Raw genomic sequence first — 461,373 nt, forward strand, 5'->3', positions numbered from 1 at the left:
TATATTGTACACTCAATAATTTACAAAATAAGATATTTATTTATAGATTTATACGTTTATGGTATTATTATAATATCACGTTTTAGAAGGAGGCTTTTATGAGGATACTATTTACAGAGTGGGCTATGAATATAGCTGAGCAAACTAAAGTTAGAAGTACTTGTGTATCTAGGCAAGTAGGGGCAGTTATATGCATGGATAAACAAATAATAAGTACAGGTTATAATGGAGCTCCTTCTGGGGCTATTCACTGTACAGATATAGGATATTGTGAGAGAAGAAAAAGAGGTATACCTTCAGGCCAAGGTCTTGAATTATGTAGAGCTGGTCATGCAGAGGCTAATGCCATTACACAATGTGCTAAAAATGGAACTAGTTGTAATGGTGCAGTTTTATATGTAACAACTCAACCTTGCGTGTTTTGTTGTATAGCATTAATACAAGCTGGTATTAAAAAGGTTGTATTTAAAGGAGAGTACCCTACTGGACTAGGCCTTCAACTTTTAGAAGAGTCTGGTGTTGAGTATATAAAATATGAAGATGAACTAGAAAGTGAAAGAAAATCTGTTGAATTAAAACAACTAAGCGAATCCAAAAGAATAGAAGAATTTTTGTCAAAGCCAAAAAAATATTAAAAATAGGTGTACAATGATTTCGAAATCATTGTACACCTATTTTTATAATAAATTTATATTGTTTAAAACATCAATTTTTTTATAGTTAGTCATATCTATATTTATTGGAGTTATAGAAATATATCCTTCGTCTATAGCTTGTATATCACTATCTTTTTCTTGATCAAGCTTTCTTACTTGCCCACCAATCCAAACATATCTTTTTCCATAAGGGCTTTTTCTTTCCTCTATTACATTGTCGTACTCCCTTACACCCAATTTAGTTATTTTATACCCTTGAATTTCACTATCTGGTATATTTATATTTAAGATACAATCAGTAAATATATCCATGTTACTTGTTAAGTTTTGGACTATGCTTTTTACATAAATAGATGCATTTTTGTAATTATCTTTTGATACATCAAACCCATCATATGATATAGATATTGATGGTTTTTTCTGTATAAGTCCTTCAATGGCTGCTGAAACAGTCCCTGAGTAAATTACATCCGTACCTAAATTAGCTCCATTGTTTATCCCACTTAAAACTAAATCAATTTCAATATCTTTTAAAATGGTTTCAATGCCTACCTTAACACAGTCAGCAGGTGTTCCGCTTATAGAGTATGATTTTATGTTGTCTGATATATGTTCTTCTTTAATAATTATAGGATCATGAATTGTTATGGCATGACCCGTAGCACTTCTTTGAGTATGAGGAGCTACTATATAAACATTAGCTATATCACTTATAGTTTTAGCAAGTTCTAGAATTCCATCAGCATAAATACCATCATCGTTAGTGATTAATATATTCATATATACCTCCTAATTTTATTCATAGACAGAAAACTTCTCCCAAATTTTTTCTAAATCATCAAAGTATTCTTTTATATCATCTTTTTCTTTCATTCCTATAGATACCACAAGAGCATTAGATAAGCTCAGTGCTGGAACAAGAGAATCAACAAATGATGCCATATTGCTTTTTACTAAAAGTGTTGTATCTGCAACTGTAGCAATCGGAGCGAATAAACTATCTGTCATAGATATAATATGTGCGCCCTTACTTCTTGCATAATCTACTACTTGATAGCTTTTCTTTGAATATCTAGGGAAACTTATGGCAACAACAACATCTTCTTCTGTTATTCTTACAACCTGCTCAAACGCATCTCCCATATCCATCCTTATAATGTGAACATTATCTAATATGATATCTAAATAAAAACCTAAGTATTGAGCTATACTAAACGAACTTCTCATACCTAAAATATATATTTTTCTAGCGTTTAAAAGCTTGTCAGAAGCTTGTTGGAACATTCTTTCATCTAAGTTTTCTAAAGTGTCCTTTATATTGTCTATATCACTTTTTAAAACTTTGCTTAAAATTTTACAGTCATCTGAATACTCTTGATTCATTTCTACTCTTTGCACAGTTGTTAACTTATTTTTTATAAGTTCTTGAAGAGCATCTTGTAGTTTAGGGTACCCTGAAAATCCTAAAGCATTTGCAAATCTTACTACCGTAGACTCACTTACTCCAACTTCTTCTCCAAGTTTAGACGCAGTCATAAATGCAACTTTATCGTAACTTGATATTAAATATTGAGCTATAAGTTTTTGCCCTTTACTAAGTCTTGGATATTGCTTTTGAATGTCATCAATTAGTTGTTTGCTATCTTTAAAATCTTTAGTTTCGTTCATTTTTTTCTCCTCATAATTACTAATGATTTATTTATATTAAGCTATAAGCCTTTTTTACATTTAACACAACTATATTATACCATCTTTTGCTACATTTTTTAAACAATATATAAGTTTTTTACATTATTTATTTATAGTAAATTTATAAACGTAGTGATAACTGCAGAATTGAAGAATTCTATAAATAAAGCTCCAACCAATGGTAATATGAAAAATGCACTTTGACAAGGCCCAAACTTACTTGCAACTGATTCCATATTAGCTATTCCATTTGGAGTAGCTCCCATTCCAAATCCACAATGTCCTGCAGCTAATACTGCTGCTGTATAGTCTTTCCCCATTATTCTGAATGTTACAAAATATGCAAACAAAATCATTAAAATAGTTTGTATACTTAATAAGATAATTATAGGCACTGCTAAATCTACAAGCTCCCAAAGTTTTAAACTACACATCGCCATTGATAAAAATAAAGATAAACATATCCCGCCAATACTAGAAAGTTCATTTTCAGGAGTCTTCCACGCTCCTTTTATATCCGATATATTTCTCATTACAGCTGCAATTAACATAGCACCTATATAACTAGGCATAGTAATTCCTACACTAGAAAACCCTGCAGAAATTAAAGTACCTAATCCCATAGCTATTATAATTTGTATAGCTCCACTTACTAAACTTTGCTCAGATAATTTTGGTAAATTTACTTCGCATGCACTTGTGTTAGAGTCTAGTCCCGCAGATTCTAACTCTATTAAGTTATCATACTCATCATCTTTATTTCCCAAATTATATTTTTCTACTAATCTGTTTGCAATAGGTCCCCCTATAATACTTCCAGCCACTAATCCAAATGTTGCACAAGCCATCGCTATACTGAGAGCTCCATTTAATCCTTGAGCTTCCATAAGAGGTCCAAACGCTCCAGATGATCCATGTCCTCCTGTCATTGAAACTGACCCTGATATAAGTCCAAGTAAAGGGTTAACCCCAATAGCTTTTGCCGATAAAACACCAATTATATCTTGAGTTAATACTAATAAAACGGCAACAATTAAAAATTTTATTACTCCTAATCCACCTTTTCTTAAAGCTTTAAAGCTTGCCGTAAATCCTACAGTTGTAAAAAACGCAGTCATTAAAATTGCTTGTAGAGTTGTATCAAACACTATAGCAATTACTCCTGTCTGTCTTAAAACAAATGAGATAATCGCAAAAGAAAAACCTCCTACAACTGGTGCCGGTATACAATATTTTTGCAATATATTAACCTTAGATTTAATAAAAGAACCTATAAGAAGTACTATTGTTGTAAATGTAAGACTTTGAACCATATCTAAGTTCATAGTCATCATTCCTAATTCTTTTGAAAATTCAAACATACGCATCCCTCCTAATTATATAAAAAAATAAATACCTTTAAAAAATAATAAAAAAATAAAATTCAAATGATTTGCTATATCTTTTTACTTCTTTTGATTTTATTTTCTGAAAATTAACGTTATTTTTTTTCGTATTTCAAATTATAACACAAACTGTTTTGAAATACGAAATTTTTTTACAATTTTTTATTTTTTAATGAAAAGAGAAAGGAATTTTCCTTTCTCTTTTTAATATGCATAACTAACCAGTGATCTCCCAAGCTCGAAAGCATTTTCATTAAGTTCTTCTGTGCCTTTTGGAACTCTAGCTAATATAGCTTTTTTTAACATTTCATTATCTACACCTTCTATTGTTTCACTTATAACTCCTAGTGCTACAATATTTGCTACCATAACTTTTCCTAATTTTTCTTTACTACTATTTATGATAGGAACTTTAATTACTTTTGCATTTTTTGTATCTATATTTTTTTCATCCACAGTGGAATCTATAATAATAATCCCATCTTTTTTTATAGTATGTGAATATTCAACAAAAGATTTTTGAGTTAAACTCAATAATATATCAGCTTCTCTAACTTTAGGGAAATTAATTTCACCATCACTTATTATAACTTCAGCTTTACTTGCTCCACCTCTAGCTTCGGGACCATATGATTGAGTTTGAACAGAGTTTAAGTTTGATAATATAGCTCCTTCTGCAAGTATTATACCAGCTAAAATCAGTCCTTGTCCTCCTGATCCACTAAGTCTTACCTCTTTTCTCATATTCATTTCTCCTTATAATCACTTTACCCTATTTATTATTTTTTTATATTCTTCTGTATACTCTGGCATTTTTTCGCTTTTAAATATACCGAAGAATTGCTTATTTTCAAGCTTTTCTTCAGGCAGTTTATCTTTTAATGCAACATCAACATAATTGTCTTTTAAAATATTCATAAGTGCTACAGCTGATCCTTTTTTATTTTTTCTACCATAGTAAGTAGGGCATAAACTCATACCTTCAATGATAGAAAATCCTTTGTGAACAATACCTTTTTTTATGTATTCTATCATTTGTTTTGCATGATATGCAGTTCCTCTAGCTACAAATGTAGCCCCTGCCCCTTTTGATAGCTCACATATATCAAACGGTTTATCAATGTTACCATAAGGCGCTGTTGTAGCAAAGTCATTAGTATTAGTAGTTGGCGAGTACTGACCTCCAGTCATACCATATATATTATTATTAAAAACAATTGTAGTTATATCTATGTTTCTTCTGCACGCATGTATAAGGTGATTACCACCTATTGCTGTACAGTCTCCATCTCCAGTTACAACAATTACATGCATATCTGGATTTGCAAATTTTACACCTGTAGCAAATGGTATAGCTCTACCGTGTGTTGTATGCAAAGTATTAAAGTCTAAATATCCAGATGCCCTAGATGAACAGCCTATGCCCGATACTACACATACGTTATCCTTATCTAAACCTAATTCGTCTATAGCAACCGCAATAGATCTCATAAGGATACCATGTCCACATCCAGGACACCATATATGTGGTAACCTATTTGCTCTAAAATTATTTTCTACAACGCTACTTGGCATTTTACCACCTCCATAACCTTATCAACTATATCTTCCGGTGTTATAATTTCTCCATTGTACTTGTTAATTCCAACTATATTGCAATCACTATTGCAAACTCTTTGAACCTCTTGTATCATTTGTCCATAATTTAATTCAGGAACATATATATTTTGGACATGTTTACTTAATTCTTTAACTTTTTCTTCAGGGAATGGCCAAACTGTTTTTATAGTAAATAATCCAGCTTTAACTCCCTTACTTCTTAATGTATCAACTGCGTCTTTTGTACATCTACTCATACATCCAAAAGTTATAAATAACTCTTCGCAATCATCCATTTTATATTCTTCGTAAAGCAATATATCATCTAGATTTTTATTAATTTTATCCATTAATCTATCCATAAGTTTTTTAGTTTGTGCTGTGCTATTTGTTGGGAATCCTGTTTCATCGTGCATAAGACCTGTTACGTGATATCTGTATCCATCTGAGAAGTTTGCCATTGGCGGCACTAGAGTTGTTTGATCGTATATTTTGTATTCATCTTTATTTGCTTTAACTTTTTTTCTATCGTATATTTCAAGTTCATTTTCAGTAGGCAATTCAACTTTTTCTCTCATATGTCCTATAACTTCATCTAATAACAATATTACAGGTGTTCTATATTTTTCTGAGAAATTAAAAGCCTTAACTGTTAAATCAAATGTATCTCTAACACTTATTGGAGATAATGCTATTATTGGGTGATCTCCATGAGTTCCCCACTTAGCTTGCATTAAATCAGCTTGTGCCGGAGATGTAGGAAGCCCCGTACTAGGACCACATCTTTGTACATTTACTATCACACATGGAATTTCTGCAAGTGATGCATATCCTATATTTTCTTGTTTAAGTGAAAACCCTGGTCCACTAGTTGCTGTCATTGATTTGAGTCCTGTTAAAGAAGCTCCAATCGTTGCTGCCATGGATGCAATTTCGTCTTCCATTTGTATAAATTTGCCACCAACTTTTGGTAACATATATGATGAAATTTCAGCTACTTCGGTAGATGGTGTTATCGGATAACCTGCAAAGAATTTCATCCCAGCATATAATGCACCATGTACACAAGCTTCATTTCCTTGTAACAATTTTACTTTTTTATGCATAACTCTCTACCCCCCTTATTATTTTTCATCCTTAGATATATAAATAGCATAATCTGGACATCTAAGTTCACATAATCCACAAAGTATACATTTTTCTATATCTTCTACAGAGATTATATTGTTCTCTAATTTTAAAACTTTTTTAGGACAGTATTCTACACAAATACCGCAACCTTTACACCAATTAGTATCTATTGTAAGTTTTCCTTTTTCCAAACTTATCCCCCCCTACAACTTTTACTTTCTCTTTAATAGTAGCTATTTTTTCTGCCAATTGCAATTATTATTTCATTTTCACGATTTTTTCTATATTTTTGCAATTTTACTATGCAAACTTTCATACTTATAGCTCTATATTATTATATTTTTTAAAATTGAATTATAATCAAAGTATAAGTTCATTGATATTATCCAATTGTTATATACTTAACTTTCTGCACTTAAATGTCCTTCTAAAACGTAAAAAAGAATTTTTTTTATATATACTTTCAATATAAATCTAAAATAATAGGTTTTTTCTAAGATTTTGTAATTTTTTTTCAAAAATATATTGTATACATACAAAAAAATTTAAAAAAGTAATGAGTTAGAAACTTCTAACTCATTACTTTTTTAAATTTTTTATATATAGTTATTCTTTTTTTCTATCATTATTAATCTTGGAGGATGATTTATTTGATTTACAAAGTTGCAGTTTAGTACACTATATTCACTTTGATCTAGTTTACTTACATATCCAAATACTTCATCGTACTCTTCCATACCACCTTCATGTCCTGTATAAATAGCTATACTTACAACCCCATTAGGTTTTAACAATTCTAAGCTTTTTTTAATAGCTTCTAATGTTGTTTCTGGTTTTGTTATAACTTGATGTTTAGCTCTTGGCAAATATCCTAAGTTAAACATAATACAACTTACCTCTTTGTTTACATACATGTCCATATTTTGATGACCATCTAAAATTAAATTTACTCTATCTATAAGTCCTGCTTTTTCCAATCTTTTTTTCGTACTTTTTATAGCTTCTTCTTGAACATCAAAACTATATACAAACCCATTTTCTCCCACTTTTTCTGCAAGATATTTTGTATCATATCCGTTTCCCATAGTAGCATCAATTACTATATCGCCTTCGTTTATAACATCTTCTAATAGCACCTTATTTAAGTCAGTTACTTTAGTTAAATATTTTACTTTCATCATTTCACTTCAATCCTTTTACTTTAATTTCTTTAAATAATTTACCTCGTCATTAGTTAAATATCTGTATTGACCTATCTCCACATCCTTTAATACAATTTTACCCATAGCTTTTCTTCTTAAGTTCATAACAGGATGATTTATAGCTCTGCACATTTTTCTTACCTGTCTATTTCTACCTTCATGTATTTTTATTTCACAAACAGCGTAATTTTTTTCAATATTTTTTTTAACTATTTTTATCTTAGCAGGAGCTGTTTTGTAATCTTCTATATATAATCCTTTTTCAAAATTGTTAATTTCAGATTCATTTGGAATCCCTTTTACTGTTGCAACATAAGTTTTATCAACTTCATGCTTAGGGTGAGTCAACTTATATGTCAAATCCCCATCATTAGTTAACAGTAGTAATCCACTTGTTTCATAGTCTAACCTTCCAATTGGATACACTCTAGCTCCAACACCTTTTACTAAGTCTATAACACTTTTTCTGTCAAACTGATCTTTTACAGTTGTAACATATCCTTCCGGTTTATTTAGCATAATATATACTAATTCTTCTTCTAATCCAATTGCCTTTCCATCTACTTCTACCTTATCTTCAGCTTCATTTATTTGAAATGATAATTCATTTACTATTTTTCCATTTACTTTAACACGATTTTCAACTATCAACTCTTCTGCTTTTCTTCTTGATGCAATTCCGCAAGATGCTATATATTTATTAATTCTCATAATTATCTCCTTATTTCTTTATTTCTTCACATTAGATTATTATACTATATTTTTTTTAATAAAATAAAATAAATTTACCTTTTTATATTATTTTATTTTATTAATTGGAAAAATTAATAATAATATACAAGTACTAATAAAAGAGGTGTGTGATTTGATTTCAAGAGATAATATTAAATATTGTATATTTGTAGCCTTCATATCTATATTGATTTATAAGGCTATAGATAACCCTGCAGTTTTTATATCTAGTATAAATGACTTGTTTAAGTTTTTAAGTCCTTTTTTATTAGCTGTATTAATGTGTTTACTTTTAAATCCTGTTATTATGTTTTTAGAAAAAAAATTCAAGATGCCGAGGCTTTTAAATATATTTATTTCATATTTTTTTATATTTTTATTTTTTTGCTTTTGTATAAATTTAATAATGCCTTCATTGATAGATACATTAAACACTTTAATAACAGAAATACCAAACTATACGTTAAAGATAGATGCACTTTTAAATAAATATATTTCTAATAATCATTCATTTGATAGCATTTTGCCTCATATACAAGCTCATTTAGATTCAGCTTTAAAACACGCTGTCAAAATGTTAAATACAATTTCTTCAGATTTTTTAATATATATTTTTAGTATAACATCTATAATTTTCAATATTATAATGGGTATTATTTTATCTATTTATATACTTTGTGATAAAGAAAATATTTTAAAAAACGTAAAAAACTTATTATATTCAACTTTTTCAAAAAAAAGAGCCAATGCAATAATTGAATTCTATGATATAATAAATAGAATTTTCTATCATTATATCATAGGTAGTTTAATTGTTTCTTTGGTTGTAGGAATAATAACATTCATAGGATTTAGATTCTTTATAAATATAAAAGGTAGTTTATTCTTATCTTTTATAGTATTTATAACTAATATGATTCCTTATTTCGGACCATTTATAGGAGCTTTACTCCCAATACTTATGACTTTATCATACAGCCCTATAAAAGCTCTTTGGGTTGCTATATTTTTACTTGTACTCCAACAAGTAGATGGTAATATAATTGCTCCAAAAATCATGGGCGAATTTGTAGGACTTCATCCCCTTTGGATAATATGTGCTGTGTTAATAGGTGGTGCTTTATTCGGATTGATAGGAGTTTTCTTATCCGTTCCAGTAGCAGCTGTAATAAAAACATATTTAGATAAATACATTGAAAAAAGTTTAAACATACCAAAATCTGAATAGTAAAAAAATAAAAACGTCTAAAGTTAAGTTTAGACGTTTTTCAATTATAAATATTTTATTAAATTTTCTAGTTTTATATCAACTATTTTTACATTTTCATTAATAGACATCAATCTTTTTTCATCAAATTTCTTATCTTGTGATATTAACAAAACTTCAGGTACTTCATAAAAAGGTATTGTTGAATTCAAAACTTTTACATGCAAGTTTTTATATTTGCTCATTTTAAATACCTCTGTTAATTTGATATCTATAAGTTTTTGTTTTAATTTATTATCTTTATCTATATATTCAATGTATATATCATATTTATCTTTATCTACTGTTACATTTCTATAAAATCTTTTTATTTCATATCCTGAAGATTCCATCTTTAAAACTATCTCTGAGCCTAGTATAACTTTTAAAAGTTCTTTTCCTTTATATGTTTTGCCTCCATTTAAATAATAAATTCCTGAACTATCTTTATACTCCCCATAAACTACATTGCATGGATATTTTTTAAGAGTAAACTCTCTACACATTCTTCTTAGAGTTTTTTTGTGAGGAGATTTCATTATTTTCCTTTTTTTAGAAAAAAACTTATTAAATTGTTGCTCTGTTGCACATCTAACTTGGCTCATTAAAACCAGTATCTCCTTTTCCATACTTACCATTATGCTATTCTCCTTGATGTATATTGTGACAAGTCTTAATTTATTATATTAAACACATGCAATAAAATTTACACTTTAATAAAAAAAAGCATAGACATGTGTCTATGCTTTTACTTTATATTGTTATTTCTTGTTCTTTTACTTCAACTTTTTTATAACTTTTTAATTCTCTATATAATATAATTGCAGTTATAGCTGTTGCTAAAAAGTCTGCAACTGGCTGTGCATACCAAACTCCATCTAAACCAAAGAATTTTGGTAATATTATTATCATAGGTATTAATATGATAACCTGTCTAAGCAAACTAAGAACCATAGCCATTTTAGCTTTTCCTACAGATTGTATATAATTAGATCCTGTTATAGATATTCCTATTATAGGCATCATTAATAAGTATATTCTAGCACCTTTTACTGATATTTCCATAAGTTTAGGATCTTTATTAAACATACCTACCATAACTTCTGGTATAGTTTGAATTATTAGCCATCCTGTTGTAAGTATTACTATAGCAGCTAAAGCTGATAGTTTAAATGTTTTATTAGCTCTATCATACTGCTTAGCACCAAAGTTAAATCCGATTATAGGCTGAGCTCCTTGGTTTAATCCAAATATAGGCATTAAAAATATCATAGAAATAGATGATATAGTAGCCATTGCACCTATAGCTAAATCCCCTCCATAAGTTTTTAATGCATTATTTGATATAACTTGAACTAAACTTGCAGCTATTTGCATTGCAAAGGGTGCAGATCCTATAGCAAATATCTTTTTAACTAAAGAACTATCTAGTTTCAAACTTGATTTATGGAATTTTAAATTAGATTTTCCGCTTACATAATATAAGAATCCCCATGTAGCCGTTACTATTTGTGATACAACTGTTGCAATAGCAGCTCCTTGTATACCTAAGTTGAATCCAAATATTAAAATAGCATCTAATACAACATTAGTTAAACATCCAACTATCATTATAGTTGCTGCTAATCTAGGACTTCCATCACCCCTTATAGTATTATTTAATGTATATCCTAACATATTAAACATACTTCCAGCTAAGATTATGTATATATAATCTTTAGCATATTGAAGTGTGGCTTCACTTGCTCCAAACACTTTAAGTATTGTATCTCCAAACATAATTCCTACTATACTAATTATAAGTCCAATAATAATAGATAATTTTATAGCATTTCCTATAATTTTTTCAGCATCTTCTTTTTTACCTTGCCCTAACTTTATAGATATATTAGTTGTAGCACCTATACCTACCAGCATAGCAAATGCTAGCATTATTGTCATTATCGGTAAGCACACTCCAACTCCAGTTATTGCAAGTGGACCTACTCCAGGTATGTTCCCAATAAATATTCTGTCTACTACGTTATATAATGCATTTACTAGCATTCCTACAATAGCAGGTACAGAATATGTTAATAAAAGTCTTGGTATTGAGTGATTTCTCAATTCTTGTTCATTTTTCATAAATTGTCCTCCTTTTATATTGTCATACATATTTTTTGCAAAAGTTTCCTAACTAACTTACTTTCTTCTTCCGTTAAATTAGCCGTCATATAAACTTCCCACTTTGATAAAACTTCATATATACTTCCTTTTACACTTTTTCCTTTATCAGTTAAATGTAATTTATAAGCTCTTTTATCAATTTCATCTTTCTCTCGTGTTAAAAAACCTTCTTCTTCTAACTTCTTTATAGCTCTTGCGGTTGTTCCTTTATCTATATTAAGAGTTTCTGCCAGATCTTCTTGACTTCTTCCATCGCCTCTATATAGTTCTAATAAAAACATAAATTGACCAGCCCCAACTCCCAATCCACTTAACTCTTTAGATATAAAAGATCCACCTCTTCTATGAATCTGAGAGATATATCTTCCAACATAATTACAATCCTTTTTCACATTAAATTCCCCCTATCATAAAGATAGCATCAATTTAGTTGCAATAACAACTAAATTAGTATACAATAAAATAGTTGTTATTGCAACTATTTTCACAAAAATAAAAAACTACATAAACATGTAGTTTTTTATTTGTTATCTTTACTTTTCGGGTTTACTTTCTTCAGCTTTCGCTTGATTTATACTAATATTATCAAATTCAATTAATTCTATCAACCCTTTTTGCTCTTTATCATAACCAATTTTTATAGTATCGCCTTCTTTTGTTAAAGGAACTTCATGCGAAACTTTAGACGTTACAACAAATATAGAGTCATTCATTCCTTCTATTGTAAAGTAATATGCAGTATTCCCATCTATTACATCTGAATTTATTCTTTGCACTACCCCTGTAGTTACTTGTTTTGTATCATCATTTGCAAGTTCTACAGTATTTCCTTTTGATTTTAACTGTTCTCTATAGCTTCTAAATGCATCTTCTTTATTGTCACCTATTCCAACTATATTAAAATCTTCTACTGAAACAAAGGCAACCATCTTAACTAATCCTGCCTTATCTTTTAAAGACATTACATATGTAGGTTTCCCTAATATATTATAAACAACAGGGAATGTCGCCTCATAATTTTTTTCTTGTACCTTACCTGTTGCAGATACCATAGCTGCGGTTTCTGTTGCTCCTGGTTGTTTATAAAGTTTAGCTTCTTTGGTTCTAGTATCAACCAACATAAATCCTATAGTTGAGTCATCCCCTCCTGCAGAAGTTATGCCTGTATACCAATATGATTTTCCATCTTCACCATATACTAATGATGTTCCTTCAGTAGCTACTAACACACCTTTTTCTGATATGACAGCATTTAAAAATCCACTTACAAATTTACCCCAATCATTTATTTGCTTAACTATAAATTCTTCTGGTTGTATTCTATCTATCCATTTTGGAGCATCTTTTATATCATAACTTTTAACTTCCCCAGTTTGAGTATCTACAGTTGCTATTCCTATAGCGTTTTGCCCTCCATATCCAACTGCATTTTCATATAGCGAAACTACCCAATAAGGTTTTCCTTTATCATCTACTTCTAATGTGAAATCCGTCATACCTACGTTAGTATATCCTTTTAAATACATGTGTCTTCTTAAATCTTGATGTAAGTAAGCTTCAGGTTGATATACTATTTTTATAGGTTTTCCATCAACTTCTTGAACAAGCCTAACATCTTGTGGATTTGTAGCTGATACCCTTACATATCCGCTTGTCCCTTTTATATTTGTGACCCACTTTATTGCATCTCTATGTACTAATGGTGCTACCCAACATAATTCTCCATCTACATTTTGAATATGAAACTTCCCAAGTTTCGATACACTACCTATAGCAGGGACTTCTCCTAACTTTTTATCCCCTAATTTCATAGCCATATCTTCGTCTACTAGCCTAATTTCATTTGCATTCACAGGGCTTACATCTTTTGCAAAGTTACTTTCTTTAACATCTCCTAGTAAATTTCTATATGCTTTTGAGTGTAATACCGGTGAAGATGTTAAAAATGGTACTACTATAATGTAAGCTATTAACACTGCAGCTATTGAGAAATTTCGTTTAGCTAACTTTGATGTTTGCTCTCCTTTGTCAAACATCATATCAAGTACTCCAGCTATTACGAAAAATATAACTAGTGTTGAAAATAGCGAGGTAAAATCTAATCTAAGTACAGGTAATTTTATTATTGCATATATAGCTACCATTACCAACGCTATTCCATACGTTTTTAAAATTTTTTTCATTTATTACTCCTTCCTAATTTTTAAAATATTTGTAATATTTGTTAATATTAATTATAACCATTTTTTGTAAAAAAATAAATACTCCTTAAAATTATAAGGAGTATTTTTCTTTACACACTACTTAAACTATATTCAAATATTTTTTCTTTTGCTCTATATTCACTTAATAATCCTTCATACTCAAGTGTCAAATCCTTATGATTAAAGAAGTCATTTGGCTTAATTGCACATGATGGCTTCTCAAATAAGTTTATCCCACTATCTTCTAACATATCTGCTACAAAGTGAGAGCACACATATTTATTCTCAGCTTCTCTAGGTTTGTTTCTAGATAAATATAAAAGTGCTAACACATCATAATCATATTTATCTCTGTTTGCACTTATATTTAATATATTTTTATATAAATTGTTATATTGTTCATTAGTTACATATAATGAGTATACTCTACATCTAGTATTCGTTTTTATAGCGTATAAACCTTCATTTATATTTTCCTCTACGAATCCAGCAAATAAAGGTGTTTTTGGATTTAATCTTCCAAATGAATACATAGGTCTTAAATACTCATTAAGAGCTATAGATACGTGTGCATAAGGAGTTTTTGATATACTTTTGATTAAGTAAGAAAGAGCAGTTCCTGTATATGTTGTTACTATATATACCTTCTGCATTATTTAACCCCCCAATGTCTTGGCTTATAATAATATTTATGATAACTACTCTATTTTATCACCATTTTAATCAAACTTCAAATATTGTTTTTGTAACTTTTTAAATTTTAATTTATTTATTCTAAAAAGATTATACTTCAAAATAGTTTTTATAAATTAAATTTAAAGTTAATTTATAATGTAAAATATAAAATTCAATTTTATTTCTTTCCTTATTTTATAAATAAGCTTTTCTTTTTAAAGACTTTGTCTAAACATGTCTCATTTTTAATTAACTTTAATATAATATAGTATAACAATTTTATTAATAATACTTTTATTATTTTTTAAATTATATTTTGATAATACTTTATTTTTTTAATTTTATTAGGAGGCATTATAATGAAGCTTACACAAGAACAATTAATACTTAAAAGAGATAATAGATGTATAGAGTGCGGATGCAAATTAAATGGTTTATCATACTCTACTTACTTTGAACAAAATACAAATGTAAAAAATTTCAAATCTAATTTATGTCCAAATTGTTTATCAAATAAAAAATAGACTATACTTTTGTATAGTCTTATTTTGCGCTATTAATTCTTTTATTAACTTTATTTCCTAAAATCCAGAACACCAAAACTAATATTACTAATGATGTAACTTTTAGAGGATCTGTTATAAAAGTTTTTATATCATTTCCTATGTAACTTATGACTAAAAACATAATAAATTTACCCAATATCATCCCCGGTACAAAGTTACTTAATTTCATTTTTGATATTCCAGCAGTTATAGTTATTAAGAAATCAGGTATAAAAGGACATAAATAAACTATAAACATCATACTAAATCCTTGCCTTTTTACCCACTTTTTAAATTTATCTACTTTTTCGTTATTTATTCTTTTTATGAGTTTAGAATCTGAAAATTTTCTACAGATTAAAAATAAAACTATTGAACCTACAACTGATCCAACCCAAGATACTGAAAATCCAAGTCCTATTCCTAAAACAAACGCATTAGCTCCTACTATAGCAACCAGTGGTAATGCCGGTATAAAAGTTTCTACTATTATTATTATAAATCCTACTGCAGCCACTAATAATTTATATTCTTGCAAGCTATATATTATTTGTTCCATATATTAGCACCTACCTAACCTAGACTTTATCTATATGTTTTAATTTTTTTATAAATTTAACTTTATATTTTTTATACTTATTATTATATTCAAAGTTATTATATATATTTAATAAAATCATATTTAAAAATATTTTTTAATATTAATTTATTATTTCAAATTATTTTAAAATTTCCACTAATGGAAAACATATTCCCTTTATAAGTAAGTTTTTGTTATACTATACTCTATGGAATTATGCCAAATATTTTTGCGAGGTGTTTTATGGAGAAAAACGTTTTTAGGGATTTTTTATTACAGTCTTTAGGACTGGTGGTTGGATGTATTTTTATGAGTATAGGAATAAACATGTTTTTTAAACCTTATACAATTGCACCTGGAGGACTTAGCGGTCTTTCATTAGTTTTAGGAAAACTTACAGGTCTTCCTATTCCTGTTGTAATGCTTGCTATAGGTATTCCTTTAGTAATATTTTCAATTAAGATCTTGGGAGTTAAAGATTCTATAAAAACTCTTATTGGAATGACTGTGTTTTCTATAGTATTAGGTGTTACATCATCGCTATCTAATTTTGATGTAACAAAAGATGTATTATTATGTTCTATATCTGGTGCATTATGTCTTGGCATTGGACTTGGTATAGTACTAAAAATGGATGCTTCTACAGGAGGAACAGATCTTATTGCACTTATGCTAAATAGAGCTTTCCCAAGTATCCCTCTTTCAAAGTTTATGGTTATATTAGATGGTATGGTTGTTATATCTGCTGGTATCGCTAGTAAAAACTTAGAAACAGCGCTTTACTCAGGAGTAGCACTTTACATTATAGTTAAAATAGTTGATGCGATAGTTTCTGGTCTTAATTACTCAAAAGCATTTATGATTATATCTAATGAGTCTGATATTTTAAGAGATGGCATAACTAAGGAACTTGATAGAGGTGTAACTTTCCTTCAAGGTAAAGGAGGATATACTAATGAAGATAAAAATGTTTTATTAGTAGTTGTTTCTAAAAAACAAGAAGTTCATCTAAAAAAAGTAATAAAAAATATAGATCCATCAGCATTCATAATTGTTAGTGATGTTCATGAAGTTTTAGGTCAAGGATTTAAATCAATAGCATAGTAACATTCTCCTCTTGAAATCATAATTTACTTATATATGATTTTAGGAGGATTTTTTATGTCTAATGCTAATTATGGAGACTTAATATGTTCAGATCATGGATTGTATAAGCATTTTGGCATATATATAAATGAAGATTGCGTTATACATTATGATGGAAAGATAGATGATAAATTTTTACGTAAGATGTGTATTAGAAAAACTAATATGGATAGATTTTTAGCTGGTAATGAAAACTTTAAAGTTTGTAAGTTTAAAAATAATTTTACAGAACCTTGTGAAGTTGTGCAAAGAGCTAATTCTCGTATTGGAGAGCAAAACTTCAATATAATTTTTAATAACTGCGAACATTTTGGACATTGGTGTAAAACGGGAGTTAGTAAGTCCAATCAAGTTGATTTTATAATTTTAATTATAATTTTCACTATATTATTAAATTACTCTTTATAGATATAAAGAGTTTTTTTATTAATAAATTTATTTATTTTTACTTTATTTATATAAATTGCAATTTATATTGCAGATAAAAATAAACAGATATACAATATAATTGAAATACATTTTTATATTTAATTTTTCAATATCATTTCAAATTTAATCTTTAAACTAAATCCTTAAATTTTCAATACTTAATTATAAGATTTTATTAAAAAACACATATTACTTTAAATTATTGTGTTATCACAGAATTTTTCTATTTTTTGATTCATAACTACATATTGAAAAATTCTTTGATATATATTGTGCGTACTTTTTATTTAAAATAGTATGCAAAATAAAATAGCAAAGGGGTTGTGTTATATTGGAGTTACTAACAAAAATCGTAGAATCTGTAAATGGTGTTTTGTGGGATAAGAATATTTTGCTATTCTTGCTTGTCGGAACAGGTGTATGGTACACATTCCAATTAAAGTTCATCCAAATTAGAGGTTTTGGAGAAGGTTTTAGAAGAACTTTTGGTGGCTTATTTAAAAGGGGTGAAAAAGCTGATAAAGATGGAATGTCTCAATTTCAATCTTTATCAACTGCAATAGCTGCTCAAGTAGGTACAGGTAACTTAGCAGGTGCCGCTACTGCAATAGCTGTTGGAGGCCCTGGTGCAATATTTTGGATGTGGGTCAGTGCCTTTTTCGGTATGGCAACAATTTATGCCGAAGCAACAATGGCTCAAAAATACAAAAGAATAGGTGCAGATGGTACAGTAACAGGTGGTCCTGTTTACTATATAGAAGCTGCATTTAAGGGTAAGTTTGGTAAAGTTTTAGCTAGCTTTTTTGCTGTGTTTATCATATTAGCATTAGGATTTATGGGAAATGCAGTTCAATCTAACTCTATAGCAGACGCTTTTGATACAGCATTTGGTATAAGTCCAGCTGTTATAGGTATAATTTTAGCAATACTGTCAGTTTTAATATTCTCTGGTGGAATAACTAGAATAGCAAAAGTTACAGAAACAATAGTTCCAATTATGGCATTATTTTATATAATAGGTGCGTTAATTGTAATATTAGTTAATTTCAAAAACATTCCTTTAGCTTTTGAAGAAATATTTGTAGGAGCTTTTGCACCTCAAGCAATAGCCGGTGGTGTTGTAGGAGCTACTATTCAAAAAGCTATGAGTAAAGGTGTAGCTCGTGGATTATTCTCTAATGAAGCTGGTATGGGTTCTACTCCTCACGCTCATGCAGTTGCAAAAGTTGACTACCCTTCAGAACAAGGATTCGTTGCTATGATGGGAGTATTTATAGATACTTTTGTTATATTAAACTTAACTGCTTTAGTTATAATTACAACACGTTCAGTTACTCCAGATGGATCTCTTATAGGAACTGCTCTTACTCAAGCTGGATTCTCAGCAGTATTCGGTAAGTTCGGAGATATATTTATAGCTATTTGTATGTTCTTCTTTGCCTTCTCTACTATAATTGGATGGTACTTCTTCGGAGAAGCTAATATAAAATATTTATTCGGTACAAAAGCCGTTAAAATATATGTAGTACTTGTAGCTATTTGTGTTTTCCTTGGTACATTGGGTGAAGTATCAATAGTATGGACAATGTCAGATATGTTTAATGGATTAATGGTTATACCTAACTTAATTGGTCTGTTAGCTCTTACTGGAGTTGTTAAGTCCGTTCATAACGATTATATCCGTATAAACGGTGGAATTAGTAGCAAAAAGAAAAAGAAAAATCCTACCGCTTAGGTTTATATAATAAAAAGCACTCTATTTAAAGAGTGCTTTTTTTAATTCATTAACAAATATATACAAACTACCATAATATATAAGGACAACATCTACGGGAGGTATATCATGAAATATTTTATTAAAGTCGAAAAAAATGTAAGGTTATTTGTTGAGGATATAAATAAGGATTCAGAGAAAGCAATATTATTTGTTCACGGTTGGCCTTTGAACCACCGTATGTATGAATATATAATTGAAAACTTTGCACAAAAAGGGTATAGATGTATAGCTATAGACCTTAGAGGATATGGAAAATCTGATAAACCTTCAGCAGGTTATGATTACGATAGAATGGCTAAAGATATAAGACATATAATTGAAGCTCTCAAACTAGAAAACATCACTTTAATGGGTCATTCTATGGGTGGTGCAATCTGTTCACGATATATGGCTAAATTTAATGGTTACGGAGTTTCTAAGCTCTGCTTACTTAGTGCTGCCGTTCCTAAATGGGTAAAATCTATTAGTTGGCCTTATGGATATACTATAGATCAAGTAAACAGTATTATAGATAATTTTAAAAATGATAGACCTAATGCAATAATAACTACATCTGAATCATTTTTCTATAAATTCACTAGTCAAGGAATATTGGATTGGTTCTTTGACATGTGTTTAGAAGCTGCTGGGTGGTCTAGTGTAAATTCACTGTATGCACTTAGAGATGAAGAAGTATTTAATGATTTATCTAAGATAAAAGTACCTACTCTAATATTACATGGTGTACATGACACGGTATATCCATATTCTTTTGCTGAATATATGAGGGATACCATAGAAAATTCTACTCTAGTTTCTTTGACCGATGGAGGTCATGGAGCTTTTTATGAATGTAGGAATGATATAAATAAATCTCTTGAAGCTTTTATAAATATAGATCATATTAAATAAATTCTTCATATATCCGATCAATTAAATTACTAATAACTAAGTAGGAATAATTTATACTCACATGGAAATCATAGTCGTATACTAAATTTTAAAAGGAGAATAAGATTATGGTTTTTCCAACTTCATTTCCAAAGCAACATCAAGATTGTCAACCAGGACTTGAGTATAAGATGTCACCAAGTCCTATATATGACAGTCCATTATATAATAAACAAAATGATAAATTAAAAGATAAAGTGGCTATCATTAGCGGTGGAGATAGCGGAATAGGAAGAGCAGTTTCTATTGCTTTTGCAAAATCAGGATGCGATATAAGCATAATATACTATAACGAAGATGATGATGCTATGGTCACAAAGAAAAAGGTTGAAGACGAAGGTCGAAAATGCCTTTTAATTAAGGGAGATATAAAGGACAGTAAGTTTTGTAAAGAAGCTGTAGATACTACTTTAAAAGAATATAAGAAAATAAATATATTAATAAATAATTCAGCAGTACAATACACACAACAAAACTTAACCGATATAGATGATGAACAATTTGATAAAACTTTTAAAACTAATGTCTATGGAGCATTTTATCTAGCAAAAGCTGTACTACCTCATTTACAATGTGGTGATAGTATAATAAATACAACATCTGTTGTTGCATATCATGGACATGAAACACTATTAGACTACTCTATGACTAAAGGCGCATTAACAACATTCACTAGATCTTTATCTATGCAATTAGCAACAAAAGGAATAAGAGTTAATGCCGTAGCTCCAGGACCTATATGGACTCCATTAATACCTTCAAGTTTTTCTGAACAAGAAGTTGCAAAATTCGGTAGTAATAATCCAATGAAAAGAGCTGGTCAACCAATAGAGTGTTCAGGTGCTTATGTATTTTTAGCAAGTGAAGAGGCTTCTTTTATAACAGGTCAAACTATACATATAAACGGCGGAGAAATAATAAATGGATAGTTATAATAATTTTTAAACATAAAAACACTCAATCTATATAATATAAATTGAGTGTTTTTATTTTAAATGTTTATCGCTCCTAATTACATACTAAGAAGCTTTTCTTCTATATATTCATTAAATGGTTTTCCTGCTATTGTTACTGGGCCTTCCCCAAATAAATCTACTGTAATATTAAAGAAATTGATTATTAATTTATTTTCATCTATATAATATTCATCTATATGCCCTGGAATAAATATTACCTCATATTCTTCCTTACTTAATTTATCTTGCATATAGTCTAAATTAAGCTGCTTTACTGGTGCTATCATCATATTTGTAAATTCCAAATCTTCAAGCATCCACATATGTTTATTCCAGTATCTACTTTCTTTTTTTGTTGGTTTATTCAGAAGCTCTCTGTTTGAAATTGCAGAAAGTACCTTTCTTACAGATTCCTTTGTAAAGTCTTCATCATATAGATATTTCATATCAGTTTCATCCGCTAGTCCTATAAAAAATGAATCTGCTATCTTTTCCTTTTGATGTACTGAATCCCAAATATAAAGCATCATTTCTAAAATTTCACGTTTAATTACAATTTTAGCCAAGTTAAATCCCCCTTTTTTCTTTAAATATTTTTTTATCTGCGAACTACTCTACACTTAAATTAATCTTCAGTTTCTGTTCCCAGTAGCCCCCCTAATTGGCTTGTGAATAGAAACAACTCTGATTGAATATTTTACAGTTTTGAAAGTTCTACCATACTACCAGTATATCACAAAATCAGGAATATTACCTCTTTCTATAATTTTTTAACCAATATTATACCATAATTTTACAACAATTCTAAAAAAATACCTCCTACATTTGAAAAAGTAGAACATTGACGTTCTTCATTTTATCAAATATAAAAGGTATTCCAAAACCTATATTATTAAGTTTTAATACTATCTAATACACATTAAGTGCCTTTAAATAATCATTAGCAATTATTTCTTTGCATCTCCGTACATTTCTTTTAATTGCTTTTGTATTTCTTTATTATCTAAATACTCATCAAGAGTAGTTTTTCTATCCATTATTCCGTTAGGAGTTATCTCTATTATTCTATTTGCAAGAGTTTGTATCATCTCTTGGTCATGAGAGTTAAATACTAATACTCCTGAGAATTTTTCTAAACCTTTATTTACAGAAGTTATAGATTCTAAGTCTAAGTGGTTAGTTGGATCATCTAATACTAAAACGTTAGCGTTTGATAACATTAACTTAGATAACATACATCTAACTTTCTCTCCTCCAGATAAAACTTGAGCTTCTTTTAAAGCCTCTTCTCCAGAGAATAACATTCTACCTAAGAATCCTCTTATGAAACTTTCACTCTTTTCTTCAGAGTATTGTCTTAACCAGTCAACTAATGAGTATTCTACACCATCAAAGTATTTATTGTGGTTTTTAGGAAGGTAACTTTGAGAAGTTGTTACTCCCCATTTGAAATCTCCACTATCAGCTGTATCTTCTCCCATTATTATGTTAAATAATGTAGTTATAGCTATCTCATCTCCTAAGAATGCTACTTTATCTTCTCTATCTAATCTGAAAGATACATTGTCTAATACTTTAACACCATCTACAGTCTTAGTTAAGTTGTTTACTTCTAAAACTTCGTTTCCTATTTCTCTTTCAGGAGTGAATCCTACATAAGGATATCTTCTTCTTGATGGTTGTATATCTTCTACTTCTAACTTATCTAATTGTTTCTTTCTAGAAGTTGCTTGCTTAGCTTTAGAAGCATTTGAACTGAATCTAGCTATGAACTCTTTTAATTGAGCTATTTTTTCTTCAGCTTTTTTGTTTTGATCTTTAGCTAATTGTAATGCTAATTGGCTTGACTCATACCAGAAGTCATAGTTACCAACATACATTTGTATTTTACCAAAGTCAACGTCAACTATGTTTGTACATATTTGGTTTAAGAAATGTCTATCATGTGATACAACTATAACTATAGAATCTTCTAAATCCATTATGAAGTTATTTAACCAGTTTATTGATTGGAAGTCTAAGTGGTTTGTAGGCTCATCCATTATTAGTATTTCTGGCTTACCAAATAAAGCTTGAGCTAATAATACCTTAACTTTATCTCCACCTGTTAATTCCTTCATTTGCTTATAATGTACGTCTTTAGCTATACCAAGACCCATTAATAATTTTTCTGCAGTTGTTTCTGCATCCCATCCATCAAGTTCAGCAAACTCACCTTCAAGTTCAGCAGCTTTTATACCATCTTCTTCAGAGAAATCTGGCTTCATGTATAATTCATCTTTTTCCTTCATTATTTCGTATAGTCTAGCATGTCCCATTATAACAACATCTAAAACTGTGTTTTCTTCGTATTTGAAGTGGTCCTGTCTAAGAACTGACATTCTTTCTTTTTCAGTTATAGATACATTTCCAGTATTTGCTTCTATATCACCAGCTAATATTTTAAGGAAAGTTGATTTTCCTGCACCATTAGCTCCTATTATCCCGTAACAATTTCCTTTAGTGAATTTTAAGTTAACATCTTTGAATAACTCTTTATCACCAAATCTAAGTCCTACATTTGTAACTTGTAACATTCGCATATTTCCTTTCTACTACTAAAATTTATAAAATTTTACAACTCTTCTAATGATATAACAAAATTGTAACTTAGTCAACTCTATAGAACCAATAAGTTTATTCTGTATAAGTTGGAATTACACAAAAAATATAGAAAGGTATCTATTTAAAAGACCTTCCTATATTTTATATCTATTTAGCAAAGTTACAAGCAGGATATGTACAAATATCGCAGCTCATGCAAAGACCTCCATGACCATATCTTGCTATATCTTCTTTTGTTAATTTCTCATCTATTAAAATTCTCGGTAATACAACATCTAAAACAGTAGTTTTCGCGTACATAGCGCACCCTGGTATCCCAAGAATCGCTGTATCTTTTTTATAACTTAGTAAAAACATAGCCCCAGGAAGTATCGGTGAACCATATGTTACAACTTCAGCTCCAGACATTTTTATAGCTGCCGGAGTTAAGTCATCTGGGTCTACACTCATTCCCCCTGTGCAAAGTATAATATCTGCACCTTGATTTAAAAAGTTATCTATTGCATCTTTAATCATTTCCGTGTTATCTGGACAAACTATCTGCCCTAATACTTCGCATCCATAAGAATCCATTTTATCTTTCATTATAGGCCCAAATTTGTCTACAATTCTCTTGTAATAAACTTCATTACCTGTAGTTACTATTCCTACTTTCTTTTTCTTAAATGGAACAACTTTTATTAATTTTTCGTCTCCTACAACAAGTTTAGCTTTATCTAGCTTCTCTTGTTCTACCATTAAAGGTATAACTCTTGTTCCTGCAACTTTAAGGCCCTTATGTACTTTATAATTATTATGTAAAGTTGACATCATTATATCATCAATACAGTTTAGCTTGAATAGTCTTTCAATATCTATTTTCAAAAGACCATCAACTGTAGATATAAAGTCTATTTTCCCTTCTTTGATTTCACTGAATTCTAAATTTTCCCCTGCCGTTAAATCTTTTAAGAATATAGCTCCATCATTTTCATGCACCATACCTTCAGTAGTTTCAAATACATATAGATGATCTTTTCCTAATGATAAAAGTTTTTCTATATCTTCTTCTTTTACTACATGACCTTTTTTAAATGCTCTTCCCTTAAATTCACCAGGTATTATTTGTGTTATATCATGACATAACACATGTCCTATGGCATCAATTGTTTTTATTTGTTTCATATACCCTCCCCTAGTTGCCTTTTAATTTTTTTAAGTTTTCATAATCTAATTTTGTATCCACATCTAAAAGTGTGTATTTACTTACATTTACATACTTTATTTTATCATATTCATTAATAACTTTTTTACCTTTTTCATCATTTTTTAAACTTAATAAATTATTCTTTAAACATGTGGGAAATATAACTGGGTTCCCAGTTTTATTATCACATCTTGGTATAACTATATATTCTTTGTTTTCCCCAAATTCATTAATAAGTTCTTTTACATCATCATTGTTTATTAGTGGCTGATCTCCCACAAAAAACATATATCCATCGCATTTACCACTATTTCTTATCCCTAACTTTATAGATTCACTTTGACCTATCTTCGCATTATCATTTAATACAAATTTAAATTGATATTTGTTTGCAATTTTTAAAACTTCTTCATACTGACTGACCACTATAACTTCTTTAAAGTCACATTTTTTTAAAGCTTCAAATGTATTTTCTATTATTGTTCTTCCATTGAAATCCATCAATAGTTTATTTTCTCCCATTCGTCTCGAGAATCCAGAGGCCATTACTATAGCACTAATCATATTAACCTTCCTTATAAAAGTTTTTGATTAAACTTCCATATATTATTTTTATACTTTCATCTTCTTTCTTTATCATACTAATAAGATTATCAACTAATTCTTCCCTTTTTTCATTATCTACTTTATTTATAAATAATATTTTTTCTCCAATTGAATTTTTAAATAATCCATTTCTATTTAGAACTATGTTTTTAAGATTTTCTAAAGTAATTCTGCCTTCTACTTTCCCACAAATTTTTAAAAATTCATCTAATCTATGTATATATCTATTACTTATATACATATCGTATGTAGTTATATCTAAAACGCCAATATTTTTAGTTGTTTTAGGATGAACTAAAGGCTCATCATATCTCCATCCTTTTAACTTTTTTCTTTTTGATCCATCTCCTTCAATCAAACTTATATCAAACTTATTTATAAATTCATCTAGTTCCTCATAGTTTAATCCAACTACTTTATTTTCTTCATTTATATATTTACCACAAATAGTAATACCTTTATCCAAGATAAAGGTATTACTCTTATCAGTTAGTATAATATTGTTATAGTCACTTGATTTTGGAATATATATTTTTGTTGTAGTAGTTAGTAAAACACTATATTCACTAGAGAGTTGTTTGCTTAAATAAGTTATCAAAGAGGTTTTACCTCCAGCTCCAACAACAGTTATAACGTCATTTTCCTTTATCTCTAGTAATTGTTCTAGCATACTTACCTCCAAATTTACATATTATCTACTGCATTTTTTAATCTTTCTAAAGCTTCTTTAACAGTAGATATCGGGCACCCTATATTCATTCTCATAAATCCACTACCACCTTTTCCAAAAGCTGTTCCAGTACTTAATGCTAATTTAGCCTTTTCAAGGAAAAATATTTCTAATTCTTCATCCGATAATCCCAATTCTCTACAGTCTAACCAAGTTAAAAACGTTCCTTCTTGTTTTATCACTTTAATTTTAGGTACATTTTCATTTACAAATTTTAATACATAATTGTAGTTACTTTCTATATATTCAAGCAACTCTTCAAGCCATGTTTCTCCTTTATTATATGCTGCAATTAAAGCCTCCGCACCTAAAACATTAGGAGTTGTACTGAATAGTTCTTTATATCTGTTTCTTAATTTTTCATCAGTTATAATAGCATTTGAAACATACAATCCAGCTAGGTTAAACGTTTTACTAGGAGCTGTTAAAGTTACTATGTTATCTTTATAATAAGGTGCTACTGTTGTCAATGAAGTATGTTTATATCCCTTAAATACTAGATCTGAATGTATTTCATCACTTATTATAAAAACTTTATAACTTTCACATATTTCTAATATTCTTTCTAGTTCTTCTTTAGTCCATACCCTTCCTATTGGATTATGAGGATTGCATAATATAAGAACTTTAACACCTGTAGATATTTTATTTTCAAACTCATCAAAATCTATTTCATATCTATTATCTTTTATAAATAATTCACTTTGAACTACATCGCATTTATTTTCATTTAATACTCTAAAAAATGAATGGTAAACAGGAGATTGAACTAATACCTTATCATTTTCTTTTGTTAAAATTTTCAGTAAGAAATTTATAGCTGTTACTACTCCTGGAGTGTATACTACATCTTCAACATTTATATCTACATTATGTCTATTTTTCATCCATTTTACAACAGATTCATAATAACCATTAACTGTATCATATCCTAAATTTCCTGTAGATAGTTTATTTTGTAATGCTTTAGTTATTTCATCACAAGTTTTAAAATCCATATCTGCAATCCACATCGGAATTATGTCATCTTCATTTGTATTGAAATTTTCTTTGTATTTATCATATTTAACAGCATTTGTTCCAAGTCTATTTACTCCCTCATTAAAACTATCCTTATACATACTCATCCCTCCCTGAATTTTATTTTACATATTTTAAATTTTATATTAATTCTATAAGTTTTTCAAGTTTCATAAGAGTTTATATCTTATTTTATACTTAATTTAAAGCATTTTTTCTCTTTGAAAATTTATAGATCAAATAAATGTATAGTATATCAAAGAATTGAATTAAAGCTATTATAAATAATTCAGTAGTTATTGATGGTATCATATTAGTAAATTTTAAGATAGCAACAGTCAATGTTCCCATCCATTTGAATATAGCTATATAGATAGACTGACCTGAAGTATTTCCTCTATTCAAAAGCATACTTACAAACAATATAGACATTATTAAGTTTTGTATATTCGCAATAAACCCAGATGTTTGAGTTATATCATCCTTAAATAATATAGAAAAATCATTTACAGATAAAATCATAAATAATATCGAACAAACTAAAATAAATACAGTAAAAATGTATAGTGATTTTTTGCTTATAATACCTATATATTTCCTAGATTTATATCCATATTTGAAAAAAGTGTATAATATTATTAAATCAAGTAATAACCAAGTTAAAAATATTATTTTTGCAAAAAGTAAATTCCCTGGAGGATATATAAAACTAAAAGTAAACTCCCAGGCCAGATTAAGACTTAGCGCAAATAAAGGCATTCCATAAGTTTTATCTTTAAAGCTTTTATGTATTATCAATATATAAGCTATACTCCAAAATACTCCACACAAAACTTGTAAACATAATTCAAATTTCAATTTTCCACCCCTATATTAAATCTATTATACAAATTTGTATATATAACTATTACAATTATATATAGTTAATAAATTATAAATCATTATTAAAATTAAAAAGACCTATACACTTAGTATAGGTCTTTTTTTTGCATTTATTTATTATCTATCTAATTTTAAGTAAGCTTCTAATCCTTCTTTTAATATCTTAGCTGCTTTTGATAAGTCTTCTTTATTTAATATATAAGCAAGTCTTATCTCGTCAACTCCAAGACCTTTAGTTTTATAGAATCCTTCAGCAGGACAAGGCATTACTGTCTCTCCATCGATTTCAAAATCGCTTAGCATCCATTTAACAAAATCATCAGCACTCTTAACTGGTAACTTAGCTACTATATAGAATGCTCCTGTTGGCTTTTTACATATAACACCAGGAACTTTTACAAGTTCATTGTATAAAACATCTCTTCTTTCTCTATACTCTTCATTTACTTCTGTTAAGTAAGAATTTGGAGTTTTGTAAAGTTCTACTGCTCCAATTTGCTCTAATGTAGGAACTGATAATCTAGCTTGACAAAGTTTTAATATTTCACCCATAAATTCTTTGTTTTTAGAAGCTAAAGAACCTATTCTAGATCCACATGCACTATATCTTTTAGATACACTGTCTACTATTATAACTCTATCTTCTACTTCTTTAACATTTCCTAAACTAGTGTAGTCTCCCTCATATACAAACTCTCTATAAACTTCATCTGCTATTATCCATAGCTCATGTTCTTTAGCTATATCAGATATCATGTCTATTTCTTCTTTAGTATAAACTACTCCACTTGGGTTTCCTGGATTTGAGAATAATATAGCACGAGTGTTTTCATCTATCTTAGATACGATTTCCTCTTTAGAAGGTAAGTGGAATCCGTTTTCAGCAAAAGTAGTTATTGGCTTTATTTCAACTCCAACTGCGTTTGCAAAACTATTATAGTTTGAATAGAATGGTTCAGGTACTAATATATTGTCCCCTTCATTACATATAGTTAACATTGTAAAGAATAAAGCTTCACTACCACCGTTTAATATTAATATATCTTCTAAATCAAAGTTTATATCATATTCTCTGTAGTATTTTTGTATTGCTTCTCTAAGTTCATGTAAACCTTCTGATAAAGCGTACTCTAAAACTTCTTCTTTATTGTTAGCTATTGCCTCGAAAAAGTTTTCCGGAGTTTTAATATCTGGTTGTCCTATATTTAAATGATATACTTTTTTCCCTTGTTTTTTAGCTTGTGCTGCATAAGTTAATAGCTCCATTATAGTTGAAGCTTCTACTGATTTTATTCTTGAAGAAAATTTCATATTTTTGCCTCCTAATTGTCCCTTTAATTATATTGATGTATGTGGTATACAATATTTCTTCTTTACCCATATTCTAACATATTAAAACAAATTAGTTAAACGTTTTTTTCAGATATTAAAAAGTTATTATTTTCTGTATTTTAAGTAAATTTCATAAACTATTGAAAATTACTCAATCTAAGTATATATTATTTACATAAGTTGTGAAAACAATTACATAAATTTTAATATTTTGGAGGGTGTTTATGACAAACTTAGTTAATGCTAAATGGTTAAAAGAAAATTTAAATAATGAAAATCTAGTTATTGTCGATTGTAGATTTGACTTAATGGATAAAGAATATGGTAAAAAAAGTTATGAAAAAAATCATATAAAAAGTGCAGTTAGAATAGATATAGAAACTGAATTATCTAGTAAAGTTCAAGAACACGGAGGTAGGCATCCACTTCCTACTGTAGACGAGTTAAAAAGTACTTTTGAAAACTTAGGTATAAATAATGATTCAATAGTTGTTTGCTATGATGAAGGAGATTTAGCTGGTCCATCTAGACTATGGTGGACTTTAAAGTATCTAGGTCATGATAAGGTATATGTTTTAGACGGTGGAATAAATGCATTCATTGAAATTGGTGGAGATACTAATAATGAAGTTACTACAGTTTCTAAAAATGGAGAGTTTGTAGTTAATGTAAATGATTCAATGAGAGTTGATATGAACTATGTAAAAGAAAGATTGTATAAAGACGGGGTTGCTATAATAGACTCTAGAGAACATAAAAGATACTTAGGTGAATTTGAACCTGTAGATAGAAAAGCTGGTCATATCCCTAGTGCAATGAACTATTTTTGGATGGACATATTAGAAAAAGATGGAGATAAAATAAATATAAAATCTGTAGAAGATTTAAAAAAACACTTTGAAAAGTTAAATGAATTTGACGAGGTTATAGTTTATTGCGGATCTGGTATAACTGCTTGTCCTAACAGTTTAGCACTTAGCGAAAGCGGAATAAAGCATAAAGTTTACTCTGGAAGTTTTAGTGATTGGGTAAGCTATGATGATAATGATGTAAATACTACAGTTCAATAATAAAAATAAAAAGGATGTTTCAAGTTTTATTGAAATCATCCTTTTTTGTTTTTATTTATACATTTTTAATAAGTTCTCTTTCAGCTTCTTTTTTATCCATGTATTCATTTAATCTTTTTTCTGCTATAACTTTTATTTCATCAAAACTCATTTTATTTTCTTTATTTTTAACTATCTCCATCCCAATTTCAAGCAACTCTTGATCCGTAAATTTACTTTGTATGTACTCCTCTATTCTTGGTATATCTTTAGGCTCTATATCTTTATATACTTGTGTCATAGCTATTAAGCTATTAACTAAATTAAAATCTGTTACTAAACTTAGTTTGCTTAAGTCTAAATTTTTCATACATATCCCCCATTTTCTTATTGATAATACTATTATAGCACATCATTAACGCAATTTTCTTAATATTGCATATTTTAATTATTTAGATTTAGATAAAAATTTCGTAGCAAAATCTACACATTCTCTCTGAGACATCAATTTACAATTTGCATTTCCTATTTTATAGTTTATAACCTTGTGATTATTTTCAAAAACTTCTCCAATATATCCAAAACAATCAGAATCGACTTCTAAATCTTCGAATTCTTTCCATACTCTCATTCCATTTTCTAGTATAGGTGCTCCTGATATAAATGTTTCTCTGCAGTTGCTTCTATACTCACTTAAATGAAATGATGTATTGTTTTCATAAGGCACACCTAGCAGAAGAACATATCCGTCTAAATCGTAAATTCTAGCTAATGGTGATTTTTCTGATAACCCATATTCTAAGCTATGGTTATTTGTTATAAATTCTTTATCTTTTCCATAAGCACTAAATGAAACTTGCGGATGATTACTTCTTGTTACCCCTTCATAACTTATAAAAGTTTGTGCTATTATTCCCATTCCTCTACATGGAGTTGTTAATTTATTAAAAGCTGGCATTTCATCTTTTATAATTTCATGCCAACTTTCAGGAACAGGTGGATTACACCAATATATTGGGTCAGAATAGTCTCCAGTGTGACTAGGCATAACTATATTACCATTTTCTCCTACAGCCTCTAAAAGAGCGTCTATAACAGATATAGGTCCTCCACAAACCCATCCAATCGAACTTAGAGATGAGTGTACTATAATAGTCATCCCTTTTTTAACTCCCATAGCTTTTAGATCTTTAAGTAAACTTGTTTTTGTATTAATTTTTAAACTTGATTTAATTATATTCTCTTCATTACTCATAATATCCCTCATTTAATTTTTCAATTTATTATAAATTCGATAAAAATAATTTCAAACCTTTTAATATATAGTTAATTTTATATAATCAATAAAAAATTCGCTTCGCTCATGTCGCTCAAATTTCATGTCGTCAACGTCCACTCGGTAAACTCGTGTCCGTTACTCAAACGACTCCGTACGTTGCTCAAAATATCATTTTTTACTTTCACCAAAACATATATATAGCTATGTTACATAAGTTATCCACAAACCTTAGTTAAGTATAATTTACTTAAACGTAAAAAAGTTAGGATAATTATCCTAACTTTTATTTATTCATTTCCATAAATACTTTCTCAGGTGTTATAGGAAGCGTATTAACTCTAACTCCACAAGCATTATATACAGATTCTTGTATAGCTGGTAGAGGTGTGTTTATAACAACTTCTCCTACTGATTTCGCTCCAAATGGACCTGTTGGTTCATTAGTTTCTACAAAATCTACTATAACATTTCCGACATCACATCTAGCCGGTATTTTATATTGCATAAATGTATTTGTATCCATATGCCCGTCATCTGTATGTCTAACTTCTTCAAACATAGCCATTCCTATACCTTGAACTATACCACCTTCAACTTGTATCTTTGCTAAGTTTTTATTTATAACTGTACCACAATCTACAACAGCAACATAATCAATAACTTCATATTTACCTGTTTCTAAATCCATCTCTGTTTCAACAAACCCAGCTATAAATGGAGGAGGTGATACTTCACTACCATGAGATGCATATCCTACTAACTGTTCTTTTTCTGGTCCAACTGTAAAATCAACCGCTATATCAAATACTGATATTCTATTGTGCTCACTATATACATACTCACCGTCAAATTCAGTATATTCTTTGTCTATTCCAAGTCTCTTAGCCCCTATATCTATTATCTTGTCACGAAGTATGTTAGAAGCTTTAACAACAGCCATTCCTGTGACATAAGTTGTAGATGATGCATAAGATCCCGGATCATATGGTACTACATCAGTATCAGCTGATATAACAGTAATTTTATCCATTGTAGTTTCTAATATTTCACATGCCATTTGTGCTAAAATAGTGTCACTTCCAGTTCCCATATCTGTAGACCCTACCATTAATGTGTAATTGCCATCATCATTTAATTTTATTTCCACACTAGCTGTATCAATACCTGCTATACCTGATCCTTGCATAGTAAGTCCCATTCCAACACTTCTAACTTTTCCATTTTCTAATTTTTTAGAAGGATATTTTTCATCCCATTTTATAAGTTCTTTTCCTTTATTTATACATTTTACTAAATCTACACTATTTAAAGTTTTATCATAAGCAAAGCTAGTTTCGCCTTCTTTTACTATATTTTTAAGTCTTATTTCTGTAGGATCTATATTTAATTTATGTGCTAACATGTTTATAGTTGATTCTACTGCAAAACATCCTTGTGTAGCCCCATACCCTCTAAGCGCTCCAGCTGGCATTTTGTTTGTATATACTACATTCCCTTTGAATCTAGATGCTGTAAGCTTATTGTACATAGGCATAGTTTTTTCTCCTACTAACCCAAAAGTCGTTGAAGCATGTTCTCCATATGCTCCCGTATCAGATAAAGCATCTATATCTATAACTTTTATTATTCCGTCTTTTGTTGCTCCAATCTTTACATCTAACTTCATTGCATGTCTACTTGTAGAACAGTTAAATGTTTCTTTTCTATCATAAATTATTTTTGCAGGTTTTCCTGTTTTTAAAGTTACAATTGCAGAGAATATTTCAACGCATGCAGTTTGTTTTCCTCCAAATCCTCCACCTATTCTAGGTTTTATAACTCTTATTTTACTTGAAGGTATATTTAGTGCTCTTGATAAGTGTCTTCTTACATGAAATGGAATTTGTGTAGAACTTACTACAACTAATCTACCTGTATGGTCTAAGTAGTTGTATGCTCTATACGTTTCCATCATTGCATGAGCTTGAGCTTGTGTATAATATGTTTCTTCGATTACAACATCACATTTTTCAAGTTCTTCTTCTATATTTCCCTTTTCATACAAATGTTTTGATACTATATTTCTTTCTCTTTCCATACCTATATCAAAATTGCAGTGTCTCTCTTCATCATGAACTAACATTTCATTGTCAATTGCATCTTCCATATCTATTATAGGCTTTAAAACTTCATATTCAACTTTTATCATTTTCATAGCTTTTACTGCAGTTTTTTCATCTATAGCTGCAATTATAGCTACTTCATCGCCAACATATCTAACTGTATCTTCAAGTATCAATCTATCATATGGTGATGGTTCTGGGTATGATTGTCCAGCTAGTGTAAATCTATTGTTAGGTACATCCTTATAAGTTAATACACACTCTACACCATCAACCATTAAAGCCCTAGACGTATCAATATTTTTTACCTTTGCATAAGCATGAGGACTTCTTAAAATTTTAACAACTAGTGCATCTTTTGCTGCTAAATCATCAGTATATACAGGCTTACCTGTAGCTATAGACATTCCATCTATTTTATGTATTCCTTTTCCAACTATTTTCATCATTTATTTTACCCCCAGATAACTTTTGATTGCTCTTAATTGTCCCATGTATCCTGTACATCTGCATAAATTACCAGTTAGATAGTGTATTATCTCCTCTTCTGTAGGATTACTTAATTCTTCTTTCATAGCTATAACTGTCATTATAAATCCAGGAGAACAGAATCCACACTGTTCCGCACCTTCGCTAACTAATATTTTTGCAAATTCACTAGCTTCTTTTTCTAATCCTTCTATAGTTGTAATTTCTTTATTTAATGCTCTAACTGTTAAAGTTGCACATGATAATGTAGGTCTTTTATTTATCCATACAGAGCAAAGCCCACAACATCCTGTGTCACACCCTCTTTTAACACTTAAATTTCCTAATTTTCTTAAACTATCTACTAAATATTCTTCTGGCTCTATATCAACTTTTCTCTTTTTCCCATTTACATTAAGTTCTACTAACATTTTGTAACCTCCATGATTGCTCTTTTGACTAATACTTTGCTTATTTCTTCTCTATATTCTTTAGATGCTCTCATATTTGTTCCAAATTCAATATCATTTTTTATTAAATCTATAGCTTTTTCTATATTTTCATCATTTAATTGATTATTAGATAAAAATTGACTAGCTTCTATAGCTACTTTTGCTCTTTGAGGTCTTGCTCCTATACATATCTTAAATTCATTTTCTAATTTAGCTACAGATACATTTAGTATTGGATAATCACTTTTAGCATTTCTCATAGACTTATAAACTGCATTTTTATTATTTTTATTTATATATATTTTAGTTAATATGTCTTTTTCATAATTCTTATTTAAAAACTCATCTAAACTTATTCTTCCACCTTTAAAAGTTTCTACTTCTGTATCTAAACAAAGAAGTGCTACTATTAAATCAGAAAATCCATATTTTGAAAATACGCTACCTCCAACTGTAACTACATTTCTAAATTGAACCCCTATTATATCTCTAACTGAATCAGTTAATATTTTAAAATTATTTTTTATAATATCGCTAGTTTCTAAACTTCTTAAAGTCGTCATAGCTCCAATTTCTATAAAATTGTCATCTTCTTTTATATAATCTAAATTAAGGTTGGAAAGTTCAATTCCTGTACCTATTCTTTTTTTCCCCATTCTTAGAAATGCTGTACCTCCAAGAATTTGATTATTTTTCCTCTTAGTCAATATTGAGTATGCTTCTTCTAATGTGTTTGGCTGTACTATATCAGTAAGTGTAAACATACTGTTCCTCCCTCTTTAATTATGCAAGTTATTTTATTAATCTATATAATTTTTTTAATTATATCACACTTTATTGTTTTACTTTTATTAAAATAATTTAATTATTCCTTAAATTTAGGTATAAAAATCCATTTAAATTTTTATACCTAAATTAACCTAACAGTAAATTATATGTTAATCTTCTTCTAATAATCCTAATTTTCCAGCTATATATTTAGTTGTACTACCTTGAATTATCAAAGTTATAAGTATTGTCATAAATACAATTGAAGAAATAATTTCATAACCAGGTATTTTCATAGTTGTAATTATACCGCAAAGAGCAGCTGGAATTACTCCCGTTTCTCTTACCCACATCATAAAAATAATTTCATTTCTAGACCATTTAGCTTTTTTATCAAATATTGTGCATATAAGTACACTTATTGGTCTTGCTACAAAAATAAGTCCTCCAACAACAAGCAATGACGGTAATAAATATTTCATTAAAACATGTAAATTAACTTGGCTTCCTAAAATTATAAATATCATCATTCTACATACTGTTCCTAAAGTTTCTACAACATTTAAATCAGTATCGTATGACCTTTGAGTTAACCAAATTTTAAAATTTTTCTTATTTCCATTTATAATTCCTACTATGAAACATGCCATATATCCACTTCCACCTAATTTAGTAGCTACTTCATAGGAGATTATAACTGATAAAACAGATACTATAGGTGCAAATTCCCTTAATACTCCATAAGGCTTATCACTTATTAATTTCAATAGTAAAATTCCAGTAATTACACCTACTACAACTCCGAGAATAATCATTATGCTTAAATTATAAATATTTTCTTGAAACGAAAATTTACCTGATAAAATTATAGTAATTACTGCTGAAGTTAAAATAGCTCCCGTTGCATCATTAAATGCTGACTCACTTATTACAGTTTGTTTTACCTTATCTTTAATTTTTACACTATTAAAAATAGGTACTAATGTTGCAGGATCTGTAGATGCTATTATAGCACCTGCAAGTAATGCTGAAATTGAGCTTATTTCAAATGATAATCCAATTATTTGTTTCATTATAAATGCTGATACTAAAACACCTAATGTTGATAATAGTAACACCGTAACTTTAACATTTTTTAAAACTTTCAAACTTATCTCTTTTCCACCTAAGTAAAGTATAAATGCTGATCCAAAAGTTAAAATTAATTGATTTTCAATTTGATATGAACTTATATCAATAAACTTAAAAAATGATGGTCCAATAATTATCCCAGCAATCAAAAATAATACAACATCAGGAATATTTATTCTCTCACTTAGCTTACTACATAATATCCCTGTTATAGCAACTATAGCAAATAGTATTAGTAAATTATTACTAGCTATTGTGTGAATTGATGTTTCCATAAAAAACCTCCTAAAAATTTATTTCTAATTAAATAATATGAAATAATTTTTAGGAGGTTCACTTGTTTTAATTTTACTAATCTATATTTATGAAGCTTGTGTACTCGAATTACCAACTTCTATTTTATTGTTTACCTCGGATTTTTCTTGTGGCAACACCATATTTAGGAATATAGCTATTATAGCAACTACTATAAGTCCTGAATCCCCAAATATTAATTGTATAGGCTCTGGCATTTGAGATAAAACACCTGGAACTAATGTTAATCCTACGCCAAGTCCTAATGCAACTGCAACTATTGTACTATTTCTATTATTTAAAGGTTCTGATGTTATAAGTTTTATTCCACTTACTGCAATCATCGCAAACATCATTACACTAGCTCCTCCTAATACACTAGCTGGCATTAAAGATATTAATGCTCCAAATTTAGGGAAGATAGCTGCCAATATTAAAAATCCAGCCCCTATTCCAACTACATTTCTATTTATAACTTTAGTCATCGCTATAAGTCCTACATTTTGCCCAAATGAAGTAGTTGGCATTGAGTTAAATAAAGCCGCAAGAACACTTCCAAATCCATCTGCCATAACTCCACCTGATATTTCCTCATCTGTAGCATCACGCCCTACACCTGAATGTGTAATAGCTGTTATATCCCCAACAGTTTCAACTCCTGAAACTATAAACATACATACAAATGCAAATATTGCATCTATATGAAACTCAAATCCAAATTGTAAAGGCATAGGAATAGAAATTAGTGCCATGCTTGAAATTTGAGAAAAATCTATTTTACCCATCGGTATAGCTACTATATATCCCACTATAAGTCCTATTAAAATCGAAGCTATACTAGTTATTCCTTTAGTGTATTGTTTACAAAATAAAACAGTTACCAATACTATACTTCCTAATAATAAATTTGATAATGATCCAAAATCACTTGCACCTATTCCACCGGCGAAATAGTTAATCCCTGTTGGAAGTAACGAAATCCCTATTGCTAAAACTACAGTCCCTGTAACTACCGGAGGGAAGAACTTTCTTATTTTACTTATATATGTACCAAATACAATTTCAATTAAACTACCAGCTAAACACGCTCCTAAAACACCTTCATATCCATATTTAGCTCCTACTGCTGTTGCAACAGACACAAATCCAAAACTAGTTCCCATAACTATAGGTAATTTAGCTCCAAATGGTCCTAGTTTATAACACTGAACTAATGTTACTAATCCAGACACTAACATCGCACATTGAACCAACATAGTTTTATCATCAAGGCTTAGTCCTAATGCTCCTGAAATAATAATTAATGGAGTAACATTTCCTACAAACATTGCAAGTACATGTTGAAGTCCTAATGGTATAGCTTCTTTAAGTCTAGGCCTTCCATTTAACTGATAAATCACTGAATTTTTTTCATTCATAAAAAATTTTCTCCCCCTTGAATTCGGTATATTATAATCTAAATTCGATTTAATATTCGTGTTTATATTTTGATTATATCAGATTTAAAAGTTTTATCAACCTAAAATCCGAATTTTTATTATTTTTTTTAAAAAATAGTACGTATTTCTAACTATAAAATAATTAATATAATTTATAGCATTAAAATGTAGTAATATAATAATAAAAAAGCTTATGTATTTTAATACATAAGCTTTTTTATTATTTATTATTATCTTTATGATCCTTATCTTTTTCATGTTTTTCATCACTTGTATTGTTCTTACTTATTATGTCACTCATAGATAAACTTGTATTTAATATCTCTTTTGTATATTGTAAAGCATTTTCATATTGTCCATTTTTAAATCTATTTTCAGTCATATGCTTCACTCCTTAAGATTATTTTAGCATGGAGGGAAAAAATTTTTATTTGCTAATCTATTCCCTAATATATCTGCTATTTTTTTATTTTGAGAAATTTCTTCAGCAATTTCCTCTTTATTATCATTTTCTTTTAATAAGTCTTTTATTTCTTTATTGTTATCTAAATTATTTTTATCTTTATTAGTATTTTTTTTATTAGACATAATTTTACCTTCCTTTAATATCGTTTAATACTAGAATGTCCATATAGCATTTATTTTAAACTTATAATTTTTTCTATAAAAAATCCGCTCATCTTACGTCGTCACAACTTCGTCAATTACTCAAAAAACTTTTTTACGCTATAAATATACAATGTTGATATAACTAAGTTCCATAAATTATCCATAGATTTTTAGTAACCATAATTTCCTTAAGCGAAAAAAAAAAGAAAAGTATAAATACTTTTCTTTTTCAGTAAATTTAATACAAATCTTCTTTATCATCATTTTTTGACTTTTTATCGTCATATAAATAGTAAATACCTAAAGTAATAATACAAATTACTAAACTCCACAATATAACTGATATAAACATTCATGTCACCTCTAATGTTGTGGTTTACTATTTATATATAATATTATTTTTTATGAATTAATGTTACTACTACTTTCATTTTTTCTTATTTTTTTCATTTTATAATGGTATCTAATTGTAAAAATTCCACAAAATAATAATATAAAGTAATATATAAATATTCCATATAAGAATACAGAATACCCCAATAATTCTTTAGGAATTACATCTTTAAATATAGTAAAAAATGCAATTTCATTAGCTCCTACATTTCCAGGTGTTGGAACGGGAGATACCGCCATATATAAAAAAGCCTGTAATGTTAACATCTGTCCATATGACTGAGAATTCAAACTTAATGATCTATATATACAGTAAGCTATGCTAAAATACAAAGTCAATTGAACTATCGTAAAAAGTAAAGATTTTATTAATGACTTTTTATCATTTAAAAATAGCTTAATTGAATAATTATACTCATCAATAAATTTATTTATACTTTCTTGCTTATCTTCTAATTTTTTAAATACTTTTATCTTTTTCAATATATTTAATGCTATATTTACTATTTTCTTAGTTTTTTTAGGACTATATATTATTAAAATTCCAAAGCTCAATGCAAATATATTCATAATCATACCAGTTGCAACTAATATAACTATAGAGTTTAGCTCTCTTTCTAAATATATATAATGATTAAACAACAATATCCCACAATATAGCGTAACTACAGTTTGAAATATAACAGTCTTATTTGCTATAACTGCAGTAGCTTTACTTACAGGAACCTTTGATTTTGTCAAAGCATAAATTTGCATCGGTTGGCTTCCTGAAGCTAACGGTGTTACTAAGTTATAATACAAACCCATTGTTCCTATATTAAATCCCAACGACTTAATTTTCGTTTTATGAATTGAATTTAATATTATCTTTAGTATATAAGCTTCTAATATTATATACATTATTATGCATAAAAATCCTAATGCTATATATTTTAAATTTATAATTTTAATAATTTTAGATAAAACATTTATATTTAGAGTCGTACACACCAAATATGTAGTCAATACAATTAAAAATAATAAAAAGGTATACTGTAATATATCTTTTTGTCTTTTAGTTAATATGTCCATAACATTTCTCCTAATCGATTTTGCCCATCCTTTTATAAGTATACTATTTTTTGCTTTTATTTCAATAGTTTTAATTTTTAACACAAAAAATTCGCTTTGCTCATGCCGCCAACGACTCCGTCCGTTGCTCAAAATGTCATTTTTTACTTTCACCAAAACGTTTGTACCACTATGTTACATAAGTTATCCACAAAATTTAATTAAGTATAATTTCCTTAAGCGTAAAAAATAAGAGCAGATACCTGCTCTTATTTTAACATCTATTTAATTTTTTCAGCAGGTTTATATTCTACACCTTTAGTATCAACTCTTATGCTCTCTATAACAACATTTTTCTTAGGCTTATCGTTAGAACCTACCTCTACATTATTTATTTTGTCTACAACATCCATTCCTTTTATTACTTTTCCAAAAGCGGCATATTGCTTGTCTAAGTTTTTTGCATCTTTTGTAACTATGAAAAACTGACTTCCAGCTGAATCTGGTTGTTGGCTTCTAGCCATGGATAATATACCTTTTTCATGTTTTATATCATTTTTAAATCCATTGTCATCAAATTCTCCTTTTATAGAGTATCCAGGTCCTCCTGTACCACTACCTTCTGGATCTCCACCTTGTATAACAAAGTCTTTTACTACTCTATGGAAAATAAGTCCATCATAAAACTTATTATTAGCAAGTTCTATAAAGTTGTTAACTGTGTTTGGAGCTAAGTGTGGGTATAGTTCCGCTTCTATAGTTCCATAATCTTTAACTTTTATAGTCGCTATTGGTAGCTCTTTTGGTGGATCAATTGGTTTGTTAGTGTATTCTTTTTCTTCTCCACTCTTTTTAGAACAACCAATCATTAATCCTAAACACAGTACTGATACTAGTAATATTATTTTTCTAGTTATTTTTTTCATCTAAATCCCCCTTTATATTTTCATTAAGTTAGCTATATAATCAAACAATTTGTTTATAGGATTAAAAATAAAATTATATATATAATTTACAAAATCTCCTGACAATAAAATCATTATTAATATAGGACTTAATATTATTCCAAGATTAGAAAATAAACTAATATTCCAACTTGGTATAAAATGTATTACTATAACAATTAAATATATATGAAATACATATATATTCATAGTATTTTTACCATATTTACTATACCAAAACTTTTTATTTGGAACTACATTTATAATACCTATACTAAGTATTATAGATCCTAAATAAAGTAAGCTTCTTCCTATTAAACCTTGTATCATATTTAATTGATTAGTCTTATATGCATATGAATTATATAAGAACTTATAACCTACTACATCATACTTCGATATGTATATTGCAATTAAAATAAAAGCTATTACTATAAAATAACCAATTCCTTTGCTCATATTGTTTATTTTATTAAGTTTTGTTGAATCTGTATAGTACCCCATAAGAAAAAACGGTAAAAACGCTATAGTTCTAGATATTGATAAAAAATTTTGTCCCATGCTATCAAGCCCAATTAACAGCCCTAGCGCAAAACTTATAGGAACTATCCATTTTACTTTTGTTAAATATTTAATTGATATCCTCCAAAAAAATAAGCTCAATAAATACCATAATGTCCATCCAGGATAAAATATAGAAAACATATTTTTACCTGTAACTATATAAGCTCCAACGTACCAAATTATATCAAAGAAAATATATGGTATTAAAAGCTTTTTAACCAAAACCAAATTTGACTTAACTCCTTTTTTAGATAGATATCCAGATATAAATATAAATAAAGGCATATGAAATATATATATATACATATACATACTTTTTAACATATCATCTTGGTTTATATAATATTCTATTGTATGCCCAAATACAACTGCAAACATTAAAATAACTTTAAGATTATCAATTAGATAATCTCTTTTTTCAATATTGCTATCTTTTCCCAATTCATGATCCTCTTTTCATTAGTTTAAGAAGTCTAAAATAACCTTTGAATCTTTTTTGCCATTTCCCCTTGCTATATTCAGTATATTACTATGATACATATTATCTAAAATAATTAATTTTGCTAGTTTTGATTTATTAACCTTATTTAATTTATCAACGAAGCTTACCGAACATTCAGGATTTATCAATGAGTCCAACTTGCCATGTATACAAAGTACCGGTATATCTTCATTTCCTTTTATCAAGTTAATAGGGTTTACTTTATCTATATTCTGTCCTTTTGCATAATTTTTAATAATTGATTTTGCATATTTTCTAGTACACGCTCTAAAATTTAGCACTCCAGATATAGATATGAATTTTTTAAATACATGTTTGTCTATACCATACTTTTTATGAAAATAATTATTAAAAACTAGGTTAGCTGCTAATTCTCCTCCTGCTGAATAACCCATAACATAAACTTTATTCCTATCACCCATAACTCTTTCATTGCTTAGGAAATGTTTAAATCCGTTAAATATGTCATCTATCTGTGTTGGATATGTAAATTTAGGAACAAGTCTATATGAAATTAAAACTACATTAAATCCCTTTTTATTAAAATATTTACCTATATAAGAATATCTCTTTGGACTTCCATGCCACCAACTTCCTCCATGAACAAAAAATATTATAGGGCTTTTTTCATCAAAATTAAAAAACTTATAATATTGTTTTTTATGATTTCCATAACTAGCGTCATAACTTTGTATATTAGAATCTTTAATATTTGCAGTTACAATGTTATATACCAAAGGAACTTTAAGCATACTTTCTTTTAGTCTATTTTTGTTCATGTAATTTATCTCCTTATCTCTTTTAGTTAGAAGTACCTCAATAAAGGTTATTGAGGTACTTCCTGATTATTTGTTCATATAAGTTATTATATCTAAAGATTGTATAATTTCAATATCTGGTACATCCCCAATTAAATAAATTGTGTAAATTTTATTGTCTTTCAATTCAATTTTTTTACTTATTCTTATTCCCTCATTACTTCCTTCCGATTCTACATTACTTTCTTCTATTGTAAAATCATATACGCCTATAGGAACTTCTGCATAATTAGTTCTTTTTCCAAAAGGAATTTCATCTATCATTTTTACCCCATTTACTGTTAAATCTATCGGATCTGTTGTAGGTGATAAATGTGCTATTCTAAATTTTGCATTAGACTCACAAGTTTTTTCATTTGGATCTTCAAAAACTGCAAGTAGCATAAGCTTTGGCATTATCCCTGTTATAACCAAAGTGCCTACATTTCCACCTGCTATAGTTAACTCTTGTTCTAGTATTAACTTTTCACTATTTCCACATTCATATACTTTGACCGTATAATCCCCAGGAAATGTTGGTGTATATGGAACAAATTCTCTGTATCTAACATCAGAAAATACAAGTACGTCGTTAATATATACATCAATTTTATCGCTATTTGCCGTAGCATTAAAAACTCTTATATATGATGCATCATTATTAACTCTTATTTTCATACATACCTCCCCCTTTAAGATATAACATAATTTATTATATGTCTTTTATACGACATATGACACTTCCACAATTAGCGTTTATTTTTTATTACCTGGGTAATAAAACCATTGTAATTACTAGGGTTAAGGCGTTTTTTATCTTTTTTTATCATATCAATGTAAGCTTTTATATTTCATTTTGTCATCTGGTGTTGTATTTGCATTTAAAATAAAAAATCAACATCACTCCTGTCGTCATTAAACTTTCCCTTTGTTCAAAAAAACTTCCATTTCCCAAGACAAATTTACTTTATTGGCATATATTTCTTTGATTATTCTAGTTTTTTGATATAACATTACTTAAACGCAAAAAAACTTCTACAAATTTATACTTTGTAGAAGTTTAAAATATATAATATATTAATATTTCCTATTTAGCATCTTTATTTATTGATATTACTCTACTTTTTTTCTCACTGATTTTAGGTTTTTTCTCACATTCTTTACAACCTCTCAGTTTTTTCATAAAATTATCTACCATTTCAACTATATTGTATTTATTTGCTAGTTCAAAATTTTTGCAGTATTTAGCTTTAAAGAATATTTCGTCTGGTATACCAGTTTTATATATGCCACATATTGGTTTTCCATTTTTGAATTGTACAAAATTCTTACTTTTTAGAGTATGCTTGCACTTATGACATTTTCTAGTTTTTAATCTACCCATATTCTCCCCCCTAAGCAAAGCTTTTCTTTTGCTTTATTTATATTTTACCATAAATATCAAAATTTATATACTTCTTAAGATATTTATTTAACATAATTTTCTAATTACTATCTTTTATAAGTTTGAACTAACAAAAATACTTTTTAAAATGTTTATTGATTAGTCAATTTATTGTTCTGTTTTATCCAATTTATAGTATCATTTATTACTTCATCTTTATTAATTTCATTTAACATCTCATGCCTTCCACCACTATACAATTTGAACTCAACATTTTCTATTCCTACTTTTTTATAATTCTCATATAACTTAGTTACCCCTTTACCAAATTTACCAACAGGATCTTTATCTCCTGCAAATATATATATAGGCAATTTAGAATTTATTTTTTTCAAATTATTTATGTTTCTAATTTCTTTGAATAACTTAAATAAATCATAAAAATACCCATTACTAAAAACTACTCCACAACATTCATTTTCTATATATTTTTCAACTTCTTTAAAATCTCTACTAAGCCAGTCAAACTCTGATTTATTTGGTTTAAACTTTTTATTAAATCCTCCAAAAGCTAGTTTATCTATTAAATAAGCCTTTTTCTCTCTTCCTTGAATTTTGCTCATAACTTTAGCAACTAAAAAGCCTAAATCAACTTCTATTCCATGTAAACCATTTGTACCAGATAGTATTACTCCATCTATGTCTTCGCTATAATCAATTATATACTTTTGAGCTGCAAATGATCCCATACTATGACTAAATAAGAATATAGGTAATCCATTATTTTCAGTCTTTATAATTTTAGTTAATTTGTTTAAATCTTTTACTATACAATGTATGCCATCCTTTTGTGCAAGTATTCCTATTCTCTTTATATTAGCTGCACTTTTTCCATGCCCTCTATGATCATTTATATAAACTATATACCCATTATCAGTCAAATAATTTGCAAATCTTTTATATCTACTAGCTTCTTCTGACATTCCATGTGAAATCTGAACAATTCCGTTTATGTTTTCTTTTTCTATTGGCTCGTATTTATATACATATATGTCAGTATCTTCTTCCCCTTTAAATGTAAAATTACTTATTTTCATAAATCCCTCCACTATTACAATAATTTAAATTTTATGTATATTAAAATTATTTTATTATATTATATCATTATGTAATCAATTATTTAAACATACTTAGAATAATAATCTATAATTATAAAAATAAAAGGAATATATATGTATATATTCCTTTTAAGCAATACTTAATATTATAAATCCATTCTTCCTTTGTAATCGCCATTACCATTTTTTATGTGGCTTTTTCTATTCATTGTTTTCTTGCTATATTTAGCTTCACCTTCAGATGCAAGTTTTGCATTAACCTCTGTTGATTCATATCCATTTATGCCCAACTCTTGTGCTATTTCTTCTTTATTTTGTTTGTAAAGTTCAACTTTTGTTAAATTCTGTTTTTTATTATTAGTCATTTTAATACTCCTTTCTAAAATATAATCATACTTATTGTGCTTATTTTCATAAATTAAATTCTAGTAAATCATTTACAAAAAAAATAAAGAGCATATGCTCTTTATTTTTAAAACCCAAATTGAAGTCCTATAACTAAGAATCCAATTCCAAGTATCGTAATTGTAATTAGTAAAGGTGCTATAAATTTAAGCCATTTATCCCAAGGAACTCTAGCTACCGCTAATGCCCCCATTAAAACTCCAGACGTAGGTGTAATCATATTCATAAATCCTGATCCAAATTGAAACGCTGTTACTATTTGTTGTGATGAAACTCCTACCAAATCACCAAGTGGAGCAAGTACTGGTATTGTAAGTGATGCAAGCCCTGATGATGATGGTATTAAAATAGTTAAAGCACTTTCAAGCAGGAATGTTAAAACTATAAATATTGACTTTGGAAGTCCATTTAATAAGTTTGCTGCTGAATTTAATATACTATCTATTATAAATCCATTTTGTGCAATTATTACTATTCCACGAGCTAAAGCTATTGCAAGACCTGCTGTAATTAAATCTTTTGCTCCTTCTTCAAAGGCTTCTACAATTTCAGATTGTTTTAATCCTCCAAATATACCTGATAATATTCCCATTGCACAGAATATCATGCAGATTTCTGGTATGTACCATCCTTTGGCAACTACTCCATAAACCATACCTGCCATACCAACAGTAAATGTAACTAAAACAGCTAACTCTTTTTTTGTAAATGGTTTTATGTTTGAATCACCCATTACAAAATGCTCTCTATTTTTTTTATCTAGTTCATATACAATTGATTTTTGTGGATTTTTTTTAACTTTATTGGCATGTAACATAACAAATGCGATAGATATTGCCATTATAATTACAAAAATTATACTTCTATATCCAATCCCTGATCCTGGTGCTATATTAGCCAAAGCTTGTGCTATTCCAGTTGAAAAAGGATTTATTGTTGATGCAGCTGTTCCTGCAGCTGCTCCAATAAATACCACTGCCATTCCAGTTAGGGAATCATAACCCAAACTTACCATCATAGGAATAAATATGATGTAAAAAGGAAGTGCCTCTTCGTGCATACCAAAGGTTGTCCCTCCTAATCCAAACAAAATCATACATATTGGAATAATTAAAAACTCCAACCCTTTCATTTTGGAAATCGTATGCCCAATACCTGCTTCTATAGCTCCAGTTTTGTTTACAATTCCAAATGCTCCTCCAACTAATATTACAAACCCTACAACTTCTGCAGCATCTATAAATCCATCTATTGGAGCTTTAAATATTTCTGGTATTCCTTGTGGATTAGATTCCACTACTTTATATGTTCCTGGTACAACTACACTTCTTCCATCAACTTCAGTTCTATCAAACTGTCCACTTGGTATTATCCAAGTTAATCCAGCCATAACGATAATCAATGCAAATATTATCGTAAAAGTGTGAGGAATGCTAATCTTTTTCTTTTTTTTGTTTTTGTTGTTTTCTAAAATCTCTGATTTACTCATAATTCATCTCCCTATAATAACCCCTTTTTTTTATTTTAGATTGATAAATTTGTGACAGTCATTTACGTCAAATTCTGTATTTATATAACCCTTTTCACTAAAATTATAGCATATTTTGGTAATTCATATTTGAATTTTTTAATTTTTTCTAAAATTTATACCTTTTAAACTCAATATATAAAAAAGCATAAGCTCATGCCTATGCTTTTTATTTATTTTAATAGTTTACTTATTGCTTGTGCCACACCATCTTCAGTATTTTTACAAGTTATAAAGTTTGCATTTTCTTTTACTATATCTTCAGCATTTCCCATTGCAACTCCCATGCCAGCATATTGTATCATACTTAAATCATTATGATTGTCTCCAAAAGTTATTATTTCACTCTTTTCTATATTTAAGTACTTAGCTAAACTTTCTACAGCACTCCCTTTGTTAACTCCTTTTTTCATTACCTCTATATTGTCAAAGAAAGATTTTGTCAATTCTATATCTTGAATAGTTTTTAACTCCGCTTCTACTTTAGAAAGTAATTCTAAATTACTTTCGATAATTAAAAACTTCAAAATATTTTTCCCTATTATTTGCTCTTTTATATTTTCACTTTCAATTATATTTATATTTAAATCTTCTTGCATTTGGTATTTTCTAAGCCATTCGTTTATATATGTAGTAAATATAGTATCATCTGTAAAGCACTGATAATATATATTATTTTTTTCTAAAACATCAATTATATTGTTACATATATAATTTTCTATTTGACTTTCATATATTATATTTCCAGTTGACGCTTTAATCAAAGCTCCATTACAACATATTATAGGTGTTTTTATTCCTAACTCTCTAGCGTACTTAATAGTTGATTCATAAATTCTCCCTGTTGCAATAGCTACGTTAACCCCATTATCAGCAGCAAATTTCAAAGCTTCTTTATTTTTCTGGCTGATTTCATGCTCTCCATTTAACAATGTTCCATCCATATCTGTTACTATCAATTTATAATTCATATTTGCCTCCTTTAAATGCCTATTTAATTTCAATTATATTATATTCTAGTATATTAATACCATTTCCTTCTTATTTTTACACTTTTGAATCAGTTTTTGATAGTAACAATTTATTTAAACTACTTTTTTTATTCTATCAAGAGATTTTTTCTCTAGCATATTTCTCATTTTTTTCCTATCTTCTAAAAATCTATTATATATTTCATCTGAAATTTCAGTATTTCCATATACTCTCCAATACTTTGTCTTCTGAAGTTCATAATTTCCATATCCCATAAATCCTACTACATCTTTTAGTGGATATCCCAAAAATATTCCTATTTCATGTGGAAATTCATTTTCTTTTAACTTATCTAATAAGCATTTTATATAATTATCTAGTGTATAGTAATTTGGATATCCTATAAACTTAAGAAAATTTACGCATTTTTTATTTTTTAAAGTTTCCGATAGAGCATCTTTATTTATAAATAGTATTTTTATTTCCCCATTATCCTTATAAACTATCTCATATTTTAATCTAGAGCAGTTTTTGAAAAAAGATTCTATTTCTTTTATTTTATATTCTTTATTGTTATCATTAAGTGAAATATTTAATATTTCACTAGGCTTTGATCCTAAAATTACAGGACCTAAAAGTTCTAATATCCATTTTATGTATGACGAATCTATTCTATTTTTACATGAGTAATCACATTTTATATTCATATTAACCTCCGCTTAATTGAAAATCATTATCATAATTAAATTTTAACATTATTGATAATGATTTTCAATATCTTTTTAGTTATATATTAAATTTTATTATTATAATCCATTTAAATTTCATTTAATTAAATTATTTTACATTTTATATAAATTTATGTTAAAATTTACTTGTAAGATATTTATACAATTAAAAGGGAGATGGATATATGAAAACTCAAAGATTAAACGCTGTTCTTGATCAAATGAAGAAAAATAGCATAGATCAAATGTTAATTAGTGATCCATATGCAATATTCTACTTAACAGGAAAAATGATACATCCAGGAGAAAGATTATTAGCATTATATATAAATGTTAATGGAAATAATAAGATGTTTATAAACGAATTATTCCCTGTGACTGAAGACTTAGGTGTTGAAATGGTTTGGTTTAACGATACTCAAAACTCAGTTGAAATCGTTTCCAACGGGATAGATAAAAATGGTACTATAGGTGTTGATAAAAACTGGCCTGCAAAATTCTTACTAGCTTTAATGGATTTATGTCCAGGATGCAAATTTGTGAATTCTTCTTACATAGTAGATACTTTAAGATCTTCTAAAGATGAAGAGGAAAAGGATTTAATGAGAAAAGCTTCTGCTTTAAACGATGAAGCTATGAAGAGATTAAAAGATACTATAAATGCAGATTTAACAGAAAAGCAACTTGCTAACAAATTATCTGGAATATATGAAGATTTAGGTGCTGATGGTTTCTCATTCTCTCCTATAATAGGATTTGGACCAACTGGAGCAGATCCACACGGTACTCCTGGAGATAGAAAAGTTAAAGCTGGAGACGCTATAATACTTGATATAGGTTGTGTAAAAGATAACTACTGTTCAGATATGACTAGAACAGTATTCTATAAAGAAGCTCCTGAAAAAGCTAAAGAAGTATTCGAGATAGTTTTAGAAGCTAATAAAAGAGCTATAGCTTTAGTTAAGCCAGGTGTTAGATTCTGTGATATAGATGCAGCTGCTAGAGATTATATAACAGAAAAAGGATACGGAAAATACTTCACTCATAGAACTGGTCACTCTATAGGTCTTGAGTGTCATGATATGGGAGATGTTTCTTCTGTTAATACTGATTGTGTTCAAGAAGGTATGATATTCTCTGTTGAGCCAGGTATATACTTACCAGGTGAATTCGGAGTTAGAATAGAAGATTTAGTTTTAGTTACAAAAGATGGTCATGAAAACTTAAATAAACATGATAAAGAATTAGTTATAGTTAGATAAATTTTAAAGCATAGACAAACATTTTGTCTATGCTTTTTTTATGCCTACATATTTATAATTTATACAAAAAAAGATTATCTTAAATTAAGTTAAGATAATCTTTTTTGATATATAATAATTTATTTAATTTTTAAGCAAGTTCAGTCGCATTACCCATCGCTCTTGTAAGTATATCTTTTACATCTTGATGAGTTGCTTTTATTGGATTAGTTAATCCACAAGCATCCTTAAGTGCATTATCTGCTAAAATATCAAAGTCTTCTACTTTAACTCCTAGCTCTTTAAGGCCTGCTGGTATATCTATATCACTTGATAATTTTCTTATAACTTCTATACAAGCTTTTGCTCCTTCTTCATCACTCATGTTCTTAGTTTCAACACCCATAAACTTAGCTACATCCTTTAATTTAGCACTGCAAACTGTAGAGTTAAATACTTGCACTTCTGGAAGTAATATGGCATTACATACTCCATGTGGTAAATCATAAAAACCACCAAGTTGATGTGCAATTGCATGTACATATCCAAGTGAAGCTGAGTTAAATGCCATTCCTGCCAAGTATTCAGCATAAGCCATCATATCTCTTGCTTCCATGTTATTTCCATCTTCTACTGCATCTCTTAAATAATCATTTATAAGCTCTATAGCTTTTTGAGCACAAGCATCAGTAACTGGTGTAGCTGCAGTTGATACATATGCCTCAACTGCATGAGTTAAAGCATCCATTCCTGTTGCTGCTGTTAGTGATTTAGGCATACTAACCATTAATTCTGGATCATTTACTGCAAGTATTGGCGTAACATTTTTATCAACTATAGCCATTTTTACATGTCTTTCTTCATCTGTTATTATAGAGAATACTGTCATTTCAGAAGCTGTTCCTGCTGTTGTATTTATTGAAATTAAAGGTAATTGAGGTTTAGAAGATTTATTTATTCCTTCATAATCCTTTATATTTCCTCCATTTGTTGCAACTAATGCAATTCCTTTTGCACAGTCATGAGGAGATCCTCCTCCATAAGAAATTACAAAATCACAGTCATTTTCTTTTAATATTTCAACCCCATCCATAACACTTTTTACAGTTGGATTTGGTATAGATCCTGGATAAACTACATAATCTATATTATTTTCTTCTAAAAGATCGGTTACCCCTTTGAACTCTTCACTTTTAGAAGATCTTTTTCCACATACTATAAGAGCTTTTTTAAGTCCTCTTGAAGTTATCTCTTCTGCTATTTTCTTAACGCACCCTGGTCCCATTAAACTTATATTCGGCATAAAAAATGCATAACTCATGTCTTTTCCCCCTTGTTAAACGTTTTTTTAAGCGTTATTATTTGTTTTTTATTTAACACACTATAATTATATACCACATTTTTCCTTATGTATATAGTTTTTTTGTTTTTTATATGTAAATATCATGTTATTATAAAACCAATACTATATTATGAAATATTTTTACATTCAACGACATCATTAGTTAATATTAAGGAGAAAGTGTAATGATTTTAATTTTAAAAAAGTATAAAATGAAAATTATAGAATACCTTAAGTTCAATGCTATAGGTATAACAAATTTTATAATTTCTCAAATGATTTATATTAGTTTGTATTTATTTTTAGAAATTCACTATTTAGTAGCCTATTCTATAACTAGTTTAATAAGTGTATCTGCTTCATATTTTCTAAATTCAAAGTTTACATTTAAAGAATCTAATTATACAGCTAAAAAGTTTTTATTGTCTTCTTTAGTTTACGTATTTGAATTTTTCTTAAATATGATAATAATAATCTTATTTGTAAACATACTTCATATTAATGAGATTATAGCACCTTTATTTGCTCCAGTTTTTTCTACTCCTCCTGTCTTTTTTATGATGAGAGCTGTAATAAAAAAAGATATATATTAAATAGTAACCTATTTAATATATATCTTTAATTTTTTAACCACCTATTTGATTCATATTTCTTTTTGTATCACTCTTTTTATTCTCTATTAATTTATGTTTTTCTGGTTTTTCATATATATACTTTTCTATCAAATTAGTAAACTCATTCTCATCGTTTAAATACTTATTAATATCTAACTCTTCACTTGAATGTAAACACAATTTTACTTTCCCATTAGAAGTCATTCTTATTCTGTTACATTCACTACAAAACGAGCAACTCATAGGTGTAATTATTCCTACCTTACCTTTTGAATTTCCGAGTTTATAATAAGATGCAACACTTTTTTCTTCATTTTTTATGGGTTTTAAGTTTTCTATTTTATTTAAAGCTTCTTTTAAATTGATATATCCATTCTTAAATATTTTTAAACCTTCTCCTATAGGCATCAATTCTATAAATCTAACATCTATTTCCTTGTTTTTTGTTAAATTTATAAATTGATTTAGTTCATCATCATTTAATCCTTTTATTAAAACACAGTTTATTTTTACTTTTATGCCTAATTCCACACATCTATCAATTGATTTTAATACTTCTTTTAAGTCTCCACCTCTAGTTATTTTTTTATATTTATCTTCATCTAAGGAATCCAAACTTATATTAACTTTTTTTAATCCATTTTCTTTTAACTTATCTATTTTTTCATAAAGACCTATAGCATTTGTTGTTATACATATATCATCGATATTACAATTTTCTTTTGTGTACTTTATAAGGTCTTGTAATTTATCATAAATAAGAGGTTCTCCACCTGTAAATCTTACCTTTTTTATTCCTAATTTTGAAAATCCTTTAATTATAAATTTATAATTTTCAAAACTTAATATATCATTTATGTTCTTATCAAATTCAAATTTTTTAGGCATACAATAAATACAACTTAAATTACATTTGTCGGTTAAAGAAATTCTTAAGTAGTCTATTTCTCTGTTATACTTGTCTATCATTTGCACACTCCACAGCTTCACCTTTTAGTATATCTATCCCATGTCCTATGGTATCTATTACAAATTCGATGCTTTCTATTGCTCCTTTAGGACTCCCTGGTAAATTTATTATAACCGTATTTTGTCTTATCCCACTTACACCTCTACTAAGCATTGCTCTCTTAGTTATTTTACAAGATTCCATTCTTATGTATTCACTAATTCCCGGAATCTCCCTTTCAATAACTTCCTTTGTAGCTTCTGGAGTTATATCTCTTTTAGAAAATCCAGTACCTCCATTAGTTAATATCAAATCTACATCTAAATTACATAATTTTATAATTTCGTTTTTTAGCTTTTCTTTATCGTCAGGAATCATAGTGTAATATTTAACTTCATATTCTTCTTTGACATTTATAAAGTCAGCCAGTTTCTTTCCTGTTATATCTTCTCTTTTACCTATAGAACCTTTGTCACTTAAAGTTATTATCGCTACATTGAACATATATCCACCTCTTTAAATCTCTTATGTATATACATAATTCTACCATATATTTTTTATGTTAGATAGTAACCTCTTTTAATATCTTTAAGTTAAAAACAGCAGTTACATAAAATTTTATGTAACTGCTGTTTTCTATCTACTAAAATATATATTTTTATTTGTAGCATCTAATTTGCAATTTACGCCTAAAGGTATACTTATCATTGGATTACAATGTCCTGATTGCAAGTTGTATATACAAGGTTTATTGTACTTTTTAACTCTATCTGATAGTAAATCATATAACTCATAATCATCAGCTTTTTCTTTTTTGCAATCTTCAAAATCTCCAAATATAATACCTTTACAATCCTCAAATTTATCTCCTAATTCTAATTGTGTAAGCATTCTATCTATTCTATAGATTTGTTCTCCAACTTCTTCTATAAACAAAATTTTATCTTTAGTATTAATCTCATATTTAGTTCCCATAGTACTTGCTATCAATGATAAATTACCACCTATTATTTTTCCTTCTGTAACTCCCTCTACTATAGTATATAATTCTTCTCCCATAGGATTTTCTATAGCTAAGTTATCTTTCATATTAATCATATTTTTAAAAGAATTGTAAGTAAAGTCATGCCAGTTTGGTGATGTTGATGCCATTATTCCATGGTAAGTTACCAAATTACAATATTGATTAAAAGCTATATGAAGTGCAGTTATATCTGAGTACCCAATAAATACTTTTGGATTTGCTTTTATAATATCATAGTTTATTTTATCAAGTATTCTAGGTGTTCCATATCCACCCCTAAGACATAAAATCCCATCAACTTCTTTGTCTTTAAACATTATTTCTATATCTTTAACTCTTGTATTGTCATCACCTGCTAAATATCCTTTATAGCTTAGATAGCAAGTATCTCCCATTTTTACTTTATATCCAAAACTTTCAATGGTTCTTTTTATTTTGTCAATTTCAAAGTTTAAAGAATCCTTGCTCTCAGGTTTATATGGACTTGATGGTGCTATTATTCCTATTGTATCACCCTTTTTTAACTGTTTTGGAAATATCATAGTTAATCATCCCCCATTATATAGTTTAAACTTTTTATTATTTTATTATTTTTCAAATAAATTTTATCAACTCTTCTTGAAGTTAATACAAGTATTTCATTTCTATTTGTATCACATAAGTTTGCAATCTCTAAAATATTAGGTCCATTTTTCCCATAAAAGACAACATCTTTTTCATAATCACTTTCATTTATACCACTTATATCTATAATCATTTGATCCATACAAATTTTACCTATTATATTGCATTTTTTATTATTTACATATACATAACCTTTATTTGATAGGCATCTCGGTATTCCATCTGCATATCCACACGGTATAATACCTATTTCCATATCTTTATTTGCTATGTATGAATAATCATAACTTACACCTTCACCTTTAATAAGCCTTTTTACTTGTATTATTTTTGATTTAAATGTAATAGCTTCAAGCAAATTTAAATTTGATTTACGGCTATTATATCCATATATACTAGATCCAACCCTAACCATATCTAAATGAAAATCCTCATAAGCTACCATACCTATACTGTCACATATATGATTTATAGGTATATCTTTATATTTTAAAATTTCATCTAATATGTTTTTAAACTTATTGAATTGTTCATAATCAGATATCTTATCTTTAAGTGCTAAATGGGAGAAAATTCCTTCCACAAATATATGATCTAAATTTATAATATCTTTTATATCTTCAATAGTAGATTCATTAATTTTAAACCCTAATCGATTAAATCCTGTATCTATTTTTATATGAATCTTGCCTTTAATATTTTTCATCTTGCAAATACCATTAATTATATTAGCTTGCTTAATTGAAAACACTGTAATTGTTATGTTTTTTTTAATAGCCAGCTCCAAGTAATTATCTGGAATATATCCCATTACTAAAATGGGTAAATCTATATTATTTTCTCTTAATTCAAAAGCTTCACTTATAGCTGCAACACATATATAATCTACATTTTCTTTGTCTATATTTTTGCATAGTTCAACTGCTCCATGCCCATATGCATCTGCTTTAACTACTATAGCTAATTTTGTATTTTTTGAAATATATTTTTTTATCTCACATATATTTTTATTTATTATATCTAAATCAATCTCTAAATAAGTTTCTCTTGTCAAATTCATAAGTTTCCTCCATTAATATGCTTTTTATATGTATATTTTAAAATTTAAATAACTATATCTATTATATGAAAATTAAAATTATTAATAGACAGTCCTCTTAATAATTTTAATTTTAATAAAGATTAGGGGGAAGATTTTATGAGAGTATATATAAGTGCCGATATAGAAGGTACGTGCGGAATTGTAAGTTGGGAGGAAACTAACCTTAATTGTGCTCATTCAGAATATCATAAAACTCAGATGACTAAAGAGGTTAAATCAGCTTGTGATGGAGCCAACGCAAATAATTGTGATTTTATTTTAGTAAAAGATGCTCATGATAGCGCTCGAAATATTAATCCATCTTTACTTCCTACAAATGTAAGTTTAGTTAGAGGATGGACTAATGGTCCTCTTATTATGATGGCAGGTATTGACCCTACTTTTGATGCAACTCTTTTTATAGGATATCATAGTGGAGCTAGTCAAGATGGAAACCCACTTTCTCATACAATGAATAGTTCTAAATATGATTATGTAAAGATAAATGGCGAAATCGCAACAGAATTTATGGTAAATGCATATACAAGTGCTTACTTTAATGTTCCTGTAGCATTTTTAAGTGGAGATGAACTGCTTTGTAAAAATGCTAAAAAACTAAATCCAAATATAGTAACAGTTCCTGTATCAAAAGGAATTGGAAATGCATCTATCTCTATACATCCAGATATAGCTTTTAAAAATATAAAAGATGGTGTTGAGCAAGCTCTATCAGGTGATCTTTCTAGACATATAATAAAACTCCCTGATTTATTTGACATAGAAATCAAATTTAAAAATCACTATGATGCTTATAAAGCTTCTTTCTATCCGAAATGTAAGTTAATAAATACTCAAACAATATCTTTTTCAACAGATGATTATTATGAGTTTTTAAGAATGTTTTTATTTATTTAAAGAAAGTGCTAATGATAATTAAATTTAATTATCATTAGCACTTTTATATGCATTGATTTTATCTATCAATTCTTTTATAGATTTTTTATCAGTTAAGTCTATTTTTTCTTCAAATCCCCTTAAAACAACTTTATCATCTTCTGTTAAATCTGATTTAGTCTTTTTGTCTATCATGCTTTTTAGTGCTTTCATCATAATTTTGTCTATGAAGCTTAGTGAACTATAATCTAATCCTCCTTTAAAATTGTAAAATCCAACATTTTTTTCTTCTATATTTTTAAAGTTATTTTTTATTAATGATTCTTTTCTATTTTCACTTATACTTTCCATTCCAACTGAAAAAATATAAATATTCTTATCTTTTATTTTATTATAGTTTTGGTCAATAAAGTTTAATCCATTTATTTTTCCCCTATATATGCCACCTCCAAATATTATAGTTTCATATTCGTCTAAATGTTTTGACCTTATATCGGAAATTTCATATAAATCTGCATCTAACTTCAAAGCAATCCATCCTGCATATTTTTTTGTACTACCATATTTAGTTTTATATATTACTGCAATTTTTTTACTCATATAAACACCTCATCTTACAGTTATTTCTTCTTATATATACTTATATGACTCATTTGTTCATTTTCCTTTAATTATTTTTCATACTCTTTTTTATCATCATCATCGTAATCATTCCAAAGGTAGCAACTGTTGCAACAATCATCCATCCTACAAATATATTGTATTTTTCTATCATATCACCCATAATCATAGGTCCTATTGCAAATCCGATCCCTGATATTAAAGGTAGTATCGAACTTATTCTTCCTCTATGTGATGCTGGAGTGTTATTCGCAATAAACGTTCCTTGATTTATAACTATTAAAATTTCTCCTATTGTCATTAAGAATACACCTATAAAAAATAAAACTACAGTATTTACTATTCCAAACATAAAAAATGCAATTGCATAAAATAACCCTCCAATAGACATCGCTTTTAATACATTCATTTTTGTTGTTAAAGATGTAATTATAGGTGTAAATACTATAACTACTACTCCATTTATTCCACCTAGCAGTCCATAAAGTTTTGCTCCATTTGATCCAAATAAATCCTCTAACTGTATGGGTAATGCAAATCCCCACTGTGAATATGAAAAATAGTACATCAATACTCCTAAAGAAAAGATTATTAGTGTAGGTCTTTGAATCAAAACCTTAAATGCAGAACCTTCTACCTTTTGTTCTAAATCACTTAAAATTTCTTCACTTTCATAATTTTCATCATTTATTTTTCGTTCTTTTACAAATAAAATTATTAAGGCCAATGCTATTAAAGTTGTAATTCCATCTCCTATAAATATAAGTGGTAAGTAATTTTCATATAAAAGTCCCCCTAATATAGGTCCTATGCAAAACCCTATATTACTTCCCATATATAAAAGAGAATACGAAGTTTTTCTATTTTTATATGTTGTTATATCTGCATTTAAAGCTTCAAATGCAGGTGATGAAATTGAATATAGACAGGATGACAAAATCATTATTTTTGCCATTGTTATCGAAGGTTTCATAAACCCACAAGCTATAAGTGTTAAGGCTCCAAGAAACTGACAAATAATTATAACTTTTCTTCTTCCTATCGTATCTGCTAATTTCCCTCCAAATATCATTGCAGGTGCTTGAAATGCAGATAGTATTGTTATAAATACACCTGCTTCAGATACTGATAAGCCAATTTTTTGAGTTAAAATTAAAGCCATTAGAGGATGTACAAAAGCTCCAAGGCTATTTACAATCCTTCCAATAAACAAAACATATACTTCTTTGGACAAACCTTTATATGTTTTTAACAAATTGGTAATTCCCATAGCATTCCTCCTAATAAATTGATTCATACTCTATAATTATATTACTTTTAACTCATCCAAAATCACTTTAATCAAAAATCACTTTAATAAATTCGCAATTTTCCAAATATTATAAAATCAAAATAAGTCATATTAAAATATTCAAGCTATATTAACATGACTTATTCAATGATTTATTCAACTTCATTAAGTTCTAATGAATCTTCTGTTTTTAATAAAAATGATAATTTTGTTTCTGCGCAAATAATAGCTGTAAATATAAATAAACTTCCCAAAATCATTCTAAGCGTTATTATTTCCTTTGCTATTATTACAGAAAAAAGCATTCCAAATATTGCTTCAGTGGATAATAATATTGCTGTTTTAGTTCCATCAACTTTAGTTTGGCATATAGTTTGTCCAAGAAAACATATAGTTGTATTGAATACACCTAAAAATAGCACAGATCCTATTGTTGAACTGTTTATAGTAGTACTTAATTCTCCTGCAAAAACCTGTAATATCAACGATAGTAAAAATGCTGTTGCCATTTGTATACATGTAAGTACGACAGGATCGTGTTTTTTTGTAAATTCACTAGTTAAAAATATATGCATAGCAAACCCTACTGCACATATTAATGTCAGTCCATCTCCAAAACTTATACTAAAATCTGACTCTAATGAGATTATTCCTATTCCTATAAGTGCAATTAAACTACTTATAATTCCTATTTTTTCTATCTTTCGTTTATATAAAATACATCCTACAAATGGTACTATTACAACATTTGCAGCTGTTAAAAATGCACTTTTTGCTGAAGTTGTATATTTCAATCCAAACGTCTGAAAAGAAAATGCTATAAATAAAAATATACCAAGTAATACCCCTGAAATAATATCTTTTTTATTTATATTTCTAAGTTTTTTAAAGAATATTACACTTATTAAAAGTGCACCTATAAAAAACCTACCTGTCATTAATTGAAATGGAGTAAGTCCATTTTCCAACCCAAGCTGAGTTGCTACAAATCCACTTCCCCAAATCAGAGATACTAATAATAACCCAATTTCTCCACTATACTTTTTTATAAAAAACCCCTCCTTTTTTACCCACTCATATTATTATATTATTTATTTAGCACTTTTTCTATAATCTACAAAAACTTTATGTATAAATTTTCATAATTGTAAAAAATTTCGCCCATTTATATAATTATATAAAAATTATTCATATTTTTGATGTATATAATATTTTAGAAAATATAAAACTTTCGACGTTTTTTGCTATCCATTTACATATTTTGTCACGAGTGCTAAGATTTAATTATTAAATCAATTATTCTTAAGGAGATGTTAAAAATGACTGTTAAAAACGAAGTAAAACACATAGAAGACGAATTTAAAAAAGATGTAGAATGTTTAAAATCTAGACATGAAGATAAAAAAGAACTTAGACATGAAAATCATGAAGAACATAAATTTGCTAAAGAATTAAAGCATCAAATGAAAAAAGAAGAAAAAGAGTTAGAAAAAGAATGTAAAAAAGAATCTAAGGAAATAAACAGTGAAATAAAAAAAGAAGAACATGATGATCACAAGTTTGCTAAAGAATTAAAACATGAAATGAAAAAAGAAGAAAGAGAACTAGAAAGAGAAGAAAGTAAAATAATAAAAAATGAAAATAAAGAAATAAAAAAAATAGATAAAGAAATAAAAAAAGAATTAAAACAATTAGAGAAATAGTTTAAAAAGCGTGCCTTACAAATAGTAAAGTACGCTTTTTTTAAAAACTTGGACTATTTGCATATCTATCTATATATATATTAATATTGAACTATTTTATTTTAATATATATAGGGAGGATTTTCATGAGCATAACTTTCATATTAATGACTTCTGTTGCACTATCTATGGATGCATTCACTGTATCATTGTCTAAAGGTATGTGTATAAAAAAATTAGATTTTAAACTTGCTCTTAAAATTGCATTTTCTTTTGGATTATTTCAAGCTTTAATGCCTCTTATCGGTTGGAAAATAGGGATTGGATTTTCTGAATATATAAAGTCTATTGACCACATAATAGCATTAATTTTGCTATGTTTTCTAGGCCTAAATATGATTTTTTCAAAAGATGATGGTTCTAAGTCATCTAAATTAAGTAATTTTGATATATTTATTTTATCTATAGCTACTAGCATAGATGCTCTTGCAGTAGGCATTAGTTTTTCATTTTTAAATATTTCAATACTGCCTATAATACTTTGCATAGGCATAATAACATTCATACTTTGTTTTTTAGGTGTATTAATAGGAAATAAGGTGGGAAATTTTCTAGGAAGTTTTGCTAAATTTTCAGGAGGAATAATACTTATTTTAATAGGTTTTAATATTTTTAACGAACATACTGGTTTTTTAAATTATTTCTTTTAATTACATATTTTAAGTTTTAAGGTGACATCTATCAAATCTAAATGTCACCTTAATTCATGTTGTCTCCATTTAGTGAGCATATACTATCGTAGTAAATGCCTTTTTTATTCATTAATTGCTCATGCGTTCCACTTTCAGCTATTACCCCTTTATCTACTACCATTATGTTATCGCAATATCTTATAGTGCTTAATCTATGTGCTATTATTATACTGGTTTTGTCTTTCATCGCATATTTTATAGCTTCTTGTATTTTTCTTTCTGTATTAGTGTCTATACTGCTTGTAGCCTCATCTAAAATCAATATTGGTGATTCTTTCAGTATAGCTCTTGATATACTTATTAATTGTTTTTGTCCTATACTTAAACTATCTCCGCCTTCTTCTATCCATGTATCATAATTGTTTTTTAATTTCATTATGAAACTATGCGAATTAGAGATTTTACATGCATCAATTACATCTTCCTTTGTAGCATCTAATTTTGAATACTTTATATTGTCTAAAATCGTCCCATTAAATAAGTATATATCTTGTAATACAATTGATAAAGAGTTGTTAAAGTATTCTTTATCATAATCGTTAATATCATATCCTCCTATTAAAATCTTTCCTTTATCATGCTCATATAATCTATTTATAAGATTTATAATAGTTGTTTTGCCACTTCCAGTCGTACCTATTATGGCATTGCTTGTTCCATCTTTAATTTTAAAGTTTAAATCCTTTAATATATAATCACCTTTTCCATATTTAAACCATACATTTTTAAATTCTATATCCCCTTTTAACATATCTTTACTTTTAACACCTTTAATTACATGTTTTTCTTTTACCTCTTCATCTAATATTTCAAAAACTCTTTCGCATCCAGCTATTGATATCTGAAATGTATTAAATAAATTTGCAAGTTCATTTAAAGGCCTAGTAAATTGCTTTGTATAACTTAAAAATGTAGCTATAGTTCCTACAGTTATTATATTCTTTATTGAGAGGTATGCCCCTGCTACTGAAATAAGCGTAAATGATATGTTTGTAATAACATTCATCATAGGCATAAGTAGCGAACTATATATCTGTGCTTTTAAAGATTCTCTTAAAAGCCTATCATTTATTTCATTAAAGCTTTCTACTGAGTCTTCTTCATAGTTAAAAGATTTTATTACATTCATATTTTTTATATTTTCTTCTATATGTGAATTTAATAACCCTAATTCTATTTGTTGGTTTTTAAAAAATGACTTACTTCTTCTCGCAATAAATTTGCTTAGTATAATAACCAGAGGCATTGTAATTATACTTAATATTGTAAGCTGAGGGCTTAATATAAACATCATAATTACGGTTCCAAAAATAGTTATAATAGATGTAATTATCTGAGCTATTGAACTTGATATTCCACTACTTATATTATCAATATCATTAGTTATCCTACTCATTAAATCTCCATTTTTATGTTCATCAAAATATGCAATAGGCAATGTTTGGAGCTTTGAAAAAACAGATGATCGTATTTTTTTTATGACCCTTTGAGACATATTTATTATTATAAATTCCTTAAATAAACTTACAACTGAGTCAATTAGATAAAAACTAATTAAAGCTCCCAATGTTATTTTAAATATAGATTTTCCAAGTACATTCATATCTATTATATCTATGCACTTTCCTATTAAAAGGGGGATTAATATAACAATTAAACAATCTAAAAAAACTAAAATACTTATTAATATTAATGTCTTTTTCTCATTATTAAAATATTTTAAAAGTCTTAAAATTGTCTTTCTCGTATTTTTAGGTTTCTTCCTTGGCGTAAATCTACTTTCAATCTTACTTTTCATTGATTACCCACCACCTTTATACATCTGGCGATATTTGAGAGTTATATATTTCTTTATACATATCACATTGTTTTAATAGACTGCTATGATTATCAAAACCGACTATTTTCCCATTTTCTAAAACTATTATTTTATCCATATCTAATATAGAACTAATCTTTTGAGAAACCACTATGTATGTAGTATTATCTAGGTAGTTTTTTATGTTGTTTTTAATTCTATTTTCAGTTTTTATGTCCATAGCACTAAATGAATCATCTAAAATTAAAATTTTAGGATTTTTTATTAATGCTCTAGCTATACAGACTCTTTGCTTTTGCCCTCCTGATAAATTAGCTCCATTTTCTCCAACCATTTGTTCATATCCACCTTCAAAATTCTTTATAAATTCATCACATTCACATATTTTGCATATGTCTATAACCTTATCTAATGAAGCTTTTCTATTTCCCATTTTTATATTATTAATTATAGTTTTATTAAACAAAGTACTTTTTTGTGGAACTAATCCAATATACTCTCTTAAGTTTTTGCTATCCAAGTCATTTATATCATTTCCATCTATATTTAAAATTCCTTTGTCTATTTTATAAAATTTCATTATTAAACTTATTAAGGTTGTTTTTCCGCTTCCTGTTGGTCCAATTATACCTATATGTTCTCCTTGATTTATTTTGAAACTTATATCGTTTAATACTTTCTCATTATCAGTATATGAAAAATTCACATTTTTAAATTCTAAACTACCACTGATATCTATTTTTATATTTCCTCTCTTATCTATATCATTTTGAGTATCTAAAACTTCTATAACTCTTTCACTAGACGCTTTTGCTCTTATAAAGACATTAAAAATATGAGCTATCATAAGCAATGAAGTTAATATTCGCCCTATATAATTTATATAAGCTACAATAACACCTACTTCAATTTCATTTTTTAAAATTAATTTTGATCCTAAATATAATATAGCTGCTATTATTATATTTGAAATTAAAGTTATTGTTGGTTTAAATACAGTACTAATTTTCATAGCTTTTTCAGTTACTTCTAATAAATCCATGTTCACATTTTCAAATTTTTCTTCTTCATACTTTACCCTATTAAATAACTTAACGATTCTTATGTTACATAGATATTGCCTTAAATTTGAATTTAAATTGTCTAAAGATATTTGAACTTTCTTAAAATAAGGTGTTCCTATATTTAAATTTATGATAATTATGCCAAATATAATAATTATACCAACTAATAATACTATTGAAAGTTTTAAATTTAGCTTCATAGCCAATATAAAACTACCTATGCAAAGTATAGGAGCTTTTATTATAATTCGCATTAATCCATTTACAAATTGTTGTATTTGGTTAATATCATTGGTACTCCTAGTTATTAAAGATCCTTTTGTTATTTTATCTATATTCTCAAATGAGTATGAATTTATATGTTCAAATATATCGCTCCTTAAATCTCTAGCAAATTTTTGAGATACATTTGTTGAAATTATACTTCTTAAAATAGCAAAAACGGCTCCTGCTATTGTTATCACTACCATTAAAAATCCTTTGTTTATCAGATAATTCATATCTTTATTTGCTATACCTATATCTATAACGTTAGCCAGTATCGTAGGTTGCATCAAATCACAAATAGCTTCAAAGCTAACCAACACTATGCCTAAAATAAATAAAACAAAATATTTTTTCATATAAACCATAAAGTGTCTCACAAGCACACCTCCCCAATATATTTATATGTACTTTATACTATTTATTATATCCATTTTACATTTTATAATAAATCATACATTTTAAAATAATAAAAAAGCTATCTCATAATCATGAGATAGCTTCTATTTTTTATTTGATAAAAAATATCCAATCCATATTCCAAGTGCCAAAGTAATAAGTGTTGTAAAATTTATTCTTGTAAATAACACTCCAGCTAAAACCCCAATCGCTATTCCTACAATCATACAATTATTTTTCATATACTCCTCCATAATAAAACCTATATTATAGAATATGAATATATGATTATAAATTAACCATAAACTTTTTTCTATATGAAATAAATTAATAATCCTACTATAATTGATGGAATTGTGGTTATTATAGTTGCCCATAAAGCAGACTTTTTATCCATAGCTAATAAAGGAAATAATGCATCTCCATCTTGAGATATACTATTTGCAACTAATGCTGCAAAAGGTAAGCTTCCTTTTAAATAAAATGACATAACTACAATTTGAACGCCACATCCTGGTACAATTCCAAGTGCAGCTCCAGCAAATACACTTATAACCCCTGCTCCTAATATTAAGTTTACTAGTGCTTCTTCTCCTCCAGCCATAAGTATAATTAAATCATATAACACATATGCTACAAAGATCCAAACAATTACAAATGATATTTCACTTACAGAGTGTATTAAAGTTTCTTTTAACGACATAAGTTTATGTTCATTCTCTTCAAAATTTTCATTTTCAATAACTTTTTTAGTCATTATCATATATACAAAAGATGCTACTATACCTACTATAGCTATTATCTCTTCAAATGAATGCATAGCTTCTATAAACCCAAACTCTAAACCTGAATGTGCTAGTATCATAAATATACATCCAGTTATAAGCAGTAATAAATATATTTTATATCCTATTCCATGAACTATTTCATGTGCTATGTGGTAAAATCTTCTACTTTTTTGAATATCACATGAATTAGAGTTTGATGTTCTTGAACAATTATTAGATTTACTTTTATCCAAATTAGACTTGCATTTATGTAGTTCTAACTTTTCTTCGGTTTTAAAATAATCAACTATGTATCCAGTTAAAATACCAACTAAAAAACTTATAATCGTTACTAAAACATATGCTTTAAAATCAGTTGTCATCATTAAAAATGCACTATCTCCCATGCTAGCAATTAAACTTGCTATTATTGTTCCAAAAGTTACCTTATTGCTTATAAATAATGGCATTAAAACTATACTTCCCCCACATCCAGGAAGAGCTCCTAACAAAGCTCCAAATAGCGGTTGTAATTTTTTATTTCTACTTATTATTTCTACAAAACTTCCGCTTGTTTTGTAGTTTATAAATCCAAATAATAATATAGACATGCTGACTAGTGATCCTACATGTAAGAAAGTCTCTTCAGCACTGTTTATCAGTATACTCATAAATCATCCTCCGAAAATTTTATATTTTAAATTATACTACTTTATTTTTCATTTGTAAATGATTATCTATATCATTTGTATTTTTACCTATATTTAATTTATGTCCAATGCATTTCATGTTAATCATTTTTTATTGAATATTAGTATTGAATAAAGTATTTATAATAATTTTCTCACAAAAAAATAAAAAAGTAAAATAGACAAGCTATTTTACTTTTTTATTTTTTTGATCTATGATTGTTTTAGTTGTGTCTATATCCTTTGCTATACATCTTTGTGTATTTAATCTTTCTCCTACTAACATAGTAGACATTAATGTTTTTAACTCTTCTACTAATTTGTGGAACTCTTCTGTATTTTCTAAATTTTTCTCTTTATCTATTATTGTTTCTGTAGTATCATTTCCTTTTACTACATCTACTTCTTCATTTAATTTTTCTTCATTTAGCATAGTGTTAACTAAACCTTTAGCTTCATCTGCTAATTTTTCAATTTCTTCCATGCTTATATGTTCATCTTCTTTTTGGTCTATTATAGTTTTAGTTGTATCTATATCTTTTGCTATACATCTTTGTGTATTTAATCTCTCACTTACTAATAACTCTCCACCTACACCCTTTAAATTTTCAACTAAATTAGTTAAAGACTTATATAGTTTTCTCATTTCTTGTTCATCAAGTTCTCTTTTTTCTTCCTTTGGTTCTATTATTGTCTTAGTTGTATCTATATCTTTTGCTATACATCTTTGAGAGTTTAATCTTTCACTTACTAACATAGTATCCATTATGCCTTTTAACTCATCCTTAAACTCTTTTAATAATTCATTTATTTTTTTCATATTTACCACCCCGCAAAATATTTTTATATTATATATATTACCCTATTTTGCCATAATAAAACAAGATTTTATTTAAAATTTTACCATTTAAATTAATTGTCGATTATTGTAGCCCGTTTTTCGCTATTTTTATATGTTTTACTATATTTTTTTAAATATACTTTCATTAATTCCAAGTTACAGTCATATAATTTTCTCTAGGAGGTGCTTTGATTTGAATGTAAATCTAAATTTGATATCTACCTTATCTATAGCTATAGTCTTTTTCATAATTGGTACTTTCTTAAAAGATAAAATTAAATTTTTTTCAAAATTTTGTATACCATCACCAGTTATAGGAGGATTGCTTTTTACACTTTTGTCATTATTATTAAGAATTTTCAATATTGTAAATATTAGTGTCTCTCAAAATTTTATATCTATATTTATGACTGTTTTTTTCACAATTTTAGGGCTCAATGCTAGCTTTAAACTTGTAAAAAAAGGTGGTAGCTTGCTATTTAAGTACTGGATTCTCTGTGGCTTTTTAGCACTTTCTCAAAATATAATAGCAGTTTCGATAGCTAAAATCACTAATATTCATCCATTAATAGCTCTTATGTGTGGAACTATTTCAATGGAGGGTGGACATGGAAATGCAGCTGCATTTGGAAGTACTATCGAGAAAATGGGAATAAACGGCGCCGTAACCATAGGTCTAGCTTCTGCAACTTTAGGTATAATAATAGGCGGACTTTTAGGTGCTCCAGTTGCCCGATATCTAATTGAGAAACATAATTTAAAACCTAAGTTTAATCCATACCCTAAGTTATATAATAAAAAATCTAATTTCTTAACTAAAAACTTTTTAACAAGAAATTCTAAGTCTAACATTTTTACAACAATAAACTTTTTTGAACACACGTTAGTTATTCTTCTGTGTTTAAACTTCGGAAACTTAATTGCAAAAACAATATATTTAAAAACATCTATTGTTATACCAAGTGTTGTAGGTTGTATGATTGTTGCTTGTATATTTAGAAATTTCAATGATAAAGTTAAATTAGTTAATTTAAATTTTTATATATTAGATTTTGCAAGTGATATTGCACTTTCAATGTTTTTAATAATAGCCCTTATGAGTATAAATCTATTAGATTTAGCAACTATTGCAGGTCCTATGCTTTTAATAATTTTTGCTCAGGTTATATTCATATTAATTTACTCAATTTTTGTATGTTTTAAAGTATTAGGAAAAAATTTTGATGCAGCAGTAATGATATCAGGTATTATAGGTCATGGAATAGGAAATACACCTAATGCATTAGCTAACATAAATTCGGTTACCCATAAATATGGTCCATCTGAAAAAGCATCATTGATAGTCCCTTTAGTAGGAGCATTCTTGTTGGATATTTTTTCACTTCCATGCATAATAATTTTTATAAATCTTTTTAAATAAATTACATACTAATTCGTAACATTTGTTACAGATTTTTTTATTTGTTTCATATATAATAATCTACATAATTTATAACTTAGGAGGATTTTTTTATGTCTTGCGGATGTGCAAATACAAATAAGAATGATGGAAAGCAAGTTGTTGATTTAGTTAGAAGTAAAGATAAGGGTGATTTTCCATTAAGAACACCACATGAAATTGTTTGTTCTAATTGTGAAAATACATTTATCATGAACACACATGTTGATAAATGTGATCATTGCAACATGACTTATGGTGTTACACCTTGTAGTTCTATGAATAAGGAAAATATTAAAGCAGCTGGTATAAATTATTAAAACTCCCATTTAGGGAGTTTTATTTAAATTGGTTTTCGTTTAAATTTTCATCTTCATTATCAATTTTATTTATAAATTTACTCATTTCTTCATTTGATACATGTTCTTCATTGTCATAACTTAGTCTATTACTATTAAATTCTTCTATTTTAGATTTTAATTCATAGTCTTCATTTTCTTCTTCTATATTATCTAATCCATATCCATAATCATCATAGTCATACTCTTCTTGCTTTGCTTTAGCTTTTTTATAGACCATTGTAGCTCCTATAGTTGCTGCTCCTATTCCTAAGGCTGTAAGTGTTGTTATTTTTGCAGCTTTATGTCTTTTAGTCTTTCTCTCCAGTTCTTTTTTCTCTTCTTTTATATTTTTATATATTTTTTTAGCTAGCATATAAAAAACTCCCTTCATGTATTTTTGTTATAACTTTAATCCATATTAGTATTTGGAATTATTTTAAAAAAACACAATTAATTATTGTTATATTAGGAAATTTTATGCTATACATATTTTTTTAATTGTTTTAATATATTATTAGTAATACATTAAAACATAAAGGAGGTTTCATTTTGTTATTTTATAAAAAAGAAGTTCCTAGATACTTAATTTTAACTACAAACATACTTATATTATTATATACAGTTTCCTTAATATACTTTATTTTCTTTGGAGAATCATTTCAAATCGCACCTTGTTTTTGCTCTCTAATGATAACTGTATTTATAAAGTTTACAACGAAAAAATTTATAAATGTAATTTCTCCTATTTTAATTTTTTCAATACTTATATTTATTTTATTTTCATCTTACTTGGGTTCCAGTTTCGATTTTTATGGAATAATTAACCACTATGATGATATAATGCATTCTCTATCAGGTGTTTTAGCCGTTTTATTTGCATATGATGCCTTTGTGCTACTAAATTCTAATTCAAATACTATAATCGACAGAAAAGTTATAATTGTATTTACTTTTTGTTTTAGCATGGCTATAGCTGGTTTATGGGAGATATCTGAATTTTTAATAGATAGTTTCTTTGGAACAAATATGCAAGTTGGTGGACTTGCAGATACAATGCATGATATGATAGATGCTTTTATTGCTTCAGTCATAACTATACCTTTATACGAATTGTTTTATAAAAAATATAAATAAACAAAAATAAACCTCACAAATGTGAGGTTTATTTTTGCTTATTTGTATTCCCCGTCTGAGTATTTCTTTAAAATATCTACAAATCCCATTATCTCTAAATTTGCATCAGTTCCATTCATTATTTGATTATAATACCAATTTGCAAATTCTGGATCTGCTAAAGTTTCATTTAATTTTACAAAATCTAACTTTCCATAGTTTTGATTATTCTCTTTCATTATTACCCTCTCCTTAAAATAATATTATTTAACCTATACATATATTGTTTATTACTTTATTATATTCATCCCTTTTATTATTTACTTGTAAAATTTTTTTATAAATCTTTTTATAAACTAATCACAATTTTATTTACTAATTAACATAATTTAATCTTTTTCAATTGCGTTTTTTTGCAATAATTTTTTACATCTGTTTTTTGGGTACAACAAGTAATCCTGTTTCAATATTTTTATATTTTTTAATCAAATCTATTTTCTCAGGAATTAAGTTTTTTGACTTTTTAATTTTAACTATTTTTATAATATTATATTTGCATATTTTAATATACTTTTTTTATCTTCCATGGTAGAATATAGTTGTATAAATGTACCCAATTTTACATTTTATTGCAATATTATCCTTGTTTTAATTAATATGTTTTAGTTATTACTGTAATTAATTGTAGCTAAGTAACAAAAAAAGACCCTCGTACCCTTAAAAAAGGGACGAAAGTCTTGTTATCCGCGTTGCCACCCTAGTTGTTTATATTTATAAAAATATAAACCTCCTCAGTCCTGTAACGTAGGTTTACGACTAATCTTACTATTATTTCGGACTAGTAGCTCCGGAATGGATTCAAAAACCATTGTAATGAGTTCTCACCAACCACTCACTCTCTGAATACAAACTTGCTTTTTACTATTTTCCTTCTTAGCTATATTCTTTATTCTATTTAATAAATATTATAGTACATATCCAATCAATTTTCAATACAAATTATTAATTTTTTTATTTTAATAATATTACTTCATTTAATTTTAAATTTACTTCGACAGTTGTATTGTCTTTTACATCATCGTAAATATATCCTATTACCTCTAGTTTCTTTGCATCATTAGAGTGTACAGAACTTAAACTTACATCTTGAGATTTTTTTATTACTTCATATGAATCCAAATAGGTTACGTTAGTATACTCATTTTCATCGTTTAATTCTGCAACTTCTAAAACTACACTACCTATATCCTTATCTGAGATATTCTTTATTGTAATTTTAGAGCTATACCCACCATTAACTTCACTTACAAGCTCTGGTTTAGATATTCCTAATATATCATATTTTGCATCTTTTACAATTCGCTCTCTAGTAGTTGATATATCCATTTTATTAGTTTCTAAATCTACACTTACAAGTTTATTTCCTAAGTTATATGAGTATCCTGTAACTTTAATATCTTTAGTATACTTTTTATGTGCAGCTTGTATATATGCACTTTCATTTGGTTTTAATGTGATTTTGCATAAAGCTTCTGTTTTTGCCAATGCAGTGTTTTCTTTATCATATTCTCTAAATGTTAGTTCTATGTTTCGAATATTAAAGTCACTTGTATTTGTAACTTTAGTTTTTGTATCTATAAGATTAAGTTCTTCACTATTTCCACTTTTACTTTCATTTATTATTTCTGTTTTACCTATTTTCAATACTTTAGCATTTTTTTCATTTATATCAATGTTCACACTCTCAGATTCTATTTTTTTATTTATATTATTATCAGTAATACTTTCATTTGATGAGCACCCTGAAAGCATGCTAACTGTAACCATTAACATTGTACATATTATTGATGTCTTATTTATAATGTTGTTCATATATTAGCACCTCAGTTCTTCGTCTTTGTTATTATATTATACTATATATGAACTTAGTTCCATATTTTTTTAAAATTTTTTCATATTTATTGTAACATTTTTCCCAAATTCATACATATTTTATTCACCAACTCCAAAATCAGTATTATTATAAAGCACTTCTATTTTTTCATTTTCATCTAAAAATTTGTACTTTTCTTTAAACCAAGTAACTAATTCTTCATCTCTTTTTATGCTAGAAGTGTTATTTATAAATACATTTATAGTAGCATGTTCAAAGTTATTTAAAACTATATCCATATCCCTGTCTATCATTTCTTTTGTCTGCCCCTTTATTCCTACCATCATACAAGGTGAATCAAAGTAAGTTTTTAACTCATCTATAGTTTTAAACTTAGCATTTTTCTTTAAAAAATCATTTCTAAAGTTATAATCAAAACTTTCTACTCCAGTTTTAAATATTATAGGTATATTGAAAAACCTTCTCATTTCATCTAACCTATTTTTATAGCACCAGTGACTTTCTAAAAATAACTTTTCTATGTTTTTTTCTATTATAATGCTTTTGATTCTATCTAAAGTATCTTTGGGAAGTTCAAAACAACTGCCTGAGTTTATAACTTCTAATACTTTATATTTACCTGTAACATTTTCTAATACTTCAAAATTCAATCTATTCATATCTTCTTCATCATTGTCATTATCTAGAGTATAATCACAAAATGAACATTTACCCCATTTACAAGGAAATCCTTTTAGAAGCACTATTTCACGTTTATTTTTATTATTGATTTCACTATATCTATCCATTATTTATCTCCATATAACTATTTTTAAATTTTAATTTATTTACTACATTTTGTGGAACTAATGAAACTGCATATTTTACAATCATAACTGCTATAATTTTATCTGTATAGTCAGTTAAAACTTGTGTTAAAAATACTCCAGCAACTTTATTAACCCCAAATGCGGATAAAATTTGTACTATATATGATGATCCTGATGAAGTTACTCCTCCAAATGCAAATGCTGCTATTATAGCACTTAATATAGAAGTTGGGACTGAAAAAGCCATTACTCCTATGAATATTTTACCACCTTTTAAAAAGCCTTTTTTGAACATAATTCCACATATTAATCCCGTTGATATTTGAACTGGCATAAAAAATAATGAGTATATGTCAAACGTCATTCCACTTACAAAACTACCTAAAACTCCTGTTAAAACGGCATATCTAGGGCCTAGTATACAAGCTATAAATATAGTTCCAATTGAATCTAAGTATATAGGTAATCTTAATGTCAGTGCTATAAATGCACCAACTACATTTAATACAATACCTAGAGCGATTATTGTTACTTGATATGTAGATAGAGATTTTTTCATTTAAAGTAATCCCCCTATCAATTCAATTTTATCTATATATTTAGGAAACAGCCTTTTTAAAAACATACGCATGAATTTTTTTTCATCAACTTCCGTAAGCACTATACTATTATTATCTCTTTTGTAAAAATCAAAAGAATCTACTATACTCTGCCCCATAGCTATTCCACTTTCAACTATTTCTGTGTATGATTCAAATCCATCACACAAGCTTCTATCTATAAAATACGCTACAGCTAATGGATCATTTATAACACATCCAATTATGCCTTCTTGGTTCCAATGAAAATCAATATAAAACCTTGTTATTTGTGTTATATATTCAGCTAAGTTTTTATCTAACCTATTTATAAATTCGATAATGTTTGGTGTTAATACTATTTTCCTAGTTACATCTAGCCCTATCATGTGGATTTTTTTAGGTAAATTTTTGTAAATATATTCAGCTGCATGTGGATCAACCCAATAATTAAATTCTGCAACAGGTGAACAATTACCATGTATTTTAAATGCACCGCCCATAGATACAAATTCATCTAAGTTTTTAAAAGCATTTTTGTCTTTTATAAGTGCTTTAGCAATATTGGTCAATGGTCCAAGAGCTATTATAGATACATCTGCATTATTCTTTAGTGTTTCTATAATAAAATCTACTCCTCCATATTTTATAAACTTATTAGGTACTTTCTCATAGAAATTTTCTCCAACACCATCTTCTCCATGTGTGTCTTGAGCTGTTACAAGTTCTCTTTTTAGGGGATTTTCTTCTCCAATATATACATCTATGTTTTTATCAGAAAATCTATGAAGTGTATATAGAGCATTTTCAGCTCCCATCTTAGCAGGTACATTCCCGCTGCAAGTCGTTATGCCCAATATTTCTAATTCCGGTGAATTTATAGCTAATAATAAAGCTAATGAATCATCAATACCTGGGTCACAGTCAATTATTACTTTTCTTTTTTGCATAACAAATGCCTCCTTAAAAAAATTATTAATAAGGAGAACCTTACAACTTTTAATTTAAAGTCATAGCTAAGGATATGTCTTATATACTGCCACTATATAATTACCTTAGTTTTTTATACTTGGAGGTTCTCGAACAAGTCCCAACGATTTTTAATAATTGTTGGAATTTCATTATTTTAATAGAGTTGTTTTATACCAAATAAGATAGCTGTAAATAAAACCTGTTTATTTATAGTTTTACCAACAACTTACTTTTTTGCATGTTGTTTATTATACTACTAATTTCCAAAGTATTCAACTATACTTTTTATTCATTCCTTTTTTATAAAGTTTGTCATATGCTATAGCATGCGAATCGAACATATAACAAATGTAACACAGTTAACTTAGGGAAATATGAGTGTAGTGTTTGTGTTAGCTCATAGCATCATGCCCATAATATGTTCTATTTTAAATATACGTAAAAATATAAATGAGAGTACCTTCTCTCCTATTTTATGCTGTAATTTCTTTCTCGTTATCACCTATATATTTAAATGTATTGTACATACTTTTAGTTACTACTATTTGAGTTTTACATATATCAATATGAACTTTTTTTCAGTAGATGAACTTATTTCTTTATACATATAGTTTCTTCTTTCTCAAGCATTCCCAATATACTTAAGTTAGCTTCTAATAAATGATTATTTCTTTTATCTAAAAATAAACTAAGAACATCATCATATTTATATTTAAGTTGATATTCAGTTCACTAATTTAAATTCATAGGTATATCATCTAATTATTTTATGCCAACGTTTCTCCATGTTTCAGCTAGTTTAGTTTTAGCCCTTATATAATGAACCTTTGGTATTATAAATTAGAATTGTGTATATAACATAAACTTTTTTATTTTTTTATATGATCCAATACTTTTTTAACTATAGTATTTATATCTTTTTTAGTAATTCCGTAATAACAAACTATAGACATTTTTATATTGCCTTCTACAGTGGTGTTTAACTGTAGTTCTATATAATAACTTAACCCAGTTTTCATAATAATTAGTTTACTATTATTTAAAGGCTTTCCTATTTTGAGTCGAAAATTTTAGTCTTTATTTTCCTTTCTCTTCTATCGTAAAATTAACTTTCATATCAATCGCCTAAAAATCATTATATTTTTATTTTAAATTTTCCAAACCTATAATTTACTTATTTCTACATATACTACTTAAAAAAAGGAGGTTAATTTATGTTGTTTAAAAAAATAAGTATTGTTTTGGCCATAACTTTGACTTTATTTGCAGTTAATATAAGTTTATCCCATGCTTTTAATACTTCTGTCCCTGCTCCTATTAGCAATCAATATATTAAGGACTTAGAATTAATTGATAATAATATGTACATTCTAGTTAAATATATAGTTGCTGGAAATTACAAAGAAGATAAAGTTGAAAAAGACATTAAATTTATAGAAACAGCAATTGATACTTTAACAGTTAACACCGCAAAGCTTACTCAAAGTGATAATGATGCCATTCTCTCTATGCAATCCATATTAAATTATTATAAAATTTCGCTAATCAGGTTAAAGTCCTATTTTGAAACTAAAGATCCTGATAATTTAATTGATGCGATTACTTCATTTTCTACAGCTTATGACTCTTCAAACAAACTAAGGGAAATTATAGGTGGAGCGGGAAAATAAAATCCCGCTTTTTTAATTTATTTATTTTCTAATATTTTCAATAATATGATTTAGCTATATACACATACTATTTAAGAAAGGATGTGTGATTATATTGTTAAAAAAGTTTAGTATCATTATACTTTTGACGTTAATTATTTTTACAAGTACTGCTAGTTTCACTCATGCACTTAGTCTTGTTCCTCCAAGTACATCTGATAATCAATATATTAAAGATTTAGAAATAATTGATAACAATATGTACCTTTTAATTAAAACGATAATAATGGGAAATTATAAAGATACTGAAATTAATAAAAGCATTAAATTTATAGAAACTTTAATCGAGGATTTGAACATAAAAGCTTCAAAACTTCCTCAAAAAGACAACGCCGCAGTATTAGCTGTAGAGTCTATATTAAACTTTTATAAAGTATCTTTAATTAGATTACAATCATATTTAGAAACTAAAGATCCTGATAATTTAATGGATGCTATCAATATATTTTCACTAGCTTCAACATCTTCAAATAACTTAAGCGAAATTATAGGCGAAGCGGGAAATTAATTTCTCGCTTTTATTTTGTATAGTTATTGATTTCATAATATAAACATTAATAATATATCTTTTATTACGATCATTCTAAAAATCATTATATCTTTAATTCTTATAACTTAATTTTTTCTACATATACTACTTAAAAAGGATGTGTAATTATGCTATTAAAGAAATTTAGTTCTATTCTATTCATAGCTTTAATTGTTGTTCTATCTTTTAAATCTATATTAAATTGTTACAAAATCACTTTAATAAAATTAAGTCCATATTTAGACACTAAAGATACTGATAATTTATCTGATGCATTTACTTTATTTTCTTCAAATTATAGTTCTTCAAACAAACTGAGTAAATTATAGGTTAAGGGAGAAAATAAAATCTCGCTTTTTCAATTTATATAGCCATTTATATAGCCCCTAATATAACTGGTCCTAATAAATATGTAGCTGTTACTATCATCGTAACTTTCGTTCCATAAAAATCTAATGATGCTAATTTTTCATTTTCAGAACAGATATTCAGTAATTCAATTTCTATAAATCCGACTAATATTTCTTTCAAATTAAGATCCTAAGTGCTTTAATTTTTAAGTTATAAATATAAATTTTATTTTATATTTAGTTAATTTTTGCTATTTTAATTATCGAATATTTATATCTTTACTAGTTAAACTATACTAGAAAGGTGGTTCAAGTATGAAAAAGAAAATAATTGTTCTTTTATTAGTTTCATGCTTTTTATTAAATATATCTAGTAATACAGCTCATGCTCTTAATGTATTTAAGGAAGGTGTATATAAAGTTGCAGATTTAAATTTTTCAGAAGACAATAAATACATGGTTCAAAATGTTTCTCAAACTGAAGATGCTTATCTTCAAGTATTTGATGAAAATCAAGTTTTAGTTCAGTCTATTAGATTTCAACCAAACTCTGAAAAATTTAATTTAGTTAAAATTACACCTGACTTTAGAATAGTAATCGTAGGCGGAGGTTCTATTTACATTTATCCAGTTAAATAATATTTCTGATTAGTTATACTAGATTAAAGTATTCTTAATGATTCTTTAAGGAAGAAAAAATAAAGCAGAATAAATTAAAAGTTCAAATTTTATTACAGAATGATCACGATTTGATCTGTTTAAATAGTTTGAATAAGCATTACTTTTTGTAAAATTTACTTTTTATATAAAAGCATTCAAATTTTAAAAATTATTTTGCATAATATGTTCCTTCTATCAAAATCTAAAATGTAAGTTATATAAAATAAAAAAGGAATCGTAATAATATTACAATTCCTTTTTTATTTTAAGTTTAAAACATTTATTAATTATTATTATTTTTTTTACTTGATAGTTTACAGTCTTATAAGTTATATGAGTTCCTGTTTGTTCATCGTTATCATACTGGACAACTTCTAACTTGTGTTTACCTTCTTTTAATAAATCATCTTATAGTGTTATTGTAGTCTGAGTCATTTCTCCAAGTTGTTCTTTAGTATTAAGCATCCCAGCTATATAAACATAAGATAATTTGCTACCATCTAAATTTTCAGCTGATAACCCTATTTGCTCTAATAGAATGTCTTGTCCTACAAATACAATCGGAGTATTTTCATTTTTATAAATCAGTAATAGTATACATCATTCGTATTATTGCAATTTATATTTATTTGTCATTTTAAAAATTTTATATTTTTATAATTATTATATGTAGAAAATAATTTGACTATTTTCTACATATAATAATTATAAAAAAGGTGATTAAATATGTATTTAAATAAATTATCTATTCTTACTACTATAATCTTGTTTGTTTTTATAAGTAATATAAATGCATCCTACTCTATTGAAAGATATCCATCGGATTCATCATTAGCTTCTATTTCTAAAGACTTAGATTTTTTAGATAGCAATATGTACGTATTAGTAAAATCTATTTCTACAGAAAACTTTGATACAAGTGGCGCTAGAAATCAAATTAGTTTTATAAATTCATTAATATATGATTTAACTGAACAATCTTATAATTTATCAAAAGATCAAGCTGATGTTGTCGCGGCTTTGCAAGCTATCTTAGGTTTTTATAAATTATCTATAATAGAAGCTAATAAATATATAGATTCCAAAGATTCAGATGATTTAATAAGTTCCATAAATGCTTTTTCAATGGGCTATACATCTTCTATTAACTTAAGAAACATAGTATTTAGGCAAGCAAATTAATTTTCTATAATAAAAAAAGCTCCTTATTTAAGGAGCACTTTTTATTGTAATCTAAAATGTCTATTTTTATTTTTATATTATTTCTGTTATTGTATAAGTTTCTAAATACATCTTATTAATAAACTAATTATAAATATGATAAATGCAATTATTAATACTTTAGATTCTTTCTTCATATTTTAAAATTAAATGCCAATTTAAAAAGAAACATTTTATAAAAATTTTTCTATTATTACTTTTAGAAGATCTAAAATACTTGCTAATAGAATTAGTTGAGCTGTCGCCAACTGAATATTTATTTTATTTTTTTGTTTCTTCTTATTATTAGGCATCCTTTCACACCCTTTTTAATATATATATTCAACTACAGTTTTATTTATTCATTCAAATTAATTTGTAAAACATTTTTATACTTTAAAAACTATTAAATTTTTATTTAATTACACATCTATAATTTAGTTATCTTCTACATATACTATTTTAAAAAGGAGGTATTTTTATGTCCTTAAGAAAACTAAGCATTATACTGTCGATAGTTCTCCTTATTTTTATAAGTAGTATAAATACTGCTTCTGCTTTTGAAGTTCCAAATTCTAATTCATATTCAAGTGAGTTTTCTAAAAAACTAGATTATCTTGATAATAGTATGTATATTTTGATAAAATCTATCTCTGCAGATAAATTTGATACAAATGATGTAAATAAACAAATTAGTTTTTTAAACTCATTAATTACTGATATAACCAATAAATCCTATGATTTACCTAAAGAACAACGTGATATTGCCGCCGCGTTGCAAGCTATTTCAAGCTTTTATAAATTAGCAGTAATTAAAGCAGAAAATTATGTTAACTCAAAAAACTCAGATGATTTAATTAGTGCTATAAGTACATTTTCAATAGGTTATACTTCTTCAATCAACCTTAGAAATCTAGTATTTGGAGCGGGAAAATAACATCCCGCTTTTATTTTTATAATCTTATAATATTACAATATCTACATATACTACATAATAAAAAGGAGCTTTAGTATGAATTTCAAAAAGTTAAGTATTATATTTGTAATAGCGATATTGATTTTTACAAATAGTGTTAGCATTGTTTCTGCAATTGAAATATATTCTCCAACTAAACAAGGAAATGAATATATCAATGACTTAAATATGATAGATAATAATATGTATATGGTAATTAAACTTATATCTAAAGATAATTTAGATAAAGATGATGCAATTAAACAAATAAATTATGCTGATTCCTTAATTAAAGGTTTACATTCAAAAATTTCAAAACTTTCTTCAAAAGAAGATGATGTTGTTTTATCTATAAGAGCAGTTTTAAGTTTTTATAAACTTTCACTTCTAAAAGCAGAAGATTATATACAAACAAGAAATACCGAAGATTTAATAGATTCTATAAGTACATTTTCTATAGGGTATAATGCATCTACTTCTTTGAGAAAAATTATAAATGAAGCAGGAAAATAAGTAAAATAAAAAGCACTTAATAAATTAAGTGCTTTTTATTTTACTTATTTTCCTGCTATAGATAATGACTTAATTATAACAGATGGTGATCCAATATTACTTAATGGAAATTTCAAATCATTTCCTATATTTTCAATATCTTTAATTAATTCAAAAAAGTTTCCTGCCACAGTTATTTGTTCTATAGGATAAGATTTTTCTCCATTTGTTATATAATACCCTTTTGCGGCTAAAGAAAAATCTCCTGTAATTGAATTTGCCCCTGAGTGAAGACCTGCAAAGTCAGTTACTATTATACCCTCATTTACTTCCTTTACAAGTTCTTCGAAAGTTAAACTTCCTTTTTCTATATAGAAATTTGTTGGATCAACACTTACAACTGATGAGTACGATGACTTAAACCCATTTCCTGTAGTTTTTGTATTTGCTTTGTGTGCAGTTTTTAAGTTATGAAGTAAAGTTATTAGTTTTCCATCTTTAACTATATCTTTTTTATAGGTTGCAACTCCTTCATCATCAAATGGTGTTGATGATAATCCATTGTCTAATAATGGATTGTCTACTATTGTAACAATATCAGAAGCTATATAGCTGCCTTCTTTGTCTTTAAGTAATGACATTCCCCTTTGAACACTTTCTGCACTAAATACATCACTAAACGTTTCAAGCAAAGATGACATAGCTTCATTATTTATTATAGTTTTGTAGTTACCTGATTCTATCGATTTAGCTCCAACTTTAGAAAATGCTTCATTTACTGCATCTGATGCAATTTTCTTAGTATCTATCTCCTTTATATCTTCAACTAATTGATATCCCATTCCATCTTGTTTTTGATTTCTATCTTCTATAACCGGAATCACATATGCCATAAGTAAGTTACTCTTATTACTTAAATTTAGATTTTTAGTATTACTGATTAAACTTCTTGATGAACTGTATGATACTTTGCATCCGCTTAAATTAATAACCTTATCACTGTAGTTTTTTGTTTGTCTTTCTAAATCTATAGCTATTTCTATTAGTTCAGCAGGATCTATATTTTCTAGTTTTTCTGAGTAAGTTTTAACATTACTATAACTTTCATCGCCTTTATATATAAACTGTACATCTGTATTTTCTATAGATACAGCTCCTTCTTTTGCTTTTTTAACTAGCATATCTATAGCTTCTTCATCTAATATTTCAGTATACGAATATCCCATTTTCCCATTTATTAATCCTCTAAATGAAAGCCCTATATACTTATCAATATTATATTTTTCTAATTCAAATTCATAAACAGATATACTTATGTTTTCACCATCAGAATAATAAATTTCACAATCAGTAAATCCTTCTTGCTTAGCTCTTTCAAATAATCGATCTTTAAATATATTAAATTCCATAATTACTCCTCCGATCTTCCACCTACAGTAATTTCTTTAACTCTTATCATAGGCTGACCTACATTTGTTGGTATACTACCTGAAGATGAACCACACATACCTTGAGCTTGCTTTAGGTTATCAGACACCATATCTATATTCATAAGTACCTCACTACCTTTTCCAATTAAACTTGCTCCTCTTACGGGTTCTTTAATCTCTCCATTTTTGACAAGATATCCTTCAGCTACTGCAAAGTTAAACTCACCTGTTACTGGGTTTACAGATCCTCCACCCATTTTCTTTGCATAAAGTCCATTATCAATTGATTTTATTATATCTGCTTCTTTATCTTCTCCAGCTGATATGTATGTATTTGTCATTCTTGAAGTTGGTGCATACTTATAACTTTGTCTTCTAGAACTTCCCGTAGCTTGCATATTCATTCTTCTTCCATTTAATTTATCTATCATGTATGAATTTAAGATACCATCTTTAATCAATGTATTTTTTTGAGTTAAATTTCCTTCATCATCTATATTGCTAGATCCCCAATGGTTAGCTAATGTTCCATCGTCAATTGCTGTAACTTTTGAAGATGCAATCTGTTCACCTAATTTCCCAGAAAATACAGAGTTTCCTTTTGCTACTGATGTAGCTTCTAATGAGTGTCCACATGCTTCGTGGAATATTACTCCTCCAAATCCATTATCTATTGCAACAGGCATTTTACCTGCAGGGCAGTTTTTAGCGTGCAACATAGTATATGCTGTTCTAGCAGCTTCTTTACCATAATACTCAGGGTCTACTTCTTCAAACATTTCAAATCCCATAGCTCTTCCAGGCCCTTCAAATCCAGTTTGATTCTCATTTCCTTTTGATGCAATAGCGCTAATACCAAGTCTAGTTCTTATACGTCTATCTTCTACATATATTCCTTCTGTGTTAGCTACTAGTATTTTCTGGTCTTTATCTAAATAAGTTACATTTACTTGAGAAATGTCTGTACTATAATCTTTTGCACTTTTATATGCTTCCTTCATTACTTTTATTTTGTCTTTATAATCTATTGAATTAGGATATGATTTTATAGGATGCATATCTTTATACTTTATACTTTTATTTAATACTATAGTTTTTCCTTCATTTAGGTTTCCTAGTGCTAGTGCCGCTTTATAAGCTGTATCTAGTAATGAGGAAATTGAATTATCATTAGTGTATGCATAAACGCTTTTCAATCCTTTAAAAATTCTAATTCCTATTCCATAACTTCTTCCACCCAGTGCATTTTCCACTTTGTTATCTATTATACCTATTGAGTTACTTATTGTATCTTCTTCAAATATTTCTGCAAAATCTCCACCTGTTATCAAACACTTTGATAATACTTTAGAGGCTACTTCTTTTGAAATCATATTATTCCTCCCATTTTTTTACTATTAATTTAATAATATCATAATTTACACCCAATCTAAATCACGTGAAAAAAATTATATGAAAAATTCGATTCTCTCATGTCGCCAACGACTTCGTCCGTTGCTTAAAAAATGACCTGTAACCAGGCCATCGATTTATACTTGTATACTATTTTAAACTAATTTTAAACTTATATTACTAATTTCTTTTACTACGTCAACTTCTAAAATCTTTTTTATACTTTTATCTATATATATGTTATTATCTCCTTCACATCCTATGACAAATGGAATACCTATTTTTCTATATAAACAAATTTTTCCGTTGCTATTAAACATTTCAGAAAATTTATCATCAATCACCTCCGTTATGTTTTTTAATTCGTCCATAGTTATAACCGATGTTACGATATTATTCTCTATAATTGACAAAATCAAAAGTTCCTTTTTTTCTATAATGTTTTTATTCATATATATAGATTCAAAAACTTCTTTTGCATAATTCGAAATAACATTTCTTTCTATTAAATAATCTATATTAAATTGTTTATTATCTTTCTTTTCTGTAAACATATTAGCAATATCATCTAACGATATGCCTTCTTTCATAGAAAGAATCAAATTTATTCTTTCTATTATTTTATCTTTTGGAAAGAATGTTTCTTGTCCTGTGAATGTTGACTTTTTTATAAACCATTCTTCAGGTATAATATTCTTTCGTTTCCATCTATACAACTGCCCATAAGATATACCAGTTTCTATTAATAAGTCTTTTTTTGAAATTAATTTTTCTTCCATAATCACTATCCTAACCTATCTTTGTATGTTTTAAAACTTTGCAATCACAACCAATTTCTAATTTGTCAATATACTCTATTGTATTAATGTCACAATTGCTAATTAAGTCAATAGAATTTCCATTTAGTTGATTTACTTTTGTATTTTTAATTTTAATTGAATCTCCTTCGATTATATCACACTGTAATTTACCCATAGATCCATACCCAAGAGAAAATTTAGCTTTCCAAAATCCAATATTTTTAGGTTTATTCACCTCTATGTGTGTAGCACCTATTTCCTTGCATTTACTTATTCCCTTTGGAAATATAAATACACTTTCTCCTGTTAACAAACCTTCACAATTAATTCGTCCATATATATTTATATCTTCACCTTCTATATTTTCTTTTGCTCTTAAATCTCCATATACTTTCATATTTATTGAATTTATATTTTTGTTAACTTTTAAATCTCCCCTTATTGTAACATTGTTACACTCCAATATGCCAAAAACGCATAAATCTCCATTTACAACTAAGTTTTCAATCTTACAATCTCCCTCTATAACTGTATCTCCATTTACCTTTAAATTTTTAGTTTCCAAATCTCCAACAATTTTACACTCTCCGTTTACCTTAATTTCTTTTGAATATAGATTTCCATTGAACCTAGCCTCTCCATTTATTTTTAGTGTATCAGTGTTTATATTGCCATTCGAAGTAGCATTTCCCATTACTTTTATTTTATCATAGTTACCTTCACTTATATATCCATCGCCTGCTATTGTTATATTATTGTTCATTCTATTCCTCCTAATATATTTACATTTCGCATTTTGTTATTTTTTCTACTTTAGAACTTGGGTCTATTTCAATACTTTCTGAGTATTCAACTTCATTTATATAAGAATTTGAACCTATTTTTACATTTTTACCTTTAACACTATCAATACAACAACTCTCTAAAAATATCTCATCAGCCTCTATTACCTTAGCTTCTAGCTTATTTTCTTTAAATTTTTTAGGTAAAAATAATTTCAATAAAGATTTTGAACTGTTGTGATTGTACACACTTATCTTATATGCTCCAATTTCATCGCAAACTGACATTCCTTGTAAATTAATTTCTATATTTTCACAGTTAATAAAACTTTTATTAGTTAATGACCCATTTAAAACTATAGACTCACATTCTATATCATTTTTTACAGTTAAGCTTCCATCACAATTTAAATCATTTCCTTTAAGCCCACCGCCTATATTAATCAATCCACTCACATTCGAATTCAAAGCATTTACATTCCCTTTTACTTTTAAAATACCCGATATACTAATATTTTCAGAATTTACATTCCCATAAATATTTGCACTTCCTGATATTTTTAATTTAATACATTTAATATCATTATTTATTTTCCCTTTTCCTGATATTTTAACTTCTTGAAATTCACCACCACCACATGAACCATATCCATTTATATTTAATAGTCTATTATTAGAATCCATTTCAGTACTCCTTCGTAACATTGTTTTATTATTATAGGTTGAGTATAGGGAAACAATGTTACATTGTCAATAATGTAATTTGTAAAAGTTTCAAAATAAAAAGTTACTAGTATTTACTAGTAACTTTTTTTATAAAATCCAGCTTCTTTTGCACTCATAACTTTATTACTCAAACATAAGGGACATGCTATTTTATCTTCATATCCATTTACTTTGTATATAGTCCCGCAAACAGAACATCTAAATGTCAAATATAATTCATCTTCTTGAATTTCTTCTTCTATAACTATTTTTATACAATTGTTATAATAAATTTCCTTTGCAATTTTATATCTTGCATTATTTAATATATTTTCAAATTCATCTATCTTCAAATTCATTCTTTTAGCACATAACTTCGGCTTCAAATCTTCTATATCTCTAAGTTTTATTGCTTCAATTTCCTTTTTGCTAAGTTTGAGGTCTACAGTACAAATGTCTTTTTCAATTTCCATAATGATTTTCATCCCCTATAAAAATTTTAATTTAGCAAATATACTTTATAATATGTATATTTTTATAATAGGGTGATTAATGTATGTTTACTCATTTGTAACTTTATTCTCATGGTTTATCAGCCATTCTTTTTTCTCAAGTCCCCCTGCATATCCGACTAGTTTCTTATTAGATCCCACAACTCTATGACAAGGTATCACTATACTTATCTTATTTTTATTATTAGCATTTCCTACAGCTCTACAAGCTTTATCATTTCCTATTCTAGTTGCTAGCTCTTTATAAGATATAGTTTCTCCATATGGTATTTTAGTAAGCTCATTCCATACCTTGTTTTGAAAATCTGTTCCATTCATTTTTATGTTTAAATCAAATAATTCTCTTGTTCCTTTAAAGTATTCATCTAACTGCTTCTTTACTTCATTTATATACCTATGTTCATCACTTTGTTTCTTTTCATCTTCATTGAAATCTAATGCTACTAAAGAACTTTCGTCAACTACGATTCTTAAGTTTCCAATAGGTGATTTATAATATCCATAGTATAATTTTTCCATATCAAATACCTCGCTTTATAGTTTTTATTAAAAACTTGGTGGTGTTACTGCAAATATAATTTTAGAAGTTTTTTCATAACTGTTTACCCATTTATGTCTCATGTGAGGAAGTATTTTTACACTATCCCCTTTATATAGAGTTATAATTTCCTTTTCTAAATGTAGATCTACTGTTCCATCTAAAACTACAGCAACCTCTTCTCCTACATGATCCATTAATTCCTCTGAAGTTTGTGTACTTGGAGTTAGATCCATAGACATAAGCTGTATATCTCCATTAGAGCTAGGAGATAGCATCTCATACATTAAGTTATTATTTTCTGGAAATGTAAGTTTTACCCTTTTATCTTTCCTTACTACTAACTGTTCGCTATTTTTATTTTCTTTAAAAAAATTAAATAGAGGAACATCTAGAGCCTTTGCTATCATTTTTAGAGTGTTTATAGATGGATTTGACAGCCCTCTTTCTATTTGACTAAGCATAGAAGGTGTTACTCCTGCAATTTGTGCAACCTCTTTTATAGTCATTTGCTTTTGGTTTCTATATTCTATTATTTTTTCTCCTATATTAACATCGCTCATATGTATTCTCCGTTTATTTATTATTTTAACTTTAGATTATATTAATTGAGTTTAAATTTCAAGTTATATATTTCTTTTTGTTTTTTTGAAATTTTGTTTGACTTTATTATTATCCTTTGATATAAATTAAATATAAGTTAATTTTATTGAAATAAATTAAACTATATTTAATTTTTTATTAATTAAGGAGATTTTAACATGAAAATAAATGAATTATCTACACCAAATTTTATATTAGATTTAGATGCATTAGAAAATAATTTAAAAGTAGTTCAAGACCTTTGTAATAAAAATAATAAAGAGCTTTGGCCTATGACAAAAACTCATAAATCAACTAAGTTAGCTCAAATGCAAATAGCTTTCGGTGCTAAAGGGCTTTTAGTTGGCACAATTGATGAAGCAGAAGCTTTTGTAGAGTCAGGAATTAAAGCAATAACATTTCCTTATCCAATAGCAAACGTTTCTAACATTAAAAGAGCTATAGAGCTATCTAAAAAAGCAAGAATAATACTTAGCTTTGATAATGTTGAGTCTGCTAAGTTATGGAATGATGAATTAGTCAAAGAAGATATGAATATGGAATATTTCATATTAATAAATTCAGGACTTAATAGATTAGGTGTTACTCCTGAGAATTCACCTAATTTAGCTAAAGAATTATCTCAATTTAAAAACTTAAAATTAATAGGAATAAGTACACATCCTGGTCATGTTTATGCAGTAGCTTCACCTGAAGAAGTGTCACCTATATCTAAGCAAGAAGTTGAGCGTATGAGTACAGCTAAACAACTTTTACAATCTAGTGGATTTGAAATTGATGTAGTTGCATCTGGAAGCACACCTACATTCTTTGATGTAGTAAGCGATCCTAGTCTTGATGTTTTAAGACCTGGTAATTATCCATTCTACGATAATATACAATTATCATTAGATATATGTAAAGAAGATGATTGTTCTTTAACAGCTCTTGGAACTATAATATCTAGACCAAGTGAAGATTTATTCATCGTTGATGTAGGAAGTAAGTGTTTAGGCCTTGATAAGGGAGCTCATGGAAGTGCGTTAATAACAGGATTTGGAAAAGTTAAAGGACATGATGAACTTAATATAATAGGTCTTTCAGAAGAAGTTGGAAAAATCCAAATAATAGGAGACACTACATTAAAGGTTGGAGATAAAATTCAAATAATACCTAACCATTCTTGTTCTTGTGCTAATATGACTAGCTACCTTGTTGGTTATAGAGGTGAAGACGTAGTAGAGATAATAGATATTGATGTAAGAGGAAATTCTAAAAAGCCTATATTGTAATATAAATTATAGCTGAAATCAAAATATGACAGATAGTATATACTATCTGCCATATTTTTTCTTTTTATATCTAGTTGTCAAATCTGCTTATTTCAAATAATCTCATATCTTCATCAACTTCATTTTTATAAAGTTTGCTAAGCATGATACCACCAAGAATAGCAAATAATATTCCATTTGCTCCATACCCTAAGCAGTACCATAAGTTTTTATGTTTAGGATCTGGTCCTATAAACCCTAAGTTATCTTTAGTTGTAGCAAAACAGCCACAATACTTATACTCAATTTCAATATTTTTTACATCTTTAAACATAGACTTAAGTCTTTGCTCTAGTATTTCATATTTTTCTTGTGCTAATTTATTGTCATCAATATATTTAAATTCTACATCTTCTCCACCTATAATCATTCTGTTATCTACCGTAGTTCTTAAATAATTATATGGATCACAATTATCCCTTATCAAAATATTATCTTTCCATCCATGTATACTTTCAATTGGTTTGGTAGCTATATTAAATGTAGTGTATTTAGTTGCAAAATTTCTTTTAGTAAATAAAGTAGTGTTGTATCCTGTAGCAACAATTACTTTATTCGCCTTAATTTTATATCCATAACAAGTTTCTATTTCTACTCCATCATTTATATAATTTATAGTTTTTGCCTCTGTATTTTCATATACATTTAGACCCTTTCTTTGACTTACTTCAATTAATTGATTTGTAAATTTATATGGATCAATTTCAGCCCCTCCATTTTTTGATATTATTCCAGCTTTAAGATCAAAGCTATATGGATTGTTGCTTTTATCTATATACTCTACATTAAGTCCATGGTCTTTTCTTTGTTTAAATTCATTTTCTATAGCTTTTACTTCACTTTGCTTAGATGTATATAATAGAGTATCTCTTTTTATATAATCACAAAGATTCCCATGTTCTTTTATAAAAATTTCTATTTCATCTAATGCTTTTAATCCTAATTTATACGCTTTTATTGCATCCTTTAAACATAGAGCTTCTTTAAGTTCAGATAAATTATCATCAAGTTCATATTGTAGTAAAGATGTTGTAACACTTGTACTTAAGTGTCCAATTCTTCCTTTTTCAATTAGCGTAGTATTTATATTATTTTTATTTAAATAATACGCACATATAGCTCCAGTTACTCCACCACCAACTATTAGTACATCTGTTTCTATATTTTTTGTTAAATATTTATATTGTCTATCTGTATTATTTATATTTGTAAAAATCGGGCTTCCTTTTACATATTCTTGCATAATTTCACTCCTACTTTTTAGTTATTATTTTAGTTTATCCTTAATCATTTTTTAAATTCCTAAAATAAACCTAAAGTAGAATAATCATTTCTTTTGCTTAATCGAAATTAAATACCTCTTATATTTAAGATGCATCTTTTACCAGGAGTATTGTAACATTGATTACAAGATACGCATTTAGTTCTTTTTCTTTCTCCACTTTCCCATTTACTTATTAAATCAGGTTCTGCAGTTAATGGTCTAGATAGTGAAAAATATTGTGCATAATCTTTATTTAATATGTCTTCCATTATATCTAAATTTCTATTTCCACCTATAAGTATCACTGGTATGTTTACTAACTCAGATAGTTTTTTAGCATAATCTTTAAAATAAGATTCTCTATCCTTTGAAACAACGATTTTTGTTCTTGCTGCACCTAAATTATTTTCTGTTACTTCCTTTATAGACTCATTCCCACCTGTTACTTCTATAGCATCAATGCCTAAATCAGCTAATTTTTTTGCTACATATAAGCTATCCTCTTGTGTTAATCCACCTTCACTTACATAATCAGCTGAATTTAACTTTATTAAAATAGGGAAATTTTCACCTACTGCAGCTCTCATAGCCTTATAAATTTCAAAGACTATTCTTCCTCTATTTTCTATATTACCTCCATACTCATCTTCTCTCTTATTATAGTATGGAGATAAAAATTGGCTTAGTAAATACCCGTGACCGCAATGAATTTCAACTCCATCGAACCCTGATTCTTTTACCCTTTTAGCTGCATTTGCATATGAATTTATTAAATACTTTATTTCTTCTTTAGATATTTCTTTTGCCCATGTTTCAGTATTTTCATTTTTAATAGTTGAAGGTCCCCAAATAGTTCTTTCTCCAACATTAAAATTAGTCATAAATCCACCGTACACTATTTGCATTATTATATTTGATCCTAGATTATGAATTTTTTGCGTAAAATCTTTATACTCTGGTATAAATGAATCATCATATATACCCATCATTCCTGGATTTGGTTGTTCATCTTTAGTAACAAATGCATATCCAGTTATTATAGTTCCTATACCGCCTTTTGCCAATTCTTCATATATAGATATTAATTCAGGAGTTAAGTGACCCTTCTCATCTGCTAGGTCTTCCCATAAAGCTCCCCTTAAAAATCTATTTTTCATTTCCATATTTAATATTTTAGTTTTATCAAAAAGTGTCTTCATTTCTTCCTCCTAAAATTTTATTTGTATTAATTTAATATGTAAATCATTATAGGCCGTTTACTTTTTTAATAAAAGTACGCACTTTTTCGTAAGCGTTAAAGTATGTATATTCTAAAATAAAAAAGTACATCTATAATTATAGATGTACTTTTTTATTTTATTAAGCTAAAGCCTTTGAAATTTCAGGATTTTTAATCATAAACTTAACTATAATTGGTATAAAGATTATTTGTATTAACATACCTGGTATAGCCTGAGCTATATTTCCAAACACAAACAACATAGGATTTACTTGTGGAGCTATAGTTAATGAAACTAAATACGCTCCTAGTACCGCAAATAATCTACCACCTATCATAGCTCCTATCAACGATATATATATTTTTTTAGTTTTATTAAATAAAAAACCAGTTATAATTCCATATGCAAAAAGTTCGAATGCCATTATAGGCATAACTGGTATTATAGGTGGCATACCAGTCATGATACCACTTAATATAGGTGTAACTATTCCAACTATTCCTCCACAAACTGGGCCTAGTAAAAAACCTGCAATTAGTACCGGTATATGCATAGGTAAAAATACTTGACCACCTAAGCTAATCGTATGAAATACCATAGGTAAAATTATTCCAAACGCAATAAAAAGTCCTGATAAAACTACATTTTTACTTTTCATTTTAAATCCCCCTAACATCTTTTTATAACTAAGTAATAAATCTCATTATCTTCAAAAGCATCTACTACTTTAAGTCCTGCTTTTTCAAATAAATACCTCTGATCAGTAACTGATATTAATCTATCTTCACTAACACACTCATTTTTTTCCTTATGCATATTATTTAAAAACGCTCTACTGTTTGAATGTGCTATTATAAGTTGTCCACTTTTTCCCAAATTTTTTTCAACTAGTTTTTTAATAGTATTTGTTTTATCTTTTAAATGTGGAAACATAGAGTATAAAACAATACTATCATAGGTTTCATTTATTACATCTTTCTCTACATCTACTAATTCAAAATATACCTTTTCAATATTTCTAAATTTTTCTCTAGCTACATTAAGCATTTCACTTGAAATATCTACACCCTTTATATATCCATTTGGGTTTAATGATTTTAAAAAAGGTATTAATACCCCTGTTCCTGTTCCTATATCCAATACTTTACTATTATCAGTTATGTTTAATTTTGATAATAGTGTATTGATTTTTTCCTCATTCACTTCAATTATACTATCCCATTCTTTAGCTATTTGGTTAAAAAACTCTACTTGATTCATTTTATCCCCCTTTTAAAATACAAAAAAGCCATGAAGGCTAAAAAGCCTTCATGACTTCATTTTCAAATGTTTATTTACTATAAGTATAGTGATTTTAATTTATGCTTGTCAATTTAAAAATGCAAAAAAAAGTTTTATTTATCCAATATCATTAATTCCTTAGGAAATTTAGTTAGTATTTGAGGTCCTTCTTTTGTTACTAAAACAGTATCCTCAATTCTAATTCCTCCCCATCCTGGGAAATACACCCCAGGTTCCATAGTTACAACACATCCTTCTTTAAGAGTTTTTGTACCATAATTACCTAAGAAAGGTTCTTCATGTAAGCCTCTACCTATTCCATGTCCTAACCCTCTATAATAATATTGTTCATACTCTTTAACAACTTCTCTAATTTTAGCATCTGGAACGGTTGCATGAACACCATCTTTCATATTTTCTATTCCTACAAGTTGAGCTTCTTTTATTAACTCATATAGTTCTATCTGCTTTTGATTTGCTTCACCCACTATAAAAGTTCTTGTAGTATCAGATCTATATCCATTGTACATTGCCCCATAATCTACAAGCAATAAATCTCCTCTTTCAATCTTTTTATCACTTGGCTTTCCATGAAGCAGAGATGTTTTTGCTCCTGATATTAATATCGTATCAAATCCTAAATTATGTGCTCCATTCATTTTCATAAAATATTCCAATTTAGCTGCTAATTCTCTTTCTGTAACTCCAACCTTTATATGTGGAATTAATTCTTCTAATGCTTTATCTGCTATTTCACAAGCTTTTTTTATATTATCTATTTCTTCTTGATTTTTAACATATCTTAATTCTTCTATAAGCCCATCTGAACACACTAAATTTATTTCACTTTTATCTAACTGAGATTTAAAAGCTTCATATTTTTCAAATGTTAAACTAGATCCTTCAAACCCTAATGTTTTTATATTATTTTTTAAGCATACATCTTCAACTGCTTTACCTATGTTTCTGTCAAATAAATGCCAATTAACTAATTCAAATCCTTTACAAAGACTTTCTGCCAACTCCATATATCTAGTATCAGTTATCAAAAAGTTTCCTTTTTTAGATATAATTGCAAATGCATCTTCATCATTATAATTTGATATGTAATTAACATTTTGATCATTAGTTAAATAAATTGCATCTAAATTTTTTTCCTCTAGTAATTTAACTAATTTTTCTATCTTATTCATATCGCAGTCCCCCTTTTTTAGCTATACTTAAATTGTATATTTTTTATGTGCTAATTGTCAATCTCATTATGTAACGTTTTCACAAGAATGAAATATATTTGATTTTAGACTTTATAAAATATTGTATTATCTCTTATCACATAAAAAATAATCTAATAAACATCCAATGCCTATCCCTATACTATAACTGATTAAGTCTTCAAATAAAAAACCATGTCCTAATACCAACCCTCCAAGAGTTGTAGCTCTTATATTGTTTATCCAGTCAGCTTGGTATAATTGACTTATTTCTATAGAAAAAGAAAAAATTATAGCTAGTGTTAAAGTTTTTGCTAATTTTAATTTTGGAATTAAAAATCTCAATCCAAAATATACCATCATAGCCCATAGCATATCTCCTACAAAGGGGGCAATAGATTTAGGAAAGATACTCATGTATTTTCTTGATAATAGCCCTATAATCATTATAAACATCGTTACTACTAAATACTTTATTCTTATTTTCATTTTGCTTTTCCTTAGGTCTAATTTTATTAATATTTACAAATCTATAATATTCTTAAATCGTATGTTTACTTTATCTTTTAATTTATACTCCCTCTTCTCTACACCACTTAAATCAACTAATATCCTTTCATTATTTTGTTCTATAATGTATCTTGTATAAGATCCTATAAAAATTTCATTTTTAATTTCCCACTCACCATTAACATCTTTATTTAATTCTATATCTTCTGGTCTAATTAACTTTTTAGAGCCATTAATTTCAATAATATTTGACTTTCCTATAAATGAACCTACATATTCATTTATAGGATTTCTATATATTTCTCTAGGTGTACCTACCTGAATAATTTTCCCACTATCCATAACAACAATTCTATCTGATATACTTAAAGCTTCTTCTTGGTCATGAGTTACAAATATCATAGTTATATTAAACATGCTTTGAATTTGTTTAAGTTCTTCTCTCATTTTTATCCTCAATTTAGCATCTAAATTACTAAATGGTTCATCTAATAATAAAAGTTTTGGCTTAGTTATCAAAGCTCTAGCTAATGCCACTCGCTGCTGTTGCCCTCCACTAAGATTACCTACATGTTCATATTCATATCCTTTTAGACCTACAATCTTTATATATTCTTTTGCAGCATTAAGTCTTTCTTTTCTTCTAAAATTTGTTGTATATTTTAACCCATAACTTACATTTTCAATAACATTCATATGTGGAAATAATGCATAACTTTGAAATACCGTTGCTATTGGCCTTTTTTCTGGAGGTAGTAAAGTTATATCAGTATCTTCTAATATAATAGTTCCGTTATCCGGCTTTAAAAATCCTCCTATAATGTTAAGTATAGTAGTTTTCCCACAACCACTCGGGCCTAATAGTGTTACTAATTCGCCTTGGTTTATTTGTAAATGTATATTAGTTACTCCATTTTGTTTTGAAAATTCTTTTTTTATATTATTTAATTTTAAAAACACCTACTATTACCCCCTACTAATTATCTAGAATTTTTATAGCTAAAATATTTACTGTAAAAGTTATAATTATTATAAAACATGCTATAACAGATCCTAATCCATAGTTCCCATTTTTTATAACGTTAAACATTTCTACTGTAGCTACATTGGCACCTGGCGATATCAAAAAAATTATAGCGCCTACAGTTGTCATTGTAGATGTAAATGTATTTATAAAACTTGATAAGAATGCCGGTTTTAATAAAGGTATTATTATATCTTTTACTATCATTAACTTAGGTGCTCCAAGATCTGTAGCTGCTTTTTCTATTTGCTTATCTATATTTGGAAAAAGTGCACTAGCTGCTTTACTTCCAACTGATATTTGTCTAAATGTACAATTTAAAACAACTATTGCTACAGTACCAGTTAATAATAAAGGTGTTTTATTAAAAGCAAGTACATATCCTATTCCAAAAAATGTCCCTGGTATTATATACGGCAAAGATGATATAAATTCAATAAATCTCATTCCATATATAGTTCTTCTTTCAACATAATAAGATAGTAAAATTCCTATTAAACTTGCTAAAAAGCCTGCCACTAAAGAATATTTTATACTTCTTATAAATGAATCCAAATTTGTTAATTTAAATGCTTTCATATAATCTAAAGTAAATGTTAAATTTCCTGAAGCTCTATTAGATATAGCTGATATAAATATAGTTATATATTGAATCAATATTATAACTATAAACGACCAAGTAATTATTCCTAAAATTAACTTTACGTATTTAGATATATTAAAATCAATATGTTTGCTTGTACTAGATTTTGTTCCACCTGATAAACTACCTATTTTTTTCATACTTTTTCTATAAAAATAAAATGCTATTATTGCAGGTATTATTAAAATAACACTCATAGCTGCAGCTTTTGGTAAGTTTGCTCTTCCAATTGCAGTTAAATAGGCTTCTGTAGCTAATACATTAAAATTTCCCCCAATAATTATAGGAGTTCCAAAATCAGAAAGATTTTTAGTAAATATTATAAAAAGAGTTGCTAATATACCAGGTGTAGCTAATGGTAAGATAACTCTTTTTATAGTTTCAAGTGAGGATGCTCCTAAATCCCTAGATGCTGAAATCAATCTATTATCTATATTTTTTAAAATTCCAACTATCATTATTGATGCAAATGATATTTCTCCTATTGACTGCATTAATACTATTCCTTGCCACCCATATGGATTTGTGCTAAGACCTAGTAAGTCATGTGTGATTATCCCTCTTCTTCCAAATAACAATATAAATGCTAACGATCCAACAAAAGGAGGCGATATCATAGTTAATATTAATACGTGATTTATAAACTTGCTGAGTTTGTTACTAACAAATACAACGTAAGTAGCTATTATCGTAGAAACTATTATTGCTATTATTGATGACAAAGTAGCTATGTAAATACTATTTTTAATAAGGTCTATATTGTTAGAGCTAAATAAAGTTGTATACTCTTCCAATGTAAACTTTCCTTCTTTTATAAAACTTGTAGATATCACTGAAATAACTGGATAAAAAATAAAAACCAATATACCTAATACTATGGTTAAAATTAATACCTTTTCTATATAATCGCTAAAACGGATAGCTAAATTTTTAACTATCCGTTCATTTAATCTGTTATTGTGTTGATTTATTTCCAAAATCTTCACTCCATTTATTTAAAATATGTTCTCTTTCAGTTCCTAGTTTTTGGATATCTAAATCTACAAGCTTATCTAATGGCATACTTTCAACAGATTTAACAGGCTTAATTTCTGGTCTAGCCATGTATCTCGGATCTTTTTCTTGTATAAATGTTTGTCCTTTTTCAGATAACGACCAATCTACAAATGCTTTTGCTGCTTCGGTATTTTCTGCATTTTTAAATATAGCAACTGGAGCAGGTATCCACGGAATAACATCTTCTGGGTATATTGTACTTACGGGATACTGATCTTCCATAACAAAATATTCACCTGTCATAGGTATTACTCCAACTGCAAATTCCCCTGAGCATACTTTATTTGCAGGCTCAGAACCTCTTTTAGCTAAAAACGGTATATTCGAGTTAAGTTTATTAAAATAATTCCATGCTTTTTCTTCTCCCATATTTTGAATTAATCCATTTACCATAGCATAGTTAGTTCCTGAAATCGATGGGTCTGCCATCATAACCTCCCCTTTATATTTAGGGTCTGCTAAGTCTGTCCATGTCTTTGGAGGTTCTAATCCTTTTTCTTTTAATAAGTCATTATTTACCATGAATCCTACTGTAACTAGCGAAGTTCCTGTCCAATATCCTTCTTTATCTTTATATTTGTCTGGTATAGTTTTTGATTCTTCTGATATATATGGTTCTAATAAATCAGCTTCTTTTGCTGCTATAAAACTATCAGCTCCCCCTCCAAACCATACATCTGCCATTGGCTTACCATTTTCAGCTTTTATTCTAGATAAAACCTCTCCTGAAGACATATCTATAAATTCCACTTTAATTCCAGTATCTTCCGTAAATTTCCCAAATATATCTTCCTTAGCTCCATGTGCAGCTACAACTTTAAGAGTTGACCCCTTTAAATTATTTTTTTCATACTTAGATGAACTTTCTTTATTATTAGTGCAACCTACAGCCCCTATTGTTAAACTTGCAACTAATAATGATGTTACTAATTTTTTCAATTTCATTTTACTCCCACTTTCTCCATTTATTAAGCTCTCCCCTTCATTCATTTTCGAGCTTTTTCCTCCTAAGTTTACATTATTATGAATTTTTCTTCAAATTCATAATTTCTATATATTACTATACAGCAATAGATTTTATCTATACAACAAAAGCAGGGTAAAAATGACTTGACCCTGCTTTTTATTAAATTATCTATGACTTTTATAATAAAACTTTTTCAAACTCTACCCTGTATGTTTGAAAATCTAGCTTTTCATGTAGTTTTATAGATGCTAAATTGTTTATACCAGTACCCGATCTTAAAACTTTCGCTCCATTTGTTTTACATTGTTCTTCTACATACTTAATTAAAAAGCTTGCAATTCCTTTATTTTTATAACTATCAATAATTAAAATATCATTAATCTCTGCTATTGATATATCATAGTCCTTAATATCATAAAAGCTAACCCAACAATATCCTATTTTCTTTACTCCATCTTGAACTATTAACCCTAATGCTCTACTTTCTTTTAAGCTTTTTGTTAAAGCTTTTAAAAATTCACTTGGATTGTCTGTTGAAAACCACTTAGATCTATACCTATCATATCCACATTCAGCAGTCCATTTGCTTTCACATTTAAAGTTAATTTTACAATGACTTTCTAGTATAAAATCTTTATCGCTTTCTAAATCTATATTTCTTATAGAATATTTCATTATTCATCCTCCCATACTGCATTTATCTGTTCGATGGTTTAAGCTTGTACCAATTTATAACTTTTTAAACTTTTATCTATTTAAATTCTATGTATCTTCATATCAAAAAAATACTATTTTATTGATAAGCTATATAAATAAAAAAAATAGAAGCATAATGCTCCTACTTTTTAAGTTCATCTTTAATTTTTTTCCTCAGTCTAGTTAAGTTAGTAAATACTATTTTACATCGTTGTTACTATATTTTATAACACTAAATCCAAGTAAAGCTAGTCCTAATAACATTATTGCAACCATATATTGTTCTGAAAGTAAATAAAATAAAGTTAAAAAAGCAAAGAAATGTAGTAATAGTATAATTGCATTTTTTATTTCTTGCATTATTCTTCTCCTAATAATAAGTATAGTTAATATTATCTATTCTAAATTTAGTATAATTGTGAAAAGTTTTTTCTACATACTCTAAGTATATACCAAAAACTTTTTTCTATAGGCTTATATTTTTATTAATTCTATTTCGTAGCATTCTTCTACTACAGATTCTTTTTTATTATTTAGAGCAAAGTACTCTAAACTTAAAATCGAGTTGAATATCATCATAACTATAAATCCATATAAAATTGGATTTAATTTATTGCCTATGCCAATTGGAGATGACTTCATATATGCATAATTTGAATTTATTAAATTATTTATATTAAACATAGCTATATGATATAAGTTAGTTATAATAAATACTTTCTTAAAATCTGATTTACTCATACCTACCTTTTTTACAGTTAGTAAATATATAGATCCCCAAAGCAACAAAATATGTCCTATAAAATATGAAAATTGAGTCATATGAGGAAAAACAAATGGATCAAGGCCTGGAAATAATAGTGCTGAAATCGACCCAAATATACCCCAGTATGATCCCATTTTCATCATGAAGTCTTTTTTAAATATCATACCAATAGCTATCAAAATTATAGCTATCCTACAATGAAACAGTGGCAATCCTTCTTGTACAAAATGATAATTTCCTTTAAGATACCATAAATATAATGTTGTTTGTTGAATTGATAGAGCTATTCCTATCAATAATTCAAATAATCTATTTTCTCTTTTTTTATTAATAATAATTACCATCCCTAGCAAAGTTATCCCCAACAATATTAAATGTATGACTCCAAAATTAGAAAAGTTATTTCTTTCTATTGAAGTTCTAAAAAAATAATGAAGTTTATTCATAAATGTCTCCTTAATCTAATTTTATCCCTTCAATATTATAAATACATAAAATATATTTATCAAATGTCAATTTTGTAAGAATTAAAAACTTTTTTGTTACATAGTGTATATAATAGTTTAATGTAGTATGTAATTGATATCTATATTTTGGAATGATATAATAATATTAACTTTTTGAAATTTTTTTAATTTTATAAATAAGGGGTGTAGCTTTTGAGTAACTCATCAAAAAAAGTATATATTTTTATACTACTAACATATTCACTTACATCTATATTTTTTTTCATACTCTACTCCATAGGAGGTGTAAATAATCCTGCAACTTTTAATCTAATAGGTCTTTCAATGATTATACCATTCCTTTCATGCATAATCGTTCAGAAGCTTCTATTTAAACAAAGTCTAAGAAATTCTTTTAATGTTTCTCTTAAATTTAATATTTGGTTTCCAATTTCAATATTTATACCTATATTAATATCAATCATTATCAATCTAATAAGCATTAAAAAATTTGGTTCCATTATATTCTCATTTGATTCATTTTTAACAAATATTTTAATAGGTTTATCAATAGCTTCTTTTTCAGCACTTATAGAAGAGTTATCATGGAGGGGATTTTTATATAATGAACTAAGTTATTTAAGTTTATTTAAGGTGTTAACTTTTATAAGTTTTGTATGGGCGTTTTGGCATACTCCAGTCGCTATACTGTATAAATACCCTACCATTCCGCTTATTGGCTCCATTATAAACTTTATTCAAATGTTTTTCATATCCTTAATAATAACTTATATTAGATATAAGTCTAATTCTATATTGGCAGCATCTTTTAGCCACGGTTTATTTAATACACTTGTCTTATCAAGTTGTATATCTAAAATAGATTCCATTTTTATTAGTATTTTATTAAGCGCTTTAATTGTCTTTATACTATTTATATATGAATTTAAAGCCTCTATTAAATAATAGAGGCTTTAAATATAAGTAAATTTTTATTTTAACTTAACTTTGTTTTCATCCACTCTTTTCCTTCTACGAGTCTAGCGACCATCATAGAACATACCGTGTTACCAGTTGAGTTTAAAACTGTAGCTGGTGCATCTATTATAGTACTAATTACTGCTATTATAGGAAGAACCTCTGGAGAGAATCCATATACACTTAATATTAGCATTTCTCCCATCATACCTCCTCCTGGAATTGCACCCATAACTGCTCCAACTAAGAAAGATACTGATACTATAGAAATTATTGCAGATATACTAGTTATATCCCTTCCAAATAATCCAAATAAGAAAGTTATTTTTAAAACTCCACCTATTACAGATCCATCTTTGTGTATGTTTGCACCCAGAGGTATTACAGTTTCTGCTATATCATTTGGTACTCCCATTTTTTTACTAGCATCTAAATTAACCGGTATTGATGCTGCACTAGAGCAAGTTGCTAAAGCCGTAACTGTAGGTGCTATAGCATTTTTCCAAAATACTTCAACTCCCTGTTTACCTCCAGCTATATAAGCATATAATGTGAATATACCTGCATAGCATATAGCTGCTAGAATTATATATAATACAAAGACTTTAGCATATCCTGATAATATTTGTGGTCCTAATTCTCCTATTACACTTGCAAAATAACATCCTAATCCTATAGGTGCTAACTTCATTATTAAGTTTACTAATTTCATCATAACTGCAGCACCTGCTTGAGTGAAAGTAGCTATAGGTTTTGCAATCTCTCCTGCCATAGCTGTTGCTATACCTACTAAAATTGAGAATATAATAAGTTGTAGCATATTTGCTTTTGATAGTAAATCTTTAAAATCACTTACTGTAACTGTGTTTACAAGTTGCTGTAATAATCCAACTTTTTCTGTATCTACTTTTTCTACCGAACTTTGCATTAAATTTGCAAACATATCTGGATTTAATCCTTTTGTTGGGTTGATAATTATAACTCCAATTATCCCTATAATAGATGATATTATAGCAGTCATTGCGAATACTAAAACTATATTTTTTAATATTTTTCCTAATCTTTTCATTTCTCCCATATTAGAAATTGCTGAAGTTACACTAAAAAATACTAATGGTACTAATGTCATGAATAATAAATTTAAAAATAAGTCTCCTACTGGCTTAAATATGGCTGCCTTAGCGCCCATTATAGCTCCGACGATTCCCCCTAATATAATTGCTAAAATTAAAATTATTGATGATTTGTAATTCTTCCAAAATGACTTCATTATTTTCTCCTTTGTGTCTTATTTAATTTTTTACCTTTAGTCAGCGATTTCTAATCTTAAAAGATCTTCAAAGCTTTCTCTTTTGCATATTAATTTACTTTTGCCATCTTTAACAGATACTACTGCAGGCTTTATTATTTTATTGTAGTTTGATGACATTGAATATCCATACGCTCCAGTTGATGACATTATTAATATATCTCCACTTTCTATATCCATAACATCAACATCTGTTATTAGTATATCACCACTTTCGCAACATTTACCAGCTATTGTAACTTTATTATTTTTATCTATACCCATTTTGTTGGCAATTGAACATTCGTACCCTGCCTGATATAATGAGGGTCTTATATTATCTGTCATTCCACCGTCAACACTTACATATGTTCTTACATCTTTTATATCCTTTATAGATCCCACTGTGTATATTGTGCTTCCTGCATTTGCAACTATGGATCTTCCTGGCTCTATTATTAATATTGGAGTACTTATATTTATATCTTTACATACATCCTCAACTTTTTGTATTATTGAGCTGCAAAACTCTTTTATTGTTTTAGGTTCATCACTCTCTGTATAATAAACACCTACCCCTCCTCCTAAATCAACTTCCTCTATGTTTATGTTATGTTGTTGTTTTATTTCTTTTACTAGATTCATCATTATTTCAACTTCATCTAAATATGGTTCTACGTCAAAAATTTGAGATCCTATGTGAGCATGTAATCCTACTAGGCTTATATTTTCATATTTTTTAATATTTTCTAATGCATCTTGTAAATCTCCATTTGATAATGCAAATCCAAATTTTGAATCAATTTGTCCTGTTTTTATATAATCGTGAGTATGTGCTTCTATTCCTGGTGTTATTCTAAAATATATAGATTGAATTTTACTTTTTTCATTGCATATTTTTTGTAATAATTCTAGTTCATAGTAATTATCTACAACAAATCTTCCAACTCCAAGATTTACTCCCATTTCAATTTCATCTATTGTTTTGTTATTTCCATGAAATAATACTTTTTCCATAGGAAAGCCTGATTTGTATGCTGTGAAAAGTTCACCACCTGATACTACGTCAAGATATAGACCTTCTTCATCTATTAATTTGCACATATAAATTGGTAAAAATGCTTTACCTGCATATGCAACTCTGTTTTTATTTTCATGAACCTTGAAATGTTTTATATATTCTTTACAATTGCTTCTGACTAATTCCTCATCAAGTACATAAAGTGGTGTTTTGTATTTTTCTCTAAGTTCTTTACATCCAACTCCACCTATATATAATTCATTTCCTTTTACCGACATAGTACCTTGTAATCTCATATCTTAAGCCCTCCTGTTTTTGTATTAATCATTTTTTATAAACAAAAATCCCCCTTAAGTTTCACTTAAGGGGGATTAAATTTAGCTAAAAATATATAGCATCTATTCCTTAAATGTAGCTCAACACAATTTAATATTGTGACAGTTATGCATATATTATATACATCCCCAGGTACATAGCCTTAAAGCATCAGCTACATCCTTCGGCAATAATCCCTTTTCCAATAAGTCTTCGTTGCTTAACTCATTATTGGTACTGATTATTATTGCGACCTCTACAATTCGTATTCAATTTATTTATATGTAATTTTACATACCTAATTTATAATTGTCAACAATTTTATTTTATTTAAACTTTAATTTTATGTAATATTATTTCAAAATCAGCTTTAAATTAACATATATACTAATTTTTAATATTCTTATGTTAAATTCAAAACATTACTTAATTTTATTAATTAAACTTTTAATTTTAAATTAAAAGCACTTAATAATATTTAGAAAACTTACTATTTTCTTTGTTTTAAAAGAACTTTCCTTTTTTTTAACACATTTAAGTTTTTTCAACTATACTCTACTTATAGGTTTTAATATATTTATTATTATAAGGGGGCGATATTAGTGCTTATTAAACAAGTAATAGCTATCATCATATTTTTAGTGGTTATGCTAGCTATTATTTCAGAAAAAGTAAATAGAGCTATTGCAGCTATGGCCGGAGCTTTACTTATGATTATATTTAACATATTGTCAGTTGAGCAAGGCCTGCATCATATCGATTTTAATACAATTGGGGTTTTAATAGGCATGATGCTATTTGTTTCTGTTGTCAAAAATTCAGGTGTATTTGAATACATAGCTATATTTTCAGCTAAAAAATCAAAGGGAGATCCTTGGAAAATCATGCTATGTTTTATAATATTAACTGCTGTTTTATCAGCTGTTTTAGATAATGTTACCACCGTATTGTTAATAGGTCCAATGACCATAGTTATAACTCAAATTCTAAATATAAATCCAACTCCATTTTTAATAACCCAAATTCTAGCATCTAATATAGGAGGGACTGCAACCCTAATAGGAGATCCACCTAATATAATGATAGGTAGTGCAGCAAATCTAAGTTTTGCAGACTTTATAATAAACTTAGGTCCTATAGTTCTAATCATTTTATTTTTAACTATCTTGTGTTTTAAATTTATGTTCAAAAAACAGCTTTTTGTAGATGATAAAGCAAAAGAAAAAATTTTAAATTTAGATGAAAAAAAAGCAATTAAAGATAAGCCACTGCTTATAAAGAGTATTATTATGATTATATTTATTTTGCTTGGATTTATTTTGCACAATGTTTTAAATCTTGAATCTAGTATAGTCGCCTTGACAGGAGCTACTATAATGATGTTTATAGGCAAACAAGATGTTGATGAAATACTTTCCAGTGTTGAGTGGTCAACTATCGCATTTTTTGGAGGATTATTTGTAATAGTTGGGGGTCTTGTTGAAGTTGGAATAATAAATAGCATTGCTGAATATTTAATAAGTGCAACAAGTGGGCACTTAGTTCTTACAATGCTAGTTATACTTTGGCTATCAGCTATAATTTCATCATTCTTAGATAATATACCTTTTGTAGCTACTTTGATTCCACTTATACTAACTATGCAAGGCCAAGGTATAGATGTAATGCCAATATGGTGGGCAACTTCTCTAGGAGCTTGCCTAGGTGGTAATGGTACATTAATAGGAGCTTCTGCTAATATAGTTCTTGCAAATGTAGGTCAGAAAAATGGATACCCTATAAGTTTTAAACACTATTTTAAAATAGGATTTCCACTTATGATTTTTTCAATACTAATCTCAACTATTTATTTACTAATCCGATTTTAAATAAATTTTAGGAGGAACACTAATGAATATTTTGGATAATGCTTATGGAGACACTATAGAAGCTCGACTTAGATATATAGGTGCAACAGATATAAAAAAAATTCATGGTATATTATATTTTATAGAATTTGAAATTGATAATAATTTAAAAGTTTCATACACATACAATATAAATTCTAAAAATAAATACTATCTTCAAAGAATAAAACCTTACCCTATTCCAGAAGGTGTCTTTGATAAAGAGTATGAAATAGTTTCTTTTATAGAAAAAGATATAAAAAAATTCATGAATGCTAAAAAAAGTAATAATTTTGATCTATTTTTAAAGATTACAGATGAGCTAAATACAATAAGTTTTGACATAGAAGAACTTTTTTTAAATTACAATATAGATAAAATGGATTTAGATAAATTAAAATTAGAACTTGATAATATATTGAATTTATTCGAAAGATCAAAAAATAGATCTCCTAAAATAGATATATTAGATAAATAAAATTCATATAAAAAAGGCAGATTAAAAGTAACTTTTAATCTGCCTTTTTTTAGTTGGAAACACCTTTAAATTTAAACTGATGTATTATATTCATAGTAAAAGCAATAACTATAGATATAAATAACCTTATAGGCGTAAATACACATATTGATATTCCTATCGATTTAATTAAGTAAAGAACACCAAAGCTAGAATCTATGCTTAACAGTAATATATCAAAACAAGTAGTTACAATTAAAATATTTAAATACATATGTACATTTTTAAATTTCTCTTTTTTACTCATAATCACAAGATACAACACAGGGATAATTACCATTGCTACAGATGATATTATTATAAATATAATATTTCTTACACTTAAATTCAATTTGTTTGAATAGAAAAAGTGTAAAGCATAAAAAATCACATTAGAAATCCCTATATATTTAAAATAATTTCGCATCAAATTTTTCATAATATTACGTTCCATTTTTTATCACCTCTTTTTAAATATACTTTATGTAGGATGTTAATATTCCAAGTTATATCAAAAATTAAACTATATAAGCAAAAGACAACTACTAACAAGTAGTTGTCTTTTATACTAAGAAAAATAAACTTCTATATTTTTTAAAAACTCATCTTTGTCACACTTATTGTCATTTGCTAAATTATTATTAATCCATTTAATATTTTCAATTCCACAAATGTTTAATGTTGATTTTATTATTGTGTTTTCTATAGGGTTTCCTAGTTCATTTTTAATATATTCTGTATCACTTTCAGATGTAGTTATAATCATACCTTTTTTTATATGATTCAATTTTCCCTTAGGTCTATTGTTTTCTTCTTCAAAGGCAAATTCTTTTATAAATACTTTGTCAAAAAACCCTTTAAGCATTGCTGGTACATTATTCCACCATATTGGGAATATAAATACTATTTCATCACTTTCTTTTAAAGTATTTTGATATTTTTTAACTAATTTATCATCAGACTCACCTTTTGTATACAATTTAACTTCCTCGGCTGTCATTACAGGGTTAAATTTATCTTCATATAAATCAATTATACTATAATTTTTACCGCATTTTTCAATGCCTTTAATTACATTATCCATTATGTTTTTGTTGAATGAGTTTTTATCGGGATTAGATATTATTATTGCAGTATTCATTTTTTAGTTCCTTTCTTCTTTAGCTAGTTTTTATATTATTATTTATAAGTTTTTATATTTATATTCGTATTATAAAATTTCTGCTAAATTATCTTTTGTTCCATACAAATCTCGTTTTCTATAAATAAAATATCCTATAATCCATCTGATACAAACATCTAATCCCATTGCTATCCATACACACTCAATATCTAAATTTGTAAAATATACAATTATAACTGTAAGTGGAACTCTTATTCCCCATATACCTATGCCCGATATAGTCATAGGTAATTTTGTAAATCCAGATCCTCTTAATGCTCCATTTATTACTCCTCCCAAATTTCCAGCTAACTGTATAAGCCCCATAACTATTAAATATTTAGATGCTATATTTATAAGTTGTGTATCATTTGTTAGTACTAACATTAGTTGCTCAGGGAAAAATATCAAAGGTATTGATGTTACAATTGTTATAATTATGGTTGATTTAAAAAGTTCTTTCATATATTTTTTCCCTAATTCTTCATTTTTAGCTCCCACACACTGCCCTACAAAAGCAGTAGCTGCAATTGCAAATGCATTTGATGGCATAAAAGATATAGATTCAGCTTGAAGCCCTAATTGGTAAGCTGCAAGTGTAACTTCTCCATAATTTAATATAGCTCTTGTTAAAATAATAGTAGATAATTGCCAAAATGAATTTTCTAATGATATAGGTATTCCTATCCTATATACATTTTTTATTTGCTCTAAATCTGGCTTAAGACCTTTTATAAATAATTTTATATCAAACTTAATCTTCTCTACTTTTTCTCCAAAATATACATATCCATTTTTTCTGTTGAACATTAAATATGCCCCATAAAAACATGCTAGGAAATAACCACTAAAAGTCCCTATAGCAGCACCTTGAACCCCTAAACTTGGCATATTAAAGTTTCCAAATATAAATAAATATCCTATAAATATACTAGTAATATTCATAGACATAGCTATTTGCATAGATATTCTTGCTTTATTCATTGATTGCAAACTAGATGTGCATATAAGCATTATACTCATAAAATATAATGACCATGATGATGTTTTAAGACACTTAGATGCTATATGCATAAGATCACTGCTTGGATTGAATATAGATAATACAAACTCCGTATTAAAAAATATGAATTGTTGAATTATAATAATTAAAATGCTAAGACCTATAATTGTTTGTTTTATTATATATTTTATTTCTTTTGTGTTTTTTGATCCATATGCTTGTGCTACAAACACTGCACTTCCCATTGTTATTCCTCTTAAAATTGCCCATGTTATATTTATTATTCTATTACTTAAACTAAAGGCACTTATAGATACCGGATCTAATCTCCCCATCATTCCTGTTAAGCAAAAACCAGCTGTCATTTGCAAAATACTTTCTAAAACAATCGGTAAAACCATTATTTGTATAGCTTTTCTGATTTCCCTTTGACTAAGTTTGTTACATTCCTCCATAACATCCCCCCAATACTAAATTCAAATTATAATAAATATTATATCAATATTTTTTGTTTATGTACTCGTAGCATTAAATTTATATTTAAAATTTAATTATTACAAAAAAATAGATATACCAAAATAACTTAATACATAATATTTACGTAAAAATTATTTTGGTATACCTTTAAAATCAACTATGGTTATTTTCTCTAAGACCTCTTCTATATCTTCTGTAACTCATCATGTCTATAGCAACAAAACTAGTTCCTACTCCTATCATTATTGCTCCTGGTATATGACCTGTTATAATTCCTACTAAAACTCCTATTAATGCTCCTGTTGTGATATATATAGCAATTTTAGCAAATTTATTGAACTTTAAAGGTATATAAACCGCCATTCTAGTATATAAGAAAGCTCCTACTATTAAACCTACCACTGATAATATTATGGTTTCTTGCATATTTCCTAAAGTCAGTCCTAGCCCTAATCCTATTAGAATACATCCAAGGGTTACCATCGCAATTCTCCTTTTTATCTTTTTTTATATTATATTCTTGTACATTTCAAAAGTTGCTAAGTTTTAATATATAATTTGTGCAAGTATTTTATATTTATATTTGGTATGATATACTATTTCTTATGATAATTTAGTTTCAAAAGGAGGTTTTTTATGTCATTTTTAATTTTAATAATAGGATTTGCACTTCTTATAAAAGGAGCTGATGTTTTTGTAGAAGGTGCATCTTCTGTAGCTAAGAGGTTTAATGTTCCTCCTATGCTTATAGGTCTTACTATCGTTGCTATGGGTACAAGTGCTCCTGAGGCTGCCGTAAGTATATCATCTTCTCTTGCAGGTCAAAACGATATGAGTATAGCTAATGTTGTTGGATCTAACTTTTTTAATATACTTATTGTTTTAGGTGTATCTGCTATAATTGCAAAATTACCTGTTGAAAAAAATACAATAAAAAAAGACACACCTTTTTTAGTATTTATAAGTGCATTGCTTATTATTTTAGGTCTTAATTTTAAGATAAGTAGATTTGATGGTTTAGTTTTATTGTTATTATTTGTATTTTTCTTAGTAAATATGATTAAATCAAATCTAGGTCAAAAAAACTCAGATATATCGGCTGGTGAAAGTGCTATAGCTATAGAAGCTGTAGAGGTGACTGAATCTGAAGTTTCATCTTTACCTAAAACTATAGTAATTTGTTTAATTGGTATCGTTGGTATCGTATGGGGTGGTGATTTAGTCGTAGATTCTGCAACTAAAATTGCAACTGCATTTGGTATGAGTGCAAACTTAGTTGGTCTTACTATTGTTGCTATGGGTACATCATTACCAGAATTTGTAACATCTGTTATAGCTGTTAGAAAAGGGGAAACAGAAATTGCAATAGGTAATGTAATAGGGTCTAATATATTTAATATATTATTAGTCTTAGGTCTAGCTGCTGTAATTCACCCTATGGCTATTAGCATGTTTGCTTTAATTGATACTATATTTATGACTTTAATAACAGTTTTACTTTACATATTTATGAAGAAAAACAATTGTTTGAATAAGACACATGGTTTTATATTTATTGTAATATATATAGCTTATATGGCTTATACTATAATCCGTTAAAGAAATAAAAAAGAATGCAATTTAACTTGCATTCTTTTTTATTTCTTTAAATTTTCAACACTTTTTGTTTTTAACTTTTCTATTATTTTAAAACTTAAAGGATATTTAAATTCTTTATGTCTGTAATATTGTATAATTGCTATTATAAATGTAATTAAGTAAATAATAGACATTGCAGGTATTAAATAAGCCGCTTGTTTTACTATACATACTAATAATAAAATTGCAAATTCATATATTACAAATGATATATAAAAATCAATAAGTTTTAATCCATTCTTCTTTACAAATTCAGATTCTTTCCCATATATTTTCCATGCAGCGTATGCTATTATAACCCCAATTATATTAAGCATCATAACAGCTGCTGTCATTACCATCATAGTAATGCTTTCATTTTTTGTAGATCTTTGATTTTCTGTCATAATACATTTCCTTTCATTAATAATTTCTATATTATATTTTGAACCATTTATCAAAAATCGTCAACTTTTTATTAAAATTCTATATCCATTTACTATGTTAAATTATTTAGATATAATACTTATAAGTAAAGTTTACATATTGGAGGTATATTATGGCAATAGAGATGAACCTAAAAGAATTATATGAAGTTGGAGAAAGCTTTGAAAGCTGTGTTGGAAAAGGATCCAAATCTGAAAGATCTAGAATTCCCAAAAACACATCAAGAATCAACTTAAACGAAGATACTATAAATAAAATAGCTAGCTATTCAAGCAAAGTTAATATACTTGTTTCAGGGGAAATATGGTGCCCAGATTTTCAACTTAATGTATCAGTTTTAAAGAAATTTGTTGATATTAATGATAATTTTGATATATCGGTTATAACTATGGCTAGAGGCAAAAAATTTATGAGTGAAGCTTTAAACATAGAAAAGGAAAGTTTCAAAGGTCCAACAATTGCATTTTTAGATGAAAATTTTAATGTTATAGGAGTATTTGAAGAACGACCTAAAGAAGTAAAAAAAGTTAATGATTTTGAAGAAATAAAAATTGATTATTATAAAGGGAAGTATTTATTAGATACAGTTAATGACTACTTAAATATATTAAATATAAAAAAAACTACTAGATAGAGCTCTCTATCTAGTAGTTTTTTTATATTTAAACTGCATTTTTTGCATTTTCATAACTCTCAACTTCTTCATATCTTTGATTTTCTTGAATCTTTGATTTATTCTTTTGAAGTATTTTTCTTGCAATTACAAGTACTATTGCTTCAGATACAAGTGTAGTAAACCATATACCTGTTCCTCCAAATATAGACGTCATCAATATTAAACTTAAAGTTATTACTACTAATCCTCTTCCTAAGGATATTACACTTGCATGTATCGCTTTTCCTGTTGAAACACAAAATCCTGATATTATTACATTATATCCCATAATCAAATATGCTACTGAAGATATTCTTAAAGTTTTTACAGTATAATTAAACAGTGTTATATCTGATTTATCAATAAATATAGATACTATTTGATTTGCAAATATTAAAACTAATAAAAATGCTATTACTGAAGCTTTTGTTATATAGCTTAAGCTCATTTTTAAAAGACTCAGCACTGATTTATTATCTTCCATACCATAATAGTAACTACATATTGGTTGTAATCCTTGTGATATTCCTAGCATAGTTGTAAGAACTAAAGTTGTTACATAACAAATTACACTATAACTAACTAAAGCATTTTCACCTATTAGCATTAATATACTTTGATTGAATAGTAATATAACTACAGCTAAACTTGCCTCTGTCATAGAATCTGGAATACCTATTAAAACAATTCTTTTTATAAAGCTAAAATCCAATTTAAATTTGCAAAATCTTAGTTTTCCTCTTCTTCTTAAAAAATGAGCTAAGAAAAATGTCACTGAAAATACTCTAGCAATTCCAGTTGCCAAAGCTGCACCTTCAACTCCCCATCCCCATTTAAGTACAAATATATAATCTAAAACTATATTAGTTATTGCTGAAATTATAACTCCTATTGTAGATAAATGAGGATATCCATCACACTTTATAAGTAACTCAAGTCCATAAGAAACTAAGTAAAAAGTAACAAATAATATAATATTACCTAAATATCCTTTAACTAAAGGTAATGTACTTTCTGTCGCTCCTAAAAATATAGATATTTTTTCTAAGTTAGCTAAACTAAATACAATAATAAATATAGATATAATAGCTAGTACTACAGTGTTAAGTGTGAAATATTCGCTTGCTTTTTTATCATCACCTTTACCAAGGGTCATTGATACAACAGTTGATGCCCCAGTTGATAATAAAACTGACACAGCAAATAAAGTATTTATAAATGGTGTTGATATATTAACAGCTGCCAAGGCTTCACTTCCAACCCCTTTGCTGACAAAAGCTCCATCTACCATAGAATATAGTGAAAATACCCACATAGATGCTACTGATGGTATTACATATTGTTTAAATTGAGTTTTTAAATCTTTTACATTTTTCATAATTATTACCTCCCTCCACCTAATTGAATATAAACTATGGTATAATACTCAAGTCAACAATTTTATTTCAAAATGAGGTGATTTTTTTGAAAAGAAAATATTATAAAACTGGAGAATTGTCAAAAATATATAATTTAGGTAGAGATTCTCTTAAATATTATGAAAAGTTAGGTCTTTTAAATCCAGGTAGAGATACAAATTCTTACAGAATGTACACTATAAAAGATATATGTAATTTAAATTTAATAAAAGAACTTAGAAGTCTTGATTTTTCTATGCAAAGGATAAAAGAGTACTTAGAAAATAGAAATGTTAAAACTACTAAAAAAATGTTAAAAGAAGAAATAAAGCTTATAGATCAAAAACTAGAAGAACTGACTATCCACAAAGAAAGTTTAAATAAAAGGCTAAGTTCTATTGATAATACGATAGATCATACAAATTTTAATAGAATTGAACTTTTGTACATGAATGAAAGAAAAGCTATTACAGTTAATTCAAATGTTAGCTTTGATGAAAATGTAGATTACTTAATTCAAAGGTTAAATGAAAAGTTCGATGATAAGTTCTATGTATTAGGAAATAGTAATTTTGGAGCAGTATTTGATACAAAAAGTGTCTCAAATGGAATTTTTAACAATTATAAATCTATATTTTGTTTACTTGATGATAACGCTACCAATTTTAATTTAACAATAGAAGAGGGGTATTATGTAACCTATACATATAAAGGCGATTATAAAAAAACAGCAAAAATAATCCCTATGCTATTTAAATTTATAGAGTTTAATAACTATACTATTCTTGGAGATCCTATAGAAATTTATAAAATAGATATTTATGAAACGTCTTTAGAAGATGAGTACGTTACTCAAGTTCAAATTCCAGTTCAATTAGTAAGTGATTTATATGAATTCTAAAAAAGGGTATATTATCTATACCCTTTTTTGTTATGGAATTAAAGTATCAATTCCATTTATATATTCTTCATCTTCTATTGAAGAAATAGAACTTAAGTTTATATTAACTCCATCTTTAAGCTTTACTAATTTACAAGGAAGTAGTCTATTGCTGTCAAGTTTATCACTTAAAAACTTTTCTATAAATTCAGTAGTGTTTGAATAATCAGCTTCATATTCACTTCCATCTTTCATCATAATTTTTATCATAAGTTGCCTCCATAACCAATTTGAAACTTACGCTCTTTCTTGTACTGTTATTTCTACATTGTCATCATTTCCATCTATAAGTATATGACATCCATTATAAACTTTACCAGCTATCATCATTTTAGCTATTTTTGTTTCTAATACATTTCCAATATATCTCTTAAGTGGTCTAGCTCCATAAATAGGATCATAACCTTCTTTTATCAATACATCTTTAGCACTATCAGTCATACTTAAAGTTATATGCTTATCAACTAATCGTCTTCTTAAATCATCTAAGAATATGTCTATAATTCTTCTAATGCCTTCTTTATCAAGAGGTTTAAACATTATAATATCATCAACTCTATTTAAAAACTCAGGTTTGAATCTTCTCTTCATTTCATTCATTACCATTTCTTTAGTAGACTCTTTTATTTCACCTGAATCTTCTAATAGATATGAACTACCTATATTTGAAGTCATTATTATTATTGTATTTTTAAAATCTACTGTTTTACCTTTATTATCAGTAAGTCTTCCATCATCTAATATTTGAAGGAATAAGTTAAATACATCTTCATGTGCTTTTTCTATTTCATCAAATAATAATACAGAATATGGATTTCTTCTTACAGCTTCTGTTAATTGTCCACCTTCCTCATATCCTACATATCCTGGAGGAGGTCCTATAAGTCTTGATACTGCATGTTTTTCCATATATTCTGACATATCAATTCTAATTATATTTTCTTCACTATCAAATAAATTTCTAGCTAAAGTTTTTGCAAGTTCTGTCTTACCAACTCCTGTAGGTCCTAAGAATATAAATGATCCTATTGGTTTATTTTCATCTTTAAGTCCTGCTCTATGACGAATAACAGCATTACTTACAGCTGTTACAGCTTCATCTTGTCCTATAACACGAGTTTTCAACTCTTCTTCTAATCTTAGTAATTTCTCTTTTTCACTTTCAACTAACTTAGTTATAGGTATGTTTGTCCATTTAGAAATCACTTCTGCAATTTCCTCTTCTGTAACCTCTTCTTTTAATAAAGAAGTTTGATTATCATCTTCCATTTTTTCTTCTGCTTCTTTAATTTCATTTTCAAGCTTTGGAATTATACCATATTTAAGTTCTGCAGCTTTATTTAAATCATATTCTCTTTCATATCTTTCTACATCACCTCTAGCCTCATCAAGTTTAGCCTTAAGGTTTCTAACATTCATTATATGTGATTTCTCTTTTTCATATATAGCTGTTAAATCATCATTTTTAGACTTAAGTTCAGCTAATTCATCTTGAAGTTTTTCAAGTCTTCTTTTACTTGCTTCATCCTCTTCTTTAAGAAGTGCTTCTCTTTCAGTCTCTAATGTAAATATTTTTCTTCTAACTATATCTAACTCAGTTGGTAGTGAGTCAATTTCACTACGAATCATAGCACTTGCTTCGTCTATTAAATCTATGGCTTTATCTGGTAAATATCTATCTTGTATATATCTATCTGATAATTTTGCTGCTGCAACTATTGCAGAGTCATGAATTCTAATACCATGGTGAATTTCAAATTTTTCTTTTAATCCACGAAGTATAGAAATTGTATCACCTACACTAGGTTCATCCGCTATAACTGGTTGGAATCTTCTCTCTAATGCTTTATCTTTTTCTATATACTGTCTATATTCATCAAAAGTAGTAGCACCTATACAATTTAGTTCTCCACGAGCTAACATTGGTTTTATTAAGTTTCCTGCATCCATAGCTCCATCTGTTTTTCCTGCTCCTACTATTGTGTGTATCTCATCTATAAATAAAATTATTTTTCCTTCAGCACCTTGAACTTCTTTAAGCACTGCTTTTAATCTTTCTTCAAATTCACCTCTATATTTAGCACCTGCTATTAATGATCCCATATCAAGCGCAAATATAATTTTATCTTTAAGTCCTTCAGGTACATCTCCTCTGACTATTCTTTCTGCTAAGCCTTCTACTATAGCAGTTTTCCCTACACCTGGCTCACCTATTAAAACAGGATTATTTTTTGTTCTTCTTGAAAGTATTCTTATAACTCTTCTTATCTCTTCATCACGACCTATAACTGGGTCTAACTTGTTTTTCTTAGCTAAATTTATTAAGTTTGTACCATATCTAGCTAATGCGTCATATGTACCCTCTGGATCTTGGGTTTCTACTCTTTGATTTCCTCTAACTTTTGATAATACTTCTAAAAAGCTGTTTTTATTTATGTTGTATTGTTTAAATATTTTACCTATATTTGAACGTGATTCCAATTCAATTATAGCTAAAAATAAATGTTCAACACTTATATACAAATCATTGAATTCTTTTGAAATTTCTTCTGATTTTATTAATACTTCATTTAACTTTCTTGTAGCTACTACACCTTGTGAACTAGCTGCCTCACCTTGAATTTGAGGTAGTTTTAAAAGTTCAGTTTTCACACTTGCTTTTAGGCCTTCTACAGATATACCCATTTTTTCTATTATTCTAGGTATTAATCCATCTTCTTGGTCTATTAATGAATAAAGTAAATGTATTGTATCTACTTGTTGGTTATGATTTTTAACAGCTTCACTAAAAGCATCATTTAAGCTTTTTTGGACTCTTTGTGTCATTTTGTCTGCTTCCATAAAAAACTCCTCCAAACTTTTAAATTTAATTTACTATAACTTATACCACTATAAATTTATAGTAAACATTTACCATTAATTTAAATATATTCTTATTTTTCTTTAATTTTTTAAAATTGAAAAATATTTTTTAATTCATGTACTTCTATTATTATCTTTAATTTTTTCTATAATTCATTTTAATACTATTATTAAATAAAATTTCACTTTAATCCTGTAGTTAATTACTTAAAATTAGCACATTAATATACTTAACCATAAAAAAGCTAATTTTAATCTAATGCAGCTACTAATAACTAACTTAGGCTACTTGATCAAAATTAGCTTTATTTTTATTATTTAGACTTAGATAATTGTTTTTTGTTTATCTTATTCATAATAAATACAATTGTAAATAATATAATAAGTCCCAGTGGAATAAATATTACAGGTTTTATTTTAAATAAACCTACTATTAGTAATATGAAAAATACTACACTTGCTACAGTTGCACCATATGGTATCTGTGTTTTAACATGATCTATATGATCTGCACCTGCAAATATAGAGGCCATCACAGTAGTGTCTGATATAGGAGAACAGTGATCTCCAAATACCGATCCAGAAAGAGCAATTCCTGGAACTGCCATAGCAAGACCAACATCTCCTGTTACTTGATATACTAAAGGGATAGCAATAGGAGTCACTATTGCCATAGTACCCCAAGAAGTTCCTGTTGCAAAAGAAACCACCATACCTAATACAAAAATAGTTATTGGCAATATCCATGCTGGTATACTTTCTCCTAATACCTCTACCAAGAAATTTGCAAGTCCCATATCCTTTGTAACTTGCCCTAATGACCATGCCATTAAAAGTATTGCTGCGGTTAGTGTCATAAGTTTCATCCCATCGATAAATGTATCCATACTTTCTTTAAAGGTCATAATTTTATATCCTATAGATAGTATTACTCCGCTCATGGCCATTGCAAATGCGCCCCATAATAACGAAGTTACTGCATCTGCATTTTCAAGTATACCCATAAATCCAACGCCTTCTCTACCTGTATATATAAAGCCAAATATTGTAGTAAAAATCATTGCAATAAATGGAACTATAAATGTTATAAGTCTTGGTTTTACATCCTTAGGTTCCCCTAATTCATTTGCAACATCAAGCATTGGTTGAGCTTCATCACTACAAAACTTTCCAGTTTTTATAGCCCTCATCTCTGCTTTTAACATTGGTCCATAATCAAGACCTGTTATAACTATCATACCTACAAATGCTAATGTAAATATACTATATAAATTATAAGGAATGCTACTTATATAAGCTGACATTGGACTTATATTTATAAGACCTGCTGCAAGCAATCCTTGACTTATCATACCGATTTGAAATGCTATCCAATCTGATATAAAAAGCGATGCTGATGGTGCCGCTGTTGAATCAAGTATATAAGAGAATTTTTCTGAAGATATTCTTTGTTCTTTAGCTATATCTCTAAAAACATTTCCATCTATAGCAGCTATCAAACAATCATTAACACTTATACACATGCCTAATAACCATGCCCCTATTCCTACTGCTTTTCTATTTTTAATTTTATTTCTTGCCCATATTGAAAGAGCCTTACTACCTGACATTTTCCATATAAAAGATATTCCAACTCCCATAAACATTGTAAATAATATTAATTTGGCATTATCTGAATCGCTTAACTGTCTTATTATTGTCTCTAATGAAAATGACGCTGCTGCAAATAAATTTCCTTTTGAGGTTATAATTCCTGCTACAAAAACTCCTGCAAATAATGATGGTATAACTTGTTTAGTTTTAAAACACATAAAAATTGCTATTATTGCAGGAAGTAATGCCCACAATCCATAGTTTGCTTCCATAAACACTCCTCCTAATATTTTATAGCTTTTAAATTTGCTATCTTTAGTGTTTATTAAGTATTTCTATGGTTTAGTTTATAAAGGCTAACTTCTTACTGAATACATTATCTCTTCTTTGTATCCTACTACTATTCTCAGATATCCATTCAACATATTATCGACTTCTTCATTAGAGGTATCTATATATAATGGTTTAAATTTTAAGTTTTGTAACTTGTGCAAAGTAGATACCACTATTATATTTTCTCTGCCTATACTTTTAATTACCCTATCACTTATTTGCTGATTACCTCTTCCTAACAAGTATCCTTGTCCTCCTGTTGGTGTTATTATGAGTTTTGCTTTATTATATTTTATACATTCAAGTATGTCTTTTTCATTAGCATCATTTTTTATAACTTTTTTATTTTTTATAATATCTATACCTAGTAAAGTACTTTTTAGATTTAATGCATCTAGTACAGCTCTAGTTGTGGTCCCTGGTCCTATTATATAAGTAATATCTGTTTCCATGTTATCAGCTATAAACAGTCCAATAGATTTTTGTGATGACTCTTCACTTAATGGAGTTGGAGCTTTCTTATTTTGCATAAAAGATTTTTCTCTAGGAACTTTTAAGTATCCATACAGTTTTGTATTAACTTTTCCTTCTCGGTACATTTCCTCATCTAAATCTAACACTTCTCTTTCTATACTATTTACTTTTCCATTTAAAAATTTAAGTGCTAATTTACCTCCACTTTTAGGATTTATTGCGTATACAGGTGAATGAATTTTAACTCCTGCCGGAATACCGATAGTAACGACTTTATCTTCTACAGCATTATATATATCTCTTGCTGTTCCATCGCCTCCAACAAATATTAAAATACTGATTTTCTTATATAACATGTTCCTTGCTAGTTTTATAGTATCTTTACTGCTCGTACTATTTCCATTATCTATATTAATTACTTCTACATTAAAATTTAGTAATTTGGCTTCATTTTCTCCCATATCTTTTGGTCCAGTTATTATTTTTATATTATCTTTTATACTATCTAATTCCTTAAGTGCTTTTATCGCTTTTATTGGTGATTTTGGTTTTGATCCTAACCTTATTGCTTCTCTTAGTATGTCCTCCCCATCAGTTCCTTTAAGACCAACTGTTCCTCCCATACCTGCTATTGGATTTACTATAAGACCAATATTTATCAATGAAATCGCCCCTCTTTTGTAAAATTATACAAATTTGTTTATATTAAATTAAAGCTAGTGAATGATTAGTTAATCACCCACTGCTTAATCTAACTAGAAATGTTTTTGATTTATAGGTTTAGTGATGTGCCTTTTTTTGATATGCTCTCCAAGTTATCGCCCACTTATCACTATCATCTAATTCCGATTCGTCTACTTTGTGTATAGTACTTCTAAAAGGCGAATTTATTGCTATAGATGGATCTTCATAGGCTTCATCTATAACGTATTTTAATGTTGCAATATATTCATCTAAATCTTCTTTAGATGGTGTTTCTGTTGGCTCTAGTGTACACGGTTCTGCTATATAATACGGGTGATGACTAGTCCAGTAATGCATACCGAAATCCATCATTCTTCTTTGTATATCACCTGTTCCTACACCTGTATCTTCTTTTAACTTTTCTAACGAATATCTTACCTGCTCTATTCTTTGTTTGCCTTCTATATATGGAGCATTTATTGATTCATGTTCCATTAATTTTTTAAATAAGTAGTTATTGTTTAAAACTGCTATTTTAGATACTTCATATAAGCCTTCTGCTCCTAAACTTCTAATCCACGCATATGCTTTTAATATTACTTGTGGTACACCTGTAAACATCCTTACTTTTATACTATCTTCTAAGTTATAATTTAAGAAATATTTATTTTCTTCACTGTTAAAATCTACTAGTGGAGCTGGTAAGAACGGTACTATGTGTTCTAAAACACCTAATGCACCGCAAGCTGGGCCTCCACATCCATGAGGAGCAGAAAATGTTTTGTGTATATTAAAGAAACACATATCAAAACCTGCCTCTTTTGCTCTTGTTACTCCAAGTAATCCATTTGCATTGGCTTGATCATAGCAGCAAAGCCCTCCAAACCTATGAACTAAATCAGTAAACTCTTTAACTTTTGGATTAAATACGCCTGTATCTTCTGGATTTGCAACTATAAATGCTGCCGTTCTCTCATTTACAGCTGATTTAAAAGCTTCATAGTCTGGATATCCATTTTCATCTGGGAATATTTTTATGATTTTATATCCTTTTAATGCTGGTGCTGCTGCATCCGATGGATGTGAATATATTGTAGTTATTATTTCATCTTTAACATCACCGTTTCCATTTTTATCATGATAAGCTTTTACTAAAGATGCCATAGCCATTATAGCTTGACTTCCTCCACTTGGTTGGAATGAGAATCTATCCATTCCTGATATTTCTTTCATATATTCTTCTGTTTTATTCATTATTTCTAATATACCTTGAGTAGTATTTTCATCTTGGTATGGATGAAGTTCACTCATTTGTGGTAACCTAGATAACTTTTCATTTATTTTCGGACTGTATTTAACGGTACAAGTTCCTTGACCTATCTCTATATTTAAATCAGCTCCTAATGTTTGTTGAGATAACCTTAAGTAATGTCGTAAAACTCTGTGTTGAGATATTTCTGGTAAGTTTATACTTTTTCTTATCATAGATTTTGGCAATACATTTATCCCGTCTCCTACTAACTCTTTCACGTCTTCATTTACACTTGGCGGTATAACTCCTCTTTCTCCAATTTGTGATAATTCAAATATTACCGGTTCATCCCACTTGGCTTGATGAAAATTTCTAACTTTATAATTTCTATCTATTTTTTTCAAATCTAATCATCCTTTCTTTAAATTAGTTTAATATCGCTTTTAATTCTTCAACTAACGTATCTATCATTTCTTGAGTGTGAATTTCAGTTACACAATATAGTGCACATTGCCCTAAATCACAATAATCTTCACTCAAATCTTTTCCTCCAAATATTCCTTTTTCAAGTAATTCTTTATTTATTTTTTTTACAGTCTTATTTGTAGAATTAAAATCTAGTATAAACTCTTTAAAAAATGGTGATGTGAATCTTAATTTAACTCCATCTACTTCACTTAATCTCTTAGCTGCATATTGGCTATTTTGCATTATTGTTTGACCTACTTCATACATTCCATTAGGACCCATTAATGACAAATATACTCCAGCTGTAATTCCAAGGAGAGCCGATTGAGTTCCAACATACTCTTTTCCATCCTCTCTTAAATTACCAAAAGATGTTCTATCATACGCAACATCTCCAAATCCATACTCACCTTCAACATCCGTTGGTGCTATTCCAAATAATCTAGATGGATATTCCATAACAAATTTTTCTTCGTCTCTAGTAGCTATAAATCCTGATTGTCCTCCCCCAAAATTCATGTGATTTCCTAACGTTTGAACATCTCCAACTACTATATCAGCTCCATATTGACTTGGAGGAGTTAACACGCCTAGTGATATAGGATCTACTCCAACTATACTTATAGCTCCATTTTCATGAGCTATATCTGATATTTGTTGTCCTTGAGTCTCTATAAATCCAAGTGCTGATGGATTTTCTATATAAACTGCACATACATTTTCATTCATTTTAGCTTTTAAATCGTCTACATCTAATAGTCCTGTTTCTTCATTGTAATTTACAAAAGTAAAGCTTACGTGTGGATTACAATAGTTTTTCATTATTAAGAATCTTTCCATATGTATTGTCTTTGGAACTAATGCTTCTTTTCTACCAGTTATTCTAGAAGCCATTCTCACAGCAGTTGAAGCTGCTTGAGCTAAGTCAAATGTAGGCACACTTACAACATCCATATCAGCAATTTCAGCTACTAAACTTTCATATTCAAATAAAGATTGAAACCTTCCATGGTCATTGTATGGCTCTCCACCATAAGCAGTTAAAAACTCTGCTCTTGTGCTCACTTCATCACATACTGCTGGTACATAATGTTGATAGCAACCATATCCTAAGAAATTTATATTATCTTCACAAGTTATATTCTTTTTAAGTAAATTTTCTACATGAGATTTTAATTCATATTCTGAATGGATAGCCTTTGGTAAATTCATAGATCTTTTTAATCTAATTTCTTGTGGTACTTCTTCATGTAAATCTTCTAATGAGTTCAGACCTATTTCTTTTAACATTTCATTTTGCACTTCTTTTATTGAATTCGGTATATATGGATGTGAGTTTAATCCTTTTATAGCCATTTATTTTCCCCCTTTAATAAATTTTAAAATTAACTTAAGCTATACCTCCACCGTCTACTACTAAAGCAGTTCCTGTTACCCATGTTGATAAATCACTAGCTAAAAACAGTACCGAATTAGCTATATCTTCAGGTAATCCAATTCTTTCTATTGGTCTTCCAACTGCAGAATCTTTGAAAAATTCATCTTTATCAAATCCCAATTGCTTTCCTTCTTCTTGTAACATATTTGTTGCTGTATCTCCCGGATTTATCGAATTGACTCTTATATTATCTTTTCCATGGTCTATTGCCATAGCACGAGTTAAATTGACTATACCACCTTTAACTGCACAATATGCTGCAGCTTTGTCTCCACCTTTCAGTCCCCATCCTGATCCAGTGTTTATTATACTTCCACCACCAGTTTTTCTCATTACAGGTATTGCAAATTTTGATAAGAGATATGTACCTTTAAGCCCTACATTAATTACAAAATCCCACTCTTTTTCTTCTAATTCTTCAATTGTTTTTCTTACAGTTACTCCTGCATTGTTAAATAGTATATCTATTCTTTTGTGATCTTTTTCTATTTGTGAAATAACTTCTTTACAATTTTCAAGAGAAGTTACATTACATTTGTAAAAAATAGCTTCTCTACCTGCATCTTTAATCTTTTGTGCTTCATATAATCCATTTTCATTTACATCAAGCATCATAACCTTAGCTCCATAAGCTGATAATAACTGAGATGTAGCAAGTCCTATTCCTGATGCTGCTCCAGATATAACAGCTACCTTACCTTCTAGATTTAAACCATCCTTTTTTTCTAACATATTACTCCCCCTATATAATAAAACGTGTGAATTTTCACTCACTTAATAATCTATATTCATATTTTTCATTTCTAATAACTTTTTTCTGAATTTTCTAAAGATTATTTCATTTTTAAACTATATATTTCACAATAAAAAAAGTGACCTATTAATAGGTCACTTAACTTAGATATAAAAAAGTGGATAAATCTTAAAAGATTATCCACTTTTATGCATATATATCAGAAAACTCAACTTCAATTTTTTGCACGAAATTTGCCTTTAAATTACAATCATCAATTAGTTCTAATTTATGGCTGTATAAATTACAAGGCATATCTATTATAAACTCACTACCTTGTCCAAGCTCACTTTCAACATCTATATTTCCGCCATGCAACTCAACTAAAGACTTAACTAAAGACAGACCTATCCCACTTCCAACTTTAGTATCTATACTTTCATGCTTAACTTGTTTAAATCTATCAAATACTTTATATAAGTCTTTTTTAGGTATTCCAATCCCTTCATCTTTAACTCTTAATTGAATCTTATCTTTTAAGTCTTTTATAGTTACTTGTATTGCTTTTCCTTTTCTATTAAACTTAAATGCATTTGATAGTAAATTTAATACTATTCTCTCCATTTTATCTAAATCAAACCCGATAACTTTTTCTTCCACATCTGTATCAAATATTATATCCATTTCATTTTGATTTGCAAAATCACTTACAGAATCACAAATACTCTCAACAAAATTAACTATGTCATAATTTTTAGGGTTAAATTCTACATCTTCATAAGTTAACTTAGTTGAGTCAATCAAATTGTCTACTAGTTTCAATAATCTATATCCATTTTGTTTTATTATATTTAAATACTTATCATCTCTATCATTTGTTTTGTTATTTATTATATCGTATCGGTAATTTAACATTTGAACTGAACTAAATATTAAGTTTAATGGTGTTCTTAATTCATGTGCTGTATTGGCTAATGCTTCTGAACGTGCTCTTTCTAATGCTTCTTCATGTTCTTTTCTCTCCGTTATATCCCTTGCTATCCCTATGATTCCAATTACCTCTCCACCATCTGATATTATAGGTGTTTTTATGATTTCTAAATAAATTTTCTTCCCATTTTTCAATATAACGTTTTCATAGTACATTTTAGTAGATCTAGTGTCTACAACCTCTAAGTCATTATCTCTATAACTTTCAAAATTTTGACTAATCACAGGTAAATCTTTATAACTTTTACCTATTATGTCATTTCTATCTAATTCTACTAGCTCCGTTGCATAACTTTTATTACAACCTACTATATTCCCATCTATGTCTTTATAAAATATATAATCTGGTATCGTGTCTATTAGTAATTGTACGGTTCTTAAATGCTGTATCTCTTTATTTTCTACAAGCCATAATACATATTTATCATCTTCTACATATGATATTTCAACTTTAATACCATCCATCTAAATAAGAAATATATGAATCTTCATCTATTATACCTTCTTTTAAATTTTTATCTAAAATAGAAGGTATAATATCATTTATACTTTTTTCTTTGATATTTTCTTCATCTAGACCCACAAGTTTACAAAGTTTATCATTAAAGTCTTCTATTATAAAGTCTGTAAAAATTCCTTCTTCATTTTTTATAGCTTGTCCATATATACATGGCAATGGACACAATTTTAAAATTTCACTACAAAGTTTAAAGTTTAGCATTCCCCCACCCCTAACAAAATTACTCTATATAAATTATAACAAACTTGTTTCTATATTTCATTATTAAATTGTTAATATTGTTTATATTTTGTTAATAAGTCTGTGGATTATTTTAAAAATGACTTTTTTTATAATTGTAATTTAATATTTATTTTAATTTTTGCACATAAAAACATTTTCCCGTAATATTTTTCACTATAATTGTAAGAAATTAACTACTAATCCTTTATTTTTTTCTCAATTTGAATTAAAATTATTAATAATAGTAATTATATAATAATAATAATACAAATTTAATAGATAAGAGGTACGAATATGTCAAATGAAAATAAGTCATCAAACTTTATAAGAAACATAATAGTTAATGATTTAGAATCTAAAAAACATGATACTATCATAACTCGTTTCCCACCTGAGCCAAATGGATATTTACATATTGGTCATGCTAAATCTATATGTTTAAACTTTGGTTTAGCTAAGGAGTTTAATGGAAATGTAAATTTAAGATTCGATGATACAAATCCAGTAAAAGAAGATGTAGAGTATGTAAACTCTATAAAAGAAGATGTTCAGTGGTTAGGCTTTGATTGGACTAACTTATACTTTGCTTCAAATTATTTTGAACAAATGTATGAAAGAGCTGTTCTTCTTATAAAAAAAGGTAAAGCTTATGTATGCGACTTAAACGCAGAGCAAATGAGAGAGTATAGAGGTTCTTTAACAGAACCAGGAAAAGAAAGTCCTTATAGAAATAGATCTATAGAGGAAAATCTTGAATTATTTGAAAAAATGAAAAATGGAGAATTTGGAGATGGAGAAAAAGTTTTAAGAGCTAAAATAGATATGTCTTCTCCTAACATCAATTTAAGAGACCCTGCTATATACAGAATATCTCATTCTCATCACCACAATACTGGTGATAAATGGTGTATATATCCAATGTATGCTTTCGCTCATCCATTAGAAGATGCTATAGAGGGTATAACTCATTCTCTATGTTCATTAGAATTTGAAGATCAAAGACCACTTTATGATTGGGTTGTAGCTGAATGTGAAATGCCAGAAATTCCTCGTCAAATAGAATTTGCTAGACTTAATCTTACAAATACTGTTATGAGTAAAAGAAAACTTAAGCAACTTGTTGATGAAGGAGTAACTGATGGTTGGGATGATCCTCGTATGCCTACTATAGCTGGTCTTAGAAGAAGAGGTTACACTCCAGAAGCTATTAGAAACTTCTGTAATGAAATAGGTGTGGCTAAAGCAGATTCTACAGTAGATAGCCAAATGTTAGACTACTTTGTAAGAGAAGACTTACAACCTAAAGCGCCTCTTGCTATGGGTGTTTTAAAGCCTTTAAAACTAGTTATAACTAACTATCCAGAAGGTCAAGTTGAAATGCTTGAAATAGAAAATAATGCTAAAGATGAAACTAAAGGTAAAAGATTAGTTCCATTCTCTAGAGAAATATATATAGAACAAGATGACTTTATGATTGAACCAGTTAAAAAGTACTTTAGATTATTCCCTGGCAATGAAGTTAGATTAAAGGGAGCTTACTTTGTTAAATGTAACGACTTCATAACTGACGAAAATGGAAATGTAACTGAAATTCATTGTACATATGATCCTGAAACTAAGAGTGGTTCTGGATTTACTGGTCGTAAAGTTAAAGCTACTATACACTGGGTAGATGCAAACAGTGCTGTTCCTTGTGAGTTTAGATTATTTGAGCCATTAATCTTAGATGATGCTCCTGAAAATGAAGGTAAGCACTTCTTAGAGCAAATAAACCCTAATTCTCTTGAGGTAGTTCAAGGTTTTGCTGAAAAAACTGCTATAGAAAATGCTAAGCCTCAAGATAAGTTCCAATTTGTAAGACATGGATTCTTCAATGTAGATTCTAAATATACTACTGATGAAAAGCTAGTATTTAATAGAGTAGTTCCATTAAAGAGTTCATTTAAACCTAATAAATAATATAACTAAAAAGCTGAGTGAAATACTTTTTATTAAGTATTTCACTCAGCTCTTTTTAAATAATATGTGTATAGTAATTTATATTTCTATAGTTGTTTCATCTATAAATTTAATATTTCCATCTAGATCCATTATATCATTTACTAGTTTTTTTAATGCTAGATCTTTCTTTTTAGCTTCTATCATCACATCTAAATCTCTGTCTACTTCATCTTTAGCTAGGTATATAAAATCTAAAAAATCTTTTGCATTTATGAAATCTGCATGTTTTCTATCTTTTTCAAATTCTCTCGGACTTGAAAAATGTATTTTAGGTGGTAAAATTTCGTTATTCCAAGTATTAAAAATATCTTTTAATATATACTTAATTTCCTCTCCGTTATTTTTACAAATATGATGGTGGATATCAAGAACCATAGGTAATTTTGTTTCTTTACATATATTTAAAACATCTTGTGCTGTAAATATTTTATCGTCATTTTCTAATATTAATCTACTTACAACTTCATTTGGAAAATATTTTAGGTTATTTATAAACCTTTCTATGCTTTCTTCTTTTCCGCCTTGAGAACTCCCTATATGTATAACCATTTTTCCTTCTTTATAATTTATATCTTCAAATATCTGACTTTGAAATTTTAGACTTTTTATAGTATTTTCCACAACATTTTCTTTTATGCTATTGATTACATTAAACTGATCTGGATGAGAATCTATTCTCAGATTATTTTTTTTGATTATATTCCCTATATATTCAAAATCTTTTTTAAAATATTTCCTATACTCAAATGTTACATCTGGATGAGTTCCAAGTGGTATCAAATTTGAAGTTATCCTATAAAAATGTATTTGATTTTCTATATTATAATTTAATATTTTTTCTAAGTCATATATATTTGATCTAGTTACTTCCTTTAGCTTATTTAGCTTGTCTGCCTCTGTATTGATCTTAGAGTATCTAGAGTATGTTACAGTGCTTGAAGAGGTCACTTTGGGCAAATTTAAAGCTATAGCTACATATCCAAGTCTAACTTTCATATAATTGCTCCTTTAATCTGTATAATATAAAATTAGTTTTTTCTTTATATTATATAATATTCTACAAATTAATAAAAATATTAAATAAAAAAGTGAACTCTAATATTAGAGTTCACTTTTTATTATAATAAGTATTTATTTACTATAGTGTTTAATTCGTCTTCATTTGTTTCTATAAATTCATAAAATTCTAAGTTAGATTTAGCTATAGCTTCTGATATATCGAATAATAAGTTTGGAACTTCTCTTCTTAATACATCTCCGTATATTTTTCCTAATCTAGTTTCCTCAAAAGTAGCACATCCACCTATATGAAGTTCATAAGCATCTTTTGTCTTATCTCCAACTCTTTTCTTTTTACCAGCAAAACCAATAGGTGCAACTTGGTGAGTTGAACAAGAGTTAGGACATCCTGATATATGGATTCTTGGTAAAGTGTCACTATTATAATTTTTTTCTTCTAAAGTTTTGATTATTTCCTCTAAAGTTTCTTGACTTTCAGCTATACCCATTTGGCAAATAGGAACACCTATACAAGCTGTACTTTGTTGTATTTTATATTTACCTGTTATATCCTTAGTTAAATCTAAAACTTTTTTAGCTTCTTCTCCATTTAGATTTCTTATATAAAGACCTTCACTCATAGCTAATCTGATTTCAATATCATCCATATCATTTACAGTCTCTATTATTTTGTCTAAGTCAGAAACTTTTAATTGCCCATTTACAGGGTGTACATAAACAGCGTATAATCCCTCTTGTCTTTGAGAAACTAAACGATCATCTTTGACATCTATAGAAATTCCTTTTTTATCATATACTTTTTGAGTTACATTTAAATCTAAATTACATTTTTCTTTTGCTTCTTTTAAATGTTTTTTATAGCATTCTAATAAAGCATCTTTACCCATTTCCATAAGCATGTATCTTGTACGAGCTTTGTTTTTATTTTCATAATTACCTTTTTCTATAAATAAATTAGTCATAGCCTCTACATGATATAATACATCCTTTGGATCTACTAACTCATCGTATTCACAACCTTTGATAGGATTTTTACCCATTCCTCCAGCTATGTATACTTTGAAGTATTCTTTTCCATCTTTTTTAACTGCCATAAATCCTAAATCATTTATTGTAGCTTTTGATTCATCTTTAGGTGAACTTGAAAAAGATACTTTTAATTTTCTAGGTAGTTTATAAGTAGTTATTTTACTCATAAAGTGCTCATTAACTTTTGTTGCATAAGGTGTTACATCAAAGATATCTTCTGGATCTACTCCTGATAAAGGTGATATAGCAACGTTTCTTGGGAAGTTACCTCCACCACCTCTTGTATACATATCTTTATGTATACCTTCTTCCATGATATCACAAACTTCGTCTATTGTTAGTCCATGAAGTTGTATTGCTTGACGAGTTGTAAGGTGTAATTGTTCTAAATTATATTTATGAGCAAAATATTGCACTAATTTTAATTGTTCAAGATTTAATATACCTGAAGCCACTCTAAGTCTTATCATAAAGTGTTCTCCATCACGGTGCGCATAAACACCCATTCCACCAGATGCATGTTTAAAGTCCATTTTTGACATTTCTTTATTTAAGAATTTGTGTCCCTTTGCTCTAAATTCTGGTATTTCATCTAATAATACTTGTTTATAACTTTCCATATTTGACTCCTTTATAACGACTTTTTATCGCCTTTTATTTAACATATTTATTTTACGACATTTTTCCTTAAATTAGAAATTGATTCTTCCTATTATAATCATTAATATTTTCAATGGTTTATAAATTTATGCAATAATTAAGAAAATAAAATTTTCTGTAAATTTAAAAAAGAGACATCATATAAGATGTCTCTTTTAAATTTATTTTTTATAAACTCCCCAAAAGATTTTTATTGTCTCATTGGTTGGTGGTTTTGTGAAACTAGATACAATAATAAATGATACTAATGAAATTATAAGAGGTAAAACTATAGTGTGCATACCTAATGGTCTTACCCATATATAGCTAAATAAAATATAACTCCCTATACCTGTTATTATAGATGCTAACGCTCCACTTGCATTTGCCTTTTTCCAATATAGCCCCAGTATAATAGGCCATAAAAATGTAGCTATTATTCCTGCATTTGCATATAAATTTAGCCAGACTATCAAATCTGGAGGATTTATTGCTACTATGTAAATTATTATACCTAATGTAGATGTTACTAATAAACTTATAGTTCCAGTTTTTTTAGCATCTTTTTTTATTTTAGGGTTTATGTAATTAGTATATATATCATTAACTATAGCACCTGATGCTACTAATAATTGTGAATCAACAGTAGACATTATAGATGCTAATGGACCTGCTAGTAAAATCCCCGCAATTACTGGCGGAAATAATTGAGTTGTTATAGTAGGAATGACTAAATCTCCAGACTCAATACCCACTACAAGAGTACTTGAAAATGCACCAACTAAATGCATCCCTAATAATAAGATCATAGATACGATTGTCCCATACTTGATTCCATCATGTAAACTCTTTGTATCTTTATAACTCATAGCCCTCTGAGATACTGAAGGAATTCCTACTACTGCAAAACCAACAAGTATCCAAAATGATGTTACCCATGCTATACTCATATTGCCCGGAGTTACTCCAAATGGAGTTATAAGTCCTTCATTTACACTTTGCATATTATTTACTATATTAGATATTCCCCCTCCCGCTATAACAGTCCCTACAAATATAGCTATAGTGGCTACTGTCATTATCACACCTTGAATTGTATCGGAAATAGTTACCGCTCTAAATCCTCCTACTACAGTATGTACTATAACCGTTAATCCAAAAGCCGTAAGTGCAATTTTGTAATCTAATCCAACTGAACCTTGTAAAAGTCTAGCCGCTCCAACCCACTGAGCTGCCATTGCAGCTATAAAAAATACTACTATAGATATAGATGTAAGAATTACCACTGCATCAGATTTATATCTTGCTCTTAAAAAATCAGTGATTGTCACTGCATTTATTTTTCTAGCTATTATCGCAAACTTTTTTCCAAGTACTGCTAATGTAAAGTATCCTGTTGGCATTTGAGCCATAGATAAAAATACCCATCCTAATCCTTGAGTATAAGCTGTTCCTGGACCTCCTATAAAGCTTCCAGCACTCAAATATGTTGTAACTAATGTCATAGCTAGAACAAAACCTCCTAAGTCTCGTCCTCCTGTCATGTATTCATCCATGAATCCTTTTTCGCCATTATGTTTATTTTTAGCTCTGTTTACAAATTTCATAGAATAAAATCCTACTATAAATATAACTATAAAATATATAAGAATAGGCAATAGTACTTGATAATTTATGTGTTTCATTATTTATATTCCTTTCTATACTCTTCTAACTCATCTTCACTTAGTGCATCTAAAGTCATGTTTTTAAAAAATTTATTTATCATAATTACAGTTAAAGCTGAAAATAATAACCCTCCAGCTATACAACTCATAAAAAACCAAGTTGGAAACCCAAATATATATGTATATTCTTTAACTGGCTTAGATCCTAATCCATATCCAAATCCAAACCACCATACTAAGTTTACAATACCTAATGCTAGACCCATTAAAGCTTCTTTATTACATTGTTTATATCTAGGATCTTCTTCAAACTCAAAGTTTTCTTTATTTTTATCCATTTAAAAATAGTCTCCTTGTTATCGTTATTTAATTAATATATCCCAAACAAACCTTTATTATTGTTATATATCGTTTAGTATACAATGTACATAAAAAATATACAGTATAAAATGAAATATGTCTATAAAATATATGATAATAAGTAAATTTATAACAAAAATAATAAAAAAGCTTGCAAACATTAAGTTTGCAAGCTTTTTTATTATTTTTTAGCAAGTAGCTCCTCCAACAATATGAAGTTCTGCTCCTAATATTTCATCTTTTCTCTCTAGTACCTCATTTGATAGAATTTGTGATTCCATATTTTCAACACCAATTCTATCAATCATATTTCCGAAACGTTCACCTGTTTTTCCTTGTTCTCTATATATAAGTATTGCTTTTTCTAAAATAGCCATCATTTCATTTTCAGTATAAACTCCAGTTATTGGAGTACCAGGTCTTGAAGTTTTACCCCATTTCCCACCTAAGTATATCTTTAATCCTTTTTTACCTTCTTCTATTGCATCGAAATGGCATTTACCTATACACAATCCACAGTTATTGCATTTCTCTCTATCTATAAATGCTTTACCATCTACTATAGATATAGCTCCTACCTTACAAGTTTCTTTAGGCATACACTTTTTACATCCTGAACACATATCTTCATCAAACTCTGGTACAAATTGTCCCACTACCCCAAAATCATTTAAACTTGGTTTTACACAATTGTTTGGACAGCCTCCAACTCCAATTTTAAACTTATGTGGCAATTTAACATCATACCATTTTTCATAAAATTCTTTATGAAGAGTTGTACCTATCCCTTGAGTATCACAAAGTCCAAATGTACATACACTTCCTTTACATGGAACTATAGGTCTAACTCTTGAACCAGTTCCTCCAGATACTAAATTATCTTTTTTCAAATATTCCTTCGTAGCTTCTATATTCTCATATTTTATACCAGGTATTTCTAATGTTAGTCTTGAAGTTAATGAAATATCTCCATTTCCATACTTCTTAGCTATTTCAGCTACATTTATTAGTTGTTCTGCTGTTATAGCTCCATTTTCAGTTATAACTCTACATGAAAAATGCTGACCATCATTATTTGATAAAAAACCTTCTCCCTTAACTTTTTTTCTCATTTCCTCTGTTAATTTCATATTAATTTACCCCCACTTCAACATTTAATTCCTTATTTAAAGCTAATCCACCTTCTAATACCTGTACATCTTTATATCCAAAGTGTTTCATTCTGTTGTATGCTAAATAAGCTCTTTTTCCCCTAGCACATACTAAAAGTATTTTATCATCTAATTCAAATTCATCTAGTTTCCCATTAAGCTGAGCTAAATCTATATATGTAACTCCTTCTAATTGAGGTGTTTTGTTTACATCTGCTAGTTTATAGCTTTCTTGATTTTCTAGAAAATCTTCATATCTAATAGTTTTTACATCTCCATCTATTTTATTTAAAAGTACATTAGCCGCATGGCTTATCGGGTTGATAGCTGTAGAAAATGGAGGTGCATATGCTAAATCTAGATTTTGTAAATCATTTACAGTTGCATTAAATGTTATCGCAGTTGAAACTACATCTATATGCTTATCTACATTTCCTTCACCAAAAACTTGTGCCCCTAATACCTTTTTATTATCTTTATCTGATATAAGTTTTATAATTATCGTTTTAGAATCTGGATAATAGTGTGCCTTATCATCTATAGGAACTAAAATACTTTCAACATTGTACCCTAAATTTAATGCCTCTTTTTCCGTTAGTCCCGTTCTTGCTGCATTTAAATTTAGTAATTTTACTATACCCGTTCCTAAGACCCCATTAAATTCTGTTTTTTTGCCAGCTAATGTTTTAGCTAAACATCTACCTTCTTTGTTTGCAGATGATCCCATAGGAGACCATGCAGCTTTTCCACTCAATATATTTTTTACTGTTACGCAATCTCCAACTGCATATATATCCTCATCATTTGTTTGCATGTATTCATTAACTTTTATAGTTTTATTTGTCTCAAGCTCTAATCCACAAGTTTCAGCAATATTGCTATTAGCTCTTATGCCTACAGACATTACAATCATATCCACTTTCATAGCTCTTTTATCTGTTCTTACTTTACTTACCTTTTCATTGCCTTCTATAGAAGTTAATCTTTCTCCTGTTAAAACCATTATTCCATTTTCTATAAGTTCATTTTCAACGTATGAGCTTACCTCAGCATCAAACCCTGGCATTATATGGTCCATTGCTTCAACTAGAGTTGTTTTAACACCCATTTCATGCAGATTTTCAGCTACTTCAAGTCCTATAAATCCGCCTCCTACAACTACTGCTCTTTTTACATTATTTGTTTCTACTACTTCTCGAACAGCAATTGCATCATCCGGTGTTCTCATATAGAAAACCCCTTCTAAGTCTATCCCTTCAATTGGCGGCTTAACAGGATCTGCTCCAGTTGCTATAACCAGCTTATCATAATTTAAATTTATCTCCTTATTATTTTTAAGGTCAACAGCTCTTACAATTTTTTTATCTCTATCTATCTCTAATGCCTCTACACTAGTTTTAACTTCTACTTGAGTTAAATCTGAGAAACTCTTAGGCGTATTTACAATTAAATCTGATTTATCTTCTATAACTCCACCAACATAATATGGAAGTCCACAACCTGCATAAGATATATTTTCACCTTTTGTAATTAATGTTACATTAAAATCTCTATTTTCTCTCTTTAGTTTAGCTGCAGTTTTTGTTCCTGCTGCTACACCCCCAATAACTAACACATTCATGTATACCCCTCCAAGTTTATATTAATTATTATTTTAACAAGTTAATCTTACTTAAAGTGTATCAACCAAGTATTATAATGTAAAATTATAAAAAATTATTGATTTATAAATTTAACTTATAGTACACTTTTCTTATAAATTGTGTATTGGGGGATACCATGATAGATTTCAGATTAAAAACATTTATAGATTTATGCGAGACCAAAAGTTATACAAAAACTGCAAAAAGACTTTGTATTACTCAACCTGCTGTCAGCCAGCATATAAAGTATATAGAGTCACAGTACAATATTAAGTTATTTAACTATATCGGTAAAACCTTAATTTTAACTAAGGTTGGACAAGAATTCTTAGATTCTATTTTAAAACTAAGAACTATGTCTTTGTCGATTGAGAACAACTTAAAAAAATCTAATTATTCAGCTAAACCAGTATCATTTGGCGCAACTAGAAGTATTGGTGAATTTGTAATGCCCAATATTATAAAAAATTATTTGTCTCAAAATTCTTATTCAAATTTATCAATGATTGTAGATAATACAAAAAATCTTTTAGATATGTTAAAAAAAGGAGTTATAGAGTTTTGTTTTATAGAAGGTCACTTCAATAAAGCTGACTATGAAACATATTTAATGAGTTACGAAGATTTTGTTTTTGTAGCCTCTCCTAAAAATCCTATTTGTGATAAATCTAACCTTCATGTAGAAGATTTATTTTCGGAAAATCTCATAATAAGGGAACAAGGCTCCGGCAGTAGAGATATTTTTGAAATGTGGCTTTATGAAAGAAATTATACAACTAAAAATTTTTCAAAATTACTGCAAATCGGAAATATTAACATAATAAAAGAATTAGTTAAAGATAACTTTGGAATATCTATAATTTATAAAATTGCTGTACTTGAAGAAATAAAAAATAAAGAATTAGTTGTTTTAGATGTAAATTCAATGAATTTATCTCATGAATTTAATTTTATTTTTTTAAAAAATTCTATATATGCTGAGGAATACATAGAATTTTACAATAAGATTAATTAATATAAAGGATTTGTTTACAAAAGGAGTAAAACCTATGATTTTAGGCGGGGTAACATGGCTATCAGTTGTGATAATTGCTATGGCTTATGTACTTATAATATTTTAAATAATTTTAAAAGGTCTATATTTAAAATTAATATAGACCTTTTTTTTACTTTCTAAAGTTAACTTTTTTTACATTATCTTTGTTACTTTTATTTATATTTTTAGATAAAGTTCCCTCTTTTAATCCAAGTAATTCTTCTACATCTTTTGGGTATATGCTAAGACCATAATTTATTAGGTTATTCATAAACAGACCTTCATTCATAATCTTACCTTCTATTAACATATCAAATGATTTTTTTAAAAGAATTGGATGCGAAGATTTTATATTACTATCTAATGGCTCTTTCTTGCTCCATCCATTTTTATCCATTTCGTTCATTAAGTACATATATTTTTTATAACTTATCTTTCCTAATTGGTAACCTCTAAGAATCATAGCCCATATAGGAACTATCCATTTGCTTTTTAATTCTATAAAATCTTCTAACTCTTGAGTTCCTTCTAGATCATTTAAAAATGAGTCCTTAGGCATTAAAAATGCACAAGCAAACTCATCTTTCGAGAATTTCTTAGATTGTATATTTGCTTCATTAGCTACTATATAAGCTAGTTCATATGCTAAGTCATAATTTCTTATAGAAGCTGACTTTTTATCATTTCCTAGTGCTATAAAATATCTGCTGTCTTTATCTATACTTTGTTTTTGGCTAAATGCAAGAGCACCTTTTTTATCTATGTTAGTGGCAGATATAAAAATTCCATTTATCTCAAGCAAGTTAACCATATTACATATAGGTCCATTGTCCAAATTGAAATATTCTCTTGTTTTTTCAGCTAGTACTTCTATGTCATCGTTTCTATTTAAATTATTTGGTAAATTCATTTCTGGGAACTTTATATATCCTTGTATGAAATTAAGAACCCTGTGAGTCATAACTAGTTTTTCTTTTAATGCTATATCTTCTACTCTAGGTAAAGTTGACTCAGTTCTAATATGTGTATTTTCAACTACTACGTTAACTTTATCTTTTTCACTAAAGTACTCCTTTGGAAAACTTAAAGCATTAGCTAATTTCATTTCATTTTCTAGTGTTGGCTTATACTTGTCAGCTTCAAAAGCTAAAATATCCTTTTTATTGATTTTAGTTTCGCTAGCCACCATATCTACTGTTTTAGCTCTATACGTCCTAGCATTTTTTAATTTTTTTCCATTAAATATATTTTTACTCATGTCATTTTTACCTTTCTTATAATTATGTCAATAAATCTAAAATTTCATCATTTGATAAATTTTTAAAAGTGTTTGAATCAGATAATTCATTTCCTATTATATCATCTATCATTTTAAGTTTATCATCTTGAAGTTTTATAATTTTTTCTTCTATAGTTCCTTTAGCTATCAATTTTATAACTTCAACAACCTGTTTTTGCCCTAACCTGTGAGCTCTATCACTAGCTTGATTTTCAACAGATACATTCCACCATGGATCAAAGTGAATTACTTTATTTGCAGAAGTTAGGTTTAATCCAGTTCCTCCTGCTTTTAGTGAAATTAAAAATACTTTTTTATTATTATTTTCATTAAAGTCATTCACAAGTTCAATTCTATATTTAGCTTTAGTTTGTCCATCTAAATAATTATATTCTATATTTTCTTTATCTAATATATATGCTAAATTTTTAAGCACACTTGTAAATTGAGAGAATACCAAAATTTTATCATCATTTGATATACTATCTTTTACTATTTCTACACATGCGTTTATTTTTGAACTTTTTCCTTTATAATCACTAACTATCAAACTTGGGTCCAAACATAGTTGCCTTAACTTCGTCAAATATGCTAAAACAGTTATTTTATCATTACTTTCATATTTATCTTGTAACTTTCTTTGAATTTCATCAACATATGTTTTGTATATTTTACGTTGTTCTTTTCCTAATTCGACTAAAAATTTTGTTTCTATTTTGTCTGGCAATTCTGTAATTACTTGTTTTTTAGTTCTTCTTAAAATAAAAGGTTTTATAAGTTTCTTTAATCTAATTAAATTACTTTCATCTTTTATAAAAATAGAACTAAATTTATTTAAATTGTATAAATAACCAGGCATTATAAAATCAAATATAGACCACAGTTCTGCTAAGTTATTTTCAACAGGTGTTCCTGTAAGGGCAAACTTACATTTAGCTTTTATATTTTTAACAGCATCAGTTGTTATAGATGTTGGATTTTTAATATTTTGTGCTTCATCTATAATCAAGCAGTCAAAATTAATATCTTCATACTTATCATTATCATTTCTTAAAGAACCGTATGTAGTTAATAAAACATCAAAACTTTCAATATTATTTATTGTACTTTCTCTTTCTTTTTTATTTCCATGAACTATGCCTATTCTTAAGCTTGGAGCAAATTTTTCAAACTCACTTTTCCAGTTATGTATAAGAGATGTTGGAGTAATAACCATGCTTTTAGCTTCTTTTTGAGATAATAAAAAAGTTATTGTTTGTATTGTTTTTCCAAGCCCCATTTCATCAGCTAAAACACCTCCAAATCCGCAAGATTCTAAGCTTTTAAACCACTTAAAACCTTCAACTTGATAATCTCTTAAATCAGCATTTAAACTTCTCGGCACTTCATAATTTGCATCTTTTATATTATTGAATTTATCTACTGTATTTTTTGTATTTTCAATACCTTCTATATATGGGATTTTCTTTTCTATTAAAAGATTATTTATATACATTGCCTTACTTTTATGCACATTCATTTCTTTAATGCTATTTGTAAATCCTAAACTTTCCATAAGCTTAAATAACTCTCTTGTCTGATCATCTTCTAGATTTATAAAATTTCCATTTTTAAGTTTATAAAATCGTTTATTTGCCTTAAAAGATTTTAAAATTTCCTTATATTCTCTTTCATCTACATCTTCTATTTTAAACTTAAATTCAAGATAGTGGTTTATCTCCTCTCCTAAACCTACTTTTATATTGGAGGAGTTATAGACCTTCTTTTCCTTAAATTTATCTGAATAGTATACTTGTCCAATATTTTTTAGCCTATTAATTTCTGTAGTTAAAAAATCATATAGATGATAGTCTGTACCTCTAAACACATATTTATCTTTTTCTCTTTCAAAATAATTTGTGTACAGCCTATATACAGCTTCTTCTTCTTTCTCAATATCTCTTATAACAAATTTGCCCTCTTTTTCATCTTCATAGTGAATTTTTACATCACAGATAACTCTTGAATCGTCTAAGTCGAAGTAATAATTCACGGTTAAGTCTTTAGTTATATTGTTTATAATGCTTTCATCCATATTCAAATTATTAGATATTTCTTTTAACTTAGGGATTAAATTAGTTAAACATTCACTAATTTCATCGTCCTCAAACTCTATGGATTTATGCTCATTTAATAATTCATATAATTTTTTATAGTATATTCCATTAGTCCCTGAAATTAAATATATATTGCCTTCATAAAAGACTACATCTCCTTTTTTTGATAAAGGAACAGGTAAATTATCATTATTAAATATAACTATTTTATCTCCTACCTTTTTAATTTCTACATCAATTGGAACATATCCATTTATTATCTGAGGATTATATGTTTTTCTATTATAGTTAAACGTAAATTCTTTATATTTAAGCTTTTCCATTAACCTTTTTAGTAAACTAGAATTTAATATCATGTATCTATTTTTTCTTGAGTTTATATTATCTACTAGACTTAGTCCATAGTCTTCTATAAACTGCGCTAACTCTTCATCATCTTCAAAGTAACTACTCTTTGGATCATATATAAAATCTTTTCCATACATTATTGAATTTCCATCTACTCTTGAAGTTGCAAATTGTTTAAAGTCTTTTAGAGTGTACAATTTGTCATTACCTATCTTAAATTCAACCTCTAAAGTTTGATTTAAATAACTAGTTATATCTACTTCTAAATTTACTTTCTCTTTTGGAATTACTTTAAAATAATTCAGTAAATCTTTATTTATAAATCTTGTATTTACTTTCGGTCTAGTTTGTTCTTTTATATCCATAGTCTTTAATTTTAAATTGTTTACTATATTAGATTTCAAATTGTCAATTTCCTTTAATGTTATACATGCTATATGCTTACATATAAAGTGATTGTTAAGAGTTGTATTTTGATTAAAATCCTCACATGTGCATCCGCTGCTTATAATTTTCTTATCATTTAAGTCTATTATTAAAAAACTATTATAAATTTCTCTTTGATATTTTGATGCTACTGTACCATATAAACTTATTTTATCTTCCTCTTTCGAAAAAAAGCTTTCTTCTATATATCCTTGTTTATAATAGTCTCTAGATCTATCTAGTCTATATCTGTCTATATTTTGTAGTAAAACTTCATTTACTATTTTAAAATCCATTTACTCACCTAATTTCTTTTAAGTCATAACCTTTATTATATATTTTTTAGTAAAAATAATAAAGACTGTAGTTTATTTTTTTAACTACAGTCTTCATATTAATTGTTTTTATATTCAAAACATCCTATTATGATATTTTTAATAATACCGCCTATAATAAATATAATCCACGAAATTTCCCAGTTATTATAAGTAAAACTTACTATAAGGTAAATTAATAAAATTAATGAATTTAATATTGATTTTATTCTTCTTTCTAAAATTCTATCTTTATCACTTAACTTTTTCCAATTTATAAATTCAGCATATAATTCATCATCTATCATTGAAGTTGTAGGCTTATTATATCCATTATATATCAAAATTAAAGTTGCTATAGCTACCATTGCAAGAAGTAGGATTACCCCTATCCTGTCTTGTGGAAATCCTCTATCTCCTAAAAGTATTACTGGGGTTGGACATAGTATATATAACATTATTCCGATTGAATATCGTTTTGAGTATTTTTTTCTATATTCTTCACTTTCTTTTAAATCCTTTTCATTTTCTTTAATAATGTTATTTATATTAACTTCATTTTCTATAGATTTTAAGTAAGCTTCTTCTTCATTTAATCCTGAGCGTATTAAATCATTGTATTTTGAACTTATACTTAATATTAATTCTGATTTAATCTCATAAGTTTTTCTTGTTTTTGGCACTTCTTCAAATAAATTATCTACATATTGTTTTATTTTTGAGTCCACCCATAATCCGCCCTAGATTAGCTTTTACTCATATAAACTTTTTTAATATATCTCCTATAAATTATATATTTATAACATTTTATGTATTTGAAATTATATGTTTACTAATTTTTTTAATAGTCTTAAATTAGGCAAAAAAATACACACTTGATTTTTAAGTGTGTATTTTTTTACTATATTAATTTAATTCATTATTTTGCATTTGTTTTTTTGCATAAGCATTTTTATCAGCCATTCCCTTAGCACCCACACTTGATGAGAACTGAGAGTTTGGTTCAACACTATCTTGCATATTCATTTCAGCTACACTTTGTAAATTAGGTTGAGCATTATTTTGCATGTTTGGCTGAGCATTATTTTGCATGTTTAGATTTCCACTATTTTTCATGTTCATCTCAGATACGCTTTGCATATTAGGTTGAGCATTATTTTGCATAGAATTTAATGATTGATTTTTCATAGAATTTTTCATTTTAAATAGTCCCTTTCTTGTTGCTTATTTTGTTCCTTATTATGATATACTATTTTATTTTTTTAATTCGACAAAATTCAACTTTACATTAATTACTTATTTGTTTAGTTAATGCTCCCTGTCTTTTTGAAGCTACCTTTTTATCAACAGTTTGGCTTTCCTCTAATTGAGATTCAAACTCTGAATTTCGTTGTGAATGATTTACCATAGATTGAAAATTTTGAGCTTCATTTTTATATTCATCATATTTTTTAGACTTTTTCATGTAATCACCCTTTCTTAATTTATTTAAGATTAGGTTATGATTTTTTAAAATTTTTAAACGATATAAAATTTACCTTATTAGTCTAAATTAAGTTTTTTACTTAAAGTATAGTTAAGACTAATAAATAAAATAATAACTATAAATATGTTTTCTAAAATTCCTATTGTAGTCACTTTTGTAAAAGCTTGAATGAACTCTAGGTTTGAAATATTTATTGATGGTGTAAAATTATTAACAAAATCATAAATAATATTTATAGTTTTTGCTATTACAAAGAAGGATATTATACTAACTACAGTCTTATGTTTGCTAAAAATAGGCAATTGAGCTATTGATATTGAATTATATATAGCAAATATAACTACAGAAATTGCACTTAAAGTTAATCCTATTACACTAACAATTATTATAATATCTTGATTATTTTTAACTAATTGTTTGCCTGAAATCATTATACTATTTATAGAAAATATTGTTCCATCTCCAAATAATCCTCCGATATCAGTAAATAGTGCATTTGAGTATATAATTATTGCCATTGAACTAACTATTATAGTTAATAAAACCCATATTAAGGCAGATATATATTTTGATAATATAAGACTGCTACTTTTTACAGGAAGTGTAAACATTAAATATCCTTCATCTCCTAGTAAGTTCTTTTTAAATCGTTTAACTATAATTACTATAGTTAGGGTTGTTATTGCTATAAATAGCCCACCTATAACCATATTTATTATCCCTTGTGCCTCTATAAAAACATCTTTTCTTATAAATATAGAGTTTAAAGTTGTTATTGCTAATATTGCAATGTACATAGGTACAAAAAATTTAGCAGTTGATTTTAATTCATATTTTAATAACTTTCCTAACATTTAAATTCCTCCCTAAATAAAGTATCTATAGACATTCCTTTTTCTTCTCTAATTTCATCTACATTCCCTTTTAATAAAATCTTTCCTTTAGAAATTATAATAACTTCATCACAAATATTTTCAATCTCATTTATAAGGTGTGTTGCAATTAAAAGAGTTGAATCTTCATTAAAATTTTTAAGTATAGTTTTTATTATATAAGCTCTGGATGCTGGATCAACTCCTCCTATTGGTTCGTCAAGTATATATAATTTTGCATTCCTTGACATTACTAATATTAATCCTACTTTTTCCTTAGTCCCTTTAGACATAGATTTTAATTTTTCATTTTCTTCTAAATTTAAATTTTTTATCATTTCTTTTGCCTTATTTATATCAAAGTCTTTATAAAAATCACTAAATAATTTTAAAAGTTCTTTTACAGTCATATCTTCATTTAAATAGTTTCTATCCGGTAAATAAGATACAATTTCTTTAGTTTTTACAGATGGCTTCGATCCATTTATTAAAATATTTCCTTGATCACATTGTGTTAACCCATTTAGTAACTTTATCATTGTAGTTTTACCACTTCCATTTGGTCCCAGTAAACCTACTATTTTTCCTTTATGTATACTTAAATTAAATTCTTCTAATACTTGTTTCTTACCATACTTTTTATATACATCATTAAACTCAGCTATATTTTGACTCATATTAATCCTCCATTATGTTATTTTTTACAATCTCTACAATTTCATTTTTTTCATATCCTAATTGTATTAACTTTTCTTTTAGTGAATTTATTTCTCTATCTGCTATTTCTTTTCTCATAGATTTTATTTTTTCTTCATCATTTGTTACAAATCTACCACTAGTTCTTTGACTATGTAGTAAGCCTTCTCTTTCTAATTCAGCTAGAGCCCTTTGCATAGTATTTGGATTTACTTCTGCTTCTGAAGCCATATCTCTTACAGAACTTAGTTTGGAACCTATTTCAAATTCACCCGATATAATTTTTAATTTTAATATATCAATTAGCTGCAAATATATAGGTTTGTTATTATCAAATTCCCAAGTCAAATTGTATCACTTCCTTATTGTATTAATCGCTTAATACAATAATATAGATTTTTACTTCAACATGCAACCTTTTTTTATAATATTTAATAGTTTTTACTATTTATTCCATGTAAAATTTCGTTAAATATAATACATACTATACTAAAAGAGAGGTGAGAATGTTGCCAACTATAGGCTATAGAAATATAAAAACAGGAATAGCCGTATTCTTAAGCATAGTTATATATTCTCTGTTAGGTAGAACTGATTACTTCTATGTTTGTGTTGCAACTATATTATGTATGGGAAATACTATTGAAAGCTCTATAAATGCTGGCAAACATCGTATAATCGGTACTCTAATAGGCGGGCTATTTAGTGTGTTACTTATATGGTTAGTTAATTTCACTTCAATAAAATATACAAATCCAATTTTGCTTGGTCTTGGAATATCTACTGTTATACATCTATGTAATATGTTCAAAGCTCAAGAAGCTTGTAGTTTAGGTTGTGTAGTATTTTTAAGTATAATGATAAATTACACTAATGAAAATGCTATTTCTTATGTTTTTTTAAGAACTTTCGATACTTTAATGGGTGTATTTATTGCCTTTTTAATAAATACAACTATAAAACCTTATGATACAAAAAATAATGAGGGTTAAACAACCCTCATTACTTTTAATTTATATTATGCTAATTCCTTAACTTGTAAAACTTCTTCTTTTATAGTCTTTGTTACGCCACATTCTTCATTTGTGTATTTAGTTTCAAAGTTTGCAATCTCTTTTACATCATCATGTCCATTTTTCATCGCATAACTATAGTAAGCGCTCTTCATCATTTCTAAGTCATTTAAATGATCACCAAATACCATAGTTTCGTTATAATCTATATCAAACATATCTTGTACTTTTTTAATTGCAATCCCTTTATTTGTTCCAAAACTAGACATATCTAGCCAATATTTACCTGAAGGTGTTAATGTTACACCCTTTATATTAGCATCTTTAAATATTGAATAACTATTAGTTTCAGCATCAGTTAAATCAAACATATTAACTTTAAATATTCCATCTTCTACATCTAATAATGAATCTACTTTTGTAACTGGCACATTCATAGGGAAAAGTATATTTAACTGTTTTAAAGCTTCTTCATCTTCTAAATATAGCCCCTTAGTCCCACATAACATAGGATATGCATTATCTACTTCACGCCCAAGTTCTACCAATTGCTTTATGGTATCCTTTTCCAAGAACTTTGAATATATACATTCATCTTTATAATATATTCCTGTTCCATTTTCACAAATAAATAATATTTCATATTTATAATCATCAAATTGATAAGATATATCTAAATAGTTTCTTCCTGTAGATATAGCAAACATTACATCTTTTTCTTTTAAAGCATTTATAGTGTCTTTAAAATCTTTTGGAATTTCATGATTACTATTTAGTAATGTCCCATCCATATCCGTTGCTATTAATTTAACCATCTAATCCCTCCTATTGTATAATAAACTTTATAAAAATCGCCGTTCACAATTTTTAATTTATATATTACTCTTATATTATACATAAAATCTACAAAAACTAAAAGTCATGTACATAATATTATAAATATTATGTATAATGTTATTTATGTTTTGATTTTAAAATTTAACTAAATTTGAAAGAGGAAGTTTTATGGATGAAAAATTTTATGAAGATTTATTAAACATAAATACTATGGGTGAAAAACTTTGGGACTCTAGTGTTACCCACTACCACCCATATCAAGCTACGTCATATATCGCACTTGATATATTATTTAAAACATACACTATGGATAAAACAGATAATGTAGTTGATTTTGGATGCGGCAAAGGCAGACTTATATTCTATCTTAATAGTTTTTTCAAATGTAATGCTACAGGTATAGAAATGGATGAAACTTATTATCAAGACTGTCTAATTAATAAAGAAAATTACTTAGACAAACATAAGCGACTTTCTAGTCAAATAGATTTTAATTGCATTCTAGGTCAAGATTACCAAATTAAATCTGTAGAGAACAAATTCTATTTTTTCAATCCATTTTCAGTTACTATCTTTAGAAAAATAGTAAATAATATTTTAGATTCTTATGAAAAAACTCCAAGAGTAATAGATTTAATACTATATTATCCTTCAGAAGATTATATATATTTTCTAGAAAATAACACTGGATTTTTACTTTATGAAGAGGTCAAACTTCATGGATTGTATGAAAAAGATTGTTGTGAAAGATTTTTAATTTATAGGATGTATGCGTAAAAATAGCTGAAATTTATTCAGCTATTTTTTGTTTATTTATTTAATTAACTCCCAAGTATCATCACTTCCTGGAGTTGTGTTTGTCCACCATTTAGCTTTATATGTGTGCCCATTATATCTTACAAGCTCTCCTCCTTGGCAAACTAATCCTTCATAATAATCTATACTTCCATCTTCATTTGGAGTCACTATTTTTTTCCATGCTTGAGATTTATCTGGGTCCTCACCTTTTACCCACCATTTAGCTACATATTTTTCTCCTTTAAATATAACTGAATCTCCCTCTAGATATATTTTATTTGAATCATATGTATCTTGTGATGGATCTGGCTTTTCTTTAACTGTTATTGTTCTTGCTTTATTAGTTGTTAAGCCTTCGCTATCTGCTACAGAATAACTTATTTTGTAATCTCCAACTTTAGTTGTATCAACTTTTCCTTCTACTTTTATCTTAGATGTTAAATCTCCATCTTCTCTATCTGAAGCACTTACCCCTTCTAATTCGTCAAACTTATCTCCTACATATATAGTTTTATTATCTATTCCATGTAGTGTAGGTGCTTGATTCTTTTGAGGATCTCCTGGTTCTGCACCCTCTCCAAAAGTTTTGTATATATCTGTAAACTGATATTGACTTGTTACTCCTTTATTAGTTTCTAACATAGCATCCCTATTCATTGACCAGAAAGATGTCATTCCTAATCCTTTTTCTATAGAATGATCTACAACTAATTTAGCCCAATCAGTTCCAAATATAGGGTGAGCTTCTCCTTCAAATCCAATAGACGAAGTTGTCCCTACTTTTTTATATGCTTCACTATCTGTTAAAGATATATTTGCGTATTTTTTAAAGTACTGTTGTACTTGGTTTTTAGTATTATCAATAGCTCTTATAGAAGCTGTTCCATAATTTTCACCTGGTAGTAAAGTTCCATTTCCATAGCACATAGTCATTATATTTACAAGTTCTACATCTACGCCTTGAGATAGATATGCCTCTAAAACATCAAGTTGAACTGATGTTAATCCACTTGGTAATACAGGTAATGTTAATACTACATCCACTCCTGTTTCATCTTGAACTTTTTTTATAGCTTTAGCATTTGTTATATTTAAGGCTTTGCTTTGAGCTGCGCCTCCTTCAATATCCAAATCTATTCTTGTTAATCCATAACCATCTACAATTTCTTTATATGTATTGTATAAGACATTTACATCTTGAGTTTGCTCCCAAAATGTAACCCCATTTAATCCACCAAACGCTAAAGTTACATCTCCTCCAATATCTCTTAATTCATTAATAGATTGTTTCATACCTTGATATTGTTTATTATCATTATTATTTTCATTTAAAACTGAGAATCCACCCCATCCCCATTTTACCTTATTATTTTCTATTCCACCTGTTGATTGTATAAAGCCTAAATTGAAAAATTTTACTCCAGTATCTTCAGCTATTTTTTTTAACTTCACAGTACCATTATTTGTAAATTCGGGTTTTGTTATCCATGCAACCATATCAACATAAGGTGCGTTAACTTGAGTTGGCCACTCAATCCCTTGCCCTACTCCAAAATTAACACTCTTATTTGAATAGCTTATATTTGTAGCTTTATTTTCCTGCGCATTCACCTTTATTCCATCATACATTGAAATTCCTGATGCCATAACCATAGATACCATTAATGTGAGTACTATTTTTTTATTTAATTTTTTTAAGTGTTTCATATTTATTCTCCCCTTTAATAATTATTTATTTTATAAATTCCCAAGAAGCATCACTACCTGGAACTGTGTTTGTCCACCATTTAGCCTTATATATGTGATTATTATATTTTACATACTCTCCACCATTACAAATCATACCTTCATGATAGTCTATAGTTCCGTCTTCATTTGGAGTTATTACCTTTTCCCATGCTTGAGATTTGTCTGGTGCTTCTCCTTTTATCCACCATTTAGCTATATATTTTTCTCCTTTAAATATAACTGAGTCTCCTGCTAAGTAAATTTTATTTGGATCATATGTATCTTGTGATGGCTCTTCACCTTTTTTTACTACAGTTATAACTCTCTCTTTTTCTACTTTTGAACCTTTGCTGTCCTCAACTGAATAAACTAACTTATAACTTCCCTCTTTATTCATATCCACAGAACCAGTAACATTTATTTTATTTGTTATATCTCCGTCTTCATTATCCGTAGCTGTTACCCCTGATAATTTATCAAATGAATCTCCTACATGTATAGTCTTATTGTCTACGCCATGTAGCATTGGAGCTTGATTTCCTGGAGGTTTCACTTCTGAATCATCTAAAATTGATTGTCTATACATGTCTATACCATGATCTGACATGCGTTGAACAATATCTATTCCTGATATATTCGCATCTCCCTTTAATTTAAAAGTATATGTTTTTCCAGGTTCTATATTTTTACCTTCCCAAACAGACTGTAAATCTACGATTGTATAGCCATCTTCATAAGTAACATTTCCAGCCATATGATCACCTGATTTTAAAGCTTTATCACTTTTTATATATAATTTAGGAGCTTTTATAGTTTCAGCACCTTTTTCTACTGATGCTAAAACATCCTGCGACTCTTCTAATACTTCATTATTTTTTATAGTTATCTCATATCCATTTTTATCTTCACCCCATTGTTCTTCATATGGGCTTATTGATGTTTTAATATCTAATTTTGAAAAAGTTATTTCATTTTGTGGTAATTTTTCACTTCCGAAAAGTCCTTCTTTGGATGCTTTTGTCAACTCATCTCTCTTACTTGAATCTGTTTTAGCATCTTGAGATGCCATCCATCCTATCATTCCTCCAAGGTTATTTTCATTTACATATTTTGTTTTTTCTGTTATTGATTTTATATTATCGTATGTAAAAAGTTTTCCTGTACTTTCATCATAAAGATACGGTGCTTTTGCTGTATCATCCCAATATTCTTTTAGTCCTGGATACTTTGATTTTAATTTATCTAAACTTCTGTATGACCATACTCCACTCATACGTCCACCATCTCCTGATGCTAATGGAGCTTCATTTACCGCTCCTCTTGATGGTGTCTGATCTGCATCTTTTGTAGTTATTGAAGCCTTGTTAAAAATTCCTGGCAAAGAATTGTTGCTACCCTTTTCAACTTTATCCCAGCCTCTAGTATAATAAGCTGCTCCTATTACAATTTTATCTTTTTCAGCACCTTTATCTACTAGGTAGTCAACAGTTTCATCTATTGATAAGTTATTACCCTTTATAGGGTCATTTTCATTTGGGTAAAGTGCTGTTTGGTGTCCACTATATTCATCCCATGCGCCCCTCATGTCATAAGTCATTATATTTGCAAAATTTACAATGTTAAAAAGATTTTTAACATCTATACCTAAATCGACTTTACTCTTAGGTGCAGGTATTGCTACAGAAAGTTCATACCCTTTATTTAGTTCATTACCTTGCTTATCAAGTTCTGTTCTGAATTCTTGTAGAAGTTTTATGTAATTTTCCTTGTCTGCTTTAGTTGCATTAGGTGTACCTTCATCATTTTTATTATCTACTAAATCAGGTTGTCTAACATCACATGGATATTCCCAGTCAATATCTACAAAATCCATATTTGTATACTCAATAAATTTCAGTACATTTTTTACTAATTTTGCTCTTTTATCTGGATTTGAGGCTACCTCAGAAAAGTCACCTGATTTTGACCATCCTCCAAGAGATACTCCTATTTTTAAATTTGGATTTTTTACTTTTAATTCTTGAAATGCACTCAATACACCAGCATTGGCAGCTCCCCACTGAACACCATCTTGACCTACAGGTGCTCCAACAGCAGCATCTTTATCTGTAAATTTCAAATTACCATTTGAATCAAAATCTAAAAAAGCAAAATTCAAATGAGTTAATTTATCTGCTGGTATATCCTTTGGATAAAAGTTTTCCTGTCCTCCCCAAATTGACCAGTCTCCATAATACATAACATTTCTTTTTTGATTATGGTTAACTGTGCTTTTAGAATGATTTGACGTTTGTTCCTGTGCATTTGCAATTATGCTATCACTTGAATATAATCCTTGTGTTATAATCATAGACATCATTATAGCTACTAGCACTTTACTTCTACGTTCCCTTAATCTTTTTAAATTTTTCATTCTTTCCCTCCAATTGGGCTGCACTAGGTTAATCTTGATATAAAAACTAGACGCTTATAATCTCACACTCTTATGCATCTTATTAACTTTTGTTTTTTCCTTAACAAAAAAAACTACTCCTAAAGAGTAGTTTAATGGTATAGTTAATAAGACATATAATAATGCCGTATAAAAACAAAAAGTATGTATACTCTTTGGCAACTGGCTGGCATAATATGTCTAAACATACCTTAGCCCCTATAGCTTTGCGTCATTAGATTTCCCTAATTTTGCCTATTAAATTTTTTCAAACAGATAATATTCACTATTTAGTGATTATTATCTGTTTAATTCACTGTAATTATAGCAGACATTTTTCTGATACACAACATAATTTTTATTATTTGTTATTCTTATTTTTTCTTCTTTTAAGGATAAATATTGCTAATCCTATAATTAATACTATTCCTAAAATAGATATTATCATTATATTTTGTACATTTGGAATTTTTGCTTTTACATGTATGTTTTCTAGATTTGATAAGTTTAAATTCCAATTATAGTTATATATTCCGTCTTTCTTTGAGTTTGAATTAGCATTTGATTCTACTAGTTCTATCGGTGTATTTAAATTAAAATTCAAATCAAATCCTGATCCAAATAAATTTAGCATTCCCATTTCTTCTTTACTCATATTTTTGCTTATATAGTCTTTTAATTTTATATTTATATCGTATGTGTTAGATAAAAAACTATCTTCTTTTTTTACACTTACTAAATCTCCAAACTTTTCTATTCCCTTACTATTGTTTTGTTTTAAGTCGGCAATATTTCCTAAGTTTTCAGTTATTTTATATCCTGTTTTTCCTGATTCTTCTATTTTCTCAACATTATCATAATTTGATTTTAATTCTTGCTCATTTATGCCATCCATTAAATAGTCACTACTTAGAATTTGTGCTGTAACACTTGCATTTCCTTTTTTATCTATATTAAGGGTTATATCTGAATTTACACATCCAGTTAGCATAAATATAGATACAATCATACATATAGAAATAAATATTTTTTTCATATGACTTCCTCCAAACTTTAATTTATATAACTATATTAACATATTGTGTAAAAAAATATTTATTTCTACATATAAAGTTTCTTATTTTATATAGTTAAATATACTTTATTAAATAAAAATAAAAATATAGCCTACTAAACGTAGACTATATTTTTTTATTATCCTAAGAACATTTTTAAATCATCTTCAACGTTTGTTATTCCACCTATTCCAAAGTTTTCAACTAATACTTTAGCTACATTTGGTGATAAGAACGCTGGTAATGTTGGTCCTAAATGTATATTTTTCACCCCTAGGTATAATAGTGATAATAATACTATTACTGCCTTTTGTTCATACCATGCTATATTAAACGCTATTGGTAATTCATTTATATCTTGTAATTCAAATACTTCTTTAAGTTTTAATGCAATAAGTGCTAGTGAGTATGAGTCATTACATTGTCCTGCATCTAATACTCTAGGTATTCCATTTATATCTCCTAAGTTTAACTTATTATACTTATATTTTGCACATCCTGCAGTTAAAATTACTGTATCTTTTGGTAGTGCCTCTGCAAATTCTGTATAGTAATTTCTTGATTTAGCTCTTCCGTCACATCCTGCCATAACGAAGAATTTCTTTATTGCTCCGCTTTTAACTGCATCTACTACTGCATCTGCTAATGCAAATACTTGGTTATGTGCGAATCCTCCAACTATTTCTCCTCTTTCTATTTCTGTAGGAGGTTGACAGTTTTTAGCTTGTTCTATTATTTCTGAGAAATCTTTATCATCTTCACTATTACCTTTTATATGCTTAACTCCTGCAAATCCCGCAGCTCCTGTAGTGTATATTCTATCTTTATAACTATCTTTTGGTGGTACTATACAGTTTGTAGTCATTAATATTGGTCCGTTAAAACTTTCAAACTCTTCTTTTTGTTTCCACCAAGCATTTCCGTAATTTCCTGCAAAGTGAGAATATTTTTTAAATGCTGGATAGTAGTGTGCTGGAAGCATTTCTGAGTGAGTATATACATCTACTCCAGTTCCTTCTGTTTGTTTTAATAATAATTCTAAATCTTTTAAATCATGTCCTGATATAAGTATTCCTGGGTTATTTCTAACTCCTATATCAACCTTAGTTATTTCTGGGTGTCCATAAGTTCCTGTATTTGCGCTATCAAGTAAAGCCATTCCGTCTACTCCAACTTTACCAGTTTCTAAAGTTAATCCTATTAACTCATCTACACTTAAGCTATCATCTAAAGTTTTAGCTAAAGTTGCTTGCATAAAAGCATTTATTTTTTCATCATCATATCCTAATGCATTAGCATGCTTCATATATGCTGATAATCCTTTTAATCCATATATTATTAATTCTCTTAAACTTCTTATATCTTCATCTTTAGTTGCTAAAACTCCAACTTCAGTTGACTTTTCATCTAATAATTTATTTATATCATCATTTGTTAACTCTTTTCCACTTCCTAATATTGCATCTTTAATTTTACTTAATATACTTACCTTAACATCCATTTCTTCATTCGAGTTTGCATTCCATAATGCAGCTTCTGATAAATTAGACTTATTACTTAATTGCGATAATAAATCTTCTTTTGTTTTTAATGTTTCTTTTACTCTTGCATAAAATACTTCATCATCGAAGTTAGCATTTGTTATAGTAGTAAATAAATTTATAGTTATTAAATGGTTTACATTGTTACTTACTTTTTTACCTTCTTTTCTAAGTCTCGTTGTAACCTCTGATAATCCCTTCGTTGTATATATTAAAAGATCTTGCATTCTAGCTAAATCTGGTGATTTTCCACAGACTCCAAATTTTGTACATCCTGTACACCCAGCTGTTTCTTGACATTGAAAACAAAACATTTTATTTTCCATAATAGTTCCTCCAATTTTATAAATGTTTATTTTATATACACATTATATAGTTTAATTTATTTTGAATCTGTAACATAAGTTACTATTTTTATATTTTTTTGATTATATAATCCTCATAATCAGTTTTTTTATATTCAAAATTATTGTTTATGGTACTCACAAATGATACTATCCATAAATCTCTAAGATTATAAAATATATTAACATCTACATTCTCATTTTCCCATATTTCCTTATGCACACATATTCTTCTTTTCCATATTACAACATCATCTTCTAAAGTAATTACTTCATTTACTCTATCACATGGCATTCCATCTAATATATAGTCATTTATACTATTATATATTTCTTTTGCATTAGTAATATTTTGTGCAGAACTTACTTCCTTACCAGCTTTTACACCTTGGCTTCTATAAATATGTTCTATTTTTTTCAATGATTCTGAATTATTTTCTAAAATTTCAGATGTCCACGCAGCCATTCTTCCTTCTGATGAATGGATTTTCTCTTGTAGCCAACCATGTATATTTCCAGTATCAATAATCTCTTCTAATTTTTTATTTTCTAATTTCTCTCCATACTTTAAATTAATTTGTTTAGTTAGCTTTTCTATATCTAATCCTTCAACCTCTGCTAACTTTATTATTTCACTTTCTAAATCTTCAAACCAAAGTATTTTATTAAATAACCAGTAGTGAATTTTTCCTAAAAATAAGCTCATAATAAAACCTCCTATATTTATCAAATTTTTATTTTTAAATAAGTATTTTAAATACACTTTTAAATTTTCATCTCTTCTTAACTTTCTATATTTAGATTATATATTATTTAATTTTTATTTTCTGTAACGCTGGTTACACTATTTAATATAAATTATATTAAATAAAAGGATTACCAAATAAACTGGTAACCCTCCTACTCTTATGATTCATTTAATTCTTTTAATATTTTTTCTAAATCTAATCCATGTATTTCACATGCTTGTTCTAACTTTTCCATTTGAGCTGAAGGGCATCCTATACATCCCATTCCATAATTCATAAGTATTTGTGCTGCATTAGGTTTAGCTTTTATTATATCTGCTATTATGGTATCTTTAGTTATCATAGTAATCGCTCCTTTTTATAAATTATTTTATGCTTATAACAGAAACAGGACAACCATCTCTAGCATCCTTTGCTGAATCTAATACTTCTTCAGGTATATCTTCTTTTATAGGTACTGATATATTATCGTCATCCATACTAAATACCTCTGGGCAAGTTCCTGCACACGCTTGACATCCTATACAACCATCTCTATCTACAAATGCTTTCATATTTTTATCTCCTTTTTATTTATATTTTTAAATATTATTTTTTAAATTTTTAATATTGTATTGTATATACTATAAACTCTATCTAAATAAATTCATGTAACTATTGGTACATGTAGTTGATCTATTTAGATGGCACTTCTAAACAAGATGCTAAATCTTTATCTGGAGTGCTTATAGTTTGTAAATTAAATGTGTCTACCAAATATTGAAGTACGTTAGGGCTTAAAAATGCTGGTATTGATGGCCCTAAGTATATTCCTTTTATTCCTAGAGACAATAGAGCTAATAAATCTGCTACTGCTTTTTGTTCATACCAAGATAAAATTATAGATAGCGGTAAGCTATTTACATCAGTATCAAAAGCATCAGCCAATGCTAATGCAATTCTTACAGCTGAGTAAGCGTCATTACATTGACCTACATCTAAAAGCCTTGGCAAGCCAGCAACTTCTCCAAAGTCTAATTTATTAAATCTATACTTACCACAAGCTAGAGTAAGTATTATGCAGTCTTTAGGTACTTTTTGAGCAAACTCTGTATAATAATTTCTTCCAGGTCTTGCTCCATCGCATCCTCCAATTAGGAAGAAATGTCTTAATTTACCAGATTTTACAGCATCAATTATAGCTGGAGCATTACTTAAAGTAGCATTATGTCCAAATCCAACTAAAATCTCATGTGGTTCTTGATCTTCTTTAAATCCACCTAATTCTAATGCCTTATTTATAATCTCACTAAAATCTTTTTCTCCATCAGCATTTTTGCCTATGTATTTTACTCCATCCCATCCAACTACACTAGTAGTAAATATTCTATCCTTGTATGAATCTCTAGGCTTCATAAGACAGTTTGTAGTCATCAAAATACAACCTGGTATGTTATCAAACTCTTTTTGCTGATCTTGCCAAGCTCCACCAAAGTTTCCTGCTAAATGAGAGTATTTGTTAAGCTCTGGATAACCATGGCATGGTATCATTTCTCCATGAGTATAAATATTTATTCCTTTTCCTTCAGTTTGTTTTAAAATCATTTCTAAGTCTTTTAAATCATGTCCTGAAACTATAATAAATGGACCTTTTTTAATGTGAACATTTACTTTATGAGGAGAAGGATTTTTATATATAGTTGTGTTTGCCTCATCTAGTTTTTGCATAACTGCAACGCTCATGTCACCAGTTCTTAGAGTCCATGTTATTAAGTCATTAACAGATAATTTATCATCTGTTGTCGCAGCTAATGCTCTAAAATAAAATTCATCAACTTGGTCGTTAAAATAACCTAATTCTCTAGCTTGATGTCCATATGCAGATATTCCTTTTAAACCATATATTATTGTTTGTCTTAAACTTCTTATATCTGGATCTAAATTTTGATCATACATTATTCCTGCACGCTTAGCATCTTTTAACATTTGGTCCCTAGTATCACTTAGGTTATATTCAGCTTGTTCACAGCAATTAGAACAACTTGAAACTCTACTTCTTAGACTTTGCTTTATTTCTTGTGATTGTCTAAGCATTTTTTCATGAACATCTCCATCAAAGTTTACATTAGTAAGAGTGGTAAATAAAGAGTTTTCAACAAAGCTTACAATTTCCTTATCTATCTTTTCACCTTTATCTATTAACTCTTTTGCGTAACAACTTATTCCTTTAATTTGATATATTAACAAGTCTTGAAGAGCTGCAATTTCTGGTGTTTTACTGCAAACTCCTACCTTAGTACATCCCTTACCACCAGCAGTCTGCTCACATTGATAGCAAAACATTGGGTATTCCATAGCCATATTGTTTTCCATAAAAATTCCTCCTTGTGAAATTTTCAATAACATTGTTAGTATTTCACAATTTTTTTAAAATATAGCTATATAATTAATATTTTAATCTTATAATTTATTATATTTATGAAAAAGGATGACTTTACGTATTGTAGAGCCATCCTTTTTTATAAAATTATCCTAAGAACATTTTTAAATCATCTTCAACGTTTGTTATTCCGCCTATTCCAAAGTTTTCAACTAATACTTTAGCTACATTTGGTGATAAGAACGCTGGTAATGTTGGTCCTAAATGTATATTTTTCACCCCTAGGTATAATAGTGATAATAATACTATTACTGCCTTTTGTTCATACCATGCTATATTAAACGCTATTGGTAATTCATTTATATCTTGTAATTCAAATACTTCTTTAAGTTTTAATGCAATAAGTGCTAGTGAGTATGAGTCATTACATTGTCCTGCATCTAATACTCTAGGTATTCCATTTATATCTCCTAAGTTTAACTTATTATACTTATATTTTGCACATCCTGCAGTTAAAATTACTGTATCTTTTGGTAGTGCCTCTGCAAATTCTGTATAGTAATTTCTTGATTTAGCTCTTCCGTCACATCCTGCCATAACGAAGAATTTCTTTATTGCTCCGCTTTTAACTGCATCTACTACTGCATCTGCTAATGCAAATACTTGGTTATGTGCGAATCCTCCAACTATTTCTCCTCTTTCTATTTCTGTAGGAGGTTGACAGCTTTTAGCTTGTTCTATTATTTCTGAGAAGTCTTTATCATCTTCACTCTTACCTTTTATATGCTTAACTCCTGCAAATCCCGCAGCTCCTGTAGTGTATATTCTATCTTTATAACTATCTTTTGGTGGTACTACACAGTTTGTAGTCATTAATATTGGTCCGTTAAAACTTTCAAACTCTTCTTTTTGTTTCCACCAAGCATTTCCGTAATTTCCTGCAAAGTGAGAATATTTTTTAAATGCTGGATAGTAGTGTGCTGGAAGCATTTCTGAGTGAGTATATACATCTACTCCAGTTCCTTCTGTTTGTTTTAATAATAATTCTAAGTCTTTTAAATCATGTCCTGATATAAGTATTCCTGGGTTATTTCTAACTCCTATATCAACCTTAGTTATTTCTGGGTGTCCATAAGTTCCTGTATTTGCGCTATCAAGTAAAGCCATTCCGTCTACTCCAACTTTACCAGTTTCTAAAGTTAATCCTATTAATTCATCTACACTTAAGTTTCCATCCAAAGTCTTAGCTAAAGTTGCTTGCATAAAAGCATTTATTTTTTCATCATCATATCCTAATGCATTAGCATGCTTCATGTATGCTGCTAAACCTTTTAACCCATATATTATTAATTCTCTTAAGCTTCTTATATCTTCATCTTTAGTTGCTAAAACTCCAACCTTAGTTGACTTTTCATCCATTTCTTCATTTGAGTTTGCAGTCCATAATGCAGCTTCTGATAAATTTTCTTTATTATTTAATTTAGATAATAATGCTTCTTTTGTTTCTAAAGTTTCTTTTACTCTTATATAGAATATTTCATCATCAAAATTTGCATTTGTTATAGTAGTAAATAAATTTATAGTTATTAAGTGATCTACTTCACCACTTACTTCTTTTCCTTCTTCTCTAAGTCTTGTTGTAACTTCTGATAATCCTTTAGTTACGTATATTAATAAGTCCTGCATTCTAGCTAAATCTGGTGATTTTCCACAAACTCCAAATTTTGTACATCCTGTACAGCCTGCTGTTTCTTGACATTGAAAACAAAACATTTTATTTTCCATAATTATTCCTCCAATTTTTAAATGTTTATTTTATATACACATTATATTCCTTATTTTTCTTTTTATCTGTAACATATGTTACATTTTTATTAATTTTATAAAATAAAAATTTATTTAATTTAAATTTTATATTTACTCTTGTGTTTAATAGTATTTAATTAATATAATAATACTACTATATTAAATTATTTGAAAAAGGAGTGAATTATGTACTTATCAAAATTTACTGACTATAGCTTTAGAATACTTATTTATTTAGGTAACCATCCAAATGAACTTTTTACAGTAGATGAACTATCCGATATACTTGGTTTATCTACTCATCATATAAAAAAAATTGTATATAAACTAGCAAAAAACAACTATATATTATCCACAAAAGGACGTAATGGTGGAATAAAACTAGTTATGGACCCAAAAGATATAAACTTAGGACAACTGCTAAATATAACAGAAGACAATTTAAATATAGTAGAATGTTTTTCTAAAGAAAACAATACTTGTAATCTTACAAAACGTTGCAAATTAAAACCTATTTTAAACGAAGCTTTAATATCATTTAAAAATAAGTTAAGTGAATACACTTTACAAGATATTCTTTAAAAATTTTTAGGAGGTTATATTTATGTATAAAGTAAAACATTTTAAGGATTTAAATGTAAATGAATTTTATGAAATAGCAAAATCTAGATATGAGGTATTCGGATGCGAACAAAAAATTTTCCAAGAAAATGACTTCGACGATGTTGACAAAAATTGTTATCATATATTTCTTGAAGAAGAAAATGTAGTAATTGCTTATGCTAGAATAATTCCAAAGCCATTTAGTCCATATACAGATACATCTATAGGACGTGTGTTAGTTTTAAAAGACCATAGAGGTAAAAAGATTGCCCAAGAAATGATGAGCCATGCTATAAACTTTATAAAAACAGAACTAAGTGAAAATAATATAACAATTTCTGCTCAAGAATACATTAAAAATCTATATTCTTCTCTTGGATTTAAAGAAATTTCAGATATATATGATGAATGTGGAATTCCTCACATTAAAATGAGACTTTAATCTATATAAAAAGGCTGTATCAAAGGTTTAACTTCTTTGGTACAGCCTTTTATCTAACTATATACTTTAATTGCCATTTTTATATTTCCATAAATTTAAAATTATCTACGTCAAATAACCCCTTATCAGTAATCTTTATATGTGGAATTACTGGAAGTGCTAAAAATGCTAACGTCATAAATGGTTCAATATCTTTACTAACATTTAATTTTTCGTATGCTATAGATAACATTTTTTCTAAATTTTCACTTACATAGTTTATATCTTTGTCACTCATAAGGCCTGCTATAGGTAAACTTAAACTTCCTAAAATTTCATTATTAGAAGATATAGATAAACCGCCTCCAATTTTTTTAATTTCATCAACAGCATTAATAATATCTTCATCATTATCTCCAACAACAATTATATTGTGAGAATCATGTGCTACAGTAGATGCTATTGCGCCATTTTGCAATTTAAAGTTTTCTACAAGCCCTAAGCCTATGCTCTTTTTATTAGTATGTCTTTCAATTACTACAAGTTTTAATATATCCACATTTTGATTAAATTTAAATACTCCATTCTCAACATCTACTTTTCTTATAAGTTTCTCTGTTACTAGATTATGTGGAAGTAGACCTATAACATTAGCTATATTTTTTTCTAAATTTATTTTTAAATCTTCTTTAGTAAGCTTATCTATATTTACAGTATTTGTAACATTTGAATTTTCTACTTCCCTAGCTTCAAATAATGCTTTCTTATCTTTTCCAACTAACTTACCATCTTTATAAACTTCCAATATATTAAACTCTTCTAAATTATCTACAACAACTATATCAGCTCCATAGCCTGGTGCAATAGCTCCTGTATTTTGTAAATTATAGCAGTTTGCAACATTTATAGTAGCCATTTTTATCGCTATAATAGGATCTATGTTGTTTTTAATTGCTAATCTTATATTATTATCTATATGGCCATTTTTAAGAATATCTTGTGGATGTTTATCATCTGTACAGAATAAACATCTTTGGTAGTTATTAATATTAACCCCTTTAATTAAAGCTTCTAAGTTTCTAGCCGCTGATCCCTCTCTAATCATTACGTACATCCCTAGTCGTAATTTTTCAATCATTTCTTCAACAGTTGAGCACTCATGATCTGTACTTATTCCACTTAATATATATCCATTCAATCCTTCTTTACCTATATTAGGTATATGTCCATCTATATATTTTTTATATTTTTTTGCTAATTCTAATTTATCTGTAACTGTCTTATCTTGATTAATAACTCCTGGGTAATTCATCATTTCCCCTAGCCCAAGTATTCTATCATGATTTATATACTTTTCTAAATCTCTAGCTTCTAATCTTGCTCCAGAATTCTCAAAATCAGTTGCTGGAACGCAAGACGGTAACATTGAATAGACACATAATGGTAAATCTTCACTCGATTTCAATATGTATTCTATACCTTCTAGTCCACAAACATTTGCTATCTCATGAGGGTCTGTTATTATAGTTGTTGTCCCCATTGGAACTATAGCTTTTGCAAATTCAGATGGTGAAACCATAGATGATTCTATATGAACATGAGGATCTATAAATCCTGGAGTTATATATTTTCCCTTTAAATCTATATTACTTATCCCATCATAGTTTCCTATACCGACTATTATACCTTTTTCTATTGCAACATCAGCTTTTATTATTTCATTAGAAAATACATTGACTATATTTGCATTTTTTAAAACTAACTCTGATTTTTTATTTTTTATACTGTAATCTATTAGCCCCATTTATGTCCTCCCTATACTTAATACCTTTAATTTATTAAAGTAAAAAGGCTTTAAAGTTTTTATTTTTAAATAAATTATTCTAATAATACACGTTTTATTTTTAATTGTCTATATAAAACTTAAATAATTTGTCAAATTTTCAGAAAAAGTTAAATTTTGTTTAAATTTTCAAAAGTTACCGAAAAATTAAAATTAGTTTTACGGTAACTTTAACTTATTTAGTTTAAACTATTTAAAAAATCTATTATCGTTTGTTCCATATAACTTCCTTTTCTATATAATTTTTTAGTTTTTATTTTTTCTACTTGATCATCTCCAAATTCAATACTCCTAACATTACTTGGAAATTCTATAAATGATCCAAATTTTTCAAAATTACTGTCTAAATATATAAATATAGGTATTTTTACCCTACCATCATCACTGTGTTCTTTTATTATATCTTCATGCCCTTCTCTACTTTGAAGTTTTAATCTTATCTTTGGGTTAAGCTTTGTTATATAATCTATTACAGTTAAGTTTATTTGACAATCAGGACACCATAATTCTGAAAATCCAAGTATGTTAATTTCCTTATCAATTGATTTAATTTTTTCTATAGTTTCCTGTGTTATTTTCATACTATCTCTATAATCTTTAGCTTTTTCTTGATGTGCTAATTCGGACTTGTAAAATTCTTGTTCAAAGCTATACCCTGACTCAAATAACTCTTTTAAACTCATCTGGTTTGCCCCCTAAAATCACTTGTTTTATTTATTAAAATATATGAAATGAAATTATTTTTTTTAGTATTTTTTTAATCAAAATTTTTACTAAATTTTATTTTTTTTAAGATATTACATTATAAATGTCTAAAAAACCACTATATATCCTAACTTACAAATTTGTAATTACAAAATTCTTTCATTTCATTGTAAAATAATATTTATTAAAACTTTTTTAGAAAGGATTTTTATATGTATATTTATATATTAATAATTTTAGCTTCTTTTTCATACGGAATTTTTCTATTTATAAAAGATAGTAGAAATTTTTTTGCAGGTATTTTATTAACTTTCGGTTCTTTAGGCCTTTTATTTCTGTTAATTATGTTTTTATCAAATCTGTCTCCTTTAATTAACGTAATAAGTACACTTGCGATTTTTGGAGGTATCCCATTATGTATAGTTGGAATTGGTTTTTTCCTTATAAAAAATGGATATATAATGAAACATAAAGAAGGTAGACGTTTAGCAAATTTACTATCATTAATTTTAGGTGTAAATATTTTAATTATAGTTTCTTTAAGCTTAATTTTGATATTTAAAGGATCTCAATTAAATAGTGGTGTACATGCAACTATACTTGCTATAATTTTGTTAGCAATATATTTTGGATTTTTATTCTTTAGTTACTTAGTTTATTCATATGCTTATCAAATGCTACCTGTAAATAAAGATTTAGACTATGTAATAGTCTTAGGATCAGGTCTTATCGGAGATAAAGTTCCTCCTTTATTAAAAAGCAGACTTGATAAAGGAATTGAAATTTATAGTCAACAATTATCAAAAGGAAATCACACAAAAATAGTTGTATCAGGTGGTCAAGGTTCTGATGAGATAATACCTGAGGCCGTTGCTATGAAAAAATATCTTGTATCACAAGGTATACCCGAGTTAGATATTTTAGTTGAGGATAAATCTACTACTACTTATGAAAACATGAAGTTTTCAAAAAATATAATGAATAATATATCTAAAAATTACTCATGTATATTTGTATCAAATAATTATCATGTTTTTAGAGCGTCAATTTATGCAAGAAAAGCAGGGTTAAAAGCAAATGGAGTTGGAGCTCCTACTGCATTTTATTTTTTACCTAGTGCATTAATTCGTGAATATATAGCTATTTTAGTACTTTATAAAAAAATTAATTTACTAGCTATTTTATTCATCTTATTATTAGTTTCACACTCTTTCTTCCCAAATTTTATATAAATAAAAAAGATAGATTAGAAATTCCCAATCTATCTTTTTTATTTATTCATCAAGCTTTTTTATAATTAAATACTTTTCTTCATTAATTTTTATACTTTGCTCATATATAAATATACCACTATTCCCAATAACAAGTTTATAGTTAAAAATATTATAGTTCTATATAGTAAATTCTCTGTAAAATCTACAAAACCTTACTGGCTAAAAAAATCTTTTATATTCACTATAGCAATCTGTACAAACCTTTTTGCTTCCTTGAAGACGTATGAATTGTTCTGATGTTTTTTCTCCACATATTTCACAAATTTCTGATACAAAAATCCTTGCCTTTTCTGGAATTTCTATATTACTCTCCATAAATTCAAATAACTCCATAGGATTTGAATTTATTAAATATTTTTTATACTCATCTCGCTCCAAATTATTTGGTTTTAGCTTTAAAACAAATCTTACAGATTTTTTATTTTTTCTATTATAAAAATGATATACACTTTTACCTCTAAGTCTGATTAACAAGTTTCCCTTACCTATTGTGCATCCCAACATTACCTGAATAGCATCTAATCCACAAGCATCATTTTCAGATATACACACTATTTCTTCATCATTTGAAAAATCAATGTCTAAATATTTTTGTGCAGCTTTTGATACTGCGTACCCAATTGCAAGACCTGGACACTCATGTCCATGAAATTCAACTACTTCTTCCCAAGTTTTCATAAAGTTACCTCCCCTAAAACTAAATAAAGTGTAATATAATTAATTTAATTATATTACACTTTATTTATATACTCAATTTATCTAAATAGCGTTTTCCAATTTATTTACAATAAATTTAACCCTATGTCGTATTTTTTGACATAGGGTTAATATATATAATTTAATCTCTTATAATTTCTTTATTTCCATTACATTTTTTTGAGTACACTTTGCTCATATAAAAATAAATTGGAACTACTACTATCATTCCTCCAAGACCCCATACTATTTTCATAGGAGAGTCAATTCCAGCTTTTACTAATAATATTAAACTTACTATAACTGCAAATATTGGAATAAATGCCCCTCCAGGTATCTTAAAGTTTATTTCTTTACCTGCATATTTTTTTCTAAATATTAAAACTGCTAAGCAAGTAGGTATATATTGAATAAATCTAGATACAACACTAATTTGTGATAAAGTTGTAAATGAACCTGACCAAGCTATTATTAAAGTACCTATAACAGATACTATTATAGCTATATATGGAGCTTCATTTTTATTAGTTTTACCCATAGATTTTGGCATTAGCCCTTGGTCAACTAAAGCTTTAGCTGATCTTGGTGTAAATATAGATGATGCAATATTTATACCACCAACAGAAATTATCGTACCAACTGTAATTATATATCCACCTACAGGACCCATAATCTTAGTAGCTGCATCAGCAACTGGGTTTGCTGCTCCTCTTAATCCTTCTCCTAAAACACCTATACTTATAGCTAATACAAGTACGTATACAACAGATACAACAAACATTACCATAACTAATGCTTTTGGTACATTTTTCTTAGGATCTTCCATTTCTTTTGCTGCAACAGCTAAAGATTCGAATCCTGTAAATGCATAAAATAATAATATACTTACAGCAACAAATGCTGATGAAGTCGTTTGCCCTTGAGGTATTATTAAAAACGGCTTAAAGTTTGCACCTTTTATAAAAAATATTCCTACAGCTATAAATAATATTAATGGAACTAATTTTCCTACAGTCATTATATTGTTTAACTTTTTAGATTGCTTCATTCCCATTAAGTTTATAGCACCAAGCCCTATTACTAAAACTCCAATTATTATATTTTTAGTTAATGGATCAGCTGCTTGAGGCCATACTGAAGATAATGTAACTGCAAAGAAGTTTGCCATAGTAGCCCATGCGATCATACTTACTATCCATTTCATAAATCCAACTTCAAATCCGATAAAATCTCCAAATGCTTCTTTAGCATAAAGATAAGGTCCTCCGTCTTCATCAAACCAACTTCCTGCCTCTGCAAAACATAGTGCAATAGACACCGCTAAAATCATACAAAATCCTAAAATTAATATACTTGCTGGACCTATATTTGAGTAAGCCTCACCTGGAAGCCCAAATATACCAGAACCTATAATTGCATTTATACCTAGTAATACAATACTCCAAAACCCTAACTTCATACTTTTTTCCACTTTAATTCCTCCCAATGTATTTATATTATGCTAAAAATTTTTTTTACTTTGATGCTTCTTTTACTAATGCCATAAATATTTTTTGCATTTTGGGGCAATCTTTAGTCATCATTTCTGGATGCCATTGTATTCCTATAACAAATTCTTCTCCTTCTTTTTCTATAGCTTCAACTAAACCATCTTTTGCAGTCGCAGATACGATATATCCTGGAGCTATATTTTTTACTCCTAAGTGGTGGAAACTATTTACTAATACTTCTTTTTCTTCTAATATTTCATATAATCTTGTACCTTCTTTAATTTGAGCTGTATGAGTAGGTACATTTGATAAATGTTCTTGATTATGTTTTATATAAGAACCTTCAATTAAAGATAAATCTTGATATAAATCTCCGCCTTCACATACATTTAATATTTGTTCTCCTCTACAGATACCTAATATTGGCTTTTTCATTTCTAATGCAAACTTTAATAATTTCATATCAAAAGTATCTCTCTTTGGCATTATCCCGCCTAATTTTATATGTGGTTCTTCGTTCCACATTAAAGGGTTTACATCGTGCCCTCCAGATAGAATTAGTGCATCTATATTAGATACTTGCTCCTTTATTAGTTCATCATCATATACCATTGGAACTATATATGGTATAGCTTTACACATAGCTACTGATTGAACATAGTCATTGTTTACATAAGCTCTTTCATATCCTGGAAACATACCGCCCTCATCGATTAATAAACTTCCTGATATACCAACTACTGGATATTTCTTGTTTGTCATTTTATTCACTCCTATAATTTAAATTTAAAAATAAAAAATGCTACTGCCTTTTTATAAAGCAAGTAGCATGCCAAAACTATTTTTATTTTAATTTTAATTTTCAATCAAAGAAACCGTTCTCAATTTCATTAGTGTTTTTAACTGTTTCATTATTTAAACTATTTTTATTAATTAAAATTTTTAACTATTACTAATTTTTCAACTTAATAAATTTTTCAACTTAATAGGTTAATTAGGAATTTTTATCTTCCTATTTCATTGCCTATTAAAGGCTATCTAATATACAAATTCCTTTTTCGCTTAGTTCACTTCCTCTTCTTCCTACTTCAGAGTTTATTAAGTCTAATTCTTTCAATATACTTAAAATACCCCTAACCTCACCCTCTGTTATAATCATCCCTTCATCGTTTAATCTATTAACGATTGTATTTCTTCCCACACATTTATTTAATAAATTTTCTTCTCTTATAAGACTCATAACTTTTTTTGATTTATCTATATTTGTTTTATCTTTTAAAATCTTAATTTCTTCACTATAATCAATTTTCATATTAGTAAGATTATGTGGTAAATCACAAGTTTTAACTTTATCATCCATACACATTATATCAATGTACATAGCTGTGTTTTTTAACTCTCTAATATTTCCCGGCCATGAATATTTATTTAAAATTTCTTTAGCTTCATCACTTATACATCTTTTCGTTTTCATAAAATAATTTAACATCATAGATATATCTTCTTTTCGTTCTCTTAAAGACGGAATATTTATAGGTAGTACATTTATCCTATAATATAAGTCAGCTCTAAATTTTTCCTGTCTTATCATTTCTAATAAATTTTTATTGGTTGCAGCTATAACTCTAACATCAATATCAATTACACTTTCTCCTCCAACTCTCATAACTTGATTTTCTTGGAGAACTCTAAGTAGTTTAGTTTGCAAATATATTGGCATGTCCCCTATTTCATCTAAAAATATAGTTCCGTTATGAGCTTGTTCAAACAAACCTTTTTTCCCACCTTTTAAAGCTCCTGTAAATGCACCTTCTTCATATCCAAACAATTCACTTTCTAATAAATTTTCTGGCATAGCTGCGCAGTTTATAGCTATAAATGGCTGTTTAGACCTTAGTGATTCATTATGTATAGATTGTGCCATTAGCTCTTTTCCAGTTCCACTTTCCCCTGTAATTAAAACTGTATAGTCTGATTTTGAAATCTTTTTACCTAAATCTTTTGATTTTCTCATTTTGATTGATTCAGTTTTTATATCATTAAAATTATATCTAGCAACTTGCCCCTTATCTCTTAGTTTTTTACTTAAGTTCTGTTCTAACTTTTTTATATAAGTTATTTCTTGAATACAGTAATACGATCCTGTAACTTTCCCAAAGCTTTCTATATCATATTTGTTTATATTTAAATATTTATTTTTATACTTTATAACTTCATCTTTTACTTTATCTAAATCAAAAATAAATCTAATATCTTTGCTTTTTATTTCACTTATTTTTTTACCTACTAGTGAATCCTCAACATCTAATATATTTTTTAAGCTTTGATTGCAAATTAGTATCTCTTTTTTATTTGATATGACAGCCATTCCATTACTAGATAAATTTATTATTGAACTCAGCTCTTCATTTTTTATAGTAAGTTCTTTATATTTAGTATTTACTCCAGAATATAAACTAATTACCTCATCTGAGTATTTCATTAGTCTTTCTGTAACATCTTTATCATCTATATTTAATTTAGCTATTATTTGTAAAAATGTAGAACTATCTATGTGTCTATGCCCAAGGTCAATTACTTCATCAATATAACTAGGAACCAAGTTAACTTCTCCTGGAGTAACTGCAACCTTTATATCTTTGTATCCTTTACTTGAATCATAGGGTATGAAATTTAAATGATTTATTCCTACATTGTATAAAGTAGATATGGTTTCAAGTACAGTAGATTCATTGTCATTTACAACCAATACATCAATTCCTTCTGGTAAAGAAAATAACTTATAAACATCTTTTTGCTTTATACTTCTATTTATTTTTATTATTTTTTTAGTATCTTTAACATATTCTTTTATCCTTAAAGCTCTATCGTCTATCATTGCAAGAACTACATCGCCTTTAATTATTTCCTTATTTGATAATTTGTTAAGATAATAGTTTTTAATTTTTACTTTGTCTTTAAAAATCAACTCTATATTTTTATTTAAAAATAATTCTAATTTTGACATCCCATCTGTCACTACAGCTATAGTTTTCATTAAGTAAACTCCTTTTAACTTTTACGTAGTATTGTTATCCTTATTATATTATAAAAACAAATAAAAACCATATTGATTATTTATATCAATATGGTTTTTATTTGTTTTTATATTTTATTATGTCCCACAATAAGTTCTATAAGCACAACTTGAAGGCTTAGGCAATTTTGCATATCCCTCTTGCTCTTTAGAATGTTCATATGGGTTTTTAAGTACAGTTATAAGTTTTTTAAAGAAAGTAAAATCGCCTTTATCAGCAGCTTCTAAAGCTTCTTCTACTCTATGATTTCTTGGTATTACTGCTGGATTTGATTTTTTCATTAGCTTAAAAATTTCATCTTGAGATCTTTCTTGTCTTTTTAATCTTTCTTTCCATAAGTTGTACCAAGATTTAAATTCTTCACTATCAAACATTCCTTTTTTATTAATATTATTAAATGTTAATGCTATAAAAGTGTTAGTAAAATCTTCACTATATTTTTCTATCATACTAAGTAAATCTTCTATCAATGCTTTATCTTGTAATTCTTCATTAAATAATCCCAATTTAAATCTCATATTTTTAATCCAATTTAAATAATAAATTTCTGAGAAATCAGAAATAGCATCTTGTGCAATTTTTATAGCATCATTTTTATCATCACTTATTAATGGCAATAGCGTTTCAGCAAATCTGCATAAATTCCATTCAGCCATATTTGGTTGATTTTCATATGAGTATCTTCCATATCTATCAATAGAACTAAAAACAGTATCTGGCTTATAATTATCCATAAATGCACAAGGTCCATAGTCAATGCTCTCTCCGCTTATAGTCATATTGTCAGTATTCATAACCCCATGGATAAATCCAATGCTTTGCCATTTTGCAACAAGTTTAGCGTGTGCATTTATTACTTCTTTAAGTAAGTTAATGTATTTATCTTTATCATCTTTTATATGTGAGTAATGTCTATTGATTGTATAATCAGCTAACTCTTTAACTGACTTTACACCTCCATAATTTAGAGCATATTCAAATGTTCCAAATCTAATATGACTAGAAGCTACACGCGTTAAAATTGCTCCTTTTTTTATATTTTCACGAATCACAGATTCTCCAGTTTTTATTACTGCTAGACTTCGAGTGGTTGGAACTCCAAGACCATACATAGCTTCACTTATTATATATTCACGAAGCATCGGCCCAAGAACAGCTCTCCCATCTCCGCCCCTAGAGTAAGGTGTTTTACCAGATCCTTTAAGCTGTATATCAAATCTATCTCCTGATGGATTTATTTGCTCTCCTATCAACAATGCTCTCCCATCTCCTAGCATTGTAAAATGCCCAAATTGATGTCCTGCATATGCTTGAGCTATAAAAGCACCCTCGTCTATCTTTTTATTTCCTGAAAGTAATTCTATTCCATCCTTACTTTTAAGTTTATCTGAATTTAATCCTAAAAATTTAGCTAAAGAATCATTTAGAATAACTAAGCTCGGTGAAGGCACTGGATTTAAATTTATTTTACTATAAAAAAAGTCTGGTAAATTCATGTAACTATTGTTTAAATTCCATCCTGTTTCTATATTTTTTTTATTATTTCCCATTTTTTCTCCTTACTATAAATAATTAATTTTATAAATATAAGATACCCTTATTTACAGTTTTAAATTAGATATTTTAAATTTTCTAAATAAACTAAAAATATGTAATTTATGTTTTTATAAATTAAAAGGTTTCAAAAAAACCTTTACATAGTAATTTTTTAAGACTATAATGATTTTGAAGTTGCAAATTTATTATTATTTAAAATTAAATATATTTAACTAGGGGTGCCACTTTTGGCTGAGAGATGGATTATACCATTAACCCTTTGAACCTGAAGTAGTTAGAACTACCGTAGGAAAGTTATTTTCTTCAAGATTATGATTATGACTATATTTTTTAGTCTATTTTATAATATTTCGTAAAGAAGCTTTATCTTATGGTAAAGCTTCTTTTTTATTTTTTAAAAATAATACAAAGTAAAGGGGATTTAAAAATGAATTATACAACTCAAATGGATGCTGCTAAAAAAGGAATTATTACAAAGGAAATGGAAATAGTAGCTAAAAAAGAAAATATGGATATAGAAATTTTAAAAAACTTAATTTCAAGTGGACAAATAGCTATTCCAGCTAATAAAAATCATACGTCTCTAAACCCTGAAGGTGTTGGAAAGAACTTAAGAACCAAAATCAATGTAAACTTGGGCATATCTAAGGATTGTTATGATATAGACGAAGAAATGAAAAAAGTTCAATTAGCTTTAGATATGAATGCTGAAGCTATAATGGATTTAAGCTCTTTTGGAAAAACTGAAGAGTTTAGAAAAAAACTTATCTCTAATTCTAGTGCTATGGTTGGAACTGTTCCAATTTATGATGCTGTTGGTTTTTATGATAAAGAGTTAAAAGATATCACAGCTAAAGAATTTTTAGATGTAGTAATAAAACATGCAAAAGACGGAGTTGACTTTGTAACTATACATGCTGGTATAAACAAAGAAACTGCCTCTGTTTTTAAAAGAAATAAAAGACTTACAAATATAGTTTCAAGAGGTGGCTCTTTAATGTATGCATGGATGGAATTAAACAATAAAGAAAATCCTTTCTTCGAATATTTTGACGATTTACTAGAAATTTGTAAAGAGTATGATTTAACTTTAAGTCTTGGAGATGCATGCAGACCTGGTTCTATACAAGATGCATCTGATGCATGTCAAATAAAAGAGTTAATGATTTTAGGGGAGTTAACATTAAGAGCCTGGGAGCAAAATGTTCAAGTTATCATAGAAGGTCCTGGTCATATGTCCTTAGATGAAATTCAAGCAAATATGATTCTTGAGAAAAAGCTTTGTCATGGTGCTCCATTTTATGTATTAGGTCCTATAGTTACAGATATTGCTCCAGGATATGACCATATAACAAGTGCTATTGGAGGAGCTTTAGCTTCTAGTTTTGGAGCTGATTTTTTATGTTACGTTACTCCATCAGAACATTTAAGACTCCCTAATTTAGATGATGTTAAAGAAGGTATAATAGCAACTAAGATAGCTGCTCATTCTGGTGATATAGCAAAAAAAATACCTGGTGCTATTGATTGGGATAATAAGATGAGTAAAGCTAGACAAGAACTTGATTGGGATAAAATGTTTGCCCTTTGTATAGATCCTGAAAAAGCTAAAAGATATAGAAAAGAATCTACTCCTGAGCATAACGATAGTTGCACTATGTGTGGAAAAATGTGTTCCATGCGAAATATGAATAAGATAATGCAAGGAAAAGATATTAATTTATTAAGAGCTGATAACTAAAATGCAAATTGACAATATGGATAAATATAAAGAAGAATGTGGAGTTGTCGGTCTTTTTTCTACTAAGAAAATTAATTTACATTCTTCTTTGTACTCATCACTTATTACACTTCAACATCGAGGACAAGATAGTTGTGGAGTAGCTTTTTCGGATAAAGAATCAATCGAGTGTTATAAAGGTGTTGGATTGGTTAATGAAGTATTTTCTAGTGACATACCAACTAACTTAAATGGATATTTAGGAATAGGGCATGTTCGTTATTCTACTTTCGGTGAAATTAACACCCTAAACGCACAACCAATTTTTGATAATAATTCAAATTGTAATATAGCTTTATCTCATAATGGAAATATTACTAACATTTTTAGCTTAAAAAATGAATTAAAAAAATTTAATTTTAATACTACATCTGACTCAGAAGTAATATTAAAACTTATTGAAAAACATTTTAAAAACTCCATTGAGGAAGCTTTATGCTCAGTAATAAAAGCATTGGAAGGTGGTTTTTCATGTGTTTTACTTACAAAACACGAGTTATTTGCATTTAGAGATCCAAATGGTATAAGACCACTTTGTATTGGAAAAATTAAAAATTCTTATATAGTATGCTCTGAAAGTTGTGTCCTAGATATTTTAGGCGGTAAATTTATAAGAGATATTTTGCCTGGAGAAATTATCAAAATAGACAATTTTGGAGTAACAACTATCAATGCTTCTAACTTATGTAAATGTATGACGTGTTCTTTTGAATATATTTATTTTTCTAGAGTCGATAGTATTATTGATGGTGTTAATGTTTATAACACGAGATTTAAATCAGGTGTAAATTTATACAATGAACATCCAGTAGATGCAGATATTGTGATAGGTGTTCCAGAATCAGGTAATACCGCCGCTCTAGGATTTTCTAAAGCTTCATCTATACCTATTACTACTGGTTTCGTTAAAAATAATTTTTTAGGTAGAAGTTTTATAAAACCTTCCCAATCTAAAAGGTGTGAAACTGTAAATTTAAAATTAAATGTTATTAAAGAAAATGTAAAAAGTAAAAAGGTCGTAGTCGTAGATGATTCAATAATAAGAGGTACCACTTGTAAAAAAATAGTATCTATTCTTAAAGATGCAGGTGCAAAAGAAATTCATTATAGAGTCGCTTCGCCTATAGTTACATCCCCTTGTTGTTTAGGTATAAATACATCAAAATCTGAACTTATAGGTTCAACTATGACTTTAAATGAAATTGCAAATTTCATAGGCGCTGATAGCTTGGGGTATCTAAGTGTATCAGGATTTTTAAATACACTACCTAAAAATAAAACCACATGTCTAAAATGTTTTTTATAATTATATAAATAAAAAAGGAAGTAATTTAAATTACTTCCTTTTTTAAATTAACTAGCTATTAATTTTGCTGCAGATACAATTACAATTAAATGTATTGGATAGAACCAATAAAACATCCATTTTATAAATTTATTGCTCAATCCTAACTTGCCATTGTACATAAGTATAGGAATTATTGCAAATACCATCATCCATTGATAATCCCATAAGGTTACTGCTTCTATAAAATTTGGGCCCATTGCACTCATCAAAACAAATAATCCCATCGCAATATATAATATAGACATAGTAAGCTTTTTATCTCTAAAGAAATAAAATATTAATACCATAGCTACTCCAAATATAGATGACTCAGTAAATAACCCACCTATAATCATGAATAAAGTACCTAGTAAAGCTCCTATTATTCTCTTAATTAACTGATTTTCTTTATCTTTAGCTGTATCTATTCCTACAAGCATTACTAAAGCGCATCCTATTGATAAGAAAATGTTATTATCAATTCCAATTAAAAAATCTACCCCTATCATAAGTACTCCCATTGAAAAAACTCTAGTTATATATTTAGTTCTGCTTCTCGTATAGAAAAATCCTTCTACTATTAGATAAAAGAATATTGGTGCTGCTAATTTCCCTAAATATCCAAACCATATAGGAATATCAACACCAGCAGGGCTAAAATAAGTATATATATGATCCATTGCCATAAATATAATTGCCATAATTTTTAGTGTAAAGCTACTGAACTTTTGCATATTTTTTCTCCTTTAATTTCTACTTCATATATTCATTTGTATATTCGTATATAAGATTATCACAAGTATATTTTTATTAATATTTATATATCTTTCATTAAGGTTACATTTTTGAAAGAAAAAAGAAAGACATGTGAAAATCATCATGCCTTTCTTTTTATGATTTTTAAAAATATAATTTTTTATAAAATAGCGAAATATTCAACTATATATGAATACATTTGATCGCCTAATGTAATGTAGTAGTATGCTGGAGTAAGATAATCAGACTCAAATAATTTTTCTGCATCAGAATTGTTTTTTTCTAGTTGTTTTATTAAGTTTTGCTGTTGTCTTAAGCTTATTACATAACTATCAGCTATAAATTGTATTTGTTCTGAAAAATATAAATCTGCAAAAGAATCTTTATATCTAATCCTATGAGTTTCTAAATCATTTCTAACTGAAGTAAGCTCTGTTAAATATGCACTTATATACTTATTTGCATTGTTTAAACCCTCCGAGTCTAAATCAGCCTTAATATTGATTGTACTCATATTTTCTCTAATCCTTTTTAACTCCTCAAGTTCAGTGATTAGTTGTTCTTTACCCTGTAAGTTTTCTACCTTTGGATAATATCTATCTTGTGCAAATGTAGTATTTGAAAAAAAAGGTGCTATAAAAATACTAATCAAAACAACGATAAGTAACTTTTTAATCATATATATGTCTACTCCTTTATAAATGCTATTTATTTTAATATTGCCCAAAGTTTATATATATCATGCTTAAGTTTGATTTGTCATAGTTTATCCACAAATATTATTAAATATATTTTACTTAAGATTAAAAAATAAAGCACATCGATTTTTTATCAATGTGCTTTAATAACTTACAATGTTGGAGCTTGATTATTCATTGAGTATCCATCATCTCTAACATCACTCATATCTATAGTTGTTTCTTTAATTTTAACCTTGCTAAGTTTTTTAACTGCTCCATAAGGCTCTTTTAAAGATAACTTGTCTCCTCTACCAGATATAACCCATAAAATCTTATATCCTCTAGGAATTACTTGTAATCTTTCTTCTCCTTTCCCATCTGTAAAATACACCAATAAATTAATTTTTTTATTATTAGCATAACTAAACACTGGTGAAAATTTAGTTCCTCCTCTTATTTTGAGTCTATCCTTTATATCTTTATAAGATTTAACTTTATAAGTTCTTTTAATTTCATTATCACATTCTATAATAGTAATTTCCTGGTTATAGTTTTTTACTATATTTAGTACTTCCTTAATAGCTTGTTTAAATTCTTCATCGCTAATGCTTCCACTTATATCAAGTGCTACTGCAATTTCTGCTTTATGTCCTCTAAGTTCTCCTCTTAAATCCAATCTATTTGGCTGTCTTCTATTTCGTCTTGTTATAGTCTTCTTTTTGTTACTTTCAACTGTTCCCATCAATTTTTTTAAATATAAATTCCATGGTAATTCACCTTTACTATTTTTAAGAGCTGATATCATTTCTTCTAAATAATCTGGAAGTTTTCCTTTTTGAGCATTATTAACAAATTTTTCAGTAAACTCTTTAAAAGTTCTTTCTTCTATATCTTCTGAGTCTTCCCATATATCATGAGTATGTTCAGGGCTAAATTCAGTTTCTACATCTTCTCCTACATTACTATCATCCACTTCACCTTCATCATCTTGTTCCATCAAGCTGAGTTCAGTCTGAATATTTTCAACATAATATTCAAATGTTTCATATGGCTCAAGCTTCATAGAATATTTTACATTTACCGATTCTAGGGTAGTAGCATATGGAGGTAGGTTATTTAAAAACTTATTTACTACTATATCCATAGCCATGTTTATAGCTAATGTACTGTAATTTCCTTTTAATTTTTTCGCTCTTATTAAATGCATTGATACTACATGAAGAATTTCATGCTTTATTGTGCTTTCCATTTGTCTCATGTTAAGGTTTAAAAATATTAAAGGATTAAAATATATAATATACTTTGCCCCTTTAAAGTTTACAGCAGTTGGACTACTTATATCAAATCTTATTTCCCTTCCCATTTGAAATAAAAAATATCCATAGAAGTTATCTTTATCTTCCATGATGCTTAAGCTAACTTTATCTACAAGTTTAAAAAATTCATTTTTAAAATCTTTTGGCACATCTAGTTCAAATTTTTCACCTTTACGATTAGCTTTTAACATAGAAAATTGGTTAATTATTTCATTTGCTCTATAATAAAGGTCTTCTGTTTGTTTAATAAAATAATTTTCCATACTCTATCCCCTTATTAGACTATAAGATTCAAAATATAGTTCTACAAATCTTTCATTTTCTATAGCTATTTTATATAATTCTGGATAATTACTCTTAATATCTTTCATAATTCCAACCATTAAATCTATAGGATATAATTTAAAAAACTCAATTAATCTATCTATATAAACTTTTGAATCATTATTATCTTTTATATTTAACTCTAGCTTTTTTAAAATATTCATAGCTGATAGGTACAACCTTGTATGACTTTCATTTTTTACTTTTTCTATAATTTCTGAATCTAATATTTCTCCTAAAAAAATATCTTCATATGATACTAAAGGACTACAATCTGATTCAATGAAACTTATAAACTCTTCAGCTATAACTTTTCCTACATTTCCTTTTATTACATTTAAAAATACAGATCTAGGTATTAAATCTTTTTGCTCTTTAAAAATCGTATAACTTTTAGAAACTCGCTCATAACTTCTAGGAGTTGCTCTAACATCTTCATCATTTATTTTATGAAGATATTCAGGGAAAGTCGATATAAATTCTATTACTTTATCTTCTATACCCTCTCGTATCGCCCAGTTTATCCACTGAGTATGATCAGATTCCATATTTAACCATACAAATCTATTCTCTTGAGCTGCATCCATATCCACAACCTGATAGTCAAAATCTGAGCCATATTTGCTTGATGGATTCATTGCAGCTAATATTTTAACTGCATCATCTAATTTATATCCATTTATTTCTCTATTTAGTATAAGATTCATAAGTTCTTGCTGTACCGTATGTTCACATCTATTTATCTCATCTATAAATAATAAAACAGTTCTTCCTTTAGCTATTTGTTCATCAATTTCCCTTAACTTATTATGAACTGCATATATTGTAGTTTTCTTTTCTATATTTTCTCCATTTGAGTTAAGTACTACATAAGATTCTACTGTTGGAAGTCCTCCTATCTCACCTTCCTTAAGCAAGTTTCCATCTATAACAATTAAACTCCAATCATTTTCTTTAGCAATTTTTTTTGCTAATGCAGTTTTTCCTATACCACTTTCTCCAACTACTAAAGGTACTTCCCCTGTAGCTAATACTAAATTAACACTCTTTATTGTATCTATAAAATTCATACTGTCTCTCTCCTAAATCATCTTTAATTTTTCATCTACAGCTATTTTTTTTGCTGTTTTGCTTCCATATTTATAAATGAACATTATCTTATCCATTTTGAAATTTTCACTATTTCGACCTATAATATTACAATTTAAAAAGTCTCTTACATATTTTTCTTCAACATCTTCATTTGATAATACTTGTTTCAGAATCTCTTCTAATTCATATTCTGATATTTCTCTTTCTAAATATTTTATAACTAAAATATTTATTTTTAAAAAAGCTAACATTTTATCCTTATCTAAATCTGTTATGAATGTAATAGCCGCTTCATTTTGTTTAATCGCTATAGTTTCTGCTTCATACGTAGGTAAATTTATATATTTTAATGCCCCATAATTTTCTTTTACTGCTTCTATTTGAGCATTTTTACAAGGATTTTTTATATATTTTATTGAATCATAATTTTTTTTAACTGCTAGTAACTGTAATTCTTCGCTTGGATTTTTTATATATTGAATTGCCCATCCTGATTGATTTAAGGCTAATTTAAAAACCTTCTCTGTTGGATTTTTTATATAATCTAATAAGCTCCACCCAGAATTTATAGCTTTAATCATCATATCTTCACTTGGATTTTCTATATATTTAATTGCTCTAATATTATTATTTATAGCCGTCTCTTGAATTTCTATATTTGCATTTTTTATATGAGCTAAAGCCAAACCATTTTTTTTAACTGCAAGCAACTTCATTTCATCTGTTGGGTTATTTATAGTTGATATAATATTAGGGTTATTATCTATCATTTTTAAAATTTTTGCTTCTTCCATATTGTGCCTTTCCTTTATATGATTAGTTTTATATATATTTATTTCTCATTATATTAATATACTTTTTTCACGAATTTAAACAGAATATTTGTACAAATTTAAAATAAAATTCCCTAAAGCTATATTAGCCTTAGGGAAAATGTTTGTAAATAAAATTTATGTATTTTTATAAGATTTTTCATCATCTTACAGATAGTTGTTCTTCTAATTTTAAACTGGCTACAGATATTCCATGCATGGCTTCTCCTAAATTTCCAGATATTTCAGCAAGTACTTTAGAATTGTTATAGTTGTTAACAGCTTTTACTATTGCTTCCGCTCTTTTTTGAGGATTGCTTGATTTAAATATTCCTGATCCTACAAATACCCCATCACATCCTAATTGCATCATTAACGCAGCATCAGCTGGAGTTGCTATTCCTCCTGCTGCAAAATTAACCACAGGCAGCTTTCCATATTCATTTACATACTTGATCAAATTGTATGGAGCCCCCATTTCTTTAGAAGCATTCATAAGTTCTTCTTCATCCATTGACACTATCTTCTTTATATCAGAGTTCATAGTCCTCATATGTTTTACAGCTTCAACTACATCCCCAGTTCCAGCTTCTCCCTTAGTTCTTATCATCATAGCTCCTTCTCCAATTCTTCTTAAAGCTTCTCCTAAATTTCTTGCTCCACATACAAAAGGAATCTCAAAGCTGTTTTTATTAATATGATACATATTATCTGCTGGTGTTAAAACTTCACTCTCATCTATAAAATCAATCTTTAGTGCTTGAAGTATCTGAGCTTCTACAAAGTGACCTATTCTTACTTTAGCCATAACAGGTATACTTACAGCATCTTGTATTTCTTTTATCATATTTGGATCCGACATTCTCGCTACTCCACCTTGCTTTCTTATATCAGAAGGTACCCTTTCGAGTGCCATTACTGCACATGCTCCTGCGTTTTGCGCAATAATTGCCTCTTCCTTGTTAGTTACATCCATTATTACTCCACCTTTTAAAGTTTGAGCTAAATCCCTATTTAAATTGTACCCATTTTCCATTTTATTTTTCCCCCTTAATTTGTCTAAAATCAATTTAAGTGTAGTACAATCATAGTATTTATTCAATATTTTTAAGTTTATATAGTTTTTAAAATTAATTGTATGGATACAATTTTATCATTTGATTTATAGATATTTAGTTTGTAAGTTTTATAAATTTAAAACAATTTTAACTCATGTAAAAACTGATTCCTAGTTTTACTAAGAATCAGTTTTTATTTATTAGCAATTATGATTTTGTAAATTATTAATTAGAAATAACATATTCTGGTGATATAAGATTAAAATTATTTTTTATATTATCACTTAGATAAATCTTATTATCCTTAGTTACAAAAATAGCTTCTATACCCTCTTTATCATTTACATACTTAAGCCCATCTTCTAATCCCATAGAAAATACAGCAGTTGATAATGCATCACACTGAGTTGACTTCTTTGAAATTATAGAAACTCCTAAAATATTATTCTCGACTGGATATCCAGTTTTACTATCTAATATATGATGATATAACTTACCATCTTGAATAAAATTACGCTCATAAATACCTGAAGTTACAACAGACTTATCTACAATCTCAAGAGTTCCAAGATAATCCTTACTAGACTTATTACCATCTCTAATACCTATCTTATATGGCTTTGAATCATACTTTTCTCCAACACACATTATATTTCCGCCTATATTTAAAACAGCATGTTCATAGCCATTATCAACTATAATATCCTTCACCTTATCTGCAACATATCCCTTAGCAATAGCACCTAAATCAATCATCATACCTTCCTTTGCTAGCTTAACAGAACTACGCTTCTCATCTAACAAAACACTATCTATATCTATATGTTCTAGTGACTTTTGAATATCCTCATCACTTGGAACACTTGCATTATCAAAACCAACATTCCAAAGCTTAACAGTAGAGCCTATAGCAATATCTAAATTATTATCAGTTTCCTTAGTATGCCTCTTGCCTTCCTTTATAAGATAAAAAGTATCCTCACTAACCTTCTCAAAACTCTTACCAGCGCTACCATTAACCTTATCAACCTCACTGACAATATCCTTACTATTAATAGACATCCTCTTATCTATAGCATGAATAGTGCTCTCAATCTCATCAAACACACCATCCTCAACAACCTCATCTGAATATATAGCTACATTCATATAAGACCCCATAGCATAAGTATCCATACTATAAGCCTGATACTCCTTCTTCTCACATCCAACTAACATAAGTACAAATACAATTGTTATTATTAAAAAGTTCTTTTTCATATCTTCCTCTTCATCCTTACCTCAAATTCTAACCAAAGGTAACTAGCTCGGGTGTGGTATATAAGGAGCAGCGAAATTTGCAAGCATCTTTTCAGCTTGTATGGAACAAACATTCTATACCACACCCGAGCGACCCTACCTTGTTTACCTAACTTACCACATAAGTAAATGCTTCATATCCATTAGCTTTAATACTCACAGTATCTCCACTACTTAAAGAATTGTACACATCAACTCCACTATTGTAGTTTTCCTTATATCCCTCAGTTGCACTATAATCACTAGTCTTATTAATCTCAGCACCATTTACCTTAATAGAAGTTATATTACCTTTCCAACTATCATCACTTGCTGTAAATGAATAGCTCTTATTAAACAAAGTATTCTTCTTAACATTAACATTCGCTTTTAATAAAGCTACTTCGTACTCAAAATCATTATATCCTGCTGATTGTATAACCACCATATCACCTGGTTCTACATCCTTTAATATAGTTACCTTCCCAAAATCAGATTTAAACTCGCTTGCATTAATCTTAGATCCATTAACTAAAACTTCTACAGACTTAGTCCAAGCTTGCTCATTAGAACTAAATACAAATTTATTATTTGAATTTCTACTTACATCTATATTTACTGACTTTTTATGAACTACATATGTATAATTCTCATACTTATCAGACTCAAAAGTAATCTTATCTCCACCTATTAACTTATTTAAAATAGTTAAAGTACCATTTTCCATATTGTAACCTTCATTTGGACTTAAACTGCCTTTTCTCTCAAGATTTTCATTGTTTAATTTAACTCTTGATATAGATTTTATATACTCAGCGTCTGAAGTAAATCTAGCTTTATTAAGTAGTCCACCCTGTACATCTTCAACTACATTCGGAACTTGCTTTTCTTCATCTTTTTTGTTATCTTCTTTATCTGTTTTATCTACCTCATCAGTTTTATCCCCTATTTTTATATCAGTATTAAAATCTTTATATTTATTTGTTTTTATAGTAAGCTTATAAGTTTTTTCTTCTTTGAAATTTTCACTTCCTAATACTATAGAGTTAAAGTACGTATTTGATTCTTTGTAATCTACTTTTTTACTATCTAGCAATACTTCTTTTATATCATCTAAATACTTGCTATCTAAAGGATTTTTAATATCAACTACAACTTGTTGATTTACTTTATATTTATTTCCATTATTTAAGGATACATAGTTTGGAACATTTGTTTTTCCAGTTTTGTCATTTTCTTTTGAAGTATCTTCAGTCTTAGGCACTACATATAAATGGTTTTCATACTTATCAGATTCAAAAGTAACTTTAGTTCCTTCTGATAGTTTATCTAATATAGTTAATTTATTATTTTCTACAATATAATCTTTTTTATCAATAGTTTTATAGTCTACCTTAACTGCTGATACAGTATCTATATATTTATCATCCTTTGAAGTAAATATAGTCTTATTATTTTCAGTTTTAACCTCTAGTTTTGGCGCTTCTTTCTTTTCAACTTTATTTACTATTTTTATATCAGTATTAAAATCTTCATATTTATTTGTTTTTATAGTAAGTTTGTAAGTTTTTTCTTCCTTAAAGTTTTTACTTCCTAATTCTATAGAGTAAAAATTACCAATTGGATTTGAATACATTACTTTTTTACCATCTAATAATACTTCTTTTATATCATCTCTATATTTAGTATCAAACATTCTTTCAACATCAACTAAAATACTTTCGTTTTTGTAATATTTGTTTTCATTACTTAATTTTACATAGTCTGGAACTTTAATTTTATCAACTTCCTTCGTACTTAACTCATTTAAATTAAATATAGCTTTTGAATCTTTATATCCGTTAGCTTTTATAACTACTGTGTATTGACGATCTTTATTAGTATCAAATAGTTTACTTCTTAATACTAAGATATCACCTTTATATTCATAATCTCCACTATTTCCGCCAAGTTGAGTATCATCAAGTAATGCTTTTCCATTTAATGTTATAGATTCTATCTTATTTTTATAGTTTTTATCTAATTTAACAATAATGTTGTTATTTTCATCTTTACTTAACCCTAACTTAGAACTATTCTTTAATAGATTTATATCTACACTTGCTTCTTTATATCCCTTAGCTTGTAGTTTTATAGTGTTATCTCCATGTTTTAATAAATATGTATCAGTTATAGTTATTTTATTTGCTTCTACTTTATAAGCATCTTTAGGTAGTATATTCATTCCTATTAATACATTTTTTAGTTTTTTTAGATATTGAGTGTCATTCTCAATTATTAAGTAAATTTTATCTTCTTTATTTCCACTAACAGTCATCTTAGGAACTATCTTTAAGTTTTCCTGAGAATATGTTTGTACATTGCCAAATAACCCATTTTCTAATATGTACTTAATTTGATATGGGTTATTTAAATAATCACTATTTTCAATCTTGTCATAATAATTTTTAAATGTTAAATATTCTCCATTACCCTTAGCTTCATTAACTGCATTTTTATATTTCTTATAATCTATAACTTTAGTAGATTCGTTTGTTAAAACTGCATCCTTAGTCATAGCATTCCACCAAGATAATACTTCACTAGAATTTTTAGTTGCCATACCTAAATTATTAAGTATCATAGCATTTGATAACAGATCAAAATCATAAACTATGTTTCCTCTTATTATTGTACTACCTCCACTTGCTCCACCTACTGCATCTGGAGTTTCACTTGAACTACCTTTATCACTTGCACTTCCTATAGCATCTACTTCTATTTTACTTTCAACTTTTTTATTACCTGAATTTATCATTTGCATATTTTCAATTTTATCAAGTTTAACTTTTTCACCGTGTCCCATTGAAGAGTTTTCAAGTCCTTTAGGCGCTTCTTCTAAATAGAAAGTCCTATTAAAATCTTCAAATCCATGGGCTTTTACTGTTAATTCATGTTTACCTTTTGTAAGTTTGTCTATGCAGTTATTCTCAAGTCTTATTAGATAATCTACTATATGATAGTCCTTACAATTACCTTTTAATGCTTTTCCATCCAATCTTACTTCATATATTGGATTTACTACTGCATAATTAAATCCTTCTAATTCAAATAGTAATTCATTGTTTGCATAGAAATTATAGTTTCCTGATAATAATATCTTCCCTGCAGATTTTACAATTTCTATTTTAGTATTTAAGTCATTATATCCTTCAGACTTGATTCTAATATTATGTATTCCATTTCTATCATTTATAGCTGCTGAATTTTTATCAATTACTATTTTCCCATTTTCTAAAGAATATTGCAATTTAGAAGTCACATTAGGATTATTATCAGCCACAGTTTCTATGCTGTATATTTTTTTTTGCCACTTCTTAGCCTTGTCTGTATTTTCATCTATGTTTATAACTACATCTTTACCTAATTTAGTTTTTGATATATCAATTTGAGGTAGTGTCTCATCTTTAACTACAACTTCTTTTGATGTAGAGAAAGTAGTTTTACTTGGTTTTAATCTTATATTACCTTTTGAATCAAAGTTGGCTTGATGATAATCAAGCTTGCTCATTGGTCCAGATACTAATATTTTGTCTGGTGCTTCATTTCCAATAACTTTCGTAAACGATTTCCCTTTTTCGTTTAATACAAAGTCTTCACTATTATTTCCTTGTGTTACCTCTATTTTTACTATTTCATTTGGGTTAACTTCAAATTTAACAATAGTTCCTTCACTATTTACTCTTGTTGGTTTTACTTCTTTAGAGTTAATAGTTATTTTAGTATTATCAATATTTCCTTTAGCTAATGTAACTACTGCGTATCCTGTTTCTTCTACTTTTATTAGCTTAGTTTTACTTAAGTTTACTATATTATTTTCTTTTGCTTGTTCTGAGTCTTTATATATTATATCTGCAATTGCATATAATCCTCCATTTTCTACACTACTCTTATTTTCAAAAAATTCTGGTAGCATTAGAAGTTTAAAGTCTCCATAAATATCGTTTTTATTATAGTCACTTTTACTCTTATCTTTATTTATATTAGCATTATGATTTTCTGCTTTTCCAACTAACGATAAAGTAATGTTTTTGTCATTCTCTCTTTTTACATTAAGCTTGTATCCTTTGTTAAGCCCCATTGCACTAGCTGATGCCAATGCATCTACATCACCATCTATATCTTTTGCAAAAATAGCTTTTGTATCATTTGATATAGTTACTTTTACTTTATTTTCTACTTTTCCTGGTTCTTTTTCACTTTCAATAAACTCTGCAGGTGATATTCTTAAATCACTTGCTTTTAAGCTACTTCTTTTTTCTATTTTATCGTTATTACCTGTATTAGGTTTATTTTTATCAGTTGAAGTATTATTATCTTTTTTATCTGTATATTCTTTTATAGGAGTTTTGTCCTTTTCATTTGTAATTTTATCTTCTGTTTTAGGCTTTTCCGTTTTAGAAGTTTCATTATTTTTATTACTTTGTGTATTATTTGTTTTATTTGTATCTGTATTTAATTCTATAAAATTATTATTTTCATTAGTATCCTTGTTTTCTGTTTTAGGCTTTTCTATCTTAGAAATTTCATTACTTTTATTGCTTTGTGTATTATTTGTTTTGTTTGTATCTGCATTTAATTCTATAAAGTTATTATTTTGCTTGTTTGTATCTTTATTTTCTATTTTATTACGTTCTATGTTTTTACTTGATGTAATGTTTGATTTATTTTTGTCGTTATTATATTTATTTTCAACTACATAACTTTGTGTATTTTTATTACCCGATGTATTACTTGATTCTGTTACAACCCTATTTTTACTTTGTGCTACTGATCTATTTTTAGATTCTACTCTTTTAGCACTTTTATATGTACTTTTACTTTCACTCCTTGTTGTTTCTCCTTTTGCAAGTTCTAAATCTTCATCCTCAACAGATTTATCTTTTGCATCTACTTTTGTATTTGCAGTTTCTACGCTTTCTTCTATCGAAACATTATTTTCCTTGGCTTTATTATTTTCATCTTGTGATGCAAGACTTGGAATTATTGTTATAGATGAAATTGCTACAATCGATGTTACAACCATACCTACTACTTTCTTATTCAATATTAACCCCTCCCTATTAATTTCCATATTTCACCTTAAGTTTTAATATATATTATGTTCCGCAATTTGTCTATAGAAAATGATAATTATTATCAATTTATAATTTTCCTTATTTTCTAATTTTTCTAATTCATTATATATAACCAGTTATTCCTGGTTTAATTTCTTTATATTATTGCACTAAATCAACACTATAGTTTGATTTTTAATTTTATATTGTATAATTAAATCACTTAAACAGAGAAATTTTTAAAAGGATATCTTATGGATTTAAGTAACTATGATTTTATAAATATATACCTCATTTTTATATTTATCTAAATGAGGCATATTCATCATTCTTAACTTTTACTTGTCCTCAATTGCATCTATTGCATCAACTATAGCTCCTCTAAAGCCTTTTTTATCTAGTGTAGTTACTCCTAATATAGTTGTTCCCCCAGGAGAACACACTGCATCTTTCATTTCACCAGGATGTTTCCCTGTTTCTATTTGAAGTCTGCCAGTTCCTAAAATCATTTGACTAGCTAATTTATAAGATGCTTCACGTGTTAATCCATGTTTAACAGCAGCATCTGATAAAGCTTCTATAAACATGCTTGCAAATGCAGGGCCACACCCACTGATAGTTCCTGCTATAGACAATTGATTGCTGTCAACAAATTCTAATAATGCTATTTTTGAAAATATATCGTCTATTAGCTTATACTGTTTATCAGACAAAGAATGTCGCTTTTCTGCAACTATAATACCCTCTCCTATCGATACAGGCGTATTTGGTATTGTACTTAAATGTGCTGTTCCAGGAAGTAGCAACTCTTCATATTTGTCAAATGTATACCCTGCCGCTACAGAAACTACTATTTTATTCTTTAAATATTCCTTTATAGGTTCAATTATAGATGGTATAACATTAGGTTTTACAGCAATAATAACTATATCACTTTCATTTACTAATTCTTGAGATGTTTTACATGCATTTATTCCATTTTCTTCAGTGCTCTTACATAAATTATCCCAATTTCTTGCACAAGCATAAATTTGATTAGGCTTAACAACATTTTTTATAATAAGACCTTCGGCTATAGCTTTTGCCATATTTCCAAACCCAATAAACCCAATTTTAGTATTTTCTATCATATCGTTCCTCCAAACTGTATAGTCTATATTTATATTTTAATATAATACCATATTTTATATTTTATTTCCCATTATATATTCTAGATAACCAGAGTCTTCATTTAATCCTTCTTCGATTATTTTAAATCCTTTTCTAGTATAAAATTCTACTGAATTTTTATTTTCTTTGTACACTGCTAAAATAAGTTTTTCGTATTTTTCAACAGAATAATTTATTAGTTTAGTTCCTATACCCATACCTTGAAATCTTATATCAACAAATAAAGCTCCTATAAATTCATTATTTATAATACTTATAAAACCTTTTATCTCACCATCTTTCTCATATACAAATGTTTCTGATATAGGTATATACTCATTTTTTACAATATTATAATTATTTTGCCAGTATTCTTTAGATATAAAGTCATGTGCTTTTATAGTGCTTACTAACCATATATCCATTATTTTCTCTATGTCTACATTTTTTAATTTTCTAATCATATAATCTATTACTCCTTTCCATATTTTTTCTAGTTAAACTTTATCATTAATTATCAAACAAATAAATATATATTAATTTGTTTTGCATTAAACTATATAAATTTTATGATAAAATGTACATTATAGATTTATCCAAAGGAGGTTTATACTTGAATAAAATTAATATGCTTAAAATAATAAAATTATCCTTAGGAAGTTCCTTGGCTATATTTATTGCTTGGTTATTAAATTTAGAATATTCAATGGTAGCTGGAGTTATAGTATTGCTTACAGTAAAAAATACTAAAAAAGAAACCCTTAAAGGTGCTATCGGAAAGATATATGGATTTTTCTTGTGCACAGTTTTTTCATACTTATGCTTTAATACTTTAGGATATAATTTAGTTTCATTTTCAATATTTATACTTATAATAATATTTATTTGCTTTTTATTAAAAATTCAAGATGTTATAGCTATGTGCGTAGTTATTGCCTCTCATTACTTCATGAAAGGCGACATTTCTACTAGCTTAATTTTAAACGAAGCTGGAATATTTGTTATAGGTGCTGGAATAGGAGTTATTATAAATATGTATATTCCCACAAACATAAACAAAATCTATGAAGGTCAAAGAAAACTACAAAATGAAGTAAGTACTGTACTTATAGACATAGCAGATATTATTGTAAATCCTAATAAATCAAATAAATATACTTTTGATTTAAATACTCTAAATGAACTTATTAATAGCAGTATTTCTGATGCTTATGACAATATTAATAATAGTTTATTAAGTGATACTAAGTTTTTTCTAGATCACATGGATATTATTAAAAGTCAAAGGGATATATTAGAAAGCTTATATACTCATGTATCACAATTAAGTTGTGCTCCTCCACAAGCACACATTTTATCAGCTTTTATACATAAAATAGGTCATGCTTCATTTGAATCAGAAACTGTAAATCAACTGCTTGATGAGTTAAATAGATTAATGATTAGTATGAAAAATGAGCCACTACCGATAAATAGGAGTGAGTTTGAAAATAGAGCTATTTTATTTTTATGTTTAACTGAATTAAAACAATTTTTAACTAATCGCAAACAAGCACAAATGCTTAGAGATAATAATTATTATAAATAATTTTTAACTATTGTTTTATATAATAAAAAAAGATTAAGCATTATTCGCTTAATCTTTTTTTATTATATATAGTTTTAATCATTTTTATCTAACCATTTAGTTAAAACATCTATGTATTTATCGTTTTCCTCAACAAAAGGCATATGTCTTGAATATTGGAACAGTTCCCATTCACTATTAGGTATTTTATCATACATAGTCTTTGCAATATATGGTGAGCATAAATCTCTAGAACCACTAGTTATTAAACAAGGCTCTTTTATTTCATTTAATCTATCTGTAAACTCATATCCAGAAAGAGTTCCTGTAGGAGAAAATTCATTTTGACCCCATCCTACAACATATGCTTCTGAACCTGCCTTTTTAGCTCTTCTTAAGCACTCAGGATCATTTTCAGTTACTTTTCCTGCACAATGCATTTCCATAAATTTATCCAGTGCACTATTATATTCCTCGCTAGAATAATCTCCAGAATTTACTGCATCAAGCAATGCCTTTTGATCAGCTTTATTCATATATGAAATTCTTCTTTTTTGTTCTTCTTCCCAAAGTTTTGCAGAAGAAAGCGTAGATGAAAGAATATATGATTTAATTCCCTTTGGCTTATATTCTATAGCATACCAAATAGCTTGCATTCCACCCCAAGATTGCCCTAATAAATGAATTTCTTCAAGCCCTAGATGCTTTCTAAGCTCAATAAGCTCTTTTATCCAAGTATCAGCATTAAATAATTCAGGATGTCCTTCTACAAATGAGTTTCCACATCCGATTTGGTCATACATTATTACTTGTCTTCCAGTTTCAGCAATTTTATCCAACACCTCAAAATAATTATGTGTAGAACCTGGTCCTCCATGAAGCAGTACTAATGGTTTCTTTCCTTGTGTTGATTCTCCTACTATACGATAGTACGTTTTAAAACCTTCAAAAGGCATGTATCCTTCAGTTATTTTCATGTTAATCCCCTCCAATTTGTCATTTAATAATAATCCTCTGTTCTTTTAGTAATACGTTTTCTTCCTTTTCAATATGAATTAAAATATTTGTACTTTCCTTTATAAATAGTATAACACATAATTTTCATAAGATTTTGTATAAAATATAAAACCTACTAAATTAATATTTTTAAAATATGTTTAGTAGGTTTTAGTAATAATTATAGCTATTTAATTACAATTTAGTTTTTAACCTAAATTCAGTTTAATTTATATAAGCTTACTTTTTATTATTTTCAACTTCATTATATTTTGAGTTCATAATTAATAAGTCTACTCTTCTATTGGTCTCTTTACCTTTACTTGTACTATTTTCAGCTTTTGGTCTATATTCTCCATACCCTGTAGCAGATAATCTATCTGGTTCTATATCCGCTTTATCAATTAATATTTGTGCAACATTACTAGCTCTCATTACAGATAGATCCCAGTTAGATTTATACTCATTATTATGTACAGGCACAGAGTCTGTATGACCTTCAACTTTTATAAAATTCTCACTTCCCATAGATTGATTTATTATTTTACTAATTTTAATCAGCTTATCAACTTGCTCTGGTCTTACTTCTGCTTTGCCACTGTCAAAAAATAGAGAATCCTTAAAACTAATGACTAATCCTCTTTTTTCTATAGTTGTGCTTACACTATCTGAAAGGTTATTTTCTTTTAAATATTTATCTATATTCTCTTTTACCTTTTTTAATTTTTCATTTTCAACTAGTCCATTACCTACTTCTCCACCCATTTTACTTCCAGTATCAGCAATAGCACTACCATCACCCATAGCCTGATTTAAAGCTGTTGTTAATTTTTCATACTTTCCTTTATCTATACTACTCATCGCATACATTATTATAAAGAAAATCATTAATAAGGTTATAAAATCTGCATAAGAAAGCAACCAACGTTCATGGTTTTCATGTTCTTGTTCCTCTTCTTCATACATTTTTCTTTTATGCACTTTGTTGTTCCTCCTTATTTAGCTCACTACTTTGAGTCCCAAAATACCTATTTTCTAATTTTATTTGATCTTTGGTATTTAAAAATCCTTTAAGTGTGTCCCTTAAAGTTGTTGGACTTACATTATCTTGAATCAATGAGATAGCTTCTATTATAATAAACTTTTCAAGTTGTTCATCTTTAGCCAAATTTTTAAGTCTAGTTGCTATTGGAAGAAATATTAAGTTTGCACTACCAAGACCGTAAAGCGTTGCTAAGAATGCAGCAGATATACTTCCTCCCAATGCGTTCATATCTGCTTTAGCTAATCCTCCAAGAACATGAACCAATCCTAAAACAGTACCAACTATACCCATAGTAGGCGCAGTTCCTCCTGCTGAGTCAAACATAGATGCTCCAGTTTTGTGTCTCTTAGAGCTCATAGCAGCTTCTATTTCTAGCATATTTCTAATATCTTCGGGTTTAACCCCATCAACTGCTGATTGAAGTCCTTTTTTAATAAAAGGATTCATATTTTCATCTTCCTGTAATTCTTCTTCAAGCCCTAAAAAACCATCTTTTCTTACTTTGTGTAGCACATGGTCAAAATAAAAAATTAATTCAATTAAATCTGTTGATTTTCTAGTAAAAGCTACACGCAAAATACTTCCTATATTTTTTAATTGTTTTAAAGTGAAAGACGTTCCTAAAGACCCAAATGTACCTCCAAAAACAATTACAAATGAAGTCCATGAAATAAGTGCTTCTGCATGTCCGCCTTCACCTATAAACCCTAATATTAAAGCTCCAAAACCTAGTATTAAAAAAATTAATCCAGACATAATTTGTTATTCCTCCTTTTTCATCATAAATTGAGAATTTTGCCCTCATTTATTAATTTTATTTTCGGCTTTTTTTATAATATATTAAGTAAAGTTTTTGTTAAATTTTTACATAATTTTAACTTAATACTTTTTATGAATTAAATATTTTTTAATTTTTTATATAAAATGATATAATTTTTATATAATACTAAAAAGTTTAGCTTAGGAGATTTGAATTATGAAAAATGAAATTAAAAATAACGATAATTGTATTGAATATGGCTGGAGTGAATCTTTGATTTTAGACAAGATTCAAGAACTTTTAGATGTTCAAAGTATAGATGATTTAGAACTTGATGAGGATACAATTGAAAATTTAAAAAATAAATTAATCCAAAATGTTTCTTTTGAAGAAATAAATCAATCTGGTTATATAATTGCTAAAAATGTGAAAGAACTAAACGTACTTCCACAAGAAGAAATAAAAGATTACATTTTACGATTAAAAAACTATTTAAATAATACTACTATAAATTGCATTAAAGCCGATTTTAAAGGAATTGAATTTGAAGTGTATAAAAATTCTTCTATCGATGATGTTTTTAAAGAATATTATTCAAAATATGATGAATCTTATGGTATATCTCAAATGCTTTCAGATTTAGGATTAAAATAAATAATTCCTATTAAACACATGTAACTTATACAAAAATAAATCCTATAGGTAACTTTTATAGTCTACTCTATAGGATTTATTTTATAGTTATTTAATTTTCATAAATTTAATCTATAAATAAATATGCTAAATTGCTATTTGCATATCCACGTACGCTTGTATTTCCAGAGCTACTATAATAAAAATTAGCTTGACTAAAGTTATAAATTGGATCAAATGAATCATCTATAAGCTTTGCTTTGAATCTGATTATGCATTCTTGTTCTGGATACATAGTTCCTAAATATATTCCACAGAATATATTTTCATTCATTGCTACACATCCGTTTATACACATGCTACATGGTACATATTGCAAACTTGCAGGTAAAAAATTTGAAACTATAACATTTTGCAAAGTACTACTTCCTATATTTTTTGCTTTTATTTCAAATATTACTTGATCACATAGTTTTGCAGAAGTCGGGAATATAAATTCAGTTAAAATAAGTTGAGGATCTTCAACAGAAAGAGTTGTATCTGCAGTCGCATTTAGATTTACTATGGATACTGGATCTCCTACAACAGGTAAAAATTCCATAGTAATTTTACTATTGTTCCTATAATCTATAATTGAACCTATACCTTTAACTGTTATAGAAACTGTTTTATTTTTTCCACTTAAAATTGGACCTAAACTTATTCCAGCAACCAAGTCCCCACTTATAACAATTCCATCTAATTTTATTTCTATGACTTGTAGCTGAGGTGGGAATACAGTAGCAAATAAAGTAGATAAAGAGTCTAGCTTCCCACTATTTGATATTTTAATATTATAAATAGCAGTTTCTCCTATTTGTATTGAAGTAGCACTAACATTATTAACGGCTGAGACTTCTGGATTAACAACAATAACTTGAATTGTAACCTCTACAGTAATATATGCTGAGATAGTTATTCTAGGTTTATCTTGTTTTATAACATCATCAAATTCTCTTGTAGTAAAAATGGCAGGTTTATTATAGTCATAAGTTGCAGTTATTTCAGTTGATATTGTTCCATTTGGAGGAACACTAATTATCTTAACATCAAAATTTATTACTGTTGTTTCCCCAATATCTAAACTTCCTATATTTACTCCATCTACTATATTTCCCTCTGTAGGAATTCCATTTATTTTCAGATTGTTCATATACTGTAGGTTTGGATCTAGAGGATCTATTACAATAATATCACTCAAAAATATTTTACCATTATTTGTTACATCAATAGTATAAGTCAAAATTTCACCTACAACTGCAGTAGTTTTGTTTACTTCAGCAGCGATAGCTAAACTTGTTATTGTAGATCTAATAGAAAGCTCATTAGAGTATTCTATTTTATTAGTTATAATTCTTCCATATGGTGGTATATAGTCAAACGTTACATTCGCCATATTTTTAATTTCTGTTTCATCTTTAGCCAATACCTTGCATTTATATGTCACAACCTTAGTATTGCCTATCTTAACTGAACCTATTTCAATTCCACTTACTGGAGAAACACCCACAGGTTGATTTACTCCATCTATAGTAACACTTCCGTCTATAAAGCTTAGCTCAGGTGGAATTGTATCTTTTACAACTGCATTTAATATATCTACATTTCCTATATTAGATATATTAACAGTATAAGTTACAATATCATTTTCTCTTACAATTGAGTTATCACTTGATAGTACTAAACTTATATAATATGTTCTAGTAAGAACAGCTTGTAAAGTAAGTAGTGCCCATATAGTTGACATCATCTGATCACTTTGATCAGGGTCATCAGGATTTGACTTAAAAGACCCATCTAAGTTTTGTTGTTGTAATAAAACATTTGTAACGTCACTAATATAATCTATTTTTTCAAATGGAGGCACAGTCTGATCAATTTGATAAAATTCATATCCTGTCAATCCACCCATAAGTGCATATGTTGCCTGATAATTAGCAACAGGACTTGAGTTCCATCCTGGATTTAAGAAATAAGCTGGTTCATACCAATTATTAGCTTTATAGTTTGTTGCTACCATTACACTATTATCTGTTTGAAGACGGTTTAAAAAGTTCATTTCTAGTAATAGGTTTCCTGTTTTTAAAATATCTAAATCTTCTTGTGGGTTGCTATATCCAGAACCGCCATTATTGTTTTGTATATAATCAACCCAATCACTAAATCTATTAACTGTATTTCCATCTACTTGTAAGTTAAACTTATACAAAGGATTTGTAGCAAATAACAAGCCTAATCCAACATATCCTGAGACATAATTATTAGCTATATCATCATAATTATTTATACTATATCCCCATCCACCGTTAAACTCCTGTGAGTATTCTAAATAATTAATCATATCTTGAGAAAAAGTTTTATAAGATATGCCTTTTATAAAATTAGGCCCATTATTTATTATTTGATCTGGAGATTGACTTGCACATATAGCAGCTAATACAACACCCATTGTATAATTTATATTTCCATCTTCCTCATAATAAATACCATGATTATTTTGATTTGCATTTAAAAATAAGTATTCAAGTGCACCAACTAAATTATTATAGTATTTATAGGACACATCTAATGGATAAATCCCCTGGCTTATTGCATATTGCTCTAGTTCTAATACAACTAAAGCAGTATTTAAAATTGGATACGAAGTACCAAAAGATTTATCTTGATTTTGATTAAGTACAACCCATCCCAATCCTAGATCTATCCTTTGTTTTACTAAATTTTGATCAATCATATTATTGTATCACTCCTATAAAATGTCATATTTACATAAAAATCGTCATACAATATATAATTACTTTATGACTTTGCATTTAATCTTTTTACATAATAAAAATCATGTGCTTAATTGATAATAACCATATATTGTTTTATTAATTTCTCTAAGTCAAAATTACTCTCGCAATATGACTTACCCCAATCAGATAGTTCTTTATATTTGTCTGGGTTTTCTAACAGATATCTTATACTACTTTCAATGTTTAATTTTTCAATTTTATGGTTAAATCCATGATCTCCAAAGTAAGTATCTAAGATTTCATTATAATTTTCAAAACTAAATATTCCTAAATAATCTTTTATCCCAGTACAAATTATTGGCTTTGAAAAATTCAATGCTTCAATTGCTACTCTTCCAGTTCCAACTACTATATCGCTTATTCCATAATAAGCATTTATGTTGTAAATGTTGCCTATTGTTATTATTTTATTTTTTTTGTACTCACAATTTATTTGATTTGCATAAAAATCAATTGATTTTTTCTTTACTCCGTTTCCTACTATTAATATATATATATTATCATTAAGTAAATTTTTTGCTTGATGTATCAAATTTTCAGCTAACCTTCCTTTGCTAAAACTAAGTCTGCTACAATACAAAATTACTTTGGCATCAATTGGGATTCCAAGTTTACATTTCAAATTATTATTTTGAATTATTTCATCACCTTTTCTAATTTTAATTCCATTATAAATTAATGATATTTTGTCTATGTCATTTTTAGAGACACTGTCAAATACTAATTGTTCTACTGGTTTACTAACTGCTATTATGTGTTTTGCCCTTTTACATGCATATAATAGTAATTCTTTAGAATAGTAGAGTCCATGAATTGTTATTATATAAGGCGTATTTGTTACATCATATAATTTTCTTGCAAGAATCATACTTTCTAAGCCATGGCAGTGTATCAAATCTATTTTATATAGATTTACGAGTTTTTTTAATCTTTCAATTCTACATTCATGTTGACCTATCACTTTAAAATTAATTTTACCTTTATATGGACTATTAATTTTATTTTCATTTAAAGTTACAATCATTGTTTTTATATTAGATTTATTTAAGGTTTCACATAGTGTAAGTACATGAGTTTCTGTTCCCCCAACACTAAACTGATCCATCAGCATAAGTATGTTCATAAAACCACCTTTTTTATATTTAAGTATCAATTTTTTTAAAATAATATACTATATAGTATATTGTCTAATTAAGTTAATGTTTCGATATTATTCCAATAGACTACTAAGGAGGTTTATTTCTATGAAATTCAATAGAATTGATGGATTAGTTAGTATAGTTATATCAAACTATAATAATGAAAACTATATACTAGAATGCTTAGATTCTATACTTAATCAATCTTATGAAAATATAGAAATTATTGTTGTTGATGATAAATCAACAGATAATAGTGTATCAAAAATCAAAAATTGGATAAGAAAAAATAAAAATTCTTTTAAGAATGATAATTATATAAAGCTAATACAACTACCTAAAAATGTAGGTTTCTCCGGTGCCGTGACATATGGACTATTTTTAGCTCAAGGCGAATATATAGCAATGCACGATGGAGATGATAGATCTCATAAAGATAGAATAAAAAAACAGGTCAGTTTTTTAAATGAGCATAAAGAAATAAGTGCTGTTGGTACTAATTATGCAACTTTTAATAAAGACGATCCTACACCAATATCTGAGCCAACTGGTATAGAATTTGGTGTAGATAATATAAAAGACGTATACTCAACAGGTCTTAACTGCGTTTGTCATGGTTCTTTATTGATTAAAGGGAGCGTATTTGATAGTATAGGTGGCCTTTCTAGAAAACTTGAAGGTGCCGAAGACTATGAATTTATCACAAAACTATTGCCATTTGGAATAGATAATATAGATGAAGAACTATATTATTATAGATTACATGAAAATCAACGTTCAAAAATATATTACGATATAAATAAATTTGCTATAGACGAAAAAGATTTAAAAGTTTTAATGGTCTTAGATAGCCTAAATATAGGCGGAACCGAAACTCATGTATATAGTCTTATTAAAGAGTTTTTAGGCAGAGGCATAAAAGTTTGTTTGTTAGCAGACCATGGACCTTATTCATCTGAATTCCTTAAATTAGGATGTACTATCTATAATATGGATTTTCCTCTTTACGTAATAAAAGATTCAGCAACTGAAAGCAGATATAAAAATAAAATAAAACAAATAATTTTAGCTGAAAATATAAATATAATTCACGCTCACCAGTCACCTTCCGGCGCGTTATGTATAGATATAGGCAAAGAGCTTGAAATTCCATGTATTTTTACCGTTCATGGACTTTACTATTACGATATTTTATATGATAGACTTAATTTATCTGACTCTGTAATAAGTGTTAGCCAACCTACTTATGATTGGCTACTTGAATATAACGTACAATCAACTGTAATTCCAAATTCTATAGATTTTGATAATTACGTTTCTAAAACTCCTAATTTATCCATAAAAGAAGAACTTGGTATTGATGAAGATGCCTTTACTATAGTTTATTGTTCTAGAATAGCTTGGAGTAAAACAAGGGTTGCTGAAAATTTATTAAGGGTTTGTCGTGACCTTGTTCGTATTGAAAATCTAAATCTACATCTAATTATCGTTGGCGATGGTCCTGATTTTAACCAATTAGTTGGTATAGCAAACAGAACAAATGCTTTATTAGGAAAAAAATGTATTCATCTAGTTGGTGGAAAAACAAATGTAGTTGATTATTATCTTAATGCTGATTGTATAGTAGGTACAGGTCGTGTGGCAATTGAGGCTTTTGCTTGTAAAAAGCCTGTTATTGCATCTGGTAATAATGGTTATTTCGGTATACTTAGCAATGATAATATTGAAAGTGCGTGGAGAGTTTATTTTGGTGACCATAAATCTATAAAATCTAATAATGCTTCATTCCTATATAACGATATTAAGTATGTATATGAAAATAAAGACGGACTTTCTGAATATGCTGAATCTTGCTATGACTGGGCTAGAAATTTTTTTGATATAAAATCTAATACAGATAGATTAATACGTGTTTACATGAATTCTCTTAAAAACTTTCATTAAAATGGAGCTGGTTAAATGAAAAAATTATTATATATTGGGTGGCTTGGACAAAACAACATAGGCGATGAGCTTATGTGGGATATATTCTTAGATCTATGTGAAAAACATGGTGTCTCTGAAAAATATAAAATAGTAAACAATTTTGAAGATAGTGATTTAAATAATTTGCCTACTTATGATGTTGTTGTTCTAGGAGGTGGATCCCTTTTACTTCCAGGCTATATAGAAATACTTTACAGAAGCTTTCAATCTGGTTCTAAAATATTCATTTGGGGAAGCGGATATGATTGGGCTGAAAAAGATTATATAGTGTCCCTAATAGAGGAAAATACCCCTGCATATTTATTCCCTGATGATAGTGAAATTATTTTACAAGAAATAATCCCTAACTGTGAATTTGTAGGTGTTAGAGGTCCTTTAACCTATAATTTGATAAAAAAATCATTTGTTGATATCAGTAAGCTAATAATTTCTGGCGATCCAGGATTTGCCTTACAAGAGCAACCTCTAGTAGATTATATGCCTATAACTACATTAGACCCTACAGATAAAATTGTTGCTGTAAACTGGGGTTCTAGTCTAAATAAAATTTATGGGAATGATGAAGATAGCGTATCTGATGAGCTTGCAAAAGTGTGTGATTATTTAATAGATAAGGGATATAAAGTTTACCTATATATTATGTGGGAACAAGACTTGAAACCTTTTTTAGATTTTTATAAAAAAATTAAACCTAGTAACAATTTAATTGTTGATACAAATATATATAGTGGTGGCCAGTTAATGAGTTTGTTAAAAAGATGTGAATTTTCTATAAATTTTAAGCTTCATGGAAATATAACATCTGCTGTCGCAAATACCCCTTTTATTTGTTTAGGATATAGATTTAAATGTTTTGATTTCGTAAAATCTATCGATTGCGATAAACTGATTGTATCTACAGATTCAAAAAAATTGTATGAAGATATTATAGATTGTATAAATTATATAAATAATAACTACGATGATATAAAAAATACTATTAAACATAATATTGATTCATATAAAGAGAAGATAGAAATACCTTTTAAAGAAAACTTATTCTAAATTAAAATAGCAAAGTTTAATTTATTAAACTTTGCTATTTTTTAATTTTATTTTAAATCAAAACTTTTTAAAATTTCTTCTTTTTCTTCTTTAAAAATTTCTACAGTTTTTATATGTGGATAATTAAGAACCATATTAAAACTATTACTTACATTTTTTTCATGTACAATCACTAGATAAGAATGTGTATCTATAACTTTATGAGTTAAATTTGCAGCTCCCCAATGGTCTGGCTCTGTATTATGTCTAAATCCAAAATAAAAATCATCTACAGTATATACTAAAGCGTAAAACGATGGCGAACCATGCTCCATCGATGCTAACCTATCGCCTTCTATTTCATACATATATCCATTTTTACATAATATGCATTCTAATTCTTCATAATATGGAGTTTTATACAATATATCAATATAATCTTTACTAAACATATTGTCACTATCAATTCTTATATGATAAATATAATCATATCCTTGTATTAGGCTATATATAGTTTCATCTCCATCAGATGTAAAAATTACGTTATCTGGTAATTTGTCGTATTTTGATAATGAATTAAATACTATTTCTTCAGTTTCTTTTGTGTATCTCATTATACATTTGAAATTTTGATTAGTTTGATTTTTTAAACTTCTCAAAGTGTATTTATTGAAAATTTCAATTCTATATTCAATCCATTCCTTAGTTTGAGATAATTTTTTAGAGTCATTATACACATCTTTAAATCCTGGCCAAAATGGATTTTCTGGTACATTAAATGGTATATCTATAACCATAATAATTTTATTTTCCATATCAAGTTACCTCTTTCATATTATATAAATATATAAAACTAGCTAGTTTTATATATTTATATAATATGAAATTAAAAACATTATGTTATTATGCACACCTCAAACTTTTTCATCATAATATTAAATATAACGACATTAAAATTCATGAAATAAGGGTGAAAATATGTTTAATAATAAGACAATTTTAGTAACTGGCGGCACTGGTTCATTTGGAAATGCTTTAATAAAAAAAATTATTAATTCAGATATAAAGGAAATAAGGGTTTTTAGTAGAGATGAAAAAAAGCAAGATGATATGAGAAGGTTATACAACAACGAAAAAATAAAATTTTACATTGGTGATGTAAGAGACTATGATAGCATTAATTATGCGCTAAAAGGAGTTGATTATGTATTTCACGCAGCTGCTCTTAAGCAAGTTCCATCTTGTGAGTTCTACCCTCTTCAAGCAGTAAAAACAAATATATTAGGAACAGAAAATGTTTTAAATGCATGTATAAGTAATGGAGTTAAAAAGGTTGTTTGTTTAAGTACTGACAAAGCTGCTTATCCTATAAATGCGATGGGCATATCAAAAGCAATGATGGAAAAAATAGCTATCTCTAAATCTAGACTATTAGACCCTCATGATACGTTAATTTGTATTACTAGATATGGAAATGTTATGGCATCTAGAGGTTCCGTAATACCTCTTTTCATAGAACAAATAGAAAATAAAAAAGATTTAACTATAACAGATCCAAATATGACAAGATTTATGATGAGTCTAGATAATGCAGTTGAACTTGTTTTATATGCATTTGAGCATGGTAACCAAGGCGATCTATTCATACAAAAATCACCTGCTTCAACTATAGAATGTCTATCAAAAGCTTTAATTGAGATATTTGATGCACCCGATATAAAAATTAGAACTATAGGAACAAGGCATGGAGAGAAGCTATATGAAACTCTAGCTACAAGAGAAGAACTTTCAAAATCTGAGGATTGTGGTTCTTACTATAGAATATTGGCTGATAATCGAGACTTAAATTATGATAAGTATTTTATATCTGGAAAAGATCATGTCTCTTATTTAGAGGATTATAATTCTCACAACACTTATAGATTGAGTTTAGAAGAAACAAAGGATTTATTATTAAGTCTTGATTTTATAAAAAATAAACTAAATTCATTTCCTAAATAAAGCAATTGAGTGAGGTTAAATTATGATAAAAGTAATGACTATAATTGGAACTAGACCCGAAATAATAAAATTAAGTAGAGTTATAAATGAACTAGATAAATATACTAACCATATACTAGTTCATTCTGGCCAAAATTATGACTATGAACTTAATGAAGTATTTTTTAAAGATTTAGAAATAAGAAAGCCAAATTATTTCTTAAATTCAGCAAAAGGTAATGCCATAGAAACAATTGCTGATATTTTAGTAAAAGTTAATGAATTATTAGATATAGAAAAGCCAGATGCAATTTTAATATATGGAGATACGAATACATGCCTATCTGTAATTGCTGCTAAAAAGAAAAAGATACCAATCTTTCATATGGAAGCTGGAAATAGATGTTTTGATTTAAGAGTCCCTGAAGAAATAAACAGAAAAATTGTAGACCACTTAAGTGATATTAATTTTACCTTAACAGAACATGCAAGGAAATATCTAGAGGCTGAAGGAATTCGACCAGAAACTATAATCAAATCTGGTTCTAGTATGAAGGAAGTATTTAAATATCATTTCGATAAAATTAATCAATCCACTATATTAGAATCCCTATCCTTAAACCCAAAAGATTACTTCGTAGTTAGTGCTCATAGAGAAGAAAACTTAGATATAGACGATAATTTTACACAACTTCTTACTTCATTAAATAAAATAGCAAACCATTATGATAAAAAAATAATATTTTCTACACATCCTAGAACTAAAAAAAAGATAGATCTTATGGAAGATCTAGAATTGGATCAAAGAATAGTTTTATTAAAACCATTAGGTTTTTTTGATTATATAAATTTACAATTAAATGCATATTGTACTTTATCCGATAGTGGTACCATAACTGAAGAATCCTCTATACTAGGATTTCCTGCAATAACTATAAGAAATTCTCACGAAAGACCTGAAGGTATGGATGAAGGTACCTTAATAATGAGTGGCTTAGACTACGATACAATACAAAACTCAATAGATATTGTAGTTGGTCAGTCTAATGATAACTGCATGAATATAGTAAAAGATTATGATACTGAAAATGTTTCAAAAAAAATTGTACGATGTATCGTAAGTTACATCGATTATATAAATAGAAATGTTTGGAATAAACACTAAGGAGGTGTTATATGCAAAAAGTATTAATATTTGGTGCCACGGGAATGGCCGGACATATGGTTACAATGTATCTATCTAAAATTAAAGAAAAATATACTATATACAATGTTTGTCATCATTCCAAACTAAATGAAGATAGTATAATATGTGATATAAACGACATTAATAAAATAAATAGTATAATTGGTTATATAAATCCAGATATAATTATTAACTGCATAGGCGTATTAAATAAATCCGCTGAACTAGATATTAAAAATACTATATATGTAAATACATTTTTCCCAAAACTACTAGATAGAATAGGTGAAATTAAAAATATAAAAATATTACATTTAAGTACAGATTGTGTATTTAATGGCTCTAAGGGAAACTATTCAGAAGAATCTTTTAAAGATGAAGACGGTATTTATGGATTAAGCAAAAACTTTGGAGAAATATATGGTAAGAATTCACTTACAATTAGAACTTCTATTATAGGCCCAGAATTAAAAAATGGAAGTGGATTGTTTAATTGGTTTATGCACCAAGAAGGAACTATAAAAGGTTTTACTAATGTGTATTGGAATGGCGTTACAACATTAGAACTTGCAAAGGTTATAGATAAAGCATTGGATTTAGATATACAAGGTATTTATAATATAGCTAATGAAACTAAGATTTCTAAATACAATTTACTAAATTTAATGAAAAGTGAATTTAATAAAGACAATATTGAAATAGAAAAATTTGAAGAAATTCATTGTGATAAAAGCTTAATTTCAGTAAAAAAAGATTTTAACTATAAAGTAAATCCATATGATGTTATGTTAAAAGATATGCATATTTGGATGGAAGAAAACAAACATTTATACAAGTTGTATTTTTAAAGTATTTATCCCCAATGAGTTTTATATTCTATTAAACTCATTGGGGATAAATTGTAATAAATTTAAAAACCTTGTACTATATACATGCTTTTTTATGTAATCCTAAATAAATTATAGAAACTATAATGGAAACAAAAAGGAGTCCAAGAAATAAAAAAGATTTGTTTATTTCATATACATAAGCTGATATAATAGGTCCAAACGCATATCCACATGACTCTGCTGCTCCTACAAATCCAAATACAATCCCTTTAATTCTAGGCTTATCTCCGAATTCAGATAATGAGCTTTGTAATGATGCATTCAAAAAAGTTGCACCTAAAAAATACACTATAATAATTGCAGTAAAAATTGGTATACTTCTTGTTAGCGCCAGTCCTAATAAACTTATATTCATAACAACAAATGATAAAAACAATTGCCTTTTATTCCCTATTTTATCACTTATCCAGCCTGCAATAGGTGCCCCTACTCCAAATACGATTAAGTATATAGATATTATTGCAGATGTATACGATGTTGTTGCTCCTAATACATCTCTTCCATAAAAATGAAAAAGCGCAACAACACAACCATATATAAAATCTCCTAAAAATGCAATGGTACCTAAAACCAATATCTTATATCCAAGTTTAAATTTCCTTATTTCTGAAAATACATTACTTGATTTGCATCCTCTATTTGTTTTTGTGTTAAAACTATAATTTTTTCTTTTTATTCTTAGTTTTACATATATTAAAGATATTAATATTATTATGGATGATATATAAAATGATAAATTATAGTTACCTGTCTTTGAAACTATAAAACCTCCTATAGCTGCTCCAATTCCTCCTCCAAAAGTAAATACTGCTGAAGCCATTCCTGTACTTTCTCCTCTTTTTTTTAAATCTAGAGATCTTGATAAAATTGAAAATGTAGCTGGTGCAGCCATACCTAATATAGCTCCCTGAATTATATATATCCATCCAGATATCAATTGAGATTTATTTAATGTATATGAAAAAGGTATAAATACCATTAGTAAAATAGCTATCATTAGAACTAATTTATCACCTATAAAATCAGATATAACTCCAAAAGGCATTTGAACTATAGCTTTGCTAACTCCGTATAAAGAAAGTATTGTTCCTACCATTACAGTGGTTAATCCTAGTGAGCTTAAGTACAATGGTATTATAGGAATCATAACACTATAACCTATCCCAAAAACGAACCTATAAGTACAAAATGTCCTTAGTTCTTTTTTGGTAAATAGAACACTACTCTTTAGCATTTAAATCATTCTCCTAGAATTTAATTTTAATTATACTTTATTATATTCCTACATATAAAATCTATTCACATAGGGCTTTCTTTAGAGAATTTATTCAATAACTATATATATCTCTTCAGTAACTTTACAATATATAACTTCATATAATAATATTAATTATTTATTTTTTAAACTTTATTAACAAAGGTATGGTGTAAAATGTTTAATGATATTTCAATTATAATTCCATATAAAGAAAGTACATCTGAAAGATCTAAAATTTTTGAATTTGTAATTAATAGATATAAGTCTTTAATGCCTGATGCTGAAATATGTATTGGTTGTAATGAAGGTGTATTTAATCAAGCTAAATCTTTAAATGAAGCAATAAAAAAATCTACTAGAAAATATATCCTTTTCATGGATAGTGATGTATTAATAAATCCTGATACTGTTGCTAAATGTCTTGAGATGATAGAAATTTATGATGTGGTGTTTACACATGATTTATTAATAAGACTTACGCCTGAGTTTTCTAAACATATAATGGATAATAATGTTTTAATTCTCAATCAACGCTTAGAGAATTTCGCGGGTCAATATTTCCACTATCCTTTGAACTCTATTTGTATGATAAGAAAAGAACTATTAAATAAAACAGGTTGCTTTGATGATAGATTTGAAGGTTGGGGACATACAGATACAGCTTTTAGAGCAGTTTTATTAGCTGCTACTCCTAATGTAACCACTTTAAAGTTCCATACAATATATCACCTACATCATAGCTATAATCCTGATTTTAAAAACGACACACATTTCAATAATAACTCAAAAATTTATGAAGAAAATTACACTCCTTCTAAAATTTCTGAGACTATGAAATATTTAGCAGAGAAATACAAAAATTCATAAAAACTTATTATAAAAAGCTCTATTAAATTTAATAGAGCTTTTTATAATTACTTTATTATTTATCTAAATAAATAGGTGGATATTTTACGTTTTTAAGTTCATCATGCTTTACTAATTCATGACCGTCCTTTAAGTCATGTATCTGAAATAGTACTTTGTTTATATATAAAGCATAGTAATCGTCACTATAAAAATATTGATATTTATAATTAGGATCATTTTTATAAGATACCTTATAAAGAATTCCATCATAACTTGCTATTTTTGCTTTTTCTTTCGTAATTTTACTTATATCATCTTTTGAAACCCCCTGCGCTTCCATATATTTATTAATATATTTTTCTGCTTCATCCCAAGGCTTAAAGTTATTATTATATATATAAAAACCCGTAAATCCTATAATTGATAATAAAAAAATAGCCATATATTTTTTCATATAGACCTCCTTGTTTTAATAAAAGTTCCTTTATTTAAATTCAATATAATGAACTTTAAATGTGTTATAAGTTTTCTAATATACTACGACTTTGAGATATCGAAGTCATAGTTACATCTTAATTGTAAAGTTTTAATGTATTTACCAGATTTATTAACTTTAACAACTTGAACCGGTATAACATCTTTATAGGGAAGTTCTACAAGACGATCTTCTTCATTAAATGTTTTTTCAACTTTATTAAAGAATTCTTTCTCTGTTAATCTAGTATTAGTTAACGACTTAAATATGTTATATGTAGCTTTAATATATTTATCATTTTCATCTAATTTCATATTTTCTGGATATTCTTTAACCCAAAAAATATCTATTATAGACTTTCCTTTTTTATAGTCTTCATACATAGAATAATATAGACTTTGAATAGATTTTGTAGGAGGACTTTCAAAACCGCCTAGAGATAATACGAAACTCCCGTCTGGATTTGAATCAGCAATACTAAGTCCACTATCTATTATAGATTTTGATATCTTTTTAGATAAATCTTGTTTAACTTCATACAATCCATCTCGGGTATTAGTTTTTTCTGAGTAATTTTCAAAAAACTCAATAGTTTCGTTTTCTTTATTTTTTTGAGTTTCAACTTCAATTAAGTTTTTTGATGAATCATCTGAATGTATACATCCTACCATTAAACCTACACTTAAAACTAATATCATAGATAATATAGATTTTTTTACTTTCATATAATTTCTTCCTCCATTATATTTTTACTTCTCAAATAGTTATTAATCATAAACTCCTTAAACATAAAAAAGGGACGTTACCTTCTGTTAAAAGATAACATCCTCTTTTTTGAGCATCAATATATATGACCCAACTAGTAGGTTAATCGACTCAACTGTCAGTATTTTGATTGAGTGGTATGTATATATTTATCATAAATTTATTTTTTTCATCTTCAAATAATATTTCTCCATTGTATTTTTCTAAAGATGATTTAATACTTTGAATTCCAATTCCATGCATGAATTTATCTATTTTATCAGTTAATAATATATCTTTATAAATTTTAACACTATTAACTTTACTATTTTCACATTTAATTATAAAAAATGATTTTATTACAGTTCCTTTAATTCTGATATACTTATCAATCTTTTCATCACTTATTTTATCACATGCTTCTATTGCATTATCTAAAATATTATCAAATATGCTAGATACATCTATCGGTTTTATAAAGTTAACTTTTGAAAAGTTTATATCACATGTAAAGTTAATTCCTTTATTTGTACATAATTTGCTTTTTTCATTTATTATAATATCAAGTATCATATTACCTGTATTGTAAATAAATTTAAACTCTTTAATTTCATCATTTAAATTACTAATATATTCATCAACTTCTAAACTATTATTTTTAAGATTATCTATACAACAAATATGATTATTTATATCGTGATAAAGTTTTTTAACCTTCATATGAGATTCTTGAATGCTCAAATAATATTTATATTGCATGTCTAACTTGTTTTGCATTAGTTCATTCTGAGTTTTTAATTTATTTTCTTTTAATATTTGTCTAAATAATAATATAAGAACTATACTACTAGCTAATATTAACTTTGGAGTTAAAAGAAAATCAAATACATATTTTTCTGAATATAATTTGCCAAATTTCTCAAACTTGTAAAATATATAATTTCCAACTATACTGATTGAGTTAACTGATAAAGCAAATAATAAGTATATATAGTTTCTTTTTTCGCTATCAAATAATTGTAACCGACGATTTAAAAACCTAATTGTATTGTAGGTAAATAAAATAACCAAATTAATAGATATATCAACTTTTAAACGTTCAAAGTTAGATACTAAAAGTGCCCCTTCAGATGAAATAACACTACCTGTAATTATAAAAAATAAAACCCTTTCTAATAGATAATTCTTAATCAAATCGTAATATACATTAAATAAACAAAATAAAAGTATATATTTAACATATCCTATCTTATAAAAATAATTATAGTATATTCCAAAAACAATGAATAATATAGCATCAATTAAATTATTGCTATTATTACCACTAATTTGATCTATATTATAGAATCTAGCTATAATATAAATTAATAACAATAAAATATAGAATACAATTTTTTCATTTTCTTTTCCTTCTTTTTTATAAGTTAATATACCTTTTAGTATAAAAAAACGTATAAATATTGATAAAATCAATAATAATTCTTGTGTAAAATTTAGCATATTATATCACCAAGAAATTTTAGGAATTTAGTCTTAACATCTTTATATCTATATCTACTAACAGGTATTTCTTCTCCACTTTCCAATATCGCAATATTTGACTTTATATTTTCTACATAATTTAAATTAACTATAAAGCTTTTATGACATCTTACAAATTGGTCTAAATTTAAATCTTTTTCTATTTTTTCTAAACTGTATCTTACTTCGAAATTTTTGTTTATAGTATGTATTAGCATGTCCTTTTTTTGGACTTCTATATAAGTTATTTCATTTGAATTAATCTTATATGTATTAGACTTATTCTTTATTATTATATAATTATGTTTATTTAATTTGATTTCTTTAATACATGTTAATAAATGTTTCTTTAACTCTTCGAAATTTATAGGTTTTAATAAGTATCTGTAAGCTTTTACCTCATACCCGTCTTGTACATAGTCTATTAAAGATGTTATAAATATTATTTCCATTTTACTTCCTAATTGCCTAATTTTTCTCGCAACATCCATCCCATTAATATTGTCCATTTTTATATCTAAAAGTAAGATATCTACATCTTTTAAATTAGCTTCTAATAGTTCTTCTCCAGAGCAATATTTGCTTACTTCATGTTCTATATTTTCTTTATCTAATATAGTTTTAATGTAGTTTTCTATTAAAAGTCGCATCTCTAGTTCATCTTCACAAATTGTTATTTTAATTATAATCCCCTCCCCCTACACTTTTATCTATTAAGTAATTTTACCTCATATTAAAGGTCTTTTTAAATAAAATTAAGTCTACTATTAAAATAACGATTAGATACATACTTACTGCTAATCCCCCTATAAATGAAATAAGTAAATGAATACCTCCCATAATAAGTATTAAAAACATCATTAAGTAATCCTCTACTATTCCTTCATTTTTTTTAAGAACATTAATTGGTCGAGAAAAAGGCATCCCTTTATCTAGTGTTTTAAATGTGATTATTATGATAAATACTGCAACTAAAAATGTAATTATTATATGTGGTATTATAATAAATTTATAAAAATATATAAAGACTATAGATTGAATTAAATAAAGTGGAAGTATTAAATTAGCCAAGCAAGCTTTAATAGATGCCTTATGTACATTCATTTTATTTTTTATATTTATTGTTTTATATATGTATGATGCTTTATAGTTTTTAGAATACTTTAGAACTATCATTATTTTAGGAATTATCACTAAAGAAAAATATAAAAACATATACATATATGAACTTATGTATTTTTCATTCTTGTCAAAGATCATATATATCGGGTATACATAGTAAAGTCCAATAGTTGGATAGACTTTATTTTTAAAATCTCTATCCTTTTTCATTATATTAGAAATAAAGTTGAAAAAAATTCTCTCTTCTTTATCTTTACATATAATTTTGCTTATTGTCATTGTAACATCATGCTTTTTTATATTTTTACTATAGCTTTCATCACTAAGCTTTTGAAGTTTGTTTTCAAATAATGGGGTAAATCTTATATATATTAAAATTGATATTATAGGTATCACAAAAGCTAAAAAAGAAAGTATCCCCAATGTTCTATTTATATTTCCTGTTGTTATTATTTCAAGTGGAGCTGCAAACCAAAAAGGTGGTAAAATATAGGTTGCTATCCCTAAGTCAACGTTATTAAATATATTTATGCTTTGTGATATATTAATTACGAATATATATGCAACGCTAAATACCATTGTAACTATAATCTGTATAATACTAATTACATCTTTAAGCCTTTCTCCCTTGAATAGTTTTAATATAAATAAATAAACTAGTCCAGATAGAATTATCATAAAAATATCTATAAGTAATATTTCTATTAAAAATACCAAAGAAAAAATTAAGCCATACTTTATTGATGCAATTATTGCAAACCCACTTAATGATATACTTATGCTTATCATATATATTAAAATATGAGTTATTTTAGATGCATTTAATGTTTTTAGACTTATACCTTTTGTAGCTAATATCCCTTTATCTTTTATATCTAGTATTACAGATGAAAAATCTGATATAAATGTTGTAATCATAAAAAACATAAACATAGAAAAGTATAAAGCCATAGCTGTGAATATATTTTGGCTGTTTATTATAATAATCATCATACATAATCCAATAATTGCATATACTATTTGCATTATTCTATATTGATTTGAAGATTCTTGATATTGATTATTATTTAACAAATTAGATGTTTTCCTGGAATCTATAGTTAACTTTGTACTTAGTATTAGTCTCATATCATCATAATCAACTCCTAATTTTTCATATAAAAATCTAAATTTATCAAGTATCTTTAGCGAAATAAAATTTTGCATAGCCTACACCTCTTTTAATATAGATATAAATTTTTCGGCAAGTTCTTTATGTTCACTAAAGCCTGTAAGTTGATTAAATATTTGTTCTAGAGATTCTTCATGCACACGTTCTTTTAAGTCATTAAAGTTACCATCTGCAACTATTTCTCCATTATTTAATAACACTATTCTGTCACTTATTTTTTCTACAACTTCCATAATATGTGATGAGTAAAAAATTGTCTTACCTTCTTTTTTCAAGCTTATCATAATTTCTTTTATTATCATTACACTATTTGCATCTAACCCACTTAGCGGTTCATCCAAAAATAGTATATCTGGATTGTGTATTAAGCTTGAGATTATAACTACCTTTTGCTTCATACCCTTTGAAAAAGATCCAATTCGTGAGTTATATGCATCTTGTATGCCTAAGACATCCATCAGTTCGTATGCTTTTTTATCTGCAGTATCGTATTCTAACCCATAAAGCTGACCTATAAATGTTAAATACTCTCTCGCAGTTAAACATTCATACACTTCTGCCATCTCTGGTACATAACCTATCTTTTTTTTATATTTTTCATCTCCAGTTGATATGTCTTCTCCAAAAACCTCAACTACACCTGTATAACCCTCAACTAGTCCTAAAATTATTTTGACAGTTGTACTTTTCCCAGCTCCATTTGGCCCTATATATCCTACGATACTCCCCTTGTCTATCTCTAAATCTATACCTTTTAAAACTTCTTTCCCTTCGAAGTTTATTTTCAAATTTTTTATAAATATTGCCTTATCCATAACTGCTCCCCTTAGTACTTTTTATTTTACATATTTTTCCAAATTATACCATATAGATTATTTTCATTCAAATTTCAAAATTGTTTCTTTTTTAGATGGTTTTTTCAATTAGTAATTAAAATTGCTCACATTAAAAAGAGATATTAGACTATATTTCTAATACCTCTTAATCAACTTTATAATATATCTTACTACAAATAAATCAGTATAATATATATATATTTATTGCTATGATATAATCCACATTTAAGTAAAAATGTATTGACTATTTAGCCAATACATTTTTATGGAGTCTCAATTGTAGAGTATATTTTAAAGTTTTCACAATTTAGTACATCACTTACAATATCTTTATAAAAATCACGCTCATGACATACTAAAATCAAACTGCCTTTATACTCTTTTAATGCTTTTTTAAGTTCATTTTTTGCATCTATATCTAAGTGATTTGTTGGTTCATCTAAAATTAATATATTACTTGGTCTATTCATAAGTTTACACAGTCTAATCTTTGATTGCTCTCCTCCGCTTAGTATACTTATTTTACTATCTATATGCTCGTTAGTTAGCCCACATCTGGCTAGCATACTTCTAATTTCATATCTATTACACTTATAAAATTCATTCCATATTTCTTCCAAAGCAGTATTGTCATTTTCTATTTTTATTTCTTGTTCAAAATATCCTATTTCTTGATGTTCTCCAATTTTTATATTTCCACTTATAGGTATATTAATTCCAATTAGACTTTTTAATAAGGTTGTCTTTCCTATTCCATTTGAACCAATTATGGCTATCTTTTGGCCTCTTTCCATTTTTATATTTATAGGCTTACTTAACGGCTTATCGTACCCTATAATTAAATCTTTTGTCTCAAATATAAGCTTTGCTGATTCCTTAGATTCCATAAATTTAAATTTTGGCTTTGGCTTATGTTTTGCTATTTCTATTCTATCAATTTTATCTAGTTTTTTTTGTCTAGACTTTGCCATGCCACTTGTTGATGCCCTTGATTTATTTTTTGCAATATATTCTTCAAGCTTAGAAATTTCCTCTTGCTGTCTATTATAAGCGGCCCTTAATTGAAGTTTATTGGCTTCATATGATTTCATAAAACTTTCATAATTACCCACATATCTTGTTAGTGATTTATTTTCAAGATGACATATTATATTTACAACACTATTTAAAAAATCTAAATCATGTGATATTAATATAAATGCATTTTCATAAGATTGTAGATATTTTTTTAACCATTCTATATGATTTTCATCTAAATAGTTTGTAGGTTCATCTAATAGTAATATATCTGGTTTCTCTAAAAGTAATTTTGCTAATAATACTTTAGTTCTTTGACCTCCACTTAATTTTGAAACATCTTTGTCTAAGCCAATATCTCTAAGGCCTAAACCAAGTGCTACTGATTCTACTTTTGAATCTATACTATAAAATTCATTCTTAATTAAAATTTCTTGTAGATCATTAGTTTTTTCAATAGCTTTCGTAATTTCTCCCATATCCATTGAAGCCATTTGATTATATATATTATTAAGTTTACATTCCATATCAAATAGATTATGAAATGCTTCCTTTAAAGTATCTCTTATAGATTTTCCTTCTTTAAGATGAGTGTGTTGGTCTAAATATCCAACATTTATTTTGCTACTCCAATGTATATTTCCACTATCAGGTATTATTTTATTGGTGATTATATTCATAAAAGTTGACTTACCTTCACCATTTGCTCCCACAAGTCCTACATGTTCTCCTTTTAATAATCTAAAATATATACCTTTAAATATATCTCTATCTCCAAACCCATGGCTCATATTTTCAACTGTTAAAATGCTCATTTTCATTCCTCGTTTCTTGCATTAATTTTCATATTAAAATCATAACATTTTAAAATATAGTAACCAAGTTTATAAATACTTCTGTAATAATATAGACTTTTTAAGTTATACAAATAGAAAGTGTCTCAAATAATTATAAAAATCATTTGAGACACTTTCTATTTATATAATTTGTTTTTCTTGTCTAATAATTCTTCTAATACTATTTTCAGTAAGGTAGTAGTGCTTAGTAAGTTCTTTAATAGATATACCTTCTTTATACTTGTTAAAAATCTCTATATTTCTTTTCTTTAAATCATTCTTACTTCCACTATTCTCTCCCCAAGATTTTTTGTTACTAGACTTTCTAGGTATATATAAATATCCACCATCTATATATTCTTGAATTAATTCAATAATATCTTCAGGTAATATATTTTGTGCTTTTTCGTATTTCATGATTCTCGCTCCTATTTACTTTTTAGTTCGTAAATAATTAAGCAAAGACTGCACAAAACAACTTAACCGAATTTAATCTCGGCTCCGAACAAAGTTTAGTTCTGTATATATATTACAGTCTTTGCATGGAGCCAGAAACAATAACTAGTTTATTCTGCATGAATAACACCCCTTTATATTAATAATTTATATTTTTATATTATGCATAGAATACATCACATAAATTATATCATCTGTATTGGTAGTATTCAAAGGTCATAAATAATTCTGTATTAAATTTGACCATATAATACTTAGTTTTTATATATAATTGTACACTCCATAAAGTTAGAATTATATATAAAAACTTCAAAAATAATATAAAATATGATTCAGATATCTAAAATTTAAAATCAGTGCTTCTTACAAAATTAATCTACTAACTTCCAAAATCCTGTTTTAGGTGTTACAAATAATTCATTTCCATCAAACTCTTTATATTCAGTACATCCTCTTTTTAATATTTTTTGTACTATAAAACTTGACTCAGCCATTCCCGAATGTATCAGCATTTTAGCTAATTTCCCAAATCTCATTTCTCCATTTTCTTCTAATATATCTATTATCTTAGCTTGTATTTCCTGTATTTGCTGTTTAGTATACTCCATGATCTATCTCCTTTAATCTTATCTTTATATCTATATTAACAAAATACCTATACAAATTAAAGTTTAAAGTTCTATCTAATCCCGAACATCCTAGAAAGTTCTCTAAATTCCTAATCTTTTGAGTCCATTTATCAAATATATCTAAATATTTCTTGCTAATTCATAAGCATCCCAAATAGCATACATTATTATTAATTTAGAGGGAGTCGTAAATACGCCCCTCTATTTCTGTTATTTTAGTATATACGCTTTAACTATTATCTAATTTTTTCTATACTTTTTACTTTTCCATCGCCTATAGTTACAACTATATCAGCCATTTTTGCTATTTTTTCATCATGAGTTATCATGACTAAAGTTTGATTAAATTCCTTTACACTCATGCAAAGCATGTCCATAACTTCTTTACTAGTTTTACTATCTAAGTTTCCAGTAGGTTCATCCGCAAATATTATAGAAGGTTTGTTCGCAAGTGCTCTAGCTATTGCTACTCTTTGTTGTTGACCTCCTGAAAGTTCATTTGGAAATTTATTAATTTGACTTGAAATACCTAGCTTTTTTATTAAAGTATTTATATACTCTTTATCTTCTTTTTTTCCATCCACAGATACAGGAAGAATTATGTTGTCATATACATTTACAACTGGTATTAGATTATAACTTTGAAATATAAATCCAAATTCTTCTCTTCTTATCTTTGATAGTTTATCATCATTCATAGTATAAATATCTATATCATCAAGATACACATTTCCTGATGTTGGTTTATCAAGCCCCGCCATGCAGTGTAGTAATGTACTTTTGCCTGAACCGCTTGGACCTATTATAGCTGTAAATTTATTAGGTTCTATTCCCAAATCTATGCCATTCAATGCATATACTTTATTATCTTCTTTTCCATATATCTTTTCTATATTTTTTATAATTAATTTTTTCATAACTCTCTGCTCCCTCATTGTTACTTTATACTCTTTTTAAATTTAATCATTTTCTGAAATTCCTTCTGTTATTGATATTCCTTCTATCTTATCTTTAGATACATAGACTGAAACAAATCCTATAATTATAAATATTGTAAATAATATAAGTATTTGGTTCCAAGGCACATTAAATTCTATAGTTCTTTCAAAGCTTCCTTCCATAAGACTTTTATTAGCATTTGAAATTCCTATATAATGATATACAGTTGCAATTATAGCACCTATTGTAGATGCAACAATTCCATAAAATTGACTTTCTATTATCAAAGTTTTTTTAATATCCTTAAGACTCATCCCTAACGCCCTTAGTGTTGATATCTCTTTTTTTCTTGCAATAATATTACTTCTCATAATAAAAATACTATTGACAGAAAGTATAAGTAAAATTAAACATTGATATATTACAGTAAGCCTATCTTCTGAACTTTGTTGTGCTCCAACAAGTTTCATATCTTCACCTTTACCCGCTATTGAAGAAAATGCATAATTTTTTGTTAGTTTCTCTAATCTTTTTTCAACTAAATCTACCTCACCTTTTTCAGTCATTACATAAATCTTATTATAATCCTTTTGATTCGTTAATTCTCTATAATCATCTTCTCTAAATATTACTTGTGCTCCATTTGCATCAACATTTCCATCTTGAGATGCTGCATAAACTTCTTTCATAATAGCACTAACCTCTACTTTAAAAGTTTCATACTTTTTAATTCCCTCTTTATATACAGGTAGTTTTACATATATAATGTCCCCAACATTTACATCATCAATGACCTCTGCTTCAAACGAATGAGTAACTTGTGAATTGGTGTTATTTACTAATATAACCTTTTTATATGGTCCAACTTTAGCATCTATCAAATTTTCCCCTTCTTGAATAAATGAACCTCTAATTTTTAACATATCATCGCTATAACCTCTTATAAGAAGTGGATACTCATTATTATGTTTATCTTTATACAGGTCAGTATTTCTGTTTAATTCTTCTTGATAAGCTTTAGATATTTTATCTTTAGAAAGTAAGATATGTCCGTCAGGATTATAAAAGTTTGGTTCTACACTTTGCACTCCTTCTATATTTTTTATATCTTCTATCATAACATTATCAACTTTATAAAATAAATTTTCTGACCCATTATAACTACCACTCACAGTTTTATCTACGCTTCCATATGACATTCCCCAGATACCACCAGTTATACCTTCCTCTATGTTGGTTTTCAATGTCTCTTTTAATGCACAGCTACATATAAACATTGTTCCAACCATTGTAATTGCAAGAATTGTTATAATAGTTCTAGTTTTATTTCTCCATATATTCCTAATCGCAATACTTCTAATTATGTTCTTTTGTCTTCTAGTTGTATTATTATTATTTTTCTTTGATTTTTTCTTATATTTTTCACTAACCTTTATTGAATCAATTATAGACATCTTTATAGATTTTCTAACTACTATAAAACTACTTATAGCTACTGATAATAATGAAACTATAAAAGAGTAGGCTATACTTAGACCTTGTATAGTTAATCTAGAACTATGACCATATACTAATCTTACTCCAATATATGACACAATCATCCCAAATAATATACCTATTACCGTCCCTAAAACTATATAAATAAGACTTAACTGTACAAACATAGTCTTTATTTTCTTCCTTGACATACCAATTGATCTCATAAGTCCTATTTGAATTGTCATATCTTTAAGAATAATATTAAAAATATTATATATTACAAGACTAGATACAATAACTAAAAGAATTATTTTCTTGATATTTTCTATATTATTTTTAGATATATCTTTGAAAAAATTAGCTGCACTAACTTCTGCATTTTCATAAAAATAGCTATCATTAAGACTAAGATTTAATTTCTTTTCCATCCTATTTAAAAAGTTAGATGTATTTTTTTCAGACTTAAGAAATATTGTTCCTTTATATGTATCTTTAGTTTTTATAGGTAACTTAGCTTCTTTATATACAAAAGCTTGAGTCTTAATACCACTTATTGAGCTAGATAGAGAACTATAATATCTATCTGGTTTTTCAATTAATCCAACAATTTTAAATGTTTTGTTTTTACTATCTACCTTGTTTATTCCATTGACATCAGCATAATTATTCATTAACAACATATCGATATTCTTATTTAATGGGTTACTTATTCCCATTTGTTCTGCAGCTTCTTTTTCTATAACTATTTCCCCATCTTCTCTTGGTTCTCTTCCTACCATCTTATAATTAAGTGAATTTATAAAATTTTCATCATAAGAATTTAAATCTAACTTAACCCCATTTTCTTTATTGACTATTTCACAAAAATATTTAACTTTACTTGCATTTTTCACTTCATTGTCGGTTTCTAATTGTTTGACTTTATCTATATTAATCCTTTCAAACCATACTTGATAATCACCATGTAAATCTTTCGCTTCTTGTATTTGAGAATCATACCCCGAATCTCTAATTACATTCATAGAGAAAATAAGCATAACTGCAAGTGCAATACTTGATAATAGTGCTATAGTTTTTCCTTTCTGTTTTTTCATATAAGATATTGCTAATTTAAATGTAATCAAATTTTCACCCCTTCTTTCTTGTATTAAATACTTTCATCAAAATATTTGTATCACTATGTTACATAAGTTATCCACAAATATTCGTTAATCATAAATTTCTTAAGCATAAAAAATGTTACCTTCTTCATCATCAAAGGTAACATTTCTAAAATTCGTATTCAATATAAGTCCGACAAGTGGTATTTTTTTACGGACAACTGTCACGTTAATCGAATATTTTTATTAAATTTTCACTCGAATGGTATATGAATACTAGTTATAAATTTAAACTCACTATTCTTAATTTTTAATTCTCCATTATACTTTTTTATTGAAGATTTTATACTATCTACACCTATTCCATGAAGAAATTTATCTTTTTTAGAAGTTAAAATCTTATTATTTCTAATTATTACTTTATTTGTTTTGCTGTTTTCACATCTTACAACATAATAGTTCTTTATAAAAGTGCCTTTTATAGTTATATATTTTTCTATATTATTATCATCAATTTTATTACATGCTTCTATTGCATTATCGATTAAATTTGAAAATATACTACTTATGTCAATCATATCTATGAATTCACATTTACTAAAATCTATACCTACATTAAAATCTATATTATTTTTTATACATTCTTTACTTTTTTCATATAATATAATATCTAATAAAGCATTTCCTGTATTATAAATATTTTTATTATTTTTCACTTCATCTTCGATATTGTCAATATATTCATTTACGTCTTCACTACTATTTTTTAGTGATCTTATGTTTTCCATATGATTATTCATATCATGGTATACTTGTTTCATTTTTTCTTGTGATTCCTTAACCATTAAGTAATATTTATATTGCATATCTAATTTTTCGTTTACAATTTCTCTTTTTGCTTTTTCTTTTTCTGATTTTATAGAGTTAATAAATATAGATATCAATATTATATTTATTATGAATAAAATATAGGGGAATGTACTTTGCATAAAACCTGAAATTACAATAGTATCTAAAAGATGAGTATATTCTATATTATTCTTTACTACTATTGAATATAAATCCCCTATTTTTTCATCTGATATATTTAAAAATAAAATTATAACTACATTAACTGGTATTGTTAAAATAATACATATATAATACTTTTTATCATTATATATCTTTTGTAGTCTATCAAAAAAATAGATGCCTATAAAAATAATAATAAAGTTTATTGCAATATCTAATATTATCATGTGAATAGCTTCATACTTAAGTGAGCACTGTAAAATCCAATATATACTACACTCTATCAAAATATAAGATAGACTATACATAATAGAGTTAATAATAGATTCTTTCATATCAATTTTATAAGTAATTTTACATATCAATGATAAAATTGAAATTATTACTATTAAAATCTGTAATACAACAACTCCAAAAGGCATACCATCTTTAATTAAAGCTATTAATAATATTAAAATTAATATAAAGCGAATATTAGTTTTGATGTTATAGGCATAACCTCTTTTATTCATCAACATAAAAAATAAAACTATAAATATAACCATATTTATCCTAGCTAGAACATAATAAAAATCTAACATAATTTCTCCTCTATCAACTCAAAAAATTTCTCTTTAGTTTCCTTAAATCTATATCTACTTACAGGTACTTCTTCACTAGTTTCAAGTATTGCAAGATATTGTTTTATGGATTTTACGTGATCTAAATTAACTAAAAAACTCTTGTGGCATCTAAAAAATCTACTACAATCTATATCATTCTCTAAATTGCTCATTGTTCCCTTTGTTTTATAAGTTTTAGTTAATGTATGTATAGTTATATTTTCTTTTTGAACTTCTATATAAGTTATTTCATTTACATCTAATTTAATTTGATTTCCCTGTTCCTTTACTATAATATATTTATTTTTTATATCTACTTCTTTAATACAGTTTATTATATTAGCTTTTAATTTCTCATATTTTACTGGCTTTACTAAATATCTATAAGCTCTTACCTCATAGCCTTCTAGTGCATATTCTATCAAAGATGTAATAAATATAATTTCTACCTTATTGTCTAAAAGCCTAATTTTTCTAGCTGTATCCATCCCATTAATTTCACCTAATTGTATATCTAATAAAACTATATCAAAATCTTTAGAGTAATTTTCAAGTAGTTCTTCTCCTGAACTAAATATATCTAATTTATATTGTAATGAAAGACTTTTAAACGCTTCATTAATATACCCTTCTAGTAACTCTTGTTGCTCTTTTTCATCTTCACAAATTGCTATCCTAATCATAATACCCCCTTATGTCTTATAGAAGATTTCAATTTATCTATATACGTACACTTTAGGATAACATTTTTAAATCATTTTTATCAATACTCAAGTATAAGTAGTGTTACTTAAGCGTAAAAAAACATACTGAATAAAATTCAGTATGTTTTTTAATTCTATATAAGTAAATATAAAGTTTTATATACTACAATATCCTATAACTTCATAGTCTTCAGGTATATTATAATCTTTATCTATTTTATCTACCTTCCATTTTAAGTCAAATAGAGTTGTATCTATTATTAACCCGAAATATAACATAGCTATTCCAGCATCGATCCCTCTCTCATAATTACTAGTAAAATCATCTTTTTTAACTGCTAATATAATATTCCCACCATCTATTATAAATCTCCATGGTTGTCTATTAAGAGTTGATGGTGCCATTCTAGCATATCCAAATGCATCAAGAAGCCCTCTTTCTTCTAGCTCATCTATACTTGTATTTATTCCCCATTTATCCATATATACAAGTTTTTCTACTCCTAATCTTTCTGATCCACTCTTATTTTTAATATTTTTATCAATTCCATAACCTAACGCTATAATCGCAGTTACCTCTTTATTTGATGAAATATCTAATTTTTCTTTTATAATATCACTATTATTGAAAGTTACCCAACATGAGTCAATTTCTAAATCCCTAGCTTTTAAGATTAATCTTTCTCCTATATATCCGCTATTTTCAATGTATCCCTGTTTAACATCTGATAGTATAACAGCGTAACTAGGAGCTTTTATCATATGTCCATTGTACCCCGCTATATTCTCTAACTTTTCATAAGTTTCCTTGTTGTCAAATATTTTTAACTCTATATCCACTTCAGGTAATAATTTTTTAGACTTTTTTATGTAACTTTCTATTTCATTAAAATATTTTGATTCTATAGCTTTCTCTTTAAAATCTCTTACTGACTTTCCATCTAGTATAAGTTTTTTGTAATTCATATAGATCCCCCTTTTAAATTCATTTATATACTTATACCCACTTTCTATTTAATATAATTATTTTTTCAGAAATTTCTTAAATTAACCTTTTAAATCTACCTTTTTTATTAAAACATCGTAACCTGTATACGCAAGCGCTAAAGCTCCTATAAGTAGTCTTTCATGTGCAAAAGGCGTTATAGTAGCATCTGCCATGTTTACACTATGACCTGTTACATTAAAATTAGATATTCCTATATAAGGATGTATTGTAGGTGTTTTATGACTTACATTTCCTATATCACTTGAACCTGTATCTTTTGATTCATAAATATCTTTTATACCAAGTTTTCTTAAGTTTTTACTAAAAGCCTCTGACAAACTCTTATTAGTTTTTAAATTATCATTAGGTAATTCATATCTTGTCATCTCTAGTTTTGAACCCGTCATAAGCGCAGCTCCTTGTGCAATATTTTTTACTTTTACTAATATATCATCTAGTATTTCTTTTGTAGATGCTCTAAAGTAAAATTGAGCTATAGCTTTATCTGGAACAATATTTGCAGCTACGCCTCCATTAGTTATAATTCCATGTATTCTAACATCTGGAGTGACATGTTGTCGTAAAGCATCAATTCCATTGAATAACTGAATAACACTATTTAAAGCATTTATTCCATCTTGTGGACAAGAAGCCGCATGTGCAGTTTTTCCTGTATAAGTAAATTGTAATGGATAAAGCGCCATAGATGTCCCACTTTCTATAGTTTTATCTGATGGATGAACCATCATTGCAACATCTAGTTCATCAAATACTCCCTGTTCTGCAAAAATAACCTTAGCTCCATTAGTTTCTTCAGCAGGGGTTCCATATACTATAATCTTACCACCAATCTCATTTAAAACTTTACTTAGAATAACACCTGCACCTGCTGACATTGCCCCTATCATGTTATGTCCACACCCATGTCCTATTTCTGGCAATGCATCATATTCACATAAATACCCTATAGTTGGCCCTTCTTTGTTACTATCATAAGTTGCTCTAAATGCAGTTTTTATCCCTAAAAATTCTGTTTCTATTTCAAAGTTATGCTCTTGTAAAAAAGAAGTCAATTTTTCTACAGCCTTATACTCCTCATTCCCAAGTTCTGGATTGTGATATATAAAATCACTAATTTCACATAGTTCTTTATGTATTTCTTTTCCCTTTTCAAATAATATAGACTTCATATCTTACCTCCTGTTTAATTTTATATTTAATAAAATAAAAAGCCTCTTAGCAATATGCTAAGAGGCGAATTTACGCGGTACCACTCTTATTGGTGAATTTATTAATATTAGAATAATAACAATCTTGATAATAAAAAAAGCCCCTTGGAATAAAATCCAAGAGGCGAACTATCTCCGCGTTACCACTCTTATTGGTAATAAACTTACCCACTCAATCTCTTAAGGCGAGCAACCTACTGCAATACTTAGTTTCCTGCAGTCTTCTCCAAAGTTCTTTTCACATAAACATCAATGTTTAGCTTCCACCATCCTAAACTCTCTATAAATTTAATTTATGCTACTCTCTTTTTCATGGAATTTTCATATTTTTCATTCATTTTATAGTATTGTATATTATTAGATTTGTAATGTCAATATTTTATTTACTTATAATTTTTCTATATCACTTTAGAAAAACAAGTATATTTACTTTTTTATATTTCTATAAATTATGATATAATTTATAGAAATAATAACCATATTTTAACAAATAAAATTGAACTGTTAATTTCCTTATGCCCAATATAAGGTGCTACTCAATTGATAAAATCAATAATTTTTAGGAGGGTACATATGACTTTAATGGCAAATATGACTTGGTACGAATTTAATGAAAGAAAAGATAAAGATGTAGTAATACTACCAGTTGGTTCTGTTGAACAACACGGTCCACATTTACCACTTTTCACAGATACTATAATATCTGAAGGTTTTGCAAACCTTCTAGGTGATAAGGTTAATGGAATTGTTATGCCATCTATAAATTATGGGTATAAATCACAACCAGCTTCTGGTGGTGGTCCTTTATTCCCAGGAACAATAGACTTAAACGGAACAACTTTAATAAACTTAGTAAAGGATATTATAGAAGAACTTATACGCGATGGAGTTAAAAAAATAGCACTAGTTAATTCTCACTTTGAAAATCAAGCATTCTTATTAGAAGCAATAGATTTAGTAAGCAAAAACATGCCTATCGATACTAGAATTATAATGATGAGTTGGTGGGATTTAATTTCTCAAAACACTATTGATAAAATATTCGATGAAGTTGAGTTTCCTGGATGGGCACTTGAACATGCTGCTATTACAGAAACTTCATTAATACTTAAATTTAAACCAGAACTTGTTCATATGGATAGATTGATTGATGAAAAAATTGAAGAAGTCCCTACTTATCAAGTTTATCCTATTCCAAAAGATTTAGTTCCTAAGTCTGGTCTTTTATCTATAGGTAGAACAAGCAGTGCCCAAAAAGGTGATCTTATTGTTAAAGAAGCTTTAAGTGGCATGGTTAATATTATAAAAAAAGAATTTATGTAAAATATAAAAAGTATGAAGTTTAAAACTTCATACTTTTTTCCACTAAATTAATATTATTTAATACTTTGTTTAAATTTAAATATATTATAAGGATCATACATTTGCTTTACTTCTGCAAGTCTACACTTATTTTTACCATAATATTCATTCATGTAATTTTCAAGAGGATAATAAGGGAAATTAATATAAGATCCTTCTGTAATACAGTAAATAGTATTAATGTTAGATTTTATCCAGTCTTTGTTTATTTCTTTATAGCAATTATTTTTAAACACTGTGTCAATATGAACTATATAAAAACTATCCCTATAATAAAAAGCTGTATCAAACTTATCTACTTCACTTACTTTTCCACCTAAACCATATAAATTCAAACTAATTAATTCGCTACCTTCAGGCATTGGCTGATTAACTATATCTACTAAACTCTCTAATGTACAATAATCATAAAATCTGTTAACAAACCTTCCATAGTTTTCAAAATATTGATATTGAGAGTATGAAGATCCTATATAAAGCATAGCTTGTAAAAATGTTACATAATTATATGTTAAATTAAAACCTTTCAATTTTTTAAATGATTCTAATAATTCATCTAATTCATCTGGATTACCATAAAATAAACCTCTACAATTTATATTTAATCCACTTTCCGTCGATTTGTATATACTTCCCCTCATATTGATTTCAGGTACGGTACTAGTAATAAAACTTTGCCAAATATCTAAAAATTCAATTTGAGTAGATTTACTTGGATTTTCTATATTAAATTCAAATTCAGTTACATTATTTACTTTTGAAGGTAATTTAAAAGTCATAGAAACAACAACTCCAAAATTGCCTCCTCCGCCTCCTTTACATGCCCAAAATAAATCTGAGTTAGTAAATCTATTTGCTGTTATTAATTCACCTTTATAATTTACTAGTGTCAACTCCAATAAACTGTCACAAGTAAGTCCATATTTCCTAGATGAATACCCCCAACCTCCGCCTATTGCAAGACCACTTATACAAACTGTTGGACATGCTCCTCCTGGAAATGGATATCCTTTTCCACCTAAAAATGTATATAATTGACCTAATTCAATTCCATTTTGTACGGTAAATGTATTTTTTTCATAATCTATTTTTATTCTATTTAAATTACTCACATCTATAACAACTACACCATTTCCTATCGAAAAGCCCTCGTAATGATGTCCCCCGCCTCTTATTCGTATTTTTAATCGTTTTTCTACGCTATAAACTACAGCTTTTTGAACATCCTCTATAGAGGTACAGTATATAATTTTTTCTGGATATTTATTTATAGCTCTATTCCAGACTAACCTAGCTTGACTATAATAACTATCTCCAGGAGTTATTATTTCTGACATTTCAATCACCTAAAATATTTAGACTTGAATAATACATACAAGTATTACTCTTATATATATATGTTATCAGTATAGTTTTTGTGACTTTTTTCGACATTCACATTAACAAGTCTAATAAATAAAAATCAAACTACTTTTCACCCTTAAAATACAGATAAAAAGTAGTTTAATTTATCTTTTATTAATTAATAATATTTCTACTTATCATAGATATTGATTGTGAATCTAGTGATTTACAGTACGAAGATACTAAAAATAAATAAGACGCTGATAGTAATATAAGTATTATAGATACTGCAAATGCTATTTTATCTATCTTTTTAGGGTTGTGAAACAAACCCCAAGTACTCATAATAGATGCAATGATGATAGATATTGATATTAGTAAAAATCCTGTTGGTATAAGACCAAATGGCTCTACTAACATACCGTCAGGAGTTACCTCAGATCCTATAATATTATAAGAAATAAAGCATATAACGCCTAAAACAAATGGAATAATTGTAACTAAATATTTTTTCATAATTTTTATCATCCTTTTTTTAATTTTTTAAATTTAATTCTTAACTAGTTTCTGAATTTATATTAAGAGTATAACAAAATATTTATCGTTTTTCAATATATTTTTATCGATTTTTTTATTTTTTTTAATGTTTTGCAATAAATAATTATTGTTTTAAATCAAAACAATATTGAAGTGAACTTTAAATACAAATTATATAAATTGAATCAACTTTTTATAATTAAATAAAAGAACCATCTTTGAATCATACTGTAAGTATAATTTCAAAGACGGTTCTTTTGTTAGTACAAGCTTTCATTATAATTAAAAACTATTAATATTCATTAAATTTTTTATTATATTTTGCTTAAACTTGATAAGTTGTATTTATAATTTTACTTTCTTTTGATAATTGTTTTGATAGAATTATAAAGTAAATTACACATAATATAATTTGTATAGCTGTAGACATAGGAGTTGCAAGTCCTACTCTAAATAATGACACAGGTATTATTTTACTCATAATATATGATACAGGTATTCTTACTCCAAAAGCGCCTATTATTCCTTGTATCATTACAAATGTTGTTTTTCCACATCCATTGAAATACCCTACCATACTAAACATAATTGCAGTTAAAAGACAATCTATTCCATAAGCTTTCATATATTCCCATGCTGCTAAAACTACATCTTTATCCTTAGAGAACATACCTGCAAGTATATTTCCGTGGAAAAATGTAATATAAAACATTACAATACCACAGCACAACGAAGCTGAAATAGCGTAAATAAGAACTTTCTTTGCCCTATCGTAGTTTTTAGCTCCATAGTTTTGTGCAACAAATGCAGATACAGCTTGAGAAAAAGATGAAGGTATTAACATTATAAATCCAACAAGTTTTTCTGCAACACCAATTCCTGCTGATGGAATCACTCCCATTGAATTCCCTATAATCATAATTACAAGAAAAGACATATGCACAAGTCCATCTTGTAGTGCTATTGGTGTTCCATATTTGATTATCTTTGAAGTTAAATTTTTATGAAACTTTATACTACTCTTAGAAAACTCAAAAGGAAGTCCTCGCTTTCTAATAATAATTACCGATAATATAACACTAATTGCCTGAGCCATTATAGTCGCCAGCGCAGCACCCATAACGGCCATTTTAAATATTCCAACAAATATTAAATCTCCTATAATATTTGTCACACAGGCTATCCCTACCGTGATAAGAGGAGTTTTTGAATCACCTAAACCTCTAAATACTCCTCCTATAATATTGTACGCAATTATGAATATAGACCCTGCAGCACAAATTTTTATATATATTGTTGTACTATCAAAGGCCTCTTTTGGGGTATGCATAAAAGTTGAAATATGTGAAGCAAAAGTAACAGTTAAAATAGTTATAACTATAGCTATGATAGCAAAAATTGAAATACCACTTCCTACAACATCTCCAGCTTCTTTTGATTTGCCTTCTCCAAGCTTTTGACCTATAAGTATTGTGATACCCATAGTTAATCCTGTAATTATTACGGTTATAGTCATCATTACTTGGCTACCAGTTGAAACTGCCGATACATCTGCTGCATTTCCAAATTGACCTACTATAAGCAAATCAACTGCACCATACATAGTTTGCAAAAATAATGCAAGCAGTATAGGTATAGTAAATTTTAATAAAGGAGAAAATATTTTTCCCTCCGTAAAATTAGATATTTTTGACATATATCATCCTCCTCTTTTTATGTTTTGTGCAAAACAATATTTATTTAAATATAACCGTTATTTAAAATTTAAACGGTTATTCTAGACTATTTCTTATTTTATTAAGTACATTTTGAAATACTTTTATTTCTTCCTCCGTTATATTTTCTGATAACTTGTTTTCTATTAAATCAATTGCATCTGATATTTTTTCATAAATCTTTATTGATTTTTCTGTTAAAATGATTTTTTTCAATCGGCCATCTCCCTTAACAGGAACTCTTTCTATCAAGCCACTCTTTTCCATATTATTTAGCATTAAACTAATTGATGAACGTTTTAAGTCAAATACACTCTCTAAGTCCTTTTGAAATACCTCTTTACCATTACCTTCATTACATATAAAGTCTATTACATAAGCCTGTGATATAGTTAAATTATCATCAATTGCACTGATTACAGAAGCATCCATTTTTCTTGAAATTATGTGATTAATTTTACTAATATCAAGACCTAACTTAAGCTTTTCTTTATTTATCATATAAACACCTCAATATAAATTTGTTTTGTACAAAACAATATTAACTATTCTTACTCTTTATGTCAATAAAATATTATTAAATTTTTAAGTGATGTCTTATATTTTTTAATATTTTAATTATATAAAAAGCCCATATCTTAAATCAAGATATGAGCTTTCTTTCTATCCTTTTATAAATTCTACAACTTCTTCTATTAATGCATCCGCTTGAGGACAGTTTCCTGTATTATCTATAAATGCATGTCTAGTATTTTTATATAAACTAAATTTCACTTCATTCCCTGCTTTTTCTAATTTTTCAGCATATTTTAATGAACTTTCATGTAAGAAATCTAAGTCTCCAACAACTATAAAAGCACTAGCTAAATTGCTTAAATCATCACAATGCATTGGTGAAACATACTTGTCTGTAGCCTTAGCTTTTCTCTTTAAATACCATTCGAGAATTATTTCACTAAATATTTTTGCCATTTTATCACTATTATCCGCCTCCATAGATTGTAAATCTGTTGCTGGATAAAGTAATATCTGCTTAGCTATGTTAAACTCTTTTCTATCTCTAGCCATTATAGAAATAACAGCCGAATAGTTTCCTCCTGCACTATCTCCTGATACGATAACATTATCTGTGTCTATATTTAATTCATCTTTATTTTCAATAGCCCATTTTACAGCCGCATAACAATCTTCTACACCTGTTGGGTATGGATTTTCTGGTGCTAATCCGTAATCTACTGATATAACTAAAGTATCAGCCTTATCAGATATAGCCTTACAGTAATCATGAACTGCATCTATAGACCCCGCAAACCATCCACCACCATGTATGAATATCATTACTGGTCTTTTTTTATCTTCCTCAGGCTTATAAATTCTTATTCTAATATCATTTTTATATCCTTTGATATTTTTATCTTCAACTATTATAGGTCTAGTGCTTATATCTTTACTCACTCCACCCATCATCGATCTTAACTTTTTCACATTCGATTTCATCCATAACTTACCTACGAAAGCAGGCATTTTTATATAATCACCGGCAAATCCTTCATTTTCAATTTCTATAAAGTCAAAATTTTTTTCAGTATATTTCACAAGTATACACTCCTTATTTGAATTTCTACTTACAGTTAATTTGCTCTTTAGTAAACTAATTTTCCACTTATAATTTTAACTATTTATACTTTCAATTATTCTGTCTACAAGCTGTTGACCCCCATCAGGATTAAAAGTAGCTAAAGCTCTAAGTGGCATGAACTTCATCATTTCTGCAAACATGTTCCCTTCGCCTAGACCACTTGTATCTCTACCAAAACTTTGTATCATTGCATCCATTATCTGTTGAACTTCAGGAAGATGTGATATATCTCCTAAAGCCGTATTTTTAGTAACAATAGTTTTAATAGGTGAAGTAGTATTTACTGTTATTACTTCTTTTAAAACTATTTCTCTTGAGGATTTTCCTATTAAAATTTCAAATTCTCCACTTTCTACATGCCAATCACCTAAATCAACATTATAGTATGCGAAACTTCTCTTATTTAATATAAATGTAACTTCTTTTTCTTCTCCTGGCTCTAGCCCTATTTTTTCAAATCCTTTTAACTCTTTTTCTGGTCTTATTACACTACTTTCCTTATCGCTTATATATAACTGTACTATTTCTTTTCCAAATACATCCCCAATGTTTTTTATACTTACACTTACAGTCACTTTTTCAGTATCATCTATTTCATTTTTACTTATTTTTAAATTACTATACTCAAAGTTTGTATAGCTTAGTCCATATCCAAATGGGAATAATACGTCCATTGCTTTTTTATCGTAATATCTATATCCTACAAATATGCCTTCTTTGTATTCTACTTTATCTACTTCCCCTGGAAAATTTAAATAAGATGGGTTATCCGATAATTTTAGTGCAAATGTTTCTGCTAACTTACCACTTGGATTAACTTCACCATACAATATATCACATATAGCTTTACCACTAGCTTGCCCTGTTAAATAAGCTTCAAGTATCGCTTTTACATCACTTACAAAAGGCATTTCTATTGGAGATCCATTACTTAATATTACTACTATATTTTCATTTACAGATTTTAATGCTTTAACTAAATCATATTGATTTTTAGGTATATTTAAATGTGTTCTATCGAATCCTTCAGACTCATATCTTTCTGGAAGGCCAATAAATAAAATAACTTTATCAGCTTCTATAGCCAATTGTTTAGCTTCTTCTGTTAACTCATAAATAGTATCATCTATGCTTAAATCATACCCTCTAGCATATCTTATATTTTCAGATCCTGCGAAGTTTACTATCTCTTCATATGTATTATCCAATTTAGTTGGATTTATATGAGAACTTCCTCCACCCTGGTATCTAACCTTAGTTGCTAGCTCACCTATAACCGCTATCTTTTCTTCTTTTTTAAGAGGAAGTATTTTTTCTTCATTCTTAAGAAGCACCATGCATTCTCCAGCTATTTTTCTAGCTAATTCATGATGTTTTTCTTTGCTGTATATAACACTTTCTCTTTTATTTTCTATTGCTTTAAATGTTATATTTAATATTCTTTCTACTGCTTTATCTAAAACTCCTTCACTTAATCTATTGCTTTTAACTGCTTCAACTATTAAAGCATCTCCCATACCACCGTCAGCTGGCATTTGAAGTTCTAGACCTGCATATAACCCTTTATCTCTATCATTTACCGCACCCCAGTCAGACACAACGAACCCTTCAAATCCCCACTCATTTCTTAATATTTCTGTAAGTAATCTATAGTTTTCAGAGCAATATTCTCCATTTAACTTATTATATGCACACATTACAGTCCATGGCTGAGCTTCTTTTACAGCAGTTTCAAAACTTGCTAAGTATATTTCTCTTAAAGTCCTTTCATCAACTATTGTATCTATAGTCATCCTTCTATGCTCTTGGTTATTAGCCGCAAAGTGTTTTAAAGATGTACCAATACCTTGACTTTGTGTTCCTTGTATTTGATTCTTAGCCATTTCACTGCTTAAATATGGATCCTCTGAATAATATTCAAAGTTTCTACCACATAAAGGCGATCTTTTTATATTCGCCCCTGGCCCTAATACTATTGACACATTCTCAGATTGACATTCTTCTCCTATAGCTATCCCAAGCTCTTTTACTAAATCTCTATCAAATGAGCAAGCAAGTGCTGATGCTGTTGGAAAGCAAGTAGACTCTACACTTTCATTTATCCCTAGATGATCTGCTCCTTCTGATTGTTTTCTTAAGCCATGAGGTCCATCGGTCATCATTATTGATGGTATGTTTAGTCTCTCTATCGGCTTAGTATTCCAGAAATTTAAACCTGAGCATAATGATGCTTTCTCTTCTAAACTCATTTGTTTTATTAGTTCTTTAATGTTCATTTATAAATTCCCCTTTTATTTTTAAGTTTATAAATTTTATTTTTTTAACTATAATAAAAAATATTATATAGTTTTATAATATTCCTTATTTATAATTTTATATTTTTAAAAAATAAATTTCGATTTAATTTTTAATTAATTTCAGGTCAAATCTTAACTTATTTTTATAAAAAACAGTTCAAGGAAAGTATTTTCAATTAAAAAATCACTGCAAATAGATTAAATTTTAACTCTTCGCAGTGATTTATATTAATATTTTGGTTTTATAGTATAAAATTTGACTTCATGTGGTTCTAAGTTAGCATTTATAATATAGTCATTATTTATGTATTTTTTATACTTCTTTATTTCTATCATTGAGCTATTATTTATGTAAGCTACATCCTCTTCATCTAAGTAATCAGGACTTCCCATATTAACCCACGTATCAAAAGACGAGCCATGTTCTTTGCTAATCTTATACTCTTTAAACAAATACTCTCCAGATTCAATATTTTTTAAATTAATCGTAATATTTTTTTCTATATTTTTAAACACATTATACCTATCTATTTTACTTATTTGAGAAATATCTCCTCTAGAATAAATATTATCAAAGTGACAATAATTATAAATCATAATTTGATAGGTATCAAATTGTTTAGTAACAATATAGCAATCTCCTATATCTATTAATTTATCTCCTAACTTATTTAAAAGTTCATATGCATAGAAAGCAGATTTTTTAATTCCATTGTTTAATATAAGTCCTAACCCACCATGAAATAAATCTTCATCTATTCTAAACTCTTCTAGTAAATCAGTAGCAGCCCAATATCCAAATCCATCTAATTTATCTAAATTCTCAATGATATTTTTGGTAATGTAACTAGCCTTGTATAAAGTATCATTAGTAAGATCTCTATGTGATGGTGTCGAGTTCCATTCTGTCATATATATACTAGTATTTTCTAATTTAAACCTTTTCAATATCTCTTTTATTTTATTTATTACTACGCTAAGATAATTTACATTTTTACTAATACATATTTTAAGTTCATTATTTAATAAATACTCAGTTACACTTCTATCTAAATATTCTACTGGATAACTATGAAAAGTTATAAAGTCCGGTATACAATTATTCTCTATGCAATAGTTCAAGTATATTTCTAACCAATTATTTTTCAAAATGTTATACCCTAATATAGATGGTCCTCCTACTTTAAAGTTGCTATTTACAGACTTTATAGTATTATACGTTTCTTTAAAAAACTCATTGTAGTATTCTTCTTTATTAAATCCAAAGACTGAGTCTATGTCAGGCTCATTCCAAACCTCAAAATACCAAGAACTAACTTCCTCAAATCCATATTTATTTACACAATGTCTAATAAAATTTTCAACTAATAAATTCCATAGCTTAATATCTTTAGGCTCACTAATGACACTTTTTGTGTAAAAAATTGACTTGTTTGTATTAAGTGCAAGTTTAGATGGCATGAATCCAAGCTCTACAAAAGGCTTTAAATTTATACTCAATAGAAAATCAAAAAGCTTATCTATATATGTAAAGTTAAAACTAGGATTATTATTTTTTTCATCATAAACCATCATACTATCATCGAAGATTCCATGAAATCTAATATATTTAAATCCAATTTTACTTTGAATCTCTATTAGATGCTCTTGTACATCTTTCATCAAACCTTCTTTAGCCTTTCCTATTGTAATTAAATTTTTCCATGTATTGTTTATACTTTTAATTGTTTTGCTTGCATCAACATGTACAACATTTTCCACCTTATCTATTATTTCTAAACCTTTTGCATCTTCTTGACCCTTTAAATATTTAAAAATAAAATCTATTTGATTATTTTCATTAATCTCTAAATAATTGATACCTCTGTCTGTCTTACTATTTTTTATTTCATTTATATTACAAAATTTTTTCCTATAGTTACTAGGTGTTTCTTTATATGTATTCTTAAATAAATTTGTAAATGATTTTGTATTTGCAAAACCATTATTTAGAGCTATATCAGTAATGTTGTAATCAGTGTTCAGTAAATCTTTCATTGCATGTTCTAATCTTATAGAATTTAGATATGCTAGAAAATTTACTCCCATATGTTTTTCAAAAAATTTACTAAAATATTGAGGTGATAAGTACTCCATACTAGATATATTATTTAGAGTTATATCTTCTTTATAGTTTTTTTGCATATGTGAAATTACTCTATTCAACCTATCTAGATGTTTATAATTTTTATTTTCTGTCTTTGTTTTTGTACTATTCTTAAATCTGTTTATTAGTATATATACTAACTCATTTAGCAATGAGTTTATTTTTATATTATATCCGTTGCTTTGTTTTAAATAGTTATATGTTATTTCTGATAGTATTTTCCTAATTAATATAAATCTTTTATCGTCTTTAGTATATTCAAATGATTTACAGTTTAAGTTTATTTTATCAATATCTTCATATAAATCATTAAATGATGATAGATCTATTTGAATTGCTATTACTATATTATTTTTTTCAGACTTTATTGAATGTATTTCTTTTGAGTTTATTATTATTAAATCATCTTCTTGTAGATTATACTTTTTCCCATCAACTAATAAATCTACTTCCCCATTTGCCACTAATAATATTTCTATACTTTCATGCCAGTGACTTTGAACAACATCTACTTCATGAATAAATATATTTACTGGTAATGATTCATTAAACTTTATAGTTTCGTATATATACCTCATTTTTTACCTCACTACTTATATTATATAAATTTTATATTATATCCATTTGTTTAATTTAATCTTACCATATTACTATTTATTTTTATAACCAAAATACTACATTAGTTGATATAGTATTATAAATCTAGTTAATAAAAATCATATAAAAAAGGCAGATTTCTCTGCCTTTTTTATGTGATTTGATATTTTCAATACCTTTATTTATCTATTTATTTTCAAATTAAAAATATCCTTTTTCAATACCTTCTTTATATTGTTTTTCTCTATACTCCCTATTATAAGCTTTATCTTTAAATTCATTAACTTTGCTGATATCAAAGAAACTTTCCTTAAGCTCTCTTCCTCCTGTGATGGTTATAATAAAACAACTTTCAACTTCATTGGAGTCTGATAACTCTACACAATAATGCTTAAGTTCATCTTTAATAGCACTCATATACTCGCTTACTCTCGGGATATAATATTTAAAATTATGATTATCTAAGAATTCTACGAGTTCCTCTCGAGTATTAAAACTATAGTTCTTCATATGTATCTCCTTTTTAAAATTATGTTTATGTATTTATTATCTCTTCTTTTTTTATAATTATTAAATATTCCACATTTAATTATCATATGCGTATATATTTTTATGTATATTAACATTTTATACAAGATTTCATGATATACTTAAATATGTGGAAATTGTTGTAAACCTAATCAAAACGTTTCCAAGTTTAAAAAGGATGGTGATGGGAATTGATTTTAAAAGATAAGAAATACAAGTATCTTTTTGAGCTTATAATTTTAGCATTAGGATGTTTTATAATGTCTGTCGGACTTAATATGTTCTTAGAGCCATATATGATAGCGTCAGGGGGACTTACAGGTCTTGCAATAGTCCTTAAAAATATTTTTAATACTCCTTTATGGCTTATAAACTTAGTTTTTAATATACCTCTGTTTATATTCGGAGTTAAAATTCTTGGTAAAAAAGATGCTATAAAGACTTTAATAGGAATTTTATTACTTACATTTTTCTTAAAGGTTACAGAACCACTAACTTCAGCTTTTCAAACTAATGATATATTATTATCATCAATTGCAGGTGGTATAGTTGTTGGAATAAGTCTTGGAATGTTATTTAGAATAGATGCATCTACTGGTGGAACAGAACTTGCTTGCCTTATCTTAAATAAGGTTTTCCCATTTATATCTATTTCCGTTTTCATGTTTATAATAGATGGTTTAGTAATAATTTTAGCAGGGCTTGTTTCTAGAAATATTCAAATAGCTCTATATGCTATAATATCTTTATATATTTCAGTCAAAATTTGCGACACTATTGTTGAGGGATTTGATTTTTCTAAATCTTTTATAATTATAACTGATAACCCGGATGAGATTTCTGATTCTATTATGAAAAACTTAGAAAGAGGAGTTACTTTTTTAGAAGGCCGTGGAGGATACTCAAAGCAAAAGAAAGATGTTTTATTAGTTGTAGTTTCTCGACGTGAAGAAGTTATTTTACGAAAACTTGTTAATGAAATAGATCCTTTAGCCTTTGTTATAATAAATAATGCTTATGAAGTGCTTGGAGAAGGATTTACAAGAAAAGTTTAAAATATAATAAAAAAGCCATGAAGGTTAATATCTTCATGGCTTTTTATTAATCTTTTTGTGTTTTTAAAGCTTCACTTAAAGCTATTTTCTCAATTTTTCTAGAGCATATGGCTTTAGATATTTCAAAAGTAAGAGCTATTATAACAAACCCTATAAATATATAAGGTAAGCTAATTTTAGCTTCTAGCGCTATATCTAGTTCCTCAAATATTTTAAATATCAAATTTATTATAATATATCCAATAGGTACACCTATTATATACCCAAGTATCACGTAAAATCTTGAACCATTTAGCATCATTGAGTTTATTTCTTTTTTCTTATATCCAAAAACCTTCATAAGAGCTATATGATTTTTATTTTCTTCTATGCTCGTAGATGCTATTATGTATACTATAATGATACCTATGATAAAAGCTACCACTGCTATTCCGTATATAAAAACTTCCATTAAATCCATATAATCTGCTAGCATATCTTTCATGTTACTAGGTGTATTTACCATATATATTAAATCCTTATCTAATTTAATAGGTTCTTTTGAAATGATTGCACTATGCTCACCTTTTTTAAGCCCCATTATTTTATTAAGATTATCTATTGACGTAAATATATAATCTCCTGCATTTGTTTTAGCTATATCAGTGATTTTTATAGAATATTCTTTATCATCAAGTATATTTATAAAAGATAGTTTATCACCAATATCTAATTTATATTTTTTTGCCATTTTAGAAGAAATAATAAATTTATTATCATTAATGTTTATTTCTTTTCCATGTTTATCTTTTAAACTTACCAATTTTGAGTTTTTACTTACTCCCAATAACTCAAATTTATCTTTTAGAGTACTATCGATTGCAAATCTAATTCCCGATATCTCCTCTGAACCCACAGGAGGCTTATCTGTTGTAGGCTGTTTTAATATATATTCATAATTGTAGCTAAACACATCATTACTATCTTGGTTAATTGCATAGTCCATTGAACATTTAGCAATAAATCCATACATCAAAAATACCGTAGCTATAGCAACTCCAGTTACCAAGAACACTAATCTAGGTATTGAGCGTAATTGTTCTCTTATAGCAAACTTTGTTTTAAATTTAAATTTACTTAAGTTAATTTTTCTTTCAATTTTATTTACTTTTTTACTCTTAATTTCATTGTTCATTAATGAAACTGGTAATGATTTCAATATCTTATTAATAGATATGTAACTTCCTACAACAGTAAACAATACGCATAAAATTATTCCTAATATAAAATATTTAGGGCTATACGATAATTTTTCTACTGGAATTGGGAAAAATTCAAGGAATAAGTCAAAGATGTATTTTTGTACGATAAGACCAATGGTTCCCCCAATTAATCCACCAGTCAGTGAAAGTATTATAGGATAGTTTAAATAATGCCTCATTATTTCTTTTTTTCTATATCCTAATGCATATAATGTACCAATTCCTGCCATTTCATTTTTTATCATTCTTCCTAAAACAATACTTATTAATACAACTGTTATAAATAATATTATTGTAGGTAATACAATCGAATATGTACTTATAGCCATAACTTCTATATCTAATACTGATATCTTTAAGTTATTTTTAGCATATACCCAGTCAATTATATTTACTCCATTTTCATTTAAGTAACTTTTTAAATCTTTTGATCTGTTATATATACTTTTATTTTCATCATTATATTTTACTGAATATAAATAATCACCATTTTCAATATCTTTTTTATTTATTATCCCTATACCAAATTTTTTAGGATTATTTATAATATCTCCTTCTTTTTCAAGTATGTAAGCATAGTTTGGTATACCTATGAACCCAGAAACTTTATAAGAAGAATCTCCTATACTATAATCATCTCCAATTTTTATTTTATTTGATTTAGCAAACTGAGGATCTAAGGCTATTTCTCCAACCTTTGGCATCGAACCTTCTAAAACTGAAGTAATATTTACCTTTTCATTTGGAGTAAATAATCTTAATGTTTTGCCTTTTTCTTCATACTCTTTTACAAGAGTTTCATCCATTTTTAAATTAAACTTATTTTCTATCTTACCTATATCATTAATTTTATTTGAAGTATAAAATTCTAAGTCTTCTTGAATATTTTTAGTTACATATTCATCTTTGTTGTATCTTAAATTTTGAGCTGTAAGATTTAATGAAACAAATAAAAACACTGATAATATTAGCATATACAGCATTCCTAAATATTTTCCCATATTTTCCTTAATTACGCGTAATATGCTTTTATTTAGCTTCATTACCATTGAACCTCCCTTGCATCAGCCGGATTGTTGTTAGTGATAAAATCTGTAACCTCACCACTTCTAAATTTATATATTTTATTTGCCATGGCACTTATTGAAGCATTGTGTGTAATTATTAAAATTGTAGTATTAAATTTTCGGTTTATATCTTGTATAAGAGAAAGTACATCTATTGCTGACTTATAATCTAATGCCCCTGTTAACTCATCACAAAATAATATTGCTGGATTTTTTATTACAGCTCTAGCAATTGCAACACGTTGTTGCTCTCCACCAGATAGTTCTTTTGGAAATCTATTTTTTTTATTCATTAATCCTACTGCATCTAGAACTTCATTAATATTAAGAGGTGATTTACTTATATTTTCTATTATTTCTATATTTTCTAATACTGTTAAATGAGGCATTAAATTGTATGATTGAAATATAAATCCTGTTTTTTCACGTCTATATTCTACTAGTTCAGAATCTGATAGTTTAGTAATATCAATTCCATCTACAATTGCCTCACCACTATCTGATTTATCTAACCCTCCAAGAATATTCATTAAAGTAGATTTTCCACTTCCTGATGGCCCTAATATTACTCCTATATCACCTTTTTCAATTGATATATTTGTATTTTTTAATGCTATAGTTTCGATATCCTCTGTTTTGTATGACTTACATAAGTTACTAGTTTTAATAAACATTAGTTTTCTCCCTTATAGTATAATTTTTCATAAAAATTTATATAGTCTTCTACTTCTTCAAATAATCTTTTTAAATCTTCTTCATAGTTTTCATATGATAATTTATCCATCCATTTCATTGATAGTCCATCAAATGTAAGTTCAATAGCCTTTACTGCCATATCAATATCTAAATCATCTCTAAATTTTGTTTTATCATAATCACCTATAAAGTTTAATACTATTTCGTTTCTATTTTTAAGCATATCTTCTAGCCATTTTTGTGCTACTTCTGAATCATCTGCGTACAATGTTTGAAAAAACTTAAAAATATATGGATTTTTTTTAAGTATTTCAAACTTAATATGCGCAGCCTGTTTATATATTTCAAAAAAATCAGTTTCATTATTTTCTTTTTGTTTAAATACTTCATCTTTAATTATATCTATTTGATAATTACAAATATATAAGTATAATCTTTCTTTATTTTTGAAGTATTGAAATATTGAACCTTTCGAAATTCCTGCTTTTAATACTATGTTATCTACTGTTGCATGTCTATATCCTTTATTGGCAAACTCTTCTATTGCTGAATTTATTATCCTAAGTCTTTTTTCCTCACCTAGATTTTCAAATGTCTTATTCAATACTATTCCTCCTTATTTCTTCATATAACTAACTTGGTCATACTTATATATTATTGAATGTGACCAAATTAGTCAACTTTTGTGTAGATTAATAAAAATAAAAAAATTAAGGCTATAATCTTTATAGATTAAAGCCTTAATTATACTATATTTATATGTAACTAAGCATTAGATTTTTCTTTTATATTATGAGTATTCCATGTAAATGATAAAAATACTATAGATAAGATTGCAGATGCTATTAGCATTATAAATCCTCCATCCCAATTAAACTTATCAACTACAATACCCATTGCTAGTTCAGCTAAAACTTGTCCTCCCATGTAGCCAAATAAACCGGTAAACCCAGCCGCAGTTCCTGCTGCTTTTTTAGGTACAAGGTCTAGTGCACTTACCCCTATTAACATAACAGGTCCATAAATTAATGCTCCTATTGATGCCAATGCACAATTTATAGCAAATGGACTTGTACTTTTCCAATATACCGCTGTTGCTATAGCTACTCCAGCCATACATATAACTCCCATTGGAGCACGTCTACCATGGAATATATGATCACTAATCCATCCAACTATAATAGTTCCAGGTATAGCAGCATATTCAAACAATGCAAATGCTATAGAAGAGTCTTTTGGGTTAAAGTGTCTGACTTCTTGTAAATATGTAGGCACCCAACTTATAACACCATATCTAACCAAGTATACGAAAACGTTTGCAATAGCTATACACCATAAAAGCTTATTGTTTAATACATACTTAAATAATATTTCCTTAGCGCTAAGTTCTTCTTCAGCATCTTTAACTTCAACCTCGTACTCTGGATAGTCATCTTTAAATTCTTCAATTGGTGGTAATCCAACAGATTGTGGAGTATCTCTTGCAAATATAATATATGCTAGTCCACCTACAATTGCTATTATTGCTGGCAAGTAAAAAATACCTTTCCATGTTCCAAATAATGATACCCCAATTAATGCAATTGTAGCTATAAATCCTCCACCTACATTATGTGCAGTGTTCCAAATTGACATTTTAACACCACGCTCACTATCTGAAAACCAGTGAGTCATTATTCTTCCACATGGAGGCCATCCCATTCCTTGAAACCATCCATTTAACAACATTAAAACAAACATAAAAGCAATATTAGTTGTGTTTGGTAAAAACAAGTTTACTATACCTGATAATATAAGCCCTATTGCCAAGAAATATCTTGGATTAGATCTATCAGATACATTTCCCATTACAAATTTACTAATACCATAAGATAATCCAAGTGCTGATGCAACAAATCCTATCTCAACTTTTGTAAACCCCTGTTCTAAAAGATATACTTTAGATAAAGCAAAGTTACTTCTTACAAAATAGTATATAAGGTATCCTACATAAATACTAATAAACATCTGAATACGATATTTTTTATAAGCTGAATCTATTTCTTTTTCTGGTAGCCTGCTTATGCATGGAGCTGGCTTTAAAAATTTTAACATTAAAAATCCCCCTTTTTACGTTAAAAAAGCCAAGCTAAGCCTATGTTAATATTGTTAAAATAGTAACATCCTAAGGCTTGTGCTTGACTCCTGTTCTCTAACGCACGTTATATATTGTAATTTTTCTAACTTTATGTCCTCACTATAAAAGGTATCACATGATGATTCGTTTTTCAACATTTTTTTACAAATATACATATTAAATATCCATAATAAATTTATTTCGTTAAAATATAGCAAATTTAACATACCTAATTTATAATTAATGATAAAATATTAAAATTATTAAGGAGGCTTTTATCTATGAAGCAACGACCAAAATCCATAGATGGTACACTTAGAAAATCATTTTTACGTGTTCCTGAGGTTATTAGAGAATGTAGTGGTATAAATATTTTTGGAAAACGAATAAAGTCACTTGTTTTTTCAACTGATTTGGCTATTATAAAAAATGTAAATGCAGACGCAGTAATAGCTGTATATCCATTTACTCCTCAGCCAATAATTACACAATCTATTATTATGGCTTCTGATATCCCTGTTTTCGCAGGAGTTGGTGGCGGTCTTACAAAAGGAATACGCTCAATAATGTTAGGCACTAACGCTGAATTACAAGGTGCTATTGGTGTCGTTGTTAATGCCCCCACAACAAACGGTGTAGTTAGAGCTTTATCTAATGCACTTGATATACCTGTTGTTGTTACTATTGTAAACGATGATACAAACATTCAGGAAAGAATAGATGCTGGAGCAACTATTTTTAATGTTTCAGCTTCTTCTGATACTCCTCGAATAGTTGCAAAAATTAGAGAATCTTATCCTGATTTTCCAATAATAGCGACAGGTGGTCCAACTGATGAAAGCATAAGAAAAACAATAGCCGCTGGGGCAAACGCAATCACTTGGACTCCACCTTCTGTTGCTGAATTATTTAAAGATGTTATGACTTCTTATAGGGAAAATGCAAATTCTCATTAGTATATAGTTTTCGTAATTTATCAATTTCAATCAAAATAATAAGAGGTACCCCAAGAATTGCATATGCATATCTACTGGATACCTCTTATTATTTTTAAATTAAAATGCGCATTCTATAAAGTTTATATTTCTATATTCTACAGCCATTGGTACAAATCTAATATTACCAGATTGACAAGCTATTCTAAATCCTTGAATGCTCCTACGATCACTTCTATCCACTATCATAAAGAAATTAGAAGGATTAAATCCTCTTCTCATTACTATTCTAACTATTGCCATCCTTCTGCAATTACCTATAGTAAACTGTCCCCCCTCAGGTGATATAAAGGTTTCAGGTGATTGCGCTGGATTAGGCATAATAAAATCTACTTCTGTATCTATCTCTGAATCGCTATTATCATCATAAACCTCGTAATTTTCAAAATTCATAGAAGGCTCAAGTAAACTAGCAACTTCTAAGTATTCATTTTTAATATCCACATCAGGTCGTACATTTTGTAACTCTCTAAGATATACAGCCATAAACTTCCAATAATTATCCCAATATTCTTGCCAATAATTTCTTTCCATTGTTGATTCTCCTTTTTATGATATAAATATTGTTCTATATATCATATGAAAATATCTGACAATGGTTCTTATTTATCCGAATCAATTTATTTTTAAAATTACATATCTGCTCTAGTTACTTTTCTTGGTCTACCTTTTATATTTTTAGTTTGCAGTGCTTTTAGCACCATCTCCCCTTTGTTGTTTAATATTTCAACATAAGTAGATATATCAAGTACACTTATAACTCCAATGTCTTCTGCATTCATACCTTCGATGCTACAAAGTGTACCTACTATATCAACAGGTCTCATCTTAGTTTTTTTACCCGCATTTATATGAATCTTCATTATTTCTTGGCTTAGATTAGCACCTTTATCTTCTTTAACTTTTTGTCTTTGCTCTAATTTTTTATCAAATTCAGGCTTTAAACTCATTACAAGTCTTTTACTCGGTTTCATTTTCATTGTTAATTCCTTACCTGTATAAGAGTATATTTCAAACATACGTCTTTCATCAGATTTCATAACAAAAGTAATAGCTCTTCCCTCTTTACCTGCACGACCTGTTCTACCTATTCTATGAACATAGCTTTCTCTTAAAACAGGTACATCATAATTTATTACATGAGTGATATTATCTATATCTATACCTCTAGCCGCTACATCTGTTGCTATTAAGTATCTAAAATATCCTTTTTTAAAGTTATTCATTACTTTAATTCTCTCATCTTGTTCCATTCCTCCATGTATTTTATCACATGGATATTTAAGTTTTCTTAATTCATTGTATAAAGACTCTACCTTAACTTGTGTATTACAAAAAATAACGCAGCTATCTGGGTTTTCTATTGTTGTTACATCTTTTAATAAATTTAATTTTCCTGTTTCTTCTATGTTATATCCATCTTGTTGTATTCTATCAACTGTTAATGTTTTTGCTTCAATTTCTATTGTCACATGATTTTTCATATATTTTTTTGATAATCTATTTATATCATCTGGCATAGTTGCTGAAAATAGCATAGTCACACGATTCTTAGGCAGTAATGAAATTATTTCTTCTACTTGTTCTAAAAATCCCATACTAAGCATCTCATCAGCTTCATCTAGTACAAGATATTTTATGTTATCAGTTATAAAGTTGCCTTCTTTGATATGGTCTATTGTTCTACCTGGAGTTCCTACTACTATATGAGTCTTTTGTTTTAACTCTTTTGCTTGTAATGAAAAAGATGATTTACCATAAAGTGCTGGCACTTTTATTCTTTTAAATCTTCCTATGTTAAATACATCTTCCTTAACTTGTATTGCAAGCTCTCTTGTCGGTGTAAGTATTAATGCTTGTGGTTTGTTTTCGTCCCAATCAACTAACTCACATAGTGGTATTGCAAATGTTGCTGTTTTACCACTTCCTGTTTGTGATTTTACTAATACATCTTTATTTTCTAGTGCAACTGGTATTACCTCTTGCTGAACTTTGGTTGGTGTCTTATAGTTTAGCATATTAAGTGATTTTAATATTTCATTGCTTAGTTTGTAATCTTTAAAGTTTATATTTGTCATTTATGTGTTCTTCCTTTATGTCATTTTAGTATTTTTATATAGTATTATACTTCTATTTATATATATTCCTTATTTTTCTGTAATACTTAATATATCATAAAAATCATACTTCTCCTAATTATATATTTAATACTTAATAAAATCTATTAAAAAATACATGCTTTATAAATAATTTTTATACATATAATTCATAAATCGCCAACCAAAATTCCAACATAGTATAACTTATCCAACATTAAAATAGTTAGTTTTTTACAAATGTAATAATCTCTAAAAGAATATGTAACTTATTTAGAATATAAATCATATTATGATTATAGACTAGCTTAATGTTATAAAATTTATATAGCTAGTTTTTAATTGAAAGTTTTTAATTATGTTTAATCCCCTGGAGGTTAATTTAATTGAAAAAAAAGTTAATTGTTACTATAAATTTTAACACAATGGATTTATCAAAAAATAGATTAACAAAAGAATGGATAGATTATAGGATTGATTTATTTATAAAATACACTTATTTTAGTTTAGTTAATCAAACTTACCAAGATTTTTTAGCTTTAATATACTATGATATAAACAGTCAAGATTTAGTTTTAGATGCTCTATCTAATTATCCTAAGCTTGCTTCTAATATTATATTTAGGCCTATGAATTCAACTATTGGATTTGAACAAATATGTGAAGATGACTTTGTGAAAGAGTCCATATTTGGATATGACTATTTATATTTAGTTCCTTTTGATTCTGATAATCTAATGCATCCTGAATATCTCCAAAAAATAATAGATTTCGAAACTAAGCCAGATACTCAATGTATTATAAATAGAAATGTTTATATTTATGATATATCAACTAATACTATGCTTTCCTTTACTACTCCTGATTATCATTGTGGTTTATATGCATTAATATATGATGTTAATTCATATATTAATGGACTTCGTTATAAATATGCAGATCATGGTTCAGTAGTTCATTTAACTCATGAGTATCTATTACATGAATATGTTATGGTTTTAATACACGGAACAAATATTTTAAATTCATTATCTGCATACCAAGGAATTCCTAAAACCCCTGAAGACTTAAAAGCTAAAGCTTTAAAAGATTTTAACTTAATATAAAATAAAAAAGGAGGAACGATTCGTTCCTCCTTATCTTATAGCATATTTTTATAATCAGATAAAAACTTTTCTATTCCTATATCTGTTAATGGATGCTTTGCCATTTGCTTTAATACATTAAATGGTATAGTAGCTATATCAGAACCCGCCATAGCACATTCTGATACATGGATTGGGTTTCTTATACTTGCTGATATTATTTCAGTATTGATACTGTGTACCTCAAATATATTAGCTATATCACTTATAAGATCTACTCCTGTAACGCCTATATCATCTAATCTTCCAACAAATGGGCTTACATAAGTAGCACCTGCTTTTGCTGCAAGTAATGCTTGTTGTGATGAAAATATTAAAGTAACGTTAGTTTTTATATTCTTCTCTGAAAGAATTTTAACTGCCTTTAACCCTTCTATACACATTGGCAACTTTATAACTATGTTTTTATGTAACTTAACTAATTCTAAAGCTTCTTCTACCATTTTATCAGCTTCTAAACTGATTACCTCAGCGCTTATTGGTCCATCAACTATTTCACATATTTCATTTATTACTTCTTTTAAATCTCTTCCTTCCTTAGCTATTAGTGAAGGGTTTGTTGTTACTCCATCTAATATACCCCAAGTCGCTGCTTCTTTTATTTCATCTACATTTGCTGTATCTATAAATATTTTCATAATATATCTCCTTAGTTTTTTTTAATTGTTAAAATACTACTCCAGATTTTAATATTATATTTGCATATGGTGTAAATTCACCTGTCCTAACTATAGCCATAGAATCTTTAGTCACAGTTTTAAACTCTTCGTGAGCTATTTTAGTTATTTTTATATCTTTAAATCTATTTTCTATCTCTTTATAAAGTTTTTTACTAACTTCTTCCATTTCACAAGCTATTATAACTTCTTCTACTTTTAATTCTTCAAGTACTGTATCTAATGTATCTAAAAATGTTGGCACACCTTGCTTTAATGCTAAATCTATTCTTTTAACATTTTTCGGTATAGGAAGCCCACTATCACATATTGTTAACATGTCTGTGTGTCCCATTTTTGATATTACTGATGATATTTCACTGTTTATTAAAACTGATTTTTTCATCTTAAATCTCCTTCATTTATGTACTATTTTTTATTTAAGTCTTTATAATTTTAATTATTTTACTAAAATTTATGATTCATAACGTCATATAAGTTAGGTATTGATGTTTGCGCCCCTATGTTAGTAACACATAATGCACCTACTTTTGATGCAAAATCCATCGCTTCATCTATATCTTTTCCTTGAGAAAATGCTACTGATAATGCCCCTGTGTAACTATCTCCTGCTGCTGTTGTATCTACAGCCTCTACTTTATATGATTTTTTAAATTCTATTTTATCCTTATCTAAATAAAGACTTCCCTTTGATCCTAATGTAACTATAAGTTGTTTTACACCTTTTTCTATCATTACATTAGCAGCTTTTTTTATATCATCTTCGTTTTCTATTTTCACTCCACTTAATATTTCAAGTTCTGTCTCATTAGGAGTTAATAAATCTACATTTTTTATAATATCATCACTAAGCTTAACTGCTGGTGCTGGATTTAATATTGTAAACTTACCTAATTCTTTTGATTTTTCTAAAGCGTATTTTATAGTATCTATCGGTGTTTCAAGTTGTATTACAACTATACTACTTTCTTTTATACCATCTATACATTTATCTATATCTGATTCTGTTAATTCGAAGTTTGCCCCTGGAGATACTACTATAGAGTTTTCAGCATTCTTATCTACAGTTATAAGTGCCACCCCACTTGGTCCTTTTTCAATTTGTACATAATCAGTTTTTACTTTATCAGCCTTTAATTGTTTTAATAAACTTTGTCCAAATCCATCATTTCCAACCTTACCTATCATATAAACTTCTCCACCAAGTCTTGATGCTGCAACTGCTTGATTAGCACCTTTTCCGCCTGGTATTTCTTTAAATTTACTTCCTATTAATGTTTGACCCTTCTTTGGCATTTCATCAACATTTACAACTAAGTCCATATTAAGGCTTCCTATTACACATATCTTTTTCATGTTAAATTCTCCTTTTTGTTGTCATTAATTTGTAATATATTTTCATATTTTTTACATATATCTTACATAATTATATCTTTTTTATTATGCAATTTCATCTATTAATTCACTAGCTATACTTTCTTCATTTTCATTTTTGCTCACTAGCTTTATTCCAACAAATGTACCTATCGTCAATCCTATCATAGTATAAAGTCTGTAATCTACAATTCCATCATACAAAGCAAGGTGTATTAAACCTGATGTAACTGCCCCCATTATAGGTGCTACCACAGGTATCCATGCATATTTAAAATCAGAACTTCCTTTACCTGGTATTGGTAATAATAAGTGAGCTAAACGTGGACCTAAATCTCTAGCTGGGTTTAATGCAGCTCCTGTTACTCCACCAAATGATGTTCCTACTAAAAATATTAAACATCCAACAGCTAAAGGCTTTAATCCACTTGGGAATGTATTTGTGTCTAGCCCTAATATACAAAATACTAATGCAAAAGTTACTATGTACTCACTAAAAAAGTTTGCTAAATTATTTCTTATAGTTGGTGCTGTAGCAAATATCGTTAACTTAGCTTGTGGGTCGTCTGTTTTTTCCCAATGATTGATAAATTGAAGGTATACTAGTAAGCCTCCAAACATACCTCCAGCTATTTGAGCTAAAATATATCCTGGAACTAAGCTCCATTCAAAATTTCCTCTAACTGCTTGCATAATTGTAACCGCTGGATTAATATGAGCTCCACTTATATCTCCAAGGCAATATATAACCATCGCAACTGTACATCCCCAGGCGATATTTATTGCTACATTTCCTGCTTGATATGACCCTGATGTTTTTAATGAATTTCCTGCTAAAACTCCACAACCAAAAAATATTAACATTGCTACCCCTATGAATTCCGCTAAATATACGCTCATTTTAGTTCATCATCCTTTATAATTATTTTTTGTTTAGTTCCTCTTCTTGATATCGTTTTCCAAGTTATATTTGATATAATATACTATTTTTTTCACTTTTTCAATATATTTTTCATATTTTTTTCATATTTCTTTCATATTTTTACATCTTTGTATTTTTCAAAAAAAATAGAGGCTATTTAGCCTCTGTTTTACTATTAATCTTTATTAACTTTTCAGACCCTCTGAGCACAATACTTGGTTTTAATACTATATTTTGAGTAGTATACGGTTCTTCTTCTAAAATTTTCTTTGATAAAACTTCAAAAGCTATTTTCCCCATTTCAGAAGTTTGCCTAGAAACAACACTAATATTTAACCCTAGATAAGTAAAAAATTCTAAATCATCAAATCCTAGTAAAGATATATCTTGTCCTATTTTCATTTCCATCTCATTTAATGCATTTATAACTCCTAATGTCATCATATTATTGCAGCTAAATATCGCAGTTACATCTTTATTATTATTTATTATTTTTTTTGTAAGATTATATCCCGAGTCAATTTGATAATCTCCTTCATGAATATAATTTTCATTTATTTCTAATCCATTCACATTATGTGCTTGCTTATATCCTTCTAATCTAAGTTGAGCTGTCTCATACTCTAAAGGACCTGTTATAACAGCAATTTTTTGATGTCCTTCAGCTATTAAAGTGTCTACACCGTCAAAAGCTCCCTTTTTATTATCACTAAATATGCCATCAAAATCACAAAATATCAAATCTCTATCTATTAATATTATAGGTACTCCCAAAGAATTTAGGTTTTGAACATGCTTTTTGGTAGTTTCTCTATTTCTTATAGTTGTAGTAATTATTAGCCCACATATATTAAAGTCTTTTAATGCATCAATTATTTTCATTTCTTTTTCAATACTTTCTCCACTATCAAATGAAAATATATTATAGTTCAATTTATCTGCTTCTTCAGTTAATCCTTTAAGAACATCTGTAAAAAACATATTTGATAAATCCGGAAATACTACTGCAATATTTTTTTCTTTTTCATATATGTTGTCTTGTTTTTTTATTTCTTGTATTGCATTCTTAATCAATTCCCTTGTTTCTTGTTTTACATATCCGGATTTATTTAAATATCTAGAGACTGTAGCTATAGATACACCTGATTTGCTAGCTATATCTTTTGTCTTTATATTCATATCATCTTTCCTCAATTCCTTAGATTAATAGTTTCTATTTTTATCTTTAATGTATTATTTGTTTTTACTATATTATATTATAAGATATATATTTAGTAAAAATAAATATATATTCTAAAAAACACTTACTATAGATAATTTATATTGATAAGTGTTTTATTTTATTGATTATTAAATTTTTCTGAATACTTATATTATCCTCATTAAATTGCTATAGTTTAAATTTGTCAAACTACTACTCTAATAAAATACAACTCTAAATTCACTCCCTCCTCCTAGCTCACTGCTTACCTCTATATAACCATTATTAGCTTCTATTATTGATTTACTCAGTGAAAGTCCTATACCAACAGAGTTAGGCTTATTACTTCTGTAAAACCTATTAAAAATATTAGGTATATCTTCTTTCTTTATACCTTCCCCATTATCTTTTATAATTACTTTTGTAAATACTTTACTTTTTTCTATACTAACTCTAACACTACTATTTTTAGAATGTTCTATACTATTTTTAACAATATTTATTAAAGCTTCTCTTATCCACTCTTTATCTCCACAAATAATAGCTTTATCCTTTTCTTCAAATACTATTTCTACATTATTTTCTACAGATAACATATCTAAACTAGTTAAAACTTCTCTTATAATTAAATTCAAATTAACTTCATTTTTTTTCAACTTAATTGCCTTAGCATCTATTTTGCTTAAATTCAATAAAGATTTTATCATCCATTCCATACGTTCTAATTGAGTTTTACTTGCTTTCAAAAACTTGTATTTTTGTAATTCATCTACATTTTCGCTAAGCATTATTTCATTAAATATCATAGTAGATGCCAAAGGAGTTTTTAGCTGATGAGATATGTCAGATATTATTCTAACTAAAAACTCTTTTTCTTTATTTATATTATTCATTTGATTTTTAATTACATCTCTCATTTGTCCAAAAGCATATGAAATTTTTGAAAACTCACCTTCCTCATATTCATCTATATCTACATCATAATTACAAGCTAAAATTTCCTTAGATGCGTTGGTCAATCTATTTAATTTAATGCATACTTTTCTATGATATATATTACTTATTTCTATATTTATAAACGTAAACACTATCATTATAATACCTATAAATATACAAGTTATAACAAATATATTATTAAAATTTCCAATAAATTTCATATTTAACTTAGTGCTATATCCATAATCTTTTATTATATCTAATCCATAATCTAAATCCTTTTTATTAACATTACTAAAACTTAAACTTACTATGTCATTTTCAAGATTTGGATATTTACTACTTAGAGAACCTATTGTATATGCTTTATTTTCTATATAATCAATTTTCAACTTATCATATGAAATAAAAAATACTAAAGTTAAAATGGCAAACGTTATTAAATTAGTTATAACTATTATTATTAAAGTTTTCTTTATTTCACTATTTTTGTATAATTCCAACTACATCACTTCCTCTACTTCCATGTTCCATTTATAGCCCATACCTCTTTTATTAACTATATATTTTGGTTCTTTAGAATTATCTTCAATTTTATCTCTAAGTCTTTTTATATAAACAGATATTGTGTTGTCATCTACATAATAATAATCTTTCTTAAACACTGATTCTAACAAATCATCTCTGCTTAAAAATTGATTTGGCTTTTTCATAAAACTAAGTAATAACTTGTATTCTTGTGTTGTTAAGAGTATTTCTTGTCTATTCTTTTTTATATCTATACTAAAAGTATCTACAATTATATCTCCACTTTTTAGATATCTTTTACCAAAATTGTATTTATTACTTCTTCTAAGTACCGCCTTTATCCTTGATATCAGCTCTCTTATTCTAAATGGCTTTGTTATATAATCATCTGCTCCTATATCCAGTCCTAATACAATATTTACTTCCTCATCTAATGCGGTTAAAAATATTATAGACATATCCTTAGTTTTTCTTATAAATTTACAAGCTTCATATCCTGTCCCATCTGGTAAATTTATATCAAGTATTGCTAAATCATAATCATTATTTTCTATTTCACTTTTTGCATCTTCCACACTTCCTACTACTTTAACTTCAAACCCTTCTGCAAGAAGTGAATATTCCGTTCCCATAGCTAAGGCTTCATCATCTTCTACTAATAATATTTTTTCCATGTTTACCTCCAAAGTATATTCAAAAAACCATGAGATAACTCATGGTTTTTTATTAATTTTCCTTAATAGCTTCTATTATATTACTTTTTCTTAATTTTTTCATAGGAATTAATGCAGATATATAGCCTATTACAATAACTCCTACTATAGCTACTATAATTTCTATATAAGGTATGTTATATGCAAATCCTTTAATTTCTGAAAATTTTAAATAAATAATATATGATAATATAGTTCCTACTATACTTCCAACTATACCTCCATATATTCCAAAACACATTCCTTCTAAACAAATCATTGATTTTAACTCTTTTGATGTCATACCTATTGCTTTTAAAGATGCGATCTCCTTTGTTCTTATAGTTATATTAGTAGATATTGTATTTATTATATTTATACTACTTATTAATGTTATAACTATCGTAAACCCTAAAAGTAATATTATTGGAAGTAAGTTATATGCCATTGCCTCTTTATTTAAATCTTCAACATTTTTAACATTAAAGTCAGGATACATCTTTATAAAACTATTTAACTCTTTTTCTACTTTATCTACATTTTTAGAATCACACTTAATTCCTACAGATTCTCTATTGAATTGACTCTTAGCAACATCATTATCTTTTATAATACTCTTTAAATTTTCAGTAGGTAATATTATCTTTTGTATTCCATTCATTCCTAGATAATAAGGAGCATCATCTATAACTGCGCTCACCTTAAGCGTTATTAGTTGATTTTTATTATAACTATCTTTTGCATTTTCCTCTATTTTAGGTTCTAAACCTTTACTATACTGATCTTGAGTTAATCTTTCTTGTTTATAGAAATAATTAGGATCTATTTTTATTTCATCTCCAACCTTCAGATTCATTACAGGAGATAAAATTGCATTTGGCATCTTTTCATTTTTAATAACTATTACCTCATTTTCTTTTAAGTTATCTATACTTCCACTAGATACATAAGGATTTAAGGCTTCTAATTTATTCTTATCAAATGCATTCATAAGTACAGATAAATATTTATAATCTTTATTCTCATATTTAACAGTATTTATAAAATCATAATTCTGATCTTTAATTATCTTAGGTATAACATACTCATCTACTACAGCCTTTAGTTTTATAGGTGTATAACTAGAATATGCATTTTCTATACCATTTAGTTTTTCTATACTTTCAAGCATATTGTCATCTATAAAGTATTCTCTATCTCCCTCAAAATTTTGAGATATTCTAAAACTCATCTTACTTTCTTCTGTAATCTTTTCAGTAAAATTCCCAGCATATTTAGCAAAACTTATAAACGATATAAATAGAATTACACTCATAGCCATCGATATTGATGTTATATAAAATCTCTTTTTATTTCTTTTTATATTTTTTATAGCCATTATTTGATTCACTTTTAGCATCTTATTTAAATTATATTTTCTTCTTGATTTTTTTATTTTTTCCTTACTTATTGAGTTGCTAGAACTTATTGCTACCAAAGGTGATATTTTTGATACTTTTATAGCTGGTAGTAAAGCTGATATATAGACTGATGTAGCTCCTATCACCATACTACCAATTATTACTATAGGAGATATTATAAATTTTATATCCGCTTCTCTTGTAAAAGATTTAAATATACCGAGAATTCCAAATATAGATATTATTCCTAAAAATAAGCCTATAGGCATAGCTATTATTATTATCGTAGTTGCTTCTCTTAATATTAATGTTCTTATTTGCTTTTTTGTTGCTCCCATAGCTTTAAGTTGACCAAATTGTTTAATTCTTTCTGCTATACTTATATTAAATGCATTATATATAAGCATAATAGTAGCCATTACTACTATTCCTACAACTATAGCCCCTATCCCAAATAAAGCACCATTCATACTTTTATCTTTGCTTTCTCCTGTAAACTTTAGTAATCTATCATTTTCTGCTATATTGTTTTTGCCCACTAATTTAGTAATATCATTTATAACGTCTCTTTTATTTGCATTATCCTTTATTTTTATATATATAGGTAGATTTTTTATATCTTTTTCTACATTAATATCTAAAACATATCCATTAGTTATTCCGCTTGCTTTAGAATCCCACTTATCGTTTGCTATACCTACTAAAATGTACTCTTTATTATCTACCTTTAGCTTATCCCCTATATTAATTGGTTTTTTAAAATATTTTAATATCCAGCTTTCTATAACTATTTCATTATTTTTTTCAGGTAATCTTCCTTCTTTAATTTGGACATTTTCTATGTTAAATAAACTTTTATTACCTGACTTTACATTTATTTTTTTATTTCCTACAAAGTTATCATATACCATTTCGTTTTCCGGAGATATAAACTCTATTTGAGGATTGTTTTTTATTTTTTCAAATTTTTCTTTATCTATATTTTTTAATATTATATGGTAATTTCCATTCAAATTTATTTGCTCTTGTACAAAACTATTTTGCAACGCAAGCAAAAATGTACCAATAGAACTTATAAGTGCTATAGAAAGTATTATACCTATAATCATTAACTGAGTTCTTTTTTTATTGTATTTTAAGTATCTATTACTTACACTTTTATAATTATTTATCATTATTTTTCCTCCTATGCATTATATACATCATCTATTATCTTTCCATCAGACACAGTTATAACTCTGTCCGCTTGTTCTGCTACCTTTTCGTCATGTGTTATAAGTATAAGTGTTTGGTTATATTTTTTTGCCGTACATTTAAGTAAATCTATAACTTCTTTTGTCGTTTTACTATCTAAGTTACCTGTTGGTTCATCGGCAAGTATTATAGCGGGTTTATTTATAAGAGCTCTTCCTATAGATACCCTTTGCTGTTGACCTCCTGATAATTCTGAAGGTAAATGATTTCTTCTTTTTTGAAGTCCCAATGTATTTATTATTTCATCTAAATATTTAGAGTCTACTTTTTCATTATCTAAAAGAGTTGGAAATGCTATATTTTCCTCAACGTCTAGAACTGGTATTAAGTTGAAAAATTGAAATATAAATCCTATATTTCTTCTTCTAAATATACTTAATCTATCATCATCTAGTTTATATATTTCATTATCATTTATAACCACGCTTCCACTACTTGGTCTATCTAATCCTCCCAATAAGTTAAGTAGCGTTGACTTTCCAGAACCTGATTGACCTACAACTGCTACGAATTCACCTTTATTTATGCTGAAACTTACATTATCTATAGCTTTTACTTTATTTTCACCTTGTCCATAATATTTTTTTAAATTTCTAACCTCTAAGACTTTCATATATCCAACCTCCGATTTATATATTTATTGATAAATTATGTATTTATTATAAACTTATACTTTTTTTAGCTCAATAAACGTACCATTACAATCTCTCATGTTAACTTACAAAAATGTAATTATAACTACACTGTGCTAAATATATTTTCAAATAAAATCACATTTAAAGAGCCAGTTCCTGATATTTTATCATGAACTGGCTCTTATAAGATAACCCTTTCAGATTATCTTATTTAATACAAATTGTATGTGTATTTTAATGCTATAGACTAAACTTATTTCCCTATTCACATCTTATTATTTTTGTGCACACTTAAATCATCTTATATACTAACCTTAACAACTTTATTATCTATATAATCTAAAAACTTAATAAAATCATCTCCAGATATATTAAATGTTTCCGTATTTATAGCTGGATGAAAGTTAAGATTTTGACCATCTAGTAAATCATTATCTATTATAACTTCTACTACACTATTTGTATCATTTATAATACTAAATGGATTTACACTACCAGGTGTTACCTTCATTAATTCATATAATTTATCTGGTGAATCAAATGAAAGCCTACTACTTCCAATTTGTGATTTTATTTCTTTTAAATCTACAGCTTTATCGTGTTTTGATACCACTAAATAATTAAGACTTTTATTAGAGTTTTTCAAAAATAAGTTTTTACAGTGATGCCCTGGCATGTCCTTTGTAACTGCGTAAAATTCATCAGCTGTAAATACTTCATCATGTTCTAAAATATTATATTTTATATCTAGCTCATCTAATTTATTATATATTTCTTTTTTCATAAGTTACCCCCTGCTGCATTTATATAAGTATATTATTACATAAATTTTAGTTTATTTAAACTGTCTAAATTAGTAACATTCAGCTGAAATTAAATTCACTTGACAATCTCCTCTTAATGTAGCAATTGCAAAAAACTCTATTGAGTTTAGTCCATCATAACTGCAATGTGGATATATAAAATTTAAATTGTTGCTTTGATTACAATCAATTTCATTTTGACTTGTACACATTGATTTTTCATCTATATTTTCTAATTTTGATGTTCCGCATACATTGTAGTTTGTTAAATCTTTATAACTTGAAATTTTCACTTGCAATCTTAATGTAACCCCAGGTGCTGGATTTTCTTTAGTTCCATAATTTTTAGGTTCACTAGCAGTTACATTACAGTCCAAGTAATATCCAGGACTTGCAGAAATTGTTTTAGGTGAAACAGTTGCATCTGCTAAATAACTTCCCTTTCCGTTAAATGTACCTTTACAACTATATGAGAAGTAAAATATTAGATTAGCTATAATTTCATCATTTTTATTTCTAATATAATATCCAAACGGCCCATACTTTCTATCAACAAATCCCTCCATATCCTCCCAAACAGCGTTTTTAGGTAAAACAGATACAGAAACCGATTTAAAATTTACATTAGATTCTATATAACTAAATCCCCAATTATCTTTAATTATTTTTGATTCAAATTTTTCACAACAATTTAATCTTTTATCTTCATCTATATTCAATTAGTATCATTCTCCTTTATAAATGTAATTAACATAAGGTTTTTTTTAGCCTTATATAGTCAATATATGTTAATTTCTAATCTAAATTGTCAAAATAATTAAATACTAAAACACAAAAAAATCCTAACTAATTTTTATAGTTAGGATTTTTTACTAATTAACTATTGAACTTAAAACTTCAAAATTATTTACATCGATTAGTCCTTTATCGGTAATTTTCCATTTAGGACTAGTAGATAGAGCTAAGAAGGATAAATGCATAAATGGAGCATGTAAATTTCCACCTAAATCTTTACTTACTACACTTTCTAGTAAATCTATTTTTTCACTTACTTCACTACCTGTAAGTTCATCTGTAATAAGTCCTCCTACATTTAATCTTAGTTCTTCTAATACTCGACCATTATTAACAACAGCAATACCTCCGCCCATTTCTATTACCTTATTAACTGCGACTACCATATCTTTTATATTAGTTCCAACAACAGTTATATTGTGAGTATCATGAGCTATACTTTCTGCAAATGCACCCTTTTTAAGTCCAAAACCATTAACAAAAGCTTTACCTATATTATTATTTCTCCCATATCTTTCAATACACGCAATATGTAAAATATCATTAGTTATATCTGCTTCTATTACATTATTTCTAGTTTTCAATTTAACTTCCATACACTCAGTCAAATTTTGATCAGGTATCGCTTTTATACATCTCGCAACAACTTCTCTTTCATTACTTATAATTTCTATATCTTTTTCATTTATTTTACCTATTTTAATAGAATTTTTTACACTATTAGGATAAGTATATTTAGGCAAGTCTATCAATAGTTTTTTATTAGAAGCTACAAGCTTTCCTTCTATAAAAACCGCTTCTATATCCATATCATTCAAATCATTTATTATTGCAATATCAGCAACTTTTGATGGAGCTAGTACACCTCTATCCTCTAAGTTAAAGTAAGTTGCAGAATTTATTGTCGCCATTTGTATAGCTTCAACAGGACTTACACCTTCTCTTATAGTTCTTTTTATTATTTCATTCATATGCCCTAATTCTTGTAAATCTTTTGCCACCATATCATCTGTAGCTAATATACATCTTCTTGAATCCAAATGTTCTTCTGTTATTGCTTTTATACATTCCCCCATATTCTTTTGAGTTGATCCCTCTCTCATGAATACGTAAACACCTTGTCTTAACTTTTCTATACATTCAGATTTAGTAGTTGTTTCATGGCAAGAACATTTTCCACCAGTACACACTATATGTGCAGCAAGTTCATTCGAGAACAATTCTGGAGCATTACCATCTACTATTTTCCCTATACTTTTAGCATAAGTAGTCGATGCTAATAAGTCTGTTATTATTTCTGGAGTATTGTTGTATACATGTTTTGCATTGCTAAATCCTTGAAGTTCTCCTATACCTATTATATTTTTATAGTTTAGCAAATCTTCCATATCTTTAGAACTAACATCAACTCCTGCTGTTTCAAGGCTAGGGCAATCTGGAGTTAACGCAGGAACTACAAATCTTACATAGTTTGGAACAAAACTTGCTTCATCTGCCATAGCTTTCATTCCAACAGTACCTAAGGCATTTCCTATTTCATGAGGGTCTGCTATCAAAGTTGTAGTACCTGATGGTATAGAAAGCCTAGAAAACTCAGTAACTGTTAGCATGCTACTTTCAAAATGCATATGAGAATCTATAAATCCAGGAGATAAATATTTACCACGAACATCTACTACTATAGTGTTTTCACCTATTAATTTATCACAATCACCTACCATTAATATATGCTTTCCTTTTATAGCTATATCTCCTGTATATATTTCTTTTGTCAGTACATTTACAATGTTCCCACCATACAGAACAATATCTGCATGGTGTTTATAACTCATAAGTGTATCTATTAACTCCTTATACTCCATTGCTTGTTTTATATATTTCAATTTTAATCCTCCCAAACATCTATATTATCCACTATGCCTATAATAGCTGCATTTATCGATGATTGTAATTTTTTTGTTGCATTTCTAGCAGCTGTACCTTCTGTATATATTACAAGTTCTCCAATTCCAGCTCCTACTGTGTCTACAGCTATTAGTGGTTTTCCATCTATTTCATTTTTTAAGTTCAATGGCTGAGTTATCATTAATTTACTTCCTACCAATGAATCATCTTTTTTAGTCGCAACTACAGTTCCTATAACTTTCCCTATTTGCATTTTTATCCCCCTATTTCAATTTTTATTTTCTTTTGTTTTATATAATCTTTTGCCATTGGAGTTATTATAGTATTCTTTGATATGCTTATACGGTCTTCATTTAAGTTCATAATATCATTTAATGTTATTACTTCCTTACTTGCTTCATCGTTTTTATTTTCATGATCAATTGTTTCATTTTTATAGTTAGTATGATTGTTATTTAAGAGATCAAGAATTTCTTTTATATTCCTGTGATTTGTAGGTATCATTACATATGAATTGTCGTCTATAGAATTAAATTTATTATTTGATATAAGAGTTTTACAATTACTAGATTCTTTTTTGTTATCTTTTTTTATATTTTTACTTATTTTGTTCAATATATTTTTTGTAAAATCAATTTTTTCTTTCATCTATTTAATCTCTGCTTAAAATTACTCTTTCAACTTCTGAGTGTGGTCTTGGAATAACATGTACTGAGTGAAGTTCACCTACATTTCTTGCTGCTTCTGCTCCAGCATCTACAGCAGCTTTAACTGCACCTACATCTCCACTTACCATAACAGTTACTAATCCAAATCCTATTTTTTCATATCCCATTAAAGTTACATTAGCTGATTTAACCATAGCATCTGCAGCTTCTACTGCACCTACCAAACCTTTAGTTTCTATCATTCCTAGCGCTTGCCCCATAATAAATTCCTCCCGTTATCAATTATTTTCTTTGCTTTTATTTTCTATTACTTTTTTATTAATATTTTTTACTTTAAGATTTTTTTCAAATTCTTTAATCAAAACATCAATTTCTTCATGAGGTCTTGCTATTGTTTTACTTGAAACAATTTTCCCAACTTTGTTTCCTGCCTCAACACCAGCGTCGATAGCGGCATTTACTGCTGCAACCTCCCCAGCTATATGTATGGTTACACTAACCGCTTTTTCAACACCTATTACTTTATCATATCCTACTAGTGTAATATCCGCTGCTTTGCTTGCAGCATCAAGAGCTGCTATCGCTGTAGTAAGTCCTACAGCTTCAATCATCCCTAGGGCTTTTCTCATATTATCCCCCCTTATTTAGCTAAATCTTTTAAACTAATCATATTTTTACATTTATTATTTGTATTTATATTTTTATCTACAACTATATTGTGATTCAAATCTTTTAATGATTTAAATTTCATTTCTTTATTTATATGCTTCTCATTATTAAGATTATTTAAATTATTTTTTTTACTATTTTTGTATAATATACTTTTTAAAATTTCAACTTCTTTACAATTTATATTTTCAATTTTTTTATTTTCTTCTTTTTTACATGTTTTTTTATTAAGTGCTTTATTTGATATATTCTTCATAACAGCTTTTGTCAATAAATCTGCCACTTAACCACCACCTATAAAATTTTACTTACTTCATCATGAGGTCTAGCTATTACATTAGTGGATATTATTTCCGCTAATCTTCCTGCACTTTCTTCTCCATTTTCAACAGCTGCTTTAACAGCTGCTACATCTCCTTTTATAATTGCTGCAACTATTCCTGATCCCACCAAATCTATGTCAACTAACTCTACATCTGCTGATTTTAACATCGTGTCCGCAGCTTGAATTGCACCTATTAAGCTTTTTACTTCTACTATTCCTAGTGCTTTCAATCATACTCACCCCTTTAACATAAGAAGTTAAAAATAATCATCTATGTTTATATTTTCATAACCTGGTATTATAGCTCTATTAAACAATTCATTGTCCAAAGGCTTCGTTGCATCAATCCCCATTTTATCGCTAAGGCCTTTATTTACATGAGAGGCTTCTAATGGACTTCCAAGTGCATTAGGTATTATAATTACATCCTCACTTGCTTGCACTCTTGAAGCTATTGCAAATTCCACATCTTTATAGCTGTATATATCTACATCATTATCAACTATAACCACATGTTTTAAGTCTTTACTACTTCCAAGCGCTGTCAATATAGAACTTTTTCCATCTCCTTCATTTTTCTTGTTTATCTTTACAACTGCATGAAGTCTACATCCTCCACCTACCGTTACATTGATATCTATTACATCCACTATATTTTTTAAAGCACTATATATTTCAACCTCTCTTATAAGACCATTTGATAAATGTTCTTCTCTTGAAGGAAATGCATGTTGAAAAATCGGATTATCTCTATGCATTATAGCTTTAACGTCTATAGTTGGATGATTTGATACTTCACCATAATATCCCATAAGTTCCCCGAAAGGACCTTCTTTTATTTTTTTATTTGGATCTAAATACCCCTCGATTACAATTTCACAAAATGCTGGAACTAATATATCTACCCTACTACATTTTATAACTTCAAGTGGTTCATTTTTTAAAGCACTATAAACCTCATACTTATCTAGCCCATATTTTGAAGAACTAATTTGAGATGCTATCAAAAATTCTGCATCATATCCTAAAACTATTGCACACTCTAGCTTTTCATTATTTAATTCAGCTTTTTTAATTATATTATTCAAATGAGGAGAAGCTCCAGATACTAAAGCACTTATATTATCTTTATCATTTATTTGGAATCTTCTAACTGCCATATGTGTATCATTAGTTTCTGTATCTTTTATTATTAGCATCCCTGCTGTTATAAAATTTGATGAATCTTTTTCATGAGATGTAGGAATCGGAAATAATTTATTTATATCTATATTTTTAGTTATAATATTTTGAGCAATAGGTCCACTTTTAACTTCTTTATAAGATTTTGGATTTGCTATAGCATCCATAAATTTATAAATTCTATTTTCTTCATTTACATCCATTAAATCATTAAATATTTTTCTATTTCCGTATACTCCACCAACTAAATCTATATCATAATTTTTTATATTCTTAAAAACTATAGGTACTTCATTATCAAAATACCTAAGTACAGCTCCTAATTCAAATTCTTTATCAACTCTCTTTTTACAAGTTTTTAGATATCCTGATTTTTCTAATTTATCTAAAGTAAATCTAAGCATTTGACTCTCCACATTATTCCCCCCATCTCTTAAGTAAATTATGTTCTATATCAAATTGATCTAGACACCTTCCTATAATAGATGAAACAATATCACTTATATCCTGAGGATGATTATAAAATCCTGGAGTAGGAGGCATAATAGTAACCCCTATATTAGAAAGCTTTAGCATATTCTCAAGATGAATAGAACTTAAAGGAGTTTCTCTCGGAAGTAATACTAATTTTCTTCTATCTTTAATGCATACATCAGCGCATCTAGTTAATAAAGATTCGCTAAATCCATGAGCAACTGAAGCCAATGTCTTCATAGAACACGGAACAATTATCATACCATCTGTTTTAAATGATCCACTCGCTATCGGCGCTGCTAAATCATAATTTTCATAATAAAAATCAGCCATTTTTTTAAGCTCGTCTAAACTTACCCCGCACTCATGCTCAGCAACATATTCACCCATATTAGAAACTACCAAGTGACTCTCAACACCAAGCTCTCTTAATGCTTGTAAAATTCCTAAAGCATAAATTGCTCCACTACCGCCTGAAATCCCAACAACAATTTTCATAAAATTCCCTTCCACTTCCTATCTTTTTCTCTCATACATAAAGTATATAGTGTTGATATTCTGTATGGCTTGAGGTGATATTTTGGGATGTAGCGACATTTACAAGCATCTTTTCAGCTTGTATGGAGCAAATCCCAAATATCCTCTCCAAGCCTAAACCAGAATATCAACACTATTTAAACTACTCTACTTTGTTTTCTGTATCTCCGCCTCCAACCCAAGGGTCTAAGTCTTTCTCCCATGCATCTATATAATCATCTATAGACATAACTTTCGTAAATATACTTAAATCTCTAAGCCCTGCTTCATGCATCTCATCATTTTTAGAATGAACTCCATCACTTAAAGTTATAACTTTATACGCATTATATAATGCATCACTAGCAGTACTTCTAACACATACATTAGTCCATACTCCAGTAACAACTACAGTATCTATATTTTCTTCTCTTAAATATAAATCTAGGTCAGTATGCGCAAACCCACTATGTCTTCTCTTTGGAACTATATATTCTTCACCTTGTGGATAAAGTTCTTTTATAAAATCAGAACCCCAAGTTCCTTTAACTGCATGAACTGGTCTAACTCTAAAATCAGCATCATTTTTTCTATGCGCTTCTTGTATATGCACTAACTGAACATCGTCTAATCCTCTAGCATTTCTTTCTCTAACCCAAGCAAAAAGCTTTTGAAGATCAGGTATTATTTTTTCTCCTCCCGGACATCTTAATGGAGCTTTCTCTCCCACAAAATCATTTAACATATCTATAACTAAAATTGCATGTCTTTTCATAATAAATCCCCCTCTTATTCTCTTTCCTCACCGAAAAAATTAAGTTTCTAAAGATTGATAGTATAGAGGGTGGGAGTTGTGACTTGCTGAAGAAGCGTTAAAGACCGCGCACTTCAGGTCTTTAGCGACAGAAGCAATTCACAACTCCCGCTCTCCACTACTAATCAACATTAGAACTTGATATTTTTATCTAACTTACTTATTGTCTGACGCTTTATAAATTTACCGAATCCTGGTTTAACCTTTATACCTTTTATATTTTTGACATGTTCAAGAATTAACTCTGGATGATCTTTTCTATAACTAACTTTATATTCTCCACTAGTTAATTCTTCAGGGTTATTAAATACAACATCATAATTTTCTAATTTTCCTAAAACTCCAGCTTCTCCATCTTCATAAACTAAATTACCTCTAACTATAGTTTTAATTATTCTTCCTTTTAACTTCATTCCTTCAAGTGGAGTATATCCACACATAGTTACTAAATTCTCATTCTTAATAGTCCATTCTTTATTTAAATCTATTATTGCAAAGTCAGCATCTGAACCTATATTTAAAGCACCTTTTTTAGGATATAATCCATAATGTTTAGCTGCATTAGTACTTAGTATATCAACTAATTTACTTAGTGAAATTTTTCCCTTATTGTATCCTTCACTTACTATTACAGGTACCATAGTCTCAACTCCTGGTATACCTGGGAATGAAGTCCATATGTTCGTACCTTCTTTTAATTTTTCACTTTCTATTTCATATGGTGCATGGTCTGTTGCTATGAAATCTATACTTCCATCATTTATACCTTTCCAATGTTCTTCATTATCTTTTTTAGTTCTAAGAGGTGGAGCTATTTTTGCAAGTGGCCCATATTCAGTCATAGCATCTTGATAATTTAAAGTTAAGTAATGAGGACAAGATTCACTAGTTACGTCTAACCCTCTCATTTTAGCTTCTTTTACTAGCTTAGCCCCTATACCCGTGCTCATATGAACTATATGAAGTCTAGCTTTACTAGCTTCAGCAAAGCTAATGCCTAACTCTATAGCAACCTTTTCAGCAAGCTCCATTCTAGCTTCTGCCCAAGCAGGTCCATCAAGTCTACCTTCTTCTTTAAATTTATTTACATAAAAATCACACATTGCAAAATTTTCTGCATGTATTCCTATCGGAAGCCCTGTTTCTGATACTGCTTTAAAACATTCAAACATTTCTGGATCCGTAACTCTTGGATAAGTTGGAACAGATGGAGTCATATAAACTTTAAAAGCAACTACCCCATAATCAGCTTGTTCTTTTACATTATGCATCCAACCTTCACGAACATCTTCTCCTGTAACTCCTCCCCACATAGCATAATCTACTACCGCTTGTGGTCCACATATACCTAGTTTTGTTTCTAATTGTTCTATACTTCTAACTGAAGGAACTGAACAACAAGGCATATCAATTATAGTTGTAACTCCACCAGTTGCAGCAGCTGCTGTTCCTGTTAAAAAGTTTTCTCTATGAGGAAATCCTTGATACATAAAATGCGTATGTGAATCTATACAACCTGGCATTACTAAGTTTTTATTTGCATCTATAATTTCTTTTGCATCTATCATATTTATATCATCAACAAACCCTACTATTTTTTCGTCTTTTACTAATATATTAGTAAGAACCATTTCGTCTCCTTGAGGTATGTTTGCATTTTTTATAATTAAATCCATAATTTAAAATCCCCCTTACATATCCATTAAATGAGTTTCTAATACTTGTTCGTTTTTAAAATCCTCTAATTGTAAATAATAGTTAAATGTATCTAATACATAGTCTAGCTTTATAGGTCCTACTAATTGACTTCCAGTTACTATTACTCCATATCTCTCAGCTTCTCTTTTTACAAATTCAAACGCTCTATGAATAGGAGTTTGATAACAATCTAGTAAATTCATAGAAACTACTACTCCTTCTTTTTCTGGGAATTTAATTCCAACTGCCCTAACAGTACTAAATCCTCCACTTGGTCCTCTTAATGCTTTAGCTATTTTTTTAGCTATCTCTACATTTTCAGTTCCAAGGAATATATTATAAGCTGTAAGCCCATTAACTTCAGCGCTCGATAATGTTGCTCCAGCTTTTTCACTTAATAATCCATCAACACTTAAATCTGGCTTTCTATTATTGTATTCTTCTTGTCTACTGCTATCATCTTTTATCTCTTTTAAAAGATCTCTAACACCTTCATATTGACCTTTTCTTATATATGCAAATGCCTTTCTTTCTTCTGTACTAGCACTTTCTCCTGCAAAGTATATAGGGACTTTACTTTCTTTATGTAACCTTTCCCCTATTTCTTTTGATAGCTTCACACACTCTTCTATAGTTATATTTTTAAGTGGGAATATAGGCAGAGTATCTTGTGCTCCTATTCTAGGGTGAGTTCCTTTATGTTCTCTCATATCTATAAGTTCTATAGATTTTTTAGCCATATTAACTAAAGCATCTTTTACATCTTCTGGCTCTCCTATAAATGTAACAACTGTTCTATTAAAATCTGCTTCTGGTTCATAGCTCACTAACTTTACATTTGAATTTCTAACTACGTCTACAATAGCTTCAATTACATCTTTATCTTTTCCATTACTAAAATTTGGCACTGCTAATACATATTGTTTTTTCTCCATACAATTATCTCCTTATTTTTTTTAAATTTAATAAGTAGATAAACTATTAAAACAAGCAAATCTTCATTTATCCAAACTTATGATTAATTTTTATCTATTGAATTTTTCTGCAGTTTAAAGTAAGTTTTCTAATTTTTTTATTTACACTTGTTTATAAATTATATTTTCTAGCTATTGTGAATATAACTTATTAAATAAAGTTTTTAAGGAGGTGTTTTAATGGGGTTGAAAGTAATTGATTTGTCACAAGAAATTTATCAAGGTATGTCTGTTTTCCCAATGCATCAACCTACCTTTATAATGACAAATATGACTCATGAAGAAAATATGAAAAGAACCGGAAGTAAAACTTTAGGATTTTCTGCTAGAAATTTACTTATAAGTGAACATGGTGGTACTCATTCTGATGCTGTATGGGAATATAAATCCAGTGGTAAGACTATAGAAAATATGCCTCTTGAGTATTTTTTTGGAAGTGCTATTTGTATAGACTTAAACAATATTCCTTATAGTAGGTATATTGAAATTAAGGATATAGAAATTTCCTTAAAAGAATCTAAACTTCAAATTGAAAAAGGCGATATATTGCTAATGTACACTGGTCATTATGACAGAAATTTTAACACAGATAAGTGGCAAACTGAATATTCTGGGCTTAGTTATGATGCAGCTAAGTACCTAGCAACATCTGGAGTAGTTAATATAGGAGTTGATGCTCCTGCAATTGACCATCCAAAAGACTTAAATTTTTCAGGACATTTAGTATGTGGAGAGTATGATATAACCAACACAGAAAATCTTTGTAATCTTGATCAATTAGTGGGTAAAAGATTTTTATATTTCGGATTACCACTTAAAATTAGAGAAGGTTCTGGGTCCCCAATAAGAGCCATTGCTCTTTTGGAAGATTAATTCTTGTAGCTAGCAGCAAAATTTATATTAGGAGGAGAATTTATGAGTGAAAATAGTTCTTCTCAAAAGATTAAAAATCAAAATAACTCAGGATTACTATATAGAATAGAAGATAGACCAAATTTGCAACTTTCAATCCTTCTTGGTTTTCAACATATAGTTGCAGCTTTTGGTGGAATTGTTGCAGTTCCTTTGGTCATAGGTCCTGCAATAGGTGTTGATGTTAGAACTACAGCTATGTTAGTTAGTGCTACAATATTTGTAGCAGGTCTTGCAACTATCATCCAAGCAAGAGGTATTTACAAAATTGGAGCTAAACTTCCTTGTATTATGGGTACATCTTTTACATTTGTAGGACCCGCAATAACAGTTGGTACTTCTATGGGTCTTGCAGGAATATTTGGTGCTACCATACTTGGTTCCTTTATAGAAATGATTTTGAGTAGATTTATAAAACCTCTTATGAAATTTTTCCCACCTGTTGTTACAGGTACTGTTGTTACTTTAATAGGACTTACACTTGTTCCTGTTTCTATGGATTGGTGTGCTGGAGGTATTGGTTCTCCTACTTATGGAAGTATTACAAACATTTGTATAGCTTTAATGGTTATGGTTATAGTCGTAGGGTTTAATATATATGGTAAAGGAGTTCTTAGCAGTTCTTCAATTTTGATAGGAATGTTTGTAGGTTACTTAGCGTGTATCCCTATTGGATTGGTTGATTTTACACCTATAAAAGAAGCAAGTTGGATAGGTTTGCCTGGAATACCTGTAATCTTAGAGCATGGAATAAAGTTTAGCCTAGCTGGAGTTGCTCCATTTATTATAGCTTATCTAGTAACTACTATAGAAACTGTAGGTTGTTTAATCGCAATAGGTGAAGCTTCAGATATTAAAACTTCTAGTGAACAATTAAGTAAAGGAGTATTGGCTGACGGTCTAGGTAGCTTTTTAGCTGGTTTTTTCGGAGTATGCCCTAATACTACATTTAGTCAAAATATCGGTCTTATTCCTATCACTAAAGTCGCAAGTCGACATGTGGTTATAATATCAGGAGTAATTATGATGTTACTTGGAATATTCCCAAAATTGGGAGCTCTAGTTGCATCTATACCTAGCCCTGTTTTAGGTGGAGCTGGAATAGTAATGTTCGGAGTTGTTGCTGCTAGCGGAATAAAAACATTAAGCAAAGTTAATATAAATAATAGAAACTTAATTATAATATCTGTTTCTATAGCTCTTGGACTTGGAATAACTACAAGACCTGAGCTTTTAACAGTTTTACCTGAATCTTTGAAATTATTATTTGGTTCAGGAATAAGCACAGGAACTATATTTGCAGTAATGCTAAATATACTTTTAAAAGATACTGAGTAAGTACAATATAAAATTAATTGAAATAACTATTCAACTTTAAAAGATAGTTATTTTTTTTTACATTCAATTAAAATTTTATTAAGAAATTTAAGAATTGTTTAAATTGTATTTACATTTTACATCATTTTATAGTATAATAATCTAATATCTAACTAAATTAAATAAGGAGTGATTTGATGGAACTTTACAAAATTAACGGAATCCTTAATCTTAATTTAAACATCGCTGCTACGATTGCATTAACATGTTTTTTAATAATTTTAGGAAAAATAGTAAAAAGACGAATCTCAATTTTAGATAGACTCTGTATACCTGGTCCAGTTATAGGCGGTATATTTTTTGCACTTTTAGTTTTTTTACTTAATCAATTTAATATATTAACTATTGTATTGGACACTGGTTTACAATCTACATTTATGGTTGCTTTCTTTACTACCGTAGGTATAGGAGCAAGTTTTAGCCTTATTAAAAAGGGAGGCAAGTCTGTACTGATTTACTGGATATTTTGTATAATACTTATATTTTCTCAAAATATTATAGGGTTATTAGGAGCATTATTAACAGGACTTGACCCATTGCTTGGTCTTATGTGCGGTGCCATATCTATGGGTGGTGGACATGGAACTAGTGCAACTTTTGGTCCAACTTTAGAATCAATGGGAGTTGTAGGCGCTAACACCATAGGTCTTGCTGCTGCAACATTAGGACTTATTTGTGGTGGATTTGTAGGGGCTCCAACATCCAAATTTTTAATTGAGAAGTATAAATTAAAACCAAATGATTCTCTTTCAAACAACTTACATAATCATAGCGAAATTGAAGACGATATGAATAGTGAAATTGCGGTAGCATCCGATTCTAAAATATCATCAAAATTGGATTCTTCAGAATTTATTAAACATATCTGTATATTAACGACATGTATGTCATTAGGGTATGTTGTTAGCAATTTTATAGGTAAAATAACAGGTTATTCATTACCTGAGTATGTGGGTGGTATTTTGGTTGCTATATTATTCAGAAATAGTAATGATAAATTTAAATTTATAGATGTTGACTATTCATGTTTCGAACTTTTAGGTGATATAAGTTTAAATTTATTTTTAACGATGGCCCTTATGAGTATTAAACTTTGGGAGTTAAAAACACTTGGATTACCTATGTTGATTATAGTTTTAATGCAAGTATTATTTATAATTTTATTCACTGTATTTGTAATGTTTAAATTATTAGGTAAGGATTATGATGCGGCAGTAATGGTTGGAGGATTTATAGGTCATGAACTTGGTGCTACTCCAAATGCACTTGCTAACTTGAATTCAATATGTAGTAGATATGGGTACTCAGAGAAAGCATTTTTTACAATACCAATTGTATGTGCCATTTTAATTGATCTAGTTGCAATCCCTACTATAATAATGTTTATAAATATGCTATCATAAAATTTTAATTACATGATAATATAAATTTAATTTTCTTAAAATAAAAAAGAGTTGCCTTTAATTAAAGGCAACTCTTTTTTATTAAAATGCACTTGATTTAGCTGTTATTTCATACTTATCGAAATCATTCTTAGAACATAATATTTCTACTTTTCTTTTCTCTTTAGGCATAATGTCTGTCTCATTAGTAAACGAACTTTCAATAACCGTTCCTTCTTTATCTATTAATTTATAATCAAACTGTAAATAATCTATTTTTTCATTACTTTTGTTTTCAAATGTTCCTACTATTTTAGTAGTAAATTGATCTTTTTCTACTTCCCAAGACATGTCTTTAGCTAAGTCTTTAACTTTGCTATCATTCTTAACAGTATCTTCTTTTACTTGATTTACAGCTTTATCCACGCTAGACACTCCAGCTGTAAACATAGCTGCACACCCTCCTATAATAACTACAATACCTATTAATATACCTACTATAACTTTTTTCATAATAAAACCTCCAATAAATAATTACTTGTTGTTTTTATTATAAAATTTATATTTAATTTATTGGTGTGCTATTAGCATACACATTTTTTATTATTTCAGTAACTCAAGACCCAAGCCAAAAATCATAAAAAGTATAAAGCTATAAATTATATATCCAAATATACTAAAATACCTTTCTTTACTTCGTATCATAGGTAACTTACTCTTTATATTTAAAAAGTTAGTGTATAATAAAAATAATGATAATAATAACCCTATTACAAGTATATTTTCTATAAATGTTGTTGTACTATCTACGAAAACTATACCAGTGATTAAAAATAAATACCATAAAATAGCTAACATCATATTCAACTTATTTCTAGATCTAAATCCCGGTAATATATCCCATAAGCTGTTACTTTTTTTAGTATTAATATTTAAAGTCTTTGTATCATTATCTATTTTTTTATTCTCATATGTTTTTTTTATTTCTTTATAACTTGTATTAATTAACTCTTTTAAATCTTCTTCTAGATTTTCTACACTTTGGTATCTTTCATCAGCAGATATTTTCGTACATTTTTTTATTATATCTTTTAATTTCCCATGGTTTTCTATTTCTTTTGTATGCTTTCCTGTAGTCAATACATTCATCATGATGCCAATAGCATATATATCACTTCTACAATCTGTTTGATCAAATCCAAATTGTTCTGGCGATGCATAACCCTTTGTTCCCAAAAGAGTCGTGTCCATATTTTCTCCGTATTTGTATAGTCTTGCTATATCAAAATCTATTAGTTTTAATACTCCATCATTGCTTATCATTATATTAGCAGGTTTTATATCTCTATGAATTATGCAAGGGTTCAAATTGTGAATTTTTTTAAGAGCATTACATAATTCAATCATGTATTTTACTACAGTATTCTCACTTATCATTCCCTCTTTTTTTAAAATTTCTTGCAAAGTATCTCCACTTATAAATTCTTCAATTATTATTAATTTATCTTCATATTCAAAAGCTTCATATATTTTAGCCATATTATTACTTTCTATATGAGTTAAATTTTCATATACTTCTATCGTATACTCTTTTAATACACGTTTTATATAAAACTTTTCATCTAAAGTACTTTGAACTAAAAATATTTCACTTTTTCTACTTTTATGTATAGATTTTAATTCTTCATATATTGATATCTTGTATTCTGCATCTATATTCAATATTTTTGCACCTCTTTTATTGATTTTATTTCCATAGAATTATATCATATTAATATGTGAGGTGGAATTATTTATATGAATAATAATAAAACAGTTGAACTTATGAGTGTTTTAAATAATATAGAAAATGAATCTTGTCTAGATGAGTTTATTAAAATTGCCAAAGAAAATTTTTCTGATTTAAGCTTACCTAGCTTTTTTGAAAGCATATGCAAAGAAAAAAATATAAGCAAGAGTTTACTTATAAAAAATGCTGAAATCGACAGGACATATGGATATCAAATTTTAAACGGAAGTAAAAAACCAAGTAGAGATAAAATTATTCAACTATGTTTATCTGCTAAATTAAATTTAGAAGAAAGCAATAAAGCTCTTAAATTAGGAAATGTAGGAGAATTATATCCTAAAAATCCTAGAGATAGTATTTTAATATTTGGAATTAATAAAAGCCTAAGCATCTCTAAAATTGATGAATTACTTTATAATAGAAATTTTGAAACTCTTTTAGATATTTAATTTTCTGAACAAAAAACTCTTTCCTAGTAATTTCATTTTAACTAAGAAAGAGTTTTTATTTATTATATATTAAAGTCCTCAACACTATTTCTTACAGGTTCTTCATTTAAAATGAAGTTAACTAATTTTTCTCCATATGGAAGACATATTTGTATAAATGGGCCTGTTATAAGCATTGCTATAACTGTTCCAAGACCTACTGTACCTCCTAATAAATACCCTGCAATCAAAAATGTAGCATCAATTCCCATTCTTATCCAACGATATTCTAACTTCATTTTATCTTTTATAATAAACGGTATTATGTCATTTGGTGCCATTCCTACCTTAGTAGATGAAAGAATAGAAAATCCTACAGCTATGATAAAACATCCTAATCCTACTAAAACTACTTTTCCAATATAACTATAGTGTTGAATTGGAAAATATGTAACAACGTTTACAGCCATATCAATAATTGGCCCAACTCCAATAACACATATTAAAGTACCTATTTTGATATGATTTTTCTGAACTAAAAATATTATTGTAAATAATACAATTAAGATTATTCTATTCGCAGTTCCTGTAGTAGCGTTTACCCCAATGCTATTTAATGCACACGCTAATCCTTGTGTAAAAACTGTAAATGGATCTGAGCCTATATTTGTTTTTAAATATAAAGCTACTCCAAATTGAATTATACTCATTCCTATAAAAAACAATGTTAACCTTTTCACAGAGCTTAAAAGTTTATTCATCCATATACCCCCTAAGTATGTCTACTATTCCAATTGACTTTAAGTTAATTACTTGGTTACTTGATTTATTGACTTTTACAGAATAATATAATTTCAAAAATATGTCAATAAAGTTTGTTATTTTTTGCTCATTCTTATGAGTAATAATATTTCTTATTGTCTTTTTTCTTACCTTTAACCCTTTGATATTACTATACTTTAATCTCTTTTTAAAAATAATTTTTTAAAATAATTTTTTTTATATATTTTTAAAATTCATTTTAAAAATATATAAGTTTAATAATTTAAGAGCTGTAAATCATGCTTACTATTTAAACATAATTTACAGCTCCATAATAATTTTTAATTCTATTTTTTTAAAGTTATAACTACCTTAAATAAATCTCCATCAGTACTAATATTAAAACTTCCGCCTTGAAGCTCAACAAAACTCTTTGCTATTGCAAGCCCTAATCCACTACCTTCTGTGTTTCTAGATTTATCTCCTCTTACAAACCTTTCAACTAAATCTTCTACATCAAAATTAATTTCTTCTGCCGTCATATTTTTAAAACTTATTTTTACAACGTCATATTCACTTGTTATATCAATATAAACTCTAGAGTACTCCATTGCGTACTTACTTATATTTATTAAAAGATTTTCAAATACTCTAAATGTTCTTTGACTATCCAATTTCAATATTAATTTTTCTTCTGAGAAATTTGTTCTTATTTTTAAATTTGAAGCTTTTATTTTATCGTCCACTTCTACTAATGTCTGTTTCATCAAAGATACTACATCTACATCTATAATATTTAAATTTACATTACCGCTATTGACTTTGCTAACCTCAAATAAATCTTCTATCAAAACTCTTAATCTTTCAGATTTTCTATCCAATGTATCTATATATATTTTTCGTTTTTCTTCTGTTAAATTTTCATCTTTTAATAAGTCAACATAAGTTATTATAGATGTTAATGGAGTTTTCAAATCATGACTTACATTAGAAATCAATTCTGTCTTCATTTTCTGACTCTTAACTTCTTCATCTACAGCTTTTTTAAATCCTATTTGAATATTATCTATCTCATTTTTTAATACATTAAAAGTTCCTAAATCATCATTTAATTTTGTACCTAAGTTTCCATTTGCTATCTCTTTAGTTATATTTAGTAATTTATTGTAATCTCTATTTATAGAAAGATACTTCTTCTTTATAATAAAGTATAAAACTAAAGTATATATAGGAACTAATATCAATCCAAAAAACCAAGTACAGGAAATTAAGCTCACTACAATTAAATTAATAATTAATAAAGATACTATTTTCTTTTTATTATTTCTTCCTAACTCTATGTCAAACATCCATTTTTTTGTTTTTCTTAATTTCTTACGTATATATTTTGTACCTTTATAAATCAATGAATGGTCTTTTAAGTATGTTGTATGTTTAGTTTTTATAATGTGTTTTAATAAAATTACCCCTGTAAACATTACAGTAAATAAAACTATCCAGTAAATCAAGTTAATTAAATAATTAATTATATTATTCATATCAGTTGTAAATTGTAATTGAGTAAAACTTATTATTGATTTATTCATTACTGTTTTTATTATAAGTAAATCAGATGCTAAGTAGGCATAGGTAAATGATAGGTAAACCAAATATGCAACTACTTCTACTGGTATTTTTGTTATTTTTTCAAATATTTTTAACTCTTTGATTTCCTTATATGGAATAATTAGTGCAACCAAAATAACAAATGTTATTCCTATATTTATAAAAGCCCTAGAAGCCATAGTGTATGAATGCTCTTGCTCACTTATTTTTTTATAATGTATATTATCCAGATATTTTAAATCTTCAGGTACTCCATATATAAACTTCATATTTTTTATAGGTTTTAATTCATAAATATCTTCTCCTACATATCCAGAAAGTTTTTTATTTTGGTTTAAATTAGATTCGATAGTTCTTTCATCTGCTCCATGTAGCTTACTAATCTTCATATTTCCTTTATCATCAAAGTCAATAGATATATAAAAATCATATTTATCTTTTAAGTTTTCTTGTGCATTTTTTTCATTACTATCTAGTAAATCTAAATTTCCACTTGGACTTTTTTTAGTTAAATTTTTAGACTTATCTACAACATAATAATCTAAATTTCTTAAATTTGTATTTAAATTTTCAGTAAAATCATTTATCTCACTATTAAAGGTATCTCTGGTTTCCTTTTTATATTCATCATCATTAGTATCTACACCAGGCTTTAGCTCTAACATAAGATCTGATGGTCTTGTTTTCTCATTATTTTCATCATAAATTTTATAGTAAAGTCCATATGTAGATTCTATTAACTCTCTTGAGAAATCATTATTATCTTCATATATATTATATCCAAAATGATTACTATACTTTTTTATACTTTGATAAGATAATACCATTCCTATTGACGCTATTAATATTGTCATTACAATTATTAATTTTACATATAGTTTATTGTTTTTCAATTTTGTATCCAACGCCCCACACCACCTTCAAATATTTTGGATTTTTAGGGTTCATTTCTATTTTTTCCCTTATATTCCTTACATGTACCATTATTGTATCTGTATTTACAGCTCTTTCTTTCCATACTTTCTCATATATTTCATCTGCTGAAAATACCCTTCCTGGGTTTTTCATAAGCAAAGTAAGTATTTTAAACTCTATAGGAGTTGTTTTTACAAAGTTTCCATCAACACAAACTTCCTTTGTATTTATATTAAGTTCTAAACCACCTATAGTATGTATATTTTCATTTGGTATATTTTTTTCAACTAAATTTAAAAACTTTCTGTACCTTCTAAGTTGAGAATTCACTCTAGCTAAAAGCTCTAAAGGTTTAAAAGGTTTTTCAATATAGTCATCAGCTCCTATATTTAATCCTGTTATTTTATCAATTTCTTCAGATTTTGCAGATAACATTATGACTGGAAAATCATGATTTTCTCTTAATTTCATGGTAAACTCGATTCCGTCCATTTTAGGCATCATTATATCTACTATACTTAAATGAATAGTTTCTTTTTCTAATATGCATAATCCTTCAACCCCATTATTTGCAATAAATACATTATATCCTTGATTGTTTAAATAAGCTTTTACTGCATAAGCTATATCCTGTTCATCTTCTACAACTAAAATATTAAAATTCATTATTTCTACCCCACTTTATTATTTTTCTATATATATAATATCATAAGGTATTTTTTAATTTAACCAACTTCTTAAAACCTCCTTCATTATCTTTATCGTAATTATATAATAACTTTAAATTTTTAAGATAATCAGTATATAAATCTAAAGATTTTCTAAAGGTTTAACTTAAACTTTATTATTTAAATAATATAATAAAAAAAGCTGAAACCCATTAAACTAAGTTTCAGCTTTGATATGTATATATTTTCTTTAATTAAAAAATATTTATAAATTCATCTCCCCAGTGAACAACTCCATGAAATCCAGTCTTATCTTTCTTTATACCCATACTAAGTATTCCATATATTAGTACAAATATTATTATTCCTATAACTAATTTTTTCTTATTCATAAAACCATCTCCCTAATTAAAATACGTAAAAACAATCTATATTTTCCCTAATTTATAGATTGTTTTATAATTATATTTTATATAATATACCAATAATTGGAAAAAAGATAGTATTTTTTCTAACTTTATCTTAATTTGCTAACTTATTAAATTCCATATTAAGTGTATGATTTTTGTAATTATAGCCAAAAATAAAAAGCTAGTCATATTGACTAGCTTCTACATTTTAAGTTACATTGACTACAATCTCCGATACATTTATCAATATCTTTTATACAGTCATAAAAAGCTTCTTTACTACTGTTTTTAACTTTTATAACAGGTATCTTTTTTCTTTTAGCATCTCTTATTGCAAGTTCTGCCATACTGTGAGATATTGTTGACATTAATAAAACTATAGCATCTGGATTTCCTATTCTTTTTTTAAGACCTGATGGCATTTTTGTATATATTTTCGTGTTATAACCTTTTTCACGTAAAAGGCTTTTATAATCTTTCTCCATACATTCATGTCCACCTAAAACTAGCACACTCATAAGTTCACCTTCTTCCTTTATTGAATAACAGCTTTTAGCTTAGATTTTACATCTACTTCTTTATTTAAATTTGTTTTTTGTAGTTTTTTAAATATAATCATTCCTATTGCAAATATAATTATAGTTCCTATAATTAGTGCCATTATATTTTCAATAACAAATCCTGTAGTAATTAATGTACCTATTTGGTATACATAAAACGCTCCTACCCATGCAATAAAGAATTGATATAAAAATGATACTAAAGTCATCTTAGTCCCATACTCTTTTTGCATAGTTGCAAGTGCTGCTATACAAGGAGTGTAAAGCGCACTAAACACTAAGAATCCATATGCAGTTACAGTTGTAAACATTGTAGGAAGAACCGTATTTAGATCTCCATATAAAATTTCCATTGTAGCGACAACTATTTCTTTAGCTGAAAGTCCAGTTAATATAGAAACTCCTGCTCTCCAATCTCCAAACCCAAGCGGCGCAAATATAGGCGCTACTAGTCCTCCAAGAGTTGCTAAAAAGCTTTCATTTATTTCAGATGTAAATCCACTAAAATTAAATGATGATAATGCCCATATAACAATAGACATTGCAAACATTATAGTACACACCCTTATTAAAAATCCTTTTGATTTATTCCAAGTATTTTTAAGTAACTGTCTAACTGTAGGCATAGAATACTTTGGAAGTTCTATTATAAACGGTGAAGTTGAGTATGAGTTTTGACTTCTAGTTATGAATAAAGCTACAAAGATAGCTACTATTATTCCTATTAAATATAGAGATGTTGTAACTAAAGCTGCATTTTTAGGGAAAAATATAGAAACAAACATTGCATATATAGGTAACTTCGCTCCACAAGTCATTAATGGAGCTATAAGAGCAGTTATTTTTCTATCTTGTTCACTATCTAATGTTCTCGTTGCCATTATAGCGGGTGAAGAACATCCAAGACCCATAACCATAGGAATAAACGTTTTTCCTGATAGTCCAACTTTTGCCATAACTTTATCCATTAAAAATGCTATCCTTGACATATACCCACTATCTTCAAGTAGTGTTATACCTAAAAATAGTACAAATATTAATGGGAAAAATGGTAGTGCTCCACCAAGACCACCTATAATTCCATCTACTATTAAAGAATAAAACCACGGACTTGAATTTGCTATCAACTCACTTACAGGTCCTTGTATGTACGTTTCTATTGCTCCTGCTGAAAATTCTTGTAATGGTCCTCCTACCCAATCAAAAGTAAATTTAAATAAGGTATATAATAGTCCTATAAATATTGGATACGCCAGTATAGGATTTAAAACTATGTCATCAATTTTATCACTTAAATTTTTCTTATTGTCATTTTCAGTTCTTATACATTTACTTAATGATTTTTCTAATTCTTTATAGGTCTTATATTCTTCATGTGGATATTCTTTATATATAACTAACGATTTAGAACTCTCTAAAATTATTTTTTCAAGAATATCACCATTAACTTTTTTCTTTGCTATCATAGGAACTATCTTTACTCCAAGTTCTTTTTCAAGCTTTTCATGATCAATTTTTATGCCCTTTGAATTTGCCATATCTACCATATTTAAAATTATCACTATGGGCTTGTTATATTTCATAAGCTGCGTTGTTAAGTATAAGTTTCTTGATAAATTAGCTGCATCAACTACATTTACTATTACATCAACATTTTCTTCATCTAAGTAGTTTTTAGATATTTTTTCTTCATTAGAAAAAGTATCCATTGCATAAATTCCTGGTAAATCTACAATATTTATATTTTTTCCAAAATGCCCTTCTCTTTTTTCTATCGTAACTCCCGGCCAATTCCCAACTTTTTGACTAAGACCAGTTATTGCATTAAATACAGTCGTTTTCCCAACATTAGGATTACCAACCAATGCTACATTAATCATAATTAAATCCCCCTGTAATGCTATTTTATTTTTATATATTCAGCTTCTTTTTTTCTTAAAGCTATATCAAACCCTCTAAAATTTACTATAATTGGGTCTCCTAATGGAGCTACTTTTTTCACAGTAATTTTAGTCCCTTCTATACAGCCTAAAGCTAATAGCCTTTTAGTAAAATCATTTTCACCAAATACATAATCGACTATTGCGCTATTTCCTATCGAAAGTTTATTTACACTCACGAAACCATCTCCCCTTTTTAAGATTATTTTTCATCTATTTTCACATTTCATTTGAAAACAATTATCACACATTTAAATAATACCACTCTTGATAATGATTTTCAATAACTTTTAATATTTTTTTAATTTACTTGTTAGCTTGTATATACATTCATGCTATAATATTATTATAATTTTACATTTTAGAAAGGAAATTTTTTATGCATACAGCAGATACAAAATTTGAATTAGATTTAGCTTTAAAAAATAGAGAAAACAAAATTACTGTAACTGATAAAAGAATTGTAAAAGGATTAAAAGTTCTTGATAACGTAAATATAAAAGATTCTGATAGAAATAGATGTAAATACAGCTTAAGAAATAAAAGTGCTGATTCAGCCTTTATGGGCTCTATAGGATTTGCCCCTATGATTGCTGGCATGGCTAATATTTCATTTTTACAAGGAATGGGTGTTATTTCAAGTGTCGGACTTCATGAAACTTTAGTTATATTTGCTGATTATAATATTAAATTCAAAAATGATACCATTATATTAACTAAAATATAATTTTTATAATGAAAATTAAAAAGAAGTTAGCACAATATAAGTAATTTTATGTGCTAACTTCTTTTTATAATTTTATTCTAATTTATATATTTTCTTTTAAACTACTTTTTTTCACTACAACTTGTGAAAAAGTAATTGCTGCTATTCCACAAATAAACATTAATCCTGGATAATAAAGATATTTTATTATTTCAACTGGTGATATTCCCGCTATCCCTGCTGCTGTTAACAACTGAGCTCCATAAGGTATTACACCTTGCCAACATGATGAAAATATATCTAATATACTAGCTGTTTTTCTTGGATCTATATCATATTTTTCGGCTATATCTTTTGCTAGAGGTCCCGCTGTTACAATTGCTATTGTGTTATTAGCAGTACATAAGTCTATAACACTTACTAATGCTGCTATTCCAAACTCTGCACCTTTCTTACTTTTTATTTTGCTAGTTATGAAATGTAGTATATAATCAATTCCCCCATTAAACTTAATTAATGATACAACTCCGCCAACTACAATTACTAATAAACTTAGTTCATACATTCCACCTAAGCCTTCTGATATAGCACCTATAAACCCTAAAATACCAAATGAATTAGAAAATATTCCTACAGCTCCTGCAAATAATATTCCACTCCCAAGTAAAACAAATACATTTACACCGATTAAAGCTCCTGCTAGAACTAATATATAAGGTAAAACTTTTATAATATCATACTCATAAGATTGAGTTGCTACATTCCCATATCCAAGTGTTACTACTGTTAAAATTATAGCTGTTGCAATAGCTGCTGGTAATACTATTAAAAAGTTCATTTTAAATTTATCTTTTAACTCACATCCCTGTGTTCTTACAGCTGCTATTGTTGTATCTGATATCATCGATAGGTTATCTCCAAACATAGCTCCTCCAACAACTGCCCCTATTACTAACGGAACTGGAATACCAGTTTTTTGAGCTACACCTAGAGCAATCGGTGCTAATGCAGCTATAGTTCCAACTGATGTTCCCATAGATATTGATATAAAACATCCTATAATAAATAATCCTGCCACTAAAAGATTTGATGGTAATATTGATAAACTTAAATTTACAGTTGAGTCAACCCCACCCATAGCCTTTGCTACACTTGAAAAAGCTCCAGCTAATAAAAATATAATAACCATTAATATAATATTTGTATCTCCTGCACCTTTACAAAATACATTCATCTTAGTTTCTAAATTTTCTTTTTTATTAAATAATAAAGCTATACCTCCTGCTATTAAGAAAGCTACTAATGCTGGCATCTTATAAAAATCTCCAGTTATAATTCCACTTCCTACAAACAATACTAAAAATACACCTAATGGTAATAAAGCTAATGGATTACCTCTTTTTACTTCTTTTTTCATTGTTTAATCTCCCTTCATTTTTTATTGTTTTAACATAACCTCAATTTTGGGAATAAAAAAACTCCCGACCCTAAGAACTTAATCTTAGGAACGAGAGTTGAATTCGTGTTACCATCCTAATTTATTTGTATTTCGCAATACAAACCTCATCAAGTACGCCAAAATTTTGGTTATACTCTATCACTGTAACGGGTGAACCCGTTGTAGCCTAAATCATAAAGATCTCGGTACACAGCTCCAAGGCCATTTTCACTTTAATATCCTTTGCTTTTTCTCACCAACAAAAGCTCTCTGTAAAAGTATTCTTAAAGTTACTTTCCTTTTCTTCGCCTTTAATTTTGTTTATATTTTACATATTATACACTTTATTATACTTTGTCAACTATTTTTATAGAATTTTCTAAAAATTCATTCGTATTCCATTATTTTTTAACCATTTAATTCTTTCCTTATAATCCGGTAAAATTCTTTCCACAGCTAAATAAAAGTCCTTAGAATGGTTTCTATGCTCCATATGGCACATTTCATGTATAACTATATAATCAATTATTTGTATAGGCATCATAGAGCATCTTAAATTAAATAGTATTTCATTTTTATAAGTACAACTAGCCCATCTTGACTTCTGATCTTTAATTTTTATAGCGGTTACTGTATCTACAAAAAAGGGATTATAATAGTTTATTCTTTCTTTAACAATACCTAATGTTTCATCAGTATACCAATTTTTTAAAGCACGTTGTATAACATCTTTATTATTGGAGTTTGATCTAACTATTAATTTATTATTTTCTAAACTAACACTAGTTCCAATTATGCTTTTATCTACCAAAACTTCTAATATGTACTCCTTACCTAAATATAAAAATATATCTCCACTCTCATAACTTCTTATATATCGATTATTATTTAGAACTTCAATTTCGTCTAATTTTTTTATTATCCAATCAGATTTATTTTTTACTTTATCAACTATAAAGGTTTTGTCCAACCCATTAGGCGCAATTACATTAATAATCCCATCTTTTTTAATTTCCAGACTCATCGTTTTCCTTTTTCTATAAATTATATTAAATTTTATTTCTCTATTTTTATGCATGAATGTCACTTCCATAACTTATCTCCTGACAACTATTTTTTAATTGTTACCAATTATTAATTCTAAAAATATAATTTTCTAATTTGTTTAATTTAATAATATAATTACATAAATATCAGAAAAAGTAAAATTTTAATATTGCTAAAACTTATTTTCAAAAATGATAATGATTATTTTTATTAAATTAGTTTATATATTGAACTTAAGGGAATATATATATTATACTAATAAAAAGGGGTGTTTTAAATGTATGATAAAATAGAGTTAGGATATAAATTCAATGAATTAGAACCATATATAGATGCTAAAACTGTAGAGATACACTATGGTAAACATCTACAAACTTATGTAAATAATTTAAATAACCTTTTAAAAGGCTATGAAGATATTTTTGATGGAAAAAGTTTAGAGGAATTGCTAAAAAATGTGTCTGACTTACCAGAAGAAATTAGACAAGGAGTTATAAACCAAGGTGGTGGGGTTTATAATCACAACTTATATTTTTCAATTCTATCTCCTAAAGCTTCTCTAGTTCCAGAAGGTAACTTACTAGAAAAAATAAACCAAACTTTTGGAAATGTTGACAATTTAAAGGATGAATTAAGTAAAAAAGCTATAGCACAATTTGGATCAGGTTATGCATCTTTACTTATGGATAGAAATAAAAATTTATTTATAAAATCTACATCAAACCAAGACACAAACCTTCAAGATGGTTTAGTCCCTATCCTTACAATTGATGTTTGGGAGCATGCTTATTATCTAAAATATCAAAATCTTAGAGCTGACTATGTAAATAACATATGGAATATAATAGATTGGAAAAAAGTTTCAAATCTTTACAATTCATAATATAAAAAGAGGATATCTTAATAGTAAATATTAAGATATCCTCTTCTTTTTTAATCAATTTTTTCAATATAATGACAGTTAACATCAATGTGATTTAAAAATAAAAGTAATCTCTCATACAGAGGGTGTGATTCTTCTCCATACTTTCCTTCTAATTTTATTCCTAATTCTTCTACATTTTTTTTACCATCAATTTGTAAGAATATAAAACTGCCATATTCATCTAATTCCATCTTTTTATACATAGGAATTTTAAATTTTAATTTTCTAAAAAAGTTCTGAACCTTATGATCTTGTTTTTCAAGTATAGTGACTATACCATCAGAACTTACTTCATATTCAATATTCTCACTTTTTTTAAAAACTAAATTTAAAACTTCTTCATTATTTTTCATTATTTTTTACCTTAGATGTTATTATTGGCCATGCAGTAAGTCCTACTAATACTATTAAAAGTATTATTGCCATCATATTTCCAGATGCAAATCCACTTGGTCCTGCACTTTTTATAACACCTGATACTTGTAGTATTATACCTATTAGACCGATTATAGATCCTCCTGCTACAAGTCCTGATGATAAACTTATACCATTTGAAACTTTAACTTCTTTTTCTTTTTCTTCTTTAGAAGTTTTTTCAACAAATACACGAATTAATGCTCCTATTAATATTATAGAAGTTGTTGCTATTGGTAAGTAGAATCCTATTGCAACTGTCATTATTGGTAAATCTAAGAAGTATAAAACTATTGCCATAAACACTCCAACAATTATCATAACCCAAGGTAATTGCCCTGACATTATTCCTGAAGTAAGTGTTGATATTAAGTTTGCTTGAGGTAATGCAAATGGAGGATTATCCCCTGTAACTACAAGTTGGTTAGAAAGTAATATTGTTGTACCAACAACAACTATTACACCTACTATACCTGCTATTGCAAAATATTTTTGCATTTCACTTTTATTACCACCTATTATGTAAGTAACTTTTTGAGATTGGTTGTATCCTCCAGCTATTGATATAGATACAACTATAAATGTACCAAATAATAATAATGATTTATTATCTGCTTGTCCACTCCATCCCATTATAACAAATACTAGTGTTGCTATAACTAAAGATGCTATTGTCATACCAGATACTGGTAAGTTTGATGTTCCTATTGTTCCTGTTAAACGTCCTGCAACTATAACAAATAGTGCAGCTAAAACTATTGAAACTATTGCTCCAACAATTGCCATTACTATGCTTCCTGAAATTAAAAATGCACCTATAACTGCAACTACTATTCCGCCTAATAATATCATTGTTTGAAGAGCAGTACTTCCTTCTCCATCAGCTGATGAAGATTTAGCATTCATTGTTTCTTTAACAGATGCTATTATAGTTGGTATAAGTTTTATTGCTCCTATTATACCTCCGCAAAGCATCATACCAGCTCCTATGTATTTTACATAGTTACCAGCTATATCATTTACACCCATTTGATTGATAGGCATTGAAGGATCGTTCCATACTTTAGCTCCTTCTCCTGCTAAATCAGTGAAGTATCCTATTAAAGGCATTATTCCAAAGTGAGATAATAACGATCCTGCAAACATAGTTAATGCAACTTCAAGACCTACTATAAATCCTATACCTAAAAGTAGTGGGTTAACCTCTACTTCAAATTTACACTTATAAAACTTATCACCTATAAAACTTATTACATTGTTAGCTACATTTAAGAATGATCCTGTTAATACTGTTATAATACCACTTATTCCAAATCCAATTCCCATGTATTTCATTGAGTCTCCACCTGCATCTGATGCTACAAGTGTCTCGCATATAGCCATTGATTCTGGATACATAAGCTTTCCATGTTCTTCAATTATTAAATAATTGTAAACAAGTGATGAAACTCCTATACCAAATAGAACTCCACCTACTCCTACAACAAATCCTTCTAAAAATGTCACTTGGCTACCTATTAATAAAATAGCAGGTAGTACAAATATCATACCACTAGCAACTGATTCTCCACCACTTGCCATACCTTGTACTATATTCTTTCCTAGAATACCTTTTCCTTTAGCGAAAGCTGCTATAAATGCTGACCCTATTATAGATCCAGGTATACCAGCTGCAACTGTAAGTCCTGCTTTCATACCTGAGTATGCTGTAGACGCTGCAAAAACAACTGCTAAAACAATACCAATTATAAGTACTGCCATATTTGCACCTGTTTTAGACTTGTCTGTTACATAGGGTACATAATCTTTACCTGATACGCCCCCGTAAGCCTCTTTAGGTAATTTTTTACTCATTAAATTTCACCATCCTTTTGTTTGATTAAACTCATTATACCACAATATTTTGAAATCTAACTTTTTTAGAATTTTAACTTTATTAAAACTATTCAAATTCGACATTTTTTTTAGATTTTTCTGTTTTTTGCAAAAAAATAGAGCTAACTATTTAGTTAACTCTATTACTTATTATTGTACTTTTTCAATGTAATGACAATTTACTTCAATGTGATTTAGAAATAAAAGTAGTCGTTCATAAAGAGGATGTGATTCTTCTCCATATTTTGCTTCTAAAATCTCACCTAACTCTTTAACATTTTTATTTCCATCAACTTGCAAGAATATAAAACTACCATATTCATCAAGTTCTATATTTTTATACATAGGAATTTTAAATCTTAATTTTCTAAAAACTCTTTGAATCTTATGATTTTGTTTTTCTTGTATAATCACTATACCACTATCATTTACTTTGTACTCTATATTTTCATTTTTTTTAAAGACTAAATTTAAAACATCTTCATTATTTTTCATTATTCTTAACCTTAGATGATACAATCGGTAATGCAGTACATACTACTAATACTACTAGTAATATTATTGCCATCATATTTCCAGCTGCAAATCCGCTTGGTCCTGCACTCTTTATAACACCTGTTACTTGTAGTATTATACCTATTAATCCTATGATAGATCCTCCTGCTACAAGTCCTGATGATAAACTTATACCATTTGAAACTTTACCTTCTTTTTCTTGTTCAGATTTAGAAGTTTTTTCAACGAATACACGGATTAATGCTCCTACTAATATTATAGAAGTTGTTGCTATTGGTAAGTAGAATCCTATTGCAACTGTCATTATTGGTAATCCTAAGAAGTATAAAACTATTGCCATGAATACTCCAACGATTATCATAACCCAAGGTAATTGCCCTGACATTATTCCTGATGTTAATGTTGACATTAAGTTTGCTTGAGGTAATGCAAACGGAGGGTTATCTCCTGTTATTGTAAGTTGGTTTGAAAGTAATAATATTGTTCCAACAACAACTATTACACCTACTATACCAGCTATTGTAAAGTATTTTTGCATTTCACTCTTGCTTCCACCTATGATGTAAGTAACCTTTTGAGATTGGCTATATCCACCAGCTATAGCTATAGCAACTACTATAAATGTACCAAATAATAATAATGATTTATTATCTGCTTGACCTTTCCATCCCATTATAACAAACACTAACGTTAATATAACTAAAGATGCTATTGTCATACCAGATACTGGTAAATTTGATGTTCCTATTGTTCCTGTTAAACGTCCTGCAACTATAACGAATAATCCAGCTAATAATACTGACGCTATAGCTCCAACTATTGCCATTGTTACACTTCCAGATATAATGAATCCTGCTACAAATGCTATTACTATTCCACCTAATAATATTATAGTTTGAAGAGCCGAGCTTCCTTCTCCATCATTAGATGATTTAGCTTTCATAGTTTCTTGAACTGATGCTATTATAGTTGGTATAAGTTTTACTGCTCCTATTATACCTCCACAAAGCATCATACCAGCTCCTATGTATTTTACATAGTTACCACCGATATCATTTACACCCATTTGACTTATAGCCATTGAAGAGTTATTCCAAACATTTGCTCCTGTCCCTGCCATTTCAGTAAAGTAAGATATTAATGGTGTTATCCCAAAGTTTGCTAATATAGAACCAGCAAACATTGTTAAAGATACTTCAAGTCCTACTATAAACCCTATACCTAAAAGTAATGGGTTAACTTCAACTTCGAACTTATATTTATAGAATTTATTTCCTATAAAGCTTATTACATTATTTGTTACATTTAAGAATGACCCTGTTAATACTGTTATAATACCACTTATTCCAAATCCAATTCCCATGTACTTCATTGAGTCTCCACCTGCATCTGATGCTACAAGTGTCTCACATATAGCCATTGACTCTGGGTACATAAGTTTTCCATGTTCTTCTATTATTAAATAGTTATAAACAAGTGATGAAACTCCTATACCAAATAGAACTCCACCTACTCCCACTGCTAAACCTTCTAGGAAGCTAACTTGGCTACCTATTAGTAATATAGCTGGTAAAACGAAAATCATACCACTAGCAACTGATTCCCCACCACTTGCCATACCTTGTACTATGTTTTTTCCTAGAATACCTTTTCCACTAGCAAATGCTGCAATAAATGCTGATCCTATTATAGACCCCGGTATACCAGCTGCAACTGTAAGTCCTGCCTTCATACCTGAATATGCTGTAGATGCTGCGAATATAGTTGCTAAAAGAATACCTATAATTAATACAGCAACGTTTGCACCTGTTTTTGATTTGTCTGTTATGTAAGGTACATAGTCTTTTCCATGTATCCCTCCATATGCTTCTTTAGACAGTTTTTTGCTCATTTATTTCACCTTCCTTTTTTTAACTAAATCGATTATATCATATTTTTACAAAATTCGCTCAATTTTTTAAATTTTTAATAGTATTTTTTGTTAAATTTTTTTAACATATCTTTAAATTGTGAAACTTCAATAAAATCAAACGAAATTTTTTTCTAATATGATCATCTTTTACTCTTAAATTAAATTATTATTTATATAATAATTTGCACTTTAATTGCTATTTTATACATTATTTGTATAAATCTTAAATTTGCATAAAAATTTGCATAAAAAAAAACTAGTCATATGACTAGTTTTTTTAATTATAATATCATTGCTCCTATTAACCCAAATATCAATAGTGGTATATTATAATGTAAAAATGTAGGAACACAAGTATCCCAAATATGATCATGCTGTTTATCTACATTAAGACCTGCTGTAGGTCCTAGTGTACTGTCTGATGCTGGCGATCCTGCATCTCCCAAAGCTCCAGCAACTCCTATTAATAAAATTATAGCTGGAATACTAAATCCTAAACTAAGACCTAATGGGCAATAAATAGCTGCTATTATCGGTAAAGTTCCAAATGAACTTCCTATTCCCATAGTTACTAATAGTCCTACTAACAGCATAATTAAAGCTCCTATGAACTTGCTATTTCCAACTATTCCAGATACAGATGCTACTAATGTCTCCACTTGCCCTGTTTCTCTAAGAACACTTGCATACCCTGCTGCTACAAGCATTATAAATGCTATAAGGCCCATCATTTTTATTCCACCATCAACTAACTCATCTATTTCACTAAATTTAATAGCTTTAGTAACAAATAATACTATTATAGCGCATAACCCTCCAAGTGGTAGTGATCCAGTTAGAATTTGAACTACAAATGCAGTTATAGCCCCCAAAAGTGCGCACCAGTGTTTAGTTGTCATTTTTTCGTCAATTTGATTTTCTTCTAACCCTTCAATTTTTACATCTTTATAATCTCTAGGTTTTCTATATGTTATAAATACAGCTACTAGCAAACCTAAAATCATGCCAATTGCAGGTATCCACATTACCCCTGTAACCATATTAGTAGTTGTGTCTATTCCATTGGCTATCATTTGATCTCTTATAATGTTTTGGAAAATCAGTCCAAAGCCAACTGGTATTGCAATGTACGGTGTTTTAAGACCAAATGTTAGGGCACATGCAACTGCCCTTCTATCAATTTTTAATTTATTCATAAGTGATAATAATGATGGTATTAATATTGGTATAAATGCTATATGAACTGGAATAAGATTTTGAGAAAAACATGATATGAATGCTATTAATAAGATTAGTGTAATTTTTTTGTCCTTAACTACCTGAGATATTTTTTTTGCTAGAATTGATGCTAGTCCTGTTTTACTTACAGCTACAGCCAAAGCTCCTAGTAATATGTAACTTAAGGCAGTCTCCGCATTTCCACCCATGCCTCCGACTAAGATAGACATAGTGTCACTTAAAGACATTCCAGAGAAAACCCCAGCAACTATAGCTGCTACAATAATTGATAAAAAAACATTAAACTTAAACAAACAAAGTACAATCATCACAGCAATAGAAATTACTACTGGATTAAAAAACTCCATATAAAAATCCCCCTTTATTAAGTTAAAATCTTTTATATATTAAAATTTTTCAGAATTTAACCTTTGAAATAATTATATGCTAATTTGTTATGTTTTTGTTAAGTTTTTGTAAACAAAAAAGTTTCTTAAGATTACATATATTTAAAAATTATTTTAATTATTGACAAAAAAAATTCTCTCATACGAGAGAATTTTTTTTAGACAATCTATAATTATAATATAGTTATGTTTTCTGCTTGAGGACCTCTAGCACCTTCAACTATATTAAAGCTTACTTTTTGACCTTCTTCTAAAGTTTTGAATCCGTCTCTTTGTATAGCTGAGAAATGAGCGAATACATCATCTCCACCTTCTACAGATATGAATCCAAATCCTTTTTCACTATTAAACCATTTTACTATTCCATTAGTCATTGAAATGTTCTCCTAAATACCTACATGAAGTTTTTAACTCCATTTATTTAAATCAGTAATTCTTTAATCACTGTACTACTTATTATACCACTTATTTTAAAAATGTATACACTTTTTTAAAATTTTTTTAATTTCTATAATTTAAAAGTTTTATATTTATACTATCTGATATACATTGATCTTCTCCTATATTGTCAAAGAACTCTTGTATATCCTCATATTCTGTATCTTCATTAATAACTAATTTATACTCACTATCATCTTCAAATCCAAAAACTATAGCATTGCTTTCTTCACAAAACCATAAAAGATCTTCTGTTATATGGCAAAGACCTACAAAATCAACTTTGTGAGCTTCTCCTTGTTGTCTAAATTCAAATTTTAATTCTGTTATATCAATCATATTTCCTCCTGATGCTAGCCCTAGCGTCTAAATATATATTTAATTTTTTTCTTAATATAATATATCAATAATAACTAAATACTTCAATTATTATTTCATATTAATTAGTGACAAGAATCACATGGATCAAGTTTTCCCGACTCTTTTATCGTTCCTGAAAGTATGTTTTTGCTTCTACTCAAGGTTTTACATTTATTAGTTGTGTGATATGACTTACCATTTGGTGTCCAATATACTTTTTCTTCTTTTAAATTACTGCTACTTATATTTCCTGGGTTATTATTTGAGTGCCCCTTATCACTTCCACTTTTATAGCTACCTTTTGCACAATCAATTTTTAATCCATCTCCAGTAGATATAACAACTATATTCCCACACTCATCACTTCGATGTACTTCAATATTTTCTTGTTTTAACTTCTCCATAGTTTCTTTATGTGGATGTCCATATTTATTGTCCTTACCTACCATTATAACTGCATATTCTGGTGATACTTTATCTAAAAAAGTTTTGCTTGTGCTGCTATGAGAACCGTGATGCCCTACTTTTAACAAATCTACATCTTCAGTATTTATTTTTGATTCTATTTCAGATTCCGCATCTCCCATTAATAATATTTTATCATTTCCATTTATATATTCAAGAACTATAGAGTTGTTATTTGGATCGTCTGTATTTGCAACTGATAAGACCTTAAACTTTGACGTTCCTAAATCAAACTCGCTATTTAATAAAGGTACACTAGGATATAGTCCTTTGTTTGCAATAGCTTCTATAAAATCCCTATATGTTTTTGTATTTGCATCTCCATTACTTACATAAACATTTTTTACTGGTATTGAGTTTATAACTTCATCAAGTCCTCCAATATGATCTGCATGAGGATGTGTAGCAAATACATATTCAAGTTCTTTTATTCCTGATTTTTTCAGATATTCTACAACGCTTCCTTCATCATCATTATCTCCACCATCTATAAGTGCTGATTTATCTCCTTGTTTTATAAGTATAGCATCACTATTTCCAGTATCTATAAAGTGTATTTCCGATTGTGATTTATTATCTGATTCATGAGACTTTACCTGTGTCTCATTTTTAACTTCCTTTAAATTCTCACTTCTACACCCTGATGTAAATATAATTGCAATAAATAAAATAATAAATATTGTTATTTTTTGTATTTTTTTATATCTTTTCATACGTTCTCCTTTTTTTATAAGTTTCACTGTATAATATTGTAACATATGGATTCAATTTAACAATACAAATCAACTCACCTAAATTAAGTATATATTTTAATAAATCACATAAAAAAAGTATGTAGTTATTAACTACATACTTTTATTTTTTATTTAAATTTTTAAATTCACCCTTTAATATATTCAATATATCTTTTAAAATCAAATATATTGGGATAATAACCAAAATAATCATATAATTATAATTTATAGCTTCTTTTATATTTAATCTTGATAAGTTAAAAAAAGCTCTAGTCATTCCACATCCAAAACATTTCAATTCAAATAAATTATACCATAAACAAAAACTTCTACTTTCTATATAGCTAATTGGAATTAAGTATATTATTGAAATTATAAAAATGTATACTAAAAGTCTAATTATTTTACCATTGAAGTGGTTCGCCATTCTCATCTGTTATTTTATCTATTATTATAAAAATCAAATCCACAATTACCCAAATCCCACTAATTATAGTAGTTATTCCACACGTTACAATGCCGCCTAAAGTTAATGCTAGTAAAATAAATCCTTCAGTATTATCTCCTACATAGAACCTGTGTATTCCCATAGTTCCAAATAATATACATAAAATTACAGCCATTAATTTGCTCTTTGTTCCTTTTGTATTGGCTACTGAAAATCTTTTTTTGAGTTCTACTCCACAGTGAACACATATGTCTGCCTTTTCATCAGTTTCTTTCCCACATGCATAACAATATGAATTTCCTCCACCCCTTTTTACTCCACATTTAGTACAAATAGATGACTCATAATCCATTTCATTTGCACAGTTTCTACAATATATTTTTCGATTAGTACAATCCTTAATTTTAGGTATATAAGGCTTATTCAATTCATTTCCACAACTTATACAAAACTTTGAATCTTCATTTACTTCATTTCCACAAAATTTACAAAATTTATTTCCTTTACCTATAGAAACTCCACAATCTACACATATACTAGCATTTTCTTTTAGTTCATTTCCACAGTTCTTACAATACAATAATAATCCCCCCCTAATATTTAAGCTTTAAAACTTCTATATTATATTGATTACTATCATATTATATTCTTGTAATAAAATCTTTTTTATAGACAATGCATAAATGCTTTTGCATCTTTTCCTTTTATTGTATAACTTTCTCCCTTTGAGCAAAATATCGAATTCGACGTATATTCAATATCACTATCTTTGTCATATCCTTTATTGGAAATCACTTCACTTTCATTGTGACATACATCATATCCATCAAATATAAATACAATACTTCCACTACCTTTGCTAAAACTAATGATTTCTATAGGATAATCCATTAGCGTGGCAACAGGCCCTCTACCTTCTATTGTACAAATATCTTCACTTATTATAGGGTTATTAAATTCGCCATTCATTTTTTGTATATCTGAAATTACCCTACCTATATATTCATAACCTACTTCTATTTTAAATTTATAAAAAGGCTCTACTATTTCATTTTCAACTTGTTCTAGCCCTTGCCTTAATGCTCTTAAAGTAGCTTGTCTAAAATCGCCTCCACTAGTGTGTTTGTTATGAGCTCTTCCAGTAATCAAAGTAACTTCAATATCTGTTATAGGATACCCACCTAAAACTCCATTATGTTCTTTTTCAAATATATGTGTTTTAACTAGGTTTTGATGCCCTTGATTTAAATTATCTGTATGTGCAATACTTTTAAAGTTAATTCCACTATTTCGCATTCCAGGTTCTATAACTAATTGTACTTCAGCATAATGTCCTAACGGCTCGAAATGTCCATATCCTACTGTTTTTTCTTTTATAGTTTCTTTATATAAAATTTCACTTTTCCCAAAATCAATATTTAACCCAAATCTACTTTTTAAAATTTCCTTTAGAACCTCTAATTGAATTTTCCCCATTATATTTACTTGTATTGATTTTAAATTTTCATTCCATACTATATTCAAAGAAGGTTCTTCATTCTGTAAAATTTGAAAAATACTCAAAACTTCTTTTACATTTAAACTTTGATCAAATATAACTTTTGAAGTTAATGTAGGTACCATATCTAATTCACAATCGACTTCATAAAAATTACTAGAAAAATTTTTATACAAAATAGTTCCTGGATTTGCCTTACTTAAACCCTCAACTCCAAAAATTTGACCTGCTTCAGCTTCATTAATACTTTCAAACTTATTAGAATTATATATTCTAATGCTATTAATTTTTTCAGTATCTATATCATCACCTACAATATATGAAACTTCATCTTTTACTTTCATTTTACCTCTAATAGCTTTTACATACGTTATTCTATTTCTACTCTCATCATACTTTACTTTATAAACTTTTCCTATAAAATCTTCATCATTTTTGTATTCCGTATAAGTTAATAAATCAAGTTTTTCTAAAAATTCCTGTATTCCTATATCATGAAGGGCAGACCCTCTCAATATAGGGTATATTTCACACTTTTTTATTTTTTCTTTCAACTTATATATCCATATTTTTTCATCATAATCATCATTTAAATATCTTTCAATTAGTTCTTCATCACTTTCAGCTATAAATTCAATTAACCCCTCACTTAATGTTATATCGCTTCCATCTATATTTAATTTATCACTTAAATCCACAGTATTTTCAGTTAGTTTTGATTTAATATCACTTAATAAAAGTTCTGCATCAATACCACTTCTATCAATTTTATTTATAAATAAAAAAGTAGGAACTCTATGTTTTTTTAATAACCTAAATACAGTTTTAGTGTGTACTTGAACTTTTTCTACAGCACTTATTATTACAACTGCATAATCCATTATTCTTATAGATCTTTCCATCTCTGGAGAAAAATCTATATGACCTGGAGTATCTATTAAATTATAACTTGATCCATTATAATAAAATTTGCCTTGTTCAGAAAATATAGTTATCCCTCTTTGTTTTTCTATTTCATGATTATCTAAAAAAGTGTTTTTATCATCCACTCTTCCTCTATTTTTAATTGATTTTGTGTGATATAAAACTTGCTCACAAAATGTAGTTTTACCTGCATCTACATGAGCTAGTACGCCTATAGTTTTTTTCATTTATTCCTCCTAAGAACAATAATTTTTATATTAAAATAAAAAAGGCTCTTCAAAAACTTTTTTATAACTATTTTGAAGTAGCCTTTTTAAATAAATTATTTTATTTTTGATGAAATACATTTACCTCCGCATTCTAAACAAATACAATCAGGTTCTTTATTCTGTGTAATTTGTATAGATATAGATCTACATTTATTACATTTTAATTTATAAACGCTACCACTTTTTAAAAGTGGATCAACTAAGCTATCTTGATTTTCACTCATTTTACCCCAACTCCCAAAATTATTTTACTTTTCTAACTATAGCATATTTCTATATATCTCTCTATAAGAAAACAAATATATATTTTGAAAATCATCTACAATTATTATTTATTGCTTGTTATTGTTAAAATTATCTATTGATTTCATTATCTGTTTTTACATTCTCTGGATTACGTTGTTCTACATAGACTTTTACATTCTGTTGCCCTGTTCTTGCTTCAAACCATTTTTCAATATTGTCTATGTTATTTGATAAATTTTCATCACTACTGTATATTACCAAGGTAGGAATCTCTTTAGATTTATCCTTTTCACTAATTAAATAACCTACATATACTTCATTTATTTGAGGATATATAGCCTTTAACTCTTTTGCAATTTCACTTGTACCCATTTCAGATTCCTTAATTTGTTTTTCTACTTCATTTTTACTTTTAGACTGATTGTCTATTATAAAATCACTACTTTTGTTTTTAATTTCATTTATGTATTTGTCAATATCTGAAATTTTACTTTCATCTTGCTTAACAACTAATTTTTTATCTTCAAATCCATAGTCACTTAAACTTTGTTGTAATTCTTTTAAATGATTACTAGAAATTCTTTCCCCTACTACAACTAATGTAATCGTATCATTTTTTTCACTTATTTTTTTACTTACAACATATTGATTTCCTAATTCTTCTCTTATAAATTTATCTAAATTACTTTCATCTAGAGTTTCTTTTATCATACTAACTGCAGAAAACATACTTGGTATTATAACAATTATAGATGCTATGATTATAAATTTTTTAACTTTTCTTTCTTTTATATTGCATATATTTATTCTTGTTGGAATGTTCAATGCTTTTGTAACTATCACAGTTGCTATCGTTATAAAAAATCCATTTATAAAAAATAAATACCCTGCTCCAAAAAACATTCCATATTGTTTTGTAGCTAGTCCATATCCAGCTGTACAAAGTGGCGGCATAAGCGCAGTTGCTATTGCAACTCCAGGTATAACATTGCTAGCTTTATTACGAGTTATACCTATCATTCCTGCTATTCCACCTACAAAAGCTATTATAACATCCCAAATAGTAGGACTAGTTCTTGATAATATTTCACTTCCGGCTGTTGTTATTGGCGTAATTGAAAAGTAAAGTGTAGATGTTACTATACTTATTACAATTGAAATTATTAAAATTTTGAAAGCTTCTCTTAAAAGCTTCACATTATATGTCCCTACACCATACCCTATTCCTATAATTGAACCCATTAGTGGAGAGATTAACATTGCCCCTATAATAACTGCAGTCGCATTCATATTCAGCCCAACAGATGCTATTATTATTGCACAAATTAAAATTATAAAATTTGCTCCATGCACATTCATTCCCTCTAATATATTTTCATGTATTTCTTCATGAGTAGCTTGATTTCTTGTAAATTCATATATGAATTTCTCTTTATTTATTTTCATTGAATTGCCTCCTACAAAGTATATATATAATTATGTCAATTAACCTCGTTTTTAATTTACTACAATAGGAAAATTTATACAAGTTTATACCTTAATGTTGTAATTTTTAGTAAATAGTTATATAAATCAAAAACCTTGTTAATACTAGTAGTCGGAGGTAATTTTATGGAAGAATTTATGAATTTTTTAGATAGTAATTTATACCTTAATGGTTTTAAAATGATTCAACTAAGTAGCAATAAAATTCTTATATTTAAATCTTTTAGTAAATATTCTAAATGTATTTATATAGATATTATCGACGATATAATACAAGTAAAAATAGATAAAATTTTTGATGTCTATGGATTTTATAATGGAATTGAACGTTTAATGATTCCTAGAAATTCTTTTAACGATATGAAAAGTTCATTAAACTATATTCAAAAAAATTGCAGATAAAAAAAGACCTCTAAATTAAGAGGTCTTTTTCTTTATTATTATAATATTATAATTCCTTATTTTAAACATGCTATTCCTAAAACGCTAGGTCCTGAATGACAAGAAACACAAGCTCCTATTCTGAAAGGATATACATTTCTTGGCTCTAACTCTTCTTTTACTTTTTCCATAAATTTCTTATGTTCGTTTACATCATCACCATATCCAACATAGACATCTTTGTCTGAAAAATCTTCACCAATTTCTGATCTAAGTTGTTCTATTAATGAAGGTATTATTTTCTTGCTACCTCTTACTTGAGTCTTTTGCTTAACTAAACCATCTTCTATTTTTAATATTGGTTTTATATTAAGTAAAGTTCCTATAGCAGCTTTAGTTCCTGATATTCTTCCACCTTTTTGTAGGTAGTCTAATGAATCAACAGAGAAAAATACATTTACCTTTTCCTTTTCTTCTTCTAATTTATTCATTATTTTATCTATATCATATCCTTCAGTTGCCATTTTAGCAGCTTCACCTATTAAAATTCCACCGCCTATAGAAAGTCCATATGTATCAAATATATAAACCTCTCCCTCAATATCATTTTTAGCTATCATAGCTGATTGATATGTTCCAGATGCAGCAGATGAACCCGCTAAGTATAAAACTTTCTTACCTTCATTTATGTACTTTTCAAAAGTTTCTTTAAATGTAGCATATGTAATTTGAGATGTAGATGGTATATTCTCACTACTTCTTAGTAATTTGTAAAATTCATCTTCACCTATGTCTACTCCTGCTTTATACTCTTTTCCTTCAAATATTATAGTTGTTGGCAGTACCTCTATATCGTATGTTTTCATTATATTCTCGGGTACATCATTCATTGTATCACATAGTATTTTTATATTACTCATTATATAAACTCCCTTTGTAAAAAGTAACTTAATTTCATTCTAAAATAATTATACATGTATATGAGTTTAATATCAAACTTTATTAATGTTTTAATATGTATTATTTTTAACTATTAACTTACTAAGTTAATGTAAATTATAAAGAAACTTCTAGACTTTTTAATTTTAAAAAGTCTAGAAGTTTAAATAAATATTTAAATTATTATTTTAAGCATATTTTAATAAATTTTTTCTTTCCTACTTGAACTATCATAGTATCATTTATCTTTACATTCTTTATATCATCTAGTTTTTCATTATTAACTTTAACCCCGCCTTGTGTTATAAGTCTTCTAACTTCGCTTTTGCTGCTTACTAATTTATTTTTAACTAACTCATCGATTAAGTCAAATTCAGATTTTAATACTTCTACAGTTTTTATATCATTAGGTATTTGCCCTTTTTGAAAAACTTCTTTAAATCTATTTTCAGCCTCAATAGCTTTTTCTTCTTCATGGTATAGTTTAACTATTTCTTTAGCTAGGTTCATTTTTATATCTCTAGGATTTACTCTATTTTCTTCTAGTTCTAACTTAATCTTATCTACTATATCAGGATGAATGTCTGTTACTAATTCAAAGTATTTTATTATAAGTTCATCAGGTATCGTCATAGCTTTTTCATACATTATATTAGCTTGTTCATCTATTCCAATGTAATTTCCTAAACTTTTACTCATTTTATCTTTACCCTCTAATCCTTCAAGTAGTGGCATAAATATAGTTACTTGAGGTTCTTGATTAAATTCTTTTTGTAATGATCTTCCCATTAATACATTAAATCTTTGATCAGTTCCTCCTAATTCTATATCCGCTTTTATCTCAACTGAATCAAATCCTTGCATTAGAGGGTAGAAAAATTCATGTAAAGATATTGGAGTTTGACTTTCATATCTTTTTTTAAAGTCTTCTCTTTCAAGCATTCTAGCTACTGTAGTAGTAGCGGCTAAACTTATAGCCTCCTCAAAACTTAACTTTGATAACCACTTACTATTAAAAACAATTTCTGTTTTTTCTTTATCTAGTACTTTTAAAATTTGTTCTTCATACGTCTTAGCATTTTCTAATACTTGCTCTGTACTAAGAGCCTTTCTAGCCTTAGATTTTCCTGTAGGATCTCCTATTTTACCTGTAAAATCTCCTATAATTATAATTACTTTATGACCTAGGTCCTGTAACTGTTTCATCTTTCTCAGTACAACAGTGTGTCCTAAGTGTATATCCGGTGCACTAGGGTCTAATCCTAGTTTAACCACCATAGGTTTATTTTCTTTTTGAGATTTTTCTAATTTATTTTTAAGGTCTTCTATTCCTATTATTTCATCTACACCTTTAGATATTATTCTTATTTGTTCATCTATACTTTTCATAATTAATCCTCCTTAAAATTTTATATAAATTAATTTTTAAGGATGGGAGCTTAAATATTATACGGCGCCAATACAATAAAAAAACTCCCGTCCTTATAAAAAGGACGAGAGTATTACTCACGTGTTACCACCTTAATTCATCATTATCTCGCAATAATGACCTCTTCAAGTACGCCAACTTGTTGGGATACTCTAGCACTATAACGTGTGCAAAATCCGGCAACTGCCTACTGGTTGTTATCTTTCGGAGTGCAGCTCAGAGATGTATTCAAGCTAAATTATCTTTTGCCCCTCTCACCAACCGGGTACTCTCTGTAAAGATTCCATTAACCTTACTCTTTCTCGTCAAAGCTTTTTTTATAATTACTTATTTTTATAATATGACTTTTTAATATATTTTGTCAATACTTTTTGAAAATATTCATAATTATTGAAATTTATAAATTTAATAATCATCATACTTATCCCAGTCTTCTTCTTGTTTCTCTTTTTTTCTTTCTATAACCTTTAAGATAAGTAATATTATACTTCCAACTATGATAGCTACATATGCACATATAACTATCATTCCTATAAAATATAACAATTTATTTTTCTTCCTCTATAACTACAGCAGTTCCATAAGCTAGCATCTCTGCTGCTCCTTGCATAACTGCTGCTGATGTTAATCTAAATCCTATTATAGCATTAGCTCCTTTGTTTTCTGCATCTTCAACCATTCTTCCTATAGCTACTTTTCTAGCTTCTTCTAGCATTTCATCATATCCTTTTAGCTCTCCACCAACTATTTGCTTAAAACTTGCTCCAATATCTTTTCCTATATGTTTTGCCCTTATTGTACTACCTTTAACCAATCCAACAACTTCTATAATTTTTTTCCCTGGAACACTTTCAATTGTTAATACCTGCATATCAATACCTACTTTTAGTTATTGCTAACTTACTATATATTATATTTTTTACTTCATACATTAATTCTAGCATATTGTGGAAAATTAAGTGTTTATAATGTTTTTTAATAAAACAGAGCTACTCCATTTCGAAGTAGCTCTAATCTATTTATTTACTAATTTCCTTTTCTTCTTTTTCATTTAGATTTTCTTTTCTGAGTTCTTTAACTAATGCAATGCATGCTAATATCATTATAAATATAAATGGAAATGCAGCAATTAGAGATGAGGTCTGAAGTGCATTTAGACCTCCCGTTAACAAAAGTACTACAGCTAAAAAAGATTGTAACAGACCTAGCATTATTTTTTTTCTGTTACTTGGATTTAAATCTCCTTGTGATGTAAACATTCCTAAAACAAATGTAGCTGAATTTGCTGATGTTATAAAGAATGTAATTAAAAGTATTATTGTTATAATAGATATTATAAACCCAAAGTTGTAATTACTAAGTACTGAAAAAAATGCAGTAGATACATCAGATGCTATATTTTCAATTGCTGAAAGTTCTAATCCCTTTCCAAAAGATAGATTAATTCCTAGGTTGCCAAATATTGCAAAGAATATAAAAGATGCAATTGCTGGAGCTCCCATTACCCCTACTATAAATTCTCTTATAGTTCTTCCCTTTGAAATTCTAGCTATAAAGGTCCCTACAAAAGGAGCCCAAGCTATCCACCATGCCCAATAAAATACCGTCCACTTATTTGTCCAAGTATTGTCAGAATATGCTCCTATTGCTAAACTATCTGATAATATATTTTGGGCGTAGCTTCCTAGTGAATTTGTAAAACTATTTATTATTTCTAATGTAGGCCCTACTAAAAAAGCCGCAGCAGTTACTATAAGCGCTAGTATTAAATTTAAATCGGATACTTTTTTTATTCCTTTATCTACTCCCGATACAGCTGTAGCTATAAATACAAAAGTTGTTATAGCAATTATAATTATTTGAGTAATAGCGTTATTAGGCACATTAAACAAATAACTAAGTCCACTATTTATTTGCATAGTTCCAAGTCCCAAAGATGTAGCTATACCTGCTATAGTTGCAAATACAGCAAGCACATCTATTGTTATTCCTATCCATCCATTTATCTTTTTTCCTATTACAGGTTCTAATATTGAACTTATCAACCCTGATTTTCCTTTCCTAAACTGAAAGTACGCAAGAGACAATCCAATTATACTATACCCTGCCCAAGGGTGTATTCCCCAATGAAGAAATGATGATTTTATTGCAAAATCAGCAGCTTCTATGCTTCCAGGTGCTATGTTTCCTTTTGGTGAAACAAAGTGAGATAATGGTTCTGCTACTCCCCAAAATATTAGACCAATACCCATTCCAGCTCCAAATAACATTGCAAACCATGATGATGTTGAGTACTCCGGTTTAGAATCATCTGGACCTAATTTTATATTTCCATATTTGCTTAAAGCTAACCATATTGCAAATATTACAAACAATAGCATTGATATTAAATATAGCCAGCCAAACTTACTTGTCAAAAAACTTAATGCTGCATCTGCTGCCTTTGAAAAACTTTCACTTGATATCACTGCCCATAAACACATAGGTAATACTATCAATAACGAAATATAAAATACTCTATTATCCTCTTTTTTGACTGTATTTTTCATATTTATCCTCCTAATTTTTAGTTTTTACATTGATAAATATTAATTTTTAAATACAGTTTGTTCTTCTATATCTGTAGTTAACGCTTTTAATGCTGTCCCTACCATCTTATATCTTAGTTTAAATTGTTCAGCTTTAGATTTTGAAGGATCTCCAAGAGGATATGGTATTGATATTGTAGGTACTATTCTATTAGATCCTACAGTTTTTGCAACAGGTATTAAATTGCACATTTGGACAATTGGAAAACCTACTTTTTCAAATTCTTTTACCATCGTTGCTCCACAACGAGTACAAGTGCCTCATGTAGAAACCATTATTATAGCATCAACTTTAGCTTCTTGTAGATAAGGAATTATTTCATTTGCCATCTTTGCAGCTTCTGCTTGAGTAGTCCCAGTCCCAACTGTTGAATAAAAGTATTCATGCAATTTACCTATTACTTCCTCATTTTCATAAGTTTTAAGAGCATCTATAGGTGTTATTACATCTGGATCATCATCAGCTACAGCTGGATCGAATCCTGCATGTATTGTTTTATAAACTCCACTTTTCAAATCATCAGTGTTTGATATATCATATCTTCCCCATCTAGTAGCTGATGCTGATTGTATTCTATCTGGATTATCAACCGGCACTATTCCACCCGTATTTACTAATGCTATCGTTGCTTTACTTAATTCTTTAATAGCTGGAGCTATTGCCACTTTATCTATTTTAGGTATAGGTAGCTCAGTTTCATAACTTTCATTATTTAATTTCTTTATAATCATTTCAACAGCCCTATCAGCTGCCATTTTTTCATCTTCAATCCAAACTTGATGTCTACTTCCCCTTCCAAAATACCCTTCTGTTTTCGAATCTAATATAGCTTCATTTTTTAATATTTTGTTAGCTATTTTTGCCATGTTCGCTAAATCATGTCTCATCTTTCCAGCACTATTTCCACCATGTAAAATGTACATATATTTTTTAAACATATCAACACCTGGATTTTCTTCATGCATTGAAGTAACTACAGGTTTATTTAGTTTCTCTTTTACTGCTTTACATATTTGTCCACATGCAACTCCATATCTTCCTGCTTGAAATGCTGGTCCAGCTATGAATATATCAAAGTCTTTATCTTTTAAAAATTCAATTATAACTTCTACCGCTTCATCTGTATTTGATCCCATAAAGTTATCCCCACATATTATAGTATGAGTAACCATAGTATCTTCTAATAGTTTCTCCATCTGAATTGAAGGCCCTATAACCCCTTCTTTTATTTGTGGTTTAAAATCAGCTTTGTCTTCTCCTCCTATTTGCCCGAAAAATTGATTTAGGTACACTATAGCCTTTTTCATATTTTTACCCCCTATTTTTAAAATTCCTTCATTGTTTTAGTTGACCATCCTAACACTTGATCTCCACAGAACATGGCATTGTTTTCCATTATAATCGACCCATCTTTTTTTACTGAAGGTCCTAGTATTTCATCATCACTCCAACCTCCTGACAACCCATCTCTTGCTAAAGCATTTAATTCTCCTATAACTTTTTCCATCGGAGGTAACTGAATAAGTTCAGAAACATTCCCACAAGATACTATCGCATCTAGCTTTTCATCTAGTGTAACTAAGGGTTGTGAGTTTCCATCTCTTCCTGTACATTCATTAGTAAGACCAACTACTTTTACCCCCTCATCTTCTAGTGCAACTATACAACCTACAAAATCAGCGTCGGGATTTCCATATCCTTCTTCTGCAACTATTGCTCCATCTGCGCCTAATGTCTTAGCAATTTGCGCTACATATATAGCAGATCGTTCCTTTTGCTCTAATGATACATTCAAGTTAGATAATATAACCCCTAAAAAGTTCAAGCTTTTTCCATGTTCTTTATATAATCTTTTTATTACGGGTGCATTTTGTATATCATAAGTGGACCATTTTGATGAACATGGCATAAAGCTTCCCGATACTACAGCTCCATCTAATATTTCATTTGGATGCATTAATGTTGGCACCAAGTGATTTGTGTTCCATCCATAAGTTAAATCGTTATATCCATCTTCTTCCATTTGTGATTGTAGTTGCATAACAAATACTACACTAGGAAGTCCATTAACTTTTTCACTTCTTTTTGTAATTCCCTCAAGCTCATAAACTTCTACTTCCTCTGGCTCTAATTCTTGTACACACTTCGCTATATATTCAGCTAATTTATGGCCTGCAACTCTTAAAGCATCATTTTTCTTTTGCTGTTCATTTTTTTCAAAATCTTCATTTGTATCAGCAACTAATACTATATTTTTAATTTTAGAGAAGTAAGTATACTTTGCACCTTCTCCCCCCATATCTATTAATCCATCTTGAAATCCTCCCCAATGTTTTCCTACAACTAGCACACTACAATCTTTTAAAGCATGTGTTTTGCCATGACCACAATTTTCTAAATCGCCTGTAAAACCTGGGAATAATGCTCTATTATCTACTTTAACTCTAGGTTCTATTGCTTCTTTTACAGGACATAATCTTATCATTTCTCCAGGGTTTACAATATGTAAATCCGCATCTGTTATTCTTTCGTCCTCTTTAATAAGATTTAAGAGTTCCCCTTTATTTAATCTTAAAATCCCATTTTCATAACTTGTCTCATTGCTAAATTCTATATTTTTTACATAAAAGTTACCTATTTCCAATTTCACAATTATTCCCCCTTCTGATTTATTACTTTGATTAAATGGTAATATATTTTTAACAATCTTAGTTTGTAAAATTTATAATAATACATTTGATTTTTTTGTATTTTTCACAAATTTAACAAATATTTTAAAATTTCTGTTAAAATATTATTAAATATAGTATTGGGGGTATTTCAATGGGTATATCAGTTAGAGATGCATTAAAGCTCGATATTTTTAAAGATAGTAAAATAATAGCTGGACATAAAGGTCTAGATAGAATTATTAATAGAGTATCTGTTTTTGATTGTCCTATAGAAGTTAATAGGGATAAATTAGTCTTAAAAGAAGGTGATTTTTTTATAAGTAATTTTTTCCCATTTAAAGATGATGAAGATTATGCTTTATATGCTTTAAAGTTTATAGATTCATGTGGATGTGCTTGTTTTTGCATAACCAATGAGTATTTAAGCAGTTTTACGCAAAAACTAATAGAAGTTTGAAATGATATTAATTTTCCTATAGTTACTATAGACTATACTATTTCCTACGGAGATGTAATGAACGCAATTATGTCACTGATATTAGAAAAACAAAAAAATATTATACTTGAAATGAGAATATCTTCACTACTAGAAATCAATCTATCTAATAGTGATATAAACAATACTTTAAAATCTATAAATTATTCTTTTTTAAAGTATGTAACTGCTATATACTGTTATTCAGACAATATAAATGAGAGTTGGAATAAAAATCTAATAGATTTGTTATCAAAAAATAAATCAACTACATGCGTACCATTTAAGAATGGTTTATTGCTACTAATAACTTACAATAATATATCCAAATCTGAGTTAAGCAAAATGTTAGATTTTTATATTAATCATATAAAATATAATATTAATGATTCTATAATAGGAATTAGTGAAAATTACATACCTATAACATCCTGTAAAAATGCAATAAATCAAGCATTAGTTTCTTCTAGTTCTTACTCAATATCTAACGAAAGAATAGTTAAATATAACTCGCTAGGTACATATTCATTACTTATGTGCTGTAAAGACTTTGAAGAGTCTAAGGAACTGTACTCTAATATAATGAAACCTATTATAGACTATGATAAAGAAAATAAATCCTTTCTTTTAGAAACTCTAATAAGCTTCGTAAACCATGATGGAGATTATAAAAAAGTTTCTAATGAACTATTCCAACATGAAAATACAATTCGATATAGAATTTTAAAAGTTAAATCTATATTGAACCTAGATAAATCCAATATTGAGTTTTATGAAAAAATTTCAATAGGTGTAAAGCTTCATAAAATATATAATATATAAAAAGAGCTGTTTCATAAATGAAACAGCTCTTTTTATATTTAATTTAGAATCCTACTGGTATTCCTAAACTCATCCATACTACAAATAGTAATGTCCAAGCTATTAAAAATGTCATCGAATATGGTAACATCAACGATATAACCGTACCAATTCCAGTATCTTTCTTATATGCTTGCATAAATACTATAACCATTGCAAAGTAACTCATAAGTGGAGATATTATATTTGTAGAACTATCTGCTATTCTATATGCAGTTTGAACTACATCTGCACCTATTCCAAGCTTTAAGAACATTGGTATAAATACAGGAGCCATTATAGCCCATTTAGCTGATGCAGATCCCATAAACAGATTTATAAACCCTGTTATTATTATAAATCCAACAAGTAGTGGTATTGATCCTATATTTATAGACTGTAAGAACTCTGCTCCTCTTACAGCAATTATAGTTCCTAAATTTGTATATTCAAAGTATTTTATAAATTGAGCTGCAACGAATGCTAAACATAAGTATCCACCCATTGAGCTCATTGCTTTACTCATATGTGCTGCAACTTCTTTTTCATTTTTTACAGTTTTAGCAATTTTACCATAAACTACTGATGGTACAAAGAATAATAATGCTATTATTGGTATTAGACCATTCATTAAAGTAGAGTGATCAACTATAGAATCTAGAAAACTTGCTTTATCTAAGTTTCTTAAAAATGAATTAGGCATTGCAACAAGAATAACTAACCCAATTACCATAAATAATAAAGTAAAGTTTGCAACTTTCATCGCTTTAGCTTCTTCAGGTTTTATAGTTTGTAAATCACTCGCTCTTGACATTCCATCTGAATCTTTTGCCATTTTAGAATCATATTTACCTAATTTAGGTTCTATAATTTTTGTAGTTATTATAGTCCCTAATATTGTTATTAAAAGTGTAGATGCTACCATAAAGAAGTAGTTCGCAGTTGCACTTATACTAACTGTAGGATCAAGTATATGTGCTGCCTCATTTGTTATTCCCGCAAGCATCGGATCTACTGTCCCAATTAATAAGTTTGCACTAAATCCTCATGAAACTCCAGCAAACGCTGCTGCTATTCCTGCAAGTGGATGTCTTCCATAAGCCATAAATACTAAAGCTCCAAGTGGAATTAATATAACATATCCTGCATCGGATGCCATATTTGACATTATTCCTAAGAAAACTACAGTTGGAACTATTAATTTTGATGGTGTTACACTAACTATTTTTTTAAGTACTGTTCCTATATATCCTGAACTTTCAGCTAGTCCTATTCCTAACATTCCAACTAAAACAACTCCAAGTGGTGCAAATGAAGTAAAGTTTGTTACAGCATTTTCTAACATGTATTTAAAACCTTCACCATTTAATAAACTAACTGCTGTTATAGTTTGTTTCTCGACTTCCATTGTTTCTCTATTTATAAGTTCGGCTGTTACACTTAACCCCATACTAGCTGCTATTGCAGATATAATAGCGATTGCAACACAAAGCATTGCAAATAAAGTAACTGGATGTGGTAATTTATTACCTATGTACTCTATCCCATCTAGAGACTTCATCAAAAAACTCTTTTTTTCTTTAACTACTGATTTACTCATATTACGCCCCCTTTATTTTTATATGTATCATTCTTTTTTTATAATGGTAGCATATTGTTATATTAAAAACAATACAATTTTCCAAATATTCTTTATTTTTATAATATTTCATTTTTCAAAAACAAATTATCTCATTTTTATACATTTTAAAATTTCTAAAATATCAAAATTCAAATATAATTTTAAATAGCATAAAAAAACGACCTTTAAACAAGGTCGCTTTTTATATCAATATTTTATTTTATATTTTCTACTATTCCAGTTAGTATATTATTTAACTCGTCACTTATATCATCAACACCATTGTGAGTTACATTAACAATTTCCTTAGTCATTGGAAGTTCTCCTAAAAGTTGTAAGTTCATTTCTTTTAAGAATTCTTCTGTTTCTTCTCCATCAAATAACTTTATCTTTTTATCACAATCTGGACATTGAATATAACTCATATTTTCAACAACACCTAATACTTTTATATTAAGCATTTTAGCCATATTTATAGCTTTTGCCACTATCATAGATATCATATCTTGAGGAACTGAAACCATAACAACTCCATTTAAAGGTATGTTTTGCATTACTGTAAGTGGAACATCTCCTGTTCCTGGAGGCATATCTATTAATAGATAATCTAGTTCTTCCCACATTACATCTTTATAAAACTGTTTTACTGTGTTGCTAATTATAGGTCCCTTCCATACTATAGCTTGATTTTCTTCTCCAACCATAAAGTTTATTGACATTGTCTTTATGTTATCTTTAGTTACTATAGGATATATATCTTTTCCATTTGGTGAAGTTGCTCTTTCATCTTGAACTCCCATAAGTCTTGGAATACTTGGACCTGTTATATCCGCATCTAATATACCAACCTTATATCCCATTTTATTTAATTTTTTTGCAATAAGAGCTGTTACAGTAGATTTTCCAACTCCACCTTTTCCACTCATTACGCCTATTATATTTTTTATTTTATTATTAGGATTATTTTCTATTGTACAAGTTTCTTGCTTATTACAATTTCCTTTAGATGGACATGAATTACAATTTCCCATTTACGTTACCTCTCTTTTCTTTTGTCTACTTTATTAATTATAGTAAAATATGTATAAAATAATACACATTAAAGATCTTAATTTAATTATAAATCAAACTATTCTCAATTAATATATACCCCACATAAAAATAATAAATCATAAATAAAAAAAATTATTATATTTTAAAAATTTATTATTTTCACAATAAAATCATAAAATTTTTTAATATCTTTACTATATTTAATACTTTCTTCACTTATCCAGTCATCACGTCTTATTGAACTTTGATTTGCACTTCCTGGCTGAAAAACATTAGCTATACATCCTACCCTTACTTTATTTTCACTAGAAATACTCCAATTATATTTATGCCTTTCATCTATATTTTGAATATAATCATTGACTTGTTCTATAAGGTCCTTATAAACTATACCAGCACCATCTAGTAATAAATTCTCTAAAGTTCCTTTACTTTCATTGTCAGGAAAGAAATAATTATATAAATTAATTTTTTCTCCTTTTATATTTATTTCTTCATCTAAAAAATCTTGTTTACATATAATCATGTCTTTTTTCTTATATTTAAATTTTTCATTAAATGTTTCTTTAGCTATCTTTTGGTCTGCATCAAAAATTGCACATATACTCTTTATCTGATTTAACTCAGATTTACTCATATTACTAATATATAAATCAATTTCTTTTATAAGTCTTCCTTCTCCATTTGTACAAATAATTACAATTATAACTTTCTGATTTGTAAAATATGATGGTATCGGTACATATCTTTCGATCCTATCTTTAACAAAAGGGTATGTTCTAGGAATTTTTCTTTTCCAGATTTCAGGTAGATTATCTATACTTCTAATTTCTTTAAAACCATTTAGATCTAGAATCTTAGCTACACAGTTAGCATCATGAACTCCTTCTACGAAAAATAAAATATTTTTCATCATCTCACATCCTGACCTAATATAGTTCTTATATCTTTTAGTTTACTACCTGAAAACCTAGTTGTGTACGCATACTCATTTACAGATTCTATTCTAAAACAAGCTAAATCATCTATCTTATTTTCTATTCCCTCAATCATTGAATCAATAACTTCTAAGCTATGAGTAGTGCAAATAAGTTGAACTTTATACTCTATGCATGCTTTTACAAACCAATCAAAAACTTCTTTTATCATATCTTTGTATATAGCTGTCTCTATCTCGTCTATTAGTAATATTCCACCCTTCGAACTAATTATAGCAGATGCTAATGTAATTACTTTTTTTACTCCATCTCCAAAACTAGACAATGGCATAAGCTTAAATTTTTTATGATTCACATATATTGATGAAGTATTCATGTTCTCATTTGGCAAGACTTCAAAGCCTATTATGTTTTCATCAAACTTTCTAAGTAATTCAATAATTTTATCTTTATCTCCATCTTTTATAATTTCTATAGTTGTATTTAATGAGTTCTCCCTAAAATGATCATATGGTGTTATATATACCATTTTTATAGTTTTATAACTTCCACTAAATCTTAACTGTTTGTTTTCTTGAATATATATTTCTTTGTTAACTAATTGTTGGTTATTTTGTTTAAGACTTACAACTCCTTCAAAAACCTTACTTTCAAAATTTCTCTCCATATCATTAAAATCAATTACATCACTTAAGTTCCCTTGTATTTTAAATTCATGTTCGCATTGATTTATAATTGAGTCAATGTGAATACTTCTATTTTCATTTTGTCCTTTAGGAAACATTTCTAAAAAAAGTTCAAATTTTGATACATTATTACTATCTCTTTTAGCTGCGTTAACCAACATATTTCTTACACTATCTGGATTCTCTAATAGCGATATTGCTTCTAAAATAGAGGTTTTACCACTATTGTTATCTCCAACAATTATATTTATTGTAAGTAAATTTTCTAATTCTAAATCTTTTACACCTCTGAAGTTTTTAATATTTAAGTAACTTAAATAATTCATTTTACCACATCTCTCTTTTTATATAATCTAATAAATTATATAAAGTTATATTACTTAATATAACTTAAATACATAGTTTGTAAATTAAAATGCTAAATAACAAAATTAAAGGGAGTAATTTAAATTACTCCCTTTAATTTTGTTATTATTAAATTATATAAATAAGTTTAATCCAGAATCTTCAGCTGCACCTAAGTATGCTGCAACTCCACCTAAATCTACGCCATCTATAAGTTCTTCTTTCTTAATTCCCATTAAATCCATACTCATAGAACAAGCAACCAGTTTAACACCCATATTTATAGCATTATTTATTAATGTATCTATATCATCAACATTATGCTTTTTCATTATTTCATTTATCATTTTTGGCCCCATTCCGCCCATGTTCATCTTTGATAAAGGAAGTTTATTTGTATTGCTCGGTAACATCATATCAAACATTTTTTCCATAGTATCTTTTTGAACTTTTACTTTTTCTTTTCTCTTTAATACATTAAGTCCCCAAAATGTGAAAAACATTGTAACTTCTTTACCCATTGACGCTGCACCTGTAGCTATTATAAATGATGCTATAGCCTTATCTAAATCTCCACTAAATACTACCATTGTTGCCCCATCTTTTCCAACTTGATTGCTTAAAGAGCATGAAGTTTTTGTATTAACAGGATTTTCTCCTTTTTGTATATATGCTACATAAGCTTTTTTATCTTTATTAAACTCAGCTTTTAATAATGAGTTTCCTGTTGTTTCACACCATGCTTTTATATCTTTACTAAAAGCAACATCACTTGCTTTTACTTCTATTATATCTCCGCTTTCCATCTTTGAAACTTCTTCAAAAACTCTTCTTATTGGCCCTGGGCATTGAAGTCCACAAGCATCTAATTTAATATTTGCTTTTATATTCTCATTCATAACTGCAACCTCTTCATTTATTAACTGTTTACTTTCACTAAAGTTAACATTGTTGTTTTGATTTTCAATAGCTTTTTTAGCGCTTTTTGTAGATGAGTATGTCTTCATTCCACCATCTATATTAAAACATTTATATCCTCTTTGAGTTAATATTCTACAAGCAATATAACCTCTTAATCCAACTTGACAAGTAACATAAATGTTTTTATCCTTCGGTAACTCATTTATTCCTTCTCTTAGTGATCCAAGAGGTATATTAATAGAACCTTTAATTGAACCTGTTGCTAATTCAAATTCATCTCTTACATCTAAAACTATATCTCCTCTATCTAAAACTTTATCAACTTCATGATACTGTATAGTTTCTACATAACCTTCTATGATATTTGATGCATAATATCCTAACATATTAACGGGATCTTTAGCTGAGTTATATGGAGGTGCATAACACGGCTCTACATCTTGTAAGTCAAATACAGTTAAATTAGCTTTTATTGCAGTAGCTAAAACATCTATACGTTTTTCTACACCTTCAATGCCAACACCTTGTGCTCCGTATATTTTACCTGTTTCTTTATCAAATATCATTTTATAAGCTATAGGAAATGAACCTGGGTAGTATCCTGCACTTGAGTTTGGATGAATATGCACAACTTCATAGTCTATCCCTAGTTTCTTTAATATTTTTTCATTATTTCCAGTGGTAGCTACAGTATAATCAAAAATCTTTGCTACAGATGATCCTAATGTTCCTTTATATTTAATATTTTTTCCACATATATTGTCAGCGACTAATCTTCCCTGTCTATTAGCTGGCCACGCTAATGGTATCATTGTAGGCTTTTTATTTACAAAGTCTACAATTTCTACAGCATCACCTAATGCATATATATTCTCATCTGAAGTTTTCATATATTCATCAACAACTATAGCTCCTCTTTCATTTAGTTTTAATCCCGCATCTTTAGCTATTGATGTTTCAGGTCTAACTCCTATAGATAAAATTATTAAATCTGTCTCTATTTCTTTGCCACTGTTTAACGCTACTATTTTACCATTGTTTTTAAACTCTTTTACTCCATCATCTAAAATTAATTTAATACCATTATCTATTAAATGTTCATGTATAGTGCTTACCATTTCTACATCAAGAGGAGCCATAACTTGAGAACTAGCTTCAACTAGAGTTACATCTATACCTCTTTCAACCAAGTTTTCGGCCATTTCTATCCCAATAAATCCTCCACCTATTACAACAGCCTTTTTAGTAGTATCTTTATCTACATAAGCCTTTATTTTATCTGTATCTGGTATATTTCTTAGTGTAAATAAATTATTGCAATCAGTTATTCCATTTATAGGAGGCTTTATAGGACTTGCCCCTGGTGATAAAACTAATACATCATAACTTTCATCATATATTTCTCCTGTTTTATGATTTTTTACGTTTACTTTTTTATTTTCTTTATCTATACTAATTACTTCGCTTAAATTTCTTATGTCCATATTAAATTTATTACTCATAGCTTCAACAGTTTGAACTATAAGCTTTTCTTTTTCTGTTATAACCTCGCCTATATAATATGGAAGTCCACAATTTGCAAAAGATATATATTCACCTTTTTCAAACATAATTATTTCAAAATCTTCTTCTAATCTTCTAAGCCTTGCAGCTGTTGATGCCCCACCTGCAACTCCACCTACTACTATAACTTTTTTAGACATATTAAAATCTCCTTTTTATTTTATATTCACCAATGTATATATTATATTTTGTTAAAGTAATAACTTTAGTTTTTATAATTTTATAATTTATAATTTTATTATATTTAAAATAGGAGTATAGTTCTGTGACTTTATCACATATAAAACCAGATAAAAAAAGACTTGAGAGCTTTAAATACTCTCAAGTCTTTTTTTATTTTATATTCTATTATTTGTTTTCTTGATAATTTTTATTGTATCCTTGATTATTATTATTGTTATTGTTATATCCTTGGTTGTTATTATTGTTAAAGTTTATTTGTTTTCCTGGTATTATAGTAGATACTGCATGCTTATATATAAGATTTTGCTGCTTGTTTTCTCCTTCTAATAATACTATGTAGCTATCAAATCCCTTAACGTGCCCCTTAACTTGAACTCCATTCATTAAAAATATTGTTACAGGTATTCTTTCTTTTCTTGCATTATTTAAGAATAAGTCCTGTAAGTTTAATACTGTATTTTTCATTAGATTAATACCCTCCAAAATGATTTATCAAATTTATTATATATATTATATTCTATATTACACAACATTTACCTTTTTTTCAATATAACTAATTACATCGTTTAAAAGTATTTTTTCATCATTATAGTTATCTAAATCAAACCACTTAGCATTTTCATATCTCCTAAACCATGTTAATTGTCTTTTAGCATACCTTCTTGAATCTCTTTTTATTATTTCTATGGCTTCTTCATAAGTGTATTCATCATTTAGATATTTAATTATTTCTTTGTATCCTATTCCTTGCATAGATACTAGGTCACTTGAGTATCCCATATTTAAAAGATTGTTAACTTCATCTTCAAGTCCTTGACTTATCATTATGTCAACTCGTTTATTAATTCTTTTATATAGATGTTCTCTATCTCTATTCAAAACTATTATTATTGGTTCATACTTTTCATTTAATTTTAAATCATTACTAAAGTCACTCATTTTTTTACCACTCATACAAACTTCAATGGCTCTTATAACTCTTTTAGTATTATTTTTATGGATTCTATTTGCAGCTTCTTCATCAAGAGACTTTAATTTTTCATACATGTAGTCAATTCCATTTTCTTCAAGCTCTACTCTTAACATTTCTCTTAACTCATTGTCTGCATCTGATTTTGCAAAATCCATATTATATATAAGAGAATTTAAATAAAGGCCTGTACCACCAGTTACAAGTGCTAATTTGTCTTTTTCTACAATTTCATTTATATAATCATTAGCTCTTTCTTGAAATTCAGATACAGAAAAACTATAGTCCGGAGTAACTTCATCTATTAAATAATGTTTTATCCCATCCATTTCACCTTCTGTGACTTTTGCACTTCCCACATCCATATATTTATATATTTGCATAGAATCTGCTGATATTATCTCCATATTCATCTTTTTAGCTAATTGTATTGATAAGTTTGTTTTTCCAACTGCAGTTGGTCCCGTCAGTATGACTAAAGGTATCTTTTTCATCTGCTCCCCTTCTTTCTTACATAATTCGTTTAAACATCTTTTCTATTTCAGTTTTTGATATTTCTACAAATATCGGTCTACCATGAGGTCATGTAAAAGGGTTTTTACACATTTCAATTTGATTTAACAAACTATTGATTTCTTCATCGTATATGCTGTCATTAGCTTTTATAGCTGCTTTACAAGCCATCGATGCGAATTTTTCGCCTTTTAACTCATAATTATTTTTTATCTCATCTATGTTATCAATTATATCTAAAACAAACTTTTCAGATTCTGGTGTTCCAAATATAGTAGGTACACATCTTATCATTATATGATTTTTACCAAATATCTCTATTTCAAAACCAAACTTCATAAATAAATCTATATTATTTTCAACTTGTAGCATATCTGTCGTTGCTAATTCTAAAACAATTGGATCTAATAACATTTGCATATTTATATCCATATCGTAAAATTTGTCCATATATTTTTCAAATAACACTCTTTCATGTGCTGCATGTTGGTCTAGTAAATACATATGACTCCCTTTTTGAAGTATTATATATGTTTTAAATATAGTTCCTATAACTATATATTCACTTAATGAAAATTTGTTTTTGTCACTATTATTAAACTCTACTTGTTCATTCTTTTCTGTATATACATTTTCAGATTCTTTTATTAAACCTTCACTACTTGTAGATTTGTCCTTTAAAGTATCCTCTTCATTGATTTTTAAACTTTTGTTTTCTTCTTTTTTTTCTAATTCTACTAAATCATTAAAACTATAAACTTTGTTTAAGTCTATTGTCTCATCTAGTAATACAGTTTCTTCTTTAATGCTTTTGTTTATTTTATCATTTATATTTTTAGACTTAATACTTCTTTCTAATTCCTTTCTTTCGTCTAATTCTTGAAATGTATATGTCTGACTTTTATATTCTTTTTCTAAGTTATTTAATATACCTTGATTTATATTTTCTGGGCTAACTTGATTTTTATTATGATTCAAACTGTTATCCAAATTATTAACCTTTTTTAAATCTCGCTTTTCAAAATTATCATAAGTTTCATATTTTCCTATCAAATTAGACCTAATTAACGACTTTCTTATATACTCTTTAAGTTCTACATATATTTGTTGTTCATTTTCAAACTTCAATTCTAATTTTGTAGGATGTATGTTTACATCTATTTTAGATGGATTTATTTCTATATTTAGAAAACAAACTGCATGCTTATTTATAGGTATCAATGATTTATACCCTTCACTTATAGAATCTAGTATAATTTTACTTTTAACATATCGTTTATTTATATATATATGTTGAAGGTTTTTGTTAGCTCTGTAAACATTGTTGTTTCCTATATATCCACTTACTTTAAAAAACTGACTTTCATGATTTAACTCTATTAAATTTTCAGTTATATCTTTTCCATAAATACTTCTTATAGTGTTTATTAACTTTCCATCACCAGGAGAATTTAACATAGTTTTTTTATTATTTATATATTTAATACTAACTTTAGGATTACCTATAACGAGCTTGTTTATTAAATCACTAATATTTATAGTTTCTGCATGTGTTGACTTCAAAAACTTTTGTCTAACAGGTGTATTAAAAAATAAATCTCTTGCTATAATAGTTGTCCCATTGTTAGTTCCTATTGGTTCTTTTGATATAACTTTTCCGCCTTCTACTATAATTTTAGTTCCTACTGGCTCACCTTTATGCTTTGTAATCATTTCAATCTTAGCAACTGATGCAATAGATGCTAAAGCTTCTCCTCTAAACCCTAAAGAGTATAGATCATATAAATCATCTATTTGTTTTATCTTACTAGTTGCATGTCTTAAAAAACTTTTTTCAACTTCGCTAGATTCAATTCCATTTCCATTATCAGTTATTCTAATTAATTTTTTACCACCATCTTCTATTTCAACTATAATTTTAGAACTTTGCGCGTCAATTGAGTTTTCAACAAGTTCTTTAACTACAGAAGAAGGTCTTTCTACAACCTCACCAGCTTGCAGTTGATTTATAGTAACTTCATCTAATATATTAATTCGAGCCATATATTCACCTCATTTCATAGATAAAAATTTGTATATTTTAACTCTATTTAATTGATTTATTTAGACTTTTTAGCCTTAGTTTGTAAGCTATATAAGGCATTCATAGCATCTAATGGAGTCATATTTAAAATGTCTAATTTTTTAATTTCTTCAACTAAACTTTCATCATAAACAGACCCAAAAGCTATTTGAGTAACTGCAACTTCATCTTCTACAGTATTTTCTTTAAGTTCTTTATTTTCTTTTTTAAGCTTATTTATTTCACTTTTTAGCTTTCCTATATTTAAATTATAGTCATTTTCTTTGATATTTATATTTTCTTTGAAACTTTTATATTCATTTTGCAAAGTTTCGTACACTTTTATATCTATATGATTTTCGCTACTTTCTAATTTTTCTTTAATGTTAATAGCAGCGCTTAAATCTTGTTGAATATGATTTTTCTCTAAATCTTTTAATATTTCCTTTGATCTAGCAATAACTCTTTGCGGAAGCTTTGCAAGCTCTGCTACATATATACCATAGCTCTTATCAGCTCCACCTTCTATTATTTTTCTTAAAAATACAATTCCATCATTGTTTTCTTGAACTGCTACAGAATAGTTTTTAACATCATAAAACTCATCTTCTAATTCTACTAACTCATGGTAGTGTGTAGCAAATAAAGTCTTACATTTTATATTTGCCTGAATATATTCAACTATAGACCACGCTAAACTAATTCCATCATAAGTACTAGTGCCTCGTCCTATTTCATCTAGTATAACTAAACTTTTATCTGTTGCATTTTTAAGTATTTGAGAAACTTCAGTCATTTCAACCATAAAAGTAGACTGTCCTTGAGCTAAATCGTCACTAGCTCCAACTCTTGTAAATATTCTATCTAAAATAGGTATATTGGCGTATTCTGCTGGTACAAATGATCCTATGTGAGCCATTAATGCTATTACTGCAGTTTGTCTCATATAAGTAGATTTACCTGCCATATTTGGACCTGTAATTATGTTTATAATATTTTCACCTTGATTTAAATACGTATCATTAGGCACAAAGTTTTCTTCTCCAACTATGCTTTCAACAACAGGGTGACGTCCATTTTTTATATCCAATTTATTACTTTCATTAATTATAGGTTTTACATAATTATTTATATAAGCAACAGTTGCTAATGAGACAAATACATCTATATTAGCTATTATTTTTGCAACTGATTGAATTCTATCTATATTTTGATATATGTTATTTCTTATATTTACAAAAATCTCATATTCTAAATTTTTAATTTTATCTTCTGCATTTAAAATTTTATCTTCTATTTCTTTTAATTCACTAGTTATATATCTTTCCGCATTACTTAATGTTTGCTTTCTTATATATGTTTCATCTATATTTGCATTAGCTAAATTTGCTTTTGTTATTTCTATATAATATCCAAATACTTTGTTAAATCCTACTTTTAAAGATTTAACTCCTGTTTTTTCTTTTTCTCTATTTTCTATTTCCTTTATCATAAAGGCACCATTTTTAGATATATCTCTCAAAGAATTTAGTTCATCATTAAATTCAGATTTAATTATATTTCCATCCTTTATTGTTATTGATGGATCTTCAAGTATCGCACTATCTATTAAATCATATATATCATTTAAATCATCCATATCTGAAATGTATTTTTTAAGAATATTTGCATCTGATAAATTTATAATTTTTTTAAGTTGTGGTAATTTTTCTATAGAATTTTTTAAATGTATCATTTCTTTAGGTGTAACTTTTTCAAATGCAATTTTTCCACAAATTCTTTCTATATCGTATACATTTTTCAGAGTTTCAATTAGGTCTTCCCTTAACATAAAGTCATCTTTTAGCTCTTCAATAACATTAAGTCTTTTTTCAATTCGTAGTTTATTTACTAGTGGCTCTTCTACATATTTTCTAAGCATTCTTCCACCCATGGCAGTAGATGTTTTGTCTAAAACATGAAGAAGTGATCCTTTTTTTGCATTTCCTCTTATAGTAGATGTTAATTCTAAGTTACTTCTTGTAAACATATCTAAAACCATATACTCTTGTGAGTTATATATATTTATATTATTTATATTAGAAGTTATTTGTTTTTGGGTATTGTAAATATAATTTAATATAATGCATAAACTAGATGATATAAGTCCTAACTCATCTAATTTTAAATTTTTTAAATACTCCTTGGAAAAATATTTATTTAATATATTTTCATCTAAATAACTTTCATCAAAATTTTCATTTATATATATATTGCTTAAAGTTGCTATATTTCTTATTTTTTCAACAGTAGCTAAATCATTTGCAATTATTTCAGTAGGATGAATCTTAGCTATTTCTTCTACTAGTTTTTCTTCACCTAAATATGTTGCGTTAACTTCTCCTGTACTTATATCTGTATATGAAATACCTATTTTATCACCATTAGTGTACATAGCTAATAGGTAATTATTTTTCTTATTTTCTAATAGGGCACCCTCAAGAACTGTCCCTGGAGTTATTACTCTTACTACATCTCTCTTTACTATTCCTTTTGAAGCATTTACATCTTCAACTTGTTCACATATTGCGACTTTATATCCGTTTTCAACTAATTTTGATATATAATTTTGAGAAGAGTGAAATGGTATCCCACACATAGGAGCTCTTTCATCCATACCACACTCTCTTCCTGTAAGTGCTATTTCTAAAGTTTTTGAAGCTACTATTGCATCTTCGAAAAACATTTCATAAAAATCCCCAAGCCTAAAAAACATTATGCAGTCATTATATCTATTTTTAACTTCAAAGTATTGTCTCATCATAGGAGTTAATTTACTTCTATCTATATTCATACTCTTTGCCTCCTTTACATTCTACATATTATATCATATTTAAGTGTTTATACTTATATCTATATTTATATCTTTTTAATTTTTAAATTGGCTATATAATATATCACCATTTATAAATATTTGTCATATAATCTATTATAGTAAATTTTAATATAGGTATTAAATAAATTTCAACTTTATTTTATCTTTTAATTTACTATATAAAATAATTATAAGAGAGGTAATATTTATGGGTTTATGGTGTAAATCAAATAAAAAATGCGGATTTAAAAAACCTAATAAATGTAAAAAATATTACTATAATTGCAATAACTCTTCATGCGGTAACAACAATAATTCAAATATAACTCCTTGCAGTGGTAAAAAACCTGTAAGTTCTACAAACCATTATAAAAGTTATACATGCTTAGATGGAAAAGATTACTTTGTTGTAAATGAAAACTTCTATGATAATTACTATGAAAAATGTAACCACTACTATATAACTGATTGCAATCATATAACTGATCATTACTATGAATATAATGTATATCATTATGATACAAAGGATACTCACGATGAAAAATATGTTTGCAAAGATGTAGATAAGATAGATCCAAATAATAATTGTGTAGAAAAAAATAATGGTTGTTCAGAAAAAGAAAATTGTGATTGCCACTGTGGATGTAACTGCGATTATTGTAAAAAGCATAGAGAAAACAGCAGTTGCTAGTTAAATAAAAATACTATTTCCCCTAGTATTTTTGTTTCTAGGGGAGATAATTTTTTAACTCTTATATATTATTTTTATAAAACAAACAAACCTATTCAAATGAATAGGTTTGTTTGCTTTTATTCTTTATTCCCATTTATAAGCATAAAAAATGTTGTTGCATTTTTGCTAGTACTAAACTCATCAGTATCTTTATATTTATCAATAAATTCATTTGTTATTCCTACGAAATCAATATCTCCATTTTCATATAAATTTACATCAGCTGATCCCTCTTTTACAATTTTTGTATTTACAGACTCTAATTTAACAGTATTTTTATCCCAGTAATTTTGATTTTTAGTCATTATATAAACATCATCTAATTTCCATTTAGTTAAAGTAAATGGCCCATTATATAATGTAGATTCTTTAGTTGTTCCATACTTATCCCCTTGATTTGCTACAAATTTTTCATTTTGTGGGAAAAATACTGGAAATGCCATTAGTCTATCAAAATAGCTAACAGGTCTATTAAGTTTTATTTCTAATGTATAATCATCTAATGCTTTAATGCCTACTCCTTCAGCTTCTTTAGTTTTTCCTGTATTATAATCTTGAGCTCCAATAATATCATACATTATAAATCCATATTGAGAAGCAGTTTCTGGATTTAAGGTTCTCTTAAAAGCATATTCAAAATCATTAGCAGTTACTTTATCTCCGTTACTCCACTTAGAATCTTCTCTTAAATTAAAAGTCCAAGTTTTTTTATCTTCTGATGATTCCCAGCTCTTAGCAATACCTTCAACTACCTTTCCATCATTATCTACCCTTACAAGTCCTTCCATAACATTATTTGCAGCACTAAATGATAACGAATCTGTAGATCTACTCATATCTAAAGAAGGTATATCTGAAGTACTTGTTAAATTTAATTCATTTCTTCCTTCTGCACTTGCCCACTTATAAGCATATTTTGCTCCGTATGGAATTATAGTTATTCCATCTACATAAGGTTTTTGTATATAAGCACTACTACTTTGGAAAAGAGGCATTATAAATGCGTCACTCAGTAAAAGTTCTTCTGCTTTAGCATATTTTTTCCAACTATCGTTAATATTTGCTGAAGTTTTTCCTTCTTCTATTAAATAATTATAGCCTTTACTATCATATCCACTATTTACTCCAAATTTTCCAGTAGTAGTAAACGTCTCTAAAAATGTTAATGGATCTGGATAATCAGCAACCCAAGAGCTATAAACTAAATCATAATCTCCTTGTGCTTCTAATTGTTGCTTTTGCTTAAATGGAACTTGCTTTATCTCTACTGTCATTCCACCTAGATTTTTTTGTAATTGACTTTGAAAAAATTCTCCTACTCTCTTACTACTTTCTGCATCTGATGTCAAAACTTCTATTGTAACTTTATCAAAACCCAAATCCTTCTTTGCTTTTTCCCAGTGACTTTGGGCTTCTTTTAAATCATATCCACTTCCCATATTACCAGCAATCTCTCTATAGTCTTTACCTTCATCATTTATGGCTAACCCCTCTGGTGTATAATAATTTATCGGATTTGATCCATTATTCAAAATAACACTAGTTATTTCGCTTTTGTCAACTGCCATAGATATTGCAAGTCTTGCATCTTTATTTTTCAATAATTTACTAGAATTTATAACTTTATCTTTTTCTTGGCTACTACATCCTACTAAGATCGATGAAGTCATTAATGTAATTAGTGTCATTGTCGATACATATTTTTTTAATATCATGTATATCCCCTCCATTTTAATATATTTTATTAATAAATAAGCTATTAGTTACATAATTTTAATCACCATTTTCTTTCAATATAATCCATCTTTAAATTAAAATAAAAAAGAAAGTGAATAGTTTTGCCTATCACTTTCTTTTTTATTTTAATTAATTTTTAGAATAAACTATATTTCCATCTATTATGGTATATAAAGTTTCTGTAAACACTTCCATAGGGTTACCTGTAAATATAGCTATATCTGCATCTTTTCCAGCTTCAAGAGTTCCTAATCTATCATCAACTCCACAAATTTTTGCTGCATTTATAGTTATAGTTTTAAGTCCTTCATATATTCCTAATCCTTTTTTAGCTGCAAACCCTGCACAAATTGGCAAATATTGAATAGGTATTACTGGATGATCTGTTGTTATTGCAACTTGAACACCATCTTCATTTAGCTTTCCAGCTGTTTCAAAAGTTCTATTTTTAAGCTCTACTTTACTTCTACTAGTTAGACTAGGTCCAACAATCGCACTAAAACCGGAATTTTTTATGTATTCTGTAATAAGATGTCCTTCTGTACAATGATCTAATGTCATATCTAAGTCAAACTCTTTGGCAATCCTAATGGCCGTAAGTATATCATCGGCTCTGTGAGCATGAGCTTTTAGAGGTATTTTTTTATTTAAAACGTCTATAAAGCATTCTTGTTTTAAATCAATATCAAAATGTTCACCTTTCTGTTTAGCTATTTCTTTCTTGTTTTTGTAATTCAAAGCATTAGTTAATGCTTCTCTTAAAATTGCAGCTGTAGCCATTCTTGTAGATGGAGATATATTTTTAGATGAATATACTCTTTTCGGATTTTCTCCAAATGCAACTTTCATAGCTGCCTCTTCTTTTACAACCATATCATCTATACATGATCCACTCGTCTTTATAAATGTAAATTTGCCCCCGCATACATTAGCACTTCCTTGGCCTGTCATAACAGAGGTTATTCCTCCTTCTATAGCATCCTTAAATGCCTCATCTAAAGGATTTATTGCATCTATAGCTCTTAAGTGGGCTGTTAATGGTGTTGTTGCTTCATTTATATCATCACCTTCAAATCTTATCCCTTCTTCACTTAACCCTATATGGCAATGAGATTCTATAATTCCAGGCATCACCCATCCACCTTGAGCATCTATAACTTCCATAATATCTAATTCATTTATATATTTATCAACATTTATTATCTTTCCATCATCTATAAGTACACATCCATTGTCATAATTTACTCCGGTCATAGTTATAATCTTTCCATTTTTTATTAAAATCATTGAATCCTCCAAGTTATAGTTTTAGTTTTATATACAATCACATTTAATTTCGAAAAAAGATTTTGGATGTGAACATACGGGACATATTTCTAATGCTTTTTTCCCGTTATGAATATGCCCACAGTTCATACATCTCCATGTAACCTCTTCTTCTTTTTTAAATACACTATTATCATCTAAGTTCTTTATAAGTTCTAAATATCTTTCTTCATGCTGTTTTTCAATTTTTCCAACAGACTTAAAAAGATATGATATATCATCAAACCCTTCTTCTTGAGCTTCTTTTGCAAATCTATAATACATATCTGTCCATTCGGAATTCTCTCCTTCAGCTGATTCAATTAAGTTATTTTTAGTAGAATGTATTCCATTATTTATTAATTTAAACCAAATTTTCGCATGTGCCATCTCATTATTTGCTGTTTCTTCAAAGTATTGAGCTATTTTATTATATCCTTCTTTTTTTGCTTGGCTTGCATAGTAATTATATTTAGCTGTAGCTTGAGACTCTCCAGCAAATGCTATCATTAAATTTTCAACAGTTTTGCTATCTTTTAAATCCATAATTATCCTCCTTAATATTAAGTGGTGCTTATTATCTTTAATATTAAGATTTCTATGATATTATTACTAAAAAAGAAAACCTTTTTCCATCTGTATGATATAATTTATGTAATATTAATTTTAAGGTGGTAATTTATATGAAAAATCCAATTGTTACTATGAAAATAAAGGGCGGAAAATCTGTAAAAATAGAACTTTTTCCAGATGAAGCTCCTGAATCTGTAAAAAACTTTATAAGTCTTATCAATAAGGGATTTTATAATAATACAGCATTTTGGAGAGTAGAAAATGATAAATTAATTCAAGGTGGTTGTCCTGAAAATAATGGTACAGGAGTTTTAGGATACAGTATAAAAAGCGAATGTTTATCTAATGGAGTCGATAATAACTTAAAATTCACTAGAGGAACTCTTGGTTATGGCCGATTTGAACATAATACAGAAAGTTGCCATTTTTTTATAGTTACTCAAGACACGCCTCAGCTTGATGAAAATTTTGCTTCCTTTGGACGAGTTGTATATGGAATGGATGAAGTTGATAGAATAAGTAAAGTTGAAACTGAATTAGAGATTTTCTTACATAGAGCTATCGAAAAAGTATACATTGAAAGTATGACTGTAGAAACATTTGGAATTGAATACGATGAGCCAAATAAACTTCCAGGTTTATCTAAGGAAGAAACTTTATCAAAATGGAATTCTACGATGGAAGAACGTAAAAAAACAGGCTATAAAGTGGTATAAAAATAAGTAGCATTAGCTACTTATTTTTTATTTAATACTATATCTTTATTTTTATAAGCTTTATAGCAATTTAAAAATTCTCTAGTATTAAATATGTACTTACCACTTATTTGAGTATAATAAGCTCCTGTAGAGTCGTATATATCTTTTATTTTTTGCGTTAAATTTTTGTTGTAGTATCTTAGTTCTTTAAACTCTTTTTTTAACCTGTCAGCTGTTAGCCATAATTTATTACAATTGATATCTGCAAGTCTTATGTTTTCAAATGACATATTATTTTTTTGACCATCTACATATAATTCTGCTAATATTTCCTGTAAGTTCTCATTTGTCAAATCATGATTAAGTTTTATGTATGTTATTGCACCCATTCCATCTCTACCTTTTTCATTTAATTTTTCTTGGTTTATAAGTGCATTTAATGGTTGTCTTTTTATGTATACATAATTTAAATCATCTAGTATATACTCTCCTCTTATATATTTAGCTGGTTTGTATATAACTAAAATAGGGCTATATTCTCCTCCTATTTCTTCGCCATTTAAATCTGTGATTTCACTTAAATCTAGCGTATTATATTCTTTAGATATAGATCCATATCTTGACCTTTTTATAAGACTGTACATTCTAGAGTTTTTAGTTTTGTATAAGATATTATCTATATATGATTTATCTAAAACTTCATTTTCATTTTGAGAATTGTTTATATAGTTTAATTTTGCAGTTTCTTTTAATTCATATATATCATCTATACTTATATCAAAATATGCTGCCAAGGCTTTAAATTTTTCTTCCAAATTATTTATATCTGTATCAATATATTTTTGAAAATCTTCTATCTTTTCTTCTGATTTTATATTTAATAATAAAGTTCCTATTGAATGAATACTTACGCAACTTTCTTTTTCAAATAACAATTTAATAATATTATTTTTAAGTTTTTCTATATTTTGTGATATCCTTATAAAATCATTTATATCACAAATATCCATTTCGTCATTATGTATAATATCTTTAGGTATCTCTATATAGTTATCTTCATCTTTTAAACATATCTTTAAATTTTTTTCCATTATTATATTTTCTATTGATTTCGTACTACTACCTTCTGTCATCTTATTTCTCCTTACTATATATTGTCCTAAATATTATTATACATAAAATTCTTAGTTAGTCACATTTTTTTAATTGTTTATTCATTCTCTATTTCTTTTAAAAATGCTTTCACAATGTGTGGATCAAATTGCTTTCCAGAACATTTTATCAACTCTTTTTTTGCTCTATCCTTATTTATTTTATTTTTATATGTCCTATCATTAGTCATAGCATCATATGCGTCTACAACACATATAATTCTAGCTAAAAAAGGAATCTCTTCTCCCTTTAATCCTAATGGGTACCCTTTTCCATCATATCTTTCATGGTGTGTTAATATTCCTTTTGCTATATGTTCTATATCAGGATTTAACATAGCAATTCTATAGCCTTTTCCCGTATGAGTTTTCATAATTTCAAATTCTTCACTATTTAGCAAACCTGGTTTTGATAATATTTCATCAGGTATACCTATTTTACCTATATCATGTAATGTTGCTAATAAAATTAATTTATTTAAATTATCATTTGACAGCTTTAATCTTTTACCTAATCTTTTTGCATATTTAATTACACGATCAGTGTGTTCTTCTGTTTGAGGATGCTTTTGAGCTAGAGTTTCTTGTAATGATCCTATAATAAAACTTTTTATACTCTTACCATGTAATAATTTTTCCCTGTAAGTTTTATCCTCAGCTTCTGTCAAAACTTTGTCAATTTCTTTTTCAATAGTATTTTTAGTAGATGTTCCTAGTGCTATACTTAACGGTATTATACTATCTGACTTCTCTTTACAATTCTTTTTTATTTCATTACATATAAGTTCTGACTCTTTCGCTGTTGTATTCGGAAGTATTATGCAAATTTCATCTCCTCCCCATCTAAAAATAAAATCCTTTTTTCTGCATGAAGACTTAATTACGCTTGCTATATCTCTAAGTAGCTTATCTCCTTGTAAATGTCCTAAAGTATCATTTACAACCTTTAATCCGTTTACATCTCCCATTATAAGACTAAGTGGTAAGTATTTTTCTGAGTTCAGCTTTCTTATTTTTTCATCAAAGTAAGCTCTATTATAAAGTCCTGTCAATTTATCCATATAACTCATTTTTTTTAATTTATTTTCTAGTATAACATTTTCCGTAATATCTCTAGCAACGCCTACTATACTAGAAATATCCCCATTTTTATCAAATATAGGAACTTTTCTACTTTCCATATATTTAATATTCTTATCATCAGTTTTAATTTTAATTTTGCTGCACTCTTTACTTTTACTTTCTTTAACTTGTCTGTCAAACTTAATTATTTCATCTATCATAGATAACTGGTTTTTTGAATCAACTTCATTTTCATATGTTTCCTCAACCTCTTTATCACTTTTTCCTATGATTTCTTTTTTATCTTTTTTGTAATACTCTTTAGCAAAAGCCATATTGCAATGTAAATATGTACCTTCTATGTCTTTATGAAATATACAATCAGGAATTGTATCAATTATAGTTTGTAATAGTTCTTTTTGCTTTATTATTTCCTCTTCATACTTTTTCCTATTAGTTTGATTTTGTAGTATCCCTAAAAACAGTTCTATTTTATTATTTATTTTTATTGGAGCAATATAGCATTCTAAAAAAATATCGTCTAAATACCCGCTAAACAATTTAGGTGTTCCTGAATTTATAACTTCTTTGTAGTTTCCCTCATATTCATTTGCTAAATCAATAGGGTACAATTCACTTAAACATTTTCCAATTATATCTGATTTATCTAATCTTAATGAATCTGCATAGTATTTATTTGCAAATAAAAATTTACCATCTATACTTCTCAACCAAACAGAGTAAGGTATATTATCTAACAAAATTTCCAATAAATTACTAATCATAAACATCCTCCATCCCTTTATACCTGTATTTATTATTTTACATAGATTTATATTTTTTTACAATCTTTTAGGTGTATTATTGATCTTAGACTAGTATAATATTAGTATATCAAAACTGAGAATTGAGGTTTTTGCAATGAATAGTAGTTTAAAAGAATTATTAAAAGATTATAAACCATATATAAATGGTCATCAAAACATGAAAAAAGCTTCTGTTTTAATTCCTATAGTAAAAAAAAATAATGAAGACTTTATACTATTTGAAGTTAGGTCAAAGACATTAAGGTCTCAACCAAATGAAATATCTTTTCCTGGAGGTATGATTGAAAAAAATGAAACTCCAATTACTGCTTGTATAAGAGAAACTTGCGAAGAACTAGGTACCATTGATAGCAATATAGAAATAGTAAGCGAACTTGATTTATTTTTAAGTCCTGCAGATATAATAATACATACTTTTGTTGGATTCATACACGACTTAGAAAGTCTAAATCCAAACATAGATGAAGTAGACCATATTTTTTTAGTTCCTTTATCTCATTTATTAGAAAATGAGCCTTTACGATATAAAAATGAAGTTAGAGTAGTTCCTAATAAAAATTTTCCCTATGACTTAATACCTAACAAGGGAAATTATAAGTTCAAATCAGGAAATTATGACTCTTTATTCTATAAATATAATGATTATATTATTTGGGGCATAACAGGTAAAATACTTGAAAACTTTCTTAATTTAATTAAATAAATTTTAACTAAAAAGGACTCCATATAATATGGAGTCCTTTATTATTATAAAGTACAAGCATTTACTTCTTTATTTTTTAAATATTCATTTATAGCTTTTGCTGCTTTTCTACCAGCTCCCATAGCAGATATAACTGTTGCAGCTCCTGTAACTGCATCTCCTCCAGCAAAAACACCTTCTCTAGAAGTTACTCCGTTATCATCAGCTACTATACATTCCCATTTATTTATATCTAATCCTTTTGTAGTTGATGTTATAAGTGGGTTTGGAGATGTTCCAAGTGCCATTATAACTGTATCTACTTCCATTATAAAATCTGAATTTTCTATAACTTTAGGTCTTCTTCTTCCTGATGCATCAGGCTCTCCTAGTTCCATTTTTACACATACCATACCTTTAACTTCACCTTTTTCATCAACTAATATCTCAGTTGGGTTTGTTAAAGTATCAAATATTACACCTTCTTCTTTAGCATGGTGTACTTCTTCTAATCTAGCAGGAAGTTCTGCTTCACTTCTTCTATAAACTATATGAGTTTTAGATCCTAATCTAGCCGCAGTTCTCGCAGCATCCATAGCAACATTTCCTCCACCTATAACAGCAACACTTTTACCACTTCTTACAGGTGTCATATAGTCTTCTTTGTATGCCTTCATTAAGTTAACTCTTGTTAAGAATTCATTTGCAGAACAAACACCATTCGCATTTTCCCCTGGTATTCCCATGAACTTAGGAAGTCCTGCTCCTGATCCTACAAATACAGCCTCAAATCCTTCTTCATTTAGTAACTCATCTATTGTTATAGTTCTACCTATTATAACATTAGTTTCTATTTTAACGCCTAAGCTTTTAATATTTTCTATCTCAGGTTTAACAACACCATCTTTAGGTAATCTAAATTCTGGTATTCCGTAAGTTAAAACTCCTCCTGGTTCATGCATAGCTTCAAATATAGTTACATCATATCCCATTTTAGCTAAATCACCAGCGCAAGCAAGTCCTGCAGGTCCACTACCTATAACAGCTACCTTTCTATTGTTAGGCTCTTCTGTTTTTGCTAAATCAAAATTTTGTTCTCTAGAGTAATCAGCAACAAATTTTTCTAATTTACCTATTGAAACAGCATCTGATTTTATTCCTAACACACATAATCCTTCACATTGATTTTCTTGAGGGCAAACTCTTCCGCAAACTGCTGGAAGTGAGCTATCTTTTGCTATAACCTTAGCAGCTCCTTCAATATCCCCTTCTTTTAATTTCCCAATGAATCCTGGTATATTTACTTCAACAGGACATCCTGATACACATTTAGGTTTTTTACATTCTAAACATCTACTTGCTTCTTTCATTGCTTCTTCTTTATTATATCCTAAACAAACTTCTTCAAAGTTTGTAACTCTAACTTCAGCTTCTTGTTGTCTAACAGGTATTTTAACTTTACTCATGATTAATTACCTCCACATCCGCATCCGCCATGATGATGCGTATCCCCTTCTTCTATTTTTAACGTAGCTCTACCTTCTTCTGTTTTGTACATAGCTTGTCTTCTCATAGACTCATCAAAGTTAACTAAATGTCCATCAAATTCAGGTCCATCTACACATGCAAATTTAATTTCTCCGCCAACATTAACTCTACATGCTCCACACATACCTGTTCCATCTACCATTATAGGGTTTAAACTTACAGTTGTAGGTATATTTAACTCTTTAGTTAGCATACACATAAACTTCATCATTATCATAGGCCCTATAACTACTGCTTGATCATATTTTTTACCTTGATTTTCAACTAAGTCTTTTAAACAGTCAGTAACTCTACCGTTAAATCCATATGTACCATCATCTGTACATACATAAAGGTTTCCGGCAACTTTTTTCATCTCATCTTCAAATATTAAAAGATCTTTTGTTCTAGATCCAACTATAACATCTGCCTCTATACCGTTTTCCTTAAGCCATTTAACTTGAGGATATACAGGAGCTGCTCCAACTCCACCAGCTACAAATATTATTTTTTTATTTCTTAATTCATTTATATCTTCTTCGACAAACTCACTAGGCATTCCTAGTGGCCCAACGAAGTCAGCTACGTAATCGCCTTCTTCAAAAGTTTCAAGTTGTTTAGTACTAGCTCCAACGGTTTGGAACACTATGCTTACAGTACCTTCTTCATTATTATAATCAGCTATTGTAAGAGGTATTCTTTCCCCTTTTTCATCATTTTTTACAATGATAAATTGGCCTGGCTTAGAAGCTTTAGCTACTCTTGGAGCTTCTATGTCCATTAAATAAATACTATCTGTTAGCTGTTTCTTTTTTACAATCTTATTTCCCATATCTCTATCTCCATTCTGCCAAATAGTTTATATTTTAATTTTAAATATTAGCCAACTTGAAGTTCAAGTTTCCCCTTATAAGTATAATTTTTTAATCAAACTTATAGGCTATATATTTAAAATCAATAATTTAATATTATATATTACATTTATATTATACAAAAAAAAACAACCTTTGTGGTTGTTTTTTGAAAATATTTTCCTATTTTTGTATTACTCCATTTAATGAGAATGTTCTTGAGTCTAATATTTTAACATTTACAAGAGTTCCTATGATATCTTGTTCATCAGATTCAAAATTAACTAATTTATTTTGTCTAGTTCTTCCTGTAAATTTATTTTCGTCTGTTTTACTTCTTCCCTCAACTAAAACTTCAACTACTTTTCCTTCATATGATTTATTTATTTCTGCACATACATTATTTACCTCTGCTAAAACTTTATTAAATCTTTCATGTTTTATTTCTTCAGGAATTTGATTTTCCATTTTAGCTGCAGGAGTTCCTTGTCTCTTAGAGTATATAAATGTAAATGCTGCATCATATCTAACTTTTCTTACAACATCTATAGTGTCCTCTATATCTTCTTCTGTTTCGCCAGGGAATCCTATCATTAGATCTGTAGAAAATGCTATATCTGGAACTTCCTTTTTAGCTTTTTCTATTATCTCTAAATAATACTCCTTAGTGTAGTGTCTATTCATTATCTTAAGTAATCTAGAACTTCCACATTGAACTGGTAAGTGTAAGAACTCACAAACTTTATCACAATCTCTAATAGCATATATAACCTCATCTGATATATCTTTAGGGTGAGATGTCATAAATCTTATTCTTTCTATTCCTTCTATTTCATTTACCATTCTTAAAAGCTCATCAAATCTAATTGGATTTTCTAAAGTTTTTCCATAAGAGTCAACATTTTGACCAAGTAAAGTTATTTCTTTTGTTCCATTAGCAACTAATTCTTTTATTTCATTTATTATATCCTCTGGAGTTCTACTTCTTTCTCTACCTCTTGTGTAAGGAACTATACAATAAGTACAGAAATTGTTACATCCATACATTATATTTACAAATGCTTTAAGCTCAAATTTTCTATTGCTTCTAAGCCCTTCTACAACTTCTCCATCTACATCCCAAACATCTATTAAAGTTTTTTCAGTGTCCATAGATTTAGCTAATAATTCAGGGAATTTGTATAAGTTATGTGTCCCAAAAACTAAATCAACATGCTTATATTTAGTTTTTATTTCTTCAACAACATGACTTTGTTGCATCATACATCCACACACAGCTATTTTTAAATCTGGATTTTTTCTTTTTAAGAACTTTAACTGCCCTAAGTTTCCATATACTTTTAACTCTGCATTTTCTCTTACTGCACAAGTATTGTATATAACTAAATCGCATTCTGCAGCTGTTAAACCTTGAATATATCCCATATTATCTAACATTGCACATAATTTTTCAGAGTCATGTTCATTCATTTGACACCCAAAAGTTTGTATCATATATCTAGGTTTTCTTCCATGTATCGCATAATATCTATTTGTCGTTTCCGCTATAGCTTCTATAAATCTATCTTGCTCTTGAATTTTTTCTATAGGAACGTGTACTTGTTTTCTTTTAGCCACAACTAGCCCTCCTTAAATTACTTCGATGACATCTTGCTGTCTAATTTTTGAATTTAAAATTAATTATACCAAATTTATACTTCATTTTAAAGATGCATTTGACATTTGCTTGTATATATTTTTTATAAATACAAATAATAGTATGTGTCTATTTTAAGATTAGACATAATAAAAAATAAAGGATGGAAGCTTATGATTGTAGTTTTAATTAGAAGTATAGTTCTTTATATGGCGGTATTAATAAGTCTTAGAATTATGGGAAAAGGCGAAATTGCAGAAATGAATTCATTTGATTTGGTAATAACGCTTCTAATTGCAGAGGTTGCCGCTATCCCTATGCAAAACAACGAAATACCTATAATTTACGGAATAGCATCTATTACTGGTTTAGTTTTTATGCAAATTATAATATCTTTTTTAACTCTAAAATTCAAAAGCATTAGATTTTTGTTAAATGGAAATCCTGCAATTTTAATAGATAAAGGAAGACTTAACTATAAAGCTTTAAAAGAAGAAAGAGTATCTATGGATGAACTTTTAGAACAATTGAGAATACAAGGTTATTTCAACTTAAAAGATGTTTATTACGCAATTCTTGAAACTGATGGCAATCTTAGTATAGTACCTACTCCTAGTTACGAAAAAGTTCCTACAGAAAACTTTAAACATCTACCATTGCCCTTAATATTAGATGGTGAAATAATCAAACAAAACCTTAAGAGTATAAATAAAAGTTCAGATTGGCTTTTATCAATCCTAAAAAAACACAATATAGATTCAGCATCAGAAACGTTAATTTGTGTATTAGATGAAAAAGATAACTTCTTTATACAGAAGAAATAATTTTTAGGAGGTGGATATATGAAATCTATTGTATTCACTATAGTTTGGACTATTGCTTTAGTTATATTTGGCCTTTTTATATCTGTAAAAGCTGAGGATTTTTCTCTTAAGTATACTAATGAGATGGATACACTAGAAATGTATGTTAAGAGTGAAGACTGGGAAAAATGTGAAGAGTATACTAATAACTTAAAAGATGACTTCAAAGAAGAATCCAAGCAGTTTTTTAAATTTTTAAACCATTGTCATATAGGTGATATTGAACTAGCTTTTAATATATTATCTGATGGTATTTATTTAAAAGACGTTTCAACTTGCTTAGAACAAATAGATGTAATAAAAATTTCTCTTCATAGGTTAATTGAGTCGGAAAAACATAGTCTTGACCATATATTATAGAATAATTAATATAATTTTTTATGGTTTTAAATTAATATCTAAAAAAGGTGAATATATAAGCTTTTATTAAAAACTTATATATTCACCTTAATATTTTTTAAATCTTAATATATACTTACTATTTACTTGCTCATTTCTTTAGATTTTTCTATACAATCATCAATTGCTTTTATAACTGAATTTCTAAATCCTTCAGCTTCTAAAGTTTTAACTGCTTCTATAGTAGTTCCACCTGGAGAACATACCATATCTTTTAATTCACCTGGATGTTTACCTGTTTCAAGCACCATTTTTGCAGAACCCATAACAGCTTGAGATACAAATGTATACGCTTGATTTCTTGGCATACCCGCAGCAACTACTGCATCAGCCATAGCTTCTATAAACATAAACACATATGCAGGTGCTGATCCACTTGCTCCAATCACTGCATCTATTAAGTATTCATTTACTACTTCCGCCTTACCAAATGAACTAAATATTTCCTTTACAAGGTTTAGTTCTTCATCAGTTATATTTTTATTTTTACAAAGAGCACTCATACCTTCATTTACTAGAGCTGGAGTATTAGGCATAGTTCTAATAACCTTTTTATCTGAGCCTATTACATTTTCTACCGATTCTATTGTTTTACCTGCAGCTATAGTTACAATTATTTTTTCGTTATCTATTAGTTCTTTAACTCCTTCTAACACTATATCGTATACATTTGGCTTTACAGCTACAATAACTATGTCACTATTTTTTACTACTTCTTTAGAATCATTTGTTATATTTATTCCATATTCAGACTTAGCATTTTCAAGCGCCATTTCATTTAAATCAGATGCAAACACATTGTTAGCCTCTACTAGTTTAGATTTAACAATTCCTCCTATCATAGCTTTAGCCATGTTACCTGCCCCTATAAATCCTATTTTTTTGTTCATAAATACCTCTCCTTTTGTGTTATAAATTTATCATTTTGTTTAAATAGTTATAGGGTCTGCCTTAAGAATATAAAAATCTTAAAACATACCCTATTTCAATATTTTTTAAAATATATTAGAAGCTTTGCTCTGTTCTTCCTATTATTTCATCTTGAAGAGCTCTGCTTAAATTATTAAAGTGATCACTATATCCAGCAACCCTAACGATTAAATCTTTATATTCATCTGGATTTTTTTGTGCTGCTAGCAATATATTTTTATCAAATACATTGAATTGTATGTGGTGTCCATCCATATTGAAATAAGCTCTAACTAAGTTAGACATATTTTCTAGCCCTTCTTCTCCTTGCACTACAGCAGGGGCAAATCTTTGGTTTAGAAGTGTTCCTCCTGTTTTTAAATGGTCCATTTTAGAACAAGACTTAATAACAGCAGTAGGTCCATTCGTATCTCCACCTTTTTCTGGAGATATACCTTCAGATAATGGCTTTTGACTTAATCTACCATTAGCACTAGCCCCCATAACTTCTCCAAAGTAAACATGGCATGTTGTAGGTAGCATATTTATTCTATACTCAGCTCCCATAGGAGACTTTCTTCCTGTAACTTCATTATAGAATAAATTAAATACATCTTGCATTAAATCATCTGCATAGTCGTCGTCATTACCATACTTAGGAGTTTTGTTAACTACCATGTTATATATAGCTTCGTATCCATTAAAATTATTTTTTAAAGCTTCTAGTAATTCACTCATGTTAAACTTTTTCTTATCAAACACATTGTATTTTATAGAAGTTAAACTATCTGTTATAGTTCCTATCCCAACACCTTGTATATATTTTGTGTTATATCTTGCTCCACCTGCATTATAATCTTTTGCAGTTTTTATACAATCATCTACTATAACACTCATAAGCGGTGCTGGCATATGCTTTGAGTATATTCTTTCAATTACATTGTTTCCTTTTACCTTTATCTCTACAAAATGATTTAATTGAGACTTAAATGCATTTAATAGCTCCTCGTAAGATTTAAAGTTATTAGGATCACCAGTTTCTATCCCAAGCTTTTTATTTGTCATAGGATCTATACCATTATTTAAAGTTATTTCAAGAATTTTAGGTAAATTTAAATAACCTGTAAGTATATATGCTTCTTTTCCATAGCATCCTGTTTCTACACAACCACTAGTTCCGCCACATCTAGCATCTTCTATTGTTTTACCTGCTTCTAATAACTCTTGAATTATTGCTTCTGTGTTATAAAATGCAGGCTGCCCCCAACCTTTTCTAGAAATTTCACATGCTCTTTTTAAGAACTTGCTTGGAGTTTTTTTACTAATTTGTACATTTGAACTAGGTTGTAATAATTTCATTTCATCCATTACATCTAAAATTATATAACTTACATCATTAACTCCATCTTTACCATCTTCCGTTATTCCTCCTGTATTTATGTTGGCAAAGTCAGTATATGTTCCACTTTCTTTTAGTGTAACCCCAACTTTTGGAGGTGCTGGTTGATTATTAAACTTAATCCATAGACATTCTAAAATTTCTTTAGCCATATCTCTATCTAATGCATCATTTTCTACATCATTTTCATAAAAAGGATTTAAGTGCTGATCAAATCTACCTGGACTAAATGCATCCCATATATTAAGTTCCGTAGTAACTCCTATGTGAACAAACCAATACATCTGAACTGCTTGGTGGAATGTTTCTGGTTTATTTGCTGGCACTACCTCACAGTTTTTAGCTATAGTTAATAAATCCTTTTTCTTAGCTTCGTCAGTTTCTTTCTCTGCTAACTGCTTAGCATATTCACAATAACGTTTTCCATATATAATTAAAGCATCACAAGCAATAGCCATTCCTTCTAGCTGAGCTTTTTTATCATACGCCTCTTTATCATTTACAAAATCTAGTTTACTTATTTCTATCTCAATTTCCTTTTTTAAATCTAAAAATCCTTTTTTGTATATAGTGCCCCCACAAACGGTATGCCCAGGAGCTCTTTGTTCCATAAACTCTGTAAACACTCCATTTTCATAGCACTCTAACCATTCTTGTTCCATTGAGTTAACTATTTTTTGTCTTATTTGTCTATTTTTCCAAAAAGGTATTATTTCATCCTCATGAATTTTCTTTACATCATCACTAACTTTAAAAGATATAATATCTCGTTTATCCATTATATCTAAGTCTTCCATTGTGTGACAGCATAATTCTGGGTAAGTAGGTGTACTTTGTGGCGAATCTCCTTTTTCTCCAACTATAAGTTCTCCATCATTTATACAAAGAGTTCTATTTTCCATATAGTGTTTAAATGCTAAAGCTCTAAGTACTGGTATCTCAACACTTCCCTCATATTTTTTATACCCTTCAGTCATAAGCCTAGCTCTTTCAATAGTTATAAAAGGTTGAGTGTCTGTGCTTTGCTTTCTAAGTTTTTTAGTTCTTTCAAAACTTCCTCTTTCCATATGATTATCCCCCAATCTTTATTTCGAAATTATTAGCTTTAAAAATTTGTTTTATTTCCTCTAGTTTTTCGTCTGAAGGTCGTTTTAAATATTCTCCTTCATACTGCATATAAAGCTTTTTATATTTATGCATACCTATATTGTGGTATGGCAATATATTAACTTTTGTAATATTTAAAGGCTTTATAAAATCTATTATTTTTTTAATTTCTTCATTATTATCATCTACATTAACACCTTCTATTAAAGGTATTCTTACATTTATATTTGCTCCTTTTTCACTTAGCATCTTTAAATTATTTAAAATTAATTCATTTGATTTCTTAGTAAAAAATTCATGTTTTTCATCACTTATTAGTTTTATATCATATAAAAATGTGTCCACAAACGGCAATATAGCTTCATAGTTATCAAACTTTGAATGTCCACATGTGTCTATTGCTACATTTATACCTTTTTGCTTTAATGCAATTACTAATTTTTTTATATAGTCTATATCTTGAGTCATAACTTCACCCCCAGATAAAGTTACTCCTCCACCTGACTCTTCGTAAAATGCCATATCTTTTATTAATTCTTTTACTAAATCTTTTATTTCATATGTTTTCCCAACTATTTCCCTTGCATTGTTTAAGCAAAAATCTATGCAAGTCTCACAAAATTTACACTTTTCTTTTTTTAATTCAATTACATCTAAACCTTTATATATAGCTCCATTAGGACATTTTTCTATACAAGTTCCACACTTTAAACATTTTTCTTCATTATATAAAACTTCTTTTTTATAAGCTTGACTTTCTGGATTATGGCACCATATACATTCTAAAGGACATCCTTTGAAAAATACTGTAGTTCTAATTCCATCCCCATCATGCAAACTATATTTTTGTATATTTAATATGAGTGGCTTATTCATTTAATCACCTTCAAACAGTTTTAGTTATTATTAAAAGGATTCGGAGTTGCAACAACTATCATCCTTACCATTTTATTTGTATAATTGGCCCAGTTGTGATTTCTTGAAGAATTATAGTGTATACTATCTCCAGGGTATAATTCGTGTTGTTCTCCATCTAAAAATAATGTTAGAGTTCCTTCTAATACATATACAAATTCTTCCCCATCGTGAGAATAAGACTGTATATCTTCATCTGTATTATTTGGAAGAATATCTAAAAACCTTGGAAGCATAACCTTTTCCTTTAAGTCATTAGATAAATTGTACTGTATGCATCCAGAAGTACATATGTTAAAAACTTCTTTTTCATAACTTCTAATTATTGGTCTCTTCTTAGTTCTTGGCTTTAAAAAGAAATAAGATAACTCAACTTCAAATACATCTGCAATGCTTCCTAATGTGTCTGTTGCTATACTAGTTAATCCCCTCTCTAACTGAGATAAAAAACCAATAGATAAGTTAGTTTTTTCACTTAAATCTTTTAATGTCATTTTTCTTTGTGTTCTCAAGCTTTTTATCTTAGCTCCTATATGCTCATTCATATCTAACCCCTCTTTCGAAAACCATTTCCTTAATTTTAATATACTATATTGTTATAAATTTGTCTATCGTTTTTTACATATAATGAATTTTTTTTAGTTATATTAAATTTTTTATATATTAAATTTAATATAAGAAAAGCTATAGGTTTCTATCCTATAGCTTTTTCATTTTTATTTTCTTTTTTAATACTACAAACAATAAATCCTAAACAAGTTATTGCTATCGATAATATATATATAGTTTTTAATCCAAATACATCTATTCCAAATCCAACCGGTAACTTAATTAATGCAGAGGAAACGCCTATTGCCATTGATGTTAATGTTAAAGCTGTAGCTTGAATCTCACTTGAAAATTTATCTTTTATATATCCAATATATGACACTAACATTGTTGAAAATGCTAAAGCTGTAAGCGGAGCCGTAAGTATAAACATCATTGGAGAAGTTGCAAATAAGCAAGTTATCCATCTTATTAAAAATGTAAGTATACCTATTTTAAATACTTTTTTATATCCATATTTTAAAACTAACGAATTAATTTTTGACATAAAAAATATTTCAGGTAAAGCTGTAAAGATTACTAGTATCCCTATATCACCTTCACTTGCACCTAAGTCAATTAAATATAACCCTTGATAAGCATTAGTTACTTCACTAATACTTATAGTACATATAACAATAGCTAAAAGCCATAAGTATGATTTATCTTTTATAAGCTCTTTTAAATCTTCTTTCATAGTCGAGCCTTTTAATTTTTCTTCTTCATCATATTTTTTAGAATCTAAAAACGGAAGTACTATTAAAGAAACCACAAATAAAATTATATAAACTAAGAAAATAATCCTAGAATTTGATGTTAATTTTATAAGTTGCCCTGTTAAAAAACTTATCAGTGCAAATCCTACAGACCCTCCACTTCTTATAATTCCATAATTTAAATTTTTATGTTTACAATAATCTGTAGTTATATTATCAGCTAAAGGTGATATTGCATATCTGAATGCCTCTGCCAACGTAGCTACTATAAGTAATACAGGGAATAATTTTACACTTGAGTATATCCCCATTATTAAACAGTTTATAGCTACACAAATTCCAAGTATTTTTTTATCTTTTTTAGTTATATCAGTTATAATTCCCCAAAGCGGAACAACTAATATCCCGATTATTGATGGTATAGATGTTATGATTCCTATTTGCGTAGCAGATAGATTTAATGATCCTTCTAAATATGGAACTATATATGGTATAAATGCTCCTAACCCACCATATATAAGCACATAATATAAATAGTATTTTGTCATGTCTTGCTCCCTTCAATCTGTTAAATACACTCCATTATATCATATTTTTGTATTGAAATGACAAAAAAAGACCTAGATATAGATGAAAATCTATATCCAGATCTCTTCTCTAGTTAGATTTAGAAATCAACCAGTTTTTTCCTTCAACTAACCTAGCAACCATCATCGCACAAACAGTGTTTCCTGCTGAATTTAATAGTGTTGCTGGTGCATCTATAACTGTTCCTAAAACAGTAATTATCGGTAGCATTTCTGGAGAAAATCCAAATACACTAAGTATTAACATTTCTCCAATTACTCCCCCACCTGGTATAGCACCTACAACAGCACCTACTAAAAATGAAACTACTAATATACTTAATAGTGTTGATGGATTAGTTATATCCATTCCGAAAATTCCCATTAAAAATGTTATTTTTAATACTCCTCCAATTACAGACCCATCTTTATGAATATTAGCACCTAGTGGTACAACTGTTTCAGCTATATCATCTGGCACTCCCATATTTTTAGCAGAAACTAGATTCACTGGTATGCATGCTGCACTTGAACAAGTAGCTACAGCTGTAACTGTTGGTCCAACTGCATTTTTCCAGAAAATTTTTATACCTTCTTTTCCTCCAGCTAAATAAGCATATATTGTATAGAATCCAAAGTAGTATATAACAGTTATTCCTAAATATAATAAAAATGCAGTTACATAACCAGAAAGTATTTGAGTTCCTAATTCACCTATCACAGATGCAAAGTAACATCCAAGACCTATAGGTGCATAATACATTATTATTTTTATAATATTTCCTATAACTTCTGATCCTTCTTCCACAAATTTCGCTATACCTTTTGCCTTTTCTCCTGCCATAGCAGTTGCAAGCCCAAATAGTACAGCAAATACTATAAGTTGTAACATATTTGACTTTGAAAATAACATATTAAAATCATTAACTGTTACAGTTTTTACAATTTGATCTAAGAAACTAACTTTTTCAGCTTCTACTATTTCTCCACTTCCTATTATAGAAGTAAACATACTAGAATCTAATCCTTTAGTTGGGTTTAAAATTATAGCTCCTAATATACCTATTACTGCTGCTATGAATGCTGTTGACAAAAATACTATAACAATATTACCCATTATTTTGCCTAATCTTTTCATAGTGTTCATATTTGCTATTGCCGATGAAACACTGAAAAATACAAGAGGCACTAGTGACATAAATAATAAATTTAAAAATAAGTCCCCAAAAGGCTTTAGCATGGTAGCTTTAGGTCCTAAAACTACACCTACAATTCCTCCGATTAATATTGCGCCTAGTAATATTAATGATGATTTATAATTTTTCAAAAAGTTTTTCATTTGTCTTCTCCTTTTTAATACTATCGCTTTAATGCACAATGAATTTTATTATATTATTATTTTTTTACCATGTACATTGCGTAAAATGCCCTATACATTGTAAAAAGTGCTATACTATATATAGAGGATTACAATTTATCTTATTTACGGTATATTAAATTGTAAATATTTTTAAAGTTATTACTATTATTTGAATATGAGAGGTTGTTTTTATGGATATAAATAAAGAGAATATAGATAAGGTTGGATATCTTGATGATAATTTTAAAATATTTCATATAAAGGATATGAGGGATATAAAGTTTGACTATCATCATCATGACTTTAATAAAATCACAATTTTAATCTCTGGTGATGTAGATTATTTAGTAGAAGGAAAATCTTACAAATTAAAACCGTGGGATATTTTATTTATAAATAATACTGAAATACATAAACCCATTATAAATCCTAATAAATATTATGAACGTATAGTTATATGGATAAATCCAGAATATATAGAAAAACACAATATATATGGAGATGATTTATTCACTTGTTTTAATATATCAAGTAAAAATAAATCTAATTTGTTAAGACTTAATCAAAACGACTTAGAAAATTTAAAAAATATTTTATTTAAAATTAAAACTGCCGATTCTTCTGATGAATTTGGCCATATTATACTTAAAAATTCTTTGTTTATACAATTCTTAGTTTTAATTAATAGATTGTTTTTAAAAAGCGATGATACTTCAGAAGATGTTGAGTACGATGAAACAATTCAACAAATTTTTAGTTATATAAATGATAATTTAAATAAAGATTTATCTATAGATACTATTGCTAATAAATTTTTTATGAGTAAGTATTATCTGATGCGTAAATTTAAATCTCAAACTGGAAGCTCGCTTCATAGCTATATCGTTCAAAAAAGGCTTATTTATGCTAAGTCCTTAATAAAAAAAGGATACCTTATGAGTGATGCTTGTATAGAATGTGGATTTAAAGATTATTCAAGTTTTGTTAGAGCTTTTAAAAAAGCCTATGGAGTTTCACCTAAACATTATTTAGATAGAATAAGTGAATTTGAAAAGAATCCATTTGATATAGAGTAAAAAATATGTCTAAAGTTTAAACTTTAGACATATTTTTTATAATTCAATATTTTGACCTATTTTTTTCTCTAAAGATTTTTTATAAATTTTATCAGCTACTACCATATCAAACAGCCCCATTCCAACCGACTTGTATAGCGTAGTTTTTTCTTTTAAGTCCACGTTATTGTTTTCTTTCAAAAATTTTCCCATGTTCTTAATATCATCTGATTTTATCAATCCTTTTTGTATCGGTACATATAAATCTCCACTTTCTTCCTTAGCAAAGTCAGTGTCTACTACTACAATATCTGCAATTTCAAGTAATGCATCTGGTAACTCTCTCATATCAGGTTTATAAGAACCTATTGCTATTATATGTTTTCCTCTCAACAATTCTTTATCTTCTTCTATAACTGGTTGGTATGAAGTTGTCGCTGTTACTATAACTTCACTTTTTTGAACTAATTCTCTAGAAGTTTCTACTATATGTATATTAATATTTTTTAATTCTTTCTCTAGTTCATTTTTTAAATTAACTGCTTTTTCTTTTGTTCTATTATATAAGTAAACATTCTCTATATTTCTTGCTTTACATGCATATATAATTTGATAAAACCCTTGAACTCCTGTACCTATCAATCCTATATTTTTCACATCTGCTCTTGTTGTATGTCTAACTCCAACACCACCTACTGCTCCAGTTCTAATTGCTGTAAGTGTTTTCCCATCCATCATGCAAACAACTTCCCCTGTATCTATATCATTCACTAACATAATTCCATCAATTACAGGTTTGTTTATTTTTGCATTATTAGGTGCCACTGTAAGTATTTTCGTACCAAATGATTCTTTCGTAAAACAAGGCATATATAAAGAAGTTAAATCATTATTCTCAACTTGTAATCTATCTGGCATATTATACTCATTATTAGCATACATTCTATATGCATCTTCTACAGCATCCATACACTCATCTAATGTTATCGATTTTATTATATCTTCACTATTTAAATAAATCATAAAAAATCTCCTTCCTAATTTTTGTTTATATAATTATATCATTTTAACAAAAAAGAGTATATAAAACTATTTTTTGTTAGTTTTTATATACCCATTTTTAATTTTTATCCTATTTTTATATAATTGATACTTTTAATTTTTAATCATTAATAATGTTCACTAATTTTTTTAATTTTACTTTATCAATTTCTCCAAACGGGTTTTTATCAACTCTAACCGCTGTTCCAAAATGGAAATCTTTATTATTTGTTAACTTTTTTATTTGCTCTATATTTTCAAAATTTAAGCCTCCTCCTAATAATACATTTGCATGCTTAGATTTATTTTTTAAAGTATTTATATAATCAATGTTATCTATTATCTTTCTTTTACCTCCAGATGTTAAGATATTTATAATTTCATTATATCTATTTATCACATCTATAGAATTAAGTAAATTTGTTTCATCTATCGCTCTATGAAATGTAATTTCCAATCCTTTAAAAGCACTTATTATAGTTTTTAGCTGATTTTCTTCTATATTATTTTCTTTATCCAACATTCCTATAACTATCCCATTAGCTCCTAGTTCTTTTACTTTTTCTATGTCTTTTAGCATGATACTTATATCTGACTCACTATACATAAAGCTTTTAGCATGATGCCTTATCATAACATTTACTGGTATATTTACACTTTTTATGACTTCATCTATTAACCCAAAACTTGGTGTAAGCCCACCTTCTGTAAGGGCACTTACAAGTTCAATTCTATCCGCTCCACATTCTTCAATGCTTATAGCATCTTCTACGCTCATAGCTATAATTTCTAGCATTGCTCCTCCTTATCTAATTCACAAATTATATCTGCAAATATTTTAGTATTTAATATAATCTCATCTACAATCATCGATTCATCACTAATATAATTCATTTCATTTTTTACAATATTACCAACATCAAATTCAATAATTATTCTTCCTTTTTTAAAGTTTAAGTTATCTAAATTTAACTGTTTCTTTGAATTTTCATTAGTAAGTAATTCTTTTTTTTCATAAAAATATTTATTTATTAATAAAAAATAGTTACTTAGTCTTTGATGTTCTATAAAATTTTCTTCTACTAAATAGTTTACTAAATTGATTAGAACATTATTTCCATATATACCAGTTTTAGCAATATCATTATTCATAAAAGATGTTATAATTACATGTGTTTCATTTATTTTAATATTTATATTTTTATATGTGCTTATAATCCCTTCTTCAGAGTTTGCCTTATTTTCTAAATAGCATATTATATCCTCATATATATATTCTTTAGGAACCTCAATACAGCAGGATTTGGTGCTTTTGTCTATTTCTACATCTTGATGAATTCTTATATTTGCTATATCTAAGTAATTTTGTATAGTAAATTTACTACTTCCTTTTTCTACATATACTACGGAGTATTTATAGTCTAATTCAAATATATCTATAGTCGGCTTATCTTTTTTCAAATAACATTTAATATGGTTAATTCCAGATTCACCATTAGTTGCAAATATTATCCTAACTTTTCTTTTCAATTTAACTTGAGATTTTTCTATAATTTTTAGTGCATACAATAAACTCATTATGGAGTGTTTATTATTCAATACGGCTATTACAAATATGTACTCATCTCCCATTCCATACTCAGCATATCCAATATCTCCATCAATATTTTTAGTTTTAAATCCTAGCTTTTTAGCAATTTCCAATGTTTTTTCTAATACCATATCTAGTTCTTTTTCAAAAGGATTTTTCTCACTCTCTATAATATCATTTATCAAGTCTCTTTTTAGTTCTTTTATTTTATCATCCATGATATTCATAAAATTCCTCAATTCTTATTTATTCTATAGGTGCTTTTATTCTTAAAGAGTATGCATCTAACCATTCTTTTGATGCTACTTTGTGAATACTTTTCCCGTTGATACGACTACTCAAATATACTGTTGGTTTATGGTTTTGAGTTGCGATAGAAAAACTAAAGGTATCAATATTCGTTGCAACTCCCCATTCACCTTTATTATTCATAGCAACTACTGATAAATCTCCAGCTTTACCTCGTCTATTTAAAAGCTTTGTGTCTAGTTCACAAATAGCTTTATCACAAGCTTCTTGTGGACTTAAGCCACTTTTCATAAGCCTAACTATTTCATATGATATACAGCCTTTCATAAGGTCTTCTCCTAATCCTGTAGCAGTGGCTCCTCCGATTTCACTATCTACGTAAAACCCGGATCCAGATAATGGAGAATCTCCTACTCTTCCATTTTTTTTCATAAATAATCCACTAGTCGATGTACCTGCACACATTTTACCATTACAATCTAATGATACCATTCCCACTGTATCATGACCTATATATGGACTTAATCCGTTTTCTAGTATTTCTCTTTTTCTTTTGTTGTAATGTTTTTTAGCTCTTTCACTTAACATATCTCTTCTTTCAAATCCATTTTTGTGAGCATATTCTTCTGCTCCTACTCCTATTAAAAAACAGTTAACTTTTTCACTGCTTAGCTTTTTAGCTATTGATATAGGATTTGCAAAATTTTTTATTCCAGCGATAGCTCCAATAGATAATGTATTTCCATCCATATATGCTGCATCTAACTCTACTTCACAATTTTCATTTGGAAGACCACCAAATCCTACTGACTTATAAAATGGATAGTCTTCTACTATTTTTATAGCATGTTCAATTGCATCTCCTGCATCTATTCCTTTACTTAATTGTTGTGCACTTTCATCAATTCCCTCAATTGCCATTCTCCAAGTAGCTATTATCCCCCACATTATTAATCCCTCCATATTTTTAATAAAAGCCTTGGTTTCCCAAGGCTTTTACTTTTAGACTAAAACTTCTAATTTTAATATATTTACTTTATTTTTAACCCACTTATATTCCCTTGAATTTATGCTATGATTATTTAGCTTGGCGAGCTTTTATCATCTTTATAGCTGTCTTTAAAACTTTTTCTCCATTCATAGCTCCATAATCAAGACTATTTATAACATCTACTGGAGTTTTTGCATCAAATTTTTCTTGAACTTCTTTTAGCATAAATTTAACTTGAGGCCCAAGTAGTATGCAGTCTGGATTTTTTTGTTCTACTATTTTGTCTATATCAGCATATGGAAATGCTTCTACCTCTATTGGCAAATTGTGTTGATTCGCAACATTTTGCATTTTACTTGCTAATAAACTTGTTGACATCCCTGCACTACAAAATAAGTATATTTTTTTATTCATTTTAATTTCCTCCTAAAAGTCTAATATATTTTTATTTTAATATTGTTAATTACTTATTTTATTTAAGCTCTTTTCTTAAGTCTATAATTTCTTTTACTAAATTTCTTTCACTTAAACATGTCATCAAATGATCTTGTGAGTGAATTAAAAGCATGCTTATTTCGACATTTTTCCCTTCAGCATCTTTATTTATTAAACTAGTTTGAATTTTTTGAGCTTCTAAAATTTCTTCATTTGCACTTTCCATATATTCGTCACTTTTTTTAAAGTCGCCTTTTTTAGCGCAATGTAAAGCTTCATATATATGTGATTTAGCATTTCCTGCATGAATTATAACCTTTAGTATTTTATCTTGATAATTCATATTTTCACCACCTTACTAAGGTCTTTTGTTGTTGTTAACGTTTTCTTTAAGTATATTTTACAATAGACTTTTAAAAAAGGAAATAGTAAATTGTATTTTTTTAAAAAAATTTTACAATTAATTTTTATTTTACATTTTATTTCTTATTTTTAGTTTATTTTTCAAGGGTTTTTTCTATTTTTGTCTTAATTACTAGGGTTATATATATATTATAGCGTATTTTGCATTTATGTAAAAAAAAATTTCTTTATTAATTTATATTTTTTCAATTAGTTTCAAACCTTAAGCGTATTGCATATAGATATAATGATAGGATATGCCTATTAATTAAAATATATGAGGTGTTTTTATGCAAAAAAAATGTGACTACAACTTTTGTAAACAAAAAAAATGTACATCGGAATACTGTGAATGTGACAGTTGTAACTTAAACAAAAGTTCCTCAAATTTATTTGAACTTGAAACTTTTGATTGTGACAATTATCCAGACAAAAACTATAATTGTAACACTTGCCAAAGTAGCTCTTTAAATTGTAATGAGAGCCAAATGTTTTTTTATTATGCTTGTGATTTAGATCTATATAAAAATTTGGTTGGATGCGTAGGTAGAATACTTGGTTTTAAACTTTCTAATAGCGATTGTATTTTAAGGTTAAAGGTAAAAAAAATTACTCCATGTAGTATATATGGAACTACATCTTCAGGAAAAGGTCCTATATGTATAAAATTATCAGCTATTGACTATGTTGATTTTGGTAAAGAAGTATATGTTAATCCATTGTGTAATATAAATAAGTCTGAAATATTAACATTACCTAGCACTCAGGGTCCTAAGGGTGATAAAGGTGATGTTGGTCCTCAAGGTCCTAAGGGTGACACTGGTGCTGCTGGTCCTCAAGGTCCTAAGGGTGATACTGGTGCTGCTGGTCCTCAAGGTCCTAAGGGTGACACTGGTGCTGCTGGTCCTCAAGGTCCTAAGGGTGACACTGGTTCTACTGGTCCTCAAGGTCCTAAGGGTGATACTGGTTCTACTGGTCCTCAAGGTCCTAAGGGTGATACTGGTTCCGCTGGCCCTCAAGGCCCTCAAGGTGACACTGGTGCTACTGGAGCCTCTGGTTCTAAAGGTCCTAAGGGTGATAAAGGTGATGTTGGTTCACAAGGCCCTAAGGGTGAATCCGTAGAAGTTCCTAATAAGGTTAACCCTGTACCTTACAAACCTAATAAGAAAAAAATAGCTCCATCTAGTAAAAAATAATAAAAAATAAAAGCGCTTATAAATAAGCGCTTTTATTTTTTATTATTTTTCTAATTTACTATATATAAATTCATACATATCAACAAATTCTTTAGCTAATTGTAAAAAATTCATAGTTGTCATTAAATGGTCTTGAGAATGAACTAATACAACTCCCATTTCAGTTTTTTCTCCACTAGCCTCTGCTTGAATTAACTCAGTTTGAAATCTATGAGCCTTAGTTAATGTTTCATTAGCTTCTTTTAATAACTCTCTTGCCTTTTCAAAATTTCCTAATTTAGCTTCACCTAATGCTTCATGTGCTGTACTTTTAGCATCTCCCGCATGACCTATTATACCAAATGATATTTCAAAAATTTTTTCATTCATAATTAAATACCTTCACTTTCCCCTATATTGTTATAATTAATTAAGTTTATATTATTATCTTCAAAAAACTGTTTTAGTTCAAATGAAGTTAATATTTCATGTTCTAATGTTCGTTGTATAGAATATGAGGTTGATTTTGATAAAAAAGCATCTACAAATGCAGGATGGCTCATTATATCCACAACTTTAAATTTTTTTATATCGTCAATGTTATTATTAAAATAATCATCACTTATATTATCCCCATAAAAACTATCTATAAGCGGAACTACTTTATCATAACTAATTTCATATTCAAATCCACCTCGTATAGGCAAATTATACTTTTTTAATATTTTCTCAATTACTGGTCTAAACGCTTCAAGTGTATGTATATGATGATGACTATCTAAATGACTTATTTTAACTCCAGCACCTATAGCTTTATCTATTTGTGAGCAAAGTTCTAGATATACCTCATCTAAATCAAATTCCATAGCCTTTTCTTTTGTTATTCTCCTAAAGAAGTATCCACTTTCATCTACCAAAGTTTTATGTGTATCTAAAACCGGTTTATAACAACTCAAAGTCATATGAACTCCACAACCAAGCCCTTTGTTTTCATTTAAAAGCTTCACAGCTTGATTAAAACCAGGCATGCCCGCCATTATACTACAAGAAGTTACAACTCCATTTTTATATGCTGAAATAATACCCTGATTTACACCTTCACAGTAGCCAAAATCATCTGCATTTATTATTATATTTGTCACAAATACCCCTCTCCCCTCTTCCTCTTTTTTTAGTAAAACGTTTACATATTTAAAATAACATTTTCATATACAAAAATCAATATTATTTTTAAATTTTATTTTTAATTTTATTTTAAATTTTATTTACTTTTAATATACAAAGTCTATTTCAGCCTATAATTATACAAACTACTACTTAATAATTTTTGAAATTATAATTCGTCTAACACCTCTAACCTATATTTTTTATCATCCACTTTATATTTATCATATAGTAAACTAGGATTATTTATAAGTTTAGTTTTATTTAACCTTGTAAGCTTTTTCAAAAAACATTCTAACTTCATTGCATCACTACGTGAATTACTACTCCAGTATATTTCTAAATTTTTAAATCCTCTTGCTCTAGTATATTTCGAGTTCTTTCCTATTTTATGTTCATTAATTCTTCTTTTAATATCGCTAGTATATCCAATGTAATAAGTTTCATCTTTACAAGTTATTATATATGTGTAATACATTTTCCCTCCAAAAAATAAATTAAGCAGCTAAAAGCTGCTTAATAATTAGTATTTAACAGAATATAAGTATAGACCTTTAGCTGGCGCAGTGTCTGATGCTTTACTTCTATCTTTTGCGTCCAACATAAGTTTTATATCCTCAGGAGTTTTTTTATTTAATCCAACCTCTATTAAAGCTCCTGCTATTATTCTTACCATATTGTATAAAAAGCCATTACCTTCTACAAATATGTCTATCATATCTTTATTTTTATTTATTGTTATACTGTGTATCTCTCTTACATTTGATTTCTTTTTTGATTTAGATGATGCAAAACTTGTAAAGTCATGCTCTCCTACTAAATACTCGCTAGCTTTTTTCATCAATTCTATATCTAACGGTTTTTCTATATAAGTACTATATTTTCTCAAAAACACATCTTGAGTTTTAGAGTTATTTATTTTATATAAATATACTTTTTGTTTTACATTATATCTTGAATGGAATCTTTCATCAACTTCTTCAACATTTTTTATAACTATGTCCTCTGGTAAATAATTGTTTAAATAATCGTTAATTTTTCTAACAGATAAACTAGAGTTTGTTTTAAAGTTAGCTACTTGATTGTAAGCGTGAACACCCATATCAGTTCTTCCTGATCCGATTATTTCTATTTTTTCATCTGCCATTTTGCTAAGTACAGCTTCAATCTTTCCTTGTATCGTATTATCATTATCTTTTAATCTTTGAAATCCTTTGTATCTTGATCCGTCATACTCAATAGTGATTTTAATATTTCTCATTTTTATCCTCTTTCTATACAGACTCCAGTAATGTATTTTTTAATGTAAACATAATACATGTGCCTTCACCTTTTTTACTTTTTATTTTCATTTCTCCGCCATGTAATTTTACAATTTCATTACTTATAGCAAGTCCTAAACCACTACCTGCTTTATTATAATTTTCTTGGAAAAATTTATCTAATACCTTTTCTAAATTATGTTCTTCTATACCTTCTCCATTATCAACCACACTAATAGTTGTATAATCTTCTTCTTGATGAACTACAATCTTTACATATCCATTTTCTTCTGTGAATTTTAAAGAGTTTTGTACTAAGTTTATAAGAACTTGTCTTAGTCTATTTTTATCTCCTTGTATCGGTCTCATTTGAGTGTCTTCAACTTCACAACTTAATGAAATATTCTTTTCTTGTGACTTAACTTTTAATTGATTCACTACTCCAAAAGCTAATTGTTGAATATCAACCATATCTATTTGAAGTTTAATTCTATCAGATGATAACCTTGAAAAATCTAAAAGTTCTTCAACAAGTTTAATAAGTCTTTCTGTTTCATCTTGAATTATTCCTAGTCCTAAATCTAACTCCTCTTTTCCAATTCCTTCATATCCTAAGGTCTCACTCCATCCTTTAATTGATGTTAAAGGTGTCCTTAATTCATGTGAAATTGATGATATGAACTCTTCTTTTAACTTTTCACTTTTATCAATTTCTTTTGCCATATGTTCAAATGTTTCTGCTAATTCTCCAATTTCATCATCAATTATAGCTCTTGGTTTTAATCTTATATTGTAATTTCCACGAGCTAATTCATTTGCAAATTTTTTAAGTTCACTTAATGGATCAATCAAAGTATATGCAAATTTTAAACTTATAGATATTGCTATTAATAAAATAAATATACCTGCAAGTATTAGACCTAAAACTATCTTAAATATAGTTCTATCAACGTAATCTAGTGAAACGGTATATCTTGCTACTCCTTCAATTTGGTTGTTAGATTTTAAAGGTACTGAAATACTCATAACATGTTCTCCAGTATCTTTCATTCTATATGTGCTTGTTGTTGTTTTGTTTTTTAACGCTTCATTTACATCTTCATAATGAGCTTTTTCTCTACTTCTAAATCCATATTGATCAATTATAATATTCTTATCTTTGTCTATTATTTCTAATGCCATTTTTGAATAACTATCTATATCTTTTTTATCATATAAGTTATTCACCTTTTGCTCAAATGAACTATCTCCCATATATCCACTGTATATACTATCAGTGCTTCTAGCTTGATTAGTAAGTGTTGTTTTTATAGAGTCATAATAATAGTTTTGAGCATAGAATATAAATAGCCCTTCAAATAGTGTTACAGTTATAATAATTATTATAAAATAATTCTTTATTATTTTTTTTCTAAGTCCTTCAAAGTGTATCACTATTGTTCTTCCTTTCTCCAACAGTAACCATATCCCCAAACCGTTTGTATAAATTTAGGTTTTGATGGATCATCTTCTATTTTATTTCTTATTCTTCTTATGTTTACATCAACTATCTTAAAATCATATAGATAGTTAGTTCCCCATACCTCATCTAAAATTTGATCTCTACTTAAAGATTGCTTTTCATTTGTTATTAAAAACTTAACTATTGAAAATTCTGTTGGAGTTAATTCTATATCTGAATTATTTTTAGTTAATTTTCTTTTTTCTAAATCTAATACGAAAGGTCCACTTTCTATTATACTTTTATTCTTTGCATTTGCTTCTCTATTAATTCTTCTTGAAAGAGCACTTACTCTCATAAGCAGTTCCTTTATACTAAATGGTTTAACCATATAATCATCTGCTCCAGATATAAAACCTTCTATTTTGTCTTCTTCCTGAGATTTAGCTGTAAGCATTATAATACCAACTGAATCAAAATTGTTTCTTATATGCTTGCATACATCTATTCCACTCATATCAGGTAACATAACATCTAGCAATGCTATAGATATATTTTTTTCATTTGTTATTTTATCTATAGCTTCTTGTCCTGTCCCTGCTTCTATAACCTCATAACCTTCTCTTTTTAAATTTATGCTTACAAAACTTCTTATACCTATTTCATCTTCTAAAATTAAGATTTTTTCATTCATAATACTTCCTCCCTCCAACCTAATAAATAGGTAAAAAATACCCTTTTATTGCTTCATTTGGTATATCTAATTTTTTTAATACTTCAGGACTATTTATAAGCAACATAAATGATGCATTTTCATTTTCTAAAATTATATAACCTCCATTATTAGTATTTGAATTAGCAGTTTTACTTTCATCAACATTATTTTTATTTACCTTACTAATAGTAAATAACTTTATAGGCTCTGTATGTTGAGTATCATAATACATAAATTCAAAATAAAGTTTATTGTCTTTTGGAACTTCTTCAATATATATTTTATTAGCTAAATTATTAGGTATAAGCAATTTAAAATTATTAGAGTAATTGTAATAAACTTGACTTACAAATACTAAATTTGATTCTTCATTTTCTTTTCCATTCCAACTATACCAACTTACATTAGCTGATGTTTTTTTATTATATCCTCTAGTGTTATTGTTAATTATAGGTATTTCCACAACTCCATCGTTGTTAATATCCTCTGGAGCCATATAATATTGATTTTTTGTTTTTATATCATTTTCTTCAAATGCTTTCATTAATTTATTTCCACTTAAATACAGTATTTGAGTAAAATAAGATTCTCCACCTGTAAAAGGCTTATAACCTAAGATAATTGCTTTTTTATCTTTTCGTACCTTTTTTATATCTATATATACATTATCTAAACTTTTTACATCGTTTATTGTTGTATAATCTTTAAGTCTTATGTATTTATCAAAATAAGTTAAACTCACTATCATTTTATGAGTTTCGGGGTTTAGACTGCATATAACAATATCAGGAGTTCCATCATTATCTAGATTCCCTATGAAAATTTTTATATCTGTATATGCATTTGAGTCTTTTATCCAATTTGGGTCAAACCTATATAGTCTAGTTATTTTATTATTCTTAAATTGGCATATATCTAAATTACTCTTATTTCCATCTTTAGTTAATAATATTATCTCTTTATTCCCATCATTGTCTAAGTCAGAAAAGTTTGCATACTCAATGCTTTCACCTTTAACTAAATATTCATCTACAACAGAATATACGCTATCTTTTCCATAGTTCATTATTGAAAAACCAACTTTTACATTTCCTTCATCTACATCGTCTTTCTTTTGGAATACAACTAATTCATTTACTTTATTTTTATCTAAATCAATTTCATTTATAGAAGATACATTTGAAGAATTTTTAGGTAATAATGGTTTTGCTCCTTTTAATGCATTTTCTATATTAACTTTCAAATTTAATTTTTGTTCATTGTACAAAGGCTTTCTGATTAATTGTTCAGGTGATGCTGTACTTGTAGCACATCCTACATTTAAGAACCCTGCAAATAAAATCAATACAATTAATTTAAATAGCTTCATTTATTTTTCCTCTCTAGTTTTTAAATACGCTTTAAACTTCTCTAGATTTTCTAGTTCTTTTTCTCTAATTTCACTAGAAATATTTCCTCTTCCTAATCTATCTGCCATCGATATTAAAGCAACCTCATTATAATCAATTTCTTTTAGCATCTCTTCACAACTAAAAAAAGGTAAGTTTTTATCAAAAAATAATGGTTGCATGTGATATCTAACTAATTTAGAAACTGTATATTTTAATTCTTCATCATCTGTAAGCTTGTCCAAAATTTTCTTAGAAATTTGTTCACCTTCTACATCATGATTATAAGAAGTAATCCTTCCCTTTCTAATCTTAGTAGTAGTAATCTTTCCAATATCATGAAGAAGTGCTGCCCACATAAAAGATAAACTATTTTTAGAAAATTTCTTTATTTGAGCTGCATTATCTAAAACTAATAAAATATGGTTTAGGACATTTCCCTCTGGATGATATTTTGGGTTTTGATCTATTCTTTCAAGCTTTAAAAGTTTGTCTTTAAGCTCAAAAGAATACCTCTCATCTGAAAGTATTTTTTTTATATATAAAGAAGGTGTTTCATCTTCTATTAAATGATTACTAATTTCTTTAAAAGTTAATTCTTGACTCATAGTGTACACATCCTTATGTTAATTTTTAAATTTCCAAAACAAGAGCTTATTAAAATAAGCTCTTGTTTTGAATTTTTATTCTTGTGCATTATCTATCTCATCTATAACTTTTGTTTCTTCTTCAATTTTTTCATATTCTTTATTTTTTGCTAATTCCTCATTTTTTATAACTTTATTATTTCTAGATTTATTATTTGAAGTATTAGCTTTATTACTTTTTGGAAACAAATTAAAATTTAGCTTAATTCCATTTTTTTTCTGGTTATTATTTGAATTAGCTTTTATACCATACTTTGATTTATCTCTTTCTGGAACTAAATCATTTAATACTATTTCAGCTTCCTTATCTTCTTTATCCATAATCTCATTTAATACTACTTGTTCCTTTGATACTTCTTTTATTTTATTTTGTTTATTCTTATCAGTTCTTTTCCTTGGTTGAACTTTACTATTTTTCTTAGCTGATAATCTCATTTATATCCCCCCTTAAATTTATTACTACACTATATTTATATTTAAGAGGGCTTGTAATTATTTGTTATTATTCATATATTTAGGCGGCTTAGGTCCTATATATTGATATATATAAGTTTTTAACCTACCATTGTATAATTTTCTCTTTTTAGTAGCCTTTTTATTAAATGCATTTTCAAAGTCTTCATATGAAGTAACCATATAATAAGACCATGTTTTAAGCTCTTTAAATGCATAACCTAAATCTTTATATAGTTTTTTTACAGTTTGCTGATCTTCTAATCTTTCTCCATAAGGAGGGTTTGTCACTATAAATCCAAATTTTTCTTCGCTTTCAAAGTTTTTAGCATTAAAAACTTTAAACTCTACATATTCTTCTACGCCTGCAAGTTCTGCATTTTTTTGAGCTATCATAACAGCTTCTTTGTCTATATCATATCCTTGAATTTTAAAATCTACATCTGTATTCATTTTTTCAAATGCTTCTTTTCTTACATCCCACCATATATTTTTATCCATAGTAGTCCACTTTTCAGATATAAATTCTCTATTAAGTCCAGGAGCCATATTCAGTCCTAACATAGCAGCCTCTATTACTATAGTTCCAGATCCACACATTGGGTCAACAAATATTCTTCCTGGCTGCCAAGGTGTTAACTGCACCATAGCAGATGCCATAGTTTCTCTTAATGGAGCCTTTGTTGATACTTCTCTATATCCTCTTTTATGAAGTGCCATTCCACTTGTATCTAGTGTTATAGTTACTATGTCTTTATGAATAAACACTTGTATTGGATATTTTTCTTTAGTTTCTGGTAACATTCCATCTTCTTGATAGCTAGTTTTCAAACTTTCAACTACAGCTTTTTTTACAATTGCTTGTATATCTGAAGTGGAAAATAATTTAGATTTTATTGAAGATGCCTTTGAAACGGGGAATTCTCCACCATATGGAATGTATTTTGACCAATTTATAGCTTTTGTGCTTTCAAATAAATCATTAAAAGTTTTAGCTTCAAACTCAGCAACTTTTAAAAGAACTCTTTCAGCAGTTCTTAGCCATATATTAGACATAGCTATTCCTTTTTCATCCGTTTTGTAAGTTACTCTTCCATCTTCAGTTTTTATTACTTCATAACCTAAATTTGATATTTCATTTTTTAATATTTTTTCTATACCGAAAAAACACGGTGTTATTAATGTATAATTTTTCATGTCTTCCTCCTATTGCTTGATACTATCATTCATATTGCCCATTCGATAACCTAATAAATCTAAAGTTATATACCTAAATCCAATATCTTTAAACTTATCATGTGTAGTTTTTAATAAATTTTTATCAAAAAATTTATGTATCTCATTTTCTTCTACTTCTATTCTCGCTAAATTGCCATGTAATCTTACTCTAAATTGTTTAAATCCTAAATCCTGTAAGTATTCTTCACTTTTTTCAATCATTCTAAGCTTATCATTTGTTATAACTTCTCCATAAGGTATTCTTGTAGCTAAGCATGCAAATGCAGGCTTATTAAATGTAGGAACATTAAGTTCTTTTGATAAGCTTCTAATTTCTTTTTTCGTTAATAAACTGTCCTTTAAAGGGCTTTTTATATCTAACTCTTCCAATGCTTTTAAGCCTGGTCTGTAATCGCCTAAATCATCTAAATTTGTTCCATCTAAGACATAATTTATGTTATTATCTTTAGCTATATTTTTTATATTCGTAAATATAGTTTTTTTACAGTAGTAACATCTTTTTTCATCATTTTCGATAAATTCTTTAACATCAAAGTCATCAATTTTTATAACTATATGTTTTACACCTAATGATTTGGTAAATTCCTTAGCTTCTTCTATTTCTCTATTTGAATGCATCATAGCATGTATAGTAACTGCTGCGCATTTATCTCCTAACACATCATGTGCCACTTTTAATAAAAAAGTACTATCTACTCCACCTGAAAATGCAATTAAAACACTTTCCATTTCTTTAAGTTTATTCTTTAGAATATTTAGCTTATTTGAAGTATCCATTCCCACATACCTCCCCCATTTTCTAATACATTTAATTATATACAATATATAGTTTTTAATCAAACATTTTAGAAGATGTGTCGATATTGTAATATTTTGTTTTTATTTGACTTTTTAACTTTAATATATATTAAAACAAAAAAGAGTTGTCTCAATTGATAAGACAACTCTTTTTATTTATTTAACTTAAAATACTTACTACTTTAGATATATAAATTTAATAAGTTCTTTTTCTATTTTTATGCTTTAATAATTCTTGTTTATAAAGTTCTCGCCTTTCTCTTTTTATTTGCAATTCTCTCTCTCTTCTTGCTTCTTTTTCTTTTTTAGATTTAATTGTATAAGCCCCAATCCCTTTTAAAGTTGATACCACTCCTATAGCTATAGATATCTTAGGTAATAGTTTAACTATCTCTAAGTTAGTAAATAGCGTTTCTAACATGTTATTATCTATAAAAGTTGGTACTAAAAAAAACGGAGTCCATGATGCTAAAATACTTAGCAATGTAGAAAAAATTGAGTTTTCTTCATCTTCAATAGCCTTAAAAGATATATAAAATGCTATCATATATATAATAGGCGGTATCATAAAAAACATTATGTCATTTGTTGCATTATTAGAGTTGCTTTTTAAGTTTATATATACCATAGTATATGTAACTATTTCTATTGAAAATAGTACTGCAATTATAATTGAAAGAGATCTTATCATAGAGCTATTTTGTTTTTCCCCCATCAGCTGCCTCCCTATTTAGATTTTAAAAACAATATAGTTAACTAAAACTTTTAATTACATCTAAAATATTATCACATGATTCTGAATTTTAATACTAAAAATATCCAGTTTTTATTCAAAATTTTTATAAAATTTATTCATATTGTAATACTTTGTTTTTATTTGAGTTTTTTACATATATATTATAAACTTATCATGGAGGGGATATTATGACTTTAAATTTTAAACATTTAAATGACCTACTTAAATGTAATAAAAATATAAAAATTGGGTTTATAGAAAATACTAATACCTTAGAAATTAAAAACTTATCAAAAATACTTTTAACATTAGATCTAAAAAGCAATGATATAGAAAATAATGCTAAGATTATTTATGAGGCTATTACAAGCTTAGAAAATATAACTTTGTACATACCAAAAATTTATATACCAGAAAAAATGGATTAGTTATACTAATCCATTTTAATATTATTTTATTTCTTTACCTTTATATAGTTTTAAACTCATTACCATAGATATTGTTATTATAAGTAAACTTATTATAACTGTGATCATAGTAAATCCTACTGAACTTATTATTCCAATAATATTATCTATAGATTCTTTACTTGAGCCAATCTCTTGAACAATACCCGTTCCTACTGATATTATTACAAAAAGAACTAAAAAATTTATTATTTTTCCTTTTGTTACTCCAAATTTTAAAACTATAGGAATTATAACTGAGGTAAGTAATACTGATGACAATACACCTGTTGTTATTAATAATTCTAAAGGCACATAAGTTTTATTAACTTTGACCATAATAAAGTATACTACTAATAATAAAATCATAGATATTATAGCTCCAAATATACCTAAAATATATCTAGATATTACATACTCACTTCTTTTTATAGGAAGTGTTGATACAAGGTTGTCTATACCATTTATATCTTCATAAGCCATAGTTTGATATACAATTAAATATGAACCTATACAGAATAACATATTTAGAAACGCGGGAGAAAATATCGATACTATAATCCATGTACAAAATACAATACCAATACTTTTTATAACCGAACTTAAATTATTTAAACTCATCTTCGTAAGATTAATTATATTTACCATAATTAACACCCCTTTGTATAATACATTAATATATCTTCTAAATTTGCATTATCATATACTACTTCTTCACCAAATACTTCATAAGCATTTTTAACATTAGATGTCATACCATTAAACCCAAAAGAATTTTCAGTATATGATATTAATTCTTTTTTTGTATCTACATCTAACAAGTCTTTCTTTCCTCTTATTATTTTATGATTCTCAAGTATATCCTCTTTATTTCCCGAAAGGATTATATTTCCTTCGTATATAAATACAAGAAAATCTGCTACTTTATCTAAGTCAGATGTTATATGAGTTGAATAAAATACTGTAGCTTCTTCTTTTTCTATATGTTCCTGTAAAATTTCAAGAAATTCATTCCTTACTAATGGATCTAAGTTCGCTGTTGGTTCATCCATTATTATCAACTTTGGATGATGTGATAGTACCATTACAAGTTCAAATTTCTTTTGTTGTCCTTTTGAAAGTTCTTTATATACTTTGTTTTCATTTAATTTAAATTGCATTATATATTTTTTATATAGTTGTTCATCCCAATTTTTATAAAATGGTTTTATTGATTTTTTTATATTTTTCAATTTATTTTCTTTCATATAACCGGATACCTCTCCTATGTATCCTACGATTTCTTTTATTTGAATATCATCAACTTGACTTTCTTTATCAAATACTTTTATAGTTCCACTATCTTTTTTCAGCATGTTCATAATCAACTTCATAGTTGTTGTTTTTCCTGAACCATTAGGCCCTATAAAACCAGTTATATAACCTTTTTTAATTTCAATATCATTTATTGTTAATTTAAAATCTCCTAGTGTTTTATTTAAATTTTTTATATCTATAGCACTCATTCTCTAACCTCCTTAGACTTCTTCATATAAACTTTTAAATATTTCTATACCTTCTTCTAAACTTATACCTATTGACTTTGCTTGTTTTATAACTATTTCAAGTTTATTTTCTATTTCATATAAAGCTGTTTCTCTTAATCTATCTTTATTTTGCATAGACACAAAGGTGCCTCTTCCTGAAACCGTCTCTATAAAACCTTCTTTTTCAAGTTCCTCATAAGCCCTTTTTATAGTTATAATACTTACCTTTAGTTCTTTTGCAAAATTTCTTATAGAAGGTAATCCTTCCCCTTGCTTTAGTGTAGAATCTAAAATTTGATTTTGAATTTGATTTTGAATTTGTTCATAAAGTGGAGTTGTAGATGTATTACTTATATTTATATTCAATTTCACACCTCATTTCTTTAATATAATATGCATAGTGTATATAAAATGTATATATTATATATATACACTTTATATACACTGTTGTCAACTTTATCTTCTTTAAATTTAATAAAATAAAAAAAGAACCTTTATATAAAGGTTCTTTTTTTATTTTATTAAAAGTTTTTCTTTCCATTCATCTTCTTTAAATCCTATAAGTACATTTTTTCCATCAAATGCTATAGGCCTTTTTATAAGCATTCCATCACTAGCTAAAATTTCTAGTAATTTATCATCACTTTCACTTTTAACTATATCTTTAAGTCCAAGTTCTCTATATTTAACTCCACTAGTGTTAAAGAATTTTTTTAATTCATATGTGCCTGTTTTATACATAGTTTCTAATTCTTCTTTGCTAGGAGGATTTTTTACTATTTCTATTTCCTCAAAATCTATATTATTATCATTAAGCCAAGCCTTGGCTTTCCTAACTGTAGATCATCTAGAATATCCATAAAATTTTAACATATATATCACTTTCCTTTACTGTATTTTTTATATTATTACACAGTTTTCTACATGTTAAAACATTTTCTTAAAATAAAATTTAATCATTCCATGGAACAACTTCAACCTCTCCATAGCATCTATCATTTAAACGGTTAGAATACTCTCCTTTATAATTAATGATATATAAAACTACTAACTCCACGTATCTAGTACCTATTTGAAGTATATTCCACATATCTTCAACTGTTAAATTAGCTCTTTTAGTTTTTCGTGTTGGATGAACAACTTTATTTCTAAAATATGTAAATATATCAACTCCATCATTGAACTTGTTATAAATATATTCATTAAATAAATTTAATTCTTCTTTTCCATAATATATGCTACACGCATCTAATAAGATTCTTATATTGTCAGAGGCTGTATTTTTTTCAAACTCTACATCAGTTAAAATTTTATTTTTTTCAACGACAACAACATAAGACAATGTTTCTAGTGCGATTTGTAAGGATACAACATTATTTTCTATACTTATATTATCTATAGATTCTATGTACCAGTCTACTACATGCTTTAACGCTGGACCATAGTAAGAATCATGCAATTTTCTGCACATTAAGTTCATATATTTTTCAATATTATGATGATTTGCTATAGTGTCAGACCATGTAGGAACATATTTAAATGGAGTTGTTAAAGACTCCTTCCATAGCCTAAATGTATTTTGATTGTCTTTATATCCCATTACCATACATATACCTATATATCTTCCAGCTAAAAAGCTAAGCGTATCTGATATCTCATCTAATAGTTTAAATATATATGTTGACTTAAATACTTTATTATCTTTTCTTTTTATTCTTCCTATATGTGTAATTATGCTACCATTTTTAAACCTTAACTCTTCATATAGTTCTTTTTTATAATCGTATCTTTTGTCAATTATTATCTCATATCCACTTATTTCAAACTCAATTCTTCCAGCAAACAATTTATCCATATACTTTATAAGTGTTCCTTGCTTTTTGTCAAAGTTTACAATATGAAAATCTATGTAATCCACATATCTATTTTTTGATTTTATTATTCCGCTGCTAACGTATCCATCTACATAATTTTTTTGTATATTATTTATATTAACTTGGAAAGGCTGATATCCATGGACTTCTACCATTCCCTCCAGATAATCATCTTTAAGAATTTCTAAATCTATATTTTTATGACCTAGTACTTTAGCTTCAAAATTTATACATACGGGAGGACTAATTCTATAGTAGATCCGGCCCTTACATTTATATAGCTTATCTAGGTAAATGCAAAAATTTCCTTCATGAATAACTATATCTTCATCAATTCCATATTCTAAATAAGGAGACGATATAGCTTCTTTTACTACCTTCATTTTTAGCCCACCTTCATTTTACATAGTTGTCTTAATATTATAACATATAAGGCAAATAAACAACATTTATTTGTCTTGTTTCAAAATTGAATATAGTTTTAAATCTGTATACATACCCTTATGAATCCTATCACTTCTTAATATCCCATCTAAGCGCATTCCACTTTTTATCATAACTTTTTCAGATGCAGCATTTCCTGATATACATTTAGCTTCTATTTTATTTAAGTTCATATTTTTAAACCCAAAATCTATAACACTGCAAAGAGCTTCTGTTATTATTCCTTTATTCCAATAGTCACTATTTAATATATATCCAACCTCAGCTTTATTATTTAATTCACTATAACTTGAAAATCCACACATACCAATTAATTTTCCATCTTCTTTTAAAGTAACTCCCCAAGGAGTAGCCTTATCATTTTCATATCCATTTATTATCATATCTAGCATCTTCTTTGTCGTATTTATACTTTTATCAAAATCTATTAACATATATTTTGATAGATAATCATTAGATAGACATCTATGTAATTCATTAATATCATTTCTATAAATTTTTCTAAGTGTTAACCTTTCAGTATGTAAACTTGGTAAATCTCTAAATATATATATCAACAATCTATCCTCCTTATTAAATTTTTCAAATTATATATTCTAATTCTCCACAACCTTACATTATTCGCCAAACATCTTTTTAATCCCTTTATATTATAATATTAAATTTGGTAATAATATCTATTTTTTAATGTTATATAATTTATTGTTAAGTAACTTTCTACTAAATAACTAAAAAGAAGATGTAGTTTATACATCTTCTTTTTACATTGTTTTAAATGATGTTGACAACATAAGTTTAATCCTATTAATTTGATTTACTTCACTTGCTCCTGGGTCATAATCAATTGGAACAATATTTGCATTTTTATAAATTCGTTTAAGTTCCTTGATAACGCCCTTCCCTGTTATATGATTTGGTAAACAAGCAAAAGGTTGCATACATACAATATTTCCAACTCCACTTTCTATAAGCTCTACCATTTCAGCAGTTAATAACCATCCCTCTCCCGCTTGATTCCCAATCGAAACTATCTTAGAAGCTTTACTAGCTAATGTTTCAATACTCTCTGGTATATTAAATCTTTTACTATTTTTCAATGCATTTGAGTAATGTTTTTGATACATCTCGATTGTATCTTTCATTAACTTTCCGCCTAATTTTTTATATTTTTTATCTAACAAATACTCTGATTTATAATAAGTATTATAAGCGCAACTTAAGAAGAAATTTATAAGTTCTGGAACAACAACCTCTACGCCTTCAGCCTCTAAAACATCTACAATATTATTATTTGCCAGTGGGTGAAACTTAACTAAAATTTCTCCTACCAATCCAACTCTAGGTTTATCTTGTTCCTTTATAGGAAATTCATCAAATTCTTTAACTATGTTATATATATTTTCTTTAAAGTTAGATAGACTGGCCTTTTTTAAACTATCCTTACAAATTTCTAGATGCTTTTGATATAGTTTATTTGCACTACCCTTATATCGTTCATACGGTCTTACTCTATATAAAACTTTCATAAGTAAATCTCCATAAATAGCTGCCATCATAACCCTATTTATAAGCCCTAATGAAAATACACTATATAAATTTCGTTTTTCTTCTCCATTTAAAGATAATGATATTACTGGAATATAACCATAACCTGCATCACTCAATGCCTTTCTCAAGAAACCAATGTAATTTGTAGCTCTACAAACACCTCCAGTTTGTGTTATTGCAACCATAGTTTTACTTAAATCATATTTTCCACTTTTAATAGCCTTAACCAATTGCCCTATAACAATTATCGCAGGATAGCAAGCATCATTATTAACATATTTCAATCCTTCTTCTATAGCTCCGTCATATTCTTTAAGCACTTCGATGTTATATCCACAAGATTTAATTGCATGCTCTACTAACTCAAAGTGGATAGGCGACATTTGCGGCATTAGTATAGTATAATTTGATTTTGTAGATTTATTTATTTTTCCTTTTATATATGTTTTTTTCCTTTTCTCTATCTTTAACCCATTAATATCTCTTTCTTCTATAGATGCTTTTAATGATCTTAATCTTATCTTCGCTGCTCCTAAATTGTTGCCTTCATCTATTTTTATGCATGTATAAATTTTGCCTTCACCATTTAAAATTTCTTGAACTTGATCAGTTGTAACTGCATCTAATCCACATCCAAAAGAATTTAATTGTACAAGTTCTATATTTTTTTCAGAATTCACAAAATTTGCAGCTCTGTAAAGTCTTGAGTGATATGTCCACTGATCAACCACTCTTAAAGGTTCTTCTAACTTTCCTAAATGTGCGACACTATCCTCTGTTAAAACTGCCATGTCTAATGAATTTATCAATTCTGGTATTCCATGATTTATTTCTGGATCTATATGATATGGTCTTCCTGCTAACACAATGCCTCTTTTATTACTTTTATTTATTATTTCTATAGATTTTTCTCCCATATACCTCATATCTGCTTTAAATTTTTCATATTCTTCAAAGCCTAACTCTACACTTTTATTTATCTCTTCTTTACTAATTTCTAAGAAATCTTTATCATAATTTTTTATTTTATTTAATTCTTCTAAAAGTCGTTTTTTTAAAGAACTTTTATTGTGTATAGGTAAAAATGGGTTAATATAATTTATTTTATTTTCTTTAATCTCACTAATATTATTTTTAATTACTTCTGAGTAAGACATTACAACAGGACAATTAAAACTATTGTTGGCATTTTTAAATTCTTTACTCTCACTCCTAATACATGGATAAAATATGTTTTTTATACCTTTTTTTATTAAATTTTGTATATGACCATGAACTAGTTTTGCTGGATAACATGCAGATTCTGATGCAATAGAATCCATCCCCTGCTCATAAACATCCTTTGAAGATGCATCTGACAAAACAACACTAAATCCTAAATTTGTAAATATAGTATGCCATAAAGGATAATCTTCATATATATTTAAAACTCTAGGAATTCCAATTTCTTTTCTTATTGCGCTTTCTGCATCCAATTTTCTATAATTAAACACTCGTTTATATTTATAATCAAATAAATTTATATCAACTTTTTCTTTTCTATATAAACCCATTCCCTTTTCACATCTATTTCCAGATATGAATTTTTCTGAGTTTCCAAAATCATTTACAGTAAGCAAGCAATTATTTGAACACCCCTTACATCTAGACGTACTTATTTTTAAATTTATAGAGTTCATAGATGCTTTATTTAAAAGGGTTGTTATATAACCTTCTTTATACTTTTCTTTTGCAATTATACTTGCCCCAAAGGCTCCCATTATACCAGCTATATTAGGTCTTACAACTTCTCTACATGTTAAATTTTCAAATGATCTTAAAACTGCATCATTATAAAAGGTCCCCCCTTGTACAACAGGATGCTTTCCAATATCTTCAGATGACTTCATTTTTATAACTTTATACAACGCATTCTTTATAACAGAGTAAGAAAGCCCTGCACTTATATCTCCTACCGAATTCCCTTCTTTTTGAGCTTGTTTTACTCTAGAGTTCATAAAAACTGTGCATCTTGATCCTAAATCAACAGGATGTTTTGAAAATAATGCCTTTGTAGCAAATTCTTTTATATCTAGATTTAATGACTTAGCAAATGTTTCTAAAAAAGATCCACATCCAGATGAGCAAGCTTCATTTAAGATGATAGTTTCAATTACACCTTGATTTATTTTTAAGCACTTCATATCTTGCCCGCCTATATCTAATATAAAATCAACTTTCGGTGAGAAAAATTTAGCTCCTTTATAGTGAGCGATAGTTTCTATCTCTCCAAAATCAACTTTCAAGGCACTTTTAATTAATCCTTCTCCATATCCTGTTACTACAGAATTCACAATTTTCGCTTCACTTGGTAATTTACTGTATAGATTATTTAAAATGCCTATAGTTGATCTTAAGGGGTTCCCTTCATTACTTTTATATTCTGAAAATAATAAATTTCCACCTTCGTCTATTAATGCAACTTTTGTAGTTGTAGACCCTGCATCAATTCCTAAAAAACATTTACCTTTATAGCTTGATATATCTATTGATTTTACTATATTTTTTTTATGTCTATTTTTAAAAAGTTCATATTCTCTTTCGTTATCAAACAATGGTTTAATTTCAGAGTTAACTACATCTTCTATATCTTTTAAACTTTCTATGTTTTTTATTAAATCACTAAATAACATATAGTCATTTTTATATGATAATGCAGCACCCATAGCTATGTACAACTGTGCATTTTCAGGAAATATAATATTTCCTTTCTCTAATTTTAGTACATCTATAAACCTATTTCTTAGTTCTGATAAAAAATATAGCGGTCCTCCTAAAAATGCAACATTACCTTTAATTTTTCTTCCACAGGCCAATACACTAATCGTTTGGACAACTACAGCATGAAATATGCTAGCAGCTATATCTTCTTTTCTAGCTCCTTCATTTATAAGTGGTTGTATATCTGTTTTAGCAAATACTCCACACCTAGCGGCTATGCTATATATATTTTTATAGTCTTTGGCTAAATCATTTAGCCCTTTAGCATCAGTTTTTAATAATATTGCCATCTGATCTATAAAAGACCCTGTACCTCCAGCGCATATCCCATTCATTCTCTGTTCTATACCATTAGTCACATATATTATTTTAGCATCTTCTCCACCAAGTTCTATAACCACATCAGTTTCTGGATTATAAGTTTCAATCGCCTTTGTACTTGCTATTACTTCTTGAACAAATTCTACATTTAATTTTTTTGCTAATTTCATACCTCCAGATCCGGTTATAACAACAGATACTCTATTATCACCTACACTATCATAGGCTTCACTTAATAAACTTATAACTGAATTTTTTATATCTGATAAATGCCTTTTGTATGATTTAAATATCATATTTTTACTATCATCCAATACAATAACTTTTACTGTAGTTGATCCAATATCTATACCTATATGAAAATCATCTATCATAAAATCTCCCCCCATTATTTAGGACAAATTGATTATCACTATAAAATATGAATTTTTACTTCATCATATTACATATACTATTTTTAGCTACAGTATTTAAAACCATCACAATGCGAACTTTTTTTATATTTTACTTTTAATCATACGTATATTATAATTAAATTAACAATTTTTATAATTTTTTTCACATATTAGGAGGTATTTATGGTTCAAATATATAAGGGAAATATATTATTTACGAAAATTAAAGATAAATTTGAAATAATAGAAAATGGTTTTATAATAGTTAAAAATGGAAAGATACTAGATTTATATAAAAACTTACCAAGTGAATATCAAAATTTTGAAGTTATAGATTTTAGTAATAATTTAATAATTCCAGGAATGAATGATTTACATTGTCATGCACCTCAATTTAGAAATTTAGGAATGGCTATGGATAAAGAGTTAATACCTTGGCTTGATAATTACACATTCCCTGAAGAAGGAAAATTTAAAAGCATAGAATATTCAGATAAAGTTTATAAAAATTTTATAAAAGAGGTTTGGCGACATGGGACCACTAGAATAGCTGTTTTTGCAACCGTTCATAAAGAGTCTAGCATAAGGCTTATGGATTTATTTAAGCAAAGTGGACTTGGTGCTCTTGTTGGAAAAGTTAATATGAATATAAACTGCACAGACGACTTATTAGAAAATACAGAAAAGTCAATTTCTGATACTGAGTATATATTAGAAAATTATTATAATGCTGATGAACTGGTTAATCCTATAATTACGCCAAGATTTATACCTAGCTGTAATAGTGAACTTTTAAAATCATTAGGTGATTTAGCAGTTAAGTATAATGTACCTACTCAATCTCATCTATCTGAGAATTTAGGAGAAATAGATTGGGTTAAACAACTTCAACCAGAATCTGAATTTTATGGAGATGCTTATAATAGATTTAACTTGTTCGGTCAAACTAAAACTTTAATGGCTCATTGTGTTTATTCTTGTAATAAAGAATTAGAACTTATGAAAAAAAATAACGTATTTGCAGTTCACTGTCCGAATTCAAATTTAAATTTGGGAAGTGGTATTATGCCTGTTAGAAAATTTTTAGATAATGATATTAATATAGCACTTGGCTCAGATATTAGTGGAGGTCACGATTTATCTATATTCAAAGTTATGGTAAATGCTATACAATGTTCTAAACTTTTTTGGGTTAATTCAAATAAGCAAGTAGATTTTTTAACTCTCTCAGAAGCTTTTTATATGGCTACAAAAGGTGGAGGAAGCTTTTTTGGAAAAGTCGGTAGTTTCGAAAAAAACTATGATTTTGATGCCTTGATTTTAGATGATAGTAATTTAAATCCTGAAAGTTATAGTTTAATTGAAAGGTTGGAAAGATTTATATATATAGGTGACGATAGAAATATTATCCATAGATATGTAAGAGGAGAAGAAATCTCAGACCCTAAATTTTATTAAATTTTACATATATTTTCTCCTATTAAAAATCTTTAACCGTAAATACTATGTTTAGATAAATTATTTGTAATTTGTCTAAATAAAATTTAAAGGAGTTTTTGTATGTCAAAATTCACAGGCGTAGTTAAATGGTTTGATAATGATAGGGGATATGGATTTATATCCGCTAACGATGGAAACGATGTTTTTGTTCATTTTTCTAATGTTAAGGAAAATGGACATTGTAAGGATTTGCACGAAGGAGAAGAAGTAGGTTTTGATGTAATAGATGCTCCAAAAGGTTTATCTGCTATAAATGTTCATAAAATGTAAATAAAAAATTCTTACTGTATAATTATATATTACAGTAAGAATTTTTTTGTTGCAATCTTTGTTTTTTTCTAGTGTCTATTGTGAATTTTATCTGATATATCATTTTTTATACTATCTATCTTGTTTTTCGTATCTTCTATTTTATTTTTCGTGTCATCAACTTTATTATTAACTTTATCTTTTGTATTGTTTATATCTCTATCTATTTCATTAACTTTATCTTTGGCATTATTTACATCTTTATCTGCTTTATTTATTTTATCACTTACTTTATCTTTTGCACTATCTGCTTTATTTTTTGCTGTGCTTAACTTATCTGATGCTGAATTAACCTTATCTGTAGCATTATCTATTTTAGAATTTACTTTATGTCTAGCTGAATTAACATCTCCTCTAGCACTACTTATTTTGCTATTTGCATCATTAATTTTAGAGTCTAATCCTGCAGTTAAATCTCCTGCTGAATCCAACGCATTATTTGCATCTTTTAATGTAGATTTAGCAGAATCAACTTTATCAGAAAAACTATGTGCAAATTCAGTTAAAGAGCTTATATGCGAATCTGTATCAAGTTCATCAAATTTATCTCTTATTTTTCCTGCTACATCAATATCTACGCTACTTTCCTTAGTAGTTGTTTTCTCTTCCTTTTTTTCTTTTATATTATCATTTGAACAACCTGTTAAAATCATAGTAGAAATTAATGCAGTCATCAAAAATATTCTCTTTTTCATAATTACCTCCTATTTACTTAGAATTCTAACCTTTTTACTATTTTATTATTTTACTATATTTTTTTCACTTTGTATACAATTAAATTATTTTTTTTTATTATTTTAATAAACTAAGTTTCATAGGCTATACACTTTTTTAGTAATCAGAGTTTTCTTAAACATAAAAAAAGCCGATTATTTTAAATCGACTTTTTATTTATATGAAGTTTTAATATATTTTTCCTGGATTTAATATATTCTTAGCATCAAACGCTAATTTTATATTTTTTATTATATCCATATATGATTCACTTTGAGATTCATTTAAATATTCTTTTTTTGCATATCCAATTCCATGCTCTCCTGAAACTTGACCACTAAGTTCTCTAGATTTTTCATACATCTTTTCAAAAGTTTCTTTTAACTTTGTATCCCATTCAGATTTATTTAATTCATCTCTTAATATATATATGTGTAAGTTTCCATCTCCTGCATGACCAAAACTTTTAATTCTTACATTCAATGTCTCTTGAAGTTCATTCGTAAACTTTATAAATTCTGCCACTTTATCTCTTGGCACAACAACGTCACATTCATCCATTTCAGTTGTAGTAGCTTTTATAGCTTCTAAAAATGCACCCCTAGCTGACCATATAGATTCATTTCTTTCTTGAGTGTCTGAGATAAATACATCATAAGCTCCACACTCTAAACAAAGTTTTGCCACTTGGTCATATGCCTTTTCAATTTCTTCTTTACTGTTTCCATCAAATTTTAATAGTAAGTACGCATCTGATGTATTATCTGGGAATTTCTTACCTAAAAATTCTTCTGCTGCAAGTATTACATCTCTTTCCATAAACTCAATAGCAGTTGGTATACACTTAGATTTTATTATTTTTGGAACTGTCTCTATTGCTGTTCCTAAATCTGGGAACGGAATAAGTAAACTTATATCTTTTTTAGGTAATGGCAATAATTTAAGTATAGCTTTAGTTACTATTCCTAATGTCCCTTCTGATCCAACTAATAAATCTTTTATACTATAACCTGAACTGTTTTTTACAACTTTTCCGCCAACATTAATTACTTCTCCATTTGCAAGTACAACTTCTAATCCTCTTACATAGTCTCTTGTAACTCCATATTTAACAGCTCTCATTCCTCCTGCATTGGTATTTATATTTCCACCAATTGTTGCACTTTTTTCACCTGGATCTGGAGGATAAAATAAATCCATTTCACTTACATATTGACCTATAGTCATAAGTAATACTCCAGGTTCTACTGTTAATGTTAAGTTCTCTTCATCTAACTCTATTATTTTATTCATTTGACTTAAATTTATCATTATTCCACCATAAATAGCTACAGCGGCTCCAACTAATCCAGTTCCTTGTCCTCTTGGTGTTACAGGTATGTTATTTTCATATGCATATTTCATTATTTTAGAAACTTCTTCTGTGCTGTGAACATTTACTAAAACTTCAGGGTATTTTTCAACTCCTCCTAATTCATCATGAGAGTAGTCTTCATTTATTTCCTCTCCTACTAAAATATTTTCAACTCCACATACACCTTTTAAAAATTCAATATCTTTTTCATCTATTTTTTTATACATTGTATTTTCCCCCGATCCTTATTCTAATGTAGCTACAACTTCGTCCATTACTTCATAGTCATTTGTTTTTTCAAGTTCTAAGTCCTTAATAAGTCTAGGTATTACATCATATACATCTCCTACAATCGCATAATGAGCTGTATCAAAAATAGGAGCTTTTTCATCTTTATTTATAGATATTATACATTCTGATCCATTCATCCCTGCAACAAACTGTATAGCCCCTGATACCCCACAAGTTATTATTAACTTAGGCTTTACAGTCCTACCACTTAATCCAATTTGTTTTTTAGCATCTATCCATCCAGATTCTACTAAAGGTCTTGTTCCTGCAACTTGCCCGCCTAGTAAATCAGCTAATTTATATAGCATTTCCATGTCTTCTTTTTTCTTAATAGCTCTACTTCCAACTATTATAACTTCTGCATCTTCTATTCCTACTTCTTTAGTTTTATTGTTAATTTCTAAAACTTCTATATCAGATTTCAATTTATTTTCATCTATATTACATAAGGTAACCTTACCTGTTGGATGGTCAACTTTTTCTGGAGCTGAAAATATTTTATATCTAACTGTAGCAAACTGCGGTCTATGATTTGGTGTATGTATATGTGCCATTATATTACCACCAAAAGCAGGTCTTATTTGGTCTAAGTCAGTATTTTCTTGAACATCCAGTATTGTACAATCTGCTGTTAATCCAGTTTTAAATCTAGCTGCAAGCCTTGGAGCTAAACTTCTACCAATTGTAGTTCCTCCAAATAGTAATATAGTTGGTTTTACTTCTTTGATAAAATCCTCTACACATGCAGTATATGGTTCAATCTTAAACTCTTTTAAATCTTTGTAATCATATACAAAAACATTATCTACACCATAAGAAAGTAATGCATCTGTTTTGCCTTCTAAATTACTTCCAACAAATATACAGTAAACCGGTTGATTTATTTTTTTTGCCATTTCTTTAGCTTTTCCTATTAATTCAAATGTTACGGGATGTATATCGCCCTCATGATGATCAACATATACTGCTATACCCTTCCATTTATCTTTATCTATTTTTATAACTTCATCTTCTACGAATTCAAATACACCCTTTGGTCCAGTTTTTACACATATCTTACACATTTTACACCCTGCACCAATTTCTAATTTTCCATTATTTAGCTCTATAGCACCAAAAGGACATATGTCTAATACTTTTTTCATTTCTGTAACTTCATCTTGATTTATAACTATTTTAGCCACTTTAAATTCCCCCTTATATTAATTTTAGCTCTTTTATTTTATTTAATAATAAAGATGATACTTCTTCACCCGTCCAAGTTTCTTTTTCTACATTTGAAGTAGGTGGGAAAATTTTTAAAACTTGAGTTGGAGATCCATTTAATCCATAATTTTTTTCATCTTTGTCTTCAAAATCATTAAGGCTAATCATTGGTATTTCTCTATCTTTAGTTTCAAGTTTTAACTTAAAAGAAGGTAATCTTGGTTGAAAAATCTCTTTTTCAACTGTTATTAAACAAGGAAATTTAATTTCACAAATTTCGCGAGTATTAGGCATATCTACTTCTACTACTATACTTTTTTCTTTAGTTTCAATTAATTTTGTTACATTTGTTACATGAGCTATATTTAAAAACTCAGCTATTTCTGGTCCAACTTGTGCAGTATCCCCATCAGTTGTTTGCTTACCACAAATAATTAGATCAGTGTTCCCTAACTTTTTAATTCCTTGTGAAATTGTATATGAAGTTGCAAGTACATCAGCTCCTGCAAATTTTCTATCACTGACTAATGAACCCTCGTCAGCACCCATCATAAAGGCTTCTTGAATTACTTGTTTTGCTTGTGGTGGTCCCATACTTAAAACTTTTATTTTAGCATTATTTTCCTTTTTAATTCTTAATGCTGTTTCAAGAGCGTACAAGTCATATGGATTCATTTTAGAATCGACTCCATCTCTTTTTAAAACCCCTGTCTTTTCATCTACTTCTACTTCAGATGTTCCTGGAACTTGTTTTATACATACTAATATTTCCATATTGCTTCCCCCTTTACTTTACTATCACTGATACTCCATCAGGTATAACAGCTATTTTTGAGTTTTTACCTTTTATGTCAAAAGCCATTTTTAAAGCTTCATCAAAACTATGTGCATGTTTCATATGCATATCTTTAATCATATTAGGGTCACATAAGTTCGTAACCATTATTACTGTAAACTTTTCTAGAATTCTTGCTAATATTTGAAACTCCCATTGGTCTGGAATAGTTTTATCTTTTGGAATTTTTCTTACTTTTTCTAATATTTCACTAGGTGAAGATGCATTTGCTACGCTATCATAAAAAGATTGACCTCCATGTCCATCATTACATGCAGATATCATAATTATTACTCCACCATCTTTGCATGTAGCTTCTGCTGCAGTCATACCTTTTACAGTTTGATATATATTTTGATCTAATGGATAACCTCCATTTGTACTAACTACAATGTCAGCATCAACTTTATCAACTTTTGATAGTTTAGTTACAAATTCACAGCCTACCTCATGAGCTTCTTTAACATCGCCTGCAAAAGCACCTATAACTTTTTTATCTTTATCTATGACTACATTTAAAATAAAGTCTAAATTAACGCTTTGCGCTGCATACAACATATCTCTATGAATTGGATTATTTTTTAGATTTCCTGTTCTAGCGTAAGGACTATCTATAAATTCAGAACAGTGATTGTACATTATGGTTTTAGCAGATGCAACTCCTGGAAGTACACTTTTTCTTCCACCTGAAAAACCTGCAAAAAAGTGTGGTTCTATGAATCCTTCAGCTATTAATAAATCAGTTTCTATAATTGCTTTATTTACAATTAAATCTCCTCCAGATGGAAGTGTTCCAACTTTGACCATAGCTTGTTCATCTGTTGAAAAGTGCATAATTATTTGCTCATTATCCACTATTTCTTCTCCCATTTTATATACAAGTTCTTCTCTAGTGCTAGGTCTATGAAACCCTGTTGATATTATTATTTTTATATCTATATCAGGGTTTGAATTTCTTATTTCCTTAAGCATTATAGGTAACGTTATCCTACTTGGTACAGGTCTAGTGTGATCGCTAGTTATTATAACCATGCTTTTTTTTCCCTTAACTAGATCTTCTAATTTTTCACTTCCTATAGGATTATCTAAAGCTTGTTTTACTATCTCACCTTCACTTAATCGAGATTTAAAATCATGAGCTTTGGATTGCAAAACTTTTATCATGTTTTCATCTGGTATATTTATGTTCATACCAGTTTTTGAATAAGGTACTTTTAACTCCATTTATGCCCCTCCTCTTGAAATGCAGCACTACTTAGTAGCGTATAGTTTTAGGTTTGTTTAATCGTTTTCCTGTTTCTAATCAACATTGGTATTATGGTCATACCAGTTTGTAATTTCATGATAGTAAATTTTCTAAAGATTTACAAGTATTGTTTTTATTTTAACAAAATATATATTATTATTTGATTTTCAATTTACTTTTTATTCATTTTAAAATTGATAAATATTTTCAAATAAAAAAATATAGATTTCTAAATTTAGAAATCTATATTTTTTCCATAGTAAATTTTATTAAATCTAAGTGCTCTTTCATGTATTTGTATGCACTTTCAGGATCTCTATCTATGATAGCCTCACAGATTTTTTTGTGTTGTAAATTTAAAGTTTCTTCTTCATGGTAAAATTCTACTATCTTTTGTCTTGAATTTATAATAAAATTTTCTAATAAATTTAATGATATTGTATATAAACTTTTTATCAAAAAGTTCTTACTCATGCAAGTAATTTTATAATGTATTTCTTTATCAATTTCGCCTTTATTATAAATTTCATCTTTTTTTGTCAATCTTTGTGAAATCATTTTCAACTCTTCAAGTTCTTCATCCGTTCCTCTTATAGCTGCTAACTTAACTGCTTCTAGTTCTATCATCTGTCTTAATTCAATTATATCTTTATAGTCTCCATTGTTTAAAGTAAACATCATTGATAAAGGTTGCATTAATGATGTTTCAATTTTATTACAAATAAAATTTCCTTCACCTTGTCTACTTTCTATTATCCCCATAGTTTCTAAAACTCTAAGTGCTTCTCTTATCGATGTTCTACTTACTCCCATTTTTTGAGATAATTCACGTTCTGACATTAGCTTATCTCCGTTTTTAAGTTTTCCTTCTAATATCATATTTTGTATCTGATTTATAACTTGTTGATATATCTTTTCATTAGTTATATTATTAAACAATTCAATATCTCCTTATATTTAAATATTTCATTTATATTATACTATAAAAAAATTTGATTTGCTTAAACGACTTTTTAATATTGATATATACATTTAAAAAAAATAAAAGATGCCATTTAAAATAATTTCAAATAGCATCTTTCATTTTTTCTAATTTTCATTAAATTCTATTATAAATATAACAGAGTTTTTTCCGTTTTTTATATTATATTTAAAACCGTGCTCTCTAAGTATTTGACTTACTATATAAAGCCCAAGTCCACTTCCTCCAGTTTTTCTATTTCTTGATTTTTCTACTCTATAAAATGGTTTAAATAATTTATCTTTATGTTTTTCATCTATTGTAATACCTGTATTTTCTATCTCTAAAATTGCATTTTCTTTCTTGTATAAACGTATTAGTAAGTCCGCATTTTCCGGCGAATACTTAATAGCATTGTTTATTAAATTATTTATAGCTTTTGCTATTCTCTCTTCATCCGCATTTATAAATATTTCACTTTGATATTTTACATCTAATTTCAATTCTTTCTCTTCAATTAAATACATTTGTCTTTTTATAAGCTTATTTATTAAACTATTTAAATCAAATTCTTTGCTTTCAGATTTTTTTTCCAAAATTTCAAATTTAGATACCTGAATCATTTCTTCTACTAGAGTTTTTAATTCTTGAGTAGAATCATATGATTTTTGCAAGTATGTATCACGATCTTTATATTTACCAATATTATAAATCATTCCTTCTAATTGCCCACTTATAATGGTTATTGGTGTTTTTAGTTCATGAGATATAGTTGCTATAAACTCTTTTCTTTTAGCTTCTTGCATTCTTTCACTTTCAATTATATCAATAAGAGGTTTTGTTACCCATTTTGAGAATGCATATGAGGTTATTATAGATAATACTATAGCAACACCTATTATTATAGGCATTAAATCCAATATTACTGTAGTTGCTTCATCTACTGGTTGAAGTGGCATACTTATATCCAAATAATATGGAGTATCACTGTCTCTTATATACAAAGCTACAGTTTTTTGATAGTTTTCATAAGAGTCACTAATATTATTAGAATACGGCAAAAATGAAAGTTCTTTATTTCCATATTCAACTTTTCCATTTGAGTCTCTTAATAATACACCTACATTTTCACGCTGTGAAATTTTATATAAATGTTGTTTTAATCCCTCTAAGTCATCTCTTCTTGATCTCGCTGCTAAAACCGTCAATCTATCATTTATAGACTCCACCTTATATTTTTCATAATAAGGTGGTAATAAGAAGTATAAAATAAGATATATAGTTACTATAAGCCCTATAGACAATGTTGTTATTATTAAAAATATTTTTGTACTTATAGCTAATTCTTTCCATTTATTTCTAATTCTTATCAAGGCTGTATCCTATTCCTTTCACTGTTTTTATATATGGAATTCCAATTTTTTTTCTTATATTTTTTATATGAGCATCTACAACTCTAGTATCGCCATAGTAATCATATCCCCATACACTATCTAATAAATTCTCTCTAGTAACTACGTGAGGATAATTTTCTATTAAAGTCTTTAGTATGTTAAATTCTTTTAATGTCAATTCTATTACTTCATTATCTAAAAATGCTTGATATGTGTTTAAATCTAAACTTAACTTTTCAAAACTTAATGTATTAGACTCATTATATTTAGAACTTCTTCTTAAAACAGCCTCTACTCTTTTCATCAATAAAGTAAATGAAAAAGGTTTTGTTATATAATCATCACACATTAATTCAAATCCTTTAACTTGATCACTCTCTTGATTTAATGCGGTTAAAAATATTATAGGTACATCTGAACTTTGCCTTATCATCTTACATACAGCATGTCCATCTAAATTAGGCATCATTACATCTAGTATAACCAAATCAAATTCACCTTTTTTAAAAGCTTGTATACCCTCTATTCCATCATTTGCCGATTCTACACTATATCCTTCTGCACTTAAAAATTCTACTATCAATTCTTGTATGTTACTATCATCTTCTATTACTAATATATTTTTATTTTTCATTATAATTCTCCTCTAAATTTCAAAATCACTTAATATATATATTATAATTTGCATATGAATTTTCTATGAATATATTTTTGCATTATACAAAATTAGTTTATATATAAATATTAGCATAAAAAATACGAGTAGAAAAATAATTCATGTCATTTTTCTACTCGTATTTTACGTTCTTTACTTCGTTATACTTATATATTTTTTAGTACTTATTATATAAAAAATTAAATATATAAAACTAAATATAATTAATGATACTCCTATAAGTTCTAAATGATCTGAGTTGAACATAGAATTGACAGCATATCCTGCTACAATACCATGTATAGACCCAACTATAACAGGGAGTATAAAAAATATTCCTAACTGCTTAAACACTGCTTTATTTATATATTCTTGACTTACTCCAATTTTTCTTAAAGTATTAAACCTTTCTTTATCTATACTAGCATCTTGAATACATTTAAAATACATTATACTACCTAGTGATACTGTAAATACAAGTGCTAAGAAACAACCTACAAAGTACACTCCATTTATAGCATAATATGCACTTTTATCAAATTGATCAGCACTATAAATTTCACTTTTTGAATTTTCTCTCATGTATTGGGCTATTGAGTTAGTGTTTTCAAAATTTTTAAGTGTAATACCTTTAAAATATAATTCTTTTTTATTTAACTTAGTTTTTAAATTTGCATAATCATTATCATTTAAGACTAGTGTACCATTAGTTAATTGTCCCATTATATTAGAAGGTATATTTTTATTAATTTTTATTGATTCATTACTTATTTTTAAATTATCATTTATTTTAAATGCATTCATAACCCTTGTATCTACTAACAAAATTGCCTCACCTTTTTGTGGTTTGTTTTTTTCTATATCTTTCTCATGTTTTACTTTTCCATGTTTTAATAACTTTTCTACATCTGAATATTTAACTAAATACACATCATTTATATACATACTTAAATTTGATTTGTATGGAATTAAATCTACAGTAGTTTTATACTTAACATCTTCGTTACTTAAATTTACAGCCATATCTAAAGACTTATCATCATTTTTGTTTTCACTTGTATAATATATGCTATATGGGTATTCATTTTCAAATCCTGACGAAAAACACGAACTCATACAAAATGCAACCATGATGCAAGTCAAACTACAAGCTATTAATATTGCAGCTTGAGCTAACGTTTTATTATTATCTTTTATCCTAAAAATAATATTATTATAACTTACAATATTTGTTTTTGAGTATAACCTCTTTTTATTTTTTATAATATTTCTTATAAAAATCGAGAAAAATCCTCTGAATAAAAAATGAGTTCCTATAATGGTCATAATTACAGTTGCCATTATAGCTATCGTAAATGGCACATTAGCTTCTTTATATTTTAATATAAACAAGTACCCTAGAATAATTATTATAAATCCTACGACCCCTTTAGTATTGTTTAATTTGTTATTTTCTAATTGGTATATTTTTTTTGCATTTATAAGTTTACTTATATCTGTTTTTATTAAACAAATATATTCTTTTATAAAAACACCAATCAATATAATCAAAAATATTAGCAAAGTCTGAATTACTGAAATAAAGTTTATCTCAAAATTTATTACTTTATTTACATAAGATAGTTTAACTAAAATCATTAAAAATATCTTATTCAAAAGTATTCCAATACCCATACCAATTATCATTGATATTAGCCCAATTATAAGTGCTTCTAATGAAAACATCAGTGCAATCTGCTTATTTTCAACACCCATAAATGTGTATATTCCAAACTCTTTTTTTCTTTGTTCTATAAAAAATTTACTTGAGTAAGAAATAAAAAATATAAAGAAAAATATTAGAACAAAAGCGCACATTCCTCCTGCCATAGATACTGCATTTAAGTCTTTTATTTCAAGGAATTGTTTACTGAAAATTAAAGTTGTGAAATTGTAAAATACAGCAATTGAGAAAACCATAGAGAAAATATAAACTCCATAGTTTTTTATACTTTGTCTTATATTCATTAAACTTAGCTTAAATAAATTCACTTACTTCACCTCCCATAGAAGTTAATAAGTTCATTATTTGCTTAAAGAAATCTTTTCTATTTCCATTACTATCGATTCTAGTGTTTAGCCTACCATCTTTTATGAAAATAATTTTATCTGAGTAACTTGCTGTAAATGCATCGTGTGTAACCATTATTATAGTTACATTAAATTTTTTATTCATCTCTTTTAAACAATTTAAAAGTTCTGATGCAGATTTTGAATCTAATGCTCCTGTAGGTTCATCCGCAAATATAATAGATGGTGAAGTTATGATGGCTCTTGCTGCTGCAACTCTTTGTTTTTGTCCCCCTGATAATTCATATGGATAGCTTTTCAAATGTTTTTTTATGCCAAAGAAACTAGCTAGTTTTTCAACCTCTTTTTGTATTTTATCAGGCTTTTCGTTTGCTATAACAAGAGGTAGTGCTATATTGTCTTCTATACTCATGTTATCTAATAAATTATAGTCTTGAAATATAAAACCTATATTATCACGTCTAAACCTAGATAATTCTTTATTTTTTAAAGAATGAACATCCTCATTATCATAGTAAACTTTTCCTTCACTAGGTCTATCAATAGTAGACATTATATTTAAAAGCGTAGTTTTCCCTGCCCCAGAAGGCCCCATAATACTTATAAACTCTCCATCTTTGACCTCTAAGTTTATATTTTCTAGAATTTTAAATGTATTTTTATTATTTTTAATACTTTTATTTAAATTTATTACTTTTAACATACCTTATCCTCCAAATTGTAATTATTTTATACTTATATTGTATAAGCTAATTACCTTGTAATCTATCCATCTACATTACAGTTCAGAGGCTTAATATTACACTTATGTAACATTGAAGTAATCTGATAATTTATAGAATGTTATACATACATTACAAAATTCACTTTCCTTTGATTCTATACTTATATCATGACTTAATTTATTTAATATTTTTTTTGATATATATAACCCCATTCCTGTAGATTTGGTTATTTCGTTATGTTTGCCTACATAACCTTTATCAAATACTCTATTTATATCCTCTGTTTTTATACCAATTCCATTATCCTTAATGTGAAGTTCTATTCCAGTTTCCGAATTTTGCAAATAAATTTCTACAACACCATCTTCTTCAATGTATTTACATGAATTATTTATTATTTGTTCAATTATGTGCATTAACCATTTTTTATCACTTAGTACGTTATAATTTAAATTACCTATTCTTAACTCTATCTTATTGTATATAAATAAATATTTATTCTTTTTTATAATTTCTTTTACTATTTTTTCTAAATTTATTTCCTCTATTAAAAAGTTAGAACTATAATCTCCACTTTTACTGATATATAAAGCTTGTTGAACTAAACTATCAATTCTTTTAAGTTCTATATTTATTTGTTTGTGTAACTCATAATTCCCAAAATATTTATTTTCTAACTCTTTTACTCTTTGACTAATAATTTCTAAAACAGCAATAGGAATTTTAATCTCATGTATCCATTTAGTCATATAGTCATTGATTTCTTCAATTTCTTTTTTCAAACTTTCTACGGTATTTTCATTTTCTAATAATTTGTTATCTATAACTTCTTTTAATTTGTTATTTTTAAACTCATGTGCTTTGTTATTATTTATATATTCAAATAAGCTTTTATAGTTTTTTATGTATGAACGATATCCTAATATAAAAAAAATAATGCACACAGTTAAAATCATTGTATCTATATATATTAAACTATTCAAAACCTTTTCTAATCTAAGATCTGCAATTATATTTATATTAACTATAACCACTATAAATATAACTAAATATATAGATAATTTAACTTGTTTTATATAATTTTTCAAATTCATTGTATATAATACCCCTGACCTTTTTTAGTAACTATAAAATCGCTCAAACCTATATTTTCTAAAGTCTTTCTGAGTCTATTTATATTTACAGTTAAAGTATTTTCACTTATAAACTCTTCGCTATCCCATAATTCTTCTATTATCGTGTCTCTACTAACTATACTTCCTTGATTGTTCATTAATATATTAATTATTTTAAACTCATTTTTGCTAAGTTCAACAAACTGATCATTGAAATAAATCTTATTTTCTAAAATATTTAAAATTACATCTTTATATTTTACAATATCAACTTTTAATGAATTGTTGTATGAGTATGTTCTTCTTAATATAGCTTGTACTTTTGCAACTAATACTTGAGTTGAAAAAGGTTTTATTATATAGTCATCGGCTCCCATATTTATAGACATAACAATATCCATATCGTTATCCCTAGATGAAATAAATATTATTGGTACTTTTAATATATTTCTTATTTTATTGCACCAGTAAAATCCATCATAAAATGGTAAATTTATATCCATCAATACCAACTTAGGATTAATTGCTATAACTTCTTCTGCTATATTATCCAAATTTTTTGCTTCATGTGTCCTATATCCCCATTTACTTAAACACATATGAATTTCTCTACTTAATGCTTTGTCATCTTCTACTAAAAAAATGTCAATCATAATACCCTCCTTTTAAAACATAATATATATTTTGCCAATTATATATTATAGCACACTTTAAAATTTCATAATTTGATATAATATTCATAGTTATGATAATATATTGTAATAAAATTTACTTAAAATAAAATGAGGTAATAATATGATTATTTTTAATACGTTTATAGAAAGCTTTTTAAATTTAGCTAGTATCTTAGGAGTTTTTATAGTGTTTGGCATTTTATTAAACTTAATTGAATCTAAAAATAATGAGCTTATACAAAACTCACTTGGAATAAACTTTATAGTATTTACTGGTTTTATAGGAACTGTAGTTCATGAGTTAAGCCATATGCTAATGGCGTTTATATTTAACCATAAAATAGTTAAAGTTGAATTATTTAGACCACTTAAATATAAGGAAGATGGGGTCTTAGGATATGTAAAACATACTTATAATTCTAATAACCTATATCAACAAATTGGGAATTTCTTTATAGGTATTGCTCCTATGATTTTTGGTACTTTGTCTATATGGATACTTTTAATTTTATTTTCTAATGATACATACCAAATCCTTACAAATAATATACACATTGATTTATATATTAAATACCTTGAGTCAACTGACTATTTAAAAGTTTTTAATCTTTTAATTAATGATACTTTATTGATATTAAAGAGTATGTTATCACTAAAATATTTAGCTGATTTTAAACACTTAATTATGCTATTTTTCATATATTCCATAGCTACACATATGAGTTTAAGTTTAGCTGATTTAAAAGGAAGCTTTAAAGGTTTTATAGTGTGTTTTATTACTGTTTTTATATTTACTCTTTTTATCAATGTATTTAATCAAGCTAACTTTTTTAAAAACATTTTGATATTTAAGTTTAATGTTTATGTTTTTTTATTTTTAACTGTAGGTTTAATTTTTTCATTATTAACACTTTTTGTATCATTTTTGATAAATATTATAAAAAGGTGAGTAATTGTTATAATATAGAAAATAATATATAATGATATTTCAGTATTTTCAATTTTAGAAAGGGTTGATATTTTGGAATTAATATTTATTTTAATAGCATGTTTATTAGGATTTATGTTTATTAAATATTTATTTAAAAAGGTCATGCTATGTTTGTTCATTTTAGCTTGTTCAGGGGGAGTAAGCTTTATATACAAAATTCCATATAGTATAAGTGTTTTTTTAGTTTCAGTAATAATTTATTCATTTTATTCTATTTTCTCAGAAATGAAAAATATGGGCTGTAAGCTTTTTAAATCGCGAAAATTATATTTAGATGGTTGGTCTGAAAAATTAGTAGATTTACTATTTAGTATAAATTACATAGTTTTTATGATTACTTCTTATATGATATTTATGAGAATGAGTTTTTCTATGATAGATATATTTGAGTTAGGTATAGCCTTTTTTATAACATTGTTATGTATATGGATAGTTGGTCATAGTAAAAATTTTGTTTTAAAATTTATAAGGCCTAAAGAGTTTGAAATATAGATTAAATATAAAAAAGCAGGTAAATACTATTTACCTGCTTTTTTATATTTAATCTATATTATGACACGCAACAAAATGCTCACCATCTGTTTTAATCATAATCGGTTCCTTTTGTTCACAAATCAAAGTTTTATACTTGCACCTAGTTCTAAACCTACAGCCAGAAGGTGGATTTATAGGGCTCGGTACATCTCCATCTAAAACTTCGCTTTTTGTTTTTTCTCCAATAATTGGAATACTACTTAATAAAGCTTTTGTGTATGGATGTCTAGGATTATTATATATATCTTCACTACTTCCGATTTCTACTATCTTACCTAGATACATAACTCCAACTCTATCAGATATATGTTTTACCATAGATAAATCATGTGCTATAAATAAGTAAGTTATCCCTAACTCTTCTTGCAAATCTTCGAGTAAATTGATAACTTGAGCTTGTACTGAAACATCTAAAGCTGATATAGGTTCATCACAAAATATAAAATCCGGCTTCACTGAAAGTGCTCTAGCAATTCCAATACGCTGCCTTTGTCCTCCACTAAACTCATGTGGATATCTGTTTGCATGCTCTTTTTTTAGTCCAACTTTTTCAAGCAGATTATATACAATATCTTTTTTCTCACTCTTAGAATAATTCGTATGTATATCTAATGGTTCACAAATGATTTCCATTACATTCATATTAGGATTTAAAGATGCATATGGATCCTGAAAAATTGTTTGTGTTCGTTTTCTAAATTCTTTTAAATGCTTTTCATTTTTTCTAGATATATCTTCTCCATCAAATAAAATTTCACCATCTGTAACATCATATAATCTTATTAAAGTTCTTCCTAATGTAGATTTCCCACAACCACTTTCTCCAACCAATCCTAACGTTTCACCCTTTTTTATATAAAAACTAACATCATCTACAGCCTTAACTTCCTTTACATCTTTTTTTATTAAACCACTTTTTTGAATAAAATATTTTTTTAAATTTTTAACTTCTATTAAATTCATTTTTTCCTCCTGAATATTTCCAACAGTCTACTTTATGATTTTCATTAATTAGTTTTGTTGCAGGTCTTTCAATGCACATGTCCATTTTTTCATTACATCTATCATAAAATGGACATCCCTTAGGAGGTTTTAGTAAATTTGGAGGTGTACCCTCTATAGATGTTAATCTTTCTTTTTTAGTGTTCACCCCTCTTGGAATTGATTTTAACAATCCTATGGTATATGGGTGCTTTGGATTTTCAAAAATCTCATCTACCGTTCCTATCTCCATTATTCTACCGCCATACATAACAACTACTCTATCACAAGTATTGTAAACTACGCCCAAATCATGTGTTATTAGCATTATAGAGCTATCTTTATCTTTATTTAAATCTTTTAAAAGATTTAGTATTTGAGCTTGTATAGTAACATCTAATGCTGTTGTTGGCTCATCAGCTATTAAAAGTTTGGGATTAGAACTTATAGCCATTGCTATACACACCCTTTGTCTCATTCCACCACTAAACTCATGAGGATACCTATTTACTCTATCTTCAGGTGATGGTATTCCTACTTTTCTTAAAATTTCAATAGATTTTTTTCTAGCTTCATTTTTATCTAAATGTTGATGCCTAATTATAATTTCTTGTATCTGATTTCCAACTGTTATAAGCGGATTTAGGGCAGTCATAGAATCTTGAAATATCATAGATATTTTATTTCCTCTTATTTTCCTCATATCTCTAGTACTTAATTTTAATAAATCTATTTCTTCAAAAAGTATTTCGCCATCTTTTATTTTTCCTGGTTTATCTATAATTCTCATTATTGATTTTGATGTTATACTTTTTCCACTTCCACTTTCACCAACAATTCCAACAGTTTCTCCTTTAAATACATCAAAGCTAACATCCCTAACTGCTTCAACTTCTCCTTCTTGTGTAAAGAAAGAAGTTTTCAAGTTTTTGACTTCTAATATTTTTTCCACATTTCTCACCTACCTGTCATTTGCTTTTGGATCAAATACATTTCTTAACACATCTCCAATTAAATTAAAACTAAGTACGGTCAATAATATAAACATACCTGGGAAAAATGCTAAGTAAGGCGCATCCATCAAATAACTTTGAGCATCTTTCAACATACTTCCCCATGATGCATTTGGCTGAGTTACTCCAACCCCTAAAAAACTTAATGATGATTCTAATAGTATTGCAGTTGCTATATTTATAGTAGCTGAAACAATTATAGTTGGTAGTATACTTGGAATTATATGCTTAGTTATTATTTTAAAAGAGCTTTGTCCCGACGCTTTTGCATATAATACATACTCTCTTTCTTTTACCGATAGGGTCTCTCCCCTTACAATTCTAGCAATTGACATCCATCCTAAAAATCCAATTATAAGAATTAAATTTTTAACGGATGCACCTAAATAAGAATTTATAACCAAAATTAAGAAAAATGTTGGAATACACATAAGAATATCTATACTTCTCATTATAAAATCATCTATCTTACCTCCAAAGTATCCACTTATAGCTCCTATAATAGTTCCTACCAATGTAGATATTATCATTGCCATAAACCCTACCATAAGTGATATTCTTCCACCATAAAGGGATCTAGTAAAATAGTCTCTACCTACATCATCTGTTCCAAATAAATGCGTTAGGCTCGGTCTTAAGAGCCTATTAATCGGATCTATCTGATTAGGGTCATAAGGTGATAAAAATGCAAAAACTGAAGCGATTGTAAAAATCACAATAATTGCAATGGCTAGTATTGCTAGCTTATTTTGTTTTAAATTTATCTTTAAATTTTTAATTACTCTATCATTCATTTTACTACCCTCTCTTATGATTTAATTCTAGGATCTACCATTGCATATAGTATGTCAGCTATCAAATTCCCGATTATCAGCATCGCCGATGAAAATAAAGTTATTCCCATAACTACTGGGTAGTCATATCCAAAAATTGCATTTACTCCTAGTTGACCCATTCCTGGCCACCCAAAGATAGTTTCTGTTATAAAGGCCCCTGTAAAAATACTTGGAAGTGACATTCCAAATATAGTTATCACAGGCAATAAAGTGTTTTTTAGTACATGTTTAAAAAGTATATCTTTCGTGCTAGCTCCATATGCATATTGAGTAGTAACATAATCTTGTTTTAATTGTTCTATAGTACTTGAACGAATGTATCTTATATACACTGATAAATTGTAAAAACTTAAAACCGTAACGGGCAATATTAAATGATTTATTAAATCTAAAGTTGTATCTACTCCAATAGTCCTCATCCCTACACTAGGGAATATATTTAATTTTATTGAAAAAACATATATTAGCATCATCGCAAACCAAAAACTAGGTATGGAAATCCCAATATATGAAACTACATTTAACACCTTATCTATTATTGAATTTTTCTTATAACCTGATATAAGCCCTACTGGTATTGATATAATAATAGATATTACCAATGCACTTCCAGAAAGTAAGATAGTTGGTCCTAACCTTTCCAATATAAGATTTAGCACAGGCTTACTATTAACCATTGAGTATCCTAAATTTCCTTGTATAGTGTTAAATAGCCATTTAAAATATTGAACTATTATTGGATCGTTAAGTCCTAAACTTTCTCTAATTCTCTCTATATCTTCTACATTCATATCCGGGGATATGTATGCCTGTAGTGGGTCTCCTGGTGCTAAGTGCATTAATATAAATGATATTATAGTTATAAAAAACAACATTGGTATCATATTTAAAAGTCTTTTTATAATTTTTTCTTTCATACTGTCACCCCAATCTAAGCTTACTTGAAAAGAGCTGTTTCTATTATGAAACAGCTCTAAAATTTATATATCATTTTCACTACTTCTTATTTAATTTAGATAAATCTTGGAACATATATATCGGAACTAATTTAGCTTCATCTATTCCTGTATATTGTTTATCTATAGCAACCATAGATTTAGGGTATGCTATAGGGTATAATGAAACGTCTTCAACTATTTTTTGTTGAATTTCTTTATACAATTCTCCTCTTTTAGCACTATCTGTCTCTACAGATGCTTCCTTAAATAGTTTATTTACTTCTTCATTTGAATAACCTTGTACATTATTTGACTCTTCGTTTGTAAATATAGATGCATATGCTGCTGGTTCATTCCCCATAACATAACCATTTATAGCCATATCAAATGTTCTAGTAGATAAATCTTCTGTAAATAATTGACCTAAAAATGCACTTCTTTCTAAAGGCACTAAATCAACTGTTACTCCTATTTCTTTTAAGTTATTTTGTATCACTAATGCTATTGATTCTAAAGTTTTATCTCCATTAGTATATCCTAATCTTAATTTTAAGTTTTCAGCTCCTGCAGATTTTAATAATTCTTTAGCTTTATCTTTGTTATAGTCATATTTTTCAACATCATCTGTGTAATATAATGTATTTGGTGCAAATAATGAATAAGCTTTTTTAGCATATTTATCTGATCCATAAGCTGATGTCATTATTTGATCTTTATTTATTGCATAAGCTATAGCTTGTCTCACTTCTTTTTTAGCTAAATCTTTGTTTTCTTCACATAAAACTAAATTGTCTACCATTCCCTCATCAAACATTTTTACATCTAAATTTTTATTCTTTGATACAGTTTCAACTTGGTCTGGTTTAACATAATTTGCTTGAACTTCTCCATTTTGAAGTGCCATAGCAGCTGAGTTTCTATCTGAAATTATTCTATATGCTACGGTATCTAAGTTTGGATCTCCCAAGAAATAATCTGTATTCTTATCTAGTAATATACTTTCTCCAGATTTTACTTCTTTTATTTTATATGGCCCAGAACCTATAGGTGAATTGTTTTTTTCACTCTTAGCTATATCTTTTTCCCCTTCAAATATATGCTTTGGTATAGGTCTTAAAGAACTTAGTGTATCTTCAAATGACATTAAAACTGATGGCAATTTAACTTCAAAATTTTGAGCATCTATTTTTTTGAATTCAACAGGTTCTCCATTTACTAAAAAATCTGCTCTTCTTATTGAATTTTGATTTTTATCCATAATAGCATCATATGTATATATAATATCGTCTGTAGTTATAGGCTTTCCATCATGCCACTTTAAATTATCTCTTAATTTAACTTTATAAGTTAAGTAGTCATCTGATATATCAACTTTTTCAGCTAAGTAGAACGTTTTCTTTTCACCTTCTATAACATATAATGGTGAATAAATAGCATTCATAAGCGTCATTGATGCTCTATCGTTAGCATATAATGGATTTGTTGTTTGTGGATTTCCACCAGCTACTAAAGTTATAGATTTACCACTTGAAGCACTATTTGTTTTCCCTGAGTCTTTACTTTCAGAACCTTTAGATGAACATCCTACAGTAAACAACATAGTACTGATCAGTCCTAGCGATATTAATCGTTTTGCAATTTTCATTTTAATCCCCCTTGAAATTGTATAAATATTAGATATTAGTCCCAGGTCTATTGTATGAAAATTGTATAAATATGTAAAATTGTTATTTTCTATTTCTTGATATTCATATATAGATAAAAACAATCACATTAAATAAGGTATTCAAGATAATTTTTGGTAAAAAAATAAAAAAGGACTTAAATAAGTCCTTTTTTATTTTTTAATTTTAACTAGCTCTACTTTCTTTGTTAGCTTCTTTTTTAAAGCTTAATTTAGGAAACTCTACTACTAAAGATATACTTGCAAATATTAATAGAAGTATTGGATAATATAAAAATTTAATAACTCCTATAGATGAAACTCCAGCAATTCCTACAGCCGTTAATATTTGAGCTCCATAAGGAATCATACCTTGCCAACATGATGAAAATAAATCTAATATACTTGCAAGTTTTCTTGGATCAAGACCATACTTTTTCCCAATGTCCTTAGCTAATGGTCCTGCTGTTATTATAGTTATAGTGTTATTTGCTGTACATAAATCTATTATACTAGCAATTAAAGCTATTCCAAACTTAGCTCCAGTTGGGCTTTTTATCTTGCTTGTTACAAAATTTAATATGAAATCTATACCACCATTGTGTTTTATTAATCCTATTACCCCACCTACTATAACTACTAATATACATAACTCTTGCATTCCAGCCATACCTTTAGATACAGCATCTATAAATTGCCACATATCTAATGTTCCTGTGAAAATCCCTATAGCTCCTGCAAATACAACTCCTCCTGCAAGAAGTACAAAAACATTCGCTCCAGCTAGAGCTCCAACTAATACTGCAACATACGGAACAACTTTTATAACTTCATAATGTCCAGCTTCAGCTGAAGCTGCTGTCCCTGCTGTCATTACAGCTATTATTATAAAGCTTAGTAATGCTGCTGGAAGTATAACAAAGAAGTTCATTTTTACCTTATCTTTCATCTGACAACCTTGTGTACTTGCCGCTGCTATAGTTGTATCTGATATCATAGATAAACTATCTCCAACCATAGATCCCCCAACTATTATCGCTACTAATAACTCTAATTGTATTCCAGTTTTTTGCGATACACCTATTGCAATAGGTGTTAGTGCAGACACCGTCCCAACAGATGTTCCCATTGATGTAGATATAAAACATACCATTAAAAATAAACCTGGTACTAATAAATTTGGTGGTAAAATCGCTAAGCTTAAGTTTACTGTAGAGTCTACCCCTCCCATTGCTTTAGCTACACTACCAAAAGCCCCTGCTAATAAAAATATAACAATCATTATCAGAATATTGCTATCCCCTGCACTCTTTAAAAAAACGTCCATTTTATTATCTAAAGATTCTTTAGGATTAATTATAAATGCAACTACAGCTGCAATTACAAATGCTGTCAATGCTGGCATTTTATAAAAGTCTCCAGTTAAAATCCCACTACCTAAAAATAATATTAAAAATACACCTATAGGAAGTAATGCTATCGCACTTCCCTTTTTTTGATTCAGACTATTATCGTCTATATGTTCCATAATTTTTTCCTCCCTTTACATTATGAATAAGCTTCTTAACCCAACATCTATTGTATGAAAATTGTATAAATATGTAAAATTGCAAATATCTATGTACTAATTTGTAAATATAGAGAAAATCAATTATGTTAAATTTTAAACACTTTTTTAAGTAATTATAATGTCATTAAGTGTAAAAAAAAAGCAAGTGAATATTAATATTAATTCACTTGCTTTTTTTATTTAAATTTATATATTTTTTATTCTAAGAATGAGCTTTAAACATTTTAACATATTTCACTTTACTTAGAGAATATGAAAGTGGAATAGCTATTACCATACTTACTATCCCTTGCATTAAGTTAGCAGGTATAGAAGCTGCTGAAATTATAGCGCTACCTTTTAATATTATGCCTGCTATAAAATACCCTATTACCATTGTTAAAGTTCCTACTCCTGTTGAAAATACACTTTTTATAACTGTATTATGCTTTCTCATTATAATTCCAACTAAATATCCTTCTAATCCTTTTATTACAAGAGTAAATATTGCCCAATGAGCATATCCACTTAATATGTCCGCAAAAGCAGAACCGATTCCTCCCGCTATCATACCTGTTATAGGACCAAATAGTATTGACGAAATGAAAATCACGCTATCTCCAATGTTAATGTATCCCTCAGTTCCAGGCATTGGTATTTGTATAGTCATAGTAGCAATACAGACTAAAGCTATCATAAGCCCCTTAAGCACTGTTTTCCTTGTATCCTCATGCATATTTTATCCCTCCTCGATCAATTTCTTATGCTTTTATTATAAAGAAACGTATTCAAACATACAATAATTATTGTACCCATACAATTTTTATTTTGATTGTATGGGTACAATGATTATTATACAATCCACATTTATATATTACCCTAAATTTAAAAGTTAAAAATAAAAGAATAGCTAAAATTAGCTATTCTTTTATTTTTATTATTTATATGCTTTAAAGTTTTTTAATCTTAATGCATTACTAACTACAGATACTGAACTTAAGCTCATGGCTGCTGCTGCTATCATAGGATTTAGTAACGGCCCTCCAAATAAATATAATATTCCTGCTGCCACAGGTATCCCTATAGTGTTGTACCCAAATGCCCAGAATAAATTTTGCTTAATATTTTTAATTGTTTCTTTACTTAATTTAATAGCTGTCGGAACATCCATAAGGTCACTTTTCATTAAAACAATATTTGCAGATTCAATAGCAACATCAGTCCCACTTCCTATTGCAATTCCGATGTCAGCCTTAGCTAATGCAGGAGCGTCATTAATTCCATCACCTACCATTGCTACAAAATTACCTTTATCTTGAAGTTTTTTAACTTCATTTGCTTTATCTTCTGGCAATACTTCCGCTAAGACAATATCTATACCAACTTCATTTGCTATTGCATTTGCTGTTTTTTTATTATCTCCAGTAACCATAGCAACTTGAATTCCCATTTCATGTAATCTTTCTACTGCTTTTTTGCTATTTTCTTTAACTATATCAGCAACAGCTATTATACCTGCTAGTTTATTATCAATAGATATATACATCGGAGTTTTACCTTCACTTGCTAATTTATCAGAAATTGTCTCTAACTCACTTGTACTTATGTTTTTATCATCCATTAGTTTCTTATTGCCTAAGAATATATTCTTTTTATCTATTGTTACTTCTATACCATGACCTGTTATAGAGTTAAAATTAGTTACATTTAAAATTTCTAATTTTTCTTCCTCGCCTTTTTTTACTATAGCCTCTCCAAGTGGATGTTCTGACCCTTTTTCTGCACTTGCTGCGAATTGAAGAAGTTCTTTTTCCCTAACTATATTAGTAGTTACAATATCCGTTACAACAGGTTTTCCTTCTGTTATAGTTCCTGTTTTATCAAATATTATAGTATTTATTTTATGTGCAGACTCTAGTGCTTCTCCACCTTTTATTAATATGCCATTTTCTGCCCCTTTACCTGTTCCAACCATTATAGCTGTAGGTGTTGCAAGTCCTAATGCACATGGGCAAGCTATAACTAATATAGATATAAAAATAGTTAAAGAAAATACTAAATCTTTTCCACCTACAAAGAACCAAAGTAATGCACTTATTGTAGCTATTGCTAGAACTGTTGGCACAAAATAACCAGATACAGTATCAGCTAATTTTGCTATAGGCGCTTTGCTTCCTTGTGCATCTTCAACTAATTTTATAATCTGAGCAAGAGCAGTATCACTTCCTACTTTTTCTGCTTTGAATTTTATATTACCATTTTTATTTATACTAGCTCCAGTTACCTTATCTCCAACTTTTTTCTCAACTGGCATACTTTCTCCTGTAAGCATAGATTCATCTACTAAAGTATGTCCTTCAATTACTATCCCATCTACAGGTATCTTACTTCCTGGTTTTACTACTATAATATCATCTTCTTCAACTTCATCAATTGGTATTTCTAACTCCTGTGAATTTTTTATTATTATAGCAGTCTTTGGCTGTAATCCCATAAGAGTTTTTATAGCTTCTGAAGTTTTTCCTTTAGATCTAGTTTCCAAATATTTTCCAAGTAATATTAGTGCTATTATTATACCTGCACTTTCATAATATAATTGATGATCATGACCACCTACATGTCCAATTTTCCCTGTAGCAATTTGTATAGTAGTATATACACTGTATATAAGTGCTGAAGCTGTACCTATTGCAACTAAGGAATCCATATTTGGACTTTTAGTTATTAATGCTTTAGTTCCATTTATATAAAATTTGTATCCAGCTCCTATTATAGGTATTACTAATAATAGTTGAACTAATGCATAATTTAGTGAATTATGCATAGGGTTTATAAATTCTGGTATCGGTAATGGCCCAAATGGTTTAGGCATCATCGGTCCCATAGCTATATATAATAATGGAATTGCAAATACCATAGATATTATAAGTTTATTTTTAAGAACCTTTATTTCTTTTTCTTTTCTTATTTTATCTTCATCTATATTGTTATCTTTAATTTTTTCTATAACTTTATAACCTGCTTTTTCTATTGCACCCTTAATTTGTGACAACTTTACTTTCGATCCATCATACTGTATTGTTGCTTTATCTGTTGCTATGTTTACATTTACAGATTTAATGCCATCTAGTTTTTTTATACCTCTTTCAACTGCTTTTGCACAAGATTGACATGTCATTCCTTCTATTTTTATATCAATTTGCTTAGCTTCATCTACAACTTTATAGCCTGCTTTTTCTATTGCGCCCTTAATTTGCGATAATTTAACTTTTGATCCATCATACTGTATTGTTGCTTTATCTGTCGCTATATTTACATTTGCATTTTCTATTCCATCTAATTTTTTTACACTTCTTTCAACTGCCTTTGCACAAGATTGACATGTCATTCCCTCTATTTTTATATCAATTTTTTCAAACAGTTCTGTGTTTTTCACCTCTTCTTTTATCCCATAACCTGCTTTTTCTATTGCATCCTTTAAATCCGTGAATTTAACTTTATTCGGATCATACTCTATATCCAGTTTTTCTGTTGCTATGTTTACATTCTGGCTTTCTACCCCATCTAATTTTTTAACTGCTTTCTCAACAGCTTTTGCACAAGCTGCTCAAGTCATCCCAGTTATTTTATAAGTACTTTTATTTGTATTTATACTCATTGGTTTTCACCATCCTTAAATTTAATAGTTTATAATAATATTATATACCCCCTATGGGTATTTTGAAACACTTTTTTTACAAAATTTAATTTTATATATTTTTAACCAAAATTTATAAGTAATTAGCATTTTTTATAAACTATTATTTTCTATAAACGAAAAAAGCTGATAACCTAATAGATACCAGCTTTTTTATTTCATTAATATTTCTATTTGTCCAAGCGACTTTTCTTTTCCATCCATACCAACCCTAGTCATTATATATATTTCGTGAAAATCACCTATAGTTTCAATATTATTATCTTTTATATATTTCATAATTACATCATAGTATTTGCCTGAATCTTTATATGCATCATCAAAGTACATAGTTAAGTATTTACCTTTAGGTATTTTTATTATTTTTTCATCTATAAAATTTTTATTCTCACCCAAGTTTATCATTACATTTTTATAAACTACATTCTGATTAAATTTCATGTCACTATACGAAGTTGTAAACGCAATTTCAGCATTTACATTTTCATAATCTTTTTCTACTTCTAATAATACTTTTCTCAAAATAATTTCAAATTCATCAGTATATCTATCTTTGCAATGATATGTTTTAAAAGTTCTTTCTTCATTCTCTTTAATAAATACAGTGTTAAGCCCTTTATCTAGTGAAATTTTTATCTTATTTTCAAGAGATTCAATTTTATTTTTGATATTATCTAATTCTTTTAATTTTTCATAAATTATTTGTTTTTGATTTCCAAGTATATTAAAAATTGATTCCAAAGATGTATAGTTATGTGTTACTTCCTTTATTTCTTCTAGCGGCATGCCCATAGCTTTACATTGTTTTATTAAATCTATAGTGCCAAAATCCTTCATAGAATAATACCTATATCCTGTAGTTTCATTTATGTATGAAGGCTTTAACAATTCAACTTTTTCATAATGCCTAAGAGTCTGCACCGATATATTGTTTAGTTTAGCCATTTGACCAATAGATAAATATTTTCCCATTCAATCACCTCTGCTATATTTTAGCATAATGCTACACTAAATCCATCTAATCTATTAAATTTGTATTTTCTAATAACTTTACAAATTCATTTTTGATTATTTTAGTTGATATAAAAAATACTTCTATTATGTTCTCGTGTTTAGTGTATGCAACTCTAAACTTGTTATTTTTTCTATTTTATTATTTTCAAAAAAAACTTATTACTTCTCGGAAATTCTGCGCGTTGAATTTGTTTTAAAGCTTTTTCTAGTTTTTTACTATCTAAATTATAAAATTGCTTATACTCAAATCCATCTTGAATCACATTAAATATATTTTGATCAATCTTTTCAATCGTTACTTTTCTGTCCTTTTTAAAAGTAAGTAATTCAATTTTATTTCCTACATCAATTTTTTTTAAATTTTCAAATACACATTTTCTAAAATTTTTTATATCTATCAATTTAATTTAATCCTCCATATAATTTTAATTATATAATGGTTTTACCCTTTTTTGAAAAAATAAAAACTGAACCCTTTAATTAGAGTCCAGTTTTTTATTTATATATTAGATGCATCGCCTAAAATTATATTTTGACTTTGCTCTGATTCATTTATTACTTTCGCAGTATATTTTCTTACATTAGCCATTACATACATAACTATAAATGTTATAGATTCTGAAACTAATACACTTGACCATATTCCATTTAAACCAAATAACTTTGGTAATACAATTAAACAGATAGGTAAAAATATAATTGATCTAAATACGCAAATTAAGTTTGAGAATTTAGGTATTTCAATAGCTTGATAATAAACTAATGTATTTAAGTTTATACTTCCTATTATATACGCTAAACATGCTATCTTTATACCATGGTACCCAAGTTTTGCTATGTTTGGATCAGTTGTAAATATACCAACAATGCTTCTTCCAAATACATAGCATATCAATGCTGCTGTTATACTAACAACTAATGAACACTTACAATTTATGTCATAGAATTTTAACATTTTTTTAGAATCTCTTCTTCCAAAATTATAACTTATCAGAGGTTGTGCCCCAAATGTTAATCCTAGTAAAACCATATAAATATTTGTAGTTATATAGTTTATTATACTATATGTCGATATACCTATTTCTCCCATAAAGTTTGACAGTGCTATATTGTGTAAGAATACAATGATTGAAAAACTTGCTTGTCCAAAAAATGATGGGAATCCAATGTTTAAAACTTCTTTTATTGTATCTTTATTTAAAGATGTATTTCCAAAGCTTAAATACCCTCTTTTCTTTAAGAAATGTGGAAGAAGTATAGCTACTGTAACTATTTGACCTAAACCTGTAGCTATAGCAGCGCCTTTAATTCCCATTCCCAAAGGAAATATAAATACATAATCTAATATTACATTAGTTATAGCTCCTGCAATAGTTGAAACCATCGCAAGTTTTGGTTTATTATCATTTCTTACAAAACTATTTAATACTATACCAACTAAGTTAGGCGTGCAAAAAATAGCATAATATTTAAGGTACTCAACGGCTAAAGGTTCTAAATTATCCGTTGCTCCTAACATCCTTACAATTGGACCTGTAAATACGATACAAACGATACTTGTTACTATACTTATAATTAATAATAGCTTAAATACTTGTCTAAATATATCAACTGCTTTATCTATATCTTCAGCACCTACATTCTTAGATACTAAAGCACCTCCTCCAACTGCTAGCATACTTGCAATACCAAATAAAACTACAGTAAATGGAAGAACTATGTTTACAGCTGCTAATGCAGAGTCTCCAACACCTTGGCCAACAAAGATTCCATCGATAACGGTATATAATGACGATATAAACATTGCCAATGATGATGGGACTGCATATCTTAAAAATTCACTAACCATAATTTCCCTCCTATTATTTTTCCTAAAACACATTATAAAGTCTATAGTAGGTATAGAGTCAATATCATTCAACAAATATTTTAATTCTTCTAATAAAACAAAAAATTCACACCTTATAGTGTGAATTTTATTTATTATAAATTTTATCTATTTTTATCATCTTTTAATGTAGCTAAAGTATATAAAGAGTATAATCCAGCTACCCCTACTAATGTAAATATACTTCTACTTATCATTGAATATGTTCCTCCAAATAAGTATCCTACAAGATCAAGTTCAAATAGTCCTATAGAACCCCAGTTTAAAGCTCCTATAATAACTAATACTAATGAAATTTGTTTTAATAACATATTTATACACTCCTTTAATTTTTTCTTTTAGTTATTATTTCCAGTATTTTTTCAATTATTCTTTTTTTTCTAATTTTAAAATCACCAATATAAGAAAGCGTTATTCAATAATTTATGATAGTATTATTATATAGCTATTTAGGAGGTGTTTTTTATGTTTATAAGAAATGAGACTTTAGTAGACAGGGCTAAAACTTCTAAAAAACTACCCAATTTTTTTTGGGCAATAATTTTAGCTTTATTATTTCTAAATATAGGTTCAATTTTAGGGTCTATAGTTATTATTCCCTTAATTTCTTTAGTAGGTAGTATTCCTTTATTTTCATCTAACCCTGAATTTTTAATGCTACTAGCATCATTACTAAGCTTTATCGGTATATCTTTACTAGTATTTTTTAGAGTTTCAAAGATAGAAAAAAGAAGTATTAGCTCAATTGGTTTTTCTAAATACAATTGGTTTAAAAAATATTCAATAGGATTTTTAATAGGACTAATTTTAATGAGTTTAGTCGTACTTGTTCTATATTTATTTGGATTTGTATCTTTAGAACAATCTCCTTCTCAGCCTGTAGGTAAATTTGCTTTATTAAACATCTTTATTGTTTTAATAGGTTGGATAATTCAAGGAGGAACAGAAGAAGTTTTAACTCGAGGATGGCTTATGAATGTCTTAGGTGCACGCTATAATATAAAAATTGGATTATTTGTATCCTCTGTTCTTTTTGGTCTACTTCACCTATCTAACCCAAATGTTAATATAGTAGCCATTTTAAATATAATACTGGTTGGGTATTTATTTGGTCTATATGTCATAAAAACAAACGACCTTTGGGGTGCTTGTGGTATGCATAGTGCGTGGAATTTTGCTCAAGGCAATTTATTTGGATTTGAAGTTAGTGGATTAAATGTTTCTGTTGGAAGCTTATTTGATTTTAACTTAAATGGAAACAGTCTTGTATCTGGTGGAGTTTTTGGACCTGAAGCTGGTCTTGCATCTACCCTTATATTAATAATAGGGATAGTTTTTATTCTTCTACTTGACAGAAAAGGCTTCTTCAATAAATATTGTTAATAATTATCTGAATCTAACTAATACTATTTATAACTATATTTTCTTCAATCTAGGAGGATTTTTATGCTAGAAGAGTTTATGACTAAATACATTCCTATTTTAGTAAGTATTTTTGAATTTATGGGCGTTGTAGTTATATCTATAGGAGCATTTACAGCTTTTTATTACTATATTAGAAAAGTTTTATTTAAAATAGACGTTAGCGTAAAGCATCAATTTGCTACAGCTATGGCCACAGGTCTTGAATTTAAATTGGCAGCTGAAATTTTAAAAACAGTGTTAGTGAAAACACTAGATGAACTTGTTATTTTAGGTGCTGTGTTTTTGCTTAGAGTACTTATGACTTTTGTTATAGAATGGGAAATTAAACAAGATAATAATGAAAATAACAGAAAAAATTAGTAAAGCTTATACTTTGAAGCTTAATTTTTTACTAATAAAAATAATATAACTGAGTTTCTTGTTTTATCTCAGTTATATTATTTTTTATTTTAATCTATTAGTAAAATATTTATTATTTTAATCTCCATGGTTTTCCTTTTCCATGTAATTGTTCAGGATTATCTCCCTTTGTCCAATGGTTTGCAATATATGATTTCCCATTATAAACAACCTCATCTCCTTCAATGTAAATCACATCTGGATACCATGCATTATCATCTAAAGCTGGGCCAGATATTAATTTCCATCCAGTAGATTTTCCTTGTCTATCTCTTGGGTCCGGTTTCACTCCAGCATTAATCCACCAATTATTTTCATAAGTATTTCCTTCAAAAACTACTTTTTTTCCTGTAATTGGATAATTTATATGAGCATTCCAAGTGTTATTTGTTGATTCATTATCTTCTTTTGTCTTGAATGACACATATGATGGTAATGAATAATTTCCTGCTACATCAAATGCTCTAACAATCAAAGAATACTCCGTATTAGATTTTAAGTCTTTTAAATCAACTGTTGTGTTTTCAGAAGAACCTATATATTTTTTATTAATATCGTCCCAAACCCAATACTTAGAAACTCCTACATTATCAGTTGAAGGGTCAAATTGTAACTGTGCTGATGTTTCTGTTATATTAACAGCTTTAATATTTTTAGGAGATGTAGGTGCTTCTGTATCCTTATTGTCACCTGGTTTTTCATCACTATTAATCTCAATTGTTTTTTCAACTATATTATCAAATAAATCTGTTATTATTACTTTTGCATAAATACCATTTGTGCTATCTAGTGAAATTTCTTCATTTATTTCATTTTTATATGATTTTATATTATCGATAGTTTTTATTGCTTTACCTTCCATAGAAGAATTCTTATAAATTTCTATTTTCCCTTTAAATTGAGGAGTACTTTCATTATTTAACTTCCACGAAATATTTAATTTATCATTTTCATATTTGTGATTTATAATATCAAAATCTAAAACTCCAACATCTGGTTTGCTTGGTTGGTTAAGTGTAAATACTTGTCCACTATTAATAGATGGCTTTATATTACCCCCAGCACTCACCCAAACATACTCTGGATTTCCCCCTCCATCCCAATTCATATTAGGATACTGACTAGTTATTTTCTGTTTATCTAAAGAATTCCATTCTCCATCAGAAATATTTCTGCTATAAAAGTTTTTTAATCTAGCTTCTCTTTCCTGATATCCATTTCCAGCCCAATCTTCTTGAAACATACCATTATTGTTATTAAATTGAACATTTGATACTGGGAAATCTAAAACAGCTATTTGTTTCCATTGTTTTGTAGATTCATCTCGTATCCATTGTCCAAATTTAGTATGTCCATCTTCTTGCCAATTACGCATAGTCATCTTGTACCAACTATTTGGCTTCCAATTGTAATTAGTTTCAACTTTCATCCCTTCACCTTCTCCTCCAAAACGTGATGCTGAAGAATCTGAAGAAATATATTCTGCTTCTATTGGTTTTCTAACTGCTATAGGATCCCAAATTGCAAAATGTGCTGTACGTCTGTTAGCTTGTTGTTGAAAACCAGCGTAACCACCACCTTCTCCTCCTGCATTCCAATTGTGAACTGCCCAATATGTATATGGTGGATTTTTAACTGAGCTCCAATCATTAGTCATAATATCTGATGACTTTCCATTTATAGGATCAATATACATCCCAGTTGCATTATTTGCTGCTTGAATTATATTTTTATTCCCAATTCCAAAAACCATAAAAGCAGTCATAATTCCAATTAACAATATTTTCTTTTTCATTAAATTTACCTCCCTATTGTAACTTAACCCTCTATATAATCATTACCAATTATATGATTCAACTTATTTATCGGCATAAATTTTATATAGTTTATATATATTATAATTTATAAGCTACACTAACTTTTATATTAGAAAATAAAAAAGAAACAGTTTACAATGAAGCTGCTTCTTTTTTACTTTCTATTAAATATTTTATTTGATATTAGTATATTTATTTAAGTTATATTGATCATACTTTTTATTATTATAACTTATTGAGTGTTTAGGACAGTTGTGTATACACCTCATACAAGCCATACAATCATTTCCAAATTTAATATTTTTATTTTTATCGTATTTTATATTTGCTTTAGGGCAATTTTTTATACATTTCCCACATTTTATACAGCTATTATCGACTGAAAAACTTTTACCTATAAATTTTGCTATAAAATTAAATAACTTAGCAAAAAAATCTATTTTTAATATACTCGTAGTTTCTTTATTTTCATGTTTATAATTATTGAACTTGATATTTTTTAATAACTCATCTAACTGTTCATTCGTTTGACTTAAAATTTTATTAATCTCATCATCTGTGTTTTGAGGATATTTACCAAAATAAAAATTTCTAGGCATTGCTAAAGTTTCCTTACTAACAATGTTATATCCCTTTTTTTTCAATTTGTTTTCTAGTGAGTCTACCCCATGAGCATTAACGATTCCTGCTGATGTACAGTAAACTATTGCATTAGAGTTATTTTTAGGAACATTTTTTGCTACCCATTTTAAAAGTTTTTCAGGTACATTTGATGCATAATTTGGCCCTCCAATTATAAGTAACTCCACATCTTTATCAACTGTAGGGTTTTTATCAATACTATCAATTTTAACTATATGATTTTCATTTTTTAGTTTTTCACCTAAGTAATTTGCTACATATCGCGTATTTCCTGTTCCTGAAAAATATAATATATTAATTTTCATATATGCCTCCTAATGTTTAAGTCCTATTTGTTGAGTAAATTTTCTTTCATCTTTATCAATGTAGATAAAGTACTATCTAAAGAATCCGAATCCAATCCAGATATCATTTCATTATGAATTTCTCTCATGATTTTTTCTAAATATAAAAATTCTTCAAAAGCTTTATTTGTAAGTTCAATATTTTTTTTCCTCTGATCATCCTTACTTTGATTTATAACTATAAATCCACTTTCTTTTAATTTAGCTAAATTTCTACTTGTATTAGCTTTATTTATACCCATAACCTTAGCTAAATCTTCTTGAGTGATTTCATCATAATTTTTTAGTTTAAATAAAGTCATTAGAGTTAATAATTGTCCTTGCCCTAAATTTCTATCTTTTAAAGATTCATCCATTCTTGATTTTAATTCTTTTGATATAAAATATATTAAATCACCAAGGGGTTCATATTTTTTCATTTCTACTCCTCCATATACTAATGTACTTATTTTAAAATTATTATAATATATATTTGTTGCGCACGCAACATTTTATTAAAATTAAAACTACAAAACTTATTTTGTAGTTTTAATTTTAATAAACTCATTTACTTTTTGTATTTTTTTTATAGCAAAATCTATATCATCAAAGGTGTGTGTTGCCATAAGAGTCGCTCTAAGTCTAGCTTCCCCTTTTTTAACTGTTGGATATCTTATAGCTGGTATGAATACACCTTCTTCTAATAATTTTTTGCTAAATTCATTAGCAACATCTTCATCTCCTATAATTATAGGAACTATTGGTGTATTGCTTTTTACTTTAAATCCTATCTCCCCTAATTTTTCACAGAAATATTCAATATTTTCATTAAGCTTTTTTATCAATCCAGGATTTTTTTCAATTATTTCTATACTTTTTATAGATGCAGATACAACGGAAGGTGATAGTGCAGTTGAGAATATAAAGCTTCTTGCTTTATTTCTCAAAAAATTTGTTATTTCACTATTTGCACATACAAATCCACCCTCACTCCCAATGGCTTTACTTAGTGTTCCTATAATAATATCTATATCTTTAATATTAAAATATTCACAACTTCCTTTTCCTTTTTCTCCTATAACACCTGTAGCATGAGCATCATCTACTATAGTCATTAAGTTATTATCTTTTGCTATATTTACAATTTCTTTTAAATTAGCTATATCCCCATCCATGCTAAAAACACTATCAGCAACTATAACCCCATACTTACTCTTTTTCAGCTTAACTTTATTTGATAAATCTATCATGTCATTATGTTTATAAACTACAACTTTAGCTTTTGATAATCTACATCCATCTATTATACTTGCATGATTTAACTCGTCACTAAATATTGTAAACTCTTCATCACAAATTGATGATATTACTCCAACATTAGCCATATATCCATTATTAAAAATCAAACAATCTTCACAGTTTTTGAATGTAGCTATTTTTTTCTCAAGTTCTCTATGTACATTATAACTTCCAGTTGTGAGTCTTGATCCTCCTGATCCAACTCCATAATGCTTTATACTTTCTATAGCAGCTTTCTTAATTGAATTATTATTTGATAGTCCAAGGTAATTATTTGATGCCATTAATATTACACGTTTATTATCTATAGTTGTATATTTATCTTGTGCTTCACTTAAATATTTAATATCTCTGTATAAACTCATTTCTTTTAATTGTTGTATTTTTTTATTAATACCATTCATTTTATTTTTCCTCTACAAATAATTTTTAAGTTGTTTTTTTCCATTTATAAAATCCTTATAACTAATACTCGCATTGAATTTTATATCATTCTTTACAACTATCTTTTTATTTTCAATATACTCTATGCATTTATTTTTATTCGGTAAAGACGAATCATATAAAAATATCCTACCACCACTGGTATCTCCAATCTCTTTTAACTTTGTAATTCTTACATATCCATACTTTTTAGATGCTACATATCCTGCTGTATAATTTGGATCATCTGAATAGCAAACTTCGCCTATAATCTGTTCACAATTTACAACCTTACTAGCTAATGCTAAAGCTTCTAAAAAGTGCGCATTTTTTTCAATAGATTTATTCAATGTTTCCATATCATTTCCTTCAAAATCCATATACGTTGCTCTTATTCCCCTTTGCTTATCTGTTTCTAACCTTTGAAATGTGTTTATATCTAAAAGTATAGCCCCTCTCATATTTGAAATACTTCTAATTGTCCGTACTATATTATCACTTTTGCTTTTGTCTATACCCATATTTTCAAGTATATTTGTTACAATATTGAATCCTTCTAAATAATTTTCTACATTTACAGTAGTTACTGGAAGAGGCTCTATATATGTAATTTCTTCTTTGCTTATTTCCTCTAATTTTATATTTATAAAATCAGATTTTCCCTTGGGATGATTAAATGCTCTTTTAATTAATAGGCTTATTACCTCTTCTAAGTTTTCCTCATTGGATATACTCTCTGCTCCGGATATATGCTCAGTTAAATTACCTTTCATTTTAGAAGATCTCATTTTCACACTATATAATTTCATTTTTGCTACTTTCTCCAATCTTATATTCATCAAGTATAAAATTTTTATAAGGTGTTTTAATAGTTATACGTTTTATTAATTTAAATGTTATATATGATAACATAGCCGTGTATAACATACCTATAAACGCTGAAATAATTAAAGATTTAGCTGGAACTCCAGTTATAAAGCTCATAACTACTCGTCCAAAAATTGTTCCTACTGGACCAGCTATAGTTACTGCTATTATTCCATTTCCAAATATACCAATTAATCCTCCTCCAACGATTCTAAAGATCATCGCTACTATAACGTTTAAAATTGTATGTGTTCCCATTAAAATATTTATAAAGCTTGCTATTATTCCTGAATATATATATCTTTTAAATCCAAATGTAGCACATATACCAATTGCTATAGGAGCTGACATCTGAAATTCTGTTCCAGGGACTAGCCCTGGTAATTTAATAATTCCTGATATTGCAATTATTACTGATAACAATGATATTAGGGTTAACTCCCGTATTTTATTATCTCTCATTTTTAGTAAACCTCCATATCGCAAAAGTTAACCTTTTTATTTTTAATTGTAATATGCATAGGTATTTTTTGTCAACTCATTTAATTTTACGAATTAACTTTTATTTTGAATTTTTATCTATAAAAAAAATAACTCTTATATAAAATGCTTTATATAAGAGTTATTTTTTTATTTTTTACTTATATTGATTGTAGCACTACTATTGTCTTTTGCTTGATGTAATATTTTTATCTCCATTCCTAATTGTGGAACTTTAACGCCTAGTTCTGGAGCCGCTTGATTAGTGAAATCTTTTTTATCACTAAACTTAGGGTTTGAAGATGAATATTTATCTATAGCGATCCTTCCATATGATTCCCCTGCATCAATAGAAAATTTACTACCTTTTTTAGAGCTAAATGCCGCATCATGCATTTGATATTTATTACTAGCTATTAATGACTCAGTTTCTTTATCATAAAAATGCCAAGGTATATTTGTTTGATCTGCATCTACAACTGATAAATATCCACCTCCAGGGTGTACTCCAGTCCAGTTTTCACTATAATACTCATTTACATACCATATAACCATACCCGGGTCGTATTCATACATCTGACCAAATGAATTTATTCCCGCTAGACCTTTATCTACTCCGTCATGATTTCTCCATTCTATTAAGTAGTAGTTTTTAGAGTAAACCTTACCTTTATCAATATTAAATCCATTCAGTTCAAATTTAGATCCCTCTTCTGCATTATCAAAAAATAATTCATTGTTATCATCTAATATTCTTATATCATCTACATAAAATCCACTTCCAAAGGTATATTTATCTGTCTGATATTCAAATTTTATCTCTACATCTTTCCCCTTATAATCGCCTAAATCAAATATAGCATCTACCCATCCATCAGATTTTCCTGTTATTCCATTTGGAATAACTACCTCCGCTCCTGGATCATGGTCTTTAGTAGTTATGTTACCTTGGATAAAGTTCCAATCTTTGCTGCCCTTTTCTCTAACCTGTATACTTGCAAAATCCCATCCTTTTTCTATATCATATAAAGTTTTAAATTTTAACTGCGGGCTATTAGTATTATTTAAATTAATTTCTGCTGTCATGGAGTTGTTTAATGGCTCTCCATCTTTTCCTTTTCCACCCCAGTACACATTTTCACCACTAAATGGCTTAACTATTTCTGTTTCTAAATCAGGTAAATTTACTTTTACTGTTTGGCCAGTTTCACTTGCTTGTTTCAAATCTAATGTAACACCTTTTGTTGTTAAATCTTTATAATCTATCTCTGTTGATTTTTGCCAATTTCCACCGTATTTATTTTGCATAAGTTGTTTGCTATATGGACTTATACCTGTAGGCTCCGTTCCTGGTACTTTTCCTGCCCAACTTCCAGATGACATCAAAGACCAATTTGATATGGGTTCACTATAACTACTTGAATACTGCGTATCATACTCATCTGGCATACCTAAGTCATGCCCAAACTCGTGAGAAAATACTCCGCCTGCTCCATCTTCTGGATTTATAGTATAATCATACGCTAGAAATTTCCCTGTTGAACTATTTTCACTTTGCGTTCCTTCTATTTGATAGATGCCTCCTAAATTCCATCTATGAGACCATATTGCATCGCTTCCAAGACTACCTCCTCCAGCTTCTTGCCCCATACCTGCATGTATAAACATCAAATAATCAATCATTCCATCTGGCTCATTGTAGTTTCCATCTCCGTCTAAATCATACCTATCTATTTTATCAAAATCACTTAAATTTATGTTTTTATCTTTACCTAACTCTGTTAATCCATCTTTTATTAATTGTCTTGCATTTATATCATTATTAGAACCTTCCTGAGCTCCATAAGATACTGCACTTCCTGGTACAGTATACCAATCAGTTACTTTTCCATTTATTTTTAAAGTCCCTCCTGACTGTTGATCATAATATTGCTTCATTGACACTAAATTTTCCCCATTAGGACCTTTATATCCATTTTCGCCAAACAACATATCTTGAAAATGATCCCTTCCATAGTTTTGATAATACATATTTGATTCGCCTGGCTTTATTTCATTATGTTTATAATCATCAAATTCAACCAAAACAGTCAAAACATTTACTTCTGTAACTTCATTACTATTCTTTACCTTATACTGGTTTGGGCTATGTTTTTTTATATTCTTTTTTTCTTTTGATTTAAATTCATTTTCTTGTTTAGTTATATGTTCGCTTTTATTATTTTTTGCTAATTCATTCATATAAGTTCTAAAAGCTCTATTTGATTCTTCAAAATTTGCACTTTTATCTATTTTACCTTCTTTTTTTAACATCTCTATTATTTTCTCTTCATTAGCTATAGATATGTCTACCGGTCCACTTATATTATAATTAGCACTTCTATGTGAATTGTTTATATTTTGTTTTTCATTGTTTAGTGCATTTACTGAAGTCAGTGAACCTGCTAATAACCCTAATGTGATAACTAAAGATACTACCCTCTTTGAGTGCATAAAATTCCCCCTAAGTATTATTTTCTACATACTATGGAATACAACGTCCCAATTCTAATATATAATTTAATTTTTATATAAATTTAATCTATTTTATATAAAACAAAGCACCTTATTAAATAATAAGGTGCTTTTTATTTCCATTTACCAGTATCCAAGAATTTTTTTGCTCTATAATTAGCATTTTCTACTAAATTTTTATCGTAACCCATAAACTCTAATAACTTTATAGCATTTCTAGTTTGCGTCCTTCCACTATGAAGCTTATAATCAAATTTTATATCATTGTCCGTTATAGTTTCTTCAAAATGATAGTTTTCAAATATATCCTCAAGCATATATGTAAGCTCTACATCATGTGTAGCCGCAAAACACAATGTATTTTTGCTACCTATATTTTTTAAAACCTCACAAGAAGATGCTATTCTTTCAACTGTATTTGTGCCTCTTAAAATCTCATCTACAAAACATAAACATGGAATGTTATTGTTTATTTGATTTAATATGCGCTTAAGAGATTTAATTTCTACTATATAATAACTTTCACTACTATGTATATCATCTTTTAATGCCATAGAAGTATATATATTAAAATATGAAGATTTATAATCTTTAGCAAAACAAGTATATATAGTCTGTGCCATTATAGCATTTATCGCTATAGTTTTTATAAATGTAGACTTTCCAGATGCATTGGATCCAGTAAGTAATACCCCTTTTGTGAAATTTCCATTGTTCAAAACTGGTTTTTTTATAAGTGGATGATATATATCTTTAAACTCTATATTATTATCTTCTTTTTTTTCTGAAATTTTTAAATATGGTTTTGTATAAAAATCTAGACTTTCTCTAAATGAAGCTACTCCAATTAGTGCATCTATAATTCCTACATATTCATATACAGTTTTTAATTCTTCTTTATTTTTTATTATTGTATTTTTAACTTTTTCATAAGTTATTAATTCTCTTAAAAATATTAAATTTGCATACTCTGCAAATACATCCATGTCGCTCATTATACTTTTTTCTTGAATTCCTACACTTTTTCGTCTAATTTTTTTTAATTTTTTTAAACTTTCGTCTATAGAATCGATATTTTCATCTATTTCACAAATATTTTTTTCTTTTATCTTATTTGCTGCATTAACCAAACTTATCATATAGCTAAACCCGTTTGCATCGTAATTTCTAACCTTATTTCTTTGACTTATAAATACATTTAAAACTATAAACCCTATGGCTACTATTATAAATATTGGGTTTATAAATAATAGTAATAAACTAAGCGTTGGTGCCCATGATAATAATCTAAATTGTAGTAGTTTACTTTTACTATTATCTTCTTTATTAAATAAGCAATTTGTTATATATAGTTCATTGCTTTTCCCTAACTTTCCTAAAATAAACTGAATCTCATATCTTTCTTTTTCATTTTCCTTGAAATATTCTATAACTTTATCACGTTTTCTTAAAACTTCTTGATTGTGTAATGGATTTCTCAACATATCATACAAAATTTCTTGTCCAGCTGTAGATTGTGTATTATTTATTTTTTTAAAAATATCATCCATATTTAAATCATTCCAAGTTATGTCATCAATTGTATTTTTTTTATTTTTATTTCTAAAATAACTTGATACATTTCTCATCTTTATCATAACTTCGTTCAGATCAATATCTTTTCCATAGTTATTTACTATATTAAATTTTATATATTTTATTCTTTTTTTATTTTCATTAATCGAAAAAGTTATCCCAACTAATAATATAACTACTATTCCTATTAATAATTTCCAAAATTCCCCCATTTGATTACTCCTTTTTAATACTGATTTAATTATATTATACCTTAGTATAGGCATAAAAAATAGAAGATCTTGGGTTTATACCAAGACCTTTTTATATCCTATCCAATCTTATAGAAAACTTTGTTCCTATGTTTTTTTCACTATATAGTTTTAATTTCCCATTATGAAGATTTATAATTTTTTTAGTTATTGCTAGTCCTAATCCACTACCTCCATCTGTTTTACGAGATTCATCAGCTCTTACAAATTCATCAAATATATTTTCTATAACATCATGTGAAATACCACATCCATTATCCTCTATAATTATATCTACATATTTATCATTCTTTATTAAATCAACAGTAATAGTTGTTCCAATTTCATTATATTTAATTGCATTTATAATTATATTTCCTAAGGCCCTCTCCAACGCCTTAGTATCTATAATAGAATATATACTTTCTTCTGGTATATTCACGTCAAGTAAAAATCCGTTTTCTTCTATATCTATATAATACAAAGCTACTAATTCTCTTACAAATTCACTTATATCCTGTTTTTCTAAATTTAGTTTATAACCCGGGCTATCAAGTTTAGAAAAAACAAACAATTCATCAACTAAATAGTTTATTCTTTTAGTTTTATTATATATATAATCTAAGTATATCTTTTTTTCATCTTCGCTTGTTACAACCCCTTCTGATATCGCTTTAGAATACCCTAATATTGAAGTTATTGGTGTTTTCAAGTCGTGTGAGATATCTCTTATAATTCTCTTTTTACTATCTTCTGCTATACGTCTTTCGATTTCAGATTTTTCAAGCTTATCAACAGTACTATTAAATGATTCTTTTATTTTATTAAACTCCCTATATGAATTAAACTTAACATTTACATTTGAATATCCTTCACTCATTTTTTTAATTTCATTTTCTAAAATTTTAAGAGGCCTAGATATTTTTCTTATGGATAATATAGATAATATAATAAACATCAAGAAAACAATAATTATCGTTAGTAGTAAGCTAAGAGACATATATATTTTAGATTTTTTATTCCCATACATTTCGTGAAAAATTTTATAGCTATAATCAGGTATCTTTACAATATATAGCTTATCTCCTTGCTTATACGCTCTTGATTCATACTTGTAATTTGTATTTTTTTCATTTATAAAATCCTCAATTGAATAAAATTCTTTTTTATCTTTTTTTACCCCTATGATATTTACTATTTTACCATTTTCAACTTCTTCTACCCATCCATCTTCACTCAATATCTTTTTTATATCTATCTCTTTATAATTTTCTTTAAATAAATAGTTTATTCCACTTTTTGTTACTTCTAAGTTTTTACTATTTACTACATTACTAATCTGAAATAATATTAGATAAAGAAATATTATTATTCCAACTATAAATATTAAAGTTGCTAATATTGAATTTATTATAAATATACTATATAAACTTTTACCTTTTCTCAAAATTATCTTTCCTTTCATACCTTTTAATATTATTATAAAAATACTCTATATATAAATTATTATATATAGAGTGTGTTCATAAGATTTGCAGTTATAATTATATATTTTAATGTTTATCTAATATATCATCGATTATTACTATTAATGTTAATATAAAAGCTTCATCTTCAAAATTTATATCTATAGTATATCCATCTGTAAGTTTAAATAAATCTTTTTTTATATCAGCTATCTCTTTGTTTTCCTTATAAATTTTATATTTTCGATCAAATAAATTTCCATTTACCGTTAATTCTCCATATTTGCAGTTTATAGTCATTCTATCTTTAATAAAAGTTAATTTTTTATTTAAAGTCGCTACTACTTCTGAATTTTCCATAACTTCGTACTTCGGCAATAATGCTAGTTTTTGCTTTACTTCATATAAAGTTTTATTATCTTTCATCATTTTAAATTGCAGCCCCACAGATATTAATTTATTATCTACAAAGAATGCATCTTCTTCTTTATCATTTTTTATCCAAAAGTCTTCCTTTAACTTAAAAAGTTTAGATTTCATATGGTATCTCATAATTTTCCTCCTAATGTACATATTTATTTACTTTCAAATTTGTATCCAATTCCTCTTATTGTTTTTATATATTTAGGTTCTTTATTAGATTCTTCAATTTTATCTCTTATTTTGCTTATTTGAACCATTATAGCATTGTCTTCTGCTATATAGACTTCATCCCATACAGATTCAAATAAATTTTTTTTTGTAAAAACCTTATTTGGATTCTTCATGAACAATTCAACTATTTTTAATTCTGTTGATGTAAGTTGTATTTCTTCACCGTTTTTGGTTAACTTACAAGCTTCTAAATCTAATTTTAAATCCCCAACTTCTATTAATTGTTCTTCAATTTCATTCGAATTTGAGTATCCATATACTCTTCTTATTTGAGCATTAACTCTGGCTACTAATTCTAAAGGATCAAATGGCTTTGTAACATAATCGTCTGCTCCCATATCTAAAGCTAATATTTTATCGTATCCTTCAACTTTGGCTGAAATAACTATTATTGGTATATTTAGCTTACTTCTTATATTTACAATTAAAGAATATCCATTTAAGTTTGGCATCATTATATCTACAATAGCTAAGTTTATATCATTTTTATCTATAATGTTAATAGCCTCTATACCGTCATAAGCCTTAAATATTTTATAATCATTATTTCTAAAGTAAAGTTCTACTAATTCTACTATTTCTTTTTCATCATCTACGACTAAAATATTATACATTATAATCCTCCTCTAATATATAAACCATGATATTATACTTGTTTCTTAATATATATTATCTTATTTCCTTGTTTTTGAAAATATAGCTTGAAATTACCATTCCTACTATAAAGTAAACTAAACTTATTATAATATTGTTAATAGTATTAGTATTCATATCTGCAATATTTTTTAGTATATACGTTATGCTATATGGATTTAATTTACTAAAATACGAACATATTATATCAAATCCAATTATTATGAAAATACCAAATGATATAGTATGTCTTGAACTTGGTATTAAAAGACCTGGTATAAATAAAATTGAAACTAATCCTATTATAGGTATAAATGTAACTGCATATTTATAAATTACATCGCTAATTAATTCTAGTTCTGGAACTTGAGTCAATATTGAAGCTGCTATAATACTTATTATTATTTGAATTATCATGGTAATTAATACATTTATGCATATAAATACTAACTTGCCCATTAAGACCTCTGTCCTACTTATAGGATTTATAAGGTATATTTTCATTCCTCCATTATTAAACTCTTCTGTTATAACTTTAGAAATTATAATTATAATAAATGGAGGTATTATAGTTAATGTTGACTTAAGAAACATTAACATTATTTGAGATTCACCTAAAACGCTACTCCCAGCTACTTTTGTAGTTGCAAAATAAGCTAGTGCAGTAGATGCTAATATCAAAATATTTGCTAATAGTAAAGAACTTTTTTTGTTAGTTATAAATTCATTTTTTATTATACTATTCATAATTAATTTCCTCCTGTAACCTCTATAAATATGTCTTCTAAAGAACTATTATTTATTGATACTTCATATATCGGTATATTGTTATTTACAAGTTCTTTTATTACTAAAGCTATACTAGATTCATTAGCTTGAACAATTATTCCATTTTTTTCTGTTTTTTCTATCTTTGCATAATTTTTATCATTTAAAACTCTTGCTGCTTCACCTATACCTGTAGTTTTTATAAAAAATAGATCTTTTTTAGTAGTTATACTTTCTATGTCTGATTCTAGAATCTGTTTCCCATTTTTTATAATTATAACTTTATTACAAATCATTTCTATTTCATGTAAAATATGTGATGATATTATAATAGTTTTTTTGTGTTTAGTAACCAATTCTTTTATTAATTGTCTCATTTCTATAACACCTTTTGGATCTAATCCATTTGTTGGCTCATCTAATAATATTATTTTAGGATTTTTTATAAGTGCCATAGCAATTCCTAATCTTTGCTTCATACCCAAAGAGTAATTTTTAGCTTTTTCATTACCTCTACCTTTAAGACCTACTATTTCTAACACTTCATCAATTTCATAGCTACAAGAATACGTATCACTAAAGTTTTTTACTATTTTTAAGTTTTCATATGCAGTTAACTCAAGGTATATTGCTGGACTTTCTATAATTGCAGCTACATTTTTTATAGCCTCTTTAAATTTTTTGTCTATATCATATCCATCAATATAAACTTTACCACTATCTTTATTAATTAAATTTAATATCATTTTCATTGTGGTACTTTTACCTGCTCCATTTGGCCCTAAAAATCCAAATATGTCACCTTGGTTTACAGTAAAACTTAAATTATCAACAACTAACTTATTTCCTCGTTTTTTAGTCAGGTTTTCAACTTTTAAAATTTCTTGCATATTTATCACCTCTTCATTTAATTTGATAATATAATTTTAAAGTTGTAACCTTTCTAAAACCTTTCTATATTATTTAATGTTTTTAAATTTTTTTATTTTAATAAAAAAAAAACTAGCTTTTCAGCTAGTTTTATTTATTACTTGTAATGTTTAAGCATTGTATATTCTTTTTTATTTTAAGTTCATTTTTGTATATATAACTAAATAGTATAACTGCTATTAAGTAAAATGCAACCGTAAAATAATAAGGAATTGTATAAGATATAGTTTCCATTAAAAAGCCACCAATTGCAATTCCTATAGCTCTACTAATATTACTAGATAAAGCTATTAAACTACTCATATTGGTTCTTTCACTTTCATGCACAATTTCCATAGATAAGTTTTGAATAAGTGGCATAGCCATATTCATAAGTCCATTTCTCATAAAAAATGCAATAGTTATAATAAATATTCCTTGTGGAAAAGCAATTGATAGTAAAAATGGAATAGATAATAATTGACAAATTATAACTGATTTTACCTTTCCAAACTTGTTCGACATAAAAGGTATAATCATGCCTCCTATTATACACCCAAATTGTGATATTGAAAGTATAGTTCCAACAATATTATCACCTATATCCATAGAATATTTTAAGTATACACTAAAAAATGGTACAATTATTCCAGCCCCTATTCCTATTAGGAATTGATAAACCATAAAACTTACAATCTTTTTATTTAATATAGATGCATATCCTTTTAAACACTCTTTTAAATTTCTATGTTTTTCATACTCAGGTTCCTTCATAAAAAATATAGGAATCAAAGCTAAAATAGATAATATAGAAGTTATTATAAATATATACTTTATAGATTCACTTGATGTAAAATAATTATCTAGATAAGATGACATAACTCCACCTAAAAAAGAAGCACCCATCATACCTATATTAGACATTATAAAATTCGTACTAAAAACTGATACTCGTTCCTCTTCAGATGTATTTTCAAGTATGTACATACCTTCTGCTGTAGTTTTTATACTCATCCCAAAACCATTTATAATTGCCATAATTAATATTAAGTTTGAATTATTGAAAAAAACTATAAAAATAGAACCTATTGCTATACATATAAATCCTAAATTGAAACTTTTTTTCCTACCTATTCTTTCAATTAAGTACGCACTAAAGATAGATCCTATTGCTATAGAAAATGTATTAATTGAAAGAACACTTCCTACAAACTGTTCTTTATAACCAATTTCTTTTAAGTATATCCCCACAAACATATTAAAAATTCCCATAGCAAAAGAAGCTATAAGATTTATAGTAAGAAACAACTTTATATTCTTACTTAGTTTTATCTTACAAGCATTTTTCATTATATCCCCTCTTCTCACAACCTTTTTGTCTTTTCAATATAAGTGTATTTCTTTTTTTTATTTTTTTCAATATTCTTTAAATAGTTTATTATAATAAAACGACTTGATTTAATTATATAATTAAACCAAGCCGTTTTATTTTTTTAATCTCGTATTGCATCTTTTATTTTTTTATTTAAAACTTCCCTATACTTACCACGCTTATATTTATATTCTTTAAACGAATCTACATTTCTACATATATCATTTATTACTTTTTTAGTTATATTGTTTATACTATCTAAATTTTCCTCATATAAAATTTCTATAGAGTCTATTTCTATTAAAGTGTCCACTACTTCCATGTATATATCTTTTAATACATGTTTACTATCACTTTCAAAAGCTAATTCTAATTTTGCCTGATATTTTATAGGAACTACCTTTTCTTTTATAAATAAAATAAAGTTTTCAAAATCTTTTTTATTATTAAGTGGCTCTACTTCAAATAAAATTCTAAAGAATAAATTCCATATAAACTCACAATTTAATTTAGATATAATAAAATTGCCTAGCCTTTCACAAAATTCATCCTCAAACTCAGGTAATTTCCCAAATCTAATTTTAGAGTTAAAGTCTATATCTTTTTTAGAAATTTCATTTATTCTTTTAAGTCCTTTTATTGTAGTATCTTCACTTATATCCATTCCATCTTTTTCTTTATTAAATGAATAATTTATTATTGTCTCACAAGGTTTTTTAAAATCTATTATAAATCCTATGTCAGCTTCCATTTTTTCTGCAAAGGTATCATATGCAATCTTTGCTAAAAACTTTTCCATAGATTTTCTTTTGCTATCTTTATCTTTATTATTTCCACTGAAATTTTTATAAACAGATAATAATTGATTATCTATAAGTGTTAAATTGGTCTTTATTGATGCAAATACATCACTTAAAAACTTATCCATCATAACATATGCATTATTCTTGTAAATAACATTATGTTCTATTTCACTCCAAAAAATATTAACCATAGATTTTATCTGAATTTCAAAATTTATTTTATTGTCTCCATATAAAAACAATCCATCTATTCTATATATTTCAAATCCATTTTTTTGTTTCCTTGGCTGGTCTTTGTCTAATCTAATTCTTATATTTTCATTTTCCTCATTATAATAATATATATGGTCTTCACTTATATTGAAATACGATTTTAAAAGCTTATATATATTTCTTTCTTCCTCTATAAACCTACACTCTAATCTTACCCCAATTAAATCTGATAAGTTATGTATTAAAAGCTTAGGTGTTTTATATTTATTTAAATATTTATTTCTTATAATTTTCTCTCTTAAGCTATATTCACTTTTTACTCTTGAATTGACATTTAAGTATTCTTGTTCGTTAATATTTAATATACATTCAAAATATTTTACTAGTTCTTCTGATAACATGTTAAGCGTCGGCGTTATATCATTTAACAATTCTACAGCTTCATCAATGTATTCAAATTCTCTCAAACTCATAATAAGTTCTCCTTGGCGTCTTTTTTATATAACTAAATTTTACACAAAAACTCAAATTTAAGCAAATAACGAAATTGTAATTTTATTTGATTATTAATTTCGATACGCTCTAGTGCCTTTTCTAAAATAAAAAGTAACGGAGAAAAATATAGTCAATAATTCAGCAATAGGTATTGCTAACCATATACCATTTAGTCCTATAAAATTAGGTAATATAGTAATTGTAGCCACTACAAACACTAAAGATCTAAGAATAGATATTATAGCAGATACCTGTCCATCCCCTATAGCTGTAAAATAACCTGACATAAAAATATTTGTTCCTATTATTAAAAATCCATATGAAAATAATTTTATACCTGATGTAGCAATAGTATAAACTTCTAAGTCATTAGTAAATATAGATATTATATACTTACCTCCAATTATAGAAATTAAAAATATAACTATAGAACTCCATCCAATTGTTACAAAGCTATGTTTTAAACTTTCTTTTATTTTTTCTTTATTTTTAGCTCCAAAGTTATAACTAATCATAGGTCCTATTCCAACTGCAATTCCAAAATATACCGCTATAAAGAAATAATATATATATATTATTATCGACATTGCAGCAACACCATTTTCTCCGCTAAAAGTTAATATACTTTTATTAAATAAAAATGTAGTTATACCTGTTGATAGCTCTGTAAACATTTCTGAACTACCATTATAACAAGAATTAAATAGTTCTTTAAAATTAGCTTTTGGTTTTGTAAATTCTAAATTCGAATTATTCCCTTTGAAATAAATTATTCCTATTATACCTGAAATAGTTATGGCAATATATGTTCCTAATCCAGCCCCTAAAATTCCCATATCAAGCACTACTATAAATAAAAAATCAAAAACTATATTTAAAACTAATCCTAGTGAAGACATTAAAAGAGATACTTTAGGGCTACCATCTACCCTAGCATAGTATTCAAAGTATAACTTTAACATCATTGGAATGGTCATAAGTACAGTTACAATCCCATATGATTTTGCGTATGGATATAATATATCAGTCGTTCCTAAAAATCTAAGTATAGGATCTAAAAATATTACTCCCAAAATAGTAAGTACTACGCCTATAGAAATTAAAACTACTGTTACAAATGAAAATAACTCATTAGCTCCTTTTATATTTTTTTCCCCAAGCTTTATACCAACTAAAGCTCCAGATCCTGTAGCTAGCATAACTGCAATCCCAAATACTACACAAGTTATAGGTATTATAATATTTATTGATGCCAGTGCATCTGAGTTTACATATCTCGATACGAAAAATCCATCTATAGTAGTATAAAATGATAGAAATATCATTGTTATGATGGATGGAAATACATATCTTAAAAACTCCTTGTAATTTTGTTTTTTCGCAAATACTTCTTCCATTTTTTCACCTCTACATTTTTTAAATAATTGATATTACTTGACATTATTAATTGTGAAGGATATAGTAACTATATTGTCAATGAAATTTCAAAATAAAATTTGAGGTGATATGTTTGAATTTTACTGTAGGCGAATTAGCAAAGTTAAATGGAATGAACAAACAAACGCTAATATATTATGATAATATCGATTTATTTAAACCTAAAGTTGTTGATGAAAATAACGGATATAGATACTACACTTCTGATCAATTAGAAGTTTTAGATAGTATATTAGTTTTAAGAGAACTTGGAATTCCTATAAAAGAAATTAAAGATTTTTTAATTAAAAGAGATGATAACAAAGCATTAATTCTTCTAAAAGAACAAAAAATCAAGTTGCAATCTCAACTTAAAAATTTGAAAAAAAGTATAGCAAGGCTTGAGAATAAAATAGAAACAATAGAAAGTTTAAATGAATATGATGATAAAGTTTACTTTCAAGAATTACAATCTGAATTTATCATTACACAAAAAGTAGAAGAACCTTTTCAACTTCTACAAACCGATATCGCATTTAAAAAATTGTTAACTATCGTTAATAAAAATAAATATCCATACAACTATCAGGTAGGTACAATAATATCATTAGAAAATTTACTTAGCAAAAACTATACTACTGCGCATTCCGTATTTTTCCCATTGCATAATAAATTAAGTGCTCCAAATGTTTTAAAAAAAGCTGAAGGACTTTATGCTATAACTCTTCACAAAGGAGAATATAAAGACGTAGGAAAAACTTACGAAATACTAATAGATAATATAAATAAAAATGGTTATGAAATGGCAGGACCTTCTTTTGAATATGGTATTTTAGATAGCTTAACATCTTATAGTTCAAAAGATTATATAACAAAAATATCTATACCAATAAAAAAAGCTTTAGCAATTTTTTAAAATCGCTAAAGCTTTTTTATTTCCATTTTTCTAAAACCTCTAACATAAATTCCTTTATGTCTATATTATAAACTTCTTTTAAATAATCTCCATTAAAAACTTCTCTTGAACTTCCATAACAAACTATCTCTCCATGATTTAATAAACAAACCGCATCACTAAAATAGTGAACTAAATTTAAATCATGTAAAACTCCAATAACAATTTTATTATTATCTTTTGCCCATTTGGATAGATGTTCTAACAATTCAATTTGATATTTTAAGTCTAGATGATTAGTAGGTTCATCCAACAATATAACATCTGGGTCTTGAGCAATTGTTCTTGCTAAAAATACTCTTTGTAACTGTCCACCACTTAATTCATTTATGGTTTTATCTTTTATATCACTTAATCCTACCTTTTCAATGCAATCCAATACTATTTTTTTATCTTCTTTACTTAAAGAATTAAATACTCCCGTTGAATGTGCATATCTACCAAGTGCTACAGTTTCATATATGGTATATGGAAAATATATTTGAGTTATCTGACTCATAAGTCCTACTTTTTTTGCTAGATTTTTCCTTGAAAAATTACAAACTTCCATACCATCAATAGTTATACTTCCTTTATATTTTATAATATTAGCTATAGATTTCAAAAGCGTACTTTTTCCACATCCATTTGGTCCTACTATGCAAAGATTTTTTCCTCTTTCAACTTTAAAATTAACATTTTTTATAACATCAACGTCTTCATAACCACAATAAAGATTTTTTACTTCTAACATTTCATCACTTCTTTCCTTTGCTAAAATACACATATGCAAAGAATGGTGCACCTATAATTGCTGTAATAGCTCCTACCGGAAGCTCTGCTGGAGATACTATCGTTCTTGCAATTAGATCTGTTATAACCATCAGTGATCCTCCAAATACAAAAGACATAGGTATTACATATTTATGTTTTGATCCAAATACCCTTCTTACCATATGTGGCGCTATTAAATCTACAAACCCGATTGTTCCACTTAATGCTACTGCACTTCCCGTTAAAATGGCTGAGTGTATAAATAAATGTTTTTTAACCCTATTTGTATCTACACCTACTGCCTTTGCCTGTTCTTCTCCAAATGTTAATATATCCATTTCTTTTGTGTATCTTAAAACTCCAATAACACCTATAATTAAAAATGGAATTAAAACTCTCACATATGACCATCCCTTCATAGAGAAGCTCCCCATTTGCCAAAGACTTATACTTTTTATATCTTCACTAAAAAGTGCTGTAAGTGTTGTAAGTAATGCATTTACAAAAAGCGAAAAGACCATACCCGCTAGTATAATTGTATTATTAGCCATAGTTTTATCTATTTTAGAAGAAAAAACTATAACTCCATATACCGTTATCAATCCACATAAAAAACCTATTAATGGCAATGTCAATTGCCCTAGAAATGGTATAGATATTCCAAGAACTATAACTAATCCAGCTCCTAAAGATGCTCCTGACGATACCCCTAAAGTATAGGGAGATGCCAATTCATTTTTAAGTATTGACTGAACTACTGATCCACTAACTGCCAAACATCCTCCAACCATAAAAGCTAATAATACTCTTGGTAGTCTAAGTGACCATATGATAGATATATCTTTTGGATCTATCCCTTCTCTTAATGGTAAATTTATAACCTTATTTAAAATTATACTCATAGTATCTAATATATGAATATTGGAACTCCCTATGGAAGTTCCAATACTGATTATAAAAAATACTAACGGTATTGATAAAATCGCTAAAGTTTTATTTTTGTTTTGCGTACGCATCTGGGTTTATATACTCTGCCATTTGTTTTAATGCTTTTACTACATTTTGAGATGGTCTTGATGATGCATTCGTATCAATTAAGTATACTTGTCCATTTTTTACTGCATTTATATTTTCCCAACCTTCACGTCCTTTTATATCTTTTACTGCATCTTGAACGTAATTTACATTAGTTAATATTACATCTGGATTTTTTTCTATAACTGACTCCTCACTAGGTGATATCCAAGATTTTTGGTCAGCGAATATGTTTTCTCCACCCACTAACTCAATCATCTCATTTAAAAATGTACCATTTCCAAAGCTATATAAATTTGGTGCTGGCCCTATTTCAACGTAAACTTTCTTTTTATCTTTTATAGTTTTTCCTATTTTAGCTATTTCATTAACTTGAGATTTCATATTATCAACAATTTTTTGTCCTTTTTCTTTTGTTCCAGTTATATCAGCTATAAACATTATGTCATCGTATATACCTTGTATGCTATCACTACTTGGGATATATGCAACACTTATACCAGCCTCTTTAGCCACTTTAAATGGATCTTCACTATTTCCAGTTTTATTATGTCCTGATGCTATAATCATATCTGGCTCTAAAGATACTATAGCCTCAGCATCTGGGTTTGCAAAATCTATTAATTTTATATCTTTAGGTAGTCCAGGTATATCAGCTGAATATTTATCAACAGCTACTAATTTATCAGCAAGCCCTAATTCAACTAGTACTTCTGTATTAGATGGAGCTGTAGATATTATCCTTTCTAATTTTTTAGGAACTGTAAAATCATTTCCCTCTCTATCTTTTACTACTGTTTCTTTTTTACCGCATCCAGCGACTGCTAACATAACTACTAAAATAGCAGTTATTAATGTTAAAATTCTTTTTTTCATTTTTATTCTCCTTACTTATAATTTCTACTTATAAATTCAGTTTCTTGTATTCCTTCATCTTTATTAAGCTTTATAGCTAGTATAAAGAAATATCCAGATAACAGATTTGCAAAATCAAATAATAATTCATCTACATCATTTCCATTTTCCTTATATCTATGTAATAATCTTACCAATGCTTTGCACTTTGTTCTTATAATATGTGCATAGCTTCCACAAACCCCACCTTGAGGTAAAACAAATTTATCAAAAATACCTTTTATCTCATCTTGGTAAGATAGTGTTCTAGATTCTAACCATTTTAACTCATTATTTGTTACGCTTACAAATGTTCTAAGTGATGCATTCATGTGATATACAAGTTCATTTATTTTACTTAACTCGGCTTTTAAATTTTCATCAATTATAAAAGCTCTTAGTAATCCTATTGTACTCGATATTTCATCTGTAAATATTTCATAGTCACATCTTAAATCATCTGATTTATCATATAAAAATGGATATGCTAAATATTTTGACATTTTTTCATTCCTTTCGTGTTGATTTTACATAACAATAGATATAATTCTATTTTTGTTGTAAAATTCCTTTTATTGAAATTTATTTGTAAAATAAATAATTTTCAATAAATTAATCTCCTAGTTTTGTATAAACACTTAAACCTAGCTTATACATTTAAAAAGACATACCCAGAGAGTATGCCTTAATTTATTCATGTATAATAATAGCCTTTATCCAACCCTCAGAAGATAATTAGCCTTTAAGCATTGGCAGGTATCCCGGCTCAGCTTCATTCTACTCTCAATCCTTCCCAATTTCTCAGTGGATACTTAGATTTCGTCAGCTTTACGGTTACTGGGGTAGCTTAGAATTTACATCTAATTCCCTATTAAGTCTATTGACACCTAATACTTACTATTTAATTTTCATATTGTTATATAGTCCATTATACAACAATATGAAATAATGTTCATTATATATTTCTAATTTGGTAAAATAAAATTTCTATCTATTTTTTCTACTTCTTATAAAATCTATTATAACGTATAAAACAATTAATGCAGTTATAATCATAACTATATCCATTATCATAGGACTAATTCCCATTCTATACCCCATATATCTAAATGGATTATATCCTCCAAATCCAAAAAATCCTCTACCATATGCTGGTGGTATATATGTTCTTCTACTAGATCTACCACCATAGTCATCATACTCATCATTTTTTTTATTTTTAGAATTTGAAGTATCGTTTTGATTAGATTTAGAGCTTGTATCTGGTTTAGTACTAAAACTTCCTGAATCAGGCTTTGTTGTGCTTGATTTTGGCTTTGTAGTATTATTATTTGAATTATTGCCAGTAGTTCCTTCATTTATTGTTGTCTCAGGCTTTGGTTTAGTACTAAAACTTCCTGAGTCTGGTTTTGTTGTACTTGATTTTGGCTTTGTATAACTACTGCTTGGTTTACTAGAGCTAGAACTTGGTTTGCTAGTGCTAGAACTAGATTTAAAGCTACTTGAGCTCGATTTAAAACTGCTACTTGATCGACTTGAACTATGTGAGCTATGCGAACTATGTGAAGAGCTTCCTTTAGCTACTTGATATTCAACATTTGATATTTCATTTTTATTTGAAGTTGCATATGACTTTTCTATTGAAAAAGTAAATGCACAAGTTATAGCAAATATAAATACAGTTAAAAAAAGAGTTATATTCCTTTTTAATTTGTTCATTATACATTTAACCCCATTTCTATGAACTTATTATATAATCTATCTAAATTTGATGTATCTTCTCCATCTATTACTGAATCATAGCTTTCTTCCCCTTTAAACTTAAAATACTCTAATAGCTGTTGATTGTCTTTATCTTTACTATCTACCAGATATACATATCTTCTCAAAGATTCATCTTGTATTTCTATTAAGTAACCCTTAACATCAAACTTGAATTCTTCATCCCCATTATATAAAGTTACTATATCTGTAGATTTTGTAAATACAAATTTTTCCTTGTCGCAATCATACGTGTACTCTAATTCTCTACAATTTATACATCTATTAAAATTGCACTCACTTACACAATTTATACACTTGCACATTTTACATTTGTCTAACTTATTTATAGACTCTCTTTTATCTCTAGTTAAATAAGATTGTATTTCATCTTCTATATCATTTTTCTTTTTAAACAACTTAGAGAATATATTTTTATCTTCATTTTTTTCTTCTTTTTCCAAGTCATTTAAAAAAGCTATATACCCTGATAAATCATCTAACTTTCTTATAAAAATTCTTTTTCTTAATTCTTCATCGCTTAACATTTGCTTTAAATCATTTGCTGCAAATACTAAGTCTGTGTACATTTTATCGTATTTTTTCTTTTCATTTAAAATTCTTTCGTCCATACTATACCTCCTAAAAAAATTAACAAATTAAATATTAATATAACTATATTCTATAAGTTATCCACAAATATTAGTTAAATATAATTCCCTAAGCGTAAAAATAAGGTAGATAGCTTTTAACCATCTACCTTTAGTAGTTTATCTATTTATCCATTTCTCTTTTTATTCTCTCTAGTTCATCTTCAACTTTAGAATCAACCACTGGTGAATCATTTATATACTCGTCAAGCATATCATCTTCGCTCTTTGTCTTCATAGTTTCTAAAGCTTTGCCATAACTTTCTTTTTCTTGAACTTTCTTTTCAAGATCATCTAAGTTTATACCATGATCATCACTTAATCCCGATAAAGTTTCATTGATCTCATTGTTTATTTCTGCCACATCAAGTCTAGTAGCTAATTCTTGTTTTTTAGACTTCATTTTAGATATTTCAAGCTCTAGTTCTTCAATTTTGAATTTTATTTCTTGTATTTTCTTATCTTGAGCTTCTATTCTAGATATAGTTTGATTTAATTTTTCTTGCATTTCTAGTTTTTGTTTTACAAAACCTTGAGCTTTTTCATTATCTTCTTTTAACAATGCCGCTTTTGTAGCTTGCTCGTATTTTTCTATTTTCTCTTCTAATGATTTTTTTTCATTTCTTATATTATCTACTGATGCTATAAAATTTGCACATTGTTTTTTTGCATCTTGAAGTAATTTCTCTTTCTTCGTTATTGATAAATCTAACATTTCTATTGGATCTTCATGCTTTTCTATAGCTTTATTTGCCTTAGCTTCTACAACATTTTTTAATCTTTTAAAAAATCCCATTTAGATAGTCATCTCCATTCATATTTTTATATATTTACATTTAATATACAATTTGATTTTTAATATTAATATATATAATAGCATAAATACTATATTTTTCTATAATTATTTATATTTGTTACCATTTGTTATTTTTTACTTATTATTTTTTTTAAATTTTCTATTTCTTTATCTTTTTTCTTTAACTTCTCTTCATATTCTACTTTTACATCTTCTATACTTTTATTTAATACATTAATCAATGATGCCATTTCATCTGAACTACCTGCTATTCTATTCAATAACATCAAGTTTTGTGCTAGGACATCGGGAATCTGTTTGTGAGAGTATCTAAGTTGATGATCTATTTCCCCATACCCTTCTTCAAAAATAGTTCTTACCTGTATTTCTGCAATTATTTTCTGTGTTGTTGGGTACGACTCTATTATATAATGTACTGATCTATACCCTGATAATCTTGAACATACTTCAATTCCTAGTTCTTCGAATTTTTTTGTGTTATCACCTTCTCTAACATTAGAAACAATTTCTAACACTTTCCACATCCTAGTAATAAAACTATGTATTTCTTCCCAATCTTCTTTAAATATATGTATTACTCTTATTCCCAATAAATCAGTTATTTCATTTTTATAATTATTTACAGTAAAATTAAAATCACTTCCATATTTTGATCTTCTATCTTCTATTTTTCTTATTATTTTTTCAATTAAATGTTCAGGATCCTTAACTCTAGTCTTTACTGAGTGAACTTTCGGATGACTTCTTAATATAGTAGCTATTAACTCCGCTTGTGTTTCATAACTTTTTCTATGCATCATAAAGTCTTCATAAATATACTCAATTTCATTCCAATCTATACTATTTTTTATTAACTCTTTATCTGTTATTTGATATTTCTCCAGGAATTCATCTTTTCTTAACATTATGCTCCCTCTCTTTTGATTTAGTTCATATTTTATTATATCTCATATTTTACATTTTTAACTATATTATTAGTCTTTAAATTTGCAAATAAATTAATAAATACTTATAATATTTGTTGATAGTATTTTTAAAGAGAGGAAGTGAGTTTTTTGAATTCCATGAAAAATAGTATAAATATACTTGATAATGTTTTTGTAATTCAAAGAATCGTAGATCCTAAACACAAAAAAATAATAACTCTTGATAATGATATAAAAATAGATAATAACCATAAATGTTTTGAGTTTTGGAAAACTGGGTCTGCTTGTTGCAATTGTATTTCTATGCGAGCTTTAAATGAAAACTCATCTTTTTCTAAGTTAGAGTATGTTGATGAGAAGCTCTATATGGTAATATCTGCTCCTATCAATGTTGAAGGTGATGTTTATATTGTCGAGCTTATAAAAGATGTTACAAACGATACTATGTTTTCAACTTATACTAATAAAACTGTTAACGAACTTAAATCTGAAATTAATAAATTAAATATGCTTATTGTTACTGATGAATTAACTAATATTTTTAATAGACGTTACTTAGATGAACATCTGCCTTCTCTATTAAAAAATTTATCTTTACCTGATTTTTCAGTTAGTTTGATAATGTTAGATATTGATAAATTCAAAAATATAAATGATACGTATGGACACTTATGTGGAGATTTTATAATTAAAGAGGTAGCAAGCTTACTTGATTCATATATAAAAAATTTTGGTGGATGGGCCTGTAGGTATGGTGGAGATGAATTTATAGCAGTTGTAGAAAATAAATCTGAAAATGAAACTTATGCTCTAATAAATAATTTTAAAACATTTATTGGGACTAGAGAGTTTTTATATGAAAATAATAAAATTAATATTACTTGTAGCTTTGGAGTTTCTTACCTTAATAACGAAAATATAACATTTAATGATGCTTTAAACTTAGTTGATTCAAAACTTTATAAAGCTAAAAATTCAAGAAATTCAGTATGCTAGACTCAATATAAAAATGCTATTTTAGTCTTTAAAATAGCATTTTTATATTGGAATAATAAACTTTACGGTAAAACAGTATTCTTCTATATTAAAATCTATGACCCCATCATATTTTTCTATTGTAAGCTTTAAATTTTCAATACCAATTCCATGATTAGTTTTATCTTTTTTCAAAGTTTCTATTTTAAAACTTTTATCTAATTCAAGTGGTTTTTTATTTTTAGAATTTTTTATAACACATATTAATTTATTATCTATAACATCGCAATATAGGTGAATATACTTTTCTCTTTTATTATCATCTAGATTTACACATGCTTCTATTGCATTGTCTATTAAATTATTAAATATTATTGATATATGCATATTTTTTATATTTATGTCTTTAGGTATGAATATATCATATTTTAGTGTTATTCCATATTTTTTACATACTTTTATTTTGTTTTTGATAAGAGCATCCATTAGAATATGTTCGCTAACAAAATAACAATCAATATCTTCAATTTCTTTATCTATTTCATAAATAAAGTCCACTGCTTCTTCATATTTTTTTGATGCTACTAACTGATTTAAAGCAAATTTATGCTTTTTAATATCATGAGCTATATACCTGACTTTTTTCATATATTTTTCATACTCACTATAGTGTTGAAGTTGGCCTTCTAATTGATTATTACTAACTTCAAGGTTATATTTTGTGTAAGAAAGTTCCGCCTTTATCAATATATTTTGAATTATTAACTCACTCACCAATGTATAAACTATTATATATTTAACAATCTCTATGCTATTTTCACTTGTAAATATCCACTTAAAAAAATATGCTATTACAATATTATCTATATAATAATTTATGGTCACATAAATACCGTATTTGTATTGCTTATTTAAATATATATATTTATTTTTAATCCTTGTATTCATAAACCTATAATGCATTACTATAAATACAAAAACAGATATAATACATATTAAAATCTCTATTATAAAATAGCAACTTGATAAAATTTTTATTGAATAATTATACTTTAAAATAAAATCAAACATACATTTATAAATTATAAAAGCTATTAAATTTGAGTATAATGAATATTTCAATATTGTAAAACCCATTAAAATCACACTGGTTCTCACTTTTAACTTCTTTATATATATACATATAATTAAAAGTGAAATTAGTGAAAATATTGTTATGTATAAAGTTGTATTGTATATTTCCATTAGTGTTGTGAATACAGGTAATAATATAATTACAAACATATATACAATATCTTTATATGTAATTTTTATAGATCTAAAATAGCTATAATATATGAAAGTTATAAATCCGATCAATCCAACTATGTAAACAAACAAATTGTCCTCCTATTGTTATACGTTAATCCTTTAAATTGTAATTTATATATTTTTCTTTTAAATCTAAAATCTTTAGTCTACTAACCATAGCTTTTTGTGAAATATCAAAAAATATCTCTCTTGAAGCTATCTTTCGTATCTTTTTTATATTAACGATATAACTTCTATGACTCCTATAAAAAAAGTTTCCATCTAGCTGTTTTTCTATATCTTCTAACTTTCCATAAAATGATTTAGTTTCATAGTCTCCATTAAAATCATAGTGTACGGTTATAGTTCTATTGTTTACTTCAAAGAAATATATACTATTTACATTGAATTTAACAATTTCTTTTTGCATTTTTAAAACTATAGTTCTAGTTTTTTGATTTTTTTTTACCTCTAAAATAATTTTTTTTAATTTCTCTTCATTCAATGATTCTTTAAGTAAATATTCATATACATTTAGTCCATAGCCCTTAATTGCATATTCTGAGTAATTAGTAAGAAAAACTATGCATACTTCTTTATCTAAGAATCTTATCTTTTTAGCAGTTTCAATTCCATCTATATCGTCCATAACTATATCCAACATAATTAAATCAAAATCTTTATCATTAATATCATCTAAAAGTTTAAGCCCTGAATTATACTCAAAAATAGTAATACTTGTATCTATTGATTTTGAAAATTTAGCTATATAACTTTTCACTGTGTCCCTGTATATTTTTTCGTCGTCACAAATAGCTATTTTCAACCTTATAACACCTTCCATTTTTTATTTGTAATATAATTACTTTTTATAATAACATTTATAATATATAGCGTAAACGATAATAAAGATAGAAACATAAATTTCCATCTTTATTATTACAGTCCTATAAAATTTGTTATTTTAATCACATTTTTAGCTCTATTAGTATATATCCGAAAATTCTATACTCATAGGATCAAACCCACTTATTACGCATGGAGTAGATAGTTTATCTTTTGAATTACCATTTTTAAACGGAAGTTTTACAATAAACTCACTACCTTCATCTAAAGAAGTATTCACATCTATACTCCCCCCATATATGTTCACTAATGAGTTAGTTATATATAAACCTAATCCACTTCCTTCATTTAGTTTTACTAATCTATCATCTACATAGCTTAATTTTTCAAAAATACATTTTGTATATCTATTTGGTATCCCAACTCCATCATCTTTAACTTTTATAGTAATATAATCTTCTTCACAAGTTAATACAACTTCTATTTGCCCATTTTTCTTGTTATATTTTATTGCATTAGATAATAAGTTTAATAAAATTTTTTCAATAATATTTTCATCAAATTCCCCAATATGTTCTTCTTCATTTGTGTCGAAGATTAAACTTATACCCTTTTCTTCACAAAATAGAGCAGTTTTTATACAAATATTTTCTACAAAGTAGACAATATCTCCCATTTTAAAATTGCATTTTATCTCATTTGAATCTAATTTAGTTACATAAACAAGATTATTAGTAAGTTTTAACAATCTGAAACTATTTTTTTTTATAATATCACTAATGTATTTAATTTCATCTACATCAACTTTTCGCATTGAATCAATATTAAAACTTAATAATTGTAATGAACTAGTAATTGCATTAATTGGTGTTCCTAGTTCATGATATAAATTTGAAAAGAAATCAGATTTTAATTTTTCTATTTCTTCATATATATATGCTGTATTAGTTATATCTCTGACCATTCCAACAATTCCACAAACTTGATTTTTACTATCTAACATCGGGGTTTTTGTTATTTCTATATGTTTTCTTTTTTGATTTTGCATTTCTATTTCTGTTTGATATATTCGCTTTGATTTATATATAATTACTTCTTTGTCTTTTTCTTCAAAAATTTTAGATTGTTTATTATGTCTGTATATATCTTTATCTGTTTTTCCTATGATTTGGTTAGATGTCAGTCCTAAACAATTACAAAACTCTCTATTACAATAAATATATATCCCCTTTAAGTCTTTATAAAATACTGCATTTAAAACTGACTCCCCTAATGCAAACCCTAAATCACTTTTATTTTCAGCTAAGTTATGGTTCATTTTTACCACTCATATAAACCCCCTTTAATTTTTTTAATCTATAAATTTTTTAATATTTATTACTATATTATATAAAATAAAAGTAGATTTAAGTCGCATTTGGTTGTGAAATGTATTTTTTTAGTTGTGAAATGAATTTATTGACTCTCCTATAATTTTTATTCCTTTTTCAATCTCCTCAAATGAAAGTCTCGAAAATCCCAGTCTTAATGTATCTTCACCTTTTTCATTTACATAAAATATATCTCCTGGCATAAATATAACGCCTTTTTCATAACATCTTTCCAATAATTCCCTCGAATTTATATTTTTTAGCTTTATAAAAATATGAAGTCCACCTTCACCCAGTATATATTCATTTGGTATGTATTTATTTACGCATTCATATGCATAGTTAAACTTTTCTCCATAAAACTTCTTTATTTTTTTTACATATTTTTCAAATGCTCCATTACTCAGATAATCGTAAAGAACTGCTTGATCTAAAAATGAAACATGAATACTCTTGCACCTTTTCACACTTTCAAGCCTTGAAATCACAGTTTTGTCACATAATATCCATCCTATTCTAAGCCCTGGGAAAAGTATTTTTGAAAAACTTCCTATATATACAACTCCATTATTTAAATTATCTAAAGATGCAATTGGAAATATATGAGAACTAGAGTACAGTAGCTCTTCATTGAATCCATCTTCTATTATTGGAGTATTATGTTTTTTCATTAATTTATAGAACTTGTATCTATTCTCTGGATCCATAACTAGTCCTGTTGGATTATGGTATGATGGAGTTATATACGCAAATTTAGGCTTAATTCCTTTTTCTTCTAAAAAATCTAGTTGGTCTTCTAGCATGTTAAAATTTAATCCATTATTATTTATATCTATGCCTACAATATTTAATCCTAAAAATTCAAATATCTTTTTTGCTGTATTGTGAGTTGGATTTTCACATATTATATAATCACCTTTATTTGTGAATGACGATAGAATAAGCTCCAGACCCTCTGTAAATCCATTAGTTATTAATATATCTTTATTGCTTGTATCTACACCTTTACTATTCATATAGCTAAGTAAATAATCTATAAGCGGCTTGTATCCTTTTGCATATCCATAGTTTAAAATTTTGTGACCCTCTAGTGATAGTCTATTTAAAAAGGCTTTTTTAAACTCATCTATATCAAATAGCTCTCCATTTGGGGCTATGCTTTTAAAAGATATTAAATCACTCCTCCATGGAATTTCATTTTTTACAATATCCATATCATTAGCTATTTTTGTCTGTTCATTTTCAAGGCAGCTAAAATCTATATTCCAAGATTTATTCACAGATACATTTTTATGATTTACGAAAGTTCCTTTTCCATAAACTGAGTAAATTACACCACCTGCTTTTAATTCCTCGTATGCAGAAATTATAGAATTTCTACTTACATTTAAAAACTGACTTAACTCCCTTGTTGATGGCAGTTTGCTATTGTCTGGTATTAACCCTTTATTTATCATATCATCTATATACTCTTTTATTTGTATATAGATTGGCTGTTCATCATTTAGTTTTAAATTTGAAAATAGCACTTAATCACCTCTTACCATTTTTAGTCCTATTTAATATAATATCAATTATTTTATACAACTTGCAATTATATATTGATATTTTAATAATAAAAGGACTTATTCAAAACATCTTAATATCTTGAATAAGCCCTTATTATAATTATTTTAATTTGAAATTTAAATTAACTTTACTCTGTAACATATACACTAATATAGGAATATACATATAAGTTAAATATCCTTTGATATTAAACATTGTTATTATCAATAAAAATGAAAATATACTTGCTGTTCTAATTGATGCTTTTTCACTTTTATGTAATATAGTAAGTATAGTTCCACTCATTATGCCAAATAGAATTATCATAAGTGAAAATGCAATAAATATACTTAGTTCTTGAAATTTAATAGGCATCTTAGGTATCGATGAATATAAAATTACAAATGTATATGTCATTACACCAAATGCAATATATGTCTTTCCCATAGTTTTTTTCTTTATTATAAGAACAAAAGTAAAAATTAAATATAATAAACTAAGCAAACTTACCAAACTCATATACATCACCCGTAATTAATTTTATTTTGAATTATGTTTATATGCCTAATATCATCGGCATTATAGCTAATATTAATAATGTAGCAATAAATAAAATTAATAGTAATTTGCCTATAAACTTCACCCATGTTACATAATCAATTTTAGATATTGCCAATCCTCCCATTACAACTCCAGATGTTGGAGTTATTAAGTTGACTATACCACTTCCTGCTGAAAACGCTGAAACTACAATTTCAGGTGCAATATTTAATTTCTGAGCAAGCGGGGCAAATATAGGCATCGATACTGATGCTAGCCCCGATGTAGATGGTACTAAAAATGATAAACCTATATAAATAATGTAAGTCATATTTGCAAATAAAATGCCTGATACTCCACTCAATACTCCAGATGCTTTATCTAGTATATATATATCTAACCCTGCATTTGCCATCATAAAAGATATTCCTCTTGATATCCCAATTACTAAAGCAACTCCCACCATATCTTCGCAACCTGAAATAAATGAACTTACAATATCGCGTTCTGACATTCTATATACTAATCCTATTATCACAGCCATTATGAAAAACCATGATGTTAACTCAGGGAACCACCATGATCCTAATGAAGCTCCGTTTAACCATGATGTTGAATTTTCAAATATTTTTATTCCAAAGTCACTCCATGGAACAACTCCTAAAATCATAACTACAAATGATAAAACAAATAGCACCAGTACGGATTTTCTTTTTCCTGTAAGTTCTAGTATCTCCTCTTTATTTTTGCTAAATGATTCATTAGCATCCATAATTTCTTTTTTAGACAATATAGTGTTTGACTTATCCAAATGTATTTTCTTAGCATATCTCATTACATAAATTATAGATATAGATAAAGTTACAATCCATAAAACAATACCTATTATTATTATAGTTCCTTGATTTATTTGAACTCCTGCAGCACCCGCTGCTGAAACAGCTGCTCCTATAGCAAATGGATTAACAGTAGACCCTAATACTCCACACCCACATCCTAACAATAGGATAGACGCCCCTACAATAGGATCAAAACCAGCTGCTATCATAGTGGCAGTTATAAGTGCATAAAATGCTAATGATTCTTCTGCCATACCATAAGATGTGCCTCCTAGTGAAAAAATTATCATTAATACTGGTATTAGCATCAATTCTTTTCCTTTAAGACGTCTTACCAGACCTCCTACACCAGCATCTAATGCCCCCGTTTTAGTTACAACACCTAGAAAACCACCTATTATAAGAACAAATAGTGAAACATCAATAGCTCCCTTAACTTGCCCCACATTAGTTACACTAACTAATGCTTCTGCTTTACTATTTATTGTTTTGAGAGCACTTTCTACTCCACCAGAATTCATAGCATCATTTATTTCACTTTCTAAATTAACATCTTTAACTCCTATCATCCCTGTAACAGGCGCCATAACAACATCTGATAATTTAGCATTTTTTACCCCTGGAACAAATTGTGTCGCTAAGGCTATACATATCATTATAGCTAGTAAAACTGTGTATGCAGAGGGGAATTTAAATTTATTTTTTTTATTTAACATTTTCTGTACCCCTTTATTATTTATTTTACAAAAGGGCTGACTCAAAATTTAAATTGCTAATGGATAAATATATATTTCAATTATATGTTTACCATTTGCCATAGATTTCGAGTCAGCCCTTTTTAGTAATGTTTGTTTATATAATTTTACTTTTATTTTCTTTTATATATTATAGTTCCAGTTTTTCCATGTAAAGCCTCTTTAGCTTTTTCTAATGATGTTATTAAAGCTTTACCATTTGTAGCTGATTCTACAAAATCTATGCAAGCTTCTATTTTCGGCAACATAGAACCTTTTGCAAAGTGTCCTTGCTTTGAAAATTCAATCGCTTCATCTAGATTTATAGAATCTAAATCTTTCTGGTTAGGTTTATTAAAGTTTATAGAAACCTTATCAACAGCAGTTAAAATTAATAGCATTTCTGCATCTAAATCTTTTGCTAATTGAGCACTAGATTTATCTTTATCTATAACTGCATCTACTCCTTGAAGTGACCCATCTGAATTTTGAATTACTGGTATACCTCCACCCCCAACAGTTATAACTATGCTTCCACTATCGACTAATTGTTTGACGGTATCTAGCTCAACTATTTTTTGAGGTTTAGGTGATGCAACAACTCTTCTATACCCTCTTCCTGCATCTTCTACAAACTTAAATCCTTTTTCATTAGAAATTTTTTCAGCTTCTTCTTTTGAGTAAAACATCCCAACTGGCTTTGTTAAATTTTTAAAAGCATCATCATTTTTATCCACTATAACTTGAGTTACAATAGATGCAACATTACTTTTTAGATTTCTTGCGTTTAATTCATTTTCTATAGACTGTTGTAAGTGATATCCTATATAACCCTGACTCATTGATCCACACTCTGCAAATGGCATAATTGGCGTATTAGCTCCATTTTGAGATGCAAAATCCATAGCTAAGTTTATCATCCCTACTTGAGGTCCATTACCATGCCCAACAATTACATTATATCCATCTTCATGTAAGTCTACGATTGTTTTTGCAGTGTGTTTAACTAAATCTAACTGCTCCTTTGGGTTATTCCCTAAGGCATTTCCCCCTAATGCTATAACTAATCTTTTCATAATCTCATTCTCCCATTAAGTATATTTCAATGAAATTTACTTATCATATATATTTTTAATATGAAAAGTTTTTAATTTTATATTATTTGTTACTGGCCTATTGTAGCTGCCATTATAGCTTTTATTGTATGCATTCTATTTTCAGCTTCATCAAATACAACTGATTGCTTAGATTCAAATACTTCATCTGTAACTTCCATTTCAGTTATACCAAATTTTTCATGCATCTCTGCTCCAACTCTAGTTTTTAAATCATGAAATGCTGGTAAGCAGTGCATAAATATTGCTTCTGGATTAGCATTATTCATAACTTGTTTATTAACTTGGAAAGGCTTTAATTGTTTTATTCTAGCTTCCCAAACTTCATCTGGCTCACCCATAGACACCCAAACATCTGTATATATAACATCAGCATTTTTAGTACCAGCCATAACATCTTCTGTTAATGTTATAGTGCACCCATTTTGACTAGCTATTTCCTTGCATGTATTTACCAGATCTTCTGCTGGGAATAATTCACTTGGAGCACAAGCCGTAAAGTTAAGACCCATCTTAGCACAAGCAACCATTAAAGAGTTACCCATATTGTTTCTTGCATCTCCCATATAAACAAAGTTAACACCTTTTAATCTTCCTAATTTTTCTTCTATAGTTAATAAGTCAGCTATCATTTGAGTTGGATGGAATTCAGTAGTTAATCCATTCCATACCGGCACTCCTGCGTAAGCTGCTAATTCTTCTACTATTTCTTGTGAAAAACCTCTATATTCTATACCATCATACATTCTTCCTAAAACTCTAGCAGTATCTGCTATAGATTCTTTTTTACCCATTTGAGAACCTGTAGGTCCTAAGTATGTAACTCCCATTCCTAAATCCATTGCTCCAACCTCAAAAGAGCATCTAGTTCTAGTTGAATCTTTTTCAAATAAAATTGCAACATTTTTTCCATTTAAAGTTTTATTAACTACTCCAGCTCTTTTTAAATCTTTTAAGTTTTTAGATAAATCTAATAAGTATCTTATCTCCTCGCTTGAAAAATCTAATAATTTTAAAAATGAACGACCTCTTAAATTAACTCCCATTTGTTATTCCTCCTAATAATATATTTTTAATTTTGTAATTCTCTAATTAAAGGCATTGACATACATCTTGGACCCCCACGCCCTCTTGATAATTCACTTGACGGTATTACATGTATTTTAATTCCATTATCTACTAATAATTTATTAGTAACATAATTTCTAGAATATACGATTACTTCTCCTGGTTTTATGCACAATGTGTTTGAACCATCATTCCATTGTTCTCTATCTGCTATAACTTTATCTCCCCCTCCACACTGTATTAATTTGACTTTGTCAACTTCAAGATGTTTAGCTAATATACATTCCAACTCTTCATTAACTTCTTTTATATTAAGTTCTTGGCATTTGCCTTTTGTTATTTCAAATACTTGTAATGGACCTTGTATTCCTGGATGTATAGTAAATTTATCAACATCTATTTGTGTAAATACTGTATCTAGATGCATCATTGCTCTATTATTTGGAATGTTGACTGCTAGGATAGTTTCTATTTTTTGATTATTACTATTGAAAAAAATTTGCTTAGCTATATGCTCTATTGCTGAAGCTTCTGTTCTTTGTGATATGCCTATTGCTAGAGTTTTTTCAGTTAAATTTAATATATCTCCACCTTCTATATGAAACTCAAAATCTCTATCATAAAATCTTTCTACTTTTCCTTTAAAGTCTTTATGATATTTAAATATATAATCTGCATATAAAGTCTCTCTATTTCTAGTCACTGAATACATTTTATTTAAACTGACTCCATTTCCAATACTTGCAAATGGGTCTCTTGTAAAATATAGATTTGGCATAGGATCAGTTACAAAAGGATATTCATCAGCAGTTAAATCTGATAAACTTTTTTTACTTAATTGTGGTAATTCATTTTTATTTATACCTGCCATAGTTTTTCTTATTAATTCTTCATTATTTTCGAATGTTTTGAGAAACTTATAAACATTTTTTTGAAGTTCCTCACTTTTAATTCCTGCCTCTTGTATGAATTGATTTATAAATTTTTCTTTTATATCCTCATCTTCTATAGCTTCAGCTGCTAATTCATGTAAATATACAACCTCTACTCCATTAGACCTTAAGGTATCAGCAAATGCATCATGCTCTTTCTGAGCTACTTCTAAAAATGGAATGTCATCAAATAATAACCTTTCCAAATATTCAGGCGTTAAGTTTTCTATTTCTTCCCCTGGCCTATGAAGTAGAACTTTTCTTAATGGCTTTATTTCACTTGTTACTGTAATTCCCATAATAACTCCCCCTTCATTCAATTAAATCTTATGTTTTTTTATTATTAATATGTCAATAATTTAATGGTATATTTAAAAAATTTTATATTTTATAGCTGTTAATGTTTTAAATTCAATTTTTTTGTTTATTATTTAACATGTTTGCTTCTAGCTATAAAATCTAAATTTATTAAAACCTAATTTTATAATTTATTACTTTTAAATAAAATGTGACTATTAGTTATATTAATTGCGTTACTTTTTTTTATATTTTTATCAATATAAAATTCAAAATCTTTTTTCTTATTATCTACTATTTCTAAAATATTACCTGGAATAGTGTATATGTACTCTAATATAGCTTTTGTGTCATTTACAATTAAGTTGTCTTTATACAAATATTTATCAATATTTTCAAAGTATTTATTTAGTATTAGTTCAGCATTATCAATACCAAACTTAGCAGATAATCTTTCTTCAGAAATTTTCATCTTTTCATTAAATCCTAGCAATAATTGTTCTAATTCTCTCATATGATCATTTCCAATAGTTGAACAATAAAACTGTCCTTTTTTATTTAATACTCTATGTATTTCTGATAATACTTTGTCTAAGTCATTCATGTAAAATAATATATGATTTGCGATTACGATATCAAAACTTTCGTCTTCAAAAGGAATATCATTAGGATTTATTCTCTTAAATGATAAATTTTTATTATATTTGTCTAAGTTTCCTTTAGCTTCATCTATCATGTCCTGACAAATGTCTGTTAGTGTTATGTCTATATCCATATCTATATTGTTTAAATTTTTTAACCATAAAGCTCCATTACCACATCCAATTTCTAGTACTCTACATTTTTTATTTAAATCCATATTTCTAAATACCCAGTTATACCATCCATCTTTGTTTGAGCTAAACTTTTCTTGCAAAATTATATTTGCATTTAAATTAGATGAATCTATGTACTGTTGCAATAATTGCTCTTCACTTTCCAGAATTTTTATTATATCGATTGTATTATTTAAATCTAATTCTGGAGCACTTTCCATACTAGTCTCTGCAGTCTCTATTATGTCTAAAATTATTTTCATGTGATTTATTTTATTTTTAATGATATTTTTTTGTAATTTAAAAGAATTAGCCATGTCATCTTTTCCAAAGCTTTGAGTTTCAATTTCCATAACTTCATCTAATGATAGACCTAAATATTTTAATACTAGAATTTGTTTTAATTTCAGAAAGTCTTGTTCTGAATACAACCTGTGACCTTGATTGTTGTGATGTGATGGTTTTAGTATGCCTTTTGTATCATAGTACCTTATAGTTCTGATTGTTACACCAGCTTTTTTAGCAAATTCACCTGTAGTATATAACTTTTCCTCTTTCATTATATCTCCCCCAAATTCATTGCCTAATTATATTCTATAGGGTTACGTTACGTAACAGGCAATATATAATTTTAAATTTTTTATATTTTTTTCTTATTACTATTCTTATGCATATTTAATTTTTAAAATTAAAGAATATAAATTTTAGTTAGTATTTTAATTTTTAAATAATTAAATATTATTAAATGCAATTATTTCCAGTACTTATTTTAATGATTTAATTATAAATCTAATTAATTACTCTATAAATATATTTTTACATATTAAATTTTAATTCACATATATAATAACAAAGGACTCAATTAAAACTTATTAAAATAAGCCTATAAATTTATAAGGGAGGGGTTTTATGTTTGACGCTTTCAAACATTTAGTAGATTGGCTCTGGCTTTATCCTATCTTAATCATCTTAGTTGGTGGCGGGATAACTATGTCAATCACTTTAAGATTTTTTCAAATAACAAAATTACCATTTATATTAAAAGAAACATTTGGAAAAATATTTAAAAAAGGAGAAGGAGATGGCACAATTACTCCATTTCAAGCTGCTACATCTGCTTTAGCTTCTACAATAGGTGCCGCAAATATAGTAGGGGTACCTCTAGCTATAGCTACTGGAGGTCCTGGTGCTATATTTTGGATGTGGATTATTGCTATATTTGGATGTGCGCTTAAATACTCAGAAATTATATTAGGTATAAAATACAGGACTAAAAATGAAAATGGTGAGTATGTTGGCGGTCCTATGTACTATCTTAAAAATGGTGCAAAAATGCCTCTTTTAGGTTCATTATTTGCGTTTTTCTTAATGGTTGAAATAGCTCCATCAATAGCTACACAATCAGCTTCAATTGTACAAACTGCAGAAACTATAAATATACCACCTATAATATCAGGTCTTGTAGTTGTATTTATAGTCGGATTAGTTGTTTATGGAGGTATAAAAAGAATTTCAAAAGTTACAGAAAAATTAGTACCTTTTATGGCAATTGCGTATTTTCTAATAGCTCTTATAGTCGTGTTAGCTAACTTTGAAAATATACCCTCTACATTTAGCTTAATATTTAAAGGTGCTTTTAATCCTACTGCCGCTGCTGGTGGTTTTGCAGGATCTGTTGTTTCTGCAACAATAAGAGCTGGTGCTGCTAGAGGAGCCTATTCAAACGAAGCAGGTATGGGTACGTCAACAATAGCTCACTCTGCCGCTGTTACTGATTTTCCTGCAAGACAAGCTCTTTGGGGTGTATTTGAAGTAATAGTTGATACACTTTGTATATGTACAATAACAGCATTGTTAGTTTTAACTACAGGCACATGGTCTGGCGTTGGTGCTGACAAAGCTGCTGCTATGCCTTCAATAGCAGTTCAAAGTGTATTTGGGGCTAAGTTCGGTGGAGGTTTTTTAACTATTTGTATGCTTATGTTTGTTCTATCTACTTTAATAGTAATCATTTTTTATGGTGAAAAACAAGCCGAGTATTTATTCGGATTAAAAACATCCAAACTCGTTAGAATAGTTTATCTATGCTTTATAATGGTAGGAGCATTATGCAAGTTAGGTAATATAGTTGTTCTATTAGATTCTGCTTTAGCATGTGTTATAGCCACAAACATGATAGGTGTAATAAAACTTCGAAAAGAAGTTAAAGAAGAGTCCGATAAATTCTTTGAATATCAAAATCTAAAGTAATTTAAATAAAAACAAAACAAGCTAACTTGATTTAGAGAGATATCTCTATTTTAAATTAGCTTGTTTTTTATATTAGTTTAAAGAATATTCTACTATTTTATTTATTAATTCACTAAATCCTATTCCATTAGCTTTTGCACTTCTTGGAATTAAGCTAGTTTGTGTCATTCCTGGTAATGTATTTAATTCTAATACATATGGAACACCATCACTTATTATTACATCTACTCTAACATAAGCTTTGCAGTTAAAAGCTTTCCAACACCCTTTAGATATTTCATTTACTTTTTCTTGTAATTCTTTTTCTAAGTAAACTACTTCTTCTGTAGCTCCGTTTGAACTATATTTTGATTCAAAATCGAAAAACTCTGAATTTGCCGTTATTGATATAGTAGGGAATACTTCTCCATTTAATATAAATGATGTATACTCTCCACCTTTTATATATTTTTCTATCATTACACAGTCATCAACTTCTAGTCCTTTTTGTACTGCGTTTAATACTTCTTCTTTAGACTTTATTAAAAATGTTGCTACACTTGATCCTCCACTATTCGGTTTTATAAATACTGGATATCCTATTTTTTCTATTTCTTCGTAATCTATATCTTCTATCTTTCTAACTACTGTCCATGGAGCTGTTGGTAAATTAGAATCTCTTAATATTTTTTTAGTCATATTTTTATCCATGCATAAAGCACTAGTTAATGGATTACATCCTGAGTATGGAATATCCATAGCTTCTAAAATAGATTGGACACATCCATCTTCTCCAAATTTACCATGAAGAGCTAAAAATGCAAAATCTATATCGTCTGTTACCTTAGTAAATATATCTTTTTTATCATTTAATACAATCTTTACTGCTTCATGTTTATCTCTATCTATATTGTTAAAAACCTCTTCGCCTGATCTTAGTGATACTTCTCTTTCAGAAGATATACCACCCATTATAACTGCTATTTTCATCTATCTCACTCCTAATTATTATCTTTTACGTCATTACTTATATAAACAGTATATGATTTATGGATTATATCTTAAAGTACCACGCATAGTCAAGTTTTATATATCAGTGGTTTTCTTATTATAAAATGGTTCTATATGAATTATAACTTGAGCACTTTCATTTATATTTTTTCTTATATAGGCTTCAATATCATGGTTTAATTTATGAGATTTTTCAACAGTTATATTAGGTTCAACCATTATATGCATATCAATGTGCACATCATTTTCACTACCTCTACTTCTAATGTTGTGAACATCTTTTATTTCATTAAAACTTTTAAGTATCTCTCTTATAGCCTCTTCATCAACTATTGCTTTATCAACTAAAACATCTATCGTAGATTTAAAAATTTCATATGAAGCATGAAGTATAAACCCTGCAACAACTAAAGATGCAATAGGGTCAATTATAGCTGGTAACCCTAATTTAACCCCAACTAAAGTTAATAAAACTCCAATAGAAACAAATATATCGCTTTTAGTATGAAGTGAGTCTGATATTAATATATAACTATTTAGCTTTTTCCCAATTCTATATTCATAAGTACATACAAATACATTTATTATAAGAGTTAATATTAATACAAGCAAACTTCCAATTGTTATTGTTGGTTCAACTGGATTTTGAAATTTTGAAATGCCTTCAAAAATAATTTTCCCACCTATAAATAAAAGCATCGCCCCTATAAAAAGACCTGATATAACTTCAAATTTCTTGTGTCCATACGGATGGTCTTTATCTTTTGGCTTAGATGCAATAGATACCCCTATTAAACCTACAATATTTGATGTTCCATCAGATATTGAGTGAAACCCATCAGCTGTCATACTTGCACTTTTTATAATACTACCAATTGCTATTTTTAATATTGCAACACCTATGTTTGCAAATAATATTATCCATAAAACTTGTTTTACTTTTTTATAATTATCAGATAACATACCTAACCTCCTTAATTTTATAAACAAAAATTCGCTTTGCTCATGTCGCTCAAATTTCATATCGTCAACGTCCACTCGGCAAACTCGTGTCCCGTTACTAAAACGACTTTGTCATTTGCTCAAAAACTTTTTTGCGCTTAAAACCAAACTTATAAATTCCTATACCTGTTTAATCTACAATTTTTCGGTTTGTTAATTTCTAAAGCGCAAAAAAATCCATGGAAAAGTTTTTAAACTATCCCATGGATTTATAATATCCACTGCTTCCTAAGAAACCCAGCACATAATAATACGTGCCTGATAACTCTATTTAACATGTTAAAATTAATTTTAATTCTATCAATTAAATACATTACTGTCAATATTAATTTATATTCAAATTAAGCTAATTATGTTCCTAATTATTTAAAAAATTTATTGCTCCTTCTACTAAAAGATTACATCCTTTTTCAAATACTTCTTCATTAAGCTTTACTTTTGGATTGTGAAGAGGATAAACTTCCTCTCCCTCTATTATTGTGTTTAATCCATAGTATACTCCAGGTATTTTTTCAAAGTAATAAGATGCATCTTCGCTACCCATAGCTCCTTTAGGTAAAAGTATCATTGAGCTTTCACCCCATATATTTTTACAAACACTTAATAAGTCATCTACCATATCATTGTTATTATTAAGTGCTGGATATCCATATTCATATTCATACTCATAACTTCCACCCATAGTCTTTGTTACCCCAGATACAATTTCTTCTAATCTTTTGTTTACAAAATCTCTAGACTCATTTTCTAAACATCTTACAGTTCCTAATATCTCCACATAATTAGGTATTATATTATATACTGGAGTTGCTGGTTGTTCACTTTTTATATTAGATATGCTTATTACAGTAGGGTTTTGAACATCATTTTCTCTTGTTAATATTCCTTGTATCATATTTATAATCTGATTTGTCATAAATATTGGGTCTTTTGAAAATTCTGGTGTTGATGCATGTGCACCTTTTCCTATAATCTTTATTTTAAATCTGTCTGATGATGCCATCATTCCTCCTTTTTTTGTTACAATCTGTCCAGGTTTAAAGTATGGTATACTCATAACATGTTGAGCTATAATAGCGTCTACTTTTGGATTTTCTAAAACTCCTTCATCCATCATTACTTTGGCGCCTCCTCCATACTCCTCTCCAGGTTGAAAAATAAGTTTAACTTGCCCATTTAACTTATATTCATTTTCTTTTAATATTTTTGCTGCACCTAAAAGCATTGCAGTATGTGCATCATGCCCGCATGCATGCATATTTCCATTTGTTGATTTAAACTCTAATCCTGTTTCCTCAGTTATAGGTAAAGCATCCATATCAGCTCTTAATGCTATAACCTTTTTATTTGTTTTTTTACCTATCAAAGCTGAAAGTCCTGTACATGTTTCAAACTCTTTATACTCTATTCCCATACTATTTAATTCATTTTTAACATACTCTACTGTCTTTGGTAAATTCAACCCAATCTCCGGTATTTGGTGTAAATCTCTTCTACATTTAATTATGTATTCACTTATATTTTCTTTATATCTTAACATTTTAATTACCTCCAATATCAATAAATATTTTAAAATAAATTTGATGTATTCTTCACTTAATGTATAATTTAATATTACTACTAATTATTATTTTGAAAAAATCTAAAATATTTATACCTATATATAAATAATATTTATACTTATGATTGGAGGATTAATATGAAACTTGAACAAATTGTATATGCTCTTGAAATTGCAAGATGTGGCTCTATATCTAAAGCAGCTAAAAATTTACTTCTAACTCAGCCTAATTTAAGCTCATCTATAAAGAATTTAGAGGATGATATTGGATTTAAAATTTTTCAAAGACTTCCTAGAGGTGTTTCTGTTACAACTAAGGGTAGTCAATTTTTAGAATACGCTGAGTCAATTTGTAGAGACGTAGAAAATATCAATGCAATAGGATCAAATTCTAATTCATTAACTCCTATTAATTTTTCTTTATCTACTCAATCATTTTCTTACATAATGGATAATTTTTTAGCTCTTCATTCAAATTATAATAGCAATATTACTAATTTTAAAATTAAACATTCTCACTACTTTGAAGTTTTAGATGATGTTGTAAGAAAACAAGCAGATATTGGGATAATATCTATATCAAACGAACATATGGATTTATGGAATAAACTTTTTAAATCTAAAAATATTGAATTTAATCCTATAACTTCTGGTAAATTACATGGTTATATATTAGATAGTCACCCTCTATTTAATAAAGAAAAATTAGTAATTGAAGATCTATTTGAATATCCATTAGTTACATGTAATCATGATGACTATAATGCTTTGTATTCAAATGATTTTTATAAAAATAAATTATCTTTTAAAAATAATATACTTGTATCTGACTATGGAGCCTTAATCTATACAATGGAATCTGTAAATGCTGCAACTATAATACTAAAATTAGAAAATAGTTATACAAAATTGTATTTTGATAGCTCTCACAAAGGTCGTTATGTAAATATTGATATCTTACCAAAAATTACACTTGGTTGGATCAAACTTATTGATTCTCCCATTTCACCCATAGCAAGTGAATTTATAGATTTAATAACAAAATAAAAAATAGGAGTATACACTCCTATTTTTTATTTTGTTAATGACCACTCATCATTCTTTATATATATTCTTTTTGTATTGCAGCTTCTATCCATTACAATTAAGCTATCGTCTTCTATGTTATTGCTTAAAAGCATTAAATCATTATCCCTACAAAAATTTCTTGCAAGTTCTAATGCATCAGACTCCATATTTAGTTCTAATAATCTTCCCATTTATTTTCTCCTTAAAAATATAATTTAACTCAATTTTATTATAATATATATTACCCTTTTAAAAAATAAAAATCACTAGATATATGTTTTCTATATAACTAGTGATTTTGTTAAATATATATTTTGTTAATATTACAATGGGCTATTTTATTAATTATAAGCTAATGCTAAATTATTATTTAAAACATCTACAAAATTATAAATTTTTTCTTCATCTTCTTTTTTAAAATGTTCTTCAAAGTTTATAAGTCCTGTAAATTCTTTTGGTAGATTATTATCGATATAATTTATTTGTTTTTCATCTTTGTTTACTGTGAAAAATCCTAATTTTTTAAATTTAAACTCTTCTATGTTATTTTCTATAAATTTTTGAATTTCAGTTGAAATTTCTCCATCTTCTAGGTTTATTCCTATTAATACATTTTCATATTTATCTAGGTAAAAAGATGAATTATATTTTGTATTTCTTACATCTACTTCTGAGTCTAATTTTTCTGATAAAGACATTGCTAAGCTTTTAGTTATTCCATTATTACTCCCATAAGCTATTAAAGTACACATTAACACTACCTCCACCAATATATAGTATATATTATTTATATTTTTTATTCCTTATATGTTATACTATATACTATTCATCATCTTTTTGCAACCATTTTCACGGAAAATTCCGTGTTATATATATAACACAATCTATATAGTGCATCTTATTGATTAAGTTGTGTATATAAATAAAAAAAATAAACTCTAAATTAGAGTTTATTTTATCCTTGATATGCTGCATGTTTATGGAAATGTTCATGTTCCCCTGTAAATCCATCTTCATGTATATGATCATGCCCTATTCCGTTTATGTGTGAGTGACTATGCATAAATGATACCTGCAATTTATTATTCATAGGATTTACACCTACATATGCATTTACACCAAAAATATCTCTTAACATTTCCTCTGTTATAACCTCTTTAACACTTCCACAATTTTTAATTTTTCCATCTTTCATAACAATTAGATAATCACAATACATAGAAGCCATATTCATATCATGTATAGCCGATAAAGTAGTTATATTTAAGCTCTTTACTAAATCCATTAACTGTATTTGATATCCTATATCCAAATGATTTGTAGGCTCATCTAAAATCAAAAATTCAGTATCTTGAACTAATGCTCTTGCTATTAAAGTTCTTTGTTTCTCTCCTCCTGAAAGCTTTGAAAAACTTCTTCCAACATAATCTTCAAGCCCTACTCGTTTTAACATATCAGTAACCATATCTAAATCTTTCTTTGAATAATCTTCAAATACAGATTTGTATGGGTACCTTCCCATTTTTACAATTTGCTCTACAGTGAAATCGAATTGAGAGTTACTTTCTTGAGCTAAAACTGCTATTTCTTTTGCACAGTCTTTATCTTTCATATTAAGTAAATTTTTATTATCAAGTAGTATCTGCCCACTATCTGGCTTATACAGTCTATATATGTTTTTTAGTATAGTAGATTTTCCTGATCCATTTGGTCCAATAATTCCAACAAATGATCCTTTAGGTATTTCAAATGATATATCTTTTAAAATTTCTTTTTTATCTATACTAAATTCTAAATTTTTAACTTGTAATTTAAACATTAGTCTCTTCCTCCAAATGTATAATTTTTCTTAGAAATTAAATATAAGAAGAATGGTCCACCTATCAAGGATGTTATTATACCTATTGGTATTTCTACTGGAGGGAAAAGACCTCTAGCTAAAACATCCGATGCAATCAAAAATATAGAACCTATAAGTGCCGATAAAACTATAAGTTTTTTATGGTCACTTCCAGCTATAGTTCTGCATATATGAGGAACTACCAATCCTATAAATCCTATAGCTCCAGTTATCGCAACCAGTGTAGATGTTAAAAGTGTTGCCAATATTAATATTATTGATTTTATTAATTTTACATTTATTCCAAGTATTATCGCACTATCATCTCCTAAAAGAAGGATATCTAAAGATTTTGACATTGTAAATGCTACAATCATAACAACCAATAATACTAAAAATGGAATTAACAATACATCCCATTTAGCTCCGCCTAAACTACCTACAGTCCAAAACAATGCATTTTTAGCCTGATTTGAGTTTTTAGCTGAATATATAAGTAAATTTGTTAATGCCGAAAATATAGTAGAAATAGCCATTCCTGTAAGTACAAGTCTAGTAGTTGACGTAGTTTTACCCATTTGAGTTCCTATTGCAAAAACTAGTACTCCAGATAATAATGACCCTACAAACGCCCCACTAGTTATACTATTTATTCCCACACTCGATACTCCACCTAAAACTATAACAAAAACTGCTCCACAAGAAGCCCCTGAAGATATACCAAGTATATAAGGTTCTGCTATTGGATTTTTTGTTACACACTGCATTAAAACTCCACATATTGCAAGTCCTGCCCCACATATTGCACCTAAAATCACTCTAGGAAATCTTATTTCCCATATTATATTTTGAGTCATAACTTCGCCTACACCGCTAAATAATGTTCCATTTGTCAATCTATTAAGTAATACTTTATATACTTCACCAGGTTCTATATAAGTACTTCCAACTGCTATTGCTCCAACTATTGTACCTGCTAATATTATAGTTAAAGCTATAACCCAAAATAAGAAACCTTTCTTTTTAGAAAGGCTTCTTTTATTTTCAACCGAAACTTGCATTATTTTTTATCTCCATAGAAGTATCCGTGCATTTCTTCTATTACCATTGGGTTTCTAACACCTGGAGATAAATCAGCTAACTTAACTACATATATTTTATTATTTTTTATAGCAGGTACATCTTTAAGTGCTGGATTTGATTTTAAATAATCAATTTTTTCTTTAACAGGTTGTCCAGCTAAGAAATCTGTTACTAGTATTACTTCTGGATTTTTTTGTACTATACTTTCCCAAGAAACATTTATATAAGGTTTTTTAGCATCCTTTCCAAATACATTGTTTCCTCCAGCTATTTCTATTAAATTATTTGCAAGCCCTGATCCAACTACCATTGCATCTTTTTCTCCAGAGTCATAAACCATCATTTTAACTCTGTCTTCTTCTTTTACATCTCCAACTTTATCCTCTACAACTTTTATATCACTTTTCATTTTATTTACAACTTCAGTAGCTTTATCTTCTACTCCAAATATTTTTCCAAGTAAGTTAAAGTCATCATACACATTGTTTATTGTTGCATCAGGCTTATATGCTGATGCCATAAAAGGAGCTACCCCTTTATCTATAAGTTCTTGAGGAGATCCTGTTGTTTGCTCATTTATAGAAGAATCCCATCCACTAACAAAGTCTGCTCCAGTAGCTACAAAAGATTCTTTTGATATAGAGTGACCTTCCCCGACTTTAAGTTCTGGTATTTTTTTATAAGCAGCTTCAAATTGTGGAAGTATTGGATTATCTAAAAGAGCTGTTCCAACCATTCTATCTCCCAAATCAAGAGCTAATAACATTTCTGTCATGAATTGAGATAATGTAACTGCTTTTTGTTTTGGTGCATCAACTTTCACATTATAATCTTTAGCTCCATCTGAATAAACATACTCTACTGTTTTAAAATTACTTGATTCGACTTTTGTATCTGATGATTTAGATTCTTTATTGTTGTTTGATGAACAACCTACAACGCTAAGTGTTAACCCTGCTATAGCCATTAATGCTATAAACTTTTTTAAACTTTTACTTTTTATCATTTTAATTCCCCCCATTTTTCATATGTTTAGTAAATTATTCCTAAAAAATATTAAAGCCATGAAGTCACTTAAATAAAGGTACAAAAACAGACCTTTTTCTTAAGTAAAACCTTCATGGCTTCTATTTCATAATATCTAATTTTTACTCGTGGCTATGCCCATGTTCCCCATTGTGGTCATGCCCATGCTCATGTGTATGATCATGATCATGTGAATGAACCCCTGTAAATCCATCTTCATGGTTATGATCGTGACCTAATCCATTTACATGTTCATGATCGTGTAAATGATTGTGAGTATGTTCATGAGCATGTTCGTGTTCATCAGACCCACAAGTCCCACAGCATCCATTTACATGTGGATTATGATGTAATCTAAAATTTCTTTGTAAAAACATATTTTGTCCCCCTATAATGTTTTAGTTACTTCAGTAACTAACGTTTTCATTCTTAATTTATACTATATTATGTTTTTGCATAATAGTAAAGATTTCTGTATGTTTTTGGAAAATTTAGTTTTATACAGATAATTACATTATTTTACATTTTTCTATATTTTATTTAATTTTTATATTTTATACAATAAAATCTATTTCAAAATTATTATTTTTTATATTATCTAAATTCGTAAAAATAGTATTACAATTACATAATTTATCTTTTTCATAGTTTGATTTAAATATATATCTTCTTAGAGCTTTATCTGATTTTTTCTCATAAATATTTGCTATATCCCAAACCTCTCCTAAGTCATTTGATTTACATGTATACACATAGTTATATTCCCCCCATTGTATGTATAAATCATTTTTATAATTAATTAAATGAGGAAACAAACACATAGTTCTTGTCTTTATAGTTTCCACTCTTATTTCATTAAAACTATTCTCATTTAAATTTAACTTTATGTATTTACAAAAATATTTTCCTCCACTATTTTCTGAAAAAACTATATGACAATTATTATTTATATCCTTTAGTACAGATAAATATATTTTAAGTTCTTTAGAGTCTGTTAGCTTTAAAGGATTTGACCATGAAAGTTTATTTTTGTCAAATGTTGTAGCAAATAACTCTTCACATCCATCTATAGATTTAAAGTAAAATAAAATAAGACTGCCATCTTTCCATACAACTTCAAAATTACTCATTATATTATAAGGTATATAATCAACTTTAGATTTTATAGTTTTGTCTCCATCTATGTATATGTGTATTAAATTGCACATTAATGGATTTTTTTTGTTTATAGAATAATAAATTATATGTTTTTTATGTGAAAAAATTTTTATATAAGGAAACTTCACATAAAAATTTTTATAATCATATTTAAGTACAGTATTAAACTTTATACTTTCTTCTAATTTCATTTCTATTAACTTACCTTTTTTATCACTTAAAATACCATATATATTATCATCTTTATCTATATCAGCATAAGCATCTATAAATGAAAACTCTCCGTTAATAACTTCTTGGCTACATACTTCATTTGAATCATTTTTTATAACATGATATGTTATACTGCTACCTAAATTAAGTATGTTTAAATCTTGATTTGATTTTTTTATTAGTATATCAGTATCATTAAAAAGCATAATTTCATCCCCTTTTTAATAGATAATTTTATTCTACCACTTATTTATATCTATTATAAATCTTTTATTTTATTCATATTTTAGACAAATTTTCTTTAAAATAAAGTAACATAGTATATTCATATCTCATATATTTAATTAAAGAGAAAACATCTCTTTAAATATATTATGCATAGGAGAGAATATATAACATGAGTGAAAATAAAACTAATCATGAAGTATGTACAGAATGTAATCACCCACACGGTCCAGAAAACGATTGTTGTTGTACAAAACCACCAAAACCACAACCAAATGAATGTATGAAGTGTTGTGATCCTTTAGAGTTTAAGTGTCCTGATATACGTAGAGCAACTTGTATACCTATACTAGGCGAAAGAATATATGACTTTAAATGTATAAATAAAAAGCAAGAAAGAGTTGCTTCTGGTTTAACATTTAGCGTTGTTTCTCAAGGACCATGCCCTTACACAAATGGAGATAAAGTATGTATAGAAAAAATTTCAGTTAAATACGATTGCTTAGGATTTACAAATACTGATCCTGATCTAACTACTAATGTATTACCTATAATAATAGATTCAAATGCTACTACACTTACTGCAACTCCATTAAGTTGTTCTACAACATTGAATTTATATTCTAGTTATACAGGCCAATTGACTCCTAATTTTATATGTTGTGAAGAAGGAAGAAATGTTAACTTAGCTCAAGGCCCTATACAAGTTGGAGTAGTTAATTTCCAATATGTTTTACAAGGTAAAATAGGATGTATACCGTTTGTAGCAACATATCCTGCTGCTCCTTTAACTGGTGAAGTTGCTTCATTTGGAGATATAACATTATATAATAATATTTGTCTTCCTCAAGTTACAGATCCAATAGATGTTAAAGCAGATTTCCAACTTGAAATACTTCCTAAGTGTGTAATACCTACATCTACGTATACTTCAACTAGTAATACATTTACAGCTAATGTATTTGATTGTCTTTCTATAAAAGAAAAGTTCTATGTAACTATAAAAGACGAACTAGTTGTTTATACTGCATTTAATGGGTTAGAGTGCAAAGATGATTGTCATCATTATTCACATGAATTTTACGAAGACTGGTGCAAAAAATAGACTCAATACAAAATTAGTAAAGACCTATGATTAGGTCTTTACTAGAGTTTGTAATAAATTTATTTTAATGTACATAAAAATAATATATACTATTTATTTTAGGGAGGCTTTTTATGTGTGATCAAAAAACTAGCATACAAACGCTTATAGATACAATTATATTAATTGAGGATTTGTCATACATAGTTGGTTATGAAAAATATTTTTTTGTACCTATTTCTATTACAACTGATGACGGCTCAATTATTGATATGGTAATATCAAATTCTAAAGATGATACAATTTTAATAAATAATGATGTAATTATTTATAAAAATACAGCTATAAATTTAAGTAATATAACTAAAGTTAAAATCCTTACCCAAAATATACCTTCTAGTAAATTTAAATCTTTATTATTAAAAAAACTAGAAAATTTAGTTGCTTTTGATAATAACACCTATAACTTTAATTCGTTCTCTAATTCAAACGAAATTAATAGTTTTAATCAATTTAATAGCACTTCTAATATCCAAGACTACATAAATGAAAATATAGAAAACATAAAAACGGTAAGTTTTAATACCCCTTTAAAAACTAGTCATACTTTAGATACAAAAACAATGTATGATAATGTTTTAAATGAATCTTCATCTTTAGATATAACAAAAGAACATATATTAACTGATTTTAATCTAGATGTAAATAATATCGATGTTGTAAGTCATATTGAAAAGTTAAATTCTAATTTAGTTTCAAATATTGAAACTGACAAAAAATTAGTTCTTACGGATAAGTCCAATGAAATAGAAGTTTCAAAACCTATAGATACTAAGCCTATGGATGTCTTAACTGACTTAACTGTCCCAAATTATAAAGTCTCTATAAATCCTACATCTACTTCTGCTATAGATAAAGTAAATACATCTACTATTGATTGTTTATCTGATATAGATATATTTAACTTAAAAAATACTCTATCAAATATAGATGAAAATACTCAAATAATTAAAACTAACACTATAGAAATTTTAGATTTTTCTCCTATTAATAAAGGTATAAATAAATCTGAATTTGATGGAAAACCCCTTATCGTTGATCCTACAGGAGAAAGATATATAGGCGTAGTATTAGAGGATGGGACCTTTGAACCTCTAAAAATAACTCTAAAAAAATTAACAGTAATAGAGGATGACGTTAAAAACTTATTAGGTAACATAGATGTAGAAACTCAATTAAATAGCACAATTGCTAGTATATCTAAAAATCACACACCAGTTATAAACGATATAGATGTAAATTATAATACAAAAATAACTGAATATAATAACAAGAATATAGCTTCTCTCAACTCCTCAATAAAAATACAAAAACAACAAATTAAAAATATAACTAATTCGCCCGAAAGTGCTAAAGCTGTTTGCAAGGGTAAATTTGAAGCAGTAAGTAATTTAAATAGAATAGATAAAACTGATATATCTCATATCACTGATGTTAAGTACAATACTGCTATTGATACAATAGAGGTTAAAAAGAATAAACATTATGTTGTAGAAGACCTTACTTTTAATAAAAAAGCTTCAAGTGTTTTATCAGGTTTTGAATTATGTAATATTGATCATATATCAAAATCATATGAAAACATTAATGGAACTGTTGATTATGTTGGAAATGGTATAGTAATTGTAAATAATAATGATTCTAACATAACTATATATCCAATAAGTAAAATAAGTGTTATAAATTAATAAAAATAGCCTCATTTCAAGTTGAATGAGGCTATTTTTATTAATTTATAATTTTTCTTTTAATTTTAAAATTCTATATACACTTTCATCTATTCTTTTTTCTGAAATTTCATTTCTTTCCACGGCTAATTTTATTTTTTCTATAACTGATTTTGTTTTATCTATGTCACTTCCTATTAAAATTATGTCACTGCCTGCTTTTATGGAGTCTATACTTGCTTCTTCAACTGAAAATCTGCTAGTTATAGCTTTCATACACATATCATCTGTTATTATAACATTTGAAAATTTCATATCATTTCTTAATATTTTTGTTATCAAATTGTAGGATAAAGTAGCTGGGTTTTTATCATCAATTTGTTTCATTAATATGTGAGATACCATTACTGCATCAGCTCCACTTTCTATAGCCTTTTTAAATGGTATAAATTCAAAATCATATAATTCATCTATGCTTTTCTCAACTACTGGTAATCCTATATGTGAATCTACTTCAGTGTCTCCATGTCCTGGGAAATGTTTTATTACAGGTATTATATTCTCATTTTTTAACCCTTGCATGGTAGCTATACCCATAGATTCTACAATTTTTTCATTATCCCCAAATGCTCTATCTCCTATAACTGTGTTTTTAGGGTTACTGTATATATCCAGTACAGGAGCAAAATTCATATTTATTTTATATTCTTTTAGAGTTTTTCCTATTTCTTTTCCATTTTCATATGCATACTTTACATCTCCTTTATCTCCAATTGATTTAGCACTTTCAAATTGTTTTATACTTTTAGCTAATCTATCTACTCTCCCTCCTTCTTCATCAATTGAGATTAATAGAGGTATATTTTTATTTGCTTCTTCAATATCTACATTTAATTTTTTTAATTGTTTAGAATCCTCTATATTCCTTGAAAAAAGGATTACTCCTCCTACTTTCAAATCATTTATTAAGGTATCTAATTCACCATTAAAATTCGTTCCATTAAATCCACTTAGTATCATTTGACCAATTTTTTCATCTAATGTCATTTCGTTAATCTTTATAATAATATTATCATTTGTGTCAGCTTCTATATGTTGTTTATTTTTAGCTTTATTACTAGTAAATAAATTTATCATAATAAACATTAACAATATAATCAATACTATAATAACTAGCATATTAATATAGTTTTTTTTAATTTTCATTCGATACCTCTGCTTATCTTATATTTTTTGCAATTTGCTGTATAGTATTTTTAAAATTTAAAACACCATAACCCATTCTTACATTTGGATATTTATAAATATCTAGTCTATCAGCACCTACCATCAAATAAGTTTTTATTACATCTGTAAAAATTAAGCTTTTGTTTAAATCACTTTGTGATATTAAAAAATCTACTATAAGAGCTGTTATGCCACTTGTAATGGAACTCGCTATACCAGTTCCACTAGCCTTTATATATGAATTATTTTTATAGCAACCCATTATATCTACGCTAGGTGCAACAATATCAGGCCTTATAGGAGTTTGATTAAGAGTCCCTACAGAAGATTCAATCCACATACTATCTGTTTTATTATTAAATCCACCTACCGCAATTACATTTTCAGTTGTTGCAAAAATAGTTGTGGAGGAGAAATAGTTGGAATTTATAAACCTTGTATCTTTGTCTATTAAATTTTTATTTGGTAAGTATATATTATATTCACCTATCAAAATAAATTCTGGCATTAATCTTAAAGTCCATATACCTTGTTTTACATTATTTAATGAGATTATTATCTCTTCTGTTCCAGATTTTATCCATGGATAAATGTATTTACTACTATAGCTAGTTCCTTCTACATTAAAAGTTCCTTTATATACTTTTTCATCTGGAGCATATTGTATTGGATAACTTAGTTCTCCTGATGGAGATATTAACGTTGCTGAAATTTTATCAGGACCAACGCAACTAATTGTTATATCTAAATTTTTTTGTTCTCCTACTTGTATAAGTATATCTTCTGATTCATCTATAGACTCAAACTTTCCACTATAGTGAATATCTGTATTACCTTCATTTCCTAAACCACTAATTAATATATTTCCTCCTTTTTTTAATTCTTTAAATGTATCTAAAAAATTCGTTACAATTACTGATTTACTTCTTTCTGCAACAGTTAGATTTATTATAAAAGTTTTCTTATAATTTTTTGATACCTCTACAATATATTTAACTGCTAATAAAAAATCACTTAACTCATAGCTCTTAATTCCTTCTTTGTATATATCCTCATATTCTCTTAACTTTACAATTACTAGCTCGCTTTTAGGAGATATTCCTTTATATAATTTATTTTCATTTCCATTTCCCGCACATATACCGGCAGCTATTGTTCCTGTACCAATAAAGTCTTTTGTCAAACTATCATCTTTTAATTTTATATATTCATTAATTAAGTCTCTTTTAAACTCACTTCCTAAATTTATATTATCTGGAGGTTTTCCAATTTTACTACCTTGATCCCATATCGAAATTATTTTGCTACTTCCATCATTATTTATAAAGTCCGGATGTAAATAATTTATACCTGAATCAATAATTGCAATAACAGTATCTTTTCCATATGCTGTTATATATGGATTTTGATCAATATAATTTGCACCTGAAACTTCTCTTGGAGATTCTCCATTATCTGTAAGTTCACTCATCTCTATAAGTGAACTTACAGGTCTTGAAACTGTCCAATCATATATAGCCTCAAATTTATATAAATTAGAATCTAAAAATTTTTCATCTATATATATTATTGCTATTTTTTCATTTAATATATTATATTCATTAATGTTGTTAGATTTTAATTCTTCCTCAAGTTTTAGCTTTTCTCCATTGTATGTAACAATATATGATTTTAGCAACAATAATCCCCCTTATTAAATTTACTTTAATTGATTAAATATTCCTTTTATATCTAAAATTCCATATCCATAAATATTATTAGGATATTTTAATTGTTTATCTCGTTTTGCTCCTCCTTTTAAAAAGGTTCTTATTTTTTGAACTACAGATTTATTTTTATAGTTTTTATCAACAAATGTATATTGCATAATTAAAGCTATTCCTCCTGATGTATATGATGCTGCAACTGAGCTTCCAGTAATTGTACAATACGATTGCCCTGGATACGGAGCAATTATATTAACTCCTGGACAAACAATATCAGGGCTAATGTTTCTTGCTACAGCTCCTATTATTGGACCTCTTGATGAGTTTGCCCATATACTGTTATTTAGACTGTCATAAGTTCCTACACTAATAGCATCTCTATATCCTGCTGGAAAATTTATTGTGCATTCTGGACTGTTTACCCTAAATTTAGTTTTAGATCCTATTAAATCTTTATTTGGCAAATACAAATTATAAATTCCATTGGTTATAAATTGTCCAATTAATCTAATTTTCCACGTTCCTTTTTTTGCATTTAGTAATCTTATAATTGTTTGTTGCTGTCCTCCATACGGCATTGGATATATCGACCATATACTATAACTTGTTCCTTCTAAGTCAAATAACCCGTCCATTACGCTATAATTTGATACAGAGGACAACTTACTTTCTTCTCCTGATGGGGATATTATTAATACATTTGATTTATCAGGTTTATTTATCCATAAATCTATTTCTATTTCAGCTTCAGCTTCATCTAATTCAATTTCTATATCTTTAATGTCTCCTTTAAACTCAATATTTCCAGTAGCATGTGTGGTTCCTTTCCCCTCATTACCTGCTCCTACAACATCGCAAATTCCATAATCATAAAAATTATCATTTTCTACAATAGTAGTTCCTATTGCAATAGATTGATTACTTCCCAATGTTATATTGTTAACTAAGGGCATATTATTTTCTTTTGATTTCTTATACATGTAATTTATCGCAGCTTCTAGTGTTGCACTATTATAAAATCCATTTATTTTCTTTAATTTAACTATTATTAATTCACTTTCTTGTGCCACTCCTGAAAATTCATTTTTTACATTACCTAAGCCTGCACATAACCCACTAAGAGCCGTTCCTATTCCTTCCTCGTCTCTAGATAAATTAGGATTTTCTTCTTTTATAGCTTTATTTATATCTTCTCTAGTATACTCTGTTCCAATATTAAACTCATCAGGAGGATTACCTTCTTTTGTTTGATCCCATAAATATCTGATTTTAGATGTTCCATCTGGATATATAAAGTCTGGATGTAAGTAATCAACTCCAGAGTTAGCAATTCCAATCAAAACGCCACTTCCATTTACATTTATATTAGGATTTGTTTTAAAATAATTTGCACCTATTTCTTCTGTAGCAACAATTCCATTTTCTATACCTCTACTTATAGTAGCTAGCTGTGACATTTTTGTGTATCTTTCAATTGAATTTATTCCGTTTAGTCTATATAGTTCAGAAAACATATCTATATTGTTTTTGTCTATATATATAACTCCAAAGTTATTACTTATTTTGTACAACTTAACTATATTTTTAAAGTGTATTAATTCTTCTTCTATATTTTCATTAAAATATATATTAAATAATGCAATATACTTGTTAAAGTCAATTGTATCAATATCTCTAACTATATTAGCATTTTTTGAGTTAATCACTCCATTGAACATAACTATATGTTTACTAAAATCACTTTTTGGTAAATAATTTATATGTTCTATATTTTTTACTTTCAAGTAAATTTCTGGATTGTTTTTTTTCAAGCTATTATTTTGAAATGTAAGATTCCACTTTCCCTCTTCTATATTTTTTCTACTTTTCAATGTGATATTTAAATTATTTTCTTTAATGTAACTAGTAGATATATAAGTTCTACCTACAAAGTACTTGTTACTTTCTTTTTTTATATTTTTAATTTTACACTTTGATGGAGTTACTAAATCAATTGAGTTTGGATTTACGTTAAATATATCTATTTCTAATTCACTTATTCCACTTTCAATTTCAAATTCAAATTTATTCTTTTTTCTATTATTTTCAAAACCTATGTCTTTTTTAAGATATAGATTTGATGTATATCTTTCTGCCAAACTAAAATATTTTTCATAAAAAAAACTTGGTACTTCTAAATCAACTATAATAGGTGTTTTAAATAATTTACCTTTTTCTAATATAAACCCAACTTCTTTTATTATGTAATTAAATTCGGTTTCTTGAAAAAAGCCGCTTAAATTTATAAATACTCTATTAAATTTCTCTATACCGCTCTTTTTATATTTTAATTTCATATAGTTTTGTATATCCAAATCTTTATCTAAAAATTTGGATATTGTCTTAATTTTTTCATATATATTAACGTTGCATTCATCATATTCTAAAATAGCTTTGCAGTATATAAAAATCCCCCCTCAGTAAATTCTTCTATCAAAATATTATATGTGTATTTATTAATGTAATGATAGTTTTGTCACTAATTAATATGGGTAATCTTTTTAATATACATAATTTTTAGGTGGTGGAAACATGAGAAGCATAATATCAAAAACAATTATTTTTATAGGTATGATTCCTACTGCATTTTTCTTTAAAGAATTTTTCGGAATGGATAATATGTTGATTGGAATAACAGGGTTTATGGCTGCTATTAATTTAATAGACAACGACTATACAATAAACCCTATAAAAAATACAATTAAGTTTATCATTATAGAATTATCAATAGGGTCTTGTGCTTTTATAGCCGTAATATCTCCTTCTTTAACTTTAATATCCACTTTTCTAATTGTATTTGCTGTAGTTTATATATTTACATATGATACTACTAAGCCTATATATATGCCCTTTGTTTTAGGATATTTGTTTATGGTTTATTTTCCTATTAAATCATCCATTATACATGTTAGGATTGAAGCCTTAATATTATCGGCTTTACTTATAATGTTTGTTCAATTGATTGCTAATAAAAATAAGTTTTGGAATAAATCAAAGCATCAATTATGCAAAGACATAGGATTGATAGTTGATGAAATAGATATTTTAATTGCTAAAGAAAACTTAGATGATTTCCAAAAAATTAGTTTTACTTTAGATAATGATTTAAAAAATCTATCTCAGTCACTATATTCTAGAAAAGAAAAAACTTTTTTAATTTCAGATACAAGTAGACTTTATTTATGTATTACTCAAATATTAGATGGTGCTAATTCTATTTTAGAAAAAATAGTAGATGATAAAAATAATCTTAAAAATAACACTAATGAGTTAAAGATTTTAAAATATTTATTTTTAGATATATCTAGCTTTTTAAACAAAGAAATAGGTCTAATTGATTTAAAAGATAAAGTATATACATACATTCATAAAGATAATAAAAATGAATTTGATAACTATATATCCTATGAGTTAAAGCAAAATATGACTCTTTTAGATGATATATTAAAAAATATATCAAGTGGAGGGTTATCTACTAGTGATAAAAAATATGGAGTTCCTGGAAAGGTAAAAGATATAGAAATTATAAGAAGACGCTTTAATAGAAATTCACTTAGATTTACTTTTGCATTTAGAATAGCTTTATGCGTTAGTTTAGGAGCTTTTATTGTTAATTACTTTAAATTATATGAAGGTAAATGGCTAGTTTTCACTTTAGCTTCAGTCATACAACCTTATATAGAGTCTAGTGAGTCGAAAATGATAGATAGGATAAAAGGTACTCTTGTAGGGGTATTTATATTTGAAGTGACTTTTCATATTGTAAAAAATGTAGATGCAAAAATGTTTATAACATTTTTTTGCGGTTATATAAGTAATTACTTTAAAGATTATTCTAAAAGAATGACCTTCATGACAATATTTGCATTAGGTATAGGTTCTACTCACAATAATTTTAATATATTATCATTTGACAGGATAAAATTCATTTTAATAGGATGTATTTTGGCATTTATAGCTACTCGAGTTATTTTTCCTTATAAAATTAAAGATGTTACATTTAATTTAGTAAATAGCTCTCTTGATTTAAATAAAAAAATAGTTAATTTATTAAAAGATTTAAAATTTAAAGAGTTATATCATTCTAAAATTGACAGCTATGATTTAAGAGAACTAGTTTTAACTAATAGGTTAACAAATGATAAAATCAGCATAAATAATAATACAATACGTTGTGATGAAATTAATAAGTTTTTATATAGTGAGCGAGTTATAATGAGTAATTTAATACTTCTAAAAAATAGTATTTCAAATGATAGAGTTAAATCATTAGATATATGTGCTACCTCTATTAAAATGCAACAGTATACAGATGGAAAATTAGATAAGGATGATATGTTAAAAGAATTATATTCAATTGATAACTTAGATGATAAGTTAATTTTTATGAACATATACGAAATCTTTAATAACTTAAAAATTGCTCAAAACTTTTCAAAGTTAGTATGTTCAAACTAAAAAAGAAACTGCAATTAAATTTTATTAAAATTTGATTGCAGTTTCTTTTTTAATTAATCTCTACTATATAAATTTGTGAATTTTTCAAATTATATTGAGTCCTTTTCATGCAATTGTTACCTATAATCTTGACTTTTTTACTTTCTATCATATTGCAGATAGCTTCTCCATAGGTTAAACCACTTTCATATTCAACTTTTATAAATTTACATTTGTTTAAATTAAAAAGTGCTGAAGATGTCTTCCCACATATATGTATTACACCTTCTCCAATGCATTCTGAGGCTCTATTTAATATGTTTATAGTTGTTTCACTAACTACTTCTTCATATACTTTTGCCCCAACAATATTTATATCTCCTACTGGGTCACTATAAGATATTATCTTAGCTCCTTTTTCATATCCTTTAACTATATAATTAACTATATTATCCTCAATAATATTCATTAACTTGTCTATACAATCAAGGTTCTTTCTAACCCCTTTGTAAAAATACTTTAAGTCTACAAGTAAAGATATAATTGTCATAGGTCCGCAAACATTCAAAGTTACTATTTCATTTTTTGAACTTAGTATGCTTATTGATTCTAATAATTCTTTTATCCTTCCATTGTCAAAATCTATATTATCTAATTTAGATAATTCTTCTAAGCTAGAAAATGCATAAGTTCTTGACCTAGGACAGTTCTTTTCATCTCCTAAGTTTATACTTGCACCAAAAGCTTCAGCCTCTACTGTAGTACAAAATGGCAACTTGCAAATACTATCTTTTCTATAATCTTTTAAACTTTTAGATATGTATGCTATATCATTGGCATTTTTATGTAAATTAGGAAAACTTAAATTAGAACCCTGTATTATCTCTAATGGTATATTTTCATTATCTATCTGATCACATTTAAACTCTAATTTTTCCATATTTCCCCCTATATAAAAGTCTTTTTTAATTCTTCAAACTTTAACTCTGTTCCTATTATACAAAGTTTAGGACAAATTTTTAAACAACTTTTTTTAATGTCATATTTTCCATTTACATAATTGAACTCCAATAGACTATTTCCACTATTTACAAAACCTTTGCATCTTATTATTTTACCTAAAGACTGTGTTTCTAAAATTCCAAAGATTTTTTCTATATCATTTATAGAATATGTTTTAATAGGCATTAAAGCTATAGATGAGATTTCTTTCATGCTTTCACTTATATCTTTAGTTTTTATTTTTTTTATATCTTCATCGCTAAAATGAGCTAACTCATTAATATTTTTAATTGTTTCATAAAATTCTTCACTATTCCAATCTTCATAAATTATGTATGAGTTTTCATTTATATTTTTCAATGAATTAATTACACTATTTAAACTTTTATGATCTATAAGTTGAGATTTACTTATTATTATTGTCTTAGCATTTTTTATTTGATCTTCATAAAATTCACCGAAATTATCTATATAATCGAAATAATTGACTCCATCTACCACAGTAATTATAGAATTTAGCTTTAAATATTTTTTAAGCTTTTTATCATTAAGCATTATTAATATTTCACTTAGCAAACCTACTCCAGTTGGCTCTATTATTATTCTATCTGGATTAAGTTTTTCTACAATTTCCTCTATAGTGTTTTTAAAGTTTAATTTTATACTACAGCATATACATCCATTTTGAAGTTCTATAACTTCTAGTCCATCTTTTTTTATAAGTTCTCCATCTATTCCTATTTGTCCAAATTCATTTTCTAAAACTACAACTTTTTCATTCTTATTATCATTTAACATTTTTTTTATAAGCGTAGTTTTTCCAGAACCTAAAAATCCAGATACTATATCTATTTTTATCATTTAATCACCTTTTAAAATTTTAAGCAGTCTGTAAATAATCTTTCATATCCTTCTTTTGTAGATAGTTCAAAATAATTTATATCACTTGCTATAAAATCCATATTTTTTCTAATGTCCTTAGATAATAAGCTCATAATAGCTCCTGTTTTTGAAGAGTTCCCTATATATGTTATCCTATCTTTAAGCTCTTTTGGTATTATACCAACCCCAACTAAACTTTCTATGCTTAGGTGCTTACCAAATTGCCCTGCTATTATTACTTCATCTAATTCATTTATTTCCATATTAACTTGATCTGCCAATGCGTATATGCCTGACAAAATAGCACCCTTAGCAAGTTGAACTTGTCTTATGTCTTCTTGAGTTATAGATATTTCCTTATCAAGTTTAGATATTATAAATCGTCTCTTTTTATTTTCATCTACTATGTAATCACTTAAGTGACTTATTTTTTCATTATCTTTCACAACATCTTTTTTTGCTATACGTCCTGTTTTTCCTATAAGCTTTACTCTTGCTAATTCACTAATTGCATCAACAATTCCACTTCCACATATTCCTACAGGCTGCTGATTTCCTATAGTATTGATACTTATTTCATTTCCAATTTTAATATTTTCAATAGCTCCATCTCCAGCTCTCATTCCACAGCTAATATTCATACCCTCTAATGCAGGCCCAGCTGCACATGAACAAGATACCAACTCACCTTTTTTAGATAAAACCATTTCTCCATTTGTACCTATATCTATAAATAATACATTTTTATCTGTCTCTTTTAAGTTACTAACACACACACCGGCTACAATATCAGCACCTATATAACTAGATACGCCTGGAAGTAAGTACACACTTCCAAACTTAGATATTTCTATACCTAAGTCTTTAGCTCTAATATTTTTACTTTTCACAAACGTAGGTGAATATGGAGATTTCCCTATAGACATAGGATTAATATTTAATAATACATGCATCATAGTTGTATTTGCAGCTATTGAAACTTCATATATATTAGATTCATTTATAGAGTTTTTGCTGCATAGTTTTTTTATTAAATCATTTATACAATTTATAATTAATTTATGTAAAGTTTCTAATCCATTTTCTTTGTTCTTGATAAAATGAATACGAGATAAAACATCTAATCCATATTCTTTT

434 protein-coding genes, 3 pseudogenes, 5 riboswitches and 4 other annotated features (1 of these 446 cut by a window edge) are annotated in these 461,373 nt (G+C 27.6%); of the genes and pseudogenes, 82 read left to right on the forward strand and 355 right to left on the reverse strand.

The features are described 5' to 3' along the window. The first annotated feature begins 98 nt into the window (after positions 1-98). On the forward strand, positions 99-635 hold the full coding sequence (locus KXZ80_RS08625) for a deoxycytidylate deaminase (RefSeq protein ID WP_021433080.1): 537 nt from the start codon (positions 99-101) through the stop codon (positions 633-635). A 42-nt stretch (positions 636-677) separates the two neighbouring features. Here KXZ80_RS08625 and surE read toward each other — a convergent pair whose 3' ends face one another. From surE to KXZ80_RS08670, 9 genes are all read right to left on the reverse strand, one after another. Continuing rightward, positions 678-1,436, reverse strand: a complete 759-nt coding sequence (gene surE / locus KXZ80_RS08630) for a 5'/3'-nucleotidase SurE (RefSeq protein WP_021433081.1) — start codon at positions 1,434-1,436, stop codon at positions 678-680. A 15-nt stretch (positions 1,437-1,451) separates the two neighbouring features. Further along, entirely contained in the window at positions 1,452-2,324 is an 873-nt protein-coding gene (locus KXZ80_RS08635) for a MurR/RpiR family transcriptional regulator (RefSeq protein WP_021430735.1), read from the reverse strand. A 131-nt stretch (positions 2,325-2,455) separates the two neighbouring features. Beyond that, on the reverse strand, positions 2,456-3,706 hold the full coding sequence (gene gltS / locus KXZ80_RS08640) for a sodium/glutamate symporter (protein ID WP_021433082.1): 1,251 nt from the start codon (positions 3,704-3,706) through the stop codon (positions 2,456-2,458). 228 nt (positions 3,707-3,934) lie between these two features. Beyond that, positions 3,935-4,474, reverse strand: coding sequence for a 2-oxoacid:acceptor oxidoreductase family protein (locus KXZ80_RS08645; RefSeq protein ID WP_021433083.1), 540 nt, complete (start codon positions 4,472-4,474; stop codon positions 3,935-3,937). Positions 4,475-4,492: 18 nt separating this feature from the next. Beyond that, positions 4,493-5,305 carry a 2-oxoacid:ferredoxin oxidoreductase subunit beta gene (locus KXZ80_RS08650; RefSeq protein WP_021433084.1) on the reverse strand — a complete coding sequence of 271 codons (813 nt, stop codon included), beginning with the start codon at positions 5,303-5,305 and terminating at the stop codon, positions 4,493-4,495. Then, a complete protein-coding gene (locus KXZ80_RS08655; RefSeq protein ID WP_021433085.1) occupies positions 5,287-6,435 on the reverse strand; it encodes a 2-oxoacid:acceptor oxidoreductase subunit alpha in 1,149 nt (382 codons plus the stop codon). The genes KXZ80_RS08650 and KXZ80_RS08655 overlap by 19 nt, the downstream gene beginning before the upstream one ends. Before the next feature lie 18 nt (positions 6,436-6,453). Next, on the reverse strand, positions 6,454-6,651 hold the full coding sequence (locus KXZ80_RS08660; RefSeq protein ID WP_021430740.1) for a 4Fe-4S dicluster domain-containing protein: 198 nt from the start codon (positions 6,649-6,651) through the stop codon (positions 6,454-6,456). A 405-nt stretch (positions 6,652-7,056) separates the two neighbouring features. Beyond that, positions 7,057-7,641: a tRNA (mnm(5)s(2)U34)-methyltransferase gene (locus KXZ80_RS08665; RefSeq protein WP_021433086.1), complete on the reverse strand. Its 585-nt coding sequence runs from the start codon at positions 7,639-7,641 to the stop codon at positions 7,057-7,059. A 15-nt stretch (positions 7,642-7,656) separates the two neighbouring features. After that, a complete protein-coding gene (locus tag KXZ80_RS08670) occupies positions 7,657-8,373 on the reverse strand; it encodes a pseudouridine synthase (RefSeq protein WP_021433087.1) in 717 nt (238 codons plus the stop codon). 145 nt (positions 8,374-8,518) lie between these two features. On the opposite strand from KXZ80_RS08670, the gene KXZ80_RS08675 reads away from it, so the two are divergent. Next, positions 8,519-9,622 carry an AI-2E family transporter gene (locus tag KXZ80_RS08675; RefSeq protein WP_226898120.1) on the forward strand — a complete coding sequence of 368 codons (1,104 nt, stop codon included), beginning with the start codon at positions 8,519-8,521 and terminating at the stop codon, positions 9,620-9,622. Between the two features lie 44 nt (positions 9,623-9,666). Here KXZ80_RS08675 and KXZ80_RS08680 read toward each other — a convergent pair whose 3' ends face one another. From KXZ80_RS08680 to KXZ80_RS08700, 5 genes are all read right to left on the reverse strand, one after another. Then, positions 9,667-10,278: a hypothetical protein gene (locus tag KXZ80_RS08680; RefSeq protein WP_021433089.1), complete on the reverse strand. Its 612-nt coding sequence runs from the start codon at positions 10,276-10,278 to the stop codon at positions 9,667-9,669. A gap of 115 nt (positions 10,279-10,393) precedes the next feature. Continuing rightward, a complete protein-coding gene (locus tag KXZ80_RS08685) occupies positions 10,394-11,764 on the reverse strand; it encodes an MATE family efflux transporter (RefSeq protein ID WP_021433090.1) in 1,371 nt (456 codons plus the stop codon). Between the two features lie 14 nt (positions 11,765-11,778). Continuing rightward, positions 11,779-12,198, reverse strand: coding sequence for a MarR family winged helix-turn-helix transcriptional regulator (locus tag KXZ80_RS08690; protein ID WP_021433091.1), 420 nt, complete (start codon positions 12,196-12,198; stop codon positions 11,779-11,781). A 141-nt stretch (positions 12,199-12,339) separates the two neighbouring features. Continuing rightward, a complete protein-coding gene (locus KXZ80_RS08695) occupies positions 12,340-13,989 on the reverse strand; it encodes a hypothetical protein (RefSeq protein ID WP_021433092.1) in 1,650 nt (549 codons plus the stop codon). Between the two features lie 110 nt (positions 13,990-14,099). Continuing rightward, a complete protein-coding gene (locus KXZ80_RS08700; protein ID WP_021431393.1) occupies positions 14,100-14,663 on the reverse strand; it encodes a hypothetical protein in 564 nt (187 codons plus the stop codon). 381 nt (positions 14,664-15,044) lie between these two features. On the opposite strand from KXZ80_RS08700, the gene KXZ80_RS08705 reads away from it, so the two are divergent. Further along, on the forward strand, positions 15,045-15,209 hold the full coding sequence (locus tag KXZ80_RS08705; RefSeq protein WP_021431394.1) for a hypothetical protein: 165 nt from the start codon (positions 15,045-15,047) through the stop codon (positions 15,207-15,209). A gap of 19 nt (positions 15,210-15,228) precedes the next feature. Here KXZ80_RS08705 and KXZ80_RS08710 read toward each other — a convergent pair whose 3' ends face one another. Continuing rightward, positions 15,229-15,789: a TVP38/TMEM64 family protein gene (locus KXZ80_RS08710; protein ID WP_021433093.1), complete on the reverse strand. Its 561-nt coding sequence runs from the start codon at positions 15,787-15,789 to the stop codon at positions 15,229-15,231. 264 nt (positions 15,790-16,053) lie between these two features. Between KXZ80_RS08710 and KXZ80_RS08715 the strand changes: the two genes are divergently transcribed. From KXZ80_RS08715 to KXZ80_RS08735, 5 genes are all read left to right on the forward strand, one after another. After that, the gene (locus tag KXZ80_RS08715; RefSeq protein ID WP_021433094.1) at positions 16,054-16,914 is read left to right on the forward strand and encodes a YitT family protein; all 861 of its coding nucleotides are present in this window, start codon (positions 16,054-16,056) and stop codon (positions 16,912-16,914) included. 57 nt (positions 16,915-16,971) lie between these two features. Then, positions 16,972-17,364: a lecithin retinol acyltransferase family protein gene (locus KXZ80_RS08720; RefSeq protein WP_021431397.1), complete on the forward strand. Its 393-nt coding sequence runs from the start codon at positions 16,972-16,974 to the stop codon at positions 17,362-17,364. 352 nt (positions 17,365-17,716) lie between these two features. After that, positions 17,717-19,120: an alanine/glycine:cation symporter family protein gene (locus KXZ80_RS08725; RefSeq protein ID WP_021433095.1), complete on the forward strand. Its 1,404-nt coding sequence runs from the start codon at positions 17,717-17,719 to the stop codon at positions 19,118-19,120. Positions 19,121-19,228: 108 nt separating this feature from the next. After that, positions 19,229-20,053, forward strand: coding sequence for an alpha/beta fold hydrolase (locus KXZ80_RS08730; RefSeq protein ID WP_021433096.1), 825 nt, complete (start codon positions 19,229-19,231; stop codon positions 20,051-20,053). 107 nt (positions 20,054-20,160) lie between these two features. Next, positions 20,161-21,021: an SDR family oxidoreductase gene (locus KXZ80_RS08735; protein ID WP_021433097.1), complete on the forward strand. Its 861-nt coding sequence runs from the start codon at positions 20,161-20,163 to the stop codon at positions 21,019-21,021. A gap of 83 nt (positions 21,022-21,104) precedes the next feature. On the opposite strand, the gene KXZ80_RS08740 is transcribed toward KXZ80_RS08735, so the two are convergent. The 8 genes from KXZ80_RS08740 to KXZ80_RS08775 form a co-directional block, all read right to left on the reverse strand. Next, positions 21,105-21,614 carry a TDE2712 family protein gene (locus KXZ80_RS08740; RefSeq protein ID WP_021433098.1) on the reverse strand — a complete coding sequence of 170 codons (510 nt, stop codon included), beginning with the start codon at positions 21,612-21,614 and terminating at the stop codon, positions 21,105-21,107. A 381-nt stretch (positions 21,615-21,995) separates the two neighbouring features. Continuing rightward, positions 21,996-23,624: an ABC-F family ATP-binding cassette domain-containing protein gene (locus KXZ80_RS08745; RefSeq protein ID WP_021433099.1), complete on the reverse strand. Its 1,629-nt coding sequence runs from the start codon at positions 23,622-23,624 to the stop codon at positions 21,996-21,998. Positions 23,625-23,799: 175 nt separating this feature from the next. Continuing rightward, on the reverse strand, positions 23,800-24,816 hold the full coding sequence (locus KXZ80_RS08750) for a molybdopterin-binding protein (RefSeq protein ID WP_021433100.1): 1,017 nt from the start codon (positions 24,814-24,816) through the stop codon (positions 23,800-23,802). Positions 24,817-24,826: 10 nt separating this feature from the next. Continuing rightward, complete coding sequence (gene mocA, locus KXZ80_RS08755) at positions 24,827-25,402, reverse strand: molybdenum cofactor cytidylyltransferase (RefSeq protein WP_021433101.1); 576 nt, start codon at positions 25,400-25,402, stop codon at positions 24,827-24,829. Position 25,403: 1 nt separating this feature from the next. Beyond that, positions 25,404-26,114 carry a selenium cofactor biosynthesis protein YqeC gene (yqeC, locus tag KXZ80_RS08760; protein WP_021433102.1) on the reverse strand — a complete coding sequence of 237 codons (711 nt, stop codon included), beginning with the start codon at positions 26,112-26,114 and terminating at the stop codon, positions 25,404-25,406. 14 nt (positions 26,115-26,128) lie between these two features. Further along, positions 26,129-27,295 carry a MalY/PatB family protein gene (locus KXZ80_RS08765; RefSeq protein ID WP_021433103.1) on the reverse strand — a complete coding sequence of 389 codons (1,167 nt, stop codon included), beginning with the start codon at positions 27,293-27,295 and terminating at the stop codon, positions 26,129-26,131. Positions 27,296-27,392: 97 nt separating this feature from the next. After that, positions 27,393-28,052, reverse strand: a complete 660-nt coding sequence (locus KXZ80_RS08770; protein ID WP_021433104.1) for a transmembrane-type terpene cyclase — start codon at positions 28,050-28,052, stop codon at positions 27,393-27,395. Positions 28,053-28,193: 141 nt separating this feature from the next. Next, positions 28,194-29,387 (reverse strand): pyridoxal phosphate-dependent aminotransferase, encoded by a 1,194-nt coding sequence (locus KXZ80_RS08775; RefSeq protein WP_021433105.1) that lies wholly within the window; start codon positions 29,385-29,387, stop codon positions 28,194-28,196. 245 nt (positions 29,388-29,632) lie between these two features. Between KXZ80_RS08775 and KXZ80_RS08780 the strand changes: the two genes are divergently transcribed. Then, positions 29,633-30,478, forward strand: coding sequence for a sulfurtransferase (locus tag KXZ80_RS08780; RefSeq protein WP_021433106.1), 846 nt, complete (start codon positions 29,633-29,635; stop codon positions 30,476-30,478). A gap of 55 nt (positions 30,479-30,533) precedes the next feature. Here KXZ80_RS08780 and KXZ80_RS08785 read toward each other — a convergent pair whose 3' ends face one another. The 20 genes from KXZ80_RS08785 to KXZ80_RS08880 form a co-directional block, all read right to left on the reverse strand. After that, positions 30,534-30,827, reverse strand: a complete 294-nt coding sequence (locus tag KXZ80_RS08785) for a hypothetical protein (RefSeq protein WP_021433107.1) — start codon at positions 30,825-30,827, stop codon at positions 30,534-30,536. Positions 30,828-30,905: 78 nt separating this feature from the next. Further along, entirely contained in the window at positions 30,906-31,712 is an 807-nt protein-coding gene (locus KXZ80_RS08790) for an aminoglycoside N(3)-acetyltransferase (RefSeq protein ID WP_021433108.1), read from the reverse strand. Positions 31,713-32,019: 307 nt separating this feature from the next. Next, positions 32,020-34,284 carry a xanthine dehydrogenase family protein molybdopterin-binding subunit gene (locus KXZ80_RS08795; RefSeq protein WP_021433109.1) on the reverse strand — a complete coding sequence of 755 codons (2,265 nt, stop codon included), beginning with the start codon at positions 34,282-34,284 and terminating at the stop codon, positions 32,020-32,022. Positions 34,285-34,287: 3 nt separating this feature from the next. Continuing rightward, positions 34,288-34,737 (reverse strand): (2Fe-2S)-binding protein, encoded by a 450-nt coding sequence (locus tag KXZ80_RS08800; protein WP_021431424.1) that lies wholly within the window; start codon positions 34,735-34,737, stop codon positions 34,288-34,290. Beyond that, a complete protein-coding gene (locus KXZ80_RS08805; RefSeq protein ID WP_021433110.1) occupies positions 34,731-35,522 on the reverse strand; it encodes an FAD binding domain-containing protein in 792 nt (263 codons plus the stop codon). The genes KXZ80_RS08800 and KXZ80_RS08805 overlap by 7 nt, the downstream gene beginning before the upstream one ends. Positions 35,523-35,696: 174 nt before the next feature. After that, positions 35,697-36,932: a cation:proton antiporter gene (locus KXZ80_RS08810; RefSeq protein ID WP_021433111.1), complete on the reverse strand. Its 1,236-nt coding sequence runs from the start codon at positions 36,930-36,932 to the stop codon at positions 35,697-35,699. A gap of 87 nt (positions 36,933-37,019) precedes the next feature. Then, positions 37,020-38,369 (reverse strand): uracil-xanthine permease family protein, encoded by a 1,350-nt coding sequence (locus KXZ80_RS08815; RefSeq protein ID WP_021433112.1) that lies wholly within the window; start codon positions 38,367-38,369, stop codon positions 37,020-37,022. A 241-nt stretch (positions 38,370-38,610) separates the two neighbouring features. Further along, entirely contained in the window at positions 38,611-38,772 is a 162-nt protein-coding gene (locus KXZ80_RS08820; protein ID WP_021433113.1) for a hypothetical protein, read from the reverse strand. Between the two features lie 23 nt (positions 38,773-38,795). After that, a complete protein-coding gene (locus KXZ80_RS08825; RefSeq protein ID WP_021433114.1) occupies positions 38,796-38,978 on the reverse strand; it encodes a hypothetical protein in 183 nt (60 codons plus the stop codon). A gap of 423 nt (positions 38,979-39,401) precedes the next feature. Then, a complete protein-coding gene (locus KXZ80_RS08830) occupies positions 39,402-40,463 on the reverse strand; it encodes a lysylphosphatidylglycerol synthase transmembrane domain-containing protein (RefSeq protein WP_021433115.1) in 1,062 nt (353 codons plus the stop codon). Between the two features lie 260 nt (positions 40,464-40,723). Further along, complete coding sequence (locus tag KXZ80_RS08835) at positions 40,724-41,368, reverse strand: peptidylprolyl isomerase (RefSeq protein WP_021433116.1); 645 nt, start codon at positions 41,366-41,368, stop codon at positions 40,724-40,726. A gap of 12 nt (positions 41,369-41,380) precedes the next feature. Next, positions 41,381-42,391 carry an acyltransferase family protein gene (locus KXZ80_RS08840; RefSeq protein WP_021433117.1) on the reverse strand — a complete coding sequence of 337 codons (1,011 nt, stop codon included), beginning with the start codon at positions 42,389-42,391 and terminating at the stop codon, positions 41,381-41,383. Between the two features lie 18 nt (positions 42,392-42,409). Beyond that, positions 42,410-43,231, reverse strand: coding sequence for an alpha/beta hydrolase (locus KXZ80_RS08845; RefSeq protein ID WP_021433118.1), 822 nt, complete (start codon positions 43,229-43,231; stop codon positions 42,410-42,412). A gap of 66 nt (positions 43,232-43,297) precedes the next feature. Further along, positions 43,298-43,927, reverse strand: a complete 630-nt coding sequence (locus KXZ80_RS08850) for a DUF4397 domain-containing protein (protein ID WP_021433119.1) — start codon at positions 43,925-43,927, stop codon at positions 43,298-43,300. Between the two features lie 409 nt (positions 43,928-44,336). Next, positions 44,337-44,633 (reverse strand): hypothetical protein, encoded by a 297-nt coding sequence (locus KXZ80_RS08855; RefSeq protein ID WP_021433120.1) that lies wholly within the window; start codon positions 44,631-44,633, stop codon positions 44,337-44,339. A gap of 152 nt (positions 44,634-44,785) precedes the next feature. Beyond that, positions 44,786-45,730 carry an alpha/beta hydrolase gene (locus tag KXZ80_RS08860; RefSeq protein WP_021433121.1) on the reverse strand — a complete coding sequence of 315 codons (945 nt, stop codon included), beginning with the start codon at positions 45,728-45,730 and terminating at the stop codon, positions 44,786-44,788. A 167-nt stretch (positions 45,731-45,897) separates the two neighbouring features. Next, positions 45,898-46,116 carry a hypothetical protein gene (locus KXZ80_RS08865; protein ID WP_021431314.1) on the reverse strand — a complete coding sequence of 73 codons (219 nt, stop codon included), beginning with the start codon at positions 46,114-46,116 and terminating at the stop codon, positions 45,898-45,900. A 107-nt stretch (positions 46,117-46,223) separates the two neighbouring features. Continuing rightward, positions 46,224-47,645 carry a YfcC family protein gene (locus tag KXZ80_RS08870; protein WP_021433122.1) on the reverse strand — a complete coding sequence of 474 codons (1,422 nt, stop codon included), beginning with the start codon at positions 47,643-47,645 and terminating at the stop codon, positions 46,224-46,226. Positions 47,646-47,857: 212 nt separating this feature from the next. After that, positions 47,858-48,655 (reverse strand): Cof-type HAD-IIB family hydrolase, encoded by a 798-nt coding sequence (locus KXZ80_RS08875; protein WP_021433123.1) that lies wholly within the window; start codon positions 48,653-48,655, stop codon positions 47,858-47,860. 114 nt (positions 48,656-48,769) lie between these two features. Beyond that, complete coding sequence (locus KXZ80_RS08880; protein ID WP_021433124.1) at positions 48,770-49,363, reverse strand: DUF3793 family protein; 594 nt, start codon at positions 49,361-49,363, stop codon at positions 48,770-48,772. Positions 49,364-49,569: 206 nt separating this feature from the next. On the opposite strand from KXZ80_RS08880, the gene KXZ80_RS08885 reads away from it, so the two are divergent. Beyond that, entirely contained in the window at positions 49,570-50,646 is a 1,077-nt protein-coding gene (locus KXZ80_RS08885; protein ID WP_021433125.1) for a M24 family metallopeptidase, read from the forward strand. 130 nt (positions 50,647-50,776) lie between these two features. On the opposite strand, the gene yiaY is transcribed toward KXZ80_RS08885, so the two are convergent. Then, positions 50,777-51,946 carry an L-threonine dehydrogenase gene (gene yiaY / locus KXZ80_RS08890; protein WP_021433126.1) on the reverse strand — a complete coding sequence of 390 codons (1,170 nt, stop codon included), beginning with the start codon at positions 51,944-51,946 and terminating at the stop codon, positions 50,777-50,779. Positions 51,947-52,179: 233 nt separating this feature from the next. Here yiaY and KXZ80_RS08895 point away from each other — a divergent pair, with 233 nt between their 5' ends. Then, complete coding sequence (locus KXZ80_RS08895) at positions 52,180-52,560, forward strand: GtrA family protein (RefSeq protein ID WP_167699368.1); 381 nt, start codon at positions 52,180-52,182, stop codon at positions 52,558-52,560. 33 nt (positions 52,561-52,593) lie between these two features. Here KXZ80_RS08895 and moaA read toward each other — a convergent pair whose 3' ends face one another. The 4 genes from moaA to alr form a co-directional block, all read right to left on the reverse strand. Then, a complete protein-coding gene (moaA, locus tag KXZ80_RS08900) occupies positions 52,594-53,550 on the reverse strand; it encodes a GTP 3',8-cyclase MoaA (protein WP_038285247.1) in 957 nt (318 codons plus the stop codon). Next, a complete protein-coding gene (locus tag KXZ80_RS08905; RefSeq protein WP_021433129.1) occupies positions 53,534-54,034 on the reverse strand; it encodes a MogA/MoaB family molybdenum cofactor biosynthesis protein in 501 nt (166 codons plus the stop codon). The genes moaA and KXZ80_RS08905 overlap by 17 nt, the downstream gene beginning before the upstream one ends. Before the next feature lie 132 nt (positions 54,035-54,166). Continuing rightward, positions 54,167-55,096: a S66 peptidase family protein gene (locus KXZ80_RS08910; protein ID WP_021433130.1), complete on the reverse strand. Its 930-nt coding sequence runs from the start codon at positions 55,094-55,096 to the stop codon at positions 54,167-54,169. A 2-nt stretch (positions 55,097-55,098) separates the two neighbouring features. Beyond that, positions 55,099-56,238, reverse strand: a complete 1,140-nt coding sequence (gene alr, locus KXZ80_RS08915) for an alanine racemase (protein WP_021433131.1) — start codon at positions 56,236-56,238, stop codon at positions 55,099-55,101. A 138-nt stretch (positions 56,239-56,376) separates the two neighbouring features. On the opposite strand from alr, the gene KXZ80_RS08920 reads away from it, so the two are divergent. Then, positions 56,377-57,174 carry a M55 family metallopeptidase gene (locus tag KXZ80_RS08920; protein ID WP_021433132.1) on the forward strand — a complete coding sequence of 266 codons (798 nt, stop codon included), beginning with the start codon at positions 56,377-56,379 and terminating at the stop codon, positions 57,172-57,174. Positions 57,175-57,198: 24 nt separating this feature from the next. Here the strand turns inward: KXZ80_RS08920 and KXZ80_RS08925 are convergent, their stop codons facing one another. The 3 genes from KXZ80_RS08925 to KXZ80_RS08935 all read right to left on the reverse strand — a co-directional run bounded on the left by KXZ80_RS08925 (position 57,199) and on the right by KXZ80_RS08935 (position 60,114). Next, positions 57,199-57,753, reverse strand: a complete 555-nt coding sequence (locus KXZ80_RS08925) for a flavodoxin domain-containing protein (RefSeq protein WP_021433133.1) — start codon at positions 57,751-57,753, stop codon at positions 57,199-57,201. Between the two features lie 67 nt (positions 57,754-57,820). Further along, the gene (locus tag KXZ80_RS08930) at positions 57,821-59,044 is read right to left on the reverse strand and encodes an MDR family MFS transporter (RefSeq protein WP_021433134.1); all 1,224 of its coding nucleotides are present in this window, start codon (positions 59,042-59,044) and stop codon (positions 57,821-57,823) included. Positions 59,045-59,217: 173 nt separating this feature from the next. Continuing rightward, positions 59,218-60,114, reverse strand: a complete 897-nt coding sequence (locus KXZ80_RS08935; RefSeq protein ID WP_038285250.1) for a DMT family transporter — start codon at positions 60,112-60,114, stop codon at positions 59,218-59,220. Between the two features lie 270 nt (positions 60,115-60,384). On the opposite strand from KXZ80_RS08935, the gene KXZ80_RS08940 reads away from it, so the two are divergent. Together KXZ80_RS08940 and KXZ80_RS08945 are read left to right on the forward strand one after the other, a co-directional pair. Then, positions 60,385-60,768: a hypothetical protein gene (locus KXZ80_RS08940; RefSeq protein ID WP_021433136.1), complete on the forward strand. Its 384-nt coding sequence runs from the start codon at positions 60,385-60,387 to the stop codon at positions 60,766-60,768. A gap of 125 nt (positions 60,769-60,893) precedes the next feature. After that, a complete protein-coding gene (locus tag KXZ80_RS08945; RefSeq protein ID WP_021433137.1) occupies positions 60,894-61,457 on the forward strand; it encodes a manganese efflux pump MntP in 564 nt (187 codons plus the stop codon). Positions 61,458-61,506: 49 nt separating this feature from the next. Here KXZ80_RS08945 and KXZ80_RS08950 read toward each other — a convergent pair whose 3' ends face one another. From KXZ80_RS08950 to KXZ80_RS08970, 5 genes are all read right to left on the reverse strand, one after another. Beyond that, the gene (locus KXZ80_RS08950; RefSeq protein WP_021433138.1) at positions 61,507-63,297 is read right to left on the reverse strand and encodes an ABC transporter ATP-binding protein; all 1,791 of its coding nucleotides are present in this window, start codon (positions 63,295-63,297) and stop codon (positions 61,507-61,509) included. A 16-nt stretch (positions 63,298-63,313) separates the two neighbouring features. Beyond that, on the reverse strand, positions 63,314-65,026 hold the full coding sequence (locus KXZ80_RS08955; RefSeq protein WP_021433139.1) for an ABC transporter ATP-binding protein: 1,713 nt from the start codon (positions 65,024-65,026) through the stop codon (positions 63,314-63,316). A gap of 123 nt (positions 65,027-65,149) precedes the next feature. Next, entirely contained in the window at positions 65,150-65,287 is a 138-nt protein-coding gene (locus tag KXZ80_RS08960) for a hypothetical protein (RefSeq protein ID WP_021431338.1), read from the reverse strand. Between the two features lie 71 nt (positions 65,288-65,358). Further along, positions 65,359-66,483 (reverse strand): putative manganese transporter, encoded by a 1,125-nt coding sequence (locus tag KXZ80_RS08965; protein WP_021433140.1) that lies wholly within the window; start codon positions 66,481-66,483, stop codon positions 65,359-65,361. A 205-nt stretch (positions 66,484-66,688) separates the two neighbouring features. Beyond that, positions 66,689-67,321, reverse strand: a complete 633-nt coding sequence (locus KXZ80_RS08970) for a hypothetical protein (RefSeq protein WP_021433141.1) — start codon at positions 67,319-67,321, stop codon at positions 66,689-66,691. A 214-nt stretch (positions 67,322-67,535) separates the two neighbouring features. Between KXZ80_RS08970 and KXZ80_RS08975 the strand changes: the two genes are divergently transcribed. Further along, positions 67,536-68,762 carry a sodium/glutamate symporter gene (locus KXZ80_RS08975; RefSeq protein WP_021433142.1) on the forward strand — a complete coding sequence of 409 codons (1,227 nt, stop codon included), beginning with the start codon at positions 67,536-67,538 and terminating at the stop codon, positions 68,760-68,762. A 92-nt stretch (positions 68,763-68,854) separates the two neighbouring features. Continuing rightward, a complete protein-coding gene (locus KXZ80_RS08980) occupies positions 68,855-69,100 on the forward strand; it encodes a hypothetical protein (protein ID WP_021433143.1) in 246 nt (81 codons plus the stop codon). A gap of 19 nt (positions 69,101-69,119) precedes the next feature. Here KXZ80_RS08980 and KXZ80_RS08985 read toward each other — a convergent pair whose 3' ends face one another. Further along, the gene (locus KXZ80_RS08985) at positions 69,120-69,494 is read right to left on the reverse strand and encodes a hypothetical protein (RefSeq protein ID WP_021433144.1); all 375 of its coding nucleotides are present in this window, start codon (positions 69,492-69,494) and stop codon (positions 69,120-69,122) included. 176 nt (positions 69,495-69,670) lie between these two features. On the opposite strand from KXZ80_RS08985, the gene KXZ80_RS08990 reads away from it, so the two are divergent. Then, the gene (locus KXZ80_RS08990; protein ID WP_021433145.1) at positions 69,671-70,255 is read left to right on the forward strand and encodes a hypothetical protein; all 585 of its coding nucleotides are present in this window, start codon (positions 69,671-69,673) and stop codon (positions 70,253-70,255) included. Between the two features lie 38 nt (positions 70,256-70,293). On the opposite strand, the gene KXZ80_RS08995 is transcribed toward KXZ80_RS08990, so the two are convergent. From KXZ80_RS08995 to KXZ80_RS09020, 6 genes are all read right to left on the reverse strand, one after another. Continuing rightward, the gene (locus tag KXZ80_RS08995; RefSeq protein ID WP_021431345.1) at positions 70,294-70,473 is read right to left on the reverse strand and encodes a hypothetical protein; all 180 of its coding nucleotides are present in this window, start codon (positions 70,471-70,473) and stop codon (positions 70,294-70,296) included. Between the two features lie 482 nt (positions 70,474-70,955). Then, positions 70,956-71,178 (reverse strand) — a binding site (T-box leader). A 67-nt stretch (positions 71,179-71,245) separates the two neighbouring features. Then, positions 71,246-72,106 (reverse strand): hypothetical protein, encoded by an 861-nt coding sequence (locus KXZ80_RS09000; RefSeq protein WP_021433146.1) that lies wholly within the window; start codon positions 72,104-72,106, stop codon positions 71,246-71,248. Positions 72,107-72,226: 120 nt separating this feature from the next. Next, complete coding sequence (locus KXZ80_RS09005) at positions 72,227-72,916, reverse strand: radical SAM protein (protein WP_021433147.1); 690 nt, start codon at positions 72,914-72,916, stop codon at positions 72,227-72,229. Further along, entirely contained in the window at positions 72,909-73,496 is a 588-nt protein-coding gene (locus tag KXZ80_RS09010; protein WP_021433148.1) for an ECF transporter S component, read from the reverse strand. The genes KXZ80_RS09005 and KXZ80_RS09010 overlap by 8 nt, the downstream gene beginning before the upstream one ends. Continuing rightward, positions 73,497-74,465 carry a nucleoside hydrolase gene (locus KXZ80_RS09015; RefSeq protein ID WP_021433149.1) on the reverse strand — a complete coding sequence of 323 codons (969 nt, stop codon included), beginning with the start codon at positions 74,463-74,465 and terminating at the stop codon, positions 73,497-73,499. It abuts the gene before it with no gap. A gap of 99 nt (positions 74,466-74,564) precedes the next feature. Further along, positions 74,565-74,609, reverse strand: a riboswitch (PreQ1 riboswitch). Positions 74,610-75,356: 747 nt separating this feature from the next. Beyond that, entirely contained in the window at positions 75,357-75,506 is a 150-nt protein-coding gene (locus KXZ80_RS09020; protein WP_021433150.1) for a hypothetical protein, read from the reverse strand. A gap of 195 nt (positions 75,507-75,701) precedes the next feature. Here KXZ80_RS09020 and KXZ80_RS09025 point away from each other — a divergent pair, with 195 nt between their 5' ends. From KXZ80_RS09025 to KXZ80_RS09035, 3 genes are all read left to right on the forward strand, one after another. Then, entirely contained in the window at positions 75,702-76,157 is a 456-nt protein-coding gene (locus KXZ80_RS09025) for a hypothetical protein (protein ID WP_021433151.1), read from the forward strand. Between the two features lie 124 nt (positions 76,158-76,281). Next, a complete protein-coding gene (locus KXZ80_RS09030) occupies positions 76,282-76,704 on the forward strand; it encodes a hypothetical protein (protein WP_156344341.1) in 423 nt (140 codons plus the stop codon). Between the two features lie 149 nt (positions 76,705-76,853). After that, the gene (locus KXZ80_RS09035) at positions 76,854-77,054 is read left to right on the forward strand and encodes a hypothetical protein (RefSeq protein ID WP_038285253.1); all 201 of its coding nucleotides are present in this window, start codon (positions 76,854-76,856) and stop codon (positions 77,052-77,054) included. Positions 77,055-77,100: 46 nt separating this feature from the next. Here the strand turns inward: KXZ80_RS09035 and KXZ80_RS09040 are convergent, their stop codons facing one another. Next, positions 77,101-77,256, reverse strand: coding sequence for a hypothetical protein (locus KXZ80_RS09040; protein ID WP_021433153.1), 156 nt, complete (start codon positions 77,254-77,256; stop codon positions 77,101-77,103). Between the two features lie 134 nt (positions 77,257-77,390). On the opposite strand from KXZ80_RS09040, the gene KXZ80_RS09045 reads away from it, so the two are divergent. The 4 genes from KXZ80_RS09045 to KXZ80_RS09060 all read left to right on the forward strand — a co-directional run bounded on the left by KXZ80_RS09045 (position 77,391) and on the right by KXZ80_RS09060 (position 80,403). Next, positions 77,391-77,714: a hypothetical protein gene (locus KXZ80_RS09045; RefSeq protein WP_021433154.1), complete on the forward strand. Its 324-nt coding sequence runs from the start codon at positions 77,391-77,393 to the stop codon at positions 77,712-77,714. A gap of 747 nt (positions 77,715-78,461) precedes the next feature. Next, entirely contained in the window at positions 78,462-78,917 is a 456-nt protein-coding gene (locus tag KXZ80_RS09050) for a hypothetical protein (protein WP_021433155.1), read from the forward strand. Positions 78,918-79,416: 499 nt separating this feature from the next. Further along, on the forward strand, positions 79,417-79,872 hold the full coding sequence (locus KXZ80_RS09055) for a hypothetical protein (protein ID WP_021433156.1): 456 nt from the start codon (positions 79,417-79,419) through the stop codon (positions 79,870-79,872). 75 nt (positions 79,873-79,947) lie between these two features. Next, positions 79,948-80,403, forward strand: a complete 456-nt coding sequence (locus tag KXZ80_RS09060; protein ID WP_021433157.1) for a hypothetical protein — start codon at positions 79,948-79,950, stop codon at positions 80,401-80,403. A 44-nt stretch (positions 80,404-80,447) separates the two neighbouring features. Here KXZ80_RS09060 and KXZ80_RS09065 read toward each other — a convergent pair whose 3' ends face one another. The 8 genes from KXZ80_RS09065 to KXZ80_RS09100 all read right to left on the reverse strand — a co-directional run bounded on the left by KXZ80_RS09065 (position 80,448) and on the right by KXZ80_RS09100 (position 87,104). Beyond that, entirely contained in the window at positions 80,448-81,791 is a 1,344-nt protein-coding gene (locus tag KXZ80_RS09065) for a TldD/PmbA family protein (RefSeq protein WP_021433158.1), read from the reverse strand. A 2-nt stretch (positions 81,792-81,793) separates the two neighbouring features. Beyond that, the gene (locus tag KXZ80_RS09070; RefSeq protein WP_021433159.1) at positions 81,794-83,185 is read right to left on the reverse strand and encodes a TldD/PmbA family protein; all 1,392 of its coding nucleotides are present in this window, start codon (positions 83,183-83,185) and stop codon (positions 81,794-81,796) included. 174 nt (positions 83,186-83,359) lie between these two features. Further along, positions 83,360-83,983 carry a DUF4004 family protein gene (locus KXZ80_RS09075; RefSeq protein ID WP_021433160.1) on the reverse strand — a complete coding sequence of 208 codons (624 nt, stop codon included), beginning with the start codon at positions 83,981-83,983 and terminating at the stop codon, positions 83,360-83,362. Between the two features lie 10 nt (positions 83,984-83,993). Beyond that, positions 83,994-84,767, reverse strand: a complete 774-nt coding sequence (locus KXZ80_RS09080; protein WP_021433161.1) for a polymer-forming cytoskeletal protein — start codon at positions 84,765-84,767, stop codon at positions 83,994-83,996. 19 nt (positions 84,768-84,786) lie between these two features. Further along, positions 84,787-85,470: a head GIN domain-containing protein gene (locus tag KXZ80_RS09085; protein ID WP_021433162.1), complete on the reverse strand. Its 684-nt coding sequence runs from the start codon at positions 85,468-85,470 to the stop codon at positions 84,787-84,789. Positions 85,471-85,586: 116 nt separating this feature from the next. Beyond that, positions 85,587-85,964: a DUF134 domain-containing protein gene (locus KXZ80_RS09090; RefSeq protein WP_021433163.1), complete on the reverse strand. Its 378-nt coding sequence runs from the start codon at positions 85,962-85,964 to the stop codon at positions 85,587-85,589. An 87-nt stretch (positions 85,965-86,051) separates the two neighbouring features. Beyond that, positions 86,052-86,522, reverse strand: coding sequence for a methylated-DNA--[protein]-cysteine S-methyltransferase (locus KXZ80_RS09095; protein WP_021433164.1), 471 nt, complete (start codon positions 86,520-86,522; stop codon positions 86,052-86,054). 27 nt (positions 86,523-86,549) lie between these two features. Then, positions 86,550-87,104 carry a helix-turn-helix domain-containing protein gene (locus KXZ80_RS09100; protein ID WP_021433165.1) on the reverse strand — a complete coding sequence of 185 codons (555 nt, stop codon included), beginning with the start codon at positions 87,102-87,104 and terminating at the stop codon, positions 86,550-86,552. 198 nt (positions 87,105-87,302) lie between these two features. Here KXZ80_RS09100 and KXZ80_RS09105 point away from each other — a divergent pair, with 198 nt between their 5' ends. After that, positions 87,303-88,415 carry an alanine racemase gene (locus KXZ80_RS09105; RefSeq protein WP_021433166.1) on the forward strand — a complete coding sequence of 371 codons (1,113 nt, stop codon included), beginning with the start codon at positions 87,303-87,305 and terminating at the stop codon, positions 88,413-88,415. 70 nt (positions 88,416-88,485) lie between these two features. Here KXZ80_RS09105 and KXZ80_RS09110 read toward each other — a convergent pair whose 3' ends face one another. From KXZ80_RS09110 to KXZ80_RS09165, 12 genes are all read right to left on the reverse strand, one after another. Next, positions 88,486-89,697: an NAD(P)/FAD-dependent oxidoreductase gene (locus KXZ80_RS09110; protein ID WP_021433167.1), complete on the reverse strand. Its 1,212-nt coding sequence runs from the start codon at positions 89,695-89,697 to the stop codon at positions 88,486-88,488. A 107-nt stretch (positions 89,698-89,804) separates the two neighbouring features. Then, complete coding sequence (locus KXZ80_RS09115; protein WP_021433168.1) at positions 89,805-90,917, reverse strand: NADH:flavin oxidoreductase; 1,113 nt, start codon at positions 90,915-90,917, stop codon at positions 89,805-89,807. 160 nt (positions 90,918-91,077) lie between these two features. Continuing rightward, entirely contained in the window at positions 91,078-91,596 is a 519-nt protein-coding gene (locus tag KXZ80_RS09120; protein WP_021433169.1) for an ECF transporter S component, read from the reverse strand. 11 nt (positions 91,597-91,607) lie between these two features. Beyond that, positions 91,608-92,198: a class I SAM-dependent methyltransferase gene (locus KXZ80_RS09125; protein ID WP_021433170.1), complete on the reverse strand. Its 591-nt coding sequence runs from the start codon at positions 92,196-92,198 to the stop codon at positions 91,608-91,610. Positions 92,199-92,332: 134 nt separating this feature from the next. Next, positions 92,333-93,412, reverse strand: a complete 1,080-nt coding sequence (locus KXZ80_RS09130; protein WP_021433171.1) for a M24 family metallopeptidase — start codon at positions 93,410-93,412, stop codon at positions 92,333-92,335. Positions 93,413-93,538: 126 nt separating this feature from the next. Continuing rightward, on the reverse strand, positions 93,539-93,919 hold the full coding sequence (locus KXZ80_RS09135; protein WP_038285257.1) for a ribosomal maturation YjgA family protein: 381 nt from the start codon (positions 93,917-93,919) through the stop codon (positions 93,539-93,541). A 33-nt stretch (positions 93,920-93,952) separates the two neighbouring features. Then, on the reverse strand, positions 93,953-94,900 hold the full coding sequence (locus KXZ80_RS09140) for an ABC transporter ATP-binding protein (protein WP_021433173.1): 948 nt from the start codon (positions 94,898-94,900) through the stop codon (positions 93,953-93,955). Positions 94,901-94,916: 16 nt separating this feature from the next. Further along, positions 94,917-96,584 carry an ABC transporter permease gene (locus KXZ80_RS09145; protein WP_021433174.1) on the reverse strand — a complete coding sequence of 556 codons (1,668 nt, stop codon included), beginning with the start codon at positions 96,582-96,584 and terminating at the stop codon, positions 94,917-94,919. Continuing rightward, positions 96,562-97,653 carry an ABC transporter substrate-binding protein gene (locus KXZ80_RS09150; RefSeq protein ID WP_021433175.1) on the reverse strand — a complete coding sequence of 364 codons (1,092 nt, stop codon included), beginning with the start codon at positions 97,651-97,653 and terminating at the stop codon, positions 96,562-96,564. Before KXZ80_RS09150 ends, KXZ80_RS09145 begins: the two co-directional genes overlap by 23 nt. 154 nt (positions 97,654-97,807) lie before the next feature. Next, positions 97,808-98,305 (reverse strand): GNAT family N-acetyltransferase, encoded by a 498-nt coding sequence (locus tag KXZ80_RS09155; RefSeq protein WP_021433176.1) that lies wholly within the window; start codon positions 98,303-98,305, stop codon positions 97,808-97,810. 219 nt (positions 98,306-98,524) lie between these two features. Further along, the gene (locus KXZ80_RS09160) at positions 98,525-98,686 is read right to left on the reverse strand and encodes a hypothetical protein (protein ID WP_021431375.1); all 162 of its coding nucleotides are present in this window, start codon (positions 98,684-98,686) and stop codon (positions 98,525-98,527) included. 114 nt (positions 98,687-98,800) lie between these two features. After that, complete coding sequence (locus tag KXZ80_RS09165) at positions 98,801-99,538, reverse strand: YwaF family protein (protein WP_021433177.1); 738 nt, start codon at positions 99,536-99,538, stop codon at positions 98,801-98,803. Positions 99,539-100,129: 591 nt separating this feature from the next. Here KXZ80_RS09165 and KXZ80_RS17905 point away from each other — a divergent pair. Next, on the forward strand, positions 100,130-100,504 hold the full coding sequence (locus KXZ80_RS17905; RefSeq protein ID WP_408636703.1) for a CPBP family intramembrane glutamic endopeptidase: 375 nt from the start codon (positions 100,130-100,132) through the stop codon (positions 100,502-100,504). Between the two features lie 31 nt (positions 100,505-100,535). On the opposite strand, the gene KXZ80_RS09175 is transcribed toward KXZ80_RS17905, so the two are convergent. Together KXZ80_RS09175 and lysA are read right to left on the reverse strand one after the other, a co-directional pair. Continuing rightward, positions 100,536-101,786 carry a dicarboxylate/amino acid:cation symporter gene (locus KXZ80_RS09175; protein WP_021433179.1) on the reverse strand — a complete coding sequence of 417 codons (1,251 nt, stop codon included), beginning with the start codon at positions 101,784-101,786 and terminating at the stop codon, positions 100,536-100,538. 36 nt (positions 101,787-101,822) lie between these two features. Then, on the reverse strand, positions 101,823-103,121 hold the full coding sequence (lysA, locus tag KXZ80_RS09180; protein ID WP_021433180.1) for a diaminopimelate decarboxylase: 1,299 nt from the start codon (positions 103,119-103,121) through the stop codon (positions 101,823-101,825). 108 nt (positions 103,122-103,229) lie between these two features. Further along, positions 103,230-103,407, reverse strand: a riboswitch (Lysine riboswitch). Positions 103,408-103,742: 335 nt separating this feature from the next. Here lysA and KXZ80_RS09185 point away from each other — a divergent pair. Together KXZ80_RS09185 and KXZ80_RS09190 are read left to right on the forward strand one after the other, a co-directional pair. After that, positions 103,743-105,008, forward strand: a complete 1,266-nt coding sequence (locus KXZ80_RS09185; protein ID WP_021433181.1) for an ArsB/NhaD family transporter — start codon at positions 103,743-103,745, stop codon at positions 105,006-105,008. A 22-nt stretch (positions 105,009-105,030) separates the two neighbouring features. Then, positions 105,031-105,504, forward strand: a complete 474-nt coding sequence (locus tag KXZ80_RS09190; protein ID WP_021433182.1) for a hypothetical protein — start codon at positions 105,031-105,033, stop codon at positions 105,502-105,504. Between the two features lie 49 nt (positions 105,505-105,553). Here KXZ80_RS09190 and KXZ80_RS09195 read toward each other — a convergent pair whose 3' ends face one another. The 4 genes from KXZ80_RS09195 to KXZ80_RS09210 all read right to left on the reverse strand — a co-directional run bounded on the left by KXZ80_RS09195 (position 105,554) and on the right by KXZ80_RS09210 (position 108,647). Beyond that, positions 105,554-105,976 carry a hypothetical protein gene (locus KXZ80_RS09195; RefSeq protein ID WP_021433183.1) on the reverse strand — a complete coding sequence of 141 codons (423 nt, stop codon included), beginning with the start codon at positions 105,974-105,976 and terminating at the stop codon, positions 105,554-105,556. Positions 105,977-106,090: 114 nt separating this feature from the next. Next, the gene (locus KXZ80_RS09200) at positions 106,091-106,663 is read right to left on the reverse strand and encodes an NAD(P)H-dependent oxidoreductase (protein ID WP_021433184.1); all 573 of its coding nucleotides are present in this window, start codon (positions 106,661-106,663) and stop codon (positions 106,091-106,093) included. A 69-nt stretch (positions 106,664-106,732) separates the two neighbouring features. Beyond that, positions 106,733-108,142: an MATE family efflux transporter gene (locus KXZ80_RS09205; protein ID WP_021433185.1), complete on the reverse strand. Its 1,410-nt coding sequence runs from the start codon at positions 108,140-108,142 to the stop codon at positions 106,733-106,735. 175 nt (positions 108,143-108,317) lie between these two features. Continuing rightward, positions 108,318-108,647: a hypothetical protein gene (locus tag KXZ80_RS09210; protein WP_021433186.1), complete on the reverse strand. Its 330-nt coding sequence runs from the start codon at positions 108,645-108,647 to the stop codon at positions 108,318-108,320. A 153-nt stretch (positions 108,648-108,800) separates the two neighbouring features. On the opposite strand from KXZ80_RS09210, the gene KXZ80_RS09215 reads away from it, so the two are divergent. Next, positions 108,801-109,763: a calcium/sodium antiporter gene (locus KXZ80_RS09215; RefSeq protein ID WP_021433187.1), complete on the forward strand. Its 963-nt coding sequence runs from the start codon at positions 108,801-108,803 to the stop codon at positions 109,761-109,763. A gap of 38 nt (positions 109,764-109,801) precedes the next feature. On the opposite strand, the gene KXZ80_RS09220 is transcribed toward KXZ80_RS09215, so the two are convergent. Beyond that, positions 109,802-110,188 (reverse strand): DUF4870 domain-containing protein, encoded by a 387-nt coding sequence (locus KXZ80_RS09220; RefSeq protein ID WP_021430767.1) that lies wholly within the window; start codon positions 110,186-110,188, stop codon positions 109,802-109,804. A gap of 152 nt (positions 110,189-110,340) precedes the next feature. Here KXZ80_RS09220 and KXZ80_RS09225 point away from each other — a divergent pair, with 152 nt between their 5' ends. Then, positions 110,341-110,862 (forward strand): thioredoxin family protein, encoded by a 522-nt coding sequence (locus KXZ80_RS09225; RefSeq protein WP_021433188.1) that lies wholly within the window; start codon positions 110,341-110,343, stop codon positions 110,860-110,862. A gap of 28 nt (positions 110,863-110,890) precedes the next feature. On the opposite strand, the gene KXZ80_RS09230 is transcribed toward KXZ80_RS09225, so the two are convergent. After that, positions 110,891-112,261: an MATE family efflux transporter gene (locus KXZ80_RS09230; protein ID WP_021433189.1), complete on the reverse strand. Its 1,371-nt coding sequence runs from the start codon at positions 112,259-112,261 to the stop codon at positions 110,891-110,893. Positions 112,262-112,347: 86 nt separating this feature from the next. Between KXZ80_RS09230 and KXZ80_RS09235 the strand changes: the two genes are divergently transcribed. Next, on the forward strand, positions 112,348-113,181 hold the full coding sequence (locus tag KXZ80_RS09235; RefSeq protein WP_021433190.1) for a MerR family transcriptional regulator: 834 nt from the start codon (positions 112,348-112,350) through the stop codon (positions 113,179-113,181). Positions 113,182-113,211: 30 nt separating this feature from the next. On the opposite strand, the gene KXZ80_RS09240 is transcribed toward KXZ80_RS09235, so the two are convergent. The 9 genes from KXZ80_RS09240 to KXZ80_RS09280 form a co-directional block, all read right to left on the reverse strand. Continuing rightward, a complete protein-coding gene (locus KXZ80_RS09240) occupies positions 113,212-113,430 on the reverse strand; it encodes a hypothetical protein (protein WP_021433191.1) in 219 nt (72 codons plus the stop codon). A 27-nt stretch (positions 113,431-113,457) separates the two neighbouring features. Then, on the reverse strand, positions 113,458-116,061 hold the full coding sequence (gene clpB, locus KXZ80_RS09245) for an ATP-dependent chaperone ClpB (RefSeq protein ID WP_021433192.1): 2,604 nt from the start codon (positions 116,059-116,061) through the stop codon (positions 113,458-113,460). 335 nt (positions 116,062-116,396) lie between these two features. Continuing rightward, a complete protein-coding gene (locus KXZ80_RS09250; protein ID WP_021433193.1) occupies positions 116,397-117,947 on the reverse strand; it encodes a Na+/H+ antiporter NhaC family protein in 1,551 nt (516 codons plus the stop codon). Between the two features lie 84 nt (positions 117,948-118,031). Next, a complete protein-coding gene (locus KXZ80_RS09255) occupies positions 118,032-119,144 on the reverse strand; it encodes an ATP-NAD kinase family protein (protein ID WP_021433194.1) in 1,113 nt (370 codons plus the stop codon). 118 nt (positions 119,145-119,262) lie between these two features. After that, a complete protein-coding gene (gene gcvPB, locus KXZ80_RS09260; RefSeq protein ID WP_021433195.1) occupies positions 119,263-120,822 on the reverse strand; it encodes an aminomethyl-transferring glycine dehydrogenase subunit GcvPB in 1,560 nt (519 codons plus the stop codon). Positions 120,823-120,844: 22 nt separating this feature from the next. Next, a complete protein-coding gene (gcvPA, locus tag KXZ80_RS09265) occupies positions 120,845-122,242 on the reverse strand; it encodes an aminomethyl-transferring glycine dehydrogenase subunit GcvPA (protein ID WP_021433196.1) in 1,398 nt (465 codons plus the stop codon). Between the two features lie 34 nt (positions 122,243-122,276). Further along, positions 122,277-123,056, reverse strand: coding sequence for an SDR family NAD(P)-dependent oxidoreductase (locus KXZ80_RS09270; RefSeq protein WP_021433197.1), 780 nt, complete (start codon positions 123,054-123,056; stop codon positions 122,277-122,279). Positions 123,057-123,264: 208 nt separating this feature from the next. Beyond that, entirely contained in the window at positions 123,265-124,512 is a 1,248-nt protein-coding gene (locus KXZ80_RS09275) for a PAS domain-containing sensor histidine kinase (protein WP_021433198.1), read from the reverse strand. Further along, positions 124,499-124,768 carry a hypothetical protein gene (locus tag KXZ80_RS09280; protein WP_021433199.1) on the reverse strand — a complete coding sequence of 90 codons (270 nt, stop codon included), beginning with the start codon at positions 124,766-124,768 and terminating at the stop codon, positions 124,499-124,501. The genes KXZ80_RS09275 and KXZ80_RS09280 overlap by 14 nt, the downstream gene beginning before the upstream one ends. 315 nt (positions 124,769-125,083) lie before the next feature. Between KXZ80_RS09280 and KXZ80_RS09285 the strand changes: the two genes are divergently transcribed. Beyond that, positions 125,084-126,748 (forward strand): glutamine--tRNA ligase/YqeY domain fusion protein, encoded by a 1,665-nt coding sequence (locus tag KXZ80_RS09285; protein WP_021433200.1) that lies wholly within the window; start codon positions 125,084-125,086, stop codon positions 126,746-126,748. 78 nt (positions 126,749-126,826) lie between these two features. On the opposite strand, the gene uvsE is transcribed toward KXZ80_RS09285, so the two are convergent. The 6 genes from uvsE to KXZ80_RS09315 all read right to left on the reverse strand — a co-directional run bounded on the left by uvsE (position 126,827) and on the right by KXZ80_RS09315 (position 134,277). Then, complete coding sequence (uvsE, locus tag KXZ80_RS09290; protein ID WP_021433201.1) at positions 126,827-127,786, reverse strand: UV DNA damage repair endonuclease UvsE; 960 nt, start codon at positions 127,784-127,786, stop codon at positions 126,827-126,829. A gap of 122 nt (positions 127,787-127,908) precedes the next feature. Next, on the reverse strand, positions 127,909-129,459 hold the full coding sequence (locus KXZ80_RS09295; protein WP_021433202.1) for a nitrite/sulfite reductase: 1,551 nt from the start codon (positions 129,457-129,459) through the stop codon (positions 127,909-127,911). A 201-nt stretch (positions 129,460-129,660) separates the two neighbouring features. Next, entirely contained in the window at positions 129,661-131,163 is a 1,503-nt protein-coding gene (gene panF / locus KXZ80_RS09300; RefSeq protein ID WP_038285261.1) for a sodium/pantothenate symporter, read from the reverse strand. Continuing rightward, entirely contained in the window at positions 131,163-131,483 is a 321-nt protein-coding gene (locus KXZ80_RS09305; RefSeq protein ID WP_021433204.1) for a YhdT family protein, read from the reverse strand. The genes panF and KXZ80_RS09305 overlap by 1 nt, the downstream gene beginning before the upstream one ends. A 210-nt stretch (positions 131,484-131,693) precedes the next feature. Beyond that, positions 131,694-132,635, reverse strand: coding sequence for a 4Fe-4S binding protein (locus tag KXZ80_RS09310; RefSeq protein WP_021433205.1), 942 nt, complete (start codon positions 132,633-132,635; stop codon positions 131,694-131,696). 1 nt (position 132,636) lies between these two features. Beyond that, complete coding sequence (locus KXZ80_RS09315) at positions 132,637-134,277, reverse strand: FAD-dependent oxidoreductase (RefSeq protein WP_021433206.1); 1,641 nt, start codon at positions 134,275-134,277, stop codon at positions 132,637-132,639. Between the two features lie 158 nt (positions 134,278-134,435). On the opposite strand from KXZ80_RS09315, the gene KXZ80_RS09320 reads away from it, so the two are divergent. Continuing rightward, complete coding sequence (locus KXZ80_RS09320) at positions 134,436-135,314, forward strand: LysR family transcriptional regulator (protein ID WP_021433207.1); 879 nt, start codon at positions 134,436-134,438, stop codon at positions 135,312-135,314. 151 nt (positions 135,315-135,465) lie between these two features. Here the strand turns inward: KXZ80_RS09320 and KXZ80_RS09325 are convergent, their stop codons facing one another. From KXZ80_RS09325 to KXZ80_RS09360, 8 genes are all read right to left on the reverse strand, one after another. Next, a complete protein-coding gene (locus KXZ80_RS09325) occupies positions 135,466-136,593 on the reverse strand; it encodes an XRE family transcriptional regulator (RefSeq protein WP_021433208.1) in 1,128 nt (375 codons plus the stop codon). A gap of 22 nt (positions 136,594-136,615) precedes the next feature. Beyond that, positions 136,616-139,780 (reverse strand): DEAD/DEAH box helicase, encoded by a 3,165-nt coding sequence (locus KXZ80_RS09330; RefSeq protein ID WP_021433209.1) that lies wholly within the window; start codon positions 139,778-139,780, stop codon positions 136,616-136,618. A gap of 98 nt (positions 139,781-139,878) precedes the next feature. Then, the gene (locus KXZ80_RS09335) at positions 139,879-140,526 is read right to left on the reverse strand and encodes a hypothetical protein (RefSeq protein ID WP_021433210.1); all 648 of its coding nucleotides are present in this window, start codon (positions 140,524-140,526) and stop codon (positions 139,879-139,881) included. Positions 140,527-140,704: 178 nt separating this feature from the next. Further along, positions 140,705-140,998 (reverse strand): hypothetical protein, encoded by a 294-nt coding sequence (locus KXZ80_RS09340; protein WP_021433211.1) that lies wholly within the window; start codon positions 140,996-140,998, stop codon positions 140,705-140,707. An 88-nt stretch (positions 140,999-141,086) separates the two neighbouring features. Beyond that, complete coding sequence (locus KXZ80_RS09345) at positions 141,087-141,263, reverse strand: hypothetical protein (protein ID WP_021433212.1); 177 nt, start codon at positions 141,261-141,263, stop codon at positions 141,087-141,089. 77 nt (positions 141,264-141,340) lie between these two features. Continuing rightward, on the reverse strand, positions 141,341-142,138 hold the full coding sequence (locus tag KXZ80_RS09350; RefSeq protein ID WP_021433213.1) for a hypothetical protein: 798 nt from the start codon (positions 142,136-142,138) through the stop codon (positions 141,341-141,343). Further along, a complete protein-coding gene (locus KXZ80_RS09355) occupies positions 142,132-142,833 on the reverse strand; it encodes an ABC transporter ATP-binding protein (RefSeq protein WP_021433214.1) in 702 nt (233 codons plus the stop codon). The genes KXZ80_RS09350 and KXZ80_RS09355 overlap by 7 nt, the downstream gene beginning before the upstream one ends. A 1-nt stretch (position 142,834) precedes the next feature. Further along, the gene (locus KXZ80_RS09360; RefSeq protein ID WP_021433215.1) at positions 142,835-143,200 is read right to left on the reverse strand and encodes a GntR family transcriptional regulator; all 366 of its coding nucleotides are present in this window, start codon (positions 143,198-143,200) and stop codon (positions 142,835-142,837) included. Positions 143,201-143,358: 158 nt separating this feature from the next. Between KXZ80_RS09360 and KXZ80_RS09365 the strand changes: the two genes are divergently transcribed. Continuing rightward, complete coding sequence (locus KXZ80_RS09365) at positions 143,359-143,844, forward strand: FUSC family protein (protein WP_052011318.1); 486 nt, start codon at positions 143,359-143,361, stop codon at positions 143,842-143,844. 26 nt (positions 143,845-143,870) lie between these two features. Here the strand turns inward: KXZ80_RS09365 and KXZ80_RS09370 are convergent, their stop codons facing one another. Continuing rightward, positions 143,871-144,680 (reverse strand): HAD family hydrolase, encoded by an 810-nt coding sequence (locus KXZ80_RS09370; RefSeq protein ID WP_021433217.1) that lies wholly within the window; start codon positions 144,678-144,680, stop codon positions 143,871-143,873. Between the two features lie 190 nt (positions 144,681-144,870). On the opposite strand from KXZ80_RS09370, the gene KXZ80_RS09375 reads away from it, so the two are divergent. Beyond that, positions 144,871-145,479 carry a class I SAM-dependent methyltransferase gene (locus tag KXZ80_RS09375; protein WP_021433218.1) on the forward strand — a complete coding sequence of 203 codons (609 nt, stop codon included), beginning with the start codon at positions 144,871-144,873 and terminating at the stop codon, positions 145,477-145,479. A 36-nt stretch (positions 145,480-145,515) separates the two neighbouring features. Here the strand turns inward: KXZ80_RS09375 and KXZ80_RS09380 are convergent, their stop codons facing one another. The 9 genes from KXZ80_RS09380 to hcp (KXZ80_RS09420) form a co-directional block, all read right to left on the reverse strand. Beyond that, a complete protein-coding gene (locus KXZ80_RS09380; protein ID WP_021433219.1) occupies positions 145,516-147,207 on the reverse strand; it encodes an immunoglobulin-like domain-containing protein in 1,692 nt (563 codons plus the stop codon). Between the two features lie 25 nt (positions 147,208-147,232). Next, positions 147,233-149,641, reverse strand: a complete 2,409-nt coding sequence (locus KXZ80_RS09385; protein WP_021433220.1) for a glycosyl hydrolase family 18 protein — start codon at positions 149,639-149,641, stop codon at positions 147,233-147,235. Positions 149,642-149,834: 193 nt separating this feature from the next. Further along, positions 149,835-149,925, reverse strand: a riboswitch (cyclic di-GMP riboswitch). A 95-nt stretch (positions 149,926-150,020) separates the two neighbouring features. Further along, positions 150,021-150,695 carry an EGFR-like transmembrane domain-containing protein gene (locus tag KXZ80_RS09390; RefSeq protein ID WP_021433221.1) on the reverse strand — a complete coding sequence of 225 codons (675 nt, stop codon included), beginning with the start codon at positions 150,693-150,695 and terminating at the stop codon, positions 150,021-150,023. 158 nt (positions 150,696-150,853) lie between these two features. Next, positions 150,854-152,581, reverse strand: coding sequence for a hydroxylamine reductase (gene hcp, locus KXZ80_RS09395; protein WP_119472399.1), 1,728 nt, complete (start codon positions 152,579-152,581; stop codon positions 150,854-150,856). 88 nt (positions 152,582-152,669) lie between these two features. After that, positions 152,670-153,305, reverse strand: a complete 636-nt coding sequence (locus KXZ80_RS09400; protein WP_021433223.1) for a hypothetical protein — start codon at positions 153,303-153,305, stop codon at positions 152,670-152,672. Between the two features lie 200 nt (positions 153,306-153,505). Next, positions 153,506-153,691, reverse strand: a complete 186-nt coding sequence (locus tag KXZ80_RS09405; RefSeq protein WP_021433224.1) for a DUF1858 domain-containing protein — start codon at positions 153,689-153,691, stop codon at positions 153,506-153,508. Positions 153,692-153,713: 22 nt separating this feature from the next. Continuing rightward, positions 153,714-153,902, reverse strand: a complete 189-nt coding sequence (locus KXZ80_RS09410; RefSeq protein ID WP_021430562.1) for a ferredoxin — start codon at positions 153,900-153,902, stop codon at positions 153,714-153,716. Between the two features lie 121 nt (positions 153,903-154,023). After that, a complete protein-coding gene (gene hcp, locus KXZ80_RS09415; RefSeq protein WP_038285265.1) occupies positions 154,024-155,700 on the reverse strand; it encodes a hydroxylamine reductase in 1,677 nt (558 codons plus the stop codon). Between the two features lie 154 nt (positions 155,701-155,854). Next, a complete protein-coding gene (hcp, locus tag KXZ80_RS09420) occupies positions 155,855-157,492 on the reverse strand; it encodes a hydroxylamine reductase (protein WP_021433226.1) in 1,638 nt (545 codons plus the stop codon). Between the two features lie 207 nt (positions 157,493-157,699). On the opposite strand from hcp (KXZ80_RS09420), the gene KXZ80_RS09425 reads away from it, so the two are divergent. Together KXZ80_RS09425 and KXZ80_RS09430 are read left to right on the forward strand one after the other, a co-directional pair. Then, the gene (locus tag KXZ80_RS09425; RefSeq protein WP_021433227.1) at positions 157,700-158,095 is read left to right on the forward strand and encodes an RrF2 family transcriptional regulator; all 396 of its coding nucleotides are present in this window, start codon (positions 157,700-157,702) and stop codon (positions 158,093-158,095) included. A 22-nt stretch (positions 158,096-158,117) separates the two neighbouring features. Beyond that, positions 158,118-158,558: a GNAT family N-acetyltransferase gene (locus KXZ80_RS09430; RefSeq protein WP_021433228.1), complete on the forward strand. Its 441-nt coding sequence runs from the start codon at positions 158,118-158,120 to the stop codon at positions 158,556-158,558. A gap of 79 nt (positions 158,559-158,637) precedes the next feature. On the opposite strand, the gene ade is transcribed toward KXZ80_RS09430, so the two are convergent. Both ade and KXZ80_RS09440 read right to left on the reverse strand, forming a co-directional pair. Beyond that, positions 158,638-160,341 carry an adenine deaminase gene (gene ade, locus KXZ80_RS09435; protein ID WP_021433229.1) on the reverse strand — a complete coding sequence of 568 codons (1,704 nt, stop codon included), beginning with the start codon at positions 160,339-160,341 and terminating at the stop codon, positions 158,638-158,640. Between the two features lie 218 nt (positions 160,342-160,559). Further along, positions 160,560-161,063, reverse strand: a complete 504-nt coding sequence (locus KXZ80_RS09440) for a thioredoxin family protein (protein ID WP_021433230.1) — start codon at positions 161,061-161,063, stop codon at positions 160,560-160,562. Between the two features lie 234 nt (positions 161,064-161,297). On the opposite strand from KXZ80_RS09440, the gene KXZ80_RS09445 reads away from it, so the two are divergent. Next, positions 161,298-162,317, forward strand: a complete 1,020-nt coding sequence (locus KXZ80_RS09445) for a YdcF family protein (protein ID WP_021433231.1) — start codon at positions 161,298-161,300, stop codon at positions 162,315-162,317. Positions 162,318-162,518: 201 nt separating this feature from the next. On the opposite strand, the gene KXZ80_RS09450 is transcribed toward KXZ80_RS09445, so the two are convergent. The 5 genes from KXZ80_RS09450 to KXZ80_RS09470 all read right to left on the reverse strand — a co-directional run bounded on the left by KXZ80_RS09450 (position 162,519) and on the right by KXZ80_RS09470 (position 169,172). After that, the gene (locus tag KXZ80_RS09450) at positions 162,519-163,037 is read right to left on the reverse strand and encodes an FmdE family protein (RefSeq protein WP_021433232.1); all 519 of its coding nucleotides are present in this window, start codon (positions 163,035-163,037) and stop codon (positions 162,519-162,521) included. A 160-nt stretch (positions 163,038-163,197) separates the two neighbouring features. Then, positions 163,198-164,526: an APC family permease gene (locus KXZ80_RS09455; protein ID WP_021433233.1), complete on the reverse strand. Its 1,329-nt coding sequence runs from the start codon at positions 164,524-164,526 to the stop codon at positions 163,198-163,200. A 43-nt stretch (positions 164,527-164,569) separates the two neighbouring features. Then, entirely contained in the window at positions 164,570-165,307 is a 738-nt protein-coding gene (locus tag KXZ80_RS09460) for a gamma-glutamyl-gamma-aminobutyrate hydrolase family protein (RefSeq protein ID WP_021433234.1), read from the reverse strand. 265 nt (positions 165,308-165,572) lie between these two features. Then, positions 165,573-167,582 carry a sigma 54-interacting transcriptional regulator gene (locus KXZ80_RS09465; RefSeq protein ID WP_021433235.1) on the reverse strand — a complete coding sequence of 670 codons (2,010 nt, stop codon included), beginning with the start codon at positions 167,580-167,582 and terminating at the stop codon, positions 165,573-165,575. A 117-nt stretch (positions 167,583-167,699) separates the two neighbouring features. Next, positions 167,700-169,172 carry a protein adenylyltransferase SelO gene (locus tag KXZ80_RS09470; RefSeq protein WP_021433236.1) on the reverse strand — a complete coding sequence of 491 codons (1,473 nt, stop codon included), beginning with the start codon at positions 169,170-169,172 and terminating at the stop codon, positions 167,700-167,702. A gap of 211 nt (positions 169,173-169,383) precedes the next feature. Beyond that, positions 169,384-169,488: riboswitch (TPP riboswitch) on the forward strand. Positions 169,489-169,606: 118 nt separating this feature from the next. Here KXZ80_RS09470 and thiC point away from each other — a divergent pair. Both thiC and purF read left to right on the forward strand, forming a co-directional pair. Next, positions 169,607-170,920 carry a phosphomethylpyrimidine synthase ThiC gene (gene thiC / locus KXZ80_RS09475; protein WP_021433237.1) on the forward strand — a complete coding sequence of 438 codons (1,314 nt, stop codon included), beginning with the start codon at positions 169,607-169,609 and terminating at the stop codon, positions 170,918-170,920. A 1-nt stretch (position 170,921) separates the two neighbouring features. Continuing rightward, complete coding sequence (gene purF / locus KXZ80_RS09480; protein ID WP_021433238.1) at positions 170,922-172,265, forward strand: amidophosphoribosyltransferase; 1,344 nt, start codon at positions 170,922-170,924, stop codon at positions 172,263-172,265. Positions 172,266-172,312: 47 nt separating this feature from the next. Here purF and KXZ80_RS09485 read toward each other — a convergent pair whose 3' ends face one another. From KXZ80_RS09485 to KXZ80_RS09530, 10 genes are all read right to left on the reverse strand, one after another. Next, positions 172,313-173,020, reverse strand: a complete 708-nt coding sequence (locus tag KXZ80_RS09485) for a TraX family protein (protein ID WP_021433239.1) — start codon at positions 173,018-173,020, stop codon at positions 172,313-172,315. A 182-nt stretch (positions 173,021-173,202) separates the two neighbouring features. Then, the gene (locus KXZ80_RS09490; protein ID WP_021433240.1) at positions 173,203-173,721 is read right to left on the reverse strand and encodes a hypothetical protein; all 519 of its coding nucleotides are present in this window, start codon (positions 173,719-173,721) and stop codon (positions 173,203-173,205) included. Positions 173,722-173,891: 170 nt separating this feature from the next. Next, complete coding sequence (locus KXZ80_RS09495; protein ID WP_021433241.1) at positions 173,892-175,301, reverse strand: vWA domain-containing protein; 1,410 nt, start codon at positions 175,299-175,301, stop codon at positions 173,892-173,894. A gap of 3 nt (positions 175,302-175,304) precedes the next feature. Further along, positions 175,305-176,432, reverse strand: coding sequence for an ATP-binding protein (locus KXZ80_RS09500; RefSeq protein ID WP_021433242.1), 1,128 nt, complete (start codon positions 176,430-176,432; stop codon positions 175,305-175,307). Between the two features lie 12 nt (positions 176,433-176,444). Beyond that, a complete protein-coding gene (locus tag KXZ80_RS09505; RefSeq protein WP_021433243.1) occupies positions 176,445-177,248 on the reverse strand; it encodes a hypothetical protein in 804 nt (267 codons plus the stop codon). A 181-nt stretch (positions 177,249-177,429) separates the two neighbouring features. Then, the gene (gene pdxS, locus KXZ80_RS09510; RefSeq protein WP_021433244.1) at positions 177,430-178,302 is read right to left on the reverse strand and encodes a pyridoxal 5'-phosphate synthase lyase subunit PdxS; all 873 of its coding nucleotides are present in this window, start codon (positions 178,300-178,302) and stop codon (positions 177,430-177,432) included. 247 nt (positions 178,303-178,549) lie between these two features. Then, positions 178,550-179,584: an FAD:protein FMN transferase gene (locus tag KXZ80_RS09515; protein ID WP_021433245.1), complete on the reverse strand. Its 1,035-nt coding sequence runs from the start codon at positions 179,582-179,584 to the stop codon at positions 178,550-178,552. A gap of 148 nt (positions 179,585-179,732) precedes the next feature. Beyond that, positions 179,733-184,688: a hemoblobin-interacting domain-containing protein gene (locus tag KXZ80_RS09520; RefSeq protein WP_021433246.1), complete on the reverse strand. Its 4,956-nt coding sequence runs from the start codon at positions 184,686-184,688 to the stop codon at positions 179,733-179,735. Positions 184,689-185,036: 348 nt separating this feature from the next. Beyond that, positions 185,037-185,828 (reverse strand): pyrroline-5-carboxylate reductase, encoded by a 792-nt coding sequence (gene proC / locus KXZ80_RS09525; RefSeq protein ID WP_021433247.1) that lies wholly within the window; start codon positions 185,826-185,828, stop codon positions 185,037-185,039. Positions 185,829-185,882: 54 nt separating this feature from the next. After that, positions 185,883-186,311, reverse strand: coding sequence for an N-acetyltransferase (locus KXZ80_RS09530; protein ID WP_021433248.1), 429 nt, complete (start codon positions 186,309-186,311; stop codon positions 185,883-185,885). 149 nt (positions 186,312-186,460) lie between these two features. On the opposite strand from KXZ80_RS09530, the gene KXZ80_RS09535 reads away from it, so the two are divergent. Continuing rightward, on the forward strand, positions 186,461-187,435 hold the full coding sequence (locus KXZ80_RS09535) for an aromatic acid exporter family protein (protein ID WP_021433249.1): 975 nt from the start codon (positions 186,461-186,463) through the stop codon (positions 187,433-187,435). A 74-nt stretch (positions 187,436-187,509) separates the two neighbouring features. On the opposite strand, the gene pepI is transcribed toward KXZ80_RS09535, so the two are convergent. The 3 genes from pepI to KXZ80_RS09550 all read right to left on the reverse strand — a co-directional run bounded on the left by pepI (position 187,510) and on the right by KXZ80_RS09550 (position 190,211). Continuing rightward, positions 187,510-188,391, reverse strand: coding sequence for a proline iminopeptidase (gene pepI / locus KXZ80_RS09540; protein WP_021433250.1), 882 nt, complete (start codon positions 188,389-188,391; stop codon positions 187,510-187,512). Positions 188,392-188,650: 259 nt separating this feature from the next. Further along, on the reverse strand, positions 188,651-189,391 hold the full coding sequence (locus KXZ80_RS09545; RefSeq protein ID WP_021433251.1) for an OmpA/MotB family protein: 741 nt from the start codon (positions 189,389-189,391) through the stop codon (positions 188,651-188,653). Continuing rightward, positions 189,384-190,211: a motility protein A gene (locus KXZ80_RS09550; protein ID WP_021433252.1), complete on the reverse strand. Its 828-nt coding sequence runs from the start codon at positions 190,209-190,211 to the stop codon at positions 189,384-189,386. Before KXZ80_RS09550 ends, KXZ80_RS09545 begins: the two co-directional genes overlap by 8 nt. A gap of 220 nt (positions 190,212-190,431) precedes the next feature. Here KXZ80_RS09550 and KXZ80_RS09555 point away from each other — a divergent pair, with 220 nt between their 5' ends. Beyond that, entirely contained in the window at positions 190,432-190,869 is a 438-nt protein-coding gene (locus KXZ80_RS09555; RefSeq protein ID WP_021433253.1) for a hypothetical protein, read from the forward strand. 106 nt (positions 190,870-190,975) lie between these two features. Here the strand turns inward: KXZ80_RS09555 and KXZ80_RS09560 are convergent, their stop codons facing one another. After that, positions 190,976-193,621, reverse strand: coding sequence for a DUF11 domain-containing protein (locus KXZ80_RS09560; protein WP_021433254.1), 2,646 nt, complete (start codon positions 193,619-193,621; stop codon positions 190,976-190,978). A 110-nt stretch (positions 193,622-193,731) separates the two neighbouring features. Continuing rightward, on the reverse strand, positions 193,732-194,808 hold the full coding sequence (locus KXZ80_RS09565; RefSeq protein WP_021433255.1) for a glycosyltransferase: 1,077 nt from the start codon (positions 194,806-194,808) through the stop codon (positions 193,732-193,734). Positions 194,809-194,929: 121 nt separating this feature from the next. On the opposite strand from KXZ80_RS09565, the gene KXZ80_RS09570 reads away from it, so the two are divergent. Both KXZ80_RS09570 and KXZ80_RS09575 read left to right on the forward strand, forming a co-directional pair. Further along, the gene (locus KXZ80_RS09570) at positions 194,930-196,768 is read left to right on the forward strand and encodes a glycosyltransferase (protein WP_021433256.1); all 1,839 of its coding nucleotides are present in this window, start codon (positions 194,930-194,932) and stop codon (positions 196,766-196,768) included. Positions 196,769-196,783: 15 nt separating this feature from the next. After that, complete coding sequence (locus tag KXZ80_RS09575) at positions 196,784-197,854, forward strand: polysaccharide pyruvyl transferase family protein (protein WP_021433257.1); 1,071 nt, start codon at positions 196,784-196,786, stop codon at positions 197,852-197,854. Positions 197,855-197,901: 47 nt separating this feature from the next. On the opposite strand, the gene KXZ80_RS09580 is transcribed toward KXZ80_RS09575, so the two are convergent. Continuing rightward, positions 197,902-198,648, reverse strand: coding sequence for a glycosyltransferase family A protein (locus KXZ80_RS09580; protein ID WP_021433258.1), 747 nt, complete (start codon positions 198,646-198,648; stop codon positions 197,902-197,904). Positions 198,649-198,811: 163 nt separating this feature from the next. On the opposite strand from KXZ80_RS09580, the gene KXZ80_RS09585 reads away from it, so the two are divergent. Genes KXZ80_RS09585 through KXZ80_RS09595 form a run of 3 tightly spaced genes read left to right on the forward strand, consistent with a single transcriptional unit; the run spans position 198,812 to position 201,847 of the window. After that, positions 198,812-199,834, forward strand: a complete 1,023-nt coding sequence (locus KXZ80_RS09585; protein WP_021433259.1) for a polysaccharide biosynthesis protein — start codon at positions 198,812-198,814, stop codon at positions 199,832-199,834. 22 nt (positions 199,835-199,856) lie between these two features. Continuing rightward, positions 199,857-200,978: a non-hydrolyzing UDP-N-acetylglucosamine 2-epimerase gene (wecB, locus tag KXZ80_RS09590; protein WP_021433260.1), complete on the forward strand. Its 1,122-nt coding sequence runs from the start codon at positions 199,857-199,859 to the stop codon at positions 200,976-200,978. An 11-nt stretch (positions 200,979-200,989) separates the two neighbouring features. After that, positions 200,990-201,847, forward strand: coding sequence for a dTDP-4-dehydrorhamnose reductase family protein (locus KXZ80_RS09595; protein ID WP_021433261.1), 858 nt, complete (start codon positions 200,990-200,992; stop codon positions 201,845-201,847). A gap of 76 nt (positions 201,848-201,923) precedes the next feature. On the opposite strand, the gene KXZ80_RS09600 is transcribed toward KXZ80_RS09595, so the two are convergent. Then, on the reverse strand, positions 201,924-203,123 hold the full coding sequence (locus tag KXZ80_RS09600) for an MFS transporter (RefSeq protein ID WP_038285269.1): 1,200 nt from the start codon (positions 203,121-203,123) through the stop codon (positions 201,924-201,926). A 198-nt stretch (positions 203,124-203,321) separates the two neighbouring features. Between KXZ80_RS09600 and KXZ80_RS09605 the strand changes: the two genes are divergently transcribed. Further along, positions 203,322-204,014, forward strand: a complete 693-nt coding sequence (locus KXZ80_RS09605) for a glycosyltransferase family 2 protein (RefSeq protein WP_021433263.1) — start codon at positions 203,322-203,324, stop codon at positions 204,012-204,014. A 55-nt stretch (positions 204,015-204,069) separates the two neighbouring features. On the opposite strand, the gene KXZ80_RS09610 is transcribed toward KXZ80_RS09605, so the two are convergent. The 15 genes from KXZ80_RS09610 to KXZ80_RS09680 all read right to left on the reverse strand — a co-directional run bounded on the left by KXZ80_RS09610 (position 204,070) and on the right by KXZ80_RS09680 (position 220,816). Further along, complete coding sequence (locus KXZ80_RS09610; protein WP_021433264.1) at positions 204,070-204,450, reverse strand: DUF3139 domain-containing protein; 381 nt, start codon at positions 204,448-204,450, stop codon at positions 204,070-204,072. An 83-nt stretch (positions 204,451-204,533) separates the two neighbouring features. Then, entirely contained in the window at positions 204,534-205,196 is a 663-nt protein-coding gene (locus tag KXZ80_RS09615) for a hypothetical protein (protein WP_021433265.1), read from the reverse strand. 151 nt (positions 205,197-205,347) lie between these two features. After that, positions 205,348-206,715, reverse strand: coding sequence for a sensor histidine kinase (locus KXZ80_RS09620; RefSeq protein ID WP_021433266.1), 1,368 nt, complete (start codon positions 206,713-206,715; stop codon positions 205,348-205,350). Further along, entirely contained in the window at positions 206,709-207,422 is a 714-nt protein-coding gene (locus tag KXZ80_RS09625; RefSeq protein ID WP_038285272.1) for a LytR/AlgR family response regulator transcription factor, read from the reverse strand. The genes KXZ80_RS09620 and KXZ80_RS09625 overlap by 7 nt, the downstream gene beginning before the upstream one ends. Positions 207,423-207,459: 37 nt before the next feature. Beyond that, the gene (locus tag KXZ80_RS09630) at positions 207,460-209,064 is read right to left on the reverse strand and encodes a hypothetical protein (protein ID WP_021433268.1); all 1,605 of its coding nucleotides are present in this window, start codon (positions 209,062-209,064) and stop codon (positions 207,460-207,462) included. A gap of 3 nt (positions 209,065-209,067) precedes the next feature. Beyond that, on the reverse strand, positions 209,068-209,844 hold the full coding sequence (locus KXZ80_RS09635) for an ABC transporter ATP-binding protein (RefSeq protein WP_021433269.1): 777 nt from the start codon (positions 209,842-209,844) through the stop codon (positions 209,068-209,070). A 284-nt stretch (positions 209,845-210,128) separates the two neighbouring features. After that, positions 210,129-211,697 carry an ABC-F family ATP-binding cassette domain-containing protein gene (locus KXZ80_RS09640; protein ID WP_021433270.1) on the reverse strand — a complete coding sequence of 523 codons (1,569 nt, stop codon included), beginning with the start codon at positions 211,695-211,697 and terminating at the stop codon, positions 210,129-210,131. A 162-nt stretch (positions 211,698-211,859) separates the two neighbouring features. Continuing rightward, positions 211,860-212,135 carry a CD3324 family protein gene (locus KXZ80_RS09645; RefSeq protein ID WP_021433271.1) on the reverse strand — a complete coding sequence of 92 codons (276 nt, stop codon included), beginning with the start codon at positions 212,133-212,135 and terminating at the stop codon, positions 211,860-211,862. 410 nt (positions 212,136-212,545) lie between these two features. Beyond that, entirely contained in the window at positions 212,546-212,782 is a 237-nt protein-coding gene (locus KXZ80_RS09650) for a hypothetical protein (RefSeq protein WP_021431022.1), read from the reverse strand. A 257-nt stretch (positions 212,783-213,039) separates the two neighbouring features. Further along, positions 213,040-213,720: an ABC transporter ATP-binding protein gene (locus KXZ80_RS09655; RefSeq protein ID WP_021433272.1), complete on the reverse strand. Its 681-nt coding sequence runs from the start codon at positions 213,718-213,720 to the stop codon at positions 213,040-213,042. 42 nt (positions 213,721-213,762) lie between these two features. After that, entirely contained in the window at positions 213,763-216,315 is a 2,553-nt protein-coding gene (locus KXZ80_RS09660) for an ABC transporter permease (protein ID WP_082435336.1), read from the reverse strand. Positions 216,316-216,575: 260 nt separating this feature from the next. Then, on the reverse strand, positions 216,576-217,913 hold the full coding sequence (locus tag KXZ80_RS09665; RefSeq protein ID WP_021433274.1) for an ATP-binding protein: 1,338 nt from the start codon (positions 217,911-217,913) through the stop codon (positions 216,576-216,578). Further along, positions 217,907-218,617 carry a LytR/AlgR family response regulator transcription factor gene (locus tag KXZ80_RS09670; protein WP_021433275.1) on the reverse strand — a complete coding sequence of 237 codons (711 nt, stop codon included), beginning with the start codon at positions 218,615-218,617 and terminating at the stop codon, positions 217,907-217,909. Before KXZ80_RS09670 ends, KXZ80_RS09665 begins: the two co-directional genes overlap by 7 nt. Positions 218,618-218,794: 177 nt before the next feature. Continuing rightward, positions 218,795-219,604 carry a nitroreductase family protein gene (locus KXZ80_RS09675; protein WP_021433276.1) on the reverse strand — a complete coding sequence of 270 codons (810 nt, stop codon included), beginning with the start codon at positions 219,602-219,604 and terminating at the stop codon, positions 218,795-218,797. An 81-nt stretch (positions 219,605-219,685) separates the two neighbouring features. Then, entirely contained in the window at positions 219,686-220,816 is a 1,131-nt protein-coding gene (locus KXZ80_RS09680; RefSeq protein WP_021433277.1) for a M20 family metallopeptidase, read from the reverse strand. A gap of 156 nt (positions 220,817-220,972) precedes the next feature. Continuing rightward, positions 220,973-221,178 (reverse strand) — a binding site (T-box leader). Positions 221,179-221,428: 250 nt separating this feature from the next. Between KXZ80_RS09680 and KXZ80_RS09685 the strand changes: the two genes are divergently transcribed. Beyond that, positions 221,429-222,178, forward strand: coding sequence for a creatininase (locus KXZ80_RS09685; RefSeq protein WP_021433278.1), 750 nt, complete (start codon positions 221,429-221,431; stop codon positions 222,176-222,178). 53 nt (positions 222,179-222,231) lie between these two features. Here the strand turns inward: KXZ80_RS09685 and KXZ80_RS09690 are convergent, their stop codons facing one another. From KXZ80_RS09690 to KXZ80_RS09725, 8 genes are all read right to left on the reverse strand, one after another. Next, complete coding sequence (locus KXZ80_RS09690) at positions 222,232-223,554, reverse strand: FAD-dependent oxidoreductase (protein WP_021433279.1); 1,323 nt, start codon at positions 223,552-223,554, stop codon at positions 222,232-222,234. A gap of 181 nt (positions 223,555-223,735) precedes the next feature. Then, a complete protein-coding gene (locus KXZ80_RS09695) occupies positions 223,736-224,077 on the reverse strand; it encodes a DUF3955 domain-containing protein (RefSeq protein WP_021433280.1) in 342 nt (113 codons plus the stop codon). A 346-nt stretch (positions 224,078-224,423) separates the two neighbouring features. Then, positions 224,424-225,794: an MATE family efflux transporter gene (locus KXZ80_RS09700; protein WP_021433281.1), complete on the reverse strand. Its 1,371-nt coding sequence runs from the start codon at positions 225,792-225,794 to the stop codon at positions 224,424-224,426. A gap of 76 nt (positions 225,795-225,870) precedes the next feature. Continuing rightward, positions 225,871-226,314 (reverse strand): MarR family winged helix-turn-helix transcriptional regulator, encoded by a 444-nt coding sequence (locus tag KXZ80_RS09705; RefSeq protein WP_021433282.1) that lies wholly within the window; start codon positions 226,312-226,314, stop codon positions 225,871-225,873. Positions 226,315-226,476: 162 nt separating this feature from the next. Further along, positions 226,477-227,409, reverse strand: coding sequence for an alpha/beta hydrolase (locus KXZ80_RS09710; protein WP_021433283.1), 933 nt, complete (start codon positions 227,407-227,409; stop codon positions 226,477-226,479). 75 nt (positions 227,410-227,484) lie between these two features. Beyond that, on the reverse strand, positions 227,485-229,728 hold the full coding sequence (locus KXZ80_RS09715; RefSeq protein ID WP_021433284.1) for a glycoside hydrolase family 3 C-terminal domain-containing protein: 2,244 nt from the start codon (positions 229,726-229,728) through the stop codon (positions 227,485-227,487). 249 nt (positions 229,729-229,977) lie between these two features. Further along, positions 229,978-232,473 (reverse strand): GH39 family glycosyl hydrolase, encoded by a 2,496-nt coding sequence (locus KXZ80_RS09720; RefSeq protein ID WP_021433285.1) that lies wholly within the window; start codon positions 232,471-232,473, stop codon positions 229,978-229,980. 220 nt (positions 232,474-232,693) lie between these two features. After that, the gene (locus tag KXZ80_RS09725) at positions 232,694-233,002 is read right to left on the reverse strand and encodes a hypothetical protein (RefSeq protein ID WP_025161899.1); all 309 of its coding nucleotides are present in this window, start codon (positions 233,000-233,002) and stop codon (positions 232,694-232,696) included. Between the two features lie 209 nt (positions 233,003-233,211). Here KXZ80_RS09725 and KXZ80_RS09730 point away from each other — a divergent pair, with 209 nt between their 5' ends. Continuing rightward, entirely contained in the window at positions 233,212-234,075 is an 864-nt protein-coding gene (locus KXZ80_RS09730) for a YitT family protein (RefSeq protein WP_064506430.1), read from the forward strand. A 46-nt stretch (positions 234,076-234,121) separates the two neighbouring features. Here KXZ80_RS09730 and KXZ80_RS09735 read toward each other — a convergent pair whose 3' ends face one another. The 4 genes from KXZ80_RS09735 to glpT all read right to left on the reverse strand — a co-directional run bounded on the left by KXZ80_RS09735 (position 234,122) and on the right by glpT (position 239,173). Beyond that, on the reverse strand, positions 234,122-236,359 hold the full coding sequence (locus KXZ80_RS09735) for an ABC transporter permease (protein ID WP_021433287.1): 2,238 nt from the start codon (positions 236,357-236,359) through the stop codon (positions 234,122-234,124). Continuing rightward, positions 236,359-237,057: an ABC transporter ATP-binding protein gene (locus tag KXZ80_RS09740; protein ID WP_021433288.1), complete on the reverse strand. Its 699-nt coding sequence runs from the start codon at positions 237,055-237,057 to the stop codon at positions 236,359-236,361. Before KXZ80_RS09740 ends, KXZ80_RS09735 begins: the two co-directional genes overlap by 1 nt. Beyond that, positions 237,057-237,683 carry a TetR/AcrR family transcriptional regulator gene (locus KXZ80_RS09745; protein WP_021433289.1) on the reverse strand — a complete coding sequence of 209 codons (627 nt, stop codon included), beginning with the start codon at positions 237,681-237,683 and terminating at the stop codon, positions 237,057-237,059. The genes KXZ80_RS09740 and KXZ80_RS09745 overlap by 1 nt, the downstream gene beginning before the upstream one ends. Positions 237,684-237,844: 161 nt before the next feature. Then, positions 237,845-239,173, reverse strand: coding sequence for a glycerol-3-phosphate transporter (gene glpT, locus KXZ80_RS09750; RefSeq protein ID WP_021433290.1), 1,329 nt, complete (start codon positions 239,171-239,173; stop codon positions 237,845-237,847). 303 nt (positions 239,174-239,476) lie between these two features. Here glpT and KXZ80_RS09755 point away from each other — a divergent pair, with 303 nt between their 5' ends. Next, entirely contained in the window at positions 239,477-240,151 is a 675-nt protein-coding gene (locus KXZ80_RS09755; protein WP_021433291.1) for a beta/alpha barrel domain-containing protein, read from the forward strand. A gap of 99 nt (positions 240,152-240,250) precedes the next feature. Here KXZ80_RS09755 and KXZ80_RS09760 read toward each other — a convergent pair whose 3' ends face one another. Together KXZ80_RS09760 and KXZ80_RS09765 are read right to left on the reverse strand one after the other, a co-directional pair. Next, a complete protein-coding gene (locus KXZ80_RS09760; RefSeq protein ID WP_021433292.1) occupies positions 240,251-240,724 on the reverse strand; it encodes a hypothetical protein in 474 nt (157 codons plus the stop codon). Positions 240,725-240,822: 98 nt separating this feature from the next. Then, a complete protein-coding gene (locus KXZ80_RS09765; protein ID WP_021433293.1) occupies positions 240,823-242,268 on the reverse strand; it encodes a DEAD/DEAH box helicase in 1,446 nt (481 codons plus the stop codon). 404 nt (positions 242,269-242,672) lie between these two features. On the opposite strand from KXZ80_RS09765, the gene KXZ80_RS09770 reads away from it, so the two are divergent. Further along, the gene (locus tag KXZ80_RS09770) at positions 242,673-243,392 is read left to right on the forward strand and encodes a rhamnosyltransferase (protein WP_021433294.1); all 720 of its coding nucleotides are present in this window, start codon (positions 242,673-242,675) and stop codon (positions 243,390-243,392) included. Between the two features lie 35 nt (positions 243,393-243,427). Here KXZ80_RS09770 and fsa read toward each other — a convergent pair whose 3' ends face one another. From fsa to ftcD, 23 genes are all read right to left on the reverse strand, one after another. Next, positions 243,428-244,069, reverse strand: a complete 642-nt coding sequence (fsa, locus tag KXZ80_RS09775; RefSeq protein WP_021433295.1) for a fructose-6-phosphate aldolase — start codon at positions 244,067-244,069, stop codon at positions 243,428-243,430. Positions 244,070-244,097: 28 nt separating this feature from the next. Beyond that, positions 244,098-244,493 (reverse strand): D-ribose pyranase, encoded by a 396-nt coding sequence (rbsD, locus tag KXZ80_RS09780; protein WP_021433296.1) that lies wholly within the window; start codon positions 244,491-244,493, stop codon positions 244,098-244,100. Positions 244,494-244,555: 62 nt separating this feature from the next. Continuing rightward, a complete protein-coding gene (rbsK, locus tag KXZ80_RS09785; RefSeq protein ID WP_021433297.1) occupies positions 244,556-245,464 on the reverse strand; it encodes a ribokinase in 909 nt (302 codons plus the stop codon). An 84-nt stretch (positions 245,465-245,548) separates the two neighbouring features. Next, positions 245,549-246,382, reverse strand: a complete 834-nt coding sequence (locus tag KXZ80_RS09790; RefSeq protein ID WP_021433298.1) for an MIP/aquaporin family protein — start codon at positions 246,380-246,382, stop codon at positions 245,549-245,551. Positions 246,383-246,557: 175 nt separating this feature from the next. Continuing rightward, positions 246,558-247,583: a LacI family DNA-binding transcriptional regulator gene (locus tag KXZ80_RS09795; RefSeq protein ID WP_021433299.1), complete on the reverse strand. Its 1,026-nt coding sequence runs from the start codon at positions 247,581-247,583 to the stop codon at positions 246,558-246,560. A 240-nt stretch (positions 247,584-247,823) separates the two neighbouring features. Beyond that, positions 247,824-249,044 (reverse strand): sensor histidine kinase, encoded by a 1,221-nt coding sequence (locus KXZ80_RS09800; RefSeq protein WP_021433300.1) that lies wholly within the window; start codon positions 249,042-249,044, stop codon positions 247,824-247,826. Next, on the reverse strand, positions 249,045-249,743 hold the full coding sequence (locus KXZ80_RS09805; RefSeq protein WP_021433301.1) for a response regulator transcription factor: 699 nt from the start codon (positions 249,741-249,743) through the stop codon (positions 249,045-249,047). A 52-nt stretch (positions 249,744-249,795) separates the two neighbouring features. Beyond that, positions 249,796-252,336, reverse strand: a complete 2,541-nt coding sequence (locus KXZ80_RS09810) for an ABC transporter permease (protein ID WP_021433302.1) — start codon at positions 252,334-252,336, stop codon at positions 249,796-249,798. Positions 252,337-252,347: 11 nt separating this feature from the next. Then, positions 252,348-253,028, reverse strand: a complete 681-nt coding sequence (locus tag KXZ80_RS09815; protein WP_021433303.1) for an ABC transporter ATP-binding protein — start codon at positions 253,026-253,028, stop codon at positions 252,348-252,350. 323 nt (positions 253,029-253,351) lie between these two features. Then, positions 253,352-253,834, reverse strand: coding sequence for a prolyl-tRNA synthetase associated domain-containing protein (locus KXZ80_RS09820; protein ID WP_021433304.1), 483 nt, complete (start codon positions 253,832-253,834; stop codon positions 253,352-253,354). Positions 253,835-253,903: 69 nt separating this feature from the next. Further along, the gene (locus KXZ80_RS09825; RefSeq protein WP_021433305.1) at positions 253,904-254,572 is read right to left on the reverse strand and encodes a hypothetical protein; all 669 of its coding nucleotides are present in this window, start codon (positions 254,570-254,572) and stop codon (positions 253,904-253,906) included. Positions 254,573-254,725: 153 nt separating this feature from the next. Next, on the reverse strand, positions 254,726-256,531 hold the full coding sequence (locus KXZ80_RS09830; protein WP_021433306.1) for an adenine deaminase: 1,806 nt from the start codon (positions 256,529-256,531) through the stop codon (positions 254,726-254,728). A 2-nt stretch (positions 256,532-256,533) separates the two neighbouring features. Continuing rightward, positions 256,534-256,806 carry a EutN/CcmL family microcompartment protein gene (locus KXZ80_RS09835; RefSeq protein WP_021433307.1) on the reverse strand — a complete coding sequence of 91 codons (273 nt, stop codon included), beginning with the start codon at positions 256,804-256,806 and terminating at the stop codon, positions 256,534-256,536. A gap of 2 nt (positions 256,807-256,808) precedes the next feature. Further along, positions 256,809-257,201: a hypothetical protein gene (locus KXZ80_RS09840; RefSeq protein ID WP_021433308.1), complete on the reverse strand. Its 393-nt coding sequence runs from the start codon at positions 257,199-257,201 to the stop codon at positions 256,809-256,811. 4 nt (positions 257,202-257,205) lie between these two features. Continuing rightward, a complete protein-coding gene (locus KXZ80_RS09845; RefSeq protein ID WP_270659173.1) occupies positions 257,206-257,484 on the reverse strand; it encodes a BMC domain-containing protein in 279 nt (92 codons plus the stop codon). Positions 257,485-257,499: 15 nt separating this feature from the next. Continuing rightward, positions 257,500-257,850 (reverse strand): BMC domain-containing protein, encoded by a 351-nt coding sequence (locus KXZ80_RS09850; protein ID WP_021433309.1) that lies wholly within the window; start codon positions 257,848-257,850, stop codon positions 257,500-257,502. Between the two features lie 11 nt (positions 257,851-257,861). Beyond that, entirely contained in the window at positions 257,862-258,173 is a 312-nt protein-coding gene (locus tag KXZ80_RS09855) for a hypothetical protein (protein ID WP_021433310.1), read from the reverse strand. A gap of 11 nt (positions 258,174-258,184) precedes the next feature. Continuing rightward, positions 258,185-258,445, reverse strand: coding sequence for a BMC domain-containing protein (locus KXZ80_RS09860; protein ID WP_021431056.1), 261 nt, complete (start codon positions 258,443-258,445; stop codon positions 258,185-258,187). Positions 258,446-258,472: 27 nt separating this feature from the next. Further along, positions 258,473-259,813, reverse strand: coding sequence for a UbiD family decarboxylase (locus tag KXZ80_RS09865; protein ID WP_021433311.1), 1,341 nt, complete (start codon positions 259,811-259,813; stop codon positions 258,473-258,475). Between the two features lies 1 nt (position 259,814). Then, a complete protein-coding gene (locus KXZ80_RS09870) occupies positions 259,815-260,369 on the reverse strand; it encodes a UbiX family flavin prenyltransferase (RefSeq protein ID WP_021433312.1) in 555 nt (184 codons plus the stop codon). A gap of 181 nt (positions 260,370-260,550) precedes the next feature. Further along, positions 260,551-261,162 carry a cysteine hydrolase family protein gene (locus tag KXZ80_RS09875; RefSeq protein WP_021433313.1) on the reverse strand — a complete coding sequence of 204 codons (612 nt, stop codon included), beginning with the start codon at positions 261,160-261,162 and terminating at the stop codon, positions 260,551-260,553. Positions 261,163-261,332: 170 nt separating this feature from the next. Next, entirely contained in the window at positions 261,333-262,877 is a 1,545-nt protein-coding gene (locus KXZ80_RS09880) for a dihydroorotase (RefSeq protein WP_021433314.1), read from the reverse strand. 15 nt (positions 262,878-262,892) lie between these two features. Next, a complete protein-coding gene (ftcD, locus tag KXZ80_RS09885) occupies positions 262,893-263,834 on the reverse strand; it encodes a glutamate formimidoyltransferase (protein ID WP_021433315.1) in 942 nt (313 codons plus the stop codon). 219 nt (positions 263,835-264,053) lie between these two features. Between ftcD and KXZ80_RS09890 the strand changes: the two genes are divergently transcribed. The 3 genes from KXZ80_RS09890 (at position 264,054) to gltS (KXZ80_RS09900) (ending at position 267,565) form a co-directional block, all read left to right on the forward strand. Then, positions 264,054-264,746 (forward strand): cyclase family protein, encoded by a 693-nt coding sequence (locus tag KXZ80_RS09890; protein ID WP_021433316.1) that lies wholly within the window; start codon positions 264,054-264,056, stop codon positions 264,744-264,746. A gap of 42 nt (positions 264,747-264,788) precedes the next feature. Beyond that, the gene (locus KXZ80_RS09895) at positions 264,789-266,123 is read left to right on the forward strand and encodes a uracil-xanthine permease family protein (protein ID WP_021433317.1); all 1,335 of its coding nucleotides are present in this window, start codon (positions 264,789-264,791) and stop codon (positions 266,121-266,123) included. 176 nt (positions 266,124-266,299) lie between these two features. Next, positions 266,300-267,565 carry a sodium/glutamate symporter gene (gene gltS / locus KXZ80_RS09900; RefSeq protein WP_021433318.1) on the forward strand — a complete coding sequence of 422 codons (1,266 nt, stop codon included), beginning with the start codon at positions 266,300-266,302 and terminating at the stop codon, positions 267,563-267,565. 81 nt (positions 267,566-267,646) lie between these two features. Here the strand turns inward: gltS (KXZ80_RS09900) and KXZ80_RS09905 are convergent, their stop codons facing one another. Then, positions 267,647-268,057: an FxLYD domain-containing protein gene (locus tag KXZ80_RS09905; protein ID WP_021433319.1), complete on the reverse strand. Its 411-nt coding sequence runs from the start codon at positions 268,055-268,057 to the stop codon at positions 267,647-267,649. Between the two features lie 90 nt (positions 268,058-268,147). Then, positions 268,148-269,266, reverse strand: coding sequence for a serine/threonine-protein kinase (locus KXZ80_RS09910; RefSeq protein ID WP_021433320.1), 1,119 nt, complete (start codon positions 269,264-269,266; stop codon positions 268,148-268,150). Positions 269,267-269,341: 75 nt separating this feature from the next. On the opposite strand from KXZ80_RS09910, the gene KXZ80_RS09915 reads away from it, so the two are divergent. Continuing rightward, entirely contained in the window at positions 269,342-269,782 is a 441-nt protein-coding gene (locus KXZ80_RS09915; RefSeq protein ID WP_021433321.1) for a hypothetical protein, read from the forward strand. A 62-nt stretch (positions 269,783-269,844) separates the two neighbouring features. On the opposite strand, the gene KXZ80_RS09920 is transcribed toward KXZ80_RS09915, so the two are convergent. The 7 genes from KXZ80_RS09920 to KXZ80_RS09950 form a co-directional block, all read right to left on the reverse strand. Continuing rightward, positions 269,845-270,522: a YczE/YyaS/YitT family protein gene (locus tag KXZ80_RS09920; protein ID WP_021433322.1), complete on the reverse strand. Its 678-nt coding sequence runs from the start codon at positions 270,520-270,522 to the stop codon at positions 269,845-269,847. Between the two features lie 348 nt (positions 270,523-270,870). Next, positions 270,871-273,033: a HAMP domain-containing sensor histidine kinase gene (locus KXZ80_RS09925; protein ID WP_021433323.1), complete on the reverse strand. Its 2,163-nt coding sequence runs from the start codon at positions 273,031-273,033 to the stop codon at positions 270,871-270,873. Then, entirely contained in the window at positions 273,008-273,709 is a 702-nt protein-coding gene (locus KXZ80_RS09930; RefSeq protein ID WP_021433324.1) for a response regulator transcription factor, read from the reverse strand. Before KXZ80_RS09930 ends, KXZ80_RS09925 begins: the two co-directional genes overlap by 26 nt. Before the next feature lie 256 nt (positions 273,710-273,965). Beyond that, complete coding sequence (locus tag KXZ80_RS09935; RefSeq protein WP_021433325.1) at positions 273,966-274,103, reverse strand: hypothetical protein; 138 nt, start codon at positions 274,101-274,103, stop codon at positions 273,966-273,968. Positions 274,104-274,315: 212 nt separating this feature from the next. Next, positions 274,316-274,639: a DUF2325 domain-containing protein gene (locus tag KXZ80_RS09940; protein WP_021433326.1), complete on the reverse strand. Its 324-nt coding sequence runs from the start codon at positions 274,637-274,639 to the stop codon at positions 274,316-274,318. A 17-nt stretch (positions 274,640-274,656) separates the two neighbouring features. After that, complete coding sequence (feoB, locus tag KXZ80_RS09945) at positions 274,657-276,561, reverse strand: ferrous iron transport protein B (RefSeq protein WP_021433327.1); 1,905 nt, start codon at positions 276,559-276,561, stop codon at positions 274,657-274,659. 20 nt (positions 276,562-276,581) lie between these two features. Beyond that, positions 276,582-276,800, reverse strand: coding sequence for a FeoA family protein (locus tag KXZ80_RS09950; protein ID WP_021433328.1), 219 nt, complete (start codon positions 276,798-276,800; stop codon positions 276,582-276,584). A 200-nt stretch (positions 276,801-277,000) separates the two neighbouring features. Here KXZ80_RS09950 and KXZ80_RS09955 point away from each other — a divergent pair, with 200 nt between their 5' ends. Then, positions 277,001-277,348 (forward strand): hypothetical protein, encoded by a 348-nt coding sequence (locus KXZ80_RS09955; RefSeq protein WP_021433329.1) that lies wholly within the window; start codon positions 277,001-277,003, stop codon positions 277,346-277,348. 82 nt (positions 277,349-277,430) lie between these two features. Here KXZ80_RS09955 and KXZ80_RS09960 read toward each other — a convergent pair whose 3' ends face one another. Then, a complete protein-coding gene (locus KXZ80_RS09960; protein WP_021433330.1) occupies positions 277,431-278,744 on the reverse strand; it encodes a Na+/H+ antiporter NhaC family protein in 1,314 nt (437 codons plus the stop codon). An 83-nt stretch (positions 278,745-278,827) separates the two neighbouring features. Then, positions 278,828-279,080 (reverse strand) — a binding site (T-box leader). A 64-nt stretch (positions 279,081-279,144) separates the two neighbouring features. Next, positions 279,145-279,858, reverse strand: a complete 714-nt coding sequence (locus KXZ80_RS09965) for a M48 family metallopeptidase (protein ID WP_021433331.1) — start codon at positions 279,856-279,858, stop codon at positions 279,145-279,147. Between the two features lie 231 nt (positions 279,859-280,089). Here KXZ80_RS09965 and KXZ80_RS09970 point away from each other — a divergent pair, with 231 nt between their 5' ends. Next, positions 280,090-280,695 (forward strand): superoxide dismutase, encoded by a 606-nt coding sequence (locus KXZ80_RS09970; RefSeq protein WP_021433332.1) that lies wholly within the window; start codon positions 280,090-280,092, stop codon positions 280,693-280,695. A gap of 50 nt (positions 280,696-280,745) precedes the next feature. Here the strand turns inward: KXZ80_RS09970 and KXZ80_RS09975 are convergent, their stop codons facing one another. From KXZ80_RS09975 to KXZ80_RS10035, 13 genes are all read right to left on the reverse strand, one after another. Beyond that, on the reverse strand, positions 280,746-281,090 hold the full coding sequence (locus KXZ80_RS09975; protein WP_021433333.1) for a PqqD family protein: 345 nt from the start codon (positions 281,088-281,090) through the stop codon (positions 280,746-280,748). Further along, on the reverse strand, positions 281,080-283,005 hold the full coding sequence (locus KXZ80_RS09980; protein ID WP_021433334.1) for an OPT family oligopeptide transporter: 1,926 nt from the start codon (positions 283,003-283,005) through the stop codon (positions 281,080-281,082). Before KXZ80_RS09980 ends, KXZ80_RS09975 begins: the two co-directional genes overlap by 11 nt. Positions 283,006-283,176: 171 nt before the next feature. Next, entirely contained in the window at positions 283,177-283,521 is a 345-nt protein-coding gene (locus KXZ80_RS09985; protein WP_021433335.1) for a PqqD family protein, read from the reverse strand. Continuing rightward, the gene (locus KXZ80_RS09990) at positions 283,511-285,433 is read right to left on the reverse strand and encodes an OPT family oligopeptide transporter (RefSeq protein WP_021433336.1); all 1,923 of its coding nucleotides are present in this window, start codon (positions 285,431-285,433) and stop codon (positions 283,511-283,513) included. Before KXZ80_RS09990 ends, KXZ80_RS09985 begins: the two co-directional genes overlap by 11 nt. Positions 285,434-285,735: 302 nt before the next feature. Further along, positions 285,736-287,040 (reverse strand): Na+/H+ antiporter family protein, encoded by a 1,305-nt coding sequence (locus KXZ80_RS09995; protein WP_021433337.1) that lies wholly within the window; start codon positions 287,038-287,040, stop codon positions 285,736-285,738. A gap of 212 nt (positions 287,041-287,252) precedes the next feature. Further along, positions 287,253-287,453: a cold-shock protein gene (locus KXZ80_RS10000; protein WP_021431086.1), complete on the reverse strand. Its 201-nt coding sequence runs from the start codon at positions 287,451-287,453 to the stop codon at positions 287,253-287,255. A 127-nt stretch (positions 287,454-287,580) separates the two neighbouring features. Continuing rightward, positions 287,581-287,856, reverse strand: coding sequence for a hypothetical protein (locus KXZ80_RS10005; RefSeq protein WP_021433338.1), 276 nt, complete (start codon positions 287,854-287,856; stop codon positions 287,581-287,583). A 104-nt stretch (positions 287,857-287,960) separates the two neighbouring features. After that, positions 287,961-289,055 carry a ComEC/Rec2 family competence protein gene (locus tag KXZ80_RS10010; RefSeq protein WP_021433339.1) on the reverse strand — a complete coding sequence of 365 codons (1,095 nt, stop codon included), beginning with the start codon at positions 289,053-289,055 and terminating at the stop codon, positions 287,961-287,963. Positions 289,056-289,197: 142 nt separating this feature from the next. Further along, positions 289,198-289,509 (reverse strand): DUF2752 domain-containing protein, encoded by a 312-nt coding sequence (locus KXZ80_RS10015; protein ID WP_082435309.1) that lies wholly within the window; start codon positions 289,507-289,509, stop codon positions 289,198-289,200. Continuing rightward, positions 289,481-290,104, reverse strand: coding sequence for a TM2 domain-containing protein (locus KXZ80_RS10020; RefSeq protein ID WP_021433341.1), 624 nt, complete (start codon positions 290,102-290,104; stop codon positions 289,481-289,483). The genes KXZ80_RS10015 and KXZ80_RS10020 overlap by 29 nt, the downstream gene beginning before the upstream one ends. Positions 290,105-290,190: 86 nt before the next feature. After that, positions 290,191-292,173 (reverse strand): elongation factor G, encoded by a 1,983-nt coding sequence (locus KXZ80_RS10025; RefSeq protein WP_021433342.1) that lies wholly within the window; start codon positions 292,171-292,173, stop codon positions 290,191-290,193. Positions 292,174-292,268: 95 nt separating this feature from the next. Beyond that, entirely contained in the window at positions 292,269-292,439 is a 171-nt protein-coding gene (locus tag KXZ80_RS10030; protein WP_021433343.1) for a hypothetical protein, read from the reverse strand. A gap of 130 nt (positions 292,440-292,569) precedes the next feature. Beyond that, positions 292,570-293,907 carry a DUF389 domain-containing protein gene (locus KXZ80_RS10035; RefSeq protein WP_021433344.1) on the reverse strand — a complete coding sequence of 446 codons (1,338 nt, stop codon included), beginning with the start codon at positions 293,905-293,907 and terminating at the stop codon, positions 292,570-292,572. A gap of 165 nt (positions 293,908-294,072) precedes the next feature. Between KXZ80_RS10035 and KXZ80_RS10040 the strand changes: the two genes are divergently transcribed. Beyond that, on the forward strand, positions 294,073-294,348 hold the full coding sequence (locus KXZ80_RS10040) for a hypothetical protein (RefSeq protein ID WP_035118483.1): 276 nt from the start codon (positions 294,073-294,075) through the stop codon (positions 294,346-294,348). A gap of 56 nt (positions 294,349-294,404) precedes the next feature. On the opposite strand, the gene KXZ80_RS10045 is transcribed toward KXZ80_RS10040, so the two are convergent. The 7 genes from KXZ80_RS10045 to KXZ80_RS10075 all read right to left on the reverse strand — a co-directional run bounded on the left by KXZ80_RS10045 (position 294,405) and on the right by KXZ80_RS10075 (position 301,934). Continuing rightward, complete coding sequence (locus tag KXZ80_RS10045) at positions 294,405-295,247, reverse strand: DegV family protein (protein WP_021433345.1); 843 nt, start codon at positions 295,245-295,247, stop codon at positions 294,405-294,407. A 202-nt stretch (positions 295,248-295,449) separates the two neighbouring features. After that, entirely contained in the window at positions 295,450-296,655 is a 1,206-nt protein-coding gene (gene tyrS, locus KXZ80_RS10050; protein WP_021433346.1) for a tyrosine--tRNA ligase, read from the reverse strand. Positions 296,656-296,752: 97 nt separating this feature from the next. After that, positions 296,753-297,013, reverse strand: a binding site (T-box leader). Positions 297,014-297,100: 87 nt separating this feature from the next. Then, on the reverse strand, positions 297,101-297,241 hold the full coding sequence (locus KXZ80_RS10055; RefSeq protein ID WP_021431096.1) for a hypothetical protein: 141 nt from the start codon (positions 297,239-297,241) through the stop codon (positions 297,101-297,103). A 1-nt stretch (position 297,242) separates the two neighbouring features. Beyond that, complete coding sequence (locus tag KXZ80_RS10060) at positions 297,243-297,566, reverse strand: heavy metal-binding domain-containing protein (protein ID WP_021433347.1); 324 nt, start codon at positions 297,564-297,566, stop codon at positions 297,243-297,245. Between the two features lie 148 nt (positions 297,567-297,714). Continuing rightward, positions 297,715-299,244, reverse strand: coding sequence for a glycine betaine uptake BCCT transporter (locus tag KXZ80_RS10065; protein WP_021433348.1), 1,530 nt, complete (start codon positions 299,242-299,244; stop codon positions 297,715-297,717). Positions 299,245-299,283: 39 nt separating this feature from the next. Next, positions 299,284-300,591, reverse strand: a complete 1,308-nt coding sequence (gene grdH / locus KXZ80_RS10070) for a betaine reductase selenoprotein B (protein ID WP_082435310.1) — start codon at positions 300,589-300,591, stop codon at positions 299,284-299,286. Between the two features lie 17 nt (positions 300,592-300,608). Continuing rightward, entirely contained in the window at positions 300,609-301,934 is a 1,326-nt protein-coding gene (locus KXZ80_RS10075; RefSeq protein ID WP_021433351.1) for a glycine/sarcosine/betaine reductase component B subunit, read from the reverse strand. A 173-nt stretch (positions 301,935-302,107) separates the two neighbouring features. Here KXZ80_RS10075 and KXZ80_RS10080 point away from each other — a divergent pair, with 173 nt between their 5' ends. Then, on the forward strand, positions 302,108-302,413 hold the full coding sequence (locus tag KXZ80_RS10080) for a PucR family transcriptional regulator ligand-binding domain-containing protein (protein WP_021433352.1): 306 nt from the start codon (positions 302,108-302,110) through the stop codon (positions 302,411-302,413). A 57-nt stretch (positions 302,414-302,470) separates the two neighbouring features. Next, positions 302,471-303,253 carry a PucR family transcriptional regulator gene (locus KXZ80_RS10085; RefSeq protein ID WP_021433353.1) on the forward strand — a complete coding sequence of 261 codons (783 nt, stop codon included), beginning with the start codon at positions 302,471-302,473 and terminating at the stop codon, positions 303,251-303,253. A gap of 43 nt (positions 303,254-303,296) precedes the next feature. On the opposite strand, the pseudogene KXZ80_RS10090 reads toward KXZ80_RS10085, so the two are convergent. The 9 genes and pseudogenes from KXZ80_RS10090 to mutS all read right to left on the reverse strand — a co-directional run bounded on the left by KXZ80_RS10090 (position 303,297) and on the right by mutS (position 316,959). Continuing rightward, a pseudogene (locus KXZ80_RS10090) lies at positions 303,297-304,871 on the reverse strand (AbgT family transporter). 236 nt (positions 304,872-305,107) lie between these two features. Next, positions 305,108-305,923 (reverse strand): Mrp/NBP35 family ATP-binding protein, encoded by an 816-nt coding sequence (locus tag KXZ80_RS10095; RefSeq protein ID WP_021433357.1) that lies wholly within the window; start codon positions 305,921-305,923, stop codon positions 305,108-305,110. A 164-nt stretch (positions 305,924-306,087) separates the two neighbouring features. Further along, entirely contained in the window at positions 306,088-306,858 is a 771-nt protein-coding gene (locus tag KXZ80_RS10100; RefSeq protein ID WP_038285286.1) for a DUF3226 domain-containing protein, read from the reverse strand. Next, positions 306,858-307,895: an AAA family ATPase gene (locus KXZ80_RS10105; protein ID WP_021433359.1), complete on the reverse strand. Its 1,038-nt coding sequence runs from the start codon at positions 307,893-307,895 to the stop codon at positions 306,858-306,860. The genes KXZ80_RS10100 and KXZ80_RS10105 overlap by 1 nt, the downstream gene beginning before the upstream one ends. Positions 307,896-308,048: 153 nt before the next feature. Further along, the gene (gene cdr / locus KXZ80_RS10110) at positions 308,049-310,538 is read right to left on the reverse strand and encodes a CoA-disulfide reductase (RefSeq protein ID WP_021433360.1); all 2,490 of its coding nucleotides are present in this window, start codon (positions 310,536-310,538) and stop codon (positions 308,049-308,051) included. A gap of 208 nt (positions 310,539-310,746) precedes the next feature. Continuing rightward, on the reverse strand, positions 310,747-311,046 hold the full coding sequence (gene hfq / locus KXZ80_RS10115; protein ID WP_021433361.1) for an RNA chaperone Hfq: 300 nt from the start codon (positions 311,044-311,046) through the stop codon (positions 310,747-310,749). A gap of 57 nt (positions 311,047-311,103) precedes the next feature. Beyond that, a complete protein-coding gene (gene miaA, locus KXZ80_RS10120; RefSeq protein ID WP_021433362.1) occupies positions 311,104-312,045 on the reverse strand; it encodes a tRNA (adenosine(37)-N6)-dimethylallyltransferase MiaA in 942 nt (313 codons plus the stop codon). Between the two features lie 16 nt (positions 312,046-312,061). Beyond that, positions 312,062-314,107 (reverse strand): annotated as a pseudogene (gene mutL / locus KXZ80_RS10125) (DNA mismatch repair endonuclease MutL). Between the two features lie 56 nt (positions 314,108-314,163). After that, complete coding sequence (gene mutS, locus KXZ80_RS10130) at positions 314,164-316,959, reverse strand: DNA mismatch repair protein MutS (protein ID WP_021433364.1); 2,796 nt, start codon at positions 316,957-316,959, stop codon at positions 314,164-314,166. Between the two features lie 229 nt (positions 316,960-317,188). Here mutS and KXZ80_RS10135 point away from each other — a divergent pair, with 229 nt between their 5' ends. Next, complete coding sequence (locus tag KXZ80_RS10135; protein WP_021433365.1) at positions 317,189-317,671, forward strand: hypothetical protein; 483 nt, start codon at positions 317,189-317,191, stop codon at positions 317,669-317,671. Positions 317,672-317,790: 119 nt separating this feature from the next. On the opposite strand, the gene KXZ80_RS10140 is transcribed toward KXZ80_RS10135, so the two are convergent. The 3 genes from KXZ80_RS10140 to rbr form a co-directional block, all read right to left on the reverse strand. Further along, entirely contained in the window at positions 317,791-319,428 is a 1,638-nt protein-coding gene (locus tag KXZ80_RS10140; RefSeq protein WP_021433366.1) for an ABC transporter substrate-binding protein, read from the reverse strand. A 151-nt stretch (positions 319,429-319,579) separates the two neighbouring features. Further along, positions 319,580-320,737 carry an amidohydrolase gene (locus KXZ80_RS10145; RefSeq protein ID WP_021433367.1) on the reverse strand — a complete coding sequence of 386 codons (1,158 nt, stop codon included), beginning with the start codon at positions 320,735-320,737 and terminating at the stop codon, positions 319,580-319,582. 27 nt (positions 320,738-320,764) lie between these two features. Continuing rightward, positions 320,765-321,301, reverse strand: coding sequence for a rubrerythrin (gene rbr, locus KXZ80_RS10150; protein ID WP_021433368.1), 537 nt, complete (start codon positions 321,299-321,301; stop codon positions 320,765-320,767). 137 nt (positions 321,302-321,438) lie between these two features. Between rbr and KXZ80_RS10155 the strand changes: the two genes are divergently transcribed. Continuing rightward, positions 321,439-322,044 carry a peptidylprolyl isomerase gene (locus KXZ80_RS10155; RefSeq protein WP_021433369.1) on the forward strand — a complete coding sequence of 202 codons (606 nt, stop codon included), beginning with the start codon at positions 321,439-321,441 and terminating at the stop codon, positions 322,042-322,044. Positions 322,045-322,064: 20 nt separating this feature from the next. On the opposite strand, the gene KXZ80_RS10160 is transcribed toward KXZ80_RS10155, so the two are convergent. Continuing rightward, positions 322,065-323,159: a hypothetical protein gene (locus tag KXZ80_RS10160; RefSeq protein ID WP_021433370.1), complete on the reverse strand. Its 1,095-nt coding sequence runs from the start codon at positions 323,157-323,159 to the stop codon at positions 322,065-322,067. 77 nt (positions 323,160-323,236) lie between these two features. Next, complete coding sequence (locus KXZ80_RS10165; protein WP_021433371.1) at positions 323,237-325,024, reverse strand: sensor domain-containing diguanylate cyclase/phosphohydrolase; 1,788 nt, start codon at positions 325,022-325,024, stop codon at positions 323,237-323,239. Between the two features lie 136 nt (positions 325,025-325,160). Between KXZ80_RS10165 and KXZ80_RS10170 the strand changes: the two genes are divergently transcribed. Continuing rightward, positions 325,161-325,769, forward strand: a complete 609-nt coding sequence (locus KXZ80_RS10170; protein ID WP_021433372.1) for an NUDIX hydrolase — start codon at positions 325,161-325,163, stop codon at positions 325,767-325,769. Positions 325,770-325,813: 44 nt separating this feature from the next. Here KXZ80_RS10170 and gltA read toward each other — a convergent pair whose 3' ends face one another. From gltA to miaB, 3 genes are all read right to left on the reverse strand, one after another. After that, a complete protein-coding gene (gene gltA / locus KXZ80_RS10175) occupies positions 325,814-327,214 on the reverse strand; it encodes an NADPH-dependent glutamate synthase (RefSeq protein WP_021431121.1) in 1,401 nt (466 codons plus the stop codon). Positions 327,215-327,216: 2 nt separating this feature from the next. Further along, positions 327,217-328,107, reverse strand: coding sequence for a sulfide/dihydroorotate dehydrogenase-like FAD/NAD-binding protein (locus tag KXZ80_RS10180; protein ID WP_021433373.1), 891 nt, complete (start codon positions 328,105-328,107; stop codon positions 327,217-327,219). A gap of 202 nt (positions 328,108-328,309) precedes the next feature. After that, entirely contained in the window at positions 328,310-329,743 is a 1,434-nt protein-coding gene (gene miaB / locus KXZ80_RS10185; protein ID WP_021433374.1) for a tRNA (N6-isopentenyl adenosine(37)-C2)-methylthiotransferase MiaB, read from the reverse strand. A gap of 192 nt (positions 329,744-329,935) precedes the next feature. Between miaB and KXZ80_RS10190 the strand changes: the two genes are divergently transcribed. Together KXZ80_RS10190 and KXZ80_RS10195 are read left to right on the forward strand one after the other, a co-directional pair. Next, on the forward strand, positions 329,936-330,586 hold the full coding sequence (locus KXZ80_RS10190; RefSeq protein ID WP_021433375.1) for a DUF421 domain-containing protein: 651 nt from the start codon (positions 329,936-329,938) through the stop codon (positions 330,584-330,586). A gap of 18 nt (positions 330,587-330,604) precedes the next feature. Beyond that, positions 330,605-330,985, forward strand: coding sequence for a DUF4363 family protein (locus tag KXZ80_RS10195; protein ID WP_021433376.1), 381 nt, complete (start codon positions 330,605-330,607; stop codon positions 330,983-330,985). 122 nt (positions 330,986-331,107) lie between these two features. Here the strand turns inward: KXZ80_RS10195 and proC (KXZ80_RS10200) are convergent, their stop codons facing one another. From proC (KXZ80_RS10200) to KXZ80_RS10225, 6 genes are all read right to left on the reverse strand, one after another. Then, a complete protein-coding gene (gene proC, locus KXZ80_RS10200) occupies positions 331,108-331,914 on the reverse strand; it encodes a pyrroline-5-carboxylate reductase (protein ID WP_021433377.1) in 807 nt (268 codons plus the stop codon). A gap of 115 nt (positions 331,915-332,029) precedes the next feature. Next, positions 332,030-334,399, reverse strand: a complete 2,370-nt coding sequence (gene hypD / locus KXZ80_RS10205) for a trans-4-hydroxy-L-proline dehydratase (protein WP_021433378.1) — start codon at positions 334,397-334,399, stop codon at positions 332,030-332,032. 4 nt (positions 334,400-334,403) lie between these two features. Then, positions 334,404-335,315: a trans-4-hydroxy-L-proline dehydratase activase gene (locus KXZ80_RS10210; RefSeq protein WP_021433379.1), complete on the reverse strand. Its 912-nt coding sequence runs from the start codon at positions 335,313-335,315 to the stop codon at positions 334,404-334,406. Positions 335,316-335,335: 20 nt separating this feature from the next. Beyond that, entirely contained in the window at positions 335,336-335,899 is a 564-nt protein-coding gene (locus KXZ80_RS10215; RefSeq protein ID WP_021433380.1) for a helix-turn-helix domain-containing protein, read from the reverse strand. Positions 335,900-336,048: 149 nt separating this feature from the next. After that, entirely contained in the window at positions 336,049-337,206 is a 1,158-nt protein-coding gene (locus KXZ80_RS10220) for an MFS transporter (RefSeq protein ID WP_021433381.1), read from the reverse strand. Between the two features lie 109 nt (positions 337,207-337,315). Next, the gene (locus KXZ80_RS10225; protein WP_021433382.1) at positions 337,316-338,563 is read right to left on the reverse strand and encodes a dicarboxylate/amino acid:cation symporter; all 1,248 of its coding nucleotides are present in this window, start codon (positions 338,561-338,563) and stop codon (positions 337,316-337,318) included. Between the two features lie 212 nt (positions 338,564-338,775). Here KXZ80_RS10225 and KXZ80_RS10230 point away from each other — a divergent pair, with 212 nt between their 5' ends. Then, positions 338,776-339,660 (forward strand): AraC family transcriptional regulator, encoded by an 885-nt coding sequence (locus KXZ80_RS10230; protein ID WP_021433383.1) that lies wholly within the window; start codon positions 338,776-338,778, stop codon positions 339,658-339,660. A 36-nt stretch (positions 339,661-339,696) separates the two neighbouring features. Here KXZ80_RS10230 and KXZ80_RS10235 read toward each other — a convergent pair whose 3' ends face one another. From KXZ80_RS10235 to KXZ80_RS10260, 6 genes are all read right to left on the reverse strand, one after another. Next, on the reverse strand, positions 339,697-340,662 hold the full coding sequence (locus KXZ80_RS10235) for an ornithine cyclodeaminase family protein (protein ID WP_021433384.1): 966 nt from the start codon (positions 340,660-340,662) through the stop codon (positions 339,697-339,699). Between the two features lie 139 nt (positions 340,663-340,801). Next, positions 340,802-341,476 (reverse strand): copper homeostasis protein CutC, encoded by a 675-nt coding sequence (locus KXZ80_RS10240; protein ID WP_021433385.1) that lies wholly within the window; start codon positions 341,474-341,476, stop codon positions 340,802-340,804. Next, on the reverse strand, positions 341,470-342,498 hold the full coding sequence (locus KXZ80_RS10245; RefSeq protein ID WP_021433386.1) for a Xaa-His dipeptidase: 1,029 nt from the start codon (positions 342,496-342,498) through the stop codon (positions 341,470-341,472). Before KXZ80_RS10245 ends, KXZ80_RS10240 begins: the two co-directional genes overlap by 7 nt. Positions 342,499-342,517: 19 nt before the next feature. Continuing rightward, positions 342,518-343,468, reverse strand: coding sequence for a N(4)-(beta-N-acetylglucosaminyl)-L-asparaginase (locus KXZ80_RS10250; RefSeq protein ID WP_021433387.1), 951 nt, complete (start codon positions 343,466-343,468; stop codon positions 342,518-342,520). Between the two features lie 130 nt (positions 343,469-343,598). Next, complete coding sequence (locus KXZ80_RS10255) at positions 343,599-343,925, reverse strand: PTS sugar transporter subunit IIB (protein WP_021431139.1); 327 nt, start codon at positions 343,923-343,925, stop codon at positions 343,599-343,601. Between the two features lie 58 nt (positions 343,926-343,983). Then, positions 343,984-344,289: a PTS lactose/cellobiose transporter subunit IIA gene (locus KXZ80_RS10260; protein WP_021433388.1), complete on the reverse strand. Its 306-nt coding sequence runs from the start codon at positions 344,287-344,289 to the stop codon at positions 343,984-343,986. A gap of 349 nt (positions 344,290-344,638) precedes the next feature. Between KXZ80_RS10260 and KXZ80_RS17820 the strand changes: the two genes are divergently transcribed. Further along, entirely contained in the window at positions 344,639-345,544 is a 906-nt protein-coding gene (locus KXZ80_RS17820; protein WP_052011320.1) for a collagen-like domain-containing protein, read from the forward strand. A gap of 42 nt (positions 345,545-345,586) precedes the next feature. Here KXZ80_RS17820 and KXZ80_RS10270 read toward each other — a convergent pair whose 3' ends face one another. From KXZ80_RS10270 to KXZ80_RS10325, 12 genes are all read right to left on the reverse strand, one after another. Further along, on the reverse strand, positions 345,587-345,913 hold the full coding sequence (locus tag KXZ80_RS10270) for a PTS lactose/cellobiose transporter subunit IIA (RefSeq protein WP_021433390.1): 327 nt from the start codon (positions 345,911-345,913) through the stop codon (positions 345,587-345,589). A 2-nt stretch (positions 345,914-345,915) separates the two neighbouring features. Next, positions 345,916-346,665 (reverse strand): carbohydrate deacetylase, encoded by a 750-nt coding sequence (locus KXZ80_RS10275; RefSeq protein ID WP_021433391.1) that lies wholly within the window; start codon positions 346,663-346,665, stop codon positions 345,916-345,918. Between the two features lie 191 nt (positions 346,666-346,856). Beyond that, positions 346,857-347,165: a GIY-YIG nuclease family protein gene (locus tag KXZ80_RS10280; protein WP_021433392.1), complete on the reverse strand. Its 309-nt coding sequence runs from the start codon at positions 347,163-347,165 to the stop codon at positions 346,857-346,859. A gap of 45 nt (positions 347,166-347,210) precedes the next feature. Further along, positions 347,211-347,948 carry a tRNA pseudouridine(38-40) synthase TruA gene (gene truA / locus KXZ80_RS10285; RefSeq protein WP_021433393.1) on the reverse strand — a complete coding sequence of 246 codons (738 nt, stop codon included), beginning with the start codon at positions 347,946-347,948 and terminating at the stop codon, positions 347,211-347,213. A gap of 13 nt (positions 347,949-347,961) precedes the next feature. After that, positions 347,962-349,383 carry a sensor histidine kinase gene (locus KXZ80_RS10290; RefSeq protein WP_021433394.1) on the reverse strand — a complete coding sequence of 474 codons (1,422 nt, stop codon included), beginning with the start codon at positions 349,381-349,383 and terminating at the stop codon, positions 347,962-347,964. Further along, positions 349,383-350,084 (reverse strand): cell wall metabolism DNA-binding response regulator WalR, encoded by a 702-nt coding sequence (walR, locus tag KXZ80_RS10295; RefSeq protein WP_021431147.1) that lies wholly within the window; start codon positions 350,082-350,084, stop codon positions 349,383-349,385. The genes KXZ80_RS10290 and walR overlap by 1 nt, the downstream gene beginning before the upstream one ends. Before the next feature lie 19 nt (positions 350,085-350,103). Further along, positions 350,104-351,474 (reverse strand): FG-GAP repeat domain-containing protein, encoded by a 1,371-nt coding sequence (locus KXZ80_RS10300; RefSeq protein ID WP_021433395.1) that lies wholly within the window; start codon positions 351,472-351,474, stop codon positions 350,104-350,106. Beyond that, positions 351,475-352,101, reverse strand: coding sequence for an HD domain-containing protein (locus tag KXZ80_RS10305; protein ID WP_021433396.1), 627 nt, complete (start codon positions 352,099-352,101; stop codon positions 351,475-351,477). It lies immediately after the preceding gene. 75 nt (positions 352,102-352,176) lie between these two features. Beyond that, positions 352,177-352,575 (reverse strand): hypothetical protein, encoded by a 399-nt coding sequence (locus KXZ80_RS10310; RefSeq protein WP_021433397.1) that lies wholly within the window; start codon positions 352,573-352,575, stop codon positions 352,177-352,179. 57 nt (positions 352,576-352,632) lie between these two features. Next, entirely contained in the window at positions 352,633-353,790 is a 1,158-nt protein-coding gene (locus KXZ80_RS10315; RefSeq protein ID WP_021433398.1) for a THUMP domain-containing class I SAM-dependent RNA methyltransferase, read from the reverse strand. Positions 353,791-353,799: 9 nt separating this feature from the next. Next, complete coding sequence (gene larE, locus KXZ80_RS10320; protein ID WP_021433399.1) at positions 353,800-354,609, reverse strand: ATP-dependent sacrificial sulfur transferase LarE; 810 nt, start codon at positions 354,607-354,609, stop codon at positions 353,800-353,802. Between the two features lie 217 nt (positions 354,610-354,826). Further along, positions 354,827-355,345: a hypothetical protein gene (locus KXZ80_RS10325; RefSeq protein ID WP_021431153.1), complete on the reverse strand. Its 519-nt coding sequence runs from the start codon at positions 355,343-355,345 to the stop codon at positions 354,827-354,829. Positions 355,346-355,554: 209 nt separating this feature from the next. Here KXZ80_RS10325 and KXZ80_RS10330 point away from each other — a divergent pair, with 209 nt between their 5' ends. Next, positions 355,555-355,794: a hypothetical protein gene (locus tag KXZ80_RS10330; protein WP_021433400.1), complete on the forward strand. Its 240-nt coding sequence runs from the start codon at positions 355,555-355,557 to the stop codon at positions 355,792-355,794. Between the two features lie 21 nt (positions 355,795-355,815). Here KXZ80_RS10330 and KXZ80_RS10335 read toward each other — a convergent pair whose 3' ends face one another. From KXZ80_RS10335 to KXZ80_RS10365, 7 genes are all read right to left on the reverse strand, one after another. Continuing rightward, the gene (locus tag KXZ80_RS10335) at positions 355,816-356,460 is read right to left on the reverse strand and encodes an ABC-2 transporter permease (protein ID WP_021433401.1); all 645 of its coding nucleotides are present in this window, start codon (positions 356,458-356,460) and stop codon (positions 355,816-355,818) included. A 2-nt stretch (positions 356,461-356,462) separates the two neighbouring features. After that, positions 356,463-357,317, reverse strand: coding sequence for an ABC transporter ATP-binding protein (locus KXZ80_RS10340; RefSeq protein WP_021433402.1), 855 nt, complete (start codon positions 357,315-357,317; stop codon positions 356,463-356,465). A 12-nt stretch (positions 357,318-357,329) separates the two neighbouring features. Next, entirely contained in the window at positions 357,330-357,710 is a 381-nt protein-coding gene (locus tag KXZ80_RS10345) for a GntR family transcriptional regulator (protein ID WP_408636692.1), read from the reverse strand. 141 nt (positions 357,711-357,851) lie between these two features. Beyond that, positions 357,852-358,211, reverse strand: a complete 360-nt coding sequence (locus KXZ80_RS10350; protein WP_077175981.1) for an arsenate reductase family protein — start codon at positions 358,209-358,211, stop codon at positions 357,852-357,854. A 79-nt stretch (positions 358,212-358,290) separates the two neighbouring features. Then, positions 358,291-359,595 carry a hypothetical protein gene (locus KXZ80_RS10355; protein WP_021433404.1) on the reverse strand — a complete coding sequence of 435 codons (1,305 nt, stop codon included), beginning with the start codon at positions 359,593-359,595 and terminating at the stop codon, positions 358,291-358,293. A gap of 66 nt (positions 359,596-359,661) precedes the next feature. Beyond that, on the reverse strand, positions 359,662-360,213 hold the full coding sequence (locus KXZ80_RS10360; RefSeq protein ID WP_021433405.1) for a GNAT family N-acetyltransferase: 552 nt from the start codon (positions 360,211-360,213) through the stop codon (positions 359,662-359,664). Between the two features lie 204 nt (positions 360,214-360,417). Next, complete coding sequence (locus KXZ80_RS10365) at positions 360,418-364,659, reverse strand: 2-hydroxyacyl-CoA dehydratase (protein WP_021433406.1); 4,242 nt, start codon at positions 364,657-364,659, stop codon at positions 360,418-360,420. A gap of 204 nt (positions 364,660-364,863) precedes the next feature. On the opposite strand from KXZ80_RS10365, the gene KXZ80_RS10370 reads away from it, so the two are divergent. Both KXZ80_RS10370 and KXZ80_RS10375 read left to right on the forward strand, forming a co-directional pair. Beyond that, a complete protein-coding gene (locus tag KXZ80_RS10370) occupies positions 364,864-366,138 on the forward strand; it encodes an amidohydrolase family protein (protein ID WP_021433407.1) in 1,275 nt (424 codons plus the stop codon). A 102-nt stretch (positions 366,139-366,240) separates the two neighbouring features. Beyond that, complete coding sequence (locus tag KXZ80_RS10375) at positions 366,241-366,450, forward strand: cold-shock protein (protein WP_021431163.1); 210 nt, start codon at positions 366,241-366,243, stop codon at positions 366,448-366,450. A 68-nt stretch (positions 366,451-366,518) separates the two neighbouring features. Here KXZ80_RS10375 and KXZ80_RS10380 read toward each other — a convergent pair whose 3' ends face one another. The 12 genes from KXZ80_RS10380 to KXZ80_RS10435 all read right to left on the reverse strand — a co-directional run bounded on the left by KXZ80_RS10380 (position 366,519) and on the right by KXZ80_RS10435 (position 379,708). Continuing rightward, a complete protein-coding gene (locus KXZ80_RS10380; protein WP_021433408.1) occupies positions 366,519-367,184 on the reverse strand; it encodes a coiled-coil domain-containing protein in 666 nt (221 codons plus the stop codon). A gap of 208 nt (positions 367,185-367,392) precedes the next feature. After that, positions 367,393-368,784: an FAD-binding oxidoreductase gene (locus KXZ80_RS10385; protein WP_021433409.1), complete on the reverse strand. Its 1,392-nt coding sequence runs from the start codon at positions 368,782-368,784 to the stop codon at positions 367,393-367,395. An 18-nt stretch (positions 368,785-368,802) separates the two neighbouring features. Continuing rightward, positions 368,803-370,032, reverse strand: a complete 1,230-nt coding sequence (locus KXZ80_RS10390) for an electron transfer flavoprotein subunit alpha/FixB family protein (protein WP_021433410.1) — start codon at positions 370,030-370,032, stop codon at positions 368,803-368,805. Positions 370,033-370,045: 13 nt separating this feature from the next. After that, positions 370,046-370,828, reverse strand: coding sequence for an electron transfer flavoprotein subunit beta/FixA family protein (locus tag KXZ80_RS10395; protein WP_021433411.1), 783 nt, complete (start codon positions 370,826-370,828; stop codon positions 370,046-370,048). A gap of 13 nt (positions 370,829-370,841) precedes the next feature. Next, positions 370,842-372,113, reverse strand: a complete 1,272-nt coding sequence (gene larA, locus KXZ80_RS10400) for a nickel-dependent lactate racemase (RefSeq protein WP_021433412.1) — start codon at positions 372,111-372,113, stop codon at positions 370,842-370,844. Between the two features lie 265 nt (positions 372,114-372,378). Then, positions 372,379-373,074 carry a FadR/GntR family transcriptional regulator gene (locus KXZ80_RS10405; protein ID WP_021433413.1) on the reverse strand — a complete coding sequence of 232 codons (696 nt, stop codon included), beginning with the start codon at positions 373,072-373,074 and terminating at the stop codon, positions 372,379-372,381. Between the two features lie 150 nt (positions 373,075-373,224). Further along, positions 373,225-374,469, reverse strand: a complete 1,245-nt coding sequence (locus KXZ80_RS10410) for a sensor histidine kinase (protein WP_021433414.1) — start codon at positions 374,467-374,469, stop codon at positions 373,225-373,227. After that, positions 374,456-375,124: a response regulator transcription factor gene (locus KXZ80_RS10415; protein ID WP_021431171.1), complete on the reverse strand. Its 669-nt coding sequence runs from the start codon at positions 375,122-375,124 to the stop codon at positions 374,456-374,458. Before KXZ80_RS10415 ends, KXZ80_RS10410 begins: the two co-directional genes overlap by 14 nt. Positions 375,125-375,298: 174 nt before the next feature. After that, complete coding sequence (locus KXZ80_RS10420) at positions 375,299-377,176, reverse strand: FtsX-like permease family protein (RefSeq protein ID WP_021433415.1); 1,878 nt, start codon at positions 377,174-377,176, stop codon at positions 375,299-375,301. Beyond that, on the reverse strand, positions 377,163-377,918 hold the full coding sequence (locus tag KXZ80_RS10425; RefSeq protein WP_021433416.1) for an ABC transporter ATP-binding protein: 756 nt from the start codon (positions 377,916-377,918) through the stop codon (positions 377,163-377,165). The genes KXZ80_RS10420 and KXZ80_RS10425 overlap by 14 nt, the downstream gene beginning before the upstream one ends. Before the next feature lie 102 nt (positions 377,919-378,020). Then, entirely contained in the window at positions 378,021-379,034 is a 1,014-nt protein-coding gene (locus tag KXZ80_RS10430) for a sensor histidine kinase (protein ID WP_021433417.1), read from the reverse strand. Further along, entirely contained in the window at positions 379,031-379,708 is a 678-nt protein-coding gene (locus KXZ80_RS10435; RefSeq protein ID WP_021433418.1) for a response regulator transcription factor, read from the reverse strand. The genes KXZ80_RS10430 and KXZ80_RS10435 overlap by 4 nt, the downstream gene beginning before the upstream one ends. 142 nt (positions 379,709-379,850) lie before the next feature. Between KXZ80_RS10435 and KXZ80_RS10440 the strand changes: the two genes are divergently transcribed. Continuing rightward, positions 379,851-380,678, forward strand: a complete 828-nt coding sequence (locus tag KXZ80_RS10440; RefSeq protein WP_021433419.1) for a hypothetical protein — start codon at positions 379,851-379,853, stop codon at positions 380,676-380,678. Positions 380,679-380,945: 267 nt separating this feature from the next. Then, positions 380,946-381,212, forward strand: coding sequence for a hypothetical protein (locus KXZ80_RS10445; protein ID WP_156344344.1), 267 nt, complete (start codon positions 380,946-380,948; stop codon positions 381,210-381,212). A gap of 48 nt (positions 381,213-381,260) precedes the next feature. Here KXZ80_RS10445 and KXZ80_RS10450 read toward each other — a convergent pair whose 3' ends face one another. The 13 genes and pseudogenes from KXZ80_RS10450 to KXZ80_RS10505 form a co-directional block, all read right to left on the reverse strand. Next, on the reverse strand, positions 381,261-382,217 hold the full coding sequence (locus KXZ80_RS10450; RefSeq protein WP_021433421.1) for an ABC transporter ATP-binding protein: 957 nt from the start codon (positions 382,215-382,217) through the stop codon (positions 381,261-381,263). Beyond that, on the reverse strand, positions 382,198-383,187 hold the full coding sequence (locus tag KXZ80_RS10455) for an ABC transporter ATP-binding protein (protein WP_021433422.1): 990 nt from the start codon (positions 383,185-383,187) through the stop codon (positions 382,198-382,200). The genes KXZ80_RS10450 and KXZ80_RS10455 overlap by 20 nt, the downstream gene beginning before the upstream one ends. Positions 383,188-383,196: 9 nt before the next feature. Next, positions 383,197-384,042, reverse strand: a complete 846-nt coding sequence (locus KXZ80_RS10460; RefSeq protein WP_021433423.1) for an ABC transporter permease — start codon at positions 384,040-384,042, stop codon at positions 383,197-383,199. A gap of 14 nt (positions 384,043-384,056) precedes the next feature. Beyond that, positions 384,057-385,001, reverse strand: coding sequence for an ABC transporter permease (locus tag KXZ80_RS10465; protein ID WP_021433424.1), 945 nt, complete (start codon positions 384,999-385,001; stop codon positions 384,057-384,059). Positions 385,002-385,080: 79 nt separating this feature from the next. Continuing rightward, on the reverse strand, positions 385,081-386,667 hold the full coding sequence (locus tag KXZ80_RS10470) for an ABC transporter substrate-binding protein (RefSeq protein ID WP_021433425.1): 1,587 nt from the start codon (positions 386,665-386,667) through the stop codon (positions 385,081-385,083). A gap of 205 nt (positions 386,668-386,872) precedes the next feature. Continuing rightward, positions 386,873-388,213 carry a Na+/H+ antiporter NhaC family protein gene (locus tag KXZ80_RS10475; RefSeq protein ID WP_021433426.1) on the reverse strand — a complete coding sequence of 447 codons (1,341 nt, stop codon included), beginning with the start codon at positions 388,211-388,213 and terminating at the stop codon, positions 386,873-386,875. Between the two features lie 244 nt (positions 388,214-388,457). Beyond that, the gene (locus KXZ80_RS10480; RefSeq protein WP_021433427.1) at positions 388,458-388,970 is read right to left on the reverse strand and encodes an ECF transporter S component; all 513 of its coding nucleotides are present in this window, start codon (positions 388,968-388,970) and stop codon (positions 388,458-388,460) included. Between the two features lie 201 nt (positions 388,971-389,171). After that, the gene (locus KXZ80_RS10485; RefSeq protein WP_021433428.1) at positions 389,172-391,670 is read right to left on the reverse strand and encodes a heavy metal translocating P-type ATPase; all 2,499 of its coding nucleotides are present in this window, start codon (positions 391,668-391,670) and stop codon (positions 389,172-389,174) included. Positions 391,671-391,691: 21 nt separating this feature from the next. Next, positions 391,692-391,829 (reverse strand): annotated as a pseudogene (locus KXZ80_RS17920) (cation transporter); the annotation flags it as partial. Positions 391,830-392,084: 255 nt separating this feature from the next. Continuing rightward, entirely contained in the window at positions 392,085-392,903 is an 819-nt protein-coding gene (locus tag KXZ80_RS10490) for a MerR family transcriptional regulator (protein ID WP_021433430.1), read from the reverse strand. Positions 392,904-393,076: 173 nt separating this feature from the next. Beyond that, positions 393,077-393,346 carry a hypothetical protein gene (locus KXZ80_RS10495; protein WP_021433431.1) on the reverse strand — a complete coding sequence of 90 codons (270 nt, stop codon included), beginning with the start codon at positions 393,344-393,346 and terminating at the stop codon, positions 393,077-393,079. A gap of 98 nt (positions 393,347-393,444) precedes the next feature. After that, complete coding sequence (locus KXZ80_RS10500; RefSeq protein WP_021433432.1) at positions 393,445-394,794, reverse strand: MATE family efflux transporter; 1,350 nt, start codon at positions 394,792-394,794, stop codon at positions 393,445-393,447. A gap of 143 nt (positions 394,795-394,937) precedes the next feature. Further along, on the reverse strand, positions 394,938-395,144 hold the full coding sequence (locus tag KXZ80_RS10505; protein ID WP_021431189.1) for a DUF378 domain-containing protein: 207 nt from the start codon (positions 395,142-395,144) through the stop codon (positions 394,938-394,940). Between the two features lie 154 nt (positions 395,145-395,298). Here KXZ80_RS10505 and KXZ80_RS10510 point away from each other — a divergent pair, with 154 nt between their 5' ends. Both KXZ80_RS10510 and KXZ80_RS10515 read left to right on the forward strand, forming a co-directional pair. Then, positions 395,299-396,216, forward strand: a complete 918-nt coding sequence (locus KXZ80_RS10510; protein ID WP_021433433.1) for a CPBP family intramembrane glutamic endopeptidase — start codon at positions 395,299-395,301, stop codon at positions 396,214-396,216. A 63-nt stretch (positions 396,217-396,279) separates the two neighbouring features. Beyond that, positions 396,280-396,618: a DUF1622 domain-containing protein gene (locus tag KXZ80_RS10515; protein WP_021433434.1), complete on the forward strand. Its 339-nt coding sequence runs from the start codon at positions 396,280-396,282 to the stop codon at positions 396,616-396,618. Positions 396,619-396,730: 112 nt separating this feature from the next. On the opposite strand, the gene KXZ80_RS10520 is transcribed toward KXZ80_RS10515, so the two are convergent. From KXZ80_RS10520 to KXZ80_RS10595, 16 genes are all read right to left on the reverse strand, one after another. Then, positions 396,731-398,452 (reverse strand): DUF3472 domain-containing protein, encoded by a 1,722-nt coding sequence (locus KXZ80_RS10520; RefSeq protein ID WP_021433435.1) that lies wholly within the window; start codon positions 398,450-398,452, stop codon positions 396,731-396,733. Positions 398,453-398,647: 195 nt separating this feature from the next. Continuing rightward, complete coding sequence (locus KXZ80_RS10525; RefSeq protein ID WP_021433436.1) at positions 398,648-399,421, reverse strand: EFR1 family ferrodoxin; 774 nt, start codon at positions 399,419-399,421, stop codon at positions 398,648-398,650. 23 nt (positions 399,422-399,444) lie between these two features. After that, positions 399,445-399,879: a MarR family winged helix-turn-helix transcriptional regulator gene (locus KXZ80_RS10530; RefSeq protein ID WP_021433437.1), complete on the reverse strand. Its 435-nt coding sequence runs from the start codon at positions 399,877-399,879 to the stop codon at positions 399,445-399,447. 96 nt (positions 399,880-399,975) lie between these two features. Continuing rightward, complete coding sequence (gene bioF, locus KXZ80_RS10535) at positions 399,976-401,142, reverse strand: 8-amino-7-oxononanoate synthase (protein ID WP_021433438.1); 1,167 nt, start codon at positions 401,140-401,142, stop codon at positions 399,976-399,978. A 12-nt stretch (positions 401,143-401,154) separates the two neighbouring features. After that, positions 401,155-401,970: a 6-carboxyhexanoate--CoA ligase gene (locus tag KXZ80_RS10540; protein WP_052011324.1), complete on the reverse strand. Its 816-nt coding sequence runs from the start codon at positions 401,968-401,970 to the stop codon at positions 401,155-401,157. After that, entirely contained in the window at positions 401,957-402,490 is a 534-nt protein-coding gene (locus KXZ80_RS10545) for a hypothetical protein (protein WP_021433440.1), read from the reverse strand. The genes KXZ80_RS10540 and KXZ80_RS10545 overlap by 14 nt, the downstream gene beginning before the upstream one ends. 168 nt (positions 402,491-402,658) lie before the next feature. Then, positions 402,659-405,001: an immune inhibitor A domain-containing protein gene (locus KXZ80_RS10550; protein ID WP_021433441.1), complete on the reverse strand. Its 2,343-nt coding sequence runs from the start codon at positions 404,999-405,001 to the stop codon at positions 402,659-402,661. Positions 405,002-405,135: 134 nt separating this feature from the next. Next, the gene (locus KXZ80_RS10555; RefSeq protein ID WP_021433442.1) at positions 405,136-406,809 is read right to left on the reverse strand and encodes a MutS-related protein; all 1,674 of its coding nucleotides are present in this window, start codon (positions 406,807-406,809) and stop codon (positions 405,136-405,138) included. A gap of 91 nt (positions 406,810-406,900) precedes the next feature. Then, complete coding sequence (locus tag KXZ80_RS10560) at positions 406,901-408,274, reverse strand: sensor histidine kinase (RefSeq protein WP_021433443.1); 1,374 nt, start codon at positions 408,272-408,274, stop codon at positions 406,901-406,903. Between the two features lie 106 nt (positions 408,275-408,380). Beyond that, on the reverse strand, positions 408,381-408,845 hold the full coding sequence (locus tag KXZ80_RS10565; protein WP_021433444.1) for an LURP-one-related/scramblase family protein: 465 nt from the start codon (positions 408,843-408,845) through the stop codon (positions 408,381-408,383). A gap of 23 nt (positions 408,846-408,868) precedes the next feature. Next, on the reverse strand, positions 408,869-409,561 hold the full coding sequence (locus tag KXZ80_RS10570) for a response regulator transcription factor (RefSeq protein WP_021433445.1): 693 nt from the start codon (positions 409,559-409,561) through the stop codon (positions 408,869-408,871). Between the two features lie 55 nt (positions 409,562-409,616). After that, positions 409,617-410,327 carry an ABC transporter permease gene (locus KXZ80_RS10575; RefSeq protein WP_021433446.1) on the reverse strand — a complete coding sequence of 237 codons (711 nt, stop codon included), beginning with the start codon at positions 410,325-410,327 and terminating at the stop codon, positions 409,617-409,619. Between the two features lie 2 nt (positions 410,328-410,329). After that, on the reverse strand, positions 410,330-411,238 hold the full coding sequence (locus tag KXZ80_RS10580) for an ABC transporter ATP-binding protein (protein ID WP_021433447.1): 909 nt from the start codon (positions 411,236-411,238) through the stop codon (positions 410,330-410,332). Between the two features lie 130 nt (positions 411,239-411,368). After that, entirely contained in the window at positions 411,369-412,607 is a 1,239-nt protein-coding gene (locus KXZ80_RS10585; protein ID WP_021433448.1) for an MFS transporter, read from the reverse strand. A gap of 143 nt (positions 412,608-412,750) precedes the next feature. Then, positions 412,751-414,118, reverse strand: a complete 1,368-nt coding sequence (locus tag KXZ80_RS10590) for a GTP pyrophosphokinase (protein ID WP_021433449.1) — start codon at positions 414,116-414,118, stop codon at positions 412,751-412,753. Between the two features lie 93 nt (positions 414,119-414,211). Beyond that, positions 414,212-415,537, reverse strand: coding sequence for an MATE family efflux transporter (locus tag KXZ80_RS10595; RefSeq protein WP_021433450.1), 1,326 nt, complete (start codon positions 415,535-415,537; stop codon positions 414,212-414,214). Between the two features lie 113 nt (positions 415,538-415,650). Between KXZ80_RS10595 and KXZ80_RS10600 the strand changes: the two genes are divergently transcribed. Further along, complete coding sequence (locus KXZ80_RS10600; RefSeq protein WP_021433451.1) at positions 415,651-416,472, forward strand: MerR family transcriptional regulator; 822 nt, start codon at positions 415,651-415,653, stop codon at positions 416,470-416,472. 16 nt (positions 416,473-416,488) lie between these two features. On the opposite strand, the gene KXZ80_RS10605 is transcribed toward KXZ80_RS10600, so the two are convergent. The 8 genes from KXZ80_RS10605 to KXZ80_RS10640 form a co-directional block, all read right to left on the reverse strand. After that, a complete protein-coding gene (locus KXZ80_RS10605; RefSeq protein ID WP_332840955.1) occupies positions 416,489-417,277 on the reverse strand; it encodes an ABC transporter ATP-binding protein in 789 nt (262 codons plus the stop codon). Next, a complete protein-coding gene (locus KXZ80_RS10610; protein ID WP_038285294.1) occupies positions 417,249-418,280 on the reverse strand; it encodes a FecCD family ABC transporter permease in 1,032 nt (343 codons plus the stop codon). Before KXZ80_RS10610 ends, KXZ80_RS10605 begins: the two co-directional genes overlap by 29 nt. After that, positions 418,258-419,175 carry an ABC transporter substrate-binding protein gene (locus KXZ80_RS10615; protein ID WP_021433453.1) on the reverse strand — a complete coding sequence of 306 codons (918 nt, stop codon included), beginning with the start codon at positions 419,173-419,175 and terminating at the stop codon, positions 418,258-418,260. Before KXZ80_RS10615 ends, KXZ80_RS10610 begins: the two co-directional genes overlap by 23 nt. A gap of 11 nt (positions 419,176-419,186) precedes the next feature. Then, entirely contained in the window at positions 419,187-419,696 is a 510-nt protein-coding gene (locus KXZ80_RS10620) for an ATP:cob(I)alamin adenosyltransferase (RefSeq protein ID WP_021433454.1), read from the reverse strand. Between the two features lie 231 nt (positions 419,697-419,927). Further along, positions 419,928-420,100, reverse strand: a riboswitch (cobalamin riboswitch). Between the two features lie 80 nt (positions 420,101-420,180). After that, on the reverse strand, positions 420,181-420,912 hold the full coding sequence (locus KXZ80_RS10625) for a hypothetical protein (RefSeq protein WP_021433455.1): 732 nt from the start codon (positions 420,910-420,912) through the stop codon (positions 420,181-420,183). Further along, the gene (locus tag KXZ80_RS10630) at positions 420,912-421,586 is read right to left on the reverse strand and encodes a hypothetical protein (RefSeq protein ID WP_021433456.1); all 675 of its coding nucleotides are present in this window, start codon (positions 421,584-421,586) and stop codon (positions 420,912-420,914) included. Before KXZ80_RS10630 ends, KXZ80_RS10625 begins: the two co-directional genes overlap by 1 nt. Before the next feature lie 142 nt (positions 421,587-421,728). Beyond that, positions 421,729-422,400, reverse strand: coding sequence for a PspA/IM30 family protein (locus KXZ80_RS10635; RefSeq protein WP_021433457.1), 672 nt, complete (start codon positions 422,398-422,400; stop codon positions 421,729-421,731). Between the two features lie 128 nt (positions 422,401-422,528). Beyond that, on the reverse strand, positions 422,529-423,326 hold the full coding sequence (locus KXZ80_RS10640; RefSeq protein ID WP_021433458.1) for a RelA/SpoT domain-containing protein: 798 nt from the start codon (positions 423,324-423,326) through the stop codon (positions 422,529-422,531). A gap of 159 nt (positions 423,327-423,485) precedes the next feature. On the opposite strand from KXZ80_RS10640, the gene KXZ80_RS10645 reads away from it, so the two are divergent. Further along, positions 423,486-424,343, forward strand: a complete 858-nt coding sequence (locus KXZ80_RS10645) for a GGDEF domain-containing protein (RefSeq protein ID WP_038285706.1) — start codon at positions 423,486-423,488, stop codon at positions 424,341-424,343. A gap of 42 nt (positions 424,344-424,385) precedes the next feature. On the opposite strand, the gene KXZ80_RS10650 is transcribed toward KXZ80_RS10645, so the two are convergent. From KXZ80_RS10650 to KXZ80_RS10695, 10 genes are all read right to left on the reverse strand, one after another. Continuing rightward, entirely contained in the window at positions 424,386-425,702 is a 1,317-nt protein-coding gene (locus KXZ80_RS10650; RefSeq protein WP_021433460.1) for a sensor histidine kinase, read from the reverse strand. Positions 425,703-425,724: 22 nt separating this feature from the next. Next, positions 425,725-426,456 carry a LytR/AlgR family response regulator transcription factor gene (locus KXZ80_RS10655; protein WP_082435317.1) on the reverse strand — a complete coding sequence of 244 codons (732 nt, stop codon included), beginning with the start codon at positions 426,454-426,456 and terminating at the stop codon, positions 425,725-425,727. A 141-nt stretch (positions 426,457-426,597) separates the two neighbouring features. Beyond that, positions 426,598-427,776: a PAS domain-containing sensor histidine kinase gene (locus tag KXZ80_RS10660; protein WP_226883800.1), complete on the reverse strand. Its 1,179-nt coding sequence runs from the start codon at positions 427,774-427,776 to the stop codon at positions 426,598-426,600. A 120-nt stretch (positions 427,777-427,896) separates the two neighbouring features. Further along, complete coding sequence (gene pdxR, locus KXZ80_RS10665; RefSeq protein WP_021433463.1) at positions 427,897-429,357, reverse strand: MocR-like pyridoxine biosynthesis transcription factor PdxR; 1,461 nt, start codon at positions 429,355-429,357, stop codon at positions 427,897-427,899. Between the two features lie 139 nt (positions 429,358-429,496). Beyond that, a complete protein-coding gene (locus KXZ80_RS10670) occupies positions 429,497-429,895 on the reverse strand; it encodes a hypothetical protein (protein WP_021433464.1) in 399 nt (132 codons plus the stop codon). Positions 429,896-429,932: 37 nt separating this feature from the next. Further along, positions 429,933-431,471, reverse strand: coding sequence for a YfcC family protein (locus tag KXZ80_RS10675; RefSeq protein WP_021433465.1), 1,539 nt, complete (start codon positions 431,469-431,471; stop codon positions 429,933-429,935). 152 nt (positions 431,472-431,623) lie between these two features. Then, the gene (gene arcC, locus KXZ80_RS10680) at positions 431,624-432,565 is read right to left on the reverse strand and encodes a carbamate kinase (RefSeq protein ID WP_021433466.1); all 942 of its coding nucleotides are present in this window, start codon (positions 432,563-432,565) and stop codon (positions 431,624-431,626) included. Positions 432,566-432,654: 89 nt separating this feature from the next. Continuing rightward, the gene (argF, locus tag KXZ80_RS10685) at positions 432,655-433,650 is read right to left on the reverse strand and encodes an ornithine carbamoyltransferase (protein WP_021430502.1); all 996 of its coding nucleotides are present in this window, start codon (positions 433,648-433,650) and stop codon (positions 432,655-432,657) included. 26 nt (positions 433,651-433,676) lie between these two features. Further along, entirely contained in the window at positions 433,677-434,903 is a 1,227-nt protein-coding gene (arcA, locus tag KXZ80_RS10690) for an arginine deiminase (RefSeq protein ID WP_021433467.1), read from the reverse strand. A gap of 182 nt (positions 434,904-435,085) precedes the next feature. After that, the gene (locus KXZ80_RS10695) at positions 435,086-436,276 is read right to left on the reverse strand and encodes a MerR family transcriptional regulator (RefSeq protein ID WP_021433468.1); all 1,191 of its coding nucleotides are present in this window, start codon (positions 436,274-436,276) and stop codon (positions 435,086-435,088) included. 349 nt (positions 436,277-436,625) lie between these two features. Here KXZ80_RS10695 and KXZ80_RS10700 point away from each other — a divergent pair, with 349 nt between their 5' ends. Beyond that, entirely contained in the window at positions 436,626-437,966 is a 1,341-nt protein-coding gene (locus KXZ80_RS10700; RefSeq protein WP_038285305.1) for an alanine/glycine:cation symporter family protein, read from the forward strand. 72 nt (positions 437,967-438,038) lie between these two features. On the opposite strand, the gene KXZ80_RS10705 is transcribed toward KXZ80_RS10700, so the two are convergent. The 3 genes from KXZ80_RS10705 to KXZ80_RS10715 all read right to left on the reverse strand — a co-directional run bounded on the left by KXZ80_RS10705 (position 438,039) and on the right by KXZ80_RS10715 (position 441,498). Beyond that, entirely contained in the window at positions 438,039-438,935 is an 897-nt protein-coding gene (locus KXZ80_RS10705; RefSeq protein WP_021433470.1) for a D-alanine--D-alanine ligase, read from the reverse strand. A 96-nt stretch (positions 438,936-439,031) separates the two neighbouring features. Then, positions 439,032-439,919 (reverse strand): cation diffusion facilitator family transporter, encoded by an 888-nt coding sequence (locus KXZ80_RS10710; protein WP_021433471.1) that lies wholly within the window; start codon positions 439,917-439,919, stop codon positions 439,032-439,034. 397 nt (positions 439,920-440,316) lie between these two features. Beyond that, positions 440,317-441,498, reverse strand: coding sequence for a M20 metallopeptidase family protein (locus KXZ80_RS10715; protein ID WP_021433472.1), 1,182 nt, complete (start codon positions 441,496-441,498; stop codon positions 440,317-440,319). A 159-nt stretch (positions 441,499-441,657) separates the two neighbouring features. Here KXZ80_RS10715 and KXZ80_RS10720 point away from each other — a divergent pair, with 159 nt between their 5' ends. Next, complete coding sequence (locus KXZ80_RS10720) at positions 441,658-442,566, forward strand: LysR family transcriptional regulator (protein ID WP_021433473.1); 909 nt, start codon at positions 441,658-441,660, stop codon at positions 442,564-442,566. A 26-nt stretch (positions 442,567-442,592) separates the two neighbouring features. Here the strand turns inward: KXZ80_RS10720 and KXZ80_RS10725 are convergent, their stop codons facing one another. The 7 genes from KXZ80_RS10725 to KXZ80_RS10755 form a co-directional block, all read right to left on the reverse strand. After that, positions 442,593-442,778, reverse strand: a complete 186-nt coding sequence (locus tag KXZ80_RS10725; RefSeq protein WP_021433474.1) for a hypothetical protein — start codon at positions 442,776-442,778, stop codon at positions 442,593-442,595. Positions 442,779-442,928: 150 nt separating this feature from the next. Further along, complete coding sequence (locus KXZ80_RS10730) at positions 442,929-443,339, reverse strand: flavodoxin domain protein (RefSeq protein WP_021433475.1); 411 nt, start codon at positions 443,337-443,339, stop codon at positions 442,929-442,931. Positions 443,340-443,542: 203 nt separating this feature from the next. After that, positions 443,543-444,406: an ABC transporter ATP-binding protein gene (locus tag KXZ80_RS10735; RefSeq protein ID WP_021433476.1), complete on the reverse strand. Its 864-nt coding sequence runs from the start codon at positions 444,404-444,406 to the stop codon at positions 443,543-443,545. Continuing rightward, positions 444,406-445,488, reverse strand: coding sequence for a FecCD family ABC transporter permease (locus tag KXZ80_RS10740; RefSeq protein WP_021433477.1), 1,083 nt, complete (start codon positions 445,486-445,488; stop codon positions 444,406-444,408). The genes KXZ80_RS10735 and KXZ80_RS10740 overlap by 1 nt, the downstream gene beginning before the upstream one ends. Then, positions 445,488-446,516 (reverse strand): ABC transporter substrate-binding protein, encoded by a 1,029-nt coding sequence (locus KXZ80_RS10745; protein ID WP_021433478.1) that lies wholly within the window; start codon positions 446,514-446,516, stop codon positions 445,488-445,490. The genes KXZ80_RS10740 and KXZ80_RS10745 overlap by 1 nt, the downstream gene beginning before the upstream one ends. 142 nt (positions 446,517-446,658) lie before the next feature. Next, complete coding sequence (locus KXZ80_RS10750; protein ID WP_021430517.1) at positions 446,659-446,913, reverse strand: hypothetical protein; 255 nt, start codon at positions 446,911-446,913, stop codon at positions 446,659-446,661. A 177-nt stretch (positions 446,914-447,090) separates the two neighbouring features. Next, positions 447,091-448,113: a hypothetical protein gene (locus KXZ80_RS10755; RefSeq protein WP_021433479.1), complete on the reverse strand. Its 1,023-nt coding sequence runs from the start codon at positions 448,111-448,113 to the stop codon at positions 447,091-447,093. 191 nt (positions 448,114-448,304) lie between these two features. Here KXZ80_RS10755 and KXZ80_RS10760 point away from each other — a divergent pair, with 191 nt between their 5' ends. After that, a complete protein-coding gene (locus tag KXZ80_RS10760) occupies positions 448,305-449,237 on the forward strand; it encodes a hypothetical protein (RefSeq protein WP_021433480.1) in 933 nt (310 codons plus the stop codon). A gap of 113 nt (positions 449,238-449,350) precedes the next feature. Then, positions 449,351-450,964, forward strand: coding sequence for a hypothetical protein (locus KXZ80_RS10765; protein ID WP_021433481.1), 1,614 nt, complete (start codon positions 449,351-449,353; stop codon positions 450,962-450,964). Positions 450,965-451,009: 45 nt separating this feature from the next. On the opposite strand, the gene nagZ is transcribed toward KXZ80_RS10765, so the two are convergent. The 3 genes from nagZ to KXZ80_RS10780 form a co-directional block, all read right to left on the reverse strand. After that, on the reverse strand, positions 451,010-452,080 hold the full coding sequence (gene nagZ, locus KXZ80_RS10770) for a beta-N-acetylhexosaminidase (RefSeq protein ID WP_167699372.1): 1,071 nt from the start codon (positions 452,078-452,080) through the stop codon (positions 451,010-451,012). 82 nt (positions 452,081-452,162) lie between these two features. Beyond that, entirely contained in the window at positions 452,163-453,848 is a 1,686-nt protein-coding gene (gene cspC / locus KXZ80_RS10775; protein ID WP_021433483.1) for a bile acid germinant receptor pseudoprotease CspC, read from the reverse strand. 21 nt (positions 453,849-453,869) lie between these two features. Further along, positions 453,870-456,212: a S8 family peptidase gene (locus KXZ80_RS10780; protein ID WP_021433484.1), complete on the reverse strand. Its 2,343-nt coding sequence runs from the start codon at positions 456,210-456,212 to the stop codon at positions 453,870-453,872. Between the two features lie 235 nt (positions 456,213-456,447). On the opposite strand from KXZ80_RS10780, the gene KXZ80_RS10785 reads away from it, so the two are divergent. After that, complete coding sequence (locus tag KXZ80_RS10785) at positions 456,448-458,373, forward strand: FUSC family protein (protein ID WP_021433485.1); 1,926 nt, start codon at positions 456,448-456,450, stop codon at positions 458,371-458,373. A 49-nt stretch (positions 458,374-458,422) separates the two neighbouring features. Here KXZ80_RS10785 and KXZ80_RS10790 read toward each other — a convergent pair whose 3' ends face one another. The 3 genes in view from KXZ80_RS10790 to KXZ80_RS10800 are tightly spaced (at most 11 nt apart) and all read right to left on the reverse strand, a layout consistent with a single transcriptional unit that may run on beyond the window. Further along, entirely contained in the window at positions 458,423-459,292 is an 870-nt protein-coding gene (locus tag KXZ80_RS10790; RefSeq protein ID WP_021433486.1) for a uroporphyrinogen decarboxylase family protein, read from the reverse strand. A gap of 8 nt (positions 459,293-459,300) precedes the next feature. Continuing rightward, positions 459,301-460,215, reverse strand: a complete 915-nt coding sequence (locus KXZ80_RS10795; protein WP_021433487.1) for a GTP-binding protein — start codon at positions 460,213-460,215, stop codon at positions 459,301-459,303. Positions 460,216-460,226: 11 nt separating this feature from the next. After that, positions 460,227-461,373: the 3' portion of an ASKHA domain-containing protein gene (locus tag KXZ80_RS10800; protein ID WP_021433488.1), read on the reverse strand. The gene runs 650 nt beyond the window's last position; 1,147 of the gene's 1,797 nt are visible here — the last part of the coding sequence; its start codon lies off the right edge, out of view; it ends in the stop codon at positions 460,227-460,229.

Source organism: Paraclostridium bifermentans (assembly GCF_019916025.1).
GTDB classification, from domain to species: Bacteria; Bacillota; Clostridia; order Peptostreptococcales; family Peptostreptococcaceae; genus Paraclostridium; species Paraclostridium bifermentans.

Coding starts and splice junctions, on each gene's coding strand:
- KXZ80_RS08625 (WP_021433080.1), top strand. CDS start 99: ATGAGGATACTATTTACAGAGTGGGCTATGAATATAGCTGAGCAAACT.
- surE (WP_021433081.1), bottom strand. CDS start 1,436: ATGAATATATTAATCACTAACGATGATGGTATTTATGCTGATGGAATT.
- KXZ80_RS08635 (WP_021430735.1), bottom strand. CDS start 2,324: ATGAACGAAACTAAAGATTTTAAAGATAGCAAACAACTAATTGATGAC.
- gltS (WP_021433082.1), bottom strand. CDS start 3,706: ATGTTTGAATTTTCAAAAGAATTAGGAATGATGACTATGAACTTAGAT.
- KXZ80_RS08645 (WP_021433083.1), bottom strand. CDS start 4,474: ATGAGAAAAGAGGTAAGACTTAGTGGATCAGGAGGACAAGGACTGATT.
- KXZ80_RS08650 (WP_021433084.1), bottom strand. CDS start 5,305: ATGCCAAGTAGCGTTGTAGAAAATAATTTTAGAGCAAATAGGTTACCA.
- KXZ80_RS08655 (WP_021433085.1), bottom strand. CDS start 6,435: ATGCATAAAAAAGTAAAATTGTTACAAGGAAATGAAGCTTGTGTACAT.
- KXZ80_RS08665 (WP_021433086.1), bottom strand. CDS start 7,641: ATGATGAAAGTAAAATATTTAACTAAAGTAACTGACTTAAATAAGGTG.
- KXZ80_RS08670 (WP_021433087.1), bottom strand. CDS start 8,373: ATGAGAATTAATAAATATATAGCATCTTGCGGAATTGCATCAAGAAGA.
- KXZ80_RS08680 (WP_021433089.1), bottom strand. CDS start 10,278: ATGGTAAGTATGGAAAAGGAGATACTGGTTTTAATGAGCCAAGTTAGA.
- KXZ80_RS08685 (WP_021433090.1), bottom strand. CDS start 11,764: ATGAAAAATGAACAAGAATTGAGAAATCACTCAATACCAAGACTTTTA.
- KXZ80_RS08695 (WP_021433092.1), bottom strand. CDS start 13,989: ATGAAAAAAATTTTAAAAACGTATGGAATAGCGTTGGTAATGGTAGCT.
- KXZ80_RS08700 (WP_021431393.1), bottom strand. CDS start 14,663: ATGCAGAAGGTATATATAGTAACAACATATACAGGAACTGCTCTTTCT.
- KXZ80_RS08705 (WP_021431394.1), top strand. CDS start 15,045: ATGAAGCTTACACAAGAACAATTAATACTTAAAAGAGATAATAGATGT.
- KXZ80_RS08710 (WP_021433093.1), bottom strand. CDS start 15,789: ATGGAACAAATAATATATAGCTTGCAAGAATATAAATTATTAGTGGCT.
- KXZ80_RS08715 (WP_021433094.1), top strand. CDS start 16,054: ATGGAGAAAAACGTTTTTAGGGATTTTTTATTACAGTCTTTAGGACTG.
- KXZ80_RS08720 (WP_021431397.1), top strand. CDS start 16,972: ATGTCTAATGCTAATTATGGAGACTTAATATGTTCAGATCATGGATTG.
- KXZ80_RS08730 (WP_021433096.1), top strand. CDS start 19,229: ATGAAATATTTTATTAAAGTCGAAAAAAATGTAAGGTTATTTGTTGAG.
- KXZ80_RS08735 (WP_021433097.1), top strand. CDS start 20,161: ATGGTTTTTCCAACTTCATTTCCAAAGCAACATCAAGATTGTCAACCA.
- KXZ80_RS08745 (WP_021433099.1), bottom strand. CDS start 23,624: ATGTTACAAGTTACAAATGTAGGACTTAGATTTGGTGATAAAGAGTTA.
- KXZ80_RS08750 (WP_021433100.1), bottom strand. CDS start 24,816: ATGAAACAAATAAAAACAATTGATGCCATAGGACATGTGTTATGTCAT.
- mocA (WP_021433101.1), bottom strand. CDS start 25,402: ATGATTAGTGCTATAGTAATGGCCTCTGGATTCTCGAGACGAATGGGA.
- yqeC (WP_021433102.1), bottom strand. CDS start 26,114: ATGCTAGAACAATTACTAGAGATAAAGGAAAATGACGTTATAACTGTT.
- KXZ80_RS08765 (WP_021433103.1), bottom strand. CDS start 27,295: ATGTATAAGGATAGTTTTAATGAGGGAGTAAATAGACTTGGAACAAAT.
- KXZ80_RS08775 (WP_021433105.1), bottom strand. CDS start 29,387: ATGAAATTTTCTTCAAGAATAAAATCAGTAGAAGCTTCAACTATAATG.
- KXZ80_RS08780 (WP_021433106.1), top strand. CDS start 29,633: ATGACAAACTTAGTTAATGCTAAATGGTTAAAAGAAAATTTAAATAAT.
- KXZ80_RS08785 (WP_021433107.1), bottom strand. CDS start 30,827: ATGAAAAATTTAGACTTAAGCAAACTAAGTTTAGTAACAGATTTTAAT.
- KXZ80_RS08790 (WP_021433108.1), bottom strand. CDS start 31,712: ATGAGTAATGAAGAGAATATAATTAAATCAAGTTTAAAAATTAATACA.
- KXZ80_RS08795 (WP_021433109.1), bottom strand. CDS start 34,284: ATGAAAATAGTTGGAAAAGGAATACATAAAATAGATGGAATGTCTATA.
- KXZ80_RS08800 (WP_021431424.1), bottom strand. CDS start 34,737: ATGTTAGTAGAACTTAATGTAAATGGGAAAAAGAGAAAAGTTGATATA.
- KXZ80_RS08805 (WP_021433110.1), bottom strand. CDS start 35,522: ATGTTTACACTTACTGATATAGTACAGCCAAACACATTAGAAGAAGCA.
- KXZ80_RS08810 (WP_021433111.1), bottom strand. CDS start 36,932: ATGGAAACATCAATTCACACAATAGCTAGTAATAATTTACTAATACTA.
- KXZ80_RS08815 (WP_021433112.1), bottom strand. CDS start 38,369: ATGAATGAAAAAAATTCAGTGATTTATCAGTTAAATGGAAGGCCTAGA.
- KXZ80_RS08820 (WP_021433113.1), bottom strand. CDS start 38,772: ATGACTGAAAATAGATTTAAAAATGGACAATATGAAAATGCTTTACAA.
- KXZ80_RS08825 (WP_021433114.1), bottom strand. CDS start 38,978: ATGTCTAATAAAAAAAATACTAATAAAGATAAAAATAATTTAGATAAC.
- KXZ80_RS08830 (WP_021433115.1), bottom strand. CDS start 40,463: ATGGACATATTAACTAAAAGACAAAAAGATATATTACAGTATACCTTT.
- KXZ80_RS08835 (WP_021433116.1), bottom strand. CDS start 41,368: ATGAAAAAAATAACTAGAAAAATAATATTACTAGTATCAGTACTGTGT.
- KXZ80_RS08845 (WP_021433118.1), bottom strand. CDS start 43,231: ATGAACAAAAATAGACTAAAAGAAAGTATGCTTAAAGTTCCTTTGGTA.
- KXZ80_RS08850 (WP_021433119.1), bottom strand. CDS start 43,927: ATGAAAATAAGAGTTAATAATGATGCATCATATATAAGAGTTTTTAAT.
- KXZ80_RS08855 (WP_021433120.1), bottom strand. CDS start 44,633: ATGGGTAGATTAAAAACTAGAAAATGTCATAAGTGCAAGCATACTCTA.
- KXZ80_RS08860 (WP_021433121.1), bottom strand. CDS start 45,730: ATGAAAATAAGTAATTTTACATTTAAAGGGGAAGAAGATACTGACATA.
- KXZ80_RS08865 (WP_021431314.1), bottom strand. CDS start 46,116: ATGACTAATAATAAAAAACAGAATTTAACAAAAGTTGAACTTTACAAA.
- KXZ80_RS08870 (WP_021433122.1), bottom strand. CDS start 47,645: ATGAGTAAATCAGAGATTTTAGAAAACAACAAAAACAAAAAAAAGAAA.
- KXZ80_RS08875 (WP_021433123.1), bottom strand. CDS start 48,655: ATGAATTATAAATTGATAGTAACAGATATGGATGGAACATTGTTAAAT.
- KXZ80_RS08880 (WP_021433124.1), bottom strand. CDS start 49,363: ATGAATATAAAATGTGATTACTCATGTAAAAATAGAATAGATTCGTCA.
- KXZ80_RS08885 (WP_021433125.1), top strand. CDS start 49,570: ATGAAAACTCAAAGATTAAACGCTGTTCTTGATCAAATGAAGAAAAAT.
- yiaY (WP_021433126.1), bottom strand. CDS start 51,946: ATGAGTTATGCATTTTTTATGCCGAATATAAGTTTAATGGGACCAGGG.
- KXZ80_RS08895 (WP_167699368.1), top strand. CDS start 52,180: ATGAAAATTATAGAATACCTTAAGTTCAATGCTATAGGTATAACAAAT.
- moaA (WP_038285247.1), bottom strand. CDS start 53,550: ATGATAGACAAGTATAACAGAGAAATAGACTACTTAAGAATTTCTTTA.
- KXZ80_RS08905 (WP_021433129.1), bottom strand. CDS start 54,034: ATGTTCAATGTAGCGATAATAACTTTAAGTGACAAAGGTTCTATAGGT.
- KXZ80_RS08910 (WP_021433130.1), bottom strand. CDS start 55,096: ATGATATTTCCAAAACAGTTAAAAAAGGGTGATACAATAGGAATAATA.
- alr (WP_021433131.1), bottom strand. CDS start 56,238: ATGAATTTGACAAGAGAAACTTATTTAGAGATTGATTTAGATATAATA.
- KXZ80_RS08920 (WP_021433132.1), top strand. CDS start 56,377: ATGAGAGTATATATAAGTGCCGATATAGAAGGTACGTGCGGAATTGTA.
- KXZ80_RS08925 (WP_021433133.1), bottom strand. CDS start 57,753: ATGAGTAAAAAAATTGCAGTAATATATAAAACTAAATATGGTAGTACA.
- KXZ80_RS08930 (WP_021433134.1), bottom strand. CDS start 59,044: ATGGGAATTACCAATTTGTTAAAAACATATAAAGGTTTGTCCAAAGAA.
- KXZ80_RS08940 (WP_021433136.1), top strand. CDS start 60,385: ATGACTGTTAAAAACGAAGTAAAACACATAGAAGACGAATTTAAAAAA.
- KXZ80_RS08945 (WP_021433137.1), top strand. CDS start 60,894: ATGAGCATAACTTTCATATTAATGACTTCTGTTGCACTATCTATGGAT.
- KXZ80_RS08950 (WP_021433138.1), bottom strand. CDS start 63,297: ATGAAAAGTAAGATTGAAAGTAGATTTACGCCAAGGAAGAAACCTAAA.
- KXZ80_RS08960 (WP_021431338.1), bottom strand. CDS start 65,287: ATGAAAAATAATTGTATGATTGTAGGAATAGCGATTGGGGTTTTAGCT.
- KXZ80_RS08965 (WP_021433140.1), bottom strand. CDS start 66,483: ATGAGTATACTGATAAACAGTGCTGAAGAGACTTTCTTACATGTAGGA.
- KXZ80_RS08970 (WP_021433141.1), bottom strand. CDS start 67,321: ATGAAAAAAATAAATGAATTATTAAAAGAGTTTAAGGATGAGTTAAAA.
- KXZ80_RS08980 (WP_021433143.1), top strand. CDS start 68,855: ATGTCTTGCGGATGTGCAAATACAAATAAGAATGATGGAAAGCAAGTT.
- KXZ80_RS08985 (WP_021433144.1), bottom strand. CDS start 69,494: ATGCTAGCTAAAAAAATATATAAAAATATAAAAGAAGAGAAAAAAGAA.
- KXZ80_RS08995 (WP_021431345.1), bottom strand. CDS start 70,473: ATGAAAGAGAATAATCAAAACTATGGAAAGTTAGATTTTGTAAAATTA.
- KXZ80_RS09000 (WP_021433146.1), bottom strand. CDS start 72,106: ATGAACAACATTATAAATAAGACATCAATAATATGTACAATGTTAATG.
- KXZ80_RS09005 (WP_021433147.1), bottom strand. CDS start 72,916: ATGGATAGATATAGTGAAATCAATAATAAAAATAAACGTGAAATAGTG.
- KXZ80_RS09010 (WP_021433148.1), bottom strand. CDS start 73,496: ATGAAAAAATCTCTATCTACATATCAAGTAACAATAATCGCTCTAGGT.
- KXZ80_RS09015 (WP_021433149.1), bottom strand. CDS start 74,465: ATGCAAAAAAGAAAAGTAATAATTGACTGTGACCCAGGTATTGATGAT.
- KXZ80_RS09020 (WP_021433150.1), bottom strand. CDS start 75,506: ATGAAAACTGGGTTAAGTTATTATATAGAACTACAGTTAAACACCACT.
- KXZ80_RS09025 (WP_021433151.1), top strand. CDS start 75,702: ATGTTGTTTAAAAAAATAAGTATTGTTTTGGCCATAACTTTGACTTTA.
- KXZ80_RS09035 (WP_038285253.1), top strand. CDS start 76,854: ATGCTATTAAAGAAATTTAGTTCTATTCTATTCATAGCTTTAATTGTT.
- KXZ80_RS09045 (WP_021433154.1), top strand. CDS start 77,391: ATGAAAAAGAAAATAATTGTTCTTTTATTAGTTTCATGCTTTTTATTA.
- KXZ80_RS09050 (WP_021433155.1), top strand. CDS start 78,462: ATGTATTTAAATAAATTATCTATTCTTACTACTATAATCTTGTTTGTT.
- KXZ80_RS09055 (WP_021433156.1), top strand. CDS start 79,417: ATGTCCTTAAGAAAACTAAGCATTATACTGTCGATAGTTCTCCTTATT.
- KXZ80_RS09060 (WP_021433157.1), top strand. CDS start 79,948: ATGAATTTCAAAAAGTTAAGTATTATATTTGTAATAGCGATATTGATT.
- KXZ80_RS09065 (WP_021433158.1), bottom strand. CDS start 81,791: ATGGAATTTAATATATTTAAAGATCGATTATTTGAAAGAGCTAAGCAA.
- KXZ80_RS09070 (WP_021433159.1), bottom strand. CDS start 83,185: ATGATTTCAAAAGAAGTAGCCTCTAAAGTATTATCAAAGTGTTTGATA.
- KXZ80_RS09075 (WP_021433160.1), bottom strand. CDS start 83,983: ATGGAAGAAAAATTAATTTCAAAAAAAGACTTATTAATAGAAACTGGT.
- KXZ80_RS09080 (WP_021433161.1), bottom strand. CDS start 84,767: ATGAACAATAATATAACAATAGCAGGCGATGGATATATAAGTGAAGGT.
- KXZ80_RS09085 (WP_021433162.1), bottom strand. CDS start 85,470: ATGGATTCTAATAATAGACTATTAAATATAAATGGATATGGTTCATGT.
- KXZ80_RS09090 (WP_021433163.1), bottom strand. CDS start 85,964: ATGGAAATTGAAAAAGACATTTGTACTGTAGACCTCAAACTTAGCAAA.
- KXZ80_RS09095 (WP_021433164.1), bottom strand. CDS start 86,522: ATGGAAAAATTATACTATGGATATTATAAATCACCTATTGGAAACTTA.
- KXZ80_RS09100 (WP_021433165.1), bottom strand. CDS start 87,104: ATGAGCGATGTTAATATAGGAGAAAAAATAATAGAATATAGAAACCAA.
- KXZ80_RS09105 (WP_021433166.1), top strand. CDS start 87,303: ATGAAAATAAATGAATTATCTACACCAAATTTTATATTAGATTTAGAT.
- KXZ80_RS09110 (WP_021433167.1), bottom strand. CDS start 89,697: ATGCAAGAATATGTAAAAGGAAGCCCGATTTTTACAAATATAAATAAT.
- KXZ80_RS09115 (WP_021433168.1), bottom strand. CDS start 90,917: ATGAAGACACTTTTTGATAAAACTAAAATATTAAATATGGAAATGAAA.
- KXZ80_RS09120 (WP_021433169.1), bottom strand. CDS start 91,596: ATGAAAAGTAAAAATGTAGTTTTATCAGGACTTTTTATTGCGTTTGGA.
- KXZ80_RS09125 (WP_021433170.1), bottom strand. CDS start 92,198: ATGAATCAAGTAGAGTTTTTTAACCAAATAGCTAAAGAATGGGATAGT.
- KXZ80_RS09130 (WP_021433171.1), bottom strand. CDS start 93,412: ATGAATAAGATAGAAAAATTAGTTAAATTACTAGAGGAAAAAAATTTA.
- KXZ80_RS09135 (WP_038285257.1), bottom strand. CDS start 93,919: ATGAAAATAAGAATAAAGTATTTAGTAGTAACGATGTTTATAATGATT.
- KXZ80_RS09150 (WP_021433175.1), bottom strand. CDS start 97,653: ATGAATGAAGGGGAGAGCTTAATAAATGGAGAAAGTGGGAGTAAAATG.
- KXZ80_RS09155 (WP_021433176.1), bottom strand. CDS start 98,305: ATGAAATATTCTATAAGAAATATAGATTTAGAAAGCGATAAAGATTTT.
- KXZ80_RS09160 (WP_021431375.1), bottom strand. CDS start 98,686: ATGCAAGAAATAAAAAATGCAATTATACTATTACTACATTTCTTTGCT.
- KXZ80_RS09165 (WP_021433177.1), bottom strand. CDS start 99,538: ATGAATAAACTTCATTATTTTTTTAGAACTTCAATAGAAAGAAATAAC.
- KXZ80_RS09175 (WP_021433179.1), bottom strand. CDS start 101,786: ATGAAGTCATTTTGGAAGAATTACAAATCATCAATAATTTTAATTTTA.
- lysA (WP_021433180.1), bottom strand. CDS start 103,121: ATGAGATTACAAGGTACTATGTCGGTAAAAGGAAATGAATTATATATA.
- KXZ80_RS09190 (WP_021433182.1), top strand. CDS start 105,031: ATGAATATTTTGGATAATGCTTATGGAGACACTATAGAAGCTCGACTT.
- KXZ80_RS09195 (WP_021433183.1), bottom strand. CDS start 105,976: ATGGAACGTAATATTATGAAAAATTTGATGCGAAATTATTTTAAATAT.
- KXZ80_RS09200 (WP_021433184.1), bottom strand. CDS start 106,663: ATGAATACTGCAATAATAATATCTAATCCCGATAAAAACTCATTCAAC.
- KXZ80_RS09205 (WP_021433185.1), bottom strand. CDS start 108,142: ATGGAGGAATGTAACAAACTTAGTCAAAGGGAAATCAGAAAAGCTATA.
- KXZ80_RS09210 (WP_021433186.1), bottom strand. CDS start 108,647: ATGGTAACCCTTGGATGTATTCTAATAGGATTAGGGCTAGGACTGACT.
- KXZ80_RS09215 (WP_021433187.1), top strand. CDS start 108,801: ATGTCATTTTTAATTTTAATAATAGGATTTGCACTTCTTATAAAAGGA.
- KXZ80_RS09220 (WP_021430767.1), bottom strand. CDS start 110,188: ATGACAGAAAATCAAAGATCTACAAAAAATGAAAGCATTACTATGATG.
- KXZ80_RS09225 (WP_021433188.1), top strand. CDS start 110,341: ATGGCAATAGAGATGAACCTAAAAGAATTATATGAAGTTGGAGAAAGC.
- KXZ80_RS09230 (WP_021433189.1), bottom strand. CDS start 112,261: ATGAAAAATGTAAAAGATTTAAAAACTCAATTTAAACAATATGTAATA.
- KXZ80_RS09240 (WP_021433191.1), bottom strand. CDS start 113,430: ATGATAAAAATTATGATGAAAGATGGAAGTGAATATGAAGCTGATTAT.
- clpB (WP_021433192.1), bottom strand. CDS start 116,061: ATGGAAGCAGACAAAATGACACAAAGAGTCCAAAAAAGCTTAAATGAT.
- KXZ80_RS09250 (WP_021433193.1), bottom strand. CDS start 117,947: ATGGAAGCAAACTATGGATTGTGGGCATTACTTCCTGCAATAATAGCA.
- gcvPA (WP_021433196.1), bottom strand. CDS start 122,242: ATGGCTATAAAAGGATTAAACTCACATCCATATATACCGAATTCAATA.
- KXZ80_RS09270 (WP_021433197.1), bottom strand. CDS start 123,056: ATGTTAGAAAAAAAGGATGGTTTAAATCTAGAAGGTAAGGTAGCTGTT.
- KXZ80_RS09275 (WP_021433198.1), bottom strand. CDS start 124,512: ATGGATGGTATTAAAGTTGAAATATCATATGTAGAAGATGATAAATAT.
- KXZ80_RS09280 (WP_021433199.1), bottom strand. CDS start 124,768: ATGCTAAACTTTAAACTTTGTAGTGAAATTTTAAAATTGTGTCCATTG.
- KXZ80_RS09285 (WP_021433200.1), top strand. CDS start 125,084: ATGTCAAATGAAAATAAGTCATCAAACTTTATAAGAAACATAATAGTT.
- uvsE (WP_021433201.1), bottom strand. CDS start 127,786: ATGAAAGTTAGACTTGGATATGTAGCTATAGCTTTAAATTTGCCCAAA.
- KXZ80_RS09295 (WP_021433202.1), bottom strand. CDS start 129,459: ATGGAAAGTTATAAACAAGTATTATTAGATGAAATACCAGAATTTAGA.
- panF (WP_038285261.1), bottom strand. CDS start 131,163: ATGAAACACATAAATTATCAAGTACTATTGCCTATTCTTATATATTTT.
- KXZ80_RS09305 (WP_021433204.1), bottom strand. CDS start 131,483: ATGGATAAAAATAAAGAAAACTTTGAGTTTGAAGAAGATCCTAGATAT.
- KXZ80_RS09310 (WP_021433205.1), bottom strand. CDS start 132,635: ATGAAATTAACAGAGGAAATGAGAAAAAAAGTTAAGGGAGAAGGTTTT.
- KXZ80_RS09315 (WP_021433206.1), bottom strand. CDS start 134,277: ATGAATGTGTTAGTTATTGGGGGTGTAGCAGCAGGAACAAAAACTGCA.
- KXZ80_RS09320 (WP_021433207.1), top strand. CDS start 134,436: ATGATAGATTTCAGATTAAAAACATTTATAGATTTATGCGAGACCAAA.
- KXZ80_RS09325 (WP_021433208.1), bottom strand. CDS start 136,593: ATGAGTAAAAATATATTTAATGGAAAAAAATTAAAAAATGCTAGGACG.
- KXZ80_RS09330 (WP_021433209.1), bottom strand. CDS start 139,780: ATGGATTTTAAAATAGTAAATGAAGTTTTACTACAAAATATAGACAGA.
- KXZ80_RS09340 (WP_021433211.1), bottom strand. CDS start 140,998: ATGAAAAATTCTATGAAAAATCAATCATTAAATTCTATGCAAAATAAT.
- KXZ80_RS09345 (WP_021433212.1), bottom strand. CDS start 141,263: ATGAAAAAGTCTAAAAAATATGATGAATATAAAAATGAAGCTCAAAAT.
- KXZ80_RS09350 (WP_021433213.1), bottom strand. CDS start 142,138: ATGTTAGGAAAGTTATTAAAATATGAATTAAAATCAACTGCTAAATTT.
- KXZ80_RS09355 (WP_021433214.1), bottom strand. CDS start 142,833: ATGAGTCAAAATATAGCTGAGTTTAATGATGTATATAAAAAGTATGGT.
- KXZ80_RS09365 (WP_052011318.1), top strand. CDS start 143,359: ATGTTGCCAACTATAGGCTATAGAAATATAAAAACAGGAATAGCCGTA.
- KXZ80_RS09370 (WP_021433217.1), bottom strand. CDS start 144,680: ATGGTTAAATTAATAGCAACGGATATGGATGGGACATTACTAAATAGT.
- KXZ80_RS09375 (WP_021433218.1), top strand. CDS start 144,871: ATGGATGAAAAATTTTATGAAGATTTATTAAACATAAATACTATGGGT.
- KXZ80_RS09380 (WP_021433219.1), bottom strand. CDS start 147,207: ATGAAACACTTAAAAAAATTAAATAAAAAAATAGTACTCACATTAATG.
- KXZ80_RS09385 (WP_021433220.1), bottom strand. CDS start 149,641: ATGAAAAATTTAAAAAGATTAAGGGAACGTAGAAGTAAAGTGCTAGTA.
- KXZ80_RS09390 (WP_021433221.1), bottom strand. CDS start 150,695: ATGAAAAAAATATTTATTTCTATATGTATGATTGTATCTATATTTATG.
- hcp (WP_119472399.1), bottom strand. CDS start 152,581: ATGGAAAATAAAATGTTTTGTTTTCAATGTCAAGAAACAGCTGGGTGT.
- KXZ80_RS09400 (WP_021433223.1), bottom strand. CDS start 153,305: ATGAGCTTATTTTTAGGAAAAATTCACTACTGGTTATTTAATAAAATA.
- KXZ80_RS09405 (WP_021433224.1), bottom strand. CDS start 153,691: ATGATAACTAAAGATACCATAATAGCAGATATAATAAAAGCTAAACCT.
- KXZ80_RS09410 (WP_021430562.1), bottom strand. CDS start 153,902: ATGAAAGCATTTGTAGATAGAGATGGTTGTATAGGATGTCAAGCGTGT.
- hcp (WP_038285265.1), bottom strand. CDS start 155,700: ATGGAAAACAATATGGCTATGGAATACCCAATGTTTTGCTATCAATGT.
- hcp (WP_021433226.1), bottom strand. CDS start 157,492: ATGGAAAATAAAATGTTTTGTTTTCAATGTCAAGAAACAGCAGGCTGT.
- KXZ80_RS09425 (WP_021433227.1), top strand. CDS start 157,700: ATGTACTTATCAAAATTTACTGACTATAGCTTTAGAATACTTATTTAT.
- KXZ80_RS09430 (WP_021433228.1), top strand. CDS start 158,118: ATGTATAAAGTAAAACATTTTAAGGATTTAAATGTAAATGAATTTTAT.
- ade (WP_021433229.1), bottom strand. CDS start 160,341: ATGGGGCTAATAGATTACAGTATAAAAAATAAAAAATCAGAGTTAGTT.
- KXZ80_RS09440 (WP_021433230.1), bottom strand. CDS start 161,063: ATGAGTTTAAAAGAGTTATTTGAGTCAGGGTATAGCTTTGAACAAGAA.
- KXZ80_RS09445 (WP_021433231.1), top strand. CDS start 161,298: ATGTATATTTATATATTAATAATTTTAGCTTCTTTTTCATACGGAATT.
- KXZ80_RS09450 (WP_021433232.1), bottom strand. CDS start 163,037: ATGAAAACTTGGGAAGAAGTAGTTGAATTTCATGGACATGAGTGTCCA.
- KXZ80_RS09460 (WP_021433234.1), bottom strand. CDS start 165,307: ATGACAAACAAGAAATATCCAGTAGTTGGTATATCAGGAAGTTTATTA.
- KXZ80_RS09465 (WP_021433235.1), bottom strand. CDS start 167,582: ATGAAAACTATAGCTGTAGTGACAGATGGGATGTCAAAATTAGAATTA.
- KXZ80_RS09470 (WP_021433236.1), bottom strand. CDS start 169,172: ATGGGAAATAATAAAAAAAATATAGAAACAGGATGGAATTTAAACAAT.
- thiC (WP_021433237.1), top strand. CDS start 169,607: ATGAATTATACAACTCAAATGGATGCTGCTAAAAAAGGAATTATTACA.
- purF (WP_021433238.1), top strand. CDS start 170,922: ATGCAAATTGACAATATGGATAAATATAAAGAAGAATGTGGAGTTGTC.
- KXZ80_RS09485 (WP_021433239.1), bottom strand. CDS start 173,020: ATGCAAAAGTTCAGTAGCTTTACACTAAAAATTATGGCAATTATATTT.
- KXZ80_RS09490 (WP_021433240.1), bottom strand. CDS start 173,721: ATGATTAAAAAGTTACTTATCGTTGTTTTGATTAGTATTTTTATAGCA.
- KXZ80_RS09495 (WP_021433241.1), bottom strand. CDS start 175,301: ATGGAAAATTATTTTATTAAACAAACAGAAGACCTTTATTATAGAGCA.
- KXZ80_RS09500 (WP_021433242.1), bottom strand. CDS start 176,432: ATGAATTTTATAGATACAATAAAGAGTGTTAATTTAGTATTAGCTACA.
- KXZ80_RS09505 (WP_021433243.1), bottom strand. CDS start 177,248: ATGGAAGAAGCAAAAATTTTAAAAATGATAGATAATAACCCTAATATT.
- pdxS (WP_021433244.1), bottom strand. CDS start 178,302: ATGGAAAATGGGTACAATTTAAATAGGGATTTAGCTCAAACTTTAAAA.
- KXZ80_RS09515 (WP_021433245.1), bottom strand. CDS start 179,584: ATGAAAAAGAACTTTTTAATAATAACAATTGTATTTGTACTTATGTTA.
- proC (WP_021433247.1), bottom strand. CDS start 185,828: ATGATAGAAAATACTAAAATTGGGTTTATTGGGTTTGGAAATATGGCA.
- KXZ80_RS09530 (WP_021433248.1), bottom strand. CDS start 186,311: ATGATTAGAAAATTAAAAAATGTAGACATAGAGAAAATAATGGATATA.
- pepI (WP_021433250.1), bottom strand. CDS start 188,391: ATGAAAATAACTGAAGGATACATGCCTTTTGAAGGTTTTAAAACGTAC.
- KXZ80_RS09550 (WP_021433252.1), bottom strand. CDS start 190,211: ATGTCTGGATTAATTTTTTTAATACTAGGTTTTGGAGCTTTAATATTA.
- KXZ80_RS09555 (WP_021433253.1), top strand. CDS start 190,432: ATGAAAAATGAAATTAAAAATAACGATAATTGTATTGAATATGGCTGG.
- KXZ80_RS09560 (WP_021433254.1), bottom strand. CDS start 193,621: ATGATTGATCAAAATTTAGTAAAACAAAGGATAGATCTAGGATTGGGA.
- KXZ80_RS09565 (WP_021433255.1), bottom strand. CDS start 194,808: ATGAACATACTTATGCTGATGGATCAGTTTAGTGTTGGGGGAACAGAA.
- KXZ80_RS09570 (WP_021433256.1), top strand. CDS start 194,930: ATGAAATTCAATAGAATTGATGGATTAGTTAGTATAGTTATATCAAAC.
- KXZ80_RS09575 (WP_021433257.1), top strand. CDS start 196,784: ATGAAAAAATTATTATATATTGGGTGGCTTGGACAAAACAACATAGGC.
- KXZ80_RS09580 (WP_021433258.1), bottom strand. CDS start 198,648: ATGGAAAATAAAATTATTATGGTTATAGATATACCATTTAATGTACCA.
- KXZ80_RS09585 (WP_021433259.1), top strand. CDS start 198,812: ATGTTTAATAATAAGACAATTTTAGTAACTGGCGGCACTGGTTCATTT.
- wecB (WP_021433260.1), top strand. CDS start 199,857: ATGATAAAAGTAATGACTATAATTGGAACTAGACCCGAAATAATAAAA.
- KXZ80_RS09595 (WP_021433261.1), top strand. CDS start 200,990: ATGCAAAAAGTATTAATATTTGGTGCCACGGGAATGGCCGGACATATG.
- KXZ80_RS09600 (WP_038285269.1), bottom strand. CDS start 203,123: ATGCTAAAGAGTAGTGTTCTATTTACCAAAAAAGAACTAAGGACATTT.
- KXZ80_RS09605 (WP_021433263.1), top strand. CDS start 203,322: ATGTTTAATGATATTTCAATTATAATTCCATATAAAGAAAGTACATCT.
- KXZ80_RS09610 (WP_021433264.1), bottom strand. CDS start 204,450: ATGAAAAAATATATGGCTATTTTTTTATTATCAATTATAGGATTTACG.
- KXZ80_RS09615 (WP_021433265.1), bottom strand. CDS start 205,196: ATGAAAGTAAAAAAATCTATATTATCTATGATATTAGTTTTAAGTGTA.
- KXZ80_RS09620 (WP_021433266.1), bottom strand. CDS start 206,715: ATGCTAAATTTTACACAAGAATTATTATTGATTTTATCAATATTTATA.
- KXZ80_RS09630 (WP_021433268.1), bottom strand. CDS start 209,064: ATGCAAAATTTTATTTCGCTAAAGATACTTGATAAATTTAGATTTTTA.
- KXZ80_RS09635 (WP_021433269.1), bottom strand. CDS start 209,844: ATGGATAAGGCAATATTTATAAAAAATTTGAAAATAAACTTCGAAGGG.
- KXZ80_RS09640 (WP_021433270.1), bottom strand. CDS start 211,697: ATGAGCATTTTAACAGTTGAAAATATGAGCCATGGGTTTGGAGATAGA.
- KXZ80_RS09645 (WP_021433271.1), bottom strand. CDS start 212,135: ATGAAATACGAAAAAGCACAAAATATATTACCTGAAGATATTATTGAA.
- KXZ80_RS09650 (WP_021431022.1), bottom strand. CDS start 212,782: ATGGAGTATACTAAACAGCAAATACAGGAAATACAAGCTAAGATAATA.
- KXZ80_RS09655 (WP_021433272.1), bottom strand. CDS start 213,720: ATGAAAAAATTAATTATAAAAAATATAGAAAAGATATATGGAAAAGAA.
- KXZ80_RS09660 (WP_082435336.1), bottom strand. CDS start 216,315: ATGAAAAAACAGAAAGGAAAAACTATAGCACTATTATCAAGTATTGCA.
- KXZ80_RS09665 (WP_021433274.1), bottom strand. CDS start 217,913: ATGTTAGATTTTTATTATGTTCTAGCTAGGATAAATATGGTTATATTT.
- KXZ80_RS09670 (WP_021433275.1), bottom strand. CDS start 218,617: ATGATTAGGATAGCAATTTGTGAAGATGAAAAAGAGCAACAAGAGTTA.
- KXZ80_RS09675 (WP_021433276.1), bottom strand. CDS start 219,604: ATGAATTACAAAAAACTTATACTAGATGGAAAGTCAGTAAGAGATTTT.
- KXZ80_RS09680 (WP_021433277.1), bottom strand. CDS start 220,816: ATGAAGTCTATATTATTTGAAAAGGGAAAAGAAATACATAAAGAACTA.
- KXZ80_RS09685 (WP_021433278.1), top strand. CDS start 221,429: ATGACTTTAATGGCAAATATGACTTGGTACGAATTTAATGAAAGAAAA.
- KXZ80_RS09690 (WP_021433279.1), bottom strand. CDS start 223,554: ATGTCAGAAATAATAACTCCTGGAGATAGTTATTATAGTCAAGCTAGG.
- KXZ80_RS09695 (WP_021433280.1), bottom strand. CDS start 224,077: ATGAAAAAATATTTAGTTACAATTATTCCATTTGTTTTAGGCGTTATA.
- KXZ80_RS09700 (WP_021433281.1), bottom strand. CDS start 225,794: ATGTCAAAAATATCTAATTTTACGGAGGGAAAAATATTTTCTCCTTTA.
- KXZ80_RS09705 (WP_021433282.1), bottom strand. CDS start 226,314: ATGATAAATAAAGAAAAGCTTAAGTTAGGTCTTGATATTAGTAAAATT.
- KXZ80_RS09715 (WP_021433284.1), bottom strand. CDS start 229,728: ATGAACATTAAAGAACTAATAAAACAAATGAGTTTAGAAGAGAAAGCA.
- KXZ80_RS09720 (WP_021433285.1), bottom strand. CDS start 232,473: ATGAGGTATATATACGAAACTATAAAGTTTAATGAATCATTACCAGTA.
- KXZ80_RS09725 (WP_025161899.1), bottom strand. CDS start 233,002: ATGAAGAACTATAGTTTTAATACTCGAGAGGAACTCGTAGAATTCTTA.
- KXZ80_RS09735 (WP_021433287.1), bottom strand. CDS start 236,359: ATGAAGCTAAATAAAAGCATATTACGCGTAATTAAGGAAAATATGGGA.
- KXZ80_RS09740 (WP_021433288.1), bottom strand. CDS start 237,057: ATGTTTATTAAAACTAGTAACTTATGTAAGTCATACAAAACAGAGGAT.
- glpT (WP_021433290.1), bottom strand. CDS start 239,173: ATGTTAAAATTTTTAAAGCCAGCTCCATGCATAAGCAGGCTACCAGAA.
- KXZ80_RS09755 (WP_021433291.1), top strand. CDS start 239,477: ATGAAGCAACGACCAAAATCCATAGATGGTACACTTAGAAAATCATTT.
- KXZ80_RS09760 (WP_021433292.1), bottom strand. CDS start 240,724: ATGGAAAGAAATTATTGGCAAGAATATTGGGATAATTATTGGAAGTTT.
- KXZ80_RS09765 (WP_021433293.1), bottom strand. CDS start 242,268: ATGACAAATATAAACTTTAAAGATTACAAACTAAGCAATGAAATATTA.
- fsa (WP_021433295.1), bottom strand. CDS start 244,069: ATGAAAATATTTATAGATACAGCAAATGTAGATGAAATAAAAGAAGCA.
- rbsD (WP_021433296.1), bottom strand. CDS start 244,493: ATGAAAAAATCAGTTTTAATAAACAGTGAAATATCATCAGTAATATCA.
- rbsK (WP_021433297.1), bottom strand. CDS start 245,464: ATGAAAAAGATATGTGTAATAGGAAGCCTTAATATGGACTTAGTTGTA.
- KXZ80_RS09790 (WP_021433298.1), bottom strand. CDS start 246,382: ATGAGCGTATATTTAGCGGAATTCATAGGGGTAGCAATGTTAATATTT.
- KXZ80_RS09795 (WP_021433299.1), bottom strand. CDS start 247,583: ATGAATATAAAGACAAAAGATATAGCTAGCAAATCAGGTGTATCTATA.
- KXZ80_RS09805 (WP_021433301.1), bottom strand. CDS start 249,743: ATGGAAAAAATATTATTAGTAGAAGATGATGAAGCCTTAGCTATGGGA.
- KXZ80_RS09810 (WP_021433302.1), bottom strand. CDS start 252,336: ATGATAAATAATTATAAAAGTGTAAGTAATAGATACTTAAAATACAAT.
- KXZ80_RS09815 (WP_021433303.1), bottom strand. CDS start 253,028: ATGAAAGTCTTAGAGGTTAGAAATTTAAAAAAATATTATGGACAAGGT.
- KXZ80_RS09820 (WP_021433304.1), bottom strand. CDS start 253,834: ATGAAAAAAGAAATATATAATAAATTAGATGAGCTAGATATAAAATAT.
- KXZ80_RS09835 (WP_021433307.1), bottom strand. CDS start 256,806: ATGCAAATAGGGAAAGTTATAGGAACTGTAGTTGCGACTAAAAAAGAT.
- KXZ80_RS09840 (WP_021433308.1), bottom strand. CDS start 257,201: ATGAAAGAAAAAATTGATTTTACAAAAAATATATTGAACAAAATAAGT.
- KXZ80_RS09850 (WP_021433309.1), bottom strand. CDS start 257,850: ATGAGAAAAGCCCTAGGGATGATTGAAGCTGTAGGACTTACTACAGCG.
- KXZ80_RS09870 (WP_021433312.1), bottom strand. CDS start 260,369: ATGAAAATTGTTGTTGGGATTTCAGGCGGTAGTGGAGCAATTTATGCT.
- KXZ80_RS09875 (WP_021433313.1), bottom strand. CDS start 261,162: ATGAAAAGACATGCAATTTTAGTTATAGATATGTTAAATGATTTTGTG.
- KXZ80_RS09880 (WP_021433314.1), bottom strand. CDS start 262,877: ATGGATTTAATTATAAAAAATGCAAACATACCTCAAGGAGACGAAATG.
- ftcD (WP_021433315.1), bottom strand. CDS start 263,834: ATGGAGAAAAAACAATATGTATTAGCAGTGCCAAATTTTAGTAATGGA.
- KXZ80_RS09890 (WP_021433316.1), top strand. CDS start 264,054: ATGGGGTTGAAAGTAATTGATTTGTCACAAGAAATTTATCAAGGTATG.
- KXZ80_RS09895 (WP_021433317.1), top strand. CDS start 264,789: ATGAGTGAAAATAGTTCTTCTCAAAAGATTAAAAATCAAAATAACTCA.
- gltS (WP_021433318.1), top strand. CDS start 266,300: ATGGAACTTTACAAAATTAACGGAATCCTTAATCTTAATTTAAACATC.
- KXZ80_RS09905 (WP_021433319.1), bottom strand. CDS start 268,057: ATGAAAAAAGTTATAGTAGGTATATTAATAGGTATTGTAGTTATTATA.
- KXZ80_RS09915 (WP_021433321.1), top strand. CDS start 269,342: ATGAATAATAATAAAACAGTTGAACTTATGAGTGTTTTAAATAATATA.
- KXZ80_RS09920 (WP_021433322.1), bottom strand. CDS start 270,522: ATGAATAAACTTTTAAGCTCTGTGAAAAGGTTAACATTGTTTTTTATA.
- KXZ80_RS09930 (WP_021433324.1), bottom strand. CDS start 273,709: ATGAATTTTAATATTTTAGTTGTAGAAGATGAACAGGATATAGCTTAT.
- KXZ80_RS09935 (WP_021433325.1), bottom strand. CDS start 274,103: ATGAATAAGAAAAAATTAGTTATAGGAATAATAATATTTGTACTAATA.
- KXZ80_RS09940 (WP_021433326.1), bottom strand. CDS start 274,639: ATGAGTGTGCTAGTTTTAGGTGGACATGAATGTATGGAGAAAGATTAT.
- feoB (WP_021433327.1), bottom strand. CDS start 276,561: ATGATTAATGTAGCATTGGTTGGTAATCCTAATGTTGGGAAAACGACT.
- KXZ80_RS09955 (WP_021433329.1), top strand. CDS start 277,001: ATGCATACAGCAGATACAAAATTTGAATTAGATTTAGCTTTAAAAAAT.
- KXZ80_RS09960 (WP_021433330.1), bottom strand. CDS start 278,744: ATGAAAAAAGAAGTAAAAAGAGGTAATCCATTAGCTTTATTACCATTA.
- KXZ80_RS09965 (WP_021433331.1), bottom strand. CDS start 279,858: ATGGAAGTGACATTCATGCATAAAAATAGAGAAATAAAATTTAATATA.
- KXZ80_RS09970 (WP_021433332.1), top strand. CDS start 280,090: ATGTATGATAAAATAGAGTTAGGATATAAATTCAATGAATTAGAACCA.
- KXZ80_RS09975 (WP_021433333.1), bottom strand. CDS start 281,090: ATGAAAAATAATGAAGAAGTTTTAAATTTAGTTTTTAAAAAAAGTGAG.
- KXZ80_RS09980 (WP_021433334.1), bottom strand. CDS start 283,005: ATGAGTAAAAAATTACCTAAAGAGGCTTACGGGGGCGTATCAGGTAAA.
- KXZ80_RS09985 (WP_021433335.1), bottom strand. CDS start 283,521: ATGAAAAATAATGAAGATGTTTTAAATTTAGTCTTTAAAAAAAATGAA.
- KXZ80_RS09990 (WP_021433336.1), bottom strand. CDS start 285,433: ATGAGCAAAAAACTGTCTAAAGAAGCATATGGAGGGATACATGGAAAA.
- KXZ80_RS09995 (WP_021433337.1), bottom strand. CDS start 287,040: ATGGAGTTTTTTAATCCAGTAGTAATTTCTATTGCTGTGATGATTGTA.
- KXZ80_RS10000 (WP_021431086.1), bottom strand. CDS start 287,453: ATGACTAATGGAATAGTAAAATGGTTTAATAGTGAAAAAGGATTTGGA.
- KXZ80_RS10005 (WP_021433338.1), bottom strand. CDS start 287,856: ATGATTGATATAACAGAATTAAAATTTGAATTTAGACAACAAGGAGAA.
- KXZ80_RS10010 (WP_021433339.1), bottom strand. CDS start 289,055: ATGAAAAGATATAAAAAAATACAAAAAATAACAATATTTATTATTTTA.
- KXZ80_RS10015 (WP_082435309.1), bottom strand. CDS start 289,509: ATGAGAATGGCGAACCACTTCAATGGTAAAATAATTAGACTTTTAGTA.
- KXZ80_RS10025 (WP_021433342.1), bottom strand. CDS start 292,173: ATGAAAAAAACTATAGGCGTACTAGCTCATGTAGATGCAGGTAAAACT.
- KXZ80_RS10030 (WP_021433343.1), bottom strand. CDS start 292,439: ATGAGTGAAAATCAAGATAGCTTAGTTGATCCACTTTTAAAAAGTGGT.
- KXZ80_RS10035 (WP_021433344.1), bottom strand. CDS start 293,907: ATGAAAATAAATAAAGAGAAATTCATATATGAATTTACAAGAAATCAA.
- KXZ80_RS10040 (WP_035118483.1), top strand. CDS start 294,073: ATGGAAGAATTTATGAATTTTTTAGATAGTAATTTATACCTTAATGGT.
- KXZ80_RS10045 (WP_021433345.1), bottom strand. CDS start 295,247: ATGAGTAATATAAAAATACTATGTGATACAATGAATGATGTACCCGAG.
- tyrS (WP_021433346.1), bottom strand. CDS start 296,655: ATGAAAAGTATAGATGAACAAATAAGAATAATATCTAAAGGTGTAGAT.
- KXZ80_RS10060 (WP_021433347.1), bottom strand. CDS start 297,566: ATGCAGGTATTAACAATTGAAAGTGTTCCAGGGAAAAAAATTATAGAA.
- KXZ80_RS10065 (WP_021433348.1), bottom strand. CDS start 299,244: ATGAAAAATACAGTCAAAAAAGAGGATAATAGAGTATTTTATATTTCG.
- KXZ80_RS10080 (WP_021433352.1), top strand. CDS start 302,108: ATGGGTATATCAGTTAGAGATGCATTAAAGCTCGATATTTTTAAAGAT.
- KXZ80_RS10085 (WP_021433353.1), top strand. CDS start 302,471: ATGAACGCAATTATGTCACTGATATTAGAAAAACAAAAAAATATTATA.
- KXZ80_RS10095 (WP_021433357.1), bottom strand. CDS start 305,923: ATGGGAAATTGTAATTCATGTCCATCTAAAGGAAATTGTAATAAGCAA.
- KXZ80_RS10100 (WP_038285286.1), bottom strand. CDS start 306,858: ATGAAAAATATTTTATTTTTCGTAGAAGGAGTTCATGATGCTAACTGT.
- KXZ80_RS10105 (WP_021433359.1), bottom strand. CDS start 307,895: ATGAATTATTTAAGTTACTTAAATATTAAAAACTTCAGAGGTGTAAAA.
- cdr (WP_021433360.1), bottom strand. CDS start 310,538: ATGTCTAAAAAAGTTATAGTAGTAGGTGGAGTTGCAGGTGGGGCATCA.
- hfq (WP_021433361.1), bottom strand. CDS start 311,046: ATGAAAAATACAGTATTAAACTTACAGGACTTATTCTTAAATAATGCA.
- miaA (WP_021433362.1), bottom strand. CDS start 312,045: ATGAAAAAGATACCTTTAGTCATACTGACGGGACCAACTGCAGTTGGA.
- mutS (WP_021433364.1), bottom strand. CDS start 316,959: ATGAATATAGATAGAAGTAAATTAACTCCTATGATGAGACAATACTTT.
- KXZ80_RS10135 (WP_021433365.1), top strand. CDS start 317,189: ATGGGTTTATGGTGTAAATCAAATAAAAAATGCGGATTTAAAAAACCT.
- KXZ80_RS10140 (WP_021433366.1), bottom strand. CDS start 319,428: ATGATATTAAAAAAATATGTATCGACAATGACACTAATTACATTAATG.
- KXZ80_RS10145 (WP_021433367.1), bottom strand. CDS start 320,737: ATGATTTTAATAAAAAATGGAAAGATTATAACTATGACCGGAGTAAAT.
- rbr (WP_021433368.1), bottom strand. CDS start 321,301: ATGGATTTAAAAGATAGCAAAACTGTTGAAAATTTAATGATAGCATTT.
- KXZ80_RS10155 (WP_021433369.1), top strand. CDS start 321,439: ATGAAAAATCCAATTGTTACTATGAAAATAAAGGGCGGAAAATCTGTA.
- KXZ80_RS10160 (WP_021433370.1), bottom strand. CDS start 323,159: ATGACAGAAGGTAGTAGTACGAAATCAATAGAAAATATAATAATGGAA.
- KXZ80_RS10165 (WP_021433371.1), bottom strand. CDS start 325,024: ATGATTAGTAATTTATTGGAAATTTTGTTAGATAATATACCTTACTCT.
- KXZ80_RS10170 (WP_021433372.1), top strand. CDS start 325,161: ATGAATAGTAGTTTAAAAGAATTATTAAAAGATTATAAACCATATATA.
- gltA (WP_021431121.1), bottom strand. CDS start 327,214: ATGAGTAAAGTTAAAATACCTGTTAGACAACAAGAAGCTGAAGTTAGA.
- KXZ80_RS10180 (WP_021433373.1), bottom strand. CDS start 328,107: ATGGGAAATAAGATTGTAAAAAAGAAACAGCTAACAGATAGTATTTAT.
- KXZ80_RS10190 (WP_021433375.1), top strand. CDS start 329,936: ATGATTGTAGTTTTAATTAGAAGTATAGTTCTTTATATGGCGGTATTA.
- KXZ80_RS10195 (WP_021433376.1), top strand. CDS start 330,605: ATGAAATCTATTGTATTCACTATAGTTTGGACTATTGCTTTAGTTATA.
- proC (WP_021433377.1), bottom strand. CDS start 331,914: ATGAACAAAAAAATAGGATTTATAGGGGCAGGTAACATGGCTAAAGCT.
- hypD (WP_021433378.1), bottom strand. CDS start 334,399: ATGGAAAGAGGAAGTTTTGAAAGAACTAAAAAACTTAGAAAGCAAAGC.
- KXZ80_RS10210 (WP_021433379.1), bottom strand. CDS start 335,315: ATGAATAAGCCACTCATATTAAATATACAAAAATATAGTTTGCATGAT.
- KXZ80_RS10215 (WP_021433380.1), bottom strand. CDS start 335,899: ATGAATGAGCATATAGGAGCTAAGATAAAAAGCTTGAGAACACAAAGA.
- KXZ80_RS10220 (WP_021433381.1), bottom strand. CDS start 337,206: ATGACAAAATACTATTTATATTATGTGCTTATATATGGTGGGTTAGGA.
- KXZ80_RS10225 (WP_021433382.1), bottom strand. CDS start 338,563: ATGAAAAACTTTTTGAAAAATTATAAATCATCATTAATATTACTAGGC.
- KXZ80_RS10230 (WP_021433383.1), top strand. CDS start 338,776: ATGGATATAAATAAAGAGAATATAGATAAGGTTGGATATCTTGATGAT.
- KXZ80_RS10235 (WP_021433384.1), bottom strand. CDS start 340,662: ATGATTTATTTAAATAGTGAAGATATAATAAAATCGATAACATTAGAT.
- KXZ80_RS10240 (WP_021433385.1), bottom strand. CDS start 341,476: ATGCTAGAAATTATAGCTATGAGCGTAGAAGATGCTATAAGCATTGAA.
- KXZ80_RS10245 (WP_021433386.1), bottom strand. CDS start 342,498: ATGAATATCATGGATGATAAAATAAAAGAACTAAAAAGAGACTTGATA.
- KXZ80_RS10250 (WP_021433387.1), bottom strand. CDS start 343,468: ATGTGGGGGATAATAGCTACTTGGAGAATGGCAATTGAGGGAATTGAT.
- KXZ80_RS10255 (WP_021431139.1), bottom strand. CDS start 343,925: ATGAATAAAAAAATATACTTATTTTGTAGTGCAGGGATGTCAACAAGT.
- KXZ80_RS10260 (WP_021433388.1), bottom strand. CDS start 344,289: ATGAATTATCAAGATAAAATACTAAAGGTTATAATTCATGCAGGAAAT.
- KXZ80_RS17820 (WP_052011320.1), top strand. CDS start 344,639: ATGCAAAAAAAATGTGACTACAACTTTTGTAAACAAAAAAAATGTACA.
- KXZ80_RS10270 (WP_021433390.1), bottom strand. CDS start 345,913: ATGAATGAAAAAATTTTTGAAATATCATTTGGTATAATAGGTCATGCG.
- KXZ80_RS10280 (WP_021433392.1), bottom strand. CDS start 347,165: ATGTATTACACATATATAATAACTTGTAAAGATGAAACTTATTACATT.
- truA (WP_021433393.1), bottom strand. CDS start 347,948: ATGAGAAATATTAAAATCACTATTGAGTATGACGGATCAAGATACAAA.
- walR (WP_021431147.1), bottom strand. CDS start 350,084: ATGAATGAAAAAATCTTAATTTTAGAAGATGAAATAGGTATAAGAAGT.
- KXZ80_RS10300 (WP_021433395.1), bottom strand. CDS start 351,474: ATGAAGCTATTTAAATTAATTGTATTGATTTTATTTGCAGGGTTCTTA.
- KXZ80_RS10305 (WP_021433396.1), bottom strand. CDS start 352,101: ATGAGTCAAGAATTAACTTTTAAAGAAATTAGTAATCATTTAATAGAA.
- KXZ80_RS10310 (WP_021433397.1), bottom strand. CDS start 352,575: ATGAGATTATCAGCTAAGAAAAATAGTAAAGTTCAACCAAGGAAAAGA.
- KXZ80_RS10315 (WP_021433398.1), bottom strand. CDS start 353,790: ATGAAAAATTATACATTAATAACACCGTGTTTTTTCGGTATAGAAAAA.
- larE (WP_021433399.1), bottom strand. CDS start 354,609: ATGGATACTTCAAATAAGCTAAATATTCTAAAGAATAAACTTAAAGAA.
- KXZ80_RS10325 (WP_021431153.1), bottom strand. CDS start 355,345: ATGGGGGAAAAACAAAATAGCTCTATGATAAGATCTCTTTCAATTATA.
- KXZ80_RS10330 (WP_021433400.1), top strand. CDS start 355,555: ATGACTTTAAATTTTAAACATTTAAATGACCTACTTAAATGTAATAAA.
- KXZ80_RS10335 (WP_021433401.1), bottom strand. CDS start 356,460: ATGGTAAATATAATTAATCTTACGAAGATGAGTTTAAATAATTTAAGT.
- KXZ80_RS10340 (WP_021433402.1), bottom strand. CDS start 357,317: ATGAGTGCTATAGATATAAAAAATTTAAATAAAACACTAGGAGATTTT.
- KXZ80_RS10355 (WP_021433404.1), bottom strand. CDS start 359,595: ATGAAGGTAGTAAAAGAAGCTATATCGTCTCCTTATTTAGAATATGGA.
- KXZ80_RS10365 (WP_021433406.1), bottom strand. CDS start 364,659: ATGATAGATGATTTTCATATAGGTATAGATATTGGATCAACTACAGTA.
- KXZ80_RS10370 (WP_021433407.1), top strand. CDS start 364,864: ATGGTTCAAATATATAAGGGAAATATATTATTTACGAAAATTAAAGAT.
- KXZ80_RS10375 (WP_021431163.1), top strand. CDS start 366,241: ATGTCAAAATTCACAGGCGTAGTTAAATGGTTTGATAATGATAGGGGA.
- KXZ80_RS10380 (WP_021433408.1), bottom strand. CDS start 367,184: ATGAAAAAGAGAATATTTTTGATGACTGCATTAATTTCTACTATGATT.
- KXZ80_RS10385 (WP_021433409.1), bottom strand. CDS start 368,784: ATGTATAAAAAAATAGATGAAAAAGATATTGAATTTTTAAAAGGTGTA.
- KXZ80_RS10395 (WP_021433411.1), bottom strand. CDS start 370,828: ATGGAAATATTAGTATGTATAAAACAAGTTCCAGGAACATCTGAAGTA.
- larA (WP_021433412.1), bottom strand. CDS start 372,113: ATGGAGTTAAAAGTACCTTATTCAAAAACTGGTATGAACATAAATATA.
- KXZ80_RS10415 (WP_021431171.1), bottom strand. CDS start 375,124: ATGAAAAATAAAAATATATTAGTAATAGAAGATGATAGTAACATACAA.
- KXZ80_RS10425 (WP_021433416.1), bottom strand. CDS start 377,918: ATGTTAAAAGTAATAAATTTAAATAAAAGTATTAAAAATAATAAAAAT.
- KXZ80_RS10430 (WP_021433417.1), bottom strand. CDS start 379,034: ATGAATTTGAAAAATTATATAAAACAAGTTAAATTATCTATATATTTA.
- KXZ80_RS10435 (WP_021433418.1), bottom strand. CDS start 379,708: ATGATTGACATTTTTTTAGTAGAAGATGACAAAGCATTAAGTAGAGAA.
- KXZ80_RS10440 (WP_021433419.1), top strand. CDS start 379,851: ATGATTATTTTTAATACGTTTATAGAAAGCTTTTTAAATTTAGCTAGT.
- KXZ80_RS10445 (WP_156344344.1), top strand. CDS start 380,946: ATGAAAAATATGGGCTGTAAGCTTTTTAAATCGCGAAAATTATATTTA.
- KXZ80_RS10450 (WP_021433421.1), bottom strand. CDS start 382,217: ATGAATTTAATAGAAGTTAAAAATTTAAAAAAATATTTTATTCAAAAA.
- KXZ80_RS10460 (WP_021433423.1), bottom strand. CDS start 384,042: ATGAATGATAGAGTAATTAAAAATTTAAAGATAAATTTAAAACAAAAT.
- KXZ80_RS10465 (WP_021433424.1), bottom strand. CDS start 385,001: ATGAAAGAAAAAATTATAAAAAGACTTTTAAATATGATACCAATGTTG.
- KXZ80_RS10470 (WP_021433425.1), bottom strand. CDS start 386,667: ATGAAAATTGCAAAACGATTAATATCGCTAGGACTGATCAGTACTATG.
- KXZ80_RS10475 (WP_021433426.1), bottom strand. CDS start 388,213: ATGGAACATATAGACGATAATAGTCTGAATCAAAAAAAGGGAAGTGCG.
- KXZ80_RS10480 (WP_021433427.1), bottom strand. CDS start 388,970: ATGCATGAGGATACAAGGAAAACAGTGCTTAAGGGGCTTATGATAGCT.
- KXZ80_RS10490 (WP_021433430.1), bottom strand. CDS start 392,903: ATGGGAAAATATTTATCTATTGGTCAAATGGCTAAACTAAACAATATA.
- KXZ80_RS10500 (WP_021433432.1), bottom strand. CDS start 394,794: ATGGTTAGTGAATTTTTAAGATATGCAGTCCCATCATCATTGGCAATG.
- KXZ80_RS10505 (WP_021431189.1), bottom strand. CDS start 395,144: ATGTTATTAAAACAAATTTCATTAGTATTAGTTATTATAGGAGCTTTA.
- KXZ80_RS10510 (WP_021433433.1), top strand. CDS start 395,299: ATGTTTATAAGAAATGAGACTTTAGTAGACAGGGCTAAAACTTCTAAA.
- KXZ80_RS10515 (WP_021433434.1), top strand. CDS start 396,280: ATGCTAGAAGAGTTTATGACTAAATACATTCCTATTTTAGTAAGTATT.
- KXZ80_RS10520 (WP_021433435.1), bottom strand. CDS start 398,452: ATGAAAAAGAAAATATTGTTAATTGGAATTATGACTGCTTTTATGGTT.
- KXZ80_RS10525 (WP_021433436.1), bottom strand. CDS start 399,421: ATGAAAATTAATATATTATATTTTTCAGGAACAGGAAATACGCGATAT.
- KXZ80_RS10530 (WP_021433437.1), bottom strand. CDS start 399,879: ATGAAAAAATATGAACCCCTTGGTGATTTAATATATTTTATATCAAAA.
- bioF (WP_021433438.1), bottom strand. CDS start 401,142: ATGAATGGTATTAATAAAAAAATACAACAATTAAAAGAAATGAGTTTA.
- KXZ80_RS10540 (WP_052011324.1), bottom strand. CDS start 401,970: ATGAAATTATATAGTGTGAAAATGAGATCTTCTAAAATGAAAGGTAAT.
- KXZ80_RS10545 (WP_021433440.1), bottom strand. CDS start 402,490: ATGAGAGATAATAAAATACGGGAGTTAACCCTAATATCATTGTTATCA.
- KXZ80_RS10550 (WP_021433441.1), bottom strand. CDS start 405,001: ATGCACTCAAAGAGGGTAGTATCTTTAGTTATCACATTAGGGTTATTA.
- KXZ80_RS10555 (WP_021433442.1), bottom strand. CDS start 406,809: ATGGGGGAATTTTGGAAATTATTAATAGGAATAGTAGTTATATTATTA.
- KXZ80_RS10565 (WP_021433444.1), bottom strand. CDS start 408,845: ATGAGATACCATATGAAATCTAAACTTTTTAAGTTAAAGGAAGACTTT.
- KXZ80_RS10570 (WP_021433445.1), bottom strand. CDS start 409,561: ATGTATAATATTTTAGTCGTAGATGATGAAAAAGAAATAGTAGAATTA.
- KXZ80_RS10575 (WP_021433446.1), bottom strand. CDS start 410,327: ATGAATAGTATAATAAAAAATGAATTTATAACTAACAAAAAAAGTTCT.
- KXZ80_RS10580 (WP_021433447.1), bottom strand. CDS start 411,238: ATGCAAGAAATTTTAAAAGTTGAAAACCTGACTAAAAAACGAGGAAAT.
- KXZ80_RS10585 (WP_021433448.1), bottom strand. CDS start 412,607: ATGAAAAATGCTTGTAAGATAAAACTAAGTAAGAATATAAAGTTGTTT.
- KXZ80_RS10590 (WP_021433449.1), bottom strand. CDS start 414,118: ATGAGTTTGAGAGAATTTGAATACATTGATGAAGCTGTAGAATTGTTA.
- KXZ80_RS10595 (WP_021433450.1), bottom strand. CDS start 415,537: ATGGAAGAAGTATTTGCGAAAAAACAAAATTACAAGGAGTTTTTAAGA.
- KXZ80_RS10605 (WP_332840955.1), bottom strand. CDS start 417,277: ATGTGTATTTTAGCAAAGGAAAGAAGTGATGAAATGTTAGAAGTAAAA.
- KXZ80_RS10610 (WP_038285294.1), bottom strand. CDS start 418,280: ATGCGTACGCAAAACAAAAATAAAACTTTAGCGATTTTATCAATACCG.
- KXZ80_RS10615 (WP_021433453.1), bottom strand. CDS start 419,175: ATGAAAAAAAGAATTTTAACATTAATAACTGCTATTTTAGTAGTTATG.
- KXZ80_RS10620 (WP_021433454.1), bottom strand. CDS start 419,696: ATGTCAAAATATTTAGCATATCCATTTTTATATGATAAATCAGATGAT.
- KXZ80_RS10625 (WP_021433455.1), bottom strand. CDS start 420,912: ATGAACAAATTAAAAAGGAATATAACTCTTTTTTTAACTGTATTTATA.
- KXZ80_RS10630 (WP_021433456.1), bottom strand. CDS start 421,586: ATGGACGAAAGAATTTTAAATGAAAAGAAAAAATACGATAAAATGTAC.
- KXZ80_RS10635 (WP_021433457.1), bottom strand. CDS start 422,400: ATGGGATTTTTTAAAAGATTAAAAAATGTTGTAGAAGCTAAGGCAAAT.
- KXZ80_RS10640 (WP_021433458.1), bottom strand. CDS start 423,326: ATGTTAAGAAAAGATGAATTCCTGGAGAAATATCAAATAACAGATAAA.
- KXZ80_RS10645 (WP_038285706.1), top strand. CDS start 423,486: ATGAAAAATAGTATAAATATACTTGATAATGTTTTTGTAATTCAAAGA.
- KXZ80_RS10655 (WP_082435317.1), bottom strand. CDS start 426,456: ATGGAAGGTGTTATAAGGTTGAAAATAGCTATTTGTGACGACGAAAAA.
- KXZ80_RS10660 (WP_226883800.1), bottom strand. CDS start 427,776: ATGAACCATAACTTAGCTGAAAATAAAAGTGATTTAGGGTTTGCATTA.
- KXZ80_RS10670 (WP_021433464.1), bottom strand. CDS start 429,895: ATGAGTTTGGTAAGTTTGCTTAGTTTATTATATTTAATTTTTACTTTT.
- KXZ80_RS10675 (WP_021433465.1), bottom strand. CDS start 431,471: ATGTTAAATAAAAAAAATAAATTTAAATTCCCCTCTGCATACACAGTT.
- arcC (WP_021433466.1), bottom strand. CDS start 432,565: ATGAAAAGATTAGTTATAGCATTAGGGGGAAATGCCTTAGGGAATAAC.
- argF (WP_021430502.1), bottom strand. CDS start 433,650: ATGGGAGTTAATTTAAGAGGTCGTTCATTTTTAAAATTATTAGATTTT.
- arcA (WP_021433467.1), bottom strand. CDS start 434,903: ATGGGAATTACAGTAACAAGTGAAATAAAGCCATTAAGAAAAGTTCTA.
- KXZ80_RS10695 (WP_021433468.1), bottom strand. CDS start 436,276: ATGAAAGAGGAAAAGTTATATACTACAGGTGAATTTGCTAAAAAAGCT.
- KXZ80_RS10700 (WP_038285305.1), top strand. CDS start 436,626: ATGTTTGACGCTTTCAAACATTTAGTAGATTGGCTCTGGCTTTATCCT.
- KXZ80_RS10705 (WP_021433470.1), bottom strand. CDS start 438,935: ATGAAAATAGCAGTTATAATGGGTGGTATATCTTCTGAAAGAGAAGTA.
- KXZ80_RS10710 (WP_021433471.1), bottom strand. CDS start 439,919: ATGTTATCTGATAATTATAAAAAAGTAAAACAAGTTTTATGGATAATA.
- KXZ80_RS10715 (WP_021433472.1), bottom strand. CDS start 441,498: ATGTTAAGATATAAAGAAAATATAAGTGAATACATAATTAAATGTAGA.
- KXZ80_RS10720 (WP_021433473.1), top strand. CDS start 441,658: ATGAAACTTGAACAAATTGTATATGCTCTTGAAATTGCAAGATGTGGC.
- KXZ80_RS10725 (WP_021433474.1), bottom strand. CDS start 442,778: ATGGGAAGATTATTAGAACTAAATATGGAGTCTGATGCATTAGAACTT.
- KXZ80_RS10730 (WP_021433475.1), bottom strand. CDS start 443,339: ATGTGTACTTTAATAGCTTATGGGAGTAATAATGGAATAACTAAAAGC.
- KXZ80_RS10735 (WP_021433476.1), bottom strand. CDS start 444,406: ATGTTTAAATTACAAGTTAAAAATTTAGAATTTAGTATAGATAAAAAA.
- KXZ80_RS10740 (WP_021433477.1), bottom strand. CDS start 445,488: ATGCAAGTTTCGGTTGAAAATAAAAGAAGCCTTTCTAAAAAGAAAGGT.
- KXZ80_RS10745 (WP_021433478.1), bottom strand. CDS start 446,516: ATGATAAAAAGTAAAAGTTTAAAAAAGTTTATAGCATTAATGGCTATA.
- KXZ80_RS10750 (WP_021430517.1), bottom strand. CDS start 446,913: ATGTTTTTACAAAGAAATTTTAGATTACATCATAATCCACATGTAAAT.
- KXZ80_RS10755 (WP_021433479.1), bottom strand. CDS start 448,113: ATGCTTTTTAATGATACTGATATACTAATAAAAAAATCAAATCAAGAT.
- KXZ80_RS10760 (WP_021433480.1), top strand. CDS start 448,305: ATGAGTGAAAATAAAACTAATCATGAAGTATGTACAGAATGTAATCAC.
- KXZ80_RS10765 (WP_021433481.1), top strand. CDS start 449,351: ATGTGTGATCAAAAAACTAGCATACAAACGCTTATAGATACAATTATA.
- nagZ (WP_167699372.1), bottom strand. CDS start 452,080: ATGATAAATTTATTTACTAGTAATAAAGCTAAAAATAAACAACATATA.
- KXZ80_RS10780 (WP_021433484.1), bottom strand. CDS start 456,212: ATGAAATTAAAATATAAAAAGAGCGGTATAGAGAAATTTAATAGAGTA.
- KXZ80_RS10785 (WP_021433485.1), top strand. CDS start 456,448: ATGAGAAGCATAATATCAAAAACAATTATTTTTATAGGTATGATTCCT.
- KXZ80_RS10790 (WP_021433486.1), bottom strand. CDS start 459,292: ATGGAAAAATTAGAGTTTAAATGTGATCAGATAGATAATGAAAATATA.
- KXZ80_RS10795 (WP_021433487.1), bottom strand. CDS start 460,215: ATGATAAAAATAGATATAGTATCTGGATTTTTAGGTTCTGGAAAAACT.